Source organism: Phenylobacterium sp. GW821-FHT12F10, assembly GCF_058806695.1.
Window position 1 is genome coordinate 1,353,433 of record NZ_JBXAPY010000001.1, and the last position, 442,964, is coordinate 1,796,396.

Annotated in this window: 438 protein-coding genes and 10 tRNA genes (2 of these 448 only partly in view); 236 read left to right on the forward strand and 212 right to left on the reverse strand. The window is 69.4% G+C overall.

The window, feature by feature from the left end; all coding sequences use genetic code 11:
• Nucleotides 1-375: the final stretch of an acetyl-CoA carboxylase biotin carboxylase subunit gene (locus AC1RN5_RS06795; protein WP_493040489.1), read on the forward strand. Its footprint begins 1,605 nt before the window's first position; the window shows 375 of its 1,980 coding nt (coding positions 1,606-1,980); its start codon lies beyond the left edge, outside the window; it ends in the stop codon at nt 373-375.
• Between the two features lie 49 nt (nt 376-424).
• On the forward strand, nt 425-823 hold the full coding sequence (locus tag AC1RN5_RS06800; RefSeq protein WP_493040490.1) for a DUF805 domain-containing protein: 399 nt from the start codon (nt 425-427) through the stop codon (nt 821-823).
• On the opposite strand, the gene lipB is transcribed toward AC1RN5_RS06800, so the two are convergent.
• Complete coding sequence (gene lipB, locus AC1RN5_RS06805; protein WP_493040491.1) at nt 820-1,545, reverse strand: lipoyl(octanoyl) transferase LipB; 726 nt, start codon at nt 1,543-1,545, stop codon at nt 820-822. The two genes, AC1RN5_RS06800 and lipB, sit on opposite strands and share 4 nt — an antisense overlap.
• Before the next feature lie 67 nt (nt 1,546-1,612).
• On the opposite strand from lipB, the gene AC1RN5_RS06810 reads away from it, so the two are divergent.
• The 7 genes from AC1RN5_RS06810 to AC1RN5_RS06840 all read left to right on the forward strand — a co-directional run bounded on the left by AC1RN5_RS06810 (nt 1,613) and on the right by AC1RN5_RS06840 (nt 7,001).
• The gene (locus tag AC1RN5_RS06810; protein WP_421931716.1) at nt 1,613-1,873 is read left to right on the forward strand and encodes a FliM/FliN family flagellar motor switch protein; all 261 of its coding nucleotides are present in this window, start codon (nt 1,613-1,615) and stop codon (nt 1,871-1,873) included.
• A gap of 54 nt (nt 1,874-1,927) precedes the next feature.
• Nucleotides 1,928-2,012: transfer RNA gene (locus tag AC1RN5_RS06815), tRNA-Leu, on the forward strand.
• A 65-nt stretch (nt 2,013-2,077) separates the two neighbouring features.
• Nucleotides 2,078-3,532, forward strand: a complete 1,455-nt coding sequence (mgtE, locus tag AC1RN5_RS06820) for a magnesium transporter (protein ID WP_493040492.1) — start codon at nt 2,078-2,080, stop codon at nt 3,530-3,532.
• 67 nt (nt 3,533-3,599) lie between these two features.
• Nucleotides 3,600-4,973, forward strand: coding sequence for a lysozyme (locus AC1RN5_RS06825; protein WP_493040493.1), 1,374 nt, complete (start codon nt 3,600-3,602; stop codon nt 4,971-4,973).
• A 112-nt stretch (nt 4,974-5,085) separates the two neighbouring features.
• Nucleotides 5,086-6,252: an isovaleryl-CoA dehydrogenase gene (locus tag AC1RN5_RS06830; protein WP_493040494.1), complete on the forward strand. Its 1,167-nt coding sequence runs from the start codon at nt 5,086-5,088 to the stop codon at nt 6,250-6,252.
• 82 nt (nt 6,253-6,334) lie between these two features.
• Nucleotides 6,335-6,742: a DUF3574 domain-containing protein gene (locus AC1RN5_RS06835; RefSeq protein WP_493040495.1), complete on the forward strand. Its 408-nt coding sequence runs from the start codon at nt 6,335-6,337 to the stop codon at nt 6,740-6,742.
• Nucleotides 6,743-6,797: 55 nt separating this feature from the next.
• The gene (locus AC1RN5_RS06840) at nt 6,798-7,001 is read left to right on the forward strand and encodes a YMGG-like glycine zipper-containing protein (protein ID WP_421931711.1); all 204 of its coding nucleotides are present in this window, start codon (nt 6,798-6,800) and stop codon (nt 6,999-7,001) included.
• Between the two features lie 6 nt (nt 7,002-7,007).
• Here AC1RN5_RS06840 and AC1RN5_RS06845 read toward each other — a convergent pair whose 3' ends face one another.
• Nucleotides 7,008-7,790, reverse strand: a complete 783-nt coding sequence (locus AC1RN5_RS06845; protein ID WP_493040496.1) for a helix-turn-helix domain-containing protein — start codon at nt 7,788-7,790, stop codon at nt 7,008-7,010.
• 143 nt (nt 7,791-7,933) lie between these two features.
• Between AC1RN5_RS06845 and AC1RN5_RS06850 the strand changes: the two genes are divergently transcribed.
• Nucleotides 7,934-8,287, forward strand: coding sequence for a nuclear transport factor 2 family protein (locus tag AC1RN5_RS06850; protein WP_493040497.1), 354 nt, complete (start codon nt 7,934-7,936; stop codon nt 8,285-8,287).
• Nucleotides 8,288-8,414: 127 nt separating this feature from the next.
• Here the strand turns inward: AC1RN5_RS06850 and AC1RN5_RS06855 are convergent, their stop codons facing one another.
• Nucleotides 8,415-8,915 carry a hypothetical protein gene (locus tag AC1RN5_RS06855; RefSeq protein WP_493040498.1) on the reverse strand — a complete coding sequence of 167 codons (501 nt, stop codon included), beginning with the start codon at nt 8,913-8,915 and terminating at the stop codon, nt 8,415-8,417.
• A gap of 98 nt (nt 8,916-9,013) precedes the next feature.
• A complete protein-coding gene (locus tag AC1RN5_RS06860; protein WP_493040499.1) occupies nt 9,014-10,450 on the reverse strand; it encodes a S8 family serine peptidase in 1,437 nt (478 codons plus the stop codon).
• A gap of 110 nt (nt 10,451-10,560) precedes the next feature.
• Here AC1RN5_RS06860 and AC1RN5_RS06865 point away from each other — a divergent pair, with 110 nt between their 5' ends.
• Both AC1RN5_RS06865 and AC1RN5_RS06870 read left to right on the forward strand, forming a co-directional pair.
• A complete protein-coding gene (locus tag AC1RN5_RS06865) occupies nt 10,561-11,052 on the forward strand; it encodes an RNA polymerase sigma factor (protein WP_493040500.1) in 492 nt (163 codons plus the stop codon).
• Entirely contained in the window at nt 11,049-11,795 is a 747-nt protein-coding gene (locus tag AC1RN5_RS06870; RefSeq protein ID WP_493040501.1) for an anti-sigma factor, read from the forward strand. Before AC1RN5_RS06865 ends, AC1RN5_RS06870 begins: the two co-directional genes overlap by 4 nt.
• A 166-nt stretch (nt 11,796-11,961) precedes the next feature.
• Here AC1RN5_RS06870 and AC1RN5_RS06875 read toward each other — a convergent pair whose 3' ends face one another.
• Complete coding sequence (locus AC1RN5_RS06875) at nt 11,962-12,252, reverse strand: hypothetical protein (protein WP_493040502.1); 291 nt, start codon at nt 12,250-12,252, stop codon at nt 11,962-11,964.
• A gap of 370 nt (nt 12,253-12,622) precedes the next feature.
• Nucleotides 12,623-14,386 (reverse strand): patatin-like phospholipase family protein, encoded by a 1,764-nt coding sequence (locus tag AC1RN5_RS06880; protein ID WP_493040503.1) that lies wholly within the window; start codon nt 14,384-14,386, stop codon nt 12,623-12,625.
• A gap of 133 nt (nt 14,387-14,519) precedes the next feature.
• Here AC1RN5_RS06880 and AC1RN5_RS06885 point away from each other — a divergent pair, with 133 nt between their 5' ends.
• Nucleotides 14,520-14,927: a ribonucleotide reductase subunit alpha gene (locus tag AC1RN5_RS06885; RefSeq protein WP_493040504.1), complete on the forward strand. Its 408-nt coding sequence runs from the start codon at nt 14,520-14,522 to the stop codon at nt 14,925-14,927.
• Between the two features lie 77 nt (nt 14,928-15,004).
• Here AC1RN5_RS06885 and AC1RN5_RS06890 read toward each other — a convergent pair whose 3' ends face one another.
• Complete coding sequence (locus tag AC1RN5_RS06890; RefSeq protein WP_493040505.1) at nt 15,005-15,409, reverse strand: hypothetical protein; 405 nt, start codon at nt 15,407-15,409, stop codon at nt 15,005-15,007.
• 145 nt (nt 15,410-15,554) lie between these two features.
• Here AC1RN5_RS06890 and AC1RN5_RS06895 point away from each other — a divergent pair, with 145 nt between their 5' ends.
• A complete protein-coding gene (locus tag AC1RN5_RS06895; protein ID WP_493041474.1) occupies nt 15,555-17,177 on the forward strand; it encodes a carboxyl transferase domain-containing protein in 1,623 nt (540 codons plus the stop codon).
• Nucleotides 17,178-17,194: 17 nt separating this feature from the next.
• Entirely contained in the window at nt 17,195-17,905 is a 711-nt protein-coding gene (locus tag AC1RN5_RS06900; RefSeq protein WP_493040506.1) for a hypothetical protein, read from the forward strand.
• Here AC1RN5_RS06900 and AC1RN5_RS06905 read toward each other — a convergent pair.
• Nucleotides 17,902-18,099: a hypothetical protein gene (locus tag AC1RN5_RS06905; RefSeq protein WP_493040507.1), complete on the reverse strand. Its 198-nt coding sequence runs from the start codon at nt 18,097-18,099 to the stop codon at nt 17,902-17,904. The genes AC1RN5_RS06900 and AC1RN5_RS06905 overlap by 4 nt on opposite strands.
• A 228-nt stretch (nt 18,100-18,327) precedes the next feature.
• On the opposite strand from AC1RN5_RS06905, the gene AC1RN5_RS06910 reads away from it, so the two are divergent.
• Genes AC1RN5_RS06910 through AC1RN5_RS06920 form a run of 3 tightly spaced genes read left to right on the forward strand, consistent with a single transcriptional unit; the run spans nt 18,328 to nt 21,493 of the window.
• Entirely contained in the window at nt 18,328-19,164 is an 837-nt protein-coding gene (locus tag AC1RN5_RS06910) for an enoyl-CoA hydratase-related protein (RefSeq protein ID WP_493040508.1), read from the forward strand.
• Between the two features lie 56 nt (nt 19,165-19,220).
• Nucleotides 19,221-21,092: an acetyl/propionyl/methylcrotonyl-CoA carboxylase subunit alpha gene (locus AC1RN5_RS06915; protein ID WP_493040509.1), complete on the forward strand. Its 1,872-nt coding sequence runs from the start codon at nt 19,221-19,223 to the stop codon at nt 21,090-21,092.
• A complete protein-coding gene (locus AC1RN5_RS06920; protein ID WP_493040510.1) occupies nt 21,092-21,493 on the forward strand; it encodes a DUF1489 family protein in 402 nt (133 codons plus the stop codon). The genes AC1RN5_RS06915 and AC1RN5_RS06920 overlap by 1 nt, the downstream gene beginning before the upstream one ends.
• Before the next feature lies 1 nt (nt 21,494).
• Here AC1RN5_RS06920 and panC read toward each other — a convergent pair whose 3' ends face one another.
• Complete coding sequence (panC, locus tag AC1RN5_RS06925; protein ID WP_493040511.1) at nt 21,495-22,343, reverse strand: pantoate--beta-alanine ligase; 849 nt, start codon at nt 22,341-22,343, stop codon at nt 21,495-21,497.
• Nucleotides 22,344-22,519: 176 nt separating this feature from the next.
• On the opposite strand from panC, the gene AC1RN5_RS06930 reads away from it, so the two are divergent.
• Nucleotides 22,520-23,338 carry a division plane positioning ATPase MipZ gene (locus tag AC1RN5_RS06930; RefSeq protein ID WP_493040512.1) on the forward strand — a complete coding sequence of 273 codons (819 nt, stop codon included), beginning with the start codon at nt 22,520-22,522 and terminating at the stop codon, nt 23,336-23,338.
• Nucleotides 23,335-23,757 carry a J domain-containing protein gene (locus AC1RN5_RS06935; RefSeq protein ID WP_493040513.1) on the forward strand — a complete coding sequence of 141 codons (423 nt, stop codon included), beginning with the start codon at nt 23,335-23,337 and terminating at the stop codon, nt 23,755-23,757. The genes AC1RN5_RS06930 and AC1RN5_RS06935 overlap by 4 nt, the downstream gene beginning before the upstream one ends.
• A gap of 6 nt (nt 23,758-23,763) precedes the next feature.
• On the opposite strand, the gene AC1RN5_RS06940 is transcribed toward AC1RN5_RS06935, so the two are convergent.
• Nucleotides 23,764-25,116, reverse strand: a complete 1,353-nt coding sequence (locus AC1RN5_RS06940) for a D-alanyl-D-alanine carboxypeptidase (protein WP_493040514.1) — start codon at nt 25,114-25,116, stop codon at nt 23,764-23,766.
• Nucleotides 25,117-25,415: 299 nt separating this feature from the next.
• Here AC1RN5_RS06940 and AC1RN5_RS06945 point away from each other — a divergent pair, with 299 nt between their 5' ends.
• The 4 genes from AC1RN5_RS06945 (at nt 25,416) to AC1RN5_RS06960 (ending at nt 28,372) form a co-directional block, all read left to right on the forward strand.
• Nucleotides 25,416-25,850, forward strand: coding sequence for a phasin family protein (locus AC1RN5_RS06945; protein ID WP_304701024.1), 435 nt, complete (start codon nt 25,416-25,418; stop codon nt 25,848-25,850).
• A 142-nt stretch (nt 25,851-25,992) separates the two neighbouring features.
• Nucleotides 25,993-26,454: a RidA family protein gene (locus AC1RN5_RS06950; RefSeq protein ID WP_493040515.1), complete on the forward strand. Its 462-nt coding sequence runs from the start codon at nt 25,993-25,995 to the stop codon at nt 26,452-26,454.
• On the forward strand, nt 26,451-27,212 hold the full coding sequence (locus tag AC1RN5_RS06955) for a glycerophosphodiester phosphodiesterase family protein (RefSeq protein WP_493040516.1): 762 nt from the start codon (nt 26,451-26,453) through the stop codon (nt 27,210-27,212). Before AC1RN5_RS06950 ends, AC1RN5_RS06955 begins: the two co-directional genes overlap by 4 nt.
• A complete protein-coding gene (locus AC1RN5_RS06960; protein WP_493040517.1) occupies nt 27,209-28,372 on the forward strand; it encodes a GNAT family N-acetyltransferase in 1,164 nt (387 codons plus the stop codon). The genes AC1RN5_RS06955 and AC1RN5_RS06960 overlap by 4 nt, the downstream gene beginning before the upstream one ends.
• On the opposite strand, the gene AC1RN5_RS06965 is transcribed toward AC1RN5_RS06960, so the two are convergent.
• On the reverse strand, nt 28,369-30,687 hold the full coding sequence (locus AC1RN5_RS06965; protein WP_493040518.1) for a TonB-dependent receptor: 2,319 nt from the start codon (nt 30,685-30,687) through the stop codon (nt 28,369-28,371). The genes AC1RN5_RS06960 and AC1RN5_RS06965 overlap by 4 nt on opposite strands.
• Before the next feature lie 143 nt (nt 30,688-30,830).
• Nucleotides 30,831-31,421, reverse strand: coding sequence for a DUF4287 domain-containing protein (locus tag AC1RN5_RS06970; protein ID WP_493040519.1), 591 nt, complete (start codon nt 31,419-31,421; stop codon nt 30,831-30,833).
• A gap of 49 nt (nt 31,422-31,470) precedes the next feature.
• Between AC1RN5_RS06970 and AC1RN5_RS06975 the strand changes: the two genes are divergently transcribed.
• Nucleotides 31,471-31,908 (forward strand): HIT family protein, encoded by a 438-nt coding sequence (locus tag AC1RN5_RS06975; RefSeq protein ID WP_493040520.1) that lies wholly within the window; start codon nt 31,471-31,473, stop codon nt 31,906-31,908.
• A 7-nt stretch (nt 31,909-31,915) separates the two neighbouring features.
• Here AC1RN5_RS06975 and AC1RN5_RS06980 read toward each other — a convergent pair whose 3' ends face one another.
• The 6 genes from AC1RN5_RS06980 to AC1RN5_RS07005 form a co-directional block, all read right to left on the reverse strand.
• Complete coding sequence (locus AC1RN5_RS06980) at nt 31,916-34,018, reverse strand: ATP-binding protein (RefSeq protein ID WP_493040521.1); 2,103 nt, start codon at nt 34,016-34,018, stop codon at nt 31,916-31,918.
• A gap of 184 nt (nt 34,019-34,202) precedes the next feature.
• Entirely contained in the window at nt 34,203-36,536 is a 2,334-nt protein-coding gene (gene clpA / locus AC1RN5_RS06985) for an ATP-dependent Clp protease ATP-binding subunit ClpA (RefSeq protein ID WP_421931682.1), read from the reverse strand.
• Between the two features lie 8 nt (nt 36,537-36,544).
• A complete protein-coding gene (gene clpS, locus AC1RN5_RS06990; protein ID WP_340646316.1) occupies nt 36,545-36,874 on the reverse strand; it encodes an ATP-dependent Clp protease adapter ClpS in 330 nt (109 codons plus the stop codon).
• 166 nt (nt 36,875-37,040) lie between these two features.
• On the reverse strand, nt 37,041-38,318 hold the full coding sequence (locus tag AC1RN5_RS06995) for a DNA polymerase IV (RefSeq protein ID WP_493040522.1): 1,278 nt from the start codon (nt 38,316-38,318) through the stop codon (nt 37,041-37,043).
• Complete coding sequence (locus tag AC1RN5_RS07000; RefSeq protein ID WP_493040523.1) at nt 38,315-39,214, reverse strand: ROK family protein; 900 nt, start codon at nt 39,212-39,214, stop codon at nt 38,315-38,317. The genes AC1RN5_RS06995 and AC1RN5_RS07000 overlap by 4 nt, the downstream gene beginning before the upstream one ends.
• A gap of 25 nt (nt 39,215-39,239) precedes the next feature.
• Nucleotides 39,240-39,890, reverse strand: a complete 651-nt coding sequence (locus tag AC1RN5_RS07005) for a hypothetical protein (protein WP_493040524.1) — start codon at nt 39,888-39,890, stop codon at nt 39,240-39,242.
• Between the two features lie 108 nt (nt 39,891-39,998).
• On the opposite strand from AC1RN5_RS07005, the gene AC1RN5_RS07010 reads away from it, so the two are divergent.
• Nucleotides 39,999-40,364, forward strand: a complete 366-nt coding sequence (locus tag AC1RN5_RS07010; RefSeq protein ID WP_304699590.1) for a response regulator — start codon at nt 39,999-40,001, stop codon at nt 40,362-40,364.
• A gap of 5 nt (nt 40,365-40,369) precedes the next feature.
• Entirely contained in the window at nt 40,370-41,734 is a 1,365-nt protein-coding gene (locus AC1RN5_RS07015; protein WP_493040525.1) for a PleD family two-component system response regulator, read from the forward strand.
• Between the two features lie 201 nt (nt 41,735-41,935).
• Here the strand turns inward: AC1RN5_RS07015 and rpmG are convergent, their stop codons facing one another.
• The 6 genes from rpmG to topA form a co-directional block, all read right to left on the reverse strand.
• Nucleotides 41,936-42,103 (reverse strand): 50S ribosomal protein L33, encoded by a 168-nt coding sequence (rpmG, locus tag AC1RN5_RS07020; RefSeq protein ID WP_215340033.1) that lies wholly within the window; start codon nt 42,101-42,103, stop codon nt 41,936-41,938.
• A 105-nt stretch (nt 42,104-42,208) separates the two neighbouring features.
• The gene (locus tag AC1RN5_RS07025) at nt 42,209-42,940 is read right to left on the reverse strand and encodes an NUDIX hydrolase (protein ID WP_493040526.1); all 732 of its coding nucleotides are present in this window, start codon (nt 42,938-42,940) and stop codon (nt 42,209-42,211) included.
• A gap of 85 nt (nt 42,941-43,025) precedes the next feature.
• Nucleotides 43,026-45,326 (reverse strand): ribonuclease R, encoded by a 2,301-nt coding sequence (rnr, locus tag AC1RN5_RS07030; RefSeq protein ID WP_493040527.1) that lies wholly within the window; start codon nt 45,324-45,326, stop codon nt 43,026-43,028.
• 51 nt (nt 45,327-45,377) lie between these two features.
• Nucleotides 45,378-45,779: a GFA family protein gene (locus AC1RN5_RS07035; protein ID WP_493040528.1), complete on the reverse strand. Its 402-nt coding sequence runs from the start codon at nt 45,777-45,779 to the stop codon at nt 45,378-45,380.
• A 63-nt stretch (nt 45,780-45,842) separates the two neighbouring features.
• Nucleotides 45,843-46,979: an AAA family ATPase gene (locus tag AC1RN5_RS07040; RefSeq protein WP_493040529.1), complete on the reverse strand. Its 1,137-nt coding sequence runs from the start codon at nt 46,977-46,979 to the stop codon at nt 45,843-45,845.
• Between the two features lie 6 nt (nt 46,980-46,985).
• On the reverse strand, nt 46,986-49,616 hold the full coding sequence (gene topA / locus AC1RN5_RS07045) for a type I DNA topoisomerase (RefSeq protein WP_493040530.1): 2,631 nt from the start codon (nt 49,614-49,616) through the stop codon (nt 46,986-46,988).
• A 178-nt stretch (nt 49,617-49,794) separates the two neighbouring features.
• Between topA and AC1RN5_RS07050 the strand changes: the two genes are divergently transcribed.
• Entirely contained in the window at nt 49,795-49,974 is a 180-nt protein-coding gene (locus AC1RN5_RS07050) for a hypothetical protein (RefSeq protein WP_421931672.1), read from the forward strand.
• Here AC1RN5_RS07050 and dprA read toward each other — a convergent pair.
• The 9 genes from dprA to ruvX all read right to left on the reverse strand — a co-directional run bounded on the left by dprA (nt 49,971) and on the right by ruvX (nt 56,797).
• Entirely contained in the window at nt 49,971-51,062 is a 1,092-nt protein-coding gene (dprA, locus tag AC1RN5_RS07055; protein ID WP_493040531.1) for a DNA-processing protein DprA, read from the reverse strand. The genes AC1RN5_RS07050 and dprA overlap by 4 nt on opposite strands.
• Nucleotides 51,059-51,700 carry a glycerol-3-phosphate 1-O-acyltransferase PlsY gene (gene plsY / locus AC1RN5_RS07060; RefSeq protein WP_493040532.1) on the reverse strand — a complete coding sequence of 214 codons (642 nt, stop codon included), beginning with the start codon at nt 51,698-51,700 and terminating at the stop codon, nt 51,059-51,061. The genes dprA and plsY overlap by 4 nt, the downstream gene beginning before the upstream one ends.
• A gap of 24 nt (nt 51,701-51,724) precedes the next feature.
• The gene (locus AC1RN5_RS07065; RefSeq protein ID WP_493040533.1) at nt 51,725-52,267 is read right to left on the reverse strand and encodes a P-loop nucleotide/nucleoside kinase family protein; all 543 of its coding nucleotides are present in this window, start codon (nt 52,265-52,267) and stop codon (nt 51,725-51,727) included.
• 5 nt (nt 52,268-52,272) lie between these two features.
• Nucleotides 52,273-52,575: an ArsR/SmtB family transcription factor gene (locus AC1RN5_RS07070; RefSeq protein ID WP_493040534.1), complete on the reverse strand. Its 303-nt coding sequence runs from the start codon at nt 52,573-52,575 to the stop codon at nt 52,273-52,275.
• Between the two features lie 59 nt (nt 52,576-52,634).
• The gene (gene pyrC, locus AC1RN5_RS07075; RefSeq protein WP_493040535.1) at nt 52,635-53,927 is read right to left on the reverse strand and encodes a dihydroorotase; all 1,293 of its coding nucleotides are present in this window, start codon (nt 53,925-53,927) and stop codon (nt 52,635-52,637) included.
• Nucleotides 53,924-54,505 carry an LOG family protein gene (locus tag AC1RN5_RS07080; protein ID WP_493040536.1) on the reverse strand — a complete coding sequence of 194 codons (582 nt, stop codon included), beginning with the start codon at nt 54,503-54,505 and terminating at the stop codon, nt 53,924-53,926. The genes pyrC and AC1RN5_RS07080 overlap by 4 nt, the downstream gene beginning before the upstream one ends.
• Nucleotides 54,505-55,482 (reverse strand): aspartate carbamoyltransferase catalytic subunit, encoded by a 978-nt coding sequence (locus AC1RN5_RS07085; protein WP_493040537.1) that lies wholly within the window; start codon nt 55,480-55,482, stop codon nt 54,505-54,507. Before AC1RN5_RS07085 ends, AC1RN5_RS07080 begins: the two co-directional genes overlap by 1 nt.
• Nucleotides 55,483-55,576: 94 nt before the next feature.
• Complete coding sequence (locus AC1RN5_RS07090; RefSeq protein ID WP_493040538.1) at nt 55,577-56,221, reverse strand: FMN-binding negative transcriptional regulator; 645 nt, start codon at nt 56,219-56,221, stop codon at nt 55,577-55,579.
• 102 nt (nt 56,222-56,323) lie between these two features.
• Nucleotides 56,324-56,797: a Holliday junction resolvase RuvX gene (gene ruvX, locus AC1RN5_RS07095; protein ID WP_493040539.1), complete on the reverse strand. Its 474-nt coding sequence runs from the start codon at nt 56,795-56,797 to the stop codon at nt 56,324-56,326.
• A 113-nt stretch (nt 56,798-56,910) separates the two neighbouring features.
• On the opposite strand from ruvX, the gene gatC reads away from it, so the two are divergent.
• Both gatC and gatA read left to right on the forward strand, forming a co-directional pair.
• Nucleotides 56,911-57,198, forward strand: a complete 288-nt coding sequence (gene gatC / locus AC1RN5_RS07100; RefSeq protein ID WP_493040540.1) for an Asp-tRNA(Asn)/Glu-tRNA(Gln) amidotransferase subunit GatC — start codon at nt 56,911-56,913, stop codon at nt 57,196-57,198.
• 4 nt (nt 57,199-57,202) lie between these two features.
• Nucleotides 57,203-58,675 carry an Asp-tRNA(Asn)/Glu-tRNA(Gln) amidotransferase subunit GatA gene (gene gatA, locus AC1RN5_RS07105; RefSeq protein WP_493040541.1) on the forward strand — a complete coding sequence of 491 codons (1,473 nt, stop codon included), beginning with the start codon at nt 57,203-57,205 and terminating at the stop codon, nt 58,673-58,675.
• A 56-nt stretch (nt 58,676-58,731) separates the two neighbouring features.
• Here the strand turns inward: gatA and AC1RN5_RS07110 are convergent, their stop codons facing one another.
• Nucleotides 58,732-59,040 carry a hypothetical protein gene (locus AC1RN5_RS07110; RefSeq protein WP_493040542.1) on the reverse strand — a complete coding sequence of 103 codons (309 nt, stop codon included), beginning with the start codon at nt 59,038-59,040 and terminating at the stop codon, nt 58,732-58,734.
• 108 nt (nt 59,041-59,148) lie between these two features.
• On the opposite strand from AC1RN5_RS07110, the gene gatB reads away from it, so the two are divergent.
• Nucleotides 59,149-60,645 (forward strand): Asp-tRNA(Asn)/Glu-tRNA(Gln) amidotransferase subunit GatB, encoded by a 1,497-nt coding sequence (gene gatB, locus AC1RN5_RS07115; RefSeq protein WP_493040543.1) that lies wholly within the window; start codon nt 59,149-59,151, stop codon nt 60,643-60,645.
• The gene (locus AC1RN5_RS07120) at nt 60,645-61,568 is read left to right on the forward strand and encodes a phytanoyl-CoA dioxygenase family protein (RefSeq protein WP_493040544.1); all 924 of its coding nucleotides are present in this window, start codon (nt 60,645-60,647) and stop codon (nt 61,566-61,568) included. The genes gatB and AC1RN5_RS07120 overlap by 1 nt, the downstream gene beginning before the upstream one ends.
• A gap of 57 nt (nt 61,569-61,625) precedes the next feature.
• On the opposite strand, the gene AC1RN5_RS07125 is transcribed toward AC1RN5_RS07120, so the two are convergent.
• Nucleotides 61,626-62,057, reverse strand: a complete 432-nt coding sequence (locus AC1RN5_RS07125; RefSeq protein WP_493040545.1) for an RcnB family protein — start codon at nt 62,055-62,057, stop codon at nt 61,626-61,628.
• A gap of 158 nt (nt 62,058-62,215) precedes the next feature.
• Complete coding sequence (locus AC1RN5_RS07130) at nt 62,216-62,701, reverse strand: hypothetical protein (protein ID WP_493040546.1); 486 nt, start codon at nt 62,699-62,701, stop codon at nt 62,216-62,218.
• 345 nt (nt 62,702-63,046) lie between these two features.
• On the opposite strand from AC1RN5_RS07130, the gene AC1RN5_RS07135 reads away from it, so the two are divergent.
• Complete coding sequence (locus AC1RN5_RS07135) at nt 63,047-63,316, forward strand: sel1 repeat family protein (protein WP_304697417.1); 270 nt, start codon at nt 63,047-63,049, stop codon at nt 63,314-63,316.
• Between the two features lie 43 nt (nt 63,317-63,359).
• Here the strand turns inward: AC1RN5_RS07135 and AC1RN5_RS07140 are convergent, their stop codons facing one another.
• Nucleotides 63,360-64,058: a polysaccharide biosynthesis/export family protein gene (locus AC1RN5_RS07140; protein WP_493041475.1), complete on the reverse strand. Its 699-nt coding sequence runs from the start codon at nt 64,056-64,058 to the stop codon at nt 63,360-63,362.
• Between the two features lie 261 nt (nt 64,059-64,319).
• Here AC1RN5_RS07140 and AC1RN5_RS07145 point away from each other — a divergent pair, with 261 nt between their 5' ends.
• From AC1RN5_RS07145 to AC1RN5_RS07155, 3 genes are all read left to right on the forward strand, one after another.
• Entirely contained in the window at nt 64,320-65,741 is a 1,422-nt protein-coding gene (locus tag AC1RN5_RS07145; protein WP_493040547.1) for a GumC family protein, read from the forward strand.
• A gap of 81 nt (nt 65,742-65,822) precedes the next feature.
• On the forward strand, nt 65,823-66,524 hold the full coding sequence (locus tag AC1RN5_RS07150; RefSeq protein WP_493040548.1) for a P-loop NTPase family protein: 702 nt from the start codon (nt 65,823-65,825) through the stop codon (nt 66,522-66,524).
• Nucleotides 66,521-67,789 carry an O-antigen ligase family protein gene (locus tag AC1RN5_RS07155; RefSeq protein WP_493040549.1) on the forward strand — a complete coding sequence of 423 codons (1,269 nt, stop codon included), beginning with the start codon at nt 66,521-66,523 and terminating at the stop codon, nt 67,787-67,789. Before AC1RN5_RS07150 ends, AC1RN5_RS07155 begins: the two co-directional genes overlap by 4 nt.
• On the opposite strand, the gene hfsH is transcribed toward AC1RN5_RS07155, so the two are convergent.
• From hfsH to hfsE, 4 genes are all read right to left on the reverse strand, one after another.
• Complete coding sequence (gene hfsH, locus AC1RN5_RS07160; protein ID WP_493040550.1) at nt 67,786-68,550, reverse strand: oligosaccharide deacetylase HfsH; 765 nt, start codon at nt 68,548-68,550, stop codon at nt 67,786-67,788. The genes AC1RN5_RS07155 and hfsH overlap by 4 nt on opposite strands.
• Nucleotides 68,550-69,476, reverse strand: coding sequence for a polysaccharide biosynthesis protein HfsG (gene hfsG, locus AC1RN5_RS07165; RefSeq protein ID WP_493040551.1), 927 nt, complete (start codon nt 69,474-69,476; stop codon nt 68,550-68,552). Before hfsG ends, hfsH begins: the two co-directional genes overlap by 1 nt.
• Nucleotides 69,473-70,918: a polysaccharide biosynthesis protein HfsF gene (gene hfsF / locus AC1RN5_RS07170; RefSeq protein WP_493040552.1), complete on the reverse strand. Its 1,446-nt coding sequence runs from the start codon at nt 70,916-70,918 to the stop codon at nt 69,473-69,475. The genes hfsG and hfsF overlap by 4 nt, the downstream gene beginning before the upstream one ends.
• A 95-nt stretch (nt 70,919-71,013) precedes the next feature.
• A complete protein-coding gene (gene hfsE, locus AC1RN5_RS07175; protein WP_493040553.1) occupies nt 71,014-72,558 on the reverse strand; it encodes a polysaccharide biosynthesis protein HfsE in 1,545 nt (514 codons plus the stop codon).
• Between the two features lie 175 nt (nt 72,559-72,733).
• Between hfsE and AC1RN5_RS07180 the strand changes: the two genes are divergently transcribed.
• Nucleotides 72,734-72,823: transfer RNA gene (locus AC1RN5_RS07180), tRNA-Ser, on the forward strand.
• Nucleotides 72,824-72,835: 12 nt separating this feature from the next.
• On the opposite strand, the gene AC1RN5_RS07185 is transcribed toward AC1RN5_RS07180, so the two are convergent.
• Nucleotides 72,836-74,452, reverse strand: coding sequence for a peptide ABC transporter substrate-binding protein (locus tag AC1RN5_RS07185; protein ID WP_493040554.1), 1,617 nt, complete (start codon nt 74,450-74,452; stop codon nt 72,836-72,838).
• A 128-nt stretch (nt 74,453-74,580) separates the two neighbouring features.
• Here AC1RN5_RS07185 and AC1RN5_RS07190 point away from each other — a divergent pair, with 128 nt between their 5' ends.
• Nucleotides 74,581-75,444, forward strand: coding sequence for an alpha/beta fold hydrolase (locus AC1RN5_RS07190; RefSeq protein WP_493040555.1), 864 nt, complete (start codon nt 74,581-74,583; stop codon nt 75,442-75,444).
• A 6-nt stretch (nt 75,445-75,450) separates the two neighbouring features.
• Here AC1RN5_RS07190 and AC1RN5_RS07195 read toward each other — a convergent pair whose 3' ends face one another.
• Nucleotides 75,451-75,987, reverse strand: a complete 537-nt coding sequence (locus AC1RN5_RS07195) for a sigma-70 family RNA polymerase sigma factor (protein ID WP_493040556.1) — start codon at nt 75,985-75,987, stop codon at nt 75,451-75,453.
• 229 nt (nt 75,988-76,216) lie between these two features.
• Between AC1RN5_RS07195 and egtB the strand changes: the two genes are divergently transcribed.
• On the forward strand, nt 76,217-78,439 hold the full coding sequence (gene egtB / locus AC1RN5_RS07200) for an ergothioneine biosynthesis protein EgtB (RefSeq protein ID WP_493040557.1): 2,223 nt from the start codon (nt 76,217-76,219) through the stop codon (nt 78,437-78,439).
• A 101-nt stretch (nt 78,440-78,540) separates the two neighbouring features.
• Here egtB and AC1RN5_RS07205 read toward each other — a convergent pair whose 3' ends face one another.
• The 5 genes from AC1RN5_RS07205 to AC1RN5_RS07225 form a co-directional block, all read right to left on the reverse strand.
• Entirely contained in the window at nt 78,541-78,756 is a 216-nt protein-coding gene (locus AC1RN5_RS07205; protein ID WP_215340069.1) for a con-10 family general stress protein, read from the reverse strand.
• A 342-nt stretch (nt 78,757-79,098) separates the two neighbouring features.
• A complete protein-coding gene (locus AC1RN5_RS07210) occupies nt 79,099-80,454 on the reverse strand; it encodes a sensor histidine kinase (protein ID WP_493040558.1) in 1,356 nt (451 codons plus the stop codon).
• Nucleotides 80,451-81,182, reverse strand: a complete 732-nt coding sequence (locus AC1RN5_RS07215) for a response regulator (protein ID WP_421931641.1) — start codon at nt 81,180-81,182, stop codon at nt 80,451-80,453. Before AC1RN5_RS07215 ends, AC1RN5_RS07210 begins: the two co-directional genes overlap by 4 nt.
• A gap of 52 nt (nt 81,183-81,234) precedes the next feature.
• Nucleotides 81,235-81,906 carry an MBL fold metallo-hydrolase gene (locus AC1RN5_RS07220; protein ID WP_493040559.1) on the reverse strand — a complete coding sequence of 224 codons (672 nt, stop codon included), beginning with the start codon at nt 81,904-81,906 and terminating at the stop codon, nt 81,235-81,237.
• A gap of 75 nt (nt 81,907-81,981) precedes the next feature.
• The gene (locus tag AC1RN5_RS07225) at nt 81,982-83,523 is read right to left on the reverse strand and encodes an amino acid permease (protein WP_421931639.1); all 1,542 of its coding nucleotides are present in this window, start codon (nt 83,521-83,523) and stop codon (nt 81,982-81,984) included.
• 125 nt (nt 83,524-83,648) lie between these two features.
• Between AC1RN5_RS07225 and hrpB the strand changes: the two genes are divergently transcribed.
• Complete coding sequence (gene hrpB, locus AC1RN5_RS07230) at nt 83,649-86,084, forward strand: ATP-dependent helicase HrpB (protein WP_493040560.1); 2,436 nt, start codon at nt 83,649-83,651, stop codon at nt 86,082-86,084.
• On the opposite strand, the gene AC1RN5_RS07235 is transcribed toward hrpB, so the two are convergent.
• From AC1RN5_RS07235 to AC1RN5_RS07245, 3 genes are read right to left on the reverse strand one after another with little or no spacing between them, the layout of a single operon-like run.
• The gene (locus tag AC1RN5_RS07235; protein WP_493040561.1) at nt 86,081-86,707 is read right to left on the reverse strand and encodes an NUDIX hydrolase; all 627 of its coding nucleotides are present in this window, start codon (nt 86,705-86,707) and stop codon (nt 86,081-86,083) included. The genes hrpB and AC1RN5_RS07235 overlap by 4 nt on opposite strands.
• Entirely contained in the window at nt 86,704-87,498 is a 795-nt protein-coding gene (locus AC1RN5_RS07240; RefSeq protein WP_493040562.1) for a TrmH family RNA methyltransferase, read from the reverse strand. Before AC1RN5_RS07240 ends, AC1RN5_RS07235 begins: the two co-directional genes overlap by 4 nt.
• Nucleotides 87,495-88,397, reverse strand: coding sequence for an RsmD family RNA methyltransferase (locus AC1RN5_RS07245; RefSeq protein ID WP_493040563.1), 903 nt, complete (start codon nt 88,395-88,397; stop codon nt 87,495-87,497). The genes AC1RN5_RS07240 and AC1RN5_RS07245 overlap by 4 nt, the downstream gene beginning before the upstream one ends.
• Before the next feature lie 159 nt (nt 88,398-88,556).
• On the opposite strand from AC1RN5_RS07245, the gene AC1RN5_RS07250 reads away from it, so the two are divergent.
• The 5 genes from AC1RN5_RS07250 (at nt 88,557) to AC1RN5_RS07270 (ending at nt 92,227) form a co-directional block, all read left to right on the forward strand.
• The gene (locus tag AC1RN5_RS07250; RefSeq protein ID WP_493040564.1) at nt 88,557-89,189 is read left to right on the forward strand and encodes a TetR/AcrR family transcriptional regulator; all 633 of its coding nucleotides are present in this window, start codon (nt 88,557-88,559) and stop codon (nt 89,187-89,189) included.
• Nucleotides 89,190-89,254: 65 nt separating this feature from the next.
• The gene (locus AC1RN5_RS07255) at nt 89,255-89,977 is read left to right on the forward strand and encodes an ABC transporter substrate-binding protein (RefSeq protein WP_493041476.1); all 723 of its coding nucleotides are present in this window, start codon (nt 89,255-89,257) and stop codon (nt 89,975-89,977) included.
• Entirely contained in the window at nt 89,974-90,960 is a 987-nt protein-coding gene (locus AC1RN5_RS07260) for a FecCD family ABC transporter permease (RefSeq protein WP_493040565.1), read from the forward strand. Before AC1RN5_RS07255 ends, AC1RN5_RS07260 begins: the two co-directional genes overlap by 4 nt.
• Nucleotides 90,957-91,718 carry an ABC transporter ATP-binding protein gene (locus tag AC1RN5_RS07265; protein WP_493040566.1) on the forward strand — a complete coding sequence of 254 codons (762 nt, stop codon included), beginning with the start codon at nt 90,957-90,959 and terminating at the stop codon, nt 91,716-91,718. The genes AC1RN5_RS07260 and AC1RN5_RS07265 overlap by 4 nt, the downstream gene beginning before the upstream one ends.
• Complete coding sequence (locus AC1RN5_RS07270; RefSeq protein WP_493040567.1) at nt 91,715-92,227, forward strand: alpha/beta fold hydrolase; 513 nt, start codon at nt 91,715-91,717, stop codon at nt 92,225-92,227. Before AC1RN5_RS07265 ends, AC1RN5_RS07270 begins: the two co-directional genes overlap by 4 nt.
• A gap of 13 nt (nt 92,228-92,240) precedes the next feature.
• On the opposite strand, the gene AC1RN5_RS07275 is transcribed toward AC1RN5_RS07270, so the two are convergent.
• The gene (locus AC1RN5_RS07275; protein WP_493040568.1) at nt 92,241-94,394 is read right to left on the reverse strand and encodes a lytic transglycosylase domain-containing protein; all 2,154 of its coding nucleotides are present in this window, start codon (nt 94,392-94,394) and stop codon (nt 92,241-92,243) included.
• 128 nt (nt 94,395-94,522) lie between these two features.
• On the opposite strand from AC1RN5_RS07275, the gene dapA reads away from it, so the two are divergent.
• The 3 genes from dapA to AC1RN5_RS07290 are packed head-to-tail and all read left to right on the forward strand — an operon-like array spanning nt 94,523 to nt 96,611.
• Nucleotides 94,523-95,407 carry a 4-hydroxy-tetrahydrodipicolinate synthase gene (gene dapA, locus AC1RN5_RS07280; protein WP_493040569.1) on the forward strand — a complete coding sequence of 295 codons (885 nt, stop codon included), beginning with the start codon at nt 94,523-94,525 and terminating at the stop codon, nt 95,405-95,407.
• On the forward strand, nt 95,407-95,862 hold the full coding sequence (gene smpB / locus AC1RN5_RS07285; RefSeq protein WP_493040570.1) for an SsrA-binding protein SmpB: 456 nt from the start codon (nt 95,407-95,409) through the stop codon (nt 95,860-95,862). The genes dapA and smpB overlap by 1 nt, the downstream gene beginning before the upstream one ends.
• A complete protein-coding gene (locus tag AC1RN5_RS07290) occupies nt 95,862-96,611 on the forward strand; it encodes a GNAT family N-acetyltransferase (RefSeq protein WP_493040571.1) in 750 nt (249 codons plus the stop codon). The genes smpB and AC1RN5_RS07290 overlap by 1 nt, the downstream gene beginning before the upstream one ends.
• Here AC1RN5_RS07290 and AC1RN5_RS07295 read toward each other — a convergent pair whose 3' ends face one another.
• The 3 genes from AC1RN5_RS07295 to AC1RN5_RS07305 are packed head-to-tail and all read right to left on the reverse strand — an operon-like array spanning nt 96,612 to nt 98,271.
• A complete protein-coding gene (locus tag AC1RN5_RS07295) occupies nt 96,612-97,019 on the reverse strand; it encodes a GFA family protein (RefSeq protein ID WP_493040572.1) in 408 nt (135 codons plus the stop codon). It abuts the gene before it with no gap.
• An 11-nt stretch (nt 97,020-97,030) separates the two neighbouring features.
• Nucleotides 97,031-97,678, reverse strand: coding sequence for a uracil-DNA glycosylase (locus tag AC1RN5_RS07300; protein WP_493040573.1), 648 nt, complete (start codon nt 97,676-97,678; stop codon nt 97,031-97,033).
• Complete coding sequence (locus AC1RN5_RS07305; protein WP_304697449.1) at nt 97,678-98,271, reverse strand: LabA-like NYN domain-containing protein; 594 nt, start codon at nt 98,269-98,271, stop codon at nt 97,678-97,680. Before AC1RN5_RS07305 ends, AC1RN5_RS07300 begins: the two co-directional genes overlap by 1 nt.
• Before the next feature lie 35 nt (nt 98,272-98,306).
• Here AC1RN5_RS07305 and folK point away from each other — a divergent pair, with 35 nt between their 5' ends.
• The gene (gene folK, locus AC1RN5_RS07310) at nt 98,307-98,840 is read left to right on the forward strand and encodes a 2-amino-4-hydroxy-6-hydroxymethyldihydropteridine diphosphokinase (RefSeq protein WP_493040574.1); all 534 of its coding nucleotides are present in this window, start codon (nt 98,307-98,309) and stop codon (nt 98,838-98,840) included.
• Here the strand turns inward: folK and AC1RN5_RS07315 are convergent.
• Nucleotides 98,804-99,415 (reverse strand): DUF998 domain-containing protein, encoded by a 612-nt coding sequence (locus AC1RN5_RS07315; protein WP_493040575.1) that lies wholly within the window; start codon nt 99,413-99,415, stop codon nt 98,804-98,806. The genes folK and AC1RN5_RS07315 overlap by 37 nt on opposite strands.
• 148 nt (nt 99,416-99,563) lie before the next feature.
• Between AC1RN5_RS07315 and rpoZ the strand changes: the two genes are divergently transcribed.
• Complete coding sequence (rpoZ, locus tag AC1RN5_RS07320) at nt 99,564-99,923, forward strand: DNA-directed RNA polymerase subunit omega (RefSeq protein ID WP_215340105.1); 360 nt, start codon at nt 99,564-99,566, stop codon at nt 99,921-99,923.
• Nucleotides 99,924-100,018: 95 nt separating this feature from the next.
• Entirely contained in the window at nt 100,019-102,187 is a 2,169-nt protein-coding gene (locus AC1RN5_RS07325) for a RelA/SpoT family protein (protein ID WP_493040576.1), read from the forward strand.
• Here the strand turns inward: AC1RN5_RS07325 and AC1RN5_RS07330 are convergent.
• The 4 genes from AC1RN5_RS07330 to AC1RN5_RS07345 form a co-directional block, all read right to left on the reverse strand.
• Nucleotides 102,184-105,357: an amidohydrolase family protein gene (locus AC1RN5_RS07330; RefSeq protein ID WP_493040577.1), complete on the reverse strand. Its 3,174-nt coding sequence runs from the start codon at nt 105,355-105,357 to the stop codon at nt 102,184-102,186. The genes AC1RN5_RS07325 and AC1RN5_RS07330 overlap by 4 nt on opposite strands.
• A 44-nt stretch (nt 105,358-105,401) precedes the next feature.
• Nucleotides 105,402-107,837, reverse strand: coding sequence for a TonB-dependent receptor plug domain-containing protein (locus tag AC1RN5_RS07335; protein ID WP_493040578.1), 2,436 nt, complete (start codon nt 107,835-107,837; stop codon nt 105,402-105,404).
• A 349-nt stretch (nt 107,838-108,186) separates the two neighbouring features.
• Complete coding sequence (locus tag AC1RN5_RS07340) at nt 108,187-108,888, reverse strand: glutathione S-transferase family protein (protein ID WP_493040579.1); 702 nt, start codon at nt 108,886-108,888, stop codon at nt 108,187-108,189.
• Nucleotides 108,885-109,763: a TauD/TfdA dioxygenase family protein gene (locus AC1RN5_RS07345; protein WP_493040580.1), complete on the reverse strand. Its 879-nt coding sequence runs from the start codon at nt 109,761-109,763 to the stop codon at nt 108,885-108,887. Before AC1RN5_RS07345 ends, AC1RN5_RS07340 begins: the two co-directional genes overlap by 4 nt.
• 190 nt (nt 109,764-109,953) lie before the next feature.
• Here AC1RN5_RS07345 and AC1RN5_RS07350 point away from each other — a divergent pair, with 190 nt between their 5' ends.
• Nucleotides 109,954-110,850 carry an EamA family transporter gene (locus AC1RN5_RS07350; RefSeq protein WP_493040581.1) on the forward strand — a complete coding sequence of 299 codons (897 nt, stop codon included), beginning with the start codon at nt 109,954-109,956 and terminating at the stop codon, nt 110,848-110,850.
• Here the strand turns inward: AC1RN5_RS07350 and AC1RN5_RS07355 are convergent.
• Entirely contained in the window at nt 110,838-111,362 is a 525-nt protein-coding gene (locus tag AC1RN5_RS07355; protein WP_493040582.1) for a GNAT family N-acetyltransferase, read from the reverse strand. The two genes, AC1RN5_RS07350 and AC1RN5_RS07355, sit on opposite strands and share 13 nt — an antisense overlap.
• A gap of 77 nt (nt 111,363-111,439) precedes the next feature.
• Between AC1RN5_RS07355 and pyrE the strand changes: the two genes are divergently transcribed.
• From pyrE to recO, 8 genes are all read left to right on the forward strand, one after another.
• Entirely contained in the window at nt 111,440-112,024 is a 585-nt protein-coding gene (pyrE, locus tag AC1RN5_RS07360; protein ID WP_421931614.1) for an orotate phosphoribosyltransferase, read from the forward strand.
• A complete protein-coding gene (locus AC1RN5_RS07365) occupies nt 112,021-112,779 on the forward strand; it encodes a pyridoxine 5'-phosphate synthase (protein WP_493040583.1) in 759 nt (252 codons plus the stop codon). The genes pyrE and AC1RN5_RS07365 overlap by 4 nt, the downstream gene beginning before the upstream one ends.
• Nucleotides 112,776-113,174, forward strand: coding sequence for a holo-ACP synthase (acpS, locus tag AC1RN5_RS07370; protein WP_493040584.1), 399 nt, complete (start codon nt 112,776-112,778; stop codon nt 113,172-113,174). The genes AC1RN5_RS07365 and acpS overlap by 4 nt, the downstream gene beginning before the upstream one ends.
• Before the next feature lie 59 nt (nt 113,175-113,233).
• Nucleotides 113,234-114,373 carry a serine hydrolase gene (locus AC1RN5_RS07375; RefSeq protein ID WP_493040585.1) on the forward strand — a complete coding sequence of 380 codons (1,140 nt, stop codon included), beginning with the start codon at nt 113,234-113,236 and terminating at the stop codon, nt 114,371-114,373.
• 97 nt (nt 114,374-114,470) lie between these two features.
• Nucleotides 114,471-115,250, forward strand: coding sequence for a signal peptidase I (gene lepB, locus AC1RN5_RS07380; protein ID WP_493040586.1), 780 nt, complete (start codon nt 114,471-114,473; stop codon nt 115,248-115,250).
• Nucleotides 115,247-115,945 carry a ribonuclease III gene (rnc, locus tag AC1RN5_RS07385; protein WP_493040587.1) on the forward strand — a complete coding sequence of 233 codons (699 nt, stop codon included), beginning with the start codon at nt 115,247-115,249 and terminating at the stop codon, nt 115,943-115,945. Before lepB ends, rnc begins: the two co-directional genes overlap by 4 nt.
• Nucleotides 115,942-116,874, forward strand: a complete 933-nt coding sequence (gene era / locus AC1RN5_RS07390; RefSeq protein WP_304697463.1) for a GTPase Era — start codon at nt 115,942-115,944, stop codon at nt 116,872-116,874. The genes rnc and era overlap by 4 nt, the downstream gene beginning before the upstream one ends.
• Before the next feature lie 3 nt (nt 116,875-116,877).
• Nucleotides 116,878-117,609, forward strand: a complete 732-nt coding sequence (gene recO / locus AC1RN5_RS07395; RefSeq protein ID WP_493040588.1) for a DNA repair protein RecO — start codon at nt 116,878-116,880, stop codon at nt 117,607-117,609.
• On the opposite strand, the gene AC1RN5_RS07400 is transcribed toward recO, so the two are convergent.
• The gene (locus AC1RN5_RS07400; protein ID WP_493040589.1) at nt 117,606-117,947 is read right to left on the reverse strand and encodes a hypothetical protein; all 342 of its coding nucleotides are present in this window, start codon (nt 117,945-117,947) and stop codon (nt 117,606-117,608) included. The genes recO and AC1RN5_RS07400 overlap by 4 nt on opposite strands.
• Before the next feature lie 386 nt (nt 117,948-118,333).
• Between AC1RN5_RS07400 and parC the strand changes: the two genes are divergently transcribed.
• Together parC and aspS are read left to right on the forward strand one after the other, a co-directional pair.
• Nucleotides 118,334-120,583, forward strand: coding sequence for a DNA topoisomerase IV subunit A (gene parC, locus AC1RN5_RS07405; protein WP_493040590.1), 2,250 nt, complete (start codon nt 118,334-118,336; stop codon nt 120,581-120,583).
• Between the two features lie 190 nt (nt 120,584-120,773).
• A complete protein-coding gene (gene aspS / locus AC1RN5_RS07410; protein WP_493040591.1) occupies nt 120,774-122,561 on the forward strand; it encodes an aspartate--tRNA ligase in 1,788 nt (595 codons plus the stop codon).
• 38 nt (nt 122,562-122,599) lie between these two features.
• Here aspS and AC1RN5_RS07415 read toward each other — a convergent pair whose 3' ends face one another.
• From AC1RN5_RS07415 to AC1RN5_RS07425, 3 genes are all read right to left on the reverse strand, one after another.
• Complete coding sequence (locus AC1RN5_RS07415) at nt 122,600-123,520, reverse strand: pentapeptide repeat-containing protein (RefSeq protein ID WP_493040592.1); 921 nt, start codon at nt 123,518-123,520, stop codon at nt 122,600-122,602.
• A 64-nt stretch (nt 123,521-123,584) separates the two neighbouring features.
• Nucleotides 123,585-124,073 (reverse strand): pentapeptide repeat-containing protein, encoded by a 489-nt coding sequence (locus tag AC1RN5_RS07420; protein WP_493040593.1) that lies wholly within the window; start codon nt 124,071-124,073, stop codon nt 123,585-123,587.
• Between the two features lie 76 nt (nt 124,074-124,149).
• A complete protein-coding gene (locus AC1RN5_RS07425; RefSeq protein WP_493040594.1) occupies nt 124,150-126,645 on the reverse strand; it encodes a TSCPD domain-containing protein in 2,496 nt (831 codons plus the stop codon).
• Nucleotides 126,646-126,815: 170 nt separating this feature from the next.
• Between AC1RN5_RS07425 and AC1RN5_RS07430 the strand changes: the two genes are divergently transcribed.
• Together AC1RN5_RS07430 and AC1RN5_RS07435 are read left to right on the forward strand one after the other, a co-directional pair.
• Nucleotides 126,816-127,214 (forward strand): NADH:ubiquinone oxidoreductase subunit NDUFA12, encoded by a 399-nt coding sequence (locus tag AC1RN5_RS07430; protein ID WP_304701111.1) that lies wholly within the window; start codon nt 126,816-126,818, stop codon nt 127,212-127,214.
• Between the two features lie 2 nt (nt 127,215-127,216).
• Nucleotides 127,217-127,864: a DUF2155 domain-containing protein gene (locus tag AC1RN5_RS07435; RefSeq protein WP_493040595.1), complete on the forward strand. Its 648-nt coding sequence runs from the start codon at nt 127,217-127,219 to the stop codon at nt 127,862-127,864.
• On the opposite strand, the gene aat is transcribed toward AC1RN5_RS07435, so the two are convergent.
• From aat to AC1RN5_RS07460, 5 genes are read right to left on the reverse strand one after another with little or no spacing between them, the layout of a single operon-like run.
• Nucleotides 127,801-128,451 carry a leucyl/phenylalanyl-tRNA--protein transferase gene (gene aat / locus AC1RN5_RS07440; protein WP_493040596.1) on the reverse strand — a complete coding sequence of 217 codons (651 nt, stop codon included), beginning with the start codon at nt 128,449-128,451 and terminating at the stop codon, nt 127,801-127,803. The genes AC1RN5_RS07435 and aat overlap by 64 nt on opposite strands.
• Nucleotides 128,448-129,104 carry a class I SAM-dependent methyltransferase gene (locus AC1RN5_RS07445; protein WP_493040597.1) on the reverse strand — a complete coding sequence of 219 codons (657 nt, stop codon included), beginning with the start codon at nt 129,102-129,104 and terminating at the stop codon, nt 128,448-128,450. The genes aat and AC1RN5_RS07445 overlap by 4 nt, the downstream gene beginning before the upstream one ends.
• Nucleotides 129,105-129,121: 17 nt before the next feature.
• A complete protein-coding gene (gene accC / locus AC1RN5_RS07450; protein WP_421931599.1) occupies nt 129,122-130,477 on the reverse strand; it encodes an acetyl-CoA carboxylase biotin carboxylase subunit in 1,356 nt (451 codons plus the stop codon).
• A gap of 4 nt (nt 130,478-130,481) precedes the next feature.
• Nucleotides 130,482-130,982, reverse strand: a complete 501-nt coding sequence (gene accB, locus AC1RN5_RS07455) for an acetyl-CoA carboxylase biotin carboxyl carrier protein (protein WP_493040598.1) — start codon at nt 130,980-130,982, stop codon at nt 130,482-130,484.
• Between the two features lie 30 nt (nt 130,983-131,012).
• Entirely contained in the window at nt 131,013-131,450 is a 438-nt protein-coding gene (locus AC1RN5_RS07460; RefSeq protein ID WP_493040599.1) for a type II 3-dehydroquinate dehydratase, read from the reverse strand.
• A 90-nt stretch (nt 131,451-131,540) separates the two neighbouring features.
• On the opposite strand from AC1RN5_RS07460, the gene thiS reads away from it, so the two are divergent.
• From thiS to AC1RN5_RS07480, 4 genes are all read left to right on the forward strand, one after another.
• Nucleotides 131,541-131,741: a sulfur carrier protein ThiS gene (gene thiS, locus AC1RN5_RS07465; RefSeq protein ID WP_493041477.1), complete on the forward strand. Its 201-nt coding sequence runs from the start codon at nt 131,541-131,543 to the stop codon at nt 131,739-131,741.
• 1 nt (nt 131,742) lies between these two features.
• A complete protein-coding gene (locus tag AC1RN5_RS07470) occupies nt 131,743-132,540 on the forward strand; it encodes a thiazole synthase (protein ID WP_493040600.1) in 798 nt (265 codons plus the stop codon).
• A 55-nt stretch (nt 132,541-132,595) separates the two neighbouring features.
• Nucleotides 132,596-132,985 carry an Imm44 family immunity protein gene (locus tag AC1RN5_RS07475; protein WP_493040601.1) on the forward strand — a complete coding sequence of 130 codons (390 nt, stop codon included), beginning with the start codon at nt 132,596-132,598 and terminating at the stop codon, nt 132,983-132,985.
• A gap of 67 nt (nt 132,986-133,052) precedes the next feature.
• A complete protein-coding gene (locus tag AC1RN5_RS07480) occupies nt 133,053-133,853 on the forward strand; it encodes an SDR family oxidoreductase (RefSeq protein ID WP_493040602.1) in 801 nt (266 codons plus the stop codon).
• On the opposite strand, the gene AC1RN5_RS07485 is transcribed toward AC1RN5_RS07480, so the two are convergent.
• Nucleotides 133,850-135,340, reverse strand: coding sequence for an FAD-dependent oxidoreductase (locus AC1RN5_RS07485; protein ID WP_493040603.1), 1,491 nt, complete (start codon nt 135,338-135,340; stop codon nt 133,850-133,852). The genes AC1RN5_RS07480 and AC1RN5_RS07485 overlap by 4 nt on opposite strands.
• 263 nt (nt 135,341-135,603) lie before the next feature.
• Here AC1RN5_RS07485 and AC1RN5_RS07490 point away from each other — a divergent pair, with 263 nt between their 5' ends.
• On the forward strand, nt 135,604-136,410 hold the full coding sequence (locus AC1RN5_RS07490) for a class I SAM-dependent methyltransferase (RefSeq protein ID WP_493040604.1): 807 nt from the start codon (nt 135,604-135,606) through the stop codon (nt 136,408-136,410).
• Between the two features lie 106 nt (nt 136,411-136,516).
• On the opposite strand, the gene AC1RN5_RS07495 is transcribed toward AC1RN5_RS07490, so the two are convergent.
• Genes AC1RN5_RS07495 through AC1RN5_RS07505 form a run of 3 tightly spaced genes read right to left on the reverse strand, consistent with a single transcriptional unit; the run spans nt 136,517 to nt 141,400 of the window.
• Nucleotides 136,517-137,245 (reverse strand): DsbA family protein, encoded by a 729-nt coding sequence (locus tag AC1RN5_RS07495; protein WP_493040605.1) that lies wholly within the window; start codon nt 137,243-137,245, stop codon nt 136,517-136,519.
• Nucleotides 137,246-137,282: 37 nt separating this feature from the next.
• Nucleotides 137,283-138,686: a M48 family metalloprotease gene (locus AC1RN5_RS07500; RefSeq protein ID WP_493040606.1), complete on the reverse strand. Its 1,404-nt coding sequence runs from the start codon at nt 138,684-138,686 to the stop codon at nt 137,283-137,285.
• Between the two features lie 50 nt (nt 138,687-138,736).
• Nucleotides 138,737-141,400 carry an Rne/Rng family ribonuclease gene (locus tag AC1RN5_RS07505; protein WP_493040607.1) on the reverse strand — a complete coding sequence of 888 codons (2,664 nt, stop codon included), beginning with the start codon at nt 141,398-141,400 and terminating at the stop codon, nt 138,737-138,739.
• 408 nt (nt 141,401-141,808) lie between these two features.
• On the opposite strand from AC1RN5_RS07505, the gene AC1RN5_RS07510 reads away from it, so the two are divergent.
• The 4 genes from AC1RN5_RS07510 to AC1RN5_RS07525 all read left to right on the forward strand — a co-directional run bounded on the left by AC1RN5_RS07510 (nt 141,809) and on the right by AC1RN5_RS07525 (nt 147,373).
• The gene (locus AC1RN5_RS07510) at nt 141,809-143,005 is read left to right on the forward strand and encodes an N-acetylmuramoyl-L-alanine amidase family protein (RefSeq protein ID WP_493040608.1); all 1,197 of its coding nucleotides are present in this window, start codon (nt 141,809-141,811) and stop codon (nt 143,003-143,005) included.
• Nucleotides 143,006-143,064: 59 nt separating this feature from the next.
• Complete coding sequence (locus tag AC1RN5_RS07515; protein ID WP_493040609.1) at nt 143,065-145,482, forward strand: penicillin-binding protein 1A; 2,418 nt, start codon at nt 143,065-143,067, stop codon at nt 145,480-145,482.
• Nucleotides 145,483-145,531: 49 nt separating this feature from the next.
• Nucleotides 145,532-146,645, forward strand: a protein-coding gene (prfB, locus tag AC1RN5_RS07520; RefSeq protein ID WP_493040610.1) for a peptide chain release factor 2 whose coding sequence is annotated in 2 segments (ribosomal slippage) — nt 145,532-145,600 and nt 145,602-146,645 — 1,113 coding nt in all. Because the reading frame shifts where the segments join, the coding sequence is not laid out codon by codon here.
• Between the two features lie 26 nt (nt 146,646-146,671).
• A complete protein-coding gene (locus AC1RN5_RS07525; RefSeq protein WP_493040611.1) occupies nt 146,672-147,373 on the forward strand; it encodes a 2-phosphosulfolactate phosphatase in 702 nt (233 codons plus the stop codon).
• Here the strand turns inward: AC1RN5_RS07525 and AC1RN5_RS07530 are convergent.
• The 5 genes from AC1RN5_RS07530 to tyrS all read right to left on the reverse strand — a co-directional run bounded on the left by AC1RN5_RS07530 (nt 147,358) and on the right by tyrS (nt 151,715).
• Nucleotides 147,358-147,780: a DUF805 domain-containing protein gene (locus AC1RN5_RS07530; RefSeq protein ID WP_493040612.1), complete on the reverse strand. Its 423-nt coding sequence runs from the start codon at nt 147,778-147,780 to the stop codon at nt 147,358-147,360. The two genes, AC1RN5_RS07525 and AC1RN5_RS07530, sit on opposite strands and share 16 nt — an antisense overlap.
• An 81-nt stretch (nt 147,781-147,861) precedes the next feature.
• A complete protein-coding gene (locus tag AC1RN5_RS07535) occupies nt 147,862-148,350 on the reverse strand; it encodes a bactofilin family protein (protein ID WP_421931584.1) in 489 nt (162 codons plus the stop codon).
• Nucleotides 148,331-149,488 carry a M23 family metallopeptidase gene (locus tag AC1RN5_RS07540; RefSeq protein WP_493040613.1) on the reverse strand — a complete coding sequence of 386 codons (1,158 nt, stop codon included), beginning with the start codon at nt 149,486-149,488 and terminating at the stop codon, nt 148,331-148,333. Before AC1RN5_RS07540 ends, AC1RN5_RS07535 begins: the two co-directional genes overlap by 20 nt.
• Nucleotides 149,489-149,784: 296 nt before the next feature.
• Nucleotides 149,785-150,246 (reverse strand): peroxiredoxin, encoded by a 462-nt coding sequence (locus AC1RN5_RS07545; RefSeq protein ID WP_493040614.1) that lies wholly within the window; start codon nt 150,244-150,246, stop codon nt 149,785-149,787.
• Between the two features lie 140 nt (nt 150,247-150,386).
• Nucleotides 150,387-151,715 carry a tyrosine--tRNA ligase gene (tyrS, locus tag AC1RN5_RS07550; protein WP_493040615.1) on the reverse strand — a complete coding sequence of 443 codons (1,329 nt, stop codon included), beginning with the start codon at nt 151,713-151,715 and terminating at the stop codon, nt 150,387-150,389.
• A gap of 246 nt (nt 151,716-151,961) precedes the next feature.
• Here tyrS and AC1RN5_RS07555 point away from each other — a divergent pair, with 246 nt between their 5' ends.
• The gene (locus tag AC1RN5_RS07555; protein WP_493040616.1) at nt 151,962-152,516 is read left to right on the forward strand and encodes a DOMON-like domain-containing protein; all 555 of its coding nucleotides are present in this window, start codon (nt 151,962-151,964) and stop codon (nt 152,514-152,516) included.
• Nucleotides 152,513-153,715 carry an exo-beta-N-acetylmuramidase NamZ family protein gene (locus AC1RN5_RS07560; protein WP_493040617.1) on the forward strand — a complete coding sequence of 401 codons (1,203 nt, stop codon included), beginning with the start codon at nt 152,513-152,515 and terminating at the stop codon, nt 153,713-153,715. The genes AC1RN5_RS07555 and AC1RN5_RS07560 overlap by 4 nt, the downstream gene beginning before the upstream one ends.
• 12 nt (nt 153,716-153,727) lie before the next feature.
• Here the strand turns inward: AC1RN5_RS07560 and AC1RN5_RS07565 are convergent, their stop codons facing one another.
• Nucleotides 153,728-154,378 carry an alpha/beta hydrolase gene (locus AC1RN5_RS07565; RefSeq protein WP_421931578.1) on the reverse strand — a complete coding sequence of 217 codons (651 nt, stop codon included), beginning with the start codon at nt 154,376-154,378 and terminating at the stop codon, nt 153,728-153,730.
• Nucleotides 154,379-154,532: 154 nt separating this feature from the next.
• On the opposite strand from AC1RN5_RS07565, the gene AC1RN5_RS07570 reads away from it, so the two are divergent.
• From AC1RN5_RS07570 to AC1RN5_RS07620, 11 genes are all read left to right on the forward strand, one after another.
• The gene (locus AC1RN5_RS07570) at nt 154,533-154,979 is read left to right on the forward strand and encodes an Rrf2 family transcriptional regulator (protein WP_493040618.1); all 447 of its coding nucleotides are present in this window, start codon (nt 154,533-154,535) and stop codon (nt 154,977-154,979) included.
• Complete coding sequence (locus tag AC1RN5_RS07575) at nt 154,976-156,118, forward strand: cysteine desulfurase family protein (protein WP_493040619.1); 1,143 nt, start codon at nt 154,976-154,978, stop codon at nt 156,116-156,118. Before AC1RN5_RS07570 ends, AC1RN5_RS07575 begins: the two co-directional genes overlap by 4 nt.
• 11 nt (nt 156,119-156,129) lie before the next feature.
• Nucleotides 156,130-157,599: a Fe-S cluster assembly protein SufB gene (sufB, locus tag AC1RN5_RS07580; RefSeq protein ID WP_493040620.1), complete on the forward strand. Its 1,470-nt coding sequence runs from the start codon at nt 156,130-156,132 to the stop codon at nt 157,597-157,599.
• Between the two features lie 29 nt (nt 157,600-157,628).
• Nucleotides 157,629-158,003 (forward strand): hypothetical protein, encoded by a 375-nt coding sequence (locus AC1RN5_RS07585; RefSeq protein ID WP_493040621.1) that lies wholly within the window; start codon nt 157,629-157,631, stop codon nt 158,001-158,003.
• Nucleotides 158,003-158,749 (forward strand): Fe-S cluster assembly ATPase SufC, encoded by a 747-nt coding sequence (gene sufC, locus AC1RN5_RS07590; RefSeq protein ID WP_493040622.1) that lies wholly within the window; start codon nt 158,003-158,005, stop codon nt 158,747-158,749. Before AC1RN5_RS07585 ends, sufC begins: the two co-directional genes overlap by 1 nt.
• Nucleotides 158,746-159,783, forward strand: a complete 1,038-nt coding sequence (sufD, locus tag AC1RN5_RS07595; RefSeq protein WP_493040623.1) for a Fe-S cluster assembly protein SufD — start codon at nt 158,746-158,748, stop codon at nt 159,781-159,783. The genes sufC and sufD overlap by 4 nt, the downstream gene beginning before the upstream one ends.
• Nucleotides 159,784-159,785: 2 nt before the next feature.
• Complete coding sequence (locus tag AC1RN5_RS07600; protein WP_493040624.1) at nt 159,786-161,000, forward strand: aminotransferase class V-fold PLP-dependent enzyme; 1,215 nt, start codon at nt 159,786-159,788, stop codon at nt 160,998-161,000.
• A gap of 12 nt (nt 161,001-161,012) precedes the next feature.
• The gene (locus AC1RN5_RS07605) at nt 161,013-161,366 is read left to right on the forward strand and encodes an SUF system Fe-S cluster assembly protein (RefSeq protein ID WP_421931570.1); all 354 of its coding nucleotides are present in this window, start codon (nt 161,013-161,015) and stop codon (nt 161,364-161,366) included.
• Between the two features lie 14 nt (nt 161,367-161,380).
• A complete protein-coding gene (locus tag AC1RN5_RS07610; RefSeq protein ID WP_493040625.1) occupies nt 161,381-161,785 on the forward strand; it encodes a HesB/IscA family protein in 405 nt (134 codons plus the stop codon).
• Between the two features lie 144 nt (nt 161,786-161,929).
• A complete protein-coding gene (katG, locus tag AC1RN5_RS07615) occupies nt 161,930-164,095 on the forward strand; it encodes a catalase/peroxidase HPI (protein ID WP_493040626.1) in 2,166 nt (721 codons plus the stop codon).
• A gap of 208 nt (nt 164,096-164,303) precedes the next feature.
• Nucleotides 164,304-164,831, forward strand: a complete 528-nt coding sequence (locus AC1RN5_RS07620) for a DUF2087 domain-containing protein (protein ID WP_493040627.1) — start codon at nt 164,304-164,306, stop codon at nt 164,829-164,831.
• On the opposite strand, the gene AC1RN5_RS07625 is transcribed toward AC1RN5_RS07620, so the two are convergent.
• The 6 genes from AC1RN5_RS07625 to parE all read right to left on the reverse strand — a co-directional run bounded on the left by AC1RN5_RS07625 (nt 164,822) and on the right by parE (nt 171,862).
• Nucleotides 164,822-165,487, reverse strand: a complete 666-nt coding sequence (locus AC1RN5_RS07625) for a glutathione S-transferase family protein (protein ID WP_493040628.1) — start codon at nt 165,485-165,487, stop codon at nt 164,822-164,824. The genes AC1RN5_RS07620 and AC1RN5_RS07625 overlap by 10 nt on opposite strands.
• A 58-nt stretch (nt 165,488-165,545) precedes the next feature.
• Nucleotides 165,546-165,728, reverse strand: a complete 183-nt coding sequence (locus tag AC1RN5_RS07630) for a hypothetical protein (protein ID WP_493040629.1) — start codon at nt 165,726-165,728, stop codon at nt 165,546-165,548.
• A 39-nt stretch (nt 165,729-165,767) separates the two neighbouring features.
• The gene (locus AC1RN5_RS07635) at nt 165,768-166,571 is read right to left on the reverse strand and encodes an enoyl-CoA hydratase/isomerase (RefSeq protein WP_493040630.1); all 804 of its coding nucleotides are present in this window, start codon (nt 166,569-166,571) and stop codon (nt 165,768-165,770) included.
• An 85-nt stretch (nt 166,572-166,656) separates the two neighbouring features.
• The gene (locus AC1RN5_RS07640; RefSeq protein WP_421931561.1) at nt 166,657-167,712 is read right to left on the reverse strand and encodes a GGDEF domain-containing protein; all 1,056 of its coding nucleotides are present in this window, start codon (nt 167,710-167,712) and stop codon (nt 166,657-166,659) included.
• Nucleotides 167,713-167,839: 127 nt separating this feature from the next.
• Complete coding sequence (locus tag AC1RN5_RS07645; protein ID WP_493040631.1) at nt 167,840-169,654, reverse strand: DEAD/DEAH box helicase; 1,815 nt, start codon at nt 169,652-169,654, stop codon at nt 167,840-167,842.
• Between the two features lie 168 nt (nt 169,655-169,822).
• Complete coding sequence (gene parE / locus AC1RN5_RS07650; protein ID WP_421931559.1) at nt 169,823-171,862, reverse strand: DNA topoisomerase IV subunit B; 2,040 nt, start codon at nt 171,860-171,862, stop codon at nt 169,823-169,825.
• A 102-nt stretch (nt 171,863-171,964) separates the two neighbouring features.
• Between parE and AC1RN5_RS07655 the strand changes: the two genes are divergently transcribed.
• Nucleotides 171,965-172,948, forward strand: coding sequence for a Gfo/Idh/MocA family protein (locus AC1RN5_RS07655; RefSeq protein ID WP_493040632.1), 984 nt, complete (start codon nt 171,965-171,967; stop codon nt 172,946-172,948).
• On the opposite strand, the gene AC1RN5_RS07660 is transcribed toward AC1RN5_RS07655, so the two are convergent.
• The 4 genes from AC1RN5_RS07660 to AC1RN5_RS07675 form a co-directional block, all read right to left on the reverse strand.
• On the reverse strand, nt 172,926-174,140 hold the full coding sequence (locus tag AC1RN5_RS07660; protein ID WP_493040633.1) for an aminoglycoside phosphotransferase family protein: 1,215 nt from the start codon (nt 174,138-174,140) through the stop codon (nt 172,926-172,928). The two genes, AC1RN5_RS07655 and AC1RN5_RS07660, sit on opposite strands and share 23 nt — an antisense overlap.
• A complete protein-coding gene (locus tag AC1RN5_RS07665) occupies nt 174,137-174,385 on the reverse strand; it encodes a DUF3297 family protein (protein ID WP_421931556.1) in 249 nt (82 codons plus the stop codon). Before AC1RN5_RS07665 ends, AC1RN5_RS07660 begins: the two co-directional genes overlap by 4 nt.
• 124 nt (nt 174,386-174,509) lie before the next feature.
• Nucleotides 174,510-175,919, reverse strand: a complete 1,410-nt coding sequence (glnA, locus tag AC1RN5_RS07670; RefSeq protein ID WP_493040634.1) for a type I glutamate--ammonia ligase — start codon at nt 175,917-175,919, stop codon at nt 174,510-174,512.
• 40 nt (nt 175,920-175,959) lie between these two features.
• The gene (locus AC1RN5_RS07675; RefSeq protein WP_421931554.1) at nt 175,960-176,298 is read right to left on the reverse strand and encodes a P-II family nitrogen regulator; all 339 of its coding nucleotides are present in this window, start codon (nt 176,296-176,298) and stop codon (nt 175,960-175,962) included.
• 234 nt (nt 176,299-176,532) lie between these two features.
• Between AC1RN5_RS07675 and AC1RN5_RS07680 the strand changes: the two genes are divergently transcribed.
• From AC1RN5_RS07680 to AC1RN5_RS07720, 9 genes are all read left to right on the forward strand, one after another.
• A complete protein-coding gene (locus AC1RN5_RS07680; RefSeq protein ID WP_493040635.1) occupies nt 176,533-178,068 on the forward strand; it encodes an acetyl-CoA acetyltransferase in 1,536 nt (511 codons plus the stop codon).
• 8 nt (nt 178,069-178,076) lie between these two features.
• Nucleotides 178,077-178,646 (forward strand): histidine phosphatase family protein, encoded by a 570-nt coding sequence (locus AC1RN5_RS07685; protein WP_493040636.1) that lies wholly within the window; start codon nt 178,077-178,079, stop codon nt 178,644-178,646.
• A gap of 10 nt (nt 178,647-178,656) precedes the next feature.
• On the forward strand, nt 178,657-180,108 hold the full coding sequence (locus AC1RN5_RS07690) for an NAD(P)H-hydrate dehydratase (protein WP_493040637.1): 1,452 nt from the start codon (nt 178,657-178,659) through the stop codon (nt 180,106-180,108).
• A gap of 252 nt (nt 180,109-180,360) precedes the next feature.
• Nucleotides 180,361-180,999 carry a LysE family translocator gene (locus AC1RN5_RS07695; protein ID WP_493040638.1) on the forward strand — a complete coding sequence of 213 codons (639 nt, stop codon included), beginning with the start codon at nt 180,361-180,363 and terminating at the stop codon, nt 180,997-180,999.
• 14 nt (nt 181,000-181,013) lie between these two features.
• Nucleotides 181,014-181,098: transfer RNA gene (locus AC1RN5_RS07700), tRNA-Leu, on the forward strand.
• 31 nt (nt 181,099-181,129) lie between these two features.
• Complete coding sequence (locus AC1RN5_RS07705) at nt 181,130-181,714, forward strand: class I SAM-dependent methyltransferase (protein WP_493040639.1); 585 nt, start codon at nt 181,130-181,132, stop codon at nt 181,712-181,714.
• Between the two features lie 154 nt (nt 181,715-181,868).
• Nucleotides 181,869-183,227 carry a trigger factor gene (gene tig / locus AC1RN5_RS07710; RefSeq protein ID WP_493041478.1) on the forward strand — a complete coding sequence of 453 codons (1,359 nt, stop codon included), beginning with the start codon at nt 181,869-181,871 and terminating at the stop codon, nt 183,225-183,227.
• A gap of 222 nt (nt 183,228-183,449) precedes the next feature.
• Entirely contained in the window at nt 183,450-184,064 is a 615-nt protein-coding gene (locus tag AC1RN5_RS07715) for an ATP-dependent Clp protease proteolytic subunit (RefSeq protein ID WP_493040640.1), read from the forward strand.
• A 5-nt stretch (nt 184,065-184,069) separates the two neighbouring features.
• Nucleotides 184,070-184,597, forward strand: coding sequence for a Rossmann-fold NAD(P)-binding domain-containing protein (locus tag AC1RN5_RS07720; RefSeq protein WP_493040641.1), 528 nt, complete (start codon nt 184,070-184,072; stop codon nt 184,595-184,597).
• On the opposite strand, the gene AC1RN5_RS07725 is transcribed toward AC1RN5_RS07720, so the two are convergent.
• Together AC1RN5_RS07725 and AC1RN5_RS07730 are read right to left on the reverse strand one after the other, a co-directional pair.
• Entirely contained in the window at nt 184,587-184,841 is a 255-nt protein-coding gene (locus AC1RN5_RS07725; RefSeq protein ID WP_493040642.1) for a hypothetical protein, read from the reverse strand. The two genes, AC1RN5_RS07720 and AC1RN5_RS07725, sit on opposite strands and share 11 nt — an antisense overlap.
• Nucleotides 184,842-184,853: 12 nt before the next feature.
• The gene (locus AC1RN5_RS07730) at nt 184,854-185,519 is read right to left on the reverse strand and encodes an HAD-IB family hydrolase (protein ID WP_493040643.1); all 666 of its coding nucleotides are present in this window, start codon (nt 185,517-185,519) and stop codon (nt 184,854-184,856) included.
• Nucleotides 185,520-185,856: 337 nt separating this feature from the next.
• Here AC1RN5_RS07730 and clpX point away from each other — a divergent pair, with 337 nt between their 5' ends.
• From clpX to AC1RN5_RS07755, 5 genes are all read left to right on the forward strand, one after another.
• The gene (gene clpX, locus AC1RN5_RS07735; protein ID WP_304780075.1) at nt 185,857-187,119 is read left to right on the forward strand and encodes an ATP-dependent Clp protease ATP-binding subunit ClpX; all 1,263 of its coding nucleotides are present in this window, start codon (nt 185,857-185,859) and stop codon (nt 187,117-187,119) included.
• A 474-nt stretch (nt 187,120-187,593) separates the two neighbouring features.
• Nucleotides 187,594-189,993, forward strand: a complete 2,400-nt coding sequence (gene lon, locus AC1RN5_RS07740; RefSeq protein WP_493040644.1) for an endopeptidase La — start codon at nt 187,594-187,596, stop codon at nt 189,991-189,993.
• 179 nt (nt 189,994-190,172) lie between these two features.
• Nucleotides 190,173-190,445: an HU family DNA-binding protein gene (locus AC1RN5_RS07745; protein WP_304699891.1), complete on the forward strand. Its 273-nt coding sequence runs from the start codon at nt 190,173-190,175 to the stop codon at nt 190,443-190,445.
• A gap of 114 nt (nt 190,446-190,559) precedes the next feature.
• Nucleotides 190,560-190,636, forward strand: a tRNA-Val gene (locus AC1RN5_RS07750).
• A gap of 204 nt (nt 190,637-190,840) precedes the next feature.
• Nucleotides 190,841-191,083, forward strand: a complete 243-nt coding sequence (locus AC1RN5_RS07755; RefSeq protein WP_493040645.1) for a GIY-YIG nuclease family protein — start codon at nt 190,841-190,843, stop codon at nt 191,081-191,083.
• Nucleotides 191,084-191,112: 29 nt separating this feature from the next.
• Here the strand turns inward: AC1RN5_RS07755 and AC1RN5_RS07760 are convergent, their stop codons facing one another.
• On the reverse strand, nt 191,113-191,586 hold the full coding sequence (locus AC1RN5_RS07760; RefSeq protein WP_493040646.1) for a cupin domain-containing protein: 474 nt from the start codon (nt 191,584-191,586) through the stop codon (nt 191,113-191,115).
• A gap of 107 nt (nt 191,587-191,693) precedes the next feature.
• Here AC1RN5_RS07760 and AC1RN5_RS07765 point away from each other — a divergent pair, with 107 nt between their 5' ends.
• The 6 genes from AC1RN5_RS07765 to AC1RN5_RS07790 all read left to right on the forward strand — a co-directional run bounded on the left by AC1RN5_RS07765 (nt 191,694) and on the right by AC1RN5_RS07790 (nt 197,583).
• Nucleotides 191,694-192,623 carry a LysR family transcriptional regulator gene (locus AC1RN5_RS07765; RefSeq protein WP_493040647.1) on the forward strand — a complete coding sequence of 310 codons (930 nt, stop codon included), beginning with the start codon at nt 191,694-191,696 and terminating at the stop codon, nt 192,621-192,623.
• 2 nt (nt 192,624-192,625) lie between these two features.
• Nucleotides 192,626-193,543, forward strand: coding sequence for an aldo/keto reductase (locus AC1RN5_RS07770; RefSeq protein ID WP_493040648.1), 918 nt, complete (start codon nt 192,626-192,628; stop codon nt 193,541-193,543).
• Nucleotides 193,544-193,621: 78 nt separating this feature from the next.
• Nucleotides 193,622-195,547, forward strand: coding sequence for an NAD(P)-binding domain-containing protein (locus tag AC1RN5_RS07775; protein ID WP_493040649.1), 1,926 nt, complete (start codon nt 193,622-193,624; stop codon nt 195,545-195,547).
• A 49-nt stretch (nt 195,548-195,596) separates the two neighbouring features.
• Nucleotides 195,597-196,166, forward strand: coding sequence for an NADPH-dependent FMN reductase (locus tag AC1RN5_RS07780; protein WP_493040650.1), 570 nt, complete (start codon nt 195,597-195,599; stop codon nt 196,164-196,166).
• 62 nt (nt 196,167-196,228) lie between these two features.
• Nucleotides 196,229-197,332, forward strand: coding sequence for an SH3 domain-containing protein (locus tag AC1RN5_RS07785; RefSeq protein WP_493040651.1), 1,104 nt, complete (start codon nt 196,229-196,231; stop codon nt 197,330-197,332).
• A 68-nt stretch (nt 197,333-197,400) separates the two neighbouring features.
• On the forward strand, nt 197,401-197,583 hold the full coding sequence (locus AC1RN5_RS07790) for a YegP family protein (RefSeq protein WP_493040652.1): 183 nt from the start codon (nt 197,401-197,403) through the stop codon (nt 197,581-197,583).
• A gap of 90 nt (nt 197,584-197,673) precedes the next feature.
• Here AC1RN5_RS07790 and AC1RN5_RS07795 read toward each other — a convergent pair.
• Nucleotides 197,674-197,750, reverse strand: a tRNA-Asp gene (locus AC1RN5_RS07795).
• Nucleotides 197,751-197,986: 236 nt separating this feature from the next.
• Here AC1RN5_RS07795 and AC1RN5_RS07800 point away from each other — a divergent pair.
• The 26 genes from AC1RN5_RS07800 to AC1RN5_RS07925 all read left to right on the forward strand — a co-directional run bounded on the left by AC1RN5_RS07800 (nt 197,987) and on the right by AC1RN5_RS07925 (nt 223,140).
• Complete coding sequence (locus AC1RN5_RS07800) at nt 197,987-198,364, forward strand: NADH-quinone oxidoreductase subunit A (protein ID WP_421931531.1); 378 nt, start codon at nt 197,987-197,989, stop codon at nt 198,362-198,364.
• Nucleotides 198,334-198,930, forward strand: coding sequence for a NuoB/complex I 20 kDa subunit family protein (locus AC1RN5_RS07805; protein WP_421931530.1), 597 nt, complete (start codon nt 198,334-198,336; stop codon nt 198,928-198,930). The genes AC1RN5_RS07800 and AC1RN5_RS07805 overlap by 31 nt, the downstream gene beginning before the upstream one ends.
• Nucleotides 198,927-199,538: an NADH-quinone oxidoreductase subunit C gene (locus AC1RN5_RS07810; protein ID WP_493040653.1), complete on the forward strand. Its 612-nt coding sequence runs from the start codon at nt 198,927-198,929 to the stop codon at nt 199,536-199,538. The genes AC1RN5_RS07805 and AC1RN5_RS07810 overlap by 4 nt, the downstream gene beginning before the upstream one ends.
• Entirely contained in the window at nt 199,538-200,755 is a 1,218-nt protein-coding gene (locus tag AC1RN5_RS07815) for an NADH-quinone oxidoreductase subunit D (RefSeq protein ID WP_421931528.1), read from the forward strand. The genes AC1RN5_RS07810 and AC1RN5_RS07815 overlap by 1 nt, the downstream gene beginning before the upstream one ends.
• Nucleotides 200,752-201,102 carry a nuclear transport factor 2 family protein gene (locus AC1RN5_RS07820; RefSeq protein ID WP_493040654.1) on the forward strand — a complete coding sequence of 117 codons (351 nt, stop codon included), beginning with the start codon at nt 200,752-200,754 and terminating at the stop codon, nt 201,100-201,102. Before AC1RN5_RS07815 ends, AC1RN5_RS07820 begins: the two co-directional genes overlap by 4 nt.
• Nucleotides 201,103-201,112: 10 nt before the next feature.
• Nucleotides 201,113-201,793: an NADH-quinone oxidoreductase subunit NuoE gene (nuoE, locus tag AC1RN5_RS07825; protein ID WP_493040655.1), complete on the forward strand. Its 681-nt coding sequence runs from the start codon at nt 201,113-201,115 to the stop codon at nt 201,791-201,793.
• Nucleotides 201,790-201,999, forward strand: a complete 210-nt coding sequence (locus AC1RN5_RS07830) for a hypothetical protein (protein ID WP_304699879.1) — start codon at nt 201,790-201,792, stop codon at nt 201,997-201,999. Before nuoE ends, AC1RN5_RS07830 begins: the two co-directional genes overlap by 4 nt.
• 6 nt (nt 202,000-202,005) lie before the next feature.
• Nucleotides 202,006-203,322 carry an NADH-quinone oxidoreductase subunit NuoF gene (gene nuoF, locus AC1RN5_RS07835; RefSeq protein WP_493040656.1) on the forward strand — a complete coding sequence of 439 codons (1,317 nt, stop codon included), beginning with the start codon at nt 202,006-202,008 and terminating at the stop codon, nt 203,320-203,322.
• Between the two features lie 8 nt (nt 203,323-203,330).
• A complete protein-coding gene (gene nuoG, locus AC1RN5_RS07840) occupies nt 203,331-205,373 on the forward strand; it encodes an NADH-quinone oxidoreductase subunit NuoG (protein ID WP_493040657.1) in 2,043 nt (680 codons plus the stop codon).
• 3 nt (nt 205,374-205,376) lie between these two features.
• On the forward strand, nt 205,377-206,456 hold the full coding sequence (nuoH, locus tag AC1RN5_RS07845; RefSeq protein ID WP_493040658.1) for an NADH-quinone oxidoreductase subunit NuoH: 1,080 nt from the start codon (nt 205,377-205,379) through the stop codon (nt 206,454-206,456).
• Nucleotides 206,453-206,650: a hypothetical protein gene (locus AC1RN5_RS07850; protein WP_493040659.1), complete on the forward strand. Its 198-nt coding sequence runs from the start codon at nt 206,453-206,455 to the stop codon at nt 206,648-206,650. The genes nuoH and AC1RN5_RS07850 overlap by 4 nt, the downstream gene beginning before the upstream one ends.
• A gap of 7 nt (nt 206,651-206,657) precedes the next feature.
• Entirely contained in the window at nt 206,658-207,149 is a 492-nt protein-coding gene (nuoI, locus tag AC1RN5_RS07855) for an NADH-quinone oxidoreductase subunit NuoI (protein ID WP_493040660.1), read from the forward strand.
• Between the two features lie 83 nt (nt 207,150-207,232).
• Nucleotides 207,233-207,850: an NADH-quinone oxidoreductase subunit J gene (locus tag AC1RN5_RS07860; RefSeq protein ID WP_493040661.1), complete on the forward strand. Its 618-nt coding sequence runs from the start codon at nt 207,233-207,235 to the stop codon at nt 207,848-207,850.
• Nucleotides 207,847-208,155: an NADH-quinone oxidoreductase subunit NuoK gene (gene nuoK, locus AC1RN5_RS07865; protein ID WP_304780140.1), complete on the forward strand. Its 309-nt coding sequence runs from the start codon at nt 207,847-207,849 to the stop codon at nt 208,153-208,155. Before AC1RN5_RS07860 ends, nuoK begins: the two co-directional genes overlap by 4 nt.
• A 10-nt stretch (nt 208,156-208,165) precedes the next feature.
• Complete coding sequence (nuoL, locus tag AC1RN5_RS07870; RefSeq protein ID WP_493040662.1) at nt 208,166-210,244, forward strand: NADH-quinone oxidoreductase subunit L; 2,079 nt, start codon at nt 208,166-208,168, stop codon at nt 210,242-210,244.
• A 14-nt stretch (nt 210,245-210,258) separates the two neighbouring features.
• Nucleotides 210,259-211,746, forward strand: a complete 1,488-nt coding sequence (locus AC1RN5_RS07875; protein ID WP_421931518.1) for an NADH-quinone oxidoreductase subunit M — start codon at nt 210,259-210,261, stop codon at nt 211,744-211,746.
• A 12-nt stretch (nt 211,747-211,758) separates the two neighbouring features.
• Nucleotides 211,759-213,189, forward strand: a complete 1,431-nt coding sequence (nuoN, locus tag AC1RN5_RS07880) for an NADH-quinone oxidoreductase subunit NuoN (protein WP_493040663.1) — start codon at nt 211,759-211,761, stop codon at nt 213,187-213,189.
• Entirely contained in the window at nt 213,190-213,927 is a 738-nt protein-coding gene (locus AC1RN5_RS07885) for a biotin--[acetyl-CoA-carboxylase] ligase (protein WP_493040664.1), read from the forward strand.
• A 1-nt stretch (nt 213,928) separates the two neighbouring features.
• Entirely contained in the window at nt 213,929-214,702 is a 774-nt protein-coding gene (locus AC1RN5_RS07890; RefSeq protein ID WP_493040665.1) for a type III pantothenate kinase, read from the forward strand.
• A 66-nt stretch (nt 214,703-214,768) separates the two neighbouring features.
• Entirely contained in the window at nt 214,769-216,385 is a 1,617-nt protein-coding gene (locus AC1RN5_RS07895; protein ID WP_493041479.1) for a ribonuclease J, read from the forward strand.
• A 121-nt stretch (nt 216,386-216,506) separates the two neighbouring features.
• Nucleotides 216,507-218,795 (forward strand): CaiB/BaiF CoA transferase family protein, encoded by a 2,289-nt coding sequence (locus tag AC1RN5_RS07900; RefSeq protein WP_493040666.1) that lies wholly within the window; start codon nt 216,507-216,509, stop codon nt 218,793-218,795.
• An 81-nt stretch (nt 218,796-218,876) separates the two neighbouring features.
• On the forward strand, nt 218,877-219,299 hold the full coding sequence (gene mce, locus AC1RN5_RS07905; RefSeq protein ID WP_304696957.1) for a methylmalonyl-CoA epimerase: 423 nt from the start codon (nt 218,877-218,879) through the stop codon (nt 219,297-219,299).
• Nucleotides 219,299-219,562, forward strand: a complete 264-nt coding sequence (locus tag AC1RN5_RS07910) for a DUF1467 family protein (RefSeq protein ID WP_421931513.1) — start codon at nt 219,299-219,301, stop codon at nt 219,560-219,562. The genes mce and AC1RN5_RS07910 overlap by 1 nt, the downstream gene beginning before the upstream one ends.
• Before the next feature lie 281 nt (nt 219,563-219,843).
• Nucleotides 219,844-221,157: a proline--tRNA ligase gene (gene proS, locus AC1RN5_RS07915; protein WP_493040667.1), complete on the forward strand. Its 1,314-nt coding sequence runs from the start codon at nt 219,844-219,846 to the stop codon at nt 221,155-221,157.
• Entirely contained in the window at nt 221,154-222,443 is a 1,290-nt protein-coding gene (locus AC1RN5_RS07920; RefSeq protein WP_493040668.1) for a lipoprotein-releasing ABC transporter permease subunit, read from the forward strand. Before proS ends, AC1RN5_RS07920 begins: the two co-directional genes overlap by 4 nt.
• Nucleotides 222,436-223,140 (forward strand): ABC transporter ATP-binding protein, encoded by a 705-nt coding sequence (locus AC1RN5_RS07925; RefSeq protein WP_493040669.1) that lies wholly within the window; start codon nt 222,436-222,438, stop codon nt 223,138-223,140. The genes AC1RN5_RS07920 and AC1RN5_RS07925 overlap by 8 nt, the downstream gene beginning before the upstream one ends.
• Nucleotides 223,141-223,218: 78 nt before the next feature.
• On the opposite strand, the gene AC1RN5_RS07930 is transcribed toward AC1RN5_RS07925, so the two are convergent.
• Nucleotides 223,219-223,851: a hypothetical protein gene (locus AC1RN5_RS07930; RefSeq protein WP_493040670.1), complete on the reverse strand. Its 633-nt coding sequence runs from the start codon at nt 223,849-223,851 to the stop codon at nt 223,219-223,221.
• 170 nt (nt 223,852-224,021) lie between these two features.
• On the opposite strand from AC1RN5_RS07930, the gene sidA reads away from it, so the two are divergent.
• The 17 genes from sidA (at nt 224,022) to lpxB (ending at nt 242,590) form a co-directional block, all read left to right on the forward strand.
• Nucleotides 224,022-224,114, forward strand: a complete 93-nt coding sequence (sidA, locus tag AC1RN5_RS07935) for a cell division inhibitor SidA (protein ID WP_421931508.1) — start codon at nt 224,022-224,024, stop codon at nt 224,112-224,114.
• Between the two features lie 28 nt (nt 224,115-224,142).
• Nucleotides 224,143-227,583 (forward strand): DNA polymerase III subunit alpha, encoded by a 3,441-nt coding sequence (dnaE, locus tag AC1RN5_RS07940; protein WP_493040671.1) that lies wholly within the window; start codon nt 224,143-224,145, stop codon nt 227,581-227,583.
• Nucleotides 227,584-227,764: 181 nt separating this feature from the next.
• On the forward strand, nt 227,765-228,703 hold the full coding sequence (gene rpsB, locus AC1RN5_RS07945) for a 30S ribosomal protein S2 (RefSeq protein WP_493040672.1): 939 nt from the start codon (nt 227,765-227,767) through the stop codon (nt 228,701-228,703).
• A 94-nt stretch (nt 228,704-228,797) separates the two neighbouring features.
• On the forward strand, nt 228,798-229,736 hold the full coding sequence (gene tsf, locus AC1RN5_RS07950) for a translation elongation factor Ts (RefSeq protein WP_493040673.1): 939 nt from the start codon (nt 228,798-228,800) through the stop codon (nt 229,734-229,736).
• 99 nt (nt 229,737-229,835) lie between these two features.
• A complete protein-coding gene (gene pyrH, locus AC1RN5_RS07955) occupies nt 229,836-230,555 on the forward strand; it encodes a UMP kinase (protein WP_421931504.1) in 720 nt (239 codons plus the stop codon).
• Nucleotides 230,556-230,590: 35 nt separating this feature from the next.
• Nucleotides 230,591-231,157, forward strand: coding sequence for a ribosome recycling factor (frr, locus tag AC1RN5_RS07960; protein WP_493040674.1), 567 nt, complete (start codon nt 230,591-230,593; stop codon nt 231,155-231,157).
• Between the two features lie 38 nt (nt 231,158-231,195).
• Nucleotides 231,196-231,948, forward strand: a complete 753-nt coding sequence (gene uppS, locus AC1RN5_RS07965) for an undecaprenyl pyrophosphate synthase (protein ID WP_493040675.1) — start codon at nt 231,196-231,198, stop codon at nt 231,946-231,948.
• Nucleotides 231,929-232,771: a phosphatidate cytidylyltransferase gene (locus AC1RN5_RS07970; RefSeq protein WP_493040676.1), complete on the forward strand. Its 843-nt coding sequence runs from the start codon at nt 231,929-231,931 to the stop codon at nt 232,769-232,771. Before uppS ends, AC1RN5_RS07970 begins: the two co-directional genes overlap by 20 nt.
• Nucleotides 232,759-233,961 (forward strand): 1-deoxy-D-xylulose-5-phosphate reductoisomerase, encoded by a 1,203-nt coding sequence (gene dxr / locus AC1RN5_RS07975; RefSeq protein WP_493040677.1) that lies wholly within the window; start codon nt 232,759-232,761, stop codon nt 233,959-233,961. The genes AC1RN5_RS07970 and dxr overlap by 13 nt, the downstream gene beginning before the upstream one ends.
• Before the next feature lie 15 nt (nt 233,962-233,976).
• Nucleotides 233,977-235,194 (forward strand): RIP metalloprotease RseP, encoded by a 1,218-nt coding sequence (gene rseP, locus AC1RN5_RS07980; protein ID WP_493040678.1) that lies wholly within the window; start codon nt 233,977-233,979, stop codon nt 235,192-235,194.
• Between the two features lie 29 nt (nt 235,195-235,223).
• Nucleotides 235,224-237,623, forward strand: coding sequence for an outer membrane protein assembly factor BamA (gene bamA / locus AC1RN5_RS07985; RefSeq protein ID WP_493040679.1), 2,400 nt, complete (start codon nt 235,224-235,226; stop codon nt 237,621-237,623).
• 5 nt (nt 237,624-237,628) lie between these two features.
• Nucleotides 237,629-238,255 (forward strand): OmpH family outer membrane protein, encoded by a 627-nt coding sequence (locus AC1RN5_RS07990; protein WP_493040680.1) that lies wholly within the window; start codon nt 237,629-237,631, stop codon nt 238,253-238,255.
• 40 nt (nt 238,256-238,295) lie between these two features.
• Entirely contained in the window at nt 238,296-239,318 is a 1,023-nt protein-coding gene (gene lpxD, locus AC1RN5_RS07995) for a UDP-3-O-(3-hydroxymyristoyl)glucosamine N-acyltransferase (RefSeq protein WP_493040681.1), read from the forward strand.
• Nucleotides 239,315-239,788: a 3-hydroxyacyl-ACP dehydratase FabZ gene (gene fabZ / locus AC1RN5_RS08000; RefSeq protein ID WP_293493195.1), complete on the forward strand. Its 474-nt coding sequence runs from the start codon at nt 239,315-239,317 to the stop codon at nt 239,786-239,788. Before lpxD ends, fabZ begins: the two co-directional genes overlap by 4 nt.
• Entirely contained in the window at nt 239,785-240,582 is a 798-nt protein-coding gene (lpxA, locus tag AC1RN5_RS08005) for an acyl-ACP--UDP-N-acetylglucosamine O-acyltransferase (protein WP_493040682.1), read from the forward strand. The genes fabZ and lpxA overlap by 4 nt, the downstream gene beginning before the upstream one ends.
• An 8-nt stretch (nt 240,583-240,590) precedes the next feature.
• Entirely contained in the window at nt 240,591-241,424 is an 834-nt protein-coding gene (gene lpxI / locus AC1RN5_RS08010; RefSeq protein ID WP_493040683.1) for a UDP-2,3-diacylglucosamine diphosphatase, read from the forward strand.
• Nucleotides 241,421-242,590: a lipid-A-disaccharide synthase gene (lpxB, locus tag AC1RN5_RS08015; RefSeq protein WP_493040684.1), complete on the forward strand. Its 1,170-nt coding sequence runs from the start codon at nt 241,421-241,423 to the stop codon at nt 242,588-242,590. The genes lpxI and lpxB overlap by 4 nt, the downstream gene beginning before the upstream one ends.
• A gap of 89 nt (nt 242,591-242,679) precedes the next feature.
• On the opposite strand, the gene gltA is transcribed toward lpxB, so the two are convergent.
• Both gltA and gltX read right to left on the reverse strand, forming a co-directional pair.
• Nucleotides 242,680-243,963: a citrate synthase gene (gene gltA, locus AC1RN5_RS08020; protein ID WP_493040685.1), complete on the reverse strand. Its 1,284-nt coding sequence runs from the start codon at nt 243,961-243,963 to the stop codon at nt 242,680-242,682.
• A 56-nt stretch (nt 243,964-244,019) separates the two neighbouring features.
• Complete coding sequence (gltX, locus tag AC1RN5_RS08025; RefSeq protein WP_493040686.1) at nt 244,020-245,432, reverse strand: glutamate--tRNA ligase; 1,413 nt, start codon at nt 245,430-245,432, stop codon at nt 244,020-244,022.
• A 91-nt stretch (nt 245,433-245,523) separates the two neighbouring features.
• On the opposite strand from gltX, the gene AC1RN5_RS08030 reads away from it, so the two are divergent.
• Nucleotides 245,524-247,608: a ComEC/Rec2 family competence protein gene (locus AC1RN5_RS08030; protein ID WP_493040687.1), complete on the forward strand. Its 2,085-nt coding sequence runs from the start codon at nt 245,524-245,526 to the stop codon at nt 247,606-247,608.
• A 108-nt stretch (nt 247,609-247,716) separates the two neighbouring features.
• Here the strand turns inward: AC1RN5_RS08030 and lexA are convergent, their stop codons facing one another.
• From lexA to AC1RN5_RS08050, 4 genes are all read right to left on the reverse strand, one after another.
• Nucleotides 247,717-248,412: a transcriptional repressor LexA gene (gene lexA / locus AC1RN5_RS08035; RefSeq protein WP_304699904.1), complete on the reverse strand. Its 696-nt coding sequence runs from the start codon at nt 248,410-248,412 to the stop codon at nt 247,717-247,719.
• Between the two features lie 83 nt (nt 248,413-248,495).
• On the reverse strand, nt 248,496-249,284 hold the full coding sequence (trpC, locus tag AC1RN5_RS08040; protein ID WP_493040688.1) for an indole-3-glycerol phosphate synthase TrpC: 789 nt from the start codon (nt 249,282-249,284) through the stop codon (nt 248,496-248,498).
• Nucleotides 249,281-250,297, reverse strand: a complete 1,017-nt coding sequence (trpD, locus tag AC1RN5_RS08045) for an anthranilate phosphoribosyltransferase (protein WP_493040689.1) — start codon at nt 250,295-250,297, stop codon at nt 249,281-249,283. The genes trpC and trpD overlap by 4 nt, the downstream gene beginning before the upstream one ends.
• Nucleotides 250,297-250,887, reverse strand: coding sequence for an anthranilate synthase component II (locus AC1RN5_RS08050; protein ID WP_493040690.1), 591 nt, complete (start codon nt 250,885-250,887; stop codon nt 250,297-250,299). The genes trpD and AC1RN5_RS08050 overlap by 1 nt, the downstream gene beginning before the upstream one ends.
• Nucleotides 250,888-250,967: 80 nt before the next feature.
• Between AC1RN5_RS08050 and AC1RN5_RS08055 the strand changes: the two genes are divergently transcribed.
• A complete protein-coding gene (locus tag AC1RN5_RS08055; RefSeq protein WP_304699897.1) occupies nt 250,968-251,168 on the forward strand; it encodes a hypothetical protein in 201 nt (66 codons plus the stop codon).
• Between the two features lie 9 nt (nt 251,169-251,177).
• Here AC1RN5_RS08055 and trpE read toward each other — a convergent pair whose 3' ends face one another.
• Together trpE and AC1RN5_RS08065 are read right to left on the reverse strand one after the other, a co-directional pair.
• Nucleotides 251,178-252,710, reverse strand: coding sequence for an anthranilate synthase component I (trpE, locus tag AC1RN5_RS08060; RefSeq protein WP_493040691.1), 1,533 nt, complete (start codon nt 252,708-252,710; stop codon nt 251,178-251,180).
• Entirely contained in the window at nt 252,707-254,638 is a 1,932-nt protein-coding gene (locus AC1RN5_RS08065) for a peptidylprolyl isomerase (RefSeq protein ID WP_493040692.1), read from the reverse strand. Before AC1RN5_RS08065 ends, trpE begins: the two co-directional genes overlap by 4 nt.
• A 137-nt stretch (nt 254,639-254,775) precedes the next feature.
• Between AC1RN5_RS08065 and tpiA the strand changes: the two genes are divergently transcribed.
• Nucleotides 254,776-255,519 carry a triose-phosphate isomerase gene (gene tpiA / locus AC1RN5_RS08070; protein ID WP_493040693.1) on the forward strand — a complete coding sequence of 248 codons (744 nt, stop codon included), beginning with the start codon at nt 254,776-254,778 and terminating at the stop codon, nt 255,517-255,519.
• A gap of 22 nt (nt 255,520-255,541) precedes the next feature.
• Here the strand turns inward: tpiA and AC1RN5_RS08075 are convergent, their stop codons facing one another.
• Nucleotides 255,542-256,666: an esterase-like activity of phytase family protein gene (locus AC1RN5_RS08075; protein ID WP_493040694.1), complete on the reverse strand. Its 1,125-nt coding sequence runs from the start codon at nt 256,664-256,666 to the stop codon at nt 255,542-255,544.
• A 104-nt stretch (nt 256,667-256,770) separates the two neighbouring features.
• On the opposite strand from AC1RN5_RS08075, the gene AC1RN5_RS08080 reads away from it, so the two are divergent.
• Entirely contained in the window at nt 256,771-257,697 is a 927-nt protein-coding gene (locus AC1RN5_RS08080) for an oxygenase MpaB family protein (RefSeq protein ID WP_493040695.1), read from the forward strand.
• A 176-nt stretch (nt 257,698-257,873) separates the two neighbouring features.
• On the opposite strand, the gene AC1RN5_RS08085 is transcribed toward AC1RN5_RS08080, so the two are convergent.
• Nucleotides 257,874-258,284 (reverse strand): VOC family protein, encoded by a 411-nt coding sequence (locus AC1RN5_RS08085; protein ID WP_493040696.1) that lies wholly within the window; start codon nt 258,282-258,284, stop codon nt 257,874-257,876.
• A gap of 31 nt (nt 258,285-258,315) precedes the next feature.
• Nucleotides 258,316-258,831, reverse strand: coding sequence for a GNAT family N-acetyltransferase (locus AC1RN5_RS08090; RefSeq protein ID WP_493040697.1), 516 nt, complete (start codon nt 258,829-258,831; stop codon nt 258,316-258,318).
• Between the two features lie 113 nt (nt 258,832-258,944).
• On the opposite strand from AC1RN5_RS08090, the gene secG reads away from it, so the two are divergent.
• The 3 genes from secG (at nt 258,945) to rpmF (ending at nt 261,475) form a co-directional block, all read left to right on the forward strand.
• On the forward strand, nt 258,945-259,370 hold the full coding sequence (secG, locus tag AC1RN5_RS08095) for a preprotein translocase subunit SecG (protein WP_493040698.1): 426 nt from the start codon (nt 258,945-258,947) through the stop codon (nt 259,368-259,370).
• Between the two features lie 148 nt (nt 259,371-259,518).
• Nucleotides 259,519-261,159, forward strand: coding sequence for a CTP synthase (gene pyrG / locus AC1RN5_RS08100; protein ID WP_493040699.1), 1,641 nt, complete (start codon nt 259,519-259,521; stop codon nt 261,157-261,159).
• Nucleotides 261,160-261,292: 133 nt separating this feature from the next.
• Nucleotides 261,293-261,475, forward strand: a complete 183-nt coding sequence (gene rpmF / locus AC1RN5_RS08105; RefSeq protein ID WP_304701635.1) for a 50S ribosomal protein L32 — start codon at nt 261,293-261,295, stop codon at nt 261,473-261,475.
• A 100-nt stretch (nt 261,476-261,575) separates the two neighbouring features.
• On the opposite strand, the gene AC1RN5_RS08110 is transcribed toward rpmF, so the two are convergent.
• Nucleotides 261,576-261,818 (reverse strand): hypothetical protein, encoded by a 243-nt coding sequence (locus AC1RN5_RS08110; RefSeq protein ID WP_493040700.1) that lies wholly within the window; start codon nt 261,816-261,818, stop codon nt 261,576-261,578.
• A 172-nt stretch (nt 261,819-261,990) separates the two neighbouring features.
• On the opposite strand from AC1RN5_RS08110, the gene eno reads away from it, so the two are divergent.
• The 10 genes from eno to lpdA all read left to right on the forward strand — a co-directional run bounded on the left by eno (nt 261,991) and on the right by lpdA (nt 271,586).
• On the forward strand, nt 261,991-263,271 hold the full coding sequence (eno, locus tag AC1RN5_RS08115; protein ID WP_493040701.1) for a phosphopyruvate hydratase: 1,281 nt from the start codon (nt 261,991-261,993) through the stop codon (nt 263,269-263,271).
• 83 nt (nt 263,272-263,354) lie between these two features.
• Complete coding sequence (locus tag AC1RN5_RS08120) at nt 263,355-263,909, forward strand: cytochrome b (protein WP_493040702.1); 555 nt, start codon at nt 263,355-263,357, stop codon at nt 263,907-263,909.
• An 85-nt stretch (nt 263,910-263,994) separates the two neighbouring features.
• Nucleotides 263,995-264,669 carry a VIT1/CCC1 transporter family protein gene (locus tag AC1RN5_RS08125; RefSeq protein WP_493040703.1) on the forward strand — a complete coding sequence of 225 codons (675 nt, stop codon included), beginning with the start codon at nt 263,995-263,997 and terminating at the stop codon, nt 264,667-264,669.
• A 289-nt stretch (nt 264,670-264,958) separates the two neighbouring features.
• Nucleotides 264,959-265,255 (forward strand): FtsB family cell division protein, encoded by a 297-nt coding sequence (locus AC1RN5_RS08130; RefSeq protein ID WP_421931473.1) that lies wholly within the window; start codon nt 264,959-264,961, stop codon nt 265,253-265,255.
• A gap of 173 nt (nt 265,256-265,428) precedes the next feature.
• Nucleotides 265,429-266,490, forward strand: a complete 1,062-nt coding sequence (gene pdhA / locus AC1RN5_RS08135) for a pyruvate dehydrogenase (acetyl-transferring) E1 component subunit alpha (protein WP_493040704.1) — start codon at nt 265,429-265,431, stop codon at nt 266,488-266,490.
• On the forward strand, nt 266,487-267,917 hold the full coding sequence (locus AC1RN5_RS08140) for a pyruvate dehydrogenase complex E1 component subunit beta (protein ID WP_493040705.1): 1,431 nt from the start codon (nt 266,487-266,489) through the stop codon (nt 267,915-267,917). The genes pdhA and AC1RN5_RS08140 overlap by 4 nt, the downstream gene beginning before the upstream one ends.
• Entirely contained in the window at nt 267,914-268,315 is a 402-nt protein-coding gene (locus tag AC1RN5_RS08145; RefSeq protein ID WP_493040706.1) for a GFA family protein, read from the forward strand. The genes AC1RN5_RS08140 and AC1RN5_RS08145 overlap by 4 nt, the downstream gene beginning before the upstream one ends.
• A 41-nt stretch (nt 268,316-268,356) precedes the next feature.
• Complete coding sequence (locus tag AC1RN5_RS08150) at nt 268,357-269,691, forward strand: pyruvate dehydrogenase complex dihydrolipoamide acetyltransferase (protein ID WP_493040707.1); 1,335 nt, start codon at nt 268,357-268,359, stop codon at nt 269,689-269,691.
• A gap of 9 nt (nt 269,692-269,700) precedes the next feature.
• On the forward strand, nt 269,701-270,177 hold the full coding sequence (locus AC1RN5_RS08155) for a glutathione peroxidase (RefSeq protein ID WP_493040708.1): 477 nt from the start codon (nt 269,701-269,703) through the stop codon (nt 270,175-270,177).
• Complete coding sequence (gene lpdA, locus AC1RN5_RS08160; RefSeq protein ID WP_493040709.1) at nt 270,177-271,586, forward strand: dihydrolipoyl dehydrogenase; 1,410 nt, start codon at nt 270,177-270,179, stop codon at nt 271,584-271,586. Before AC1RN5_RS08155 ends, lpdA begins: the two co-directional genes overlap by 1 nt.
• Here lpdA and AC1RN5_RS08165 read toward each other — a convergent pair.
• From AC1RN5_RS08165 to AC1RN5_RS08180, 4 genes are all read right to left on the reverse strand, one after another.
• Complete coding sequence (locus tag AC1RN5_RS08165) at nt 271,583-272,818, reverse strand: acetyl-CoA C-acetyltransferase (protein WP_493040710.1); 1,236 nt, start codon at nt 272,816-272,818, stop codon at nt 271,583-271,585. The genes lpdA and AC1RN5_RS08165 overlap by 4 nt on opposite strands.
• A gap of 93 nt (nt 272,819-272,911) precedes the next feature.
• Nucleotides 272,912-273,307, reverse strand: coding sequence for a DoxX family protein (locus tag AC1RN5_RS08170; protein ID WP_493040711.1), 396 nt, complete (start codon nt 273,305-273,307; stop codon nt 272,912-272,914).
• A 67-nt stretch (nt 273,308-273,374) separates the two neighbouring features.
• On the reverse strand, nt 273,375-274,931 hold the full coding sequence (locus AC1RN5_RS08175) for an AMP-binding protein (RefSeq protein ID WP_421931464.1): 1,557 nt from the start codon (nt 274,929-274,931) through the stop codon (nt 273,375-273,377).
• Nucleotides 274,932-275,029: 98 nt separating this feature from the next.
• A complete protein-coding gene (locus tag AC1RN5_RS08180; protein WP_493040712.1) occupies nt 275,030-276,049 on the reverse strand; it encodes an alpha/beta fold hydrolase in 1,020 nt (339 codons plus the stop codon).
• A gap of 153 nt (nt 276,050-276,202) precedes the next feature.
• Here AC1RN5_RS08180 and lipA point away from each other — a divergent pair, with 153 nt between their 5' ends.
• Together lipA and AC1RN5_RS08190 are read left to right on the forward strand one after the other, a co-directional pair.
• Nucleotides 276,203-277,165 carry a lipoyl synthase gene (gene lipA / locus AC1RN5_RS08185; protein ID WP_493040713.1) on the forward strand — a complete coding sequence of 321 codons (963 nt, stop codon included), beginning with the start codon at nt 276,203-276,205 and terminating at the stop codon, nt 277,163-277,165.
• A 4-nt stretch (nt 277,166-277,169) separates the two neighbouring features.
• Nucleotides 277,170-277,613: a type II toxin-antitoxin system RatA family toxin gene (locus AC1RN5_RS08190; protein WP_493040714.1), complete on the forward strand. Its 444-nt coding sequence runs from the start codon at nt 277,170-277,172 to the stop codon at nt 277,611-277,613.
• On the opposite strand, the gene AC1RN5_RS08195 is transcribed toward AC1RN5_RS08190, so the two are convergent.
• A complete protein-coding gene (locus AC1RN5_RS08195; RefSeq protein ID WP_421931460.1) occupies nt 277,610-278,101 on the reverse strand; it encodes a CinA family protein in 492 nt (163 codons plus the stop codon). The two genes, AC1RN5_RS08190 and AC1RN5_RS08195, sit on opposite strands and share 4 nt — an antisense overlap.
• An 83-nt stretch (nt 278,102-278,184) precedes the next feature.
• On the opposite strand from AC1RN5_RS08195, the gene AC1RN5_RS08200 reads away from it, so the two are divergent.
• Nucleotides 278,185-280,482: a fused MFS/spermidine synthase gene (locus AC1RN5_RS08200; RefSeq protein ID WP_493040715.1), complete on the forward strand. Its 2,298-nt coding sequence runs from the start codon at nt 278,185-278,187 to the stop codon at nt 280,480-280,482.
• Here the strand turns inward: AC1RN5_RS08200 and AC1RN5_RS08205 are convergent.
• Nucleotides 280,479-281,624, reverse strand: coding sequence for a bifunctional 2-C-methyl-D-erythritol 4-phosphate cytidylyltransferase/2-C-methyl-D-erythritol 2,4-cyclodiphosphate synthase (locus AC1RN5_RS08205; protein ID WP_493040716.1), 1,146 nt, complete (start codon nt 281,622-281,624; stop codon nt 280,479-280,481). The genes AC1RN5_RS08200 and AC1RN5_RS08205 overlap by 4 nt on opposite strands.
• A 92-nt stretch (nt 281,625-281,716) precedes the next feature.
• On the opposite strand from AC1RN5_RS08205, the gene dusB reads away from it, so the two are divergent.
• The 9 genes from dusB to AC1RN5_RS08250 all read left to right on the forward strand — a co-directional run bounded on the left by dusB (nt 281,717) and on the right by AC1RN5_RS08250 (nt 291,893).
• Nucleotides 281,717-282,727, forward strand: a complete 1,011-nt coding sequence (dusB, locus tag AC1RN5_RS08210; RefSeq protein WP_493040717.1) for a tRNA dihydrouridine synthase DusB — start codon at nt 281,717-281,719, stop codon at nt 282,725-282,727.
• Nucleotides 282,724-283,845: a two-component system sensor histidine kinase NtrB gene (locus AC1RN5_RS08215; protein WP_493040718.1), complete on the forward strand. Its 1,122-nt coding sequence runs from the start codon at nt 282,724-282,726 to the stop codon at nt 283,843-283,845. Before dusB ends, AC1RN5_RS08215 begins: the two co-directional genes overlap by 4 nt.
• Nucleotides 283,842-285,272 carry a sigma 54-interacting transcriptional regulator gene (locus AC1RN5_RS08220; RefSeq protein ID WP_304701655.1) on the forward strand — a complete coding sequence of 477 codons (1,431 nt, stop codon included), beginning with the start codon at nt 283,842-283,844 and terminating at the stop codon, nt 285,270-285,272. The genes AC1RN5_RS08215 and AC1RN5_RS08220 overlap by 4 nt, the downstream gene beginning before the upstream one ends.
• An 85-nt stretch (nt 285,273-285,357) precedes the next feature.
• The gene (locus AC1RN5_RS08225) at nt 285,358-287,595 is read left to right on the forward strand and encodes a sensor histidine kinase NtrY-like (RefSeq protein WP_493040719.1); all 2,238 of its coding nucleotides are present in this window, start codon (nt 285,358-285,360) and stop codon (nt 287,593-287,595) included.
• The gene (ntrX, locus tag AC1RN5_RS08230) at nt 287,585-288,976 is read left to right on the forward strand and encodes a nitrogen assimilation response regulator NtrX (protein WP_421931454.1); all 1,392 of its coding nucleotides are present in this window, start codon (nt 287,585-287,587) and stop codon (nt 288,974-288,976) included. The genes AC1RN5_RS08225 and ntrX overlap by 11 nt, the downstream gene beginning before the upstream one ends.
• A gap of 72 nt (nt 288,977-289,048) precedes the next feature.
• Nucleotides 289,049-289,912, forward strand: coding sequence for a D-amino-acid transaminase (locus AC1RN5_RS08235; RefSeq protein ID WP_493040720.1), 864 nt, complete (start codon nt 289,049-289,051; stop codon nt 289,910-289,912).
• Nucleotides 289,913-290,015: 103 nt separating this feature from the next.
• Nucleotides 290,016-290,264 carry an RNA chaperone Hfq gene (gene hfq / locus AC1RN5_RS08240; RefSeq protein ID WP_421931452.1) on the forward strand — a complete coding sequence of 83 codons (249 nt, stop codon included), beginning with the start codon at nt 290,016-290,018 and terminating at the stop codon, nt 290,262-290,264.
• Nucleotides 290,261-291,574, forward strand: a complete 1,314-nt coding sequence (gene hflX, locus AC1RN5_RS08245) for a GTPase HflX (protein ID WP_493040721.1) — start codon at nt 290,261-290,263, stop codon at nt 291,572-291,574. Before hfq ends, hflX begins: the two co-directional genes overlap by 4 nt.
• Before the next feature lie 73 nt (nt 291,575-291,647).
• On the forward strand, nt 291,648-291,893 hold the full coding sequence (locus tag AC1RN5_RS08250) for a hypothetical protein (protein WP_493040722.1): 246 nt from the start codon (nt 291,648-291,650) through the stop codon (nt 291,891-291,893).
• Here AC1RN5_RS08250 and mazG read toward each other — a convergent pair.
• On the reverse strand, nt 291,890-292,690 hold the full coding sequence (gene mazG / locus AC1RN5_RS08255; RefSeq protein WP_493040723.1) for a nucleoside triphosphate pyrophosphohydrolase: 801 nt from the start codon (nt 292,688-292,690) through the stop codon (nt 291,890-291,892). The two genes, AC1RN5_RS08250 and mazG, sit on opposite strands and share 4 nt — an antisense overlap.
• Nucleotides 292,691-292,899: 209 nt before the next feature.
• On the opposite strand from mazG, the gene AC1RN5_RS08260 reads away from it, so the two are divergent.
• On the forward strand, nt 292,900-294,714 hold the full coding sequence (locus AC1RN5_RS08260; RefSeq protein ID WP_493040724.1) for a methyl-accepting chemotaxis protein: 1,815 nt from the start codon (nt 292,900-292,902) through the stop codon (nt 294,712-294,714).
• Here the strand turns inward: AC1RN5_RS08260 and AC1RN5_RS08265 are convergent.
• The 6 genes from AC1RN5_RS08265 to AC1RN5_RS08290 form a co-directional block, all read right to left on the reverse strand.
• Complete coding sequence (locus AC1RN5_RS08265; protein ID WP_493040725.1) at nt 294,699-295,196, reverse strand: hypothetical protein; 498 nt, start codon at nt 295,194-295,196, stop codon at nt 294,699-294,701. The two genes, AC1RN5_RS08260 and AC1RN5_RS08265, sit on opposite strands and share 16 nt — an antisense overlap.
• Before the next feature lie 95 nt (nt 295,197-295,291).
• The gene (locus tag AC1RN5_RS08270; RefSeq protein ID WP_421931446.1) at nt 295,292-295,651 is read right to left on the reverse strand and encodes a hypothetical protein; all 360 of its coding nucleotides are present in this window, start codon (nt 295,649-295,651) and stop codon (nt 295,292-295,294) included.
• A gap of 233 nt (nt 295,652-295,884) precedes the next feature.
• Nucleotides 295,885-296,094, reverse strand: a complete 210-nt coding sequence (locus tag AC1RN5_RS08275) for a cold-shock protein (protein WP_304696930.1) — start codon at nt 296,092-296,094, stop codon at nt 295,885-295,887.
• Between the two features lie 235 nt (nt 296,095-296,329).
• The gene (locus tag AC1RN5_RS08280; protein ID WP_493040726.1) at nt 296,330-297,415 is read right to left on the reverse strand and encodes a lipocalin-like domain-containing protein; all 1,086 of its coding nucleotides are present in this window, start codon (nt 297,413-297,415) and stop codon (nt 296,330-296,332) included.
• Nucleotides 297,415-299,991, reverse strand: a complete 2,577-nt coding sequence (locus tag AC1RN5_RS08285) for an FtsX-like permease family protein (RefSeq protein WP_493040727.1) — start codon at nt 299,989-299,991, stop codon at nt 297,415-297,417. The genes AC1RN5_RS08280 and AC1RN5_RS08285 overlap by 1 nt, the downstream gene beginning before the upstream one ends.
• Complete coding sequence (locus AC1RN5_RS08290) at nt 299,981-300,667, reverse strand: ABC transporter ATP-binding protein (RefSeq protein WP_493040728.1); 687 nt, start codon at nt 300,665-300,667, stop codon at nt 299,981-299,983. The genes AC1RN5_RS08285 and AC1RN5_RS08290 overlap by 11 nt, the downstream gene beginning before the upstream one ends.
• An 86-nt stretch (nt 300,668-300,753) precedes the next feature.
• On the opposite strand from AC1RN5_RS08290, the gene mobA reads away from it, so the two are divergent.
• The 10 genes from mobA to AC1RN5_RS08340 all read left to right on the forward strand — a co-directional run bounded on the left by mobA (nt 300,754) and on the right by AC1RN5_RS08340 (nt 312,919).
• Nucleotides 300,754-301,311 (forward strand): molybdenum cofactor guanylyltransferase, encoded by a 558-nt coding sequence (gene mobA / locus AC1RN5_RS08295; RefSeq protein ID WP_493040729.1) that lies wholly within the window; start codon nt 300,754-300,756, stop codon nt 301,309-301,311.
• A gap of 111 nt (nt 301,312-301,422) precedes the next feature.
• Nucleotides 301,423-302,001: an ANTAR domain-containing response regulator gene (locus AC1RN5_RS08300; RefSeq protein WP_493040730.1), complete on the forward strand. Its 579-nt coding sequence runs from the start codon at nt 301,423-301,425 to the stop codon at nt 301,999-302,001.
• Nucleotides 301,998-303,059, forward strand: a complete 1,062-nt coding sequence (locus tag AC1RN5_RS08305; protein WP_493040731.1) for a CmpA/NrtA family ABC transporter substrate-binding protein — start codon at nt 301,998-302,000, stop codon at nt 303,057-303,059. Before AC1RN5_RS08300 ends, AC1RN5_RS08305 begins: the two co-directional genes overlap by 4 nt.
• 213 nt (nt 303,060-303,272) lie before the next feature.
• The gene (locus tag AC1RN5_RS08310) at nt 303,273-304,496 is read left to right on the forward strand and encodes a nitrate/nitrite transporter (protein ID WP_493040732.1); all 1,224 of its coding nucleotides are present in this window, start codon (nt 303,273-303,275) and stop codon (nt 304,494-304,496) included.
• A gap of 5 nt (nt 304,497-304,501) precedes the next feature.
• Nucleotides 304,502-306,970, forward strand: coding sequence for a nitrite reductase large subunit NirB (nirB, locus tag AC1RN5_RS08315; protein ID WP_493040733.1), 2,469 nt, complete (start codon nt 304,502-304,504; stop codon nt 306,968-306,970).
• Nucleotides 306,967-307,308 carry a nitrite reductase (NAD(P)H) small subunit gene (locus AC1RN5_RS08320; protein ID WP_304696921.1) on the forward strand — a complete coding sequence of 114 codons (342 nt, stop codon included), beginning with the start codon at nt 306,967-306,969 and terminating at the stop codon, nt 307,306-307,308. Before nirB ends, AC1RN5_RS08320 begins: the two co-directional genes overlap by 4 nt.
• A 2-nt stretch (nt 307,309-307,310) precedes the next feature.
• Nucleotides 307,311-309,986, forward strand: a complete 2,676-nt coding sequence (locus AC1RN5_RS08325) for a nitrate reductase (protein WP_493040734.1) — start codon at nt 307,311-307,313, stop codon at nt 309,984-309,986.
• Between the two features lie 13 nt (nt 309,987-309,999).
• On the forward strand, nt 310,000-310,767 hold the full coding sequence (cobA, locus tag AC1RN5_RS08330; protein WP_493040735.1) for a uroporphyrinogen-III C-methyltransferase: 768 nt from the start codon (nt 310,000-310,002) through the stop codon (nt 310,765-310,767).
• Between the two features lie 14 nt (nt 310,768-310,781).
• Nucleotides 310,782-311,387, forward strand: coding sequence for an LbetaH domain-containing protein (locus AC1RN5_RS08335; protein ID WP_493040736.1), 606 nt, complete (start codon nt 310,782-310,784; stop codon nt 311,385-311,387).
• A gap of 167 nt (nt 311,388-311,554) precedes the next feature.
• Complete coding sequence (locus AC1RN5_RS08340; RefSeq protein WP_493040737.1) at nt 311,555-312,919, forward strand: flavin-containing monooxygenase; 1,365 nt, start codon at nt 311,555-311,557, stop codon at nt 312,917-312,919.
• On the opposite strand, the gene AC1RN5_RS08345 is transcribed toward AC1RN5_RS08340, so the two are convergent.
• Genes AC1RN5_RS08345 through AC1RN5_RS08370 form a run of 6 tightly spaced genes read right to left on the reverse strand, consistent with a single transcriptional unit; the run spans nt 312,916 to nt 317,775 of the window.
• Nucleotides 312,916-313,518: a formyltransferase family protein gene (locus AC1RN5_RS08345; protein WP_493040738.1), complete on the reverse strand. Its 603-nt coding sequence runs from the start codon at nt 313,516-313,518 to the stop codon at nt 312,916-312,918. The genes AC1RN5_RS08340 and AC1RN5_RS08345 overlap by 4 nt on opposite strands.
• Nucleotides 313,518-314,342, reverse strand: coding sequence for an MBL fold metallo-hydrolase (locus tag AC1RN5_RS08350; protein WP_493040739.1), 825 nt, complete (start codon nt 314,340-314,342; stop codon nt 313,518-313,520). The genes AC1RN5_RS08345 and AC1RN5_RS08350 overlap by 1 nt, the downstream gene beginning before the upstream one ends.
• The gene (locus tag AC1RN5_RS08355; RefSeq protein ID WP_493040740.1) at nt 314,339-315,115 is read right to left on the reverse strand and encodes a TatD family hydrolase; all 777 of its coding nucleotides are present in this window, start codon (nt 315,113-315,115) and stop codon (nt 314,339-314,341) included. Before AC1RN5_RS08355 ends, AC1RN5_RS08350 begins: the two co-directional genes overlap by 4 nt.
• Before the next feature lie 7 nt (nt 315,116-315,122).
• The gene (locus AC1RN5_RS08360; protein WP_493040741.1) at nt 315,123-316,121 is read right to left on the reverse strand and encodes a DNA polymerase III subunit delta'; all 999 of its coding nucleotides are present in this window, start codon (nt 316,119-316,121) and stop codon (nt 315,123-315,125) included.
• Nucleotides 316,114-316,761, reverse strand: a complete 648-nt coding sequence (tmk, locus tag AC1RN5_RS08365) for a dTMP kinase (protein ID WP_493040742.1) — start codon at nt 316,759-316,761, stop codon at nt 316,114-316,116. Before tmk ends, AC1RN5_RS08360 begins: the two co-directional genes overlap by 8 nt.
• Before the next feature lie 39 nt (nt 316,762-316,800).
• Nucleotides 316,801-317,775, reverse strand: a complete 975-nt coding sequence (locus AC1RN5_RS08370) for a septal ring lytic transglycosylase RlpA family protein (RefSeq protein ID WP_493040743.1) — start codon at nt 317,773-317,775, stop codon at nt 316,801-316,803.
• A gap of 158 nt (nt 317,776-317,933) precedes the next feature.
• Here AC1RN5_RS08370 and AC1RN5_RS08375 point away from each other — a divergent pair, with 158 nt between their 5' ends.
• The gene (locus AC1RN5_RS08375; RefSeq protein WP_493040744.1) at nt 317,934-319,562 is read left to right on the forward strand and encodes a sensor histidine kinase; all 1,629 of its coding nucleotides are present in this window, start codon (nt 317,934-317,936) and stop codon (nt 319,560-319,562) included.
• Entirely contained in the window at nt 319,559-319,933 is a 375-nt protein-coding gene (locus AC1RN5_RS08380) for a response regulator (protein ID WP_493040745.1), read from the forward strand. The genes AC1RN5_RS08375 and AC1RN5_RS08380 overlap by 4 nt, the downstream gene beginning before the upstream one ends.
• A 2-nt stretch (nt 319,934-319,935) precedes the next feature.
• Here AC1RN5_RS08380 and AC1RN5_RS08385 read toward each other — a convergent pair.
• Together AC1RN5_RS08385 and efp are read right to left on the reverse strand one after the other, a co-directional pair.
• Nucleotides 319,936-320,025 (reverse strand) — tRNA-Ser (locus tag AC1RN5_RS08385).
• Between the two features lie 9 nt (nt 320,026-320,034).
• The gene (gene efp / locus AC1RN5_RS08390) at nt 320,035-320,604 is read right to left on the reverse strand and encodes an elongation factor P (RefSeq protein ID WP_421931422.1); all 570 of its coding nucleotides are present in this window, start codon (nt 320,602-320,604) and stop codon (nt 320,035-320,037) included.
• Nucleotides 320,605-320,713: 109 nt separating this feature from the next.
• Here efp and epmA point away from each other — a divergent pair, with 109 nt between their 5' ends.
• On the forward strand, nt 320,714-321,760 hold the full coding sequence (gene epmA / locus AC1RN5_RS08395; RefSeq protein ID WP_493040746.1) for an EF-P lysine aminoacylase EpmA: 1,047 nt from the start codon (nt 320,714-320,716) through the stop codon (nt 321,758-321,760).
• Here epmA and AC1RN5_RS08400 read toward each other — a convergent pair.
• The 8 genes from AC1RN5_RS08400 to AC1RN5_RS08435 form a co-directional block, all read right to left on the reverse strand.
• Nucleotides 321,757-322,149, reverse strand: coding sequence for a hypothetical protein (locus AC1RN5_RS08400; protein WP_493040747.1), 393 nt, complete (start codon nt 322,147-322,149; stop codon nt 321,757-321,759). The two genes, epmA and AC1RN5_RS08400, sit on opposite strands and share 4 nt — an antisense overlap.
• Entirely contained in the window at nt 322,149-322,547 is a 399-nt protein-coding gene (locus AC1RN5_RS08405; RefSeq protein ID WP_493040748.1) for a hypothetical protein, read from the reverse strand. Before AC1RN5_RS08405 ends, AC1RN5_RS08400 begins: the two co-directional genes overlap by 1 nt.
• 31 nt (nt 322,548-322,578) lie before the next feature.
• Nucleotides 322,579-323,073: a hypothetical protein gene (locus tag AC1RN5_RS08410; protein WP_493040749.1), complete on the reverse strand. Its 495-nt coding sequence runs from the start codon at nt 323,071-323,073 to the stop codon at nt 322,579-322,581.
• A gap of 93 nt (nt 323,074-323,166) precedes the next feature.
• Complete coding sequence (locus tag AC1RN5_RS08415) at nt 323,167-323,511, reverse strand: hypothetical protein (protein ID WP_493040750.1); 345 nt, start codon at nt 323,509-323,511, stop codon at nt 323,167-323,169.
• An 83-nt stretch (nt 323,512-323,594) separates the two neighbouring features.
• Nucleotides 323,595-324,149 carry a hypothetical protein gene (locus AC1RN5_RS08420; RefSeq protein WP_493040751.1) on the reverse strand — a complete coding sequence of 185 codons (555 nt, stop codon included), beginning with the start codon at nt 324,147-324,149 and terminating at the stop codon, nt 323,595-323,597.
• Nucleotides 324,150-324,438: 289 nt separating this feature from the next.
• Nucleotides 324,439-324,795 (reverse strand): Rap1a/Tai family immunity protein, encoded by a 357-nt coding sequence (locus tag AC1RN5_RS08425; protein WP_493040752.1) that lies wholly within the window; start codon nt 324,793-324,795, stop codon nt 324,439-324,441.
• A gap of 11 nt (nt 324,796-324,806) precedes the next feature.
• Nucleotides 324,807-325,148: a Rap1a/Tai family immunity protein gene (locus AC1RN5_RS08430; protein WP_493040753.1), complete on the reverse strand. Its 342-nt coding sequence runs from the start codon at nt 325,146-325,148 to the stop codon at nt 324,807-324,809.
• 331 nt (nt 325,149-325,479) lie between these two features.
• Nucleotides 325,480-327,180, reverse strand: a complete 1,701-nt coding sequence (locus tag AC1RN5_RS08435; RefSeq protein WP_493040754.1) for a class I adenylate-forming enzyme family protein — start codon at nt 327,178-327,180, stop codon at nt 325,480-325,482.
• Between the two features lie 92 nt (nt 327,181-327,272).
• On the opposite strand from AC1RN5_RS08435, the gene AC1RN5_RS08440 reads away from it, so the two are divergent.
• A complete protein-coding gene (locus tag AC1RN5_RS08440; RefSeq protein WP_493040755.1) occupies nt 327,273-328,430 on the forward strand; it encodes a Gfo/Idh/MocA family protein in 1,158 nt (385 codons plus the stop codon).
• Between the two features lie 130 nt (nt 328,431-328,560).
• Here the strand turns inward: AC1RN5_RS08440 and AC1RN5_RS08445 are convergent, their stop codons facing one another.
• Complete coding sequence (locus AC1RN5_RS08445) at nt 328,561-328,989, reverse strand: hypothetical protein (RefSeq protein WP_493040756.1); 429 nt, start codon at nt 328,987-328,989, stop codon at nt 328,561-328,563.
• Nucleotides 328,990-329,009: 20 nt separating this feature from the next.
• Nucleotides 329,010-330,203 carry a hypothetical protein gene (locus AC1RN5_RS08450; protein WP_493040757.1) on the reverse strand — a complete coding sequence of 398 codons (1,194 nt, stop codon included), beginning with the start codon at nt 330,201-330,203 and terminating at the stop codon, nt 329,010-329,012.
• A gap of 202 nt (nt 330,204-330,405) precedes the next feature.
• Between AC1RN5_RS08450 and AC1RN5_RS08455 the strand changes: the two genes are divergently transcribed.
• Nucleotides 330,406-330,651: a hypothetical protein gene (locus AC1RN5_RS08455; protein ID WP_493040758.1), complete on the forward strand. Its 246-nt coding sequence runs from the start codon at nt 330,406-330,408 to the stop codon at nt 330,649-330,651.
• Here the strand turns inward: AC1RN5_RS08455 and hisC are convergent.
• On the reverse strand, nt 330,648-331,706 hold the full coding sequence (gene hisC, locus AC1RN5_RS08460; protein WP_493040759.1) for a histidinol-phosphate transaminase: 1,059 nt from the start codon (nt 331,704-331,706) through the stop codon (nt 330,648-330,650). The genes AC1RN5_RS08455 and hisC overlap by 4 nt on opposite strands.
• Nucleotides 331,707-331,750: 44 nt before the next feature.
• On the opposite strand from hisC, the gene AC1RN5_RS08465 reads away from it, so the two are divergent.
• Nucleotides 331,751-332,185, forward strand: a complete 435-nt coding sequence (locus AC1RN5_RS08465; RefSeq protein ID WP_493040760.1) for a cupin domain-containing protein — start codon at nt 331,751-331,753, stop codon at nt 332,183-332,185.
• 238 nt (nt 332,186-332,423) lie between these two features.
• Here the strand turns inward: AC1RN5_RS08465 and AC1RN5_RS08470 are convergent, their stop codons facing one another.
• A complete protein-coding gene (locus AC1RN5_RS08470; RefSeq protein WP_493040761.1) occupies nt 332,424-333,398 on the reverse strand; it encodes an SDR family NAD(P)-dependent oxidoreductase in 975 nt (324 codons plus the stop codon).
• A 181-nt stretch (nt 333,399-333,579) separates the two neighbouring features.
• Here AC1RN5_RS08470 and AC1RN5_RS08475 point away from each other — a divergent pair, with 181 nt between their 5' ends.
• Genes AC1RN5_RS08475 through AC1RN5_RS08485 form a run of 3 tightly spaced genes read left to right on the forward strand, consistent with a single transcriptional unit; the run spans nt 333,580 to nt 336,686 of the window.
• Nucleotides 333,580-333,957: a hypothetical protein gene (locus AC1RN5_RS08475; RefSeq protein WP_493040762.1), complete on the forward strand. Its 378-nt coding sequence runs from the start codon at nt 333,580-333,582 to the stop codon at nt 333,955-333,957.
• 36 nt (nt 333,958-333,993) lie between these two features.
• The gene (locus AC1RN5_RS08480; protein ID WP_493040763.1) at nt 333,994-335,958 is read left to right on the forward strand and encodes a M61 family metallopeptidase; all 1,965 of its coding nucleotides are present in this window, start codon (nt 333,994-333,996) and stop codon (nt 335,956-335,958) included.
• A gap of 2 nt (nt 335,959-335,960) precedes the next feature.
• On the forward strand, nt 335,961-336,686 hold the full coding sequence (locus AC1RN5_RS08485; protein WP_493040764.1) for a GNAT family N-acetyltransferase: 726 nt from the start codon (nt 335,961-335,963) through the stop codon (nt 336,684-336,686).
• A gap of 179 nt (nt 336,687-336,865) precedes the next feature.
• Here the strand turns inward: AC1RN5_RS08485 and AC1RN5_RS08490 are convergent, their stop codons facing one another.
• Nucleotides 336,866-338,443 (reverse strand): metallophosphoesterase, encoded by a 1,578-nt coding sequence (locus AC1RN5_RS08490; RefSeq protein WP_493040765.1) that lies wholly within the window; start codon nt 338,441-338,443, stop codon nt 336,866-336,868.
• A 183-nt stretch (nt 338,444-338,626) separates the two neighbouring features.
• On the opposite strand from AC1RN5_RS08490, the gene AC1RN5_RS08495 reads away from it, so the two are divergent.
• From AC1RN5_RS08495 to AC1RN5_RS08510, 4 genes are all read left to right on the forward strand, one after another.
• On the forward strand, nt 338,627-340,165 hold the full coding sequence (locus AC1RN5_RS08495; RefSeq protein WP_493040766.1) for a DUF4118 domain-containing protein: 1,539 nt from the start codon (nt 338,627-338,629) through the stop codon (nt 340,163-340,165).
• A gap of 2 nt (nt 340,166-340,167) precedes the next feature.
• Nucleotides 340,168-340,860, forward strand: a complete 693-nt coding sequence (locus AC1RN5_RS08500) for a winged helix-turn-helix domain-containing protein (RefSeq protein WP_493041480.1) — start codon at nt 340,168-340,170, stop codon at nt 340,858-340,860.
• Nucleotides 340,861-340,973: 113 nt separating this feature from the next.
• The gene (locus tag AC1RN5_RS08505; protein ID WP_493040767.1) at nt 340,974-341,336 is read left to right on the forward strand and encodes an ArsR/SmtB family transcription factor; all 363 of its coding nucleotides are present in this window, start codon (nt 340,974-340,976) and stop codon (nt 341,334-341,336) included.
• Nucleotides 341,326-341,802 carry an SRPBCC family protein gene (locus tag AC1RN5_RS08510; protein WP_493040768.1) on the forward strand — a complete coding sequence of 159 codons (477 nt, stop codon included), beginning with the start codon at nt 341,326-341,328 and terminating at the stop codon, nt 341,800-341,802. The genes AC1RN5_RS08505 and AC1RN5_RS08510 overlap by 11 nt, the downstream gene beginning before the upstream one ends.
• A gap of 13 nt (nt 341,803-341,815) precedes the next feature.
• Here the strand turns inward: AC1RN5_RS08510 and AC1RN5_RS08515 are convergent, their stop codons facing one another.
• The 4 genes from AC1RN5_RS08515 to AC1RN5_RS08530 form a co-directional block, all read right to left on the reverse strand.
• Nucleotides 341,816-343,720: a potassium transporter Kup gene (locus AC1RN5_RS08515; RefSeq protein WP_493040769.1), complete on the reverse strand. Its 1,905-nt coding sequence runs from the start codon at nt 343,718-343,720 to the stop codon at nt 341,816-341,818.
• 125 nt (nt 343,721-343,845) lie between these two features.
• Nucleotides 343,846-346,314 carry an ATP-binding protein gene (locus AC1RN5_RS08520; RefSeq protein WP_493040770.1) on the reverse strand — a complete coding sequence of 823 codons (2,469 nt, stop codon included), beginning with the start codon at nt 346,312-346,314 and terminating at the stop codon, nt 343,846-343,848.
• Nucleotides 346,315-346,454: 140 nt separating this feature from the next.
• The gene (locus AC1RN5_RS08525) at nt 346,455-346,805 is read right to left on the reverse strand and encodes a cupin domain-containing protein (RefSeq protein WP_493040771.1); all 351 of its coding nucleotides are present in this window, start codon (nt 346,803-346,805) and stop codon (nt 346,455-346,457) included.
• 68 nt (nt 346,806-346,873) lie between these two features.
• On the reverse strand, nt 346,874-348,313 hold the full coding sequence (locus tag AC1RN5_RS08530) for an MFS transporter (RefSeq protein WP_493040772.1): 1,440 nt from the start codon (nt 348,311-348,313) through the stop codon (nt 346,874-346,876).
• Nucleotides 348,314-348,396: 83 nt separating this feature from the next.
• Between AC1RN5_RS08530 and AC1RN5_RS08535 the strand changes: the two genes are divergently transcribed.
• On the forward strand, nt 348,397-348,627 hold the full coding sequence (locus AC1RN5_RS08535) for a sulfurtransferase TusA family protein (protein WP_493040773.1): 231 nt from the start codon (nt 348,397-348,399) through the stop codon (nt 348,625-348,627).
• On the opposite strand, the gene AC1RN5_RS08540 is transcribed toward AC1RN5_RS08535, so the two are convergent.
• Nucleotides 348,599-349,549, reverse strand: a complete 951-nt coding sequence (locus tag AC1RN5_RS08540; RefSeq protein ID WP_421933596.1) for a YihY/virulence factor BrkB family protein — start codon at nt 349,547-349,549, stop codon at nt 348,599-348,601. The genes AC1RN5_RS08535 and AC1RN5_RS08540 overlap by 29 nt on opposite strands.
• Before the next feature lie 344 nt (nt 349,550-349,893).
• Between AC1RN5_RS08540 and AC1RN5_RS08545 the strand changes: the two genes are divergently transcribed.
• Nucleotides 349,894-350,967: a substrate-binding domain-containing protein gene (locus AC1RN5_RS08545; protein ID WP_493040774.1), complete on the forward strand. Its 1,074-nt coding sequence runs from the start codon at nt 349,894-349,896 to the stop codon at nt 350,965-350,967.
• 64 nt (nt 350,968-351,031) lie between these two features.
• Here AC1RN5_RS08545 and AC1RN5_RS08550 read toward each other — a convergent pair whose 3' ends face one another.
• Nucleotides 351,032-352,165, reverse strand: a complete 1,134-nt coding sequence (locus AC1RN5_RS08550; protein WP_493040775.1) for a CaiB/BaiF CoA transferase family protein — start codon at nt 352,163-352,165, stop codon at nt 351,032-351,034.
• Between the two features lie 66 nt (nt 352,166-352,231).
• Nucleotides 352,232-353,008: an SDR family NAD(P)-dependent oxidoreductase gene (locus AC1RN5_RS08555; protein WP_493040776.1), complete on the reverse strand. Its 777-nt coding sequence runs from the start codon at nt 353,006-353,008 to the stop codon at nt 352,232-352,234.
• 134 nt (nt 353,009-353,142) lie between these two features.
• On the opposite strand from AC1RN5_RS08555, the gene AC1RN5_RS08560 reads away from it, so the two are divergent.
• Nucleotides 353,143-354,465: a diguanylate cyclase domain-containing protein gene (locus AC1RN5_RS08560; protein ID WP_493041481.1), complete on the forward strand. Its 1,323-nt coding sequence runs from the start codon at nt 353,143-353,145 to the stop codon at nt 354,463-354,465.
• 124 nt (nt 354,466-354,589) lie between these two features.
• On the opposite strand, the gene mfd is transcribed toward AC1RN5_RS08560, so the two are convergent.
• The 3 genes from mfd to AC1RN5_RS08575 are packed head-to-tail and all read right to left on the reverse strand — an operon-like array spanning nt 354,590 to nt 359,047.
• Complete coding sequence (mfd, locus tag AC1RN5_RS08565) at nt 354,590-358,096, reverse strand: transcription-repair coupling factor (protein WP_493040777.1); 3,507 nt, start codon at nt 358,094-358,096, stop codon at nt 354,590-354,592.
• A complete protein-coding gene (locus tag AC1RN5_RS08570; RefSeq protein ID WP_493040778.1) occupies nt 358,086-358,376 on the reverse strand; it encodes an FAD assembly factor SdhE in 291 nt (96 codons plus the stop codon). Before AC1RN5_RS08570 ends, mfd begins: the two co-directional genes overlap by 11 nt.
• A gap of 50 nt (nt 358,377-358,426) precedes the next feature.
• Nucleotides 358,427-359,047, reverse strand: a complete 621-nt coding sequence (locus tag AC1RN5_RS08575) for a hypothetical protein (RefSeq protein ID WP_493040779.1) — start codon at nt 359,045-359,047, stop codon at nt 358,427-358,429.
• Between the two features lie 77 nt (nt 359,048-359,124).
• Between AC1RN5_RS08575 and recG the strand changes: the two genes are divergently transcribed.
• Nucleotides 359,125-361,200, forward strand: a complete 2,076-nt coding sequence (gene recG / locus AC1RN5_RS08580) for an ATP-dependent DNA helicase RecG (RefSeq protein ID WP_493040780.1) — start codon at nt 359,125-359,127, stop codon at nt 361,198-361,200.
• On the opposite strand, the gene AC1RN5_RS08585 is transcribed toward recG, so the two are convergent.
• The 5 genes from AC1RN5_RS08585 to kdsA all read right to left on the reverse strand — a co-directional run bounded on the left by AC1RN5_RS08585 (nt 361,197) and on the right by kdsA (nt 366,737).
• Nucleotides 361,197-362,123 (reverse strand): alpha/beta hydrolase, encoded by a 927-nt coding sequence (locus AC1RN5_RS08585; protein ID WP_493040781.1) that lies wholly within the window; start codon nt 362,121-362,123, stop codon nt 361,197-361,199. The genes recG and AC1RN5_RS08585 overlap by 4 nt on opposite strands.
• Before the next feature lie 63 nt (nt 362,124-362,186).
• Nucleotides 362,187-363,371: a DUF3089 domain-containing protein gene (locus AC1RN5_RS08590; RefSeq protein ID WP_493040782.1), complete on the reverse strand. Its 1,185-nt coding sequence runs from the start codon at nt 363,369-363,371 to the stop codon at nt 362,187-362,189.
• Between the two features lie 3 nt (nt 363,372-363,374).
• Entirely contained in the window at nt 363,375-364,373 is a 999-nt protein-coding gene (gene rfaD, locus AC1RN5_RS08595; RefSeq protein WP_493040783.1) for an ADP-glyceromanno-heptose 6-epimerase, read from the reverse strand.
• Nucleotides 364,370-365,830, reverse strand: a complete 1,461-nt coding sequence (rfaE2, locus tag AC1RN5_RS08600) for a D-glycero-beta-D-manno-heptose 1-phosphate adenylyltransferase (RefSeq protein WP_493040784.1) — start codon at nt 365,828-365,830, stop codon at nt 364,370-364,372. The genes rfaD and rfaE2 overlap by 4 nt, the downstream gene beginning before the upstream one ends.
• Before the next feature lie 55 nt (nt 365,831-365,885).
• Complete coding sequence (gene kdsA, locus AC1RN5_RS08605; RefSeq protein ID WP_493040785.1) at nt 365,886-366,737, reverse strand: 3-deoxy-8-phosphooctulonate synthase; 852 nt, start codon at nt 366,735-366,737, stop codon at nt 365,886-365,888.
• A gap of 191 nt (nt 366,738-366,928) precedes the next feature.
• Here kdsA and AC1RN5_RS08610 point away from each other — a divergent pair, with 191 nt between their 5' ends.
• From AC1RN5_RS08610 to AC1RN5_RS08625, 4 genes are read left to right on the forward strand one after another with little or no spacing between them, the layout of a single operon-like run.
• Nucleotides 366,929-368,182 (forward strand): class I SAM-dependent methyltransferase, encoded by a 1,254-nt coding sequence (locus tag AC1RN5_RS08610; protein ID WP_493040786.1) that lies wholly within the window; start codon nt 366,929-366,931, stop codon nt 368,180-368,182.
• A gap of 43 nt (nt 368,183-368,225) precedes the next feature.
• Nucleotides 368,226-369,224 (forward strand): cysteine synthase A, encoded by a 999-nt coding sequence (locus AC1RN5_RS08615; RefSeq protein ID WP_493040787.1) that lies wholly within the window; start codon nt 368,226-368,228, stop codon nt 369,222-369,224.
• Nucleotides 369,221-370,057, forward strand: a complete 837-nt coding sequence (sseA, locus tag AC1RN5_RS08620; RefSeq protein WP_493040788.1) for a 3-mercaptopyruvate sulfurtransferase — start codon at nt 369,221-369,223, stop codon at nt 370,055-370,057. Before AC1RN5_RS08615 ends, sseA begins: the two co-directional genes overlap by 4 nt.
• Nucleotides 370,054-370,545 carry a GNAT family N-acetyltransferase gene (locus AC1RN5_RS08625; RefSeq protein ID WP_493040789.1) on the forward strand — a complete coding sequence of 164 codons (492 nt, stop codon included), beginning with the start codon at nt 370,054-370,056 and terminating at the stop codon, nt 370,543-370,545. Before sseA ends, AC1RN5_RS08625 begins: the two co-directional genes overlap by 4 nt.
• Here AC1RN5_RS08625 and AC1RN5_RS08630 read toward each other — a convergent pair.
• From AC1RN5_RS08630 to AC1RN5_RS08640, 3 genes are all read right to left on the reverse strand, one after another.
• Nucleotides 370,542-372,044: a DUF1570 domain-containing protein gene (locus AC1RN5_RS08630; RefSeq protein ID WP_493040790.1), complete on the reverse strand. Its 1,503-nt coding sequence runs from the start codon at nt 372,042-372,044 to the stop codon at nt 370,542-370,544. The genes AC1RN5_RS08625 and AC1RN5_RS08630 overlap by 4 nt on opposite strands.
• A 134-nt stretch (nt 372,045-372,178) precedes the next feature.
• A complete protein-coding gene (locus AC1RN5_RS08635) occupies nt 372,179-373,453 on the reverse strand; it encodes a cytochrome P450 (protein WP_493040791.1) in 1,275 nt (424 codons plus the stop codon).
• 113 nt (nt 373,454-373,566) lie between these two features.
• A complete protein-coding gene (locus AC1RN5_RS08640; RefSeq protein WP_493040792.1) occupies nt 373,567-374,664 on the reverse strand; it encodes an amino acid ABC transporter substrate-binding protein in 1,098 nt (365 codons plus the stop codon).
• An 85-nt stretch (nt 374,665-374,749) separates the two neighbouring features.
• On the opposite strand from AC1RN5_RS08640, the gene metC reads away from it, so the two are divergent.
• Nucleotides 374,750-375,907 carry a cystathionine beta-lyase gene (gene metC / locus AC1RN5_RS08645; RefSeq protein WP_493040793.1) on the forward strand — a complete coding sequence of 386 codons (1,158 nt, stop codon included), beginning with the start codon at nt 374,750-374,752 and terminating at the stop codon, nt 375,905-375,907.
• A gap of 4 nt (nt 375,908-375,911) precedes the next feature.
• Here metC and AC1RN5_RS08650 read toward each other — a convergent pair.
• The 12 genes from AC1RN5_RS08650 to AC1RN5_RS08705 form a co-directional block, all read right to left on the reverse strand.
• Nucleotides 375,912-375,988 (reverse strand) — tRNA-Arg (locus tag AC1RN5_RS08650).
• A 9-nt stretch (nt 375,989-375,997) separates the two neighbouring features.
• Nucleotides 375,998-376,303, reverse strand: a complete 306-nt coding sequence (locus AC1RN5_RS08655) for an ETC complex I subunit (RefSeq protein WP_493040794.1) — start codon at nt 376,301-376,303, stop codon at nt 375,998-376,000.
• 35 nt (nt 376,304-376,338) lie between these two features.
• Nucleotides 376,339-376,415: transfer RNA gene (locus AC1RN5_RS08660), tRNA-Pro, on the reverse strand.
• 332 nt (nt 376,416-376,747) lie between these two features.
• Nucleotides 376,748-377,185 carry a PaaI family thioesterase gene (locus AC1RN5_RS08665; protein WP_493040795.1) on the reverse strand — a complete coding sequence of 146 codons (438 nt, stop codon included), beginning with the start codon at nt 377,183-377,185 and terminating at the stop codon, nt 376,748-376,750.
• Nucleotides 377,182-377,976 carry a glutaminyl-peptide cyclotransferase gene (locus tag AC1RN5_RS08670; protein WP_493040796.1) on the reverse strand — a complete coding sequence of 265 codons (795 nt, stop codon included), beginning with the start codon at nt 377,974-377,976 and terminating at the stop codon, nt 377,182-377,184. Before AC1RN5_RS08670 ends, AC1RN5_RS08665 begins: the two co-directional genes overlap by 4 nt.
• Before the next feature lie 72 nt (nt 377,977-378,048).
• Nucleotides 378,049-378,678 (reverse strand): cold-shock protein, encoded by a 630-nt coding sequence (locus AC1RN5_RS08675; protein WP_493040797.1) that lies wholly within the window; start codon nt 378,676-378,678, stop codon nt 378,049-378,051.
• Between the two features lie 174 nt (nt 378,679-378,852).
• Nucleotides 378,853-378,927 (reverse strand) — tRNA-Glu (locus AC1RN5_RS08680).
• Between the two features lie 92 nt (nt 378,928-379,019).
• Nucleotides 379,020-380,825, reverse strand: a complete 1,806-nt coding sequence (gene recJ, locus AC1RN5_RS08685) for a single-stranded-DNA-specific exonuclease RecJ (RefSeq protein ID WP_493040798.1) — start codon at nt 380,823-380,825, stop codon at nt 379,020-379,022.
• The gene (gene glpX, locus AC1RN5_RS08690; protein WP_493040799.1) at nt 380,825-381,778 is read right to left on the reverse strand and encodes a class II fructose-bisphosphatase; all 954 of its coding nucleotides are present in this window, start codon (nt 381,776-381,778) and stop codon (nt 380,825-380,827) included. Before glpX ends, recJ begins: the two co-directional genes overlap by 1 nt.
• 51 nt (nt 381,779-381,829) lie before the next feature.
• The gene (locus tag AC1RN5_RS08695) at nt 381,830-383,119 is read right to left on the reverse strand and encodes a homoserine dehydrogenase (RefSeq protein ID WP_493040800.1); all 1,290 of its coding nucleotides are present in this window, start codon (nt 383,117-383,119) and stop codon (nt 381,830-381,832) included.
• A gap of 82 nt (nt 383,120-383,201) precedes the next feature.
• Complete coding sequence (locus tag AC1RN5_RS08700) at nt 383,202-384,422, reverse strand: LL-diaminopimelate aminotransferase (protein WP_421931372.1); 1,221 nt, start codon at nt 384,420-384,422, stop codon at nt 383,202-383,204.
• 109 nt (nt 384,423-384,531) lie between these two features.
• Nucleotides 384,532-384,966, reverse strand: coding sequence for a hypothetical protein (locus AC1RN5_RS08705; protein ID WP_493040801.1), 435 nt, complete (start codon nt 384,964-384,966; stop codon nt 384,532-384,534).
• Between the two features lie 111 nt (nt 384,967-385,077).
• Here AC1RN5_RS08705 and phaC point away from each other — a divergent pair, with 111 nt between their 5' ends.
• Both phaC and AC1RN5_RS08715 read left to right on the forward strand, forming a co-directional pair.
• Nucleotides 385,078-387,132 (forward strand): class I poly(R)-hydroxyalkanoic acid synthase, encoded by a 2,055-nt coding sequence (gene phaC / locus AC1RN5_RS08710; protein ID WP_493040802.1) that lies wholly within the window; start codon nt 385,078-385,080, stop codon nt 387,130-387,132.
• 2 nt (nt 387,133-387,134) lie between these two features.
• Complete coding sequence (locus tag AC1RN5_RS08715; protein ID WP_493040803.1) at nt 387,135-387,386, forward strand: UvrB/UvrC motif-containing protein; 252 nt, start codon at nt 387,135-387,137, stop codon at nt 387,384-387,386.
• A 60-nt stretch (nt 387,387-387,446) separates the two neighbouring features.
• Here AC1RN5_RS08715 and AC1RN5_RS08720 read toward each other — a convergent pair whose 3' ends face one another.
• From AC1RN5_RS08720 to rplM, 5 genes are all read right to left on the reverse strand, one after another.
• A complete protein-coding gene (locus tag AC1RN5_RS08720) occupies nt 387,447-388,025 on the reverse strand; it encodes a histidine phosphatase family protein (protein WP_493040804.1) in 579 nt (192 codons plus the stop codon).
• Nucleotides 388,026-388,075: 50 nt separating this feature from the next.
• Nucleotides 388,076-388,570, reverse strand: coding sequence for a peptide-methionine (R)-S-oxide reductase MsrB (gene msrB / locus AC1RN5_RS08725; protein ID WP_493040805.1), 495 nt, complete (start codon nt 388,568-388,570; stop codon nt 388,076-388,078).
• Nucleotides 388,571-388,630: 60 nt separating this feature from the next.
• Nucleotides 388,631-389,578, reverse strand: a complete 948-nt coding sequence (gene argC / locus AC1RN5_RS08730) for an N-acetyl-gamma-glutamyl-phosphate reductase (RefSeq protein ID WP_493040806.1) — start codon at nt 389,576-389,578, stop codon at nt 388,631-388,633.
• 96 nt (nt 389,579-389,674) lie between these two features.
• Nucleotides 389,675-390,145: a 30S ribosomal protein S9 gene (gene rpsI / locus AC1RN5_RS08735; RefSeq protein ID WP_493040807.1), complete on the reverse strand. Its 471-nt coding sequence runs from the start codon at nt 390,143-390,145 to the stop codon at nt 389,675-389,677.
• A gap of 4 nt (nt 390,146-390,149) precedes the next feature.
• Entirely contained in the window at nt 390,150-390,623 is a 474-nt protein-coding gene (gene rplM / locus AC1RN5_RS08740; RefSeq protein WP_304701863.1) for a 50S ribosomal protein L13, read from the reverse strand.
• 230 nt (nt 390,624-390,853) lie between these two features.
• On the opposite strand from rplM, the gene AC1RN5_RS08745 reads away from it, so the two are divergent.
• Nucleotides 390,854-392,263: an alkaline phosphatase PhoX gene (locus AC1RN5_RS08745; RefSeq protein WP_493040808.1), complete on the forward strand. Its 1,410-nt coding sequence runs from the start codon at nt 390,854-390,856 to the stop codon at nt 392,261-392,263.
• A gap of 53 nt (nt 392,264-392,316) precedes the next feature.
• On the opposite strand, the gene AC1RN5_RS08750 is transcribed toward AC1RN5_RS08745, so the two are convergent.
• Complete coding sequence (locus AC1RN5_RS08750; protein ID WP_493040809.1) at nt 392,317-393,348, reverse strand: COX15/CtaA family protein; 1,032 nt, start codon at nt 393,346-393,348, stop codon at nt 392,317-392,319.
• Nucleotides 393,349-393,485: 137 nt separating this feature from the next.
• Between AC1RN5_RS08750 and AC1RN5_RS08755 the strand changes: the two genes are divergently transcribed.
• Nucleotides 393,486-393,734, forward strand: a complete 249-nt coding sequence (locus AC1RN5_RS08755; protein ID WP_421931363.1) for a GlsB/YeaQ/YmgE family stress response membrane protein — start codon at nt 393,486-393,488, stop codon at nt 393,732-393,734.
• Between the two features lie 20 nt (nt 393,735-393,754).
• Entirely contained in the window at nt 393,755-393,952 is a 198-nt protein-coding gene (locus AC1RN5_RS08760) for a DUF2842 domain-containing protein (RefSeq protein WP_421931362.1), read from the forward strand.
• A gap of 45 nt (nt 393,953-393,997) precedes the next feature.
• Here AC1RN5_RS08760 and AC1RN5_RS08765 read toward each other — a convergent pair.
• Nucleotides 393,998-394,074 (reverse strand) — tRNA-Pro (locus AC1RN5_RS08765).
• Between the two features lie 82 nt (nt 394,075-394,156).
• On the opposite strand from AC1RN5_RS08765, the gene AC1RN5_RS08770 reads away from it, so the two are divergent.
• Complete coding sequence (locus AC1RN5_RS08770; protein ID WP_493040810.1) at nt 394,157-394,642, forward strand: SRPBCC family protein; 486 nt, start codon at nt 394,157-394,159, stop codon at nt 394,640-394,642.
• On the opposite strand, the gene AC1RN5_RS08775 is transcribed toward AC1RN5_RS08770, so the two are convergent.
• The 6 genes from AC1RN5_RS08775 to AC1RN5_RS08800 form a co-directional block, all read right to left on the reverse strand.
• Nucleotides 394,639-395,067 carry a MerR family transcriptional regulator gene (locus AC1RN5_RS08775; RefSeq protein WP_493040811.1) on the reverse strand — a complete coding sequence of 143 codons (429 nt, stop codon included), beginning with the start codon at nt 395,065-395,067 and terminating at the stop codon, nt 394,639-394,641. The two genes, AC1RN5_RS08770 and AC1RN5_RS08775, sit on opposite strands and share 4 nt — an antisense overlap.
• 12 nt (nt 395,068-395,079) lie before the next feature.
• A complete protein-coding gene (locus AC1RN5_RS08780; protein ID WP_304701856.1) occupies nt 395,080-395,382 on the reverse strand; it encodes an integration host factor subunit alpha in 303 nt (100 codons plus the stop codon).
• A 135-nt stretch (nt 395,383-395,517) separates the two neighbouring features.
• On the reverse strand, nt 395,518-396,498 hold the full coding sequence (locus AC1RN5_RS08785; protein WP_493040812.1) for a beta-ketoacyl-ACP synthase III: 981 nt from the start codon (nt 396,496-396,498) through the stop codon (nt 395,518-395,520).
• Nucleotides 396,491-397,555: a phosphate acyltransferase PlsX gene (gene plsX / locus AC1RN5_RS08790; RefSeq protein ID WP_493040813.1), complete on the reverse strand. Its 1,065-nt coding sequence runs from the start codon at nt 397,553-397,555 to the stop codon at nt 396,491-396,493. Before plsX ends, AC1RN5_RS08785 begins: the two co-directional genes overlap by 8 nt.
• A gap of 85 nt (nt 397,556-397,640) precedes the next feature.
• Nucleotides 397,641-398,171, reverse strand: a complete 531-nt coding sequence (locus AC1RN5_RS08795; protein WP_493040814.1) for a YceD family protein — start codon at nt 398,169-398,171, stop codon at nt 397,641-397,643.
• Nucleotides 398,168-398,698: a ubiquinol-cytochrome C chaperone family protein gene (locus AC1RN5_RS08800; RefSeq protein ID WP_493040815.1), complete on the reverse strand. Its 531-nt coding sequence runs from the start codon at nt 398,696-398,698 to the stop codon at nt 398,168-398,170. The genes AC1RN5_RS08795 and AC1RN5_RS08800 overlap by 4 nt, the downstream gene beginning before the upstream one ends.
• Before the next feature lie 105 nt (nt 398,699-398,803).
• On the opposite strand from AC1RN5_RS08800, the gene AC1RN5_RS08805 reads away from it, so the two are divergent.
• The gene (locus AC1RN5_RS08805) at nt 398,804-399,289 is read left to right on the forward strand and encodes an outer membrane protein assembly factor BamE (RefSeq protein ID WP_421931355.1); all 486 of its coding nucleotides are present in this window, start codon (nt 398,804-398,806) and stop codon (nt 399,287-399,289) included.
• 83 nt (nt 399,290-399,372) lie between these two features.
• Here AC1RN5_RS08805 and AC1RN5_RS08810 read toward each other — a convergent pair whose 3' ends face one another.
• The 9 genes from AC1RN5_RS08810 to glyA form a co-directional block, all read right to left on the reverse strand.
• Nucleotides 399,373-401,502 carry a sodium-translocating pyrophosphatase gene (locus tag AC1RN5_RS08810; RefSeq protein ID WP_493040816.1) on the reverse strand — a complete coding sequence of 710 codons (2,130 nt, stop codon included), beginning with the start codon at nt 401,500-401,502 and terminating at the stop codon, nt 399,373-399,375.
• A 186-nt stretch (nt 401,503-401,688) separates the two neighbouring features.
• Complete coding sequence (locus AC1RN5_RS08815) at nt 401,689-402,156, reverse strand: hypothetical protein (protein ID WP_493040817.1); 468 nt, start codon at nt 402,154-402,156, stop codon at nt 401,689-401,691.
• A 45-nt stretch (nt 402,157-402,201) separates the two neighbouring features.
• On the reverse strand, nt 402,202-403,143 hold the full coding sequence (gene thiL, locus AC1RN5_RS08820) for a thiamine-phosphate kinase (RefSeq protein ID WP_493040818.1): 942 nt from the start codon (nt 403,141-403,143) through the stop codon (nt 402,202-402,204).
• The gene (gene nusB / locus AC1RN5_RS08825) at nt 403,127-403,588 is read right to left on the reverse strand and encodes a transcription antitermination factor NusB (protein ID WP_493040819.1); all 462 of its coding nucleotides are present in this window, start codon (nt 403,586-403,588) and stop codon (nt 403,127-403,129) included. The genes thiL and nusB overlap by 17 nt, the downstream gene beginning before the upstream one ends.
• On the reverse strand, nt 403,585-404,046 hold the full coding sequence (gene ribH / locus AC1RN5_RS08830) for a 6,7-dimethyl-8-ribityllumazine synthase (protein ID WP_421931350.1): 462 nt from the start codon (nt 404,044-404,046) through the stop codon (nt 403,585-403,587). Before ribH ends, nusB begins: the two co-directional genes overlap by 4 nt.
• A 38-nt stretch (nt 404,047-404,084) precedes the next feature.
• A complete protein-coding gene (locus AC1RN5_RS08835; RefSeq protein ID WP_493040820.1) occupies nt 404,085-404,675 on the reverse strand; it encodes a riboflavin synthase in 591 nt (196 codons plus the stop codon).
• Nucleotides 404,676-405,320 carry a RibD family protein gene (locus AC1RN5_RS08840; protein WP_493040821.1) on the reverse strand — a complete coding sequence of 215 codons (645 nt, stop codon included), beginning with the start codon at nt 405,318-405,320 and terminating at the stop codon, nt 404,676-404,678.
• A gap of 3 nt (nt 405,321-405,323) precedes the next feature.
• On the reverse strand, nt 405,324-405,797 hold the full coding sequence (nrdR, locus tag AC1RN5_RS08845) for a transcriptional regulator NrdR (protein WP_493040822.1): 474 nt from the start codon (nt 405,795-405,797) through the stop codon (nt 405,324-405,326).
• 40 nt (nt 405,798-405,837) lie between these two features.
• Nucleotides 405,838-407,127: a serine hydroxymethyltransferase gene (glyA, locus tag AC1RN5_RS08850; RefSeq protein ID WP_493040823.1), complete on the reverse strand. Its 1,290-nt coding sequence runs from the start codon at nt 407,125-407,127 to the stop codon at nt 405,838-405,840.
• 176 nt (nt 407,128-407,303) lie between these two features.
• Here glyA and AC1RN5_RS08855 point away from each other — a divergent pair, with 176 nt between their 5' ends.
• On the forward strand, nt 407,304-407,735 hold the full coding sequence (locus AC1RN5_RS08855; RefSeq protein WP_493040824.1) for a Ros/MucR family transcriptional regulator: 432 nt from the start codon (nt 407,304-407,306) through the stop codon (nt 407,733-407,735).
• 115 nt (nt 407,736-407,850) lie between these two features.
• Here AC1RN5_RS08855 and AC1RN5_RS08860 read toward each other — a convergent pair whose 3' ends face one another.
• The 7 genes from AC1RN5_RS08860 to AC1RN5_RS08890 form a co-directional block, all read right to left on the reverse strand.
• The gene (locus tag AC1RN5_RS08860; protein WP_493040825.1) at nt 407,851-408,984 is read right to left on the reverse strand and encodes a hypothetical protein; all 1,134 of its coding nucleotides are present in this window, start codon (nt 408,982-408,984) and stop codon (nt 407,851-407,853) included.
• 43 nt (nt 408,985-409,027) lie between these two features.
• Nucleotides 409,028-409,786, reverse strand: a complete 759-nt coding sequence (locus AC1RN5_RS08865; RefSeq protein WP_493040826.1) for a helix-turn-helix transcriptional regulator — start codon at nt 409,784-409,786, stop codon at nt 409,028-409,030.
• A 60-nt stretch (nt 409,787-409,846) separates the two neighbouring features.
• On the reverse strand, nt 409,847-411,076 hold the full coding sequence (gene hemA, locus AC1RN5_RS08870; protein WP_493040827.1) for a 5-aminolevulinate synthase: 1,230 nt from the start codon (nt 411,074-411,076) through the stop codon (nt 409,847-409,849).
• A gap of 169 nt (nt 411,077-411,245) precedes the next feature.
• The gene (gene mmsB / locus AC1RN5_RS08875; protein WP_493040828.1) at nt 411,246-412,133 is read right to left on the reverse strand and encodes a 3-hydroxyisobutyrate dehydrogenase; all 888 of its coding nucleotides are present in this window, start codon (nt 412,131-412,133) and stop codon (nt 411,246-411,248) included.
• Between the two features lie 33 nt (nt 412,134-412,166).
• The gene (locus AC1RN5_RS08880; protein WP_493040829.1) at nt 412,167-412,922 is read right to left on the reverse strand and encodes a class I SAM-dependent methyltransferase; all 756 of its coding nucleotides are present in this window, start codon (nt 412,920-412,922) and stop codon (nt 412,167-412,169) included.
• A 56-nt stretch (nt 412,923-412,978) separates the two neighbouring features.
• Nucleotides 412,979-414,028 carry an enoyl-CoA hydratase/isomerase family protein gene (locus AC1RN5_RS08885; protein WP_493040830.1) on the reverse strand — a complete coding sequence of 350 codons (1,050 nt, stop codon included), beginning with the start codon at nt 414,026-414,028 and terminating at the stop codon, nt 412,979-412,981.
• On the reverse strand, nt 414,025-415,164 hold the full coding sequence (locus AC1RN5_RS08890; protein ID WP_493040831.1) for an isobutyryl-CoA dehydrogenase: 1,140 nt from the start codon (nt 415,162-415,164) through the stop codon (nt 414,025-414,027). Before AC1RN5_RS08890 ends, AC1RN5_RS08885 begins: the two co-directional genes overlap by 4 nt.
• A 73-nt stretch (nt 415,165-415,237) precedes the next feature.
• Between AC1RN5_RS08890 and AC1RN5_RS08895 the strand changes: the two genes are divergently transcribed.
• Genes AC1RN5_RS08895 through AC1RN5_RS08910 form a run of 4 tightly spaced genes read left to right on the forward strand, consistent with a single transcriptional unit; the run spans nt 415,238 to nt 417,475 of the window.
• A complete protein-coding gene (locus AC1RN5_RS08895) occupies nt 415,238-415,717 on the forward strand; it encodes a hypothetical protein (protein ID WP_493040832.1) in 480 nt (159 codons plus the stop codon).
• An 11-nt stretch (nt 415,718-415,728) separates the two neighbouring features.
• Nucleotides 415,729-416,745 (forward strand): porphobilinogen synthase, encoded by a 1,017-nt coding sequence (hemB, locus tag AC1RN5_RS08900; RefSeq protein WP_493040833.1) that lies wholly within the window; start codon nt 415,729-415,731, stop codon nt 416,743-416,745.
• A complete protein-coding gene (locus AC1RN5_RS08905) occupies nt 416,742-417,125 on the forward strand; it encodes an NUDIX hydrolase (protein ID WP_493040834.1) in 384 nt (127 codons plus the stop codon). Before hemB ends, AC1RN5_RS08905 begins: the two co-directional genes overlap by 4 nt.
• A gap of 23 nt (nt 417,126-417,148) precedes the next feature.
• On the forward strand, nt 417,149-417,475 hold the full coding sequence (locus tag AC1RN5_RS08910; RefSeq protein WP_493040835.1) for a hypothetical protein: 327 nt from the start codon (nt 417,149-417,151) through the stop codon (nt 417,473-417,475).
• Here AC1RN5_RS08910 and AC1RN5_RS08915 read toward each other — a convergent pair.
• Nucleotides 417,472-417,978 carry a GNAT family N-acetyltransferase gene (locus AC1RN5_RS08915; RefSeq protein WP_493041482.1) on the reverse strand — a complete coding sequence of 169 codons (507 nt, stop codon included), beginning with the start codon at nt 417,976-417,978 and terminating at the stop codon, nt 417,472-417,474. The genes AC1RN5_RS08910 and AC1RN5_RS08915 overlap by 4 nt on opposite strands.
• 103 nt (nt 417,979-418,081) lie before the next feature.
• Between AC1RN5_RS08915 and AC1RN5_RS08920 the strand changes: the two genes are divergently transcribed.
• The gene (locus AC1RN5_RS08920) at nt 418,082-418,411 is read left to right on the forward strand and encodes a hypothetical protein (RefSeq protein WP_493040836.1); all 330 of its coding nucleotides are present in this window, start codon (nt 418,082-418,084) and stop codon (nt 418,409-418,411) included.
• On the opposite strand, the gene AC1RN5_RS08925 is transcribed toward AC1RN5_RS08920, so the two are convergent.
• Nucleotides 418,408-418,929, reverse strand: coding sequence for a GNAT family N-acetyltransferase (locus AC1RN5_RS08925; protein ID WP_493040837.1), 522 nt, complete (start codon nt 418,927-418,929; stop codon nt 418,408-418,410). The two genes, AC1RN5_RS08920 and AC1RN5_RS08925, sit on opposite strands and share 4 nt — an antisense overlap.
• Nucleotides 418,926-419,783 carry an NAD(P)-dependent oxidoreductase gene (locus AC1RN5_RS08930; RefSeq protein WP_493040838.1) on the reverse strand — a complete coding sequence of 286 codons (858 nt, stop codon included), beginning with the start codon at nt 419,781-419,783 and terminating at the stop codon, nt 418,926-418,928. Before AC1RN5_RS08930 ends, AC1RN5_RS08925 begins: the two co-directional genes overlap by 4 nt.
• A gap of 87 nt (nt 419,784-419,870) precedes the next feature.
• Between AC1RN5_RS08930 and AC1RN5_RS08935 the strand changes: the two genes are divergently transcribed.
• Both AC1RN5_RS08935 and AC1RN5_RS08940 read left to right on the forward strand, forming a co-directional pair.
• The gene (locus AC1RN5_RS08935; protein ID WP_421931330.1) at nt 419,871-420,773 is read left to right on the forward strand and encodes a flagellar motor protein MotB; all 903 of its coding nucleotides are present in this window, start codon (nt 419,871-419,873) and stop codon (nt 420,771-420,773) included.
• 86 nt (nt 420,774-420,859) lie between these two features.
• Entirely contained in the window at nt 420,860-421,621 is a 762-nt protein-coding gene (locus AC1RN5_RS08940) for an arginyltransferase (protein ID WP_493040839.1), read from the forward strand.
• On the opposite strand, the gene AC1RN5_RS08945 is transcribed toward AC1RN5_RS08940, so the two are convergent.
• Nucleotides 421,618-423,957, reverse strand: a complete 2,340-nt coding sequence (locus AC1RN5_RS08945) for a glucose/quinate/shikimate family membrane-bound PQQ-dependent dehydrogenase (RefSeq protein ID WP_493040840.1) — start codon at nt 423,955-423,957, stop codon at nt 421,618-421,620. The genes AC1RN5_RS08940 and AC1RN5_RS08945 overlap by 4 nt on opposite strands.
• A gap of 125 nt (nt 423,958-424,082) precedes the next feature.
• Between AC1RN5_RS08945 and AC1RN5_RS08950 the strand changes: the two genes are divergently transcribed.
• Complete coding sequence (locus AC1RN5_RS08950; protein ID WP_493040841.1) at nt 424,083-424,943, forward strand: pirin family protein; 861 nt, start codon at nt 424,083-424,085, stop codon at nt 424,941-424,943.
• Nucleotides 424,944-424,965: 22 nt separating this feature from the next.
• On the opposite strand, the gene AC1RN5_RS08955 is transcribed toward AC1RN5_RS08950, so the two are convergent.
• Nucleotides 424,966-427,263 carry a TonB-dependent receptor gene (locus AC1RN5_RS08955; protein ID WP_493040842.1) on the reverse strand — a complete coding sequence of 766 codons (2,298 nt, stop codon included), beginning with the start codon at nt 427,261-427,263 and terminating at the stop codon, nt 424,966-424,968.
• A 158-nt stretch (nt 427,264-427,421) separates the two neighbouring features.
• Nucleotides 427,422-428,909: a S1C family serine protease gene (locus AC1RN5_RS08960; protein ID WP_493040843.1), complete on the reverse strand. Its 1,488-nt coding sequence runs from the start codon at nt 428,907-428,909 to the stop codon at nt 427,422-427,424.
• A gap of 161 nt (nt 428,910-429,070) precedes the next feature.
• Here AC1RN5_RS08960 and AC1RN5_RS08965 point away from each other — a divergent pair, with 161 nt between their 5' ends.
• The 4 genes from AC1RN5_RS08965 to AC1RN5_RS08980 all read left to right on the forward strand — a co-directional run bounded on the left by AC1RN5_RS08965 (nt 429,071) and on the right by AC1RN5_RS08980 (nt 434,478).
• Nucleotides 429,071-429,742, forward strand: coding sequence for a P-loop NTPase family protein (locus AC1RN5_RS08965; RefSeq protein WP_493040844.1), 672 nt, complete (start codon nt 429,071-429,073; stop codon nt 429,740-429,742).
• A gap of 63 nt (nt 429,743-429,805) precedes the next feature.
• Nucleotides 429,806-432,013: an RNA degradosome polyphosphate kinase gene (locus AC1RN5_RS08970; RefSeq protein ID WP_493040845.1), complete on the forward strand. Its 2,208-nt coding sequence runs from the start codon at nt 429,806-429,808 to the stop codon at nt 432,011-432,013.
• Nucleotides 431,994-433,487 (forward strand): Ppx/GppA phosphatase family protein, encoded by a 1,494-nt coding sequence (locus tag AC1RN5_RS08975; RefSeq protein ID WP_493040846.1) that lies wholly within the window; start codon nt 431,994-431,996, stop codon nt 433,485-433,487. The genes AC1RN5_RS08970 and AC1RN5_RS08975 overlap by 20 nt, the downstream gene beginning before the upstream one ends.
• Nucleotides 433,488-433,491: 4 nt before the next feature.
• Nucleotides 433,492-434,478 carry an NAD(P)-dependent oxidoreductase gene (locus tag AC1RN5_RS08980; RefSeq protein ID WP_493040847.1) on the forward strand — a complete coding sequence of 329 codons (987 nt, stop codon included), beginning with the start codon at nt 433,492-433,494 and terminating at the stop codon, nt 434,476-434,478.
• Here the strand turns inward: AC1RN5_RS08980 and AC1RN5_RS08985 are convergent.
• A complete protein-coding gene (locus AC1RN5_RS08985; protein ID WP_493040848.1) occupies nt 434,475-434,861 on the reverse strand; it encodes a helix-turn-helix transcriptional regulator in 387 nt (128 codons plus the stop codon). The two genes, AC1RN5_RS08980 and AC1RN5_RS08985, sit on opposite strands and share 4 nt — an antisense overlap.
• Nucleotides 434,862-434,880: 19 nt before the next feature.
• Between AC1RN5_RS08985 and AC1RN5_RS08990 the strand changes: the two genes are divergently transcribed.
• The gene (locus AC1RN5_RS08990; RefSeq protein ID WP_493040849.1) at nt 434,881-435,921 is read left to right on the forward strand and encodes an alpha/beta hydrolase; all 1,041 of its coding nucleotides are present in this window, start codon (nt 434,881-434,883) and stop codon (nt 435,919-435,921) included.
• 429 nt (nt 435,922-436,350) lie between these two features.
• Here AC1RN5_RS08990 and AC1RN5_RS08995 read toward each other — a convergent pair whose 3' ends face one another.
• Nucleotides 436,351-436,746, reverse strand: coding sequence for a YccF domain-containing protein (locus AC1RN5_RS08995; RefSeq protein WP_493040850.1), 396 nt, complete (start codon nt 436,744-436,746; stop codon nt 436,351-436,353).
• On the reverse strand, nt 436,747-437,925 hold the full coding sequence (gene rnd, locus AC1RN5_RS09000; protein ID WP_493040851.1) for a ribonuclease D: 1,179 nt from the start codon (nt 437,923-437,925) through the stop codon (nt 436,747-436,749).
• Nucleotides 437,926-437,996: 71 nt separating this feature from the next.
• On the opposite strand from rnd, the gene purM reads away from it, so the two are divergent.
• Nucleotides 437,997-439,022: a phosphoribosylformylglycinamidine cyclo-ligase gene (gene purM, locus AC1RN5_RS09005; RefSeq protein WP_493040852.1), complete on the forward strand. Its 1,026-nt coding sequence runs from the start codon at nt 437,997-437,999 to the stop codon at nt 439,020-439,022.
• A 118-nt stretch (nt 439,023-439,140) separates the two neighbouring features.
• Complete coding sequence (locus AC1RN5_RS09010; RefSeq protein WP_493040853.1) at nt 439,141-439,338, forward strand: hypothetical protein; 198 nt, start codon at nt 439,141-439,143, stop codon at nt 439,336-439,338.
• Here the strand turns inward: AC1RN5_RS09010 and AC1RN5_RS09015 are convergent.
• Complete coding sequence (locus AC1RN5_RS09015; protein ID WP_493040854.1) at nt 439,313-439,981, reverse strand: glutathione S-transferase family protein; 669 nt, start codon at nt 439,979-439,981, stop codon at nt 439,313-439,315. The genes AC1RN5_RS09010 and AC1RN5_RS09015 overlap by 26 nt on opposite strands.
• 216 nt (nt 439,982-440,197) lie before the next feature.
• Here AC1RN5_RS09015 and AC1RN5_RS09020 point away from each other — a divergent pair, with 216 nt between their 5' ends.
• Nucleotides 440,198-441,217 (forward strand): serine hydrolase domain-containing protein, encoded by a 1,020-nt coding sequence (locus AC1RN5_RS09020; protein WP_493040855.1) that lies wholly within the window; start codon nt 440,198-440,200, stop codon nt 441,215-441,217.
• On the opposite strand, the gene AC1RN5_RS09025 is transcribed toward AC1RN5_RS09020, so the two are convergent.
• Nucleotides 441,204-441,983: an enoyl-CoA hydratase/isomerase family protein gene (locus tag AC1RN5_RS09025; protein WP_493040856.1), complete on the reverse strand. Its 780-nt coding sequence runs from the start codon at nt 441,981-441,983 to the stop codon at nt 441,204-441,206. The genes AC1RN5_RS09020 and AC1RN5_RS09025 overlap by 14 nt on opposite strands.
• Nucleotides 441,980-442,964, reverse strand: partial view of a CoA transferase gene (locus tag AC1RN5_RS09030; protein WP_493040857.1) — the 3' portion only. It continues 239 nt past the right edge of the window; 985 of the gene's 1,224 nt are visible here — the last part of the coding sequence; its start codon lies off the right edge, out of view; it ends in the stop codon at nt 441,980-441,982. The genes AC1RN5_RS09025 and AC1RN5_RS09030 overlap by 4 nt, the downstream gene beginning before the upstream one ends.

The following is a 442,964-nucleotide window of genomic DNA, read 5'->3' on the forward strand; positions in this document are numbered from 1 at the left end:
TTCCGCGGCGTGCTGGACGGCCGGGCCTTCACCGTGGCGGTCAAGCCCGCCGCCGAGGGCTTCGTCGTCCGCCACCGGGCCACCACCCTCAATGTCCTGGTCCTGACCCCGCGCTCGGCCGACCTGCACGAGAAGCTGCCGGCCAAGAAGGCCGCCGACACGTCGAAGATGATCCTCTCGCCCATGCCGGGCCTGGTGGTGACCCTGGACGTCATCCCGGGCCAGCTGGTCCGGGCCGGGGAGGCGGTCTGCGTGGTGGAGGCCATGAAGATGCAGAACATCATCCGCGCCGAGCGGGACGGCACCGTGAAGACCGTCGGCGCCAAGGCCGGTGATTCGGTCGCCGCCGACGAGGTGCTGGTGGAGTTCGCGTGATCGCCGCGCCGCCCTATAGTGGCGGCGTCGATTCACGGGGACGCCGGGCATGAACGCCGATTGGGGCGCGCTGTTCTTCACCGCCGACGGCCGGCTGGCGCGCACGCCGTTCCTGATGGGGGCCGCGGTGCTGTTCGCGCTGGGGGCCCTCTATGAGGCCGTGGCCGGCGTCACCCTGCACTGGCTGACGGGATGGTTCGTCTATCCGGCCCTGATCTATGGCGGCGCCTGCGTGCTCTCCAAGCGCCTGCACGACCGCGGCAAGTCCGGCTGGTGGGCGGTGGTGATCCTGTTCGCCCTGGTGGCGGTCTGGCAGCCGCCCCTGAACCCCGCCGACGTCCTGCTCACCATCCTGCTGCTCTGGGCCGCCGTGGAGCTGGGGGTCATGCCCGGCGAGCAGGGGACCAACCGCTACGGTCCCAATCCGCTGCGGACGGCCGCGGCCTAGATCGGCGCCTCGACCCGCTCCACCGCGCCGAACACCTCCGTGAAGGCCTCCATCAGGGCCGCGTCGGCCTCCTCCATCGTGACGGGGAGGCCCAGGTCCACCAGGCTGGTCACCCCATGCTCGGTCTGGCCGCAGGGGACGATGCCGGAGAAGTGGCTGAGGTCGGGTTCCACGTTCAGCGAAACCCCGTGGAAGGACACCCAGCGGCGCAGCTTCACCCCGATGGCGGCGATCTTGTCCTCCCGAATCGGGGCGCCGGAGACCTTACGTTCCACCCAGACGCCGACCCGCCCGTCGCGAATCTCGCCGACCACGTTGAACCGGCCCAGGGCCGCGATGATCCAGGCCTCCAGGGCAGCGACGAAAGCGCGCACGTCCCGGCGCCGGGCGGTGAGGTCCAGCATCACATAGGCCACCCGCTGTCCGGGGCCGTGATAGGTGAACTGGCCGCCGCGAGCCGTTGGGAAGACCGGGAATCGGTTCGGCTCCAACAGGTCGGCCGCCTTGGCCGAAACCCCGGCCGTATAGAGGGGCGGGTGCTCCAGCAGCCAGACCAGCTCGCCGGCCGAGCCCTCGGCGATCGCCGCCGCGCGCGCCTCCATCGCGGCCACCGCGGCCTCGTAATCGACATAGCCTGGCGACACCGCCCAGCCGGCCGGCGCGCCGTCGGCCCTTGAGAAATAAGGGGGCGCGGCTTCAGCATTTAACGACCGGTCAAGCATGTCAGCGCCAATGTGGGCCCAAGGATCGAGGGGCGCAAAGCCCCCTTTGATTTCTTAGAGTTTTTTGATGGGTGGGGTTTTGGGTCAGGTTAACGCCGTCAATGTCGAGATTTCGGTGGTGCTGGGTCGTTCCACCCTGCCCATGCAGCAGCTGCTGCGGATGGGCCGGGGTGCGGTGATCCCGCTGGACGCCGGTGTCAACGAAGAGGTGTGGATCTTGGCCAACAACCACCCCGTGGCGCGTGGAGAGATTCAGATCAACGAGGATCGGATCTCCATCGCCGTCACCCGCGCGGCCGATGTTTACGACTATATGGCCGGCAGCTAGCCACAACGCTTCACAAACGCTCGGGGGTTTGCTACCTGCCGCGCCTCACCACGAGCGGTCGTGGCGGAATTGGTAGACGCGCAGCGTTGAGGTCGCTGTGGGGCAACCCGTGGAAGTTCGAGTCTTCTCGACCGCACCAGTGAATCAGGGTCTTTCGCAGCTGCAGAGCTAGAGCATCGTCATACGTTAGGAGGGGAGGTCCGCATGAGCCGCGACACCGAACATCCGAGCGAAGACGACGTTCTGGACCTGAAGGCCTCCCGGGAGAGCCTGACGTCCGCCGAGGTCGAGGACCTCGAGGATCTCGCCCTTGGCGAGGACTACGCTCTAAACCCCGACTTCGTGGCCATGGTCGTCGACGCGATCGACCGTGGCGACGCCGAGCGCCTGCGCGAGCTGCTGGCGGCCCTGCACCCGGCCGACGTGGCCGACCTGATGGGCTTCCTGTCGTCGGACTACCGGGCCGAGGTGGTGGCCCACCTCGATCCCGAGGCGCTGGCCGAGATTCTCTCCGAACTGGACACCGAGATCCGCGAGGACGTGCTGGAGCACGTCCCGTCGGCGACCCTGGCCAAGGCCCTGGGGGAGATGGACTCCGACGACGCGGTGGACGTCGTCGACGACCTGGAGGACGACAAACGCGCCCAGGTGCTGGCGGCCATGCCGGAGATGGAACGCACCGCCATCGAGACCAGCCTGGCCTATGATGACGAAACCGCCGGGCGCCTGATGCAGCGCGAGGTGGTCTGGGCGCCCCAGTTCTGGACCGTCGGCCAGACCATCGAGCACTTCCTGAAGGAAGGCGACGACCTGCCGGAGCTGTTCTTCGACGTCTATGTCGTCGACCCCTCCCACAAGCCGGTGGGCGCCGTCCCCGTCAGCCACCTGCTGCGGGCTCGCCGCGACGCGCCGCTGGCGCAGATCATGGAGCCCATCACCGAGATCCCGGTCCAGATGGACCAGGAGGAGGTGGCCTACATCTTCGACAAGTACCACCTGATCTCGGCCCCGGTCGTCGAGCCGGGCGGCCGCCTGGTGGGTCAGATCACCGTCGACGACATCGTCGGCGTCATCCAGGACGAGAGCGAAGAGGACATCCTGGCCCTGGCCGGGGTCTCCGACGCCGGCCGTGACGCCGGCGTGCTGGGCATCGTCCGGTCGCGCCTGCCTTGGCTGATCCTCAACCTCCTGACCGAGACGGTGGCCGTCAGCGTCATCGGGGCGTTCCAGAACGAGATCGCCAAGCTGGTCACCCTGGCTGTGCTGATGCCCATCGTGGCCTCCCTGGGGGGCAACGCCGGGACCCAGACCCTGGCCGTCGCCGTCCGCGCCCTGGCCAATCGCGAACTCAACGCCTCCAACGCCATGCGCATCTTCCTGCGGGAGGCCAGCGTGGGGGTGATCAACGGCGGAGCCCTGGCCGGGGTGATGTCGGTGGCCGTCTTCCTGTGGTTCCACGACCTGCGGCTGTCCATCACCGTCGCTCTGGCCCTGATCGTGAATGTGTCCATCGCCGCGGTGGCCGGCATCCTCGCGCCGCTCACCCTTGATCGCCTGGGACGCGATCCGGCCGTTTCGTCGTCGGTCTTCGTCACATTCGTGACCGACTTCATGGGCTTCCTGTCGTTCCTGGGCCTGGCCGCTGTGATCCTGTTGTAACCGGCGCCTATCTTGCCGGTTGAGAGCCAAGCGCTCACGCGCCTGTCTCAATGTGGGTCAGATGGCCATGAAACCGCGTCACCAAGTCTCCCGGACTGCGATCGACCTGATCAAGCGGTTCGAAGGATACCGCCGGAAGTCCGCGCAGTTGGCAGATGGCCGCTGGACGATCGGCTATGGCCACACGCTCACCGCCCGGCAAGGCGCCGAAGTCTCGGAACAGGACGCCGAGGCCCTGCTGCTCTACGACCTGATCGCCGTCGCCCACTCGGTCAACGAGTGGACCTACACGCCGCTCACCCAGAACCAGTTCGACGCGCTCTGCGCCTTCGCCTTCAACATCGGCGTCGACAACTTCCGCCGCTCCTCGGTCCTGCGCCGGGTCAATGAGGGCCAGCTGCTGCAGGCCGCCTGCGCCATGGAGCTGTGGCGCAAGGCCGACTTCGAGGGCGAGCGTATCGTCATCGACGCCCTGGTCCGCCGCCGCTCGGCCGAGAAGACCCTGTTCCTGACCCCGACTCACGGCTGGGTGCCCGCGCCGTCGCCGATCCTGCGTCCCAATGTGGACATGGACGCCGCCGGGGTCGTGCCGCGTCAGACCCCCACCGCCCTCAAGGCGCCGATGGAAGGTCCCCTGGCGATCGTCGAGCGGGAGGCCGTCCCGGCCGCCGCGCCGCAGCCGGCCCCCGCGCCGGAGCCGGTCGCCCAGGCCGCGCCAGCGCCGGCCGCTCCGTTCGTGCCGGCGCCGCCCGAGGAGGACCTTCCCAGCCCCACCCAGGCGGCGGCGGCCAGCGTCACCTCGCGCCTCTCCACCATCTTCCGCGACACCACCGCCGAGCAGCCCGCGCCGGAGCCCGCCCCCGCGCCGGTGGTCCCGCCGGTGGAGGCCGTGGCGCAACCCGCGCCCCAGCCCGCGCCGCCTCCGCCGCCCGCCGCGCCCATCGCCCTGGCCGGGGGCGACCGCGCCTTCGTCCTGACGCCGCCGGAGGAGGTCTATGAGGCCCCCGCGCCCGCCGCGCGGATGGAGCTGCCGGTGGCGGCCAACGAATCGCATCCGACCCTGTTCGACCGCCAAACCTCGGCGGCCAACGACCAGTTGGGCCTGCCCTCGCCGCCGCGCGCCGAGGACCGTCCGCGGATCCTGATCGACGACACTCTGGAATACGACCCCGCCTTCGACATGCTGGAGCCGGAGCAGCCCAAGCTCAGCCTGCCCCTGCTGGTGGGCCTGACCGTGGTGGGCCTGGCCTTCTTCGCCGGCGGCCTGTTCTGGGCGGCGAGCGTCAGCCCCGACAGCGACGGCGGCCTGTTCAACCCGCTCACCGTGGGCTGGATGGCGGCCCTGGCCGGCATCGGCTTCTTCGGGGTGGCGGTCTACCTGATGCTCGACCGGCTCGGCCGCGGCGATATCGACGACGAGGGCGACCTCGACGCCGAGTGACACCTTCCCGGGGGGGGATTGAGCGGGAAAGCGGCCTGGCGCGTATCGCCGGGCCCCTTTTCTGTCCGAACCGCGGCTCGCGGCGCATTTCGGCCCGTGCTAACACCGCGCCATGATCCCGAACCATGGACCTTCGCTGGATTTCGGCCTTGGCGAGACCGCCGACGCCATCCGCGACACCACCCAGCGCTTCGCCGCTGACCGCATCGCCCCGCTCGCCGCGGAGATCGACGCCACCAACACCTTCCCGCGCGCCCTGTGGCCGCAGATGGGGGAGCTCGGCCTGCACGGTCTGACGGTGGAGGAGGAGTACGGCGGGCTTGGCCTGGGCTACCTCGAACATGTGGTGGCCATGGAGGAGGTGAGCCGGGCCTCGGCCTCGGTGGGCCTGTCCTACGGCGCCCACTCCAACCTCTGCGTGAACCAGATCCGCCGTTGGGGCTCCGATGAGCAGAAGCGGCGCTATCTGCCGGCCCTGATCTCCGGTGAGCACGTCGGGTCGCTGGCCATGAGCGAGAGCGGCTCCGGCTCCGACGTGGTCTCCATGAGCCTGAAGGCCGAGCATCGCGGTGACCGCTATGTCCTGAACGGAACCAAGTTTTGGATCACCAACGCGCCGCACGCCGACGTCCTGGTGGTCTACGCCAAGACCGCGCCGGGGGAGAGCAGCAAGGGCATCACCGCCTTCCTGATCGAGAAGGATTTCAAGGGTTTCTCGGTCGGCCAGAAGCTCGACAAGATGGGCATGCGGGGGTCCGACACCGGCGAGCTGGTGTTCGAGGACTGCGAGGTTCCGGAAGAGAATGTCATGGGGCCGGTGAACGGCGGCGTCGGGGTGCTGATGAGCGGTCTCGACTATGAGCGCACGGTGCTCTCGGGCGGGCCGCTGGGCATCATGCAGGCCTGCCTGGACGTGGTCCTGCCCTATGTCCGGGAGCGCAAGCAGTTCGGCAAGCCCATCGGCTCCTTCCAGCTCATGCAGGGCAAGGTGGCCGACATGTACGTCGCCCTCAACTCGGCCCGGGCCTATGTCTACGCGGTGGCGCGGGCCTGCGACGCGGGACAGACGACGCGGTTCGACGCCGCGGGCGCGATCCTGATGGCCTCGGAGAACGCGGTGAAGGTGGCCCTGGAGGCCATCCAGGCCCTGGGCGGGGCGGGCTACACCCGCGACTATCCCGCCGAGCGCCTGCTGCGGGACGCCAAGCTCTACGACATCGGCGCCGGCACCAACGAGATCCGCCGCTATCTGATCGGGCGGGAGCTGATCGGGGCCTGACCAAGGCGCTGCACGTCAACGGTTTCTACACCTCCGATTCACTTTAGATGATGCGAACCACGCGGGGGCGGAGGTGAGATCGATGCGCAGAGTCGTTGTTCCGATGCTGCTCCTGTCCCTGGCCGGCTGCGCCAGCCTTCAGCAGCCCAGCTGCGGGGCCGGCGAGGAGCCCATGCGCACCGCCCAGCTCTTCTTCGGTCAGAACATCGGCGACAAGCCCGGGGTCTCCGACGCCGAGTTCCGCAAGTTCGTCGATGAGGTGCTGACCCCGCGCTTCCCCGAGGGCCTCACCGTCCTGGACGGCGGCGGCCAGTGGACGGGACCGGAGAACAAGCTGATCCGCGAGGCGGCCAAGGTGGTGGTCCTGGTGATCCCGCGGAAGGACCTCCACACCCAGCACAAGCTCGGCGAGGTGCGCCAAGCCTATGTCCAGCGCTTCCACCAGGACAGCGTGATGATGGTCAGCCAGCGGGCCTGCGTGTCCTTTTAGGTCCGGAACCCGACACGCGGCCCGGGGGTTTGGTCTCCACAATCAGGAGAACCCCATGCGTAAGATCCTCATGCTCGCCCCCGCCGCCCTCATCGCCATGACCCTCGCGGCCTGCGGCACCACCGTCACCGAACGCGCCGCGACCGGCGCCCTTGGCGGGGCTGCGGTCGGGGCGGCAGTGAGCGGCGACGCCAAGGGCGCGCTGGCCGGCGCGGCCATCGGCGGCGTCGCCGGCGCGGCCACCACGCCGCGCAACTAAGTCGACCTAGTCCAGCCCGGCGGCCATCGCTCCCAGAGCCTTGGCCGTCGCGGCGTCGGCCGGGAAGAAGGTTTCCAGGGTCAGTTCCGACAGGGTTACGTCCACCGGGGTGCCGAACACCGTGGTGGTCGACAGGAAGGACAAGATTCCCGTCTCCGTCCGCAGCTGGAACGGGATGGCGACCCCCGCGAATTCGTCGGACGGTTTACGGGATGGCTGGTCCCCCGGGATCGGATAGGCCCTGACCTCGGTCAGCAGGGCGGCGAGACCCGGGTCGGCCGTCAGCTCCACCTCTCGCCGCAACCTCTCCAGGATATGGGCGCGCCATTCATGCAGATTGGCGGTCCGCCGCGCCAGTCCGCGAGGATGCAGGCTCAGTCGGATGACATTCAGCGGCGGCGTCAGCAGCTCGGCGTCGATCCCCGCCAGCAGCGGCGCCACCATCCGGTTGGCGCTCACCAGGTTCCAGCCCCGATCCACCGCCAGGGCCGGGAAGGGCTCATGTCCCGTCAGGATCAGGTCCACGGCGCGGCGTGCGGCGGCCAGGGCCGGATCGTCCAGAGACCGCTGCGGGAAGACCGGGGCGAAACCCGCCGCCACCAGGATCACATTGCGCTCCCGCAAGGGGATTTCGAGCTGGTCAGCCAGGCGCAGCAGCATGTCGCGGCTGGGCTGGGCGCGGCCCGTCTCGACGAAGCTCAGATGGCGGGTGGAAATCTCGGCCTCCAGGGCGAGGTCGAGCTGGCTCATCCGGCGGCGCTGGCGCCAGTCGCGAAGGTGGTCGCCCACCGCGGTTGCTGTTCCCATCATGCGGCGAGGATAGCCGCGCCCCCGCGGCGGCTCCATGACCTGGCAGGTAATCGCCCGGCCTCGCGGCGTCCCCCAGTCTCTCCCCACGCCGCGACGGTTCGCGGCGGCAGAGGAGACCTCCCATGCTCGAAGACCTGATCGACCGCTATATCGCCGCCTGGAACGAAGCCGACCCGGCCGCGCGCCGCGCCCTGGTGGCCCGGACCTGGACCGACGGCGCCTGCTACCTCGACCCGATGATGGCCGGGGAGGGGCACGAGGGCATCGACGCCATGATCGGCGCCGCCCAGGGCCAGTTCCCCGGCCTGACCTTCTCCCGCCGCGGCGCCCTGGACGCCTTCGGCGACCACGTCCGGTTCAGCTGGGATCTCGGCCCGCCCGGCGCCGCGCCGGTGGCCGGCGGCACCGACTTCGCGGTGGTGAAGGACGGGCGCTTCGCCGCCGTCACCGGTTTCCTGGACTTCGCGCCCGGCTAGCGGTCGCCAGACATGCGAAAGGCCGCCGGGGGGCGCCCGGCGGCCTTTCCACTGTCAGATCCCGGGGCGGCTCAATCGAGCCTCTCCAAGCGCCCCGTAATCTGCAGCGTCCGCTCTAAGGGAAGCCTCAGCGGGGGCGCGAGACGGAACCCTGAGCAGATGCGTTGGCGCCGACCGAGGCGTTGGCCCCGTGGCGCGAGGCGTTGACCGACCCGTCCGCATTGACGTCGCCGGAGGCCGAGGCGCCGGCCGCCGAGGCGTCGAGGGCGCCGTCGATGGAGCTGGCCGCGCCGGCCGAGGTGTTCTTGGCCGCCCGGGCCGCGGCGCGAGCGTCGGCCTTGGCCTGGCGGGCGGCCTGGCGGGCCGTGTCGCGGGCGTAGCCGGCGGTGCTGGTGGCGGTGTCGCGGCCGTAGCCGGCGGTGTCGCGGACCGTCGAGCCGAGGCCGCCGATGGAGCCGGAGCCGCTCAGGCCGCCGGAGCCCATGACGCCGCCGCCGGCGCCGCCGATCATGCCGCCGACACTGCCGCCGCCGCCCACGGCGCCGCCGAGGATCTGGGCTTGAGCGCCGGCGCCGAAGGCCAGCAGGGTGGAGGCGGCCGCGGCCGCGATAATCGTGGTCTTACGCATGTGTTCTTCTCCCAATTTTGCGAGGCGCGGGGGCGTCTCTGGGAGGTCAAACGCTCGACGGCGAGATTTTCATCCCGACTTTCTTCAACTTTTTCCGATCACTCGCCGGCGAGCAGGCGGCCGCCGGCCCCGACGGCGGCGGGCGCGGTGCGCAGGTCGAAGGCCACCAGGCCCTTGCCGTAGACGGGGTCGGGGCCGCGCGCCCCCAGGTCGCTGGCCTGGCGCGACAGGCTCTCCAGCGCCCGCGCCGCGCCGGCCCGATCGGGCTGGGGCAGGGCCAGGGCCAGGCGGCCGGCCACCAGCGGCGCGGCGAAGGAGGTGCCGCGCAGGGCCACATAGCCCCCCTGGGCCGCCGCGCCGGCCATGTCGGCCCCGGGGGCGGCGAAGTCCACATGGCCGCCGCGCCCGGCCTCGGGCAGCACCCGTCGGCGCGCGTCGACCCCGGTGACCGAGATCACGCCGGGATAGGCGGCGGGATAGAGCGGCGGGGCGGCCGGGCCGTCATTGCCCACGGCGGCCACCACCAGGTGTCCCCGGGCCACGAGGGCGGCGATGGCGGCCTGCAGGGTTAGGTTGGGCGGTCCCACCAGGCTGATATTGATCACCGGCACGCGGTTCTGGGCCATCCAGGCCAGGGCCTGGGCGATGATCGCCGCCGAGCCCCCGGTGGGCGTCGACCCATAGACATCGGCCACCAGCAGCCGCGCCCCGGGCGCCGCGCCCCGGAAGACGCCGGCGCGTCCCGCCATCAGGGAGGCCACGGCCGTCCCATGGGCGCTGACCCTCAGGCCGCCGGGGGCGAAGCCCCGCTGCTCCACCGGGCCGAGGCTGGGATGGGCGGCCACCCCGCCATCCACCAGACCGATGCGCGGGCCCGACCCGCCGCCGCTCGCCGCGGGTCCCCGGGCGGCGGCCGTCACCTGGCCCGCCCCGAGATAGATGTGGTTGAAATCGTACAGCCCCTCGGGGTCCAGGGCCCGGAGCCGCGCCACCGCCTCCCGGGCCGACAGGCCGGGGGGCGGGGTCAGGGTGATCATCGACAGGCCAAGGCTCTCCAGCCGCGCCTCGCCTCCGACCTCGAACCCGGCCCGCCTGGCGATGGCCAGGGAGGCCGGCGAGGGGGAAAGGACCAGGACCTGCCCGCGCACCACCGCCTGGCCATGGTCGTCCACGTCGATCACATCGGCATGGTCGCGGATCAGGGCCTGGACCTGGACGCCGCGCGCGGTCGAAAGGGCTTCCCGCGCCGTCGTGGTCGCGCGCCGGGCCACGTCCCGGGTCAGGTCGCGGGCCACGTCGGCGGCCTGGGTCGGCAGGCGGGGAGTCCTGGGCAGGTCCGGGACGGCGGGAAGGTCGCCCGGACGCTGGAGGGGAAGGCCTCCGAGGCCCCCGAGGGTCGCACCGCCGACTGGCGGGCCGGCGCCCCTCAGGCCGCCCAGCCCGCCCAGGCCCTGGCTCTGGGCCGGCAGGGCGGAAAACGCCATGGCGGCCACGCCGAGGGCGCGGATGACCCATAGCTGCGCCGGTCCGGTCATGAAATCCTGCTCCTGACGGACACCTAAGCGCGGCAATGGCGTTTTGTTCCTTGTCACGAGGGATGAAACGAACGGCCTGGGTCGTTTCATCCCCAGACAGAGGCGAGGTCTTGGACATCTTTCAGAGCGAGATCGTCGAACTGCTTCCCCGCCTGCGCCGCCTGGCGCGGGCGATCACCCGGGACGTGGCCGACGCCGACGACCTGACCCAGCTGACCGTGGAACGCGCGCTGGTGCGCGCCGACCAGTGGCGGCCCGGGACGCGCCTCGACAGCTGGATGTATCGGATCATGAAGAACGCCTGGATCGATGAAGCCCGCGCCCGGACCCGCCAGCGCAAGGTGTTCGCGCCCGAGGACGACGGCCTGCGAGTGGGGGTCGACGGCGCGGCCGCCATGGAGGCTCACCTGGAGGCCGCCTCGGTGGAGCAGGCGATGGCCAGACTGCCCGACGATCAGCGACTGGCCGTGGCGCTGGTGCTGGTGGAGGGTCTATCCTACCGCGAGGCGGCCGCGGTGCTGGAGGTTCCCGAGGGGACCCTCACCAGCCGCCTGGTCCGGGGCCGCAACGCCCTGCTGGCCGATCTGAGGGGTGCGGCATGAAGATCGATGATCGAAAACTGATCGCCTATGTGGACGGCGAGCTCGACGCCGCCGGCCGCGCCGAGGTGGAGGCGGCCGTAGCGGCCGATCCCGTCCTGGGGGTGCGCCTGGACGAACATCGTCTGTTGCGCGGCAAGGTGGCCGGCGCCTATGCCCGGGTCGCCGACGAAAGCGTGCCCGCCCGCCTGATGGCCGCGGCCCAGGCCGGCGCCAGGGCCAACGCCGACAATGTGGTGAAGCTGGCCGACCGGCGAAAGCCGCCGCCGCCCCCCAAGGTCTCACGGCCGGTGGCCTGGCCCGCCTGGGGCTCCATGGCCGCCACCCTGATGGTGGGGGTCGTGGCGGGCTACCTCCTGTCGCAGCAGACCCCGGCCGCCATGGCGCCGGGCTTCGACGGGGCGCTGGTGGCCCGCGGGGGCCTGGCCAAGGCTCTGGAGAACAACCTGTCGGCCACCTCCGGCCCGGTGCGCCTGGGGCTCAGCTTCAAGACCGCCGACGCCCGCTATTGCCGGACCTTCCAGGTGGACGCCCAGCGCACCGCCGGGATCGCCTGCCGCGAGGGCGCCCGCTGGGTGGCGCGCATGACGACGGAGGCCCCGCGTCCGACCCAGGGCTTCGATTATCGTACGGCGGCCACGGCGACGTCGCCGGCCGTGCTGGCCGCGGTGGACGCCATGATCGAGGGCGAGCCGCTCGACCGTCAGGGCGAGATCGCCGCCAAGGCCCGGCGCTGGCGGGATTGAAATAGGCCGTCATCCCGGTTTGCGCGCAGCGGAAGACCGGGACCCGGACGCGCGGGGCTTGCCGGAGAAATCGGTGAGTATGGGTCCCGCACTTGCGCGGCTTGGCCGCTACGTGCGGGATGACACTGGGGGCGGGTTCGGGGCCGTCCTGGGGCGAGTGACGCGCTCAGGCCCGGAGGTCGAACATCGTCCCGCGCGCCATGTCCTGGGCGCGTTGCTGGGTGACCTGCTGGTCAGCCTCTCGATGCCGATGCTCGGCTGACTTGCGGGCCTGGGCCTCGCGCAAGTGGCCGTTGTCGGTGGCCAGGGCCGGCTCGGGGCCCTCCGCCTGGGCCTTGGGCGGCTCCATGCGGGTGATGAGGTGGCCACGGGGGGCGACCTGGGATCTGGCGGCATAATCGACCGCCGCGGTGGTGGCGCTGATCTGTTCCATGCGGCCAATATGGCAGGCCAGCATCAACCTTTCGTTCAGACTTGCAGTTAATAGGCGCAAACGCTGATGGCTGCTCGCCAAGGTCGAGCGAGTCCGCCGCGAACCCGTCGCCCCCCGGACATGCGAACGGCCGGCCCGTTGTCGGGACCGGCCGTTCCATTGTCGGACCGCTCAGCGGTCCCGCAACCTGAAGCGCTTACGCGCAGACCTCGTAAGCGGAGGCCCAGATCACGGTTTCCACCTGCGGATGAAGACAATGAGACACTGGGTCACCTCCTTTCAGTTGTTGAACAAGACCTCGAATATGGGACCGATTTGATCGATCCGCAAACGGCGCGGTTGTCGCATGCCGATATCGTGTAGCGGCGCCTGGATTCGGGACGGGGGGAGGACCCTAGCGCCGTCCCGTGGAGATCTCGTGCAGGCTGGGGCGGCGGCGCAGGTCGGTGACCGGGACCGACAGCTTGTCCAGGGCGTCGATCATCGCCTTGTAGCCGCCCGCGACGGCGGGCTCGAAGGCCGCCCAGTCGCGAATTTCCACGCCGGCCACCTCCGGGGTCACCAGCACGTCGGTGGCGTCGCGGGCGGCGGCCAGGTCGCGGCCGGTGGAGACCGTGGCCGCCCGCATCAGCAGGGAGACGATGGGCGGGCCCTTGCGCCATTCCCCCGACAGGATCCAGCGCCAGACCGAGGAGGGCCGGGCGACGTCGGCGGCGGTGATGGAGCGGCCGCGGGAGACGTCGATCCCGATGATCGGCCCCAGCTCGTTGATCCGCATGACGTCGGCGGGGAAGTTTTTCATCACCGCCCCGTCCACCAGCACGTCGTTGTTGTCCGTGGCCGGGGGCAGGATGCCGGGCAGGGAGATGGTGGCCCGCAGGGCGCGCCGCAGCAGGCCGCGCCGGTGCAGCTGGTAGGTTCCGGTGGTGAGGTTGGAGGACAGGCAGAAGAAGGGCAGCCACATGTCGGCGATGTGCACCTCGCCGAAGTGCTCGGCCAGGCGCTCGCGGACCTTCTCCCCCCGGGTCATGGCCAGCAGGGGTATGGCGATGTCGTCCAGGGGGCTGGTGTTGACGAAGGCCGCGCGGATGCGGCGCTCCATCTCCTCATTGTCCCAGCCCAGTCCGACCCCGGCCGCGACGATGGCGCCCATGGAAACCCCGCCCACGAAGTCGATGGGCACCTTGCGCTCCCGCAGGGCCTTCACCGCCCCGATATGGGCGTAGGCCCGCGCCCCGCCGCCCGACAGCACCAGGCCCACCGCCTGGCCGGTCAGCACCCGAGCGATGCGGGCGACGTCGCCGCCGTGTTCGCGCCGCATGTGGAACAGCCGCGCGGGCCGGGCCAGGTCCATCCAGGCCTCCGACCCCACCGGGGCCTCGGCGTTGCGCTTCTGGATGAGGATCAGGTCCACCAGGTTCTGGGTCTGCAACGGCTCGGCGCCGTGGGCGAACTCGGGAGGCGGAGGCAGGTCGCCCCGGCCCACGCGGAACAGGCGGTCCACCTGCCGCCCCACCACCTGGCGCCAGCCGTGATCGTCGGCCTCGGCGCAGTAGAGGACGAAATCGTAGTCCCGCTCGACCTCGGAGAACCATTCGGTCGGGGCGTGCTGGGCCTCGCCCCCCACCACCGTGACCGAATAGCCCAGCTTGCCGATCTCGCGGGCGATGCGGTCGACCTGGGGCCGCAGCACAACCGGTTCGCCCAGGGTGACGAAGCCGAACACCGAGGGGACCCCGGCCGAGGTCTTGGCGGCGGCCTGGCGGCTGCGCAGGATCATCAGGCGGGCCAGCTCGACCATGACGGCCGAGTCCTCCTCGCAGGCGTCGAAGAAGGCCTCGCGGGGCAGGGCGAAGATCTCCGAATCGCGCAGGGCCACCACGTGGCCCGAGTGCGGGGCCCCGGAGATCAGGCTCATCTCGCCGGCCGGCTCGCCGGGGCGGATCACCCCGAGGAAGTGCGGCTCGTGGCCCTCCTCGCGGCGGAAGGCCCCCAGGCGTCCGGCGCGGACGAAATAGAGGTGGTCGGCGGGCTCGCCGGCGTCGAACAGGGTCGCGCCGCCGGGCAGGGAGAACCAGGTGGCCTCGCCCTGGGCGCGCTCGTCCTCGAACAGTCGCGCGAGCGCGGAGTCGGTCGATATGCCGGGGAGGTTCGCCACGGAACGGGAGCCTAGAGTGTGTTTCGCACAAGTGTGAACCGGTTTTGCGCGGGCCGCGCCCCCTTGGCGCGTCAGGGGGGCCGGTTTGACATGGCGCATGTTTCGCCGCGACGATCTCGGCCAGGATCGCGGCATGACTCAAAGCTCTCATTTCCGGCAGCTCCTCGAGGCCGCCGCCGCCCAGCCCGAACCCCAGCGCCTGCTGTTCGTCTTCGCCGCCGCCGAACTACCCGACGGCGCCACGCAGGCGCAGCGCGAGCGCTTCCTGGCCGGGGAGGGCGGGGCCCTGGCCCCCCTGATGTGCGTGGACAAGGCGCCGGGCGAGCTGGCCGACTTCGAGGCCCTGCTGGCCGAATCGCGCCGCGCCGGCCCGCCCTGGCAGGTGGCCTTCGCCGCCAGCCTGTCCGGATTGGACGGCTCGCCGCCCACCACGGCCCAGATCGAGGTGGCCCTGCAATCCATGGTCGACGCCGTGCGCGTCGGCGGCGTCGGCCGTTTCGCCGCCTATGACCCGGACGGTGAGCCCATCCTGTTCCAGTAGGCGGCGAGGGGCCCGGCTATGCCTTCCCCATGCCCCAACTGAAGTCCGCCATCGACACCAACGGCGAGGCCTTCAGGCTAGTTTGAACATCCTCGCAGTTCGGCGGGTCGGCGCGGGCATGCCCGAACCTGCGTGAAACGGAGCGCAGTCACCTCGGTGTGGAAGCCGCTGATGGGCTCCTTGAGACTGCGCGCAATACCAACGAATCTCACGCGGAGAGACATGCCATAAGGCGAAATGCCGGTGGCGGCGGCCCGGTCGATCTCCGCCCGCAATGCGGGCTCGGCGGTGTCCGCGGTCTCAAGAAGCCAGCCTGCCAGCAGAGCCGGCTTGCTGCCGTGAGCGGCGGAAATCTGCGCTTCATCGATGCTCGCCTGGGGTATGAACATGCGTTCCACACCAATGTCCAAGATACCCTCGTATTCGACCGGGGGGCTTGGATCGCCGGTCAGAAGGGCCAGATAGAGCAGTAAGGCGCGCATCTCGCGAGACTGGCGACGCAACTGATGGAGCGCAAGTGCGCGCTCGTCCCGAGTTCGTTGCTGTCATTGTCCATCGAAGGACGGCGTCCGCTATCCCGCTGCGGCGGCCCTAGCCTGCGTCGCCCGCCCCGGCTATGCCTTGCCCATGCCCACACTGAAGTCCGCCATCGACACCAACGGCGAGGCCTTCCAGGCCAACGAGATGCTCAACCGCGCGCTGGTGTCGCAGCTGCGCGAGCGGGTGGCCCAGGCGGCCCTCGGCGGCCCCGAGGAGTCGCGCAAGCGCCACGCCGGCCGCGGCAAGCTGCTGCCCCGCGAGCGGGTCATGCGCCTGCTCGACCCCGGATCTCCCTTCCTGGAGGTGGGCGCCCTCACCGCCCACGGCCTCTATGACGGCGAGGCGCCCGGCGCCGGCGTCATCACCGGGATCGGCCGCGTCTCCGGCCGCGAGGTGATGATCGTGGCCAACGACGCCACGGTGAAGGGCGGGGCCTATTTCCCGCTGACCGTGAAGAAGCACCTGCGCGCCCAGGAAGTGGCGATGCAGAACCGGCTGCCCTGCATCTATCTGGTGGATTCCGGCGGGGCCAACCTGCCCCACCAGGCCGAGGTCTTCCCCGACCGCGACCATTTCGGCCGCATCTTCTTCAATCAGGCCCGGATGAGCGCCGACGGCATCGCCCAGATCGCCTGCGTCATGGGCTCCTGCACCGCCGGCGGGGCCTATGTCCCGGCCATGAGCGACGAGACGGTGATCGTGCGCGGGACCGGCGAGGAGAGCCAGGGGACCATCTTCCTCGGCGGCCCGCCCCTGGTGAAGGCCGCCACCGGCGAGGTGATCAGCGCCACGGAGCTCGGCGGCGCCGACACCCACGGCCGCCGCTCCGGGGTGGTGGACCACGTGGCCGCCGACGACGAGCACGCCTTGCAGATCGTCCGCTCCATCGTCGCCAACCTCAACACCACCAAGCCGCAGCAGGTGGTGCTGGCGGAGCCTCGGGAGCCCCTGTTCGATCCCGAGGAGCTCTACGGCATCGTCCCCACCGACGTCCGCGCGCCCTATGACGTGCGCGAGGTGATCGCCCGCATTGTCGACGGCTCCGAGTTCGACGAGTTCAAGGCCCTCTACGGCACGACCCTGGTCACCGGATTCGCCCGCATCTGGGGCCAGCCGGTCGCCATCCTGGCCAACAACGGCGTGCTGTTCTCCGAGAGCGCGCTGAAGGGCGCCCACTTCATCGAGCTGGCCTGCAAGCGGGGTATCCCGCTGGTCTTCCTGCAGAACATCTCGGGCTTCATGGTGGGGGGCAAGTACGAGGCCGGCGGCATCGCCAAGGACGGCGCCAAGCTGGTGACGGCCGTGGCCTCGGCCGAGGTGCCCAAGTTCACCGTCCTGATCGGCGGCTCCTTCGGGGCCGGCAACTACGGCATGTGCGGCCGGGCCTATTCCCCCCGCTTCCTCTGGACCTGGCCCAACAGCCGCATCAGCGTGATGGGCGGCGAGCAGGCCGCCAGCGTGCTGGCCACCATCCGCCGCGACGGCGTCGAGGCCCGGGGCGGCGACTGGCCCGCCGCCGAGGAAGAGGCCTTCAAGGCCCCGATCCGCGACCGCTACGAGACCGAGGGCGACCCATATTTCGCCACTGCCCGGCTGTGGGACGACGGGATAATCGATCCGGCCCAGACCCGCGACGTCCTGGGCCTTTCGATCTCGGCGGCGCTGAACGCCCCGATCCCGGAAACCAGGTTCGGCGTGTTCCGGATGTAGCCAGACGGGGGGACGGCTTGAACGCGCTCTGGAACGTCGGGACGCTGGACCGCGTCATCCTGCTGTTTCCCATGACCGTCTTCGCCGTGATCCTGGCCGGCGTGCTCTACCGCCTGGGCCGCAAGCGGCGGGTGCGGACCACCGAGTTCTGGGAGCCCATCGTGGCGGCCCTGACCGTGGTCCTGGTCTTCGTCGGGATCTATGCCGGCTACGCCTCCTTCCGCAACCAGACGCGGCTGGCGGCGGAGACGGCGCTGAACGAGGGGGCCGACAACCTGTTCGCCGTCGAGATCGACCACCCCGAGATCCGCTGCCTCTACGCCAATTTCGGCCATGACGACCCGCAGGCCTGCGTCGCCCGCCTGGCCGCCGACCGCGATCGCTGGAGCCTGGCCATCTTCTATGTGGAGGAGAGCTGGTTCACCCTGGAGAAGGCCGCCGAGGACCGCGCCAACTGGGGCTCGCAATACGCCAGCGACATCGCCTACTGGGCCGACGACGTCTCCGACGATCCGTCGGGCCTGTTCTCCTATTACCTGGTGAACCAGCACAGCCTGGCCGGGGCCAAGGCGCGGATGAAACGGGCCGGGGTCTGCATCCCAGATCTCTGCGCCGGCTATTCGAGGGTCCGCGGCGCCCTGCTCAAGGCCAGGGCCGCCCCGGCCGGCCCCGATCTCTGCGCGACGCCCGCGGCCAGGACAAGGGCCCGCAGCGTCTGTCCCGGCTAACCGCCGATCAGGGCCCGGCCGAGCTGGCCCACCAGCAGGCCCAGGCCGACGCAGCTCGACATCACGCCCAGGGTCAGGGCCAGCCTGGCCGTGGCCCGCCGGCTGGCGAGCGTCCGGCCGCGCCGCGGCGCCTCCCGCCGGGGCTTGGCGGCGCTCAGGAGCTCGGTCAGGCTCGCCTCTTGGGTCCGGCGCATCGTTCTTCCTTCCCGCGGCGTCGGGGGCCGGGCGCCGCGTGGTCGTTTCCTGACAGATATCTCGACCAGGCGCGCGCCGCGATCAACCCGGTTGGGGCCCGAACTGGGGCGATTTGCGGGGATGACCGTGAATTCGGCGCCCCCGGGAGCGCCGGGAAGGACAGGACCTATGTCAAAGACCGGGCGTTGGGATTATGTCCCGATGCGACATCCCCAAACGAGGCTTCCATGACCAATCCCATCGCCGATCCCCTGGTTGAAGTGGCCGACAGCGATATCGACGAGACCCTCGTGCATATCGAGGCCACGGTGGAGGGGGTGGCCACGGTGACCATCAACCGTCCGGCGCGTCGGAACGCCTTCGACGCCCGGCTGATCGGCGCCCTGCGCGAGGCCTTCGAGACCCTGCAGGGGGCGGAGGGCGTGCGCGTCGTCTTCCTGCGCGGCGCGGGCGGCGTGTTCAGCGCCGGGGCCGACCTGGACTGGATGCGCGAGGCCGCCGACCGCTCCGAGAGCGACAACCGCGACGACGCCTACCAGATGGCGGTCATGCTCAAGAGCCTGTGGGACATCCCGGCCCTGACCGTGGCCCTGGTGGAGGGCGGCGCCTTCGGCGGCGGGGCGGGCCTGGCCGCCGTCTGCGACCTGGCCGTCGCCACCGCCAGCGCCAAGTTCAGCTTCTCCGAGGTCCGGCTGGGCCTCATCGCGGCGACCATCAGCCCCTATGTGGTGGGCGCCGTCGGCCCCCGCACGGCGCGGGCCCTGTTCGCCACCGGCTCGGTGTTCGACGCCGCCTATGCCGAGAAGGTCGGGCTGATCACCGAGGTGGTGGCCGACACCGCCGCCCTGGAGGCCGCCCGCGACCGCATCGCCGCCGAGATGATGACCTGCGCCCCCGGCGCCGTGGCCGACTCCAAGAAGCTGGTGGAGGACGTGGCCTACCGTCCCATCGAGAGCGTCATGGAAGAGACCGCCAAGCGCATCGCCCGCATCCGGGTGAGCCCCGAGGGCCAGGAGGGCGTCCGCGCCTTCCTCGACAAGCGCAAGGCGTCCTGGGTGGTCTGAGCCGCGATCTCGCACGGCGTCTGGCAGGACTCTCCCCGGCCCTCTAGGATCGGGGCATGATCAAATCCGTCCTCGTCGCCAATCGCGGCGAAATCGCCCGCCGGGTCTTCAAGACCGCCCGCCGCATGGGGATCGCCACCGTGGCGGTCTATTCGGAGGCCGACGCCGAGGCGCCCCATGTGCGCGAGGCCGACCAGGCCGTGCTCATCGGCCCGGCGCCGGCCCGCGACAGCTATCTGGTGGCCGAGCGGGTCATCGCCGCGGCCCTGGAGACGGGCGCCGAGGCCATCCACCCCGGTTACGGCTTCCTCTCGGAGAACGCCGCCTTCGCCGAGGCGGTCATGGCCGAGGGCCTCGTCTGGATCGGTCCGCCGCCGTCGGCGATCCGGGCCATGGGCTTAAAGGACGCCGCCAAGTCCTTGATGGAAAAAGCCAATGTTCCGGTGACCCCCGGCTATCTCGGCCAGGACCAGTCGGGGGAACGCCTGCAGCAGGCGGCCGAGGTCACCGGCTATCCGGTCCTGATCAAGGCCGTGGCCGGCGGCGGGGGCAAGGGCATGCGCAAGGTCGAGCGCGCGGAGGACTTCGCCGCCGCCCTGGCCTCCTGCCAGCGCGAGGCCGCCGCCGCCTTCGGCGACGACCGGGTGCTGATCGAGAAATACGTCACCCGACCCCGCCATATCGAGGTGCAGATCTTCGGCGACAGCCACGGAAACGTGGTCCACCTCTTCGAGCGCGACTGCTCCCTCCAGCGCCGCCACCAGAAGGTGATCGAGGAGGCGCCCGCGCCCGGCATGAGTCCCGAGGCCCGCGCCGCCGTCACCGACGCGGCGGTCAAGGCCGCCCGGGCGGTGAACTATGTCGGCGCCGGCACGGTGGAGTTCATCGCCGACGCGAGCGCCGGCCTGCGTCCCGACCGGATCTGGTTCATGGAGATGAACACCCGCCTGCAGGTGGAGCACCCGGTCACCGAGGCCGTCACCGGCGTCGACCTGGTGGAGTGGCAGTTCCGCGTCGCCTCGGGCGAGCCCCTGCCGCTCACCCAGGACCAGATCAAGCTCACAGGCCACGCGGTGGAGGCCCGCCTCTACGCCGAGAACCCCGCCGCCGGCTTCCTGCCCTCCATCGGCGGTCTGGATCACTTCGTCCTGCCCGACAGCATCCGGGTGGACACCGGGGTCGAGGAGGGCGGCGAGGTCAGCCCCTTCTACGACCCGATGATCGCCAAGCTGATCGCCCACGCCCCCACCCGCGAAGGGGCCGGCGACCTGCTGGCCCAGGCCTGCGCCGAGGTGGAGATCTGGCCGGTGAAGACCAACGCCGGCTTCCTGGCCCGCTGCCTGGACCACCCCGACTTCATCGCCGGCGACGTGGACACCGGCTTCATCGAGGCCCGTCTCGACGCCCTGGCGGCCACCCCCGAGCCCTCCGACGAGATCCTCTCCGTGGCCGCCGCCGCGGTCCTGGGGGAGGGCGAGGAGGCCTCGCCGTGGAAGGGCCTCACCGGCTTCCGCATGAACGCCGAGCCCCAGGCCACCGTCCGCCTCTTCCTGGACGGCCGGGCGATCGACGCGCCCCTGGCGGAGGGCGACATCGAGGCCGACATCCTGATGACCGCCGACGGCGAGGTGGTGGTCTTCGAAGGGGGCGAGACCTACGTCCTCGCCACCCGCCCGCCGATCCGTGACCTGGACGACCTGACCGGCGACGCCCAGGTGCGCTCGCCCATGCCGGGGAAGGTGGTGGCCGTGGCCGTGGCCGTGGGGGACACCGTGCTGCGCGGCCAACCCCTGCTGACCCTGGAGGCCATGAAGATGGAACACGCCCTGACCGCCCCCTTCGACGGCCACATCGAGTCCCTGAGCGTCTCGGTGGGCGACCAGGTCAGCGAGGGCGTGGCCCTGGTCCGTTTGAAGGCGAACGCCTGATGGCCCTGCACATGATCCGCCTGTGCGTCGGCTGCGACACCATCGAGGATCTGCTGGCCTATCATCCCGACGACAGCGAGCCCTGGCTGCTCCACACGCGCATGTCGCCCAAGCGGGCCGAGGAGTTGCTGGACGGCGGGTCGCTCTACCGGATCTTCAAGGGGATGATCCTGTGCCGGCAGAGGATCCTGGCCATCCGCACGGTGGGGGAGCATCCCAACGCCCGCTGCGAGATCACCCTGGACCGCGAGATCGTCCGCGTGGCGCCGACCCCGCGCCGCGCCTTCCAGGGCTGGCGGTATTTCGATCCCAAGGATGTTCCCCCAGATCTCTCCGCCGACGGCGACGACGAGATCCCGATGGAACTGGCCCGCCAACTGCGCGAGGCCGGCGCCTGGTAGGCTAGACGGCCATGTTGTCGATCAGGCGGGTCTTGCCCAGGACGGCGGCGGCCAGGATGCGGGCCGGGCCTTCCAGGGGGCCGGGGCCGAGATGGGCGAGGCTGGCGGCGTCGCGCACCTCGAAATAGTCGATCCGGCCAAAGCCCGCCCGCTCCAGGGCCGCGCGGCCCGTGGCCTCAACCCGCTCGACGGCGGTCCCCTTGCGCAGGCGCTCGATGGCGTCGAGGAGGGCGGCGGCCAGGCTGGGGGCGATCTCCCGCTCGGCCGGCGTCAGGTAGGCGTTGCGGGAGGACAGGGCCAGGCCGTCGGGCGCGCGGGCGGTGGGGGCGCCGATCACCTCCACCGGGATGTCCAGGTCGGCCACCAGGCGCTTGATCACCTGGAGCTGCTGATAGTCCTTCTCCCCGAACACCGCGAGGTGGGGGCCGCATTGCAGCAGCAGCTTGGTCACCACGGTGGCGACCCCGGCGAAATGGCCCGGCCGCGCCGCCCCGTCCAGGGGCTCGGAAACCCCGGCCACGGTGACGGTGGTGGAGAAGCCCGGGGCGTACATCTCGGCGACGGTGGGGGCGAACAGCAGGTCGCAGCCGGCCCCCTCCAGCAGGGCGGCGTCCCGGGCCTCGTCGCGGGGATAGGCGTCGAAATCCTCGTGCGGCGCGAACTGGGTAGGATTGACGAAGACGCTGGCCACCACCCGCCGGGCCCGGCTCTTGGCCAGGGTCACCAGGGACAGGTGGCCCTCGTGCAGCGCCCCCATGGTGGGAACCAGGCCGACGGTCTCTCCGGCGGCGCGCCAGGCGGCCACCTGGGCGCGCAGGTCGGCCACGGTGCGGACGATGGCGAGGGGCATGGGGAAGGCTCCGTCTCGGTAGGCGGCCGCTTATGGCGTGGCCGGCGCCCGCCGTCCATCCGTCCACAGGCGGCGGTGTCAGGCGCGTTGACGGGGCAGGGGGTGGGGGCTCACCTGTTAACCAATCGAATCAGCGCAACGACGCTGGCTGAGATGGTGTGGAGTTTTAGAGAACCATGTCCCAACCCAAGGTCATTGTGGTCGGCAACGAGAAGGGTGGCGCGGGCAAGTCGACGCTGGCCATCCATATCGCCACGGCCCTGCTGCACTCCAGCGCGCGCGTCTCGGTGCTCGATCTGGACCTGCGCCAGCAGTCCATGGGCCACTTCTTCGCCAACCGCGCCGCCTGGCTGGCCGCCAACGGCGTCAGCGCGCCCATGCCCGTGGAGCATCCCCTCAGCGCCGATCTCGCCAAGGCGTCGGACGAGGAGGCCCTGGGCCGCTTCGAGGAGGCCTTCGCCGCGGCCGAGGGCGCCGACTTCGTGCTGATCGACACCCCCGGCGGCGACACCGCCGTCAGCCGCGCCGCCCACGGCCTGGCCGACCTGATCGTCACGCCGATGAACGACAGTTTCGTGGACTTCGACATGCTGGGCATCGTCGATCCGGTCACCCTGGATCTGAAGCGCCCGAGCCTCTATTCCGAGACCGTCTGGAACAGCCGCAAGATCCGCGCGGCGTCGTCGGGCAAGTCCATCGACTGGATCGTCCTGCGCAATCGCCTGGCCCCCACCGAGGCCCGGAACCGCAAGCGGGTCGACGAGCGGGTCCAGGCCCTGTCGCGCCGCGTGGGCTTCCGCGTCGGCCCCGGCCTGCGCGACCGGGTGATCTATCGCGAGCTCTTCCCCTTCGGCCTGACCATCGCCGACCTGTCCCCCACCATCCGTCCCGTGGCCATGAGCCTGCAGCACGTGGCCGCCCGCCAGGAGCTGCGCGCCCTGGTGAGCTCCCTGGGCCTGGGCGAGATGGGTGACGAGCTTATGGCCGCCCAGTGACCTATATCGCCCTCGGCTGCCTGGTTCTGGCGCTGTTGCTGTGGGCGAATGGCGGCAAGCCGATCCTCAAGCGCCGGGAATGGCGGTTCATCTCCGGCGCCTTCGCGGTGGTCGCCTTCGCCGGCGCCGCCTATGTCGGCCTGCGGGGAAGCTGGGGCTCGGCCATCGTCCTGGTGGTGCTGGGCCTGGGCCTGGCGGTCTCCACCCGGCGAACCGGCGCGCCCGCGCCTCGCGGGCGTGGCGGGGCGATGGGAGACGCCGAGGCCCGCTCGATCCTGGGGGTGGGGCCCGAGGCCTCGGCCGAGGAGATCCAGGCGGCCTACAATCGCCTGATGCGCCTGGCCCATCCCGACAAGGGCGGCACGGACGGCCTGGCCGCTCAGCTCAACGCCGCGCGAGACCGGCTCTCCCGCAAATGAGGGACGTCAGCCCGGCTTGACCACCATGCAGGCCAGCTTCTTGGCCTTGAGCGCGCTGCAGGCGTCCTTGGCGGAGGCCTCGGTGAAGCCCTTGAAGCGGGCGCGATAGGTGCCGCCGATGGAATCGGTGTCGCCGTCGGCCTTTCCGAAGTGATTGCCGAACCGCTTCTCGACGAGGGCCAGCTGCTCCTTGGCCAGGGCCTTGGACTTGAAGGCCCCGACCTGGACCATCCACTTGCCGGCGGGCTTGCGGTCTTCCTTCTCCGTCTTCTTCTTGTCGGACTTGGGCGTGTCGGCCGATTGCGAGCCGCGCAGGAGGTTGCGGGTCGGCGCCACGAAATCGTTGCTGGAGAAGGAGGCGGGGGGAGGGGCCGAGGCCAGGACGATCTTCAGGCCGTCCTGCTCGCCGTCACCCTGTTCGACCGAGGGGCGCTCGATCGGGCCCACGGGCTCGGGCTCGAACAGGTTCTGGGCGATGGTGATCTTCTCGCCGCGGGCGCGGCGGTTCATCACGTCGAAGCCGGTGAGCAGCAGGTCCTCGGCGTTGTTGTTGCGCTTGGCGGTGGACGGCGCCCCCAGCACCACGGCGATCAGGCGGCGGTTGTCGCGCACGGCCGAGACCGCCAGGTTGTAGCCCGAGGCGTTGGTGTAGCCGGTCTTCAAGCCGTCCACGCCGGGCATGGCCCCCAGCAGGCCGTTGTGGTTGTTCATCGGCGTGCCGCGGAAGGTGAACGACTGCTGGCTGAACAGCCGATAGTACTGCGGATAGTCGCGCATCACGGCGCGCGACAGGATGCCGATGTCTCGGGCGGTGGAGACCTGGCGGCTGTCGGGCAGGCCCGAGGCGTTCACGAAGCGGGTGTTGGCCATGCCCAGCTCCTGGGCGCGCAGGGTCATCATGGCGGCGAAGCGGGCCTCGCTGCCGCCGAGCTTCTCGGCCAGGGCCACGGCGATGTCGTTGGCCGACTTGATGGCCAGGGCCTGCATGGCCTCGTTGACGGTCAGGGAGTCGCCGGCCGAGAGACCCAGCTTGGTGGGGGCCTGGGCGGCGGCGCGCGGCGAGATCATCACCCGGTCGTCGGACCGCAGGCGGCCGGAGCTCAGGGCCTCGAAAGTGAGGTAGAGCGTCATGATCTTGGTGATGGAGGCCGGGTAGCGGGGGCTGTCGGCGCGCTTGGCGTAGAGCACCTCACCGGTTTTCGCATCCACCACGATGGCCGCGTATTTCGGCGCCGTGGTCGGCAGCGAGGGCATCGAGAGGTACGGGACCTGCGCCTGGGCGGAGGTCGCCAGCGGCGAAACCGCGGTCAGAACGGCGGCGCCAAGGGCGAGGAACAGGCGGCGGGCGCGCTCGAACATACGGTTCGTCCGTCGAATCAAAGGGTTGGGGTGACCCCTAGAGGCCGCCGTTACAGAAATCCTATCATGACACCTCGGAGCTTGCGCGAGGGTAAACACCTCTTGAGCGAGCCGATTTGTCGCGCCGCCAGATATGCGGGCATGCGGAGCACTCGCCTCAGCGGCGATTGTGCAGTGCAACAAAGTCGCTTGACTGCTGCACTGCAACATGAGAAATAGGCTTCGAGATCAAAGAGCCGCAACGCCCGAGTGGTGCGACGCGGCAAAGCCCGTCAACCACGTTCCAGGAGTTTCCTCCCATGGCCGCCGCCGAAACCGTCAAGAACACCGTCGAGCAGTTCACCACCGCCGGCAACGCCGCCTTCAAGGACGCCATCGAAAAGTCCCTGGCTGGCCTGGCCGACGCCAACGCCCACTCCAAGAAGAACCTGGAAGCCGTCATCGCCTCGGTGACCGCCGCCACCAAGGGCGCTGAAGCCCTCGGCGCTCAGGCCACCGCCTATTCCAAGAAGGCCGTGGAAGCCAACGTCGCCGCCGCCAAGTCGCTGTCGGGCGCCAAGTCGATCCAGGAAGTGGTCGAGCTGCAAACCAGCTTCGCCAAGTCCGCCCTGGAGACCTACATGGCCGAAATCGCCAAGATGGGCGAGATCGTCTCGGCCTCCATGAAGGACTCCATGAAGCCCCTCAACGAGCGCGTCACCGCCGCCGTCGAGAAGCTCCAGGCCGTCCGCTAAGCCTTCCAACAGTCCCTCCAGCCGCGCCGGCGTATTTGGCGCGGACCCTGCGAAGCCCCGGACCCGCAACGGTCCGGGGCTTTTCGTTTTTCGGGCCTTCGGTGGTTTCCCAGCGGCCTGAAACCGCGCTAGACCTTGGCCCATGTCACAGGTCGAAGATCGCTTGGCCGCGCAGGGGATCACCCTTCCGCAGCCCGTCGCCCCGGTCGCCAACTATGTCCCGTTCGTACGGGTCGGCGCCCTTGTCCACATCTCGGGCCAGGTGTCCCTCGACGCGGGGGGCGGGGTGCGCGGCGTCGTCGGCGAGGATGTCGACATGGAGGCCGCCAAGGGCGCGGCCCGCCTGTGCGGGATCAACCTGATCGCCCAGATGCGGGCGGCCTGCGACGGCGACCTGGACCGGGTGGTCCGGGTGGTGAAGCTGGGGGGCTTTGTTCAGGCCGGCCCCGGCTTCTTCGAGATCCCCCAGGTGGTGAACGGCGCCTCGGACGTCATGGTCCTGGCCTTCGGCGACGCGGGCAAGCACGCCCGCTCGGCGGTGGGGGTCTACCGCCTGCCGATGAACTTCGCCGTGGAAGTCGACGCCGTGGTGGAAATCCGGTGAAGGACGCCCTCAAGACCCAATTCGGCGAGGCCTGGGACTTCCTGTTCCACCCCCCCGTCGCCCACCGCGGCCTCTGGACGCCGGACGGCGCGCCGGAGAATTCGCTCGGCGCCTTCCAGGCCGCCTGCCAAGCGGGCTACGGCGTGGAGCTGGACGTCCACCTCTCGGCCGACGGCGAGGCGGTGGTGTTCCACGACTATTCGCTCAAGCGCATGACCGGCGCCGAGGGCCGCATCAAGGACCGCACCGTGGCCGAGCTGGCCGAACTTCGGCTCAAGGACACCGACGAGCGCATCCCGACCCTGATGGAGACCCTGGCCCTGATCGGCCACCGGGCCATGGTCCACGTCGAGCTCAAGACGCCGTTCGGCGAGGTCGGCCCCCTGGAGCAGCGGGTTCACGAGATCCTCATCGACCATGCCGGTCCCACCTGCGTGATCGGCTTCAATCCCTATTCCCACGCCTGGTTCGCCGACCGGTTCCCCGGCGTGCTGCGCGGCCTGGACAGCTACGCCTGGGAGGACGACACCCCGCACCTGTCGGCCGAGCAGCGCAAGGCCTTCGCCCGGCTGGAGCAGATCTCCATCGCCCGGCCGCACTTCCTGGCCATGAGCCTGGACACCGTCGCCAGCGACATCGTGGCCAAGCACCGCGCCGAGGGCATGCCCGTCGTCGCCTGGACGGTGCGCAAGCCCGAACAGTGGGACGCCATCAAGGACCACTGCGACAACCTGATCTTCGAGGGCTGGGCCGCGTGAGCCTGAAGGCGGCGGTCAAGGTCAGCCGCCGGATCGCCGAGATCGGCCGCGCGGGCTGGGACGCCTGCGCCGCCAACCCGGACTACGCCGCCAACCCCTTCGTCTCCTTCGACTTCCTGGACATCGCCGAGGAGGCCGGCTGCGCCGTGGAGCGCACCGGCTGGGGGCCGCAGCATCTGTCGGTGGAGGACGCCGAGGGCGTCGCCGCGGTCATGCCGCTCTATCTGAAGTCCCACAGCCAGGGCGAATACATCTTCGACCATAGCTGGGCCGAGGCCTATGAGCGGGCCGGCGGGCGCTACTATCCCAAGCTGCTGTCGGCCGCCCCCTTCACCCCGGCGACCGGCCCGCGCCTGCTGGTGCGGCCCGGCGTGGATGTCGACGCCGCCCGCAGGACCCTGCTGGGCGGGGCCGTGACCCTCTGCGAGCGCTACGACGCCTCGTCCCTGCACATCAACTTCCCGACTCCCGAGGAGTGGACCTGGCTGGGGGCTCAGGGGCTCGCCCTGCGCGAGGGCCAGCAATATCACTGGGAGAACGCCGGCTACGCCGACTTCGAGGCCTTCCTGGGCGCCCTGTCCTCGGGCCGCCGCAAGACCATCCGCCGCGAGCGCCGCGACGCGCAGGGCGTGGTGGACATCGTGGCCCTGACCGGCGCCGAGATCACCGAGGAGCACTGGGACGCCTTCTACTCCTTCTACATGGACACCGGCTCGCGCAAGTGGGGCCGGCCCTATCTGAACCGGCTGTTCTTCTCCCTGCTGGGGGAGCGGATGGCGGACCGCGTCTTGCTGCTGATGGCGCGGCGGAACGGGCGCTGGGTGGCCGGCGCGCTCAACCTGATCGGGGCCGACTGCCTCTATGGCCGTAACTGGGGCTGCGTCGAGGACATCCCCTTCCTGCACTTCGAGCTCTGCTACTACCAGGCCATCGAATGGGCCATCGGCCGGGGCCTGGCCCGGGTCGAGGCCGGCGCCCAGGGCCAGCACAAGATCGCCCGCGGCTACCTGCCCAGTCCCGTCCACTCCGCCCACTACATCGCCGACCCCATGCTGCGGGGGCCGGTGGAGGACTTCGTCGCCCGCGAACGGGCGGCGGTGGAGGGCGAGATGGAATGGCTGGCGGAAGAGTTCTCGCCCTTCCGCCAGGAACCTTCCTAGTACTTCAGGGTGAAGGCGACGCCGTAATAGCGCGGCTCGCCGGCGATGAAGGTGGCGATGCCGAAGGCGTCGCCGGTGTTGCCCGCGTCCTTGATGTAGTCCTGGTCCAGGGCGTTGGTGACGAAGGCCTCCACCGACCACGGCCCCGCGGCGGGCGTATAGCCGAACTTGAAGTTCAGCAGGCCGTAGGCGCCCTGCTTCTCGTCCTGGATCTTGTCGGCGGCCTGCAGGGCCGGCAGGTCGTTGTTGTTGTCGAAGAAGACCTCCGACTGCCAGGTGTAGCTGGGCGTGAAGGCGAAGGTCCCGCCCAGGGCCGCCAGGCTCAGCTTCGCCCCCAGCGAGACCGTGTGGTCGGGGGCCAGGCGGAAGCTGTTGTCCTTGAACAGGCCGTTGCCGAACCGGGCGTGGTTGTAGCCATAGGTGCCGAAGAGTTCGAGATTGGCGTTGGGCTTGGCGGTGACCTGGCCCTCGAAGCCGGTGGCGCTGGCTTCGCCGGCGTTGGCCGAGACGATCTGGCCCGCGGCGTTGCGCACCGAGGTTTGGAAGTTGTCGTAGGCGTAGTGGTAGACCGAGCCTTCCAGGGACAGGCGGCGGTCGAACAACTCGGTCTTCACCCCGCCCTCCAGGGAGTCGACCTGCTCGGCGGGCAGTTCGGAGAACCGCACCGGACCGCCGGGGGTCGCCGGCGCGGCCACCGCCAGCACCTTGGGCCGGCGGCCGCGGGCGTAGGAGGCCCACAGGCTGGTATGGTCGTCGTAGCTGTAGCGGGCGACGGCGCGATAGGTCAGGCCGCTGTCGGTGAAGCTCTTGGTCTCCACCCGGCCGCCCGCCGTGGGCTGCAGGAAGAGGCCGCGCGCCAGCGCCGGAGTCGAGCCGGCCAGGACCGAGCCCCCATTTTCCAGCACCGCGCCATAGCCGCTGGTCTTGTCGTCATAGGTGTAGCGCAGGCCCGCGGTCAGCTCGAGTTGGTCGGTGAGCTTGTAGGTGGCGTCGGCGAAGACGTCATAGGACTTCGTCTCCCCCACATTCCGGTAGGTCTCGCGGTGGACCGACTTGAGCGCGGCCGGCGCCAGGGCGTTGATCACCGGCAGGGACAGGCCGCCGGGCCGGGGCATGGAGCCCAGCAGGGCGTAGACCTTCTCGTTGAACTGCAGCGGCACCCGCTGATAGCCGTCTTCCCAGAAATAGCTGACCCCGGCGAAGGCGGTCAGGCGGTCGCCGCTGTCATAGTTGAGCCGCAGCTCCTGGCTCGCCTCGCGCCCGTGGGCGTCCTCGGCGAAGACCATCAGCGGCAGGGAGAAGCCGTCCGGATCGAAGACCTCCAGGCTGTCGAAGCGGCGATAGGCGCTGATGGACGACAGGCTGAGCGTGTCGCTGATCTCGTAGTCCACCAGGGCCGTCAGGCCGCGCACCGAGCGGTTCAGGCCCAGGTCCTTGCCGCCCTCGAAGCCGTCGGAGGTGGACAGGGTCGCGCCGGAATTGCGGCCGACGTCGCCGATCAGGGCGCCGGTGAACGGGTCGGTGGGGGCGAAGGTCAGGGACTTGAAGGAGGTGCCGGTGGGCCGGTCCTGTTCGTAGTTGAAGATCAGGTCGGCGTTGAGCCTGTCGCTGGGCCGCCAGTTCAGGGTGACACGGCCGGCGGCGGTGTCGGTGGAGTTGAAGTCGGGTCCGCCCAGCAGGTTCTCCACGAACCCGTCGCGCTTCTTCAGCCGGCCGGCGAAGCGGATCGCCAGGGTGTCGCTGACGGGAACGTTCAGCATGCTCTCGAACATGACGTAGCCGTTGTTCCCGGCCTCGACCCGGGAGCGGGCGTCCCACTTGCTGGGATCGGCCTTGGCCTGGACCAGGTTCACCGCCCCGATCAGGGCGCCGCGACCATAGAGGGTCGACTGCGGACCCTTGGCGATCTCCACCCGGGCCAGGTCGAACAGCTCGATATAGGAGCCCCGCGACTTGGAGATCGAGACGCCGTCCTGGAAGACCGAGACCCGCGGCTCATTGGTCGCCTCGCCGGAGTCCGAGGTGATGCCGCGCATCACGAAGCCGGGATTGTTGGGGGACTGGTTCTGCACCTCGAAGCCCGGGACGTAGAGCGACAGCTCCTCGAACTCCTGGATGCCGTCCCGCTCCAGCTGGTCGGCGCCGTAGGCGGTGATGGCGATCGGCACGTCGAGGGTCTTCTGCTCGCGCTTCTGGGCGGTGACGATCAGCTCCTCGACCTGGGCCGTGTCATCGGCGGCCTCGGCGAAGGCCGGGTTCACGCCGGCAAGAACGGCGGCCGCGCTGGCCAGCAGGAGTAGTTTGTGGTGCGACATGGACATTCCCCAACCTCGGTGAGGGGGCTGTCTAGGCGCCGCCAATGACAGTCAGGCGAAGGGGATTTGACGTTAAGATGACGGTCTAAATATCTGCAAAATCATCAGAAAATTTCCGCCTAAGCGTCAAATCGACGACGATGTCAGGACGCCTCCCAGGCCTGCCGGATCAGGGCCTTCAGCCGATCGTCCAGCTCGGCGGGCGAGGCGAGGGTGAGCTTGGCCTTCAAACGCTCCGACCAGCCCTCCGCCTTCGGGACCTGCAGCCGCGGATCGGCCTCGGGGCTCACCGCCAGGCCCAGCACCACCTGGCCGCCCTTGACGGGCTTGGCCGAGGCGAACTGGAAATTGCGGGAGAAGCCGGTGAAGGCCTTGCGCTGACCGGTGACCACGTCGGGCAGGGCGGTGGCCGTCCGCTCCACGGCCTCGAAGATGGCGGTCGCCGCCGGATCCTTCCACAGGGCCGCCCGCAGCTTGGCCGGCTCGTCCCATCCCGAGCCGGTGGGGAAGGCCTGCGACATGACCAGGTTGGCGCGGTTCATGCCCAGGCCGTGGTGCTCCTTCATCCAGGCGATCCGGGCCATGGTCCTGGTCTCGGGGCAGGTCCTGGCGATGGCGACCCACGCGTCCAGGGTCTTGCCGGTGTCCTTCTCCAGGCTGGCCAGGGCGCTGGCGAACCACTTCTGCTGGCGCGGGCTGAGCCCCTTGGCGTTCTCCGCGTCGGCGGTTCCCATGGGGACCTTCCTCTGTGCTAGGACGCTCCTGACATCAGAGGAGCGCGCCATGAGCTTGGACGGGACCTACGACGACGGCAACATCTTCGCTAAGATCCTGCGGGGCGAGATGCCCAGCGCCCGGGTGTTCGAGGACAGCCATGTCTACGCCTTCATGGACGTCTTCCCCCAGGCCCGTGGCCACACCCTGGTGATCCCGAAACACTCCACCGCCCGCAACCTGCTGGAGGAGGAGCCCGAGGTGCTGGCCCCCCTGATCCTGGGGGTTCAGCGCGTCACCCGCGCCGTCCGCGCGGCCCTGAAGCCGGACGGCATCGTGGTCACCCAGTTCAATGGATCGACCGCCGGCCAGACCATCTACCACCTGCACTTCCACATCATCCCGCGCTGGGAGGGTCAGGCGCTGGGTCGGCATGGCGAGGGCGGCATGGCCGACCCCATCGAGTTGAAGGCCCTGGCCGACCAGATCGCCGCCCAGATCGCCTAGCCCTTTCTCAGGCCGAGGCCGCGTCGGGCCATTTCGGACCGTCGGCCGCCCGCCAGGGATGAAGGGCGGCGGCCACCAGCCGCTCCTGCTCGATAGGCTTGGCGAGGTGGGCGTTCATGCCGGCCGCCTGGCAGCGGGCCACGTCCTCGGGCAGGGTGGCCGCCGTCATCGCCACCACGGGGGTGTCGGCGCGGTCGCCCTCCAGGGCGCGGATCGCGCGGCAGGCCGTCAGGCCGTCCATCACCGGCATGTGGAGGTCCATGAAGACCACGTCGAAGGGGCGGCTGCGCACCGCCTCCACCGCCTGGGCGCCGTCCTCGGCGGTCTCGACGTCGAACCCTGCCGCCACCAGCATCATCGAGGCCACCTGACGGTTCACCGGATGGTCGTCCACCACCAGGATGCGTCCCGCGCCCGCGTCGGCGGTCGCGGCCGGCGCCGCCTCGGCCGGCGCCTCAAGCCGGCGCAGGGGAATCTCGAACCAGAATTCCGAGCCCGCCCCCAGGACGCTCTCGACGCCGATCCGACCCTCCATCTGCTCGACCAGGGACTTGGAGATGGCCAGGCCCAGGCCCGCGCCGTCGAACCGACGCGTGGCGCTGGTGTCGGCCTGGGTGAAGGGCTGGAACAGCTGGGCGATCGCCTCGGGCGCCAGGCCGACGCCGGTGTCGCGCACGCTCACCCGCACCTGGTCGGCGCCGTCCTGCGGCCGCAGATCCACCCGCACCTCGATCCGACCCTGGTCGGTGAACTTCACCGCATTGCCCAGCAGGTTGAGCAGCACCTGCAGGATGTGGTTCCCGTCCCCCTCATGGACCAGCCCCTCGACCGCCGAGACCTCGACGGTCAGGGTCAGGTCCCCCAGACCAGGCCGGACGATGTCGCCGGCCGTCCGCACGAGCTCGGCGAGGGCCAGGGGCGCTTGGACCATGGGGGTCGCGCCGGCGCCAAGCCGTGAATAGTCCAGGATGTTGGTGATCAGGGAGAGCAGCACCTGGCAAGAGGCCTGGATCACCCCGACCTGGTCCCGGGCCTGGGGCGCCAGGTCGGCGCGGGCGGCCAGCAACTGGGCATGACCCTTGATGCCGTTCAGGGGCGTGCGCATCTCGTGGCTCATCACCGCCAGGAACCGGCCCTTGGCGCCGTCGGCGGCCACGGCGTCCCGACGCGCGGCGCGGGCCACGGCCAGGGCCCGGCGCAGACCCGCCTGGGCCGCCGCGCGCTGGGCCAGGACGCTGGAGAGGATGATGGCCGACGAGACGATGGTGGCCAGGTAGAGCTGCAGAACCAGGATCTGCCGCGGCATGTCCCCCGGGAACTGGGCCACGATGGGCCCGTGGCCCGCCACCGTGGCGCTGGCGGCGATGAACGACACCAGCATGACCATGAGCGCCGTGTAGGGGCTGCTGAGCCGGATGACCACCAGCAGGCCGAGGGGGAAGAGCAGGAAGAGGGTGGGCAGGGGGGTGGAGAAGATCAGCGCCGCCGCCGCCACCGCCAGGCCGATCAGGCCGAGGATCTCGAAGCGCGAGGCCGCGGCGCCCACGTCATAGCGCCGGAAGCGCGCCAGGAGCAGCGCGGCCGGCGCGCCGATGATCATGCCCAGGAAGTCCCCGAACACCCAGGTCTTCCAGGCCGTCAGCAAGTCATCGTGGAAGATCAGGGCGGCGAGGCCGGCGCCGAGCGTGCCGATGGCGAGCGTGGCGGGCAGGGCCGCCAGCAGGACGAAATTCCGGAAACGCGGGAGGACGTTCATGTCCAGCCCGGCGCCGCAGACCCGGCGGATCAGGACCGCCGCCAGGACCGCCTCGGTGAGGTCGCAGCCTGCGATCAGCAGGCCCCTCGCCAGGGTGCTGCCGCTGTTGAGCGCCGCCAGCAGGTCGATCGTCGTGCAGAGCACGGCCAGGACCAGGGCATTCTGCCGGGGCAGCAGCAGCAGGCCGGCGGCCAGCAGGCCGTTGCAGATCCACAGGACGGCGAGGCCGTTGACGCTGGTGGTCCAGGTGTAGGCCAGCAGGGCGCAGACCGCGTAGGCCGCCAGGAAGGCCAGGTCGAGGCCCTGTGCGCGAGGGGCCTGGGCCGGTCGTGAGAGCCTGATACGCGACGCCATTCGGGCAACCCCCCAGTTGCGCACTCGACTGTAGGCCTGGGTTTCAATCTCGGTCGATGATCACGACCTGGACCAAAGTATTGGCCAGGCGAATGATTCGACCACCACCCGCAGATGGCGCGACGAAAAACCCCAGGCCGGGGGCCTGGGGTTCACGTCGTTCCGATCTCTGGGTTGGAGGACCTTAGTCCGCCAGTTCCGGGGCCGCGTTGGCCGCGTCCTCGGCGGGGTTCTCGATGACCGGCGCGCCGGGCTCGTGACCCTCGCCCTCGATCTCGAAGGCCAGCTTGGAGTCCTTCAGCACCACCTTGACGTGGCCACCCTTCACCAGCTTGCCGAACAGGATCTCGTCGGCCAGCGGCTTCTTGATGTGCTCCTGGATAACCCGGGCCAGGGGCCGGGCGCCGTAGAGCTCGTCGAACCCGTTCTTGGCCAGCCAGTCGGCGGCCTCGTCCGTGGTCTCGATGGTGACGTGACGGTCGGCCAGTTGCGCTTCCAGCTGGATGACGAACTTCTGGACGACCTGGCGGATGATGTCCTGGGTCAGAGGCTTGAACTGCACCACCGCGTCGAGGCGGTTGCGGAATTCCGGCGTGAACAGGCGCTTCAGGGCCTCGTCGACCTCGTCCTCCTGCTTCCCGCGGCCGAAGCCGATGGAATTGCGCTGGGCGTCGGAGGCGCCGGCGTTGGTGGTCATGATCAGGACGACGTTGCGGAAATCGACCTTCTTGCCGTTGGAGTCGGTGAGGACCCCGTGGTCCATGACCTGCAGCAGGATGTTGAAGACGTCCGGGTGGGCCTTCTCGATCTCGTCCAGCAGCACCACGCAGTGCGGATGCTGGTCGACGGCGTCGGTCAGCAGGCCGCCCTGGTCGAACCCGACATAGCCGGGAGGCGCGCCGATCAGGCGGCTGACCGTGTGACGCTCCATGTATTCCGACATGTCGAAGCGCAGGAGCTCGATGCCCATGGTGCCGGCCAGTTGCCGCGCCGTCTCGGTCTTGCCGGTGCCGGTGGGGCCCGAGAAGAGGTAGCAGCCGATCGGCTTGTTGGGATCGCGCAGGCCGGCCCGGGCCATCTTCATGGCCGCCGAAAGTTGCTCGATGGCGTCGTCCTGACCGTAGACGGCGCGCTTGAGGTCCTCGTGCAGCTGCTTCAGCGCCTCGGTATCGGTCTTGGAGACCGACTTCGGCGGGATGCGGGCGATCTTGGCCACGACAGCCTCGACCTCCTTGAGGCCGATGGTCTTCTTGCGACGACCCTCCGGCAGCAGCATCTGGCTGGCCCCGGCCTCATCGATGATGTCGATGGCCTTGTCGGGCAGCTTGCGGTCGGTGATGTACTTGGCCGACAGCTCCACCGCCGCCTTGATGGCGTCGTTGGTGTAGCGGAGCTTGTGGAAGTCCTCGTAGTAGGTCTTCAGCCCCTTGAGGATCTTGATGGTGTCCTCGATCGTCGGCTCGTTCACGTCGATCTTCTGGAAGCGCCGGACCAGGGCCCGATCCTTCTCGAAGTGCTGACGGAACTCCTTGTAGGTGGTCGAGCCCATGCAGCGCAGGGAGCCCGAGGCCAGGGCAGGCTTCAGAAGGTTGGAGGCGTCCATGGCGCCGCCGCTGGTGGCGCCGGCGCCGATCACCGTGTGGATCTCGTCGATGAACAGGATCGCGTCGGCGTGGTTCTCGAGTTCCTTGACCACCTGCTTCACGCGCTCTTCGAAGTCGCCGCGATAGCGGGTGCCGGCCAGCAGGCTGCCCATGTCGAGGGAGAAGATTGTGGCGCCCGCCAGGACCTCGGGGACCTGGTGGTTGACGATCTTGCGCGCCAGGCCCTCGGCGATGGCGGTCTTGCCGACGCCCGGGTCGCCCACCAGCAGGGGGTTGTTCTTGGTGCGGCGGCACAGGATCTGGATGCAGCGCTCCACCTCGGCCGAACGCCCGATCAGGGGGTCGACCTTGCCCTGCTTGGCCTTCTCGTTGAGGTTGACGCAGTAGGCCTCGAGGGCCTCGCCGCCGGTCTTCACCGCGGGCTTGTCCTCGTCCTCGGAACCCTTGACGGGCTTGGCCGCGCCTTCGGCGCCGGCCTTCTTGGCGATGCCGTGGGCGATGTAGTTCACCGCGTCGTACCGCGTCATGTCCTGCTCTTGCAGGAAGTAGGCGGCGTGGCTCTCACGCTCGGAGAAGATGGCCACCAGCACATTGGCGCCGGTCACCTCCTCGCGGCCCGAGGACTGCACGTGGATGACCGCGCGCTGGATCACGCGCTGGAAGCTGGGGGTGGGCTTGGCGTCTTCGCCGTCGTCCACGACCAGCGAGCGCAGCTCGTTGTCCACGTAATTGGTGAGGGTTGTCTTCAGCGACGGGAGTTCGACGTCGCAGGCTTTCATCACGCCGGCGGCGTCCTCATCGTCGATGAGGGACAGGAGCAGGTGCTCCAGGGTCGCGTACTCGTGCTTTCGCTGATTGGCGAAAGCCACCGCGCGGTGGAGGGACTCTTCGAGGTGGCGTGAGAATGACGGCAAGCTGGGCCTCAATCCTTTTCCATGGTGCATTGCAACGGATGCTGATGCCGGCGCGCGGTATCAACGACCTGGGCCACCTTTGTTTCCGCCACTTCGTAAGTGAACACGCCGCACACGCCCACACCGTGTTGGTGGACATGCAGCATGATCCGCGTCGCGTCTTCGCGCGACTTATGGAAGTACTGCTCAAGCACGTACACGACGAACTCCATGGGAGTGTAGTCGTCGTTGAGGAGCAGCACCCGGTACAGAGACGGCTTCTGCGTCTTCGGCTTGGTCTGTGTGATGACCGCCGATTTCACGCCCGTCTCCTGATCACCTTGCTTTCGCTCGGCCATCGAACAGGTCTCCTCGGCGGTCACGGGACCGCCCTACAGATGGATTAGATATGGAAAAGATGGCCCTTTGGAAGGGTCGAAATGGTCGCGCGGGGCGAGATCGTTCCAAAGGCCGCAGTTTTCACCATGCTAACAGGGGGCCAGATGGGTCTGCGGCCCCTGGTTTTCAATCCTGGGCCGAGGATTTCCCGTGTAGGGCGCGTGCCGACGTCAGGGCCTTGGCTCCGAATCGCGCCCGGATCGCGTCGGCGGTGCGCTCGCCGGCCAGGGTTCGCCGCTCGTCGCCGCCGAAAAAGTCGTCTTCCACATCCTGCGGTTCGATCAAGTCGGTGATCCCGACCCCGATCAGGCGCCAGGATCGGTTCGTCCCACCGGCCTTCAGTTCGGCCGCCAGAAGTTCCTTGCCGATCGCCAGGATGGTTCGCGTCGTCTGGGTCGGAACGGGCAGGGTCTTGCGGCGGGTGATGATCTTGAAGTCGGCGCCCCGCAGCTTCAGGGTCACCACCCGGCCGGCGACATTGCCGCCCCGCGCCTGGCGACCGACCTTCTCGGCCAGCCAGGGCAGCTGATCCTCCAGGTCGGCTTGGCTGCGCAGGTCCTCGTTGAAGGTGGTCTCGGCGCTGATCGACTTGCGGATCTGGTCGGGGTTCACGACCCGGGTGTCGTGACCGTGGGCGAGGGCGTGCAGGCGCAGGCCGTTGGGGCCGAACCGGGCGGCCAGGTCCTTGATGTCGGCCCGGGCGATGTCGCCGACCGTGACGTAGTTGGAGCTTTCCAGGCTGGAGACCATGGCCGGACCCACCCCGGGCAGGATGCCCACCGGCTTCGGAGCCAGGAAGGTCTGGGCTTCGCTGCCGATCACCGAGAAGCCGCGGGGCTTGTCCAGGTCCGAGGCGATCTTGGCCAGGAACTTGTTGGCCGCCAGGCCGATGGAGACGGTGATCCCCACCTCGGTCTCGATCCGGGTTTGCAGGCGGGCGAGCGTTTCGGCCGGCGTCGCCCCGTGCAGGCGCTCGGTGCCCGACAGGTCCATCCAGGCCTCGTCCAGGGAGAGCGGCTGAACCAGGGGCGTCAGGTCGGCCATCATCGCCATGATCCGCCGGCTCTCGGCGCGGTACTTGGAGAAGTCGGGCTTGATGATCACCGCCTGGGGGCAGGCCTTGATGGCCTTGAACATCGGCATGGCCGAGCGGACGCCATTGATCCGGGCGATATAGCAGCAGGTGGTCACCACCCCGCGCCGGCCGCCGCCGACGATCACCGGCACGTCCCGCAGTTCGGGCCGGTCGCGCTTCTCCACCGAGGCGTAGAAGGCGTCGCAGTCCATGTGGGCGATGGAGAGCCGCTCCAGCTCGTCGTGCGCCACCACCCGCGGCGAGCCGCAGGCCGGGCAGCGGCGGGTGAAGTCGCCGTGGGTGAAGCAGTCGCGGCAGAGCGCGCTCACGCCCCGTCCTCCAGCGGCCACAGCCAGGCCGCGCCCCGCACGCCGGAGGAATCCCCGTGCAGGGCCGGCCGCACCGGCGTGGTGAAGACATCCGAGAAGACGTGAGGCGCGATGGCTCCGGGCAGGCGGTCATAGAGGGCGCCGACATTGGACATGCCGCCCCCCAGGACGATGACGTCGGGGTCGAGGATGTCGCAGACCACCGCCAGGCCGCGGGCCAGGCGGTCGACATAGAGATCCAGGGCCGCGGCGGCCCCGTCGTCCCCCGCCGCCGCGGCGTCCACGATGGCCTGGGCGCTCAGGCCCTGGCCATGGTCGCGGGCGAGTCCGGACCCCGAGACATAGAGCTCCATGCAGCCGCGACGGCCGCACCAGCAGAGGGCCCCCGGGTGTTCGGCCTCGGTGGGCCAGGGCAGGGGCATGTGGCCCCATTCGCCGGCGAAGGCGTTGCGCCCCTCGATGATCTGGCGGTCGACCGTGGTCCCGGCCCCGCAGCCGGTGCCCAGGATGGCGGCGAACACCACCCGGCTGTCGGCGCCGGCGCCGTCCGTCGCCTCCGACAGGGCCAGGCAGTTGGCGTCGTTGGCGTAGCGCACCGGTCTTTCAAGCACCCGCGCCAGATCGGTGGGGAAGGGGCGGCCGTTCAGCTCGGTGGAATTGGCCCCCCGCATCAGGTCGCCGGCGGGGGAGACCGAACCTGGTCCTCCGACCCCTATGCGGGCCGCCTGCGCCCCGGCCTGGCGCTCGGCCTCGGCCACCAGGTCGCGGACGGCCAGCAGGCCGGCCTCATAGTCCCGGGGCGAGGCGCCGCGGACGCGCGCGACGAACCGGCCGTCGGCGTCCAGGGCCGCCGCCTCGATCTTGGTGCCGCCGAAGTCCACGCCGATGCGGATCATCGTTGAAGCATACCTGATTTGTTCTTCAGGCGATGGCGTCTTCGATGGCCGCGCGCAGCTCCTCCCAGTCGTCGATTCGGGTGTGGAGGTCGGGCTTGGCCGGCGCCAGGGGGCGCAGCCGGGGGTCGGCCACGTGCTGGAAGCGGCTGACGGCCGGCGCGCTCTCGGCCACCGAGTCGAGATTGGGGATCAGGTCGTCGATGAACACCGCGCGTCCCGCCGTCTGGGACGCCAGGCCGGCGGCCAGGGGGCCCTTGGGGCCGGTGTTGAGGATCAGGGGGTAGTCCATGCCATGCCGGCCCAGCCAGCGGGCCCGCGCCAGCCTGGCGGGCCCCGGCGCATTGGTCAGGATCACGACCCCGGCCCGCTCCGACAGGCGCCGCAGGGCCTGGGCCCCGCCCGGCGTCGGCGTCATGTCGCCGCACCCATAGCGAAAGAAGTCCTCGTAGTGCTTACGTCCCTGGTCGATCTCCAGGTGTTCGGCCTCGCCGGGACGGTAGATGTTCTGAAAGAGGGCGAACTTGTCGACGCGGAACTCCAGGCCCCGATCCTCCAGGAACCGCCCGAACCCTTCCATGAACAGGCCCAGCACCTCGTCGACGTCGACGATCAGCAGAGGTCGGGCGGTGTCGACGCCCATGTCGGACAGTCTGGGAGCGCGGAGCGGTTCGGCCACGGGGCCTCCGAATGCGACTAACGCGAGTTTAAGGATATCCGTGAGATCAAGAGGCTCAAGGTGAGATCGGTTACCGATTCGCCAGACCGAAGGATCGTCGGGACGAAAATGGCCAAGAAGGTCCTCATCGTCGAGGATAACGAGCTGAACATGAAGCTATTTCATGATCTCCTCGATGCCCAAGGCTACGAAACGCTGCAGACCCGCGAGGGACTGCAGGCGCTGGCGCTCGCGCGCGAACACCGTCCGGACCTGATCCTGATGGACATTCAGCTTCCCGAGATCTCGGGGCTGGAGGTCACCAAATGGCTCAAGGAAGACGATGACCTCGCCCATATCCCGGTGGTGGCGGTGACCGCCTTCGCCATGAAGGGGGACGAGGAGCGCATCCGCGAGGGCGGCTGCGAGGCCTATATCTCCAAGCCCATCTCGGTGTCGCACTTCCTCGACACCATCCGCCGCCTGTTGGAATAGCCGCCATGACCGCGCGTATCCTGGTCGTCGACGATATCGAGGCCAATGTCCGCCTCCTCGAAGCCAAGCTCTCGGCCGAGTACTATGAGGTCTTGGTGGCCTATGACGGCCCCACGGCGCTGGCCATCGCGGCCAAGGAAAAGCCCGACATCGTCCTGCTGGACGTCATGATGCCCGGCATGGACGGCTTCCAGGTCTGTCGCCGGCTGAAGGACGATCCGGAGACCCGCCACGTGCCGGTGGTCCTGGTGACCGCCCTCGACGGCCGCGCCGACCGCATCGCCGGCCTCGAGGCCGGAGCCGACGAATTCCTCACCAAGCCCATCGACGACATCATGCTGTTCGCCCGCGTGCGCAGCCTGACCCGCCTGAAGATGGTGATCGACGAACTGCGCGAGCGGGAGGCCTCCGGCCGCCGCATGGGCGTCATCGCCGGCGCGGCCTCGCGCCTCGGCGGCACGGGCGGCCGGGTGCTGATCGTCGACGATCACGAGCGTCAGGCCCAGCGCATCGCCGCCGAACTGGCCATCGAACACCGCCCGATCATCGAGAGCGACCCGGAAAAGGCCCTGATGACCGCCAAGGGCCCCGTGGACCTGGTGATCGTCAACGCCGCGGCCCGCTCCTTCGACGGTCTGCGCTTCACCGCCCAGCTCCGCTCCGACGAGGCCACGCGCCATCTGCCGGTCCTGGCCATCGTCGACTTCGACGAACGCCAGCGCCTGGTGAAGGCCCTGGAGATCGGGGTCAACGACATCCTCTCCAAGCCGATCGATCCGCAGGAGCTCTCGGCCCGGTCCAAGACCCAGATCCGGCGCAAGCGCTACACCGACTACCTGCGCGACAATCTCGACCATTCCCTGGAGCTGGCGGTCACCGACCAGCTCACCGGCCTGCACAACCGCCGCTACATGGTGGGGCAGCTGGAGGCGCTGGTGAAGCGCGCGAGCCTGGGGGGCGACCCGGTCGCGGCCCTGCTGATCGACATCGACCACTTCAAGAAGATCAACGACGGCTACGGCCACGACGTCGGCGACGAGGTGCTGCGCGAGTTCGCCGTGCGCCTGGCCTCCAATGTGCGCGCCATCGACCTGCCGTGCCGCTACGGCGGCGAGGAGTTCGTGGTGGTCATGCCCGACACCAAGATCGAGGATGCCGAGCGCATCGCCGAACGCATCCGGCTGCACGTGGCCGGCTCGCCCTTCCGGGTGATGGGGGGCGCCGAGCTGCTGACCGTCACCATCTCCATCGGGGTGGCCGCAACCCTGGGGTCGGGCGACAAGCCCGAGGCCCTGCTCAAGCGCGCCGACGAGGCCGTCTACGAGGCCAAGGCCTCGGGCCGCAACAAGGTCATCGCGCGGGCGGCGTAGGCTTTCCCTCCCCTTCATGGGGAGGGTGGACGGCGCGCAGCGCCGGACGGGTGGGGCGACCTGCCAACACCCAGAACTTTCCGTATTCCCCACCCCGACCGCTGACGCGGTCCGCCCCTCCCCATGAAGGGGAGGGAGGAGAAACGAAAAACGCCCGGTCCTGCGACCGGGCGTCTTGGAATCTCGTTTGGGTCGGCAGACCTACTTGATCTTGCCTTCCTTGAACTCGACGTGCTTGCGCACGACGGGATCGTACTTCTTCATGACCAGCTTGTCGGTCTTGGTGCGGGCGTTCTTCTTCGTCACGTAGAAGAAGCCGGTGTCGGCCGACGAGTTCAGGCGGATCTTAATTGAGGCGGGCTTCGCCATGGTCGGTCCTCGCGCGGCCGGCTGCGCAGTCGCGCCGGCTGGGTTCTAAAGAGCCGCGGACAATACGAATCCCGAACCCAAAGTCAATCCGCTCCAGGGGAAAGCCTAGAGATGGGTGATCTGCGACCCCTTGCGGACGAACCGCATGTAGGGGATCGGCCGCTCGGGGACCTCCAGGCGGTGGGCCACCTCGCGCACCACGAAGCGGGTGACGCCGGGCAGGTCGAGGGCGAGCGCCTCGTCCAGGTCCACCCAGGCGATCTCGTCCAGCTCGCCACAGTCGGCCTGGCGCTCCAGGCTCATCAGCCGGTCGGCCTCGGCCATGAAGAAGCGGGCGTCGAAGCGCTTGCCCACCATGGGCGGGGTGACGGCGCGGGCGACGAACTGCATGGCCGCCAGGTCCGGGGCCGCGCCCTGCTGCAGGAATTCCCGCCAGGGGCCGGCGCCAGGGCGCTCGGGGGCGGGTTTGGCCAGAAGCAGGCCGGCCTCCTCGAAGGTCTCGCGGATGGCGGTGAGCGCCAGGGCGCGGGCCCGCCGCTCCGGGGTGCCGTGCATCAGCTTGAGGGCCACCTCGGGGTTCAGATCGGTGGCGTAGGGGGCGTTGAAGTCCGAGCGGTCGATGCGGCCGCCGGGAAACACCCACTTGTCGGGCATGAAGTCGTGGCCCTTGGCGCGGCGGCCCATCAGCAGGCGCGGCTTCTTGGCGTCGCGGCGCACGATGATCAGGGTGGCGGCGTCCCGGGGACGCACGGCGCGTTGCCCCGGCTTGCGCGGCGGGCCACCGCCATTGCCCCGGCCGCCCAGGGGATTCTCGGATTCGTTTTGGCTCTCTGACATCAAACAAGTGTATGACCGCCGCCGCGGGCCTGGGAAGCCTGCCCCAGCGTCAAGCTCACATTTGCCGCGGCCTGTCGGGTCTGGGCTAGTGACGCTTGCCCTTGCGGACGCCCTTGGGCGGTCCGCCACGGCGCTTGGCGTCCTGGGAGCCCGGCGCCCGACGGATCGCGCCGAGGCGGGGGCGGGGCGCGTTGGGATCGCGCGGCTGGGGCTCGCTCAGCATCTCGAACAGCAGGCCGCCGGTGATCGGGGTGGCCTCCACCAGCTTGACCTCCACCGTCATGCCCAGCGGCCAGCGGGCGCCGGAACGCTCCCCCACCAGGGCGTGCATGCGGTCGTCGTGGATGAAGAACTCGCTTCCGAGCCGCGAGACCGGCACCAGGCCGTCGGCGCCGGTGTCGGCCAGACGCACGAACAGGCCAAAACGGGTCACCCCGGTGATCCGGCCGTGGAAGGAGGCCCCCACCTTGTCGGCCAGGAAGGCCGCCACATAGCGGTCGGTGGCGTCGCGCTCGGCGGCCATGGCCCGGCGCTCGGCGAAGGTGATCACCTCGGCGGTGTCCTTCATCTGGCTGATGTCGCGGTCGGTGAGCCCGTCGTCGCCGAGCCCCAGCGAGCGGATCAGCCCCCGGTGCACCACCAGGTCGGCATAGCGCCGGATCGGCGAGGTGAAGTGGGCGTAGCGCTGCAGGTTCAGGCCGAAGTGGCCGATGTTCTCGGTGGAGTAGATGGCCTGCATCTGGCTGCGCAGCACCACCTCGTTGATGATGTCGGCGTGGGGGCTCTCGCGGGTCTCCCCCAGCAGCTTGTTGAAACGGTCGGTGCGCGGCGCCTCGCCCTTGCTCCAGGGGATGTCCAGGGTGGCCAGGAACTCGGCCAGGGACCCGATCTTGTCCTGGCTGGGGGTGTCGTGGATCCGATAGATCAGCGGGGTCTTCTTGGCCTCGAGGGTCTCGGCGGCGCAGACATTGGCCTGCACCATCATCTCCTCGATCAGCTTGTGGGCCTCCAGGGCCGCGCGCGGGGTGATCGAGGTGATCTCGCCCTCGGTGTTGATGATGATCCGCCTCTCGGCGCTCTCGATGGCGAGCGGCGAGCGGGCGAGCCGGCCCTGCAGCATGCAGTGATAGGCGGCCCACAGGGGCTCCAGGATGGGCTTGAGCAGCGGCTGGGTCACATCGTCCGGCTGGCCGTCTATGGCCGCCTGGGCCTGCTCGTAGGAGAGCTTGGCGGCCGAGCGCATCAGGCCGCGCACGAAGCGGTGGCCTTTCTTGCGTCCGGAGCGGTCGAAGACCATGCGCACGGCCAGGCAGGCGCGGTTCTCACCCTCGCGCAGGGAGCACAGCCCCGCCGACAGCCGCTCGGGCAGCATGGGCTCCACCCGGTCGGGGAAGTAGACGCTGTTGGACTTCTCCCGGGCGGCGATGTCGAGGGCCGAGCCCGGCCGCACATAGGCCGCGACGTCGGCGATGGCGACCCAGACGATCCAGCCGCCCTTGTTGCCGGCGTCCGTGTCGGGCTCGGCATAGACCGCGTCGTCGTGGTCGCGGGCGTCCGGCGGGTCGATGGTCACCAGGGGAACCTGGCGCAGGTCCTCGCGGCCACTGAGGGTCGGCGGCTTGGCCGCCTCGGCCTCGGCCTCCGCCTCCTTGGAGAATCCCGTGGGAATGCCGTGGGAGTGGATGGCGATCAGGGAGGCGGCGCGGGGCTGGTCCTCGCGGCCCACCACCTCTAGCAGCTTGCCCCGCTTGGGGCCGTAGCGTTCGTGGGCCACGCCGACCTGGGCCAGGACCAGATCGCCGTCGCGCAGCTTCTGGGCCTCGGGATCGGTGAGGATCAGGCTTTCCTTGGACTTGCGGTCCACCGGCTCGACCCGGACCTCGCGGTTGGACTTGCGGATCACGCCGAGGATCTTGTGGGCGCTGGCCCCTAGCCGCTTGATCAGCCGGGCCTCGGTCTCGCCGTTCTCCAGCAGCTCGAAGCGCACCAGCAGGCGGTCGCCCAGGCCCGGCGCGCCGCCGAGCGGATCGCTGCGGCTCGGGGCCAGACGGACGGTCGGGGTGTCCTCGCCCTTGGTCAGGCGGACCAGCAGCTCGCCGTCGGTGTCCTTCTCCACGACGTCGACGACGCCGACGGGGGGGAGGGCGCCGGCCTCGGCCAGGCCCTTGCGCCCGCGCTTGCCCAGGGCCCCGGAGGCCTCGAGCTCGCGCAGCATCTCCCGCAGCGCCTTGCGGTCGGCGCCCTTCAGCCCGAACACCTTGGCGATGTCGGCCTTGTCGGTCTCACCCGCCTCGCGGATGTACTTCAGCAGGGTCTCGCGGTCGGGCAGGCCCTGGGCGGGCTTGGGTTTGAACCGGGAGGCTTTGGGGGCGCGGAGTTTGGCCATGCCGCCTTGTAACGCGCATCGGCGACTCCCGCCTCCCCAATCCTGGGGCGGCTAGCCCGGAAGGCGCTCGAAGGCCGGGATGCCCTCTGGGACGTGGTGGAAGGCCTGCTTGTCCACCGTGAAGATCGCCATGTCGGGCTTGAACACGCTGGGATCGTCCAGGGAGCCCACCTTGAGGATCACCGCCGGGAAGCCCGGCGAGCGGGTGACGACATGGGTGCCGCAGTCGGGGCAGAACTCCCGGGTCACGGCGCGCTCGAGATCGCTGCGGGTGAACTGCTTGGGCGTCCCCTTGGTGTAGGCGAAGCCGGCGATCGGCATGGCGATGAAGACGTTGGGGGAGCCGCCGGTGATGTACTGGCACTCCCGGCAATGGCACTGGGCCTTCATCATCGGCTCGCCCTCGGCGACGTAGCGCAGGCCGTGGCAGTAGCATCCGCCTTCGAGTTTCATGGTGTCCTCCCGTCTTGTTGGGAGAAACTCTAGGCGCGGGAAGGGGCCTGTAAAGCCTGACCCTCAGTCATCCTCGCGGAAGGTCCCCAGCCGGGTCAGCCCCTCGATGGTGGTGGCGCCCTCGGTCTTGGTGACGGTGCGCACCGTGCCCACGGTGGCGGCGGCGATCTCGGACGCCAGGGCCTCGGAGTGGGTCACCAGCCAGACCTGCGACCGCTCCGACGCCTGGCCCACCAGCCGGGCGAGCGGGGTCATCAGGGCCGGATGCAGGCTCGACTCCGGCTCGTTCAGGGCCACGAAGGTCGGCAGGCGATAGGCCATCAGGGCGCCGGCCAGGGCCAGGAACTTCAGCGTGCCGTCGGAGAGTTCGGCCGCCTCGAACACGCGGTGGGGAAAGTCCGGGAAGCTCATGCCGAAGCTGGCCATCCGATCCGGCTCCGGCACGACGAGGCGCGCGCCGGGGAAGGCCTGGTCGATCACCGCGTCCAGCTCGGCGGTGTCCTGCCGGATGTGGGCCAGGGTGGCGAAGACGGCGGCCAGGTTCGAGCCGTCCGAGGCGAGGGTCGGGCTGGCCACCGCCGTGCAGGGCCGGCGCAGGGGCGAGGCCGCGTCGGTGCGCAGGTCATGATAGAACCGCCACTCCAGCAGGGTGCGGCGCACCATGTCCAGGCCCGGATACTTGGCGGGATCCTCCAGCCGGGCCAGCACGGTCTCCGAGGCCAGCAGGTCGATATCCACCTCCTGGGGACGCCCCTCCTCGTCGCGGGCCATCACCGAGGCGCCCTTGCGGTCCAGCAGGCGCACGGGCCGCGATCCGCTCAGATAGGACAGCTGCTCGGTCTTGATCTGCGGCTCGGTGGCGAAGGCCGGCGAGGTGGGGAAGGGGAAGCCCACCTCCACCTCGTAGCGGTAGCCGACGCTCGGCCGGCCCGGCACGGACAGGTCGACGGAGAAACTCATCCGCGACGGCTGGTTCTTCTGGCGCGTCCCGGCCCAGAAGGCCGCCGCCATGCCCTCGCGGGCAAGCTCCGCCCCGAGCGTGTTGGAAGCCGCCGCGCGCAGCAGCTCCAGCGCCCGATAGAGGTTGGACTTCCCGACGCCGTTGGCGCCGACGAAGACCTCCAGGTTGGAGACCGGATAGGCGATCCGCCGAAGCGACCGGTAGCCCGAAGCGGAGAAGTCGCTGACGGGCAGCAGCATCGGTCCCTAGGCCTTCGCCACCTTCTTGGCCGCCGGCTTCTTGGCGGCCGCGGGTTTCTTCGCCGCGGCGGGTTTGGCCGCCGCCTTGGGCTTGGCCGCGGCCTTGGGCTTGGCGGCCGCCTTGGCCTTCTTCGCAGGCTTCTTGCCGCCGCCCTTCTCGACCCGCTCGGCGATCAGCTTGACCGCCTCTTCCAGGGTCAGGTCCTGGGGGTCGGAGCCTTTGGGGACGTTGGCGTTGGTGGAGCCGTGCTTGATGTAGGGGCCATAGCGGCCCGCCAGCACCTTCACCGGCTGGCCGTCCTCGGGGTGGGCGCCCAGGTCCTTGAGCGCCGCGGACTCGCCGCGACCGCCCCGGCCGCCGGCGCGCTTCTCGGCCAGCAGGGTGACGGCGCGGTTGAGCCCCACCTCGAACACCTCGTCGGCGCTGGGCAGGTTGGCGTAGGTGCCGTTGTGCAGGACGAAGGGCCCGAACCGGCCGATGCCGGCGGTGATCATGATCCCGTCTTCCGGGTGGGCGCCGACCTCCCGGGGCAGGCGCAGCAGGCGCAGGCCCTTCTCCAGGTCCATGGCCGCCGCCGACCAGCCCTTGGGCAGGCTGGAGCGCTTCGGCTTCTCGCCGTCGCCGAGCTGGACATAGGGGCCGAACCGGCCGGACTTCAGGAACACCGTCTCGCCGGTCTCCGGATCGACCCCCAGTTCGCGGTCGCCGCTCTCGGTCTCGGCGTCATCGGCCGACTGGGCGATGGGCCGGGTGTAGCGGCACTCCGGATAGTTGGAGCAGCCGATGAAAGCCCCGAACTTGCCGGTCTTCAGGGACAGTTGTCCGGCGCCGCAGGTGGGGCAGGCGCGGGGATCGGAGCCGTCCTCCTTCTGCGGGAAGATGTGGGGACCCAGCGCCTCGTTCAGAGCGTCCAGAACGTGAGTGACCCGCAGCTCGGCGATCTCGCCGACCGCGGCGTGGAAGTCCTGCCAGAACTCCCGCAGCAGGGCCTTCCAGTTCAGCTCTCCGGCCGAGACCAGGTCGAGCTTCTCCTCCAGGGCGGCGGTGAAGTCGTACTGGACGTAGCGGTTGAAGAACTGCTCCAGGAAGGCGGTGACCAGCCGTCCCTTGTCCTCGGGAATGAACCGGTTCTTGTCCATGCGGACGTATTCGCGGTCGCGCAGCACGGTGAGCACCGAGGCGTAGGTCGAGGGCCGGCCGATGCCGAGCTCCTCCATCTTCTTCACCAGGCTGGCTTCCGAATAGCGCGGCGGCGGTTCGGTGAAGTGCTGGTCGGCGCGGGCCTTGATGACCTTGGCGTCGGCCCCCTCATTGACCATCGGCAGACGGCCGCTCTCCTCGTCGCCCTCGTCGTCGCGGCCCTCCTCGTAGACGGCGAGGTAGCCGTCGAACAGCACCACCTGGCCGGTGGCGCGCAGGCCGGTCTTCCCGTCGGCGCTCTCCAGTTCGATGGTGGTCCGCTCGATGCGGGCGGCCTCCATCTGGGAAGCGATCATCCGCTTCCAGATCAGCTCGTAGAGGCGGCCGAGGTCGCTCTCCAGCCGCAGGGAGCCGGGGTTGCGGGCCAGGCTGGTGGGGCGGATGGCTTCGTGCGCCTCCTGGGCGTTCTTGGCCTTGGTCTTGTAGATTCTGGCGGTCTCGGGAACGTATTCCTTGCCGTAGAGCCCGCCGATCACGACGCGCGCCTCGTCCAGGGCCTCGGGCGCCGACTGCACGCCGTCGGTCCGCATATAGGTGATGAGACCCACAGTCTCGCCGCCGATGTCGATGCCCTCGTACAGCTTCTGGGCGGCCTGCATGGTGCGCTGGGTGGAGAAGCCGAGCTTGCGGGCGGCTTCCTGCTGCAGGGTCGAGGTGGTGAAGGGCGGGGCCGGCGAACGGCGGGCCGGCTTCTTCTCGACGGAGGCGATCTTCAGGGTCGCGCCGTCCACGGCGGCCTTGGCGGCCATGGCGGTGGCCTCGTCGCCCAGGTCGAACTTGGTCAGCCGCTTGCCGTCGTGCTTGACCATGCGGGCCAGGAAGGGGTCGCCCCCCGCGCTGACATCGGCCTCGACGGTCCAGTATTCCTGGTTCTTGAAGCGCTCGATCTCGATCTCGCGGTCCACCACCAGGCGCAGGGACACCGACTGAACCCGGCCGGCCGAACGCGAACCCGGCAGCTTGCGCCAGAGCACCGGCGAGAGGGTGAAGCCCACCAGATAGTCCAGGGCGCGGCGGGCGAGATAGGCCTCCACCAACTCCATGTCGATGTCGCGGGGATGCTTCATCGCCTCGGTGACGGCGGTCTTGGTGATGGCGTTGAACACCACCCGCTGGACGGTGGCGCCCTTGATGGCCTTCTTCTTCTGAAGCACCTCCAGGACGTGCCAGGAGATCGCCTCGCCCTCGCGGTCGGGGTCGGTGGCCAGGATGATCTTGTCGGCGGACTTGGCGAAGTCGGCGATTTCCGACAGCCGCTTGGCGGACTTGGCGTCCACGTCCCACAGCATCAGGAAGTCCTCGTCGGGCTTCACCGAGCCATCCTTGGCCGGCAAGTCGCGGACGTGGCCGTACGAGGCCAGGACCTTATAGTCCGAGCCCAGGTACTTGTTGATGGTTTTGGCCTTGGCCGGGCTCTCGACGACGACGAGGTTCATGCGATTTTAAGGGCGGTCCAGGGGCGAAGCGCCCGAAATTCAAGGGCCCGGAAGGTGGGGTGTGCGCCTAGCCCGTGTCAACGGCCCCTGTTCATCTTCAAGCTTTGCAATTGACGGTTGATCCACAACCTTTCCGCGCGTGCCGCGTTGGAATCGGTTAATGTGATGTGTCAGACATATGGAACAGTGGAACCCCAAGGGCTCGCCCCAGGCGACCGCGGCCTTCATCGAGGAGGTCTTGAACCAGTTGGCGGAATTGGCCGCCACCCGGGGCTACCGTTCCTTGGCCACGACCCTGATGATGGCCGCCCTGGACGCCGCCCGCGCCGCCGCCGGACCGCCGGATCCCCCGCACTAGGCCCGTGACACCATGCCGCCGGGCAGGAGTTCGACGCGGCCGGCCAGGGCGAGCTCCATCAGGGCCGCCAGCACCAGAGGCGCCGGCGCCTTGGCGGCGCGCACGATCTCGTCGCGCGAAACCGGGGTGGGGGAGAGCAGATCGGCCACCTGTTCGCGCAGGGCGTCCGGAACCTCCGCGGGTCCGCCCGCATAGGGCTCGGCGGCCGGCTCGCGGAATCCGCCGAACCCCTCCAGGGCCCGCAGCACGTCCTCGGCTCCCTCGCAGATCGCCGCACCCTGGCGGATCAGGTCGTTGGTCCCCCTGGCCCGCGGGTCCAGGGGCGAGCCCGGCACGGCCAGCACCTCGCGGCCCTGCTCGGCGGCGAGGCGGGCGGTGATCAGCGAGCCGGAGCGGATCTCGGCCTCCACCACCACCACGGCCCGGGACAGGCCCGAGATGATCCGGTTGCGGCGGGGGAAGTCCTTGGCCTGGGCGGCCTGACGCGGCCGGCTCTCGGAGACCAGGCAGCCGGCCTCGACGATGCGGGCGTGCAGGTCGCGGTGCTCGGGCGGGTAGATGTCGGCGATCCCGCCGCCCAGGACGGCGATGGTCCCAGTCGGCAGCGCCCCCTCGTGGGCCGCTCCGTCCACCCCGCGCGCCATTCCCGAGACGATGACCTGGCCGGCCGCGCCCAGGTCGGCGGCGAGGCCGCGCGCGAACCTCTGGCCCGCGGCGGAGGCCACCCGCGCGCCCACCACGGCCACGCAGGCCCCCTGCAGCAGATGTGCGTTCCCCCAGGCCCACAGGATCGGCGGGGGCGGATCCAGGGCCGCCAGGGGCTGGGGAAAGTCGGGTTCGCAGGCGCAGATCAGCCGCGCCCCCAGGGCCGCGCCCTCGGCCAGCTCCTGCTCCACCTCGTCGAGGGTGGGAACGCCCAGGGGCGAGATCCGCCCTCCGCGCCGCGCGAGGTCGGGGAGGGCGGCGAGCGCCAGGGAGGCCTCGCCATAGCGGGCGATGAGCTGGTCGAAGGTGACCGGCCCGACGTTCTCGGTGCGCGCCAGCCGCAGCCAGTCGCGGCGGGCGGCGTCGGTGAGCGTCCGGGTCAAGCGGCGTCCTTCTCCTTGGCCCCGATCTTCGGCTCCTGGCCCTTGAGCAGGCGGCGGATATTGTCGGCGTGGCGGATGAAGACCAGCACCGCCATGAACAGGCCCAGCCACGCGATGGGCAGGGGGCGGTCGAAGACGAAGACGTAGATGGGGGCGAGCGCCACCGCCACCAGGGCGGCCAGGGAGGAGAGGCGCAGCAGGAAGGCCACCGCGAGCCAGGTGGCCGCCGCCGCCAGACCCACCGGCCAGGCCGCCGCCAGCATGGTGCCGAAGAAGGTCGAGACCCCCTTGCCGCCCTTGAACTTCAGCCAGACCGGGAACAGGTGCCCGAGGAAGGCGCTGGCCGCGGCGATGGAGGTCAGGACCGCCTGGGCGTCCTTGGTGTTCTCCCGCGTCGCCAGCCAGGCGAGCAGGACGGCCACCGCCCCCTTGCCCCCGTCGCCCAGCAGGGTGATCAGGGCCAGGTCCTTGCGGCCGGTGCGCAGCACGTTGGTGGCCCCGATATTGCCCGAACCGATGTTGCGCACGTCGCCGGCGCCCCCCATCCGGGTGGCGATCACCCCGAAGGGAATGGATCCCAGCAGATAGCCCCCGATGACGGCGGCTGCGATCAGCATGGGACTGAGTGACTCGAACATGGCGGTTCCCCCTTCGGTGGAGTCCTAGCCGCCTGCGGCGGTTTCGTCATCCAGCGCCGCGCGGACGGACCTGGCGAGCGCCGCGATATCCACCGGCGCCGTGGTGTCGACCTCGATCACCCGGCCCAGGCCGACCGGGCCGTCGTACTCCGCCAGCAGGTCAGGTGGCAGGTCACGCAGGGTGTGGATGGGGTGACGGTCTCCGATCATGGATCGGGCCGAATAGCGCCGGCTCGCCTCCTGCGGCGGGCAGCGGCAATAGACCTCCACCAGCGCGCCGCCCAGTCCGCTCAGCATGCGGCGCTCATAGGCGCTCTTCGGACGGAAATTCGCCTCCAGCACCACGGCGGGCGAGAGGGACGCCAGGGTCCAGATCAGTTCCATGGCGGCGCTGCCCAGGGCCTTGGTCCAGACCTCCGGCTCGTCCCTCTGGCCCAGCACGTCGGCCAGCCGCTCCTTGATCACGTCCTTCGAGAGCAGGGGCAGGGCGAGCGCCTGGGCGAGGGGCGTCGCCAGGGTCGACTTCCCCGCGCCCGGCGCGCCGGAGACCATCACCACTTGGCGCATGGTGCTCAGACCTCGTCCGCCAGGGCCGCGGTCAGGGCCGCCAGCCGCGCCTCGTTCCGGCGGTAGAAGGTCCATTGCTTGATCCGCTTGGGGGTCACCAGGCCCGCCTGGACCAGGACGCGCATATGCTCCGAGAGCGTCGGCTGGCTGACCCCCAGCTTCTCGGCGATCAGCACGCCGCAGACGCCGTCCTCCACCAGGTCCCCGTCCACCTGCTCGCGGAAGTGGGCGCGCGGGTCCTTCAGCCAGTCCAGGATCTGCAGGCGGCGGTCGTTTCCGAGGGCCTTGAAGGCGAGCGCGTTGGTCATATCGCCAATTGGCTAAGTTGCTGCGCCGACCCTAGGCGCCGCCGCTGCTCCAGGCAACCTCAGGCCCGGTAGACGACCCGCCCATCCACCAGGGTCATGCGAATCTCGCCCTGCAGCATGCGCCCGTCGAACGGCGAGTTCTTCGACTTCGAGCGCAGCTTGTCGGCGTCGATGACGATGGGGGCGGCGAGGTCGCAGAGCACCAGGTCGGCGGGCGCGCCCTTGGCGAGCGTCCCGGCGTTCAGCCCCAGCAGTTGGGCCGGCTTGCTGGTCACGGCCCGCATCAGGTCGATCAGCGGGATGCGGCCTTCGTGGTGGAAGGCCAGCAAGGCCGGCAGCAGGGTCTGCAGGCCGATGGCGCCCGGCGTGGCCTCGTCATAGGGCAGGCGCTTGTCCTCGGCGGGCGCCGGCGCGTGGGCCGAGACCACGATGTCGATCAGGCCGCTGGCCAGGGCCTCGATCACTGCCTGGCGGTCGTCCTCGCTGCGCACCGGCGGGTCGAACTTCATGAAGGTGCGGTAGTCGCCGATGTCGATCTCGTTGAACGACAGGTGGTTGATGGAGGTCGTGGCCGTGACGGGCAGGCCCCTGGCCTTGCCCCGCGCCAGGCTCTCCAGGGCGCAGGCGGTGGTCACCTGGTCCACGAGGAAGGGCGCGCCGGTCATCTCCACCAGGGCCAGGTCGCGCTCCAGCATGATCTTCTCGGCGAAGGTGGGCGTGCTGGGCAGGCCCATGCGCCCGGCGAACTCGCCCTCGGTGGCCGCGGCCCCGTGGCTCAGCCAGGGATCGGCCGGCCGGTGGGCCACCAGCACCCCGAAGCTCTTGGCGTAGGACAGCACGCGGCGCATGACCTTGGAGTCGACGATCGGGCGGTCGGCGTCGGTGACATAGACGCAGCCGGCCTCGGCCATCAGGCCGATTTCGGCCATCCGCTCGCCCCGGGCGCCCTTGGTGGCCGCGCCGGCCGGATAGACATGGACCAGCTCGATATCCCGCGTCCGGCGCAGGATGAAATCCACCACCGAGGCCTCGTCGATCACCGGATCGGTGTCGGGTTGCAGCACGATGGAGGTGACCCCGCCGGCCGCCGCGGCCAGGCCCGCCGACTTGAGCGTCTCCTTGGTCTCCGAGCCGGGCTCACCGGTCTTGACCCTCAGGTCCACCAGGCCGGGCGCCAGCATCGCGCCTCTGGCGTCTATGATCTCGATGTCGGCCGACAGGGTCCCGAGGTCGCCGCCGTGGGCCACCTCGGCGATCTTGCCGTCGCGCACCAGCAGGGCGCCGGGGCCGTCCCAGCTGCTGGCGGGGTCGACGATGCGGGCGTTGAGGAAGGCTGTGGGACGCGCGCTCATAGTTCCGGCCGTCCGATCCATTTCTCCGTCACCGGCGCCTTGTAGGCCGCCAGGGCGTCCAGCATCTCGCCGCAGTCCCCACCGAAGACCACCATGTCGCGGTGGGGCGCCTTGAGGAAGGCCTCGCCCACCGCGTGGTCCACGAAGGCCTTCAGGTGATCGAAATAGCCCAGCACGTTGAGGACCCCCGCGGGCTTGGCGTGGAAGCCGAGCTGACCCCAGGTCCAGATCTCGAAGATCTCCTCCAGGGTGCCCACCCCGCCGGGGAGAGCCACGAAGCCGTCGGCCATCTCCGCCATCCGCGCCTTGCGCTCGTGCATGGAGGGCACGACGTCGAGCCGGGTCAGGCCCGTATGGGCGATCTCCTTGTCCATCAGGGCCTCGGGCATCACCCCGAACACCTCGCCGCCGGCGGCGAGGGCGGCATCGGCCACGGCCCCCATCAGGCCCACCTTGGCCCCGCCATAGACCAGGGCCAGGCCTCGGCCGGCGATGGCCGATCCCATCGCCCGGGCCGCAGCCGTATAGGCCGGGTCGCCGCCGGGGCTCGCGCCGCAGAACACGCCCACAGCGCGCATCAGACGTTTTCCAGCCGTGCGGCCAGGGAGGCCAGGACCGCCATCCGGGCGGCCACCCCCATCTCCACCTGGTCCTGGATCAGGCTGACGGACAGGTCGTCGGCGACGTCGGAATCGATCTCCACGCCCCGGTTCATTGGCCCCGGATGCATGACCCGTACGCCGGGCGCGGCGCAGGCCAGCTTCTCGCGGTCCAGGCCGTAGAAGCGGAAATATTCGCGCTGGGAGGGGGCCATCACCCCATCCATGCGCTCGAGCTGCAGGCGCAGCATCATCACCACGTCGCAGCCCGCGATGCCCTCGCGCATGTTGTGGAAGACCTCGGCCTTCCAGCGGTCGACGGCGGCCGGCATCAGGGTCGGCGGCCCCACCAGCCGCACCTCGGCGCCCAGCATCTGCAGCAGGCTGACATTGGAGCGCGCCACCCGGGAGTGCAGGACGTCGCCGCAGATGGCGACGCGCAGGCCCGCGATCCGCCCGAAGGCGCGGCGCATGGAGAGCGCGTCCAGAAGGGCCTGGGTCGGGTGCTCGTGCTGGCCGTCGCCGGCGTTGATCACCGAGCAGGTGACCTTCTGGGAGAGCAGGCTCGCCGCCCCGGAGGAGGCGTGGCGCACCACCAGCAGGTCCGGCTGCATGGCGTTGAGGGTGACGGCGGTGTCGATCAGGGTCTCGCCCTTGGAGATCGACGAGGAGCGCGGGCTCATATTGACCACGTCGGCGCCCAGCCGCTTGCCGGCCAACTCGAAGGAGCTCTGGGTCCGCGTCGAATTCTCGAAGAAGAGATTCATCAGCGTCCGACCCTTGAGCAGGTCGAGTTTCTTGGAGGTTTGGCGGTTGAGCGACACGAAGCCGTCGGCGAGGTCGAGGAGGTTGGCCACCTCCACCTCGTTCATATCGAGGACGGACAGGAAGTGTCGCCGCGGGAACGGGAAGGTTCTGCCTAGAACCTCGTTCAGACCAGGGGGCAGGGATGTCATTAAAGGCGCGTCGTAGCGGAGGCCGCGGACGGCGCCAAGCGAACTCGCCTATTCGCCCACAGGTCTGCGCCGGGCGCGAGCCGCCGGGCCGGGGCTACGGCGCGGTCGGCAACAGGTCCCGCATCGTCTTGGCGACCTCATGATCCTCGCTGCGGTCCGAGGCCAGCAGGCCGTCGATCATCCCCAGGCGATTCTCAAGCTTCTGCTTCTGGCCCATCTTCCAGTTCCCCTCGAGCCGGTCGACGCGCAGGCGCACGCCCACGATCGCGTTGATCATCGCCTTGAGATAGTCCTCCGGCGCGTCGGTGAGCGCCCAGGGTTCGGGTCGGCCCGCCTCATTCAGATCGCTCAGGTCCGACAGGTGCGACCGCAACCAGGTCTCGTCCTCGACCGCTTCCAGGGTTCCGTGGGCGTGGACGGCGATATAGTTCCAGGACGGCACGGCCTTGCCGTCGGCCTTCTTGTTCGGGAACCAGCCGGGGTGGATGTAGGCCTGCGGGCCCTGGAAGATCGCCAGGGCCGGAACGCCGGCCTGCGCGGTGCGCCACAGATCGTTCGGCCGCGCCACGTGGCCCTCCAGGTGGATTTCGCCTTCCGGAAGCTCTCGGACCAACATGGGGATATGGGTCGCCGACAGGCCGTCCGGCGACATCACCACCAGGGCGCCGAAGCGGATGCTGCGGATGGCGGCCACCAGGACCTGCGGGCGGTCTTCGCGTGTGGTGGGCGAGGTGTACATCAGGGCCTCCCGTGGAGCGGGCCCAAGCTAAGCCTTCAGGATCGCGTGCGATCAACCTTGAACTGCGCCCTCAGGAATTTGTGGCCTCGGTCGTTCGCCTTCCTAGGCCAGCCCCCGCAGCCGCTCCAGCGCCCCCTGAAGGATCCACCCCGCCGCCATCTTGTCCACCACCTCGGCGCGGCGGGCGCGGTTGATGTCGGCTTCGTCGATCAGGAAGCGGTTGATGGCCATGGAGCTCATCCGCTCGTCCCAGAAGGCGATCACCAGCTCCGGGCGCAGGCGCAGCAGGTTGCGGGCGAAGGCGCGGCTGGACTGGGCGCGGGGCCCCTCCGTGCCGTCCATGTTCACCGGCAGGCCGATCACGATGCCGGCGACTTCGCGGCCGTCCATCAGCTTGAACAGCGCCTTGGCGTCCTCGGTGAACTTGGTCTTGCGGATCAGCTCCAGGGGGCTGGCCACCATCCGCGTCGGGTCCGAAACCGCCACCCCGATGGTCTTCTCCCCCAGGTCCAGCCCCACCAGGGCGCCGTAGCGGGGCAGCAGGGCGGGGAGTTCGGTCAGTTCGACGACGGCCATGGGGCTACATAACCGGTGGGGAAGGGCCGGGCGACCGGGAGTTTCGCGACGGATCGCTTGTCAAAGGCGGGGCCGCACGGCTAACCCCTGCATCGAACAATCAGGAGGCCCCCATGGCCATCGACGCGGCGACCGTCCGAAAGGTCGCCAGACTGGCCCGCATCGCCGAGCCCGAAGACCGGATCGAGCCGCTGGCCCGCGAACTCAGCGGCATCCTGGCCTGGATCGAGCAGCTTTCCGAGGTCGACACCGACGGCGTGGAGCCCATGACCTCGGCCGTGGCCGTGGCCGCTCCCATGCGCGAGGACGTGGTCACCGAGGGCGGTGATGTCGGCAAGATCCTGGCCAACGCCCCCAAGACCAAGGACGGCTTCTTCGTCGTACCCAAGGTGGTCGAGTAAACCCATGTCCCAACTGACCTCGCTCACCCTCAAGGCGGCGCTCTCCGGCCTTGCCGACAAGTCCTTCTCCTCGGTGGAGCTCACCCAGGCCCACGTCGACGCCGTCGCCGCGGCCAAGCCGTTGAACGCCTACGTTCTGGAGACTCCGGAAAAGGCCCTCGACATGGCCCGCGCCGCCGACGCCCGCCGGGCGAAGGGCGAGGCCGGCGCCCTAGAAGGCGCGCCGCTGGGGATCAAGGACCTGTTCTGCACGCAGGGCGTCCGCTCGACGGCCTGCTCCAACATCCTGGGCAACTTCGTGCCGACCTACGAATCCACCGTCACCGCCAACCTGTGGCGCGACGGGGCGGTGATGCTGGGCAAGCTCAACATGGATGAGTTCGCCATGGGCTCCTCCAACGAATCCAGCGCCTTCGGGCCGGTGGTCAATCCTTGGCGGGCCGAGGGTCAAAACGCCAAGCTGACCCCGGGCGGCTCCTCCGGCGGCTCGGCCACCGCGGTGGCCGCCGACCTCTGCCTGGGCGCCACGGCCACCGACACCGGCGGCTCCATCCGCCAGCCCGCCGCCTTCACCGGCACCGTGGGGATCAAGCCGACCTATGGCCGCTGCTCCCGCTGGGGCGTGGTGGCCTTCGCCTCGTCCCTCGACCAGGCGGGCCCCATCGCCAAGACGGTGGAGGACGCGGCCATCCTGCTGAAGTCCATGTCCGGCCACGACGCCAAGGACTCCACCAGCCTGGACATCCAGGTCCCCGACTTCCCGAGCTTCGTGGGCAAGTCGGTGAAGGGCCTGCGGATCGGCATCCCGAAGGAATACCGCGTCGACGGCATGCCCGCCGAGATCGACGAGCTGTGGGAGAAGGGCATCGCCTGGCTGAAGGACGCCGGCTGCGAGATCGTCGAGGTCAGCCTGCCGCACACCAAGTACGCCCTGCCGGCCTACTACATCATCGCCCCGGCCGAGGCCTCCTCGAACCTGGCCCGCTATGACGGCATGCGCTACGGTCTGCGGGTCGACGGCGCCAACCTCACCGAGACCTATGAGAACACCCGGGCCGCGGGCTTCGGGACCGAGGTCAAGCGCCGCATCCTGATCGGCACCTACGTGCTCTCGGCCGGCTATTACGACGCCTATTACGTCAAGGCTCTGAAGGTCCGCCGCCGCATCGCCGACGACTTCGACCAGGCCTTCCAGAAGGTCGACGCCCTGCTGACCCCCACCGCGCCCTCGGCCGCCTTCGGGCTTGGCGAGAACGCCGACGACCCGGTGGCCATGTACCTGAACGACATCTTCACGGTGACGGTGAACCTGGCCGGCCTGCCCGGCATGAGCATCCCCGCCGGGGTCGACCACAAGGGCCTGCCCCTGGGGCTGCAACTGATCGGCAAGGCGCTGGACGAGGGGACTCTGTTCTCCCTGGGCGGCGCCCTGGAAAAGGCCGCCGACTTCCGCGCCAAGCCCGCCAAGTGGTGGTGACAAAAAACCCCCGCCCGTGAGGGCGGGGGTTCCTGTATCCCGGCGTCGAAGCGCTCTTACTTCGGCAGCTTGTCCAGGTCGGCCTGGACGGTCTTGAGCATGTCGTCGGTGAGCGCGCCCTGGCTCATCGGGGCGACCTGGGTCAGGGTCATCGACTTGAACTGGTCATAGGCTTCGTGCGTGGTCAGGCCCGGAATGTCCTTGTCCAGCACGGCCTTGGCGGCGGGATTGGCCACCAGGGTCTCGATCGGCGTGGACTCCACCGACAGGGCGGCGGCGGGCGCCTGGGCCAGGGCCGGGGCGGCGGCCATCAGGCCGAACGAGAGCGACAGGCCAACGAGGCCGGCGGCGAGTGTCTTCTTCATGGTGGTTCCCTTCCCCGAGGGGGTGTTTTTGCGCCGCCAGCAAAGCTTCAAAATAGCTGGCCGCGCAAGGTGCTTTCGTTGGCGCGCGGCCCGGTTTAGGAAAGCGGCATGACTGACACCTCCAAAGTGATCCAGGGCCGCACCGGTCCTTGGGAAATGGTCCTGGGGCTTGAGATTCACGCCCAGGTGGCCTCCAAGGCCAAGCTGTTCTCCGGCGCGGCCGTGGGCTTCGGCGGCGGGCCCAACGAGCAGGTCAGCCTGGTGGACGCCGCCATGCCCGGCATGCTGCCGGTGATCAACCGCTACTGCGTCGAGCAGGCCGTGCGCACGGGCCTTGGCCTCAAGGCTCAGATCCACCTGCGCTCCAGCTTCGACCGCAAGAACTACTTCTATCCCGACCTGCCCCAGGGCTATCAGATCAGCCAGTTCAAGGATCCCGTCGTGGGGGAGGGTGAAGTCATCGTCGAGCATGACGACGGCTCCACCTTCACCGTGCGCATCGAGCGCCTGCACCTGGAGCAGGACGCCGGAAAGTCGCTGCACGACCAGGACCCCAACGCCACCTATGTGGACCTGAATCGCGCCGGGACCGCGCTTATGGAGATCGTCTCCAAGCCCGACATGCGCTCGGCCGCCGAGGCCGCGGCCTATGTGAAGAAGGTGCGCACCATCCTGGTCTATCTGGGCACCTGCGACGGCGACATGGAGAAGGGCAACCTGCGCGCCGACGTCAACGTGTCGGTCTGCCGCCCCGGCGCCTACGAGAAGTTCCGCGAGACCGGCGACTTCGGCCACCTGGGCACGCGCTGCGAGATCAAGAACGTCAACTCCTACCGGTACATCCAGCAGGCGATCGAATACGAGGCCCGCCGCCAGATCGAGATCCTCGAGGATGGCGGCAAGATCGATCAGGAGACCCGGCTGTTCGATCCCACCAAGATCGAGACCCGCTCCATGCGGTCCAAGGAAGAGGCGCACGACTATCGCTACTTCCCCGATCCCGACCTGCTGCCCCTGATCCTCGACCCCGCCTGGGTGAAGAAGATCCAGGACTCGCTGCCGGAGCTGCCGGACGCCAAGAAGGCGCGGCTGCAATCGCAGTACGGCCTGTCGGCCTATGACGCCGGGGTGCTGATCACCGAGCAGGCCCGCGCCGACTTCTTCGAGGAAGCCGCCAAGGGCCGCGACGCCAAGCTGACCTCCAACTGGGTGACCAACGAGCTGGCCGCCCGGCTGACCGCCGCTGGCCAGGACATCGGCGACAGTCCGCTGAAGCCCGCCGACATCGCCGAGCTGGTGGCCCTGATCGAGGAGGGCGTCATCTCCTCCAAGATCGCCAAGGACGTCTTCGACCGCATGTGGGCCGGCGAGGGCGGCGCGCGCGCCATCGTCGAGAGGCAGGGCCTGCAACAGGTGTCCGACACCGGCGCCCTGGAGGCCATGATCGACAAGCTGATCGCGGCCAATCCGGGCCAGGCGGCCGCGGTGAAGGACAAGCCCCAGGCCATCGGCTGGTTCGTCGGTCAGTTGATGAAGGAGACCGGCGGCAAGGCCAATCCCGGCACGGTCAACCAGCTCCTGAAAGCCAAGCTCGGGATCGGCTGATGTTCGGCTTCGGCGAGAAGCGGCCTTCCATGAAGGCGCTCTGGTTGGACAAGCCCGACGCCCTGGCGCGCATCGAACGCTCGCGGGTGTCCGACGAGTTCAAGACCGCGGCCCGGGAGCTGAGCACCGACGGCTTCACCATCCTGCGGGGCGTGGTGGACGGCGATCTCTGCGCCAGGGTGATCGACGACTACGACCGCTACGCCCGCGAGAACGCCGACTATGTCGCCCGGAATCTCGACGAGATGGGCCGTGAGAAGCGGCTGGTGAACTTCCACCTGTGGTCAGAGGCCGAGCTGGCGGTCGTCGCCAACGCCAAGGTCATGCGGCTGCTGGACTATCTCTTTGACGAGAAGGCCTGCGTCTACACCACCCTGACCTTCAAGTACGGCACCCAGCAGCCCCTGCACCGCGACACCCCGCACTTCGCCACCTGGCCGGAGAGCCGCTTCTTCGGGGTCTGGACGGCGCTGGAGGACGTCAGCGCCGAGGCCGGGCCGCTGATGTACGTCAAGGGCGGGCAGCGCTTCGTCATGGAGCACCACCGCGACATCATGCGCCGGGTGCAGCGCGACCGTCCCGACCTCGGCCCCCAGGACCAGCTCACCCTGGCGCTCGACCTCTATAATGGCCAGGTGATCCAGGACAGCCCGAGCGCCGGCGAGGTGGTGACCGCCCCTATCAAGCGCGGCGACGTGGCCATCTGGCATCCGCAACTGCCGCACGGCGGCTCGCCGGCCGTCGATCAGACGCGCTCGCGCTGGAGCGTCGTGGCCCACTGCGCGCCCGAGGCGGTGCAGCTCTATATGATGGACACCTTCTTCCATCACGACGGTCCCGAGCCGCCGCCCCGGCGCTATGGCTTCCTGCGCAAGGCCCACGGCCGCCGCATCGCCGACTCCGGCGCCACCGCCTACATGTAGCCCACGAAAAGGGCCCCGGAGCGCGAACTCCAGGGCCATTCACGTTGAGCCGGCGCCCTAGTTGTTGCTGATGATCTCGAAGATGATCCCGGTGGCGATGGCCGCCAGGACATAGTCGTTGCCGGTCCGATACCAGGCGTAGCCGCGGGGCGGCTGACGCAGACGGTAGCGGCCGTAGTCATAGACCGGGTAGCTCCGGTAGTAGGCCGGCAGGGCCGCGCCACGGCGCCACTGGGCGTATCCGGGACGATAGTAGGGGTTGCCGTAGTAGGCGGCCGGCGGCGGACCGTAGGTCCAGCGGTTTCCCGCATAATAGCCGTTGTAGCGGCCGCGATCCCAATCGCGCCGGTCGTGACGATGCTCCCGGCGGTCGTACCGGTCGTCGTAGCGATCGCGATAATAGGACTGCGCCTGGGCGGCGGTGGCCGTGGCGGCCATGGGGCCGGCGACGGCCGCCACGGCGGCCAGGCTCAAGATCAGACGTTTCATACCCACGTCTCCTTCACCACGCCCTGATGGGCGAACATCCCTCGTGCGCCACGGTGGCGGCTCCTGCCTGAACCACGCCTGAACGCTGGGGATGGGGAAACGCCGGGCCCCGGGCGAAAGCTCCAGACGGGAGCGCCCGGGGACCTGTCGTGCGTCCCTCAGGGGAAGGTGACGATCCGGAGAACCTCGCCGGTGGAGGTGCTGGCCAGGATGTACTCGTTGCCGACCCGGTACCAGGCGTAGCCGCGTTTGCGGGCCAGGCGGTTGTCGGTGACCATGTAGCCGCGGAAGTAGGGCGGCAGCAGCAGGCCGGGGCGCCAGACGCTGCGGCCGGGCTCGTACTGCTCGAAATAGCCCATGTTGTTCTGGCCGCCGGCGGGGGGCGCGTAGTAGGTCGCGCCGGCCGGGGGCGGCGGGCCGTAGGCTTGGCGGTTGTCCTGATAGCCGCTGTCCCGGCGCTCCTCGTAGGAATAGTAGTGGTCCTGGCGCGCGCCATAGTCGTAGCAGTCGCAGCGTTCGTCGCGCCTCTGGCTGGAATAGCCGGTGTGGGGATCCCAGGACTGCGCCTGGGCGCCGGTGGCCGCCAGGGCGAAACCGCCGAAAATCGCCGCCAGGGCGGTCATGCTCAGGATGGTGCGCTTCACTCAGATCTCTCCAGCCGCCGGATCGCTCTCTCCGACCGCAGCCGGGAGATGTGAGTCCAGACCTACTCAATCCAAGCTTGGCCGTCTGCCAGTCTCGCGTGTGGCGGGAGCACCCGGTCGCCGTCGGCGTTAACCAGGCGCCCGGCGAAAGAACCCATTTTGGGTTTACATTCGGTGCGGAGGTTTGCGTGCAGTAACGCCCGCGAATGCTGATTTGGCCTGCGGCTGAACACCGCAGTCCTTGAGTTTAACCATATGTTCAGTGGCTATCGACTTCTCTGATCCCACGACGGTCGGAGACGCGCGCCAGAACGGGGCCTGCCGACCGCAAAGGGAAACGAAGTCATGCTTACGAGCGTGGAATCGGAGGGCGGCCTCCCGCTGCCAGGCGCCGATGCCTCCGGGGACGAACTGTTCCGCATGGGTCTGCTGTACTCGACGGGACAGGGCGGCGCGCCGCTGGACTATGTCTCGGCTCACATGCTGTTCAACCTGGCCGCCATGCGCGGCTCGATGGAAGCCAAGATCTACCGCAAGGAACTGAGCCAGGAGATGGCCTCCGACGAGGTCGCCGAAGCCCAGCGCCAGGCGCGCGAATGGCTGGCCCACGGCTGATCGGCCGGGTCGGAGCCTGATCCCACGGCGCCGGCGTCCGCGCCTATTGTCCCGCGGCTTGGGCGCCCAGGGCGTAGCTGAATCCGAACTGGATCGGCGACAGGTCGCGGAAGTACTGCTGGACGAACAGGGCCGCATTGGCCACGCCGCTGCGCGGCACATAGACGATGTCGAACCGGCGCAGGGGCACGAGGTCCGCGGCCGGATTCTTCAGGCCCTTCCCCAATTTCACCGTCCGCATCATGCCGCGCCCGTCGGGGCCGCGCCGCAGGATGATGACCTTGTCGCGGTCTCCGCTGGGCTTGAAGTCGCCGGCCTGGATGACCGCGCGCAGGGCGTCGGTGTCGCCCACCATGTCGTAGACGCCGGGACTGCCCACCTCGCCGCCCACGAAGACCTTCAGCGGCGCGGCCTTCGGGGTCACGTCGACGACCGGGCGCAGCAACTGGCTGGCATAGGCCTCCGACAGGGCGCCCTGCAGTTCAGGTCCCGTGCGGTCGGCCGCCATGACCCCGCCGATCAGGGGCAGGGAGATGCGGCCGTCGGGCTGCACCGTCACTGTCTTGTTGAGTTCCGGCGCCGAAGGCAGGCTGACCTCGATCTCGTCGCCCGGATAGAATCGGTAGGGCGGCTCGTAGTCGCTCCAGGTGGCGTAGGGGATGTCGCCGAAATTCCCCTGGTCGTCACGCTGCGCCCGCGCGCCGCGCGGCTCGGGCTCGTCGATGCGGCCCAGCAGATCCATCCGCGGCAGGCGCGGCAGGTGAGGGGCGCAGCCGCCGGCCGCGAGGCTCGCACAGGCCAGCAGGACGGACGCGAATTTCAGGCTGGGACGCATGACCGCAAACCTTAACGAGAATGGGTAATGGAACGTTAATCGTCCCCCGCCACGGTCCCTCCGTAGGGCTAGAACAGTCGGAATCGCATGGCCGCGCCAGGGGCTTGGACAATCAGACCGCACGATCAGGCGCCGCGCCCCGACTGGGCCGCGCGGCCGCGCTACGCCGTGTCGGACTTCGCGACCCTTCTGTGGCGTGAACGCTACCTCATGGTGGCCGTCTTCGCGATCATCTTCGTCCTGGGGGCCGCGGCGGCCTTCACCATGAAGACCACCTATCCGGCCTATTCCAGCGTCCTGGTGCGGCTGGGCCAGGAGTATGTCTACGAGCCGCTCTCGGGCGACGCCGGCCGCGGCGCGGTGCCGGACTCCGACCAGGTCATCCAGTCGGAAACCGAGATCCTCGGCTCGGGCCAGCTCAAGCAGCGGGTGATCGACAAGCTGGGCCTGGCGCGGATCTATCCGGTCCTGGCGGCCAAGTACGCCACCGCCGACGCCGGCGAGAAGAAGCTGATCCTGGGCCAGGCGATCCGCAGCCTGGACAGCGCCACCAAGATCGAGACGGCGCCCGACACACCCATCATCCGCATCAGCTTCACCCACGAGAATCCCGAGACCGCAGCCTTGGTGCTCAACACCCTGCTGGAGGAGTACCTGATCTATCGCCGCTCGGTGCTCACCGACCCCACCTCGCCGGCCCTGGCCCGCCAGCGGGAGGCCTTCGCGGCCCGGCTGACCCAGGCCGACGCGGCCTATGAGGACTTCCTGAACAACAACCGCATCGGCGACTTCGCCGCCGAGAAGACCTCGCTGGGCCAGCTCCAGCAGCAGATCGAGCAGCAGAAGTACCAGACCGACACCCAGCTCCAGGACCGCATGGGCCGGTTGGCCATGCTGGAATCCCAGATGGGCCAGGTCTCGCAGGAGGTTGGCCTCTATCGCGACATCTCCAGCGCCGCCAACGACAAGCTGATGACCCTGAAGCTCCAGCGGGAGGACCTGCTGTCGCGCTACAAGAACGACGCCCGCCCGGTTCAGGAGCTCGACGCCCAGATCGCCCAGCTCGAGGCCGGCATCTCCAGCGGCCGCACCCAGGGCGAGGGCGCCCGGCGGATCGGGGTCAATCCGGTCTACCAGACCATCCAGACCGAGAAGATCCAGCTCACCGCCGAGGTCGCCGCCCTGAAGCAGTCCCAGGTGGCGCTCGCCAACCAGGTCGCCCAGCTCACCGAGCGCCGGATGCGCCTGGCCGAGTTGGAGCCGAGGTTCCAGGCCCTGTCCCTGGACCGCGACGTCCTGCAGGCCAGCGTCCGCGACTTCACGGTCAAGGAGCAGCAGAGCCGAGCCGCCAGCGAGATCGCCTCGACCACCAACGACAATATCCGCATCGTCAGCCGGGCCACGCCCCCCACCAAGGGCAAGAGCCTGAAGAAGCCGGTGATCGTGCTGGCCTTCCTGTTCGCCGCCTTCACCGCCCTGTGCGCGGGCCTGCTGCGGATGTTCCTGCGGCCCGGCCTGCCCACCGCCCAGTCGGCCTCCCGCACCCTGGACCTGCCGGTGCTGGCGACCGCGCCGATGAAGGTCCGGTGACCGGGGGTGGCGAACGGCCGCCGTTCGCTCGCCCTGAACTTGCGGTAGTTTGAACAGCTTGCGCGCGTATCGATTCGAGGGATGGTGGACCTGAACGCCGAGATGGCCGACCTGTGGGCGTCGCTGGGCGCGCCGGCCTCCGGTCGCGCGCGCATCGTCCAGGTCGTGGCCGCGCGCCGGGGGGAGGGCACGTCCACGGTGGCGCGCGAACTCGCCTTCTTCGCGGCCAAGCGCGCGGGCCGGTCCGTCTGGCTGGTGGACCTCGACCTGCTGGCCTCGCCGCAGCACGCCGCCATCGGCGCCGAAAGCGACCGCTACGGCCCGCTCGGGGAACCCGCCGCCGCCAGCCCCGACGGCTCGATCTTCTTCACCGTCCAGCCCGCCTCCCACGGCCCCGACGGTCAGCCCTGGCCCGACGCCCGCTATCTCTGCGCCCACCGGGTGGGGGCGGCCCGCTGGTGGGTCACCCGCTTCCGCCGCGAGGGGTTGAAGGGCCGCCAGAGCGTCCACATCCTGCCCACCGGCGACTACTGGACGGCGCTGCGCAAATACGCCGACCTGATCATCGTCGACTGCCCGTCGCCGGAGCGGTCCCAGGCCGCCCTGACCGTGGCCCCCTTCATGGACCAGACGGTCCTGGTGGTGGCCGCCGACGAAGCCGACGTGCGGGCGCCGGCCCAGCTGCGCGACGCCATCACCGGGGCGGGGGGGACGGTGACCGGCATCTTCTTCAACCGCGCCACCGTGGCCCAGCCGGCATTCCTGAAGGCGATCCTGCCGTGACCGCCCATGCCGCCTGGTCGGGGGCCGACGTCTCGGGGCGGCGACAGATCAGTGTCTGGGACCTGGCGATCTTCGCCGCCAGCGTCTCGATCCTGCTGATCTTCAGCGAAGGCTGGGTCTTCCCCCTGCGCGGCGACGCCAACAACACCGCCTTCGACAAGCTGATCCCCCTCGGCTACCTGCCGGCCTATGCCGCCGCCGCGCTGCTGATGGCCCTGACCCCGGTCAGCGTCGTCCGCGCCGTGATCCGCCAGCCCTTCCTGATCGTCCTGATGCTGATCGTGGGGCTGTCGATCTTCTGGTCCACCGCGCCGGACATCACGGTGCGGCGGGTCGTGGCGGTCTACGCCACCACCCTGGGCGGAGTGGTCCTGGCCGCGCGCTATCGATGGGCGGAGCTGGCGGAGATCTTCGCCACGGCCTTCGCCGTCCTCGTCGTGATCTCCTTCATCATGCCCCTGGCGGTCCCCTCCATCGGGGTGATGCACGAGCTGTTCCCCGGCGCCTGGCGCGGGGTCTGGGCCGACAAGAACGCCATGGGGGGCATCATGTCCCTGGGTTTCGCCATCCTGGCGGCGGCGGCCATGCTCAATCCCCAGCGGGCCAAGATCTGGTGGCCCTTCGCGGCGCTGGCCGTCCTGCTGGTGATCATGTCCACCTCGAAGACCTCCCTTGTCACGGTGATGATGGCCCTGGGCGGCCTGATGTTCGTCGGCCTGGCGCGGCGCAGTCCCGCCGCCGGGGTGGCGACAAGCTGGCTGGCCGTCCTGGGGATCGTGATGGTGGCCAGCGTGGCGATCTTCGCCGCCGACCTGTTCTTCGACCTGCTGGGCAAGGACGCCACCCTCACCGGGCGGACCGAGATCTGGGACGCCGCCATCCACCAGATCGAGAAGCGGCCCTGGACCGGCTACGGCTACAGCGCCGTCTGGGACGACACCAGCCGCTGGGGGCCGCTGCCCAAGATCGTCAAGGAGGCCGGCTGGAAGCCGCACCACTCCCACAACACCTGGATCGAGCAGTGGCTGGGCCTGGGGGTCTTCGGCCTCGCCGCCTGGGGCCTATGCTTCCTGCAGACCATGGTCCTCGCCGTCGTCTCGGTGTTCCGGGACAAGGGCGCCTACCTGGCCCTGCCGTTCCTGCTGGTCTACGGCCTGACCTCGCTCACCGAGAGCGTGGCGGTGAACTACAACGATTTCCGCTGGGTGATCTTCGTGGCCCTGGCGGTGAAGCTCTGCTGGCCCGACCGCGAGGTCACGACCTAGAGACCCAGGCGACGCGCCCCTTCGCGCACCGTCACCACGTCGAACCCCTCGGCCACGGCCCGGTCGATCAGACGGGCCAGGACCTCAGGCGTGCAGCCCCAGGGGGAGGGGTCTGGCCGGACGTCGTGGGTGTAGAGGATCAGCCAGGCGGTGCGGGCCTTGGCCTCGTCAAGCCAGCGGCGGGCGACCATTTCGCCCTCGGGCCCCTCGATGCCGACGGCCGGCGCCTGGTTGAGGTCGCAACCCTTCTCGATCAGGCCGTGATGCAGGGCCCGCAGGGTGGAGAACCGCTTGGCCAGCGCCTGCTTGGGGCCACCCGCGACGTCGCCATAGGGATAGGCGAAGCTCACCAGGTCCTCGACTCCCCACTCGGCCATCGCCTGGGCGTTGCGCGTCACATCGGCCAGGGCCGCGGGGCCGCTGGCCTGGCCGCAGTCGAGATGGGAATAGGTGTGGCAGGCGATCTCATGGCCCGCCTTGGCCAGGCGGCGATAGTCCACCGCCTCGGCGCAGACCCCCATGGGGGCCTCGGTCCCCGCCAGACCGGCGGAGACATAGTAGGTCCCGGCCAGGCCGCGGGTCTCCAGCAGGGCGGCCCCGGCCACCGCGGCGGTCAGGGGGGCGTCGTCGAAGGTGAAGGAGACCATGGGCCGCTCGGGCCCCCTGGCCAGGGGGCGGCGATGCACCAGGCGCACCAGGCGGCGGCGCAGTTTGCCCTTCAGCGAACGGTCGGCGGAGTAGGCCTCGGCATAGGTCGCCATCAGACTGCCTCGGCGTAGAGGGCGGCGCGATAGAGGCGCAGGGCGAAGGCGCGGGTCTTCAGCGGCGGACCCTCCGTCAGCGCATAGGCCTTCAGCATCGGCCGCCACAGGCTGCGCAGCGGCGCGCGCTTCAGGACCCGGGCGACCTTGTAGCTGGGATAGCGGCTGATGACGGCGTGGTGGGTGGCCACGATGCGCGCGAAATTGCCGGTGGATTGCTCGTACTTGTCGGCCAGGGTCCTGGCGGTGTCGAGGCCCAGGTGGGTGGCGGTGTTCTCGACGTGCAGGATCGGCCAGCGACGGGCCACCCGCATGCCCCATTCCACATCCTCCCAGCCCCAGCCGGCGAAGCCCTCGTCGAAGGACTCCGCGGCGAAGACGTCGGCGCGGACCAGCAGGTTGGAGGTGAAGATCTTCTCCGGGGTCAGGGCGCGCTCGGCGGCGGGCAGGCAGTCCGAATGCCCCGCCATGGCCCGGTGCAGGGCATGGTCGGCCCGCGGCGGCGCCTGGTCCAGGGAGAAGCCGCCGAAGGCCACCGCCGGGTTCTCCCGGGCGATCAGGTCCAGCCATGCGGCGATGAAGGCGGGCGAGTCCGGCAGCATGTCGCTGTCCAGGAACAGGAAATGGCCGGCCCGGGCGTGGGCCACCAGGCGATTGCGGCCCTTGGATCGGCCCTCATTGGCCGCCAGCCGGGCGAAGCGGGCGGGCAGGGGGAGGGCCGCGATGGCGGTCTCGACCCGGGCTGCCAGCGCCGGGTCGCCCGAGCCGTCGTCCAGGATCACAACCTCGGCGTCGCCGGTCTCGCGGGCCAGCGCCGCCAGCAGCGGGGTGGGATCGTCTCCCTTGAACGGGATGAGGATGGACAGCGCCGGGCGGCCCTTGGCCCACAGTGGGTTGTCGAACAGGGTCTCGGCCTGCGGGGTCATGTGGCGCTCCGGGCGCGGAAGGTGCGGAAGGCCTCGCGGCCTCGGCTGCGCAGGGCGCCGGCGTCCAGCAGGGCCACCACCAGGCCATAGACCAGCGCGCCGGCGATGGCCTTCAGCGCCAGTTCCGGCAGGCCGCCCAGGGCCGGGATGCGGCTGACCGCCAGGGCCATCAGCAGGCTCGCGCCCCCCGCCTGGGCCAGGGTCAGCCAGGGGATCGGCAGGGCCAGGGTCCGGCGCCCCAGCAGGACGGAGGCCGCCAGGCCGAGCGCGTAGCTGGCCGGCGTCGCCCACAAGGCGCCGTCGAGGCCGAAGCGGGGGATCAGGATCAGGTTGAGGACCACATTGCCGCTGGCCGGCACGATCATGGCGATCAACAGGAAACTGGTCCGGCGTCCCAGGGTGAAGGCCTGGTGGAAGTAGTAGGTGGTCAGGCCCGCCAGCAGGCCGCTGAGGGCGATCCACGGGGTGACGTGCGCCGCGCCGGTGCTGAGGGTCTCGCCGATCATCAACTGCGACAGGGGGCCGGCCACCAGGGCCAGGCCGGTGGCCGCGGGGACGGTGAGCAGGATCATCAGCTGCGCCTGCTCGCGGGCGGCCCTCGCCAGGGCGTCGCGGCCGCCGCGCTCCAGGGCCATGATCAGGGCCGGGCCTCCGGCGGCGCCCAGCCAGATGAAGACCACGTCCAGGGTGCGGTTCGCCAGGCTGTAGCCGGCGTGATAGACGCCCACCGCCGCCTGATCGAGGAAGGCGGCCAGCAGGAACCGGTCGGTGGTGGCCAGCACCAGGGCCAGGATCAGGGACAGGGCGACCGGCGCGCCATAGGCGGCGTGCTCCCGCGCCCGGTGAGGGGCGAAGGCGCCTGGCCTGGCGCGAGCGAACTCGCCGGGCAGGAACCAGAGGGTGCACAGGGCCGCGGCCAGGCCGTAGCCCATCATCGGCGCGGCCCCGCCGAATCCGGCCCAGGCCAGACCCGCCCCCAGGATGAAGCCGCCGAGGGTCTGGGCGATGTCGAGACTGGCGGCCCCGGCCACCTCGCCGGCGGCGCGGCGGCGCTCCTGGGCGAGCTTGGCGAAGGTGCGGAAGGGGACGGCGGCGAGGCCCGCCAGCACCGCGACCCGCAGGCCGGGCGTCATGGGCCACAGGACGGTCAGCCCGGCCACGACGGGCACCAGGGCGATGAGCAGCAGCCAGGTGCGATAGACGGTGGCGGCGTGGTCGGCCCCGCCGTTGCGCTCGGCCTCCCGGGCCCAGAACCGCGCCATCGCCGCCTCGTTCCAGGTGAAGACGGCGGTGTGGGTCAGGGTCATGACCGAGAAGCCCAGGGCGTAGTCGCCGAACTGGGCCGGGGTCAGCAGCCGGGTGAAGGCCACGATGGTGAGCAGGCCCACGACGCCCTGCACGATATTGACGGGCAGATAGCCGACCACCCCTCGCCAGAACATCGTCGCAGCCTCTTCGAAACGCCGGCGACCGGGCCGCCGGGATTGAGGCTCAGCTTGCCCCACAAGGCGGTTTCAAACGGTTAAGGCCGTGGGCCTCAGCGGATGTTCTCGCGGTCGCCCAGCAGGCAGGGCAGGGTCATGGCGATGATGTAGAGGTCGAGCAGGAAGGACTGCCGCTCGATGTACTCCACGTCCAGGGCCACCCGGCGCTTCACCAGCTCCGGGGTGTCCACCGGACCCCGCGAGCCGTGGATGGCGGCCCAGCCGGTCATGCCGGGCTTCATGCGGTGGCGATGGGCGTATTCGGCCACCAGGCGGGCCGATTCCACGTCGCCGGTCATCATCCCCACCGGATGAGGCCGGGGCCCCACCAGGGACATCTCGCCGGCCAGCACGTTGAAGATCTGCGGCAGCTCGTCTAGCGAGGTCTTGCGGATGAAGCGGCCGACCCGGGTGACGCGGTCGTCGTCGGCCTGGGTCTGGCGCACCTTGGCCTGGGGCGTGGCCTGGACCTGCATGGAGCGGAACTTCCACACCACGATCTCTTCGTTGTTGAAGCCGTGGCGGCGCTGGCGGAACAGGGCGGGACCCGGACTGTCCAGCTTGATGGCGAGCGCCACCAGGCCCATGACCGGGGCGGCCACCACCAGAGCCAGGGATCCGACCACAAGGTCTTGAATACGTTTGACGATCACCCGTCGGTCGTCCAGCGGCGCGCCGGAGATGTGGGCCAGGGGGACGTCGGCGATGCGGCTGATGGCGGCGGCCTCGTGGGCCGCGTCCTCGCCGTCCAGCAGCAGGGTGACCTCGTTGGGCAGGACCCGCAGCCGCTCGATCACCTGGCCGACCCGGGCGCGGGCCTGGGAGGGCACGGTGATCACGATGCGGTCGACATAGGGCATGATGCGGTGGGCCAGCAGGGCGTTGGTGTCGCCCAGCACGGGGACGCCGCGGATGCCGGCGGGGCTGCGGGCGGCGCGGTCGTCGAACACCCCCAGGATGTTGGCCTCGCGGCTCAGCAGGGTGGCGACGATCAGGCGCTCGGCCGCGCCGGTCGCCCCGACCACGACGATGTTGGGGGTCAGCCGGCCGCTGGCCCGCCAGCGCCGCACGCAGAGCCACCAGACGATGTGCAGGCCGTAGGTGGCCGCGAAGGCCAGCGGACCCCAGATGACCATGGCCTGGCCGAGCGCGGCCAGGGACACGAAGGGGATCAGGGCGACGAAGGCCGCGCCGGCCCCGACCGCGAAGGCCCCGCTGAGGCGCGCCAGGTGGTAGGCCAGACCCTCGCGGCGGCCGAAGCCGTAGGCGCGGAAGATCGAGAGGGCGAGGAGCACCGCCAGGACGCCGGCGCAGGTCACCGAGAGGCCCGCGGCGCCGTTCGCGCCCAGGCCATGGGCCGCGAAACCGGCGAGGACCAGCACGGCCGCGTCGCCACCCTGGAACATGCGGGCCACCACGCGGCCCTGCAGGCGGGCGCGGGTCGGGATCAGGGCCTTGGGACGGAACGGACCGCGGCGGTCGGCGGTGTCCTCGGACTCGGCGGCCGGCAGGTCCGGCGCCTCGACGGCGGGCGCGGGTTCAGCCTCGAGCTCGGCCTCGGGCCGGGCCTTGCGCTGGAACTGGACGATCGAAGCCATGGAGCGGGAGCCACGCACACAGAATTGGGTCGCTGCAATGTGACGCAGGGGTCTGATCGTCGGGTTAACGACCGAGCAGGTTCGTTGAACGCCAAGGGATTCGGGGGCCTCGCGCGGAAAGCGTGCGACTCGATTGCCAGCCGCATTCGAAACCGCTATCCGTCCCGGCCTTGATGGTGACGTGGCCGAGTGGCTTAAGGCAACGGTTTGCTAAATCGTCATACGTGAAAGCGTATCCAGGGTTCGAATCCCTGCGTCACCGCCAAGACCTTCCCGCTCATTTCTTCACGCACAGCCACCGGGCGCGGTGGAAGTTGGAGACGTTGTCGACCCAGCCGGTGACCTTCGGGCTCACCAGGTTGCGGTTCACGACGTAGTAGATCGGCGCGATGGCGTCCTCGCTCAGCATCAACTGCTCGGCCCGCTGCAGGATGGCGGCGCGCTTGACCCCGTCCGGCTCCCGATCGGCGGCGTTCAGCAGGGCGTCATAGGCGGGGTTCTTGTAGTCGCCGTAGTTCTGGCCGCCGGTGTCGGACTTCATCAGGGCCAGGAAGGTCACGGGGTCGTTGAAGTCGGCGAACCAGCTCATGGCCCCGATCCCGAAATCGCGGTTGCGGTAGGCGGCGAAGGCGACCTGGCTCTCGTTCTGCACGATCCGGGCGTCGACCCCGATGGCGGCCCAGTCGGCCTGGACGGCGCTGGCCAGCAGGATGGTGTCGGGGCTGTTGGCGATCTTCAGCTCGAAGCTGAGCTTGCGGTTGGGGCCGTAGCCGGCGTCGGCCAGCAGCTTCCGCGCCTCGGCCTGCCGTTCGGCCAGGGGCTTGCCCGCCCAGACGGTCCTTGCGCCCTGCTTGTAGTTCGCGGTGCCCGGCGGAACGAAGGCGTAGGCCGGAATCTGGCCCGCCCGCAGCAGCTTCTGGGTGATGAAGTCGCGGTCGATCGCCTCCGACAGGGCGCGGCGCACCCGGGGGTCGCGGAAGGCCTGGATCTCCCGGGTGTTGAAGGACAGATAGGCGGTGGCCAGCGAGTTCTTGGCCCGCACGAAGTCGGGCATCTGTTCCTTCAGGCGCACGAAGCGGTTGGACTGGAAGGAGGTGTTGACGTCCAGTTCGCCGCGGGCGACGCGGCGTTCGGCCATCACCGAGTCCGGCGTCGGGAAATAGTCGACGCGGTCGACGCAGACGTTCTTGGCGTCATAGAAATAGGGGTTCTTCACCACCTCGATGTGGTCCCCCAGCTTCCAGGTCATCAGCTTGTAGGGGCCGTTGCTGACATAGCGGCCCGGCTTGACCCAGGCGTCGCCCCATTTCTCCACCGCATGCTTGGGCACCGGGAAGAAGCTCTGGTGCTTCAGCAGCTCCGGCAGGTAGGGGGCCGGATGCTCCAGGGTCAGTTCCAGCGTGCGGGGATCGATGGCGCGCGCGCCGACGGCGGTCAGGGGCGCCTTGCCCTCGTTCACCGCTTGGCCGTTCTTCAGCAGGTAGACGAGGTAGGAGTAGATCGAGGCGGTCTTGGGATCGAGGATGCGGCGATAGGCGAAGACGAAGTCGTCCGCGGTCACCGGAACCCCGTCCGACCACTTGGCGTCGCGCAGGTGGAAGGTCCAGACGAGGCCGTCGGGGCTGGTCTCCCAGGCGGTGGCCATGGCCGGGATGGGCGTGCCCTCCGGCGAGTCCGTGGTGAGGCCGAAGATCAGGTCGGCGATGATGTTGAATTCATCCACCAGATTGCTGGTCTGCGGGTCGAGCGACCCGGCCTCGCCGTTGGAGCCGTAGGCCAAGCAGACCTCCCCGGCCGGGCAGGGCGGGCGGCTGACCTTGGCCTGGCAACCGGAGAGCAGCAGGGTCGCAAGACCAAGGCCGGCGAGCAGGACGGGACGAAGACTCGTGAGCATGGCCTAGTCGTCCCACCCCCCGCGCGCCCTGTCGAGGCTTGGCCGCGCCAGGCCGAAAAACCGCGTGCATCGCCGTCAGCGCGCGCTATGTCGGACCCATCGCGCCGCCAGAGCGCACGGAGGGGATGATGAGCTATTCCGAAAAGGCGTTCCGGTTCGACGGCGCCGACGGCGCCTCCATCGCCGGCTTCCGCTGGGCCGACGACAGCGTGGCGCCGCGCGCCATCCTGCAGATCGCCCACGGCATGGGCGAACACGCCCGGCGATACCCCGAGCCCCTGATCCCGCTCATGGCCGACGGCTTCGTCCTCTATGCCGACGACCATCGCGGCCACGGCTATACCGCGCCCTCGAAGGAAGCCCTGGGGGACTTCGGGGAGAACGGCGCCGAGCTGGTGGTGGAGGACATCGCCCGCCTGACCGACCTGGCGCGCGCCGAGACCCCCGGCCTGCCGCTGGTCCTGCTGGGCCACAGCCTGGGGTCCTTCTTCGCCCAGGCCTACGCCTTCGACCACGCCGGCAAGATCGATGGCCTGGTGCTGTCGGGCACGGCCGCCTTCGGCGACCGCACGGGGCCGGCCAAGAAGCTGGACGAGATGAACGCCGAGGGGCCGGCGCCGCGCACCCCCTATGACTGGCTCTCGCGGGACGAGGCCGAGGTGGACAAGTACATCGCCGATCCCCTGTGCGGCTTCTCGCGCCAGCCCAGCGCGGCGGCGAGCTTCGCCCGGGTCGGGGCGCGCCTGCGCGACGAGGCAGAGATCGCGAAGATCCCCAAGGACCTGCCGCTCTACATCTTCGTGGGCGACAAGGACCCCATCAACCGCGACCTGGAGCTGCTGCATCCCCTGGTGAATCGCTATCGCGACGCGGGCCTCACCCGGATGGAGGTGAAGATCTACGAGGGCGGCCGCCACGAGATGCTGAACGAGACCAACCGCGACGAGGTCGTGGCCGACCTGTTGGCCTGGCTGCGCCGGACGGTGGGATAAGGGGGCCTAAGCCCCGTTGGCGGCCGCCAGGCTGTCATAGGCCATGACGTCGGAGGCGTCGTCGGCGTCCATGATCTTCAGCAGCCGGGTCCGGGCGCGGTTCACCCGGCTCTTGATGGTGCCCACCGCGCAGCCGCAGATGCTGGCGGCCTCCTCGTAGGAGAGGCCCGCGGCCCCCACCAGGATCAGGGCCTCGCGGTGCTCGTCGGGGAGCAGCTTCAGGGCGTCCTGCATCGCGTGCATGGCCACGCTCCATTCCTGGGTCGGGGCGGATCTCAGGGCGCCGGCATATTCGCCTTGCTCGTCGCGCACCTCGCGGCGGCGGCGGATGACCTGGGTGTAGTAGGTGTTGCGCAGGATCGTGAACAGCCAGGCCCGCAGGTTGGTGCCGGCCTCGAACTTGTCGCGGTTGGTCCAGGCCTTGATCAGGGTGTCCTGGACCAGGTCGTCGGCGTCGGACCCGTTGTGGCTCAAGGACCAGGCGAAGGCTCGCAGCGCGGGGATCATGCGCACGACGTCGTTGCGCCAGGTGTCGCCGGACATGGGTTCCCTCGATCCGCCCCGCCGTCAGGTTGGGAGGCGGTCTTCAGCGCCGCGCCCCGTCGCTCAGTCAACGCGCGCAGACTCCATCTGTTCCGCCTTGCGGTTGAGCCCCTGGCCCCCAATCTAGGGAACGAAGGACGACCTTCGGTCGTTCACGGAAGCTTGGGGGCAGGCTTTCTCGCGGCCCGCGCCGCGACATCCCAGACGCGTTCATTCCGCAGGAGTATCCATGGCGCCCTCCGATGACGCAGGTCCCTTGCCCGCCCCGCTCCGCGGCGCCCTCGGTGCGTCGGTGGGGCGGTATCACCGGGTCCGCCAGGCCACCGAGGACCTGGTGCGGTTCCTCTCCAGCGAGGATATGGCCGCCCAGTCGATGCCGGACGCCAGCCCCGCCAAGTGGCACCTGGCCCATACCAGCTGGTTCTTCGAGACCTTCATGCTGGCGCCGCACCTGCCGGGTTACAGGGCCTTCGATCCCCGCTACGCCTACCTGTTCAATTCCTATTATGAGGCCCTGGGTCCGCGGCAGCCGCGGCCCGAGCGCGGCCTGCTGACCCGTCCGTCCCGCGACGAGGTCCTGGCCTATCGGGCCCATGTGGACGAGGCGATGCACGACCTGCTGTCCTCCGGGACGCCGGGGCTGGCCGAGCTGCTGGACCTGGGCCTGGCCCATGAGGAGCAGCACCAGGAGCTGATCCTGATGGACATCCTGCATCTCTTCGCCCAGTCGCCCCTGAAGCCCGCCTATTCCCCCACCACCGCCCTGCCGGTGAGCGGCGATCCGGGGCCGGCCGGCACGGTCGCCTTCGACGGCGGCCTGGTGGAGATCGGTCATGGCGGGGAGGGCTTCGCCTTCGACAATGAGGGACCCCGCCACCAGGTCTTCCTGCAGCCCTTCAAGATGGCCGACCGGCTGGTGACCAACGGCGAGTGGCTGGCGTTCATGGCCGACGGCGGCTACGCCCGTCCGGAACTGTGGCTGGCCGAGGGCTGGGCCCAGGTCCAGGCCCAGGGCTGGAGCGCGCCGCTCTACTGGCAGGAAGCCGCCCATGGCTGGCTGGCCATGACCCTGCAGGGCCTGCGCGCCGTCGCGCCCCACGCCCCGGTCACCCACATCAGCTTCTACGAGGCCGACGCCTACGCCACCTGGGCCGGCGCCCGCCTGCCCACCGAGGCCGAATGGGAGCACGCCGCGGCGGGCCTGCCCATCGCCGGCAACTTCATGGGCTCGGGTCAGCTCGGCCCCGCCGCGACCCAGGCCCGGCCGGGTCTGCGCCAGATGTTCGGCGACGTCTGGGAATGGACCCGCAGCGCCTATTCCCCCTATCCGGGCTTCCACCCCGCCGCCGGCGCGGTGGGAGAGTACAACGGCAAGTTCATGATCGGCCAGATGGTGCTGCGCGGCGGCTGTTGCGCCACCCCGGAGCATCATGTGCGGGCCACCTACCGGAACTTCTTCCACCCGCAGCAGCGTTGGATGTTCTCGGGCCTGCGCCTGGCCTGGGACGGCGAGCCCAAGCGCGCCGTGGCGCAGGACAACAGCTTCGTCGCCGACGTGCTGGCGGGGCTGGCCAAGCCGCAGAAGTCGATCCCGGCCAAGTATTTCTACGACGCCGAGGGCTCGCGCCTATTCGAGGAGATCTGCGACCTGCCGGAATACTATCCCACCCGCACCGAGGCCGCCCTGCTGCGCGCCAAGGCCGGTGAGATGGCCGCCGCGATCCCGCCCGGCGCGGCCCTGGTGGAGTTCGGCAGCGGGGCCAGCACCAAGACCCGGCTGCTGCTCGACGCCGCGCCGCAACTGGCGGCCTACGTCCCCATCGATATCAGCAAGGACGCCCTGGACGCCGCCGCCCAGGCGATCGGCCGCGACTATCCCGACCTGGTGGTGGCGCCCCTGGTGGACGACTTCACGACGGCCCTAAGCCTGCCCGCCGCCGTGGCGGGCATGACCAGCGTCGGCTTCTTCCCCGGCTCCACCATCGGCAACTTCCGCCCCGAAGAGGCGATCGCCTTCCTGGCCGGCGCGCGCCGCCTGCTGGGGCAGGGCGCGGCCTTCCTGGTGGGGATGGACATCGTCAAGGACGAGGCGACCCTGGTGGCGGCCTATGACGACGCCCAGGGGGTCACAGCGGCCTTCAACCTCAATCTGCTGACCCGCATCAACCGCGAGCTCGACGGGGACTTCGACCTGGGCGCCTTCCGGCACCGGGCCGTGTGGAACGCCCAGGAGAGCCGGATGGAGATGCACCTGGTGAGCACACGCGCCCAGACCGTCTCGGTGGCGGGGCGCAGCTTCGCCTTCGCGGCCGGTGAGACCCTGCACACCGAGAACTCCTACAAGTTCACGGTCGAGGGGTTTGGAAAGCTGGCGGCGGCGGCGGGATGGCGGCTGGAACAGCGCTGGGAGAGCGCGGCGCCGAGCTTCGCGATGGTCCTGCTGAGGGCCTAGCGGCCGCAGGACCGGCGAGGCCGTCCAGTCCCGATACGCGTGAAGAAACGGCTCCGAGGGGGATCGGAGCCGCGCCTTGTCTCAATCTGGGGTCGGGGCGGTCAGCCTTCGAGCGGGCCGCGGGTGCGACCGCCGCCGCGGGAGGATTCGCCGCCCTTGCGCCCGGCCGAGGCCGCGAGATCGCGGTCCTTGGCGAAGCTGCGTTTCTCGCCGGGGACGCTGGCGCCGCCCTTGCGGGCGATCTCACGCCGGCGCTCGGGGTTCATGGCGGCGAATCCGCGACGGGACTTCGGCTTGGCGTTGGGATCGAGGTCCATGGGGCTACTCCTGATGATGCGTGCCTGACGGGGAGGCGGGTGGGGGGCCGCTTCACGTACGGTTACGCTCAGGCAAACCCTCAAGATGCGGGAGAGGTTGCGAGAAAAGTTGCGCCTTATTCGCGGCGCCCTGCCCACATCGGGTTCAGGGAGCTCGCCGGTCAGGGCCGACGGGCGCCGGGCATGGGACCCGCCGGGCCGGGGAAATCCAGGGCCACGCGCCCTGCCAGACGGGGATCGCGGCCACCTGGGTCCAGATATCCGCGGTGGCGATCGGCCCCCAGGCCGGCGATCGAAGGACCCCGAAGTCCCTCGCCAACGATCGCGTGATCGCCGGGGAAGTCAGAGCGGCAGTTGCACCCGAACCGTCAGGCCGCCGCCGGTGCGGTTGACCATCACCACGTCGCCGCCATGGCCCCGCGCCACCGAACGGACCACGGCCAGGCCCAGGCCGATGCCCCCGGTCTGACGGCTGCGGGAAGGTTCGCGGCGGTAGAAGGGTTCGAACACACGCTCGGCGTCGGCCGGTGGAATGCCCGGTCCGTCGTCCTCGATCTCGACAATGGCGGTGGCGGCGTCGCGATAGACCCGCGCCCGGGCCCGATCGCCGAACTTCACGGCGTTCTCCAGCAGGTTGGTGAACAGGCGGCGCAGGGCCACCGGATCGCCCTCGATCACCACCTTCTCGCCGCGCTCCACCTCGGTGTCGGAGCCGGTCTCGGCCATCTCGTCGCAGACGCTCTCCAGCAGGGAGGAGAGCTCCAGGGGCGTGCGGTCGGCCGGGCGGCTGGCGTCGCGCACGAAGGTCAGGGCTGCGGCGATCATCTCCTCCATCTGGTCGATGTCGGCGGCCATCTTGGCGCGGGTCTCCTCCGGCACGTTCTCGATGCGGAAGCGCAGGCGGGTGAGCGGGGTGCGCAGGTCGTGGGCGATCGCGCCCACCATCGCGGTCCTGTCCTCGACGTAGCGCCGCAGGCGGTCCTGCATGTCGTTGAAGGCCCGCACCGCGACATTGATCTCCGCCGTGCCCTTGAGGGAGACCGGCAGGCGGGCGCCGCGCGGATCGCGGCCCAGTTGCTCGGCGGCGTCGGCGAACATCTGGAACGGCTGGGCCAGGCGGCGCGCGAAGATGTAGGCTACCGGCGCCAGGGCCAGGCCCGACACCACCAGCCACAGCACGATCCGCTGCTGCCAGGGATCCAGACCCAGGCCGGGGGTCGGGCGAACCACATCCCATCGGCCGTCGGAGCGCTGCACGCCAACGTCGAAGGGGGCGATCAGGAAGTGTTCCTCTCGCTCGCCGCCGGCCCGGGCCATGCGGTCGCGGATGATCCGGAACACCCGGCGGTCGGAAACGGGCAGGCGCGACGGCGCGGCGATCACCACCCGGTCCGCCGTGACCCCGAACTCGCGGGCCAGCTCCGCCCGGATCTGCGGCACCGTGCGGCCCTCCATGGCCGGGGAGGGCGGCTTGGCGACGATCTTCAGCTCCAGCGGCCGCCGCTCGGTGAAGGCCGGGGCGTTCCCGCGGAAGGTCTGCACCACTTCGCTCAGCCGGTAGAAGTCCGGCGCCGGGGGCGGCAGGTTGAAGATCATGAACAGGCTGATGGCCTGGGAGGCCACCAGGCTGATGCCGATCAGGGTCAGCAGCCGGGCGAACAGCGACGCGGTGGGCCGCCCCGACCAGGGGCTCGTCATGTGCGCTTCACCTTGGCGGTGAACATGTAGCCCTCGTTGCGGATCGTGCGGATCAGGTCCTGGCCGCCGCCGCCGTCGTCCAGCTTGCGGCGCAGGCGGCTGATCTGGACGTCGATGGCGCGGTCGAAGGCGTCGGAATCGGGACCGCGGGCGAAGTCCAGCAGTTGGTCGCGGGTCAGCACCCTCTGGGGCCGCTCGACGAAGGCGCGCAACAGGGAAAACTCGCCGGAGGACAGGTTCACCACCACGCCGGGCGGCGAGCGAAGCTCCCGCCGCACCAGGTCCAGCCGCCAGCCGGCGAACTCGCAGCCGGCGCCGATGCCGTTGGAGGCGCCCCGCTGCTCGGCCCGCCGCAGGACGGCGCGGACCCGGGCCAGCAGCTCCCGGGGATTGCAGGGCTTGGCCAGGTAGTCGTCGGCGCCCAGCTCCAGGCCGACGATCCGGTCGGTGTCCTCGCCCATGGCCGACAGCATGATGATCGGCGGGCCGTCCCCGCTCAGCCGGCGGGCGATGGACAGGCCGTCCTCGCCGGGCAGCATGACGTCCAGCACGATCAGGTCGACGGGGCCGCGCTCCAGGGCCTGCTCCATCTCCCGCGCATCGCCGGCGGTGTCCACCAGGTAGCCGTGCTTGCCCAGGAAGTCGGAGACGACGTCGAGAATGCCGGGGTCGTCGTCGACCATCAGGATGCGGGCGGTCGCGGGGACCTGGTCTGTGCTGGGTTCCATTCGCGCCATTTTCAGCCCTCCGCGTAACGCACAGATTTCACGACTGAAACCGCTAATCGTCGGCCAGCACGTCGTCGGCGACGAAGGGGTTGGTCCGCCGCTCGATCCCGAACTTCGACATCGGCCCATGGCCGGAGACGAAGGCCACGTCCTCGCCGAGCGGCCACAGCTTGCCGGTGATGGAGGCGATGAGCTGCTGGTGGTTCCCGCGCGGGAAGTCGCTGCGTCCCACCGACCCCTGGAACAGCACATCCCCCACCTGGGCGAAGCGGGCCTCGCGGTGGAAGAAGACCACATGGCCCGGAGTGTGCCCGGGGCAGTGATAGACCTCGAACTGGGTCTCGCCGAGGGTGACCACGTCGCCGTCCTCAAGCCAGCGGTCGGGGGTGAAGCCGCGGGCCTCGGGCATGCCCCACTTGGCGCCGCTGGCCTCCATCTGGTCGATCCAGAAGGCGTCGTCCCGGTGCGGTCCCTCGATGGGGACGCCGGTGATCGCCTTCAGGGCCGCCGTGCCCCCGGCGTGGTCCAGGTGGCCGTGGGTGATCCAGATCTTCTCCAGGGTCAGGTCGTGGGCCTTCAGCGCCTCCAGCAGGCGCGGGACCTCGCCGCCCGGATCGATGATGGCCGCCTTCCTGGTCTTCACGCACCAGACGATGGTGCAGTTCTGCGCCAGGGGGGTGACCGGCGCGATGATGGCGCGGATGGGGGAGGCCGTCTCGGACATGGCCCTAGCATCGGCGCTCGCGCCCCATAAGAAAAGGCCCGGGATGTGATCCCGGGCCTCGCCTTGGACTTGAGTTCAGTGCGAGCCGGGCGGCGGCGCGCCGGGCATCGGCGGGACCGATTCCGGCGGCGCGTCGGGCGACAGCTCGGGCACCTCGACGATGCCGCGGGCCATGTGGCTGTTGCGGAAACCGTAGAGGAAATAGACCACCAGGCCGATGGCCGCCCAGATCACGAAGAGCAGCTGGGTTTCCTTCGACAGGCTGAAGAACAGATAGATGCAGCCCGCCGCGGCCAGGGGGGCCACGATCATCACCGCCGGCGTGCGGAAGGGACGCTTGCGGCCCGGATCGGTCTTGCGCAGCACCATGACCGCGATGGCCACCATGGCGAAGGCGAACAGGGTGCCGGAATTGGAGATGTCGGCCAGCACGCCCACCGGGAAGAAGGCCGCGAACAGCGACACGAAGACCCCGGTGATGATGGTGATGACGTGCGGGGTGTGGAACTTCGGGTGAACCTTGGACAGCACCGCCGGCAGCAGGCCGTCACGGCTCATCACGAAGAAGATGCGGGTCTGGCCGAACATCATCATCAGGATGACCGAGGGCAGGGCCAGGCCGGCGGCGAGGCCGAGCAGGTTGCCGATCTGGGGCCAGCCGATCTTGCGCAGGGTCCAGGCGAGCGCCTCCTTGGAGCAGACGACGTGGTCGCCCGCAAGCGCGCCGCAGGCGGCGGTCATCTCGGGGCTGCCGGGACGCAGGCCGTGGCCCGCGGCGTCCATCACCGGCTGGGCGCCGACCGTGCCGATCACGCCCGAGGCCACCAGGATGTAGAAGATGGTGCAGACCCCCAGCGAGCCGATCAGGCCGATGGGCATGTTCCTCTGGGGATTCTTGGTCTCCTCGGCCGCGGTGGAGACCGCGTCGAAGCCCACATAGGCGAAGAAGATCGAGGCCGCCGCCGCCGAGATCCCGGCCATGCCGAGGGGGGCGAAGGGCTCGAAGTTCTCCATCTTCATCACCGGCAGGGCCAGGACGCAGAACAGCGACAGGGCCGCGACCTTGATGGCCACCAGGATGGCGTTGACCGTGGCCGATTCCCGGGTGCCGATCACCAGCAGCCAGGTCACCAGCAGGGCGATGCCCGCGGCCGGCAGGTTGACGATCCCGCCGTCCATGGGCCCGAGCACCAGGGCGTTGGGGATGTCGATGCCGAAGGCGTTCTCGATCAGGCCGACGACATAGCCCGACCAGCCCACCGAGACGGCGCCGGCGGCGACGGCGTATTCCAGGATCAGGGCCCAGCCCACCATCCAGGCCACCATCTCGCCCATGACGGCGTAGCTGTAGGTGTAGGCCGAGCCCGAGACCGGCACCATGGCCGACATCTCGGAGTAGCAGAGCGCGGCGACCGCGCAGACGAAGCCCGCGATGACGAAGGCGGCGATCATGCCGGGGCCCGCCTTCTGGGCGGCCTCGGCGGTCAGGACGAAGATGCCGGTGCCGATGATGGCCCCGATCCCCAGCATGGTCAGCTGGAACGCCCCCAGGGATCGGTGAAGTGATTTCTTTTCAGCGGTCGCGAGGATCGCATCGAGCGGCTTTACACGCCACATATTCCCTCCCAGTCGCGGCGGTCCCCCCGCCGCGCGAATTAAGCTTGCCGGACCGTGCGGTCTGCTCACCCGGCGGTCAAGCGGCAAGGCTTGGCGCGGCCCCTGGGCGCGGATAGACCCCCACCATGCTGCCTGTTGAGGAAATCGTGCCTGACTTGCAGGCGGCCCTGGTCGAAAAGACCTCCGCCGTCCTGGTGGCGCCGCCGGGCGCCGGCAAGACCACCCTGGTCCCCCTGCGCCTGCTGGATCAGCCGTGGCTGGCGGGCGGCAAGATCATCATGCTGGAGCCCCGCCGGCTCGCCGCCCGCGCCGCGGCCGAGCGCATGGCCAAGACGCTCGGCGAACGGGTGGGGGAGACCGTCGGCTACCGTGTGCGCATGCAGTCCCGGGTCTCGGCCCGGACCCGCATCGAGGTGGTGACCGAAGGCGTGTTCAGCCGGATGATTCTGGGCGACCCGACCCTGGAGGGCGTCGGCCTGGTGATCTTCGACGAGTTCCACGAGCGCAGCCTCGACGCCGACCTCGGCCTGGCCCTGGCCCGCGACGCCCAGGGCCTGCTGCGGGACGACCTGCGGCTGCTGGTGATGTCGGCGACCCTGGACGGGGCCGCGGTCGCCCGCCTGCTGGACGCCCCGGTCCTCGAGAGCCAGGGCCGGGCCTATCCCGTCGACACCCGCTATCTCGGCCGTGACGACCGCCTCCGGCTGGAGGATCGCGCCGTCCGCGCCGTCGAGCGCGCGTTGGCCGAGGAGACCGGCAGCATCCTGGTCTTCCTGCCCGGTCAGGGGGAGATCCGCCGCACGGCCGAGCTGCTGGCCGAGCGCGTCCGGCGGCCCGACGTGCTGATCGCCCCCCTCTATGGCGCCCTCGACCCCGCCGACCAGGACCGCGCCATCTCGCCGCCGCCGGCGGGCGTGCGCAAGGTGGTGCTGGCCACCTCTATCGCCGAGACCAGCCTGACCATCGAGGGCGTCCGCGTGGTGATCGATTCCGGCGTCGCCCGCGTGCCCCGATTCGACCCCGCCAGCGGCCTGACCCGCCTGGCCACCGTCCGGGTCAGCCGCGCCGCCGCCGACCAGCGCCGGGGCCGGGCCGGTCGCACAGAGCCCGGCGTCGCCTACCGCCTGTGGGACGAGGCCGAGACGCGGTCGTTGCCGGCCTATGCCGACCCGGAGATCCTCGACGCCGACCTCTCGGGCCTGGCCCTGGACCTGGCCCGCTGGGGCGCCAAGGACGTGGGGACCATGGCCTTCCTCGACGCCCCGCCGGCCGCCGCCTTCGCCGAGGCCCGCACCCTGCTGCGCCGCCTGGAAGCCCTGACCGAGGACGGCGTGCTCACCCGTCACGGCGAGGCGTTGAGCGAGATGCCCCTGGCTCCGCGCCTGGCCCATATGATCCTCAAGGCGGCTGACACCGGCCAGGCGTCCCGCGCCGCCCGTATCGCCGCCCTGGTCACCGAGCGAAACCTGGGGGGCCGCGACGCCGACCTGCGCCACCGGCTGGAGGCCTTCGAGCGCGACCGCTCCCCCCGGGCCCGCGACGCCAGGGCGCTGGCCGACCGCTGGGCGGGCATGGCGGGCAAGGCCGGAAAGGGGGGGGCGCTGGACGACGGTCTGCTGCTGGCCTTCGCCTATCCCGAGCGCATCGCCAAGGCGCGCGGGCCCACCGGCGAATTCCAGCTGGTCAGCGGCCGGGGCGCCTTCGTGGAGGCCACCGACGCGCTCGCCCGCGAGAAGTGGCTGGCCATCGCCGAGCTGGGGGGTGGCGACCGCCGTGACCGCATCCTGCTGGCCGCGCCCCTGGACGAGACCGACCTGATCGCGGCTTTCGCCGATCAGCTCGTCGTGGAGAGCCGGCTGGAGGAAAGCGGGGGCGGCCGCCTGCGGGCCAAGCAGATCACCCGCCTGGGCCGCCTGACCCTGCGCGAGCAGATCGACGAGAACCCCGATCCCGCCCTGATCGCCCAGGCCCTGGCCGACCGCCTGCGCGGCGAGGGGCTGGGCGCGCTGAAGTGGGGGCCGGCCGCCGAGGCCCTGCGCGCCCGCGTCGGCTTCCTGCGCGCCGCTGGCGGCGACTGGCCCGACCTTTCGGACGCCACCCTCATCGAGACCCTGGACGACTGGCTGCTCCCCCTGCTTCAGGGCGTCCGGTCCCTGGCCGCCCTGAAGCCCGACGCCCTCGACGCGGCCCTGCGCGCCCTGATCCCCTGGGACCAGCAACGCCGCCTGGACGCCGCCGCGCCGCTGAGATGGACGGCGCCCACCGGTAACGCCTTCGCCATCGACTACGCCGCCGAGGGCGGCCCCCGCGTCGACGTCCGGGTGCAGGAGGTGTTCGGCCTGAAGGAACATCCCACCGTCGCCGGCGGAACGCCCCTGACCCTGTCCCTGCTGTCGCCGGGCCATCGCCCGGTCCAGACCACCAAGGACCTGCCGGGCTTCTGGGCCGGCTCCTGGAAGGACGTCCGTTCCGACATGCGCGGCCGCTACCCCAAGCATGTCTGGCCCGAGGACCCCGCCAACACCGCTCCCACGGCGCGGGCCAAGCCGCGCGGGACCTAGTCGTAGTCGGTGGGCAGGCCGGGGTCGGCGTGGTGGTCGAACATCCGGGCGATGTGCTGCCGGATCACGCGGGCGGGCGACAGTTCCGGCAGGGCGTCCAGGGCGAAGAAGGCGGGCTGGCCGGTCTCGATGCTGTCCCGAGGGCTTCCGCCGATGATTTCGCAGAGGAAGAACAGCTTGTAGGCCTGGAAGGGTTCGGGGAGGTAGGCGTGCTTGTTCCGGTCGATCACCGCGGCCAGCTTGCGGACCTCGACCACATAGCCGGTCTCCTCGTGAACCTCGCGGACCACGCACTCGCTGGGGGATGAATTCACGTCGGCCCAGCCGCCGGGCAGGGACCAGCGGCCGCCGTCGATCAGTTCCGGGACCATCAGGATCTTGCCGTCGCGGATGATCGCGGCGCGGACATCCACCTTCGGCGTCGCATAGCCGGCCTGGCGCGCGAACAGGTCGAGGATCGTCTCGGGCGCGGCCTCGCTGCCGGCCGCCATCATCGCCACGGCGATCTCGCGGACCCGCTCGTAGCGCTCCTTGTCATATTCGCTCTGCGTGTAGTGCAGGCTGGTCTGGGCCAGGGCCTGAAGTTCGCGCGCCCAGGCCAGCCATTGCGGCTGGTCGTTCATGCCGCCGTCGCCGCGTAGATCATGATCCCCGTCGCCACCGAGAGGTTCAGGCTGTCGGCCCGCCCGCGCATGGGGATCTTGACGTTGACGTCGCACAGGGCGGCCATCTCTGGCGTCAGGCCCTGCTGTTCGTTGCCCATGAAGACCAGGGCGGGTTTGGCGTAGGTCGCCTCATGGTGCGCCACGGTGGCGGTGAGCAGGGTGCCGATCACCGAGCCGGGCCACTTGGCCCGCCAGGCGGCGAAGGCGTCCTCGCTGGTCCGCACGATGGGCACGGCGAAGACCGAGCCCATTGTGGCGCGCACCGCCTCCACCGAGAACGGATCGCAGCACTCCCCCACCAGGATCACCGCCCCGCAGCCCGCCGCGTCGGCCGTGCGCACGATGGTCCCCAGATTACCGGGGTCGCGCACCCGGTGCAGGGCGACGAAGCAGGGCGCGCACTGGGGATCCAGCTCCTCCAGGGCGGTGAACACCTGGCGGAACACCCCCACCACCGCCTGCGGGTTGTCGCGGCGGGAGACCTTGGCGAGGATCTCCTGGGTGACCTCGATCACCTCGCCGCCGGCCGCCTTGGTGGCGCCCATGGCCTGGCGGAGCAAGGGATGGCCGGTCGCCTCGGCGCCGTACATCAGGATGGCCGGGGCGTGGCCGGTCTCCACCGCCTCGGTGACGATCTTCAGGCCCTCGGCGACGAACAGGCCGGTCTCGTCGCGTTCCTTGCGCAGGTGCAGGGCCCTCACGGCCTTGACCGTGGGATTGGTCAGGGAGGTGACGGTGCGGTCGCTCACGGCGCCCACCGGGCGTAGAAGGACATGCCGATCTGGCGTGAGCCGTCCTGCTGGACCAGGGCCAACTCGCCCCATTCGATGCGGCCGCCGCGGTCCTTCAGCCGATCGGCCAGCAGCCCGGCCAGGGCTGCGCCCGAGATGCGCTCGGCATAGGCGTTGAGCAGCAGGAATTCCGCCTTATCCGAGAGAAGTTCAGCGCATAGGGCCGAAAGCTCAGGCAGGTTCTCGAACAGTTTCCACACCTCGCCGTCCGGCCCGCGGCCATATTTCGGCGGATCGAGGATGATCCCCTCGTATTTCGAGCCCCGCCGGACCTCCCGCTGCACATAGCGGCGGGCGTCCTCGCAGATCCAGCGGATCGGCCTGTCGGCCAAGCCCGAGGCCTCGGCGTTCTCGCGGGCCCAGCCGATGGCCTTCTTCGAGGCGTCCACATGGGTCACCGCCGCCCCGGCCGCGGCGCAGACCAGGCTGGCGACGCCGGTATAGCCGAACAGGTTCAGCACCCGAGGCTGGCCCTGGGCGGCGCGGACCTTCTCGTCCAGCCAGGCCCAGTTGGCGGCCTGCTCGGGGAAGAAGGCCAGGTGGCGGAAGGCGGTGAAGCGCGCCTTGAACGTCACGTCCTGCCAGGCCAGGGGCCAGGTGTCCTTGGGCTGCTCGCGGAACCGCCAGCGGCCGGCGTCCTCCTCGTCGCTGGGATCGAAGACGGCGTCGGCATTGGCCCAGACCTCTTCGCCCAGGGACGGCGCCCACAGGCACTGGGGTTCGGGCCGGACCACCGAATAGCGCCCGTAGCGCTCCAGCTTGCGCCCATTGCCAGAGTCCAGCAGGGCGTAGTCGGCCCAGCCGGTGGTGCGCATGACGCCGGGAGCCTCGGCGACGGTGGGGGCGGGCTTGGTCATGTCCCTGGCCTTACCCGGTCCGGCGCGCAGCCGTCCAGTCAACCGGCGGCGGAGCGCCATGGCGCGCGGCGCCGTGATGTCGCATTGTTTCAGGTCTGACTTGCGCGGGCTGGGCTTTTGGTTTCCGCTGCAAGCAGTTCGGTTGACGGAAGGATTCCCGTGACGACCACGGCACTGACCACTCGGCGTTCGGCCCGCAAACCCAAGGGTGACGGCCACCTGCGGCGTGAAGAAATCCTGGCGGCCGCGGAGCGAATCTTCGTGGCCGAGGGCTATGAGGGCGCCACCATCCGCAAGATCGCCGACGAGGTCGGCGTCTCTTCCACCGCCCTCTACATGCACTTCCCCGACAAGGGCGGCATCCTGCTGGAGATCTGCGAGCGGACCATCATCCAGCTCCTGGAGCGCAACGCCGCCATCGCCGCCAAGCCGCTGGACGCCGCCACCCGCGTCAAGCTGATGCTCGACTCCTATATGCGCTGGGGTTTCGAGCACCCGAACGCCTATCTGCTTGTGTTCGCCGGCGTTCATCCCGTATCGCCCATCTGGCATGACGGCACGGCGGACATGAGCGCGCGATGCTACGACATCTTCAGCGGCGCGGTGCGCGAGATCGCGGCCGAGGGCCGCCTGCGGACCGGCACGGCCGACAGCGCCGCCCAGGCCCTCTGGGCGGCCTGCCATGGCGTGGTGGCCCTGCTGATCAGCCGTCCGAACTTCGACTGGGCCCCCACCGAGGAGCTGATCGAGGTCACCCTGGACGGTCTGATGAACGGTCTCGTCGTCGACTGATCGTCGCATCCCTGGTCGGTCTGGCCCTGGCGGGCCAAGCCCAGGCCGCGCCTCGGGTTCTTTCCCTGGACCAGTGCGCCGACCAGTTCGTCCTGGCGCTCAGCCCCCGGGAGTCCATCGTTGGTCTCTCCACGCGGGCCGACGATCCGGATTCCCGCCTGCGCGCCCTGGCCAGGGGCCTCCCCCTGCGCCGCACCACCCTGGAATCGGCCCTGGCCGCCCGGCCCCAACTCGTCGTCCGCTACTGGGGTGGGGATCCGCGGTTCGTGACCCAGCTTGAACAGCGCGGGGTGCGCGTCGTGACCATAGAGGACGCCTCCGACTTCGACGGCGTGCGGGCCAATGTCCGCCGCGTCGCCGCCGCCCTGGACCGCGGGCCGCGGGGCGAGGCGGTGATCGCCCGCATGGACGCGCGCCTGGCCCGGTCCGCCGGGGCCTGGCGCGGGGCCACGGCCCTCTATATCACCCCGGGCGGCTTCACCGGCGGGCAGGGGACCTTGGTGCATCAGATTCTGCAGTCCGCCGGCCTCACCCCGACGCCGCCGGGTCCCGGCTACCAGCCGGTCTCCCTGGAGCAACTGGCCCTGAAGCCGCCGCGGGCGGTGGTGCTGGGCTTCTTCGACAGCTTCATGCTGGCCAACAACCACTGGGGGATGGGTCGTCATCCGGTGATGCAGCGGCTGGCCGCCCGGCGCACGGTGGCCAGCCTGCCCGGCGGCCTGCTCGGCTGTCCAGACCCCTCGGCCGCCGAGGCGGTGGAGATCCTGGCCGCCAGGGCGCCGCGATGAGCGGCCTGAGGCTCAACCTCCTGCTGGTCTTGATCCTGCTTGGCCTGCTGGCGCTGGGCCTGCTGCTGGGGGAGACGCCGCTGAGCGGCGCCCAGTACGCCCAGGCCTTCGTCGACCCCGCCTCCGCCGCCGGCGAGATCCTCTGGACCATCCGCGCGCCGCGCGCCGTGGCCGCCGCCGTGGTGGGGGGCGCGCTTGGCCTCGCCGGGGCGGTGATGCAGGGCCTGCTGCGCAATCCCCTGGCCGATCCCGGGGTGCTGGGCGTCTCCGCCGGCGCCGGCCTTGGCGCAGCCCTGGCCATCGCGCTCGGCCTGGCCGCCACGCCGGGGGGCACGGAGGTCGCGGCCCTGATGGCGGCGCTCGCCACCGGCCTGCTGCTCACCGCGCTCGCCGCGCGCTTCCGCGAGCCCGAGACCCTGATCCTGTTCGGCGTGGCGCTCTCGGCCTTCGCCGGGGCCTTGACCGCCCTGATCTTCAACCTCTCGCCCTCGCCGGTGACCACGGCCGAGATCCTGTCCTGGCTGATGGGCTCGGTGGCCAACCGCGGCTGGAACGACATCGCCCGCGAGATCCTCCCCATGGCCGCCGGCGCGGGACTCTGCGTCTACGCCGCGCGCGGCCTGGTGATGCTGACCCTGGGGGAGGAGACCGCCGCGCTGTCGGGCCTGCCCATGGGCCGCCTGCGCGCCGCCGCCGTGGCGGGGGCGGCCCTGCTGACCGGGGCCGCCGTGGCGATGGCGGGGATCATCGGCTTCGTGGGCCTGGCCGCGCCGCACCTGGTGCGGGCCGGCGCGGGCGCCGATCCAGGCAGGACCCTGACTCCCTCGGCCCTGGCCGGCGCCGCCCTGCTGGTGGCCGCCGACGTCGCCGCGCGGATGATCCCCACCGACCAGGAACTGAAGCTTGGGGTGGTCACCGCCCTGTTCGGCGCGCCGCTGTTCGCCCTGATCGCCTGGCGCGCCGCGCGGAGCTGGCGCGCATGACCGCGGCCCTGTCCCTGCACGACGCCACGGTTCGCCGGGGCGAAGCCGAGGTGCTGGCGCACGCCAGTCTGGAGGTTAAACCCCGCGAGGTCGTGGGAGTCGTGGGCCCGAATGGCGCGGGTAAGACCACCCTGCTGAGGGCGGCGCTCGGCCTGGCCAGGCTCGCGACCGGCCGCGCCGAACTGGCGGGGCGCGACATCACCGGCCTGGACGAGGCGAGCCGCGCGGCCCTGGCGGGCTACCTGCCCCAGGAGCGGCGCGTCGGCTGGAACCTGCCGGCCTGGCGGATCGCCAGCCTGGGGGCGGCCGGCAAACCGCCCGCCCTGGCCCACGCCGCCGCCCTTAGGGCCCTGGAACGGGTGGGGCTCTCCAACCTCGCGGAGCGCGGCGTGCTCGATCTCTCCGGCGGCGAACGGGCGCGGGTGCTGCTGGCCCGCCTGCTGGTCACCGCCGCGCCGCTGCTGGTGGCCGACGAGCCGGCCGCGGGGCTCGATCCCGACGCCCAGCTCCTGGCCCTGGAGCTGTTCCGCGAGGAGGCCGCCCGCGGCGCCGCCGTGGTCCTGACCCTGCACGACTTGGGCTTGGCGGCCCGGACCTGCGACCGGCTGGTGGTGGTGGGCTCGGGCCGCATCGTCGCCGATGGCCCGCCGGCCGATGCCCTCACGCCGCCGGTCCTGCGCCGGGTGTTCGGCCTGGAGGGCGCCCTGGAGGCCACCTCCGCCGGCCTGACCCTGGCGGCGCGCAGGGCGCGATCGTGAAGCTGCTGGGCCTGCCTGGACGCGAGCCGGCCACCCTGGGGCAGATGCAGGCCCTGCTCGCCCGCCTGGAGGTGGGCCAGATCGAGACGGAGATCCGCCGCCACGCCTTCTGGGACACAGACTGGACGGACCCCGACCTGCTTCCGGAGGCCGCCGCCGTGGGCCTGCTCTCGGCCGACCTGGTGGTCGCCAAGTCCATCGGAACCCTGATCACCATGCTGGCGGCGGCCCGCCACGGCTTTTCACCCACCGCCTGCGTCTTCATCGCCACGCCGCTGAACCGCCTGGTCGCCGAACAGCGCATCCCCCTGCTGGAGGCGCACTGCGACGCCATTCCCACCCTGTTCGTCCAGCAGGCGGAGGACTTCAACGGCGCCTACGCGCCGCTCGCGGAGATCGTGGCGCGCCACCCGCGCTGCACGGCGGTGGCGATCCCCGGCGGCGATCACCTCTATGAGGACCTGGACCTGATCGCGCCGCTGATCGAGGCCTGGGTCAACGAGGCCTGAGCGCCGCCGGCTGTTAGTTTGGAATGGGCCGCATACCCCCGGCCGCCGCGCTCGGGCTTGTGTTCTGGGTCTCCACCATAGGGGTGGAGGGCGTGTACCCCGTGCCATAGGCGCCGCGCTTCAGGTCCTGGGACAGGGTGATGGGCGCGGTCCCGCCGTTCAGGCGGGCGCGGTAGACCTGCATCCCCTCCATCACCCGCATCACGTAGTTGCGGGTCTCGGAGAACGGGATGCACTCGATGAAGTCGATGGGATCGGTGGCCGCCCCGCGCGGGTCGCCGCAGAAGGCCGACCACTGGGTGGGACGTCCGGGGCCGGCGTTATAGGCCGCGATGGCCATGGGGTAGGAGCCGGAGAAGGTCCCCACCATCTGGCCCAGATAGCTGGAACCCAGGCGCATGTTGTAGTCGGGATCGTCCAGCATGCCGGGCGAGTAGCTCACCCCCATCCGACGGGCCACCACCGAGGCGGTGCCGGGCATGAGCTGCATCATGCCGCGCGCGCCCGCGCCCGACCGGATCATCGGGTCGAAGCCGCTTTCCTGGCGGGTGATGCCCAGGACCAGGGCGGGTTCGGGGGCGCCGGGGACGTCGGGCGCCGAGCGGATGGGATAGCCCCGCTCGGGCAGGATGAAGCCGCGCTGGGCGGCGGCGCGGACCACCTTCATGGAGGTGTCGATATCGCCATAGCCCCGGGCCAGGTCCACCAACAGGGCCTCTTCCTCGGCGGTGGGCAGGATGTCGTCCAGGGTCAGGACGAAGGTCTTGAACAGGTCCTTGTTCCCGATCTCGTAGAGCAGCCGGGCGGCGCGCACGGTCTCGCGACCCTCGAAACGGTTGCGGTCGGCCTGGGTGATGATCGGGTCGCGGCCGAGGGTGATCTTCCCGTAGCCGATCTTCTCGCCGGCCAGCTGGCCGTAGAAGGTCGTGTTGTACTTGGCCGCCGCCCCATAATAGCCCTGGGCGCGATCCTGCTGGCCGCGGTCCTGGGCGGCCCGGCCCCGCCAGTAGAGGGCGCGGGCGCGGGTGATGGGCGAGGAGCCGATCCTCTCGATGGCGGCGAAGTGGCGGTCGGCGTCCTCGGGGCGCTTGAGCCGGGTCAGCGCGATCCAGCCGGCGTAGAACTCCGCCTCGGTGGCGTCCGTGCCCTGGGTGAGGCCGGTGTCGGCGGCCGCCTTGTAGGCGCCCAGAGAGTCGCCATTGCGCAGCGACGAGATCACCAGCTGGTAGCGCTCGTCCCAGATCCGCTCGCCCATCTCGGTGAACGGGATGTCCGTCGGGAAGCTCTTCACCAGGCCCAGCGCGATCTGGTCCATCCCGCGGCGGCGCATATAGGCGGCGCGTTCGAAGGCCAGGCCGGGCGAGTTGCTGACGCTGGCGGGCAGGGCGTTCACCAGGGCGTTGGCGCTGGGGGAGTTCTGGCGCAGGGCCATGCGCGCCTGGGCGAGTTGGGCCTGGTCGGCCGGCAGCAGCGGGATCATGTCGCGCGCGGCGGGCCCCTGGGAGCCGAACAGGATGACGTCGGCGCGGCGGACATGGTCGTCCACGGTCAGCACATCGCCGAAGCGGGCCAGCATCGAGCGCTGCGGATCGGCCTCGAACAGGCGATCGCGCCAGAAGTGGCGGATCAGGCTGGCGGCCTCTTTCGACTTGCCGGTGGCGCGATAGGCCGAGGCCAGCGCGATGGCGCCCTCGGCGGTCACCGGCTCGGCGCCGCCGAACCAGTCGATGATCCGCTGCGGGCTCTGGCCGGAGGTTTCCAGCAGCTTCTCGGCCGCCACCTGGCGGCGGGAGGATCGCGGCCAGCCGGCCAGGTCGCGCCTGGCCTGGTCGATCTCGAAGAAGCTGAGGGAATCGGCGGCGGAATCGGCGAGCGCCCAGGTGGCGATCTTCTTGGCGATCGGATCATTGATCATGGCGATCGCCGACCGGGCGCCGGTGACGTCGGCCCGCTTGGCCGACTCCAGGGCGCTGCGCAGGGCCGCGCCGTCGGCGTCCGAGAGGGAGCCGCGATAGGCGATCGGCTGGGTCTGGGTCAGCTCGATCGGGGGCGGGGGCCCCTCATAGGGACGGGGACCGTTGGCCGGCGGCTGTTGCGCCTCGGCGACACCGGACAGCAGAACGGCGGCGGCGGCGGTGAGGATTGCCTTGCGGGCCTGTGACGGCAAAACGAATTACTCCGGGTCGTGCGAAATACGGAACGAGTTGGTTGCGGCTTAGGGCCTGGCCGCCATATTGTCCGGCCAAATCTTGAGGCCGCAACAACTGGCCTCGCTTTCACGGCTTTTTGCAGACCATGTCCGAACCTTTGTTCAAGGGCGTCATCCCGGCCCTCGTGACGCCCTTCCGCGAGGGCGCGATCGATGAGCCGGCGTTTGTCGCCCTCGTCGAGCGCCAGATCGCGGGTGGCGTCCACGGCCTGGTGCCCGTCGGCACCACAGGCGAAACCGCCACGCTGAGCCATGACGAACACCGTCGGGTTGTGGAGCTGTGCGTCGCCACCGCCGCGGGGCGTGTGCCGGTGATCGCCGGGGCGGGCTCCAATTCCACCGCCGAGGCCATCGAGCTGGTGCGCCACGCCAAGACCGTCGGGGCCGACGGCGCCCTGGTGGTGACCCCCTATTACAACCGCCCCAGCCAGGAGGGCCTCTACGCCCACTATGCGGCGATCAACGAGGCGGTTCAGCTTCCGGTCCTGGTCTACAACGTGCCCACGCGCACCAGCGTCGACATCTCCGACGCCACCCTGGGGCGGCTGTCGAAGCTGCCCAATATCGTCGGCGTCAAGGACGCCACCGGCGACATGACCCGGGCCACCATGCAGCGCCTGCTCTGCGGCCTGGACTGGGTGATGCTGTCGGGCGACGACCTGACGGCCCTGGGCTACATGGCCCACGGCGGCCACGGCTGCATCTCGGTCACCTCCAATGTCGCGCCCGACCTCTGCGCGGCCTTCTACAACGCCGCCCTGGGGGAGGACTGGAAGACGGCCCTCTACTGGCAGGACCGGCTGATCGGCCTGCACAAGGCGCTGTTCTCCGACGCCTCGCCATCGCCCACCAAGTTCGCGCTCGGCCACCTCGGCCTCTGCGAGGACCACGTCCGCCTGCCCATCGCGCCGTGCTCGGAAACCGCCCGCCACGAGGTCCTGGCCGCCTTGCGGGACACCGGCCTGATCTGATGGCCGGCAAGCTCATCGCCGAGAACCGCCGCGCGCGGTACGACTACTTCCTCGAGGAAACCTTCGAGGCGGGCCTGATGCTGACCGGCAGCGAAGTGAAATCCCTGCGCCAGGGCCGGGCCAATATCGCCGAATCCTACGCCTCGGTCGAAGGCCGGGACATCGTGCTGATCAACGCCGACATCCCGCCCTACGGCCAGGCCAACCGTTTCAACCATGAGCCGCGCCGGCACCGGAAACTTCTGCTGCACAAGAAGCAGATCGACAAGCTGATCGGCGCGGTCCAGCGCGAGGGCCGCACCCTCGTCCCCACCAAGCTCTATTGGAACGACAAGGGCCTGGCCAAGCTGGAGATCGCGCTCGCCAAGGGCAAGCAGACCCACGACAAGCGGCAGGCCACCGCCGACCGCGACTGGCAGCGCGACAAGGCCCGCCTGATGCGCGACCGGGGCTGATGATCGAGGCGGCCCAGATCGAGGCCATCGAGCGCGCCACCCTGGCCGCCGTGGCGCCCGAGGAGCTGCTGGAGATCGAAGGCTGGCTGCTGGGCCTGGACCCCGGCTCCATCCGCCGCGCCGCCAGCGCCGTGCCCCTGCGCCATGATCTTTCCGCCGACCCGGAGGTGTTCGACCGCATCGAGGCCGCCTATGCCGGCCGCGGGCTGACCCCGGCCTTCCGGATCGCCGACGGTCCCGGCCTGGAGGCCGTCCGCGCCGAGCTGACCCGCCGCGGCTATGTCTCCGAGCAGCCGACCCTGGTGAAGACCGCGCCGCTCGCCGCGGTCGCCGCCGTCACCGACCGTCCCCCCGCCGAGGTGGCCGAGCGACCCGACGAGGCCTGGGCGGCGGTGTTCCTGGGGGAGGGGTTCGATCCCGTCGACGGCGCCTGCCGGGTCAAGGCGCTCAGCCGCTCGGCCGGCGCCCGCTTCGGGATGGTGCGGGACGGCGAACGCACGGTGGCCGTGGGCTGCGGAACCCTGGGCCACGGCTGGGCCAGCTTCCACGGCATGCGCACCGATCTGAGCCGGCGAGGCGAGGGCCTGGCGGGGCGGGTGCTGGCGGGCCTGGCCAACGCGGCGCGCGAGCGCGGCGTCGAGCGCGCCTTCCTGCAGGTGGAGGAGAAGAACGCCCCGGCGCGGTCGCTCTACCGCCGGGCCGGGTTCGAGCAGGCCTGGCGCTACTTCTACTGGAGCCGGCCGAGCTAGCTACTCGCCGTAGTTTCCCGGGATCTGCTTCACCCCGTCGCCGATCCCATGCCAGTCGGGCTTGGACGCCACGTTCATGTGCAGCACGGGCCGGATCCCGGGGTCGTCGTCCAGGGCGGAGGCGGCGATCGGAAAGACCTCGTGGCCGCCGAGCGGCTCGCCCAGGGAAGACCCGCAGATCCCGCAGAAGCAGCGCTTGTGGATCCACGGCGCGGGCGGCTCATAGGTGCGGATCTGGTCGGCGCCGGTGAGCAGCCGGAAGTCGGCGGCCTTCACCATCACCACCGCCGAGGACAGGCCCGAGGCCTTCCGGCAGCGGTCGCAGTGGCAATAGGTCAGATGGAGGGGCCTTCCGGTGATCTCGAAGGTCACCGCGCCGCAGAGGCAGCTTCCCTTGATCGGCGCCATGGCCGCCCTCCCTAGCTCTCGATCAACGCCCTGGCGCGCCGGAACACCGCCTCGAACATCTCGCCCGTCAGCCGGCCGGTGTTCGTATTGAGCCGCGAGCAGTGGTAGCTGTTGAGGATCACATAGGGCCCGGCCTGGAACTCCGTCCCGTGGCCGGGCGGCCCGGCCGAGGCCTTCAGGCCGATCGCCTTGAGCACATTGCGCCGGGATACGTCGCCCAGGGTGATGATGACCTTGAGCCGGGGCAGGGCCCCCAGGCGCGCGCTGAGGAAGGGCCGGCAGGTCGCCTCCTCGCTGGTCTCGGGCTTGTTGCCGGGCGGGGCGCAGCGGACGGCGTTGGTGATCATGCAGTCCACCAGCTCCAGCCCGTCGTCGGGCCGCGCCTCATAGACCCCCCGGGCGAAGCCGGTCTTCAGCAGGGTCTCGTAGAGCATGACCCCGGCCCCATCGCCGGTGAAGGGCCGTCCCGTGCGGTTGGCGCCGGTGCGGCCGGGCGCCAGGCCCGCCACCAGCAGGCGCGCGGTCTCGTCGCCAAAGGAGGGGGCCGGGCCGTTCCACCAGTCGGGATGGTCGGCGCGGTTGGCCGCCCGATAGGCCACCAGGCGCGGGCAGAGCGGGCAGTCCCGTGGCGGCTCGGCCACGGCGGTCGCGACGGACATCAGGCCTCGGCGTCCGCCTCGCGGTCGGCCCCGGTGCGGCTTTCCTGGATGAAGCGGGGCAGGCGCGAGGGCCGGCCGATGATGTCGGCCAGGTCGGCCAGGTCGATGAAGCAGTCGGCCTGGCGGCGCAGATCGTCGCTGGCCATCGGCGGCTGGGACTTCACGGTGGAGACCACGGTCACCCGCGCGCCCTTGCGCTGGACAGCCTCCACCAGGCAGCGGAAGTCGCCGTCGCCGGAGAACAGCAGCAGGTGGTCGGCGTGGGCGGCCATTTCGAGCATGTCGACGGCGATCTCGACATCCATGTCGCCGCGCCAGCGCTTGCGCCCCTGGGCGTCGGTGTATTCCCGGGCCGGCTTCGTCACCAGGCGGAAGCCGTTATAGTCCAGCCAGTCCACCAGGGGACGGATCGGCGAATACTCCTGATCCTCCACCAGCGCGGTGTAGTAATAGGCGCGCACCAGGATTCCGCGCTTGCGGAACTCTTCCAGCAGCTTGCGATAGTCGATATCGAAGCCGAGCCCCTTGGCGGCCGAATACAGGTTCGCGCCGTCAATGAAGAGCGCCAGCCTGTCCGTGGGATAAAATGTCATTGGGATCGGAAATCCAAATAGGGGGCGGGGGGCGCATGGACCTGGACGGGGCTGTCATCGTCGCGCTGGGCGGTAATATGGCCGGCGACTATGGTTCGTCCGAAGCTCTTCTGGAGGCGGCGCTCGCTCGTTTCGCCCAGGCGGGATTGCCTGTGGTCGCCCGGTCGTCCTGGTGGAGCTCTGCCGCCTGGCCGGACCCGACCGTCAACGAGTATCGCAACGGCGTCGCGCTTGTCGAGACGAAGCTTAGCCCCCTGGAAGCTCTGCATACCCTTTTTTCAATCGAGGCGACCTTCGGTCGCGTCCGGAGCGAGAAAAACGCGCCCCGGACCCTCGATCTGGACCTCATCGCCCATGGTCAAGCTGTGCTGGCGCAGCAGGAACTGACCCTGCCGCATCCCCGCGCCCACGAGCGGTTGTTCGTCATGGGGCCGCTTGCGGAGATCGCCCCGGACTGGCGTCATCCCACCCTGGGAGCGACGGCGCGCGACCTGGCCGCCCGCGCCACCGTCGGCCTGGATGCGCGGCCGGTTCAGGCCGCCGCGGCGCGCCTGCGGCCCATGGCCTGATCGAGGCAGACGGCGGCCACCGCGATCCACGGAATGCTGCTCAGCGCGTAGGCCCGCTGCCAGAGGCCCACGTCGGCGCGGTGAACCAGGCCCCCGACCCCCATCATGATGGCGAACAGGGCGCCCGAGGCGATCAGAACCAGCAGCAGGAAGGTCTTCAGGCCGGTCATCTGGGCCCGGCCCGTGAGGGCCAGGAAGACCAGCAGGGGCGCGACCTGGATCGCCATGCCCAGGCCAAAGCCGCCGTGCCGCTCGTCGGGCATGGGGAACATGCCGCCCATGATCATCGAGGCGCCCCAGAGGCTGATGCTCAGCCCCGCGAGACTCGAGAAGATCCAGCCCTTCGACAGGGCCCGCAGCACCAGGGCGAACCCCAGGCCGGCGAGGACCGCGCAGACCCCGGCGGCGATGATTCCGTCGTTGAAGATCTCGGGTCGGGCCGCCGAGGCCGAGCCCAGTTCGCTGGCGTACTGGGTGACGTGGCTGTAGCCGGGATAGAAGAGGGATCCGACGATCACGGCGCCGAAATAGAGGACCGGCGCGGCGATGCCGAGCCGTAAGAGCCACCTGTCCATATGACCGCTCCAAGCTTGACTATTGGGGTCAACTTGGTCGCCTGCGACCATTCACGTCAAGCCGGCCCCCGATTGGCGCCGTTGCGGCGTTGCACAATGAGCTCAAACCCTCTATTTTGTTCGGTTCTACCCCCGACTTGAGGATTCCATGGCCCGCGTCACCGTCGAAGATTGCATCGAACGAGTTCCGAACCGCTTCAGCCTCGTGCTGCTGGCGGCCCACCGGGCCCGCGCCATTTCGGCCGGCTCGGCCATCCTGGTCGATCGCGACAACGACAAGAATCCGGTCGTCTCCCTGCGGGAGATCGCCGATGACGTGGTGGACGCCGAGGAGCTGCGCGAGACCCTGATCGGGACCCTGCAGCGGGTCGATGAGCGCTCCGAGGCCGAGGAAGAGGCTGAAACCCTCGCCCTGCTGGCCGATCCGACCCACATGCAGATGAGCGAGCTGGAACTGGTCCGCGCCCTGCAGAGCGACCGTGACGGCGGTCAGGAGGAGCGGTACTGAGCCCGGAAGGCGCAGAACCCCTCACGCTTACGGCGGCGCCTGACACCGCCGCCGACCAGAAGATCGCGCCGCCGAGTCCGTCTCGGCCGCCACGCATGCTCCGCCAGTATGAGCTGATCGAGAAGGTCCGCTCCTACGACCCGACCGCCGACGAGGCGATCCTGAACCGCGCCTATGTCTACGCCATGCGCATGCATGGCTCGCAGAAGCGCGCCTCCGGAGACCCCTATTTCGCCCACCCCATCGAGGTGGCGGGCATCCTCACCGACTACCGGCTGGACACCGCGACCATCGTCACGGCCCTGCTGCACGACGTGATCGAGGACACCCCGGTCAGCGCCCAGGACATCACCGACCTGTTCGGCTCGGAGATCAGCGAGCTGGTGGAGGGCGTCACCAAGCTCACCAAGCTGGAGCTCAACAGCGAGCACACCAAGCAGGCCGAGAACCTGCGCAAGTTCATCCTGGCCATCTCCAAGGATGTCCGCGTCCTGATGGTCAAGCTGGCCGACCGCCTGCACAACATGCGGACGCTGCACTATATCAAGAGCCCGGCCAAGCGCGAGCGGATCGCCCGCGAGACCCTGGACATCTACGCCCCGCTCGCCCGCTCCATCGGCTGTCACCGCATCTGTTCGGAGCTGGAGGAGCTGGCCTTCGAGCACCTGAACCCGGTGGCCCGCGACGCCATCGGCCGCCGGCTTGAGGCCCTGCGCATCGAGCAGGGCGGCGCCGTGGCGGTGGTTTCGGGCGAGATCGCCTCGAAGCTTGAGGCCGGCGGCCTGACGGCCCGGGTCTTCGGCCGCGAGAAGAACCCCTATTCGATCTGGCGAAAGCTGCAGCGCAAGTCGATCGGCTTCTCCCAGCTCTCCGACATCTACGCCTTCCGGGTGATCGTGGACTCCGAGGAGGACTGCTACCGGGCGCTGGGGGTCATCCACCGCGCCTGGCCCAGCGTCCCCGAGCGGTTCAAGGACTTCATCTCGACGCCCAAGCGCAACAACTACCGCTCGATCCACACCACGGTGGTGGGGCCCAAGGGCATGCGCATCGAGATGCAGATCCGCACCGAGGCCATGGACCGGGTGGCCGAGGAGGGCGTGGCCGCTCACTGGCGCTACAAGGACAAGTCCTACGGCTTCGACGCCGAGGCCCAGGCCGACGCCGGGGGCCGCGACCCGCTGCTCAACCTGCGCCACCTGGTCCAGGTGCTGGAACATGGGGGCGATGTCGAGGAGCTGGTGGAGCACGCCAAGCTCGAGATGTACCTCGACCAGGCCTTCGTCTTCACGCCGAAGGGCAAGCTGGTCAGCCTGCCCCGCGGGGCCATGCCCCTCGACTTCGCCTATGCCGTCCACACCGACGTTGGCGACACCTGCATCGGCGTGAAGATCAACGGCGAACTCAAGCCCTTACGGACGACTCTTCAGAACGGGGATGTGGTCGAGGTCATCCGCGGCGCCAAGCCCGTGGTGCCCCCCGACTGGCGCTCCCTGACCGTCACGGGCCGGGCCCGCTCGGCCATCCGCCGCCACATCCGGCAGACGGAGAAGGAAGAGTTCACAAGGCTGGGCCGCGCCACGGTGGACCAGACCTTCGAGCGCGCCGGCAAGGCCCGCAAGGACGTCTCCCTGAAGCCCGCCCTGGAACGCTTCGCCGTCGCCGCTGAGGACGACCTGTTCGAGATCGTCGGCCGCGGCCGCATCTCGCCCACCCAGGTGCTGGACGTGATCTTCCCCGGCCTCAAGGCCTCCGACCGCGAGGCGGCCACCGCCGTGCGCCGGATCGAGGGCGGCAAGGCCGCTAGGCTCTATGTGCGCGGCGGCGGCCTGACCCCCGGCGTCTCCCTGCACTTTGGCCAATGCTGCACCCCGGTGCCCGGCGACCGCATCGTCGGCATCATCGAGCCCGATGGCGGCGGCCTGACGGTCCACACCATCGATTGCGCCAAGTTGGCGGAATATGAGGACAAGGAAGAGCTCTGGCGCGACCTGCAGTGGACGCCGGAGGCCGAGCGCAACACCGTCACCCTCTCGCGCCTGACCGCCACCATCCGCAATGCGCCCGGCGTGCTGGGGCAGGCCTGCACGGTGATCGGCGAGGCCGGCGGCAATATCGTCAACCTGCGCATGCACCGCCGCCACGCCGACTTCTTCGACGTCGACTTCGATGTCGAGGTGAAGGACGCCCGCCACCTGACCCACATCGGCGCCGCCCTGCGCGCCAACCCGTCCATCGAGACGGTGGAGCGGGGAAAAGGCTAGACCTCGACCGCCACGAACCGCCGGCGCCCGTTCTGTTGCACCGCGCAGAAGGGGTCGACGCAGCAGGCGGCGCGGCCGGATTCCACGTAGGCCGCCTCGTGCCACCATTGGCCGCCCCTGCGGGCCGCGAAGGGCTTGACCGGCGTCGCGTCGGCGTGGGCGACATCCTTGAACGGGGCGATCAAGCCGGCGATGTCGAAGACCTCGCCGTTCTTCATCACCTGCCGCACGGCCGCGGCGTCCTCGATGCGGACCAGGGGATTGCCCTCGGTCACCACCAGGTCGGCCAGGGCGCCGACGGTCAGCGTGCCCAGGGGCTGCTCCAGGAACTCACCGGAGAACCGGGTCGCGGTGGTGAGGGCCTCGAAGGGGGTCAGGCCGTACCTCACCATGGCGCGCAGGTTCATGTGCAGGCTGACGCCGTTGAAATCGATGGGAGAATCGGTCCCGGTCACCACCCGTCCGCCGCTGCGCAGGATATCGCGCAGGTGCTCGACATTGTGGGCCAGGGAGGCCAGCGCCACCGAGGGATCGCCGGCCGCGGCCTGTTCGGCCCGCTCCAGCAGTCGGGCGTATTCCCACGGCGGATAGAGGGCCTTGGTGCGGGCGTCGTCCACCAGGGAGCGGTCCTGGCCATACATGGCCGAGGCCGAGAACAGGGTGGGGGTGCGCCGCGCCCCGCTCTGGACGAAGAGGGCGGTGACGTCCTGGTAGCTGACCCCCATGGCGCTGGTGGTCCGCGAATAGCCGAACCGGCTGGTGGCCCCGATGTGCTCCATGCCGTCCAGGCCGAAGCTCAGCGCCGGATAGTGGTAGTGGGAGGTGACGGGCAGACCCCGCGCATGGGCCCATTGGGTCAGCTCGCGGCTGGCGGCCAGGGGCAGGCGCACATAAGACTTGATGAGGTCGTAGCCGAGCGCCTCGACCCGATCCAGCTCCAGCTTCATCTGGCCCGGCTCGGTCACCGGCCGCATGAAGTTGTAGTAGATGCGCGAGCCGTCGATGGCCTCGCCGGTGGAGAAGTAGCGCGGCCCGACCCGGGCGCCGGCGTCGAGGGATTCCCGGTCCTCCACCATGTGATAGGCGGGCGAGCCCGGCGAGCGGGTGGTGGTGACCCCCAGGGCCAGCCACAGCCGGCCCTCGCGGTCGCCATAGCCGTATCCCTGCATCTGGCGGTGGGCGTGCATCTCCACCAGGCCCGGGATCACCGTGGCGTCGCGGGCGTCGATCAGCCGGGCGTCGGTGGGGCCCTGGCCGGCGGGGAGGACCGCGGCGATACGATTGCCCTCCACCACGATGTCCCGGTCCCGCGCCAGGTCCGGACCGGTTCCGTCCCACAGCCGTCCGGCGCGCACCACGGTGCGGCCCTGCGGCTTGGCGTTGGCCCAGGTGAGGGCGAGCTTGATGGTCCTGGGCGCGCCGCCGGCGGCCGGGATCAGCCGCAGCTTGCCGCCCGACAGGTAGAGGAGCTGGCTGGAATCCCCGCTCCAGGTGGGGGCGTCGCTGACCTCGTCGTTCAGGACCTTGGGGGCGCTGGTGAACCTGCCCACGGCGTCCACCTCCACCGTCCACAGGCGGCTGGCGAAGACATAGGCCAGGGTCTTGCCGTCCGGTGACCAGACCGGGCCATCGTCGCCCCGCGTGCCCAGGGACTTGTGCGGCGCGTGAGGCTGGTAGGTCGCCGCGCCGGTGGCGACGTCGACGGTCATGATCTCGCTGAGACCCTCGCGGAAGCGGGCGTTGTAGGGTTTGAAGGCGGCCAGCGCGATGGTCTTGCCGTCGAGGCTCCAGCTCGGCTTGCCGGGTTCCCAGATGGCCCCGAACCGCTGCTTGATGGCGCCGGTGGCCACATCGACGGTGTGCAGGGAGCCGGTCTGGTCGAGGAAGGCGATCTGCTTACCGTCCTTGGACCAGGCGGCCGACAGCGCGGCGCCGGCGTGCCGGGTCACCTGACGGTCGGCGCCCGTGGCCAGGTCCCGGACCCAGATGTCCAGCTTGCCCGCGCGGTCGGTGGAGTAGGCCAGGAGCTTGCCGTCCGGCGACCAGGCGGGGTCGCATTTCCAGAAGCTGTCCTTGATGAGGGCCGCGGGCTTTCCGCCGTCGGCGGGCAGGAGCCAGAGATCGTTGAGAGCGCGGAAGGCGACCTGGGTTCCGTCCGGCGACAGGGCGGGGCTGCCTATGCCCACCACCGGCTTTGGGCGGGTGGAATCGTAGTCCCGGGTCTTCTTGACGTAGCGCGGAGTGCTGACCGGGACGGCGAGGGAGAACGCGATGGTCTTGGCCCCGCCGGGCCCGCGCCGCTTGATCTTGCCGTCGGCCGCATAGACCAGGTCGCCGCCCGGCAGCCAGGTGGGGCGGAAGGGGAAGATGTCCTCGCCCTTCACCAGGGCGCCGCCCGCGCCGCGCAGTTCGGCGACCCCGGACTCGATGACGTGGTAGACGATGTCCTTGCCGTCCGGGGTGAAGCTGGGGCTGTGCAGCTCGGTCGGGTTCATCCGGTCGGCCGAGGCCTTGAGGGTGGCCGCGGTCGCCGCCTTGCCGGCGGCGTCCACCACCTCGATGCGGGACCGGTCGACGGCGAAGGCGATCCTGGTCCCGTCCGGCGACCAGCAGGGTTCGCAGGCCTGGCCCTTGGCCTGCGCCCACAGCCGGATGGCGCCGGTGGCCAGGTCGAGGACGTGGATCGCGTAGGGGCCGGTGGTGTCCGAGGCGAAGGCGATCGCCTTGCCGTCCGGCGACCAGCGGGGCTCGCGGCAGTCGAAGGGTCCCCTGGTGAGCTGCTTGAGGTCGGTCCCGTCGGCGGCGACCGTCCAGAGGTGGAAATTGCCGTCCCGATAGGACTGGAAGACCAGGCTGCGCGAATCCGGCGACCAGTCGGGCTGGGCCCCGTCGGTGAGATCGTCGGTGAGGCGCGTCGCCGCCCCGCCCTCGACCGGCACGGTCCAGATCACCCCGAACAGGTCGAAGGCCACCGCCTTGCCGTTCGGGGCGGCGGTGACGGCGATATTGGTGCCCTCCACCACCGTGACATATTGCGGGCCGGGGGTCGGGGGAGCGACGACGGGCTTGGCGACCGCCCCCGTGGCCGGGACGGACGAGACGGCCAGGACCGTCCCGCCCAGGGAAAGCAATCGACGGCGATCCACGCCGCCGCCACGCCCGTCGTCCATGATGCTCTCCGCCTTGAAGAAAACCGCCGCCCGGACCGGACGTCTTAGAAGGTGACCGCCATCTTGGCGTAATAGAAGCCGCCGCTGATGCCGTATGGCGAGTACTGATTGTAGTAGGCGAACTGCGGCGTGCCCCGGTTGGCTACCTTGGTGATGTCCGGGTACTCGTTGAGCAGGTTGTTGGCGCCGATGGAGACCCGCACGTTGTCGGTGACGTCGTAGCTGAGATCGAGGTCGACGATGCCCTGGGGCGCCAGGGTTTCGTCGTTCACCGGGTTGGCGGTGCGCTGGATCACCTCGCCGAAGCGGGTGATGCGCAGGACCGCTTCGAAGCCGCCCACGGTCCAGTCGGCCGAGACCACCTGTTTGTCGCGGGGCGTGCCGACGGTGAAGTCGCCGATCTTCACCCGATCGATCAGCACCAGTCCGGCGGCGGCCAGGGCCGGCGGCGGCGGGGTGATGCGGTCGAACTCGCTCTTGTTGTAGTTGGCCGCGAAGGTCCACTTCACCGAACCCCAGCCGTCGAAATCGGTGCGGTAGTCGGCCACGAAGTCGACGCCCTTGGTCGTCGTGTCGGCGGCGTTGGCGTAATAGAAGACCGCCTGCTGCGGGTTGAGCCCCTGGCTGGCCAGGGCGGCGGAGACCGTCGCGTTGGGCCCCAGCGTCCCGCTCTGCATGATCCGGTCCTTGATCTGGATCTGGTAGACATCCAGCGTCACGTTCATGCGCGGCAGGGGCTGAGCCACCAGGCCGATGGAGTAGTTGGTGGAGGTTTCCGGCTCCAGGGGCTTGGCGCCTAGCGCGATGGCCGCGGGGTTGTCCGGCGGCAGGAGCTGGACGGGGTAGAGAACCGTCCCGGTGGGGAACGAGACCCCGATGGTGCTGGAGGAGCCGTAGTGCTGCTGCTGCAGCGACGGCGCGCGGAAGCCGGTGGAGGCGGTGCCGCGGATCGCGAACCCGTCCCAGGGCTCAAATCGCGTGGAGAACTTGGCGGTCTTGGCCTCGCCGAAGTCCGAATAGCTCTCGTAGCGGCCGGCCAGGGAGACTTCCCAGTTGTCGGTGATCTTCTGTTCGAAGTTCAGATAGGCGCTGGTGTTGTTGCGGGTGAAGGTCCCGGCCGAGAAGGGCGGGAAGCCGGTCACGCCCTGCGACCCGCCGGAGGTCACCTGGCCGGCCAGCGGCGTGCCCGCCGGGGCGCGGTAGTTCCCGTTGACGTAGGAGGCCAGCTCGCCGGCCTCGATGCTGAACTCGTCCTTGCGGTATTCCAGGCCGCCGGCGGCGAACAGCGGCGCGGCGAAGAGGCCGGTCTCGAACTCGCGGGTCAGATCGAAGTTGGTGGTCCACTCCTCGAAGGCCAGGGTCCCCAGATAGAAGAAGCTGGGGCTGGCCGGGCCCATGGAGGCGTTCAGCGAGTTCTCGTAATAGCCCACCTCGTTGCGGCTGAAGGTGGTGGACAGGTCCCAGTTGAAGCCCAGCAGGTCGTCGCCCTTGGCGCCGGCGGCGATCTGGTAGTCGCGGTCCTCCAGGAACAGGCGCGGCGAGTAGCCGTCGGGATAGACCGCGGTGTTGTTGTTGAGGGAATTGGGGTTGCGGAAGGTCAGCCAGGCGGCGGTGTCGCGGCTGGAGATGGTGCCGAAGGAATAGAGCTTCAGGTGGTCGCCGACCGGCAGGCCGGCGCTGTAGCCCGCCGAGTAGAGCTGGAGCTGCGGCGAGCCCGGGTGGCTGGTGTGGCGGCTGAGCGTGCTCTCGCGCGGGTCCAGGGTGCCGGGCGCCGGCGCGAAGTAGAGCTGGGTGGTGTTGGGGGTCAGCTCGCCGCGATCGGTGCTGTTCTGGGTCTTGGCGTCCAGGGTCACGCTCAGGAAGCCGCCGTCCCCGAAGGCGAAGCCCATATTGGCCGAGGCCTGGGCGGTCTTGCCGTCTCCCTGGCCGGTGGCGCCCACCAGGGCGTTGAAGCCGCCGCCGGAGTCGTTGGTCTTCAGGATGATGTTGATGACGCCGGCCAGGGCGTCGGAACCGTACTGGGCCGAGGCGCCGTCCCGCAGCACCTCGATGCGCTCGATGGCCGAGGAGGGGATCAGGTCCAGGTCGGGCGGCGACTGGCCGTTCTGGGTGGTGCCGTTCACGAACAGGATGGCGGTGTTGTGCCGCCGCTTGCCGTTCACCAGCACCAGGGTCTGGTCGGCCGACAGGCCCCGCAGGGACACCGTCTTGATGGCGAAGCTGGCCCCGGCCCCGGAGTTGGAGGTGTTGGCCGAGGGCACCAGGGTGGAGATCAGGTCGCGGGTGGACTGCTTGCCGCTCTTGGCCAGCTCGGCGGAGGACAGGACATCGATGGGCGCCAGGCTGGTGGTGACCGTGCGCGAGGTGGCCCGGGTGCCGGTGACGATGACCTCGTCCACCTCGGTGGCCTTCTGCGCGAAGGCCGGTGTGGCCGCCAGGCCCAGAACCAGCAGGCTGGCCGCTGTCAGATACGCTTTCATGCCGTCTATCCCCCGTTACGGATGATTGGAAATGCCGGCCTGGACTCCTCCATGGGTCGTTGATGCTCAATTCTTGACGGTGTCTTCAAAGACAACGGCGCTGAGTCATCGATCTTCCGCACCGAGGCGCTCGCGGAATACGAGTGATCCTCAGCGTTGGTGACGCGTGAATACTTTGTGGTTGGACGATGCCCGCCCCGTCCTCTTGCCAGGGCAGGAGACAGAGCCGGCGGATCGGCGTCAATCTACAGAAGTCGGCGGGCGACTATTGGCCCAACCCTGGCGACGCATTCAGCAGGCGGACGGTCCTCTGCCCATTCCGCGGTCAGGCTCGGGACCGCCTGATCGCTCAGGTTGCGGCGCGCGCGGCGCTCGCCATGGCCTTGGCGGCGGCCTGTTCCTGGGCGATGGCGTCGCGAGTCTCGGCGATCAGCCGCCTGGCGATGGGATCGGTCTGGATCGCCCGCCAGTAGGCCGCCAGCTTCGGCAGGTCCTCCAGGGGATCGGGGGTTCCGAACAGGCCCGGAATCCACTCGCAGGCCAGGACCAGCTGCGGGGCGATGGCGCCGTCGGCTTGGGTCAGGCTCGAGCCCACGGCATAGCCCTCGGGCCCGATGTATTCCTCCAGGAAGCCCAGGGCCTCGGCTACCTTGTCCGTGGCCGTCCGGATGGCGACCGGGTCCCAGTGTTTGCGCGAGCGCGCGGAGAAGCTGAACAGCGGGACCATGGCCATGACCACGTAGAAGTCGCAGATGCGGGAGAGCAGCCGCATCTGGGCTCGGCCCCAGGCGTCGGCCGGCTGGGTGGCGGGGAGGGGATAGGCCTCCTCCAGGTATTCGCAGATCACCTCGGACTCTGGCAGGGCGCGGCCGTCGTCCAGCACCAGGGCCGGGACCCGGCCGATGGGATTGATCAGCAGGTAGTCGCCCTTGGACTCCGCCGAGGAGTGGAAGCCCGGGGGCTCGATGATCTCCACGGCCAGGTCCTTGGCGTAGATCATCAGCCGAACGCGGGTGGGGAAGGGCGAGGAATAGGTCTGGAACAGCCTCATCGGGCGTGGGCCAGGCGACCGGCGCCGGCCTTGGCCTCGACCCCGGGCCAGGCGTCCACCGTCACCCGCCGCATGTGCCGCCGCTGGCCCGGATAGTCATTCAGCGCATAGTGCCAGACCGAGCGGTTGTCCCAGAAGGCCACGGAGCCCGGGGACCAGGCGAAGCGGGTGGTGAAGCGTTCGCTCCGGCAGTGGTCGAACAGGAAGTCCAGCAGGGCCTTGGACTCCCTGGTGCTCCAGCCCTCGATCTTCATCGTGAAGGCCGGGTTCACATAGAGCGCTTTCCGCCCTGTCTCCGGGTGGACAAGAACCACGGGGTGAATGAACTCGCCCGTCGCCCCCTCGGCCTCGGCCACGTTCATGGAGGAGCGCTTCTGGGCCGAGTGGCCGCTGGCGGAATATTCCCGGCCGGCCGAATGGACCGCGTTGAGAGTCTCCAGGGTGGCGCGCAGCCCGGGGGTCAGGGCCTCGAAGGCCGCCGCCTGGCTGGCGAACAGGGTGTCGCCGCCATAGTCGGGCAGCTCCACCGCATAGAGGATGGAGCCGATGGAGGGATGCTCCAGGAAGCTCATGTCGGAATGCCAGCCGCCGCCGAAATTCACCCGGTCCTGCGGCTCCTTGATGATCTCCATCACCTCGGGGTGGTCGGCCATGCCGGCGACATAGGGGTGGATGTTCAGCGGGCCGAACCGCCGGCCGAAGGCCAGCTGCCGCTCCGGCGTCAGGGCCTGGTCACGGAAGAAGATCACCTGGTGCTCGACGAAGGCCTGGCGAATCTCGGCGATAAGCTCGTCGCTGAGCTCCTGGGACAGGTCGACGCCGGAGATCTCGGCGCCCAGGGCGCCGGCGGTGCGGCGGATGCGCAGGTTGGGCATGGCTCTCGTCCTCCCGGGCGCCTGGCGTGCGCCTCTGGGCGGGATTTCGTCACGTCCAGGCGCGCCGTTCAATCCCCGTGGCCCGCAGTTTTTCTGCCGCGAGGGGGGAGGGCGGCTGGGGCGAGCGCCTAGCTTTTCGGGGCGACGACGCCTAAGTCCGGCCCAAGGCCCTGCTTCCAAGGACGATCTGATGACCTCCACCGCCCTGACCTGGCGTTCGGCCCTGCTGGCCCTGGCCGTGGTGGCGGTGTGGGGCACCAACTTCGTGGTGATCAAGGTGGCGCTGGCCCATCTGCCGCCGCTCACCTTCGCCACCCTGCGCTTCACCTTCGCCCTGTTGCCGGCGGTGTTCTTCCTCAAGCGGCCCGCCGTGCCGTGGCGCAACCTGGCGGCCTATGGGGTGCTGATCGGCCTGGGTCAGTTCGGCATGCTCTACCTGGCCATGCAGCACGACATCTCGCCGGGCCTGGCCTCCCTGGTGGTGCAGGTCCAGGTCTTCTTCACCATCGGCTTGTCGATGTGGTTGACCGGCGAGCGGGTGAAGCGGTTCCAGGTGGCGGCCCTGCTGCTGGCCACCGGGGGCCTGGCGGTGATCCTGTGGCACACGGACGGCTCCACCACGCCGCTCGGCCTGGGCTTGGTCCTCATCGCCGCGGCGAGCTGGGCCGGGGGCAACCTGGTGCAGCGCTCGACCCCGGGGGTCAATTCGTTGGCCTATGTGGTCTGGGCCAGCCTGTTCTCCATTCCGCCCCTGCTGATCCTGTCCCTGGTGTTCGAGGGCGCGCCGCGGATGATCCAGGGCCTCGCCCACGCCGACGCCGCCACCTGGGCGGCGGTGCTGTGGCAGTCGGTGGGCAACACCCTCTTCGGCTACGCCGCCTGGGGCTGGCTGCTGGCCCGGTATCCGGCGGCCACCATCTCCCCGCTCGCCTTCTTCGTGCCGGTGTTCGGCATGGCGGCCTCGGCCGCCCTGCTGGGCGAGCCCATGCAGGGCTGGAAGCTGGCGGCGGCCGGTCTGGTGCTGGGGGGCCTGGCGCTGAACATGTTCTGGCCCATGCTGCGCCGGCCCGTCCTTCAGGCCTCGTAGGCGTACATCCGGTAGGGGACGTCCACGCCCTGGGGCCGGGAGAACTTCATCGTGTCCTCGACGAAGTGGAACCCCAGCCGCTTCAGCACCGCGCCCGAGGCCGGGTTCTCCGCATTGTGCCCGGCGACGATGCGCTTGAGCCCCAGGGTCCCGACGGCGAAGTCCATCAGGGCCGCGGCGGCCTCGCGGGCGTAGCCCTGGCCCCAATAGGGTTCATCGAACCAGTAGCCGATCTCGCCACAGGTCCCGGAGATGTCGTCGATATCGGCCGTGCCGATCATCACCCCATCGAGGAGCACGGCGAAGCGGTAGGCCGTGCCGGCGGCCCATTCCTTTCCGTGCAGGTCGGCCCACGCGTCCATGGCCGCCTCGGTGGCGGGCCAGGGCGCCAGGCGCAGCATGCGGGTGACATTCCAGTTGGACTGGATCTGGGCCATGCGCCGGGCGTCGCCGGGTTCGGTGGGACGCAGGATCAGGCGGGCCGTGGTCAAGCGGATGTCGCGGCTCAGCATGGATTGCGTCTCTCCCACCACCATCCCAGATGACAGCCTGACGTGGTTTCGCTAAGCCGCGTCAAGGAGGCGCTCTCATGAACACCGAACAGGTCCTGGAAGAATTCCGCGCGTCGGGCGCCCTGCGTGAGGGCCACTTCGTGCTCTCCAGCGGGCTGCATTCGGGGACATTCCTGCAGAAGAACCTCGTCTTCCAGTATCCCGACCGCACCGAGCGCCTGTGCAAGGCGCTGGCGGCCAAGATCATCGAGGCCGTGGGCCCGGTGGACCTGTGCATTTCGCCGGCGGTGGGTGGCATCATTCCGGGCTACGAGACCGCGCGGCACCTGGGGGTGCCGTCGATGTATGTCGAGCGCGAGGGCGGGTCCTTCAAGCTGCGGCGCGCCTTCTCGATCCCGCCTGGCGCCCGCATCGCCATGGTGGAGGACATCGTCTCCACCGGCCTGTCCTCCCGGGAATGCGTCGACGCCATCAAGGCGGCCGGCGGCAATGTGGTGGTGGCCGCGGCCATCGTCGACCGCTCCGGCGGCAAGGCCGATCCGGGCGCGCCCTTCGTGGCGCTCGCCCGTCTCAACGTCCCGGCATATCCGGCCGACCAGCTGCCGCCCGAGCTGGCGGCGATCCCGGTGGAAGACCCGGGCAGCCGGAGACTGCACGGATGAGCCGTCTTCGCCTCGGCGTGAACATCGACCACGTGGCCACCATCCGGAACGCCCGGGGCGCCACCTATCCCGATCCGGTGCGGGCCGCCGAGATGGCCATGGCCGCCGGCGCCGACGGCATCACCGCCCACCTGCGCGAGGACCGCCGGCATATCTCCGACGCCGACATGGACGCGCTCGCCGCCATCACCCGCCGGCGCGGCATCCCGCTGAACTTCGAGATGGCGGTCACGGCCGAGATGGAGGCCATCTGCCTGGCCCACGTCCCCCACGCCGCCTGCCTGGTGCCCGAGCGCCGGGAAGAGGTGACCACCGAGGGCGGCCTGGACGTGGTCAAGGGCCACAACGCCATCACCCCCACCGTGCGCCGCTTCGTGGAAGCCGGGATCCGGGTCTCCTGCTTCGTGGACGCCGACCTGGACCAGGTGGCCGCCGCCAAGTCCGTCGGCGCCCAGGTGGTGGAGCTGACCACCGGCCCCTATTGCGACGCGGTCCGCGACCGCTCGCCCGAGGCGCCGCTCCTCTTGGAGAAGCTGCGCGCCACCGCCGCCGAGGCCCACCGCATCGGCCTGGAGGTCCATGCCGGCCACGGCATGGACTATGAGAGCGTCAAGCCGGTCGCCGCGATCGCTGAGGTGATGGAACTGAACATCGGCCACTTCCTGATCGGGGAGGCGATCTTTGTGGGCCTGACGCCGGCGATCCAGCGGATGCGCGCCCTGATGGACGAAGCCCGCGCCGAGCGCGCGGCATGATCCTGGGGATCGGCTCGGACCTGTCGGACATCCGCCGGGTCCACGCGACCCTGGAGCGGTTCGGCGATCGCTTCACCCACCGCATCTTCACCGAGATCGAGCGCGCCCGCTCGGAGCGCAAACCGGACAAGGCGTCGAGCTACGCCAAGCGCTTCGCCGCCAAGGAGGCCTGCGCCAAGGCGCTGGGCACCGGCATGCGCGCCGGGGTCTTCTGGCGCGACATGGGGGTGGTGAACATGCGCTCGGGCCAGCCCACCATGGCGCTCACCAACGGCGCCCTGGCCCGCCTGGAGAAGATGGTCCCGGCCGGCCACAGGCCGGTGATCCACCTGTCGCTGACCGACGACCACCCCTACGCCCAGGCCTTCGTGATCATCGAGGCGGTGCCGGAGTAAGCCATCCCGCCACGGGCGAGGACGGGTGAGGCGCGCGCGGTTCGTGCTAGGATTGCGTCATGTCGGGGGCCTCCGCAAAAACGCACGACCGGCGCCGCCTGCGCTTTTCGCTGGCGCTGGTGACCCTGGTCCTGGCGCTCGCCTGGCCCCAGGCGCGGCGGCCGGCCGAGCGCCTCCCGGCCGGGCGCACCGTGCAGCAGGCCGTCGCGGCCACCGAGGCGCCGGATCTCTCGAAGACGATCATCGCTCTGGGGCGTGGCTTCGACGGGCGGGTCGGCATCGCTGTGCGCGATGTCGACGAGGGCTGGACGGCCTCCTTCGACGGCGACAGCAAGTTCCCCCAGCAGAGCGTCTCCAAGCTTTGGGTGGCGCTGGCGGCCCTGGACGCCGTGGACCGGGGCAGGATGGCGCTGGCCGACACCCTGGTGGTCCGCAAGGACGACCTCAGCATCTTCCACCAGCCGCTGCGCAAGTTCGTCGGGGCGAACGGCTATCCGGTCTCGGTGCGCGAGCTGATCTTCGGCGCCATCGCCCAGAGCGACAACGCCGCCAACGACATGCTGGTGGCCCATGTCGGCGGCCAGGCCGCCGTCCAGGCGATCCTCGACTCCCATCGCCTCAAGGGGGTCTGGGCCAGCCCGCCCGAGAAGGTGATGCAGGCCCAGATCGCCGGCCTGGACTGGAAGCCGGAATACTCCTTCGACCGCACCTTCTGGACCGAGCGCGACACCCTGTCGCCCGAGGCCCGGTCGGTGAACCTGGATGAGTACCTGCAGGACCCCTATGACGCCGCCACCCCGGTCGGCCTGGTGACCGCTCTGGCCCGCCTGCGCCGCGGCGAGCTCTTGTCGCCGGCCTCGACGGGCCTGCTGCTGGACATCATGGCCGAGACCGAGACCGGACCCAGCCGGCTGCCGGCCGGTCTCGCCCCGGGCTGGCGGCTGGCCCACAAGACCGGGACCGGCCAGGTGATGGGGCCGGTGGCCACCGGCTTCAACGACGTGGGGATCATGACCGCCCCGGATGGCCACAGCTACGCGGTGGCGGTGATGATCGCCCAGACCCGCCGGCCGACGCCCGAGCGCCAGGACCTGATGGCCGCCGTCGCCCGCGCCGTGATCGCCCATCACGACCGCCACGCCGCCGCCCAAACCGGCGTCCATGGCCAAGCCTCGGGCGATGCGACCCATTCGCCTTGATGAAGAGTTCACGGGCGCGACTCTTGCCGCTGAGCTATGCAGCGGTTAGCTACAGCCTCTCCATGCCCCGGTGCGCCGGTTGTTTTCGGAACCCAATATGACTGACGACGTGCACAGCGCGGGCTCCGAGAAATCGGGCGCCATGAACGAGATCGTGGAGATCGTGAAGACGGTCGTCTACGCCCTCATGATCGCGCTGTTCCTGCGGGTGATCTTCTTCCAGCCCTTCACCATCCCATCGGCCTCGATGGAACCCACCCTGCTGGAGGGCGACTACATCATCGTGTCGAAGTATTCCTACGGTTACTCGAAGAACTCGATCCCCTTCAGCCCGCCCCTGTTCAAGGGACGGATCATGGAGCGAATCCCGGAGCGCGGCGACGTCGTCGTCTTCAAGCTGCCCCGCGACGGCCACGTCGACTACATCAAGCGCCTGATCGGCCTGCCCGGCGACCGGATTCAGGTCATCGGCGGCGTGCTGCACATCAACGGCCAGGCCATCCCGCGCAAGCCCCTGGCCCCGGTGATGGTGGATTCCGGCTACGGCTTCACCCGCAATGTCGAGCGCTTCGAGGAGACCTTCCCGAACGGGAAGCGCTTCATCACCTATGACTTCGGCCCCGACGGCGACGTCGACAACACCAAGGTCTTCGTGGTGCCCGAGGGGAACTACTTCTTCATGGGCGACAACCGCGACAACTCCCTCGACAGCCGCGTGGCGCCCGAGGCGGGCGGCGTGGGCTACGTCCCGGCCGAGAACCTTGTGGGCAAGGCCCGCATCATCATGCTGTCGTGGAACAAGGGCGCCTCGCTCTTCAAGCCTTGGACCTGGGTCCTGGACGCGCGGCCCAGCCGGTTCTTCCACAGCCTGAAATGAACAAGCGCGACGTCGCGGTCTCCGAACTCGAGGCCCGCATAGGCCACGTTTTCAAGGACCGGGACCTGCTGGAGCGGGCCCTGACCCACGCCAGCGTCGGCGATGGGGCCACCAAGGTGCGCCACAACGAGCGGCTGGAGTTCCTGGGGGACCGGGTGCTCAACCTGCTGGCCGCCGAGGCCCTGATGGCCCTCAACACCGAGGCCCGCGAGGGCGAGATGAGCCGGCTGATGGCGGCCCTGGTGAACTATCACGCCTGCGCCGACGTCGCCCGTTCCGTGGGCCTGCCCGACGCCCTGCGGTTGGCGGCCAGCGCCACCAAGATCGGCGCCCGCGAAAACGACACGGTCCTCGGGGACGCGTGCGAAGCCCTGATCGCGGCCCTATATATCGACGGCGGCATGGACGCGGCCCGGACCTTCTTCCAGACCTTCTGGGCGGACCAGTTCGCGGCCCTGGACGAGCCGCGCAACAAGGATCCCAAGACCCGTTTGCAGGAATGGGCCCAGGCCCAGGGCCTGGCCCTGCCGGCCTACAGCCTGGTCTCCCGCACCGGCCCCGACCACGCCCCGGTCTTCACCGTCCAGGTGGCGATCGCCGGCTATGAATCCCAGGCCGCCGAGGGCCGATCGAAACAAGAGGCCGAAAAGGCCGCAGCTCAGGTAATGTTGTTGAAACACGAGACCACCCAATGACCCGTGCAGGTTTTGTCGCCATCATCGGCGCGCCCAATGCGGGCAAGTCCACCCTGACCAACCGGATGGTGGGCGCGAAGGTCTCCATCGTCACCCAGAAGGTCCAGACCACGCGCTTCCCGGTCCGCGGCGTCGCCATCGAGGGCGACACCCAGATGGTGCTGGTGGACACGCCCGGCATCTTCACCCCGCGCCGCCGGCTGGACCGCGCCATGGTGCGCTCGGCCTGGGGCGGGACCGAGGACGCCGACGCCATCGTCCACCTGGTGGACGCCGCCGCCGAGATCGCCGTCAACGAGGGCCGCGGCAAGGCCGCCGACCGCCGCGGCATGGCCGACGTCGACACCATCGTCGAGGGCCTGAAGGCCTCCGGCAAGCAGGTGATCCTGGCGCTCAACAAGATCGACGGAGTCAAGCGCGAGAACCTGCTGGCCATCTCTCAAAGGCTCTTCGAAACAGGCGTCTACAGCGAGGTCTTCATGATCTCCGCGGCCACCGGCGCCGGGGTCGACGACCTCACCAAGCGGCTGGTGGAGCTGATGCCCGAGGGCCCCTGGCTCTATCCCGCCGACCAGACCGCCGACCTGCCGGTCCGCCTGCTGGCGGCCGAGATCACGCGGGAGAAGATCTATCTGCGCGTCCACGAGGAGCTGCCCTATGCGGCGGCCGTCGAGACGACGTCCTTCGAGGAACGCAAGGACGGCTCCCTGCGCATCGAGCAGACCATCTATGTGGAGCGCGAGAGCCAGCGTCCCATCGTGCTGGGCGCCAACGGCCAGACCCTGAAGTGGATCGGCCAGAAATCGCGCGAGGAGCTCACCACCCTGCTGGGGGTGACCGTCCACCTGTTCCTGACCGTGAAGGTCGACGAACGCTGGGCTGACAAGCGCGAGTTCTACGGCGACGTGGGCCTCGACTTCGACGTCTAGCCCATGGAATTCGAAGACGACGCCTTCGTGCTCTCGGCCCGGCCCCATGGGGAAGCCGGGGCCATCGTGGAGTTCCTGACCGCCAACCATGGCCGCTACGCCGCCCATGTGGCCGGCGGGACCTCGCGCCGGCTCAAGCCCCTGCTGCAGGCCGGGTCGCGGGCGGTGATCGCCTATCGGGCCCGGGTGTCCGACCAGCTTGGCTCGGCGACCCTGGAACCGGTGGGGGAGGGGCCATCGGCCCTGTTCGACGATGCGCTCGCCTTGGCGGGCCTGGCCGCCGCCGCCGCCGTGGCCGCCGCCGCCCTGCCGGAGCGTGAACCGCACGCCGGCGCCTTCTACGCCTTCGAGGCCCTGACCGACTCCCTGATCCATCCCGACATCTGGCCGGCCATCTTCGTGCGGTTCGAGGCTGGGCTGCTGCAGGACCTGGGCTTTGGCCTGGACCTGTCGAAGTGCGCCGCCACCGGGGCGCCGGACGACCTGATCTATGTCAGTCCCCGCACGGGCCGGGCGGTGAGCCGGGCGGCGGGCGAGCCCTACAAGGACCGGCTGCTGGCCCTGCCGCCCTTCCTGCTCTCGGCCCAGGGCGGCATCGCGCCCGGCGACGTCGGCGCGGGCCTGGACCTGACCGCCCACTTCCTGCAGGCCTTCGTCTTCAATCCCCTGAACCGGCCGCTTCCGCCGGCCCGGCTCTGGCTTGTAGACCGTCTATCTGACGCAGACCGGCTCTAAGGCTGCGGTAGCCGGCGAAGTTCGGGCGACCCGTCCTGCATTTTCAACGGCGTGATCCAGACGCCGGCGCGGGAGCAGACGATTCGTTGAGGGTACTCGCCGGTTTCAGGGGGCAATTCAAAATCGGCGCGCCATGCAACCCCGGAGGTTTTTCCTTGGGTCACTAGGCGTCGCTGTATATGTCCGTGCAGTCGCGCTTCGACGATCTCGCGCGCGAAGTCCTCGCAGGACGCCACCAGAGCTGGGTCCTTGCCTTCGTCAGGATTTTCCCCATCGGGAGACATCGACGGATCTTCCCACTTCGGGGATGAAGCGACGACAGGCTTGGGGTCGCCCACCGAAGCATTCCGTTCCCGAAACTGCCTGTCTACGGCCTGACAGGTCGCCTGGGCAGCTCGACAAGCGGCGACGTCGCCGATGTTCGCGACACACTGGTCACCGGCGGTGACGCAGGCGTCCGGCGGGGTCAGGGCGACAGAGAGTGGCTTGTCGGCTCCCGCGCAACCGCTCAGCAGTAGGACGGCGAGGCCCCAGCCACAAGTGCTGAGGCATCCCGAAAACGCGTGATGTATTTGGTGGTTCACCGGCTTCGCCCCTCGAAACTGACAGAGCTTCGTTCACCTCCGAGCGGCGAGCAACAGGGCCGTGGATGCGGCGGCGAGACCGCAAGACTTGAGCGCGACGTCCCGCTAGAATCACCTCCCAACGAGTTCGCGATTCTCCCATGACCAAACACACCCCCCCGCCGTTCGACGGTGACGGCGAGCGCATCATCGACGAGCCGCTGACCGAGGCCCTGTCCCGGCGGTATCTGGCCTATGCGCTCTCCACCATCACCGGCCGGGCCCTGCCCGATGTGCGCGATGGCCTCAAGCCCGTGCACCGGCGCCTGATGTACGCCATGCGCATGCTGCGCCTGGACCCCACCACCACGGCCAAGAAGTGCGCGCGCGTGGTCGGCGACGTGATCGGTAAGTATCACCCGCACGGCGACGTGGCGGTCTATGAGGCCCTGGTGCGCCTGGCCCAGGACTTCGCCCAGCGCTACCCGCTGGTGGATGGCCAGGGGAACTTCGGCAATATCGACGGCGATAACGCCGCGGCCATGCGCTATACCGAGTGCAAGCTCACCGTCGCCGCCCAGCTGCTGCTGGACGGGATCGACGAGGACGCGGTGGACTTCCGCTCCACCTATGACGGCGAGGACGAGGAGCCCGTCGTCCTGCCGGCCGGCTTCCCCAACCTGCTGGCCAACGGCTCCTCGGGCATCGCCGTGGGCATGGCCACCTCCATCCCGCCCCACAACGCCGCGGAACTGATCGACGCCTGCCTGGTGCTGCTGAGCAATCGCGAAGCCACCACCATGGACCTGCTGGAGCACGTCCAGGGCCCCGATTTCCCCACCGGCGGCGTGATCGTCGAGCCCAAGGCGTCGCTGGCCGAGACCTACGAGACCGGCCGTGGCGGCGTCCGCGTCCGCGCGCGCTGGTCCAAGGAGGACAACGGCCGCGGCACCTACCAGATCGTCATCACCGAGATTCCGTACCAGGTGAAGAAGGCCGACCTGGTGGAGCAACTCGCCAGCCTGATCGAACTCAAGAAGGCGCCCCTGCTCGGCGACGTGCGCGACGAGAGCGCCGAGGACGTGCGCCTGGTGCTCGAGCCCAAGAGCCGCAACGTCGAGCCCGAGGTCCTGATGGAGAGCCTGTTCAAGCTCTCCGACCTGGAGACCCGCTTCCCGGTCAACATGAACGTCCTGGACGCCCGCGGCACGCCCGGCGTCATGAGCCTGAAGCGCTGCCTGCAATCCTTCCTGGATCACCGCCGCGAGGTGCTGATCCGCCGCGCCCGCTTCCGCCTCAACAAGATCGAGGCCCGGCTGCACATCCTCGACGGGATGCTGATCGCCTTCCTCAATCTGGACGAGGTGATCCGCATCGTCCGCTACGAGGAGGAGCCCAAGGCCAAGCTGATCGAGGCCTTCGAGCTCTCCGACCTCCAGGCCGACGCCATCCTCAACACCCGCCTGCGCCAGTTGGCCCGGCTGGAGGAGATGGAGCTGCGCCGCGAACATGCCGAGCTGGCCGAGGAACGCGACGGCCTGGTGAAGATGCTGGGCGACGAAAAGGCCCAGTGGAAGCTGGTGGGCGTGGGCCTGAAGGACGTCCGCGCCATCCTCGGTCCCGACACCACGCTGGGCCGCCGCCGCTCCACCTTCGACACCGCCCCCGTCGTGGACGCCGACGCCGCCATCGAGGCCATGATCGTGCGCGAGCCGATCACCGTGATCCTGTCGGAACGCGGCTGGATCCGCGCCGCCAAGGGCCGGGTGGAGGACCCCTCGGAGCTGAAGTTCAAGGAGGGCGACAAGCTCGGCTTCCTGGTCCCGGCCGAGACCACCGACAAGCTGCTGATCTTCGCCTCCGACGGCCGGTTCTTCACCGTCGGCTGCGACAAGCTCCCCTCGGCCCGCGGCCACGGCGAACCTCTTCGCCTGATGCTCGATCTCGACGACAAGACCGACATCGTCGACATCTTCCCGTTCAAGGCCGGCGCCAAGCGGGTGATCGCCTCCAAGGAGGGCTACGGCTTCGTCATGCCGGAGGAGGAGGCCATCTCCGCCCGCCGCGCCGGCAAGCAGGTGCTGAACGTCGGCGCCAAGGGCGCGGCCTTCGCCATGCCGGCGACGGGCGACCACCTCGGCGTCATCGGTGACAACGGCAAGATCTTGATCTTCCCGCTCGCCGAACTGCCGGAGATGCCGCGCGGCAAGGGCGTGAAGCTGCAGACCTACCGCGAGGGCGGCCTGCGCGACGCCATCGTCTTCAACGAGGCCGACGGCGCGGCCTGGATCGACCCCGCCGGCCGCACGCGGGTCTGGGCCGAGTGGAAGGACTGGCTCGCGCGGCGCGCCGCCGCCGGCAAGCTGGCCCCCAAGGGCTTCCCGACGAGCAAGCGGTTCAAGCCGAAATGAGTGTCTCCCTCCCCTTCATGGGGAGGGGCAGATCGCGAAGCGATCGGGGTGGGGGAGTGTGGCCATTTTTCCCCACCCGTCCGCCGTTTCACGGCGTTCACCCTCCCCATGAAGGGGAGGGAGAAACGCTACCTCACCTTGACTTTCGACACCCCTCATGCGCCCTTCCGCGCCTTGATTTTCTAGAGCTTTGGCGACCATGCATCCCCACCGTTCCCATACCTGCGGCGCCCTCCGGTCGACGGACACCGGCCAGAATGTCCGCCTGTCGGGCTGGATTCATCGCAAGCGCGACCACGGCGGGCTGATGTTCATCGACCTGCGCGACCACTACGGTCTGACCCAGCTGGTGATCAGCCCCGAGACACCCGGCTTCGACCGCGTCGAGCGCCTGCGCGCCGAGAGCGTGATCCGGGTGGACGGCCAGGTCCTGGCCCGCTCGGCCGACACCATCAATCCCAACCTGCCCACCGGCGAGGTCGAGATCCGCGTGTCGTCCATCGACGTGATCTCCGAGGCCGCCGAGCTGCCGCTGCCGGTGTTCGGCGAGCCCGACTATCCCGAAGAGATCCGGCTCAAGCACCGCTACCTGGATCTGCGCCGCGAGACCCTGCACAAGAACATCGTCCTGCGCTCCAAGGTCATCCACTCGATCCGCAACCGCATGATCGGCCAGGGCTTCCTGGAGTATCAGACCCCGATCCTGACGGCCTCGTCGCCGGAAGGCGCGCGCGACTTCCTGGTGCCCTCGCGCCTGCATCCGTCGAAGTTCTACGCCCTTCCGCAGGCGCCCCAGCAGTTCAAGCAGCTGCTGATGGTGGCCGGCTTCGACCGCTACTTCCAGATCGCCCCCTGCTTCCGCGACGAGGACCTGCGGGCCGACCGCAGCCTGGAGTTCTACCAGCTCGACGTGGAGATGAGCTTCGTCACCCAGGACGACATCTTCGCCGCCATCGAGCCGGTGATGCACGGCGTCTTCGAGGAGTTCGCCGACGGCAAGAGCGTCACGCCCTATCCGTTCCCGCGCATTCCCTACCGCGACTCCATCGCTTGGTACGGCAGCGACAAGCCGGACCTGCGCAACCCCATCAAGATGGCCGACGTCTCCGAGCGCTTCCGCGGCGGCGGCTTTGGCCTGTTCGCCCGCATCCTGGAAGACGCCAAGAACGCCGTCTGGGCGATCCCGGCCCCCAAGGGCGGCAGCCGCGCCTTCTGCGACCGCATGAACTCTTGGGCGCAGGGCGAGGGCCAGCCCGGCCTGGGCTACATCTTCTGGAGCGAGGACCAGGGCGCCTGGGGCGGCCCGATCGCCAAGAACCTGGGCGCCGAGGCCACCGACGTCCTGATGAAGGAGATCGGCCTGGGCCAGGGAGACGCGGCCTTCTTCGTCGCCGGTGATCCCAAGACCTTCTACAAGTTCGCCGGCTCGGCCCGCACCAAGGTCGGGACCGACCTGAAGCTGATCGACGAGGACCGCTTCGAGTTCGTCTGGATCGTCGACTTCCCGATGTTCGAGATGAACGAGGAGACGAACCACGTCGACTTCTCGCACAACCCCTTCTCCATGCCTCAGGGCGAGCTGGAGGCCCTGGAGACCAAGGACCCCTTGGACATCCTGGCCTACCAGTACGACATCGTCTGCAACGGCTACGAGCTGTGCTCCGGCGCGGTGCGGAACCACCGTCCCGACGTGATGCTGAAGGCCTTCGATATCGCGGGCTACGGCCCCAGCGTCGTCGAGGAGCAGTTCGGCGGCATGCTCAACGCCTTCCGGCACGGCGCCCCGCCGCACGGCGGTCTGGCCCCCGGCATCGACCGGATCGTCATGCTGCTGGCCGGCCAGACGGCCATCCGCGAGGTCATCGCCTTCCCGCTGAACCAGCAGGGCCAGGACCTGCTGATGAACGCGCCGTCGGAGGTCGAGGACAAGCAGCTCAAGGAACTGCACATCCGCCTGGCCCCGCCGATCAAGGTCTAAGGGCCTCGGGCGGCTCCTCCGCTTCGGCGGAGCGGGCTTCAGTGCGTGGCGATGATGTAGCGCGGCTCGCTGGGCGGCGTCGGCGCGCGGGTCCGAGCCGGGGGCGCTGGCGGCGCGGGCGGGGTCGGCGGACGCCATCCGGTCCAGCGAACCGTCGTCCCGTGGCAGCCGCGGGCGACGAGGCCCTGGGGCAGCTTGGTGGAGCCGTCGGCGCAGGCCTCGTCCAACTGGTCCTGGTCCAGGTTGCGCGCCTTGGAGAGGTCCACCCCGTAGAGCACGGCCCGGCGCAGGCTGGCGTCGCGGAAATCGGCGCCGGCGAAGGCCGCGCCTGAGAGCACGGCGCTGTCGAGATTGGTGTCGCGGAAGGAGGCGCGGTCGAAGCGGCCGCCGGCCAGGACCGCGCCCTGCATGCCGGCGTCGCGGAAGCTCACGTCACGGGCGTCGGCGCGGCTGAAATTGGCGCCCATCAGTTCGCCGTCATTGAGCTGGGCGCCGCCCATGGAGGCCCGGCCGAAGTTGGCCCCCTGGGCCGACAGGTTGCGCAGGTCGGCGTTGGAGAGGTCGGCGCCGACGAAGTTGACGCCCTTGGCCTCCACATCCCGCAGCTTGGCGTTGGACAGGTTGGCCGAGCCGAAATTGGCCCCGATCATCTCGGAGTCCGACAGGTCGGCGCGCGACAGGTCGGCGTTGGCGAAATTGGCCCCGTAGAAGCGGGCTTCGCGCAGGTCCGAGCCCACCAGGGCCGCGCCGGCGAAGTTGGCCCCGTTGAACTGGGCGCCGGTCAGCTTGCGGCCCGACAGCTCGCACTTGGCGCAGGCGCCGCCGAAGGAGACCAGCTTGGCCACCTCCTTGTCGCCGACCATGGCGTTGGCGACCCCGGGGGTGACCGCCGCGAGGGTGGCCAGCACCCCGGCGAGGGGAGCGATGCGGGACAGGGCGATGCGAAAGAAGCCGAACATGGGAGACACCATGTGCCTAGGGGGAGGGGCTGCGGCTACTTAAATCGCGGTAATTCTTGACAGATTAGCACGCCGGCACACGCAGGCCGGGTGGCAGGCGGGTGGCGCCATCCCCGCAGGCGCGGTTCAGCTGGCCCTGGGTGAGCCCCCGGGCCCTGGCCATCTCGGCGCCGGAGAGGTTGGTCCCGTCCAGCTTCGCGCCGGCGAAGTTGGCGCCCTCCAGATAGGTTCCGACGAAGCTGGCGTGGGTCAGGTCGGCGCGGGCGAAATTGGCGCTGGAGAAGACCGCGCCATAGGCGTTGACGTCCCGCAGGTCGGCGCCGCCGAAATTGGCGCGGTTCATCACCGAGAGGCTCAGATCCGACTGGCGCAGGCGGGCGCCGGCATAGTTTCGGCCCTTGATCTCGAGACCCGAGAAATCGGCCTGGAAGAGGTTGCAGCCGGGGCAGTTGGCGCCGCGCCGGGCGGCGGCGATCTGGCCGGCGTTCTGGGCCAGGGCCGGCGCGGCGGCGGCCAGCGCGGCGAGCAGGCTGAGCAGGGCGAGCGGTCTCATCAGGGGAACGGCTCCGGGCGACAGGTCCCGTTCCGATTAGGCCAGCAAGCTTAAGGCCTGGTGACCATGAGCCGTTTCAGCCCGTCCGCCCGCTGTCCTGGGGCCCGGCGCGGACGCCGCAGCTCTCGCAGATCAGGCTGGCGCCCTTGCGCACCACCGCCAGGTCGCCGCAGGCGGCGCAGACGTCGGCCTCCAGCCGCGCGCCCCGCGCATTGGCGCTGGGCAGGAAGACCAGGTTGTCCGGCGTGGCGCCCCGGGCGAAGCCGCGGGAGATGAAGTGGGAGGCTGGTTGCGGCTCGCTGTCCTCGGCGTCGCCCTCGGCCTTGCCGCGGCCCAGGCCGTCGGCGTTGAGCTCCCCGTCGGCGTTGGCCAGTTCGTCGCGGCCCAGATAGGAGATGCCGAGTTCGCGGAAGATGTAGTCGAGGATCGAGGTCGCCGACTTCACAGAGTCGTTGCCGGTCACCGGGCCTGCGGGTTCGAAGCGGGTGAAGACGAAGGCGTCGACGAACTCCTCCAGCGGCACCCCGTATTGCAGGCCGATGGAGATGCCGATGGCGAAGTTGTTCATCAGCGATCGGAAGGCCGCGCCCTCCTTGTGCATGTCGATGAAGATCTCGCCCAGCTCGCCGTCGTCGTACTCGCCGGTGTGCAGATAGACCTTGTGGCCGCCGACGGCCGCCTTCTGGATGTAGCCCTTGCGGCGGTCGGGCAGCTTGCGGCGGGTGCGGTCGCGCTCGACGATGCGCTCCACGATCCGCTCCTGCGGAGGGGGCGGGACGGCCGCCTCGGGTTCGCGCACGGCGCGCGGCGGGGCCTCGGCCACCTTCGGCAGGTCCAGGGCGAAGCTCAAGGGCGCGTCGCCGCGGCGGATGCGCAGGGCCGCGGCGCGGGCCTGGCCGGCCTCGGCCAGCAGGGCCTGGGCGTCGGCCGGCGCGGTGTCCCACTCCAGCTCGATCTCGGCGATGGCGGGCAGGTGAAGGGCCGGCTGCAGGGCCGCCAGCATGGTGAAATAGGGGGTCGGTCCCAGGTCCTCGGCGGTGAGGAACACCGCCCGCTGGTCGGGCGTCAGGAAGGGCGCGTCGGTCAGGGCCCCGGCGCCCAGGACGTGAGCCTCGGCCACGGCGATCTCCTCGTCGGAGAAGCCGGCCTGTCTCAGGGTGTCGAAGTCGGGATCGGCCAGGCCGGCCTCGCTGGCGCCCAGGACGTCGGAGAGGAAGCCCGCGTCCACCACCTGGGGCGAGAAGGCGTCCCGCAGATGGGCGGCGAAGGGCAGGGCGGCCTCGGCCGCGGCGATCTCGTGGTCGGTGAAGCCGCGGGCCTTGAGGGCCACGTGGTCGATGGCCGGAGAGTCCGACAGGTCCAGCCGGCCCAGCAGGTGGGCGCGGGCCGCGGCGGGGTCGACCCCCAGGATGGCCAGGCCCCGCAGGGCGGCCTCCGACAGCACCCGGGTGTGGGCGCCGTCCTCGGTCTCGGCGACGGTCAGGGCGCCCAGCCAGGGGGCGGCGGCGGCCGAGGCCCCGCCCAGGCGCAGGGTCAGGTCCGGATCGTCGAACACCGCCAGCCCGCCGGTGAGCGGGATGTCGGCCATGGCCTGGCGCGCCTTCAGATAGAGGTCGCGGGCGGCGTCCCGGCCTTCGCGCGAATCATAGGCCAGGCCCTGGGCCGCCAGCCAGTCGGCGACCCCGCCCAGCCCCAGGGCCACGGGGCCTCCGAAGGCGGCCAGGGCGATGGCGGCCAGGCCCACGGCCTCGTCGAAGCCCGAGGCGTCGAAATCCGCGCCCGTTCCGAAGGCCAGGACGTCGATGCCGCCGCGCGTGGCGGTCCAGGTCTCGGCGATCCGGGCGCCCGCGCCCGGGGCGAAGGCGGCCACCACGGCGCCGGTCTCCCAGGCGGCGGCGGCCAGGGCGACCTGGGCGATGGCCTGGTCGGCGGCGACCTGGGCGATCAGGCCGGGACCGTCGCCGCTCTCGAACTGGGCCTGGGCCGACCAGATGTCCTCCCCGGCGCGGGCGAGGGTCATGGCGTCCATGATCATGACATCGGTGGCGCCCGCGGCGCGGGCGGCTTCGGCGGCGCGGGCCAGGCCGATATTGGACTGCGGATCGGCGCAGGCGGCGGGATCGCCCTCGCAGCGCGCGATGGCGTCCATCACGCCCTGCAGGCGCTGGGCCAGGGCGGTGGCGGCGGCGCGGGCGGCGACTCGGCCCCGGCGACGGGCGCGCAGGGTGTTGAGCGCCTTTTCGAAGCCGGGCTCCCCGGCGGCGATCAGGGTGGGGGTGTCGTGGGCGCGGGGCTCGGCGATCGCCAGGCGTCCGCTGAGCAGGGCCGCGCCCAGGTCACGGCGGAAGGCCGCGCGGGCTCGGGAATCGGTCAGCAGGCCCAGCGATCCGGCCTGTTCGGCGATGGCGTCGGCCTTCTGGAAGATGGCGGCGGGCAGGTCGGTGTCGCCGTCGGCCCAGTCCAGCCACGCCTCGACCCGCGCGTCGGTCCAGCCGGCAGGCGCCAGCACCTCGACCACGCTGTCGGCGCGCTCAAGAGGCCTGCGCTCGATCCTCGCCGGTTCGCTTCGCAACGGTTTGACTCCCACCGAGCGAGGTTAGGCGCCCGAGGGGCCGCCCGCAACAGATGTTGTGGTCGCAGGCCAGTTCTCAACAACATCTTGCGGCGTTCGCGCCGCTGGACGCTCGAAAGGCGCCCGCCTATAGTCCGCCCGCCTCCCAACCCCGTTGGATCTTCAAAATCGTGCTCAAGTCGATCTTTACCTGGTGGAACGGCGCCACCCTCGGCGCCCTCTTCACCCTCTGGCGTCGCGCCGTCTTCGTCGGCCAGGATGACCTGGGCAACAAATACTACCAGGCCAAGGACGACAGCGATTCCTACGACAAGGGCCGCAAGCGCCGCTGGGTGATCTACCAGGGCTACGCCGAGGCCTCCAAGGTGCCGCCGGACTGGCACGGCTGGCTGCACCATACTTTCGAAGAACCGCCGACCCGCGAGCCGCTGAAGCGGCAGGCCTGGGAGAAGGACCACCAGCCCAACCTCACCGGCACCGTCAACGCCTGGCGCCCCAAGGGCTCCATCAGCCGTGGCGGCGAACGCCAGAAGGCGACCGGCGACTACGAGGCCTGGCGGCCGGAATAGTGGTGGCGCGCGCCTTCCTCAGCCTGACGGTCGGTCTCGGCGCCCTGGCGGCGGCGGGGCTCGTGGCCGCCCAGACTGCGCCCCCGGCGCCGATCGCCCCGACGCCCGGACCGGCGCCTGTCGCGCCGTCCCCTCTGCCGCCCGCCGGCGCCCCGGCGCCCGCCGAGGAAGCCCCGCCGGCCATCGTGCCGGTCCCGGCCCCCGTGGCGACCCCGCCGGTCCAGGCCTCCGAGGTCGCGCCCGCCGCGCCCCCCAAGGCCCAGGTGGTCGAGAAGCCCGCCGAGAGCACCACCAAGCGCGCCCGCTATGACGTCGCCATCATCCAGGCGCTGGACAAGGTCACCGCCGAGACGGTCCGCTTCGAGGCCGCCGTCGGCCAGCCGGTGCGCTACAAGACCCTCGTCTTCACCGTGAAGGCCTGCGAGCAGGCCGCGCCCGACGAACCGCAGGAAGACGCCATCGCCTATCTGACGGTGGACTCTCAGCCCAAGGCCGCGCCGGGCAAGCCGACCCCGCCGCCGCGTCAGGCCTTCAAGGGCTGGATGTACGCCTCGTCGCCGGGCCTGAACCCGCTTCAGCACCCGGTCTACGACGCCTGGCTGATCACCTGCAGGGCCGCGGCCCCCGTCGTGGCCGCCGGCAGCCGCTGAAAGTCGGCCTCGACGGCCAGGGCCTTGGCCAGCCGCCGGCGATAGACCGCCCTTGAGATTTCCTGGGTTCCGAACTGCGCCAGGTGCTCGGTCATGAACTGGGTGTCCAACAGCACGAACCCGCCGGCGATCAGCCGGGCCACCAGGTGGATCAGGGCGATCTTCGAGGCGTCGGTGGCGGTGGAGAACATGCTCTCGCCGAAGAAGGCCCCGGCCAGGGATACCCCGTAGAGGCCTCCCACCAGGTCTCCGTCGCGCCAGCACTCGACGCTGTGGGCGTGGCCGATGGCGAAGAGTTCAGCGTAGAGTCGCTCGATGGGCCGGTTGATCCAGGTCTCCACCCGGCCGGGCCGTGCCTCCGCGCAGGCCGCCACCACCTCGGAGAAGGCGGTGTCGATACGCACCTCATAGGGCTCGCGCCGCACCGTGCGGGCCAGGCGGTGGGAGACGTGGAAACCGTCCAGGGGAATGACGCCGCGCCGTTCCGGATCGATCAGGAACAGGGCCTCGTCCTCGCGGGCGTCGGCCATCGGGAAGACGCCGCGGGCGTAGCAGTCGAGGAGTTCCGCGGCGCCGAAGGTCTTCATGGCCTCGGACGACAGGTCCAGACCTGCCAGGCGCCGCCCCAGGGGGCGCTCACCACCGCCTCGTCCAGGATCTCGGTCGAGGCCTTGATCCGCCGCCACAGGCGCAGGGACTTCAGGCCCAGCCACTGGGTGAAGCCCAGCACCCCGCCGGGCGCCAGCAGGCGGCCGTAGTGGGCGATCAGGGCATCGGGATCACCAAGATATTCAAGGCACTCGGGGAAGACGATGACGTCGAATCTTTCGTTGGTCTCGAACCGGGCGCCGTCGCCGGTGACGAAGTCCACGACCCCCGGCTTCAACTCGCCGGCCAGCCGCCGGCGGGCGCGCTCGATGCCGAGGTCGGAGAGGTCGATCCCCAGATAGCGGGCCGGGGCGAAGGCGCGGATCGAATCGTAGAAGGCGCCTTCGCCGCAGCCGATGTCGAGGACCCGGGGATGGGGCCGACCCTCCGCCACCAGGGCGGCCAGCAGGCGGTGGTGGTGGCGCTGGTCGCTCTCCAGCAGCTCGTCATAGGCGCCCTTGGCGTAGTAGCCGTCCCAGACCTTGGCGGGGGCCGCCTTGGGCCCGTCGCCGCGGCGCATGAACAACTCGCCCACCCAGGGCCGGTCGATGGCCGCCAGCTCCAGGAAACGCCGCCAGCGCAGATAGGCCATCGTTCCCCCTCCGCCGATCAGGCCGACAGGTCGGCCTGTTCCTTCATCCAGCGTTCCAGCCAGTGGATGTCGTAATTGCCGGCGATGATGTCGGGCTGGTGGATCAGCTCCTGGAACAGCGGGATCGAGGTCTCGATGCCGCCCACCACCATCTCGCCGAGGCAGCGGTTCAGGCGCGCGATGCACTCCTCGCGGTCGCGGCCGTGGACGATGAGCTTGCCCACCAGGCTGTCGTAGTCGGGCGGGATCGTGTAGCCGGCGTAGAGGGCGCTATCGAGCCGCACCCCCAGGCCGCCGGGGGCGTGGAAGTCCGTGACCAGGCCCGGCGAGGGGGCGAAGGTCTTCGGGTTCTCGGCGTTGATCCGGCACTCGATGGCGTGGCCCTCGAAGACGATGTCCTCCTGGCGGAAGGACAGCGGCAGGCCCGCGGCGATGCGGATCTGCTCGCGCACCAGGTCGATGCCGGTGATGGCTTCGGTGACCGGGTGCTCCACCTGCAGGCGGGTGTTCATCTCGATGAAGAAGAACTCGCCGTTCTCGTACAGGAACTCGATGGTTCCGACGCCGAGATAGCCGATCGCCTTGATCGCATCGACCACCACCTTGCCGATCTTGGCCCGTTCGGCCGGTGTGATGACCGGGGAGGGGGCTTCCTCCAGCACCTTCTGGTGACGCCGCTGCAGGGAGCAGTCGCGTTCCCCCAGGTGGCAGACATTGCCGAAGCTGTCGGCGATGACCTGGATCTCGATATGGCGCGGGGTCTGGAGGTAGCGTTCCATATAGACCGCGTCGTCGCCGAAGGAGGCGCGCGCCTCGGCCCGGGCGGTCGAGACGGCCTCGGCCAGGTCTTCCATCGTCTCGGCGACCTTCATGCCGCGCCCGCCACCGCCGGCGGCGGCCTTGATCAGGACGGGGAAGCCGATCTGCTTGGCGGCGGCGAAGGCCTCCTCCTCCGTGGTCACGGCGCCGTCGGAGCCGGGGACCACGGGGATGCCCGCGTCCTTCACCGCCTGCTTGGCGGTGATCTTGTCGCCCATCATCAGGATGTGCTCGGCCTTGGGGCCGATGAAGGTGAAGCCGTGCGCCGTGACGATCTCGGCGAAGCGGGCGTTCTCCGACAGGAATCCGTAGCCCGGATGAATCGCCTGGGCGCCGGTGATCTCGGCGGCGGCGATGATCGAGGGGATGTTCAGGTAGCTCTTGGCCGCCGAGCGCGGGCCAATGCAGACGCTCTCGTCGGCCAGCCGCACCCACATGGCGCCGGCGTCGGCCTCCGAGTGCACGGCCACCGTGGAGATGCCCATTTCCTTGCAGGCCCTGTGGACCCGCAACGCGATCTCGCCCCGGTTGGCGATGAGGATTTTCTCGAACATCGGGCTATTCGATGACGACGAGAGGTTCGCCGAATTCCACCGGGTCGCCATCGCCCACCAGGATCTCCGCGACCTTGCCGGCCTTGGGCGCGGGGATCGGGTTCATGGTCTTCATGGCCTCGATGATCATCAGGGTCTGACCGGCGGCGACGCTGTCGCCGACCTTCACGAAGGGCGGAGCGTCGGGCTGGGGCTGCATATAGACGGTGCCGACCATGGGCGACTTGACCAGGTCGCCATTGCGGCGGGCCTCGGCGGCCACTGCCGCGGCGCTGGGCGCGGCGTCGAGGGCCGGGGCGGCCGGTGCGGCGGGGGCGTGGGCCATCGGCGCCGCCTGCTGGACATACTGCATCGGCGCGGCGGTCATGGTGCGGGCGACGCGGATCTTCAGGCCCGAATGTTCGACCTCGATCTCCGACAATCCGGTGTCGGTGAGGATGTCGGCCAGTTTGCGCACCAGGCGCGCGTCGATCGGATCGGCGGGCGCCTTGGGAGTGCTAGCCATGGAAAAGACCCTTATTCTTAGGCTTGGAGGTTACGCGGACTGACCCGCGGCGGCCTCGACGGCCAGGACATAACTTGCCGCGCCGAAACCCGACACCAGTCCGGTGGCGGCCAGCGAGACATAGGTTTCACGGCGGAACGCCTCGCGCGACGCCGGGTTCGAGAGGTGGCACTCGACGATGGGGATATCGAGCATCTTCAGGGCGTCCAGCAGGGCGATGGAGGTGTGGCCATAGCCCGCCGGGTTGATCACCAGCGCGCAAGCCTCGGTGCGGGCTTCCTGCACCCAGTCGATCAGCTGGCCTTCGTGGTTGGATTGATGGAACACGACGGTTCGCCCCAGGGCGGCGGCGCGTTGCTCACAGAGCTTGCGCACATCGTCCAGCGTGGCTTTTCCGTAAATCTCCGGCTCGCGGACGCCCAGGAGGTTGAGGTTGGGCCCGCTCAGCACATAGATCGGTTTCGACATTCGGCTCCGCCGTCGATTCCGCCGTCTTGTAACGGGCGGCGGCGGGGGTCACAAGCACTGGGAATGGACGACGTGTTGGACGAGGCGGTCATGACCCTGACCATCAACGGCGAGGAGCGCGCCTTTTCGGGCCTTTCGGACCTGGCTGCCCTGGTGCTGAGCCTGGGTCTGGACCCCCGCAAGGTGGCCGTGGAGCGCAATCTCGAGATCGTGCCGCGCTCGGCCTATGGGGCCACGGCGCTCTCCGACGGCGACCGGATCGAGATCGTCCACTTCATCGGAGGCGGCTGACATGGACGGAACGACTCACACCCACACTCAGGAAGATAGTTGGACCGTGGCCGGCCGCACCTTCACCTCGCGGCTGATCGTCGGCACCGGCAAGTACAAGGACTATGCGCAGAACGCCGCCGCCGCCGACGCCGCGGGCGCCGAGATCGTCACCGTCGCCCTTCGCCGGGTGAACCTGTCGGACCCCAGCCAGCAGATGCTGGTGGACTATGTGAAGCCCGACCGCTTCACCTACCTGCCCAACACCGCCGGCTGCTTCACCGGCGAGGAGGCGGTGCGCACCCTGCGCCTGGCCCGCGAAGCCGGCGGCTGGGACCTGGTGAAGCTGGAGGTGCTGTCGGACCCCAAGCTGCTCTATCCGGACATGGAAGAGACCCTGCGGGCGCTCAAGATGCTGATCGCAGAGGGCTTCCAGGTGATGGTCTATTGCACCGATGACCCGGTGTTCGCCCGCAAGCTCGAAGACGCCGGGGCGGCGGCCATAATGCCGCTGGCGGCCCCGATCGGCTCAGGCATGGGCATTCTCAACAAGGTCAATATCGGCCTGATCATCGAGCAGGCCAAGGTGCCTGTCCTGGTGGACGCTGGCCTCGGCACCGCCTCCGACGCCGCCATCGCCATGGAGATGGGCTGCGACGCCGTGCTGATGAACACCGCCATCTCCGACGCCCGCGATCCCGTCCTGATGGCCAGCGCCATGAAGCACGCGGTCATCGCGGGGCGGCAGGCGTTCCTCGCGGGCCGGATGCCGAGGCGGGTCTATGGCGATCCGTCCTCGCCGCAGTCGGGACTGATCTGAGGGGGTTCCCAGCATTCCGATGCTGCGCCGGGCCGCCGTGAATTCGGGGAGCAAGATGGATCTATTCGTCACGTCGGAGTCCACTATCGACGTCACTCACGACGAGCTGTCTGTCCTTCTGAAACTGGAAGAGGCCTTCAACGGCAGGGCAGGGCCTGCGGCAATTGGGCGGATCGCCCATCTTGCCGTGGTTCTGATCATCATGAACCCTGAAGTCGCCACCCCTTTTCCGGAGGGTGTAATCTTCCGCCCCTCCCGGAGCATGCTCGACATCAAGTTGGCGTTCGATTTCGCGGACTGGAAGCGAGCCGATGCAGCGGGAAGGGTCAATCATATCATCGACCTGCTTTGTGGGGTGCTCGAAGGCGCGGCTCGGAAGCATTTCGGGTCAAACTCCCCGGACGATCTCATTGCCACGCTCAAGCAATGCCGCGTTCCGCGCTGACCCCTCCCGCTAGCCTTCCCTAGCGCCACGGGTCCAAGCTCAGCCCAACAACAAGGGAGGAGCCGCCATGGGCCAGGCCAAGGGACGCAAGTCGATCTTCATCACCGGAGCCGCCTCGGGCATGGGGCGGGAGACCGCCCGGCTGTTCCACGAGAAGGGCTGGTTCGTCGGGGGTTATGACGTCAACGCCGAGGGGCTGAAGGCCCTGGAGGCCGAGCTTGGGGCCGAGAACTGTGTCGTCCGTACCCTGGACGTCACCGACCGCGCCGACTACCAGGCGGCCTTCTCCGAGTTCGGGGCGGCCACCGGCGGCAAGCTCGATTTGCTCTACAACAATGCCGGGATCGGCCGCGGCGGCCCCTTCGCCGACCAGCCCTTCGAGGACGTCATGGCCGTGGTCCAGGTCAATTTCGTCGGCGTGCTGATCGGCATCCACGAGGGGATCAAGCTGCTGAAGGCCACGCCAGGCTCCCTCTGCTTCACCACCTCGTCGTCCTCGGCCACCTTCGGCATGGCCGGGATCGCGGTCTATTCGGCCACCAAGCACGCGGTGAAGGGCCTCAGCGAGGCGCTCTCGGTGGAGTTCAAGGCCTATGGGGTCCGGGTCGCCGACGTCCTGCCGGGTCTGATCGACACGCCGATCCTGCCGCCGGGGGCCGCCGCCGCCGCCCCGAAGGAGGGCCTGTTCCGCGCCATCCCGCCCATGGAGGTCGCGAAAGTGGTCTGGGAGGCCTACCACTCCGACAAGCTGCACTGGTACGTGCCGCCGGAACTGGTGGAGCTGGACAAGGCCGCCACCCTGGCGCCCGAGGCCACCCGCGACCAGATGGCCGCCGGGTCGCTGTTCTCGATGCAGACCCCGGACTAGGCGGCCTCTTTCAACCGCTCGATGTCCAAGTCCGGCGATAGGCCCAGGGTCCGCATCATGTCATCGCGGCCCGGGCCGAGCTTGGGCGGATAGGCCGCCGCATTGGCCTTCTTGCCCCGCGCCCAGTAGCCCATCACCCGCAGCAGGTTGGCCGGCCGCTTCAGCCAGGCCGAGGGATCCTCCAGCATGTGGAAGCCCCGCAGGGCCTGCCGCAGCAGGCCGATGTCGGAACGGACCGCCACGGCCACCCCATCCTCCAGGAACCGCTTCATCAGCCGGGCCTTCAGCCTCGGCCGGTAGCCGGGGGTCAGGGTGTTGCGGGCCAGGCGGATGGCCTGGCGGTCCTGGTTGAGCATGTCCTGGTAGTAGGGCTTGAGGCTCGTATTGATGCGGCCCTGATAGGCCAGCAGGCGCGCGGCCGGATCGGCGGACTCGCTGAGCGAATCGCGCAGGGCGTAGGCGCTGACGGCCGCGAAGGAGCAGCCCCGGCCATAGAGCGGATTGGTCCGCACCAGGCTGTCGCCGAGGGGAAAGTAGCCCAGCACCGTGGCCTCGCCCGCCGGAGCCATGTCGCGCCAGCGGCTGTGCAGGTCGCCCATGCCGAACACCCGGCTGACGCCGTACGACCGGGCCGGATCGATCCAGGGGACCAGGCCCGGAAGCTGGGCGCAGATGGCGTCGAACACCGCCGGATCGACGATGGCCTTGCGCATCTCCAGCTCGATCTCCGGCACGCACATGGTGATGGAGAACCAGCCGTTGTCGGCCGGGAAGACGCCGTACTTCAGGAAGCCCAGGTCGCCGGTGCCGGGCGATTTGCCGCGCGGCGGCTCGGTCATGCCGGGGTTCAGGCGGTAGTGGCGGGTGAAGTAGAGGATGCCGGCGGTCTCCGACGCCTCGGTGATGACCGCGCCGGCCGCCACCAGCTGCTCGATGGCCGCGGTGGTGCGACCGGCGGCGTCCACCACCAGGTCGGCGGTGAGCGCCTCGCCGCCCTCCAGGGTGACCCCGGTGACCCGGACGGGGGATCCCGGCTCCAGCTTCAGGCCGGTGACGAAGACGCCGGAGCGGATCTGCACATTGGCCAGCCGCTCCACATAGCGGCGCATCACCAGCTCCAGGGTCGTGCGGCGACTGGTGAGCACCACGAAGTCGCGGTCGACGGGTTCCGGACGATAGCCCTTCTTCAGTTCGTCGCTCAGCATCTGCTCGAAGCCCAGGTCGCGGGCGCCGGCTGCCAGCAGCTCAGCCAGCAACTGCGGATGCTCGTCGCGCAGGATCAGCCGCAGGCGGGCCAGGAAGGCGTGGCTATGGCGCAGGTGCCCGACCCCGCGGCGGGCCCAGTCGGCGAAGGCCGCGTCGGCGTCGCCCTCCGGCGGCGGCGGGTCGCGTTCCAGCAGGATGAGCATGCGGTCGGGACCAGCCAGGGCCAGGGCGGTGCAGAGCCCGCCGATTCCGGCCCCGATCACCAGTACGGTTTCGGTCATGTCGCCTCCCGGGCGTTTTCTTTGATGGTGACACGGGCGCCCGGGGGGAAGGGAAGGGGGGACTTTACAGGTCCGGTTGTCAAGGTTATCGCCCTGCCATGCTGCGTTGCGCCGCCCAGATCATGACCTCCACCATCGCTCCCTCGCGGGGCGTTGGAGGGCGTGCGCGCGACTAGCCGCTTCCTTCGACAGCCCCGCCGGACACGGACGGGGCTGGAGGATCGGCCACCCTGTCCCCGGACTTACCGAGACAGGACTTCCCAATGGCCCACGACGACCTCAATCCCAACGCGTTCTACGGCGGCGGTCTCGCCGTCGAGAGCTACGACCTGTTCGCCGCCCAGAACGACAGGATGGCCGGCGACATCGCCTTCTACCTGGACCTGGCCCGCGACCGCGGCGGCCGGATCCTGGAGTTGGCCTGCGGCACGGGACGGGTGCTGACGCCGCTGGTGGAGGCCGGGTTCGAGGTCACCGGGGTCGATATCTCCCGGGCCATGCTGGAGGTGGCCGACCGGCGGCTGCAGGCCCTGCGGCCCTCGGCCTGGGGCCGCGCGCGGCTGGTGTGTTCGCCGATGCAGGACTTCGAGACGACCGACCGATTCGACCTGGTGCTGATCCCGGCCCGATCCTTCCAGCACCTCACCGATCCGGTCGACCAGAGGAAGACCCTGGAGCGGGTCTGGCGGTGCCTGAACCCCGGCGGGATGCTGGTGATCGACATGTTCGATCCGCGGCTGGAGATGTGCGTCGGCGAGCCCGAGCCCACGCCGGCGCGGGAGGTCGTCGATCCGGTCAGCGGGCGGCGCTTCCGGCGCACCTGCCTGGGGCGCCACACCGATCCTTTCCGCCAGACGACGGGCGAACGGATGCGCATCGAGGAACTGGACGCCCAGGACTCGGTCCTGGGCAGCCATGAGACGTCCTGGACCCTGCGCTGGTCGACGCGCCAGGAGATGGCCTACCTGCTGGAGCTCACCGGCTTCGAGGCGGTCAGCGTCTATTCGGACTTCCGGCGCTCCCCGCCGGCCTATGGCGGCGAGCAACTCTGGGTCGCTCGCGCGGTCTAGGGCGCGTCAGGCGGAAGTGGACACCGGTTCCGCCTGACGTGCTCTAATGTTTTGAATCTAGACCCTTCTTGCCGTTTCAGAGGATTTCATCTGAAACGGTCAGGGTCTAGCCGATGGTCTTCAGGTCGCCGGCCTTGGCCTGGGTGATGGCGGCGCGCAGGGCAGGCAGGTCGGCGCCGGGGATCATCCGGTCCCCGACGATGAAGGCCGGCGTGCCCTCGATGCCCAGGGCCTGGGCCAGTTCGTGGGTGTCGCTGATCTGCTTGTTGATGGCGGCGGACTCGCCGGCGGCCTTGGCCTGGGCGGGGTCGATGCCGGCGGCGGCGAGGTGGCGGTCGATCGCCGCCTCGTCCAGCGCCTTCTCGCCCATGAAGCCCTGGTAGAGGGCCAGGCCCTTGGCCTTGCCGGCCGGGGTCAGGGCGACCTTGGCCGCCAGGTTCGATTCGCCCCCGAAGATCGGGAATTCCTTGAACACGAAGCGGACATCCGGGTTGTCCTGGATGATCTTCACCACCTCGGGCGCGGAGGTCTTGCAGTAGCCGCAGCGGTAATCGAAGAACTCCACCACCGTGATCTTGCCGTTCGGGTTGGCCACGAAGTCGCGGGGATCCTGTTCCAGGGCCTTGCGATGCTTCACCAGGCCGGCCTTGGCGACGTTGGCCGCATTGGCGATCTTCTTTTCCTGCAGCTTCTGCACCGCCTCCTCGATGACCTCGGGATGCTCCAGCAGATAGGCGCGCACCTTCTGGCCGAAGGCGGCGTCGGCCGTCTTCTGGCAACCGGAAAGCGACAGGACGGCGACGAGCGCCAGGGCGGCGGCTGGGAGGAGTTTCATGAAGGCTGCTTAGCTTGAAGGGCGGGGATTGCGAAGGTCAGCGGAGCGAGCCGCGGCGGATCGAGCCTTCCTTGGCCAGGTCCTTGAGATCGTCCTTGCTGGGAGAAGAGGCCAGGACGATGTCGGTGGCGCGGCGCCATTCGGGCGTCGCCTTGTCCAGCTTTTCCCGGGCGCGCATGGCGAAGACCAAGGCCTGCTGGCGGTTGCCGATCTGGAAATTGTATTCGGCGGTGGCGTAGCGGGCCAGGCCGTCCTGTTCCTTGTGGTCGTAGGCCTGGGCCAGCAGGCGCCAGGCCTCGGCGTTCTCCTCGTCCAGGGACAGGGAGCGCTTCAGCTCGCCGATGCCCTCGTCGACCTTCTTCTCGTCGGTGAGCGCGATCAGGGTCTGGCCCAGGTTGATGCGCAGCAGGGGCGCCTCGGGTTTCAGTTCGACCGACTTGCGCTGCGGCGTCTCGGCCTCGTCGGCCCGGCCGAACTCGAACAGGATCTGACCCTTGAGCTCGTAGAGGTAGGGGTTGTCCGGGTGCTCGGCGAGCAGGCCGTCGATGATCTTCAGCGCCTTGTCCGGCTCCTTGAGCTGGTAGTAGGCGATCGCCCGGCCATAGCGGGTCGTGTAGGACTGATCCTTCTCGTCCAGCTTGCCCATCACCAGCTGGGGATTGATGAAGGCGTCGAGCTTCATCTTCATGACGGCGTGTTCGGTCATCGCCTCCGGCGCGTCCTTCGCGCCGTAGTGGGCCAGGACCTGGGCGCGGCCGCGCAGGGCCTCGATCCGGTCGGAGGACAGGGGGTGGCTGCGGAAATAGGCGAAACGCCGAGCCTCCTGGAAGACTTCCTGATAGCGGAAGTTGTCGAAGAACTCGACGAGACCGCGGCCCGAAAGACCGGCCTTCTCCAGATAGGTCAGGCCCGCCTGGTCGGCGCGGGATTCCTGCTCGCGGCTGTAGCCCATGGCCCCCAGGGCCCCGAAATAGTTGGCGCTGCCCACCAGAGCCGCGGCGCCCTCGGCCGAGCCCGCCAGGGCCGCCAGCACGCCCAGGCCCATGGTCAGCAGGAAGGGCTTCATGCCCGCGGCGTTCATGTCGCCGGACCGGGCCGAGTGGCCGCCGGCCAGGTGGCCGATTTCGTGGGCCATGACCCCCTGAAGCTGGTTGGGGTTCTCGGTCTCCAGGATCAGGCCGGTATAGACCGCCATCTGGCCGGGCCCGGCCGAGGCCTGCAGGTCCTTCGACCCGATCAGCAGGATGTGGATGGCCTTGGCGTCGACCCCGGCGGCTTCGAACAGCGGCGTCGCGTCCTTGCGGAGGGTCTCTTCGATCTCGGTGTCGCGGATCAGCGACACCCCCTCCTGGGCCCGGGCGGGGGCCGCCTGGAGCACCAGGCTGAGGGCGGCCGTCGCCGTCAGGACCAGCCGGGGAAGCGAACGGGCAGGGGACGCCATTCCAGAAACTCCTAGCGCCCCCCAGCCCTTCATACGATCAGCCTAACCCGTCAGCCGCGACGCCACCAGCCTTTGCGGGGCGCGGCCGGCGGGGTGGAGATTTCCGCCGGATCGGGTTCCTTGACCTTGACGGCCACGGGTTCCGGCGCGGGCGCCGGTTCCGGAGCCACCGCCTCGGCCTCGGGTTCGGCCACGGCCTCTTCGGCGACGGCTTCCACCGGCGCGGCCTCGGCCTTGGGCTTGCGGGCCCGGGTCTTCTTCACCGGGGCGGCGGGCGCCTCGGCCTCGACGACGGGTTCGGGCTCGGGAAGCGGCGCGGCCGCCTCTTCGATCACCGCGACCGGATCGGGCGCTTCCTCGCGGGCCGGAGCCTCGGCGGCTTCGCCCTCTTCGCCGGCGCGACCGCGGCCACGGCCGCGACGCGCACGGGTCTTCTTGGGCTTCTCGTCCAGGGCGGGCAGTTCGACCCACATGTCGTCGCCGCCTTCGACCGCGGGCGCGATCATCGGCGAGCTTTCCTGGACCACGGTCTCGGCGGCCGAGGCGACCGGCGCGGCGGCGCTGTCATTGGCCGGCGCCGGGGTGCGGAAGTCTTCCGCCGGATCGTGCCAGACGAAGGGGTCGTCGCCATAGGGCACCCAGGGACGGGTCCAGGAGAAGGCGTCCTGCGGACGGCTGTCGTCGCGCATGCGGCGACCGCCCCTGCGGCCACGCCGGCGGCGTCGGCCGCCCTGGCCGTCGTCCTCGAACTCACCCTTGGCCTCGACCGGCGCGCGCGGCTCGGCGGCCGGCTGGTCGGGGCGAGGTTCACCGTCGCGGCGTCCGCGACGACGACGGCGGCGACCACGGCCGGCGCGCTCGCCGTCGTCCTCGCCACGTTCCTCGGTGCGGCCCTCGGCCTGGCGGGCCACCACGGGATCGCGGCCGCCTTCGTATTCTTCGTCTTCCTCGGCTTCGAGGATTTCTTCGTCGTCCTCTTCCTCGTCCTCGACGGCGCTGTCATCGAAGTCGTCGTCGTCGGGCACATAGGCCTGCAGCGGGGTGTGATGCACCACCGCGTGTTCCGGCCGCGCCTCGCTGGCCGTGCGCTCGATCTCGTGCTCGGCATGGGACATGGCGTCGTCGATGACGATGGTGACGAACAGGCCCAGGCCCTCGTGGATGCGGGCCAGGTGGCTGCGCTTCTCATTGAGGATGTAGAGGCCGACGGCGCGCGGCACCTTGAGGGTGGCTTCGCCGCCGCCCTTCAGGGCCTCGCCCTCGACGGTGCGCAGGGCCGACAGGGCGCTGGACTCCACCGAACGGACGCGGCCGGTGCCCGCGCAGTGTTCGCAGACGTGGGTGGTGCCTTCCAGGACGCCCGAACGGCGACGCTGGCGGCTGATCTCCATCAGGCCAAAGCCGCTGATCTTGCCCATCTGGACCCGCGCGCGGTCGTCCTTCAGGGAGTCCTTCAGCTTCTTCTCGACCGCCCGGTTGTTCTTCGACTCATCCATGTCGATGAAGTCGATGACGATCAGGCCGGCCAGGTCGCGCAGACGCAGTTGGCGGGCGGTCTCTTCGGCCGCCTCCATGTTGGTCTTCAGCGCGGTCGCCTCGATGTTCCGCTCGCGGGTGGCGCGGCCGGAGTTCACGTCGACGGCCACCAGGGCCTCGGTCTGGTTGATCACCAGATAGCCGCCCGAGCGCAGGGGCACGGTGGGGGTGTAGATCTGGGCGAGGTGGTCCTCGACCTTGTGCTTGACGAACAGGGGGGTCGGCTCGCGGTAGGCCTGAACCTTCTTGGCCTGCGAGGGCATCAGCATGCGCATGAAGTCGCGGGCTTCCTTGAACCCGGCCTCGCCCTCGACCCAGACCTCGTCGATGTCCTTGTCGTAGAGGTCCCGGATCGTGCGCTTCACGAGGTCTTCTTCCTCGTAGATGAGCGCCGGGGCGACCGAGTGCAGGGTCTTGTCGCGGATATTCTCCCACAGACGCAGGAGGTACTCGTAGTCCCGCTTGATCTCGGCCTTGGTGCGCTTGGCGCCGGCGGTCCGCACGATCAGGCCCATGCCCTGCGGCACGTCCAGGCTCTGGACCACGCCCTTCAGGCGCTTGCGGTCGGTGGCGGTGGTGATCTTGCGGGAGATGCCGCCGCCCCGGGCGGTGTTGGGCATCAGCACGCCGTAGCGGCCGGCCAGCGACAGGTAGGTGGTCAGAGCCGCGCCCTTGTTGCCGCGCTCTTCCTTGACGACCTGGACCAGCATGATCTGCCGGCGGCGGATCACTTCCTGGATCTTGTAGCGACGCATCAGCCGCCGGCGACGCCGGGCGACCTCCTCGTCCATGACGTCGTCGTCGTCGTCGCTGTCGGTGGCGGCGTCTTCCTCGTCATCATCCTCGGACGTGGGATTGCCCCGGCCGCGCGGCTCGGGGTGATCGTCCTCGTCCTCGGCTTCCTCGCGCATCAGCGCTTCGCGGTCGGCCACCGGGATCTGATAGTAATCCGGGTGGATTTCGTTGAAGGCCAGGAAGCCGTGCCGGTTGCCGCCGTATTCGATGAAGGCGGCCTGGAGCGAGGGTTCGACCCGCGTCACCTTGGCGAGGTAGATGTTACCCCGGAGCTGTTTGCGGTTCTGGCTTTCGAAATCGAATTCTTCAATCCGGGTTCCGTCGACCACCACCACACGCGTCTCTTCTGCGTGAGCGGCGTCGATAAGCATTTTCTTGGACATATAGGCGATCTCCGTGGCGCGCCTGGAGCTCTCGGCTCGGGCGCTGCCGGTTTGTCATGAGGGCGCGCACGCCTTCGCCGGCCGCGTCAGGGACGCGGGCGGTGCAAGGCCGAAAAGGGGCTCGAGCGGCGCTGCCCATAGTGTGTTTCCCAGGCGCGCTTTGATGGAGCGCGGATCGGATTGATGCGTCATGGCCGAGGATTCGGCCGAAGCCGACGCAGGCTTTCGCGCGGAACATGGTCCTGACAGGCAGGACGTCCTCCAGCGCGGCCGCGACATTGCAACACTAAGCTGAAAAAAGAAAGACAATCGGCTTCAGCCTCGGTTCAGCCTGGAGGGGTTAACCGTTTCTCCACGCTGTTAAGGGGTATATGGGGTTCAAATCAGATGCGTGTGGTGTGGGGCCGGATGCTCGCGAAAGTAGGCGGCGTCTTCGAAAAGTTCGGAAAGCGTACCCTGGCGGCGGTCGCCGCGGGCGTGTGCTGTCTCGCCTTCGCGGCCGTGGGCCAGGCCAACGCCTCGGGCGGCGGCGTCCTCAAGGTCCGCCTCGGCGGCGACCAGACCGAAACCCGAATCGTCATCGACCTCGACCGCTCCGCCACCGCCAAGGTGGCTTCCGACGGTCAGGATGACCGCCGCGTCGTCATGAACATGCCCGGCGTCAATGTGGACCGCACCCTGCAGGGCGCCGGCCAAGGGCTGGTGAAGACCTGGATGCTCGATGGCGGGCCCATGGGGGCGCGCCTGCGGATCGACCTGGCCTCCGACGCGGTGATCAAGCGCCGCTTCCTGCTGCCCCCGGCTGACGGCGCGGCCAACTACCGCTATGTGATCGATCTGGCCGCCGCGACGCCCGGCGCCGCCAACGCCGGCCGGGTGATGATGATCTCGGCGCCCGCCGCCATCCGTCCGCCCCCGCTGTCGCTGAAGAAGACCGTCGTCATCGACGCCGGCCACGGCGGCAAGGATCCCGGCGCCATCGGCTCCAACGGCTACGAGAAGGACGTCACCCTGGCCGCGGCCCTGGCGCTGAAGTCGCGCCTGGAGCGCACCGGCCGCTACCGCGTCGTCATGACACGGTCGGCCGACGTCTATGTGCCCCTGGAAACCCGCGTCCCTATCGCGCGCAAGTCGGGGGCCGACCTGTTCATCTCCCTGCACGCCGACTCGGGCCCCACCACCAACACCCGCGGCGCCAGCGTCTACACCCTCGCCGACCGCGCCGTGGCGCGCTCGGCCAAGCTGGTCTCCAAGGACGACTGGTTCATGAAGGCCGGGCTGCAGGGGGACCGGGGCGTCTCGGGCATCCTGTTCGACCTGACCCAACGCTCCACCAAGAACCGCTCGGCCAAGTTCGCCGAGATGCTGCTCGACCGGATTTCCGACGGCGACATGATGCTGTTGCGCCGCAGCCACCGCGAGGCCGGCCTGGCCGTCCTGCTGGCGCCCGACGTGCCCGCCGTGCTGCTGGAGATGGGCTTTGTGAACAACGCCGAGGACGAGGCCTTCCTGCGCGATCCCGCCGGCCGGGCCAGGCTGATGAACGCCGTCGGCGACTCCATCGACGCCTACTTCGCGCAAGAGACCCGGCTGGCGTCGCGGTAACTCCGCGCGCCTCACAAATCCGGCTTCCCCTTTTCCGAAACCCGCTCTAGACGATGACCATGCGGGAGGAGGGCGCCCGCGGAGGTCTGTCAGTCTTGAACCCCCCGGAAAGATGGGTCGCGATCGCCGGCGTCGCCGTGTTGAGCGCAATCGCGGTGGCTGGGTTCGCCATCGCCATCTATGCGGCGTGGCTGTTCCACGACATGCCCGATGCGGGCGACCTGGTGGACTATCGTCCGCCCACCGCCACCCGGGCCTACGCCTGGGACGGCACCCTGATCGGCGAATTCTCCCGCGAACGCCGCATCTTCGTTCCCTATGACAACATCCCGCCGCAGCTGGCCCAGGCCTTCCTGGCGGCGGAAGACCGCAACTTCTTCCAGCACTCGGGCGTGGACGCCATGGGCCTGACCCGGGCCATGATGCGCAACGTGCTGAACGCCGCCCGGGGCAAGCGCCTGGAGGGCGGCTCCACCATCACCCAGCAGGTGGCCAAGAACGTCCTGCTCACCAGCGACGCCACCGTCGGCCGCAAGCTGAAGGAGGCCATCCTGGCGCGGCGTCTGGAGCAGACGCTGAACAAGGAGCAGATCCTTGAGCTCTATCTCAACGAGATCTGGCTGGGGTACCGTTCCTATGGGGTCGGGGCGGCGGCCTACAACTATTTCGGCAAGTCGATTTCCGACCTCAGCCTGGCCGAGTGCGCCTATCTGGCCGCGCTTCCCAAGGGGCCGGACAATTACCATCCGATCCGGCGCAAGGCGAACGCCATCGCCCGCCGCAACTGGATCATCGGCCAGATGGCCGACCTGGGCTGGGTCAGCCGCGCCGACGCCGACAAGGCGCTGAAGGAGGACCTCAAGGTCCAGAACGCCCCCAGCCGCGCCAAGTACCGCGACGCCGACTTCTTCGTCGAGGAGGTGCGCCGCCGTGGCCTGGCCACCCTGGGCCAGAGGCTGAACGAGGGGGGGTACTACATGCGCACCACCCTCGATCCGGAGATGCAGACGGCCGCCCGCGTGGCCCTGATGCATGGCCTGGAGCAGTACGACCGCCGCCACGGCTGGCGCGGCGCCTGGGGCCACGTCACCATCGCGCCGGGCTGGGAGGCCCTCGCCAAGAAGAAGACCCTGCCGGCCGAACGCCGCAGCTGGCGCCCGGCCGTGGTCACCGAATCCTCCAACAGCAATGTCCGCATCCAGGTGGCCGAGAGCGGCGACACCGGCGCCCTGGTGGGCGAGGACGTCGCCTGGGCCCGGGCCGGCAAGGGCGTGCCCGTGGTGGGCGACCTGATCTTCGTGGAGCCCGTGGAGGGTGGCGGCTACCGACTGAAGCAGGTGCCGGCGGTCAACGGCGCCCTGGTGGCCATGGAGCCCAACTCCGGGCGCGTCCTGGCCATGGTGGGGGGCTATTCCTTCTCGCTCTCCAACTTCAACCGCTCCACCCAGGCGATGCGTCAGCCGGGTTCGGCCTTCAAGCCCTTGGTCTACGCCACGGCGCTGGAGAACGGCTACACGCCGGCCAGCGTGGTGATGGACAGCGCCATCACCCTGAAGGGCAACGCCGGCGAGGACTGGACGCCGGAGAACTACAACAAGAAGTACTACGGGGCCCTGGCCCTGCGGAAAGGCCTGGAGCTGTCGCGCAACGCCATGACCGTGCGCCTGGCCCAGGGTGTCGGCATGTCGAAGATCCGCGACATGGCCATCAAGCTGGGCGTGGTGCGCGACATGGAGCCTGTGCTGGCCATGGCCCTGGGCGCCGGCGAGACCACCCCCTTCAAGCTGACCGCAGCCTACGCCTCCTTCGTCAACGGCGGGCGCAAGGTGGAGCCGCACCTGATCGAGCTTGTGCAGGACCGCGAGGGCAAGACCATCTTCCGCGCCGACAAGCGTGACTGCGCCCGCTGCGACGCCGGCTTCAACGGCGACGAGAGCCCGCGGATCGCGCCGGGCGGCGCCCAGATGATGGACCCCATCACCGCCTACCAGATCACCTCCATGCTGCAGGGCGTGGTCCAGCGCGGCACCGCCACCTCGGTGGGCGTGCTTGGCCGGCCCGTGGGCGGCAAGACGGGCACCACCAATGAATACCGCAGCGCCTGGTTCGTGGGCTTCACCCCCCAGGTCGTGGCCGGCGTGTTCGTGGGCTTCGACGACAACCGCAGCCTGGGCGAGGGCGAGACCGGCACCGTGGCCGCCGTGCCGATCTTCACCGAGTTCATGATGGAGGCCACCAAGGGCCTGCCCAAGACCGAGTTCAAGGCGCCCAAGAACGCCAAGTTCGTCATGGTCCGCGGCATCCGCGAGGCCTTCAGGCCCGGAACCGAGCCCAAGGTCGCCGTCTCGGCCGGCGTCTATCGCCCCAGCGAGGGCCCGCAGCCCTATCAGCAGGTCTGGCCCGACGGGCAACCGACTGGCGCGCCCGCGCCGCCGGCGCCCCCGAAGAAGCAGGATGACATGAGCGGGTTGTACTAAGGCGGGCAAACCGCTACTGCCCCCGGCTCACGTTTCGAAGGAATTCCCCATGAGAGCGGATGTTGAGGCTGCCAAGGCCGACATCGAGCAGTCGATCGAACTGCTCAGGAGGCGTCTTTGACTGGGAACCTGCGCTTCGAAAACTTCACGAGCTGAACGCCCGGGTCGAGGACCCGACCCTCTGGGATAACGCCGCGGCCGCCCAGGCCATCACCCGCGAACGCAGCCAGTTGGCCGCGAGCGTGGAGTCGGTGCTGTCCATCGAACGCGACCTCGAGGACGCGCTGGGCTACGCCGAACTGGCTGACGAAGAGGGCGACGAGGCGACGCTGGACGAGGCGCGCGCCCAGCTGAAGGCCATCAGGGAGCGCGCCGGCCGCGCCGAGCTGGAGGCGCTGCTCTCCGGGGAGGCCGACGGCAACGACGCCTTCATGGAGATCAATTCCGGCGCCGGGGGGACCGAGTCCAACGACTGGGCCGGCATGCTGCTTCGGATGTACACCCGCTGGGCCCAGGCCCACGGGATGACAGTGGAGTTCCTGGAGGAGACCCCGGGCGAGCAGGCCGGGATCAAGTCGGTGACCCTGCAGATCAAGGGGCACAACGCCTATGGCTGGCTGAAGACCGAGGCGGGCGTGCACCGCCTGGTGCGCATCTCGCCCTTCGATTCGGCCGCCAAGCGGCACACCAGCTTCGCCTCGGTCTGGGTCTATCCGGTGGTGGACGACACCATCGTCATCGACATCAACCCCTCCGATGTGCGCACCGACACCTACCGGGCCTCGGGCTCCGGCGGCCAGCACATCAACAAGACCGACTCCGCGGTGCGCCTGACCCACATCCCCACCGGGGTCGCGGTGGCCTGCCAGGCCGGGCGCTCGCAGCACCAGAACCGCGAAGAGGCCTGGAAGATGCTGCGCGCCCGCCTCTACGAGCTGGAGCTGCAGAAGCGCGAGGCCGAGGCCCAGGCCATGCAGGACCAGAAGACCGATATCGGCTGGGGCCACCAGATCCGCTCCTACGTCCTGCAGCCCTATCAGATGGTCAAGGACCTGCGGACCGAGGTGGAGACCTCCGACACCCAAGGGGTGCTGGACGGCGATCTGGACGCCTTCATGGGGGCGTCCCTGGCCCAGCGGGTCGGGATCACCCGCGAGGGCTAGGCGCGCGACAGTCAGGGAGTCTTCCGATGATCCGTTGCGAGTGGGGGCGTGAGGGGATCGAGGCCCTGAGATCGCAGGTCTCGGTGTTCGTGATCGTCGACGTGCTGTCCTTCTCCACGGCGGTGGACATCGCCGTGGGCCGTGGGGCGAGCATCTATCCCTTCCCGCTGGGCGACCCGGCGGAGGCGAAGGCCGCGGCCGTGAAGGTCGGCGCCATGGCCGCCGCGCCCAAACGCGCCGCGGGCGGCCAGTTCAGCCTGTCGCCCGCCAGCCTGCGAAGCCTGAACCCCGGCGACCGCCTGTTGCTGCCCTCACCAAACGGATCGCGCCTGTCCCTGGCCTGTGGCGAGACCCCTGTGCTGGCCGGTTGCCTGCGCAACGCCAAGGCCGTGGCCGCCCGCGCCCGGAGGCTGGCGGGGCAGGGCGATATCGGCCTCATTCCGGCGGGTGAGCGCTGGCCCGGAGACACCCTGCGCCCGGCCATCGAGGATCTGATCGGCGCCGGCGCGATCATCGAGGCGCTGGCGGGGGAGATGACCGCCGAGGCCCGGGTGGCGCGCGACGCCTGGCGCAGCGCCGAGCCCGACCTCGAGGCGCTGATCCGGGACTGCCAGTCGGGCCGCGAGCTCATCGCGCGCGGCTTCGCGATCGATGTGGACCTGGCGCTGGAGCGCGGCGTCAGCGCCGCGGCCCCGGTGCTCCGAGACGGGGCCTATGTCACGGTCTGAGGGCCGGGAGCCGGCGGAACAGCGGCCTTCGGATCTGGCCCGAAACGGTTGTCTCCGGGCGTCCCCTCCAGGACCATGAAGATCAGCACCACCAGCTGCCCCAGGATCGGGATCAAGCCCAGCAGCAGCCACCACGCCGTCCGGCCGCTGTCGTGCAGCCGGCGGAAGCTCACCGCCAGGGCGGGGACGAAGATGTAGAGGCAGAAGCCGAAATAGGCGAGGGCGACGAGGGCCGAGGCCGGGGAGCCGAAGGGGTCATGTTCTAGGTCCCCGCCGACGAACCATACCAGCAGCCTAGCCAACACCTGCACGATGACGAGGAAGAGGACGAACAGCCAGTATTCCGAGCGGCGGGCGCGACCGTTGAAGTCGGCGTACTTGCGCAGCGGTTGCAGCATCTGGTCCATGTCGCGCTCCCATGACGATGGGGAAGCTTAGCCTTTGCGCGCCGGGCCGCAACCTTACGGTTTGGAGCTGGCAGGCTCGCCCTAGACCGGCTTGGGCGCCAGTCCCGGGGTCGGCGCGGGCGCCTGGGCCAGCGGGCTCGGCGCCGGAGTGGGCGGGGTGGCCGGGCGCTGGAACTTCAGGCTGCGGCCCTGGAAGAAGGCTCCGGTCTCCATGGCCAGTTGCTCATGGGTGATGTCGCCGTCGACATAGGCCGTGCCGTAGAGGCGGACCTGCTTGGCGGTGACGGCGCCGATGATGCGGCCGCGGGCCTCGATGGCCTCGGCATAGACGCCGCCCTCGATGTGGCCGGTCTCGCCGACGGTCAGCTTGCCGACCCGGACGTCGCCGCGCACCACGCCGTCGATGTGGACCTCACCCTCGCCGGTGACGTTGCCCTCGATCGTAATGTTCTCGCTGATCAGCGAGGCCGCGCGGGGCGCCTTGCGCTGGGGCTCGGCCGCGAGCGGAGCCGGGGCGGCGTCGAACTTCACGGGAGGCTTGGCGGGGGTCTTAGCTGTCTTGGAGAACATAATCGCCGGCTTTCACGAAACGGTCGGGGTTCTGGGCGCGTCCGTTGACCCAGACCTCGTAATGAAGATGCGGACCGGTGGAGCGGCCGGTCGAACCCATGGCCCCAATCCTCTGACCCACGGCCACGCGCTGCCCGATGCTGACCCCGATGGCCTGCAGGTGGGCGTAGCGCGTCTTGAAGCCGCCCCCATGGTCTATCTCAATGGTGTTGCCATATCCCGAACGCTGGCCGGTGAAGGAGACCACGCCGGGCGCCGTCGTGTAGATCGGCACCCCGAACCCGCCCACGAAGTCGAGGCCGGAGTGGAAGGCCGGGCGGCGGGTGAAGGGATCGAAGCGGACGCCGAAGCCGCTGGACTGGCCGGTATGGTTGGTGGGCCGGGCGAAGGGCAGCTTGGCGGCGGCCTCGGCCAGGGCGGTGGCCTCCGACATGTTGGTGGCCGCGTGCTGGATGCGCACCGCGAAGCCCTCATCGACGTCGAGGACGGCGGCGAGGGCGCGCGGGTCCTTGGCCTCGATCAGCGGCCCGCCGAGGGAGCCGCCCTTGGGCGTGTAGGCGGTGGGGGTCAGACCAGCGAGGCGGAAGGCCAGGCGCAGGCGATCGGCCCGGCTCTTGGCGAAGTTGTCGGCGGCGTCGATCAACCGCTCCTGGCTGGCGCGGACCAGCTCGATGCGGCGCATGGGGTTCGTCCCGGCCGGGACGTGGCTGGCGCGCTGGATGGTGGGGGCGAGCGCCTGGGTCAGACCCGGCGCGCCCTTGACGTCCGTCAGCAGCATGGCGAGCGCCGCGTGGCGCTTCTCGATCGTCAGGGCCAGCTCATCCACCGAGCCGTTGGAAGCGTTGAGCTGGGCGACGGCGCTGTTCAGCCGCGCCTGGCGGTCGGCGATCCAGCGTTCGTACTTGGCCTGGGTGCGGGCGATCTCCTGATCGGTCGCCGACAGGGCCATGGCGTTCACCATCATGGCCGCGGTGCAGACCCCCATCCATAGGGCGCAGACCGCCAGGATGGAGGCGAAGGTCAGTTGTTTTCCGGTGGTCAAAACGAACGCCCGCATCTCTCCGCCGGAACGGACATAGAGGTGACGTTCGGGGAAAAGCTCTTCCAGCGATCGGCGAAGGCGCGAAAAGCGTGACATACACACCGCGTCGGCTAGGAACTGAAGTTCCGGCGATATGCGATGAGATTTTGGGAACGCGCAAGGGGCTTCGCGCCACGAGGGAGCGCAAGCCGGATCGGCCCAATTCTTAACCTGACTGGTTAACCGCGCGTGAACGGTCGCGCTAGCTTCTCAGACAAATCAAGGGCGTCTCGGGGGCGTAAACCGGCGGCCCGCGACAATTCTACAACAGCCCTGGGACGTGGAGGTTCCACCTGCACGCCGCTCATCGAGCCCGTTGCGGCCAGCGGTCGCGGGGCCGCCGGAGCTTGGCCTTAAAGGCTTTGCGCGGCCTTCAGCACCTCGGCGGCGTGGCCGGGAACCTTCACCTTGCGCCAGATGCGGGCGAGCTTGCCGTCCTTGATCAGGAAGGTGGAGCGTTCGATGCCCATGTACTTGCGCCCGTACATGTTCTTCTCGACCCAGGACCCGTAGCGCTCGATCACCGCGCCCTCCGGATCGGACCCCAGGGGCACGGCCAGATCGTATTTCGCCGTAAACTTCGCGTGACTGGCCACCGAGTCCTTGGAGACCCCGATGAGACTCACCCCGGCCTTGGCGAACTCGGGCGCGAGGGCCGAAAACTCCTGGGCCTCCTTGGTGCAGCCCGAGGTGTCGTCCTTGGGATAGAAGTAGAGGACCAGGGCCTTGCCCTTGAAGTCGGAGAGCCTCAGCGGGCCGTCCGCGCCAGCCAGTTCGAAGTCGGGGGCGGGGGCGCCTTCGGTCACATCGCTCATGGTCGTTCCTCAGGCAACTTTCCCTCCCCTTCATGGGGAGGGTGGATGGCGCGAAGCGCCGGACGGGTGGGGAATACCGTAACCTCCCCACCCTGGCCGGCAAGCCGGCCCGTCCCTCCCCATGAAGGGGAGGGAGGTCGCTAGACCGGCTTGATCAGCACGATCTTCTTCTTGCCGACGGAGAGCTTGATGACGCCCTCCACCAGGTCGGCGTCCGTCAGGGTGCGGTCGCCGTCGGTCTCGGCCGCGTCATTGACCCTCAGGCCGCCGCCCTTGGCCAGGCGACGGGCCTCGCCTCGGGAGGTCGCCAGGCCCGCGTCGGCCGCCAGGGCCGCGAGCACGATCCCAACCTCGAGGTCCGTCATCGGGATCTCGAATGTGGGCAGGTCCGACGACAGCGCGCCCTCCTCGAAGGCCTTGCGCGCGGCCTCGGCGGCGGTGTGGGCCGCCTGCTCGCCGTGCAGCATGGTGGTGGCGACATTGGCCAGCACCTTCTTGGCCTCGTTGATATCGGCGCCCTGCATGGCCTCGTAGCGCGCGATCTCCTCCAGCGGCAGGTCGGTGAACAGGCGCATGAAGCGGCCGACGTCGGCGTCCTCGGTGTTGCGCCAGAACTGCCAGTAGTCGTAGGGGCTGCGCATGTCGGCGTTGAGCCAGACGGCCCCGCCCACGGTCTTGCCCATCTTCTGGCCCGACGCGGTGGAGAGCAGGGGGGTGGTGAGGCCGAAGGCCGGCTTCTGGTCGACGCGGCGGATCAGCTCCACCCCGTTGAGGATGTTGCCCCACTGGTCGGAGCCGCCCATCTGCAGGATGCAGCCGAACTTGCGCTCCAGCTCCAGGAAGTCGGTGGCCTGCATCAGCATGTAGTTGAATTCGAGGAAGGTCATCGGCTGCTCACGCTCCAGCCGCAGCTTGACGCTCTCGAAGCTGAGCATGCGGTTGATCGTGAAGTGGACCCCGAACTCCCGCAGGAACTCGACGTAGCCCAGCTTGTCCAGCCAGTCGGCGTTGTCGACCATCACCGCGTCGGTGGGGCCGTCGCCGAAGGTCAGGAACTTGGCGAACACCGTCTTGATGTTGTTGATGTTGGACTGGATCTGGGCCTCGGTCAGCAGCGGCCGCGACTGGTCCTTGTCGGTGGGGTCGCCCACCTTGGTGGTGCCGCCGCCCATCAGGACGATGGGCTTGTGGCCCGCCTGCTGCAGCCGGCGCAGCATCATGATCTGGATCAGACTGCCCACGTGCAGGCTGGCCGCCGTGGCGTCGAAGCCGATGTAGCCGGTGATGGGACCGGCCGCCGCCGCCTCGTCCAGCTCCACCGGATGGGTGATCTGGTGGATGTAGCCGCGGGCCTGCATGGTCTTCAGCAGCTCGGACTTGAAGGCGGGTTGGTCGGCGGACATGGATCGTGACTCTTCAAAGGACGCGTGCGGCTCTAGCACGCGCTCATCTGCGATTTCGAGGGACATCTGACAGGGCTCCTGGATGGCGAGAGGCCGGAGACCGTCGATTTGAGGGGAGGGCGCCGACCGGGTTAGGGGTGGCGCGAGAGATCGATCCGCACCGGCTCTAGGGCAGGCGGTAGTAACGTCCGGCGAGGGCGGCGCGGGTGATCATGGGGTTAGCTACCGGCCTGGGGCCTGTCTCGTCAAGCTTGCGGCCGGCGCCGGCGAATTGCTCTCCACCTTCGCCGCGCGCCCCGCTAGCATGTTCGCATGCGTCTAGCGTTGGAACGGCACGGCGACTCGCAGGGCGCGGCGGCCACGGGCATCGAGGTCGAATTCGCCTGGGCGGCGCCGGGCGCCCTGGCCCTGACCTATGTCGTGCGCGGCGACATCGCCGCCCTGGCCCTGCCGACGCCGGCCGCCAGCGTCCGCGCCGACGAGCTGTGGCGCCACACCTGCCTGGAGGCCTTCGTCGGGGCGGCAGGTGACCCCGGCTACTATGAGTTCAACCTCGCCCCGTCGGGTCAGTGGGCCGCCTACCGGTTTGACGGCTATCGCGAGGGGATGGCCGACGCGGCCGACGCCGTCGACCCGCGGATCGTCACGGAGGCGGGCGCCGACCGGTTCACCCTGCGGGCGGTCCTGGCCCTGGGGGGCCTGCCCAACCTGACGCAAGACGCGGTCTGGCGCCTGGCCCTGTCGGCGGTGATCGAGCAAACCGACGGCCGCAAATCCTACTGGGCCCTGGCCCATCCGCCGGGACAGGCGGACTTCCATCACGCCGATGGCTTTTCCCACGAAATCACCGCAGCAGAGCGCGCATGAAATTTGGCCTCGACCGACTCCTCGCCGATCCCGCCCTGCGCGCGCCGCTCAAGGGCCGCCGCGTCGCCCTGGTGGCCCATCCGGCCTCGGTGACCCAGGACCTGACCCACGCCCTGGACGCCCTTTCGGCCTGCGACGGAATCCAGCTGACCGCCGCGTTCGGCCCGCAGCACGGCCTGCGGGGCGACAAGCAGGACAACATGGTGGAGAGCCCGGACTTCGACGATCCCGTCCTCGGCATCCCGGTGTTCAGCCTCTATGGCGAGGTGCGCCGGCCGACGGGCCAGATGATGAGCACCTTCGACGTGGTGCTGATCGACCTGCAGGATCTGGGCTGCCGCATCTACACCTTCGTCACCACGCTTCGGTACATGCTGGAGGCCGCCGCCCAGCACGGCAAGGAGGTCTGGGTGCTGGACCGTCCCAATCCCGCCGGCCGGCCCATCGAGGGCCTGACCCTGCGCGAGGGATGGGAGAGCTTCGTCGGCGCCGGGCCGATGCCGATGCGCCATGGGCTGACCCTGGGCGAGATGGGGTCCTGGTTCATCAAGACGCTGGATCTACAGGTCGCCTACAAGGTCATCGAGATGGAGGGCTGGGCGCCCGAGGCCGCGCCCGGCCACGGCTGGCCGCTCGGCGAGCGCACCTGGGTCAATCCCAGCCCCAACGCCCCCAACCTCTGGATGGCCCGGGCCTATGCCGGCACGGTGATGCTGGAGGGCGCGACCCTGTCGGAGGGCCGCGGCACCACCCGGCCGCTGGAGCTGTTCGGGGCGCCCGACATCGACGCCCGCGCGGTGCTGGCGGAGATGCGAGCCTTCGCGCCCCAGTGGCTCCAGGGCTGCCGGCTGCGCGAATGCTGGTTCGAGCCCACCTTCCACAAGCATGTGGGCAAGCTCTGCAACGGCGTGCAGATCCACACCGAGGATCCCAGCTACGACCACCAGGCCTTCAGGCCCTGGCGCATCCAGGCCCTGGCCTTCAAGGCGATCCGCCGGCTCTATCCCGACTACCCGCTGTGGCGCGACTTCCCCTACGAGTACGAACTCGGGAAGCTGGCCATCGACGTCATCAACGGCGGCCCGCTGCTGCGGGAATGGGTGGATGATCCGGCCGCGATGGCCGACGACCTGGACTCGATCACCTTGCCCGACGAGCAGGCCTGGCGGATCGCGCGCCAGCCGCACCTGCTCTACTAGGCGGGTCGGCCTCTAGATCGGGTCGGCGGCGATCCGCTTGTCGAGATAGGCGCCGACGCGCTGTTCGACGTCGGGCAGGTTCTCGGCCCAGAAGTGGGTGGCGCCCTCGATCACCTCGTGGTCGATGACGATGCCCTTCTGGGTGCGCAGCTTGGAGACCACACGCTCCACCTCCACCGGCGGCACCACGGTGTCCGCGCCGCCGTGCAGGATCAGGCCGGAGGCCGGGCAGGGCGCCAGGAAGCTGAAGTCGTACATGTTGGTGGGGGGCGAGACGGAGATGAAGCCGTCGGTCTCCGGGCGGCGCATCAGCAGTTGCATGCCGACCCAGGCGCCGAAGGAGTAGCCGGCCACCCAGCACTGGGAGGCGGCGGGGTTGGTGGTCTGCAGCCAGTCCAGCGCCGTGGCGGCGTCCGCCAGCTCGCCGATGCCGGAGTCGAACTCGCCCTGGCTGCGGCCCACGCCGCGGAAGTTGAAGCGCAGGACGGAGAAGCCGCGCTTCATGAACAGGTGGAAGAGCTGCACCGCCACCGGATGGTTCATCTGGCCGCCGGCGCGCGGATGCGGGTGGAGGATCAGCGCGATCGGCGCTGTCTCGCTCTTCCCCGCCGAGTACCGGCCTTCGATGCGTCCGGCCGCACCGGTCAGAACCACTTCAGGCATGCCATCCTCACGTCGAATAGTTGACTCATGCGCTAGGTCTTCCTAGATCACGCCCATCGGACGAGCTCCTGGGATATGGCCCCGCGCAAGGCGGCGGCTTTAGCACAGGGGCCTCGTAAAACGCTCGAAAATTCGCAATCGGACCTCGCCGCCCATGCGCCTCAGCACCAAAGGCCGATACGCCGTGATGGCCATGGCCGATCTCGCGCGCCGCCAGGGCTGCGGCGATGATGGCGAACGCGCGGTGTCCCTGGCCGAGATCGCCGCCCGCCAGCAGATTTCGCTCTCCTATCTGGAGCAGTTGTTCGCCCGTCTGCGCCGCCGCGGCTTGGTGAAGAGCCTGCGCGGACCCGGCGGCGGCTACCTGCTGGCCCGCACGGCGGAGACCACCAACATCGCCGACATCGTCATGGCCGTGGACGAGCCCCTGCGCGCCACCCGCTGCGCGCCGAAGGGCAAGGGCTGCATGCTGAAGGGCGAGCGGTGCCTGACTCACGATCTCTGGGAGGAGATGGGCCGCCAGATCGAGGGCTATCTGGCCTCGGTCAGCCTGGCCGACGTGGTGACGGGCAAGCTGCGCGCCGCGCAGGAGGCCGCATGACCGGCGTCTATCTCGACTATAACGCCACCGCCCCCGTCCGCCCCGAGACCATCGCGGCCATGACCAGCGCGTTGGAGACCGTGGGCAACCCGTCCTCGGTCCACGCCGCCGGTCGCGCCGCCCGCGCCGTGGTGGAGCAGGCCCGCGAATCCGTCGCCGCCCTGATCGGCGGCCCGGCCTCCACCGTGGTGTTCACCGGCTGCGGCACCGAGGCCAATGCTCTGGCCATCGAGAGCGCGGTGGCCACCGGCTCGCGGCGCCTGATCGTCAGCGCCATCGAACACGAGAGCGTGGTGGAGACCGCCAAGGCCAGCGGGGCGGCGGTGGAGCTGCTGCCCGTCGGCGCCGACGGCCTGGCCGACCTGGCCTGGCTGAGGACCCGGCTGGCCTCCTGGGAGGCCGCCGACGGCAAGCCCTTCGTGGCCCTGATGCTGGCCAACAACGAGACCGGCGTCATCCAGCCGGTGTTCGAGGCCTCCGAGATCGTGCGGGCCGCCGACGGCTGGCTGCACGTCGACGCGATCCAGGCCGCCGGCAAGATCGCCGTCGACAGCCGGGCCCTGGGCGCCGACACCCTGACCATCTCCGGCCACAAGTTCGGCGGCCCTCAAGGGGTGGGCGCGCTGACCTTCGGGCCCCGCGCCACCCTGGTGCGACGCCAGCACGGCGGCGGGCAGGAGCGCGGCCGGCGCGCCGGCACCGAGAACGTGGCGGGCGTCGCCGGGCTCGGGGCCGCGGCCCGCGCCGCCCTGCGCGATCTCGAGGCCTTCGCCGCCCAGGCCGCTTGGCGCGACCTCGCCGCCGCCTGCCTGGCCGCCGAGGGGGCGGTGGTGATCGCGCCGGACTCCCCGCGCCTGGCCAACACCCTCTGCATCGCCAGCCCGGGCCATGCCTCGGACTTGCAGGTGATGGGCCTCGATTTGATGGGCGTCATGGTCAGCGCCGGCTCGGCCTGCTCTTCTGGCAAGGTCAAGGCCAGCGCCGTGCTCACCGCCATGGGCCTGACCGATCTCGCCCCGTACGCCATCCGCGTCAGCGGCGGCTGGGGCGCCACCGAGAGCGACTGGGCGGCCTTCGTGGCCGCCTGGAGCGATGTTCATTCCCGTCACGCGGCTCGCCGCCGCGCGCCGGCGGCTTAGGAGTTCCCGTCATGGCCGCCGTCAAGCAGACCATCGAACACGTCGAGGCCCTGGAGAAGTACCAGCACGGCTTCGTCACCGACATCGCCCAGGACTTCGCGCCCAAGGGCCTGAACGCCGACATCGTGCGCTTCATCTCGGCCAAGAAGAACGAGCCGGCGTGGATGCTGCAGTGGCGCCTGGAGGCCTTCGAGCGCTGGCTGGCCATGGACGAGCCGCAATGGGCCAAGGTCCACTTCCCGCGCATCGACTATCAGGACAGCTACTATTACGCGGCGCCCTCGGAGAAGAAGGGGCCCAAGAGCCTGGACGAGGTCGATCCGGAGATCCTGGCCGTCTACGAGAAGCTCGGCATCCCCCTGAAGGAACAGGCGGTCCTGGCCGGGGTCGAGGGCGCGCCGCGCTACGCCGTGGACGCGGTGTTCGACAGCGTCTCGGTGGTCACCACCTTCAAGAAGGAGCTGGCCCAGGTCGGCGTGATCTTCTGCTCCATGAGCGAGGCGATCCGCGAACATCCGGAGCTGGTGAAGAAATACCTCGGCTCGGTGGTGCCCGTTTCGGACAACTACTACGCCTGCCTGAACGCCGCGGTCTTCTCCGATGGCAGCTTCGTCTATGTGCCGCCGGGCGTCCGCTGCCCCATGGAGCTGTCGACCTATTTCCGCATCAACGCGGAGAATTCCGGTCAGTTCGAGCGCACCCTGATCATCGCCGACAAGGGCGCCTACGTCTCCTACCTGGAGGGCTGCACGGCCCCCATGCGCGACGAGAACCAGCTGCACGCCGCCGTGGTGGAGCTGGTCGTCATGGACGACGCCGAGATCAAGTATTCCACCGTCCAGAACTGGTACCCGGGCGATCCCGTGACCGGGAAGGGCGGCATCTACAACTTCGTCACGAAGCGCGCCGACTGCCGCGGCGACCGCGCCAAGGTCTCCTGGACCCAGGTGGAGACCGGCTCGGCCATCACCTGGAAGTATCCCTCCTGCATTCTGCGCGGCGAGGGTTCGGTGGGGGAGTTCTACTCCATCGCCATCACCAACGGCCGGCAGCAGGCCGACACCGGCACCAAGATGATCCACCTGGGCGCCAACACCCGCTCGCGGATCATCTCCAAGGGCATCAGCGCCGGGAAGTCCTCCAACACCTATCGGGGCCTGGTCTCGGCCCACCCCAAGGCCAAGGGCGCGCGCAACTTCACCCAGTGCGACTCCCTGCTGATCGGCAAGACCAGCGCGGCCCACACCGTGCCCTATATCGAGGCCCGCAACGGCTCCTGCGTCTTCGAGCACGAGGCCACCACCACCAAGCTCTCGGAAGACCAGCTGTTCTACGCCATGCAGCGCGGCCTCTCCCAGGAGGAGGCCGTGCAGCTGCTGGTCAACGGCTTCGTCAAGGACGTGCTGCAGGAGCTGCCCATGGAGTTCGCCGTGGAGGCCCAGAAGCTCGTCGCCATCTCCCTCGAAGGGTCCGTCGGATGACCCTCGCCCCATCGGAACGGATCGCCGCCATGTCCTTCAGGCAAGCCTTTGAAGCCGAGCGTCTGAAACGCGACGCCGAACGCCGCGCCCGCGAGGACGCCGAGCGCGCCCGCCAGGAGGCCGACGAGGCCCGGTCGGTGACGCTCTACGAGATCCTGGCCGCCGACCCCGCCTTCCTGGCCGAGAAGAAGCTGACCCTGGACCGCTCGCGCTACACCGTGATGCTCGAGCATCCCGACTTCCGCCTGCGCGCCTATTTCGAGGACGGCCAGGTCAATGTCACCGCCGCCGACAAGCGCTCGGCCACCACCATCACCGCGGCCCCCACCAAGCAGGAGTATGTCGACACCGTCGAACAGGCCCTGGACGTGCTGGCCCGCTACCTCGCCGACGAGACCGTCTGATGCTGCATATCGAGAACCTGCGCGCCGAGGTGGACGGCAAGGAGATCCTCAAGGGTCTGAGCCTGGACGTGCCCGCGGGCGAGGTCCACGCCATCATGGGGCCCAACGGCGCGGGCAAGTCGACGCTCTCCTACGTGCTCACCGGCCGCGAGGGCTATGAGGTGACCGGCGGGACCGCCACCCTGGACGGCGTGGACCTGCTGGCCCTGGATCCCAACGAGCGCGCCGCCAATGGCGTCTTCCTGTCCTTCCAGTATCCCCTGGAGATCCCGGGCGTCCCGGCGCTGACCTTCATCCGCACGGCCATGAACGCCCAGCGCAAGGCGCGCGGCGAGGCCGAGATCACCGCGCCCGCCTTCCTGAAGCTGGCCCGCGAGCACGCGGCCGCCCTGAAGATCGACTTCGAGATGCTCAAGCGCGCCCTGAACGTCGGCTTCTCCGGCGGCGAGAAGAAGCGGATGGAGATCTTCCAGATGGCCATGCTGGCCCCGCGCTTCCTGATCCTCGACGAGACCGATTCCGGTCTGGACATCGACGCCCTGAAGATCGTGTCGGAAGGCGTCAACGCCATGCGCGCGCCTGACCGGTCCATGCTGGTGATCACCCACTACCAGCGCCTGCTGGACTACATCAAACCCGACAAGGTCCACGTCCTGTCGGCGGGGCGCATCGTCGCCACCGGCGGGCCGGACCTGGCGCTCGAGCTGGAGCGCGAAGGCTACGACAAGTATGCGAGGGCCGCTTGAGCCTCGCCACCGCCCTGAAATCCGGCGACGTCACCCTGCTGCCCGGCAAGCGTGACGAGGACTGGAAGTGGACCGACCTGCGCGGCCTGCTGCGCGTGCTGCCGGCCGCCTCGCCGGCCAGCGACGCCGCCCTGCCGCCCGGCCCGTTCGGCGACCTGGGGGAGGGCGAGATCGCCCTGGTCAACGGCCGCCTGCGCGGCGACCCCGCCCTCCTGACCCTGGCCGCCGGCCAGAGCCGGGTCCTGCGCCTGCGCTTCGTCTCCACCGCCGAGGGCTCCCACGCCGCCCACGTCGCCATCGAACTGGGGGAGGGCGCGGCCCTGACTCTGCTGGAGAGCTATGAGGGCCTGGCCGACGGATACGTCGCCGACGCGGGCCTGGAGATCACCCTGGCCAAGGGCGCCAGCCTGGAGCGCGTCGTGGTCGCCGCCGACGCCGAGGGCGCGGTGTCGGTGAGTTCGGCCGTGGTGGTCCTGGCTCCCGGGGCCCGCTTCGGCCAGACCCTGCTCACCGACGGCGCCAAGCGTCAGCGGATCGAGACCCGCATCGCCCATCCGGGCACCTTGGCCGAGGTCCGCCTCGACGGCGCCTATCTGCTGGCCGGCAAGCGCCACGCCGACCTGACCACCGTGGTGGAGCACCAGGGCGTGGACGGAACCACCAGCCAGCTCACCAAGGGGGTGGTCCGCGACCAGTCCCGCGGCGTCTTCCAGGGCCGGATCGTGGTGGAGGAGGGCGCCGATCGCACCGACGCCCGCATGCGCCACAATGCGCTCATCATGTCGGACCGGGCCGAGGTGGACGCCAAGCCCGAGCTGCTGATCTTCGCCGATGACGTCCAGTGCGCCCACGGCAACACCATCGGCGCCCTGGATGAGGAGGCGCTGTTCTACATGCGCCAGCGCGGCCTGCCCGAGACCGAGGCCCGCGCCCTACTGATCGAGGCCTTCGTCGGTCAGGTGATCGAGCGCATCGACCACGAGCCGGCCCGCGAACTCGCCCGGGTCTGGGCCGCCGACCGGCTGAGGGCCTGACCATGGCCTTCGACGTCGAAGCCGTCCGGGCCGAGTTCCCGATCCTGGCCCGCCAGGTGCACGGCAAGCCCCTGGTCTATCTCGACAGCGCCGCCTCGGCCCAGAAGCCGCGGGCGGTGATCGACGCCATGGTCCACGCCATGGAGCATTCCTATTCCAACGTCCATCGCGGTCTGCACACTCTCGCCAATGAAACTACAGAAGCCTATGAAAAGGCCCGTCAAAGCGTCGCTGACTTCATCCACGCAGACCTGGCCGAAATCGTCTTCACCAAGGGCGGGACGGAGTCCATCAACCTGGTCGCCGCGAGCTTCGGCGCCACGCTGACGGCCGGCGACGAAATCCTGCTCACGGAGATGGAGCACCACGCCAACATCGTGCCGTGGCACTTCCTGCGCGAGCGCCAGGGCGTGGTCCTGAAGTTCATCCCGGTCACCGACGACGGCCGGCTGGACCTGGACGCCATTCCCGACCTGCTGACCGCCAGGACCAGGGTCGTGGCCCTGACCCACATGTCCAACGTCCTGGGCACCGTGAACCCGGTGGCCGAGATCACCCGCCTGGCCCACGCCGCCGGCGCCGTGGTCCTGCTGGACGGTTGTCAGGCCATCGTCCACCAGCCGGTGGACGTGAAGGCCCTCGATGTCGACTTCTATGTCTTCTCCGGCCACAAGCTCTACGGCCCCACGGGCATCGGGGTCCTCTACGGCAAGGCCGAGCGCCTGGCCGCGCTGCGCCCCTATCAGGGCGGCGGCGAGATGATCGCCTCGGTGGCCCTCGACGAGGTTCTGTACGCTGATCCGCCGCACCGGTTCGAGGCCGGCACCCCGCCGATCCTGGAGGCCATCGGCCTCGGCGCGGCCATCGACTGGTTCGTCAAGCTGGACCGGCCCGCCGTCGCCGCCCACGAGCACCGGCTCTATGACCGGGTCCGCCAGGGCCTCGCCGGCGCCAACTGGCTGAAGGTGATCGGCGAGGCGCCGGGCAAGGGCGCCATCCTCACCTTCTCCATCGACGGGGCCCACGCTCACGACGTGGCCCAGATCCTCGACCGCTACGGCGTCGCCGTGCGGGCCGGGACCCATTGCGCGGAACCCCTGATGCGACGCTTTGGCGTCACCTCGAGCGCCCGCGCCTCCTTCGCCCTATATAATACGGAGCGGGAAGCCGACGCCTTCGTCGACGCCCTGACCCGTACTCAAGCCTTCTTTGCGTAAGAGCCCGGACCCATGGACGACGCCGCCGCCATCACCACACCGCAACTCAGCCAGGCCGAGCTGGACGCGATCACCGATCAGCTCATCGAACAGCTGAAGACGGTGTTCGACCCCGAAATCCCGGTCGACATCTACGAGTTGGGGCTGATCTACAAGGTCGACGTCTCCGACAACAAGGACGTGGCCATCGACATGACCCTGACCGCCCCGGGCTGCCCGGTGGCCGGGGAAATGCCGGGCTGGGTGGAGGACGCGGTCCGGAAAATCCCCGGCATCGGCCAGGTGAAGGTCGATCTCGTCTTCGACCCGCCGTGGGATCCCTCGCGGATGTCCGACGAGGCGAAACTTCAATTGAACATGTTCTGACCCATATAGATGACATGACCGATCTGAACCTCACGCCCGCCGCCCCCCGGGTCCGCCGCCCTCGGCCCAAGGTCGTCACCCTGACCGACGCCGCGGCCGAGCGGGTGCGCGAGATCATGGCCCGCGCCGAGGTTCCCTATGCCGGTCTGCGGGTGGGGGTGAAAAACGGCGGCTGCGCCGGGTCCGAGTACGTCATCGAATATGCCGAGACCGCCGCGCCCCTGGACGAGGTGGTGGAGGACAAGGGCGTCACCATTCTCATCGATCCCAAGGCGGTGCTGTTCCTGATCGGCACCGAGATCGACTACGAGAAGACCAAGCTGTCGGCCAAGTTCACCTTCCGCAATCCCAACCAGACCGACGCCTGCGGCTGCGGCGAGAGCGTCACCATCGAGCCCGGCAAGGTGCTGGACGCCTGAGGCGTCGCCGATCTGATCCATAGCGCGGCTCTATGACGTAGATCGGAACAATCGATTTCCCCAATCGATCAAAAGGGGTCTTTCTAGCGCCAGTTGAATTGGTCGCCGGGCCATCATGCTCGGCGAAACGCTAGGAAGACAGAGATGGCTGACGACAACGCTCCGGGCCAATGCCCGATGGGTCACGGCGCGACGCGCCGGACCAACCGCGACTGGTGGCCTCAGAGTCTGCGCCTGGAGGGCCTGAACCAGCATTCGCCCCGCTCCAACCCCATGGGCGAGGCGTTCGACTACGCCCAGGCGTTCAAGAGCCTCGATCTGGACGCGGTGATCGCCGACCTGCGCGCCCTGATGACGGATTCCCAGGACTGGTGGCCCGCGGACTTCGGCCACTATGGCGGGCTCTTCATCCGCCTGGCCTGGCACAGCGCCGGCACCTATCGCACCTCCGACGGCCGCGGCGGGGCGGGCGGCGGGCAGCAGCGCTTCGCGCCCCTGAACAGCTGGCCCGACAACGCCAACCTGGACAAGGCTCGCCGGCTGCTGTGGCCGATCAAGCAGAAGTACGGCGCCAAGATCTCCTGGGCCGACCTCTATGTCCTGGTGGGCAACGTCGCCCTGGAGTCCATGGGCTTCAAGACCTTCGGCTTCGGCGGCGGCCGGGCCGACACCTGGGAGCCGGAGGAGCTGTTCTGGGGCCCCGAGGGGTCTTGGCTGGGCGACGAGCGCTATAGCGGCGAGCGCCAACTGCACTCGGCCCTGGGCGCCGTGCAGATGGGGCTGATCTACGTCAATCCGGAGGGCCCGGGCGGCAATCCCGATCCCGTCGCCTCGGCGCGGGACATCCGCGAGACCTTCGCCCGCATGGCCATGAACGACGAGGAGACCGTCGCCCTGATCGCCGGCGGCCACACCTTCGGCAAGACCCATGGCGCGGGCGATCCCTCCTTCGTCGGTCCGGAGCCGGAGGGCGGCGCGATCGAGGACCAGGGTCTCGGTTGGCGCAGCAAGCACGGCTCTGGCTTCGGCGCCGACGCCATCACCGGCGGGCCCGAGGTCACCTGGAGCCAGACCCCGACCCAGTGGAGCAACCACTTCTTCGAGAACCTCTTCAAGTTCGAGTGGGAGCTGGAGCAGAGTCCGGCCGGCGCCAAGCAGTGGCGCGCCAAGAACGCCCCGGCCGACATCCCCGACGCCTTCGACGGCGCGAAGCGGCATGTGCCCAAGATGCTGACCTCGGACCTCGCCCTGCGGTTCGACCCGGAATACGAGAAGATCTCGCGGCGCTTCCTCGCCAATCCCGACCAGTTCGCCGACGCCTTCGCCCGGGCCTGGTTCAAGCTGACCCACCGGGACATGGGTCCGATCGGCCGCTATCTGGGCCCGCTCGTCCCCAGGGAGACGCTGATCTGGCAGGACCCGATTCCCGCCGTCGATCACCCGCTGATCGACGCCGCCGATATCGCGGCGCTGAAGTCCAGGATTCTCGCGTCAGGCCTTTCGGTGTCGCAGCTGGTCTCCGCCGCCTGGGCCTCGGCCTCCACCTTCCGGGGGTCCGACAAGCGCGGCGGCGCCAATGGCGCCCGCGTCCGCTTGGCCCCGCAGAAAGACTGGGAGGTCAACGATCCGGCGTCCCTCGCCAAGGTGCTTTCGGCCCTGGAGGTCATCCGCGCCGAGTTCCAGGCCGGCGGCAAGAAGGTGTCGCTCGCCGACCTCATCGTCCTGGCCGGATCCGCCGCGGTGGAGAAGGCCGCCAGGGACGCCGGTACGCCCGTGGAGGTTCCCTTCGTCCCGGGCCGTATGGACGCCTCGGCGGAGCAGACCGACGCGGCCTCCTTCGCCCCGCTCGAACCCACCTCCGACGGCTTCCGCAACTACCGGCGGGGCGAGCAGTTCATGGCGCCGGAGGAGGCCCTGGTGGACCGGGCGCAACTGCTGCGGCTGAGCGCGCCGGAGATGACCGTGCTGGTGGGCGGCTTGCGGGTTCTGGGCGCCAATTCGGCCGGGTCCAAGGACGGGGTCTTCACCGACCGCCCGGGGCAGCTGACGACGGACTTCTTCGTCAACCTGCTGGACATGAACACCGAATGGCAGCCGGCGGGTTCGGACAACGCCTTCCGGGGCGTCGACCGCCACACCAAGACGCCGAGATGGACCGCCACCCGCGTGGACCTCATCTTCGGCTCCCACGCGGAACTGCGGGCCCAGGCGGAGGTCTATGCCTGCGCGGACTCGCAGGACAAGTTCGTCCACGACTTCGTGGCGGCCTGGACCAAGGTGATGAACGCCGACCGTCTCGACCTGAGCTGACCCCTCGCGGCGGCGTCCGCCAAGGACGTCGCCGCTTGACGGCTCGCGCGGCCGCCCCTATTCGCAAACCCACGGTCCGCAGTTCACCGAGGCATCGCCGCCCGCGAGGGTTTGCTAAACCTGCTCCTGACTTCATCGACTGACACCTCTCACCGTGCCAGATCGGAAGGGCGATCACCGTTCATCCCCGGCACGCGAGGGATAGATCATGTCGAGAACCGTCATTCCGCTGCAGACGCAGGACGTCTCCAGCTTCGCCAAGGCCCTGCGCGCCCAGCTCCTGGACCGCGCCACGGCGCCCAGCCACGTCGAACTGCTGAACATGCTGGCCCGCTCGGCGGGTCGCCGCAATTTCCAGGACCTGAGGGCCCAGGCCGACGAGGCGGCGCCGCCGGAAACCGCGCCCAGGGAGTCCGCCGATCTCGCCGCCGTGGAGCGGGTGGCCCGCTGCTTCGGACCCGAGGGCCGCCTGACCCGCTGGCCCGCCAAGCGCAGCGACCAGATCCTGGCGCTCTGGGTGCTGTGGTCAAAACTCCCCGCCCGCGAGGAGCTCAACGAGAAGCAGATCAGCGACCGGCTCAAGACGCTTCACGACTTCGGCGACCACGCCCTGCTGCGCCGCGACCTGATCGGCCTGGGCCTGTTCTTCCGCACCGACGACTGCCGGGTCTACCGCCGCATCGAACAGGCCCCGCCGGCGACGGCGGTGGCCCTGATCGGCCGGGTTCAGGCGTAGGCGTAGGGTCCGCCCTTTTCCAGGGCGCGCCTGTAGGCCGGCCGCGCGTGGATCTTCTCCAGGAACGCCGCCAGGTGCGGGCGGCCGACCAGGGCGCCCGCGCGGTCGGCGGCGGCCTCGAGGGGGAAGCTCATCATGATGTCGGCGGCGGTGAACTCGGGTCCGGCGAACCATTCGGTGCGGGTCAGGACCTGCTCAAGATAGTCGAACAGGGTCTTGAGCTGCGGATCGACGAAGCCGGATTGGGCGCGGGTCGCGATGGACCTCACCAGGCCCCGCAGCAGACCAGGCGCGCGGGCGGGGAGGGCGCTGAACACCAGCTTCAGCAGCAGGGGCGGCATGGCCGAGCCCTCCGCGAAGTGCAGCCAGTAGGTCCAGGCCAGGCGCTCGGGCGTGTTGGGTGGCGGGATCAGCCGGCCCTTCCCGTAGCGGGCGACGATGTAGTCGATGATGGCGCCGGTCTCGGCGAGCACGCCGCCGTCCACCGTGATCACCGGCGACTTGCCCAGGGGATGGACCGCCTTCAGCTCCGGCGACGCCAGCATGGTCTGAGGATCGCGCTGGTAGTGCTTGATTTCGTAGGGGGTCCCCAACTCCTCCAGCAGCCAGAGCACCCGCTGGGAGCGGGAATTGTTCAGGTGATGGACCGTAAGCATGGGCGCCTCCGAAGGGGGGTCACCATCGGGGGCCGGGAAGGTCGGGGCAAGGCCGAACCTAGGCCCTGCGCCGGCTCCAGACGATGAGGCCGAGGCCCACGACCACGGCGATCCCGCCATAGATGGCCCACTTGATATCCCCGGTCATGAAACTGCCCGGCAGGATGTTGAGCCCCTGCAGGACCCAGACCCCGCCCAGCAGCGCCAGCAGGGCGCCGAGGATGGTGACGATCAGCTTCATGGGCCTGTCCCCCGTTCAGGCCAGGCGGACGCTGCGGACCTACCGGCCCGTGAACGCCGCCGGGCGCTTTTGCAGGAAGGCGACCACGCCCTCCCGAGAATCTTCGGTCCGGCCAGCCGCCTTCTGGGCCATCCGCTCGGCGTGGAGCTGGTCGGCCCATTCGGCGTCCAGGCTCTCCCAGATCAGCTTGCGGATCGAGCCGAGGGCCCAGGGGCCGGTGGCCAGCGCCTTGGCCAGCTCCAGGGTGGTCGCCATCAGCTGATCGTCGGGGACGCAGCGGTTGATGAGGCCCCAGTCCAGCGCCGTCTTGGCCGGCAGGCGCTCGCCCAGCAGGGCCATCTCCATGGCCCGCGCCTTGCCGATCAGCCGGGGCAGCAGATAGGTGGAGCCGCCGTCCGGCACCAGGCCGATGCGGCGGAAGGCCTGCAGGAAATAGGCGCTCTCGGCGGCGACGATGAGGTCGCCCATCAGGGCCAGGGAGCAGCCGACGCCGGCGGCGACGCCGTTCACCGCCGTGACGATGGGGACCGGATAGTCCCGCAGGCCCTTCATGAAGGGGTTGTAGACGCTCTCCAGGGCGGCCCCGGCGTCGGGGCCCTCGGGATCAGGCGCCGGCGCCTGGGGGCCGCCACGGCCCGAGAGGTTGGCGCCGGAGCAGAAGCCGCGGCCCTCGCCGGTGAGCACCACGCAGCGTACGCCGGAATCCGGCTTGGCGAAGGCGTCGAAGGCCTGCTGCAGTTCATCCATGAGATCCAGGCCGGCCGCGTTCAGCGTGCCGGGATCGGTCATGGTGATCAGGCCGACACCGTCCTGCACGGACGTCTTGAGCTTGGAATAGGCCATGGTTTCCTCCCGGGCGTCGTTGCGCACGATCTAAGGGAGGATACCCCCGCGTCAGGCTAGGGGAAAAGCGTCTCCGTCCGGAAGCTTATGCCGCCACGGCCACGGATTCGGCCCGGCTGACCCGGTTGCGGCCGCCGCGCTTGGAGGAATAGAGGGCCCCGTCGGCGCGTTCCATGAAGTTGTGGGCGCTTTCGCCGGGCAGGCGTTCGGCCAGGCCGGCCGAGACGGTGATGGTGCCCAGGTCCTCGTTGGTCGAGCGGCGCTTGAGCATGCGCGACGACACCTCCTCGCGGATCTCCTCCAGGGTGGCCAGGGCCAGTTCGCCGCCTTCCCGGGGGAAGATCAGGGCGAATTCCTCGCCGCCGTAGCGGGCCGCGAAGCGGGGCGGGGCGCCGCGGCCGCCGATCACGCTGGCGACATAGCGGATGACCTGGTCGCCGGTCTGGTGACCCCAGGTGTCGTTGAAGTTCTTGAAGTGGTCGATGTCGATGACCGCCAGCGCCAGGCTCTCGCCCTTGGCGTCGGCCTCGGCGCAGGCCCGCTCCAGCTCGTCGTCGAAGGCCTTGCGGTTGGCCAGGTTGGTGAGGCCGTCGGTGGTGGCGTCGCGGCGGACCTGCTCCAGGTGCTCGCGCAGGCGGGCGACCTCGGCGGTGGAATCCGTCAGGCGCTTCTCCAGCGACCGGTTTTCCTTCTGCACGCGCTTGGTGGCGGTGGCCAGGGTGTCGATCATCGACTTCACGTGGCCGGCGTCGTCGCGCTCGCTCAGGGACTTCGAGGCGGTGGCCAGGGTCTGGCCGTAGGCGACGCTGGATTTCTGGGCCGTCTCGATGGCTTCGGAGACGTTGGCCAGTTCCTTGGTCAGGGCGTCTCCGGCGTCGCGGATCTGTTCGTTCAGGCGGGCCTTGGGCAGGTAGACCGCCGCCAACTCGTCGCTGAGGTTGTCGGTGAAGGCCTCACCGGTGGAGATGATTCGGGTGATCTCCCGGGCCAGGTCGCCCTCCGGATCGCCGACGCAGTGAGTCCACAGTTCGAAATTGACCGCCGTCGGCCAAATCTGATGCTGCTCCATGGCCGAAAGCGCCTTGCGCGCCAGGATATAGGCATCCGGCCCGCGCAGCTTGACTTCGATCCCACCGCTCATCGTACAGGTTCCCCGATCTCCAGGCCGGACCCGCGCGCATTGCAGGCGACCTGAGCTTGGGAAGGACGATAAGCCGCATAGCCAAACGAGCCGTTAAAGCGACGCTCGTTTGGGACCCCTGCGTCGCTTAATCTTCGCTCGGAGGCCGGGTAGGGGCGATTTTCAAGAACGCCGGCATGTCATTGCCGAAGCCGACCACGCGGTCGCCGTCGTCGCGCTCCTCGCGGCGGGGCCGGTCGCGGTCGCGTTCCCGCGAGGGACGGCCCTCGGTCGGCGCGGCGTCGCGGCGCGGACGCTCCTCGCGTTCCCGGGGGGCGCGACCCTCGGTCGGGGCGGCGTCGCGGCGGGGCCGCTCCTCGCGTTCGCGGGGCGCGCGGGCCTCGCTCGGCGCCGCATCGCGGCGGGGACGATCTTCACGTTCGCGGCGCGGACGTTCGCCACGCTCGGAGCGCTCGCTGCGTTCGGGACGCGGGGCGCGCTCCTCGGCGGGCTGGGCCACGGCTTCCGCCGGGGCGGAGGCGGTCTCCGCCTCGGGGGTGCGGACACGGCCACGGGCGCGACCGCGCGGCTTGGCCTCGGCCTCGACCTTGGGCGCCTCGGCGACGGGTTCGGGCCTGGGCGCGCGAACGGCGTCGGGATCGGCCACGAACGGATCGAGGGAGGCCACTTCGCCATGCGGGGTGCGCGGACGCGAGCGCTCACGATCACGGTCGCCACGACCCGACGAGCGTTCGCCGCCCCGGCCGCGGTCACGGCCGCCGCTGCGGCCGTCGCTGCGCTTCTCGTCCTTGATGGCGGCGAAGTCGACGCCCTCCAAGGTGATCTCCTCGGGCGCCTTGCCGATCAGCTTGAGCACCTTGTCGATGTTCTTGGCGTCGGCCGGCGTGACGATCATGTAGGTCTTGCCGAGCTTGCCCGCCCGGCCGGTGCGACCGATCCGGTGCACATAGTCGTCGGCATGGTGCGGCACGTCGTAGTTGAACACGTGGCTGACGTCCGGGACGTCCAGGCCGCGGGCGGCCACATCGGAGGCGCAGAGCAGCTTCAGCTCGCCCTTCCGGAACGCTTCCAAGGTGCGCATGCGCGTCGTCTGATCCAGGTCCCCGTGGATCGGCGCGGCGTCGAAGCCGTGCGTCTTCAGGGACTTGGCGACGATATCGACCTCGGACTTGCGATTGCAGAAGACGATGCCGTTACGCACGTCGTCGGCGCCGATCAGCATGCGCAGCGCCGTGCGCTTGGCCTTGGGATCGGAGGTGGGCAGGCGCACCAGGTACTGGGTGATGGTGTCGGCGGTGGTGGCCGGACGAGTCGCCTCGATCCGCACCGGATCATTGAGGAACTGTTTGGTCAGCCGGGTGATCTCCGGCGGCATGGTGGCCGAGAAGAACAGGGTCTGCTTCTTGGCCGGGGTCAGCTTGAAGATGCGTTCGATGTCGGGGATGAACCCCATGTCGAGCATCCGGTCGGCCTCGTCGACCACCAGGATCTGCACCCCGGTCATCAGCAGCTTGCCGCGCTCGAAGTGGTCCAGCAGGCGGCCGGGGGTGGCGATCAGGACGTCGACGCCCCGATCGAGCTTGGCTTCCTGGTCCCCGAAGGAGACCCCGCCGATCAGCAGGGCCCAGGAGAGCTTCTGCTTCTGGCCCTTGGCGTATTTCTCGAAGGACAGCGAAACCTGGTCGGCCAGTTCGCGAGTCGGCGCGATGACCAGGGCGCGGGGCATGCGCGCCTTGGACCGGCCGGCGGCCAGTCGATCGATCATCGGCAGTGTGAAGGCGGCGGTCTTGCCCGTGCCGGTCTGGGCGATGCCAAGGACGTCGCGGCCTTGCAGCGCGACGGGGATGGCCTCGGCCTGGATCGGCGTGGCGGTGGTGTAGCCGGTGTCGGCCACGGCCTGGAGCGTAGCGGGCGATAGGCCCAGTTCAGAAAATTCGGTCATCAGTTGCTATTTGGGCGGAAACGCGCCCGGTAAAGAGGCATGCGGAACCGCGGCGGCGCGGACGGCGATCGTTGCGCGCGGCGGAAGATAGGGGCTGCCGCCTTCAAGTCAACGCGTTCCGCGACTTGGGGTTCGGGCGGGTCTCGTCTTGGCGACGATTGTGGGGCTTCAGGTCCAGTCGAGGTCGGCGGCGGCGAACTCGGCGTTTTCCTGGATGAAGCGGAAGCGCGACTCCGGCTTGCGGCCCATCAGGGCCTCCACCAGGTCCTCCACGGCCTCCTCGGAGCGGGGCAGGGTGACCCGGGCCAGGATCCGCTTCTTGGGGTCCATGGTGGTTTCCTTGAGCTGGGCCGGCATCATCTCGCCCAGGCCCTTGAAGCGGCCGATTTCCGGCTTCTTGCCCTTGAACTCGGTCGCCAGCAGCTCCTCGCGGTGGGCGTCGTCGCGGGCGTAGATGGTCTTGCCCCCGTGGCTCATCCGATAGAGCGGCGGCAGGGCCAGATAGAGCCGCCCGGCTCGGATCATGTCGGGCATGGTCCGGTAGAAGAAGGTGATCAGCAGGCTGGCGATGTGGGCGCCGTCGACGTCGGCGTCGGTCATGATCACCACGCGCTCGTAGCGCAGGTCCTCTTCCTTGAACCGCGATCCGGCCTGGACGCCGAGCGCCAGCATCAGGTCCGACAGCTCCTTGTTGGCGCCCATCTTGTCGAGGGTGGCCGAGGCGACGTTCAGGATCTTGCCGCGCAGGGGCAGGATGGCCTGGGTGCGGCGGTCGCGGGCCTGCTTGGCCGAGCCGCCGGCGGAGTCGCCCTCCACTAGGAAGATCTCGGCCCCGTCGATGGCGTTGGCGGAGCAGTCGGCCAGCTTGCCGGGCAGGCGCAGCTTGCGCGTGGCCGAGGCCCGCGCCACGTCCTTGTCGCGCCGGCGCTTCAGCCGTTCCTCGGCCCGCTCGATGACGAACTCCAGCAGGGCGCTGGCCGCCTTGGGCTGGGCGGTGAGCCAGTGGTCGAAGGGGTCGCGGAGCGCGTTCTCCACCAGACGCTGGGCGTCGCTGGAGGAGAGCCGCTCCTTGGTCTGGCCCTGGAACTCGGGATTGGAGACGAAGACGCTCACCAGGCAGCCGGCCTGGGAGACAACATCGTCGGCGGTGATCACCCCGCCGCGCTTCTCGCCGGTCAGTTCGGCATAGGCCTTCAGGCCACGGGTCAGGGCCGCCCGCAGGCCGGCCTCGTGGGTCCCGCCTTCGGGGGTCGGAACGGTGTTGCAGTAGGACTGCATGAAGCTGTCGGCCTCGCCGAAGCCGGCCGGGGTCCAGGTGACGGCCCATTCGACCTTGCCGGCCTCGCCCTTGCGCTCGTAGCGCCCGGCGAAGGGCTCGGGGGTGACGGTCTCGATGCCCTTCACCCGCTCGGCCAGGAAGTCGGCCAGGCCGTTGGGGAAGCGGAAGGTGGCCTCCGCCGGGGTCTGGTCCTGGATTCGCGAAGGATCGCACCTCCAGCGGATCTCGACCCCGCCGTACAGGTAGGCCTTGGAGCGCGCCATCCGGTAGAGGCGGGCCGGCTTGAAGGCCACGCCCTCCCCGAAGATCACCGGGTCGGGGGCGAAGCTGATGTTGGTGCCGTGCTTCTTGGTGGCGCCGAGCTTCTCGATGCCGCCGATCGCCTTGCCCCGGGTGAAGGCCTGGCGCCATTCGAAGCCGTCCTTGAAGGCGGTGACATCGACGCGCTCGGAGAGGGCGTTGACCACGGAGATGCCGACGCCGTGCAGGCCGCCGGAGGTCTCATAGGCCTTGCCGGAGAACTTCCCGCCCGAGTGCAGGACGGTCATGATCACTTCCAGGGCCGACTTGCCCGGATGCTTGGGGTGCGGGTCTACGGGGATGCCGCGGCCGTCGTCCTTCACGGTGAGCATGCCGTCGGCGTCGAGGATCACCTCGATCAACTTGGCGTGGCCGGCGACGGCCTCGTCCATGGCGTTGTCCAGGACCTCGGCGAACAGGTGGTGCAGGGCCCGCTCGTCGGTGCCGCCGATATACATGCCCGGGCGCTTGCGGACCGGCTCCAGGCCCTCGAGGACCTCGATGTCCTTGGCCGAGTAGCCGCCGGTGATCGCCGGGTCGGGACGCGGCTCATGGCTCTCGGCCAGCGGCGCGGCCGGGGCGGGATTGAGGGCGTCGTCGAACAGGGAAGCCTGGGGCTTGTCGGGCATGGGCGGAAACTGGATCGATTCGATGGGCGCTCGGTATGAATCGCCCTCCGGTCTAATGCAATGGACGCGCCGCGTTGACGCACCAACCCTGGGGACAACCCTATGACCACCACGCAGGCGCCGCTGCGCATCGGCATTCTGGGCGCGGCCAAGATCGCGCCGACGGCCATGGTCCTGCCGGCGAGGGCGACCGGCGTCGCCACCGTCGTGGCCGTCGCCGCCCGCGACCCGATCCGCGCGCGGGCCTTTGCCGACCAGCACGGGATTCCCGAGATCGCTGAGACCTATGAAGAGCTCATCGCGCGGCCCGACATCGAGGCCATCTACAACGCCCTGACTCCATCCCGGCACGCCGACCTTTCCATCGCCGCCCTGCAGGCCGGCAAGCATGTGCTGTGCGAGAAGCCCTTCGCGATGAACGGCGGCGAGGCCCGGGCAATGGTCGCCGCGTCGCTGGCCAGCGGCAAGGTGCTGATGGAGGCCTTCCACTACCGCTACCATCCGCTGTTCGCCCGGGTGCTGGAGATCATCGGCTCGGGCGAGTTGGGCGAGGTTCGCGACCTAGCCGCGGTGTTCCAGACCGGGCTCGTGGATGACGGGACCGAGATCCGCTACGAGCGCGACCTGGGCGGCGGGTCGCTGATGGATATCGGGACCTATCCCCTGCACTGGGTGCGCACCGCGGCCTGGGCTGAGCCCACCGTCGTGCGGGCCAGCGGCGTCTTCGGGCGGGGCGGGGTGGACCATGCCACGCAGGCCGAACTCCTGTTTCCGAACGGGGCCACGGCGCGCATCAGCGGTTCCATGGTGGAGGAGACGCCGATGGCGCTCCTCGAAGTCACCGGGACTCTGGGATCATTGAAGGCTGTGAACCCGCTCGCCCCGCAGGTGGGCCACCTGCTCGAGGTGACCGTCGGGGGCGGCCCGCCGCGCCGCGAGACCTTCAGCCGCGAGCCCACCTATGACTTCCAGCTCCGCGCCTTCGTCGAGGCGTGCCGGGGTGGGCCGCCGCCCCTGACCAGCGGCAAGGACTCCATCGCCCAGATGGAGTTGCTCGACGCGGTCAGCGCGGCGAGTCGGGCCTAGGCTCCGCCCGCACCAGGGCGGCGGTGCGGGTCAGCCAGTCGGCCGGATCGGCGGCGTGATAGGGGTGCTCGGCGGGTTCGATCTTGTCGAGGAAGCCGCGATAGACGACAGCCTGCCGCGCCGCGGCGATTGGCGCCAGCAGGGTCAGCGCGCGGGCCGGGTCGGACCCGGGGACCGCGTCGCGCCAGTGGGCCAGCCAGACGGCGCGCACGGCGTCCAGGGCCTCGGCCGGCACGCGGTCGAGGAAGGCCGATGAGTCCAGCAGGGGGTGTCCCACCCCGCTGTCACCCCAGTCCATCAGGGCCAGATGCCGGCCATCGCCGCGCAGGTTGCCGGGGTGGAAGTCGCCGTGCACCAGGGTGTCGGGCAGACCGCAGGCCGCCAGCTCGGCGAACCGCCGCGGCAGGTCGGCGATGAAGGCGGTGAGCGCGCCCCGGTTCTTGGTGGAGAGTTCCGGCGCGGTGCGCTCGAAGACCGCCGCGATGGCGGCGGTGAGAGCGGGGCCGCGCCAGTCGGGCAGGCCCAGGGCGAAGAGTTCCGCCTCGCGGCCGATCCACTTGGCCTGGATGCCCACCAGCAGGTCCACCATGGGGAAGAGCTGGTCGATCTCGACCTCGTGCAGGTCCTTGCCCGGCAGCTCCGCCATCAGGATCCGCCCGTCGCCGTACCCCAGCAACTTCGGGACCGCTTCCCCCGCCAGGGCCTCGATCAGCGGCGCCTCGTGGGCGAAGAAGGGCGGGGTGGCCTTCAGCCAGACGGTCTGCCCCTGGACCGGGATCGCCCACAGGCTCGACAGGTTCCAGGTGCGCACCTGCCGTGGCGCGCCGGCGGGCGTCAGGCCCTTTTGCGACAGGATGGCCTTGGCCCAGGCCAGGTCGGCCGCGGGCCCGCCCAGCTTGGCGTAGCTGTTGCGCAGCGGCTGGTCGTCCAACTCGCCGTCCCACGGCTCGGCGACGGCGACCGGCTCGGCGACCTCGGCCAGGTAGGTGACCTTCACGGACTTGGGATTGGCGGCGATCTCCAGGACCCGCAGGACGGTGATCTCGACGCCATGCGCCGCGCGCACCGCCGCGATCACCGGGGCGATGTCCTGCCACCAGGGGGTGGCGATGGGAAGGGCGGGCAGGGCGCCCACAACGGCGCCGTCCGGGGTGACGAGGACGAGGCGCGCGAAGCGGGGCGGCGGGGTCACGTCTCGGGAAGATCGCGGAAGTAAGGCTCCACCGGACCCTGCAGCTTCACCGTCATGGCGTTGCCCTTGCGGTCCACGGTGGCGCCCACCGACAGCCGCACCCAGCCCTCGCTGACGCAGTACTCGTCGACATTGGTCTTATCGACGCCCTTGAAGCGCACCCCCACGCCGCGCTCCAGGACGGCGGCGTCGTAATAGGGGCTGTTGGGGCTGATCGCGAGGCGGTCGGGGGGCGTGTCGGACATGTCTGGGCCTTGAGCTTGGTGGAAGCCGCAGCTCCCTTGGGCGGGGTGATAGCCGCAACCCGGGCAAAGCAAAAGGGCCGGAGATCGCTCTCCGGCCCTTGGCTAGGTGTGGCTCAAGCGCCGACTAGCACTTGTAGTACATCTCGAACTCCACCGGGTGCGGGTGGAGGGCCAGGCGCATGACCTCTTCCATCTTCAGCTCGATATAGGCGTCGATGAAGTCGTCGCTCATCACGCCGCCGGCCTTCAGGAAGGCGCGGTCCTTGTCGAGGTTCTCCAGGGCTTCCTTCAGGGAGCCGCAGACCTCCGGGACCTTCTTCTGCTCACGCGGCGGCAGGTCGTAGAGGTTCTTGTCCTGCGGCGCGCCCGGATCGATCTGGTTGATGATGCCGTCGAGGCCGGCCATCAGCAGGGCGGTGAAGGTCAGGTAGGGGTTGCCCATGGGGTCGGGGAAGCGGGCTTCCAGACGCTTGCCCTTGGGGCTGTCCACGTGCGGGATGCGGATCGAGGCCGAGCGGTTGCGGGCCGAATAGGCCAGCTTCACCGGGGCTTCGTAGCCGGGCACCAGACGCTTGTAGCTGTTGGTGGTGGAGTTGGAGAAGGCGTTGATGGCCTTGGCGTGCTTGATGATGCCGCCGATGTACCAGAGGCACATCTGGCTCAGGCCGGCGTACTTGTCGCCGGCGAACAGCGGCTTGCCGTCGCCCCAGATCGACTGGTGCACGTGCATGCCCGAACCGTTGTCGCCGAACATCGGCTTGGCCATGAAGGTGGCGGTCTTGCCGTAGGCCGCGGCCACGTTGTGGATGACGTACTTGTAGAGCTGCAGACGGTCGGCCATGACGATCATGGTGTCGAACTTCAGGCCGAGCTCGTGCTGGGCCGGCGCCACCTCGTGGTGGTGCTTCTCGGGCTTCATGCCGAGCTCGCCCATCACCGCCAGCATTTCGCCGCGCAGGTCCTGGGCCGAGTCGATCGGGTTGACGGGGAAGTAGCCGCCCTTGGGACCCGGGCGGTGGCCCATGTTGCCTTCGGCGTATTCCTTGGCGGAGTTGCCCGGAAGTTCGATGGAGTCATAGGAGTAGCCGGTGTTGTTCGGCTGCACCGACCACTTCACGTCGTCGAAGATGAAGAACTCGGCTTCCGGGCCGAAGAACACCGTGTCGCCGATGCCCGAGGCCTTCACGAAGTTCAGGGCCGCCTTGGCGATGGAGCGCGGGTCGCGGTCGTAGGGGGTGCCGGTGTCGGGGTTCACGACGTCGCAGAACAGGCAGAGCGTCGTCTGCTGATAGAAGGGGTCGATGTAGGCGCTGTCCAGGTCCGGACGCAGCTTCATGTCGCTTTCGTTGATGGCCTTCCAGCCGGCGATCGACGAGCCGTCGAACATGGTGCCGTCGTTCAGGAAGTCATCGTCCACCAGGTCGATGTCGAAGGTGACGTGTTGCATCTTCCCGCGGATATCGGTGAAGCGCACGTCGACGTATTTCACGTCCTTCTCTTTGATTTCGTTCAGAATATCCTTGGCGGTCGCCATAGTCGTAATCCCCTTGCAGATGTCTCGATAGGCTAAAGTCTTAGACGGCCGCGGCGCCCGTCTCCCCGGTCCGGATCCGCAGAACGTCGATAATTTCCGACACGAAGATCTTGCCGTCGCCGATGCGCCCGGTGCGCGCGGCGCCGATGATGGATTCGAGCGCGCTCTCGAGCTGGTCGTCCGCGACCACCACCTCGATCTTGATCTTGGGCAGGAAGTCCACGACGTACTCGGCGCCGCGATAGAGCTCGGTCTGACCCTTCTGGCGGCCGTAGCCCTTGGCTTCGAGCACGGTCATGCCCTGAACGCCGAGTTCCTGAAGGGCTTCCTTCACCTCGTCGAGCTTGAACGGCTTGATGATCGCTTCGATTTTCTTCATGGCCCGACTTGGTACTCAAACAGCGCCGCCCCAGCGGTTGCCGGCTACGAGCACGCTCCGACGTGGGGCGACAAGGGGGCGCCCGCCGAGGGTTGCGCGGTGGCGGATGGGAATTGGCGAATGTCTATTTTCTCATCAGGGGCTGCGCAAGAAATAACCACTGCTGGAATCGCCTTTGTCGGCGGCGATCGGGCGCCTAGGATCGCCGCTCAAGTTCGGGCGGAGGCGTGTGAGATGGACGACAGGACCCCAGTTCTTATCGGAGCGGGCCAATTCACCTATCGGGGGGAGGCCGGCGCCTCGCCGTCCCCGACCCAGCTGCTGAAGATTGCGGCGGAACGCGCGGCGGCCGACGCCGGGCTCGGCGCAGAAGCGCTCGCGGCCCTGGATGGCCTGGCCGTGGTGGGCTTCACCATCGACGCGCCGGGTGGCGGGCGCCTGGTGCCGCACTCCACCAATCCGCCGGCCACCCTGGCCAAGCGCCTGGGCGCCGATCCGCGCTGGGCGGTCTATTCCCACATGGGGGGCAACAGCCCCCAGCAGCTGATCAACATCGCCTGCGAGCGGATCGCCCGCGGCGACAACGACATGACCCTGGTGGTGGGTTGCGAGTTCCTGGGCTCGGCCACCAAGCGGCTGACCAAGGGCCTGGGCTTCGCCGACTGGGACGACGCCGAGGAGCTGCCGGAGCCGGAGCGCATCGGCGATCCGCGCCCGGGCTCCACCCCCTACGAGAACCGGCACGGCCTGGGCCGGCCCATCAATGTCTATCCGCTCTTCGAGAACGCCCTGCGGGCCCGCGACGGCCGCTCCATCCCCGACCACCAGAAGCAGATGGGCGATCTCTTCGCCCCCTTCACCAAGGTGGCGGCCAAGAACCCCGAGGCCTGGTTCCCGGTGGAGCGCTCCTCGGAGGAGCTGGTGACGGTCACCGAGCGCAACCGCATGGTGGGCTTCCCCTACACCAAGTACCTGAACGCCATCATGGAGGTGGACCAGGCGGCCGGGGTCCTGGTCTGCAGCCTGAAGAAGGCGCGCGAACTGGGGGTTTCCGAGGACAAGCTGGTCTATCTGCACGGCTGCGCCGACGCCTATGACCTGTGGTTCCCCATCGACCGCCAGAACTACCATTCCAGCCCGGCCATGCGCCTGACGGGCCAGCGCGCCCTGGAGATGGCCGGCGTCTCCCTCGATCAGATCGGCCACATCGATCTCTATTCGTGCTTCCCCGTCGCCGTGGAGATCGGCGCCGAGGAGCTGGGCCTGAAGCTGGACGACCCCCGCGGCCTGACGGTCACCGGAGGGCTGCCCTACATGGGCGGCCCCGGGAACAACTACGCCATGCACTCCATCGCCGTGATGATGCAGCGTCTGCGCGCCCATCCCGGCGACTGGGGCCTGATCACCGCCAACGGCTGGTTCCTCACCAAGCAGTCCACCGGCGTCTATTCCACCCAACCCCCCGCCAGGCCCTTCGACCGCCAGGATCCGAAGGTGATCCAGGCCCAGATCGACGCCCTGCCGCATCCGGCTGTCATCGAACAGCCGCAAGGCCGCGCCACCATAGAGACGTACACGGTGGTTCATGGCCGGGAGGGCTACATGCTGGGCATCGTCGTCGGCCGGGATTCCGAGGGCCGCCGTTTCGTCGCCCAGACTCCCAGCGACGAGGCCACCCTGCGGGACCTGGAATCGCGCGAAGGGGTGGGGCGCACCGGGACCGTCAGCCAGATCGACGACGGCCAGAAGAACCTGTTCATCCCAGACTGAGATCACCCATGTCGCGACTTTATCTGATCCGCCACGGCAAGCCGGCCGCCGTCTGGGGCGAGGCCGATGACGACCCGGGCCTGGACGCCGCCGGCAAGGCCCAGGCCGAGGCCGCCCGAGACGTCCTGCTGGCCCTGCCGGAACATGAGCGGCCCACCAAGGTGGTGAGCTCGCCCCTGCGCCGCTGCCGCGAGACCGCCCAGCCCACCGCCGAGGCCCTGGGCGTCGAGATCGAGATCGACACCTATGTGGGCGAGATCCCCACCCCCAAGGGCCTCTCCGCCGAGGAGCGGCCGCCGTGGCTGCGCGAGGTCTTCCAGGGACGCTGGCAGGACGTGAAGGGCGATCTGGACTACGACGCCTGGCGTCGCGACGTGGCCGCCTCCCTCAAGGCGCGGGCCCGGACCGCGGTGTTCAGCCACTATGTGGCGATCAATGCGGTGATGTCGCAGCTCGCCGGCGACGAGCGCGTTCTGGTGTTCCGTCCCGACCACGCCTCCATCAGCGTGCTGGAAACCGACGGAAACACCTTGCGTCTGGTGGAGCAGGGGCGAGAAGCCTCCACAGGCGTCCTTTAGTTCCAGGAGTATGCGCGTGCGGCCGATCCTCACCGTCAGCGAGATGGCCGCCGCCGACACCGCGGCGATCGCGGCCGGAACCCCTGGCCAGGTCCTGATGGCCCGGGCCGGCGCGGCCGTGGCCGACGCCATCTGCGAGCGCTTCACGCCGCGGCCGACCGTCGTGCTGTGCGGCCCCGGCAACAATGGCGGCGACGGCTATGTGGTGGCCCGCCTGCTGGCCGAGCGCGGCTGGGACGTCTGGGTCGAGCGCCTGGCGCCGCCGGCCGCGCCCGACGCCAAGGCCGCCGCGGCGCTGTGGACGGGGGAGACCTTCGAGGCCGGGCAGTCGCGCCGCGAGGCCGAACTCTACGTCGACGCCCTGTTCGGCGCCGGCCTGGCGCGCGCCCTGGACGGAGAGGCCGCGCGCCTTTCCCGCCTCTGCGAGCGCATGCCCGAGCGGGTGGTGGCCGTCGACATCCCCAGCGGCCTGTCCGGCGACACCGGCCGCCCCTTGGGCGACACCGCCTTCCGCGCCGCCCTGACGGTCACCTTCCACGCCAAGAAGCCGGTCCACGTGCTTGAGCCGGGGGCCAGCAGCTGCGGCGAGGTGGTGGTGGCCGACATCGGCCTGTCCGGCGGGGGCGGGACCCTGATCGAGAACACCCCCGAGCTTTGGCTTTCGCGGTTTCCCTGGCCGGTGGTCAGCGCCCACAAGCACGCCCGCGGCCGCCTGGTGGTGGTGAGCGGCGACGCCTGGAGCACCGGCGCCGCGCGCCTGGCCGCCCGCGCCGGCCTGCGGATGGGGGCCGGCCTGGTGACCGTGCTGTCGCCCTCCGACGCGCTCTCGGTGAACGCCGCCCACCTGGAGGCCGTCATGCTGCGGCCCTTCGACACCGAGGTGGAGCTGGAGCAGATCGCCGCCGACGTCGACGCCGCCGTCATCGGTCCGGCGGCCGGGGTCAACGAGACGACGTTGCTGAATGTGCTGGCCCTCGCTCGCACCGGGGCGGCCCTGGTGATCGACGCCGACGCCATCACCGTCTTCCGCGACGATCCCGAGGAGTTGTTCTCCGTCCTCGATGTCGACGATGTCCTCACGCCACATCCCGGCGAGTTCGAGCGGCTGTTTCCCGGCCTGCTGAAGAGCGCCCCCGAACGGATCACCGCGGCCCGCCGCGCCGCCAAGAAGGCCGACGCCATCGTCCTGCTCAAGGGGCCCGACACCGTGATCGCCGCCCCCGACGGCCGTGCGGCGGTCAACACCAACGGCTCGCCCTGGCTGGCCACCGCCGGCTCCGGCGACGTCCTGGCCGGGTTCATCGGATCCCTGATCGCCCAGGGCATGGAGAGCTTCGAGGCCGCCTGCGCCGGGGCCTGGATCCACGCCGAGGCCGCCGACCTGCACGGTCCGGGCCTGATCTCCGAGGACCTTCCCGGCCTGGCCCCCCTGGTGCTGCGCCGGCTCTACGACCTGCGGTAGGCTCGGCTGTGGCCAAGCTTGGCCCTGCGTGGTAACAGCCGGCCGTCCAATAGGATGACCGCACACGTGACCCGCCTTCGCGCCGCACTCCTGGCTATTCGCACCCAGGCCTCCATGGCCTGGTGCGTAGCTATGCGCGAGGGGTGTGCGATCTAGCTTCGATCGACCCAAACCCCTCCCGACGCGGCGAGGGGGTTTTGCGAAGGGTTCGAACGCCCCCCGTCCGTTGTCTGGCGACCTCAAGGAAAGCCGATGACGTCCCTCACTCCCCAACTGCTCGCGGCGCTGGCGCTGTTCGCCTTCGTGTCCTCGATCACCCCTGGACCCAACAACACCATGCTGATGGCCTCGGGGGCCAATTTCGGCTTCCGCGCCACCGTGCCCCACCTTGGGGGCGTGGCGATCGGTTTCGGGGTCATGGTGATCGCCATCGGCTTGGGGCTCGGCGGGCTCTTCGCGGCCTATCCGCCCCTGCACGACATTCTGGCTGTGATCGGCGGCGCCTACATGATCTGGCTCGCCTGGAAGATCGCCACGGCCAAGGGAATCGCCGGCGGGCAGGGCGGGGGGCGGCCGCAGACCTTCTGGCAGGCCGCGGCCTTCCAGTGGGTCAATCCCAAGGCCTGGGCCATGGCGCTGGGCGCGGTGACCACCTACGCCCCGGCCGAGCACTACACGGTGAATGTCGTGCTGGTCAGCCTGGTCTTCATGGCCATCAACGGCCCCTGCGTGGCGACCTGGACCGGATTCGGCGTGGCGCTGCGCCGGTTCCTCGACCGCCCGGCGGTCCTGCGGGGGTTCAATGTGACCATGGCCCTGCTGCTGCTGGCCTCGCTGATTCCCCTGGCCCTCGACCTGGCGGGCCTTGGCGGGGCGGGCGCTAACCCCTAAAGGGGGCCGAGAGTGCGGGCGTGGCGGAATTGGTAGACGCACTGGATTTAGGTTCCAGCGCCGCAAGGCGTGGAGGTTCGAGTCCTCTCGCCCGCACCAGATTGTCGGTTCGCTCGACGGGGAGGCGGCCTTGTCCACCGGTTACTATGACGAAAACGCCGACCGGTTCTTCGCCGACACCGCCCATGCCGACATGTCCCAGGCCCGCCGCCGCTTCGTCGAGGCCCTGGCCCCGGAGGCCCGGGTGCTGGACGCCGGCTGCGGCTCGGGCCGCGACGCCCTGGCCTTCCGCGAGGCGGGCTTCGAGGTGACCGCCTTCGACGGCTCGGCGCAGATGGCGCGCAGGGCCTCGGCCCATACGGGGCTGGAGGTGCTCCACCTGACCTTCGACCAGGTGGCCTGGCGCGAGGCCTTCGACGGAATCTGGTCCTGCGCCTCCCTGCTGCACGTCCCCCGCGCCGAGCTGCCGGGCGCCATGGCCCGTCTGCGCGACGCCCTGGTTCCGGGCGGGGTCTGGGAGATGTCCTTCAAGCTGGGAACCGGCGAACGCCAGGCCTACGGCCGCCACTTCACCGACCTGGACGAGACCACGGCCCGGGCCCTGATCGCCGAGGTCGGAGGTCTGGAGATCCTCGACCTGACCCTTAGCCGGGATGTGCGCTCGGGGCGGGAGAACGAGGGCTGGGTCAACCTCCTGGTGCGCCGCGCGGGGTGAGGGGGCCTGGCGCCCTCTTTGGGCTTGGAGTGCGCGCCGCGAAATGACATAAGGTCGCCCGCTCGCCGCCAGCCCTGGCGGCGCTTACCTATTCAGCCGAGGCGGACCTGAAAGGCGCGAGACCGCGCCGTGTCCGGGAAATCCAAGAATGTCGATGCAGATCGTTGAGAAGTCTGGTGAAGGCCTGAGCAAGGTCTTTGGTGTGACCGTCCCCATGTCGGACCTGGCGGAACGGATGGAAGCCAAGATCGCCGAGATCACGCCGACCCTCAACATCAAGGGTTTCCGGCCCGGCAAGGTGCCGCAGGCCCACGTCCGCAAGCTCTATGGCAAGGCCATCATGAGCGAAGTGGTGGAGCAGACCCTCAACGAGACCACCCAGAAGGTGCTCGAGGACAACAAGCTGCGCCCCGCCGGCGATCCCGACCTGACGCCGAGCGGCGACATGGCCGAGGTCATCGAGGGCAAGGCCGACCTGGCCTATGAGATCGCCATCGAGGTGATGCCGGAGTTCGAGCCCACCGACCTCACCAAGATCTCGCTCAAGCGCCCTGTCTACGAGCCCACCGAGGCCGAGGTGAACGAGGCCGTCGACGAGCTGGCCAAGCAGAACCGCACCTATGAGACCCGCACCGGCAAGTCGGTGAAGGCCAAGGACGGCGACATGGTCGTCATCGACTTCATCGGCCGCGTCGACGGCGTCGCCTTCGAGGGCGGCACGGGCGCCGACACCGAGCTGGTGCTGGGCTCGGGCAGCTTCATTCCGGGCTTCGAGGAACAACTGGTCGGCGCCAAGCCCGACGACAAGGTCATGGTCAAGGTGACCTTCCCGGCCGAGTACCAGGCCCCGAACCTGGCCGGCAAGGACGCCGAATTCGAAACCACGGTCAAGGAAGTGAAGGCTCCGGTGGAGTCCAAGGCCGACGACAGCCTGGCCGAGCGCCTGGGCGTCGAGAGCCTGGAAAAGCTGCGCGAGCTGCTGAAGACCAACCTCGAAAGCCAGTACGCCGGCGCCTCGCGCTTCAAGCTGAAGCGCGCCCTGCTGGACGTGCTCGACGAGAAGCACGACTTCCCCCTGCCGCCCAAGATGGTCGAGGCCGAGTTCGCCCAGATCTGGGGCCAGGTGCAGTCTGACAAGGAACGCGGGACGCTTCCCCCCGAGGACCTGGAAAAGACCGACGACGTCCTGCAGACCGAATACCGCAAGATCGCCGAGCGCCGCGTGCGCCTGGGTCTGGTCCTGGCCGAGATCGGCCGGGTCAACAATGTCCAGGTCACCGACCAGGAGCTGGGCGAGGCCATGCGCGCCGAGGCCATGCGCTATGGCCCGCAGGCCCAGCAGATCTTCGACTTCTTCCGCCAGAACCCCGCCGCCCAGGCCCAGCTCCGCGCCCCGATCTTCGAGGACAAGGTGGTCGACCTGATCGTCGAGCAGGCCAAGGTGAAGGATCAGAAGGTGTCCAAGGACGATCTCCTGAAGGAAGACGACATGCCGGCGGGCTACGGCGCCTAAGAGCGTCGGCCCGTTCGCGATCGAGGGCGCCCCACGGGGCGCCCTTTTTCGTTTCGGGGGAGGGGATCGGGGGGCGCGGGAGACCGCCGCGGCGGCCTTCGCCAACTCTTAAGAGCTATCGAGGCTATTGGTCACCTTGCGCAGGCCACCTCGGCACGCGATATCGGACGGGTACACGGCTCGCGTTCCAGAGTCGTTCACATCGAGAAGGGCTTCCTCCCAATGTTTGATCCGGCGACGACCGCCCTGAACCTTGTCCCGATGGTGGTCGAGCAGACCAGCCGCGGCGAGCGTGCTTTCGATATCTTCTCGCGCCTCCTGAAGGAGCGCGTGATCTTCCTGAACGGTCCCGTCGAGGACGGGATGTCGGCGCTGATCTGCGCCCAGCTGCTCTATCTTGAGGCCGAGAATCCCAAGAAGGAGATCCAAATGTACATCAACTCGCCGGGCGGCGTGGTGACCTCGGGTCTCGCGATCTACGACACCATGCAGTACATCAAGAGCCCCGTGGTCACGCTCTGCATGGGCATGGCCGCCTCCATGGGCTCCTTCCTGCTGATGGCCGGCGAGCCCGGCCAGCGGATCAGCCTGCCCAACGCCCGCATCATGGTCCACCAGCCCTCGGGCGGCTATTCCGGCAAGGCCTCGGACATCGAGCGCCACGCCGAGGACATCATCAAGACCAAGCGCCGCCTGAACGAGATCTACGCCAAGCACACCGGCCGGTCCTACGAAGAGGTCGAGGAAAAGCTCGATCGCGACACCTTCATGACCGCCGACGAAGCCAAGGAGTGGGGTCTGATCGACCTGGTCCAGGCCAACCGCTCCGAGGACTAGTCTCCGTGGTGGCGCACACCCTGGTGGTGGGCGGCACCGGGATGCTTTCCGGACTTTGCGAGGCGCTCGCCGGCGACGGCGGGCGCCTTTCGCTCTTGTCGCGCCACGCGTCTCACGCCGCCGGGGCCGACGGCTTCGACTGCGACTATCACGACGGGAGCAGCTTCTCGGCGGCCCTCGATGCGGCGATCGCGCGCTCGGGTCCGATCGACCGCGCCGTCGCCTGGTTCCACACCCTGAGGATCGAGGCGCCGCGCCTGCTGGCGGCGCGGGTCGAGGGGGCGATGTTCCAGGTGCTGGGCAGCGCCGTCGCCGATCCCGCCCATTCCGAGCGTCTCGAGACGGCCCGTCGGGTGGCCGAGGGCCTGCCGCGCTGCGCCGTGCGGCAGATTGTCCTGGGGTTCCGGGTCGAGGCCGGCCGCGCCCGCTGGCTCACCAACGCCGAGATCTCGCAGGGGGCCCTCGAGGCCATCCGCAGCGACCGGCTGCTGACCGTCATCGGCCAGGCCGAGCCCTGGTCGGCTAGGCCCTGAGCCGGGCCTGGGCCGCGGCCAGCATCGCCTCGCCGCTGGCGGTGACGTCGAACCGGTCGAAATCCCGGCCGGACTCATCGCGCACGTCGGCGAACAGGCCCTTGGGGTCCTCATGGAAATGCAGGAAGGCGCGGGACTTGAGGTAGAAGACGCCGCGCTTCTTCTCGGTCAGGCCGGGCAGGGCGCGGACGCGGGCCAGCAGGGGCTCCAGCTGGTCCAGGGCGGTCTCACCGGCGTGCTTCACGGCCTCACCCCGTCAGGGACGTTCCTTGAAGACACGATAGCCGCGGTGGTCGGCGATCTTCAACATCTCGCGGTCGCCGCTGGTGTCGCCATAGGCGGCCTTCAGGGTCACGTCGGGACCGAAGGCGGCGCGCAGGCGACGCACCTTCTCCGGGCCCCGGCAATTGGGGCCCAGGAAGGCGCCGGTCACCCGGTCATTGGCGTCGAAGGCCAGCTCCGTGGCGATCAGGGCGTCGGCGCCCAGGCCGCGGGCGAAGGGGGCGACGATCATGTCGGGGGAGGCGCTGACGATCACCAGCTTGGCGTGGCGCTGGCGCCAGCGTCGCCAGGTCTGCAGGGCGTCGGGCCGCAGCAGGCTGGGCGCCGCCACCTCGGCGAAGGCCCGCGCCTGGGCCTCCAGTTCGTCGCGGGTCATGCCCTTGAGGAACTCGCGCACCGCCGCGGCCTTGATGCGGCCGCGGTTGCGGTGGCCCAGATAACCGACCGCCGCGGGGATCAGCCGCACCATGCCCGACATGTAGCGGCCCTGGTCCACCCGCCACTTCAGGAATTCGGTGAAACTGTCGCGCACCGTGATGGTGCCGTCGAAGTCGAAGGCCACCATGCCGGCGTCCTCGATCTGATCGTCCAGGAGTTCGTGGGAGGGCGCGCCGTTTCCGCGCAGAGTTCGCTTCGCCATGACCATCCCCTCGCGCCCTTGCACGGGCTTGTCTATTGGGAACAATCGGCAGGTGCGGCGCGTACCTTAGGGGGAGAGGCGTGTCGTCGCGTCCGGGGCCGACGTCTTGTCCCGATCTGGCGCACACCCATCTAGGGATTCGGACGCGCCCGCCATCGGGCGCCCCGGCCGCCAATTGTCGCGATGTCCCCCCAAAGGCTTGTGATCCTTGGACGGATCGGGGAATGTCAAGGATTAGACAACCTGCGGCGCGTATCCTGCATTGATGGCGTCAGGAAACGCCTCCGGGGACGGACGTCTCGGTGAACAGCCGGTCGTCATAGAGTGAGAAACGACCATGACCAAGGCCGCCAGCGGAGACTCCAAGAGCACGCTCTATTGCTCATTCTGCGGCAAGAGCCAGCACGAGGTCCGCAAGTTGATTGCGGGCCCGACCGTGTTCATCTGTGATGAGTGCGTAGAACTGTGCATGGATATCATTCGCGAGGAGCACAAGATCTCCTTCGTGAAGTCCAAGGACGGTGTGCCGACTCCCAAGGAAATCCGCGAAGTCCTCGACGATTACGTGATCGGACAAGATCACGCCAAGAAGGTGCTCGCTGTGGCGGTGCACAACCACTACAAGCGCCTCAACCACGCCTCGAAGAATAACGACGTCGAACTGGGCAAGGCCAACATCCTGCTCATCGGTCCGACCGGCACCGGCAAGACCTTGCTGGCCCAGACGCTCGCCCGAATCATCGACGTGCCCTTCACCGTCGCCGACGCCACCACGCTGACCGAAGCGGGCTATGTCGGCGAGGATGTCGAAAATATCATCCTGAAGCTGCTGCAGGCCGCCGACTACAATGTCGAGCGGGCGCAGCGCGGCATCGTCTATATCGACGAGGTCGACAAGATCAGCCGCAAGTCGGACAACCCGTCCATCACCCGCGACGTGTCGGGCGAGGGCGTGCAGCAGGCCCTGCTGAAGATCATGGAGGGCACCGTGGCCTCCGTGCCGCCGCAGGGCGGGCGCAAGCATCCCCAGCAGGAGTTCCTGCAGGTCGACACCACCAACATCCTGTTCATCTGCGGCGGGGCCTTCGCCGGCCTGGAGAAGATCATCTCCGCCCGCGGCCAGGGCACGTCGATCGGCTTCGGCGCCAAGGTGTCGGACCCCGACGACCGCCGCACCGGCCAGATCTTCCGTCAGGTGGAGCCGGACGACCTGCTGCGCTTTGGCCTGATCCCGGAATTCGTCGGCCGTCTGCCAGTCATCGCGACCCTGGACGACCTGGACGAGCCGGCCCTGGTGAAGATCCTCACCGAGCCGAAGAACGCCTTCGTCAAGCAGTACCAGCGCCTGTTCGACATGGAGAACGTCGGCCTGACCTTCACCGACGACGCCCTCAACGCGGTGGCCCGCAAGGCCATCATCCGCAAGACCGGCGCGCGGGGCCTGCGCTCCATCCTGGAGGGCATCCTGCTCGAGACCATGTACGAGCTGCCGACCTATGACGGCGTCGAGGAAGTGGTGGTCAACGCCGAGGTGGTCGAGGGCCGGGCCCAGCCCCTGGTCATCTACGCCGAGCGCCGCGACAAGGGCGGCGCGGCCTAACCGCCGCGCTCCATCTGCGAATTGAAGCGACCGCGGCGGGAACGTCGCGGTCGTTTTCGTTTCAGGTCACCGCGCCCAGACCCCGCAGCCGTTCGATATCCGCCGCCGAATAGCCGGTCTCCGCCAGAACCTCGGCGGTGTGCTGGCCCCCGTCGGCTGCTTTTCGGCGACAGTGGGACTGCGGGCGTCGCTTGGGAAGGGCCTGGCCCGCCGCCCGACATGGGGCGCCGAGCTCTTGCACCTGTGGCGGCGGCGCACCATTTCCTGTGTCTCGGGCGTCACCAGTTTCAGACGCATTGTCGCGGACACTCCGGCTCAGCTTGTAGAGGGGGCCAAAGCGTCCACATAAATGGCCGACAATTCGCCCAAGCTGGGCGGACGGGCCGACCGACTCAGACACATCGTCTGGGGGAACCCGGTCGGAATATGGGACGGGCCCTGCTTTGGAAGGGGGCCCACCAGGAGTAGATGCACATGTCTGAGATCAAGACTCTTCCCATCCTCCCGCTGCGGGACATCGTCGTCTTCCCGCATCAGCCGGTGCCGCTCTTCGTGGGCCGCGAAAAGTCCGTCCGAGCCCTCGAGGAGGCCATGAAGGCGCCCGGCAAGCAGATCCTGCTGGCCACCCAGAAGGACAAGGACGACGACGACCCGTCGCCCGAGGCCATCTATGACGTGGGCGTCGTGGCCTCGGTCCTGCAGCTGCTGAAACTGCCCGACGGCACCGTGAAGGTGCTGGTGGAGGGCAAGGCGCGCGCCGGGATCTCCAAGTTCACCGATCAAGCCGAGTTCTACGAAGCCGAGGTCGCCTTCATCTCCGAGGACGGCGCGGCCTCGACGGAAGCCGAGGCGCTGTCGCGCGCGGTCGTCGAGCAGTTCGAGAACTATGTGAAGCTCAACAAGAAGGTGCCCCCGGAGGCCCTGGCCTCCATGCCCCAGGTCGACTCGCCCGGCGAGCTGGCCGACCGCATCGCCTCGCACCTGTCGGTCAAGATCTCCGAGAAGCAGAACCTGCTGGAGATCTTCAATGTCGTGAAGCGCCTGGAGAAGGTCTACGCCCTGATGGAGGGCGAGATCAGCGTCATGCAGACGGAAAAGAAGATCCGTAACCGCGTGAAGCGCCAGATGGAGAAGACCCAGCGCGAGTACTATCTCAACGAGCAGATGAAGGCGATCCAGCGCGAGCTGGGCGAGCAGGACGACAGCCGCGACGAGCTGATCGAGCTCGAGAAGCGCATCAAGAAGACCAAGCTCTCCAAGGAGGCCCGCACCAAGGCCGACGCCGAGCTGAAGAAGCTGCGCAACATGAGCCCGATGTCGGCGGAATCCACCGTCGTGCGGAACTATCTCGACTGGCTGCTGTCCATTCCGTGGGGCAAGGCCAAGACCAAGCCGATCGACCTGGTCAAGGCCGAGGAGGTGCTCGAGCACGACCACTACGGCCTGGAGAAGGTCAAGGAACGCATCCTGGAGTACCTGGCCGTCCAGGCCCGGACCGGCGCCCTCAAGGGCCCGATCCTCTGCCTGGTGGGACCGCCCGGCGTGGGCAAGACCTCGCTGGGCAAGTCCATCGCCGAGGCCACGGGCCGCGAGTTCGTGCGCGTGTCCCTGGGCGGCGTCCGTGACGAGGCCGAGATCCGCGGTCACCGCCGGACCTATATCGGCTCCATGCCGGGCAAGATCATCCAGTCGATGAAGAAGGCCAAGTCCACCAACGCCTTCTTCCTGCTCGACGAGATCGACAAGATGGGGTCCGACTATCGCGGCGACCCGTCCTCGGCCCTGCTCGAGGTCCTCGACCCGGCCCAGAACTCCACCTTCGCCGACCACTACCTGGAGGTGGACTACGACCTGTCGCCGGTGATGTTCGTCACCACGGCCAACAGCCTGAACATGCCCCAGCCGCTGCTGGACCGCATGGAGATCATCCGCATCCCCGGCTACACCGAGGACGAGAAGCTGGAGATCGCCAAGCGGCACCTGCTGCCCAAGCTGACCAAGGACCATGGGCTGACGCCGCAGGAGTTCATCGTCCCCGAGGAGGCGATCCGCGACCTGATCCGCTACTACACCCGGGAAGCCGGCGTGCGGTCGCTGGAGCGGGAGCTGGGGAACCTGGCGCGGAAGACGGTGCGCGACCTGGGTCGTGAGAAGATCGCCTCGATCACGATCGACGAGGCGCGGCTGGCCAAGTACGCCGGGGTCAAGAAGTACCACCACGGCGAGACCGACGAAGAGGATCAGGTCGGCATCATCACCGGCCTGGCCTACACCGACTTCGGCGGCGACATCCTGACCATCGAAGCGATCAAGATGCCGGGCAAGGGCCGCATGTCCATCACGGGCAACCTGAAGGACGTGATGAAGGAGTCGATCACGGCGGCGGCCAGCTATGTCCGCAGCCGCGCGACCGCCTTCGGCCTGGAACCGCCGATGTTCGACAAGACCGACGTGCACGTGCACGTGCCCGAGGGCGCCACGCCCAAGGACGGTCCGTCGGCCGGCGTCGCCATGGCCGTGGCCATGGTCTCGGTGCTGACCGGCATCCCGATCCGCAAGGACATCGCCATGACTGGCGAGATCACCCTGCGCGGCCGGGTCCTGCCGATCGGCGGCCTGAAGGAGAAGCTGCTCGCGGCCCTGCGCTCCGGGGTCAAGACCGTGCTGATCCCGCAGGAGAACGTGAAGGACCTGGCCGACATCCCCGACAACGTGAAGTCGGCCATCGAGATCATCCCCGTGAAGATGGTCGACGAGGTCCTGGCGCTCGCCCTGACCAAGCCCTTGGTGCCCATCGAGTGGAAGGAACCGGCGACGCCGGCCCTGCCGCTCGCCGTCGATGATGGCGATCCCGAGGCTGTTTTGACGCACTGAACGTCACGTTAACCGCAAAGAATCGCGGATTAACTGCAAATAATTGGGCGGCGCGGGGTCTTCCCGCGCCGCCTTCGTTTGACGCCTGACGCGAGACCGCCATAATCGCGTCACGCGAAGCAGCCTCGCGAACACCGCGGGGGGTCCGCGGACCTATAACGGGCTGGGAGAGACACCAAATGACCAAGGCCGAACTCGTCACGGCGATCGCCGAAAAGGCGGGCCTCAACAAGGCGCAGGCGAAAGACGCGCTGGAAGCCTTCATCGACTCCGTCACGGCCTCGCTGAAGGCCAGTGAAGAAGTCCGGCTCGTCGGTTTCGGCAGCTTCGTGCCGGTGAACCGCGCGGCTGGCACCGCGCGCAATCCGCGCACCGGCGAAACCGTGAAGCGGCCCGCATCCAAGACCGCGCGCTTCCGGGTTGGCGAAGGCCTGAAGAGCGCGCTGAACTAAGCGCGCCTCAAGCCAGCAAGAATTGGAACGGGGCGGTCGCCGGGGAGGCGGCCGCCCCTTTTCTATGGAGGCCTTGGCGGGGCTTCCGGACCGGGGGTAGAACCCGGCTCCGTAGGGCGGCTAGCTCAGCTGGTCAGAGCACCTGGTTTACACCCAGGGGGTCGGGGGTTCGAACCCCTCGCCGCCCACCATCCTGCTTCGCTCAGCGAGCTTCGCAGGACAGGTCCTGACCATGAATTCGAAGCAGGATGCCCTGCGAAGCCTTGGCGTAGCAGGGCTACGGCCACTCCCACCGAGCAACGGCCGCCCTTCGAATCTGAAGTGCGACGTCTGCGAAAGCTTGGCAGGGCCAGGCCCTATCCGGATAGTGTTCTTGATCCATTGCGGGCCGCTGGATGCGCTACGTCTACCTGCTGGAAAGCATTGACCACGCCGGTGAGCGGTACGTCGGGTCGACGACGGACCTCGCGCGCCGTTTCAAGGAACACAACGCCGGCAAGTCACCACACACGTCCAAGTACAGACCCTGGCGGCTCACGACCTACCTGGCGTTCTCTGACGAGGCCAAGGCCATCGCGTTCGAGCGGTACCTCAAGCAGGGTTCTGGCCACGCGTTCGCAAAGAAGCGCCTTTGGTAGAACCGCGAACTTCGCAGGACAGGTCCCGCCTATTCCCCCAGCGGGGGTCCGACGATGTCGATGCCGTGGCGGGCGAAGGTGGCGGCCAGCGCGGTCACCATGTCGGCGGTGGGAGCCTCGGCCGCGGGCAGGCCCGGCGCCGTCGCCGGCCGCGAGATTTCCCGCACCGCGCCTTCGAAGCCCTCGCCGGTGGAGATGGTGATCACCCGCGCGGTGGGGCTCTCGACGATGAAGCTGTGGGGCGCGCCCCGCGGGCCCACCAGGGTCTCGCCGGGGCCGGCGACCCGTTCGACCTCGCCGACGCGGAAGCGCACCCGTCCCTCGAGGATGTGGAAGATCTCGTCCTCGTCGCGGTGGACATGGGTCGGCGGGGAGTCGCCCTGGGCCATGAAATGTTCGAGGATCGACAGGCCGTCGGGGCCGGCCGCCGAGGGGCGACGGACCTCGACGCGGCTGTTCAGGAACCAGAGACTGGGCCCCGGGGAGGCGGTGAGATGGGACATTTCGGCGTCATCCTGGTAGGGCGCGGGGGCTCGCGCCGGGCCGGGCGTGACTACGCGCGGGAGTCCGCGCCGTGAAATGGAACGATGTTATGGGGGCCATTTGCTGAATGAATTTCGCGGCCTTCGACCTCAACCTCCTGCGGACCTTCGACGCCCTGATGCGGGAGCGCAGCGTGACGCGGGCCGGCGAACAGATCGGCCTGTCCCAACCGGCGGTGAGCGCCGCGCTCGGACGGCTGCGCGCCCTGCTGGACGATCAGCTCTTCGTGCGGCGAGGCGCCGAGATGGCGCCGACCCCGCGGGCCGAGGCCCTGGCTCCCACCGTCCGCGACGCCCTGGCCGACCTGGAGCGCGCCCTCCAGGGGGACCGCGCCTTCGATCCGGCCGCCGCCCAGCGCAGCTTCACCCTGCTGGGCGCCGACTTCGTCTCCATGCTGGTGATGCCGCCCCTGTTCGCCCTGACGGCGGCCCAGGCGCCCGGGGTTCGCCTGCGGCTGGTGGACACCGCCTGGGGCGAGGTGGAGCGCCTGTTCCAGGACGACGCCATAGACCTGGCCATCGAGCGCCCCGGCCACGCCTCGGAGTGGATCGCCGGGGAGATGCTGTTCCGCTCCCCCTTTGCGATCATCGCCGCCCGCGGCCGGGAGGACATCGCCGCGGCCGGGGTCAGGCCGGGTCAGGTCCTGCCGCTTGATCTGTTCTGCGACCTGCCGCAGGCCCTGCGCTCGGTGGACGGCAGCATCTCGGGCCATGTGGACGACGCCCTGGCCGAGGTCGGCCGCGCGCGGCAGGTGGTCCTGGCCCTGCCGCATTTCTCCGCCGTCGCCTTGGCGGTGGCGCAGAGTCCCCGCCTGATCGCCGCCCTTCCGGCGCAGTTCGCCCAAGCCGTGGCGCCGACCCTGGGCCTGGACATCTTCGAGGCCCCGGTGGATGTGCAGGTCCCGGAGATCCAGATGTACTGGCACAGGCGTCACGACAAGAACCCCGCCCACGCCTGGCTGCGCGATCAGGTGCGCCGCGTGACGGCGGCGTTCTGAGCATGCTCTATCGCCCCCTCGGCGCCACCGGCCTGACGGTGTCGGAGATCGGCCTCGGCTGCGCCAGCTGGTGGGGGCAGAGGGCCTTCGACGAGGGCGAGGCGATCGCCCTGGTCCACGCGGCCCTCGACCGCGGCGTCACCTTCCTCGACACCGGCGCCAGCTATTCCGGCGGGAACGCCGAGCCGCGCCTGGGCCGCGCCCTGCGGGGCCGGGACCTGACGGGGCTGGTGATCGCCACCAAGGCCGGCACCCGGCATGACGGCCGTCGGGTGGTGCGCGACATGTCGCCGGCGGCGGTGGAGGCCAGCGTCCTGCGGAGCCTGGAGAACCTCGGCCTGGAGACGCTGCCGCTGCTGCAGCTGCACGGCCCCGCGGTCGCCGAGCTGAGCGACGACCTGCGGGCGCTCCTGCAGGGCCTGAAGCGCCGCGGCCTGATCCGGGCCCTGGGGGTCAACAGCTTCGATCCCGAGGTCATCGACCATGTGATCGGCCTGCCGGAGTTCGACGTGGTGATGGTGGACTACAATGTCCTGCGCCCGGAGCGGGCCCCGCTGATCGCGCGGGCCGCCGCGGCGGGGAAGGGGGTGCTGGCGGGCATGCCGCTCGCCATGGGCCACACCGGCGGCCAGGTCCTGAAGCTGCGCGCGCCGCGCGACCTCTGGTACGCCCTACGGGCCGCCAGGAACCACCGGGCCGAGGTGCTCGCCGGCCGGCGGTTCGGCTTCCTGCACCAGCAGCCCGACATGACCGGTCCCCAGGCGGCGCTGGCCTATGTCCTGGCCCATCCCGGCGTCGCCAGCGCGGTGTTCGGCACGACCCGGCGGGCGCATCTGGAGGAGAATCTGGCGGCGTCCGGCATGGCGCTCCCGCCGGCCCTGGCCGCCCGCATCGCCGCCGCGCAAGGCGCCGGGGGGTGACGTCGGGGCGCCCTTTCGCGCCACGCCAAGAGGCGTATTCTGCCCGCAAGAACAACGACAAAGTCAGGGCAGGACACGATGGCGAAGCTCGATCTGGGTGGTCTCGATCAGGCGCTGGAGGCCGCGCATCAGCCGGCCCTGGCCGCCGCCCTGATGCAGCTCACCGGCGACATCGGCTGGCTGCGGAAGGAGTGGACCCCGACCTACACCCCGCTCTCCCGCGGCGACACCGGGGTGCCCGAGGCCGAGCAGGCCAGGTTCCGCGGCCTGGCCAAGGCGGCGATCCTCGACTGGGTGGCCAAGGGCTCGCCCGCGCCGATCACCCCCGATCCCGACGCCCTGCGCCAGATGATGAGCTTCGTGGCCGGGGCCGACATCCCCGAGGACTATGCCGACTTCCTCAATGACGAGCTGGCCATCGGCGGCCAGTCCAGCAAGGACCCGCAGTGGGTCACTCCGGTCCTGAAGGACGCCGCCCGGCGCATGCACGTCCTGGTGATCGGGGCCGGCATGTCGGGCCTGCTCACCGGGATCCGCCTGACCCAGGCCGGGATCGACTTCGAGATCGTCGAGAAGAACGCCGACGTCGGCGGCACCTGGCTGGAGAACACCTATCCCGGCTGCCGGGTGGACAGCTCCAACCACATCTATTCCTACTCCTTCGAGCCCAACCACAACTGGCCCCAGCATTTCTCCACCCAGCCGGTCCTGCTCGACTATTTCCGCGGCGTCGCCGACCGCTACGACCTGCGCAAGAAAATCCGCTTCGAGACCAGCGTCGAGCAGATGGTCTGGGACGAGACCCGCGCGGTCTGGAAGGTGACCCTGAAGACCGCCAAGGGGACCGAGCAGGTGGAGGCCAACGCGGTCATCACCGCCGTGGGTCAGCTCAACCGCCCGCGCCTGCCCGAGGTGAAGGGCCGCGAGCGCTTCAAGGGACCGGCCTTCCACTCCGCCCAGTGGCGTCACGACGTGGACCTGACCGGCAAGCGGGTGGCGGTGATCGGCACCGGCGCCAGCGCCTTCCAGTTCGTGCCGGAGATCGCCGGCAAGGTGGCCAGCCTGACGGTCTTCCAGCGCACCCCGCCCTGGTGCTTCCCGACCCCGCACTATCACGAGGACGTGCCGGCCGGGATGAACTGGCTGCTGGAGCACATCCCCACCTACGACAAGTGGTACCGGTTCTTCCTGTTCTGGATGGTCACCGACGGCCTGCTGGCCGGCGTCCGCGCCGACCCCGACTGGAAGGGCGACCCCGGCTCGGTCAGCGAGGCCAACGCCATGTTCCGCGCCATGGTGGCCGAGGCCCTGCGGATGCAGGCGGCCGACCGGCCCGACCTGGCCGAGAAGGTGATCCCCAACTATCCGGTCGGCGGCAAGCGCGCCCTGCTGGACAACGGCGTCTGGATCGAGGCGCTGAAGCGCCCCAATGTCGAGCTGGTCACCGACGCGATCAGCGAGATCACCGAGACCGGCATCGTCACCGCCGACGGGACGTCCCGCGAGTTCGACGTGATCATCTACGGCACCGGCTTCTACGCCAGCCGCTTCCTGCATCCGATGAAGATCAAGGGCCGGGGCGGGGCCGACCTGCACGCCACCTGGGACGGCGACGCGCGCGCCTATCTGGGCATGACCACGCCCGGTTTCCCCAACCTCTTCATGATCTACGGGCCCAACACCAATATCGTCGTCAATGGTTCGATCATCTTCTTCTCCGAGTGCAGCGTCCGCTACATCCTCGGCTGCCTGAAGCTGCTGGCGGAGACCGGGGCGAAGGCCCTGGAGCCCAAGCCAGAGGTGCATGACGCCTTCAATATCCGGGTCGACGAGGGCAACCGGCTGATGGCCTGGGGGGCGCCTCAGGTCACCAGCTGGTACAAGAACGAGAAGGGCCGGGTCAGCCAGAACTGGCCCTTCGCCCTGGTGGACTACTGGCGCGCCACCCTGGCGCCCAATCCCGACGACTTCGTCCTCAGCAAGGAACGCGAGATGGCGGGGTAGGGCGCGCGGGGCCTATACCCGGGGACACATCCGTTCCCCGGGAGGTCCCATGCCGCTCAAGCTTCACACCATCATCTGCAGCACCCGTCCCACACGGCTGGGGCCCAAGGTCGCCGCCTGGTTCGACGCCATCGCCCAGGCCCATGCGGGGTTCGCGGCGGTGCTGGTGGATCTGGCCGACTTCAACCTGCCGGTCTTCGACGAGCCCAAGCATCCGCGGCTGAGGGACTACGCCCACGACCATACCAAGGCCTGGAGCGCCAGCGTCGCGGCCGCCGACGCATTCGTCTTCGTGACGCCGGAGTACAATTACGGGCCGCCGCCCTCCTTCACCAATGCGGTGAACTACCTGGTCCACGAGTGGGCCTATAAGCCGGCCGCCTTCGTCAGCTATGGCGGCGCCTCCGGCGGCCTGCGCTCGGTGCAGATGGAGAAGCTGCTGCTCACCAGCGTGAAGGTCATGCCGATCCCCGAGGGGGTGGCCCTGCCGATGTTCAACCAACACCTCGGCGAGGACGGCTTCAAGCCGCCGGAGCTGCAGGACAAGGCCGCCGTGGCCATGCTCACCGAGCTGGCCCGCTGGGGCGAGGCGCTGAAGGTCCTGCGCGCGCCAAGCTAGGCCATTGCCAGGCGCGCCGGCCCGCTGTTCAACTATGTGTTGAGCCGCGAGGGAGCAGGGCGATGACGGCGGGCGTGGTGGCGGTGAAGAGCCTCAATCTGCGGGACGCCCCCGGCGGCGCCCTGGTGGGCGGGCTCGCTCAGGGCGACGGCGTGGAGATGTTGGAGTCCAAGGCCGGCTGGACGCGGGTCACCACCCTGAAGACCCCGGTGCGCACCGGCTGGGTGGCCAGCCAGTATCTCAGCCAGAGCGTGGCGGCGCCCAGCCCGGCCGCCCCGGCGCCCGCCGCCCCGCCCATGCCCGACGATCCGGCCCATCCGGTCACCGTGGTGGGCGGCAAGGCCATCACCCCGGACGGCCGCGCCTTCGCCTCGGTCAGCAAGGGCGGCTTCTACACCATCGGGCGGACCTCCCTGGCGGCATGGCTGGCGGGCAATCCGCCGCCGGCGGACCTCGCGCCTTCGGCGGTCCGCGTCGTGCGCGCCATCTCGGCCAATGAGGGCCTGCTGGAGGCCATCAACTCCTATGACAACAGCTACATGTCCTTTGGCCTCTTCCAATGGACCTGCGGCCCGGCCGGCGACGCCGGCGAGTTGCCGGCGCTCCTGGCGCGGCTGAAGGCCACCGCGCCGGCCGCCTTTCAGGACTGCTTCGGCCGCTATGGCCTGGACGTGCAGGTCTCGGGTCCGAGCGCCACGACCGGCCATCTGGTGCTGAAGGGAGTGGTGCTCAACACCGCGGCGCGGAAGGTCCAGCTGCGGGGCGCGGCCTGGGCCTATCGATTCTGGCGGGCCGGCCACCACCACGACATGCGCGCCTGCGAGCTCAGCTTCGCCGCCAGCCGCATGGCGCGCTTCCTGGACGCCAAGGCCGCCGGCGTCCCGGTCCGCCGCTGGCTGACCTCGGAGCAGGGGGTGGCCCTGGTGCTGGACGAGCACGTCAACCGCCCCGGCCACGTGCCCGGGACCCTGCAGGCGGCCATCGCCAAGCTGGGCGCCCACGACCCCACCTCCTGGACCAGCGCCGACGAGGCCCGGCTGATCGCGGCCTATGTCCTCGCCCGCAAGGCCACCAACATGACCGACCCGCTCAAACGGGCCGAGCGGATCGCCGAGGCCGTGCACCAGGGCACGCTCTCCGACGCGCGGGGCTCGTTCCAGGCCTGAGTGGCGAGGGGCGCGACTCAGGTCTAACCTCGGATGGCCGGGGGCTAAGAGACAGACGGAGCAACGAGATGGCCTACAAGTTCGAGATCTCGAAGGACAAGGCGGGCGAGTTCCGCGTGAAGTTCAAGGCCCCCAATGGCGAGGTGATGTTCACCACCGAGGGCTATTCCTCCAAGGCCTCGGCCAAGAACGCCATCGAGTCGATGAAGAAGAACGGCCCGACCGCCGAAACCGACGACACCACCGACTGACCTGTCGCCGCCCTTCCTCGCCTGGGCGGGGGAGGGCGCACGGCCGCGCCAGCGCCCTGAGCGCGTCAAACCAGCGATGTCTGGGGAAAGTGGCGCGAATGACGGGACTCGAACCCGCGACCTCCGGCGTGACAGGCCGGCGCTCTAACCAACTGAGCTACATCCGCATGTGGGCCATGTGGGCCCGCGAGGGGCGTCTGATAGGTTGCGACCGGAATCGTGTCAACGGGCGAGTTGATTTCGTCGCACAAGGGCCTGTGAATAGATGTGGGCCGCGCGGCTTCCTGCGAGGCGTTCGCAGGCCGAACGCGAGTCTTTTTCGCAGGTGCGACATCAGCGTCACCGCGCCGTTTGAAACGGTTCCATTCGTGGTCTAGAAGGGCGCGACTCCTTCGAGGATTCCATGAACGCGTTCCTTCTTCAGTACCTCCCCATCGTGATCTTCCTTGGGATCGCGGCGGCCCTGGGGGTCGTCTTCATCCTCGCCTCGGCGGTTCTCGCCCCCACGGCGCCGGACCCCGAAAAGCTCTCGTCCTACGAGTGCGGCTTCAACGCCTTCGATGATGCGCGAATGAAGTTCGACGTCAGGTTCTACCTGGTCTCGATCCTCTTCATCATCTTCGACCTGGAAGTGGCCTTCCTGTTCCCGTGGGCGGTCTCGCTCATGAAACTGCCGCAGGAGCTGGGCCAGTTCTCCTTCTGGTCGATGATGACCTTCCTGGGCGTGCTGACCGTCGGCTTCATCTACGAATGGAAGAAGGGCGCCCTGGAATGGGAGTGATCGTCCCCTCGGGCTCCGCGCCTGCGCTTTCGGCCGGTCGCTCGACCGTCGAGGGCTATAATCCCAAGCTTCACGACCCCTTCTTCGACGGCGTCTCCACCGAGCTCGCCGACAAGGGCTTCATCACGGCCGCCGCCGACGACCTGATCACCTGGGCGCGCACCGGCTCGCTGATGTGGATGACCTTCGGCCTGGCCTGCTGCGCCGTCGAGATGATGCACGCCTCGATGCCGCGCTACGACCTGGAGCGCTACGGCTTCGCCCCGCGCGCCAGCCCGCGTCAGTCCGACGTGATGATCGTCGCCGGCACCCTGTGCAACAAGATGGCCCCGGCCCTGCGCAAGGTCTACGACCAGATGCCGGAGCCCCGCTACGTCATCTCCATGGGCTCCTGCGCCAATGGCGGCGGCTACTACTATTTCAGCTACTCCGTGGTGCGCGGCTGCGACCGGATCGTTCCGGTGGACATCTACGTTCCCGGCTGCCCGCCCACCGCCGAGGCCCTGGTCTATGGCGTGCTGCAGCTGCAGAAGAAGATCCGCCGCACGGGGACCATCGAGAGATGAGCTGGCCCGTCACGACCCAAACCCTCGAGACCCTCGGCCAGCAAGCGGTCGCCGACAGCGCCGGCGCCTTGGCCGGCTACGCCGTCGCCTTTGACGAGCTGACCCTGACGGCCCCGGCCGGCCGCGTGACCCAGGCCCTGACCCTGCTGCGCGACAAGTTCGGCTTCGCCCAGCTGATCGACCTGTGCGGCGTCGACTATCCGGAGCGCCCGCTGCGCTTCGACGTGGTCTACCACCTGCTGTCGATGACCAAGAACCAGCGCGTCCGCCTGAAGGTCCAGACCGACGAGGACACCGCCGTCCCCACCGCCACGGGGGTCTTCCCCTGCGCCGACTGGTACGAGCGCGAGGCCTTCGACATGTACGGGATCTTCTTCGAGGGCCACCCGGACCTGCGCCGCATCCTCACCGACTACGGCTTCCACGGGCATCCGCTGCGCAAGGACTTCCCGATGACCGGCTATGTCGAGCTGCGTTACGACGACGAGCTCAAGCGCGTGGTCTACGAGCCGGTGAAGTCCGTCGAGTACCGCAACTGGGACTTCCTCTCGCCCTGGGAAGGGGCCGATTACATCCTGCCCGGCGACGAAAAAGTGGAGGCCAAGTGATGGCGGACGACGCCTCCCTGAAGCCGCTCTCGGAAAACGAGACCCCGGTCCGCAAGTTCAACATCAACTTCGGCCCGCAGCACCCCGCGGCCCACGGCGTTCTGCGCCTGGTCCTGGAGCTGGACGGCGAGGTCGTGGAGCGGGTCGACCCGCACATCGGCCTGCTGCATCGCGGCACCGAGAAGCTGATGGAGTACCGCACCTACCTCCAGAACATCCCGTACTTCGACCGCCTCGACTACGTGGCGCCGATGAACCAGGAACACGCCTTCTGCCTGGCCATCGAGAAGCTGCTGGGCCTGGAGGTTCCGATGCGCGGCAGCCTGATCCGGGTCATGTACTCGGAAATCGGCCGCGTCCTGAACCACCTGCTCAACGTCACGACCCAGGCCATGGACGTCGGCGCGCTCACCCCGCCCCTGTGGGGCTTCGAGGAGCGCGAGAAGCTGATGGTCTTCTATGAGCGGGCCTGCGGCGCGCGGCTGCACGCCAACTACTTCCGCCCCGGCGGCGTCCACCAGGACCTGCCCGAGGACCTGATCAACGACATCGACGACTGGGCCGTGGCCTTCGCCCGCCCGCTCAGCGACATCGACAAGCTGATCACCGGCAACCGCATCTTCAAGCAGCGCAACGTCAATATCGGCGTGGTGACCCGCCAGGAGGCCATCGACTGGGGCTTCTCCGGGGTCATGGTGCGGGGCTCGGGCATCGCCTGGGACCTGCGCCGCAACCAGCCCTACGAGTGCTATGACGAGCTGGACTTCGAGATCCCGCTCGGCCTGAACGGCGACTGCTACGACCGCTATCTCTGCCGCATGCAGGAAATGCGGGAGTCCATCAAGATCATCCGCCAATGCGTTGAACGGCTTCGGAAAACGCCGGGTCCGGTGCTGACCGAGGACAACAAGTTCGCGCCGCCGCGCCGGGGCGAGATGAAGCGCTCCATGGAAGCCCTGATCCACCACTTCAAGCTCTACACCGAGGGGTTCCGCACCCCCGAGGGCGAGGTCTACGCCGCCGTCGAGGCGCCCAAGGGCGAGTTCGGCGTCTTCCTGGTGAGCGACGGGACCAACAAGCCCTATCGCTGCAAGATCCGCGCGCCGGGCTATCCGCACCTGGCGGCCATGGACTGGATGGCCAAGGGCCACATGCTGGCCGACGTCTCGGCGATCATCGGGTCGCTGGACATCGTCTTCGGGGAGGTCGACCGGTGAGCGCGCCTGCCTGCATCACGCCCTTCGACGTCGCCGAGGCCCAGCTGGACGCCTACAACGCCCAGGATCTCGAGGCCTATTGCTCCTTCTTCACCGACGACCTGATCGTCGCCGACCTCAATGGCGCGGTGACCATCTCGGGCATCGACGCCTTCCGCGCCAAGTACGCCCAGGTGTTCGCCGACTTCCCGGAGAACAAGGTCGAGCTGCTGGGCCGCATGACGATCGGCAATACGGTGATCGACCACGAGCTGGTCATCCGCAAGCCCGGCGGCGACCAGTTCGAGGTCGCGGCCATCTACACCATCGCGGACGCCAAGATCGCCCGCATCGATTTCGTGAAGTGAGGCTCAGACCGTGAGCGTTCGACGCCTTTCCCCCAACCAGCCCGCCAGCTTCGCCTTCTCCGCGGAGACGATGAAGCAGGCCCAGTGGTGGATCTCGAAATATCCGGACGGCCGCCAGCAGTCGGCGGTGATCCCGGTCCTGTGGCTGGTGCAGAAGCAGGAGGGCTGGGTCTCCGAACCCGCCATCCGCGCCGTCGCCGAGCTGCTGAAGATGGCCACCATCCGTGTCTACGAGGTCGCCACCTTCTATACGATGTTCATGCTGGAGCCGGTCGGCACCCATGCCATCGTCCAGGTCTGCGGCACCACGGCCTGCCAGTCGCGGGGCTCCGAGGCCCTGCTGGAGGTCTGCCGCAAGCGCTTCGGCCCCGACAGCCACCGCTCGGCGGACGGCAAGTTCTACTGGCAGGAGGTCGAGTGCCTGGGGGCCTGCTCCAACGCGCCGATGGCCGCCATCAACGACCGCTACTACGAAGACCTGACCGTCGAGGGCTTCGAGAAGCTGCTGGACGAGTTCGCCGCCGGGCGCACGCCGCCTCCGGGGTCGGAGATCGGCCGCCAGGGCAGCGCCGTCCTGGGCGGCAACACCACCCTCAACGATGCCAAGCTCTATGACGGGTCGGCCGCCAAGCCGATCAAGAAGCTGCCGAACGCCGCCCCCAAGGGTAAGGCCAAGGCGCCCGTCGCATGACCGAGGTGGAGATCGCCAAGCGCCGGTTCACGATCATGGTCGCGGTCTCCGCGGCCAGCGTCTTCGTGGCCATCGCCTCGATCGTCTGCGCCTTTCGATTCAGCCAGACCTGGCTGCTGTACGTCTTCGCCGTCGCGCTCCTGATCGGGTTCGGCGCGCAGATCTGGTTCATCGCGGGCTTCAGGTCCGCGAAAAAGGGAGTGTAGGGGGTCTTGGTCGGCATCCTGGAAGACAAGGACCGCATCTTCACCAACATCTACGGGCTCCAAGACTGGGGCCTGGAAGGTGCGAAGGCGCGCGGCTGCTGGAACGCGACGCGCGAGATGCTGGAACAGAGCCACGAATGGGTCTGCGAGCAGATCCGCGAATCCGGCCTGCGGGGCCGGGGCGGCGGCGGGTTCGTCACCGGTTTCAAGTGGACCCTGATGCCGCAGCAGCTCAGCGAGCGGCCCCACTACCTGGTGGTCAACGCCGACGAGTCCGAGCCCGGCGCCTGCAAGGACCGCGAGATCATCCGCAACGATCCGCACCTGCTGATCGAGGGCTGCATGATCGCCAGCTACGCGATCCGCGCCCACACCGCCTACATCTACATCCGCGGCGAGTACGTGGCCGAGCGCGAGCGCCTGGAGGCGGCGATCAAGCAGGCCTACGCGGCCAAGCTGATCGGCAAGAACAACGTCAACGGCTGGGACTTCGACCTCCACGTCACCCATGGCGGCGGGGCCTATATCTGCGGCGACGAGACCGCCCTGATGGAGAGCCTGGAGGGCAAGAAGGGCCAGCCGCGCCTGAAGCCGCCGTTCCCGGCCGGCGCGGGCATCTATGGCTGCCCGACCACCATCAACAACGTCGAGTCCATCGCCGTCGTCGGCACCATCCTGCGCCGCGGCGCAGGCTGGTTCGCGGGCTTCGGACGTCCGAAGAACGCCGGCACCAAGCTGATGGCGGCCTCGGGCCACGTGAACAAGCCCAGCGTGGTGGAGGAGGCGATGTCCATCCCCATGCGCCAGCTGATCGAAGAGCACTTCGGCGGCGTGCGCGGCGGCTGGGGCAAGCTCAAGGCGGTGATCCCCGGCGGGGTCTCCATGCCGATGATCACCCGCGAACAGGCCGAGACGGTCCTGATGGACTTCGACGACCTGCCCCGCGTGCAGTCGCGCCTGGGCACCGCCACCATGATCCTCTTCGACGAGGACACCGACCTGATCCGCGTGATCGCCCGGGTGTCGCGCTTCTTCAAGCACGAGAGCTGCGGCCAGTGCACGCCGTGCCGCGAGGGCACCGGCTGGATGTGGCGGGTGATGGAGCGGATGGTCACCGGCGAGGCCGAGATGCGCGAGATCGACCTGCTGCTCGACGTCGCCTCCCAGGTCGAGGGCCATACCATCTGCGGCCTCGGCGACGCCGCGGCCTGGCCCATCCAGGGTCTGTTCCGCAACTTCCGCCACGAGGTCGAAGAGCGGATCACCAGTTATCGCACGGGCAAGCCGCATGTTCAGGGCCACGCCCTGCACGCGGCGGAGTGAGCTGAAAGATGCCTAAAGCCAAGGTCAACGGCGTCGAGGTCGAGTTCGAACCCGGCATGACGGTTCTGCAGGTGGCGGAGCTTGCCGGGGAGGAGATCCCGCGCTTCTGCTATCACGAGCGGCTGAGCATCGCCGGCAACTGCCGTATGTGCCTGGTCGAGGTGAAGCCCGGCCCGCCCAAGCCGCAGGCCTCCTGCGCCCTGCCGGCCTCCGACGGCCAGGAGATCATCACCAACTCGCCGATGGTCAAGAAGGCCCGCGAAGGGGTGATGGAGTTCCTGCTCATCAACCACCCGCTGGATTGCCCGATCTGCGACCAGGGCGGCGAGTGCGACCTGCAGGACCAGGCCATGGGCTATGGCCGCGACGACAGCCGCTATGGCGAGAACAAGCGCGCGGTCGAAGAGAAGTTCATGGGGCCGTTGATCAAGACGGTCATGACCCGCTGCATCCAGTGCACCCGCTGCGTCCGCTTCATCACCGAAGTGGCCGGCGTGCCGGACATCGGTCTCATCTCCCGCGGCGAAGACGTTGAAATCACGACCTATCTCGACAAGGCCGTGGCCAGCGAACTGTCGGCCAACGTCATCGACCTCTGCCCCGTCGGCGCGCTGACCTCCAAGCCCTACGCCTTCAACGCCCGGCCCTGGGAGCTGAAGAAGACCGAGAGCGTCGACGTCATGGACGCGCTCGGCTGCGCCATCCGCGTCGACAGCCGGGGCCCCGCGGTCCTGCGCGTCCTGCCCAGGCTGAACGAGGACATCAACGAGGAGTGGATCAGCGACAAGACCCGCTACGCCGTCGATGGCCTGTCACGCCAGCGCCTGGACAAGCCCTATATCCGTGAAGGCGGCCGCCTGCGGCCCGCCACCTGGGCCGAGGCCCTGGGCCTCGTCGCCGACAAGCTGAAGGCCGCCAGCCCCGATCGCATCGGCGTCATCGCCGGCGACCTGCAGGACGCGGAGTCCATGAAGGCCGCCAAGGACCTCTTCGGATCCCTGGGGGTGAAGAACCTCGACTGCCGCCAGGACGGCATGGCGCTGGGCTCCGGCGCGCGTGAGACCTGGCTGTTCAACTCCACCATCGCCGGCGTCGAGAACGCCGACATGATCCTGATGGTCGGGACCAATCCGCGCCTCGAGGCGCCGGTGCTCAACGCCCGGTTCCGCAAGCGCTGGGTCGCCGGCGCCCTGGAAGTGGGCGTCATCGGCGACCAGGCCGACCTGACCTACGGCTACGAATATCTCGGCGCGGGCGCGGCCAGCCTTTCGGGCCTGGCCAAGTCCAAGAGCGAGTTCGTCAAGCGCCTGAAGGCGGCCAAGAACCCCGCCATCATCCTCGGCGCCGGCGCGCTCGGCCGCGCCGACGGCGGGGCGATCGCCAAGGCCGCGGCGGAGGTCGCCAAGGCCTTCGGCATGACCTGGAACGTCCTGCACACCGCCGCCAGCCGCGTCGGTGGCCTGGACCTGGGCTTCATCCCGGGCGAGGGCGGCAAGACCGCCGTCCAGATGGCCGCCCCCGGCGCCCTGGACGTGCTGTTCCTGATGGGCGCCGACGAGATCGACGCCACCGCCAGCGACGCCTTCACCGTCTATATGGGCACCCACGGCGACGCCGGCGCCCACATGGCCGACGTGATCCTGCCGGGCGCGGCCTATACGGAGAAGGACGGCCTCTATGTGAACACCGAGGGCCGGGTCCAGATGGGCCAGCGCGCGGTGTTCCCCAAGGGCGAGGGCCGCGAGGACTGGTCCATCCTGCGGGCCCTGTCGGATCGCCTGGGCGCCACCTTGCCCTACGATACGCTGGCCCAGCTGCGCGCCAAGCTGTTCGCCGACCATCCGACCTTCGGACGGATCGACTACGCGCCGGGCGCGGCGGCCGCGGCCATCGACCTGTCGGGCATCCCGGCGGCCGGATCGGCCACGGACGCGCCGCTCACCAGCGCGGTGCGCGCCTTCCACCTCACCAACCCCATCGCCCGCGCCAGCGTGACGATGGCCGAGTGCGCGGCCGTGGCGGCCGGCGCCTCCAAGATCGCGGCGGAGTAGGGGATGGATCCGACCATCAATTTCTGGGCCACCCAGCTCGGCTGGACCCTGATCACCGTCGGCAAGATCATGCTGGTGATCCTGCCCCTGCTGGTCTGCCTGGCCTTCTTCATGCTGGCCGACCGCAAGATCTGGGCGGGCGTCCAGATGCGCAAGGGCCCCAACGTGGTGGGCCCCTTCGGCCTGCTGCAATCCTTCGCCGACCTGATCAAGTTCGTGCTGAAGGAGCTCGTCATCCCCGACGGCGCCGACAAGGCGGTCTTCCTGCTGGCGCCAGTCCTGACCTTCCTCCTGTCCCTGGTGGGCTGGGCGGTGATCCCCTTCGCGCCGGGCTGGGTGATCTCCAACATCAATGTCGGCGTGCTCTACCTCTTCGCCATCAGCTCGCTGGGCGTCTACGGCATCATCATGGGCGGCTGGGCTTCGAACTCGAAGTACCCCTTCCTGGGCAGCCTGCGTTCGGCGGCCCAGATGGTCAGCTACGAGGTCTCCATCGGCTTCGTGATCATCACCGTCATCCTGCTGAGCGGCAGCATGAACCTGATGACCATCGTCGAGAAGCAGGCCGGCGGCTTCTGGAACTGGAACTTCCTGGGCGGCGGCCTGCACAACTGGCCCATCACCATCGTGATGTTCGCCATGTCGGTGATCTTCTTCATCTCGGCCCTGGCCGAGACCAACCGCCCCCCCTTCGACCTGCCCGAGGCCGAGTCCGAGCTCGTGGCCGGCTATCAGGTGGAATATTCCTCCAGCCCGTTCCTGCTCTTCATGATCGGCGAGCTGGTGAACATCGTGCTGATGTGTTCGCTGATCTCGCTGCTGTTCTTCGGCGGCTGGCAGGCGCCCATCGACTTCGCCTTCGTCCACCAGTGGGGCGACCTGGCGCAGGGCTTCTACGGCCTGATGTGGTTCTTCCTGAAGACCTGCTTCTTCTTCTTCCTGATCGCCATGGCCAAGGCCATCGTGCCCCGCTACCGCTACGACCAGCTGATGCGCCTGGGGTGGAAGGTCTTCCTGCCGACCTCCCTCGTCGCCGTGGTCCTGGTGGCGGCCTGGCGCGTGTTCGGACCCGTCGCCGCATGAGGATCCTCTTCGCCATCGCCAGCCTGATGCTCTGCGCCGCCTGCGCCAGCGGCGTCACGCCCGATGGCGGGGTGGCGAGCTACGACGCCCTGAAGACGGCGCGCGACGCGTGCCTGGCCAAGGGCGGCGAACTGAAGCTGACGAAGGAAGGCGATCCTCAGTCGATCACCGCCTACGTCTGCAAACGAAAGTGACGCCAAGATGATGCAGCGTATCACCCAGGCCGTGAAAGGCGCGGCGCTGATGGACTTCGTCGGCGCCTTCGGGATGGCCATGAAGTACATGGTCCGCCCCAAGGCCACCGTGCTCTATCCCTATGAGCGCGGGCCCCAGTCGCCGCGCTTCCGTGGCGAGCACGCCCTGCGCCGCTATCCCAACGGCGAAGAGCGCTGCATCGCCTGCAAGCTCTGCGAGGCCATCTGCCCGGCCCAGGCCATCACCATCGAGGCCGAACCCCGCGCCGACGGCAGCCGCCGCACCACCCGCTACGACATCGACATGGTGAAGTGCATCTATTGCGGCCTGTGCCAGGAGGCCTGCCCGGTGGACGCCATCGTCGAGGGCCCCAACATCGAGTTCGCCGTGGAGACCCGCGAAGAGCTCTATTACGACAAGGAACGCCTGCTCGATAACGGGGACCGTTGGGAGCGGCAGATCGCGAAGAATCTGGAACTGGACGCGCCCTACCGGTAAGACCCGGGCGCGATTCCGAAAGCTAATCACCGCGTCGCCGTCAGGCGCCGGTCACTGAAATTGAGGGGCTGAGACAAGCCGTTATGGCCGTTCAGGCGATCGCATTCTACTTGCTGGCGGCGGTGACCTTGGTCGCCGGGCTCTGCGTGGTCTCGGCCCGCAGTCCCGTGCACTCGGTCCTGTTCCTGATCTTGACGTTCTTCTCCGCCGCGGGGCTCTTCGTGCTCCTCGGGGCCGAGTTCCTGGCCATGCTTCTGGTGGTCGTCTATGTCGGCGCCGTCGCGGTGCTGTTCCTCTTCGTCGTCATGATGCTCGACGTCGACTTCACCGCCCTGCGGCAGGGCTTCGCCCGCTACATGCCGCTGGGCGCGGGGGTCGCCGGCATCCTGGCCTTCGAGATGATCCTGGTCTCCACCGCCGTCTCCACGGGCGGGGCCGCGCGGCTGAACGACACCCCGGCCGCCTCGGGCGTGGACATCTCCAACGCCGAGACCATCGGGCGGGTGCTCTACACCGACTATGTCTACTTCTTCCAGGCGGCGGGGATGGTTCTGCTGGTGGCCATGATCGGCGCCATCGTGCTGACCCTGCGCCATAAGCCCGGCGTCCGCCGGCAGGTGATCGCCGACCAGGTGGCGCGCGAGCCGAAGACCGGCATGCGGGTCATTTCCATCAAACCCGGCGCGGGGATCGACGAATGAGCATCGGGCTCGCCCATTACCTGGCGGTCGCCGCGATCCTGTTCACCATCGGGGTGTTCGGGATCTTCGTGAACCGCAAGAACATCATCGTCATCCTGATGTCGATCGAGCTGATCCTGCTGGCCGTGAACATCAACCTGGTGGCCTTCTCGGTCTATCTGCACAACGTCACGGGGCAGATCTTCGCCATGTTCGTCCTGACCGTGGCCGCGGCCGAGGCCGCCGTCGGCCTGGCCATCCTGGTCACCTTCTTCCGTAACCGCGGCGACATCGCCGTGGACGACGTCTCTGTGATGAAGGGCTGAGGACCCCGCCATGACCCCTCAGCTTCTCGTCACCATCGCGGTCTTCGCGCCCCTGGTCGCCGCGGCCATCGCGGGTCTGTCGGGCCGCCGCATCGGCAATGTCGCTTCCCAGGCGCTCACCACCGGCGCCCTGTTCCTGTCCTGCGCCATCGCCTGGACCACCTTCTACGGGGTGATCTGGGGCGACTGGCCGGCCCGGTTCACGGTCCACATCCTGCCCTTCATCAATATCGGCGACTTCCAGTCCAACTGGTCGATCCGCATCGACACCCTGTCGGCCGTGATGCTCGTGGTGGTGACCAGCGTCTCCTCGCTCGTCCACCTCTACTCCTGGGGCTACATGGCCGAGGACCCGTCCAAGCCGCGGTTCTTCGCCTATCTGTCGCTGTTCACCTTCGCCATGCTGGCCCTGGTCACCGCCGCCGACTTCATGCAGCTGTTCTTCGGCTGGGAAGGGGTGGGCCTGGCCAGCTACCTGCTGATCGGCTTCTGGTTCCACAAGCCCACCGCCAACGCCGCCTCCATCAAGGCCTTCGTGGTCAACCGTGTGGGGGACTTCGGTTTCGCCCTCGGCATCATGACCGTCTACTGGATGTTCGGCACGGTGCAGTTCGCCGAGATCTTCCCGCGCGTCGCCGAGTTCGCCGACAAGGGCTGGTTCTTCGCCGGCCACTGGTTCCACGCCGTGGACCTGGCCTGCGCCCTGCTGTTCGTCGGCGCCATGGGCAAGTCGGCCCAGTTCTTCCTGCACACCTGGCTGCCGGACGCCATGGAAGGCCCGACCCCGGTCTCGGCCCTGATCCACGCCGCCACCATGGTGACGGCCGGCGTCTACATGGTCTGCCTGCTGTCGCCGATGTTCGAGTACGCCCCGGTCGCCAAGCAGATCGTCACCCTGATCGGCGCCGTGACGGCCCTGTTCGCCGCCACGGTCGGCCTGGCCCAGAACGACATCAAGCGGGTCATCGCCTATTCGACCTGCTCGCAGCTCGGCTACATGTTCTTCGCCGCCGGCGTGGGCGCCTACCAGGCGGCCATGTTCCACCTCTTCACCCACGCCTTCTTCAAGGCCCTGCTGTTCCTGGGCGCGGGCTCGGTGATCCACGGCATGCACCACGAGCAGGACATGCGGAAGATGGGCGGCCTGTGGAAGTACCTGCCGGTGACCTACGCGGTCATGACCATCGGGACCCTGGCCATCACCGGCTTCGGCATCCCGGGCGTGGAGTTGGGCTTCGCCGGCTTCTATTCCAAGGACACCATCATCGAGGCCGCCTTCGCCGCGGGCCAGCACAACCCGGTGGCCTTCTTCGCCTTCCTGGTCAGCCTCAGCGCCGCGGGCCTCACCGCCTTCTATTCCTGGCGCCTGGCCTTCATGACCTTCCACGGCACGCCGAAGTGGGCGCATGACGATCACGCCCACGCCCACGCCGCCGACGATCACGCCAGCCACGCCCAGATCGAGACCCACAGCGAGCCGCTGCCGGACGATCACCACGACGCCCACGGCCATGGGGACCACAAGCCCCACGAGAGCCCGCTGGTGATGCTGGTCCCGCTGATCGCGCTCGCGGTCGGCGCGGTCGCCGCCGGCTACGTCTTCGTGGAGTCCTTCGTCGGCGAGGAACGCAACGCCTTCTGGCGCGGCGCCATCTTCAACGCCCCCACGAACACCGTGCTGGAACATGCCCACCACTCGCCGGAATGGCTGCTGTGGGCGCCCCTGGTGGTCTCGGTGATCGGGTTCCTGGCCGCCTGGTACTACTACATCGCCAACGAGGGCATGGGCGCGCGGATCGCCGCCAAGAAGGGCCCGCTGTGGAGCTTCCTCTACAACAAGTGGTACTTCGACGAGCTCTATGAGGCGACCTTCGTGCGGGCGGCCAAGTTCCTGGGCGACCTGTTCTGGAAGGGCGGCGACCAGAAGATCATCGACGGCCTGGGACCGGACGGCGTCTCGGCGGTGTCCTACGACATCGGCCGCCGCGCGGGTCTGCTGCAGACCGGTTATGTCTATCACTACGCCTTCGTCATGCTGTTGGGCGTGCTGGGTCTCCTGACCTTCGCCGTCTTCCAGTGGCAGGCTTGAGCGGGAGCGGGATCATGATCGGCCTTCTCTCCGGCGTCACCTTCGCCCCCCTGCTGGGCGTCGCAGCCATCCTCATCCTGCGGTTCTTCGCGCGCACCGACGACGCCAAGACCGTCAGCGCCGCCAAGTGGATCGCGCTCGTCACCACCCTGGCGACCCTGGCCCTCTCGGTCCTGCTGGTGGCGGAGTACGACCCGGCCAATCCGGGCTTCCAGTTCGTGGAGGACGCCCCCTGGTTCGCGGGCCTGCACTACCGCATGGGCGTGGACGGGATCTCCATCCTGTTCGTCCTGCTCACCGCCTTCCTCATGCCGCTCTGCATCGCGGCCTCCTGGAAGACGATCGAGACGCGGGTTCTGGAATACATGATCGCCTTCCTGGTCCTGGAGACCCTGGTGATCGGCGTGTTCTGCGCGCTCGACCTGGTGCTGTTCTACGCCTTCTTCGAGTTCGGCCTGGTGCCGATGTTCCTGATCATCGGCATCTGGGGCGGCAAGCGCAGGGTCTACGCGGCCTACAAGTTCTTCCTCTACACCCTGCTGGGTTCGGTCCTGATGCTGGCGGCCATCCTCGGCATGATCGGGATCGCCCACACCTCCTCGATCCCCGAACTGATGGTCTACAAGTTCGACCCGCACCTGCAGACCTGGCTGTGGCTGGCCTTCTTCGCCTCCTTCGCGGTGAAGATGCCCATGTGGCCGGTCCACACCTGGCTGCCCGACGCCCACGTCGAGGCGCCCACGGCGGGCTCGGTCATCCTGGCCGGCATCCTGCTGAAGATGGGGGGCTACGGCTTCCTGCGCTTCAGCCTGCCGATGTTCCCCCAGGCGTCGGAGTACTTCACGCCCCTGGTCTTCGCGATGAGCGTCATCGCCATCGTCTACACCTCGCTGGTGGCCTTCCGTCAGACCGACATCAAGAAGCTGATCGCCTATTCCTCGGTGGCCCACATGGGCTTCGTGACCATGGGAATCTTCTCGGGCAACGACATCGGCGTGCAGGGCGCCATCTTCCAGATGCTGAGCCACGGGGTGATCTCCGGGGCGCTCTTCCTCTGCGTGGGCGTGGTCTATGACCGCATGCACACCCGCGAGATCGCCTTCTACGGCGGCCTGGTGAACCGCATGCCCTGGTACGCGGCGGTCTTCATGCTCTTCACCATGGGCAATGTCGGCCTGCCGGGCACCTCGGGCTTCGTGGGCGAAATCCTGACCATGACCGGGACCTACGGCGTCTCCACCTGGACGGCCCTGGTGGCCGCCAGCGGGGTGATCCTCTCGGCGGTCTACGCCCTGTCGCTCTATCGTCGGGTGATCTTCGGAGAGCTGACCAATCCGGCCCTGGCCGAGATCGGCGACCTCGACTGGCGCGAGGTGGCGATCTTCGCGCCGCTGATCGCCTCCACCCTCTACCTCGGCATCTATCCGGCCGCCGTCTTCGACCTGACCCAGTCGTCGGTCGACAACCTCGTCGCGGTCTACCGCGCGGCCATCGGCGCCTAGGGGCTCTTATCCATGAACTTCTCCGCCGATATCGCCCTTGCCGGTCCCGAGCTGATCCTGGCCGGCGCCGCCCTCCTGCTCCTGGTGGTCGGGGCCTTCGCGCCGCGGGCCACCAACCTGCTGTCCATCGGCGCCGTCGCCGCCCTCGCGGGCGCCGGCTACGCCGCGGCCTTCGGGGCGCAGGGCAGGGGCTTTTCCGGGGGCCTGGTGGCCGACGCCGCCTCGGCCTTCAGCCAGGTGGCGATCTTCGCCGCCAGCGCCGTGGCCATCCCGCTGGGCCAGAAGTGGTTCGAGCGGCGTGGCGTGCGCAATTTCGAGTTCCCGGTCCTGATCCTGCTGGCCGCGCTCGGCATGTCGATGATGGTGGCCGCCGGCGACCTGATCTCGCTCTATGTCGGGGTCGAGCTGCAGTCGCTCGCCCTCTACGTCCTGGCCGCCATGCACCGCGACGACGCCAAGGCCTCGGAAGCGGGCCTGAAGTACTTCGTGCTCGGCGCGCTCTCCTCAGGGCTCCTGCTCTACGGCGCCTCGCTGATCTACGGCTTCGCCGGCTCCACCAAGTTCGTCGACATCGCCGTGGCGGTCCATGCCGGGGCCGGGACGGGCGTCCTGTTCGGCCTGGTCTTCCTGATCTGCGGCCTGGCCTTCAAGGTCTCCGCCGCCCCGTTCCACATGTGGACGCCGGACGTCTATGAGGGCGCGCCCACCCCGGTCGTGGCCTTCTTCGCCGGGGCGCCCAAGCTGGCGGCCATGGTGCTGTTCGCCCGCGCGCTCAGCGAAGGCTTCCAGGGGGCCTCGGCCCAGTGGAGCCAGGTCCTGGTGATCATCGCCCTGGTCTCCATCGCGGTGGGCGCCTTCGCCGGCCTCGCCCAGAGCAACCTCAAGCGCCTGTGGGCCTATTCCTCCATCGCCAATGTCGGCTACGCGGTCCTGGGTCTCGCCTCGGGCAGCGCCGAGGGCGTGCAGTCCATGCTGGTCTTCATGGTCCTCTACATGGTCGACGTGACCGGCTTCTTCGCCTGCCTGGCGGCCCTGTCGCGGGCCGGCAAGCCGATGGAGACCATCGAGGACATGGCCGGCCTGATGAAGGAGCGTCCCGGCATCGCCATCGCCATGACCGTCTTCTCCCTGTCGGCCCTGGGCCTGCCGCCCTTCTCCGGCTTCTGGGCGAAGTTCTACGTCTTCAAGGCGGCCATCAATTCCGGCCTCGGCGTCGCCGCCGTGATCGGTCTGGTGGGCAGCGTTGTGGCGGCCTTCTACTATCTGCGCCTGATCAAGGTCATGTGGTTCGACGGCGGCGTCGGCGGCACGGACGCCCCGCCGGCCGAGGCCCGCACGATCGCCATCGCCGCGGCCTTCTTCTCCTTCCCGCTGGTGCTGGGCGCCCTGGTCTTCATCGACCCGCTGGCCAAGGCCGCCGCGGCCGCCTTCGGCCTGGTCTAGGTGACGCTTCCGCCGATCGAGTCCTACGACGAGATCGATTCCACCAACGCCGAGGCGCGTCGCCGCGCCGAGGCGGGCGAGGTCGGCCCCGTCTGGATCACCGCGCTCACCCAGACCGCCGGCCGCGGTCGGCGTGGGCGCGACTGGCAGACCAAGTCCGGCAACCTGGCGGCCACCCTGCTGTTTCCCACCGACAAGCCGGCGGGGGAGGCGGCCCAGATCTCCTTCGTGGCGGCGCTCGCCGCCGCCGACCTGGCGCAGACCTGCCTGGGCGCCGGCGTCGCCACGGTGAAATGGCCCAATGACCTGCTGATCCACGGCCGCAAGGCCGCCGGCATCCTGGTGGAGTCCGGGCCGCTGCCCGACGGTCGCCTGTGGCTGGCGGTGGGGATCGGCGTCAACCTCGCCCACGCTCCCCAGGACGTGGAGCGGCCCGCCGCGGCCTTCGCCGAGTTCATGAACGGTCCGCCGCCATCGCCGCGCGCGGCCCTGGAGGTCCTCGCCCAGGCCTTCGAGCGCTGGCGCCTGGCCTGGGAGCGGGAGGGCTTCGCCCCCATCGCCAAGGGCTGGACCGAGCGCGCCCATGGCTTGGGGCAGCCCTGCGAGGCCCGCCTGCCCAACCAGACCCTGCGGGGCGTGGCCGAGGGCCTGGACCTGGATGGCGCGCTGCGCCTGCGGCTGGACGACGGCGCGCTTCTGCGCATAACGGCCGGCGACGTTTTCTTCGGAGGGGCCTGACATGCTGCTCGCCATCGAACAGGGCAACACCAACACGCTGTTCGCCGTCCATGACGGCGCAAGCTGGATCGCCCAGTGGCGCGCGGCCACCGACTCCAGCCGTACCGCCGACGAGTACGCCGTCTGGCTGTCTCAGCTCCTCAACATGGCCGGCCTGCAGTTCGGCGTCCTGGACGCCTGCATCATCTCCAGCGTGGTGCCGCAGTCGATCTTCAACCTGCGCAACCTGTCGCGCCGCTACTTCCACGTGGAGCCCCTGGTGATCGGCGAGAACGCCGAGCTGGGGATTCCGGTGCGCATCACCAAGCCCGCCGAGGCCGGGGCCGACCGTCTTGTGAACGCAATTGGGGCGCATATCGTCTATCCGGGCGACCTCATCGTCATCGACTCCGGCACCGCCACCACCTTCGACGTGGTGGCCGCCGACGGCGGTCTTGAGGGCTGCGCCATCGCGCCAGGGATCAACCTGTCGATGGAGGCGTTGCATACGGCGGCGGCCAAGCTCCCCCGAGTCGCGATCCAGCGGCCCGAGCATGTCGTCGGCAAGGACACCGTGGAAGCGATGCAGGCCGGGGTGTTCTGGGGCTATATCGCCCTCATCGAGGGCCTCGTCGCCCGCATCAAGGCCGAGTGGGGCCGTCCGATGACCGTGATCGGCACGGGCGGCGTCGCGTCCCTCTTCCACGGCGCCACCAGCGCCATCGACCATTTTGATCCCGATCTCACCATCCGTGGGATGCTGGAAATTCACCGCCGAAACCCGGCGAAGGCATAATTCGTGAAACCCAAACCTGACGACGAACTCGTTTTCCTGCCGCTCGGCGGCTCGAACGAGATCGGAATGAACTTCAATCTCTACGGCTACGGCCCGCCTCATGCGCGCAAGTGGATCGTGGTGGACCTCGGCATCACCTTCGGCGACCAGACCACGCCGGGGGTGGAGATCATCCTGCCCGACCCGCAGTTCATCGAGGCGCACAAGAAGGACATCCTCGGGATCGTCCTGACCCACGCCCACGAGGACCATATCGGCGCCGTCGCGCGCCTGTGGCCGCGCCTGGGCGGCGTGCTCTACGCCACCCCCTTCACCGCCTTCCTGCTGCGCGAGAAGCTGCGCGAGAACCCGGCCGCCGCCGGGGCGGTGATCGTCGAGGTGCCCCTGGGGGGCAAGGTGACGCTTGGTCCCTTCGAGATCGACCTGATCACGCTGACCCACTCGATCCCCGAGCCCAACGGCCTGGCGATCCGCACCCCGCTCGGCACCATCCTGCACACCGGCGACTGGAAGATCGATCCCGATCCCGTCCTGGGCTCGGTGACCGACGAGGACGCCATCAAGAAGCTGGGGGACGAAGGTGTCCTGGCCATGGTCTGCGACTCCACCAACGTCTTCGTGGACGGCACGGCGGGCTCCGAGGCCGACGTTCGCGACGCGCTCTCCAGCCTGATCAAGGGCCTGCACCACAAGGTGGCCGTGGCCTGCTTCGCCTCCAATGTGGCGCGCATGGATTCCGTGATCCGCGCGGCGGAAGCCGCCGGCCGCCGGGTCTGCCTGGTGGGCCGCTCGATGCACCGCATGGCCGCCGCCGCCAAGTCGGTGGGCATGATGACCGATCTCAAGGACTTCATCCCCGACAACGAGGCCCGCGACTTCGCCGAGGACCGCATCCTCTATCTCTGCACCGGCAGCCAGGGGGAGGCCCGCGCGGCCCTGTTCCGCATCGCCGACGGCTCCCATCCCTTCGTGAAGCTGGGGCAGGGGGACGCCTGCGTCTTCTCCTCCCGCGTCATTCCTGGCAACGAGGTGCCGATCCGCGCCCTGCAGAACCGCCTCGCCGACCGCGGCGTGCGCCTCTACACCGAGCGCGACCACCCGGGCATCCACGTCTCCGGCCACCCCTGCCGTGACGAACTGGCCCAGATGTACGCCTGGGCCCGGCCGCAGATCGCCGTCCCGACCCACGGCGAGCGCCGCCACCTCTTGGAACACGCCGCCTTCGCCAAGGACCTGCAGGTCCCGCAGACCGTCTCGCCCCGCAACGGCGACATGGTCCGCCTGGCGCCCGGCCGCGCCGAGATCATCGACGAGGTCCCCGCCGGCCGCATCTATGTCGACGGCGGCATGCTGACCCCCGAGAACGGCGACGCCCTGCGCGAACGCCGCCACGCCGCCTTCAACGGCATGCTGGCCGTCTCCGTCGCCCTGGATCCCCGCGGCAAGATCGTTTCGGGCCCGCAGGTCCGCGCCCTCGGCCTTCCGGCCGAGGAGGACTATCCGATGGACGAGATGATGGACGACCTCGCCGACGAGGCCGAACGCGCCCTCGACCGCCTCAAGGGTCCCGAGCGGGACGACGACGAGGCCATCGAGAAGGCCATCTCGCGGGCGGTGAAAAAGGCCAGCCAGAGGGTGTGGGGCCGCCGCCCCGTGGTGGAGACCACGGTCCTGCGCATCTAACCGACCGACCGGTCGGGCTTGTTTCGAGGCCCGGCTATGGTTTGATGTCCTCCGGCTCGCGGCCCGCGAGCTCCGCGAGGGCGTGCGACACGACGCGCCCCGCACCAGGGAGGGCGCTTGAATGTCCGCATTCGCCGGCGTGCGCATCGTCGACTTCACCCAGGGCCTGCCCGGTCCCATGGCGGCCATGCTGCTGGCGGACTTCGAGGCCGAGGTCATCAAGGTCGAGCCGCCCCAGGGCGACCGCATGGCCGGCCATCCCGGCTACCTCACCTGGAACCGCAACAAGCAGCTCCTGACCCTGGACCTCGCCACGCCGGAGGGCCTGGCGCGTGCGCGGGAGCTGATCGCCCTGGCCGACGTCGCCCTCTTCGACCACGCGCCGGGCAGGCTGGAGGCCCTGGGCCTCGACGCCCGCACGCTGACCGAAGCCCATCCGTCCCTGATCCACGCCTGGATGCCGCCCTATGGGACGACGGGCGCCTGGAGTCAGCTGCCCTCCCACCACAGCCTGCTGACGGCCCTGAGCGGCGTGGCCTTCCGGCAGGGCAGCTATGCCGACCAGCCCATCCACCTGATCCTGCCCCTCTGCCACTATGGCCAGGGCGTGATGGGCGCCGCGGCCATCGGGGCGGCCCTGCACGAGCGCCACCGCAGCGGCAAGGGCCAGTCCGTCATCGTCAGCGGCCTGCACGGGGTCTCGGAGGTCACCGGCCCCGTCCGCGTCCTGTCGGACCCGCCCCTGCCGCGTGGCGCGCCCCTGGGGGCCTCTCCCAGCTACCGGCTCTATGAGTGCGGCGACGGCGAATGGTTCCTCCTGGCGACCCTGTTCGTGGCCTTCTACCACCGCGCCATCCAGGCCCTCGGCCTGGCCGACCACTGGGAGACCTTCGCCGCCGATCCCCTGCTGGCCCGCGAGGCCCTGAAGGCGGTGTTCAAGACCCGGCCCCGGGCCGAGTGGCTGGCCCTGCTGCAGAGCCACGGCGTCCCCTGCGCCCCGGTGGGCGAGCGCGAGCCCTGGTTCGCCGGCGAGGCCATCGCGGCCGGAGAGGCCCGGGTGGTGCTCGAGCACCCGGAGCTGGGCCCCGTGGCCATGCCCAATGTCCCCTCGCGCCTGTCAGTGACCCCGGGCTCGGTGCGTCACCTCGCCAAACCCCTGAACGGCCATGTCTGGGCCCCGCGCCCCGCGCCGGAGCCCACCGGCGCCAATGACGGCCCCGCGCCGCTCGCCGGGATCAAGGTGCTGGACCTGGGGACGGTGATCGCCGGGGCCCATGCCGGCGGCGTCCTGGCCAATCTCGGCGCCGACGTCATCAAGATCGAGCCCATCGAGGGCGACCCCTTCCGCAGCAACGGCGGCGGCTTCATGGCCTACAACCGCGGCAAGCGCGGCCTGGGCGTCGACCTGAAACAGCCGGCCGCCCGCGAGATGTTCTTCGACCTGGTGCGCGAGGCCGACGTCATCCTCGACAACTACCGGTTCGGGGTCCGCGAGCGTCTGGGCATCCACTACGCGGCGCTCAAGGCGATCAATCCGCGCATCATCTCGTGCTCCATCAACGCCTATGGCGACAAGGGCCCCCGCGCCCACCTGCCGGGCTTCGATCCCCTGTTGCAGGCCGAGGGCGGGATGATGGCCGCCCAGGGCGGGGACGGCGAGCCGGTCCTGCACACCATCCCGGTCAATGACGTGGCCACCGCCGCCATCGTCGCCTTCTCCATCATCGCCGCCCTCAACGCCCGCCAGACGACGGGGGAGGGGCAGGAGGTGGTCACCAGCCTGATGGCCCAGAGCCTCACCTTCCAGCTGGGCGAGGTCACCACCTATGAGGGCCGGCCGGCCAACGACGTCGGCGGCCGCGACTGCCTCGGCGTGCGCGCCCTGCACCGCTACTACAACTGCGCCGACGGCTGGATCGCCATCGTCTGCGAGACCCCCGAACAGGCCGACGCGCTCGCCGGCGCCCTGCGGGTCGCGCTGCCCGAGAGCCCGCTCACCGCCCCCCGCGACGGCCCCCTGGCCCGCGCCCTGGAGCTGGCCTTCGCCAGCCGCCTGCGCGACGACCTGCTGGCCGAGCTCCTGGCCCAGGAGGTGCCCTGCGCCCCGGTCCTGCGCGGCTATGAGGCCTTCGAGAGCGACTGGCTGTGGGAGAACGACGTCTTCGAGGTCTGGCGCCATCCGCGCCTGGGGGACATGCTTGGGGTGCGCGCCTATGCCGACTTCGGCCGCGGCGCGGCGGGCTTCCACCGGCCCACCCCGGACCTCGGCCAGCACAGCGGCGAGCTCCTGGAGGAGATGGGCTATTCCCACGCCCACATCGCCGAGCTGCTGGCGGCCGGCGCCATCTTCGGTCCCGCCGCCAACCTGGCCCACCTGCGCGACGGCGGGACGGCGCTCTTCACGCAGTAGCGGCGCGAAGTCGCACAGAGCGTTCCCCTAACCCGGCGGAACTCGTCTATACCCTCGCCCATCATTTGAGGCGGACGGTCCATGATCGGAAAACTGAACCATGTGGGGGTCGCGACCCCCTCCATCGACGAGGCGGTCAAGGTCTATCGCGACCTGCTGGGCGCCACCTCCATCGGCGAGAAGTTCGCCCTGCCCGAACAGGGGGTCTGGGTCTGCTTCGTCGACACCCCCAACAGCCAGATCGAGCTGATCGAGCCCTATGGCGAGGCCTCGCCGATCCACGGCTTCCTGGCCAAGAACCCCTCGGGTGGCCAGCACCACATCTGCTTCGAGGTGCCCGACATCCTGGTGGCCCGCGACGACATGCGGGCCAAGGGCGCCACGGTCCTGGGGACCGGAGAACCCCGCATCGGCGCCCACGGCGTGCCGGTGATCTTCATCCATCCCAAGAACATGGGCGGCGTCCTGGTCGAACTCATGGAAACCCCCAAGGGAGCCCACTGATGACCTGGTTCACCGGTGTCGCCATCTATCTGACCATCTGGTGGACGGTGCTGTTCGCCGTCCTGCCGCTTGGGGTCACCAGCCACGCCGAGGCCGGCATCGACAAGGGCGACGGCGGCGATCCCGCCGCACCGGTGGATCCCAAGATCAAGCAGAAGTTCATCACCACCACCTGGATCTCGGCGATCGTCTTCGCCGTCCTGTGGCTGCTGCTGCACTTCAAGGTGATTCCGCTCCCCAGCCTGCCCTCCGGCCTGGGCTGATTGCCCAACCGCGCGGCGTCGCGCGTCCGGCGCGCTCAAAGTTTGGGCGAAACCCGAGCGGCGGCGGGGCGGGGGCGTAACCCCTTCGCCGGCCGCGGTAACCCAGGTTACCTAATTGGACATCGCGGGCAGCCAAAAGCCGCTCGTGGCGTTTTCCCCGACGATGAGAAGGCCGCCCGCCTCCCTGGGCGGCCTTCTTTTCATCCAGCTTCGTTGCCAAGGTCCATGGGCGACGGCTATCAGGGCCGTTGATCTGAACCTCGTCCGGGAATCCTTCGCCGATGCGTCTTTCGCGTTACTTCATGCCGACGCTTCGGGAAGCCCCCTCCGACGCCCAGGTGGTCAGCCACCAGCTCATGCTGCGCGCCGGCATGATCCGCCAGGAGGCCGCCGGCATCTATGCCTGGCTTCCGCTGGGCCTGCGGGTTCTGAAGAAGATCGAGCAGATCGTCCGCGAGGAGATGGACCGCGCCGGCGCCATCGAGGTGCTGATGCCCACCCTGCAACTGGCCGACCTGTGGCGCGAGAGCGGCCGCTATGAGGACTACGGCGACGAGATGCTGCGCATCACCGACCGCCACAAGCGCGACCTGCTCTACGGGCCCACGGCCGAGGAGGTGATCACCGAGATCTTCCGGGCCTATGTGAAGAGCTACAAGGACCTGCCCAAGAACTTCTACAACATCCAGTGGAAGTTCCGCGACGAGCGCCGCCCCCGGTTCGGCGTCATGCGCGGCCGCGAGTTCCTGATGAAGGACGCCTATTCCTTCGACGTGGACGAGGCCGCGGCCCGCCGCTCCTACAACCGCATGTTCATCGCCTATCTGAACACCTATGCGCGGATGGGCCTCAACGTGGTGCCCATGAAGGCCGATCCCGGCCCCATCGGCGGGGACCTCTCCCACGAGTTCATCATCCTGGCCGAGACCGGCGAGAGCCAGGTCTTCTGCCACAAGGACCTGATCGAGATGGGCGCCCCCGGCGACGTCGATTGGGACGGCGACCTCCAGCCCCTGGTGGAGCAGCGCACCAATCTCTACGCCGCCACCGAGGAGATGCACGACGAGGCCGCCTTCGCCGCCGTCCCCGAGGACAAGCGGCTGTCGGCCCGCGGCATCGAGGTCGGCCACATCTTCTATTTCGGCGAGAAGTACTCCAAGCCCATGAAGGCCGTGGTGGCCGGGCCCGACGGCCAGGACCGCCCCATCCACGGCGGCTCCTACGGCGTGGGCGTCTCGCGCCTGACCGGGGCCATCATCGAGGCCAGCCACGACGAGGCCGGCATCATCTGGCCCGACGCCGTGGCGCCCTTCGGCGTGGCGGTGATCAATCTTCGTCCCGGTGACGCCGCCGTCGATGAGGTGGCCGAGAACGCCTATCAAGCCCTGATCGCGGCCGGCAAGGACCCCCTGCTGGACGACTCCGACCAGCGCCCCGGCGCCAAGTTCGCCGCCATCGACCTGGTGGGCATCCCCTGGCAGCTCGTGGTCGGCCCCAAGGGCGTGGCCGATGGCACCGTCGAGATCAAGCGCCGCGCCACCGGCGAGAAGCAGACCCTGCCCCTGGAGCAGGCCCTGAAGGTGATCACCGCGTGAGCCAGCAGGCCCTGGGGGGACGCGCCCCGCCCTTCGGGGTGTGGGAACGCACGGTGGCCGGCCGCTATCTGCGCGCCAAGAAGAGCCAGGGCGGCGTGGCCCTGATCTCGGTCATCTCCTTCATCGGCATCACGCTCGCCGTCGCGGTGCTGATCATCGTCATGAGCGTGATGAACGGCTTCCGCTCGGAGCTGCTCAGCCGCATCCTCGGCTTCAACGGCCACGTCTATGTGGCCGGCGGCGTCCTCCAGGGCCCCGACCGCGACCCGCTGGTCCATCGCCTGCGCGCCATTCCCGGCGTCACCCAGGCCGCCCCGGTGATCGAGGCCCAGGCCATGGCGCTCGGCATCGGCCAGATCAGCGGCGCCATCGTGCGCGGCATCACGCCGGCCGACCTCAAGGCCACCAAGATCATCTCCGGCAACATCGTCTCCGGCTCCATGGAGGGCTTCGGCGACGGCGAGTACGGCGGCGACCTGGTTCTGGTGGGGGACGAACTGGCCCGCAACCTGGGCGTCCAGGCCGGCGACGCCCTGACCCTCATCTCCCCCACCGGCGGGGCCACGGCCTTCGGCGCCACGCCGCAGCGCAAGTCCTACACCGTGGCCGGCACCTTCAAGGTGGGGATGAGCCAGTACGACCAGGCCTTCATCTACATGCCGCTTGCCCAGGCCCAGCTGTTCTTCGGCCGTGACCAGGGCGTCGACTTCGTGGAGATGAAGCTGGCCAACCCCGACGACGCCGTCGGGATGAAGCCGGAGGTAGCCCGCATCGCCGGCCCCGGCGCCGTGGTCACCGACTGGACCCAGAAGAACGCCTCCTACTGGGGCGCCCTTCAGGTGGAGCGGAACGTCATGTTCCTGATCCTGATGATGCTGCTGTTCATCGCGGCCATGAACATCATCTCCGGCCTGGTCATGCTGGTGAAGAACAAGAGCCGCGACATCGCCATCCTGCGCACCATGGGGGCGGGGCAGGGGAGCATCCTGCGCATCTTCTTCATGACCGGCGCCACCATCGGCATCCTGGGCACGGCGACGGGCCTGCTCATCGGCGTGCTCTTCTGCACCTTCATCGGCGAGATCCAGCAGGCGGTGGAGTGGGCGACCGGGACCCAGGTGTTCAATTCCGACGTCTATTTCCTCACCCGCGTGCCGGCCAAGATCGACTGGATCGAGGTCTCCGGCATCGTCGCGGGGGCCCTGGCCATGACCTTCATCGCCAGCCTGCCCTCGGCCTGGCGCGCCTCGCGCCTCGATCCCGTGGAGGCGCTTCGCTATGAGTGATCCCTCCAGTCCCGACCAGGTCCTGGCCATCCGCGGCCTGACGCGGACCTACCAGAGCGGCGACAAGACCCTCACCGTTCTCGACGGCGCCGACCTGGACGTCATGCCGGGCGAGGTCGTGGGCCTGATCGGGCCCTCGGGCTCGGGCAAGTCGTCCCTGCTGCACGCCGCGGGCCTGCTGGAGCGTCCCACCGCCGGCCAGATCTTCATCGAGGGCCGCGACTGCTCCAACCTCAGCGACCGGGTCCGGACGCGCGTTCGCCTGCACACCATCGGCTTCGTCTACCAGGCCCACCACCTGCTGCCGGAGTTCTCGGCCCTCGACAACGTGGCCCTGCCGCAAATGATCGCCGGGGTCTCCCGCAAGGCCGCCCGCGAGCGCGCCTTCTTCCTGCTGGACGAACTGGGCCTGGCCGAACGGGTCAAGCACCAGCCCGCCCAACTCTCCGGCGGCGAGCAGCAGCGCGTGGCCATCGCCCGCGCCCTGGCCAACTCGCCCCGCCTGCTGTTGGCCGACGAACCCACCGGCAACCTCGACCCGCATACGTCGGCCGCCGTGTTCGAGAACCTCTACGCCCTGGCCCGCGCCACCGGCGTCGCGGCCCTGGTGGCCACCCACAACCTCGAACTCGCCCGCCATATGGACCGGGTGCTGGGGCTCAAGGACGGGAAGCTGGAAGCGCAGACGGGGTTTTAGGCCGGCGATCGGCTCCAATCTCTTCGTCCTTTCCCAGCCGCTCCCATTTCCGGTCGCGAGCGCGGGATCGCACGGGCCTCAGTTGGCCTTCAGAGAGGTGATCCGGTTTCTGGGGCGGGTCGCGTAGAAGACCGTCACCTCCTGCCCGTCGGCCTTCGCCATCCCCTCGGACACGAAGGCCTCGAAGGTCATCGGTTTTCCGGCCGCGGGAGTCACCGTGACCGTGTCTGGCAGATCGCCGTCGCTGACCTCGCCGGCGCCGCTCAGCCGGCCGCTGATCTTCAGCAGGCCCGAGACCGACGCTGGCGCCTCATCCCCAAGCACCGAGACGCCCTTGAGTTGGATGTCCCGCAGATCCGGCTCGTCCTCGCGCGTGTAGCCGACGGCGACTCTCTTGCCCTTCAGGGCCTCAAGGCCGCCAGCCCCGAGGCCCAGGTCCTCGGCATTGGCGGTCAGTTCGACGCCGGGCTGGCCCGGTTGGAACACGATGGTGACGACGTACATGGGGTAGCCGCCGTCCTCCACGGCCGTGAGTTCGCCGATCCCGCGCCGTTCACCGACCGCCAAATCCCCCGCGCCATTGGAGGCTGGGGCGGTTTGAACGCTCTCCGCCGCGGACTTGTCCGTCGTAACGGGCGTCGTCGAAACCGTCCTGGCCTGACAGCCGGCCAGAGCGATGGCGGCGAGGAGGGCGATGAGGTGCGAGGTCATACGGGGCTCCGACAGGCGCGGCAGGCTGCATGGCCGAGCTTAGCCCACGATCGGCGTGGCCTCCCACCCCTAGGGACCAACGTCCCCCTCCAATGCCGTCAGAACATCCCCTTGTCATGAGAACAAAACCAGAATAGGAACATACCCGGAACATTCACAGGGGTGACGTTATGGTTGTTCGTTTGGCGCGGGAATCGCTGGCCTTTGTGTCGGTCGCGGGCTTTGTCGTGATGATGTGTCTGGTCGCCCAACTGGCTGCCTGAGGCTGAAATTCTGGAAGCGGAGGGCGGCGTGAGCGGGCAGGGCGGAGACGGCGGTTTCGTCCATCTGCGGGTGCGCTCGGCCTATTCGCTGCTGGAGGGCGCGATCAAGGCCGACGCGGTCGGCAAGATGGCGGCCAAGGCCCACATGCCGGCCGTGGCCCTCACCGACCGGGCCAACCTGTTCGGGGCGCTGGAGTTCTCCGTCGCCACCAAGGAGACCGGCGTCCAGCCCATCGTCGGCGTCGCCCTGCCGGTGCGCGGCATCGGCGAGGGGCCGCCGGAGCGCTGGGCCAAGATCCCCACCATCGTCCTGCTGGCCCAGAGCGAGCAGGGCTATCTGCACCTCTCCGAGCTCTCCTCGATGGCCTATCTGGACATCGAGCCCACCGAGGAACCCCAGGTCCCGTGGAGCGCCGTCGTCGAGCGGGCCGAGGGCCTGCTGCTGCTGTCGGGGGGCGTCGACGGTCCCGTCGATCCCCTGATGGCCGCGGGCAAGACCGTCGAAGGGCAGGCGGCCCTGGCCGAGATGCATCGCGTGTTCGGCGACCGCTTCTATATCGAGCTGCAGCGGCACGGCATGGCGGCCCAGGCCGCCGCCGAGCCGGAACTGGTGGCCTACGCCTACGAGTTCGACATTCCCCTGGTGGCCACCAACGACGTCTATTTCGGCCCGGCCGAGCTCTACACCGCCCACGAGGCCCTGCTGTGCATCGCCGACGGCGCCTTCATCAGCCAGGAGGACCGCCGCCGGGTGACGCCGGAGCACTGGTTCAAGCCCGCCGAGGACATGCGCAAGCTGTTCGCGGATTTGCCCGAGGCCTGCGACAACACCCTCGATATCGCCCGGCGCTGCGCCTTCATGGTCAAGAAGCGCGACCCCATCCTGCCGCGCTTCCCCACCGTGGCCGGCCGCACCGAGGCCGAGGAACTGGCCGAGCAGGCCCGCGAGGGGCTGCGCAGGCGCCTGGAGGGCCACATCCTCTCCGGGACCGAGCAGGACTACTGGGACCGGCTGGAGCGCGAGATCGGCGTCATCCAGGCCATGGGCTTCCCCGGCTACTTCCTGATCGTGTCGGACTTCATGAAGTGGGCCGTGGCCCATGACATTCCCGTCGGTCCGGGACGGGGGTCCGGCGCCGGTTCGCTGGTGGCCTGGTCCCTGCTGATCACGGGCCTCGATCCCCTGCGCTACGGCCTGCTGTTCGAGCGGTTCCTGAACCCCGAACGGGTGTCCATGCCCGACTTCGACATCGACTTCTGCCAGGAGCGGCGGGAGGAGGTGATCTCCTACGTCCAGCAGCGCTACGGCCGCGACCGGGTCGCCCAGATCATCACCTTCGGCACCCTGCAGGCCCGCGCCGTGCTGCGGGATGTCGGCCGGGTGCTGCAACTCCCGCTGGGCCAGGTGGACCGCCTGGCGAAGATGGTGCCGGCCAATCCCGCCAACCCGGTGACCCTGGCCCGCGCCATCGAGATCGAGCCGCGCCTGCGCCAGGCCAAGGACGACGACGAGGCCGTGGCCCAGCTGCTGGAGACCGCCCTCCAGCTCGAGGGCCTCTACCGCAACGCCTCGACCCATGCCGCCGGCGTGGTGATCTCCGACCGCCCGCTCACCGAGCTGACCCCCCTCTACCGCGATCCTCGCTCGGACCTGCCCGCCACCCAGTTCAACATGAAGTGGGTGGAGAGCGCGGGCCTGGTGAAGTTCGACTTCCTGGGTCTGAAGACGCTCACCGTCATCGACCGGGCGCTGAAATATCTCGACAAGCGCGGGGCCCGCATCGACATGGCGACCCTGCCGCTCGACGACGCCAAGACCTACGAGCTGATGAGCGCGGCCCAGACGGTGGGCGTGTTCCAGCTGGAAGGCCAGGGCATGCGCGACACCCTGCGCCAGCTGCGCCCCAACTCCATCGAGGACGTCACCGCCGTCGGCGCGCTGTACCGTCCCGGGCCCATGGACAACATCCCGTTGTTCATCGACTGCAAGTTCGGCCGCAAACCCGTTGATTACCTTCATCCTTCTCTCGAAGTGGTGCTGAAGGAGACCTATGGCGTCATCGTCTATCAGGAACAGGTGATGCAGATCGCCCAGATCCTGGCGGGCTATTCGCTGGGGGAAGCCGACCTGCTGCGCCGGGCCATGGGCAAGAAGAAGAAGGAGGAGATGGAGCAGCAGCGGGCGCGCTTCATCTCCGGCGCGGCCGAAAAGGGCGTCCCGGCCGAGCAGTCGGGCGGCATCTTCGACCTGGTGGACAAGTTCGCGGGCTACGGCTTCAACAAGAGCCACGCGGCCGCCTACGCCCTGATTTCGTACCAAACCGGCTGGCTGAAGGCCAATGCGCCGGCGGAGTTCTTCGCGGCCTCGATGAGCCTCGACATCTCCAACACCGACAAGCTGGCGGTCTTCTACCAGGACGCCAAGAAGTTCGGGATCAAGATCCGCGCCCCCGACGTCAACCACTCCGCCGCCGACTTCGACGTCGAGGCCGGCGAGGTGGTCTATGCGCTCGGCGGCATCCGCAATGTCGGCCTGCAGGCCATGGAGCATGTGGTCGCCGTCCGCGCCGAGGGCGGGCCCTTCAAGGATGTCTTCGACTTCGTCGAGCGGGTCGATCCCAAGCAGGTCAACAAGCGCGCCTTCGAGACCCTGGCCCGGGCCGGGGCCTTCGACTCCATCCACGCCAACCGCGCCCAGGTCTTCGCCGCCGCCGACGTCCTGGTGGGCTACGGCCAGTCGGTGGCCGCCGAGCGCGCCTCCTCGCAAGGGTCCCTGTTCGGCGGCGACCAGGTGGAGGCCCAGCGGCCCCGCCTGCCCAAGGCCGACACCTGGTCCTCCACCCAGCGCCTGGACGAGGAGCTGGCCGCCGTCGGCTTCTACCTGTCGGGCCACCCCATGGACGACATGGTGCCCGCCCTGCGCCGCAAGCGCGTCGACCTGCTGGCCGACGTCCTGCCCAAGGCCATCGCCGGCGCCGAGGCCTTCCGCATGGCCGGGGTGGTGCGCCGCAAGCAGGAGCGGGCCTCGGCCTCCAGCGGCGAGAAGTTCGCCTTCGTCACCTTCTCCGACCCCACCGGCGAGTTCGAGGTGCTGTTCCCGCCGGAGAGCCTGCGCAACGCCCGCGAGCTGCTGGAGCCCGGCAAGTGCGTGGGCCTGCGCATCCGCGCCAAGGCCCGCGACGGCGAGGTGCGCTTCTTCGGCGACGGCTGTGAGCCCATCGACCGGGCCATCGAGAACGCCGTGGCGGGCCTGCGCGTCCACCTCGCCCCCCGCAGCGCCGAGATCGAGGCCCTGAAGAAACGCCTCGAAGGCTCGGTCAACGCCCGCGGCGGCGAGGTGATTCTGGTGGCCGCCATCGAGGGCGGCCGCGAGGTGGAGGTCAAGCTGCCCGGCCGCTTCACCCTGGACAACGCCGTGCGCGGCGCGCTCAAGACCTCTCCGGGCGTGGTCTTCGTCGAGGATCTCTAGGCGGCGCCAGCCGTCAACCGCCGCTGGCTATTGCCTTTTCCGGCGTTACGCCCTACATCCGCGCCCATTCCACACGCAGGCGTTTGGCGGTTGGCGGGGAGACATCCCGCCGGTTTCCATTCCGGTCCTCCATCAGGAGGGTTTGTCTGCGGAGGCTAACCGGAAAAAGAGGACCATACATATGGCGCTTCCCGACTTCTCCATGCGTCAGCTCCTGGAAGCTGGCGCCCACTTCGGCCACCAGACCCACCGCTGGAATCCGAAGATGGACCGCTACATCTTTGGTAGCCGCTCCAACATCCACATCATCGACCTGTCGCAGTCGATACCCCTCCTGCACCAGGCCCTGGTGAAGGTGCGCGAAATCGCCGCCGGCGGCGGTCGCGTGCTGTTCGTCGGCACCAAGCGTCAGGCCTCCGATCCGGTCGCCACCGCCGCCAAGCGCAGCGCCCAGTACTATGTGAACCACCGCTGGCTGGGCGGCACGCTCACCAACTGGCGCACCGTCTCGGGCTCCATCGCCCGCCTGCGCGAGCTGGAAGGCCTGCTGGAGGGCGGCGCCCAAGGCCGCGCCAAGAAGGAACTGCTGAAGCTGACGCGCGAGCGCGACAAGCTCGAGCTGTCCCTGGGCGGCATCAAGGACATGGGCGGCATTCCCGACATCATGTTCGTGATCGACACCAACAAGGAAGCGATCGCGATCCTGGAAGCCCGCAAGCTGAACATCCCGGTCATCGCCATCCTCGACACCAACTGCGATCCGGACGGCATCACCTATCCGATCCCGGGCAACGACGACGCCGCGCGCGCCATCCAGCTCTATTGCGACCTGATGGCCGACTCGATCCTCGACGGCCTGGCCGCCGGCCAATCGGCCGCCGGTGTCGACCTGGGCGCCTCCATCGCCCCGATCGAGCCGACGCTCGCCCGTGAGCTGACCCCGGAACCGGTCGTGACCGAAGCCGAGATGGCCGCCCCGGCGGCCGCTCCGGCCCCGGCGCCCGTCGCGGCTGAACCGGCCCCGGCCCCGGCCCCGGCCGAGGTCGCCCCGGCCGCGGCCGAACCGGAGACCACCGCGGCGGAAGCCCCGGCGGCTGAACCGACCGCGACCCAAGAGTAAGCCGGAGGACGCCCTCCGGCGTCGCCGACACGACTACGACATGGCGGGGTCCTAGATGGGCTCCGCCGACCCAATTGATCTGAAGGAGCTCACCATGGCGGAAATCACCGCTGCGCTGGTCAAGGACCTGCGCGAGAAATCCGGCGCGGGCATGATGGACTGCAAGAAGGCCTTGCAGGAAAACGGCGGCGACGTCGAAGCCTCCATCGACTGGCTGCGCACCAAGGGCCTGTCCAAGGCCGCCAAGAAGTCCGACCGCGCCGCGGCCGAGGGCCTGGTGGCCGGCAAGCTCAGCGACGACGGCAAGACCGGCGTCCTGATCGAGCTGAACGCCGAGACCGACTTCGTGTCCAAGAACGACAAGTTCCAGGACGCCGCGCGCGACTGCGCCACGGTGGCCCTGGACGTCGACGGCGACGTGGACGCCATCTCGGCGGCCAAGACCGCCAAGGGCGAAGTGGTGGGCGACGTGATCACCAACCTGATCGCCACCATCGGAGAGAACATGCGCCTGCGCCGCTCGGCCCGTCTGAGCGTGGCGCAAGGCGCCGTGGCCCTCTACCTGCACAATGCGCAGGGCGATGGCGTCGGCCGCCTCGGCGTGCTCGTCGCGCTGGAAGGCGCCGGCGACCAGGCGGTGCTGAAGGATGTGGGCCGCAAGATCGCCCTGCACGTGGCCGGCACCCCGACCCCGCCGCTGGCGCTCACCGAGGCCGACCTCGATCCCGCCGCCGTCGAGAAGGAAAAGAAGTTCCTCACCGACCAGGCGCTGGAATCGGGCAAGCCCATCGGCGTCGTCGAGAAGATGATCGAGGGCCGGATCCGCAAGTGGCAGGAAGAAGTGGTGCTGCTGAAGCAACCCTTCGTCATGAACCCGGACCAGACCATCGAGGGCCTGCTGGCCGAGACCGGCAAGCAACTCGGCGCCCCGGTGACGGTGAAGGGCTTCGTGCGCTTCGCCCTGGGTGAAGGCGTGGAGAAGAAGGTCGACGATTTCGCCGCCGAAGTGGCGTCGATGACCGGCCAAGCCTAAACCGCCACCATAAAAAGACGGCCCAAGGGCGTGGTGCGTTCGACGCGCACCACGCCCTTGGTTTATGTAGTACCCGCCTAAGATTCTCGAGAGCGCCCCATGTCCGACGCCAAGCCGCGCTACAAGAAGATCCTCTTGAAGATGTCGGGCGAGGTCCTGATGGGCGACGCCATGTTCGGCATCGACACCAAGACCATCGAGGCGGTGGCCGAGGACATCAAGGAAGTGGTCGACGCCGGCGTCGAGCTCTGCCTGGTGGTGGGCGGCGGCAACATCTTCCGCGGCGTCTCCCTGGCCGGCAAGGGCATGGACCGGGCCAACGCCGACTATATGGGCATGCTGGCCACGGTGATGAACGCGCTCGCCCTCCAGGGCGCCCTGGAAAAGGCCGGCGTCTACACCCGGGTGCAGTCGGCCATCCCCATGGAGGCGGTCTGCGAGCCCTATATCCGCCGGCGGGCCCAGCGGCACCTGGAGAAGGGCAGGGTGGTGATCTTCGCCGCCGGACTCGGCGCGCCCTTCTTCACCACCGACACGCCCGCGGCCCTGCGCGCCGCCGAGATGGGCTGCGACGCCCTCTTCAAGGGCACCAGCGTCGATGGGGTCTACACCGCCGATCCGAAGAAGGATCCGAGCGCCAAGCGCTACGAAACCCTCAGCTACCAGGACGTGCTGGCCCAGGACCTGCGGGTCATGGACGCCTCGGCCATCGCCCTGATGCGCGACAACAACGTGCCGATCGTGGTGTTCTCCATCCGCGAGCGAGGAAACTTCATGAAGGTGCTGAAAGGCCAAGGCGTCTTCACCACCATCGCCTGACCAGCCGACCACTTTTGACTTAGGGAGACGCACCCATGGCCGACGCAGAAAAGCCGGTGCTTTCGCGCTACCGGGACCGCATGGATAAGGCGGTCGCCGCGCTGAAGGAAGAATTCGCCAGCCTGCGGACGGGGCGAGCTTCCTCCGGCCTGCTGGATCAGGTGATGGTGGAGGCCTACGGCTCGACCATGCCGCTGAACCAGGTGGCCGCCGTCAGCGTCCCCGAGCCCCGCTCCATCACCGTCAGTGTCTGGGACAAGGGCATGGTGGTGGCGGTGGAGAAGGCCATCCGCTCGTCGGGCCTCGGCTTCAATCCCGTCAACGAAGGCCAGAACCTGCGCATCCCGATCCCGCCGCTGACCGAGGAACGCCGCAAGGACCTGGCCAAGATCGCCGGAAAGTACGCCGAGCAGCAGAAGATCGCCGTGCGCAACGTTCGCCGCGACGCCAATGACGACCTGAAGAAGGCCGAGAAGGATGGCGTGATCAACCAGGACGATCAGAAGCGCATGGAGGCCGAGGTCCAGAAGATGACCGATGAGGCGATCAAGCGCGTGGACGAAGCCTTGAAAATCAAAGAGCAAGAGATCATGCAGGTTTAGTCGTCCAGACTGCCGCCAAGGACGAAACGGAAAACCGCATGGCCTCCGCTCCCCCAGAGCCGCCCGAAAAGGACGCGCCGCTGCACGTGGCGATCGTCATGGACGGCAATGGCCGGTGGGCCAAGCGCCGCGGCCTGCCGCGCAAGCTGGGCCACCCCAAGGGGGTGGAGGCGATTCGCAAGGTGGTGGAGGCCGCCCCGGACCTCGGCGTCCGCTGGCTCACCCTCTACGCCTTCTCCACCGAGAACTGGCGCCGCCCGGCCGGCGAGGTGGCCGAGGTGATGCGGCTTCTGAAGCACTATGTGAACAGCGACCTCGAGAAACTGACCCGCGAGGGGGTGAAGGTCCGCATCCTGGGCCGCCGCGAGGGTCTGCCGCCGGACGTCGCCGAGATCGTCGAGCGGGCCGAGACCCGCACCGCCCACAACGACCGCTTCTTCCTGCAGGTGGCCTTCAACTATGGCGGCCGGGCCGACATCGTCGACGCCGCCCGGGCCCTGGTGGCCGACGCGCTGGCCGGCAAGATCGACGCCGCGGGGGTGACCGACGAGGCCTTCGAACAGAGGCTCTCCACCGGTGGCCTGCCCGCGCCGGACCTGGTGGTCCGCACCAGCGGCGAGCAGCGCCTCTCCAATTTCCTCCTGTGGGAGTCGGCCTATTCGGAGTTCGTCTTCCCCGACGTGCTCTGGCCCGACTTCACCCCCGACCACCTGCAGTCGGCGATCGATGAGTTCCACCGGCGCGAGCGCAGGTACGGCGCCGTCGCGGACGATGTCCTTGCCGCCGGCTAAGCGCTTCAACTGGTCCAATCTGGGCGTTCGGGTGGCGTCGGCCACCGTCCTGGTGCCCACCGCCCTGGCGGCGGTCTGGTTCGACACCGGCCTGGCGGCCGGGGGCTGGCCGTTCCTGGTGCTGATCGCCGTGGCCGTCGCCCTGCTGTCCATCGAATGGGGCGGCATGAGCGCGCCCTATGCGCCGGTCCGCGTCTCCACCGCCGTCACCGTGGCGATCCTGGCCGGCGTCTTCCTGGCCCATCGCGACCACATGTGGCTGGCCTGGGCCGGCCTGTTGCTGGGCGGCATAGCCTCGGCCCTGGTGGCGCGCGGCGTGGCCGAGCGGCCTACCGACGCCGCCTTCGGGGTCTTCTATATCGGCATCGCCTGCATCTGCCTGGTCTGGCTGCGGGCCATGCCCCAGGGCCAGTGGTGGACCCTGATGCTGTTCGCCATCACCTGGACCGCCGACATCGCCGCCTTCGCCGTCGGCAGCGCCCTGAAGGGCCCCAAGCTCTGGCCCCGGTTCTCCCCCAACAAGACCTGGTCCGGCTTCGTCGGCGGCCTGGTCTTCGCCATGGCGGTGGGAGCCTTGATGACCATCATCCCCGCCTTCGAGCTGAACATGGCCGCCGGCGCCCTGGTGGGCCTGCTGGGCGGCCTGGCCACCATGGCCGGCGACCTCTGGGAGTCGTCCTTGAAGCGCCGGTTCGGCGTGAAGGATTCCGGCGATCTGATCCCCGGTCACGGCGGGCTGCTGGACCGCGTGGACGGCCTGCTGTTCGCCGTGGTGGTGATCGCCATCGCCCGGCTGGTCAATCACCTGGGGTGGGGACATTGACCCTACCGCGCCGCATCAGCGTCCTGGGCTGCACCGGGTCGGTGGGGGTCTCCACCCTCGACCTGCTGGAGAAGTCCGGGGCGGAGGTCGAGATGGTGGCCCTCGCGGCGGGCCGCAATGTCCAGGTGCTGGCCGAGCAGGCGCGCCGCTGGCGCCCGAAGCTCGCCGTGATCGAGGACGAGAGCCGCCTGGCCGAACTGCGTGATCGCCTGGCCGGAACGGGAATCGCCACGGCGGGCGGCGCCCAGGCCGTGGTCGAGGCCGCGGGCATGGACGCCCAGTGGGTGATGTCGGCCATTGTCGGCTTCGCGGGTCTCGGCCCCACCCTGGCCGCGGCCCGGTCCGGCGCCATCGTGGCGCTGGCCAACAAGGAGAGCCTGGTCTGCGCCGGGCCGCAGCTGCTGCGCATCGCCAAGCTGGCGGGCGGCGTGGTCATCCCGGTGGATTCCGAGCACTCGGCGATCTTCCAGGTCTTCGACCCCATGGTCGCCCAGCACGTCTCGCGCCTGGTGCTCACCGCCTCGGGCGGGCCTTTCCGGGGCTGGTCGCGGGAGCAGATGCGCCTGGCCAGCGTCGAGCAGGCGGTCAATCACCCCAAGTGGGACATGGGGGTGAAGATCTCCATCGACTCCGCCACCATGATGAACAAGGGCCTGGAGATGGTGGAGGCGGCCTATCTGTTCGCCATGCCGCCGGAGCGGGTCGACGTGATCGTCCATCCGCAGTCCATCGTCCATTCCATGGTGGAATATGTCGACGGCTCCACCCTGGCCCAGCTCGGGGCGCCGGACATGCGCACCCCCATCGCCTGCGCGCTCGCCTGGCCCGACCGTCTGCCCTGGCCGGCGCCCAGGCTGGACCTGGCCCAGATCGGCCAGCTCACCTTCGAGGCGCCCGACTACGAGCGATTCCCCGCCCTGCAGCTGGCCAAGGACGCCCTGGCGGCCGGCGGCGCGGCTCCTGCGGTGATGAACGCCGCCAATGAGGTCGCCGTGGCCGCATTTCTTGACCGTCGGATAGGCTTTCTCGATATTGCCGCAATCGTGGCCGACACACTGCAACGTGTTGAGGCCGAGGGCCTCGCGGGGGAACCCACCGGCGATGTCCTGCAAGCGGCGAAGGCGACAGACACCATGGCGCGCCGCGTCGCGGGCGAGGTCGTGGCCCGGCTCGAGCCGGTCGCGCTGTAAGGAGTAGCCTGCGCCATGCTTCAATTCCTCCATACGGCCGTGACTTACATCGTGCCCTTCGTGCTGGTCCTGACCCTGGTGGTCACGGTGCACGAGCTGGGACACTTCTGGGCGGCCAAGAGCTTCGGCGTGGCCGTCGACCGATTCTCCATCGGCTTTGGCCGGTCCATCGCCGCCTGGACCGACAAGTCCGGAGTCGAATGGCGGATCGGCTGGGCGCCGCTGGGCGGCTATGTGCGCTTCGCCGGCGACGAGAATGTCGCCAGCGTCCCCGACCAGGACGACCTGGAGACCCTGCGCCAGTCCATCGTCGCCCGCGAAGGGCAGGGGGGCCTGGCCCGCTACTATCATTTCAAGCCGATCTGGCAGCGCGCGGTGATCGCCGCCGCCGGCCCCTTCGCCAATTTCGGCCTCGCCATCGTCATCTTCGCCGCGCTGATCCTGGCCCTGGGGGAAGATCTCCTCCCGGCGAAGGTGGCCTCCGTCGCACCCGGCAGCCCCGCCGCCCAGGCCGGTTTCCAGGCGGGCGACCTGATCTTCGAAGCCAACGGCCGGCCGATCCGCAGCTTCGTCGACCTCGCGGAGGTGGCCCAGCTTCGGGTCGACCTGCCCACGGTGTTCGTCGTACGCCGGGGGGCGGAGGAGGTGTCTCTGACCGCGACCTCGAAGCTGCAGATGCGCTCGGACGGCCTCGGCGGCGAGCGGCTGCAGGGCACCCTCGGCATCGTGCCGGCGCAGGCCCGCGAGGACTATATTCACGTCCGCTACAACCCGGTCGAGGCCCTCGGCAAGGGGGTCGAGCGGACCTGGCGGGTGCTCAGCACGACGGTCTACTATCTCGGCCGGATGGTGACGGGGCAGGTTTCCGCCAACCAGTTGAGCGGTCCCCTGGGAATCGCTCGTGTCTCGGGTCAGGTGGCCCAGACCGGCGCGCAGGGCGCGCCTGACCTCGGGACCCAGATCCTCGGCTCCGGCGTCGCCCTGCTGGGGCTGGCCGCCGTCCTCTCGGTGGGGATCGGGTTCATGAACCTGCTCCCGGTGCCCGTGCTGGACGGGGGACACCTGCTGTTCTACGCCTACGAAGCTGTGGCCCGCAGGCCTCTCGCGGCCAAGGTTCAGGCCGTGGGCTATCGCGTGGGCCTTGCGCTGTTGCTGGGATTGATGTTGTTCGCGACCTGGAACGATCTGCAGCAACTGCGTGTGTTCAAAATCCTTGGCGGTCTGCTTTCCTGACCCGCCCTTTTCCGTTGACGGCAGAAACGATGCAAAGAACCCGCGCCCGTAGCGCCGCGCTCGCCTCCGGTCTCGCCCTGCTTTTGGGCTCGACCGCGCTTACCCTGCCGAGCCTTGCGTTGGCCCAGGCCGCCGAACAGGGCGGCGTCGTGCAGAGGATCATTGTCGAGGGCAACGAGCGGATCGAGCAGTCGACCGTGCTCTCCTACCTGCCGATCCAGCCCGGCGAGACCGCCGACCCGGCCAAGCTAGACCTGGCCCTGAAGGCCCTGTTCCGCACCGACCTGTTCTCGGACGTGAAGATCAACCTGGTGAACGGCGACCTGACCATCACGGTCGTGGAGAACCCGATCATCAACAAGGTGGTGTTCGAGGGCAATTCCGGCCTGAAGGAAGAGAAGCTGCGCGACGAGGTCACCGTGCGTCCGCGCGGCATCTTCACCCGCGCCAAGGTCCAAGCCGACGTCCAGCGCATCGTCGAGCTCTATCGCCGCTCAGGCCGCATCTCGGCCACGGTGACGCCGAAGATCGTCGAACTGCCCCAGAAGCGCGTGGACCTGATCTTCGAGATCGACGAGGGCCCCAAGAGCGGGGTGCTGCGGGTCAACTTCCTCGGCAACAAGGAATTCTCCGACAACGACCTGCGCGACGTCGTCGTGACCGAGCAGTCGAGCTGGTACAAGTTCTTCTCGTCCAACGCCAACTACGACCCCGACCGCCTGGAGTACGACAAGGAGCAGCTGCGCAAGCACTACCGCAACCGCGGCTTCTACGACTTCCGGGTGATCTCGGCGGTGGCCGAGCTGTCCCCGGACAAGAACGGCTTCGTCATCACCTATACCCTCGATGAAGGTCCCGAATACAAGTTCGGCAAGATCTCCGTGGAGACCGAGCTTCAGAAGCTGGACAAGGACCTGCTGCTCCAGCTGGTCCCGATCCACTCGGGCGAGCTCTATCAGGACCAGGTGATCGAGAACGCCACCGACGCCCTGACCTTCGCGGCCGGCGCCGCCGGCTTCGCCTCGGTGGACGTGCGTCCGCGCTATGTGGCCAACAAGGAGACCAAGACCGTCGACGTGGTCTTCCAGGTCCGCGAGGGGCCGCGTGTCTATGTCGATCGCATCGACATCGTCGGCAACAGCCAGACCCTGGACTACGTCATCCGCCGCGAGCTGAACCTGGTGGAGGGCGACGCCTACAACCGCGCCCTGGTGGACCGGTCTAAGAACAACATCCGCGCGCTCGGCTTCTTCAAGGACGTCGACATCACCGAGATCCCCGGCTCGGCGCCCGACCGCACCAACCTGCAGGTGAAGGTCGAGGAGCAGCCCACCGGCGAACTCTCCTTCAGCGCCGGCTACTCCTCGGTCGACCAGCTCGTGCTGGACCTGGGCGTCACCCAGCGCAACTTCCGCGGCCGCGGCCAGGACGTCCGGGCCCGGATCTCCGTGGGCTCCCTGCGCCAGCAGCTCGACTTCTCCTTCACCGAGCCGCGCTTCCTGGGCCGCAACCTGCGGGCCGGGGTTGACCTCTATTCCTACCGCTACGACCTGACCGACTATTCGGCCTACCAGACCAGCACGCTGGGCATGAACCTGCGGGCCGGCTTCCCGCTGACCCTCAACTCGTCGATGACCACCCGCTACGTGATCCGCAGCGACGAGGTGAAGATCGACGACTCCTACTGCGATCCGGCCTCGCCGATCGTGTCGCTGTCGCTCTGCGCCCAGCGGGGCTCCTTCGTGACCTCCCTGGTGGGCTATGGCCTGCACCTGGATCGCCGCAACAACCCGATCAACCCGACCCGCGGCTTCTCCGCCGACCTCAGCCAGGACCTGGCCGGTCTGGGCGGCGACGTGAACTACATCCGCACCGACGTCAGCGGCGCCTGGTACCACGGGTTCAACAAGGACTTCATCCTCAGCGTCACCGGCCAGGGCGGCTACATCGCCGGCTGGAACGGCGACACCATCCGGATCAACGACCGCTCCTACAAGGGTGGCAACAGCTTCCGCGGCTTCGAGACCGCCGGCATCGGTCCGCGCGACACCAACTTCGCCCGCAGCGATGCGCTGGGCGGCCGCGCCTACGCCATCGGCTCGGTGGAACTGACCATCCCGACCTTCGTGCCCGAGCAGTACGGCATCAAGGCCGCCCTGTTCACCGACTTCGGCACCGTCGGCCTGCTGGATGACGTGGACAAGGAATACCAACCGGGCGCGATTAATCCCGCCACAAACCTTCCCTATCCTGCCGGAACGCGTGACCCGCTGATCTTCGATGATCTGTCGTTGCGCGCCACAGCCGGTCTGTCGGTGTTCTGGAAGTCTCCGATGGGTCCCATCCGCTTCGACTTCAGCCAAGTTTTGGCCAAAGAAGCCTACGACAAGACCGAAACCTTCCGTTTCTCCACTTCAACGAAGTTCTGACCCCCATGACGATCAAAAATCTTGTCGCGGCGACCTGCGTCGCTGCGCTTTCGCTCACCGCGAGCTCGCAGGCCTTCGCCCAGGCCGCCGCTCCGGCCATCACCCACGGGCCGGCCATTCCGGGCGTCTGCGTCATGTCGATCGAGGGCGTCATCGGCTCCTCGACCGTGGGCAAGTACGTCCAGACCCGCCTGCAGCAGATCGCGACCCAGGTCGGCGCCGAGCTGAAGGCCGAGGAAGCCGCCATCCAGAACGACGCCAAGGCCCTCGACGGCCGCAAGGCCACGATGGACCAGGGCGCCTTCGAGAAGGCCGCCGCCGACCTGCAGGTCCGGGCCAACGCCTATCAGCGCAAGGCCCAGCTGCGCGAACGCGAGATGCAGGCCACCCAGCAGAAGGCGCTCGGCCGTGTCGGCCAGGAGCTGGACCCGATCATCCGTCAGGTCTACCAGCAGCGTCAGTGCAGCGTGCTGCTGCAGCGGGACGCCCTGGTCATCGCCAACCCGGCCATGGACATCAGCCCGACCATGACCACGGCGCTGAACGCCAAGATCACCCAGTTCGCTTTCGACCGCGAACGCCTGGACCAACCGGCCGCGGCCCCGCAAGCTGCGGCTCCCGTCCGCAAGTAGGACGACTCGGGCTATGCGCGGGTCGAGCTGAGAGTGCTTGATGCCTGACCCGCGCTTTTTCGAAGATCTGGGCCCCGTCACCCTGACGGAGCTCGCCGAGCTGACCGGGGCCGAGATTTCGGCCCCGGGGGCCGGCGCGTCCCGCGTCGCCCGTGTCGCCATCCTGGCGCGGGCCACCCCCGACAGCATCACCTACTTCTCCGACCGCAAGCTCGCCGCCGACCTGGCCGAGACCCGGGCGGCGGCCTGCTTCGTGGGGCCCCGCGACGTCGACCTGGTGCCCCAGGGCTGCGTCGCCCTGGTGACCCGTCAGCCCACCGCCGCCTACGCCATGTCCGCCCTGCGCCTGCACCGGCCGCGCCGCCACCTGGGCGAGGCGGTGTCGCGGGACGCCAAGCTGGAGGCCGGGGTCGTGCTCGGTCCGGGCGTGGTGATCGGGCCGGGGGCGGAGATCGGCGCCAACACCGTCATCGGCGCCAACACCGTCATCGGCCCCGGCGTCGCCATCGGCCGCGACGGCCAGATCGGCGCCAATGTCAGCATCCACTGCGCCCTGCTGGGCGACCGGGTGAAGATCCTGGCCGGCGCGATCATCGGCGAGGCCGGCTTCGGCGCCACCGCCGGCCCCAAGGGGGTCATCGACATCCCCCAGCTCGGCCGGGTCATCCTGCAGGACGGCGTCACCATCGGCGCCAACAGCTGCGTCGACCGCGGGGCCTATGACGACACGGTCCTGGGGGAGAACACCAAGATCGATAACCTGGTGCAGATCGCCCACAACGTCCGCGTCGGCCGCAACTGCGTGATGGCCGCCCACACCGGGATTTCCGGCAGCGTCACCATCGGCGACGGCTCGGCCTTCGGCGGGCGCGCCGGCGTGGCCGACCATGTCATCATCGGCGAGGGGGCCCAGGTGGGCGCCGCGTCCGGCGTGCTGCGGGACATCCCGCCGGGCGCGATCGTGGGCGGCTATCCGGCCATGCCCATGCGACAATGGCTGCGCGAAGTCGCCTGGCTGAGCAAGTCGGCGGCCAAGCGCCGCCGGGAGGAACCTGATCAATGAGCCGCAAGGCCCCCGTCAACGAATCGCCCACCGAGATCGACATCACCGAGATCGTGAAGCGCATCCCGCATCGCTATCCCTTCCTGCTGGTCGACCGCTGCGAGGACTACAAGCCCAGCGAGTCCATCGTCGGCATCAAGTGCGTGACCATCAACGAGCCCTTCTTCCAGGGCCACTTCCCCGACTATCCGGTCATGCCCGGCGTGCTGATCATCGAGGCCCTGGCCCAGACCGGGGCGGTGCTGATGTCCAAGTCCCTTGAGGTGGACGTGGCCGGCAAGACCATCTTCTTCGTCTCGGTGGACAACGGCCGCTTCCGCCAGCCCGTCCGTCCGGGCGACGTCCTGCGCCTGAACGTCAAGGTGATCCGCGCCCGCGGCGATCTCTTCAAGTTCCAGGGCCAGGCCATGGTGGGCGACAAGGTGGCCGCCGAATGCGAGTTCGCCGCCATGGTGGTGGCCACCCAATGACCGCCCAGATCCATCCCAACGCCATCGTCGCCGAGGGCGCCGAACTGGGGGACGGCGTCGTCGTCGGTCCCTTCTGCACCGTGGGCCCCAATGTCCGGCTGGGCGCCAACACCCGGCTTGTCTCCCACATCGTCGTGGACGGCCATACCGAGCTGGGGGAGGACAACACCGTCTATCCCTTCGCCATGCTGGGCGGCCCGCCGCAGCACACCGCCTACAAGGGCGAACCCACCAAGCTGGTGATCGGCGACCGCAACACCATCCGCGAGCACGCCACCATGAACGTCGGCACGGTCGGCGGCGGCGGAGTCACCAGCGTCGGCTCGGACGGCTTCTACATGATCGAGAGCCACGTGGCCCACGACTGCAAGGTCGGCGACCACGTGATCCTCACCAAGCAGGCCACCCTGGGCGGCCACTGCCAGATCGGCGACTATGTCATCGTCGGCGGCCTGGCGGCCGTGCACCAGTACACCCGGGTCGGACGCCACGCGATGATCGGCGGCCTGGCGGCCGTGGTGAAGGACGTCATCCCCTACGGCTCGGTCTGGGGCAACCACGCCCACCTCGAGGGCCTGAACCTGGTGGGCCTGAAGCGCCGGGGCTTCAGCCGCGAGACCATCAACACCATGCGCGCGGCCTACCGCATGCTGTTCGCCGACGAGGGCACCTTCCAGGAGCGCCTGGACGACACCGTCGAGACCTATGCCAGCTGCGACGAGGTGCTGGAGATCATCGACTTCATCCGCGCCGACGGCAGCCGTCCGCTGTGCCTGCCCGAGCGCGAGGTCTAGTCCCAGCCATGCGCAAGCTGGGCCTGATCGCCGGCGGCGGCACGCTTCCCCTGGAGATCGCCGAGCATTGCGAACAGGAAGGTCGCCCGGTGTTCGTCGCCCGCCTCAAGGGCTTCGCCGGGCCCGAGCTGAACCGCTTCCCGGGCGCCGACGTGGGCCTGGCCGAGGTGGGCAAGACGATCAAGGCGCTCAAGCGCGCCGGGTGCCAGGCGATCTGCCTGGTGGGCAATGTCAGCCGGCCCGACTTCAAGGCCCTCAAGCCCGACCTGCGCGGTCTGGCCATGCTGCCGGCGGTGATCGCCGCGGCCCGTCATGGCGACGACGCCCTGCTGCGGGTGGTGCTGAACGAGTTCGCCAAGGAGGGCTTCGTCATCGAGGGCGCCCACGAGGCCAAGAGCGACCTGTCCCTGGCCAAGGGACCGCTGGGCAAGGTCGCCCCGGGGCCCGAGCACATGGCCGACATCGAGCGCGCCCTGCTGGTGGCCCGCGAGATCGGCCGCCTGGACGTGGGGCAGGGGGCCGTGGTCTGCGACGGTCTGGTCCTGGCCGTGGAGGCCCAGGAGGGCACCGACGCCATGCTGCGCCGCGTCGCCCATGAGATTCCCACCGCCATCCGCGGGACCCCGGGCGCCTATCGTGGCGTGCTGGCCAAGGCGCCCAAGCCGATCCAGGAGACCCGTGTCGACCTGCCCACCATCGGCCTGGCCACCGTCCAGCGCGCCGCCGCCGCGGGCCTGGCCGGCATCGTGGGGGAGGCCGGCCGTCTGCTGGTCCTCGACCGCGAGGCGGTGATCGAGATGGCCGACGAACTGGGCCTGTTCATCGTGGGCGTCGAGCCATGACCAAGCCCCTCTGCGTGATGCTGGTGGCCACCGAGGCCTCCGGCGACGACCGTGGCGCGGGGCTGGCCAAGTCCCTGCGCGCCCGGCTGGGCGACAAGGTACGCTTCATCGGCGCCGGCGGGGCCCAGATGGCCGCCCAGGGCGTCGAGAGCCTGTTCGACATCGCCCAGCTGTCCATCCTCGGCGTGGTGGACGCGCTGGCCGTCTATCCCCGGGCCATGAAGCTGGTGGACCAGACCGTGGCCCTGGCGGCCCGGGAGAAGCCCGACGTCGTGGTCCTGATCGACTCCTGGGCCTTCAGCCTGCGGGTCGCCAACCGCCTGCGCAAGCTCGACCCCGCCATCCCCCTGGTGAAGTACGTCGCCCCCCAGGTCTGGGCCTGGCGGCGGGGACGGGCCAAGGTTCTGGCCCGCTCGGTGGACCACCTGCTCTCCATCCACACCTTCGACGCCCCCTATTTCGAGGCCGAGGGTCTGCCCACCACCTTCGTCGGCAACGCGGCCCTGAAGGTCGACTTCTCCGCCGCCGATCCGGCCCGTCTGCGCGCCGAGCACAACATCGCCCCCGAGGCGCCCATCCTGCTGGTCCTGCCCGGCAGCCGGCCCAGCGAGATCAATCGGGTCCTGCCGCCCTTCGCCGAGGCGGCCCTGCTGCTCAAGGCCAGCCGCCCGGACCTGGAGATCGTCATTCCCGCCGCCCCCACCGTCGCCGAGGCGGTGAAGGCCCAGGTGGCCGGCTGGCCGCGCCGGGCCCACGTGGTGGAGGGCGAGCAGGCCAAGCTGGATTCCATGAAGGCCGCCACCGTCGCCATGGCCTGCTCGGGCACGGTGACCATCGAACTGGCCCTGGCCGGATGCCCGATGGTGATCGGCTATCGCATCGACAAGCTGACCTACGCCCTGGTCAACCGCCTGGTGCGCCGGCCCATCACCCTGTTCAACATCGCCGCCGGGGAGATCGTCGCCCCGGAGCTGATCCAGGACGATTGCACGCCCCAGGCCCTGGCCCGCGAGATCGCCCTGCGCCTCGACGATCCGGCGCTCCGCGCCCGCCAGGTGGCGGCCCAGTTCGCCGCCCTGGAGACGATGGGCCGCGGCGGTCCCGACCCCTCCGACGCCGCCGCCGACGCCATCCTCAAGATCCTGGCCGAGCGCTCGCCGGCCTGAGGGCCGGGTTCGGGGCTCACCAACCGGGCAAAGAAAATCCGCCGCGCCTGGGGCGCGGCGGATGATCTGTCTCGGCGTCGGAAGCGGGCCTAGCCGCGCTTGTCGATGGCCGTGTAGTCGCGGAGCGGGGCGCCGGTATAGATCTGGCGCGGACGGCCGATCTTCTGCAACGGGTCCTCGATCATTTCCTTCCACTGGGCGATCCAGCCCACGGTGCGGGCCACGGCGAAGAGCACGGTGAACATCTCGGGCGGGAAGCCCAGGGCGCGCAGGGTGATGCCGGAGTAGAAGTCGACGTTCGGATAGAGCTTGCGCTCGATGAAGTAGGGATCGGAGAGCGCGATCTTTTCCAGCTCCATGGCGACCTTCAGCAACGGGTCGTCGGAGTGGCCGACTTCGGCCAGGACTTCATGGCAGGTCTTCTGCATGACCGTCGCACGCGGGTCGTAGTTCTTGTAGACCCGGTGACCGAAGCCCATCAGGCGATAGCGGCGGTCCTTCACGCCCTGGACGTACTCGGGGATGCGATCGACGGTGCCGATCTCCTTGAGCATGTTCAGCGCCTCTTCGTTGGCGCCGCCGTGGCTGGGGCCCCAGAGGCAGGCGATGCCCGCCGCGATGCAGGCGAACGGGTTGGCGCCCGAGGAGCCGGCCAGACGCACCGTCGAGGTCGAGGCGTTCTGCTCGTGGTCGGCGTGCAGGATGAAGATGCGGTCCATGGCCCGCGTCAGCACCGGGTTCGGGACCCAGTCCTCGGCCGGGACCGAGAAGCACATGCGCAGGAAGTTCTCGGCGTAGGACAGGTCGTTGCGCGGATGCACGAAGGGCTGGCCGCGGAAGTATTTGAAGGCGCGCGCGGCGATCGTCGGCATCTTGGCGATCAGCCGGTGCGACGAGATCATCCGCTGCTCGGGATCCTCGACGTTGGTGCTGTCATGATAGAAGGCCGACAGGGCGCCGACGGCGCCGACCATGATCGCCATCGGGTGAGCATCCCGGCGGAAGCCCTGGAAAAAGCGATCGAACTGCTCGTGCAGCATGGTGTGGTAGGTGATGGTCTTCTCGAACTGCTCGGCCTCGGCCGCGTTCGGCAGCTCGCCGTGCAGCAGCAGGTAGCAGACCTCCAGGAAGCTCGACTTCTCGGCCAGCTGGTCGATCGGATAGCCGCGGTGCAGCAAAACGCCCGCGTCCCCGTCGATGAAGGTGATCTTGCTCTCGCAGCTCGCCGTGGAGGTGAAGCCGGGGTCGTAGGTGAAGACGTCGGCCTCGGCGTAGAGCTTGCGGATATCAACGACGGCCGGGCCGTCGACGCCCCTCAGAATCGGGAGTTCAACGGTCTTTGAGCCGATGCTCATTTTCGCCATGTCGGCCATGCCATCCCCTTCGCATGTCTGGAACAAAACGCCTGTTTGGCGAGCCTTATACCGGCTTACGCAGCGGGCGAAAGGGCATCGTCAAGCCGACCGAGACTTTCCGCTTTTCCGAGGCTTACCAAGGCGCCGGCGAGATCGGGCGCGGGCGACCCACCCGACAGGACGCCACGTAAGGCTGGGCCGATCTTTCCAAGGCCCACGCCCTCGCTTTCGGCGAAGGCGCGCAGGGCCGCCTCGAGGGCGACGACCTCCCATTCGTCCTGACCTGCGAGGTTTTGGCGCAGGCGGGCGAAGCGCGCGCGGGTCTCGTCGTTCAGCAGGCCGAGCGTCTTCTCGGGCAGGTCCAGGGGCCGCCGCTTCAGGGCGAAGACCACGGCGTCGGCCAACTCCAGGAGGGTCTTGGCGCCGTCCCGGACCAGCGGAATGGTGCGGTGCAGGATGTCGGTGTCGCCATCGTGCAGGGTCTCGCCCCGGCTCTTGAGGACGCGCACGGTCAGGTCCGTCAGCCGGCCGATCTCGGCCTGGCGCAGATAGTGGTTGTTGATGTGGTTCAGCTTGGCCCAGTCCAGCCGGGCGGGCGCGCTGACCACGTCGGTGACGTCGAACCAGGCCTGGGCCTGTTCGTCGGAAAAGATCTCGTCGTCCCCGTGACCCCAGCCGAGCCGCGCCAGGTAGTTGCGCATGGCCTCGGGCAGATAGCCCATGTCGTCGAACTCGCTGACCGCCTGGGCGCCGTGCCGCTTGGACAGCTTGGCGCCGTCGGGGCCGTGGATCATCGGCAGGTGGGCCCAGATCGGCACCTCCCAGCCGAGGGCCTCGTAAATCAGGGTCTGGCGGGCGGCGTTGTTCAGATGGTCGTCGCCGCGGATCACATGGGTGATCCCCATCTCGTGGTCGTCGACGATGACGGCGAGGTTGTAGGTCGGCGTGCCGTCGGTCCGCAGGATGATGAGGTCGTCCAGGTCCTTGTTCTTGAAGGTCACGTCGCCCTTCACCAGGTCGTGGATGACCGTCTCGCCCTCCTGCGGGCCCTTGAAGCGCACCACGAAGGGACGGTCGTTGAAGTTGGCGTCCTGGTCGCGCCAGGGCGAGCGCACCGCCCGGCCCTCGGCGCGGGCGATCTCGCGCTCGGCGGTCAGCTCGTCGGGGGTCATGTAGTCGCGATAGGCCCGGCCGCGGGACAGCAGCTCCTGGGCCGCCAGGACGTGGCGGTCGGCGCGGGCGGCCTGGAAGACCGGCTCCTCGTCGGGCGTCAGCCCCAGCCAGGCCATGCCGTCGAAGATCGCCTGGACGGCGGGCAGGGTGGAGCGCTCGCGGTCGGTGTCCTCGATGCGCAACAGGAACTTGCCGCCCATGCGCTTGGCGTAAAGCCAGTTGAACAGGGCCGTGCGGGCCGTGCCAATATGCATGTAGCCGGTGGGCGAGGGGGCGATACGGGTGACGACGGGGCGGTCGGACATCGAGCTCAAGACTGTGGGTGTGGCGGCGTCGGCGGAGGCCGACGCGATCGCGGCGCCTATTTACACGCCCGTCCGCAAGCTTCCTAGCGCCGCCGACGCGATGGCGTGGCTGCGCGCCCAGGCGGCGGCCCAGCCCGACCGGCTCAGCCTGTGGACGCCGGTGGCCTTCGGGTGCGGCGCGGCGGTCTATTTCAGCCTTCCGCGCGAGCCCCTCGCCCTGCTGGCGTTCGCCATCCTGGGCCTGGCCGGCGGCCTGCTGCTGATCCGCGCGCGATGGGGCGGCAGCCGCGCCCTGGCCGTGGCCCTGACCCTGGCGGCCTTCGCCCTGGCCGGCTTCGCGGCGGGCAAGCTGCGCACCGAACAGGTCCGCGCCCCGCGGGCGCCCGCCAGTGAGGGGATGGCGACCATCGAGGCCTTCGTGGTGGATGTGGCCAGCCCGGGGCAGGGCGGCCCACGCCTGTTGCTGGCGCCGATCCGGGTCGGCGGCCTGGACCCCGAGGCGACCCCGATCCGCGCGCGGGTGACCCTGCAGGCCGACGCCGCCCTGCCGCCGCCGGGAAGCGCCATCCGCCTGCGCGGCATGTTGAACCCGCCGCCGCCGCCGGCCAGCCCCGGCTCCTACGACTTCGCCCGCGACGCCTTCTTCGAGGGAATCGGCGGGGTGGGCTTCACCCTCACCGAGCCCCGCCAGATCTTCGCCGAGCCGCCGCCCTGGCGCCTGGCCCTGGAGATGCGGGTCAACGCCGCCCGCTGGGCCCTGGCGCGCAGGATCGTCGATCAGATGGGGGTGGAGAGCGGCGGCCTGGCCGCGGCCATGGTCACCGGTCACGAGGCCTTCGTGCCCCGGGAACAGGTGGACGCCCTGCGAGCGGCGGGCCTGGCCCACATCATCTCTATTTCCGGCCTGCACATGGCCATCGTCGGCGGCTTCGCCTTCGCCGGCGTCCGCCTGCTGATCGCCGCCTGGCCTTGGCTCGCCCTGCGTCTCTCCAGCAAGAAGGCCGCGGCCCTGGCGGGTCTCGCCGCCGTCCTGGCCTATCTGGTGCTGTCGGGCGCCCCTGCGCCGGCCGAGCGGGCCGCGATCACCGCCTGCGCGGCCTTCGGCGCCATCCTGGTGGATCGCCGCGCCATCAGCCTGCACACCCTGGCCATCGCCGCCCTGGTGATCCTGGCCCTGCAGCCGGAGGCGGTGACCGAGCCGGGATTCCAGATGTCCTTCGCCGCCACCACGGCGCTGGTCGCCCTGGCCGAGCTCTGGCCGCGGCCGGTGCGGGAGATCAACGCCCCCTGGCCGATCCGCGGCGTCCAGGCTGTGGGGACCTGGCTGGGCGCCAGCCTGGCGGCCAGCTTCGTGGCGGGCCTGGCCACCGGCCCCTTCGCCATGCAGCACTTCAACCGGGTCTCCACCTTCGGCCTCGCCGCCAACCTGTTGGTGGCGCCCATCTCCTCCTTCCTGATGATGCCGGCCCTGGCCCTGGGGGCGGTGCTGGCGCCCCTGGGCCTGGGGGAGGCTCCCCTGCGCGCGGCGGGCCTGGCCATCGAGGCCATGAACCGGATCGCCGCGACGGCGGCCGGCCTGCCCCACGCCCAGATCATCGTGGCCAGCGCGCCCGCCTGGACCCTGCCGGCGGCCTTCCTGGGCATCCTGTGGCTCTGTCTGTGGAAGGGGCCGCTGCGCTGGGCCGGCCTGCCCCTGGCCCTGGCCGTCACCCTGACCCCGCGCCCGCCGCCGCCGGACATCTGGATCGCCGCCGACGGCTCGACCCTGGCGGTGCGGCAGGGCGGGCAGGCGGTTCTGTTCCGTCCGGACGTGAAGCTGTTCGGCGCCGAGCTCTGGGCCCGGCGCAGGGGCCTGGAGCCCGCCACGGACGGTCTGGCGGCCCGCGACGCCCTCTATGACTGCGACCGCTGGTCCTGCGCCCCGAGGCTCGGCTCAAGCCCGCGCGTGGCCGCGGTCTTCACCCGGCGCGCCTCCACCATCGCGCGAAAGCTGCCGCTGTTCTGCCAATGGGCCGAGGTGGTGGTGGTGCGCGGCGCGGCGAACGCGGCCGACTGCCCCGCTGCGCTGTTGCTGACAGAGGACGACTTCGCCCGCGGCGGTTCGGCCGAGCTCTATCGCACGGCCCAGGGCTGGAGGATCGTCTGGGCGCAGACCCTGCGGGGCCGGCGCCCGTGGACGAATTAGAGAACGTCAGGCGGAAGTGGATGCCGGTTCCGCCGCCCGACGTGCTCTAATATCTTGAATCTAGACCCTTCTTGCCGTTTCAGATGAGTCATCTGAAACGGTCAGGGTCTAGTGGTACTTCCGGATCAGGCCGACGAGACGGCCCTGAACCTGGACCTGGTCGGGCCCGAAGATGCGGGTCTCATAGGCGGGGTTGGCGGCCTCCAGGGCGATGGAGGCCCCCTTCTTGCGCAGACGCTTGAGGGTGGCTTCCTCGCCCATCACCAGGGCGACGACGATCTCGCCGGAGGTGGCGGTGTCGGTCTTGCGGATCACCACATAGTCGCCGTCCAGGATGCCGGCGTTGATCATGGAGTCGCCCTGCACCTCGAGGGCGAAATGCTCGCCGGCGCCCAGCATGCTCTCGGGCACGTGCATGCGGTCGCGTTCCTGCTGGATCGCCTCGATGGGGGTGCCCGCGGCGATCTTGCCGAGGATGGAGATCTCGCGGGTGTCGTTGGCCGCGGCCGGCTGCGGCGCCGAGGATCCGGCCTCCACCAGCTGCGGCTTGAAGGGGGCGCGGCCCTTGGGCGGGGAGGAGGTGGTGGCCTGCTGCGGCAGCTTCACCACCTCCAGGGCCCGGGCCCGGTGCGGCAGGCGGCGCAGGAAGCCGCGCTCCTCGAGGGCCGTGATCAGGCGGTGGATGCCGGACTTCGACGCCAGGTCGAGCGCCTCCTTCATCTCGTCGAAGGATGGCGAGACACCGCTCTCCTTGATCCGCTCATGGATGAACATGAGCAATTCGTGCTGTTTGCGGGTGAGCATGGACGTAGAGCCCTTAAAGAACAAAGCAGAAACCTTGCCGATGTTCTCTAGGCGTTCTTCGTTAATGTCAAGTTGACCGCGGGCTAGGCCAGCAGGGCCCTCGCCGCGGCGGCCACGTCGGCCTGACGCATCAGGCTTTCCCCCACCAGCATGGCGCGAGCGCCGGACCGCTCCAGGCGGGCGGCGTCGGCGGGGGTGAAGATGCCGCTTTCCGTGACCAGCAAGGCGTTTGCGGGCGCCAGGGCCGCCAGACGCTCGGTGATGGCCAGGTCGATCTCGAAGCTGCGCAGGTCGCGGTTGTTGACCCCCACGAGGGTGGCGCCGAGCGCCCCGGCCCGGGCCATCTCGGCCTCGTCGTGGACCTCCACCAGGGCGTCCATGCCGAATCGGGCGGCTTCGGCCATCAGGGCGGAGGCGACGGAATCATCCACCATGGCCAGGATCACCAGGATGGCGTCGGCCCCGAGCGCCCGGGATTCGGCCACCTGCCAGGGGTCCACCAGGAACTCCTTGCGCAGGCAGGGCAGGGCGCAGGCGTCCCGCGCGGCGGTCAGGAAGCCGTCGGCGCCCTGGAAGCTCGGACCATCGGTCAGCACCGAGAGGCAGGCCGCGCCGCCGGCCTCATAGGCCCGCGCCAGGGCCGGCGGGTCGAAGTCGGCGCGGATCAGCCCCTTGGACGGCGAGGCCTTCTTGATCTCGGCGATCAGGGCCAGGCGCCCCGGCGCGTGGGCGCGTTCCAGGGCGGCGCGGAAGCCCCGCGGCGCGGAGGCCTGGGCCGCGGCGGCCTCGACCTCGGCCACGGTGCGCAGGGTCTTCCGCTCGGCGACCTCGTCACGCTTGTAGGCGGCGATCTTGGAAAGGATGTCGCTCACGGGGCGCTCGTGATGGCCACGAGCTGCTCCAGGGCGCGCCTGGCCCGCCCGTCGTCGATGACGGCGCGCGCCAGGTCGATCCCGTCGCGCAGGGTCTCCACCTTCTCCCCCACCAGGAAGGCGGCGGCGGCGTTGAGCAGCACGATGTCGCGATAGGCCCCGGTCTCGCCGTCCAGCAGGGCGCGCAGGGCCACGGCGTTCTCGGCCGGCGTGCCCCCGGTCAGGTCGGCCAGGGCCGCCCGCTTCAGGCCCACGGCCTCGGGCGTCACGGTGAACAGCCGCGACTGACCCTCGCGCCATTCGGCCACGACCGTCTCGCCCGTGGTGGTCATCTCGTCCATCCCGCCGCCGTGCACCACCCAGGCGCGTTCGGTCCCGAGCGCGCCCAGGACGCGGGCCAGGGGCTCGACCCAGCGTTCGGCGAAGACCCCCATGACCTGGCGCTTGGCGCCGGCCGGATTCGTCAGGGGTCCCAACAGGTTGAACAGGGTTCTGAACCCCAGCTCGGCCCGGATCGGCGAGACGTGGCGCATGGCGCCGTGATGGGCCTGGGCGAACATGAAGCAGATGCCGGCCTCGTCCAGGGCCTGCAGCTGGCGCTCGGTGGAGGCCGAGATATCGACCCCCAGCTCGGCCAGCACGTCGGCGGCGCCGGAGCGCGAGGACAGCGCCCGGTTGCCGTGCTTGGCCACCTTCAGGCCCCCACCGGCGACCACGAAGCCCACGGCGGTGGAGATGTTGAGGGTGTGCAGGCCGTCCCCGCCGGTGCCGCAGACGTCGATGACGTCGTGCGGATGATCCAGGGTCACGGCGGCGCGGCGCATGGCCCGGGCGCAGGCGGTGATCTCGCCGACGGTCTCGCCGCGCAGGCGCATGGCGGTGATGGCGGCGGCCACCTGGGCCGGGGTCGGCTCGCCGCGCAGGCAGGCGGCGAAGAAGGCGCCGGCGTCCTCCTCCGACAGGGTCGCGCCGTCGGCCAGCAGGCCCAGCAGAGGCTTGAAGGCGTCGGACATCAGGCCGGGACGGTCCGCGGCGCGCCGGCCAGGTCGAGGAAGTTGGCCAGCAGCTGGTGGCCGCCCTCGGTGGCGATGGATTCCGGGTGGAACTGCACCCCGTGGATCGGCCGGGTCCTGTGCTGGAAGCCCATGACCTCGCCGTCGTCGGTCCAGGCGGTGACCTCCAGGACCTCGGGCATCGTCTCCTTGGCCACCGACAGGCTGTGATAGCGGGTGGCGGTGAAGGGGTTGGGCAGGCCGGCGAACACCCCCTTGCCGGTGTGGTGGATGGGGCTGGTCTTGCCGTGCATGATCGCCTTGGCGCGCACCACCTGGCCGCCGAAGGCCTGGCCGATGGCCTGATGGCCCAGGCAGACCCCCAGGATCGGCAGATCCTGCGGCGCGCCGGTGATCAGACCCAGGCAGATGCCGGCCTCGTTGGGGGTGCAGGGGCCCGGCGACAGGAGGATGCCGTCCGGCTTCAACCCCAGGGCCTCGGGAACCGTCAGCGCGTCATTGCGATAGACGAGCGTCTCCGCCCCCAGCTCGTTTAGATAGTGGACGAGGTTGTAGGTGAAGCTGTCGTAGTTATCGATGACCAGGATCATGATCGTCCATCTAGGCTGTAGGCGCTCCTGCGCCAAGTCCGCGCATTGCGCCGGGTGCAAGTTGAGCGGAGGCTGTGGCCATGCCGCCCGCTGATTCCGTCCTCGACGCCGACCAGATCGCCCGCGCCCGCCTGTTGCTGGCGACGCCGGCGGCCAAGGAATCGATGTGGCCGGTGCTCTGCGCCGCGGCCTTCGCCGCCTCCACCGCCCTGACCCTGGCTACCGCCATGATCCTGGCGCCGCCGGTGATCACCCAGCACGTCGTGCAGGGCGACCGCTAGGCGCCTCGGCTAGACGAAGCGCCAGCTTTCCTCGGTCGCCCGGCGGACCGCGCGGGCCTTGTGCAGGGTCTCGTCGTACTCGGCGTCGGGATCGCTATCGACCACCACCCCGCCACCGGCCTGGGTATAGACCTGTCCGTCCTTGATGCAGGCGGTGCGCAGCACGATGCAGGTGTCCACGGAGCCGTCCGCGCCGAAATAGCCGACCGCGCCGGCGAAGGCGATGCCGCGCTTCTCCAGCTCCAACTCGTCGATGATCTGCATGGCCCGCACCTTGGGGGCGCCCGACAGCGTGCCGGCGGGCAGGGCGGCCATCAGCACGTCCACGGGGTCCAGCCCCTCCGGCGCGTCGCCCTCGACATTGGAGACCAGGTGCATGACGTGGCTGTAGCGCTCCACGAAGAAGCTGGCCGTCACCCGCACGTGGGCGCCCTTGGAGGGCTTGGGGGGCTCGTTGGCGCCGGGCTTGTTGAGCATCGCCACCCGGCCCACGTCGTTGCGGCCCAGGTCCAGCAGCATCAGGTGCTCGGCCCGCTCCTTGGGATCGGCGATCAGTTCGGCCTCCAGGGCGCGGTCCTCTTCGGGCGTCGCGCCGCGGGGCCGCGTGCCGGCCAGGGGGCGGATGGTGATCTTGCCGTCGCGCAGGCGCACCAGAATCTCCGGCGACGAGCCCACGAGCTGGAAGTCCCCGAAGTTCAGATAGAACAGGAAGGGCGAGGGGTTCATCCGCCGCAGCGACCGGTAGAGGGCGAAGGGATCGCGGCTGAACGGCGCGCGGAACCGGTGGCTTGGCACCACCTGGAAGATGTCGCCGGCGCGGATGTAGTCCTTGGCCCGCTCCACGATGGCCCGGTAGTCCTCGCGGCTGACCGGAGTGGTGAAGGCGTCAGGCTCGGCCACGCCATTGCCGACGAGTTGCGGGGCGGGCTTGCGGAAGTCGTCCATCACCCCTTCCAGCCGCGCCTGGGCGGCGTCGAAGGCCGCTCGCGCCGACAGCCCGTCGGGCCGCACGGTCGTCACCAGGATGATCTCCTGGGCGATGGCGTCGAAGATGGCCACGATGGAGGGCCGGATCATCAGGCCGTCGGGCAGGTCCAGGGGGTCGGGATTGACGTTGGGCAGCTTCTCCACCAGCCGGATCATGTCGTAGCCGATGGCCCCGAACACGCCCGCCGACATCGGCGGCAGGCCCGCGGGCAGGTCGAGCCGCGATGCGGCCACCAGGTCGCGCAGCGAATCCAGCGCCCCGCCCGTCTGGGTCACGAATTGGCCGGCCGCGATGCCGGGCCCCTGCGCGATCTCCGCCACGTCGCCCCGGCACCGCCAGACGAGGTCGGGCTTCATGGCGATCACGGAGTAGCGGCCCCTCCAGGCGCCGCCCTCCACGCTTTCGAACAGGAAGGCGTAGGGCCGGCCGTGGGCGATCTTCAGATAGGCCGAGACCGGGGTCTCGAGGTCGTCGATCAGACGGGTCCAGACCACCTGCGGCGCGCCCTGGGCATATTTCTGCTCAAAGTCCGCAAACGCAGGTTCGATCGTCACTTCGCCGTCTCCGTCTTGGCCGCCTTGGCGTCCTTCTTGGGCTCGAGGGGTTCGAGGCCCAGCGCGATGCGCGCATTGTTGGGATAGGTCTTCACCTTCACCAGGGACCGCGCGGCCTTGCGGGCGTCCTCCTGGATCTCGCGGAAGGTCCCCTCGGTCATCTGGGGACGGCTTTCCTCGGTGATGCGGGCCAGGGTCGGGCCCGTGGGGGCGCGGACCGCCTCCAGCTTGCCGACGATCAGGCCGAAGGTGGTGGCCTCGGCGGTGAACACCTCGCCGGACTTGGCGTTGAAGGCCTTGATCAGGGCGTCGCGGGACAGGATCTTGTTCTGGCCGGCGTTCTGGCGGTCGATGCCGGTGGCGCGGCCCACCTGGCCGCCCACCGTGGCGGCGACGGCCTCCAGGCTCTCGCCCTTGCGCACCCGCGCGGCCAGCTCGTCGGCCTTGGCCTGCAGGCGCTTGACCATCTCGCGCATCATCCAGACGCGGGTCAGCTGCGGCTTGACCTCGGCGAGCGGCGGCATGGCCTTGGGGATGATCTTGTCGACGCGGACGGCGTAGTACTCGCCCTGGCCGGCCTCCTCGACCTCGCTCTCGCCGCCCTGGGGCAGGCTGAAGGCGGTCTTCAGCAGCTTCTCGTTCACGCCGGGCACCGGCTGGCCCTGCGGGCTGCCGCCCTGTTCGGACACCGGGCCGATGGTCAGGACCGGCACATTGGCCTTCTTGGCGGATTCGGCCAGGTTGGCGCCGCTGTCATGGGCGTCCGAATAGGCCTGGCTCATGGCGTAGACCTTCTCGGCGGCGGCGTCCTTGCGCAGCTCGGCCTCCAGTTGCGGGCGGATCTGGTCGAGGGTGACGGCCTGGCCAGGCGTGATCTTGCTGACCGCGATCACCGCGAAGCCGAGGTCGCCCTTCACCGGGGCGATCTGGCCGACCGGCAGGCGGAAGGCGGCTTCCCCGACCTTGGGGTCGGCGATCGCCGTGCGCGGTTTGTCGGCATAGGTGATGGCGTCGACCCCCAGGGACTTGGCGATGGCGGCCGGCGCCTCGCCCTTGGCCAGGCGGGCGGCCACGGCCTGGGCCGCGGCGGCGTCCTTCACCGGAATCTGGATCAGGCTGCGGGTCTCGGGCTTGGAGAGGGTGTCGCGGCGGTATTCGAAGCGCTTCTGCAGCTCGGCGGGATCGATCGGCAGGTCGGCGCCGACCATGGAGGGGCTGAAGCGGACCACGGTGAGGACGCGGAATTCCGGACGCGTCAGGGCCGCGGCGTTCTCCTGCATCAGGGTGGTGAGCTGGGCGTCGGTGGGCAGGGGCGGCGGGGCCACGGTGCGCGGATCGACGGTGAAGTAGCCGACGTCGCGGCTTTCCAGCCCGTAGATGGCGCCCAGCGCGGTGTAGGCCCGCGGCACCCGCAGGCCGTTGGCGAAGGCCGAGGCCAGGTGCGCCTCGGCGATCTGGTCGCGCATGATCATCTCGAAGGCCGGGGGGGTCAGGCCGTTCTCGCTCAGGCGCTGGGCGTAGAGGGCCTTGTCGAAGCGGCCGGAGACCTGGTCGAAGAAGGCCGGGATCTTCTGCAGCTCGCGGGTGATCAGCACGTCGGAGGGCCGCACCCCGATCTTCCACAGCATCTCGCCGAAGGCCTCGCGGTTGGCCACGTCGTTCAGCACCCGGGTGTCCAGGCCGTTGGCGGCGGCCACCTCGTTGGTGATCGGCTGGCCCACCTGCTGCTCGGCGCCTTTGCGGAAATTGTCGAACTCCCGCTTGAAGTCGGTGGCCGAAACCTTGCGGGACCCGGCCGTCACCACGGAGTTGGAGACCCCGCCCTTGAAGACGTCATGAATGCCGAAGATGGCGAAGCTGACGATCAGCAGGCCGATCAGAACAGCGGCGACCCAGGATTTGGCGAAGGTGCGGACGGCGGCGAGCATGTGGGCGGTCTTCCTGGCCCCGCGGGGCGAGCATCGGAACGGGCGGTATAGTGGAGGCCGCTTGGCCCCCGCAAGCGCGTGACAGAAAACACAAGGCGCCTTACTCGCCCAGGGAACACGACAAAAGCGAGGCCTTGATGACCGCCCCCACCCCCCTGATCGCCGGAAACTGGAAGATGAACGGGGATTCCGCGTCCCTGGGCGAGGCGCTGGCCACCGCCGCCGGCCTCGGATCGACCAAGGCCCGCGTCGCCATCTGCCCGCCGGCCACCCTGGTTTCCCGGATGGCGAACGCTCTGAAGGCCACCAATGTGCTGGTGGGCGGCCAGGACTGCCGCGCCGAGGCCGCCGGCGCCTATACCGGCGACATCGCCGCCAGCATGCTGGCCGACGCCGGCGCGGAGCTGGTGATCCTGGGCCACTCCGAGCGCCGCAGCGGCTATGGCGAGACCGACGCCCTGGTGGCCGCCAAGACCGTGGCGGCCCTGGCCGCCGGCCTCGAACCCATCGTCTGCGTCGGCGAGACCCTGGAGCAGCGCAAGGCCGGCAAGGCCCTGGAGGTCGTCACCGGGCAGGTGAGGGGCTCTCTGCCCGCGGACCTGGCCGGCAAGGCCTTCTGCGTGGCCTACGAGCCCGTCTGGGCCATCGGCACGGGCCTCACCCCCTCCACCGAGGAGATCGTCGAGGTCCACCGCGCCATCCGCGCCACCCTGACGGAGGTGTTCGGTCCCCACGGCGCGACGGTGGCCATCCTCTACGGCGGCTCGGTGAAGCCCTCCAACGCCGCCGAGATCCTCCACGCCGACGAAGTGGGCGGCGCCCTGGTGGGCGGCGCTTCGCTGAAGGCCGCCGACTTCCTGGGAATCATCGGCGCGGTCTGAGGCTGAGGCGGCCCCGGTCCAGCTAAATCACCGCCCGGTCGAACCGAACCCGGAAGAAGCGCGTCTCCACGCCCTCGATGCCGAAGTCGTTGTCGTTCACCAGCAGGAGTTCGTGGTCCGACAGCGCGATCATGCCCTCAAGGTCCGGGGCGACCTGCGGAGCCTCGTCGCTGGTGAAGATCAGCGCCTTCTCGAGCGCCCCGGCGCCGGTCAGGTCGACCGCGTAGATCTTGCTGGTGCGGGTGATGCGCTCCAGCACCAGCAGCCGGCCGGGCCCGACGCACAGCAGCTCACCGATCTTCAGGTCGCTGACCTCCACCGGCCCCGCCGCGACGTCCCTCAGGAAGCTCTCCGGCGGATCGAGGGGATAGCTGTGCTCGGCCAGGAGCGCGCCGGACACCGCGTCCAGGGTCCATATCCGCGCGGCTCCGGCGTCGTCGCCCTCGAAGGCGCTCTGGAACCCGGCATAGAGCCGAGTCTCGTCCTGCGACACCGCCAGGCCCTCGAACCCGCGGTTGAACCGCCGGCGGCTCGCCATGGACGGCAGAATGTCCCGCCCGCCGGCCACAACCAGCCCCTCCGGCGTCCAGCGCAGCTCCACCACGCCATCGGCCCGCACCTTCATCAGCGACGGCCCGTATTCCTCCGCCACCCAGAACGAGCCATCGGTCAAGGCCACGACCGCCTCGCTGTCGGCGCCGTTCGGATCGGCCCCCAGGGGGCGGCCATCCAGGTCGAACAGCGGCTCCATCCCCGCGGCGTCGCCGCCGGGCAGGGGCAGGCCGGTGATCGGCGCCCCCGAGGCCGCCCGCAGCGGCAATGTCCTCAGCCACTCGACCCGGTTTCCCGTGATCTGCAGCTCCGACAGGCTCGGCCCGAACTCGGGCATCGGCAGGATCTTGGCGCCCGGCGCGTCGCGCAGGTGGTCGAGCCCCTTCACGCCATAGATATCCTGGGCCTGGCCCACCTTCAGGTTGGGCCCTCGGTCTCCCAGCGCCCATAGACGTCCGGGTCGATCGCCGGGCCGCCGCGTCAGGCCCGAGCCCAGTCCCAGGGTGGCGCGCAGCACCCGGTCAGGCAGGGCCAGCTCGCCCAGCGGACGATCCTGCCAGGCCAGCTGTTCAACCACGAAGCGCGGCGGCGCCATGCAAGTCCTTCCGAAGCGGCCTGTCGGATTCGATAGCTTGAACCGCGCCTGCGCATCGCGACGATCCTCCGGATCGCAGCGCGTCGCCACACCGGAGTTCGACCATGACCGAAATGACCTCCTATCTCGGCTGGAAGATCGACTACAGCCAGCCCGTGGGGGAGGCGGCCTATCTGCATCCCGGTTCGGTGCACTGGCGGGTCTACAAGAACCCCATCGCGCTCGCCGTCGGCGGGGTCGCCGCGGTGCTGCTGGAGTTCGCCGACGCCCGCATCCGCTCCGGGGTCTGGGACCATTCCACCTACAAGGCCGACCCCATCGGCCGCTCCAAGCGCACCGGCGTCGCGGCCATGGTGGGGGTCTACGGCCCGCAGAGCGCCGCGCGCCGGGTGATCCAGGGCGTCTCCAACATGCACGCCCGGGTCAAGGGCGCGACGCCCACGGGCGAGGCCTACAAGGCCCTGGACACCGAGCTTCTGGACTGGGTCAGCGCCACGGCGGCCTATGGCTTCCTCAACGCCTATGACCGGTTCGTCTCGCCGGTCTCGGAGGCCGACAAGGCCCGCTTCTACGAGGAGGGCGGGCCGATCGCCCGGCTCTACGGCGTGCAGTATTCGCCGAAATCGACCGCCGACTTCCTGGGCATGATGGACAAGCTTGCTCATCGCTTCGAGCCGCACCCCATCGTCGAGGAGTTCCTGGCCATCATCCAGTCGGGCCAGGCCGCGCCGGGCCTGCCCAAGTTCCTGCACCGGGCCCTGGCCCGCGCCTCGGTCTCCCTGCTGCCGCCCATCGTGCGCGAGAAGCTGGCGCTCGGCCCGGAATATGACCTGACCGCCGCCGACCGCCTGGCCCTGAAGATCGCCGGCAAGCTGGCCGACCGCATCCCGGTCCGCGATTCCGCGCCGTGCCAGGCCAGCAAGCGCCTGGGCCTGCCGGAGAACTTCCTCTATCGCAGCCCCGCCGAGCAGAAGCGCCTGTTGGCGCAACGCGCCACACCCACCCAAGGTGTCATCCCGGAAAGCGCCTAACCTGCCTGCTTCCCCCACGCATGTGGGGGAAGTGTCACAAGGCTTGGCGCAGCCAAGACGCGTGACGATGGGGGTGAGAATCTCCAACGCACTGCGCTTCAGACACGCACCCCCATCGACCCTCCAGCCAAGAGGCTGTCGGCCCACTTCCCCCATGAATGGGGGAAGCTATCGTCTCACGGCCCCTTCAGCTCCACCGTGTTCCCCTCGGGGTCCTGCAGGTAGATCGACAGCCCGTCGCCATGGGCGCCGTAGCGCTGGCCCTCCTCGCTGATGGCCACGCCGTGGGCGGCCAGATGGGCGCGGATGACGGCGTCGTCGAAGCCCTTCACCGTCAGGCAGAAGTGGTCGAGGTTGCGGCCCTCCTGACCCGGCGCCGCGCCGCCCAGGGCGCCCAGCTTCCCGTCGACCGTCACCAGGTCGATGAGGCTGGCCCCGGCCCGCAGGTGGGTCAGGCCCAGTTCCGGACGGTCCCAGTCCACGGAACATCCCAGGACATCGGTATAGAAGGCGATCATCGCCGCCTTGTCCTTGATGCGCAGGACGATGTGGTCGAAGCCGGCGAGTTGAAGCGGATGGTCGGTCATGGGTCTCAGATAGTTCCTCCAGGTCGGCAGGCTAGAGCAGCAGCCCGAACAGCCGGCAGTCGCGGCGATCGCCGTCGCGCAGGACGTGGCCGCGCAGCAGGCCCTCTTCCTTGAAGCCCAGCTTCTCCAGCAGGGCGTCGGAGCGCCGGTTGCCCAGGTGGGTGCGCGCGGTCAGCCGCCGCAGGCCCGTGGAGGCGGCGTAGGCGATCACCGCCCGCATGGCCTCCACCGCGTAGCCTTGCCCCCAGGCGCCGCGCCCCAGCATGAAGCCGACCTCGGCGCGCTTGTGCCAGCGGTCGATGTCCGACAGGTCGCAGCAGCCCAGGAACTCGTCTCCCTGCAGGGTGCGCATGGCCCAGTAGAGCGCCCGTCCCTCCGCCATGTCCTCCACCTGACCGGCGACGATGGCGCGGACCAGGTCGGGATCGTCGATTTCGGGCACGTCCCAGTGGGCCATGACCTCGGCGTCGTTCATCAGGGGGAACAGCAGATCGGCGTCGGAGACCTCGAGAGGGCGGAGGTTCAGGCGTTCGGTTTCGAGAATCATTGGTCTTGCCCGCGACGTGCGACGCCCTAGCTATGGCCTTGCGCGCATCTCAGTGGTAGAGCGCGCGCTTCATTTCGGCTCCGCTCCTTCGGCCGAGGCTATCGGACGTACACATGCTGCTTGGCATCCTTCTCACCATCCACATCATCGTCTGCGTCTGCCTCATCGTCGTGGTGCTGATGCAGCGCTCGGAAGGTGGGGCGCTCGGCATGGGCGGCGGACCGACCGGTTTCATGAGCGCGCGCGGCGCCGGCGACCTGCTGACCCGCGTCACCTGGATCCTGGGCTCCACCTTCTTCGTCCTCAGCCTGGCGCTCACCCTGCTGTCGGGCCGGCAGGGCGCGGCGGAGTCCGTCGTCGACCGCATGAAGGTCGAATCCATCGACCCCAACAAGCTGAACCGGGCCCCGCAGCCGCAGCCGGAGAGCCCCAGCGCGGCGCCGGCGCCCCTGAGCGCCCCGACCCCGCAGGTCCGCAATCCCTTCACCGGCGAGGCGGAGGGGACGACCCCGGCCGCCCCCGCCCCCGCCAAGCCCTGATCCGATCGCCATGGTCGGTCTGGCGTCGGCGCCGCGCACGCGGCGTGATCCCCCATGGGTGGGGCGAGGTGCGGCGTTTGCGCCCGCAAGCAAGTTTCACGAATCACCACAGCGCGCGCGCTGCGAATCACGGCTAATCTGAACGCCCATGACGCGGTACATTTTCATCACCGGCGGCGTGGTCTCCTCCTTGGGGAAGGGTCTGGCCTCCGCGGCGCTCGGCGCGCTCCTGCAGGCTCGGGGCTACAAGGTCCGCCTTCGCAAGCTCGACCCCTATCTCAACGTCGATCCGGGGACGATGAGCCCCTATCAGCACGGCGAGGTCTTCGTGACCGACGACGGCGCCGAGACCGACCTGGACCTGGGCCACTACGAGCGCTTCACCGGGGTGAACGCCACCAAGGCCGACAACATCACCACCGGCCAGATCTACAAGACCATCATCGAGAAGGAGCGGCGCGGCGACTACAACGGCGCCACCGTCCAGGTGATCCCCCACGTCACCGACCAGATCCGCGAGTTCGTGCTGTCGGATCCGGGGGAGGGCGTCGACTTCGTGCTGGTGGAGATCGGCGGCACGGTGGGCGACATCGAGGGCCTGCCGTTCTTCGAGGCCATCCGCCAGCTGGGCCAGGAGCTGCCCCGCGGCCACGCCTGCTACATCCACCTGACCCTGCTGCCCTACATCAAGACCGCCGGCGAGATGAAGACCAAGCCGACCCAGCACTCCGTCAAGGAGCTGCGGTCCATCGGCATCCAGCCCGACATCCTGCTCTGCCGCTGCGAGATGCCGATCCCCCAGGGCGAACGCCGCAAGATCGGCCTGTTCTGCAACGTCCGGGAAAGCGCCGTCATCCAGGCCATGGACAGCGCCAACATCTATCACGTGCCGCTGGACTATCACGAGCAGGGCCTGGACCGGGAGGTCCTCGACGTCTTCGGCATGGCCGAGTCGGCGCCCGCCCCGGACCTGACCCGCTGGAAGGCCATCTCCGCCAGCCTGACCAATCCGGACGGCGAGGTGAACATCGCCATCGTCGGCAAGTACACCGGCCTCACCGACGCCTACAAATCCCTGGTGGAGGCCCTGATCCACGGCGGCGTCGCCCAGAACGTGCGGGTCCGGTTCGACTGGATCGAGGGCGAGGCCTTCGAGCGGGAGGAGGGGCTGATCGCCCAGCGCCTCACCGACGTCCACGGCGTCCTGGTCCCCGGCGCCTTCGGCGAGCGCGGCTCGGAGGGCATGATCCGCGCCGTCCAGTTCGCCCGCGAGCACATGATCCCCTATTTCGGCGTCTGCTTCGGCATGCAGATGGCCATGATCGAGGCGGCCCGGAACCTGGCCGGCATCGGCGAGGCCTCCTCCACCGAGTTCGGCCCCACCACCGAACCCGTGGTGGGCCTGATGACCGAGTGGACCAAGGGCAATGAGCGCCAGGTCCGCAAGGAGGGCGACGATCTCGGCGGCACCATGCGCCTGGGGGCCTACGAGGCGGTCCTGACCCCCGGCTCCAAGGTTTCGGAGATCTATGGCGGCCTGACCATCAGCGAGCGCCACAGGCACCGCTACGAGGTCAATATCGACTACCGCGACCGCATCGAGCAGACCGGCCTGGCCTTCTCGGGCCTCTCGCCCGACGGCGTCCTGCCGGAAATCTGCGAGCGGACCGACCACCCCTGGTTCATCGGCGTCCAGTTCCACCCCGAGCTGAAGAGCCGACCCTTCGAGCCCCACCCCCTGTTCGCCAGCTTCATCGGGGCCGCCCGCGACCGCTCGCGGCTGGTCTAGGGCGGGGGATGCACGCGATCTGCATCTCGACGCCTTCGGCGCTTGAAACGACGCGGGGTTTGCGTCATACACCCGCGCTCACGTCGGCGGCCCCGGGCCGCCGCTTCCATTTCCACGCCTGAGAGATTCTCCCATGGCCGTTCCGAAACGCAAAACTTCCCCCTCGCGTCGCAACATGCGCCGCAGCCACGACGCCCTGGGCGCCAATTCCTATGTCGAGGACAAGGAAACCGGCGAACTGAAGCGCCCGCACCACGTCGACCTGAAGACCGGCATGTACAAGGGCCGCCAGGTCATCACGCCGAAGGAAGACTAGCGCTTCCTCGCCGCCCTGACGGGCGCGCGGCGTCTTCCAGCTTGAAGATCGAAAAGCCACCCGCTGCGGGCTCCGCGGCGGGTGGCTTTGCCTTGGGCGCTCAATAGCCGGCGTAGCGCATGCCCGCCCGGGTTTCGGCGATGGCCGCGTCGGTGGCGCGAATCGCCGCCGCGCGGTGGCCGCCCTTGTCGTTGTTGGCGGCGATCAGGTGCGCGCGCGCGCCCTGCAGGGCGTCCAGCGCCGCCTCCATCTGCGGCTGGGCCGCCGTAGCGCGCCCGATCAGGGCCCCAAGGGCCATGGCGGCGGCGAAGCCGGCGATGTTCAGCTGGGTCTTCGGTGTCATCTGGGTCTCCGGATATGTGTCCCCCACGGTGACGGTGCGCCGGTCGCCCCGGGCGGGGTACTGGCGAATTTTAGGCCGCCGTCCGCCCGGCGAACCCCCACAGGATTTGCCCCGCGGCCCGAAGCTGGCTAAGGGTCGCGCGCCTTTTCTCAATGCCCACCCGGGGAACGCCATGACCGAGATCGTCGACATCACCGCCCGCGAAATCCTCGACAGCCGCGGCAACCCGACGGTCGAGGTGGACGTGGTGCTGGAGGACGGCTCCATCGGCCGCGCCGCCGTGCCGTCGGGCGCCTCCACGGGCGCCCACGAGGCGGTGGAGAAGCGCGACGGCGACAAGAGCCGCTACGGCGGCAAGGGCGTCCTGCAGGCGGTCGACGCCGTCAACGGCGAGATCTACGACGCCCTCTCCGGCTTCGAGGCCGAGGACCAGCGCCGCCTCGACACCCTGCTGATCGAGCTGGACGGCACCCCCAACAAGTCGCGCCTGGGCGCCAACGCCATCCTGGGCGTCAGCCTGGCCGTCGCCAAGGCCGCCGCCACCGCCGCCGACCTGCCGCTCTACAAGTATGTCGGCGGGGTCTCGGCCCGCGTCCTGCCGGTGCCGATGATGAACATCATCAATGGCGGCGCCCACGCCGACAACCCGATCGACATCCAGGAATTCATGATCCTGCCCACAGGGGCGGCCACCTTCGCCGAGGGCCTGCGCATGGGCGCCGAGATCTTCCACGGCCTGAAGAGCGCGCTCAAGGCCGCCGGCCACAACACCAATGTCGGCGACGAGGGCGGCTTCGCCCCCAACATCGCCACGGCCGAGGAGGCGCTGGCCTTCATCGTCAAGTCCGGCGAGGCCGCCGGCTACAAGGCCGGCCGCGACTTCGTGCTGGGCCTGGACGTCGCCTCCACCGAGTTCTTCAAGAACGGCAAGTACGAGATGACCGGGGAGGGCAAGACCCTCGACCCGTCCGGCATGGTCGACTACCTGGCCGGCCTCGTCGCCCAGTTCCCCATCGTCACCATCGAGGACGGCTGCGGCGAGGACGACTTCGAGGGCTGGAAGCTGCTCACCGACAAGCTGGGCGCCAAGGTCCAGCTGGTGGGCGACGACCTCTTCGTCACCAACCCCAAGCGTTTGGCCATGGGCATCGAGAAGGGCCTGGCCAACTCGATCCTGGTGAAGGTCAACCAGATCGGCACCTTGTCGGAGACTCTTGACGCCGTGGAGATGGCCCACCGCGCCGGCTACACCTCGGTGATGAGCCACCGCTCCGGCGAGACCGAGGACTCCACCATCGCCGACCTCTCCGTCGCCGCCAACTGCGGGCAGATCAAGACCGGCTCCCTGGCCCGCTCCGACCGCACCGCCAAGTACAACCAGCTCCTGCGCATCGAGGAAGAGCTGGGCGACCAGGCGGTCTATCTCGGCCGCGCCGCCCTCAAGGGCCGCTAGGGCCTCAAGCGTCGCCATTGACGCCGGTCAAGGCGGCGCGCGAGTCCATGGGGCATGGCGGACGGGAAAACCGGAGTCCCGCCATGTCCCTTCGCAACACCCGCGCCGCCTATGGCTGGGCGGCCATCGCCCTCCACTGGATCAGCGCGGTCGGTGTCACCGCCCTCTACCTGCTGGGGGAGCAGATGGAGGAGGCGCCGGACCGGGCCGCCAAGATCGCCGCCCAGAACTTGCACGTCTCGGTCGCGGTCCTGCTCTTCACCTTCCTGGCCGCCCGCCTGCTGTGGAGCGTCTCCCAGCCCCATCCCCGGCCCCTGGAGCACAATGTCTGGCTGCATCGGGCCGCCATGGCGGTGCAGGTCCTGTTCCTGCTGATGATCGCGGTGTTGCTGGTCACCGGGCCGCTGGCGGTCTGGTCGGTCGCCCGGCCGATCCAGGTCTTCGATCTCTTCGCCATCCCCAGCCCGTTCCCCGTGCGAGTGGGCTGGCTGCACGAAGCCGCCGAGGAGGTGCACGGGGCGGCCAGCAAGCTGTTCTGGCCCCTGATCGTCCTGCACGTGGCCGGCGCCCTGAAGCACCTGGTGATCGACCGCGACGGGACCCTGCAGCGGATCCTCTGGGTCAAGCGCGCCGGATAGGGCTAACCTCGCCCCGGCATCCTTCGCCCCGGCCAGGCCGGCGCCTCAGCCCCAAAGGGTCAGCATGGTTCGATCTCACCGCGAAATGCACCTCATCGAGCGGGTCGGGTGGCTGCGGGCCGCGGTCCTGGGCGCCAATGACGGCATCGTCTCCACCGCCAGCCTGATCGTCGGCGTCGCCGCCGCCGCCCAGGGGCGCAGCGAGATCCTGGTGGCCGGGGTGGCCGGCCTGGTGGCCGGCGCCATGTCCATGGCCGCCGGCGAATATGTCTCGGTCAGTTCGCAGTCCGACACCGAGCGGGCCGACCTGGCCCGGGAGAAGGGCGAACTGGCCACCCAGCCGGAGCTCGAACTGGCGGAGCTGGCGGGGATCTACGCCGAGCGTGGGGTCGAACCCGGGCTCGCGCGCGAGGTCGCCCGGCAACTGATGGCCAAGGACGCCCTGGGCGCCCACGCCCGCGACGAGCTCGGCATTTCCGAGATGACCACGGCCAAGCCGGTGCAGGCGGCCATCACCTCGGCGCTCACCTTCTCGGCCGGGGCGGCCCTGCCGCTGGTCCTGGCGATCGTCACGCCGCTTCCGGCGCTCGTGCCGGCGGTCTCGGCGGCCTCCATCGCCTTCCTGGCCCTGCTGGGCGGGGTGGGCGCACGGGCCGGCGGGGCCCCCATCTGGAAGGCGGTGGCCCGGGTGACCTTCTGGGGCGCCATGGCCATGGCCCTGACGGCCGGCGTCGGAGCGGTGTTCGGCGTCGCGGCCTAGGAGGCTCAACAGCGCGCAGGCTTGCCAAGACAATTCCGTCATCCCGGAGGGCCGTCAGGCCGGTCCGGGACCCAGGGGCCATGCGCGCGGCCCCTGGGGCCCGGCTCTCCGCTTCGCCGCGTCTGGGATGACGCCAATTTGGCGGAGGGCGGCCAGGGCTCAGGACCGCCCCGATTATCCCCAATCCGATGCGACCCTTGGCCCCGCGGCCTCAAGCTTGACCGCAACGCAATATTAAACATGAAGCGTCACCCTGACCGGGTCCTGAAACGCGTTTGATTCCAAGCCAGTGCTCGCACGAATTCGCCCCTATCTGCCGACCGCCGCCCTGGCCTTCCTGATCTTCTATTTCGGGTTCCACGCCTTCACGGGCGATCGCGGCCTGCTGTCGTCGGATCTGCGCGACGCCACCCTGGCCGCCAAGATCGCCGAGCTGAACAAGGTGCGCATCGAGAGGCAGGACCTCGAGGCCCGCGCCCGCCTTTTGCGCGACACCAGTCTTTCGGCCGATCTGCTGGAAGAGCGGGCTCGTTCCCTGCTAGGTTTCGCCGACCCGAGAGACTATGTGATCCGGGTGAAGCCGTAGGGCGGATTCGTTCGTTCTAGAGCACGACGGCCATGACCACGCACAGGTCTCCGGCCTTCATCGCGCTCTACAGAAGGTTTGGAGCGTTATAGCTTCGACCCTGAAGCGATGACGCTCCACAGGACGACTGACTCGGGAACGAGGCCCCAGTGGCGAACTCCACGGAGAAACGAATGGCGCGCGGGCAGGCAAGCTCGACTTCCAAGCGGAAGAAGAATGACACCGGTGTCACAACCGAGGGCGCCGGGGGCGCGGCGGAGGGTCCGGTGACCCAGGAGACCTTGCTCAAATTCTATCGCGACATGCTGCTGATCCGCCGCTTCGAGGAGCGGGCGGGCCAGCTCTACGGCATGGGGCTGATCGGCGGCTTCTGCCATCTCTATATCGGCCAGGAAGCCATCGCCGTCGGCGTGCAGTCCATCAAGCAGCCGGGCGATCAGGTGATCACCGGCTACCGCGACCACGGCCACATGCTGGCCTGCGGCATGGATCCCAAGGAGGTCATGGCCGAGCTCACCGGCCGCTTCACCGGGTCCTCCAAGGGCAAGGGCGGGTCGATGCATATGTTCTCGACCGAGGCCGACTTCTACGGCGGCCATGGCATCGTCGGCGCCCAGGTCAGCCTCGGCACGGGACTGGCGCTGGCCAACAAGTACAAGGCCAACAAGAAGGTCGCCTTCACCTATTTCGGCGACGGTGCGGCCAACCAGGGCCAGGTCTATGAGAGCTTCAACATGGCCACGATCTGGAAGCTCCCGGTCGTCTATGTGATCGAGAACAACCAGTACGCCATGGGCACCTCCATCGAGCGGTCGTCCTCCGAGACCCACCTCTACAAGCGCGGCGCCTCCTTCCGGATTCCGGGCGAGGAGGTGGACGGCATGGATGTCCTGGCCGTGCAGGCCGCCGCGCGGAAGGCCGCCGAGCACGCGCGCTCCGGCGAAGGCCCCTACATCCTGGAGATGAAGACCTACCGCTACCGCGGCCACTCCATGAGCGACCCGGCCAAGTACCGCACGCGGGAGGAGGTCGACGAGGTGAGGAAAACCCGCGATCCCATCGATCATCTTCAGGAATTGCTTGAGCAGAAGGGCTGGGCCGACGAGGCCGCGCTGAAGGCCATCGACGCGGAGGTCAAGCGCATCGTCGCCGACGCCGCCGAGTTCGCCCGCACCTCGCCCGAGCCGGAGCTCTCCGAGCTCTATACCGACGTCTATCTGGAGGCCGCCCAGTGACGGACGTCCTGATGCCCGCCCTGTCCCCCACCATGGAGGAGGGCACGCTGGCCAAGTGGCACGTGAAGGTCGGCGACTCCGTCCGCTCCGGCGACGTCATCGCCGAGATCGAGACCGACAAGGCCACCATGGAGGTCGAGGCCGTCGACGAGGGCGTGGTCGAGGCGATCCTGGTTCCGGAAGGGACCGAGGAGGTCAAGGTCAACACCCCCATCGCCCGCCTGTCGGGGGAGGCCGGGGCCACACCCCCTCAGTCGCAGCCTGCGGCTGCGCCAGCTCCCCCAGAGGGGGAGCATCTTGACGCTCCGCCGGCCGCCACCGCCGAGCCAGGATCCTCCCCCCCTGGGGGAGGGGGACCGCGAAGCGGTGGAGGGGGCCAGCCGCCCCAGACTCTCGAGGCAGACCCCAAACCCACCCTGCGCGATCCGGAGCTCCCCGAGGGCGTGAAGCTGGTCAAGACCACCCTGCGCGACGCCCTGCGCGACGCCATGGCCGAGGAGATGCGCCGCGACGAGTCCGTCTTCCTGATGGGGGAGGAGGTCGCCCAGTACCAGGGAGCCTACAAGGTCTCCCGCGGCCTGCTGGAGGAGTTCGGCGACCGCCGGGTCATCGACACCCCGATCACCGAGCACGGCTTCGCCGGCCTCGGCGTCGGCGCCGCCATGGCGGGTCTGAAGCCGATCATCGAGTTCATGACCTTCAACTTCGCCATGCAGGCCATCGACCACATCATCAACTCGGCGGCCAAGACGCTCTACATGTCCGGCGGCCAGATCAAATGCTCGGTCGTGTTCCGCGGGCCCAACGGCGCCGCCGCCCGGGTCGGCGCCCAGCACAGCCAGGACTACTCGGCCTGGTACGCCCAGGTGCCGGGCCTGAAGGTCGTGGCGCCCTATGACGCCGCCGACGCCAAGGGCCTGCTCAAGGCCGCCATCCGCGACCCCAATCCCGTGGTCTTCCTGGAGCACGAGATGCTCTACGGGGTCGAGTTCGACGTGCCCGAGGGGGACTGGGTCGTGCCGATCGGCAAGGCCAAGGTCCGCCGCGAAGGGACCGACGTCACCATCACCGCCCACTCCCGCGCCGTCGGGATGGCCCTGGAGGCCGCCGAGCGTCTGGCGGGCGAGGGGATCGAGGCCGAGGTCATCGACCTGCGCACCCTGCGCCCGCTCGATCACGAGACGGTCGTCGAAAGCGTCAAGAAGACCAATCGCCTGGTCACGGTCGAGGAGGGCTGGGGCCCCATGGGCGTCGGCGCCGAGGTGATCGCGCGGGTGCTGGAGCACGCCTTCGACTATCTCGACGCCCCGCCGGCCCGGGTCCATCAGGAAGACGTGCCCATGCCCTATGCGGCCAATCTGGAGGCGCTTTCCCTGCCCTCGGTCGACAAGATCGTGAAGGCGGTGAAGGCGGTCACCTACCGATGAGCGGGGACGGCTTCACCTGGCGTGCGGGTGGCTGCCACTGCGGCGGCGTGCGGTTCGAGGTGGCCTTGCCCGAGGTCGTCGAGGCCCAGAGCTGCAACTGCTCGATGTGCGCCAAGTCGGGCTTCATCCACATCATCGTGCCCGAGAGCCGCTTCCGCGTGACCAGGGGCATGGAGCGGCTGGCCGAGTACACCTTCAACACCCGCGTGGCCAAGCACCTGTTCTGCGCCGAATGCGGCATCAAGAGCTTCTACCGCCCGCGCTCCAACCCCGACGGTTGGTCGGTCAACGCCCGCTGCCTGGACGAGGCCGCCAGGCTCGACCTCACCGCCTTCGACGGCCAGAACTGGGAGGCCAACGCCGACCAGTTGGCCCATCTGTCGCTGGAGCCCTCATGACCCGCCCCCGCGTCCCCCACCTCCGCCCGAGCGCCTGACCCATGCCCATCGACATCCTGATGCCCGCGCTGTCGCCCACCATGGAGGAGGGGACGCTTGCCAAGTGGCACGTGAAGAAGGGCGACGTGGTGAAGTCCGGCGACGTCATCGCCGAGATCGAGACCGACAAGGCCACCATGGAGGTGGAGGCCGTCGACGAGGGTGTCGTGGACGCGATCCTGGTCCCCGAGGGCACGGAGAACGTCAAGGTCAACGCCCCCATCGCGCGGCTTTCGGGCGAGGGGGAGGCGGCGTCGCCCGCTGCCAGTCAAAGTCCCCCTCAGTCGCAGCCTGCGGCTGCGCCAGCTCCCCCAAAAGGGGAGCATCTGGCGCCGGCCCCAGCGGAAAGCGCTGCGCCAAGATCCTCCCCCTCTGGGGGAGGGGGACCGCGAAGCGGTGGAGGGGGCCAGCCCGCCCAAACCTCTGACGGCGCCCGCATCTTCGCCTCGCCCCTGGCCCGGCGCATCGCCGCCCAGAAGAACCTCGACCTGTCCGCCGTGAAGGGCTCCGGCCCCCACGGCCGCATCATCAAGCGCGATGTCGAGGGCGCGACCCCAGGCGCGGCCAAGGCGCCTGCCGCCGCCGCCTCCGGCGCCGCGAGCGCTCCCCGTCAGGTGCTCAGCCTGGCCCAGATGGGCATACCGGACGGCTCCTACGACCTTGTGCCCCTGGACGGCATGCGCAGAACCGTCGCCCGCCGCCTGACCGACAGCTTCCGCGACGTGCCGCACTTCCCGCTCACCCTCGACCTGGAGATCGACGCCCTCCTGGCCGGCCGCGCCAAGATCAACGCCATGCTGGAGAAGCAGGGGGTGAAGGTCAGCGTGAACGACCTGGTGATCAAGGCCGCCGCCATCGCCCTGAAACAGGTGCCCGAAGCCAACGCCTCCTATTCGCCGGAGGGGATCGCCCTGCACCACCACGCCGACATCGCCATGGCCGTGGCCATCGACGGCGGCCTGATCACCCCGATCATCCGCGCGGCCGAGACCAAGGGCCTGGCGGCCATCGCCACCGAGGCCAAGGACCTGGCGGCCCGGGCGCGGACCCGCAAGCTGAAGCCCGAGGAGTTCCAGGGCGGCACCTTCTCGGTCTCCAACCTCGGCATGTTCGGGATCAAGGCCTTCGCCTCGATCATCAACGAACCCCAGGGCGCCATCCTCTCGGTGGGGGCTGGCGAACAGCGGCCGGTCGTGAAGAACGGTCAGCTGGCCGTCGCCACCGTCATGACCGTGACGCTCACCTGCGATCACCGGGTCGTCGACGGGGCCATCGGCGCCCGCTGGCTGCAGGCCTTCAAGGTGCTGATCGAAGATCCCATCACGATGATCGCCTAGGAGCGGCGCATGAGCATCTACGACTTCAGCGCCGAGACACTCGACGGCAAGGCTGCGCCGCTCTCGGCCTATCGCGACAAGGTGGTCCTGATCGTCAACACCGCCAGCAAGTGCGGCTTCACCCCGCAGTACGAGGGGCTGGAGGATCTGTACCTCAAGTACAGGGACCGCGGCCTGGTGGTCCTGGGCTTCCCCTGCAACCAGTTCGGCGCGCAGGAGCCCGGGAACGCCGACGAAATCGCCAACTTCTGTTCGCTGACCTACGAGGTGGACTTCCCGATGATGCGCAAGATCGACGTCAACGGGCCCCAGACCCACCCGCTCTACGCCTACCTGAAGACGCAGAAGAAGGGCGTGCTGGGCACCTCCAACGTGAAGTGGAACTTCACCAAGTTCCTCGTCGACCGGAAGGGGGAGGTGGTTGACCGCTTCGCCCCCACCGTGACCCCCAAGTCGCTGGAAAGCGCCATCGAGGCCCTGCTCTGATGGCCGACTCCTTCGATCTCATCGTCATCGGCTCGGGCCCCGGCGGCTATGTCACCGCCATCCGCGCCAGCCAGCTTGGTCTGAAGACCGCCATCATCGAGCGCGAGGCCCTGGGCGGCATCTGCCTCAACTGGGGCTGCATCCCCACCAAGGCCCTGCTGAAGTCGGGCGAGGCCTATGAGAACCTCTCCCACCTCGCCGACTACGGCATCAAGGTGGAGAAGGCCTCCTTCGATTTCGCCGGCATCATCAAGCGCTCGCGCAAGGTCGCCGCCCAGCTCAATTCCGGCGTCGCCTTCCTGATGAAGAAGCACAAGATCGAGGTGGTGGAGGGGACCGCCCGGCTCGAGAAGGGCTCGCCCGCCCCCAAGGTGGTCGTGGCCCTGAAGGCCGGCGGCTCGCGCACCCTCACCGCCAAGAACGTCATCCTGGCCACCGGCGCCCGCGCCCGCACCATCCCCGCCGTGGGGCTGGAGCCGGACGGCGACCGGGTCTGGACCTATCGCGAGGCCATGGCCCCCAAGGCCGCCCCCAAGTCCGTCATCGTCATCGGCTCGGGCGCCATCGGCATCGAGTTCGCCAGCTTCTACCGCGCCCTCGGCGCCGAGGTGACGGTCATTGAAGCCCTGCCCCGAATCCTTCCCGTGGAAGATGAGGAAATCTCCACAACCGCCCGCAAAGCCTTCGAAAAACGCGGCATCAAATTCCGCGTCGGCGCCCAGGTCCAGGGCCTCGAAAAGCCGAAATCGGGGGGTGTCAGGATCACTGCATCAACCGGCCAGACCTCCGAAACCCTCGAGGCCGAAGTCGCCATCGTCGCCGTGGGCATCGTCGGAAATGTCGAGGATCTCGGCCTCGAAGCCCTGGGCGCGAAGATCGACCGCACCCACCTGGTCACCGACGCCCACGGCGCCACCGGCGTGCCCGGCCTGTTCGCCATCGGCGATGTCGCCGGTCCCCCCTGGCTCGCCCACAAGGCGAGCCACGAGGGCGTCCACTGCGTCGAGCACATCGCCGGCCTCGCCCCGGCCAACCTCAACGCCCCCATCCCCGGCTGCACCTATTCCACCCCGCAGATCGCCTCGGTGGGGATCACCGAGGCCCAGGCCAAGGAAAAGGGGATCGCGGTCAAGGTCGGCCGCTTCCCGTTCCGGGTGAACGGCAAGGCCATCGCCTCGGGCGAGACCGAGGGTTTCGTGAAGACCATCTTCGACGAGAAGACCGGCGCCCTGCTGGGCGCCCACCTGATCGGCGGCGAGGTCACCGAGATGATCCAGGGCTTCGCCCTGGCCATGACGCTCGAGGCCACAGAGGCCGAGCTGATCGCCACCGTCTTCCCCCACCCGACGATGAGCGAGGCCATGCATGAGGCCTCGCTCGACGCCTATGGTCGGGTCCTACATATCTAGATCCGCTCGATGATCGCCGCCGGGGCCATGCCGCCGGCGGCGCACAGGGTGGCCATGCCGACCGACAGGTCGCGGCGCTCCATCTCGTCCAGCAGGGTGCCCAGGATCATGGCCCCCGTCGCCCCGATGGGGTGACCCAGCGCGATGGCGCCGCCGTTGACGTTGACGATGGCGGGATCGACGTTCAGGTCGCGCATGAACTTGATCGGCACCACGGCGAAGGCCTCGTTGATCTCGACGAGTTGGATGTCCTTCATGGTCATGCCGGCCTTGGCCAGGGCCTTGCGGGCCGCCGGGCCGGGGGCGTTCAACATCAGCTCGGGCGAATCGCCCGCGGTGGAGACCGAACGGATCCGCGCGCGGGGCTTCAGGCCATGGGCCCGGGCGTATTCCGGCGAGGCGATGACCACGGCGCCGGCGCCGTCGACCACACCCGACGAGTTGCCCGCATGGTGGACGTGGTTGATCTTCAGGTCGGGATAGGTGGCTTCCACCAGGCGGCGGAAGGAGAGGCCTTCCTCGTCCAGGGGCACATCGTAGAGGGCGGCGAAGGCCGCCTTCAGGGACGCCAATCCCTCGGCGGTCGTGCTGGGCCGGGGATATTCCTCGCGGTCCAGCGCGACGCTGCCGTCGTCATTGTAGACGGTGACCAGGCTACGATCGAAATAGCCGTTCGCGATGGCGTGTGCGGCTCGGCGCTGGCTTTCCAGGGCGAGGGCATCGACGTCCTCGCGGGTGATGCCCTCCAGGGTCGCCACCACGTCGCCGCAGACGCCTTGGTGCGGCTGCGGATGGATGCTGCGCAGGTGGGTGTTGCCCGAGTCCAGGGTGGGGCCGACGGGGCGCTTGAGGGTGGAGCCGTAGGACATGGATTCCACGCCGCCGGCGACCACGAGATCCTGCGCCCCGGACATCACGCCCATGGCCGCCAGGTTCACCGCCGTCAGGCCCGAGCCGCAGAAGCGGTCGAGCGACATGCCGGCCGCCTCGTTGGCGTAGCCGGCGTCGAGGGCCGCCATGCGGGCGATGCAGGAGCCCTGCTTGCCGAACTGGGTGCCGCAGCCGGCGATGACGTCGTCGATGTCGGCGGTGTTGAGGTTGTTGCGCTCCGCCAGGGCCTTCAGCACCGTGGACAGGATGCGTTGCGGATGGACGCCTGACAGCGCGCCCTTCTCAGGCTTGCCCACGCCACGGGGGGTGCGGGCGACGTCGATGATCCAGGCCTCGGTCATGGGGTGGTCCTCTCAAGCTCAGTTTGCGCGCAAGCGCCGATCGAGGGGCGACCATGGACCCGGCGACCCCACGGCAGCCAAGCGCCGATTTCGTCAGGGCTTCTTGCGCACCAGGGCGTCGATGCTCCATTCCCCGCCGCCGGCCACCGCCAGGTAGAGGAAGGTGAAGCAGTAGAGCACCGCGGCCTCGCCGCCGTTCAGGGCGGGGTAGAAGCCCGCCGGGGCGTGGGCCATGAAATAGGCCACAGCCATCTGACCCGACAGGATGAAGGCCACCGGCCGGGTGAACAGACCGAGCGCCAGGAGGGCGCCGCCGCCGATCTCCAGCCAGGCCGCCACCAGCAGCAGGGTGGGCAGGGGATCGGGCGCGCCGGGCTGGGCCGCCGGGAAGTGGAAGATCTTCATCAGCCCGTGCTCCATGAAGAGCAGGGCGGCGACAATGCGCAGCAGACTCAGGACGCGCGGCGCCCAGACGTCGAGGTTCGGCATGGCTTCCTCCACACGCCTTCCGGGCGCTTGAGCGAAGAGGAGCCGCCATCCCCGACCATCCGTCAAGCTAGGCGGCGCGGCGGCCCTCGGCCTCAACCATGCGCTGGATCACCACATAGTCGGTCTTGCCGGTGCCCAGGACGGGCACTTCGGGAACCTTGATGATCTTCTTGGGCACGTTCAGCTCCGAGGCGCCGATGGCCTTGGCGTGGGCCACCAGGGCCGTCGAATCGGCGTCGCGGCGGTCGGTGACCAGGATCAGGCGCTCGCCCTTGCGGGCGTCGGGCATGGCGATCACCGCGTGACGGCTTTCGGGCCAGACGGCGACGGCCAGGTCCTCCGCGGCGGTCAGGGAGACCATCTCGCCGCCGACCTTGGCGAAGCGCTTCACCCGGCCGCGGATCGTCACCCAGTCGTCGTCGGAAATGTCGACGACGTCGCCGGTGTCATGCCAGCCGTCGGCCAGCGGCTCCACCGAGCCGTCGGGCCTCAGATAGCCGCTCATCACATTGGGACCGCGAACATAGAAGCGGCCGCCGCCGGGAATGCCCTCCACCGGCTCCAGGCGCGTCTGGATGCCCGGCAGCAGGCCGCCGACGGTGCCGCGGCGGTTGTCGATAGGCTTGTTGACCGCGATCACCGGCGCGGCCTCCGTGGCACCGTAGCCCTCGAGGACCGGCACATCGCCGAACCTGTCGCGGATGAGGTTGTGGGTCTCTTCCCGAACCTTTTCCGCGCCGCAGACGATGAACTTCAGGTTAGCCAGCTCGTCGTACTCCGCGACGCGGGCGTACTGGTTCAGGAAGGTGTCGGTGGCCAGCAGGATCGAGGCCTTGGAGTCCTTCAGGAGCGGCGGGATGACCTTGGTGTGCAGGGGCGAGGGATACTGGAACGCCTTCATGCCGGTCAGGATCGGCAGCAGGGCGCCGCCCGTCAGGCCGAAACAGTGGAAGGTGGGCAGGGGATTGAACATCACCCAGTCCGGATCCAGCGGGATGTGGGCGGCGATCTGGTAGACATTGGCCACCAGATTGGCCTGGCTCAGGACCACCCCCTTGGGGGCGCCGAAACTGCCCGAGGTGAACAGGATCACCCCCGGATCGCCCGGCTGGGTCTCGGCCACGAAGGGCTTGGGGAAGGCCGCGGCGGTGGCGGCGAACAGCTTGTCGGCCAGGCCGATCTTCTGCCGCACGTCCTCCAGGTAGGTGACGGTGGAGACCTCCTCCAGGGCGTCGATCAGATCGTGAAGTTGGCCTTGCTCGATGAACCGGTTGGCGGTCAACACCCGCTTGACCCCGGCCAGCTTGCAGGCCGCCTTCAGGTTCCGGATTCCGGCCGTGAAGTTCAGCATGGTGGGCACGCGGCCAAAGGCGTGCAGGGCGAAGAAGGTCACCACCGCAGCCGAGCTGGCGGGCAGCATGACACCCACCCGTTCGCCCTTCTCCGTCATCGCCGCGATCTTGCGGCCGAGCGCGAAGGCGGCCCGGACAAGGTCGGTGTAGGACAGCGGATTGCGCTCCTGGTCCTCCAGGATGAGCTTCTTCGCGCCGTACCTGGCGCGAGCGTCGAGCAGAGCGTCGAACAGGGTTCGTTCGCTCTCAAGCGGATCAAATGTACGCGACAAAGGCGAAGACCTCCCCGATCGGATCGCCGTTTCTTGGAACCTAAGCCTATCGTCGGGGGTCGCCATTGCAAGGATACGTTACAAACCGTGAGGTGGTTTCACGGGGTAGGCGGAGAATTTTCCTCGGGAATCGCGGCGGGGACAGGGGTTGGGGCCGCCCGCGGCGCGACTTCGGCGGCGCGTTCGGCTTCGACCTTGGCGGCGATATAGCCGCTCACCTCGTCCATCCAGGGCTGGCGGAAGCGGTCCTGTTCCAGGTGCAGGGCCGGCCAGGCGCCGGGAATGGCCACGGAGCGGCAACGGGGGAGGGCCTTGCAGAGGGCCAGGTCGGAGGCTGCCGTGCGCGCCGGCAGCAGCATCAGGACGTCGGCCTTCACCAACCCGACGTCGGTCTCCACCGCGCGGCTGGCCGCCTGGTGCGCGCCGCGCCAGCCCAGGCTGGCCGAAGACATGCGCAGGTCGGGATTGGCGGTCTGCCAGGCCTGCTGCACCCGTCCCCGCCAGGCGTCGTGGGTGAGGCCCTGGCCCCGGGCGTCCGGGGACGAGCGGCTCCAGGGCCGCCAGTCGGGGGAGGGCAGACGGCCCAGTCCGGCCCGTCCGGCCAGGGCCTGGGCGGAGTCGGCGCTCACCGCCTTGGGCGCCAGGGCTGGGGCGGAGACGATCACCCCGTCGGCCTTCAGCCCCGTCTCCACGGCCCGCAGGGCGACGATCGCGCCGTCGGCGTGGCCGAGCAGGATCAGGGGCTTGGTGTCGGTCGGCCGGATCACCACCCGGACCAGGGCCCGCAGATTGGCGACATCCGGATCGAAGCTGGGGACGAAGCCCAGGTCGCGGGGCAGGGTGTAGCGGGCCGAGCCGCCCTGGCCCGCGCGCTCCAGGATCCAGACGGTGTAGCCGCGGCGGATCAGGTCCGCGGCGGTCTCGAACCAGGCCTCGGCCGATTCCCCATACCCCGGCAGGATCACGACCGTCGCCCGCGGCGCCCGCCAGCCGGCGGCGACGCCGTAGCGCTGGGCGGGTTTGCCGCCAGTCTGGATCAGGCCCCAGGCCCAGCCCTCGGGCGGATAGAAGCGCGGGCTGAGGGACGGCGGCGCCCGGCTTTCCGCGAACGGGCCCATCACATCGCTCCGACCGCACGCCGCGAGCAACAGGAGCAGAGCGGCGACGGCGAACGCGCGGACCATGCCGTGTTTGAACCCAGATCGCCGCCGTGGCGCAAGGCCGCTCAATCACGGCTTGATCCGAGAGCCTCGAACGCCGATCTAGGGGTCATGGCGACCGTCATCGACACCGTCACCGGCGCAAGGCCGCGACACCCCGAAAAGCAGTCCCGGCCCGACACGCCGATGCTGCGCAAGCCCGAGTGGCTGCGCGTGCGCGCGCCGGGCTCCCCAGGCTACGCGGCGACGCGGGCGACGGTGAAGGAACACGGCCTCACCACGGTCTGCGAGGAGGCCGCCTGCCCGAACATCGGCGAGTGCTGGTCCATCAACCACGCCACCATGATGATCATGGGCGACACCTGCACGCGGGCCTGCGCCTTCTGCAATGTCATCACCGGCAAGCCCCAGCCCCTGGACCCCACCGAACCCGCCCGCGTCGGCGACGCGGTGGCCAAGATGGGACTGAAGCACGTGGTCATCACCTCGGTGGACCGCGACGACCTGGCCGACGGGGGCGCGGCCCACTTCGCCGCCGTGGTGCGCGCGATCCGCGCGGCGGCGCCCGCCACCACCATCGAGATCCTCACCCCGGACTTCCTGCGCAAGCCGGTGGCCGCGGCGGAGCTGGTGATCGACGCCAAGCCCGACGTCTTCAACCACAACCTCGAGACCGTGCCGCGCCTCTACCTCTCGATCCGTCCCGGCGCGCGGTACTTCCACTCCCTGCGCCTGCTGGAGCGGGTGAAGGAGCGCGACCCCGAGCAGTTCACCAAGTCGGGCCTGATGGTCGGTCTGGGGGAGACCAAGGAAGAGGTCATGCAGGTGATGGACGACATGCGTTCGGCCGGCATCGATTTCCTGACCATCGGCCAGTACCTGCAGCCGACCCGCAAGCACGCCGCCATCGATCGCTATGTGACCCCCGACGAGTTCCACGCCTATGAGGAGATCGCGCGGGCCAAGGGCTTCCTGATGGTCTCGGCCAGCCCGCTGACCCGCTCGTCGCACCACGCGGGCGAGGACTTCGCCAAGCTGCAGGCCGCCCGCCGGGCCAAGGACGCCGCGGCCTAAGCGCTTGCGGCATCACGTCACCAAGACGCTGCCCTACGGGCCGGAGCAGCTCTTCGCCCTGGTGGGCGACGTGGAGTCCTATCCCCAGTTCGTGCCCTGGGTCACAGGCATGCGGACCTGGAACGCGCGCACCGACAGCCAGGGCCTGAGCTGGGTGGACGCCGAGGCCAGGGTCGGCTTCGCCTTCCTGAAGGAGAGTTTCTCCACCCGGGTGCGGCGCGATCCGGCCGGCCGTCAGATCGACGTCGCCCTATTGTCGGGGCCGTTCAAGACCCTGCGCAACCAGTGGCGGTTCGAGCCCGACCCCGTCGGAACCCGTGTCGAGTTCGACATCGAGTTCGCGTTCAAGTCGAGGATGCTGGAGGCCCTTTTGGCCGCCAATTTCGGCCACGCGGTCGACAAGCTGATGGAATGCTTCGAGGCCCGCGCCAAGGCGCTCTACGACTAGGTCATCCGGTCGCGCAGGGCCTGCAGGGCGGCCTGGACCGCCGCGAGCTGAATCTCCGAACGGGTTTCGTACTGGAAGAATTCCTGGCGGTGCATCAGGCCGTGGTTGGTCCGCGCCGTGGCGATGTGGACCGTGCCCACCGGCTTGAACGAGGTGCCGCCGTGCGGACCCGCCACGCCGGTGATGGCCACCGAGATGTGGGCGTTCGAGGCCTCCAGGGCGCCCTCCGCCATCATCCGGGCCACAGGCTCGGAGACAGCGCCGAGGTCGGCCAGCAGGTCGCCCGGAATGCCGAGAAGTTCCTGCTTTGCCCGATTGGTGTAGGTGACGAAGCCGCGCTCGAAGACGTCCGACGCGCCGGAGATCGAGCAGATGGCCCCGGCCACCAACCCCCCGGTGCAGCTCTCCGCGGTGACGATGCGCAGGTTGCGCTCGCGAGCCTCGTCGATCAGCAGTCGCGCCAGGGTCTCGATCTCGAGGGAAAACATGCGGCGTGACTCCGACAAAGCTAGGCAAGGGTGAGGCGAGACCACAACATCGCCGCGACCCCGGACACAAGACGATTCGAGACATGACCACGCAGGACGCCGCCGCCAATACCGCCGCGGACCGATCGCCGGCCCTGTTCGCCATCACCGTCTTCGCCAGTGCGGGCCTGGTCTTCCTGGTCGAACCGATGATCGCCAAGCTGGTCCTGCCCCTGCTGGGCGGCGGGCCGTCGATCTGGAACACCAGCCTGGCCTTCTTCCAGGCCGCCCTCCTGGCCGGGTACGGCTACGCCCACCTGCTGCAGCGGGTCCGGTCCATCCGCCTGCAGGCGGGACTGCATCTGGCCGCCATGGTGCTGGCGGCCCTGGTCCTGCCCCTGCACGTCACCGGGGTGTTCGGCGCGCCCAGTTCCGAGCACCCGGCCCTTTGGCTGCTGGGGGTGATGACCGTCTCCATCGGCGCCCCCTTCGCCGTGCTGTCGGCCACCGCGCCGCTGGCCCAGGCCTGGCACGCCCGCACCCTGCATGCCGAGACCGGGAGCGAACCGTACGCCCTCTACGCCGCCAGCAACCTGGGCAGCCTGCTGGCCCTGCTGGCCTATCCGATCCTGGTGGAGCCGCTGGCGACCCTGCACGGCCAGGCCGTTGGCTGGAGCCTGGGCTACGGGGCCTTTGTCCTGCTGATGGCCGCTCTCATGATCTTCGTGACCCGCGCCGGGGGCGAGACCACCCCGGTCGTGGTCGCGGCGGGCGACACCGCCGAGGCGGCGCCCAGCTGGCGCGATCGTCTGACCTGGGTCGTGCTGGCCGCCATTCCCTCCAGCCTGATGATGGGGGTGACGACCCACCTGGCCACGGACGTGGCCTCGGCGCCCTTCCTGTGGGTGATCCCGCTGGCGCTCTATCTGGTCACCTTCATCATCGCGTTCTCGACCAAGCCCGCGATGTCGGAGCAGACCACCCTGATCCTGCAGGCCGCGGCAGTGGCCGCCTGCGCCTCGATCCTGCCCTTCAAGGCCAGCAACCTCTTCCTGCAGCTGTTCATCCACCTCTCGGCCTTCTTCCTGACGGCCCTGATGTGCCACCAGGCCCTGGTGGCGCGCCGCCCGGCGCCCGGACACCTGACCGGATTCTATCTCTGGATGTCCTTCGGCGGCGTGGTGGGCGGCGGGTTCAACGCCTTCCTGGCCCCGGTGATCTTCAACAATGTCTGGGAGTATCCCCTGATCCTGGCTCTGGCCTGTCTGGTCCGACCCTGGGGCGAAGGGCCGGTGGAGCGCTGGCGCTGGGTGACCCTCGCCCTGGGGTGCCTGGCCGCGGCGGGTGCGCCCCTGGCCACCATGGCCGCCTATAGCGGCGAGATCGGCCGGGCCCATCTGATGGGGACCACGGGCCACGACCTGATGCTCGTCCTGGTCAAGGTGTGCCTGGCCGCCGCCGTGGTCTGCGCCTTCCTGGTCCGCCGTCGGGGCATCGTCTTCTTCGGCCTCATCGCCATCATCTCGCTGGCGGCCGAGGGGGCCGGCGACAAGGTCGACGTGCTCAAGAGCTGGCGCAGCTTCTTCGGCGTGGTGCGGCAGTCGGAGCTGAAGCTCCCGGAGATGGGCGGCGCCGTGCGCATGCTCTCCCACGGCACCACCCTGCACGGCGCCCAGGCCCAGGATCCGCGCTGGCGCTGCCGCCCCCTGGTCTATTACGCCCCGGAGACGCCGATCGGTCAGGTCTTCACCGAGGTGGAACGGCGCAAGCCGGCCCTGCGTATCGGCGCCGTCGGCCTCGGGACCGGCGCGGTGGCCGCCTATACGCGCCCGGGCGACCGGCTGACCTTCTTCGAGATCGATCCGCTGGTGATCCGGATTTCCAGCGATCCGGCCCATTTCAGCTACACGACGACCTGCGCCAAGGGGAAGATCGACTATGTGGTGGGCGACGCCCGCCTGACCCTGGCCAAGCAGCCCAGGGACCAGTTCGACATCCTGCTGATCGACGCCTTCTCCTCCGACAGCGTCCCGGCTCACCTGCTGACCGTCGAGGCCATGCGCGGCTACCTGTCCCGTATAAAGCCCGACGGGGTGCTGATCCTGCACCTGTCCAACCGCAACCTCGACTTGCGCAGCCCGGCCATGGCGGTGGCCTACGCCGCCGGCGGCGAGGCCCTGCTGCAGCGGCACGACGCGGCCAAGAGTTCGCCCATGCTGTGGGAGTCCTCCGAGGACGCTCTGATCGTGGCCCGCAACGCTCAGGCCCTGGCGTCCTTCGCCGCCGATCCCCGCTGGAAGCCGACGGAGCCCGTGCTCGTCCGCCCCTGGACCGACGACTACACCAACCTGATCGGGGCGCTCCACGGACGCATGAAGGAACGCTGGGCCTGGCTCCCCTAGAGGGGCGTCTCCACGGTCGCGACCGCCTGGGCCATCAGGCCTTCGCCGCGACCGGTGAAGCCCATCCCCTCGGTCGTGGTGGCCTTCACGCTGACCCGGTCCAGGGGCAGGCCAAGCAGGTCCGCCAGCCGGGCGCGCATCGCGTCGCGGTGCGGGCGGATCTTGGGGCGTTCGCAGATCAGGGTGACGTCGACATTGACGATCGCGCCGCCCTTGGCCGCCACCAGGCCCGCGGCGTGGACCAGGAAACGGTCGGAGGACGCGCCCTTCCATTGCGGATCGCTGGGCGGGAAGTGTTCGCCGATGTCGCCTTCGCCGATGGCGCCCAGCAGGGCGTCGGTCAGCGCGTGCAGTCCGGCGTCGGCGTCGGAGTGGCCGATCAAGGTCTGGTCGTGGTCGATCCTCACCCCGCACAGCCAGACGGCCTCGCCCGGACCCCAGCGATGGGCGTCGACCCCGAACCCGGTGCGGGTGATCCGGCGGCCGCCGGCCAACTGCTCCGCCATCGTGAAGTCCTCCGGATAGGTTAGCTTCATCAGCCGGGGATCGCCCGCGATCAGGGCCACCTTGCCGCCCGCCCGTTCCACGACAGCGGCGTCGTCTGTGGGCTCGGCGTCGGCGGGCCAGGCGGCGTAAGCGTCCAGCAAGGTGCGGTAGCCGAAGGCCTGGGGCGTCTGGGCCCGCCAGAGGCCCTCACGGGAGACCGTCTGGGTGATCAGGTCGGCTCCGCGCTTCAGGGTGTCGGCGACGGGCAGGGCGGGAACGGCGCCGTCGACGCCGGTCAGGGCCGCCAGCAGGCGTTCGATGTGCGCCGTGGTCACGAAGGGGCGGGCCGCGTCGTGGATCAGCACGGTCTCGTCGTCGGTCGCCGACAGGGCGGCGAGGCCGGCCTGCACCGACTCAGCCCGCGTGGCGCCGCCGGCGACGGCCTTCCAGCCCGTTAGTCCGGCAAGCGCCTCGGTTGCATCCCTCATGCGCTCGCCGGCGGTGACCACGATGATTTCTCGGGCTCCGGCGCGGGCCAGGGCCTCCACCGACCAGCGCAGAATCGGCCGCCCGCCCAGGCTTCGCCAGGGTTTGGGCGCTCCGGGCCCGGCCCGGGTGCTCGAGCCTGCGGCGACAACGACGGCAGAAAAGTTCATGGCGACGTTGTTTAGAGGGCGATCGTGTCCTGTCTAGGCTTTACGGCGCCGCAACAATTGCCTAAAAAGGCGGCGATGGGGTTGATTACAAAATGAGCAACACGCTCGCAGTCGGGGATGTCGAGGTGTCGGGGCGGGCGTGGATCGCGCCCATGACCGGCGTTTCGGACCTTCCGTTCCGCAAGGCCGCAAGCAAGCTTGGGGCCGCCTATGTGGCCACCGAGATGGTGGCCTGCGCCGAGTTCTCCCGCGGCCGGCCCGACGTGGTTCGTCGCGCGGCGGTGGGGGAGGGGCTGCCGCTGATGGTGGTCCAGCTTGTCGGCCGCGATCCCGTCCACATGGCCCGCGGGGCGGTCCTGGCCGCCCAGGCCGGCGCCCAGATCATCGACCTCAACTTCGGTTGCCCCGCCAAGGAGGTCACCGGCGGCGCCCAGTCCGGCTCGGCCCTGATGCGTGAGCCGGCCCTGGCCGAAGCCCTGATCGCCGCCACCGTCGACGCCGTCGACGTGCCCGTCACCGTCAAGATGCGCCTGGGCTGGGACGACGCCTCCAGGAACGCGCCGGAGATCGCCGCCATGGCGGAGGCCCGTGGCGCCAAGGCGGTCACCATCCACGGCCGCACCCGCAGCCAGTTCTACAAGGGCGTCGCCGACTGGTCGGCCGTCCGTGACGTGAAGAACGCCGTCTCCATCCCGGTGATCGTCAATGGCGACATCGTCGATGGCGTCACCGCCCGCGAGGCCCTGGCCCAGTCCGGCGCCGACGGCGTCATGGTGGGCCGCGGCGTCTATGGCCGGCCCTGGGTCGCCACCCAGATCGAGACCGAGCTCAAGGGCGGGACCTTCGTCGAGCCCGACGCCGAGACCCGCCTGGGCATCGCCCTGGAGCATTTCCGGGACAGCCTGAATTTCTATGGCGACCGCCTGGGCCTGCGGATCTTCCGCAAGCACCTGGCGTCCTATGTCGATAACGCGCCTTGGCCCATGCAGGCCGAGGCCAGGCAGAGCGCCCGATCGGTGCTCTGCCGCCTGGAGGATCCCGCCCTGGTCGAGGAAGGCCTGATCGCGCTCTGGCGCGATCCTCAAACGAGATTGGCGGCATGAACAGTCGAACACGGGCCGCAAGCAGCGGCGTCAACCTGGATGTCCTGAAGGCCGCGGCCTTCGACCTCTCCCCCGAACCGGCTCTGGTGGTGAACGCCGACGGCGCCCTGGTGGCGGTCAACGAGGCCGCCGAGGCCCTGTTCGGCCAGGGGCTCAGCCTGCTGACCCGCGGCCGCTTCGGCGCCGCCCTGCCGGAAGGCTCGGCCCTGGTCTCCCTGCTCAACCGGGCCCTGGAGGAAGACGCTCCCGTCCGCGAGCGCGGGGTGGAGATCAGCCTGTTCGGTCACCCCTCGTTCGAGGCCGACGGGGCGGCCGCCCCCCTGGGGGACGGCTCGGTCCTGCTCACCCTGCACGTCAAGGGCGGTGCCCTGGGCGGCGAACGCACCGGCGCGGAGGCCGCCGGCCTGCGCACCATCGTGGGCCTGGGGCGCATGCTGGCCCACGAGATCAAGAACCCGCTGATGGGCATCCGCGGCGCGGCCCAGCTTCTGAAGGCCGGAGCCAAGGCCGAGGACACCCCGCTCGCCCAGCTCATCGTCGACGAGACCGACCGCGTCCGTCGCCTGGTGGACCGGATGGAGGCCTTCTCCGACGACGCCCTGCCGGTCTGCTCGCCCATCAACATCCACCAGGTGCTGGACCGCGTCCGGGCCCTGGCGGTCAACGGCTTCGCCGACGGCCTTGTGCTGAAGGACCTCTACGATCCTTCCCTGCCTCTGACCTACGGCGATGAGGACCAGCTGATCCAGATCTTCCTGAACCTGGTGAAGAACGCCTCGGAGGCCGCCCACAGTCGGGGCGACAACCGCGGCGAGGTCACCATCCACACCGCCTACCGGCACGGCGTCCGGGTCCGGGCCGCCAAGGGCCAGGCCCTGCGCGGCGCGCCCCTGGAGATCCGCATCCAGGACAACGGCCCCGGCATTCCCGCCCACCTGCGCGAAAGCCTGTTCCAACCCTTCGTCACCACCAAGGTCAATGGGGCGGGCCTCGGCCTGGCCCTGGTCTCCAAGCTGGTCTCCGGACACGGCGGCCTGATCGATTTCGAATCCGAGCCTGGACGCACGACCTTCCGCGTGCTGCTCCCCATCGCATCTGAAGAGGACGTCTCGGCATGAACGCGATCGCCAACGCCAACAAGAAGATCCTGATCGCCGACGACGACTCCTCGATCCGTCTGGTGCTCAGCCAGGCCTTCACCCGTCTCGGCTATCAGGTGCGCGCAACCGGCAACGCCACGACGCTGCTGAAGTGGGTCTCCGACGGGGAAGGGGACCTGGTCGTCACCGACGTGATGATGCCCGACGAGAACGTCTTCGACGTACTGCCGCGCATCCGCAAGGACCGCCCCAAGCTGCCGGTCATCGTGATGAGCGCCCAGAACACCCTGCTGACGGCGGTCAACGCCGCCGAGGTGGGCGCCTTCGACTACATCTCCAAGCCTTTCGATCTGGACGACATGACCTCGGCCGCGCGCCGGGCGCTCGCCAAGCCCGCGGACTCCGAGGCCTCCAAGGCCCAGGCCCGCGCCGTGCGCGACGAACGCCTGCCGCTGATCGGCCGCTCGGGTCCGATGCAGGATGTCTACCGCACCATCGCCCGCCTGGTGGGCGCCGACCTGACCGTGCTGATCCTGGGCGAGTCCGGCACCGGTAAGGAGCTGGTGGCCCGCGCCCTGCACGAGATGGGCCGCCGCAAGGACGGCAAGTTCGTGGTCATCAACCTGGCCGCCGTGCCGCGCGAGCGGGTGGAGACCGAGCTGTTCGGACGCGAGGACGGCGACCACGGCAAGCTGGTGGAGGCCGACGGCGGCACCCTGTTCCTGGACGAGATCGGCGACATGCCGCTGGACGCCCAGACCCGCCTGCTGCGCGTCATCGACGGTTCGGAGCCGGCGCTCAACCCCAAGACCGGCCGCCGGCCCAATGTGCGGATCATCGCCGCCACCAACCGCGACCTGCGCGGCCTGATCCAACAGGGTCTGTTCCGCGAGGACCTGTTCTTCCGGCTCAATGTCGCGCCGCTTCGCCTGCCGCCGCTGCGCGACCGGGTGGAGGACATCCCGGACCTGGCGCGGGCCTTCCTGCTACGGGCCAACCGCGAAGGCCTGCCGTCGAAGACCATCGACGCCGCGGCCCTGGAGCGCCTGAAGCTGCACTTCTGGCCGGGCAATGTCCGCGAGCTGGAGAACCTGATCCGCCGCATCTGCGCCCTCTACGCCGAGGAGCTGATCAGCGCCCGCATCGTCGAACGCGAACTGGCCGACCAGCAGCCCCAGGTCCAGGGGCAGGAGGGGCCGGTCACCCTGGCCACCCTGGTGGAACGTCACCTCGGCGGCTACTTCGCCGAGCAACCGGACGGCCTGCCGCCCGCGGGGCTCTACGACCGGGTGCTGGAGGAGATCGAGCGTCCCCTGATCCAGCTCACCCTGACGGCGACTCGGGGCAACCAGGTCCGCGCAGCCGAGATCCTCGGTCTCAACCGCAACACCCTGCGCAAGAAGATCCAGGACCTCGGGGTGGAGATGGCGCGCGGGCGTCGCTGAGGGTCGGGTTCCTGACGCGGATGTGAAGCATTCTCGCAACAACCTGTTGAGTTGCGAGCACAGTTCCGCCTAGGGTCGCCGCGTTATGGCGTCCCTGACCCACGACGGCGAGAATCCTCGAGCGCCGGCCGCGCGGCTGTGGCGGGCGATACAGTCACGCTATGTGCTTGGCGGGGGCTATGCGCTGGCCCTGCTGCTGACCGGCGTCGCCATCCTGCTGGCCGCCTCGCCCCCCGAGACCGGCCCCCTGGCGCCGGCCAGCAAGAACATCCTGGTGCTGCTGGGCTTCAACCTGGTGCTGATCCTCGGTCTGGCCGGGATCATGGGCGCGCGGCTGGTGGCCCTGCTGGACGCGCGCTCCATGGACGCCGGCGCCCGCCTGCACCTGAGGTTCGTCGCTCTGTTCGCCCTGGCCGCCGTGGCGCCGGCCGTGGTGGTGGCGCTGTTCTACGGCGTCCTGGTCAATCGCGGGGTGGAGAACTGGTTCTCCGAACGGGTGCAGACCGTGGTGGAGAACTCCGCGACGGTGGCGAGGTCGTATGTGGAGGACCAGAAGCGCTACATCGGCGACCACGTGACCCTGATGGCCGTGGACCTGAACCGCGCCGCCCCGGCCCTGCAGTCCAGCCCGATCACCTTCAGCCACTTCCTGGCCTACCAGGCCTCCTATCACGCCTTCCCGGCGGCCTATCTCATCGACCGCGAGGGCCGGGTCCTGGCCCGCGCCGAGGCCGGCGACGCCCCGGCCTATGTCACGCCGCCGGACTCCAGCTTCAAGGCCGCCGACGAGGGCGACATCTCGGTGCCGGCCTTCGATTCGGCCGACCTGATGCGGGCCGTCTACAAGCTGTCGGCCTATCCCGACGCCTATCTCTACGTGGCCCGGCCGGTGGAGAAGGGGATCATCAACCACCTGACCGACGCCGACGCCTCCCTGGTCTCCTATCGCGAGGCCGCCCAGAGCCGGCAGCGGATCCAGGCGGTGTTCGCCCTGTCCTACATGGAGACCGCCCTGCTGGTCCTGGTGGGAGCCGTCTGGCTGGGCATGGCCGCGGCCAACGCGATTTCCGGTCCCGTGGGCCGCCTGGTGCAGGCTGCCGGCCGGGTGGCCAGCGGCGACCTGACGGCACGGGTAGATGCCGAGAACGATCCTGATGAGATCGCGGTCTTGTCTCGCGCATTCAATAGCATGACGCATGATCTTCAGGCTCAGCAGGCCGCCCTGCAACGGGCCCGGGACGAGGCCGATCAGGATCGTCAGTTCATCGAGACCGTGCTGGCCGAAGTGTCCGCCGGCGTGATCGGCCTGGATGCCGAGGGCCGCATCTCCGCGGCCAACCGCCAAGCCAGCGAACTGTTGGGCCTGGGCGAGGCGCCGGTGCGCGGCCGCAAGCTGGCGGAGATCGCGCCGGAGTTCGTCACTATCGCCGACAACGCCCGCAAGGCCGGCGAGGCCGAGGAGGAGGTGGACGTCGAGCGCGACCGCGAGACCCGCCGCCTGCGAGTCCGCGCCAGCCGCAGCGAGAGCGGCCTGGTCCTGACCTTCGACGACATCACCCGCCTGGTCTCCGCCCAGCGGAACGCCGCCTGGCGCGACGTCGCCCGCCGCATCGCCCACGAGATCAAGAACCCGCTGACCCCCATCCAGCTGTCGGCCGAACGTCTGCAGCGCAAGTTCCGCAAGGGGGTCGCCGCCGAGGACCTGGAGATCTTCGACCGCTGCACCGACACCATCGTGCGCCAGGTGGGGGACATCGGCCGGATGGTGGACGAATTCTCGTCCTTCGCCCGCATGCCCGCGCCGAAGTTCGCCGAACAGGACCTGGTGGAGCTGTTGCGGGCCGGGGTCTTCGCCCAGCGGGTGGCCACCCCCGACATCGAGATTGACCTGGTCGAGCCCTTGCCGGCCACCACCCTGATGGCGGACGGCCGCATGCTGGCCCAGGCCCTGACCAATATCCTGAAGAACGCCTCGGAGGCTGTGGCCGCCCGGGTGGCCGACGAGCCCGAGCCCCAGGGCCGGATCGTCGCCGAACTGATCTCCGACGGTTCCGGCGTCTGCGTCGCCATCGAGGACAACGGCGTAGGCCTGCCCGAGAAGGACCGCGACCGCCTGACCGAGCCCTATGTCACGACCCGCGAGAAGGGCACGGGCCTTGGTCTGGCCATCGTCAAGCGGATCCTCGAGGACCACGGCGGCGAACTGATTCTGACCGACGCGAAGCGCGGACGTGGCGCGCGCGCGCTCCTGAAACTTCCGACGACGGCGCGGGTGAGCGCCGTCACCGACGATCACGGCTTAGAGGTGACCAATGGCGGCTGATGTTCTGGTAGTCGACGACGAGGCGGACATCCGCGAGCTGGTGGCCGGCATCCTGTCGGACGAAGGCTACGCCGTGCGCACGGCCAACGACTCGGAGTCGGCGCTGGCCGCCATCCGGGCCCGCAAGCCGGCCCTGCTGATCCTCGACATCTGGATGCAGGGCGGGGGCATGGACGGGCTGGAGCTGCTGGACATGCTCCGCACCCTGGACGCCGACATTCCGGTGATCATGATCTCCGGCCACGGCAATATCGAGACCGCCGTGAGCGCCATCAAGCGCGGCGCCTACGAGTTCCTGGAGAAGCCGTTTAAGTCGGACAAGCTCTTGCTGACCGTCGAGCGGGCCCTCGAGACCACCAGCCTGAAGCGCGAGAACCGCCGATTGCGGACCCAGGCCATCATGCCCGACGGCCTGGTGGGCAGGTCCATGGCCACCCAGCAACTTCGCAGCCTGATTCCGAAGCTGGCCGGCGCCAACAGCCGCGTCCTGATCGCCGGTCCCCCCGGGGCCGGCAAGGAAACCGTCGCGCGCATGATCCATGCCGCCAGCGCCCGGGCCAAGGCCGAGTTCGTGGTGATCAGCGCCGCCGGCATGACCCCCGAGCGCATGGACCTGGAGCTGTTCGGGGAAGAGGCGGAGAACGGCCGCCCCGCCAAGATCGGCGTCTTCGAGCGCGCCCACACCGGCACCCTCTATCTGGACGAGGTGGCCGACATGCCCTTCGAGACCCAGAGCCGTATCCTGCGGGTGCTGGTGGAGCAGCGGTTCCGCCGGGTCGGCGGCGACAATGACGTGCAGGTGGACGTCCGGGTGGTCTCGTCGACCTCGCGGGACCTGCGCGAGGAGATCGCCGCGGGACGGTTCCGCGAGGACCTGTTCCATCGCCTTAACGTGGTGCCCGTGACCGTCCCGGGCCTGGCCGAGCACCGGGAGGATATTCCGGAGCTGGTGGATTATTTCATCCAGCGCATCTGCGAGGCGACCGGCATGCCGCGCCGCAGGCTCGCCGACGACGCGCTCGCCACCCTGCAGGTCAAGGCCTGGCCCGGAAACCTGCGCCAGCTTCGCAACAACGTGGAGCGCATGCTGATCCTGGCCTCGGGCGATCCCAGCGAGCCGATCAGCGCCGACATGCTGCCGGGGGACTCGTCGCCCTCCGACCAGGGCTCGTCCCTGGGCGCCGACCGGATCATCGCCCTGCCGTTGCGCGAGGCCCGCGAGGTGTTCGAACGGGAGTACCTCAACGCCCAGATGCTGCGGTTCTCCGGCAACATCTCGCGCACCGCGGCCTTCATCGGCATGGAGCGCTCGGCCCTGCATCGTAAACTTAAGTCGCTGGGCCTGTCCGGCGCTCGCCCCGTGGAAGAAGAGGACGCCTGATGGGACTGCTACGCCAAGGCTTCGCAGGCCGCATCCCAAATCCTTTGAAGCTCACGAAGGGAGCGAAATAGGATGGGCCGCATCGCCTATGTGAACGGGCGCTTCTCACGCCATGCCGACGCCGTGGTCCACATCGAGGACCGGGGCTATCAGCTGGCCGACGCGGTCTATGAGGTCTGGTCGCTGTTCGACGGCAAGCTGGCCGATCCGGAGGGGCACTTTGCCCGCCTGGAGCGCAGCCTGGGCGAGTTGAAGATCGCGATGCCCATGAGCCGCCGGGCGCTGACCATGGTCCTGAAGGAGACGGTGCGCCAGAACCGGGTCCGCGAAGGCTTGGTCTATCTGCAGGTCGGCCGCGGCGTGGCGCCGCGCGACCATGCCTTCCCCCATCCCGACACCCCGCCCAGCATCGTGGTCACGGTGAAGGCGGTGGATCGGGCGGCCACCGAGGCCAAGGCGGCCAAGGGTGTCTCGGTGATCACCCTGCCGGAGAACCGCTGGGGGCGGTGCGACATAAAGACCGTGGGCCTGCTGCCCAACGCCATGGCCAAGCAGGCGGCCAAGGAGCGCGGCGCGGCTGAGGCCTGGTTCGTCGACGAGATGGGTCTGGTGACCGAGGGTGCGTCCTCCAACGCCTGGATCATCGACGCCGACGGGACCGTCCGCACCCGCGCCACCAATGCCAATATCCTGCGCGGCGTCACCCGCTACAGCCTGCTGGACATCCTTAGGGAGCAGGGGATGAAGGTCGACGAACGCCCCTTCACCCCCGACGAGGCCAAGGCGGCCAAGGAGGCCTTCATCACCGGCGCGGGGGCCTTGGTCCTGCCCGTGGTGGCCGTCGACGGGGCGCCCGTGGGCGATGGAACCGTCGGTCCAGTGGCGATGAAGCTCCGGAGCCTCTATATCGAGCGTGCGCGAGCAACTGCGATCTGAGGCCAACGGGGCGATTGCGCCGGTCACAGAGAGCGGTCTAGCGTCCAACTTGTGTGTGGCGACCGGTTTGCGGACGCCGATCCAAAACAAAGGGCGAAAAGCCATGTCGAACGAAAAGAAACAAAACCTGCAGGACACGTTCCTGAACAGCGTGCGCAAGTCGAAGACGCCGCTGACCATCTTCCTGGTGAACGGCGTCAAGCTGCAGGGTGTGGTGAGCTGGTTCGACAATTTCTGCGTGCTTCTCCGCCGCGATGGCCAGTCGCAACTGGTCTACAAGCACGCCATCTCGACCATCATGCCGGCCCAGCCCGTGCAGCTGTATGAGCCGGCGGAAGACGAGGTCGATTGAGTTCAAAATCCATAGATCGCGAGGCGCCTGCCCAGCAGGCCATCGTCATCCACCCCGCGCGTGATGAGCGGGGCACGTCCCGGACCGCCGAAGGGCGACTGGAGGAGGCCGTCGGCCTGGCCCAGGCCCTGGACCTGGAGATCCACGACGCCTTCGTCGCGCCGTTGCGCAAACGCGTGCCCGCGACCCTGTTCGGCAAGGGCAAGGTGGAGGAGATCGGCAAGCTTCTGGAGGACGCCGAGGCCGACGTCGCGGTGATCGACGACGCCCTGAGCCCAGTCCAGCAGCGGAACCTGGAGAAGACCTGGAAGGTCAAGGTCATCGACCGGACCGGCCTGATCCTGGAGATCTTCGCCCGCCGGGCGCGGACCCGCGAGGGCCGCCTGCAGGTGGAGCTCGCCCGCCTGTCCTACGAGAAGTCGCGTCTGGTCCGCACCTGGACCCACCTGGAACGTCAGCGCGGCGGGGCCGGGGTGATGGGCGGGCCTGGGGAAACCCAGATCGAGACCGACCGCCGGCTGATCGCCGACAAGATCGTCAAGCTGAAGAAGGACCTGCTGGAGGTCCGTCGCACCAGGGACCTGCAGCGGGGCGCCCGTCAGCGGCATCCGTACCCGGCCGTGGCCCTCGTGGGCTACACCAACGCCGGCAAGTCGACCCTGTTCAACCGACTGACCAAGGCTGAGGTGGTGGCCGAGGATATGCTGTTCGCCACCCTCGATCCCACCATCCGGATGCTGGACCTGCCCGACGGGCGACCCGCCATCCTGTCGGACACCGTCGGCTTCATCTCCGAGTTGCCCCACGAACTGGTGGAAGCCTTCCGCGCCACCCTGGAGGAGGTGAAGGAGGCTGACGTCATCCTGCACGTGCGCGACATCTCCAGCGAGGAGACCGACGCCCAGGCCCAGGACGTCCGCACCGTGCTCTCACGCCTTGGCGTGGACATGGAGGAGCGCCGCCTGATCGAGGTCTGGAACAAGATCGATCTGGTGGAGCCCGAGGCCCGCGAGCGGCTGATCGGCGACGCCCGCCGGGCCCATCCCCCGGCGGTTCCGGTCTCCGCCGTCACCGGCGAGGGCTGCGACGAGCTGCTGGCCATGGTCGCCGAGATGGTGGACGAGGCGCCGGCGGTGGAGATCGTGGCCCCGCCCAGCCAGGGGGCGGCGGTCGCCTGGCTCTATCGCCACGGCCGGGTTCTGGAACGGACGACCGAGGACGACGGTGGCACGCGCCTTGCTGTCAAACTCAGCGCCCAAGCCCTGGGACAGTTCGAACAACTCTTCCCGCAGGCCCACCTGCGGGCCTGAACCCCGGAGCCGGCCCTTGGACTACATCCCGATTCAGCCTGGCCGGCGGCGGGCGCCGCGAGAGCTGATCCTGATGAGCGGGCTCGAAGCCCTGCTGGCCCTCGTCGCCGGCTGGGTGGCGCTCGCCCGCACGCCCAGCTTGGAGATGGCCGATCACCGCGAGGCCATCGTGGCGGCGGCCGGAAACTCCCTGCCGCTGGCCCTGCTGGTCTTCCCGGCCCTGGCCTGGATCGCCTTCCATCGGCGCGCCGACGGCGCAGTCTGGCCCCTGCTGTGGAGCCCCGCCCTCTGGGCGCTGTTGATGATCGCCGGGGCCTAGAGCCTTTCGGCCGCCTTCGCCGCGTCCCATAGGGCGTCCATCTCGGCCAGGTCCGACTGGTCAGGGGTCTTGCCCCGCGCCTTCAGCGCCGCCTCGATGAAGCGAAAACGGCGGGCGAACTTGGCGTTGGTGGCGCGGACGGCGTCCTCGGGGTCGATCTCCAGGGTGCGGGCGATATTGGCCACGACGAAGAGCACATCCCCCAGCTCGTCGCGCGCCTTGGCCAGGTCGCCCGCGGCGATTTCGGCCCTGAGCTCCGCGACCTCCTCGTCCAGCTTCTCCAGCACATGATCCACCGTGGGCCAGACGAAGCCCACGCCGGCCGCACGGCGCGACAGCTTCACCGCCCGGGTCAGGCCGGGCAGCCCGACGGGGACGTCGTCCAGCAGGCTCTCGTCGCGGCCCTTGCCGGCGCGCTCCTGGGCCTTGATCACCTCCCAGGCGCGGGTCTGCTCGGCGCTGCTGCGCTGGGCCTCCTGGCCGAAGACGTGGGGATGGCGGCGGATCATCTTCTCGGAGATTGCGGTGGCCACGTCGTCGAAGGAAAAGGCGTCCTGTTCCTGCGCCATGCGGGCGTGGAAGACCACCTGCAGCAGCAGGTCCCCCAGCTCGTCCCGCAGGTCGGTCAGGTCGTTGCGTTCGATGGCGTCGGCCACCTCATAGGCCTCCTCCACCGTATAGGGGGCGATGGTGGCGAAGGTCTGCTCCAGGTCCCACTCGCAGCCGCCATCCGGGTCCCGCAGGCGGGCCATGATGCCCAGCAGGCGGTCGATCGGGCGCAGGTCGGTATCGCGCATGGAGATCCTCGGCTAGGTCGCGGTCCGACAGCGGAGGTCCCTGTGGCGCGGCGGTGATCTGACCGTGCGGCGATGGCCGAGGCAAGGTCGTTTTGGGCGGGCGGGCAGGCATCGCGCCGCACCACCAGGACGTGTAAGGGCGCCGTTAACCAAGTCCGCCCCAGGCTCGCCGCACGACCTCTAGAGTCGGCGGAATGGGGGAGGGCGTCATGCGCCTCCGAATATCCAGGGCCATTGGCCTGATTGGCGCGCTGGTGTTCGCCGCCATGCTCGCCAGCGTCGGGGCGAGCTTCTACGCCATCCAGCAGCTTCGGGTCGGCGGGCCGCTCTATGAGCGCATCATCCTGGGCAAGGACCTGGTGGCCGACATCCTGCCGCCGCCGGAATATGTGATCGAGGCCTATCTGGAGGCGCGCCTGGCCATCGACAATCCCGCGGGCGTGGCCCAGTCGAAGGCGCGCCTGAAGCAACTGCACAAGGACTATGACGACCGCCACGCCTACTGGCTGGCCGCGCGCCTGCCCGTGAACCTCAAGCGCGAGATGGTGGAGACCTCCCACGCCCAGGTGCAGAGGTTCTGGCGGCAGGTGGAGGACGACTACATTCCAGCCCTGGAGCGGGGCGACAAGGCCGGCGCTCAGGCGTCCCTCGACGAGATCGCCGCTTCCTACGCCGCCCACCGGCTGGTGGTCGACCGCATGGTGGTCGCCAGCAATGCGATGAACGCGGCCGTCGAGGGGCAGGCCGCGCGTCAGCGGACCGTGCTACTGACCTTGGCCTCCAGCCTGGCCCTGTTCGCCGCCGCGGCCCTGGCGGCCGGGCTCTGGGCGATTCGAGCCGGACTGGTGGGCCCGCTGGTGCGCATGACGCGGGTGATGAGCCGGCTGGCCGCCGGCGAGCATGAGCAGGAGACCCCCTTCAAGGCCCGGGGCGACGAGGTGGGCGAGATGGCCCGGGCTGTGGAGGTGTTCCGCGCCGCGGCCATGGAGCGGGAGGCGCTGGAGGCCCGTGAGGTCCAGGAACGCGCGCGGGCCGATCAGGCGCGCGACCAGAACGCCGCCGAACGCGAGGCCGCCAGCCTCTCCCGCGAGGGGGTGATGGTGGCCCTGGCGGGCGGTCTGGAACGGCTCGCCGTCGGCGATCTCGACTGCCGCCTGCCGGAGGAATTCCCCAGCGAATACGAGGCGCTGCGGGGGAATTTCAACACCGCCATTCTCGAACTCGCCCGGACCCTGGGGGTCATCGCCGGCGCCACGACCCAGGTGCGCACCAGCGCGGCCAGCATCTCCCAGGCGGCCGACGATCTCTCGCAGCGCACCGATCAGCAGGCGTCCTCCCTGGAGGAGACCGCCGCGGCCCTGGAGCAGATCACCGCCACCGTCCGCCAGACGGCCGAGGGCGCTGAACAGACTCGCCAGGTGGTGGCCGAGGCCAACGAGGTGGCCGAGCGTTCCGGGGCCATCGTCGGTGAGGCGGTCGGAGCCATGGAGCGCATCGAGCGATCCTCCCGGGAGATCGCCCAGATCGTGGGGGTGATCGACGAGATCGCCTTCCAGACCAACCTCCTGGCCCTGAACGCGGGGGTCGAGGCGGCCCGCGCCGGGGACTCCGGCAAGGGATTCGCCGTGGTGGCCCAGGAGGTGAGGGGCCTGGCCCAGCGCTCGGCCGAGGCGGCAAAGGAGATCAAGGGCCTGATCGCCATCTCGACCGGCGAGGTGGAGACCGGCGTGGGTCTGGTCAACAGCGCCGGCGAGGCCCTGTCGGCGATCACCGGTAAGGTGGCTCAGATCAACGACCTGGCCCTGGAGATGGCGGCCTCGATCCGCGAGCAGGCCACGGGCCTGGCCCAGGTCAATCTGGCGGTGACCGAGATGGATCGCACGACCCACCACAACGCGACCATGGTGGAGGAGACCACCCGCGCCAGTCACGCGCTGGCCGACCAGGCCGAGGCGTTGAACGGGATGGTGGCGCGCTTCGGCGCCGGTCACTCGCCGGCGAGCGCGGTTCAGCGGGCGGCGTAGGTCTCGCCGCGGCCATAGCGGTAGGCGAAACGGTCGAAGGCGTAGTTGGCGTCGGCCCAGGTCGGCTTGCGCCAGGCTTCGCGGATGTCGCTCTCATACCATTGGAAGTGGATGGGCGTGACCTCACCCTCCACGGAGATGGCTTGGCCATCCACGGTGGCGCCGCCGATTCCGAAGCTCTCATAGGAGAGTCCGGGCTTCTTGCCGAGCTGGCGCAGGGTGGGCCGGTTCGGCTTCACGTCGGTGAGCACCAGCTCCATGCGGCCGCCGGCCAGCACGCCGGTGCGTTCCAGCTCGCGCTGGACATCGCGGCGCAGTTCCGCGGCCAGGCGCTGAACGTCCTTCTCGCCGAGATCCTCGACGGCTTTCTTGTGAAGCTCAGGCCCGATCTGGACGTCGACGCTGGCCACGGTGGCGAATGGGGCGGCGGCGGCCGATCCCGCGGTCAGGACGGTGATGGCGGTGGCGATGAGCAGGCGCATGGCGGGCTCCGGGTCAGGCGCATATCCGGGGCGGGTCAGGCCGCCCCCCCGCCATGAAGGCCCGCAAGCGTGGCCTTACTGTGGCGGAGCCGTGCTCAGGCGGCGGTGGCCGCCGCGGCGACCTTCGGCTTGGCCTTGGCGCGGGTCTTCTTGACCTTCACGGGCGGAGCCACCGGCTCGGGCTCGGGCTGAGGATCGAGATCCAGCACGCTGACCGGGATGTTGCCCACGATGACGCGCACGCCCACGAAGCGCATCTGGCCATCGACGAAGGAAACCTCGTCCAGGCCGACATCGGGGCTGCGCTTGATGAGGGACTCGTCTCGGAAGGTCAGGCGCAGGGCCATGGTTTCGCGCGAAACGCCGTCGGCCTCGCCCTTCGCGACAGCGTCACGAAGATCGTCGATGGTAGGTCCGCGGGTGTTCACCGGTGAGACCTTGTAGGACTTGATCATAGTTCGCCTTTCTTCCCCGATGGGCCCCACAAGGCGCGGGACGCGGTTCGGGCAGGTCGGCGGGGTGGGCGAGTCGCCGGCAGGGCTCCTGCGCGGAGCGAGCTGCAACATAGCACGAACCCGGCCCGCCGGGGGGTCTTTGTCGTAGAACCGACAGACAAAAGAAAACGGGCCGGCGCGAGGCCAGCCCGTCTGACGTTCAGAGCTCCGCTCAGGCGGACGCTCGGTCGGTCTTAAGCCGCAGTGAGTTGCCCGGCGGACATCTTGCCGCTGCGCTGGTCACGCTCGAGCTCGTAGCTCAGCTTTTGACCCTCATGGATCGAGCCGAGGGTCGAACGTTCAACGGCCGAAATGTGGACGAACACGTCGCCGCCGCCATTTTCAGGCTCGATGAAGCCGAAGCCCTTTTGGGCGTTGAACCACTTAACAGTTCCGGTAGCCATAGTCGTTTAGTCCTAGCAATAGTGTATTCGGCTGGCAAAGCGCCGCCGCAGAATCAAAGTTCATGATGGTAAGGAGGGTAACTTCGGGGCTCCACCGGGGTGGGCCGAAATCGCTAGCCGCGCCAAATCGAAATTCGATGGGGCGCGTATCCCATGAATAGGTGAGATTGGCAAGGATTCATTGGCGCGATGGCCAAGCGTCGGCGCGAAATTCTGCGTCGCGCGGTCTCAATCCTCACATCTTCAGCGGCGAAACATAGCCGGTGAGCTCGAGATAACCCCGGGCGCCGGGCGCTCGAACCGCGCCCTCCCAGTAGACGGGGCCGCCGGTTCGGCGGCTGTCCAGCTCCTGGTCGTCGAACAGCGGGGTCAGCCGCCAGCGCCGCTCGCCGGCCGGCGTTCGCACCACCAGCTCCCGCTGCACGGGATAGCGGCCGCCGGTGCGCGGCGATCGCCAGACTCGCTCCGTGGTGAAGCTGACGTCCCCAGGCCCCAGATGCGCCGTCGCTCCGCCTGCGGACCGCAGGGAGCCCCCGGCCCAAACCGTCTCGCCCGCGGCGTCGCGGACCCGGAACGCGGTCAGGGCGCCGCCGTCGTCGAGGTTGAGCCCCACCCAGTCCCAGCCCACCGCCGTGGGGTCCAGCAGGGTGGAGGACCATTCGTGGTCGAGCCAGGCCTCGCCGGTCACCTTCACCCGCTTGCCGCCCTGGATGACGCTGCCCGACACCCTCAGGTGCGGCAGGCTGTAATAGTGGCTGGCCTGGGAGGGCAGGGGCCCCTTGCGGCTGAACCCGCGGTCGCCCTGCAGCAGGACCGGCTGGCTGGGGGTGAAGGCGAGGTCCAGGGTGAAGTCGTCGGCCTTGGCCCGGGCCTGGAAGCGATTGTCCGACCCCCGCCCCAGCCGCCAGTCGTCGATGACGATGTCGGCGTCGCCGACCTTGGCCTGCGCCAGGCCCAATCCCGCCCGCGCCATCCGCCCGTCGTGCAGCAGCCGGCCGAGCTTGGGGTCCGACAGACCGGCATGGGCGAAGAGGATCTGCTTGGGCGCGAAGGCGCTGGGATTGCGCTGGTCCACCGACAGGCGGCTGCGGAAGAAGGTGACCTGGAACCCCAGGTCGCGGCCATCCTGGGTCTTCAGCCAGCCGGTGACGTACCACCACTCGGTCCGGTAGTCGGGATGGGCGCCGTGGTCGGCCGGGAAGCGCAGCGCCTGGTCGGGACGGACGGGCGGGAACACCGGCATCACCGGGGCGTCCGGCGCCGCGGCCACGAGCAGGGCCGCCAGCAGGGCAAGGCCCGCTTGCCTGAGACGTCGGGCCATCACCAGTCCTCCCGCACGGCGCGCACAGCATCGCCCGACAGGGCGCGGCGCCCGGCCAGGACCGCCGTGCCGGCGCCGGCCGCCACCAGGGCGACCGCGAGGCTTGCGAACAGGCCAAGCGGCAAGCGGGTCTCCATCGTCCAGTGGAAGGACTGCGGATTGACCACGTGGATCAGCACCTGGCTCATGGCCAGGCCGAGACCCAGGCCGGCGATCACCCCTACCGCTCCCAGCAGCGCGCCCTCGGCCGCCAGCATGGCCATCACCTGGCGGCGCAGGACGCCGACGTGGCGCAGCATGCCGAACTCCTTGGTGCGCGCCAGGGTCTGGGCCGAGAAGGTGGCCGCCACCCCGGCCAGGCCGACAAGGATGGCGATGGCCTCCAGGGCGTAGGTCAAGGCGAAGCTGGAATCGAACAGCCGCAGGGCGAGCGCCCGCATCTGCCGGGTCTCGAAGAACTGCACCTGGGCGGCGAGCGGCGGGGGCAGCAGGGCGCGCAGGGTCCCGGTCGCCTGGGCCGGGGTGACACCGGGCGAGAGGTCGAGGGAGGCCTCGGTGCGCAGGTCGTCCCCGGTCAGCCGGGTGTAGTCGGCGCCGTCCATGGCGATGGCGCCGGCCTGGCGAGCGTAGTCGCGCCAGATGCCCCCCACGAAGACCTTGGAGCTTCCCCCCCCAAGCGGCAGGACCATGCGGTCGCCGACCTTGCGGCCATAGAGCCGGGCGGCGGGTTCGGAGAGCCAGACCGGCGTCACCCCCGCCGGCGCCTGGGCCACGGCGCCGATCATCGGCAGCTTGTCTGCGGGCCGCCGCCGATCCACCGGTCGCACCAGCAGGATCAGGGGCGGCATGTCCGGAGACAGGCGCACCGGCAGGGTCTTCTGGAACAGGGCCGTCTCCACCCCCGGCGCGGCGGCGAGCTTGGCCCGCAGATCCGGATCGAAGCCGCCGCTCTCCACCCGGAACAGCAGGTCCGAGGGCAGGATGTCGTTGAGCCAGTCATCCACCGAGCCGCGCAGGCTGGCCACCATCACCGCCATGGCCACCATCAGGCTGGTGCTGGCCACGATGCCGCACAGGGCCACGGCGGCCTGGGCCGGCGCGCCCCAGAGCCGCTGGATCGCCAGGTCGAGGACCAGGACCCGCCGCGCCGGACCACGCAGGGGCGAGAGCAACACGCGCGCAAGCCACGGCATGGCCGCCACGCCGCCGGCCAACATCAGGCCGATGGAGAGATAGCCGAACAGGGGCAGGCCGCCGATCGCCGGCAGGAAGGCCGCCAGGGTCCCGGCCGCCAGCAGGCCGACACCCCACCAGGCCGCGGGCCGGGCGTCGGGATCGTTGCGGTCGCCGATGTCCTTCAGCGCTATGCCCGGCTGGGCGCGGGCCGCCTCCATCGCCGGCAGCAGGCTGCCGATCAGGGCCGCGGCCAGGCCAAGCATGAAGAAGATCAGGGCGGGCAGGGGGGTGATCACCAAATCCGGCGTCGTCCCGCGGAAATAGCCCCCGCCCAGGTCGCCTCCGAGGAATTTCAGCGTGCCGACCGCCACCCCAAGGCCGAGGGCCAGGCCGAGCACGGCTCCGACCCCGCCCACCAGGGCCCCCTCGACGAAGACCTGGGCCAGCAGGCCGCGGCGCTCCAGGCCCAGGACCCGCAGCAGGGCGAATTGCGGACGGCGGCGGGCCACCGACAGCGACTGGGCCGAATAGACCAGGAATCCTCCCGTCAGCAGGGCCATCAGGGCCAACATCTCCAGATTGACCCGATAGGCCTTGGTGAGGTTGTCGCCGCGACGGGCCTCGGACTGGGCGGTGACGATCTGGGCGTCGGCCGGCAGGCGCGCGCGCAGGGCGGCCTGCACCGTCTGGGGGTCAGCGCCGGGGGCGAATTTCAGGTCGATACGCTGCAGGCGACCGAGGCTACCGAACAGCCACTGGGCCGCGGCGATGTCGATCACCGCGATCTGCTGCTCGGAGGACGCCTGGGACAGGACCCCGGCCACGCCGAAGGTCACCGTCCGGCCCGCCGCGGTGAGGGTGACGGTCTCACCCACCTTGCGCCCGCTCGCGGCCAGGGCGGCCGGCGACAGGGCGATGGCGCGGGGATCGAAGACGCCCTCGGGCACGAAACCGCTCGCGCCTTCGGCCGCCTGGACCGCGCCGCGGCCCAGCAGGGTCGGGGTGACGGCGGCGGCCCGCAGGGGGTCGATCCCCAGCAGGGTCAGGCCACCGGCCTCAAGGGACTGCGAGGGCCCCGCGCCGAAGCGGGCGTGCAGTTCCACGACCGGACTGGCCGCGGCGATCCCCGGCGCCCGGGCCAGGATGGGATAGAGACCCTCGTCGAAACCCAGGGGGGTCGTGGCGTGGACCTGAAGGTCGGCGTCGGCGTTGACGGTCCGCACCGCCTGGGCCAGTTCGTTCTGGGCCGAGCCGTTGATCAGGTGGACCGCGAAGCCCAGGGCCACCCCGATGGCGATGGCGAGCGCGGCCGTGACCACGCGGCCGGGATGGGCGCGCCACTCCCCCACCATCATCCAGGCCAGGGCCGTGCGGCTGAGGGGCCGGCGTTCAGCCGTCATGGCGCGCGACCAGACCCTCGCGGGTCAGGGTCAGGCCCCGGTCGGCCACCGCCGCGGCCCGCTCGGAATGGGTGACCAGGATGGCCGCCGCGCCAAAGCTGCGCACCTGGGCGACGAAGAGGTCGAGGATGCGCGCGGCGGTCTCGGGGTCGAGATTGCCGGTCGGCTCGTCGGCCAGGACCAGGGCGGGGCGGTGGACCAGCGCACGGGCCAGAGCCACCCGCTGCAGTTCGCCGCCGGAGAGCTGGGCGGGACGATCGTTGGCGCGTCCGGTCAGGCCGATGGCGTCCAGGAGCGCGGTCGCCCGCCGGGTCGCCTCTCCGGCCTCCACGGACTGCAGAACCAGAGGCAGGGCGACGTTCTGGGCCAGGGTCAGGTGGGGCAGGATGTGGAAGGCCTGGAAGACGAAGCCGATCCGGTCGCGCCGCAGGCGTGTGCGGCCGTCGTCGTCGAGGCTTTGCAGCGCCGTCCCGTCTATGGCCACCTGGCCGCTGTCGGCCTGGTCCAGGCCGGCGATCAGGTTGAGCAGGGTCGACTTGCCCACGCCGGACTCGCCCATGATGGCGACGATCTCGCCGGGGGCGACCTGGAGGTCCAGCCCCTCGAACAGGATGCGGCCGCCGGGGACCGACTTGCGCAGGGCGGTCAGGGACAGGACCGGGGACGAAGCACTCATGGCGCGCAAACTATCCCGAGCCGGGCGGGGCGCGCGCGGCCTTTCTGGCGACTTGACGCTATCTCGCGCGACGCGACACTAAGGCGATGTCGGACACCGCTCCCTCTCGCCTCGGCGCGATCATCCTGACCGGGGGCGCCTCGCGCCGGATGGGAACCGACAAGGCGCTTCAGCCGTGGGGCCGTGTCCGCGCCATCGACCGGGTCGTGGCCCTGGCGCGCAGCGCGGGCGCGGTCCGGATCGTGACGGCCGGGGAGGGGGACTTCGGCCTGCCCCGCGCCCCGGACCCCGCGCCCTTCAGCGGCCCGGTGGCCGGCGTCCTGGCCGGGCTGGCCCTGCTGGGCGAGGGGCTGGAGCGGATCCTGGTCCTCGCGGTGGACGCCCCGACCTTGACCGCCGAGGACCTGGCGCAGCTTCTGGCCGCCCCCGGGCCCGGGGCGGCCTTCGCGGGCTTCCCGGTGCCCATGGCCATCGATCCCGCCGCGGTCCCCGCCGACATCGGCCAGGACTGGCCGCTGCGGCGGCTTGTCGAACGCGCGGCCCTGGCCCAACTCGCCGTGGCCGCCGACGCCGCCGACCGAATCCGCGGCGCCAACACGCCGGCGGAGCGCGCGCGGCTGTTGAAGGCCGCGGGACTGGGTTGAACGCCTAAACCATAGGCGATGAGCGCCCATAAAATAGGCGACTTGCGCGTGTCATGCCCCGTCGACACAGGCTAAGGCTTGCCGCCGCCCACCCCCAGCTAGAAGCGGCCCATGCGCGTCCTCGTCATTGATCCCGATCCAGCCCGCGCCGCGCTGGTGGCCGAGGGCCTGCAGGGCGTCGATCCCCTGGAGGTCCGGCAGGCGGCGGTCTTCGACGCCGAGGCCCTGGCCGGATTCTCCCCCGACATCATCGTCATCGCCTGCGACAGCGCCGACCGCGATATCCTGGAGAGCCTGCGCGAGGCGGGCGAGACCAATCCCCGCCCCGTGGTGATGTTCGCCGACCGGTCCGAGCCCGGCCTGGCCGAGCAGGCGATCCGCGCTGGGGTGGCGGCCTATATCGTCGATGGTCTGGCGCCGGGGCGGGTGCGCTCGATCCTGGAAGTGGCCATGACCCGCTTTTCCCTGATGCAGCAACTCCGCGGCGACCTGGCCAAGGCCAAGGCCAATCTGGAGTCGCGCAAGGTGGTGGACCGCGCCAAGGGCCTGCTGATGAAGGAGCGCGGCCTGGACGAGGACGGCGCCTACAAGCTGCTGCGCAAGCTCGCCATGGACAAGGGTCGCCCGATCGGCGCGGTGGCCGCCGACCTGCTGGCCTTCGCGGGCGTGCTGAAGGGAGACGCTTCGTGACCGCCCTGACCCTGGGGTTCATCCCCCTGACCGATTGCGCGCCGCTGATCGTGGCCCAGGACCGGGGCCTGTTCGCCGCCGAGGGCCTGGACGTCGCCCTCAGCCGGGAGGCCTCCTGGGCCACCATCCGCGACAAGGTGGCGGTGGGCGCCCTCGACGGCGCGCACATGCTGGCGCCCATGGCCCTGGCCGCCACCGCCGGCATCGGTGAGCCGGCCGCGCCCATGCTGGCGCCCCTGGCCCTGGCGGTGAACGGGGCCGGCGTCACCCTCTCCAACCGCCTGATCCACGCCCTGCCCACCGGCGCCGAGACGCCGCAGGAGACCGCGGCGGCCCTGGCCGGCTTCATCGCCCAGCGCCGCGCCGCCGGTGAGCCGCCGCTCACCTTCGCCGTCGTCTTCCCCTTCTCGATGCACATGTACGCCCTGCGCTACTGGCTGGCCTCGGCCGGCGTCGATCCTGACCGGGACGTCCGCCTGGTGGTGGTGCCGCCGCCGCGCATGGTGGAGCAACTGCGCACCGGCCAGGTGGACGGCATCTGTGTCGGCGCGCCCTGGAACACGGTGGCCAGCCGCGGCGGCCTGGGGCGGGTGGTGCTGCGCACCTCGCAGTTCTGGCCCGCCGGCCCCGACAAGGTGCTGGGGGTGACGGCGGAATTCGCCCGGCGCGAGCCGCAACAACTCCAGGCCCTGCTGCGCGCCCTGGTCCGGGCCCAGGCCTGGTGCGACGCCCCGGAGAATCACCGCGATCTCGCCGACCTGCTGGGCCGCCCTGAACATGTGGGCGCCGACGCCGACGCCATCGCGCCCGCCATCGCCGACGAACTCGTTTTCCACCGCGACGGCGCCAGCGTGCCGCGCCTGGAGCACGCCCGCTGGTTCCTGGACCAGATGCGCCGGTGGAACCAGATCGGCCCGGAAGTGGACGCCGCCAGCCTGGCCACGGCGGTCTATCGGCCGGACCTGGCGCTGGAGGCGTTACGGGACACCGGACTCGGGACGCCGATCTTGCCGGCGCCTGGACCATTGTTCGACGGCAAGGTCGCGGCGTCCGCCTAGTTTTTCACCAGGCGCCTTTTTGGGGCGCCTTGAAATTGAGCGGGCAGGGCGAACTTCCCCGCGACCCCCTCGCCACGCCTGACAGCGGCCATGTTGCAGTGCGTCATGAGCCCAGGCCCACGGACAACGAGGTTCGCGGCTGATCGAGAAGACCGCTCGGATGCGGTCACCCCAACGGCGCCGTCGCCGCTCTCGTTCACCCGAGGTTTGTCCATGTTGAGCCGCTCCTTCCTCAAGTCGGGCCACACGCCGACTCTGTTCGCCGCCTTCCTCTATTTCGACTTCAGCTTCATGGTCTGGGTGCTCCTGGGCCCGCTCGGGGTGGCGATCGCCAAGGAATTCCACCTCGATCCCGCCCAGAAGGGTCTGATGGTCGCCGTGCCGGTGCTGTCGGGCGCCCTGCTGCGCCTAGTGGCTGGGGTCATGGTCGACCGCATCGGCCCCAAGCGTACCGGCCTCATCGGGCAGGCCGTCGTCCTCACCGGCCTGGCCACCGCCTGGCTGCTGGGGGTCCATAACTATCACCAGGTCCTGGCCCTGGGCGTCCTGCTGGGCGTCGCCGGCGCCTCCTTCGCCGTGGCCCTTCCGCTGGCCTCGCGCTGGTACCCCCAGGAACACCAGGGGTTGGCGCTTGGCATCGCCGGGGCCGGTAATTCGGGCACCGCCCTGGCCGCCCTGTTCGCGCCCCTGCTGGCCAAGTCCTTCGGCTGGACCAATGTCATCGGCCTGGCCATGCTGCCGCTGCTGGTGGCCTTCGTGGTCTACCTGCTGTTCGCCAAGGACGCCCCGGAGCAACCGGCGCCCAAGCGGCTTGGCGAGTACCTTGAGGTGCTCAAGGTTCCCGACGCCTGGTGGCTGATGCTGCTCTACAGCGTCACCTTCGGCGGCTTCGTGGGCCTGTCGTCCTCCCTGACCATCTACTTCAACTCCGAATATGGCCTCGACCCGGTGATCGCCGGCTTCTTCACCGCGGGCTGCGTCTTCGCCGGGTCCTTCGTGCGTCCCGTCGGCGGGGCCCTGGCCGACCGCTTCGGCGGGGTCCGGACCTTGATCGTGGTGCTGGGTCTCGCCGCTGTTGGCCTGGCGACCGCCAGCTTCCAGATGCCCAGCGCCTGGATGGCCCTGGCGGTGCTGCTCCTGAGCATGGCCGCCCTCGGCGCCGGCAACGGCGCGGTCTTCCAGCTCGCCCCCCAGCGGTTCCGCAAGGAGATCGGGGTGATGACCGGGTTCATCGGCATGACCGGCGGGATCGGCGGCTTCTATCTCGCCTCGACCCTTGGCCTGGCCAAGAAGCTCACCGGCTCCTACCAGCTGGGTTTCCTGGGCTTCGCGGCCCTGGCGCTCTTCGCCCTGGTGGCCCTGACGAGCCTGAAGAACCACTGGCGCGCGGTCTGGCCGACCCTGGCGCCCGCCGACTCCATGCCGGTCCGGGTCTGAGGGGCATGACCATGCAAGCGTCCAAGCAACGACTCGTCGTCATCGGCAACGGCATGGCCGGCTGCCGGGTGGTGGAAGATATCCTCAAGCGCGACCCCGACCGCTACGAGATCACCATCCTCGGGGCCGAGCCGCGGGTGAACTACAACCGCATCATGCTCTCGCCGGTCCTGGCCGGGGAGAAGGCCTTCGAGGACATCGTCATCAATGACGAGGCCTGGTACCGCGACAACGCCATCACCCTGCACGCCGGACGGACCGTCACCGGCGTCGACCGGGCGACGAAGACCGTCACGGCCGAGGGCGGCCTCGTCGTTCCCTATGACCGCCTGATCCTCGCCAGCGGTTCGGACCCGGTGCGTCTGCCGCTGCCGGGCGCCGACCTGAAGGGCGTGGTCACCTTCCGCGACCTCGACGACGTCGACCAGATGGTGGCCGCCGCCGACGCCGGTGGCGCGGCCGTGGTGATCGGCGGCGGTCTGCTGGGCCTGGAGGCCGCCTACGGCCTGGCCAAGCGCGGCATGAAGGCCACCGTCGTCCACCTGATGGACGTGCTGATGGAGCGCCAGCTCGACAGCGCCGCGGGCTTCCTGCTCACCGAGGCCCTGGCCCAGCGCGGGGTGGAGACCGTGCTCTCGGCCCAGTCCGAGGCGATTCTGGGCGAGGACGGCAAGGTCAGCGGCCTGAAGCTCGCCGACGGCCGGATCCTGCCCTGCTCGATCCTGGTGATGGCCGTGGGCATCCGACCCAATACGACGCTCGCCAAGGCGGCGGGCCTGGCGGTGGGCCGCGGCGTGGTGGTCGACGACCAGATGCGCACCGACGATCCCGACATCTATGCGGTGGGGGAATGCGCCGAACACCGGGGCGTCGCCTATGGCCTGGTGGCCCCCATCTGGGACATGTGCAGGACCCTGGCCGCCGCCCTGACCGGCGATGAGGCCAGCGCCTATGGCGGCTCCATGCTCTCGACCCGGCTGAAGGTCTCCGGCGTGGACGTCTTCTCGGCCGGCGCTTTCGCCGGCGGCGAGGCCTGCGAGGACATCGTGTTCCGCGACGCCGGGCGTGGAGTCTACAAGCGGGTGGTGCTGGAGAACGGCAAGGTCGCCGGGGCCGTCCTGTTCGGCGACGCCACGGACGGCGGCTGGTACTTCGACCTGATGCGCCAAGGCGCCGATGTCACCGGCATCCGCGAGACCCTGATCTTCGGTCAGGCCATCACGGAGGGCCTGTCGGGCCTGGACCCTAGTTCGGCCGTTGCGGCCATGTCCGACGACCAGGAGGTCTGCGGCTGCAACGGCGTGTGCAAGGGCCAGATCACCGGCGCCATCACGGGGCAGGGGCTCTCGACTCTCGACGCGGTCCGCGCGGTCACCAAGGCCTCAGCCTCCTGCGGATCCTGCACGCCGCTGGTGGAGAAGCTGCTGAAGCTGACCCTGGGCGACGGCTTCCAGGTCCAGACCGGCCCGGCCCCGATGTGCAAGTGCACGGGCCACACCCACGACGTGGTGCGCCGGGCCATCCTCGAGGGTGAGCTCAAGTCGATGCCGGCCATCCACCAGGCCCTGGAATGGAGCACCCCCGATGGCTGCGCCTCGTGCCGCCCGGCGCTGAACTACTACCTGCTCTGCGCCTGGCCGGGAGCCTATCAGGACGACAAGCAGTCGCGGTTCATCAACGAACGGGTCCACGCCAACATCCAGAAGGACGGCACCTATTCCGTCGTGCCGCGCATGTGGGGCGGCATGACCTCGCCGGCCGAACTCCGCGCCATCGCTGACGTCGCCGACAAGTTCTCGATCCCCGCGGTCAAGGTCACCGGCGGCCAGAGGATCGATCTGCTGGGGGTCAAGAAGGACGACCTGCCGGCCGTCTGGGCCGACCTCAACGCCGCGGGCATGGTCTCCGGCCACGCCTACGCCAAGGGCCTGCGCACGGTGAAGACCTGCGTCGGTTCCGACTGGTGCCGGTTCGGGACCCAGGATTCCACAGGCCTGGGCATCCGGCTGGAGAAGTTCATGTGGGGGTCCTGGACCCCGGCCAAGGTCAAGCTGGCGGTCTCCGGCTGCCCCCGCAACTGCGCCGAGGCCACCTGCAAGGACGTCGGGGTGGTCTGCGTCGACTCCGGCTTCGAAATCCATGTCGGCGGCGCGGCAGGCCTGCACATCCGCGGCACGGAGATCCTCACCAAGGTCGCCACCGAGGACGAGGCCGTCTGGACCATCTGCGCCCTGGTCCAGCTCTATCGGGAGCAAGGCTGGTACCTGGAGCGCATCTACAAGTGGATGGACCGTGTCGGCCTGGACGCCATCAAGGCGGCCCTGGCCGATCCGGACGACCGCCGGGCGCTCTACGACCGCTTCGCCTATTCGCAGCGCTTCGCTCGCATGGACCCCTGGGCCGAACGGGTGGCGGGCCGGCACACCGATGAGTTCACCCCCCTCAGCCGCCGCCTGGAGTTCGAACCCGCATGAACGCCATCGTCAGAGAACCCGTCTGGATCGATGTCGGCGCCGTCACCGACATTCCCCGTCGCGGGGCGCGCCGCCTGCCCAGTCCCCGGGGCGACGTCGCCATCTTCCGCACCGGCGACGGCGCGGTCTTCGCCCTGATGGACGCCTGCCCGCACAAGGGCGGCCCGCTGAGCCAGGGCATCGTCCACGGTCAGTCGGTGACCTGCCCCCTGCACGGCCGGGTCATCGACCTGGCGACCGGGGAGGGGGTCGGCGCCGACAAGGGCGGCGGCTGCGCGCCGGTCGTGCCCCTGGAGGTGCGCGACGGCCGCCTGCTGCTGCGCCTCGACAGGATCTAGCCGTGGCCGACGGCGCCCTGACCCCGGCGACCGCCACCACCTGCCCCTATTGCGGGGTCGGGTGCGGCGTCGAGGCGCGCGCCGAGGGCCGGAGCCTGGCGGTGAGCGGCGACCTGCGCCACCCGGCCAACGCGGGACGTCTCTGTTCCAAGGGCTCGGCCCTGGGGGCCACGGTGGGCCTGGAGGGCCGGCTGCTCACCCCGATGATCGGCGAGCGCGAGGCCAGCTGGAGCGAGGCCACGGCCCTGGTGGCGCGGCGCTTTAGCCAGACCATCGCCCGGCACGGCCCGGACTCCGTGGCCTTCTATGTCTCCGGCCAGCTGCTGACCGAGGACTATTACGCCGCCAACAAGCTGATGAAGGGCTTCATCGGCTCAGGCAATATCGACACCAATTCTAGGCTTTGCATGGCCTCGGCGGTGGCGGCCCACAAGCAGGCCTTCGGGGCCGACCTGGTGCCCGGCTGCTATGAGGATCTGGATCTCGCCGACCTGGTGGTGTTCAGCGGCCACAACGCCGCCTGGACCCATCCGGTGCTGTTCCGGCGCATGGAGGCCGCGCGGGGCAGGGGACAGCGGCATGTCGTCATCGACCCTCGCCGCACCGACACCGCCGAGGTGGCCGACCTGCACCTGGCCCTGGCGCCGCAGACGGACGTGCGGCTGTGGAACGGGCTGCTGGCCGACCTGATCCGCCGTGGCGCGATCGACCGGGCCTATATCGCCGAGCATGTGAACGGCTTTTCCGCCGTGGAGGCGGCGCTCTCCGAGGCTGACCAGTCGCCCGGCGCCGTGGCCGCCGATTGCGGCCTGGCGCTCGGCGACCTGGAATCCTTCTTCCGGATGTTCGCGCAGACCCAGAAGACCGTCAGCCTGTTCTCCATGGGCGCCAACCAGTCGGCCCAGGGGGTCGCCAAGGGCCTGGCCATCCTCAACGCCCACCTGGCGACGGGGCGGATCGGCAAGCCCGGCGCCTGCCCCTTCTCCATCACCGGCCAGCCCAACGCCATGGGCGGGCGCGAGACCGGCGGCATGGCCAATACGCTCGCCGGCCACATGGACTTCGCCCCCGCCGACGTCGCCCGCGTGGCCCGCTTCTGGGGCGCGCCCGAAACCGCCGCCAAGCCGGGTCTCAAGGCCGTCGACATGTTCGAGGCGGTGCGTGACGGGCGCATCAAGGCGATCTGGATCATGGCCACCAACCCGGCGGTCAGCATGCCCGACGCCACCCGCGTGCGCGAGGCCCTGGCTGAGTGCCCCTTCGTGGCGATCTCCGACTGCATGGCCGACACCGACACCATGGCCTTCGCCCATGTGAAGCTGCCAGCCCTGGCCTGGGGCGAGAAGGACGGCACGGTCACCAATTCCGAACGCCGCATCTCCCGTCAGCGCGCCCTGTTCCCGCCGCCCGGCCAGGCGCGCGCCGACTGGCGGATCATCGCCGGCGTCGCCGGGGCGATGGGGTTCGGCGACGCCTTCTCCTGGACCAGCCAGGCCAGCGTGTTCCGCGAATGGGCGCGCCTCACCGCCTTCGAGAACACCGGCCGCCTTCTCAATCTCTCGGGGCTCATCAGCCTGACCCCGGACACTTACGAGACTCTGCGGCCGGTCCAGTGGCCGGTCGCCCACGATGGTTCGGGAACGCCGCGCCTGTTCACCGACGGGCGCTTCCAGACCCCCGACGCGCGGGCCAACATGATCCCGGTCCAGCCCAGCGGGCCGGCGACAGCCTGTGATCCGGCCTATCCGCTCTCCCTCAACACCGGCCGAATCCGCGACCAGTGGCACACCCTGACCCGCACCGGCCTGGCGCCCGACCTGTGGCGCCATGCGCCCGAGCCCTTCCTCGAGATCCACCCCGAGGACGCCGCCGCCGTCGGCGTGGGGCAGGGGGCGCTGACCCGCATCCAGACGGCGCGCGGCGAGGCCGTGGCCATCGCCCGCCTCACCGACCGCCAGCGGCGGGGCGGAGTCTTCATGCCCATGCACTGGACGGACGCCTACGCCCCGTCCGGCCGCTCCAATGCCCTGATCGCCCCCAATATCGACCCCACCTCCGGCCAGCCGGAGTTCAAGCACACGCCGGCCCGCGTGCGGGCCTATCGCGAGACCTGGAAGGGCTTCCTGATCTCCCGCCAGGCCTTCGCGGCCCCCGAAGGCGCCGACCTCATCTGGCGGCGCATCCCGCAGACCGCCTGCACCCTGCACGAGTTCGCCGGCCGCGGTGACGAGGAGGAGCGCGAGCTCCTTCGCCGCGCCCTGGGCGAACCTGCCGGCGAACTGCTGACCTACGGCGACCCCGCCACCGGCGCGCGCCGCGAGGCTTGGATCGCCGAGGGTCGCCTGGAGCGGGTGCTGTTCATCGCTACCGGCGGCGCCCTGCCGCCCCGCGACTGGCTGGCGGAGCTGTTCGAGCCCGCGATCCTGCCGCCGGAGGCCCGCGCCACCCTGCTGTTCGGCCGTCCCCCCGGTCCCGTGATCGACAAGGGCCCGATGGTCTGCGCCTGCCTCAAGGTCGCCGCCCGCGCCATCGACCAGGCCGCCCAGGCGGGCGCCGCCACCGTCGAGGCCGTCGGCGCGGCCACCGGGGCCGGGACCAATTGCGGGTCCTGCCGGCCGGAGATCGCCCGCCGCCTCGCCGCCTTCACCCCCGTTCGGGAGACCCAGGATGCCGCATGACATGGGATATGACATGGGAGAGGTTCTGCTGGTGGGCGCGGGTCCGGGCCCCGTCGACCTGATGACGGTCCGCGCCCTGCGCGCCGTGGAGAGCGCCCAGGCCCTGCTCTATGACGCCCTGGTGGGGGAGGAGATCCTCGACCTGGCGCCCCAGGGCTGCCTGCGCATCCAGACCGGCAAGCGCGCCGGACGAACCAGCATGAAGCAGGAGACCATCAACCGCTTGATGCTGCGCCTGGCCCGCCGGGGCCTGCGCGTGGTGCGGCTCAAGGGCGGCGACCCGTCGATCTTCGGCCGAGTGGGGGAGGAGCGCGCCTTCCTGCAGGGCCACGGCGTGCCGGTCCAGATCGTCCCCGGCGTCACCGCCGCCTGCGCCGCGGCGGCCCAGTTCGGATTCCCCCTGACCCATCGTGGCCAGGCGCGCCGCGTGGTGTTCACGACCGCCAGGCTCGAGGCCGGCACGCTGGCCGTGGACTGGCGCGCCGCCGCCGATCCGGAGGCGACGCTGGCCATCTATATGGGCGGCGGCGCGGCCCAGGCCCTGAGCGAGGCCCTGATCGCCGCCGGTCGCGCGCCATCGACCCCGGTCCTGGCGGTGGAGAGCGCCGGCGGCCCGCAGGCGCGCCTCGCCAGCGGCCGGCTGGACGGCCTCGGGGGCCTGTGCGCGCCAGTCCATGGCGGGCCGATGCTGATCGTGGTGGGGGAGGTGGCCGCCCTGGCCGAAGGCGCCCTCGACACGCTGGTCCTGGACGGCTCAAGCTTGGAGCGACGCACCGCCTGAGTCCTGGAGCCCGCATGGACATCGCCGCCTATGTCGACCGCTGGCGGACCTCGCCCTTCGGGCGCTTGACCGGCGCGCCCTGGACGGTGACCCAGGCGGCGGAGGCCCACGTCGCCGCGGCCATCGCCGGCCTGGCGGCTCCCTATGTGGTTAACGGCGAGGTGGCGATCCACGCCTCGGCCACCGTCGAGGCCGGCGCGGTCGTCAAGGGCCCAGCCATCATCGGTCCGCGCTGCTTCGTGGCCGCCGGCGCCTATTTGCGCGGCGGGACCTTCCTGGACGAGGACTGCATCGTGGGGCCGGGCGCGGAGCTGAAGACCAGCTTGATGTTCAAGGGCGCCAAGCTGGCGCACCTGAACTTCGTCGGCGACTCCATCCTGGGGGCCGGGGTCAACATCGAGGCCGGCGCCATCGTCGCCAACTACCGCAACGAGCTGGAGGACAAGGCCATCCGGATCGCCGTGGCGGGCCAGGTGTTCGAGACCGGCGTCGACAAGTTCGGCGCGCTGCTGGGGGACGGCGCGCGGGTCGGCGCCAATGCGGTGATCGCGCCCGGCGCGGTGATCGCCCGGAACGCCCGCGTGCCCAGGCTGTCCCTGGTGGACCAGTATCCGCGCTGAGGGACCGCGTGGCCCAGGGGAGCCATGGACCGCCATATCCATTATTCGCCTAAGGAATATTATCGGAAATTGAAAGATGGCGTTGCGGCATGCCGTTGGGTGACCTTTGACGGCCCCAGGCCCGCTGCCTAGGCTTCCCAGCCGCACAGAAGACCAGGAGTTCCGCCGTGAGCCAATTGCCCAAGGCCTGCATCATCGGCGCCGGTTGTTCCGGATTCACGACCGCCAAGCGGTTGAAGGATTTCGGGATTCCCTACGACTGCTTCGAGGTCTCCGACGATATCGGTGGCAACTGGTACTTCAAGAATCCGAACGGCATGTCGGCCTGTTACGAGAGCCTGCACATCGACACCTCGAAATGGCGCCTGGCCTTCGAGGATTTCCCGGTCCCGGCCGACTGGCCCGATTTCCCGCACCACGCCCAGCTGCTGCAGTACTTCAAGGACTATGTCGAACACTTCGGTCTGCGCGAAACCATCACCTTCAACACGGGTGTCGAAAAGGCCCGCCGCACGCCCGACGGACTCTGGTCGGTGACGCTTTCCACTGGGGAAACAAGAACCTACGACGTCCTCTTCGTCTGCAATGGCCACCACTGGAGCCCACGCGTCCCGGAATATCCGGGCGAGTTCGACGGCCCGGCCTTCCACAGCCACGCCTATTCCGACCCCTTCGATCCGGTCGACATGCGCGGCAAGAACGTGGTGGTGGTGGGCATGGGCAACTCCGCCATGGACATCGCCTCGGAGCTCGCCCAGCGCCCGATCGCCAAGAACCTCTGGGTCTCGGCCCGCCGGGGCGTCTGGGTGCTGCCGAAATACATGAACGGCAAGCCGGCGGACAAGTCGGCCATGCCGTCCTGGATGCCCCGCAAGCTGGGCCTGGCCATGGCCCGCAGGGTGATCAAGAAAACCCTTGGAAACATGGAGGATTATGGCCTTCCCAAGCCCGACCATGAACCCCTGGAGGCCCATCCGTCGGTGAGCGGCGAGTTCCTCACCCGCGCCGGCTGCGGCGACATCAAGTTCAAGCCGGCCATCAAGGCCCTGGAGGGCAGGCGCGTCCGCTTCGCCGACGACAGCGTGGAAGACGTCGACGCGATCGTCTTCGCCACCGGCTATGACATGCGCTTCCCGTTCTTCGACGATCCGGAGCTGGTCCCGGACGCCGATCACCGCCTGCCCCTGTTCAAGCGGATGATGAAGCCCGGCGTGCCGAACCTGTTCTACATGGCCCTCGCCCAGCCCCTGCCGACCCTGGTGAATTTCGCCGAGCAGCAGACCAAGCTGGCCGCGGCCTTTCTGGCCGGCCGCTACCTGCCGCCCTCGCCCGCCGAGATGGAGAAGGTCATCGCCAAGGACGAGCAGACCCATCTGGGCCAGTACTACCAGTCCAAGCGCCACACGATTCAGGTCGATTTCGGGACCTATGTCGACGACCTGCACAAGGAGATCGCCCGCGGCGAGAAGCGCGCCCGGGCGGCGGGAAACCCCCTTCCCGTTCCGGCCCGCGCAGGCCTGACGCCCGCTTAGTCCGGCAGGGCCAGATCCCCGGCGGCGATGGCCTGCAGGGTCTCGACGAAGAACAGCGGCTCCAGGGCGGTGATCCGGGCCTCCAGGCTGTCGACGGTCTCCCCCGGGTTCAGGGCCAGGTCTCGGCGCGCCAGGATCGGGCCGCGGTCGTATTCCTCGTCCACCAGATGGATGGTGACGCCGCTGGCCGGGACGCCGGCGGCGATCACCGCCTCATGCACGCGGCGGCCATACATCCCCTCTCCGCCGAACTCGGGGAGGCGGCCGGGGTGGATGTTGAGGATGCGGTTTCGGAAACGGGCCAGGGTCGCCGGTCCCAGCTTGCGCAGATAGCCCGACAGCACGATCAGCTCGACCCCGGCGGCGGCCATGGCGTCGCGCAGGGCGAGGTCGGCGGCCTCGGGATCCTTCTCCGTCGGCAGGCAGAGGCTCTCGATCCCGTGGGCCTGGGCGAACGCGAGGGCCGCGGACTTGCGGTTGTTGCTCACCACCAGCCGCGCCTCGGCAGGCAGGGCCCCCGCCGCGATCGCCGCCACCACGGCCCGCATGGAGGAGCCATTGCGGGAGGCGAGAAAACCCAGCTTAAGAGGCGGTATCATCAAAGGAACCTGCCGCCCACTTCATGTTCGAACCGCAGGCCGTCATAGGCCGGCTCGACCCCATCGGGCAGCTGCGCCTTGAGGTCTTCGTAGTCCAGGTCGATATGCATGTTGGTGAGGATGGCGCGGCGGGGCCGCAGGCGCTCGATCCAGTGCAGGGTGCGCTCGACGTGGGCGTGGGTCGGGTGCGGCCGCCAGCGCAGGGCGTCGACGATCCAGACGTCGAGGTCGCTCAGGGCCTCGAAGGCCGCGTCGTCCAGGTCCACCACGTCGCTGGAATAGGCCACGCCGCCGAACCGGTAGCCCACCGAGCGGACCAGGCCATGGTCCTGATCGAAGGTGACCACGGGGATCACGCCCGAGGGGCCGTCCACGTGCCAGGGTTCGCCGTGCGGCGGGATCGGCCGCAGGTCGGCGATGGGGGGATAGCCCCCCTCCCCCTCGAAGATGTAGCCGAACCGGCGGCGGGCCGAGAGGGCTGTGGCCGCGTCGCTGTGGCAGGGAATCCGCGTCCTCTGGCCAATGGCGAAGGCGCGGATGTCGTCGATGCCGTGGATCTGGTCGGCGTGGTCATGGGTCAGCAGCACGGCGTCCAGCCGCCGCGCACCGGCGTCGGAGGTCTGGCCCACCAGGTCGGGCGAGGTGTCGACGATCACCGTGGTGGAGCTCTCAGGATCCTCCCCTGGACGGCGCACCAGCAGGGAGCAGCGGCGGCGGCGGTTCTTCGGATTGGCGGGATCGCAGGCGCCCCAGTCGCCGTCGGCCCGCGGCACGCCGCCGGAGGAGCCGCAGCCCAGGATGGTGAACTCCAGCACGCCGCTCACGGGTGGGGAATCCGGTCGAACAGAGCGAAGAAGGCGGCCTCGGTCCTCGCCTCGGCCTCGTCCCGCGACCAGCCGCGGATCTCCGCCAGCTTGACCAGGACATCGGGCAGATAGGCCGGCTCGTTGCGGCGTCCGCGATGGGGAACCGGCGCCAGATAGGGGCAGTCGGTCTCCACGATGATCCGGTCGGCCGGCATGTCGCGCACCACGGACCGCACGTCCTCGGCCGCCTTGAAGGTGGCGATGCCGGAGACCGAGAACCAGGCGCCCAGGGCCGCGGCCCGGGCCGCGAGCTCCGCGCCTGAGGTGTAGCAGTGCATCAGGATGCGGAAGGCCCCCTTGGCGTGCTCCTCCTCCAGCATGTCCCCCATCACCTGATCGGCCTCGCGGGTGTGGACCACCAGCGGCAGGCCGGTCTCGCGCGCGGCGACGATATGCTGCCGGAAGACGGCCGCCTGGAGGTCGCGGGGGCTGAGGTCGTAGTGGAAATCCAGTCCCGTCTCGCCAATCCCCACCACCCGCGGATCGGCGGCGAAGTCGATCAGAGCCCGGGCCGTCAGGTCGGTATGATCCTTGGCCTCGTGGGGATGGGCGCCCACCGTGCACCAGATGTCGGGCTGGTCGGCCAGGGCCCGGACCGCGGGGAAGTTCGGGATCTTGTCGCAGATGTTGACCATCAGCCCGACGCCGGCGGCCCGGGCCCGGGCGATCACCGCCTCGCGGTCCTCGTCGAATTGCGGGGCGTGCAGGTTGACGTGACTATCGATCAGCATGACGGGCTCAGGCGCGCGCGGCGTCACGCAGTTCGGAAAGCGCCGTGAAGAGGGCGTCCGTGCGATCGAGGTTCACGGCTTCGACGTCGCGCGGCAGGCGCTGCAGCGTCTCCCACGCCGAGGCCCAGCGATCAAGGGCGCCATAGCCCTCATGGGCCTGGGCCAGGACCTGAGCGTGGACCCGCTCGGCCAGGCGCTCGAACAGCAGGTTGAACTGGTTCGCCCCCTCCCCGCCGCGGAACCTGTCGGCCAGGGACAGGGCGGCGGCCTCGTCGATCTTCGGCAGGTCGCGCAGCAGCTCCTTGGCCGCGTCGTCGATGGCCACGGCGCCGGCGTTGGCCAGCGCCCAGGCCCGGCCCGGCGCCCCGCCCGACATCCGCGCCAGGCGGATGGCGTCCTCGGCGTTGGCCTGGGTGTGGGCCTGGACGAAGGCGGCGGTCTCGGCCTCCGGCAGGCCGTGAAAGGCCAGCCTGCGGCAACGCGAGCGGATGGTGGGCAGCAGACGGCCCGGCGAATGGGAGACCAGCAGCAGCACCCCGCTGGGGGGCGGCTCCTCCAGGGTCTTGAGCACGGCGTTGGCGCTGTTGGCGTTCAGGTCGTCGGCGGCGTCGATGATCGCCACCCGGTGCGGGGCGCTGGCCGGCGACTTGGAGAAGAACTCCGACAGCTTGCGGGCCTCGTCCACCGGGATGACCTTGCGCGGCTTGCCGTCCTCGCCGACCCGCTCCAGCACCAGGATGTCGGGATGGGAGCGGGCCATCATCTGCCGGCTCACCGGATCGGCGGGATCGGCGCCGAGGATCCCGTAGTCGGGCGCCGGGGCCGCGCCCAGCAGGCGTCGGGCGGCGCGATAGGCGAAGGTGGCCTTGCCCACGCCCTCGGGCCCGGTCAGCAGCCAGGCATGGTGCAGACGGCCCCGCGCGCGGCTGGCCTCGAAGGCCTCTTCCGCCGCCGCGTGCCCCTGCAGGCGGAAGACGTCGCGCGGATGGGGGATCTCGTCAGCCATGGGGGCGCAACCGATCCGACACCGCCGTCCAGACATCGGCCTCCACCGCCTCGAGGCTTCCGGCGGCGTCCACCAGGACGCAGCGCTCCGGCTCGGCCGCGGCGATCTGCTGGAAGGCGGTGCGCAGGCGCTCGTGGAAGGCCAGGCCCTTGGACTCGAACCGCGTCTCGGCGTGGCCCGAGGCTGTGGCGTGGATCTCGGCCCGAGCCAGTCCGACCTCCACCGGCAGGTCGAAGACCAGGGTAAGGTCGGGTCGCACCGCGCCCAGCACGTAGGTCTCCAGGGCGGCGATCAGCGCCGGCGCCACGTCGCCAGCCCCGCCCTGATAGGCCCGCGTCGAATCGGCGAAGCGGTCGCAGACCACCCAGGCGCCGCGCTCGAGGGCCGGGGTGATGGTGCGCTCGATGTGGTCGCGGCGCGCACCGTACATCAGCAAGGTCTCGGTGATCGGGCTCCAGCGGTCGGCCGAACCGGTCAGGACCAGGGCGCGAATGGCCTCAGCGCCGGGGGAGCCCCCGGGTTCGCGCGTGCCGACGACCTCGATCCCGACTTCCTGCAGCCGCGCGACAAGGCGCCGGACCTGGGTGGATTTCCCCGCCCCTTCCCCGCCTTCGAACGTGATGAACCTGCCGCGCGCCACGGGCGCAACATGGCGGCTCCGCGCCGTTTGTCCAGAACCCTAGAAGGGGCGCAGCACCCGGGCCTCGGCGAAGCCGTAGGACGCGACCTTGTCGCGCAGGCCCCAGGCCTCGCCCTCGTCGGCTCCACCCTGCAGGACGACGCGATAGAGGGTCACTCCGTCGGCGCGTTGCAGGGGCTCGATGGTGGCCACTCCGGCGCCGGAAAGCTGGTTGGCGACCCGCTGGGCGTTGGCCGGATCGCTGAAGGCCCCGGCCTGCACCCGATAGGCGCTGGCCGCGGCGACCTTCGGCGCGCTGCTCAACACAGGCGCCGCCGACGAGACCGGCGGAATCTGGGTGGGGGCGATGGCCGCTCCGGTGATCGGAGGCAGGCTCGCCGAGGCCACCGCCACCGGAGTCGGCGGCGCATAGGCCGGCAACGGCGGGACGTAGGCCGGAAGGGCCGGCGGCGGCGTGGTGTTGCTGGCGTAGCGCATGCCGGCGTCCGGTCCGCCCAGGGTGGCGGGGCCGATATACCTCACCCGCACATTGGCCAGACCCTTGCGGTCATAACCGAGTTGGCGCGCCGCCTCGTGGCTCAGATCGATCACCCGGCCGCCGATAAAGGGGCCGCGATCATTGACCCGCACCTGAATCTTCTTGCCGTTGTCGAGATTGGTCACCTCGACGATCGACGGCAGCGGCAGGGTCGTGTGGGCCGCCGACACCGCGTGCATGTCGAAGATCTCGCCATTGGCGGTCGGCTTCATGTGGAAGTCATCGCCGTACCAGGAGGCCACCCCGGTGGCGTCGTACTGCGGATCCTCGTGGGGGACGTACCAGACGCCCGCCACCTGATAGGGCGACCCCACCTTGTATCGGCCCCCGGCCCCCGTAGGCGCCGTCCCGGGCGTGACGCCAGGCAGCTTGCTGGCCAGGCGTGGATGGGGCGTGGCGCAGGCCGCGAGCGCGGCGCTGGACATCAGGATGAGGACGAGATTGCGCCCGACGGCGCTGTGGCGATGGGCGAACATGGTCGCAAATCCTTCTTCCCGAGCGCCCCCCAGCGCACGGTTCTTGGCCGCAAACATGCGCGCCAAGGCTTTGAACTGCGGTTAAGGAAGATGGTTAATCCGTTAAGGTTGTGGATCGCGCCTCCTGGGGCCCGAGTCGCCCGCTGCGAGGTCTGCCGATGACGTTCTGGGAATGGCTGCTGAACCCCACGGGCCTGACGCCGCACGGCTTTTGCCTGAGCTGGGCGCCCGGTCTGGTGGCCCTGCACGCGGGCTCCGACGCGGCCATCGGCCTGGCCTACTTCTCCATCCCCCTGGCCATCGCCGCCTTCATCGGCCGCCGGCGAGACCTGGAATACGGCTGGGTGGCCTATCTCTTCGTCGCCTTCATCGTCGCCTGCGGCGCCACCCACCTGATGTCGATCCTCACCCTCTGGGTCCCGTCCTACGGGATCGAGGGTCTGATCAAGCTGGTGACCGCCCTGCTCTCCATCGCCACGGCCGCCATCCTCTGGCCCCTGCTCCCCAAGGCGATCGCCCTGCCCTCCGCCGGCCAGCTGGCCGAGCTGAACCTCCAGCTCGCCGCCACCGTGTCCCAGCAGGGCGAGACCGCCGCCCGTCTGCGGGAGAGCGAGGCCCAGGTGCGGGCGGCCAATCTCGAGCTGGAGCGCCGCGTCGCCGACCGGACCGCGCAACTGGAGGCGGCCAACCTGCAACTCACCGAGGCCCTGGCGAAGCGCTCCGTGGCGGAGCAGGCCCTGGCCCGCAACGAAGCCGAGTACAGGGCCAGTTTCGAGGCCGCCGCTGTGGGAAAGATCCAGACCGATCCGCTGAGCGGCCGCTTCATCCGGGTCAACCGCGCCTTCGCCCACATGCTGGGCTACGAGCCGGAGGACCTGATCGGCCAGGACGGCTGGCGGTTCACCTGGCCGGAGGACCTGGAGGACGGCAGGGCGGGCTACGCCCGCCTTTTGGCCGGCGAGATCGACACCTATCACCGGGAGAAGCGCTACCTGCGGCGGGATGGCCAGCCGATCTGGGGCCGGCTGTCGGGATCGATCGTCCGCGACCCCGAGACGGGCGACCCCCTGCTGTCGGTCGGCGTGGTCGAGGATATCGACGAGCGCCACAAGGCCCAGGCGGCGCTGGAGGCCGCCAAGCGGGACCTGGAGGCGATGGTGGAGACCCGCACCGCCGCCCTGGCCCAGCGCGACCTGCTGCTGCGCGAGGTCTATCACCGGGTGAAGAACAACCTGCAGGTCATCGACAGCCTGCTGATCATGCAGGCGCGCGAACTGGCCGATCGCGCCGCCCGCGACGCCGTGCTGGGCCTGCGCAGCCGGGTCTACGCCCTGGGCCTGGTGCATCACCAGCTGATGGGCTCGCCAAACCTCAGCACCTTCGACATCGCCCCCTTCCTGCAGGAGCTGTCGGCCAATGTGGTGGAGGGTGGCGCGGCCGGGGGAATCCAGCTCAAGGTCGAGGCCGCGCCCCTGGAGGTTGGCCTCGACTTCGCGATCCCGCTGGGGTTGCTGGTGACCGAACTGGTGACCAACGCCCTCAAGCACGCCTTCCCGGCAGAGGCCGGACGCATCGATGTCCTCCTGGAACGCAGCGAGGATGGGCAGGTCGTCCTTATCGTGGCCGACGACGGCCAGGGCTATCGCGTCGATGAGTCCGCCGCGCCGGCGGGCCTCGGCGCCCGCATAATCAAGGGCCTGGTGGCCCAGTTGGGAGGAACGATGACCGTGCAGGCCGAGAACGGAACGCGCTGCGAGATCCGCGCGCCAGCGCCGGTGGCGCCGTGAGCGACCTGAATGCGTGCGTTCTGATCGTGGAAGACGAGTTCCTGATCGCCGAGGGCCTGCGCCTGCAGGTCGAGGACATGGGCCTGACGGTCTGCGCCGTCGCCGCCACGGCGGACGACGCCGTCGCCCAGGCCCAGGACCACCGGCCCTACCTGGTGCTGATGGACATGCGCCTGCGGGGGCTGAAGGACGGGGTCGACGCCGCCCTGGCGATCAATGCGACGGTGGGCTCGAAGATGATCTTCGTCACCGGCTCGCGGGAGCCGGCGACCATGGAGCGGATCCAGATGGACCACCCCTCGGCGGTGCTGTTCAAGCCGGTCTCCGACCGCCAGCTGCAGGCGACCATCAACGGCGTCCTGGCTGGCTAGGATGGCGGACGGGGTGGGATTCGAACCCACGGTGGGCTCTCACCCACGGCGGTTTTCAAGACCGCTGCCTTAAACCACTCGGCCACCCGTCCTGGTCAGGACTAGTCCTTGGCGCGTTCCACGTAGGAGCCGTCCTCGGTGAGGATCACCACCCGGGTGCCCGGCGCGATATAGGGCGGGACCATGGTGCGCAGGCCGTTGGACAGCACGGCGGGCTTGTAGGAGGACGAGGCCGTCTGGCCCTTCACCGAAGGCTCGGTGTCGACGATCTCGAAGGTGGCCAGGCGCGGCAGGGACAGAGCGATCGGCACCTCGTTGTGGGTCGAGAGCTGGACGGTCATGCCTTCCTGCAGATAGGGGGCGGCGTCGCCAACGACATCCTCGGTGGCGGTCAGCTGGTCGTAGTTCTCGGGGTTCATGAAGTGGAACCCGTCGCCGTCCTGATAGAGGAAGGTGTGGTCGCGCTCGTCGACGAAGGCCTTCTCCACCTGCTCGGTCGTGCGGTAGCGCTCCGACACCTTCACCCCGTCGGAGATGCGGCGCATGTTGAGCTGGGTCACCGGGGTGCCCTTGCCGGGGTGGATGTTCTCGGCGCTGAGGACCACGTAGAGCTTGCCGTCCATATCGACGACGGAGCCCTTGCGGAGGGAGCTGGCGGCTACTTTCGGCAAGTCATTCGTCCTTTAGATCCGCGCCGGCCGCAGCGGGCGCGCTTGTGCTAGGTTCCTGCGCTCCTATAGCGATCCGGGCCAGGATCGCCAGCGTCTTGGAGCCGCGACCTTGACCAGCCCCCTGCCCTCGCCCTGGTGGCGGCCCGAGAACCATCAGGACCGGCGGCCCTTCCTGCTGGCCCGCAACGCCATCCAGCGGGCGATCCGCGGCTGGTTCGAGGGCCAGGGGTTCACCGAGGTGGAGGCCGCGGCCCTGGCGATTTCGCCCGGCAACGAGGCCCACCTGCACGCCTTCGCCACCGAGGCGATCACCACGGACGGCCAGCGGTCGCAGCTCTATCTGCACACCTCCCCGGAGTTCGCCTGCAAGAAGCTGCTGGCGGCGGGCGAGACGCAGATCTTTGATTTCGCGAAGGTTTGGCGCAACCGGGAGCGCGGGCCCCTGCACCATCCCGAGTTCACCATGCTGGAGTGGTACCGCGCCGAGGTGCCCTATGAGGCGCTGATGGCGGACTGCGGGGCCCTGCTGGCCCTGGCGGCGGAAGCGGTGGGGGCCGAGTCCCTGCGGTTCCGGGGCCATGCCTGCGACCCCTATGCGCAGGCCGAGCGGGTGACGGTCGCCGAGGCCTTCGAGCGGCACGCCGGGATCGACCTCTTCGTGTCGGTCTCCGTGGATGGAACAGTCGACCCGGTGGCGCTGGCGGGGCAGATGGCCGAGCGGGGGATCCGGACGGCGGCGGACGACACCTGGTCCGATATGGTGTCACGGGTTCTGGTGGAGAAGGTCGAGCCGCACCTCGGGATGGGCCGACCGACGATCCTCTACGAGTACCCGACGAAGGAGGCCGCCTTGGCCCGCCCGAAGCCGGGAGATCCCCGAGTTTCTGAACGATTTGAATTATATGCGTGCGGCGTCGAACTGGCCAACGCCTTCGGCGAACTGACCGACGTTGACCAGCAGTTTGACCGTCTGAGTGCCGAGATGGACGAGAAGCAGCGGGTCTATGGCGAGCGCTACCCCATCGACGAGGACTTCCTGGCGGCGCTCGCGGTGATGCCGGAGGCCAGCGGCGCGGCCCTGGGCTTCGACCGCCTGGTGATGCTGGCCACCGGCGCGGCCAGGATCGACCAGGTGATCTGGACGCCGGTGCCTTAGGACTGCATCGCGCAGACCTCGGCGGCCAGCTGCTGGAAGCCGGACGTGTAGTCGGTCCACGGGGCGGCCGGGCTCGGCTGGGCGGCGTTGATGAAGGCCCCGCCCTTGGCGTAGTTGCCGCCGCTGAGGAAGGCCGCCGTCCTGGCCTGGCAGTCGAAGGCCACCTGATGGGTCGACCAGGCCACCGGGGTCGGAACGCCGTTGAAGGGGGTCGGGGTGTCGTAGAGGGTCCCCACCGAGGTGGTCTTCACCGCCCCCTCCGTCCGGACATCGCCCGAGGTGAAGGACCAGGCGCCGAGGCTGTCACGGGCGACGCCCTCGTAATAGGGCGCCGGGGCGCTCCCCTGCAGGGCCAGGGCCAGGCCCGCGGCCAAGATCACCGGGCCCATCACTGGGCCGTCAGGCCCGGGGTTTCCATGACCCCGTTCGGGCCAGGCACACCGGTGACCGTGACCGACATGGTGCCGCTGCCGCCGCCGTTGTCCTGCACGTTGAAGACCACGATGTTGGGCTGTTTCAGGGTGATGAGCTTGACCCGGGTGAAGCCGCCGTCGGTCCCGTTGACCAGGGGCTTGGTGTAGGTGGTGTAGCCGTCGGCGTCGGGGGCCGGGATCTCCGAGGCCGGGCGGCAGCCGAAGAACCGGATGGGACCGGCGGTGGGGTCCACGGCCCAGGCGGCGTCCGCCAGGCACTTGGGATCCAGGATGATCCCCGCCCCGCCCATGGCCGAGGCGCTCGATCCGGTGGTCAGGGCGAGCAGGGTCGCCGCCAGCAGAAGCCGCTTCATTGTCGTCTCTCCAGAAGGTGCGGGCGGCGGCTCAGGAGGCCGGGGTCAGGCCCAGGGTGATGGTGTAGCGCATCTGCGCGGCGGTCGGATGGCAGCTGGCCACCGGGGCGTCCGGGGAGCAGACGCCCTTGGGGGTGCTGTAGTTGACGCTGACGGCGACGGCCTGGGCGGCCTTGCGATAGCCCATGGCCGTGCCAGTGGGGCCGTCGGCGGCGGCGTTGTTGTCCTGCGCCCAGCCGCGGCCCCGCATCATGGCGTCCAGCTTGGCCGCCACGGACTGGAAGCTGGTCCCGAACACCTTGCCGCTGCCGGTGAAGGTGATGGTGCAGCCCGGCGCGTCGGCCTGGCCCGGATAGGAGACCGGCCCCAGGGCGGCGGTGGAGGCGGACGAGAGCGCCGCCTCGGCCCCGGACTTGAGCGCCAGGCAGGCGGCCGGCACGGGCGGCGCGGCGTTGGCGGCCGCCAGCGGCGCGAGGGCGAGCAGGGGCGCGAGCCCCGCGCTACGAATATCCACCAGATGGCGCATGACCAACCTCCCGCGTTTGGAAAGGAGCGTCCGTCAGGCGCGGGGACCTGACAAGCGGCCGATAACCCGAATTGTGGAGCTTGGTGGCGACGCCTAGTCGTTGCGCCGCGGCTGCCACCAGACGCCGGAGTCGGCCGACATGGGCGCGTCCAGGGCGTAGCACATGAAGAGGGCGTGGCCGTCCAGGACGTTGCGGGCCTTCTGCTGCGCCTTCAGTTCGGCGACGCGGGCCTCGCAGGCCGGCCGCGTGGCGAAGGGCCCTTCGATCGGGCCGTAGTAGTGCTCGGACCGGTAGCCGTCCCGGCCATTGCCGCCGACGACATAGGTGCTGTCGACCACCACATACTGGCCCGGCCCGTTATAGACCCCGGCCGCCGCGGGGGCGGCGCCCAGGGTCAGGAGCCCCAGGCCCAGGGCGACGCGAAGGTACTGGCGCATGCAAACCTCCAGATCGGACGCGAGGCCGCGCCTCGCGAGGGAGAGGCTAAGCCCTTTCGCGAGGGGCCGCGAGGGCCGAGGCCCTAGTTGGGGGCGACGCAGATATAGTCGCCGTTGTTGCCCTTCTTGCAGGTGAAGGTGGGCTCCGTGGTGGCGATGGTGTCGATGACCTGGTGGTCATTGCCGTCGATGTGGGCGAGCTTCTGGTAGTGCCGGTGGGTGTTGAAACTCGACTTCAGGGCCGCCAGGTCCGAGGCCATGGCCGCCTTCGCGGCCGCCAGGTCCGACTTCACGGCCAGGATGTTCCCGGCGTTGGTGAAGCCGTTGACCGAGGTCGTCTTCAGGCCGCTGTTCAGGCCGGCGATGTCCTTGGCCTGGGCCGCGGTCTGGTTCTGCAGGGCCTGCACCTGCTGCTGCAGGGTCGCCACCTGGCCGCGCAGGATGTTGACCTGTTTGAGCAGCTCCATGGGATCGGCGGCGCTGGTCATCGGGCCGTTGGGCGCCTGGAGCTGCGGATTGGTCGCCGGCTGGGCCGGTGCGATGCGGATCGGCGCCATGGGACGCTGGGCCCAGGCGGCGGGCGCGGCGAGCGCGAGGGCGGCCAGGGAAACCCCCAGCAGACGGAGCGGCTTGGTCATCGGATGGTCCCCCAGGCGCGACCGGTCCATCCGGCGCCCCCGACGCTAGCACAGTCGAACGTCGGTCGACGAACGTACATCCGCGAGGCGAGCGGAGGCGGCGGAGCGGAGCGCGGGGACCCAGGGGCCCAGCCCCGTCACCCGGGTCCCCGATCGCCTATCGGCGTCCGGGATGACGGCGGTTGGCAGGCAGGGGGAGCGAGCCCCCTCATCCGACCCGGCTCCTCAGGGCCACCTTCTCCTCAGGAGCTCTCAGGGGTCCGACCGTCGGGTCGCCTGACGGGATGGGTCACTCCCGTTCGCAGCCGTACCGGCCGAGCAGGGCCATCAAGACGACGCGGGACGCCGACAAACCCGCCTCGGAGGTCGGCAACTCCTGCTCGAAGGCGTTCTTCAGATCCCCCCAGGTCGCGTCCGGCGGGCGGCAGTACTTGTCCGGAATGGTCTCGGTCAGGAAGTCGCTGACCGCGATGATGAAGGCGTAGCATTTCGAAAGATCCGGACCGTTGTCCTGGCAATACCCATCAAGCTGCCTGGCCGTCAGCAGGGCCTGGCTCTTGGCCTGGGCCTGGGGCGCGCAGACCAGCGACGCCGCGAGCGCAGCCGTCAGGGCGAGGCGTTTCGCCGGTTTGCCGAGATTGATCATCATAGGGTCCCTCACGGACAGGCGTACCAGGTCTGCAGGATCGTCCCGACCATCTCGGCGGCGGAAATCTCGGAATAGGCCGCCGAATAGTTCGCCATGAAGATGTTGCGCAGGTCCTCCGGCTTGACGGTCGAGGGCGCGCAATACTGATCCGACACCTCGGTCAGGGTGTCGTGGATCCCCATGATGTAGCCGTAGCACTGGCTGATGTCAGGGCCGCCGCTCAGGCAGGCGAGCCGCAGCTCACCCGCCTTGAGGTAGGGTCCCGCCTCGGCCGGGGCCGCGCAGGCCAGGGACGTGGCGATGGCGGCGCCCAGGCCGAGCCGCCTCACGAGATCGCCCAGGTGGATCATGCCGCCCTCCCCCACACACCTGCGCGGGAGTCGCGCCCTGTGACTGAGGTGGGTGTTTCATGGAAATGGGGCTGGTGGAACGAGCTTCAGCTTGGCGGACGCGCGGTACGCGCAGGGTGCACAAAGTTGGGCGCCAAGGCGCCAGAAGATGCGCCGCGCCCGAGGGGGCGAGGCCCTAAACCGGGCGCGTCATCCCGGCCGCAGCGAAGCGGGGAGCCGCGACCGCGAAGCAGCGGCGCGAAGCAGTCACCCAGGGGCGGCGCGCTGGGCCCCTGGGTCCCGGATCGGCCTTGCAGGCCGTCCGGGATGACGTGGTTTGTTCGCGCTCGGCCTACTTCGCATCCTCGACCTTCAGGCTCTCGCGCAGGGCGCGCTTGAGGAACTTGCCCGAGGCGTTCCTCGGGATGGCCTCGTCGAGGAACCAGACGTAGCGGGGGGCCTTGTGCTTGGCCATCAGGGCCATGCAGTGGGCGCGCAGCTCGTCGGCGGTGAGGCTATGGCCGGGGCGAAGCAGGACGGCGGCGCCGACCTCCTCCCCCAGGCGCTCGTCGGGGACGCCGAAGACGCAGACCTCGGCCACGGCCGGGTGGCGGTAGCAGGTGGCCTCCACCTCGGCGCAGTAGACGTTCTCGCCGCCGCGCAGGACCATGTCCTTCTTGCGGTCGACGATGAAGATGAAGCCGTCCTCGTCGATGCGGGCCACGTCGCCGGTGTGCAGCCAGCCGTTGGTGATGCTCTCGGCGGTGGCGTCGGGGCGGTTCAGGTAGCCCTTGATCACCGGCGCGCCCTTGACCCAGAGCTCGCCCACATGGCCCGGCGGCACGGTCTGGCCGTCGTCATCCACGCAGCGGGCCTCGAAGGTGGGCATGGCCGGACCGCAGCTGTCGGGCTTGTCGACGAAGAAGTCGGCGCTCACCGATGTGATGATGCCGCAGGTCTCGGTCATGCCGTAGCCGGTGTTGGGCCGGGCGGTGGCGACGGCGGCGTCGATCTTGGCCACCAGGTCGGGCTGCAGCTGGGCGCCGCCGCCGCCAAGCGACAGCAGGCTGGAGGTGTCGGTGGTGGCGAAGTCCTGGTGGGTGATCACCTCGCGGGCCATGGTGGGCACGCCGCTCATGGCGGTGATCTTCTCACGCGCGATCAGCTTCAGGGCCTCGCCCGGATCCCACTTGTACATCAGCACCATCTTGCCGCCCGCCGAGGTCAGCGCGTAGGCGGCGCAGTTGTTGGCGGTGACGTGGAACAGCGGGGTGACGATCAGGCCCGCGGGGACGCCCGGGACCGGGGCGGCGGCCGGGTCGATCCCGTTGGCCCGCATGGTGGCCAGGCCCTGGACCTGGCCGGAGAAGCCCATGTTCATCAGGTTGGCGACGCAGCCGCGATGGGTGAGCTGGGCCCCCTTGGGGAAGCCCGTGGTGCCCGAGGTGTAGAAGATGCAGGCGTCGGCGTCGCGGTCGATCTGGACGTCGGGCATGTCGCCGCCGCGGCGGGTGACTTCGCTGAACGGTAGGACGCCCTCGGGCGGATTGTCCATGCGGGTGACGATCAGACGGATACCCTCCGCCATGGCCGGGCGCTCGAGGATGCGGGCCAGGCGCTCCTCGTCGCAGAAGACGACCTTGGGGCTCGAATCCTTGAGCCCGTATTCCATCTCGTCGGTGACCCACCAGGCGTTCATGCCCACGCAGGCGACGCCGATGGAGACGCAGGCCCAGTAGATCAGCATCCATTCGGGATAGTTGCGCATGGCCACGGCCACCCGGTCGCCGGGGCGCACGCCCTCGGCCCAGAGCCAGGCGGCGATGGCGTTCACCTTCTCATGGGCCTGGGCGTAGGAGATGCGCTCGTCCTGGTAGACCAGGTAGTCGCGGTCGCCATAGGCGGCGGTGGCGAGCCAGACGGCGCGGATATTGGGCGGGGCGTGCTTGAAGCTGCGGATCGTATTGCCGCGCACCTCGATCTCTTCGATCTCGAAGGGGGCGCCCGGGGCCGTCAGCTCGGCCCAGGCCTGCTTCAGTTCCTTGTAGTGCATGTTCCGTCCCGACGTTTTTTGATTTTTGGCTGAAGCTCCATAGTGTCGGAATTCCGTAGGGTGCGCCAAGCGGGAAACGGGGGGAGCGCCAGATGAAGACCTATCGCGTCGGGGTGATCGGCCTGGGCCAACGGATCGCCCACGTGCTGGCGGCCATGAAGGAGGTCGGCTGGAACCTGGAGGTGGCCGGCCACGTCGATCCCGCCCCGGTGGGGGCGCCGATCCTGGCGGCGGCCGGGATCGACCCCGGGGTCAGCTACCCCTCCCCCGGCGCCCTGCTGCACGACGGACCCTATGACCTGGTGATGATCGGCACGCCGAACCACCTGCACATGCGCCACCTGGGCCTGGCCATGGCGGCCGGCTATCCGATCTTCGCCGAGAAGCCGATCGTGCGCACGGTGGAGGAGACCTATGCCCTGGCCCGCGCGCTGGCCGAGCCCGGCCGGCCGCCGCTGTTCATCGGCCTGGTGATGCGCTCCATGCCCATCGTGCGCGAGGTGATCAAGCGCGTGGATAGCGGGGCGCTGGGGGAGATCATCTCCATCGACGCCACCGAGCACCTGAACGTCGAGCACGGCGCTTATCTGGCGCGCAACTGGCGGCGCAAGCAGGAGTGGGGCGGATCCTACCTGCTGGACAAGGTCTGCCACGACTTCGATATCTTCGGGCGGATCGCCGGCGCGCGGCCCGCCAAGGTGGCGAGTTTCGGCGGGCGGCGGATCTTCACCTCGGCGCGGGCCGGGGCGCCGCGGACCTATGACGATGGAAGCCCGGCCTATGTGGCCACCAACCCCGGCTGGATGGGCGCCAACGACGCCTTCGAGAGCGACATGGACGTCACCGACCACCAGACCGCCATGGTGGAGTACGAGAACGGCGTGCGGCTGTCGTTCCACGCCAACAGCCACGTCAGCCTGCCCGAGCGGCGCTGGTACGTCGCCGGGACCGACGCGACGTTGATCGCCGACCTGGTGCGCAACAAGCTGATGTTCCGCCCGACGTTGAACCGCCAGAAGCCGGAGCGGATCGACTACGGCGGGGTGACCGCGGATTCGCACAATGGGGCCGACCAGGCGATGGCGCGGGACCTGCTGGCGACCCTGGAGCTGGGGACGCCGTTTCCGGTGACGCCCTATGACGCCATGGAGGCGGGGCTGACGGTGATGGCCATCGACCAGGCGATGGAGAGCGGGACCATGCTGGACTGCGGGGAGATGTGGGCGGGGTTGGATGCGGCGCGGGGGTGAGGTTGTCGGCAATCTGATGGGTGGCTCGGCGTCACCGCTTCAGAATTGGAACCACGAACCACACGAACCACACGAACGAGCATCCGCCCCTCCCCCGCTCACCCAGGTAAAGGCTGGGATGACTGGCGGGCTAAAGCCCCTGGGCTTCGTCGGGCTCGCAATCGACCTTTGGCGTCGAACCAAGTTCTCGAACTAGGAGAGCAAGGCTCTCGTAATCCGCTCCAAGATCCGTTCCCAAGGGCGTGGGAAGCGCAGGCCTCGCCCGGACGCCACGACAGCAGAAGCAGACCGCGATCTCGCCAATCATCATTCCCTTCGCGTCGTACATGCGGAAGAAATGGTGCGGGACAAAGCAGGCGGCCGTGAACAATTCCGGCGCCTGCGCATGGAGAGCGCCGCGCAGCCGCCCGATCTGGTCAGGGGACAGAGCGCGCACCTCGGTCAACTCGTCGTGCCCTGGTTCATAGCTCCGGACGAACAGTCTGGCCGAGGCGGTCTGCGGATAGATGGCGCCCACCGGGGCCTCGCAGGCCACGAGCGCGGTCGCGACCAGGAGCATGGCGAGGGTCCGCATGAGCGTCATTCCGAAGCCTCCGCGACGAAGGGCTCGTAGGGCCCGACGTCGGTCTCCGCGCTCATCTTTCGATAGATCTGCACCAGGTAGGTCATGCCCGTGGCGATCCCAAGATAGGTCGCCACAATCGGCGTGAAGCCCAGCACGAGCCAGGGCGATAGTTCCTTGGCCGGTGGCCAATAGGCGGTGGCGACCTCCACGACGACATTCACCACCAGGAAGGGCGCGACCGCCACGATGAGGCCCGGGACGTAACGGCGGCCTGGCCGGAACAGGCCCATCATCACCCCACTGGCCTGCCGGGGTTCGCCCGCCGCGATGGCGGGCAGCGACAGGGCCATGGGGCCGAAGATCATAAGGATCGCCAGATAACCGGCGAGCGAGGCCAGACCATCGAGCGCCTTCGGATCGGCCAGGTGCAGCCGCTCCACAAGGTAGGCTGTCGCCGGTGTGAGTTGCTTGCTGAAGGTCGCCACAACCATGGAGAGCACGAAGAACCGCCAGAGATAGGCCAGGCTGGGCCGGATCGGCGCAAAGGGCGACGCGGACTGGCCCAGCGCGAACCGAGCCCAGGCCAGGGCGACCATGGGGTAGGTGGCGGCCGTCAGAAGGATAGACGCGCCGAGCATAAGCAGAACGCTCGCGCGAGCAGCCTTGCCCGGATGACCCGTCAGAAGCCCGCTGCCGAAATAGAGGCTGGCCAGCACCGGAACGCTGCCCAAGAGCGCCCATGGAAGGATCACCCGCGTCAGGGCGATGGGATTGTCGCGGACGAAGCGAAGCGCCCGCAGCGCTTCGGCCGGGCCGGACTCCTTTGGATCGAGGGGCGTGGCGCCGCCGCGCTCCTGAAGGACCTGCAGGCCCTCTATCTGTTTGGCGGTGTTCGGCAGGGTGATCAGGACCGCTGCGCAGACCATGCAACCGACCGCGAGGCCGATGGACAGATCACTGCTGAGCCCCAACTCTGGCCGAGTTATCGGCACGGCGATCACCCCGAACGTGGTCACAATGAACGCCACGCCCGCCAACCGCATCCCGCGCGGATGGGCCTTGGCGAAGGCGCGGCTGCGAGGCTGAGCCAGCGCCACGCTAAGCAAGATCAGCAGGATGAGCCCCGCGATGATCCCGGGCGCCTGACCCTCGGGCGCGACGAACCACATCACGACGCAAACGAGGATCGTCACGATCCCCAACCGCAAGAACCCCTTCAAAGCCCCACTCCCCCGAGTTCGAGCACGAAGCATGGGGCGGTTCCTTACGGGTCACAACCCCTGGGTGATCTCCACGAGCGCCACCGACCGGTCGCCGAAGTGCGCCGGCAGGCGGGCCCCTGCCCCGCGCTTTACAGACGCCGCGCGGCGTATGACCCTCCCGGTCGGATCCATGGCCTGGGAGGGCGCGATGGCGACGGACATGACGCCGGAGGAGCTGGAGGCCGCCCTGAGGGGCGGGTCTTCCATCGACAGCTTCGAGCACCGCAGCGACGAGAACGACGACGACTATATCGTCGCCCAGCTCTACCGCACGCCGGAGGGCCGGCTGTTCCGCTATGTCGAGAGTTCGGGCATGGACTCGACGTTCTCCGGGGCCGGCGAGTTCGGCCAGTGGCTCGAGGCCTGGGAACAGGCGGGCTGGAACCGGTTCTAGGCGGCGATCTCCGCAAGCGCCGCCAGCAGGCTGTCGGTCTGGTCCGGCGTCCCCACGGTGATCCGCAGATGGTCGGCGATCCGCGGCGCGTCCCAGCGGCGCACCAGGATGGCGCGTTCGCGCAGGGCCGCGGCCAGGGCCGCGCCGCGGTGGTCGGGGTGGCGGGTGAAGACGAAGTTGGCGCTCGACGGGAGGGTCTGGAAGCCGAGGGCGGTGAGGCCCTCCACCAGCTTGGCGCGCGTGGCGATGATGGTGGCCAGGGTCGCCTGGAAGTAGGCCTCGTCCTGTACCGAGGCGATGGCGCCGGCCTGGGCGGGGCGGCTGAGCGGGTAGGAGTTGAAGCTGTCCTTCACCCGGGTCAGGGCGGCGATCAGGTCGGGATGGCCCAGGGCATATCCGACCCGCAGACCGGCCAGGGCCCGGCTCTTGGAGAAGGTGCGGACCACCAGCAGATTGTCGTGGCGGGCGATCAGGGGGACGGCGGTCTCGGCGCCGAAGTCCACATAGGCCTCGTCGATCACCACGGGGGCGTCCGGGTGTTCGGCCAGCAGGGTCTCGATGTCGGCCAGCGGCAGGGCCACGCCGGTGGGGGCGTTGGGGTTGGGCAGAATGATCGCCCCGGCCGGGCGGCGGTAGTCGGCGACGTCGATCTGGAAGGCCTCGTCCAGGGGCACGGTCTGGGCCTCGATGCCGAACAGACGACTGTAGACCGGATAGAAACTGTAGCTGATGTCCGGGAACAGCAGGGGCGCGTCGTGCTTCAGCAGGGCGGCGAAGGCGTGGGCCAGGACCTCGTCGGAGCCGTTGCCGACGAAGACGTTGGCGGACTCCAGGCCGTGATAGGCGGCCAGCGTCCGGCGCAGGGCCGTGGCCTCCGGGTCCGGATAGAGGCGCAGGCTATCGCGGGCCTCCGCGGCGACGGCGGCCAGGGCCTTGGGCGAGGGTCCAAGCGGACTCTCATTGGTGTTGAGCTTGATGAGGCCCGCGATTTGCGGCTGCTCGCCCGGGACATAGGGCGAAAGCGTGCGGGTCAGGTCGCTCCAGAGGCGGCTCATGGAATCTCGCGCTAGGATGGTGGGGCAAGCGGGAGGTCTGTGACATGGAAACCCGAATTCTGCACCTGTCGGCGGTGGAGATGATCCCCTGGCGCGATCGGGCGCGGGGCGACGCGATCAAGCCCCACTGGTTCGAGGGCCAGACTGAGGGGCGGCTGGCCAAGCCCCTGGGGATCACCCAGTTCGGGGTGAACCTGGTGACCCTGGCGCCCGGCGCCTATTCGGCCCTGCGCCACTGGCACGCCGCCGAGGATGAGTTCGTCCATGTGCTGAGCGGCGAACTGGTGCTGATCGACGAGACCGGCGAGCACCTGCTGACCGCCGGTTCGTCGGCGGGGTTTCCGGCCGGCGTCGCCAATGCGCACCACCTGGTGAACCGCTCGGCGGCGGCGGCCACATATCTGGCGGTGGGGTCGCGGCGGCCGGGCGAGGAGACGATCACCTATCCGGACGACGACTTCGGGCCGGTGCGGAAGTAGGTCTCGCGCCCTGTTCGTGAAGTTCGTGTGGTTCGTGGACGATCTGGTGGGCCTCGCGGCGTCGCGGCTTTGAAGGATTGGAACCACGAACCTCACGAACGTCACGAACGGCGGCTGCCCCTCACCCGCTCACCCCGGCGAAGGCTGGGGGCCAGGTCGTAGGTCACGGCCTGAGCCAGAAATCCTGAGTCCGGAGGTGAATCTGGGTCCCGGCCTTCGCCGGGATGAGCGGGTTTTTCTAGCCGCCCCCCAGCTTCCACCCCGCCGCCTTGACGAAGGCCTCGTAGAAGGCCGGCTCGTAGGCGGCCTCCGGGTCCCTGCGGACCCATTCGTCCAGCAGGTGGGCGTCGTCGCCCACCAGGATGCGCCAGCGCTGCGCCTTCACGCCGTCGAGGATCACCGTGGCGGCGGCGGCGGCGGTCATGGGGGCGTCCTCCAGGAAGCGGCGGGCGGCCTCGGCGACCATGGCCTGGATAGCGGCGTCGGGAACCTGGGCGGCGTCCACCCCGGCGGCGGCCATGCGGGCGCGGGCCACTTCGATCTCCTCGGGGCTCAGGGCGTCGGCCTCGGTCCCGACCTGGACCTTGCGGGAATTGGCGACGATGGAGGTGCCGATGTGGCCGGGCATGACCACGCTGGCCTTCACGTGGGGGGCGGTGAGCCGCAGGTCGGTGATCAGGGCCTCGGTGAAGCCCTTCACCGCGAACTTCGCCGCCGCGTAGGAGGTGTGGGAGGTGTTGGGGCCGATGCTGGCCCAGAAGCCGTTGACGCTGGAGGTGTTGACGATGTGGGCCTCGGGCGCGGCGATCAACATGTCCAGGAAGGTGCGCACCCCCAGATAGACCCCGCCCCAGCAGACATTGAAGGTCCGCTCCCAGGCCGCCCGGCTGTCGGTGACCATGCTGCCGCCGCCGCCGATTCCGGCGTTGTTGAACAGCAGGTGGATGTGGTCGGTCTGGTGCTGATCCTTGATCTCGTCCCGGAACCGCTGGAGCTGCGACTCGTCGGAGACGTCGGCCAGGTGGGCGGTGATCCGCACGCCCTGGGGGATGCGGTCGGCCGTCGCGAGCGCGATGGTCTCCTTCATGTTGGCCGCCGAGACGTCGCACATGGCGACATGGCAGCCCTGGGCCACCAGCTGGCGGGCCAGTTCGCGGCCCATGCCGGTGCCGCCGCCGGTGACGACGGCGATCTTGCCGGTGAAGTCCTGCATCGCGTTCTCCCTCGAGGCGCTGTTCGCGCGCCCTTGACGGGAGATTGAACCCCGGCGGGCGCGGGCGGAAGCGTGACCTTGCGTCAGTGGCGCGTGGTTAAGCGGTATTCACCGCGTTTTTTGGCCGGGAATTCATGCGGGGACGGCAGGTTCAGTCCGAACAGGAATGGACGCCATCCCTTTGGATCAGGTCAGCAAAATCGCCAATGCGGGCGGAATCTCCGCCAGGGTGATCCTCGACGCCTTCGACCGCTGGCTCAGCCATCGGGTCGCCGAGGCGCGTGGGGCCGGCATGGACCTGGCCTTCCACGACCGCGAGTTCGACATCGCCCCGGGCCGCGACCCCGCCCTGGTGGGCTGGAGCCATGTCCTGCTGGCTCCGGGCGCCAAGCCGCCGCCGGGCCAGGACTGGACCGTCTACCGCCTTCAGGAGCAGGGCCTGACCCACAGCGCCGGCGTGGGGGTGCTGAACCAGGACGCCCTGCGCACGGCCCTGGAGGCCCTGGGCTACGGCGCCTATCTGGGCGCGCCCCCCAACAGCGCCGCCGCGGGCGCCTGACGCCGCCATTTGCCGTCGGGGCGCGGGGGCATCAGGATGGGGCAAAGCCCTCCTGATTCAGAAAGTCCGCCGCCCGTGAAACGCGCGCTCTTCGCCGCCGCCGCCCTGCTGCTCAGCAGCGGCGGCGCGCTCGCCCAGTCCGCCGGCCCGCAGCCGGTTCCCCTCCCCGCCCCCATCCCCGCGCCGCAGGACAGGCCCTATCCGGGCCTGATCACCCTGTCGGTGGACGCCACCGACCTGGACCGCCGGATCTTCCGGGTGAAGGAGACCATCCCCGTGGCCCAGCCGGGGCCCATGACCCTGCTCTATCCGAGCTGGATCCCCGGCAACCACGCCCCGCGCGGTCCCATCGACAAGCTGGCGGGGCTGGTGATCACCGGGAACGACAAGCCCCTGGAGTGGACCCGCGACCCCGTCGACGTCTCCGCCTTCCACATCGACGTGCCGCCCGACGTGAAGTTCGTGGAGCTGAACTTCCAGTACGTCTCCCCCACCGATCCCGACCAGGGCCGGGTGGTGGTCACCCCGGAGATGATGAACGTCCAGTGGTTCGCCCTGGCCCTCTATCCCGCCGGCTATTTCACCCGACAGATCCAGATCCAGCCCCATATCCGCCTGCCCGACGGCTGGTCCTTCGCCACGGCCCTGGAGGACCGTGACAGCGTCCGGGAGATGGTCCGATTCAAGCCTGTCAGCTTCGAGACTCTGATGGATTCCCCCATGTTCGCGGGGCGTTACGTCAAGAAGCTCGACCTCGATCCCGGCGGCCGCTCGCGGGTGACCCTGAACGTGGTGGCCGACGATCCGAGCCTGCTTGAGATCAAGCCGGCCCAGCTGGCGGCGCACAGGGCCATGGTGGCCCAGGCCGACAAGCTCTATGGCGCGCGTCACTACGACCACTACGACTTCCTGTTCGCCCTATCCGACCGCATGGGCGGCATCGGGGTGGAGCATCAGCGCTCCAGCGAGAACGGCACGGTCCCGCGCTACTTCCTCGACTGGGACAAGCTGCCGGCGACCCGGGACCTGCTGCCCCACGAATATACCCACAGCTGGAACGGCAAGTACCGCCGCCCCGCCGACCTGTGGACCGCCAACTTCAACACCCCGATGCGCAACAGCCTGCTCTGGGTCTATGAGGGCCAGACTCAGTACTGGGGCTATGTCCTGGCCGCGCGCTCGGGCCTGCTCACCAAGCAGGAGGCGCTGGACGCCATCGCCGCGACCGCGGCGGCCTATGACAACCGGGTGGGCCGCTCCTGGCGGGCGATGGAGGACACCACCAACGACCCGATCATCTCCGCCCGCCGGCCGCAGGCCTGGACCAGCTGGCAGCGCAGCGAGGACTACTATTCCGAGGGCCAGCTCATCTGGCTGGACGCCGACACCCTGATCCGCGAGCAATCCAAGGGAAAGAAGTCCCTGGACGATTTCGCCAAGGCCTTCTTCGGGGTCAATGACGGCGACTGGGGCCAGCTCACCTACGACTTCGACGAGGTGGTGAAGACCCTCAACGCGGTTCAACCCCACGACTGGGCGGGGTTCCTGAAGACCCGGCTGGAGGGCCACGGCCCCGGCGCGCCCCTGGATGGGGTGACCCGCGGCGGCTACCGCCTGGTCTATGCCGAGACCCCCACCGACTACGCCAAGAGCAACGAGACCCGGCGGAAGATCACCGACCTGACCTATTCCCTGGGCATGACGCTCGGCAAGGACGGAGAGCTGACGGCGGTGCAGTGGGAGGGACCGGCCTTCAAGGCAGGCCTGGCCGACGGCATGAAGCTGATCGCGGTGAACGGCCTGGCCTATGACGCCGACCGGCTGAAGGACGCGGTCACCGCCGCCAAGGGGGTCAAGGAGCCGCTGGAGCTGCTGGTGAAGTCCGGCGAGCGCTACCGCACCGTCAAGATCGACTACCACGGCGGCCTGCGCTACCCGCGCTTCGAGCGGGTGGCGGGGACCCCGGCCCGGCTGGACGACATCCTGGCGCCGCGGAAATAGCGGTGGGCGGCGACCTGCGCCTGCTGGAAGCCAACCTGGCCACGGCGTTCGTCATCTCGGAAACCGGGCGGATCGTCTCGGAGAACGAGCCTGGCCTGCCGCCCGGACCGCGCCTCCATCTGGCGGGTTGCCGGGACGGGACGCGAGTCCGCCTGCGTCATGACCTGGACGGCGAGACCGTGCGGATCATCGAGGCGCTGGTGGCGCGCGAGGCCCCCTGGGTCGATCCGGAGGCGGACCCGGCCTGTCTGCCGGACCTGCTGGCCCGGCTTGCGCCGGTGGAGAGCGTCAGCCGGTCCATCCTCTACCGCCTGCCCCACGGCCTTCCGGGGACGGGGGCCAGGATCCTGCGCGGCGACACCGCCCAGGGCCAGGCCTGGCTGGCGCGCCTGGCGGAGGTCGGCATGCCGCAGCACTTGCTGGACGCCGGTTTTCTCGGCGCCGGCGACTTCTGGGAGCCCTGGTGCGTGGCCCTTGAGGGGGAGACGGTCGCAGCCATGGCGTTCGCCGCGCGGATCGGGCCGCGAGGCGCCGAGATCGGGGTCTACACCTTCCCGGGTTTCCGCGGCCGGGGGCTGGCGGCGGCGGTGACGGCGGCCTGGTCGAGCCTGGCCGAACTGGCGGACCGGCCGCTGTTCTACAGCACCTCGGTGACCAACCTTTCGTCCCAGAGGGTGGCGGCGCGGCTGGGGTTGCCAGTGTTCGGGGCGGCGATGCGGGTGACGTAGTCGTCCGGTGTCATCCAATTCTCCGGTGTCATCCCGGCCGCAGCGAAGCGTTGTCCGGGACCCAAACTCGCGGGACGAGCAGGATAGATCGGTGAGTATGGGTCCCGCACTTCCGCGCCTGCGGCGCTCCATGCGGGATGACACCTTGGATGAAGCGGCGCCGCGTGAGGTCGCGCCTCTCAGACGCTGAACCGCACGAACAGCGGATGCCCGGCGCGGGGCGCGACGTTGGGGGCGGCCCAGTCCTTGCCGCCGACGCGGGCGACGAAGGGGGCGCCGGAGGCCTGGTTGGCCGCCACGCCGGTGGGACAGGCGAAGCGCAGCTCCAGGGGCGGTCCGTCCGCGCGGTCGTAGGTGACGATCCCCTCCGAGCCGCGGGCGCCGGCGTTGTCCTGGATCCAGAAGCGGGTGACGTGGCCCCTGGGGATGATGGCGGGCGGCGCCACCACGTAGCGGCCGTGCGCCTCGACGGTGGCGCGGCGGACCAGGTCGGCGGTCCCGCGGGTGTTGTCCACGGTGACATAGGTCGAATAGTCGAGGGTCGGGCCGTAGACGATGCTGTCCTGGGGGGCGGCGTGGTCCTCGATGACATAGGCGCCCGAGGCCTGGGCGGTCACCTGGCGCAGGCGGGCGGTGAGGCTGAGCGTGTCCACCTCGATGAAGGTGGGATGCTTGCTCCCGATGTCGGCGCGGCTGGGGCAGTCGAAGCCGGTGTTCACATAGTTGATGAAGCCGTCCCTCAACCCCGAACGGGGTTCGTGGGTGTGGCCGAACACCACCAGGTCGGCGCCGGTCTGCAGGGCCAGACGCTGGGCGAACCAGGGCAGGTAGTGGCCATCGATGTCGGCGGCGGCGGCCTTGGCCGCGGAGATGTCGCCCCCCACCGCACCCGCCCACCGGCCCCACAGGCCCTGATAGACGCGCTTCACCTCCCCCAGGTTGGTGGTGCGGCCGTCCGGCAGCAGGATGGGCTCAGCCTCGGTGATGCCGGTGACCTTCACCGCGTAGTTCACCGCCGACTCGATCAGCGAGCCGTTGATGGAGCCGGCCAACTTGGAGAGCTCGATGCCGTTGGGGGCGCCCTGGTCGGGCAGGTCGGCGACGCTGCGGCCCGGCGGCAGGTCGCGGTCCAGCATGAAGGCTACCGACCGGGTGACGAAGTGGCCAAGCGGAACGGGGGCCAGCGGGGTGGCCAGGTCCGGGGCGTTGAACATGGTCCAGCGGTGGCCGTGGGAACAGGCCAGGCGGCGGTCGGGCGCCAACGGGAAATAGACCTCCTCGTCGCGGAGCTGGATGCGCCATCCCTCGCGGCTGGCGACAATGTCCAGATCGCGTTGAGTGATCCCCATGTCGTGGTTGCCCGGCACATAGGTCACCCGGCCCTTCAGGGCCGACAGCGCCTGGGCGAGCTTGCCGCCCGGGCCGAAGATGGCCGGATTGGCGGCGGCGATCTCGCGGAAGCCCGGCGGCCGGCGCCGGGGGGCGTAGGTCCAGAAGTCCACGAAATCGCCCAGGATGATCAGCTCGCGGATCTCCCCCGCGCCGGCGATCACATAGTCCAGCAGGGCGGCGAGATAGGGCTCGTGGAAGTCGCGCTGGTACCAGACGGTGGGGGAATTGTCCCCGATATGGACGTCGCTGAGGAAGACGATCTTGGTGCGGCCGGGCCCGATCGGCGGCAGGGCGGCGGAGGCCTGGCTCGCGAGCGCGCTGGCCGCGGCGCCGGCGACGACCGCGCGACGGTTGATGCGAGGCATTGGCGCGCCCTCCCCCGTGTCCGGCGGCGATTACAGCATGGCCAAGCTGGAGCGTGAACCTGGCGATAAGTGGGGGGGAATTCGCGCCTTAGGGGCGCCGAGGGCCGGCGCCCTCAGCCGCAAACAGGTGTCCCCGGAGCCCGGGCGCCGGTAGGATCGCGGCGGGCAATGATCGGCGGCGGGATGGCGACGGACTCGAACCTGACAGAGGCGCCACCGACCCCGCAGCACCGCGCCTGGCCGCGGGACGCCGCGGGCTATGCGGCCTCGGCGGTTCTCGTCGCCACCGCCAATCTCATCGCCCACCTGGCGGCCGATCAGCTGACCGGCGCCAACCTGGCCATGCTGTTCCTGGCCAGCGTGCTGCTGAGCGCCTTCTGGTTCGGGTTGGGTCCCGCCCTGCTGGCGGCCTGCGCCGCGGCCCTGAGCTACAACTTCTTCTTCCTGGTCCCGCGCCTGAGCTTCCGGATCGAGCGCCCGGCCGACCTGCTGACCTTCGTGGTGTTCTTCGCGGTGGCGACCTCCACCGGATGGCTGGCGGCCCGGGTGCGGGCCCAGGCCCGCAGCGCCGCGCGCCGGGCGTGGGAGCTGGGCGCCCTGCTGGAGGCCAGCCGGGGCCTGTCGGCCGCCGCCACGCCCGACGAGGCCGCCCGCATCCTGGCGCAACAGGCGAGCCTCGCCGCCGGCCGCGCGGCCATCGTCCTGCTGCCGGAGGCGGACGCCCTGCGGTTGGCCGCGGGCCCCGAGGGTCTGACGGAGCTGGCCGACACCACGCGGATCGCCGCCCGCCAGGCCTGGGAGACCGGCGCCGGCAGCGCCGACCAGGCCGGCTGGAGCCTGCGCCCGCTGCAGGGACTGCGCGGGCGGGTCGGGGTGATCGGCCTGCGCGGCGCCTCGCCCCTGTCGCCGGAGCAGGAGGGGCTGCTGACCGCCCTGCTACACCAGGGCGCCGTGGCCCTGGAGCGGGCCAACCTGGCCGCCGCCGCGGCGGAGGTGGACGCCCTGCGCAAGGCAGATCACCTGCGCTCGGCCCTGCTCAACTCCATCAGCCACGATTTCCGCACCCCCCTGGCCACGGTGCTGGGCGCCTCCACCACCCTGCTGGACTACGAGGCGAGCCTGAAGCCGGGGGTGCGGCGAGACCTGCTGCAGAGCATCGCCGAGGCGGCGCGGCGGCTGAACCGCTATGTGGGCGACCTGCTGGACATGAGCCGGCTGGAGGGCGGCGCCCTGACGCCGCGGCGCGAGCTCACCGACGTGCGCGCGGTCCTGGCCTCGGCGCTCGAGCGGCTGGAGGCGGGGCTGGAGGGCCGCCGGATCGTGCGTGACTTCGCCCCGCAGCTCTCGCCGGTGAGCGCCGACCCGATGCTGCTGGAGCAGGCGGTGCTGAACATCATCGAGAACGCCGCGGCCTACAGTCCGCCGGGGGCGCCGATCGAGCTGGCCGCCCACGAGGATATGGGCCATGTGCTGATCTCCATCGAGGACCAGGGGCCGGGGATTCCGCCGGAGGGATTGGACAAGGTGTTCGACCGATTCCGCCGCCTGGAGCAGCCGACCGACCGGGGGCGCGGCCTGGGGCTGGGCCTGTCCATCGCCAAGGGCTTCGTGGAGGCCATGGGCGGGCGGATCGCCGCCACCAGCCCCGTGGCCGAGGGCCGGGGCACGCGCATCCTGATCGTCCTGCCCAAGCCCCATCCGACGCCGAGGACGCTGCTGTGACCCTGCGCCCGCGCATCCTGGTGATCGACGACGAGCCGCAGATCCACCGGTTCCTGACCCCAGCCCTGGAGGCGGCGGGCTTCGAGCCGATCCGCGCCGACACCGCCGCCGCCGGCCTGCAGGAGATCGCCCGCCGCGCCCCGGACGCGGTGATCCTCGACCTCGGCCTGCCGGACATGGACGGCAAGACGGCGCTCACCAAGGCGCGGGCCTTCTATGCCGGGCCGATCCTGATCCTGTCGGCCCGCGACCGGGAGGTGGAGAAGATCGACGCCCTGGACCTGGGCGCCGACGACTATGTGGAGAAACCCTTCGGGGTGGGCGAGCTGCTGGCCCGGCTGCGGGTGGCGCTGCGCCGGGGCCAGCCGGGGAACGCCGCGCCGCGGGCGGTGCGCGCCGGGGCCCTGGAGATCGACCTGGCCATGCACGCGGTGCGCCGGGACGGGGCGGCGGTGCGGCTGTCGCCCAAGGAGTTCGACCTGCTGGCCCGGCTGGTGGAGGGCGGCGGCAAGGTGATCACGCACCGTCAGTTGCTGACCGCCGTCTGGGGTCCCGCCCACGTGGAGGACACCCAGTACCTGCGGGTCTTCGTCGGCCAGTTGCGGCAGAAGCTGGAGCCCGATCCCGCCCGGCCCCGGCACATCGTCACCGAACCGGGGGTGGGGTACCGCTTTCTGGCCGAAGGCGACGCCTAGCCTGGCGGGATGCGGCCCGGGACGATCTTCCCGCGGCCCTGCCGGCCGGTGTTGACGGGCGCCGCCGGCCACCGTATTTAAGTAAATACTTAAATATCTCGCGGACCCCCAACGTGCTGTCCCCTCCCTCCCTCAGCGACACCTTCGCGGCCCTCGGCGACGAGACCCGGCTGGCGATCCTCAGCCGGTTGGCCCGCGAAGGCGACATGACCGTGCAGGAGATCGCCGGGCCCTTCGCCATGAGCCTGCCGGCGGTGTCGCAGCACCTGAAGGTGCTGGAGCGCGCCGGGCTGATCGCCCGCGGGCGCGACGGCCAGAAACGCCCCTGCCGCCTGAACGCCGAGCGCCTGGCCGAGACGGCGCGCTGGTTCGATCACACGCGCGCGGCCTGGGAAGGGCGGTTCGACCGGCTGGAACACTTCCTCGCGCAATCCCCGCAACCGACCGTCCCGACAGGAGAAGACCATGAGCCATGACCCCCTCGCGACCTGGGCGCTCGATCGCGAGATCGTCCTGTCGCGCGTGATCGCCGCGCCGCGCGCCAGGGTGTTCCAGGCCTTCACCGATCCAAGCCAGATCACCCGCTGGTTTGGTCCGGAGGGCTTTAAGACCGAGACCCTGGAGATCGACATCCGCGAAGGCGGCCGCTGGCGGTTCATCTATACCGGCCCGGACGGAACCCGCTGGGACAACCGAATGGTGTTCCTGCGGGTGGAGGCGCCAAGCCTGCTGGAGATCGAGCATGGCTCGGACGTGGACGACGATCCCGCGCGGTTCCACACGACCATCACCTTCGATGAGCAGAGCGACGGCAAGTGCGTGCTGACCATGCGCCAGCTGCACCCGACGAAGGCGCAGCGCGACGCCGGCATCGGGTTCGGCGCGGTGGAATACGGGTACCAGACCCTCGACAAGCTCGCCCGGCACCTGGGCGTGGGGTGACCGGACCCCGCACCTAGACGGTCACCTGGGCTCCCATCTCCACGACCCGACCGGGGGGAATCTGAAAGAAATCGGTGGGATTGGCGGCGTTCTTCATCAGATAGATGAATAGCTTGTCCTGCCAGAGCGGCATTCCCGGGCCGCGGCCCGGCAGCACCGAGCGCCGGCCGAGGAAGAAGGACGTCGCCATGATGTCGAACTTCAGCCCCTGGCGGCGGGCCGCGCCCAGGGCCTTGGGCAGGTTGGGCTGCTCCATGAACCCGTACCGCACGGTCACCCGGCTGAAGTCGGGGGTGAGGGTCTGGATCGCCACCCGCTCTTCCTCAGGCACACGGGGCCGGTCGGCGGTCTCCACCGTCAGGATGATGTTCCGCTCGTGCAGCACCTTGTTGTGCTTGAGGTTGTGCATCAGGGCGACGGGGGCGACGTCGGCCTGGGAGGTGAGGAAGATGGCCGTGCCGGGCGTCCGGAAGGGCGGGCGGGCGCGCAGGCTCTCCACCAGGTCGGCCAGGGGAATGGAGTCGCGCTGGGTCTTGTCGGCCAGGATCCGCACCCCCTTCAGCCAAGTCCAGATAATCAGGACGACGCCGGCGCCCACCACCAGCGGGAACCAGCCCCCCTGGACGATGCGCAGGACATTGGAGCCCAGGAAGACCAGGTCGATGGCCAGGAGTGGGATGACCATGGCCAGGCTGGCGGCCAGGGACCACTTCCAGCGCCAACGGGCGATGACGAACAGCAGCAGGACGGTGACCACCATGGTGGCGGTGACGGCGATGCCGTAGGCCGAGGCCAGGTTCGAGGAGTTGCGGAACATCACCAGCAACCACAGCACGCCCACCATCAGGAAGCCGTTGACGGCCGGCACATAGATCTGGCCCGCGACGGTCTCGCTGGTGCGCCGGATGTTGATGCGCGGCAGCAGGCCCAGTTGCGTGGCCTGCTGGGTCATGGAGAAGGCGCCGGTGATCACCGCCTGGCTGGCGATCACCGTGGCCGCCGTCACCAGGACCATCACCGGCCAGTAGAGCGCCTGGGGGATCATCCGGAAGAAGGGGCTCTCGGCGGCGGACGGATCGATCAGCACCAGGGCGCCCTGGCCCAGATAGTTGATCATCAGGCAGGGGAAGGCCACCAGCAGCCAGCCCGCGCGGATCGGCCCCTTCCCAAAGTGACCCATGTCGGCGTAGAGCGCCTCGGCGCCGGTCACCACCAGGAAGACGCTGCCCAGGATGGCGAAGCCCAGCAGCCCGTTCTCCATCAGCAGGCGCACGGCGTAGACCGGGCTCAAGGCCAGCAGGATCTGGGGCGCCTGGACGATGTAGATCAGGCCGAGCGCCGCCAGAACCAGGAACCAGACCAGGGTGATCGGGCCGAAGAAGCGGCCCACGGCCGCCGTCCCGCGCGACTGCACCAGGAACAGGCCAGTGAGGATCACCGCCGCGGCCGGCAGGGCGTAGGGGGCGAACAGCTCGCCTACACCCGGCGCCAGGGCCAGGCCCTCCGTGGCCGACAGCACCGAGATGGCCGGGGTGATCAGGCCGTCGCCGTAGAACAGGGCCGCCCCGCAGACCCCCAGGATCAGCACCAGGCGCGAGCGGCGGCCCAGGGCGTTCTGGGCCAGGGCCATCAGGGCCAGGGTCCCGCCCTCCCCCTTGTTGTCGGCCCGCATGACGAGGGCGGTGTATTTCAGGGTGACGATCAGCAGCAGGGCCCAGAAGACCAGGGAGACCACCCCGAACACCGCCAGGTCGCTGGCGCCGCCCTTGGCGTGGGCCAGGGCCTCCTTCATGGCGTAGAGCGGGCTGGTGCCGATGTCGCCGAACACCACCCCGATGGAGCCGACGGTCAGGGTCCAGAAGCCGGCCCTCCCCGTCCCGCCGGACGAGATCTCGCCCGCCACCTGTTCCGACGCCATGCCGACCTCACGCGCTCACCGCCCCTCAAGGGGACCCCCCAGGAGGTAGCGCGGGGGCGTATAGGGGTTCGATGCGGGATCGGGGGCCCGGACATAAGGGCCGCATAAGGATCGCCGGGGCGCGTCTAGGCGACTTCGCGGTCCGCCCGGCCCTGCTCGGCCGCCAGGATGCAGGCGACGATGGTGTCGATCAGGGCGGTGGCGCGGATCGGCTTGGAGAGGTGCTGGTCGGCGCCCGCCTCGCGGCCGGCGCGGACGTGTTCGTCCATGGCGTTGGCGGTGAGCATGATCACCGGGGTCCGCGGCAGGCCCTGGGCGGCCTCGAACTCCCGCAGCAGGGTGGTGGCCGACAGGCCGTCCAGCTCGGGCATCTGCATGTCCATCAGCACCACGTCGTAGCGGCCGGCCCTCAGGCGCTCGATGGCCAGCTGGCCATTCTCGACGATCTCGGGCTCGACGTTCACCGACTGCAGGATGAGTTGGACGACCTTCTGGTTGGTGGGGTGGTCCTCCGCCAGCAGGATGCGGCAACCGGAAAGATCGAAGCCCGCCTCGGACTCCGCCGGGGCGGCGGCGTCCACCGCCTGGGCCGCCTCCAGGGGCAGGACGAAGCTGAACACCGAACCGACGCCGGGGGTGGAGTCCACGCGGATGGCGCCTCCCATCAGCTCCACCAGGGAGCGGGAGATGGCGAGACCCAGGCCGGTGCCGCCGAACCGCCGGCGGATGGAGGCGTCGGCCTGCTCGAAGCGGCGGAACAGGCGGGCCTTCACCTCGTCGTCGAAGCCGATGCCGGTGTCGGTGACCGAGAAGCGGACCTGGCCGTCCTCGGCGCTCACCGCCAGGCGCACCGTGCCGGCGGGGGTGAACTTCACGGCGTTGGACAGCAGGTTGGAGAGCACCTGGGTCAGGCGCACCTGATCGCCGACGAAGGCGCCGCGGACCGCCTCGGCGACGCTCCAGGACAGCTCCAGCCCCTTGGACTCCGCCGAGGCCCGGTGCAGTTCGGCGATGCGGCGGACGACCGCCTGCATGTCGAAGCTGTCGTGGGCCAGCTTGATCTCGCCGGCCTCGATCTTGGAGAAGTCGAGGATGTCGGTGAGCACCTGTTCCAGCAGCCGGCCGGAGGAGACGATCAGTTCGGCCAGCTCGCGGCTCTGCGGGGTCTTCTGCTGGGCGGCCAGGGTCTCGGAAATGGCGATGACGCCGTTCAGCGGCGTGCGCAGCTCGTGGCTCATATTGGCCAGGAAACGGGACTTCTCGGCGTTGGCCTTCTCCAGGTCGGCGGTGCGGTCGCGGACCCGGTCCTCGAGGCTGGCCAGCACCGCCTCGACCTTCTCGCGCTCGCCCCGCAGGGCCTTGGCCAGGACGCCGATCTCGTCGCGGCGGACCTCGACGTCGCTGACGTCGGGCCGGACGCGGATCCCGAAGGCTTCCGGCTCGCAGGAGGCGGCCAGGCGGCTGAGCGGCCAGACGATGGTGCGGCGGGCGAGCGCCACCACCAGCAGGGTCTGGATCAGGGAGGCGATGGCTCCCAGCAGCAGCACCCAGGAGGCCGACTTGGCCGCCGACCAGGCGATGGAGGACTTGGGATAGGTGAGCAGCAGGTACCAGTCGGGCCCGGCCAGGCGGCCATAGGCCACCACCTGCCGGCCGTCGGGACTGCTGATCACGCCGTGGGCCTGGCCGTCCTTGCGGATGGCCTTGACCAGGACCTTGAGGTTCAGCTTGCGCTCATAGCCGGCGACGGTCGCCTCCGAGGCGCGGCCGGGGGTGGCGAAGCCGGGATAGGCGATCAGCTCGCCCCTGCCCGTCACCACCAGGTTCGAGGCGCCCGGCAGGGTGTTGCGGATGGCGTTGAGGAAGAAGCCGGTGAGCTCGATGGAGGAGCCGAAGGAGCCCACATAGCGGCCGTTCACATAGGCCGGGGTCAGGCAGCCGGTGGCCAGCCGCTCGCCCTTCTTGTCCTGGATCAGGCGCTGGAGGTTGGTGCAGCGGGTCACCCGGGCCGGGTCGTTCCGCGGCAGGGTGATCTGGGCCATCTCCTCCTTGGAGACGTCGAGGTTCGCCGGCGCCTCCCGGCGGTAGAACATCAGGTGGTCGGGACGGTCGGGGCCGAACATCACCAGCCGCAGGGGATCGGGCTGGAAGAAGTAGAAGTTGTCGTACTCGCTGCGGGCGGCCTGGCCGAAGTCGGAGACCACGGAGAAGGCGGCCGCCAGGGCGCGGCGATCGTCGAGGCTGGCGGCGCCGGCCTGGCCGATGAAGGCGCCCATGCCATAGATCCAGCGCCCCGAGGCGGTGAGGTGGCCGGTGAACAGCTCGTCGCGGCTGCGGCGGGATCCGTCCCCCTTGGCCGGGAAATAGTCGTCGGTCAGCTGAACGACCTTGGCGTCGGACAGGTGGTTCATCCGCCGCTCCAGCTCCACGCCGGCGGCCCTGTGCAGGTTGGTGAGGTTGGTGAAGCGGCGGTCGATGTTGGAGCTGCGCTCGCGCACATAGTCCGAGAGATAGCCGATCTGCCGGTTCGACAGCTCCTGCTGGAAGACGACGAAGGCTCCCAGCGATCCCAGGATGGTGACCGCGAGCGACATCAGTCCGACGCTGATCAGGAATCTGCGTGAGAGAGATTTCATCGCTGCGCCGGCCGCCCCCACGGAAAGCGCGAGGCTAAACGCGGAGTCCTTGCGCTCTGGTTTACGTCGGCGGGCGCGCTCAACCTGGAGGACGCCCCCTATTCGCCGCCCTTCGGCCCCCAGAAGATGACCCAGGCGGCGAAGTCGTCGCTGAAGAACTCGAACCGATGCGCCGCGCCGGCCTCCACGAAGATGGCGTCGCCGGGTCCGAACACCCGCTCGTCCCCGTCCTTCACGAAGCGGCCCGTTCCCGAGGTCACCACATAGAGTTCGTCGCGGTCGTGGGGGGACTGGGAGTCGGCGCCCTTCGGCGCATAGAGGCCGATGTCCATGCTGCCATGGGCGAAGCGGCGCACGTAGCGCATCGCGGCGTCCTCCGGCGGCAGGGCCTCCTCGGCGTGGGCCAGGGGGATCAGCCAATCGTCCTGGATGTCTTCATCGTCGGCCATGTCGTCCTCCGCCAGCGGCTCAAGTCCATTGTGGACCAAACCGTGCGGGTGGGACCACCCGTGCGGCCCTAGGGGACATCCTGGAGGGAGAGCGGCGGCGCCACCTCCTCCAGGGACTTGCGCTCGGCGTCGATCCCCAGGAGCAGCTCGACCCCGGCGGCCAGGATCATCAGCCCGCCCCCCAGCAGATAGCCCCACAGGATCTGGCCGCGCTCGCCGGTGTCGATGAGGGCGCCGAACAGGGCCGGTCCCCCGACCCCGCCCAGCAGGGTCCCGAAGGCGTAGAACAGCGAGATGGTCACCGCCCGGATCTCCAGGGGGAAGCTCTCGCCGACGGTGAGATAGGCGGCGCTGGCCCCGGCGGAGGCGAAGAAGAAGATCACGCTCCAGGCCGCCGTCTGGGCGGTCGCCGACAGCAGGCCCTGCGCGAACATCCAGCCGGTCAGGCACATCAGCACCCCGGCCAGGCCGTAGGTGGCGGTGATCATCACCCGGCGCCCCAGGGCGTCGAACAGGTGGCCCAGCAGCAGCGGCCCCATGAAATTGCCCAACGCGAAGGGCAGCATGAACCAGCCGATGGCGCCCGGGGCGATCCCGTAGAACCGGGTCAGGATCAGGGCGTAGGTGAAGAAGATGGCGTTGTAGCAGAAGGCCTGGGTCGCCATCAGCACGACGCCGAGCACGGTGCGCTTCGGGTAGAGCCGGAACAGGGTGGCGGCGATCGTCAGCCAGGAGGTGCGGTGGTCGCCGCGCAGGCGCAGGCTGGGCAGGTGGTGGTGCGCCGGGGTGGGCTGGCCGGTGTGCCGGGCGACCCGGCCCTCGATCTCCTCCACCACGGCGTGGGCCTCGTCGGCGCGGCCGTGGGTCATCAGCCAGCGGGGGCTCTCGGGGATGAAGCGGCGGACATAGATGATCACCAGGGCCAGCAGGCCGCCGATGATGAAGGCCGCCCGCCAGCCCCATTCCTGGGGCACGAGGTTGGGGTCCAGCACGATGATGGAGCCGACGGCGCCCAGGGCCGCGCCGATCCAGAAGCTGCCGTTGATCACCAGGTCGGTGAAGCCGCGCCGCCGGGCGGGGATCAGCTCCTGGATCGCCGAATTGACCGCCCCGTACTCCCCGCCGATCCCCGCCCCGGTGAGGAACCGGAAGACCATGAAGGACCAGAAGTCCCAGGAGAAGCCGGTGGCGAGGGTGGCGACCAGATAGACTCCGACCGTGAGGGTGAAGAGCTTGCGCCGCCCGAAGGTGTCGGTGAGCCGGCCGAACACCAGGGCGCCCAACACCGCCCCCAGGATATAGGCGCTGCCGGTCAGGCCGATCTGGGTGTCGGTCAGGTCGAGGGCGGTGGGGCCGGCGATGGCCGGGGAGAGCGACCCCACCAGGGTGACCTCCAGCCCGTCGAGGATCCAGGTGATCCCCAGGGCGAAGACCACCAGCCAGTGGAATCGGGTCCAGGGCAACCGGTCCAGCCGGGCGGGAATATGGGTGGTGAAGGCCTCCGCCATCGCTGCGTCTCCTCCTCGCTCGGGGGCTCAACGCATGAAGGCCAAGCTTGGGTTCCGGGGCGGGGTTGGGCTATGGCTCGCCCATGGCCAGCGAGATCATCGTCGACGCCCGCGGACACCGGTGCCCGGTCCCCACCCTACGCCTGCGCCGGGCCCTGGAGGACGCGCCAGCCGGCGCCTTGGTGCGGCTCTACGCCGACGACCCCCTGGCGCGGATCGACGTGCCGCACTTCGCGGCCAGCGGCGGATTCGAGCTGGTGGACAAGGCCGAGGCGGAGGGAACCCTCAGCTTCCTGATCCGGAAACCAATCTAGCCTTGTCGCCCCGCAGGTCCGGCAGCAGGGCCGTGCGGTGCTCGTCCATGGCCAGCTCGATCTCTGTGGCCAGGGCGCCGCCGAAGAAGATGGCGTTCACCGTCCAGGACAGCCAGATCAGGAACACCACCACGGCGGCCACCGAGCCGTAGGTGGCGCCCAGATGGGCGATCTGCTCGACATAGAAGGCGCTGGCCCAGGACATGAACAGGCACAGCAGGGCCGCGGCCACCCCGCCGGTGATGGAGGCCTTCCAGGCCACCGGCCGGCTCGACATGGCGAAGCGGTAGATCAGGCTCATGGCGAGCGTGATGCCGAAGCTGGCCCAGGTCCATTCGCTGAACAGCCAGGGCGCCCCCGCCAGGGGCTTGAGGTCGAAGGCCGCGGCGATGAAGCGGAGATAGAAGAACACCGTCGAGAGGAAGCCCAGCAGCACGAAGGCGGCGATCAGCACCAGCAGGGCCATGATGTTGAAGCCGAGGAAGCCGCGGGGGGTCTCCTCGTCATGGATGAAGGACAGGCCCGCCAGCAGGGCCTTGAATCCCCGGTGCGCGGCGTAGGAGCCGATGATCAGGGCCACGCCGCTCTGGGCCGAGACCGCCTCCAGGGGCGCGTGGGCCAGGCGGATCAGCTCGCCCTCGAACAGGCCCCGGGCGCCGGGAGGCATCAGGCGGGCCAGCATCTCGGCCTGGTTGGCGGCCTGGCTGGCGTCGGCGAAGAAGGAATAGATCCCCACCATGATGGCCAGGCCCGGGAAGACCGCCAGCAGGACGAAGAAGGAGACGCCGCCGACATAGAGCATCACGTCGCGGCCCCAGAGCCGGGTGAGCGCCTTGCCGTTGACCGTCAGGGTGCGCCGCAGCCAGTGCAGCGGATCCCAATCGATGGCTCGCAAACGCTGGATCTGGCCCCGGATCGACATCGCGCGGAAGGTGATCAAGACCGGTCGATTAGGCAAGCCGCGATCTGACGCGGCGTAAAAGCCAAAGCGGCGCGCCACCGGAAGGGGTGGCGCGCCGTCGATGGGCGTGTCGTACCATCGGATCGGCCGCCGCTCGAGGGACGGGAATGGGCGACGACCAACCTGGGGATAGATTGATCCGGCGCCGCTGAACCCAGGCTGAACGGCGCTCACGGAACGTGTTCACTTTTCGGCCGCGTCACGCCACTGTCGCATAAGCTTCAAGAAGCGGTGATAGCTGCGCGCTTGAGTTCGATTGGCGCCTATCCCCCAGGCGCCCCCTCTCGGAAACAGGATCTTTCGCCATGAAGACCGCCGTCTACCTCGCCGCCGGCGCGGCCCTCGTCCTCAGCGCCTGCGGGCAGAAGACCGAAGGGGCCAAGGCCCCCAGCGGCGGCGGCGGAACCCGCGCCCAGGTCTGGGCCGCCGGCTCGTCGACCGTCTTCCCCTTCGCCACCCGCGTGGCCGAGAACGTGGCCCGCAGCGGTGGCGGCAAGGCCGCCCGCGTCGAATCGCTGGGCACCGGGGGCGGCTTCAAGCTGTTCTGCGGCGGCACGGGGTCCGACTTCCCCGACATCGCCAACGCCTCGCGGCCGATGAAGAAGTCGGAATACGACAAGTGCGTCGCCGCCGGGGTCACCGACATCGTCGAGATCAAGATCGGCTATGACGGCATCGTGGTGGCCAACGACAAGAAGGGCCCCACCTACGACCTGCACCGCGAGCAGCTCTACCGCGCCCTGGCGGCCGAGGTCCCGTCGGGTACGGCCTTCGCCCCCAACGCGGCCAAGACCTGGGACGCCGTGGCGCCGGGCCTGCCCAAGGAGGCGATCCTGATCTATGGCCCGCCGCCCACCTCCGGCACCCGTGACGCCTTCACCGAACTGGCCATGGAAAAGGGCGCCGAGTCGGTGCCGGCCATGGCCGCCCTGAAGAAGAGCAACGAGGACGACTTCAAGGCCAAGTCCCACACCATCCGGTCCGACGGGGTGTGGGTCGACTCCGGCGAGAACGACAACGCCATCGTCCAGACCCTGGAGAAGACCCCCCATTCGCTGGGGGTGTTCGGCTACTCGTTCCTCGAGAACAACATGGACAAGGTGAAGGGCGCCAAGATCGAAGGCGTCGCCCCCACCTTCGAGACCATCTCCAGCGGCGCCTACCCCCTGTCCCGCTCGCTCTTCATCTATGTGAAGAAGTCCAATGTCGGCGTCACGCCGGGCCTGCGCGAGTTCCTCGACGGCTTCGTCTCCGACGCCGCCACCGGCAAGGGCGGCTACCTGCAGTCCCGCGGCCTGATTCCGCTGCCGGCGGCCGAACACGACGCCCAGAAGGCGGTGGTCAAGGACCTGAAGGTGATGACCGCCCCGGCGTCCTAGGGCGTTCGTTCCAACATCCGTCATCCCGGGCGCCGAGAAGCGACCCGGGATGACGAGGTGAGGATTACCCGTTCATGACCCCGGCGGCCTTCAGGGCGTCGATCTCCGCGGCCGAGAAGCCCCAGTCGGCGAGCGCCTCGCGGTCGTGAGCGCCGGTGGCGGGGGGCGGGCCCTGGATGGCGCCGGGGGTGGCCGAGAAGCGCGGCGCGGGCGCCGGCTGGACCACGCCGGCCACCTCCACGAAGGTGTTACGGGCGACGTTGTGCGCATGCTTGGGCGCCTCGTCGAGATCGAGCACCGGGGCGAAGCAGACGTCGGTGGCGTCCATGATGGCGCACCACTCGGCCTGGGTCTTCTTGCCGATCACCTCGGCCAGCTTGGCGCGCAGGTTGTCCCACTCGCCGCGGTTCATCTGGGCGGCGAAGGCCGGATCGGTGATGCCGGTCTTTTCCAGCAGCAGGGCGTAGAACTGCGGCTCGATGGAGCCGATCGAGATCCACTTGCCGTCGGCGCACTGGTAGGTGTCGTAGAAGTGCGCGCCGCCGTCGAGCATGTTGGCCCGACGCTCATTGGTCCAGATCCCGCTGGCCTTCATGCCGTAGAACATGGCCATCAGGGAGGCGGCGCCGTCGCTCATGGCGCAGTCGATCACTTGGCCCTTGCCGGTCTCCCGGGCGCTGATGATCCCGGCCATCAGACCGAAGGCGAGATAGAGGGCCCCGCCCCCGAAATCCCCCACCAGGTTCAGCGGCGGCACCGGCTTGTCCTTGGTTCCGATGGCATGGAGCGCGCCGCTGATGGCGATGTAGTTCATGTCGTGGCCGGCGGCGTTGGCGTAGGGCCCGGTCTGGCCCCACCCGGTCATACGGCCATAGACCAGCTTGGGATTGCGCTTCAGGGCGACGTCGGGGCCCAGGCCCAGGCGCTCCATGACGCCGGGGCGGAAGCCCTCGAAGACCGCGTCGGCGCCCTCCATCAGCTTCAGACAGGTCTCGATGGCCTGGGGGGCCTTCAGGTCCAGCCCGACCGAGCGGCGGCCGCGGGCGCTGACATTGGCCGGCGAGGCGCCGCCGGTCCCCTTGCGGTCGATCCGCACCACATCGGCGCCCAGGTCCGACAGCAGCATGCCGCAGAAGGGGCCGGGCCCGATCCCGGCGAACTCGATGACCTTCAGTCCCGTCAGCGGTCCCTGGCGCATAGTCTCAACTCCCATTCGGTTTTGCGGCAGCTTAGCGCCAATGACGTGCGGTCAGCCAAGCGGCGCCTATCCCCCGCCCGGCAGGGACTGGCCGTCGTCGATGGTGATCAGGCTGCCGGCGATGGCGCGGGCGGCGGGACCGGCCAGCATCATGAAGGCGGCATCCAGATCCGACGCCTCCATCAGGCGGCGGCGGGGGAAGCCCTTGAGCTGCTTCTGGCCGCCCTCGGTGGCCCACCACGAGGCGTTGATGTCGGTCTCGATATAGCCGGGGGCGAGCGCGTTGACCGCGATGCCGCGCCGCGACCACTCCCGGGCCAGGCTGCGGGTGAGCATGGCCACCGAGGCCTTGGACGCATTGTAAGCCGACAGTCCCGGCAGGGTGGTGTGGCTGGCGATGGAGGCGATGTTGACGATGCGGGCCTGCCCCGCCTCGGCGGTTCCGTTGGCGAACATCAGGCGGGCGGCGGCCTGGGCGGCGAAGAAGACCCCGCGGACATTGACGTCGAAGGTGCGGTCCCACTCCTCGATGGAAAGATCCAGCGCCAGCCCCTCCCCGCCCACGCCGGCGTTATTGATCAGGATGGAGACCGGTCCCAGCCCGGCCTCGATCTCGGCGAAGGCTGAGGGAATCGAGGCCGCGTCGGCGACATCCAGCCGCAGGGCCATGGCCTGGCCGCCCGCGCCGGCGATCTCGCCCGCCAGGGCTTCGACCATGTCGAGCCGCCGGGCCGTCACCGCCACGGCCGCGCCGGCCCCCGCCAGCAGGCGGGCGAAATGGGCGCCGAGCCCGCCAGAGGCCCCGGTGATGATGGCCGTCTGGCCCGCCAGTACCTTATCCATAGTGATTGCTCCCCAACCGCGACCTTCGCGTCCCTGTCGCGGTCGCGCGCCTCTGTATATTCTGTCTCGTCGCGATTCCCGCCTATAAGAGGCGGGTCGGCGCGCGCGTAATTTCAAGGGTTTGACGAATGGCTTTGGGCGTCCATGCGCGGGTTCTGATCGTCGCGCGCGACGACGCCCTGGCGGGACCGCTCGCCGAGGGCCTGGACCGGCTCGGCTGGCGCACCGTCACGGCGCGGGGGCCCTATGCGGCCATCGCCGCCCTGGGGGACCTGCAGGTGGAGGCGGCCATCGTCGACCTGGCCAGCGGCGGCCACGAGGCCCTGACGCTCGCCAAGCGCCTGAAGGCCGCCTGCGCCCCGCGCCGCCTGCCGGTGATCGCCATCGGCGCCCCGGGCCCGGAGCTGGACGGCCACAACTTCGACCTGACCCTGACCGCGCCGGTGCATCCGGCCCAGGTGGTGCTGCGCCTGGAGACCCTGGTGCGCATGGCCATCGCCGAGGAGGAGTTCGAGCTCCGCACTGAGACCTTCAGCGAGCGCGGCCGCCGGCTGGAGACTCCCGAACCCGATCCCAGCCCCTTCCGGGTGCTGGCCATCGGCGAGCCCGCCCCGCAGTTCCTGGCGCTGTCCAATGCGCTCACCGGCTCCGGCGCCGAGGTGGTGGGGGCGTTCACGGCCTATACGGCCTTTGATTACCTGCACGAGCGGCCCTTCGACGCCGTGGTGCTGTGGGCCGGGGACAACAGCCAGGAGGCGCTGTCCATCGCCGCGGGCATGCGCCGCAACACCAGGCTCTATCACACGCCGGCCCTGCTCTACATGAAGCAGGAGAGCTATGTGACCATGTCGGAGGCCTATCACCGGGGCATTTCCGACGTCGCCTCGCCCGAGACCGCCGAAACCGAGACCGCCAAGCGGGTCATCGAGCTCGCGCGCTCCTATCGCCGCCAGACCGCCATCCGCAAGGCCCTGGAGAAGGCCCGGGCCTCGGGCCTGATGGACCCGGCGACGGGTCTGTTCACCCGGGACCTGTTCGCCACCCATCTGGGCCGCCTGGCCCAGGCCTCGCGGCTGCGCAACCGGCCGCTGTCGGTCTGCGTGCTCAAGGTCTCCGAGCGACCGGATGTGGAAAACGCCCGGCGCGGCGGCTGGCTGGACCGCGCCATCCCCCAGATCGGCTCGATGATCGGCCGGCTGGTCCGGGTCGAGGACACCGCCGCCCGCCTGGGGCCGGAGGTCTTCGCGCTGGCCCTGCCCGCCACCCCCCAGGCCTCGGCCCGGGCGGCGGGCGAACGGATCGCCGCCGTGATCGGCTGCACGGCCTTCGAGGCCGGCGAGGGCAAGGCGCCCTTCGTGGTGGAGTTCGACATCGGCGTCGCCGAGGTCAACCTGGCGACGGGGGTCGGCAAGGCGCTGGAAGAGGCGGCCGCGCGGGCCGTGGACAAGGCGAGCTAACTCTCCCCGCTCGTCCCGGCGAAGGCCGGGATCCAGGTCGCGGGTCACGACCTCGAATGAGACCCTGAATTCGGCAGATGTATCTGGGTCCCGGCCTTCGCCGGGATGAGCGGTGTTGTGGCGGCTAGGCCGCGACCGCCGCCCCTGCCAGCTTGGCCAGTTCGCTCAGCACCCGCTCGGCGGCGTTGAGGCGCTGTTCCGGGGTTTCCCACTCGCCGCGCACCACCACCTTGTTGTCCGGGCGGACCTTCCAGGCGACCGGGTTCTTGGTGACGAACTGCATCAGCCCCATGGGATTGGGGAAGTCCTCGTTGCGGAAGGTGACTACGGCGCCCTTGGGTCCCACGTCGATCTTGGCGACGTTGGCCTCGCGGCACAGGCCCTTGATGGCCACGACCTTGAGCAGCTGGCCGGCTTCCGGCGGCAGGGGGCCGAAGCGGTCGATCATCTCGGCGGCCAGGGCCTCGCGGTCGCCGGACTTCTCGGCGTCGGAGAGGCGGCGGTAGAGCGACAGGCGCACGTGCAGGTCCGGCACGTAGTCCTCCGGGATCAGGACGGCGGCGCCGGTGTTGATCTGCGGCGACCAGCCCCGGTCGGTGGCGCCCTCCCCCTTGCCGGCCAGTTCCTTCAGGTCGTTGACCGCGTCCTCCAGCATCTGCTGGTAGAGCTCGACGCCGATCTCGCGGATATGGCCCGACTGTTCCTCGCCCAGCAGGTTGCCGCCGCCGCGCTGGTCCAGGTCGTGGCTGGCCAGCTGGAAGCCGGCGCCCAGGCTGTCGAGGGACTGCAGCACCTTCAGGCGGCGCTCGGCCGAGATGGTGATCTGCTTCTCGGCCGGCGTGGTCATGTAGGCATAGGCGCGGGCCTTGGCCCGGCCGACCCGGCCACGCAGCTGGTAGAGCTGGGCCAGACCGAACATGTCGGCGCGGTGGATGATCAGGGTGTTGGCGGTGGGAATATCCAGGCCGCTCTCGACGATCGTGGTCGACAGCAGGACGTCGTACTGGCCCTCGTAGAAGGCGCTCATCACGTCCTCCAGCTGGGTCGGCGCCATCTGACCGTGGCCGACGACGTAGCGGACCTCCGGCACCTGCTCGCGCAGGAACCGCTCCAGCTCCGTCAGGTCGGAGATGCGCGGAACCACATAATAGGCCTGGCCGCCGCGGTACTTCTCCCGCAGCAGGGCCTCGCGGATGACGATGGGGTCGAAGGGGGTGACGTAGGTGCGCACCGCCAGGCGGTCCACCGGCGGGGTGGCGATGATCGACATCTCCCGGATGCCCGACAGCGACATCTGCAGGGTGCGCGGGATCGGCGTGGCGGTCAGGGTCAGCATGTGCACGTCGGCGCGAAGCTCCTTGAGCTTCTCCTTGTGCTTGACCCCGAAGTGCTGCTCCTCGTCGACGATCACCAGGCCGAGGTTCTTGAAACCCACCTGCTTGGACAGCACCGCGTGGGTGCCGACGATGATCTCCACCTCGCCGTTCTTCAGCGCCTCGCGGGTCTCGGCGGCCTCCTTCGGCGGCACCAGGCGCGACAGGCGGGTGACCTTGATGGGCCAGCCCTGGAAGCGCTCGGTGAAGGTCTTGTAGTGCTGGCGCGCCAGCAGGGTCGTCGGCGCGACGATGGCCACCTGCTGGCCGCTCATGGCCACCACGAAGGCGGCGCGCAGGGCGACTTCGGTCTTACCGAAGCCGACATCGCCGCAGATCAGGCGGTCCATGGGCTTGCCGGCCGAGAGGTCCTCCAGGATGTCGCCGATGGCCGAGAGCTGGTCCTCGGTCTCCTCGTAGGGGAAGCGGGCGCAGAACTCGTCGAACACCCCGTGCGGCGGATCCACCGGGTCGGTATGGCGGGTGGCGCGGGCCGCCGCGATCTGGATCAGGCCAATGGCCATGTCCCGCAGGCGTTCCTTCGCCTTGGCCTTGCGCGCCTGCCAGGCCGCCCCGCCCAGGCGGTCGAGCTGGACGCCGTCGCCCTCCGACCCGTAGCGGGTCAGCAGGTCGATGTTCTCGACGGGCAGGTAGAGCTTGGCCTCGGCGCCATACTGCAGTTCGAGGCAGTCGTGGGGCGCGCCTTGGACCTCCAGGGTCTTGAGCCCCTCATAGCGGCCGATGCCGTGGTCGATGTGAACCACCAGGTCGCCGGGGCTCAGGGACGAGGCCTCGGCCAGGAAATTGGCCGCCCGGCGCTTGCGGCGCGGCCGGGCCAGGCGATCGCCCAGGATGTCGGTCTCGGAGATGACGGCGAGCGTCTCTGTCTCGAAGCCGGACTCCAGCGGCAGCACGACCCGCTGGGGGACCTTGGGATTGGCCGCCTTGGCCGCGTCCCAGTAGGGCGCCTGGGTGACGTTGGTCAGGCCGTGGTCGGCCAGCATGACGCCCAGACGCTCCGACGAGCCCTCCGACCAGGAGGCGAACAGCACGCGCTTTCCGGCCTCCGCGAGGGCGCGGGCGTGGGCGGCGGTGGCCTCGAACAGGTTCACCGAGTCCTGCTGGCGCTCGGCGACGAAGGTGCGGCCCTGGCGGGCGCCCATGTCGACCACCACCTCGCCCTCGGCCTCCTGGAAGGCGGAGAACCGCCGGGTGGCCCGTTCGGCCAGGCGGGCGCGCCATTCCTCGGCGGTGAGGTAGAGCCGGTCCGGCTCCAGGGGATGGTAGTGGACCTTGCGGTCAGCCTGGGCGCGGGCGTCGTAGGCGTCGGCGATCATGGCCAGGCGCTCGTCGCGGGCCTGGGTGGCCAGATGATCGATGCCGATCAGGGCCGAGCCCGGCAGGTAGTCGAACAGGGTGGCCATGTCCGGGTAGAACAGGGGCAACCAGTGCTCCATGCCCGCCCGCCGACCGCCGCCGCTGACCGTCTCATAGAGCGGGTCGCCGCCGGGGGCGCCGAAGGCCTCCACATAGCCGCGGCGGAAGCGGGAGATGGCGTCCTTGTCCAGCAGGGCCTCGCTCACCGGGTGGAGGCTGACCTCCTTGAGCTGGCGGGTGGAGCGCTGGGTCTCCGGATCGAAACCCCGGATCGATTCCAGGGTGTCGCCGAACAGGTCGAGGCGCACGGGCTCCTCGGCGTTGGGCGGGAAGACGTCGATCACCCCGCCGCGGATGGCGAACTCGCCGCGCTCGGAGACGGTGGAGGCCCGCGCATAGCCGTTGACGGCGAAGTAGCGCTCCAGGTCGGCGATCTCCACCACATTGCCGGTGCGGGCCGAATAGGCCGCGCCCTCCACGGCGTCCTTGGGGGGCACGCGCTGCATGACCGCGGCCGCCGTGGTGACCAGGAGGGTGGGTGTCTTGGTCTCCAGCCCCTGGGCGAGGCGGGCGAGCGTGGTCATTCGCTGGGCGGCGACGCCCGGGGACGGGCCGGTGCGGTCGTAGGGGAGACAGTCCCAGGACGGGAACTGCAGGATCTCGATGCCCTGGGCGAAGAAGCGGAAGGCGTCGATGAAGGCCGAGAGCCGCGAGCCGTCGCGGGCCACGAACACCGACAGGCCGCCGCGGGCGCGCACGATATCGGCCATCACCAGGGCGTCGAAACCCTCCGGCGCGCCGATCAGGTCGAGGCGGCCGGGATCCCGGCTGATGCGCCGCGTGTCGGCCGCGCTCGGCCCGCGCGAACCGTCAGCCGCCATGACCGTCGCCCCGAACCTCGTGAACCCTGAACCGGAAGGCCTTGATCTTGTTCAGCAAGGCCCCGTCGAATTCCGCCGGAACGTCGGCCCGTTCCATGATCCACTCGTAGAGATCGTGGTCGGGCTGCTCCAGCAGCACCTCGAAGAGGTCCACTTCGTCCGGCGCCAGATCCTGGGCATGGGTGTCCGCGAACGGCCCCAGAATGAGGTCCGCTTCCCTGAATCCCCTGTGCCACGCACGGAACTTCAGTTTTCGCAGGCGGGTATCGTCAATCGACATGTGGACGGGCCGATATAGGGTGGCCCGTCCCTCGACGCCAGTCTTCTAGGTCAGTCGCCGCCGAACCAGCTGAAGGACAGGTTCTTGAAGGGGGTCTGGCCGATCATCAGGCCGGTGCGCAGGACCGTCTCCTGGGCGCCGGGGCCGGCGGCGCGGGCCCGTTTCAGGGCCGCCATGTCGATGGTCCCGTCCAGCTGGACCACCCCGAGGGCGGCGTCCTTGCCGGTGAACCTCAGGTCGCCGCCGCCGATCTTGTAGCTGGTGGGCAGGACCCGGATGGTCTTGGCGTAGGTGGTCTGGCCCATCTCGTTCTCGCCATTGGCGCTGGTGACGTCCACGAAGTCGAACATGATGGGCCCGTAGGGCTCGCTCCGGGCGCCGCCTTCCCAGGCCACGAAGTCCTCCTCCGGACCGAAGCTGATGTTCTCCAGCCGCCAGTTCCCGACCTTCACCTCGGTATTGGGGATGTAATAGCCAAAGACGTCCTCCCCCTTCACGTGGCTGAAGCCGCCCGCCGCCGGGGTCGGGGCGGCGGGCGCCGCGGCAGGGGCGGCGGCGGGGGCCGCGGGCGGCTGGAAGCCCGCGCTGGAGGCGCCGCTCTGGCCGCCGGATTGCTGGTTACAGCCGGCCAGCAAGGCGGCCAGGGCTGCGGCGGTCAACAGGTTACGCATAGGATTCTTCCCCCAAAGGTCGGCGGGAGATCATCATGGGCGGCGGCGGGCGTCCAGCTTCACGCTATGATCGCCCCATGCGGCCCGAGATTCTGTTTCCCCTCTTCGCCCCGGTCACCACGCTGAAGGGCGTCGGCGCCCGCGTGGCGCCGCTGCTGGAGAAGCTGGCCGGGCCCATCGTGCGCGACGTGTTGTTCTTGGCGCCCCATTCGCTGATCAAGCGCCGCGAGACCACGGTGGTCGACGCCGTGGAGGGCGAGGTCCAGACCTTCCGGGTGGAGATCGACGCCTACCAGGTCCCGCGCAGCGCCCAGCAACCGTGGAAGATCAAGACCTTCGATGGCACGGGCACCCTGGACCTGATCTTCTTCGGCAGCTTCGGCGGCCAGCTCCAGGCCAAGCACCCGGTGGGCTCCAAGCGGATCGTCTCGGGCAAGGTCGAGAGCTTCGGCCTGACCCTGCAGATCGCCCATCCCGACTATATGCTTCCCCTCGACAAGGCCGACGAGATTCCGGAGGTGGAGCCCGTCTATCCGGCCACCGCCGGCCTGCCGGCCCGCACGGTGCGCAAGTTCGCCCTGGAGGCCTTGTCGCGGGCGCCCGAGCTGCCCGAATGGCAGGATCCCGCCTGGATCAGGCAGGAGGGCTTCCCGACCTGGAAGGAGGCCCTGACCCGGCTGCACGCCCCCTTCACCGAGGCCCACCTCCTGCCCCAGGCCGCCCATATCCGGCGGCTGGCCTTCGACGAGCTGCTGGCCCACCAACTGGCCATGGCCCAGCGCAAGGCCGACCGCCGCGCCGAACCCGCCGAGAAGATCGCGCCGGGCTCGATGGCCGCGGCCATCGTCGCCGACCTGCCCTTCAAGCTCACCGGCGCCCAGGAACGCGCCCTGGCCGATGTCCGCGCCGACTTCGCCGCCGGCGAGCGGATGAGCCGGCTGCTGCAGGGCGACGTGGGGTCGGGCAAGACCGTGGTGGCCATGCTGGCCATGGCCGACGTGGCCGCGGCCGGCGCCCAGAGCGCCCTGATGGCGCCCACCGAGATCCTCGCCCGGCAGCACTACGAGACCCTGTCGGGTCCGCTGGCCGCCCACGGGATCACCGCCGTGCTGCTCACCGGCCGCGACAAGGGCGCGGCGCGGGCCGAGAAGCTGCGGGCCATCGCCAGCGGCGCGGCCCAGGTCGCCGTCGGCACCCACGCCCTCTTCCAGGACGAGGTTCACTTCCACAGGCTCCAGCTGGCCGTGGTGGACGAGCAGCACCGGTTCGGCGTCGCCCAGCGCCAGCTCCTCCAGGCCAAGGGCGCCTCGGTCCACCTGCTGGCCATGTCGGCCACGCCCATCCCCCGCACCCTGGAGCTGACGGTCTATGGCGACCTGGACGTCAGCCGCATCGACGAGAAGCCCCCGGGCCGCACGCCGGTGGCGACGCGCGCTGCCCCCATGACCCGCGTCGACGAGGTGGAGGCGCGCCTGCGCGAGGCCGTGGCCGGCGGCGCCCAGGCCTTCTGGATCTGTCCCCTGGTCTCGGAGTCCGAACTGGTGGACCTGAAGGCCGCCGAGCAGCGGGCCATCGAGCTGCGGGCCAGGATCGGTCCCGGCGTCGGCCTGGTGCACGGCAAGATGACCGGGCCGGAGAAGGACGCCGTCATGGCCGACTTCGCCGACGACAAGATCAAGGTGCTGGTGGCCACGACCGTGGTGGAGGTGGGGGTCAACGTCCCCAACGCCACCATCATGGTCATCGAACAGGCCGAGCGCTTCGGCCTGGCCCAGCTTCACCAGTTACGCGGCCGGGTGGGCCGGGGGCGGCGGGAGAGTTCCTGCGTCCTGCTCTACGACCCACCCCTGTCGGAGACCGCCCAGAAGCGCCTGGACATCCTGCGGCGCACCGACGACGGCTTCCTGATCGCCGAGACCGACCTGGAGCTGCGCGGCGGCGGCGACGCGCTGGGCCTGCGCCAGAGCGGCTTCCCGGCCTATGTCTTCGCCGACCCCTTCGCCCACCGCGACTTGATCGCGGCGGCCGGCGACGACGCCCGCATGATCCTCGCCCGCGACCCGGAGCTCACCAGCGAACGCGGCAAGGCCCTGCGGGTGCTGCAGGAGCTGTTCGACTGGCGGGCGAGTTCGCCGCTGAAGGATGCCGGCTAGGCGCCCGGGGCGCAGCGGACAGGGTCGGGCGCGGCCAGCTCCCGACGAAGCCATCCCGAAATGCGACCCAGGACCTCCTCGATATGCGCGCCACCGTCCCGGTCGCGCATCTGGTGGTCGTAGCCGGGGAATTCCCAATAGGTCAGATTGCAGCGACCGGCCTGGCGGACGCCGTCCCGCGCCAGGCGCGCCGCGGCGACCGGGGCCGAGCTGTCGCGCTCCCCATGGACCACCAGGATCGGGGTCTCCACCGCCAACAGATCGGCAAGCAGATCGTGGTCCAGGATGTCGGCCCACCAGCGATAGGAATTGCCGCCCCAGACCTCCGCGCTCTCCGGGGCCGCCTGGACCTTGGCGAAGGTGGCCTCGGCCTCGGCCCAAACCGGCGGCGGGACGGCCAGCTTGAAGGTCTTGCGGAAGGGCTGGCCCGGCCCGGTGGAGAAGATGACCGTCGCGGTCGGTTGGACACGAGGCGCCAGAAGGGTCACCGCCGCGCCGCCCTCGGAACCGCCGAACAGCACCAGCTGACCGTTCCACCAGGGCTCCTTCTCCACGAGAGCCAGAACCCGCTGATAGTCCTCGACGCGCTGGCTGATGGTGTGGTGGGCGTAGAAGGCGGGTGAGCAGCCGCCCTCCCCCACCGTGGGCTTGCCATGGGGGGCGACCCCGTACTTCTCCACGGTCAGGATGGCGAAGTCCGACAGGAGGCCCTTGCCGCGCTCGATGTTGGCGTTGTCGAGGACGGACTCGCAGCCCGAGCCCTGGGCCAGCAGCAGGATTCCCTGCTTGGCGCCGCCGGCCCGGCGGTCGAGGGACCAGTCGATGAGGCTGCCATCCGGGCGTGGCGTCTGACCCGCCCAGGCCGGCCCGGCCAGAAGCGCGACGGCGGCGCCAAGGCCAAGAAGGTCTCGCATCCAGGTCATCGGCCCACGCTCCCCTATGCCGACGGCAGAATGGGCGGCGAGCTTGGCTGGAATTGTGGCGCCCTACCGGTCGATCCGGTGCACCGTGTAGCCCTTCACGGCCCGCACCTCGGTGATCGGGGGCGCGGGGCGGGCGAAGTCGGGATTGGAGGTCAGGGCCACGACGCGGGCCTTCGCATCGGCCTCCAGGTCGCCATAGAAGAGGTTGTAGCCCGGCACCTTGCGCTTGTCGGCCCAGGAGCCGGCGCTCTTCAGCATCTTGGGCTTGGGCCTCGAGACCCGCAGGATGCCGCCGTCGCACCGGGCCGACACCTGGCGGGTGAGGAAGGCGGGCCGCGCGCCCCACTCCAGGCCGGTGGCGTTGGCCGCCCCCTGGTTCAGCTTGGCCGGGGCCTCGGCGTTGGTGACCGCCCCCAGCAGGGGGTTGAAGCAGAGCGGCGCGCGGCCGGCGAGATTCTGCAGGTCGCCGTGGGAGTCCCAGACCAGGGAGCGGTCCTTCAGGGCCTGGACCCGCTCGATGTCGCGGTCGAAGGCCGAGGCCCAGGCGGCCAGGCAGCCCGGCTCCCCCGGCCGCAGGCAGGGCGGCAGGGGCGGATCGTCGGCGGGCACCACGGTCTCGATGAGGTAGGCGGCCGCCAGCTTGGCGCGGACGGCGGGATCGGGGGCGACCTCCTCGGCCAGCAGGCGCGAGGCCATCGTGCCCCCCTGCTCCACCCCGACGATGATGAAGGGGCGGCCCTTATTGTCGGCGGCCATGTACTGGCGGAAGGCGGCGGCCACGTCGGCATAGGCGAAGCGGCGAGCGTCGCGGGCGTCCTCCCTCAGGGTCAGCAGGGTGTAGAGGCTGGCCTGGCGATAGCGGGGCGCGAACAGCCGCCCGACCCGGACGAAGGGCCCGGCATAGTTGGGGGCGACGACCCGGCGGAAGAACTTGTCGGCCGGCACGTCGTCGATGGGGCTGTTCCAGTCGCGGCCGCCGTCGAAGGTGGTGGGGGCGACGAAGAAGACGTCGGCGGGAGGATCGCCCGCGGTCCAGACGTCGGGCTTGGCCGGCAGCAGGGCCCAGGCCGCGCGCTGCGTGTAGTCGGGCGCCGCCGGCGGGCGGTAGGTCTGGAACGGCTCCTTGGGGTCCAGGGCGTTGCTGGCGATGTCGTCGCGCCAGACGAAGGCGGCCATGATCACCAGGCCCAGGAAGGCCACGGCGGCGGCGGACACCAGACGCTTGAAGCCCTTGGGACGCTGCGCCATCGCCTACCTGTAGGGGTCGGGCTGAGCGAGGTAGTTCTGGACGTAGTCGGCGATGCCGTCCTCGAGCGGAGTCATGGGCTGGTTGAAGCCGGCGGCCTTGAGGCGGTCCATCCTGGCCTGGGTGAAGTACTGGTACTTGTCGCGGATGGCCGGCGGCATGGGGGTGTATTCGATCTTCGCGGGCTTACCGGCGCCGGCGAAGACGGCCTTGGCCATGTCCTCGAAGGTGCGCGCGGTCCCGGAGCCCAGGTTGTAGACCCCGTTGACCTGTTCGGACTTGGCCAGCCAGGCCACCACGTCGGCGACGTCGCGGACATAGACGAAGTCGCGGGTCTGGCCGCCGTCGGCGATCCCCTCGCGGTAGGACTTGAACAGCTGCACGGCCTGGCCGCCCGCGACCTTGGGCCAGATCTGCGAGGCCACCGACTTCATGGAGTGCTTATGCTCCTCGTTGGGGCCGTAGACGTTGAAGAACTTCAGGCCCACCCACTGGGGCGGGGCGTAGTCGCGGGCCGCCTGGCGGGCGGCGAACAGGTCGAACAGGGCCTTGGACCAGCCATAGGTGTTGAGCGGCCGCAGAGCCGCCAGCGAGGCCAGGTCGTCGCGATCGTCGAAGTCGGTCGCGTCGCCATAGGTGGCCGCCGAGGAGGCGTAGACGAAGCGGCGCTGACGGTCGGCGCACCAGCGGAACAGGTCGCGGCTGAGGGTGAAGTTGGCGTGGACGATCTTGTCGGCGTCCGGCTCGGTGGTGGAGGAGACCGCCCCCATGTGGACGACGATCTCGATGTCGCGCCAGCGCTTCTCCAGCCACTCGAACATGGCCTCGGGCGCGACGAAGTCGCCGATCGGGTGCTTGGCGATATTGCGCCACTTGCCGAGGTCGGCCTCCAGCAGCCAGTCGCAGACCACCACGTCCAGGCTGGGATCCTCCGCCAGCTTGGCGACGATGTTGGAGCCGATGAAGCCGGCCCCGCCGGTGACGAAGGCGATACGGCGGGTCATGTGGTCTCCTTGGCGGTCATGCGGGCGATGGCCGCGGTGGTGGAATAGCCCTCGACGATCTGGGCCAGGCGCACCTCGCCGCCCCAGGCCTTGACGAGGTCGCCCCCCACCACCTGGTCCTCCGAATAGTCGGCGCCCTTGATCAGCACCTCGGGCCGGGCGGCCTCGATCAGCCGGATCGGGGTGTCCTCGTCGAAGGGCACCACGAGATCCACCGAGCCGAGACCGGCCAGCACCATGGCGCGGCCCTCCAGGTCGTTGACCGGACGGCCCTCCCCCTTCAGCGCCTTGACCGAGCGGTCGGAGTTGAGCCCCACCACCAGGCGGTCGCACCAGGAGCGGGCCTGGTTCAGATAGGTGACGTGGCCGCGGTGCAGGATGTCGAAGCAGCCGTTGGTGAAGCCCACCCGCAGGCCCTTGGCCCGCCAGCGGGCGATCTCGTCGGCCATCCGCTCAGGGGTGACGATCTTGTGCTCGGCCGGGGCCAGGTGGGCGGTGAGGGCGGCCTCGATCAATTCCTCGGGCAGGACGGTGGCGGTGCCGGCCTTGCCCACCGCCACGCCCGAGGCCAGCATCCCGAAGGCGATGGCCTCGGCCATGGGGGCCTCGGCGGCCAGCGCCAGGCCGAGCGCCGCGAGCGTGGTGTCCCCGGCCCCCGAGGCGTCGAACACCTCCCGCGCCGCGGTGGGGAAGTGGACCACCGGCTGGCCGCGGACCGCCAGGCTGATGCCCTTGGAGGCGCGGGTGACCAGGATGGCCTTGGCCTCGCAGAGGCTCAGGGCGTGGGCCAGCGCCGCCTCGATCTCGGCGTTGGTCGCGGTGGGCAGGCCGGTGGCGTAGGCCAGCTCGGCGGCGTTGGGCTTGATCACGTCGACTGCGCCATAGCGCAGGAAGCTGCGGGCCTTGGAATCGACGATCACCGGACAACCGGCCTCGCGGCAGGCGGCGATCACCGCGTCGGTGACGACCCCCTTGCCATAGTCCGACAGCAGGATGGCCCCGGCCCCCCTGGCCACGTCGGCGATGGTGCGCACCAGGCGGGCCTCCACATCCCCCGTCGCCGGGCGGCTGTGCTCCAGGTCCACCCGCAGCAGCTGCTGGCCGCCGGAGACGAAGCGGGTCTTCAGCGTGGTGGGCCGGTCGGGATCGGTGACCAGGAAGCCCTCGATGCCGGTCTTGTCGCCGATCAGCCGCAGGGCCTCGTGACCCTCGCCGTCGCCACCCACCAGGCCGATCAGGGCCACCTCACCCCCGAGCGCCGCCACATTGCGCGCCACATTGCCCGCCCCGCCCAGCATCACCAGCTCCCGCTCGCGCGCCAGCACCGGGATCGGCGCCTCCGGCGACACCCGCGTCACCGATCCATAGACGAACCGATCCACCATCAGGTCGCCCACGCACACCACGCGCTGGCCCGAAAGGCGGCTGAGAAGTTGCTGCAGGGTCGAGAGGTCCATGGGTCCGCCTGTGCGGTCTCGGGCCGTTGCGGTCAAGACGCCGCCCGTTATGGCATCAGGACCGCGCCGTATGAATGGCTTTCAACGTGCGCAGCAGGCCCTCGGCCCGGTCCAGCGGCAGGGTGCTCGGCCCGTCGCAGAGCGCGTCGTCGGGGCTGGGGTGGAATTCCAGGAAGACGCCGTCCGCGCCGGCGGCCACCGCGGCCATGGCGATGGTGGGAACGCCCTCGCGCCGGCCGCCGGTGGAGGCGCCCTGGGTGCGGGGATCGGCGCCCGGAAGCTGGACCGCGTGGGTGGCGTCGATGGTGACGGGGACGCCGAGCTTCTGCATCTCGCCGATGCCCAGCATGTCCACCACCAGGTTGTTGTAGCCGAAGGTGGTGCCGCGCTCGCAGAGGATGCTGATCTGGGCGCCGCCGAGGGCCTCGCGGACCTTGTCCACCATCTGCTTGGTGTCCCAGGGCGCCATGTTCTGGGACTTCTTCTGGTGCAGCAGCCCGCCCCGGGCGTGGGTCGCCCGCGCCGTGGCGACGACCAGGTCGGTCTGCCGGCCCAGGAAGGCCGGGATCTGCACGATGTCGGCGACCTCGGCCACCGGCTCGGCCTGACTGACCTCGTGCAGGTCGGTGCAGATCGGAACGTCGAATTCGTCCTTGATCGCCTTGAGGATCGCCAGGCCCTTTTCGAGCCCCGGCCCGCGGTAGCTGTGGATCGAGGAGCGGTTGGCCTTGTCGAAGCTGGCCTTGAAGACGAAGGGCAGGCCCAGGTCGCGGGTGATCCCCTTCAGATGCCGGGCGGTGACCCGCGCCAGCTCCAGGTCCTCCAGCACGTTGAGGCCGGCGATCACGAACAGCGGCTGGCCGTCGCCGATCGAGATGTTCCACTTGTTCAGGGTCAGGACGGCCATGGACGGGGCTCCGGTCGGTCAGGGGCTTTGCGGTCGGCGCCTAAGTGGCGCGCGGACGGGCTCTTCACAAGCGGCAATTGATCGCCTGCATCCGTGGCCCAAACAGGGCCGTAGGTTCAGCAAGGGTCACTCGATTTTTCCCGACGCCAAACCAGTGTTATTATGCCGTTAAGAGATCGGGAGTTGCGACCATGACCCTGGCGCATGAATCGTCCCTCGTGGCCCTCGCGGCCTCCCCCCGCGCCTTCCGCAGGCTGCCGGCCCTGGCCGACGTGCCGGAGATCTTCCGCACCGCGCTGCGTCTGATGGCGCGGAACTGGATGGCCGGCGAGCTCACCTTCGTCATGCCCAACGGCCACGAGCTGAAGCTGGAGGGCGAAGGCGGCCCGCAGGCGCGGATCGTGGTGCGGGACTTCCGCTTTATCCGCCGCGCCCTGGCGGCCGGCGACATCGGTTTCGCCGAGGGCTATGCGGCCGGCGAGTGGGACACCCCCAACCTGACCGCGGTGCTCAGCGTCTTTTCGCTCAACTACGACAACCTGCGCCGGATCACCCAGGGCAACCCGATCGTCGGCGTGTTCAACTTCATCAACCACGCCCTGCACAGCAACACCCGTCGCGGCTCGAAGCGGAACATCCACGCCCACTACGACCTGGGCAACGACTTCTATTCCCGCTGGCTCGACCCCAGCATGACCTATTCCTCGGCCCGCTTCGACCACCCCGGCCAGAGCCTGGCCGACGCCCAGCGCAACAAGTACGCGACGCTCGCCCAGACCATGGACCTGAAGGCCGGCCAGAGCGTGCTGGAGATCGGCTGCGGCTGGGGCGGGTTCGCCGAGTTCGCGGCCAAGGAGGTGGGCGCCAAGGTCACCGGCATCACCATCTCGCAGGCCCAGTATGACTTCGCCCGGAAGCGGATGTTCGACCAGGGCCTGGCCGAGAAGGCCGACATCCGGTTGATCGACTATCGTGACGTCGAGGGGACATTCGACCGGGTGGCCTCCATCGAGATGTTCGAGGCGGTCGGCGAACGCTACTGGCCCACCTATTTCAACAAGATCGCCCAGGTCCTGGCGCCGGGCGGACGGGCCGGGCTGCAGATCATCACCATCCAGGAGGCGCTGTTCGAGGACTACCGGCGGCGCGCCGACTTCATCCAGAAATACATCTTCCCCGGCGGCATGCTGCCTTCGGAGAGTCGGCTGAAGGAAGAGACCGACAGGGCGGGCCTCGCCTGGACCGGCATCTCCCGCTTCGGCCAGGACTACGCTGATACGCTGGCCCAGTGGGCCGAACGGTTCGACGCCCGCTGGGACGAGATCAAGGCCTTCGGCTTCGACGAGAAGTTCCGCAAGATCTGGCGGTTCTATCTCAGCTACTGCGACGCCGGTTTCCGCACCGGGCGCACCGACGTGGTGCAGCTTGGCCTGTCAAAGGCCTGACCGCCCCCTGTTCTGGAGCGCCGACGCCCCTTAAGTAGCGGGGATGACCGTCGCACACAGCGTCCTGGACGCCATCGGAAACACGCCGCTCATCCGCCTGGCCCGCGCCAGCGAGGCCACGGGCTGCGAGATCCTCGGCAAGGCCGAGTTCATGAACCCCGGCCAGTCCGTGAAGGACCGGGCGGCGCTCTACATCATCCGCGACGCCGAGCGGCGCGGCCTGTTGAAGCCTGGCGGGCGGATCGTGGAGGGCACGGCGGGGAATACCGGCATCGGCCTGGCCATGGTCGCCGGGGCCAGCGGCTACAGGACCACTATCGTCATCCCGCGCACCCAGAGCCAGGAGAAGAAGGACGCCATCCGCCTCCTGGACGCGGAGCTGGTGGAGGTGGACGCGGTTCCCTACTCCAATCCCGACAACTATGTCCGCTATTCCGGGCGCTTGGCGGAAGAACTTAACGCCAGGGAGCCGGCCGGGGCCATCTGGGCCAACCAGTTCGACAATGTCGCCAACCGCCAGGCCCACGTCGAGACCACGGGCCCCGAGATCTGGGCCCAGACCGCCGGCAAGGTGGACGGATTCATCTGCGCCGTCGGCTCGGGCGGGACCCTGGCGGGCATCGCCCAGGCCCTGCGCGCCGAAAAGCCCGACGTGGCCATCGGCCTGGCCGACCCGCACGGGGCATCCCTCTACAGCTGGTTCACCGACGGGGAACTGAAGTCGGAAGGGACCTCCATCAGCGAGGGCATCGGCCAGGGCCGGATCACCGCCAACCTGGAGGGCCTGACCGTCGACCACGCCTACCGGATCGGCGACGAGGAGATGCTGCTGGCCATCTACGACATGGTGGAGCACGAGGGCCTGGTGATGGGCGGCTCCACGGGGATCAACGTCGCCGGCGCGATCCGCATGGCCAAGGACCTTGGTCCCGGCCACACCATCGTGACCATCCTGTGCGACCAGGGCTCCCGCTATCAGAGCAAGATCTACAATCCGCAGTTCCTGAAGGAGCGGGGCCTCCCGGTCCCCGGCTGGCTATGACCGATCCCCTCGTCTCCACCGACTGGCTGGCCGCCCACCTGGGAGAGGTCCAGCTGGTGGACGCCACCTGGTTCATGCCGAACGAGGGGCGCGAGGGCCACGCCGACTACCTGGAGGCCCACATTCCCGGCGCGGTCTTCTTCGACATCGACGCCATCGCCGACCGGACCGTCGACCTGCCCCACATGCTGCCGACGGCGCAGGACTTCGCCGAGGCCGCGGGCGCGCTTGGCCTGTCGCCGGACGCCACGATCGTGGCCTATGACAGCTTCGGCATCCGCTCGGCGGCCCGGGTCTGGTGGACCCTGAGGGTGATGGGCTTTTCGAAGGTGTTCGTCCTGGATGGCGGCCTGAAGAAATGGCTCGCGGAGGGCCGACCGACCGAGGCTGGGCAGGCCGCCCTGCCCGTCACCACCCTCAGTCCGAGCCTCGACGCCGGCCTGGTGTGCGACCTGGGCGCTGTGAAGAACCTGCTGAGCTCCAAGGCCGCCCAGCTGGTGGACGCCCGCGGTGCGGCCCGCTTCCGGGGCGAGGCGCCCGAGCCCCGCGCCGGCCTGCGCTCGGGCCACATGCCAGGCGCCCGCAACACCCCCTTCGACAGCCTGCTGAACCCCGACGGCACGATGAAGACCGCCGACGAACTGAAGGCGCTGTTCCGCGCCGCCAAGGTCGATCTGGCCGCCCCCATCGTCACCACCTGCGGCTCGGGCGTCACCGCCTCCGTCGTGGCCCTGGCGCTCGCCCGGTTGGGTCGGGAGGACGTGGCCGTCTATGACGGCTCCTGGACCGAATGGGGCGGGCGAACCGACACCGCCGTGGTGACCGGTCCTTGAGGGTCCGCCTGGCGACCCTCGATGACATCGACCTGCTGCCGCAGATCGAGCGTTCAGCGGGGGAGGCCTTCCGCGGCAGCGACCAGGCCTGGATCGCCGACGACATCGTGGCGCAGGCCGACACCTATCCGCCCCTGATCGCGACCGGCGGCGTGTGGGTGGCCGAAGTTGCCGACGTGGTGGTGGGCTTCATCTCCACCGAGCCGCTGGCCGGCGGCCTCCACATCCTGGAGCTGGCCGTGGCGCACGACCATCAGGGCAAGGGGATCGGCCGCGCGCTGATGGACACCGCCCTGAGCGCGGCGCGGACGGCCGGCTACCGCGCGGCGACCCTGACCACCTTCCGGACCATTCCCTGGAACGGCCCCTTCTATGCCCGCCTGGGCTTCCAGATCCTCGACCAGCCCCCGGTCGTCCTGGGCGCGATCCTCGCCGAGGAAGCCGCCCGCGGCCTCACCGACCGCGTGCCGATGCGCCTGACGCTCTAGCTCTTGGGCTGGCCCTTCTGCGGTGTGGGCGGCAGCGGGGGCGGCGTGGTCGATTCCGGTGCCTTCATGGCGTCGGCCTGGGAGTCCTCGTCACTTTTCCCGGCCACCAGCGAGCGGGCATAGGTCGTCATGCCGCCGCCGTGCGGGCTGTTGGCGATGGGGGTCAGTATCTTCAACGCCTCGGCGCGCCGCCCCTTTCTCAGGAGCGCCACGCCGGCCCTAATCGAGGTCTCCTGAACCGACGGCGCCAGGGCCCGGGCCTCCAACAGCACCTTGATGTCGTTGTCGGTTGGATAGGCCGGCTCGAGCGCCCGGCTCTCGGCATAGCTGAGCAGGACGCGATAGTCTCCCTTGTCCAATTGGTACGCGCGGCCGAGATAGGCCCGCGCCGCTCGCGCGCGGGACAACCGGCTCGCGGGGGTGAGATAGCTCGCGTCGAGCTGGCTGGTTCCGGCGGTGAGCAACAGCTCGACATTGTCGGGTTCGGTGGCCAGGCACCGGGCGAAGATCGCGTCGCAGACCGCGGCGTCACCGAACGCGCACTCGGCGCGCGCCAGGGTCAGCTCGGCGAATTTGTCGCCCGGATGGCGCGCCGCCCGCTGGCGCACCTCAGCCAGGAAGGGCAGGTCGGGACCGTAGTTCAGCAGCGACAGCCGCGCATTGTGCAGCAGCAGGTCGTCCGCCGATGGCGGGAGGACGGTGACCGTGACCTGGGGCGGCTGTGTGGGATTGGTCATCACCAGCATCGGGAGTTTGATGTAGCGCTTGAGGACATGGGTCAGCTTGGCCATGTCCATGCCGGTCGCCGCCTCCATCGCCTTCACCGGATCGGCCCCGGCGGCGATCGCGGCGCTGGCCTTGTTGATCTGGACCGCGCGAGCCTCGTCGCTGCGCATGTAGTGCATCAGGAACCAAGCCTCGGCGTAGTAGGCCGAGCGCTGCTGCTCCGTAAGCTCCATCGGTCCCTTCGACAGGACGGTTTCCAGGGGCAGCCAGTCCATGCGGAGCAGGCTATAGACCCGGCTCTCGTTGTAAGCTCCGATCCGCGCGCTGGTCGGCGTGATCTGCGTGGTCATGAAGTACTCAGCCCAGCCCTCGACGAACCAGGCCGGATAGGCGGCGGGGAAGTTCTCCAGCATGAAGTGGTGGGCGTATTCGTGGAATAGCGCGTCGTCGGCCTCGAAGTACTTCGTGCCGTCGTAGGCGAAGGCGAAGATGCCCATGTTGGACGAGGTGTAGAAGCCGCCGATGTTCTGATCCGGCCCCGGCCTGACCAGCTTCATCTCCGCCGGATTGGACAGCAGGTAGACCTCGAGCTTGCGGGTCGGCAGGCGCTTTCCCGCCCCAGGGTTCATGACTCGCAGGACCGCATCATAGGCGTTGAGCTTCACCGCCAGGCTGCGCGCCCGCTCCTCGCGGCCCTGGCTGTAGACGATGAAGCGATCAGTCTCGGCCCGCACCCAGGCGGCCTGGGCGAGTCCCGGGATAGTCACCGACACGGCGAGCGCGAGGAGGGCGAGAACGCGTGCGCTGATCCCAAGCCTCAGCGAACATTCCCTGCGCATCGTCATCTCGCCCCTCCCTCAGTTGCGAAGAGAGGCTAACGCACGCAGGGCGCGCGTCGAGGAAAAGCTTAGTTCCGCGTCGGAATCCGCACCGGCAGGGTCTCGTAGCCCTTCACGAACACCGAGTGGGTCCGCTGCGGCTCGGCCATCACCTCGACGGTGGGGAAGCGGGCCAGGATCTCCTCCCAGATGATCTGCAGCTGCAGCTCGGCCAGGCGGTTGCCCACGCAGCGGTGGACGCCGAACCCGAAGGACAGATGCTGACGGGGCCGTTCGCGGTCGATGATGTAGTTGTCGGGATTGGCGATGACCTCGTCGTCGCGGTTGCCCGAGACGTACCACATGGCCACCCGGTCCCCCTTGCGGATGGTCTTGCCGCCGATTTCGTAGTCCTCCGTCGCGGTCCGGGCCATGTGGGCCAGCGGGGTCTGCCAGCGGATGGTCTCCGAGACCATGGAGGGGATCAGGGCCGGGTTCTCCCGCAGCTTGCGGTACTGGGCCGGGTTCTGGTTCAGGGCGTAGATCGAGCCGGAGATGGTGTTCCGCGTCGTGTCGTTGCCGCCGATGATCAGCAGGGTGACATTACCGTGGTACTCGTGCTCGCCCATGTCCCGCGTGGCCGGGTTGTGGGCCAGCATGGAGATCATGTCGAACTTCGGCGCGGTCGCCTTGATCCGGTCGGCCCAGAGGCCGTCGAAGGCGTCGAAGCACTTGGTGAGCTCGCTGCGCTTCTGCTCCCAGCTCTCACAGACCCCGTGGCCCGGCGGGTTGGTCATCATGTCCGACCAGTAGGTCAGCTTGCGGCGGTCCTCGAAGGGGAAGTCGAAGAGGGTGGCGAGCGTCATGGCCGTCAGCTCCTTCGAGACCAGGTCCACCCAGTCGAAGGTCTCGCCGATCGGCAGGCCGTCCAGGATGGCGCCGGCCCGCTCGCGGATCACCGGGGCCATCTGCGCCAGGTTGTGGGGCGCCACGGCGGGGCTGACCGCCTTGCGCTGCACGTCGTGCTTGGGCGGGTCCATGGAGATGAAGCTGGGGCGGGTCGGACGACCGGCCGATTCGGCCTTGGACTCCAGGCTCTGCAGAACGATGCCGTCGGCCGAGGAGAACACCTGGTGATTGGTGTCGATAGCCATGATGTCGTTGTACTTGGTGATCGACCAGTAGGGGCCGTAGTCGCTCTCGGCGGTGTAGTGGACCGGGCTTTCCCGGCGCAGGCGCTCGAACTGGGCCCACATGGCGTCCTGGCTGAACAGTTCGGCCTGGGCGGGGTTGAGCTGGTCCAGAGGCAGGGCCGCGGCCTGCTCGCGGGCCTCATGGCGGATGTCGACGGACCCGTCGCTCATGGTGGTTCTCCCTGACTGGCGAGGCCTCATGGGCGCACGCTCTCTTGTCGTTGGGTCAATCACGACGAACCGAACGCTGTATTGCAAGGCCCATCTGGCGACGTCCGCGCGCCCTACCGCACCGGGGGCGGATAGTGCAGGCCCGGCTGCGGGGCGTTCCACAGGGCGTTGAGGCCGCGCTCCAGCTTCAGGGCCGAGCCCTGGCCCAGGTTGCGGCGGAAGATCTCGTCGTAGGCGCCCACCTGATGGATGGCCTGGAAGCCCCAGTCGGCCTTCAGCCCCAGTCTTTGGCCGAGATCGCCCTCCACCCCGAGCAGGCGGCGCACCCGCGGGTCGGGCGAGGAGTCGCGGGCCTTGGCCACGTTGGCGGCGTTGAGCTTCAATTCCTCGCCCAGCATCACGGCGTAGACGCTCCAGCGCACGATATCGGTCCAGGCCGGATCGTCCTGGCGCACCACGGGCCCCAGGGGTTCCTTGGAGATCACCGTCGGCAGGATCACGTGGGCGTTGGGGTTGTTCATCAGCGAGCGGGCCGAGGCCAGGGCCGAGACGTCGGCGGTGAAGGCGTCGCAGCGCTCGGCCTGGTAGGTGTCGCGGGCTTCGGCCTCGGTGGCCACCACGACCGGGCGATAGGTCAGGCCGCGCAGCTTGAAATAGTCGGCCAGGTTGTCCTGGCTGGCGGTCCCGGCCTGGACGCAGATCCGCGCCCCGTTCAGTTCGTCGGCGCTGGCGAGCGCCAGGGCCCGCGGGGCCAGGAAGCCCTGGCCGTCGAAATAGGTCACCACGGGGAAATCCAGCCCGCCGGCGTCGCGGGCCAGGGTCCAGGAGGTGTTGCGCGACAGGACGTCGATCTTGCCGCTGTTCAGGGCGGCGAAGCGGTCCTGGGCCGGGATCGGCGTGAACCGCACCGCCTTGGGGTCGCCGAGCACCGCGGCGGCCACCACGCGGCAGACATCGACGTCGAAGCCGCGCCAGGCGCCCTTGTCGTCGGCGAAGGCGAAGCCCGCCAGGCCAGGGTGGACGCCGCAGGCGAGCCAGCCGCGGGCCTTCACCGCCGCCAGCGTCGGACTGGCCTTGGCCCGCAGCACCTGGGTGGCGGGATCGGTGGCGGTCACGGCGGTGGCGGCCGGGGCCGTGGTGGACTTCGACGCGTCCCCGCAGGCGGCCAGCCAGAGGCATAGGCCCAGCGCCAGGGTTCGTCGTTTCCACATGCGGCGCTCCTTGATCACGGGCCTCACCAAGGTTCTAAGGGGGACGGGCATTGTCGCCCCTGTTCGTTCCGAGCCGTCAACCCGCATGGCCGAAGAAACCCGCCTGATCCGCGCCGGCGCCGCCCCCAAGTCGCTGGCCAAGACCGTGGGCCCGCCGATCCAGAAGGGCTCCACCGTCCTGCTGCCCAACGCCGAGGCGCTCTATGACGACGAGGGCTTCATCACCTATGGCCGCCAGGGCCTGGCGGCCCACGACGCCCTGCGCGACGCCCTGTGCGGGATGGAGGAGGCCCAGGGCGTCTGCCTGTACCCCTCGGGCCTGGCGGCGCTCACCGGCGCCATGCTGGCGGTGCTGAAGGCTGGCGACGAGGTGCTGGTCACCGACACCATCTACAAGCCCACCCGCCGGTTCTGCGACCATGTGCTGAAGCGGTTCGGGGTCGGCGTCCGCTACTTCGATCCCCGCGAGAGCCCCGAGGACCTGGTGGCCGGCGCGGGTCCGGCCACGCGACTGATCGTCATGGAGAGTCCCGGTTCGCTCTCCTTCGAGATGCAGGACATGGCCGCAGTGGCGCGGCTGGCCCGCGCGCGGGGCATCCTGACCCTCGCCGACAACACCTGGGGCGCGGGCTATCTGATCAAGCCCCTGGCCCAGGGCGTCGACATCAGCGTCCAGGCGCTCACCAAGTATGTGGGGGGCCACTCCGACGTCTTCATGGGCTCGGCGGCGGCGTCCGATCCGACCCTGGTGAGCCAGCTGGAGAACGGGATCACCCATCTGGGCTGGGCCGTGGCGCCCGAGGACGCCTACCAGATGCTGCGCGGCCTGCGCACCCTGCCCGTCCGCCTGGCGCGGCAGGGCAAGAGCGGCCTGGCCATCGCCGCCTGGCTGCGGGAGCAGCCGGAGGTGGCCGAAATCCTCCACCCCGCCCTGCCCGGCTGCCCCGACCATGATCTCTGGGCGCGGGACTATGTCGGCGCCTGCGGCCTGTTCGGGTTCGTGTTCAAGCCCGGCGCCGAGGGGGCGGTGAACGCCTTCCTCGATGCGCTCGACCTGTTCGGGCTGGGATTTTCCTGGGGCGGGTTCGAGAGCCTGGCCATCTCCTGCGACCCCCAGCTCCACACCCGCAAGCACCGCCGCGACTATGGCGGCCCGTTGATGCGGCTGCACATCGGTCTGGAGAATGCCGAGGACCTGATCGCCGACCTGCGGAAGGGCCTGGACGCGTTCCGCTCGGCCTAGGCCCTGGCGCGCCCTGCAGGACTCGAACCTGCAACCGCCTGCTTAGAAGGCAGGTGCTCTATCCAGTTGAGCTAAGGGCGCTTGGCGGACCTAGTGGGTCCAGGGCTGCTTGCGGTTGAAGGCGAAGTTGTCGGCGTAGGCCTTGATGATGCGCTTGGCGGGCTTGGGATCAAACAGCTGGAAGGCGATGCCGTGGGCCTGGGCGTAGGCCACGGCGTCCTCGGCGGTGTCGAAGGACAGGCGGATCTGACCGTCGGTGTCCTTGGTCTGGGTCCAGCCCATGAGCGGGTCCGACGCCCGGGCGTCCTCGGGCGCGAACTCCAGCAGCCAGTCCTTGGTCTTGGCCTTGCCGGACTGCATGGCGTTCTTGGCCGGACGGTAGATGCGCGCGAGCATGTGGATTCCTGGCGATGACTTCGTTTGGCCGGTGCTGGTCGGGGCGAGAGGATTCGAACCTCCGACCCTCTGGTCCCAAACCAGATGCGCTACCAGGCTGCGCTACACCCCGAAAAGCACCGGCGGCCGTGGGATATAAGGCTTTGGCCTCTGTCGCAAATGATAGGAGGCCGCAGGGCGCAATCAGCGACCCACGGCCCGCGAGATCGATTTACAATCTGTCGCATCGGCCTCGGCTCGACCTTTGCAGGGCTGGGCTGCTAGGTCTCGCGGGAGGAACGGGGGTGCAATGCTGGGGTTGAAGAAAAAGTCCAAACGGGTCCGGCGCATGGAAATGCGCAAGCGCGCCAAGTTCTGGGACAAGTACGGCGATCCGATCCGGGTGAGCCTGATCGCCGCGGCCGCCATCGTCGGCGCGAGCCTGGTGGCCAAGATGGCCCTGGGTTAGCCCGGCGTGCGCCGGTGCATCAGCTTGAACACCCCTGAGGCGCGCACCACGTCGTGACCGCCCACATAGGCGCGGCCCTCCACGAAGGCCACGTCCCGGGTCGCGCGGGTGACGCGCGCATCCCCCATCACCCACTCCCCCACCCGCGCCATGTGCAGGAAGTCCACCGACAGGTGGATGGTCACCGAGCGGGTCTGGGTCTCGCGCCAGACGGCGGCCGCCAGCAGACCGTCCAGGAAGGCGGTCAGCATGCCGCCATGCACCAGGCCAAGGCCGTTGGCGTGGCGCTGCTCGGCGAAGAAGGCCTGCTCGGTCAGCTCCCCCTGCTGCGCCCGATGATAGTAGGGGCCGTTGATGGTGGAGAAGTCGCCCCGGCCCTGGGAGCGAATGAAGCCCTCCGGCGGGACGATCTCGGCGGCGGGGTCGGGCTTCATGGGGCGGCGGCTTTCACGGGTTTCAGGACGATCTCGTAGAGGCGGGGCCAGTTCTTGCCGGTGACGAACAGGCGGTCGTGGTCCCGGTCATAGGCGATGCCGTTGAGCACCGCGTCGGGATCGCGGCCGGGGCCGGTCTCCGGCAGGCCGCTCATGTCGATCCAGCCCTTCACCGCGCCCGTGCGGGGGTCGATGCGGGCGATGCGGTTGGTCAGCCAGATATTGGCCAGGATCTCGCCCCTCACCCACTCCAGCTCGTTGAGGTTGGGAACCGGGCGGCCGTCGGCGGTCACCCGCAGGCGGCCGGTCTCCTTCAGGGTCCTGGGGTCCAGGAACCTCAGGGTCGGGGTGCCGTCGCTCATGATGATGCGCTTGCCGTCCTGAGTCAGGGCCCAGCCCTCGCCGGGATAGCGAAAGCTGCCCTTCTGGGCGAAGCTCTTCAGGTCCCAGCGGAAGCCGACGCCATCGCGCCAGGTGAGGCTGATCAGCTCGCCGCCCCAGTTGACGATGCCCTCGCCGAAATAGGCCGGCGAGAGGGCCTTGGACTGCAGCACCACCCCGTCCTTGAGCCGCACCTTGCGGATCGAGGAGCGGCCCTCGAGGCCGGTGCTCTCGAACAGGACGCCGTCCAGGTAAAACAGGCCCTCGGTGAAGGCGCCGGTGTCATGCGGATAGGACGCGCGCACCTCATAGCCCTGAACCGGGACCAGGGCGGCGGCCGGACCGCCGGCCATCACCGCGACGAGGGCCAGGCACAGGGCGGCCAGCGGCCGGAGGATCGAAGACGGCAAACCAGGCTCCCTGGGCGAGGACGGGCCTATCCTTTGCGGGAGCCTCGTGGCGGAGGCAAGGCGCAGCCGGCCTCAGGCCATGCCGATCGACTCCAGCTCGGCCACCACCAGGCCCTTGGGCCCCTCTGCGAAGCGGACCATCACGTCGTCGCCGGGCTGCAGGTCCTCGATACCCGAGCGGCGCAGGGTCTCGATGTGGACGAAGATGTCGCCCGGCTCGCCGTCGCGCACGACGAAGCCATAGCCCTTGGCGCGGTTGAACCACTTGACCTTGGCCCGCTCCAGGGGGCCGCGCGCCTGGGGCGTGGGACGGGGGCTGCGGGCCTGGAAGCCGCCGCTCGGACGGTCGAAGCCGCCGTGACGGTCGAAGCCGTCGCGGTCGCGCCGGAATCCGTCGTCGCGGCTGCGGCGCTCGGCCGGCGGCGGGGCGGAACTCTCGTCCAGGTCCACCACCTCCGACACCTGCCAGCCCTTGGGCCGGCGGATCACGTCGCAGACGATGATCGCCCCCTCCAGGGCGTTCTCGCGCCCGGAGTTACGCAACGAGGTCACATGCAGGAGAACATCTTTCAGGTCGGTCTGGCCCGGATCGTCAGGAACGATGAAGCCATACCCCTTGCCCGCGTCGAACCACTTGATCCGCCCACTGATCCGCACCGCGTCTTCGTGCGAATCCACACCCTCATATTCGTAACCAGACATTTGCCCCTCTGGCCCGATCTCCCAATCCCTACGGATACTGGCCAGTTATAACACTGTTCTCGTAACAGGAGAGCCGTCAATGGGGGTTTTTCACCCAAATGCACGCATCTGGTGTGTTTCTCGCGCAATGCGCGATGCGTGGGCGTTCGCCGTCGCCTCAGGGGCGGTTTCGCGTGGCAGTCCCTAGGGGAGTCGAACCCCTCTCTCCAGGTTGAAAACCTGGCGTCCTAACCGATAGACGAAGGGACCGCAGCGGCGAAGGGCGGCTCTATATCTGCGTTCCTGGGGGTGTGCAAGCGCACTCACCACCACTTGTCGCACTTCCCTGCAAAGCTCGCGGCTCAGCCGACGCGGCGAAGGTCGGCGACGTCCTCGATCTCCAGCTCGACGCTGGATCGGCCCTGCCAATCGTCCGGCTTCAGGCGACCGACAATATGCAATCCGCCGCCCTCGGCCAGCAGCCTCGCGCCGATCTCCGTGCCCTCCGAACGCCAGGCCACGGCCTTCAGCTTGCCGCCGGAGCGATCGGTCAGGGTGACCCGCACATGCCCGCCCTTGAGCGCCATGGCCCGCTCCACGCGGACGTCGGACAGGGCGAAGACCGGCTCGGGATTGCCGGGGCCGAAGGGCGCCATCCGCTGGAAGCTCTCATAGAGGGCGCGGTCGGCCCCGCCGGTGGTGATCAGGGCGTCGATGTCCAGACCGTCCTCGGCCGCCGCGACCTCGCTCTCGTCGGCCAGCCGCTCGCAGAGGAAGGCGCGCAGGTCGGGAATGGTGTCGGGCTTGACGCTGAGCCCCGCGGCCATGGCGTGGCCGCCACCGGCGATCAGCAGGCCCGCCTCATAGGCGGCCTGGACGGCGCGGCCCAGATTGACGCCGGGCTGGGAGCGCCCCGAGCCCTTGCCGACATTGGCCGCCCGGTCGATCCCGATGACCATCACCGGCTTGCGATAGCGTTCCCGCAGGCGCCCGGCCACGATGCCGATCACTCCCGGATGCCAGTCGTCGGCGGCCACCAGCAGCACGGGCAGGTCGGCCTGGTTGCTCTCCCGCTCGATGATCCGCACCGCCTCCTCCAGCACCTCGCGCTCGACTTCCTTGCGTGAGGCGTTCAGGGCGTCGAGCTCGGCGGCCAGGTCCGCGGCCTCGCGGGGGTCGTCGGTGGATAGCAGGCGCGCGCCGAGGTCGGCGCGGCCGATGCGGCCGCCGGCGTTGATACGTGGCCCCAGGACGAAGCCCACATGGAAGGCGCTGGCCGGTCCCTGGCTCTTGGCGACCTCCAGCAGGGCCTTCAGACCGGGATTGCGCCAGCCGGACATCACCTTCAGGCCCTGGGAGGCCAGGGCCCGGTTGAAGCCCACCAGCTGGGTCACGTCGCAGATGGCGCCCATGCAGGCCAGGTCCAGCCACTGGCGGATATCGGGCTCGGGGCGCTCGGGGCTGAACAGGCCCTGTCTGCGCGCCTCACGGTTGAGGGCGGCCAGCAGGACGAAGGTGACGCCCGCGGCGGCCAGCACCCCCTGCCCCGACCCGCAGCCGGGCCGGTTGGGATTGACCAGGGCGGTGGCCGGCGGAACCTCGTCGCCGCGCATCAGGTGGTGGTCGATCACCACCACCTCCAGCCCGATCTCCACGGCGTAGGTGACCGCCTCCATGGCCGCGGCGCCGCAGTCGACGGTGATCACCAGCTCGACGCCTTCGTCCTTCAGGCGGCGGAAGGCGGCCGGCGACGGGCCATAGCCCTCGGTGATGCGGTCGGGGACGTAGATGCGCAGGGGCGCCCCCATGGCGCGGGTCCAGCGCACCAGCTGGGCGGCGCTGGAGGCCCCGTCCACGTCATAGTCGGCGAACACCGCCATGGGGCGGCCCTTGGCCACGGCGTCCACCAGGATCTGGGCGGCCTTGTCCATGTCCATGAAGCTGGAGGGGTCCGGGAACAGGGCCTTCAGCGTCGGGTTCAGATAGTGCTCGCCCCCGCCGTCCTCGACCCCGCGGGAGGCCAGCGCCCTGGCCAGGGGCTCGGGCAGGCCCAGGGCCATCTCATGGCGGCGCACGGTCTCGGGATCGGCGGCCCGCTCGCGCCACAGCCGGCCGCTGAGCGACTTGGTGACGCCCAGATAGCCCGCCGGGGTGGAGCCGTCCGCCATCACACGGGCCGTTTCATCCGCACTTCGCGCACGGTCTGGGTGGCGGAGTTCATGACGATGGTGTGGGTGTGGACGAAGCCGTCCTCATAGTGGACGCCGTCCAGCAGCGCCCCGTTGGTGACGCCGGTGGCGGCGAAGATGGCGTCGGCGCGGACCATCTCGTGCAGGTCGTACTTGCGGTCGAAGTCGGTGATGCCGATCCGCCGGGCGCGGGCCTTCTCGTCGGCGTTGCGGAACACCAGGCGGCCCTGGAACTGGCCGCCCACGCACTTCAGCGCCGCGCAGGCCAGCACCCCCTCGGGCGCCCCGCCCTGGCCGACATAGAGGTCGACTCCGGTGGAGGGGTCGGCGGTGTTCATCACCCCGGCCACGTCGCCGTCGGTGATCAGATAGACCCGGGCGCCCACCGAACGGACGCTGGCGATCAGCTCGGCGTGCCGCGGACGGTCCAGAATGCAGACGGTGATCTCGGTCGCCTCGACGCCCTTGGCCTCGGCCAGGGCCTCGACGTTCTGCGCGGCGCTCTTGTCCAGATCGATGATCCCGGCCGGATAGCCGGGGCCGCAGGCGATCTTGTCCATATAGGTGTCGGGCGCGTTCAGCAGGGTGCCCTTGGGCGCCCAGGCCATGACGGCGAGCGCATTGGCCATCGCCTTGGCCGTCAGCGTGGTGCCTTCCAACGGATCCAGGGCGATGTCGATCTTGGGGCCTTTGCCCCGCCCGACCTTCTCGCCGATGTAGAGCATGGGCGCTTCGTCGCGCTCGCCCTCGCCGATCACGATCTCGCCGTCGATGTCCAGGTCGTTCAGGGCCGTGCGCATGGCGTCGACAGCCGCCTGGTCCGCTTCCTTCTCGTCGCCCCGGCCCACCAGTTTCCAGGCGGCGATGGCGGCGATCTCGGTCACCCGGACAGCGTCGATGACCAGACCGCGATCCAGAATTTCGGAACTCATGAACACGTCTCCTGCCGGAATCCGGCATAGCCGGCGACTATCGTGAGATTCTCAGATGCGCGCGATGCGCAACAGCCGTGGTCTCTCCAGCACCGAGGGCAGATTCGCGATGCGGTCGATCGCCGCCGTGAGCACCGATTCGGCCACCGCGTGGGTGGTCAGCACGATCGGCACCCCGTCGGCGTTCTCCACCGGCTTCTGCAGGAAGCTCTCGATGGAGACGCCCGCCTCGGCCAGGGTTTCGGAGACGGCGGCGATCACGCCGGGCTCGTCCTTGACCATGAAGCGCAGATAGGCCCGGCCCATGCTCTTGGAGGGGTCGACCGGGGTGAAGGGTTTGAGCTCACCGGCCGGCTTCTGGAAGACCGGGCGCACGGCGCCGGTCATCACGTCGGCGATGTCGGCGGCCACGGCCGCGGCGGTGGGGCCAGACCCCGCGCCGGGACCCTGGATGTAGATGGTGCCGATCCGGGTTCCCTCGATGAACAGGGCGTTCAGCGCCCCGCCGGCCTGGGCCAGGGGGTGGTTGATGGGCGCCAGGGAGGGGTGGACCCGCACCAGGACGCCGTCCGGCGAGCGGTCGGCCGAGGCCACCAGCTTGACCCGATAGCCCAGGTCGCGGGCCAGCTTGATGTCCATCAGGTCCACGCCGTCGATGCCTTCGATCTCGGCCGCGGCGAAGGTGGGGGCGCAGCCGAAGGCCAGCGCCGCCAGGATGGAGATCTTGTGGGCGGCGTCGAAGCCGCCGACGTCCATGGTGGGATCGGCCTCGGCGTAGCCCAGGCGCTGGGCCTCGGCCAGCACGTCGGCGAAGGCGCGACCGCCGGAGTCCATCTCCGTCAGGATGAAGTTGCAGGTGCCGTTGAGGATGCCGGCGACCGACTTGATGTCGTCGCCGACCATGGCCTCGCGCAGCATCTTCACCGCAGGGGTGCCGCCCATGACGGCGGCCTCGAACAGCAGGGGCACGCCCTTGGACTCGGCCAGCAGCGCCAGTTCGGCCCCATGCTCGGCGATCAGCGCCTTGTTGGCGGTGACCACGGGCTTGCCGGCGTTGAGGGCCGCCTCAACCGCGGCCTTGGCCGGGCCGTCCGAGCCGCCGATCAGCTCGACGAACAGGTCGTTGTCCGGCGACTTGGCTAGTTCCACAGGGTCGTCGAACCAGGGCAGGTTGGAGATGTCGAAGGGCCGGGGCCGCGAACGCGAGCGCGCCGAGACCCCGGTCACCACGGCCTGACCGCCGGCGGGCGCGAAGCCCGGCCGGTCGGACAGGAAGTTCAGCAGGCCGCCGCCGACCGTTCCCAGGCCGGCGACGCCGATACGCCAGTTCTTAGCCGTCATCCGTCCTACGCTCCTTCAGAGCTTCGGAGGATTGATCCTCCATCCACACGGCCGTGTCCTCCGTAGCCTCGGCGAAGGAGGATCATTGGGCCGCCAGGGTGTTGTGGGCCCGGCCGAGGATTTCCTCGGAATTGGCCAGGAACTTCTTCACGTTGCGCGCGGCCTGACGGATGCGGTGTTCGTTCTCCACCAGGCCGATGCGGACATAGCCCTCGCCATATTCGCCGAAGGCCACGCCGGGGGCGACGGCGATGCCGGCCTCCTCGATCAGCAACTTGGCGAACAGCATGGAGCCGGCGTCCTTGTACTGCTCGGGCAGCGGGGCCCAGGCGAACATCGAGGCGGGCGGCGACGGGATGTCCCAGCCGGCGCGCTTCATCGAGGTCACCAGGGTGTCGCGACGGCTCTTGTAGGTGGCGCGGATCTCGTCGACGCAGTCCTGGGGACCGTTCAGGGCCGCGGCGGCCGCGACCTGGATCGGGGTGTAGGCTCCGTAGTCGAGATAGGACTTCACCCGGGCGAGCGCCGCGCACATCCGCTCGTTGCCCACCACCATGCCGACCCGCCAGCCGGCCATGGCGTAGGTCTTGGACAGCGAGTTGACCTCGACGGCGATGTCCTTGGCTCCGTCCACCTGCAGGATGGAGGGCGGCGGGTTGTCGTCGAAATAGATCTCGGAATAGGCGATGTCGGAGAGCACCAGCAGGTCGTGCTTCTTCGCCAGCGCCACGGCCTCCTTGTAGAAGTCCAGGTCCACCCACTGGGCCGTCGGGTTGGACGGATAGGACAGGATCAGGACGCTGGGGGCCGGGCTGGAGTGGCGCATGGCGGCGCTGACGCCCGACAGGTACTCCTCCGGCGAGGGGGCCGGCACGTGACGGATCACCCCGCCGGCCATGATGAAGCCGTAGGCATGGATCGGATAGGCCGGGTTCGGGCAGAGGATCACGTCGCCCGGGGCGGTGAGGGCCTGGGCCAGGTTGGCGAAGCCCTCCTTCGACCCCAGGGTGGCGATCACCTCGGTGTCGGGGTTCAGGGTCACGCCGAAGCGCTTCTTGTAGTAGCCGGCCATGGCGCGGCGCAGGCCGACGATGCCCTTGGAGGCCGAGTAGCGACCGGCCTTGGGGTCGCGGGCGGTCTCAATCAGCTTGTCGACGATGTGCTTGGGCGTCGGCATGTCGGGATTGCCCATGCCGAAGTCGATGATGTCCACACCCTGGGCGCGCAGTCGCGCCTTGATGCGGTTCACCTCTTCGAAGACGTAGGGCGGAAGGCGTCGGATACGGTGGAATTCGGGGGTCATTTTGAGCTCGGGCCGCGTGCCTCGCGGCGGTAGGGAGCTGAAGTCGCACATGGCAGGTCCCGTACGGGGGCTCCGCCAAGCAGGTTCAAATTCGTTCGCCTCCGCGGGCCTATCTGGGCGGCGGAGGCGGTGTAGCTCGCGCCCGCTGCGCCTTGGCGAAGGCTTCGGTCTCCGCCGTGGTGGAAATGGCTTCCGACTCGGGACCGGCCATGTCGCGGGCGCGGCCGGCGAAGGCCTCGGTTCCGGTCAGGGTCCAGGTCGAGGGCGCGGTGTCGCGCATCAGCTCGGCGCCGGCCACCTCAAGCTCGTCGGCGGCGCGGCCAAAGGCCGGCAAGGGGCGCACGTCGGCGGGAACCGGGGGAATGTCGGCGAAGGTCGGATAGGTCGTGCGGGCGCGGGCCGCGCTGGCCACCTGGGCGGCGATCGGCGAACTTGGATCGACCTTGGCGGTCACGAAGGGGTTGGAGACGGCGCAGCCGCCGAGCAGGCTCGCGCCGCAGACGCAGGCCAACAGCCCGGTCCGAAAGGTTCCGAGGCGACTCATCACGAAAAGTCTAGGCGACGCGTTCATCTAGGCGCTGGTCTTATGCCATGATTGCTTCGGGCGAAAGAGCGCGAGCGCCAAGCCTTGAAGACAACCTGGGAGAAGACGGTCATGAGCAAGCAGCCGACCAAGACCAAGGCCGCCAAGGCCAAGTCGTCGGACAAGGCCAAGACCGCCGCCAAGGCCGAGGCCTCCCCCAAGAAGATCAAGACCAAGACCGCCGAACCCAAGGCCAAGGCGCCCAAGGCCAAGCCGGAGGCGGCGCGCGCCGAGCCCCCCCGCGTGGAGTCGCCCCAGGCCGCGGCCCCTCGCGCCGAGCCGCCGCCTCGGGTCAGCCCCGCCGCCGCCGCGGCCTTCGGCGCCACGGTGGACTTCCCGCCCGCCAAGCTGAGCCCCGAGCAGCGGGACATGATGGAGAAGCTGTCGGCCAACCTGGCCCGCGCGGCGCTCACCGCCCAGGGCGCCATCGCCGAGGCGGCGCTTCGCCAGGCCGAGCGCCCGGCCGCCCTGCAGCCCGACCCCTTCCACGTGGCCCCTGCCCTCACCGACGTCATGGGTCGGCTGGCCTCCCAGCCCGACCGGCTGGTCCGCGCCCAGGCCGACCTCTTCCAACGCTATCTGGAGCTCTGGCAGACCGCCGCCCGCCGCGCCGCCGGCGAGGCCGTCGATCCGATCGTCACCCCGGCCAAGGGGGACAAGCGCTTCAACGATCCCGACTGGAACGACAATCCGGTCTTCGACGTGATCAAGCAGTCGTACCTGGTCACCTCCAACTGGCTCAACGCCCTCGTCTCCGAGGTCGATGGCGTCGACCCGATGACCAAGCGCCGGGTCGAGTTCTTCATGAAGATGCTCACCGACGCCTTCTCCCCCTCGAACTTCCTGGTCTCCAACCCGGCCGCCCTGCGCGAGGCGGTGTCGACCCAGGGGCAGAGCCTGCTGCAGGGCATGGAGAATTTCGCCGCCGACCTGACCCGCGGCGGCGGCACCCTGGCCATCAGCCAGACCGACTACGACATGTTCAAGATCGGCGAGAACGTCGCCACCGCCCCGGGCAAGGTGGTGTTCCAGAACCAGGTGCTGCAGCTCCTGCAGTTCAACCCGACCACGGAACAGGTCTTCGAGATCCCGCTGGTGATCTTCCCGCCCTGGATCAACAAGTTCTACATCCTCGACCTGCGCCCCGAGAACTCGATGATCCGCTGGCTCACCGACCAGGGGATCACCGTCTTCGTCGCCTCCTGGGTCAATCCCGACGTGGAGATGGCCGCCAAGACCTTCGAAGACTACATGCAGCAGGGCATCTACGAGGGCACGGCGGCGGCCATGAAGCAGGCCGGCGTCAGCCAGGTGAACACCGTCGGCTACTGCATCGGCGGCACCCTGCTCTCGGCGACCCTGGCCCACATGGCGGCCAAGGGCGACAAGCGGATCGCCTCGGCCACCTTCTTCGCCGCCCAGCAGGACTTCGCCGAGGCCGGCGACCTGCTGCTGTTCACCAACGAGGACTGGCTGGGCGACCTGGAAAAGCAGATGGACGCCGCGGGCGGGGTCCTCTCGGGCCAGGCCATGGCCGAGACCTTCAACTCCCTGCGGGCCAACGACCTGATCTGGTCGTTCTTCGTGAACAACTACCTGATGGGCAAGGAGCCCAAGCCCTTCGACCTGCTGTTCTGGAACTCCGACCAGACCCGCATGCCCAAGGCCCTGCACCTGTTCTACCTGCGCAAGTTCTACGGCGAGAACGCCTTGGCGAACGGCAGCCTGGTGATGGACAACATCAAGCTGGACCTGTCGAAGGTGAAGACCCCGGTCTATGTCCAGTCGTCCAAGGAAGACCACATCGCCCCGGCGCGCTCGGTCTATCGCGGCGCCAAGCTGTTCGGCGGGCCGGTGACCTTCACCCTGGCGGGCTCGGGCCACATCGCCGGCGTGATCAACGCCCCGGTCGCCAACAAGTACCAGTACTGGTCCAACCCCGAGCTGCCGGCCACCGTCGAGCAGTGGATGGAGAAGGCCAAGGAGACTCCGGGCTCCTGGTGGCCCCACTGGGCCGCCTGGCTGAAGGCCAAGTCCGGCGGCATGGTCCCGGCCCGCGATCCCGCCAAGGGCCCCTTCAAGCCCCTGGAGGACGCGCCCGGATCCTATGTGAAGGTGAAGTCCTAGGAATGACCAAGACCATCGCCGAGCTTCAGCGCGAGATGGCCCAGGCGATGGACCACGAGGAGTACGAGCTGGCCGCGACGCTGCGCGACCAGATCGCGGCCCTGCAGCCGGGTTCGATGATCAAGGTTCAGCAGCCCGGCCAGATGGGGGTGGGCACAGACCAGCAGGCGGTTCGACCCCCAAAGGGCTGGAAGCCGCCGCCCAAGCCCGACCTGATGACGCGCAACCACAGGCCGCGGGGCGGAAAGCGGTAAGCACATTCCAACCCCATTGTCCCGGACGGCCGATAGGCGGAGCCGGGTTGACGTGATGAGTCAGTCCGGCACGTTTCGCCAGCCGGCCACCAGCCCGAAACTCGCCCGGTCGATCTCGATCCAGCACCCGCCGCCCGGGTGTTGGGGTTTGTCCTGATCGCCGATGGCCGCGCCCTGCAGGTGCGCCATCAGCAGTTCGCCGACCCCGCCATGGGCCACCACCACCAGGTCGCCGCGGGTGGGCTCGTCGCGGGCCAGACGGCGCATCGCGGTGACGATGCGGTCCTGGGCGTGGCGGGCGGTCTCCCAGCCGCGCACGCTCTCGTCGGGCTTGCCGAAGAACTGCGCCACCACCTCCCAGAACTCCGGCGGGGCGATATAGCCGGTGGCCGAGCGGTCGTTCTCGCCGAGGTCCGGATCGATCCGGTGCGGCACGCCCAGGCGAGCGGAGATGATCGCCCCGCCATCCAGGGCCTTCTGCTCGCCGCTGGACCAGACCGCCGTGACGCGCCCGTCCGCCAGGCGTTCGGCGAACAGGCCGGCGCGCCGGCGGCCTTCGGGCGTCAGCGGCCAGTGGGGCACCGGGACGGCGGGGTCGATGACCACCTGCGGGTGGGTGAGATAGTAGATGCGCGGCATGGCGACTCCGGAGGGACCTGGCGCGACACTAGCCCAGGCCGGCGGCGGCGCTAGGCCGGCACGAACCGCAGCGCCACCCCGTTGTTGCAGTAGCGCAGGCCGGTGGGGCGCGGGCCGTCGTTGAAGACGTGGCCCTGGTGGCCCAGGCACTGGGCGCAGTGGTATTCGGTGCGCAGGATGCCGATGGCGAAGTCGGGCTTCTTGATCAGCCCGCCGCCGATGGAGGTGAAGAAGGAGGGCCAGCCGGTGCCGCTCTCGAACTTCGCCTCGCTCTTGAACAGGGCCCAGCCGCAGCCGGCGCAGACGAAGGTCCCCTTGCGGTGCTCCTTCAGCAGCGGGCTGGTTCCCGGCCGCTCGGTGTCCTCGTGGCGCAGGACGCGATAGGCGTCGCCTGGCAGACGCGCCTTCCACTGGGCGTCGGTGAGCTTCTTCCACTTGGGGTCAGGCGCCGGCAGGGCCGCGGCGAGCGCCGAGGCGCCCGGCGCGAGCGCCAGGGTTAGGGCCGAACAGGCGAGGAAGCGACGACGGTCGAGGAGCTGGGTCATGTCAGGTCATACGTGGCGGAGGGCGTGAAGGTTTCACGCCCTCCCCGTCCCGTCCACGACCTAGAGCCCGGCGGCCTCGTCCAGACCCAGCATCAGGTTCATGTTCTGCACGCAGGCGCCCGAGGCGCCCTTGCCCAGATTGTCCAGCAGGGCCACCAGGCGGACCTGGCCCTCGGCTTCATTGCCGAACACGAAGAGCTTCATGCGGTTGGTGCCGTTCAGCCCCTCGGGATCCAGCGTCTTGGTGGCCTGCGCCTCCTCCAGGGAAGCCACCTCGACGAACTGTTCGCCGGCGTAGCGCTCGGCCAGGGCCGCCTGGACAGCCGCGAGGGTGGGTTTCTTCGGCAGGGCCCAAAGGTGCAGCGGGATCTCGACGATCATGCCCTGGTGATAGCGCCCCACGGCCGGGGTGAAGATCGGCTTGTGGACCAGGCCGCCGCGCTCGGCGATCTCCGGCACATGCTTGTGGGCCAGGCTCGTGGCGTAGATCCGGTAGGCGACGGTGGTGTAGTCGGCCGCGTTCTTGTCCTCGAACTCGGCGATCATCTGCCGGCCGCCGCCGGAATAACCGGAGACGGCGTTGATGGTGACCGGGTGCTCGGCCGGCAGCAGGCCGGCGTCCACCAGGGGCCGGATCAGGGCGATGGCGCCCGTCGAGTAGCAGCCGGGGTTGGACACCCGCTTGGAGGCCGCGATGGCCTCGCGCTGGCCGACGATGGCCTCGGGGAAGCCATAGGCCCAGTCCGGCGCCACCCTGTGCGCGGTGGAGGGATCGACGATCTTCACCGCCGGATTGGTGATCAGGCTGACGGCCTCCTTGGCCGCCTCGTCGGGCAGGCAGAGGATCACCACGTCGGCGCCGTTCAGAAGCTCGGCGCGCGCGGCGGCGTCCTTGCGCTTGGCCGGATCGATGGAGAGCAGCTGCAGGTCGGCGCGGCTCTGCAGCCGCTCGCGGATCTGCAGGCCCGTGGTGCCGGCCTCGCCGTCGATGAATACCGTGTGGGTCATGGTTTGCTCCTGATCGAGCCGAATTCCAGATAGCAGAAGGGGCGCCCCGGTTTCCCGAAGCGCCCCTGTGCAAAACGCGAGTGAACGCGCGCGGGTTTAGCGCTTCGAGAACTGGAAGCTGCGTCGCGCCTTCGCCTTGCCGTACTTCTTCCGCTCGACCACGCGGCTGTCGCGGGTCAGGAAGCCGTGCGGCTTGAGCACCGGGCGCAGGCCCGGCTCGTAGTAGGTGAGCGCCTTGGACAGGCCGTGGCGGATCGCGCCGGCCTGGCCCGACAGGCCGGAGCCCTGGACCGAGACGACGACGTCGAACTGGCCGACCCGGTCAGTGACCTGGAAGGGCTGTGCGATCATCATGCGCAGCACGGGACGAGCGAAATAGATTTCCTGGTCGCGGCCGTTGATCGTGACCAAGCCCTTGCCGGGCTTGATCCAGACCTTGGCGATCGCGTTCTTCCGCTTGCCGGTGGCGTAGGCGCGGCCGAACTTGTCGATCTTTTGCACGGCCGGCTCGGCGGCCGGTTGCGAGGAGAGGCTTTGCAGGGCCTCGAAGCCTTGGGGTTCGGACATCTGCTTACGCGCTCCGCACGTTCTTGGCGTTCATCTCTTTGAACGCGATGGTCTCGGGGGCTTGCGCCTCATGCGGATGCTCGGGCGAATTGTAGAGGCGCAGATGGGTCATCTGCGCGCGCGCCAGGGGGCTTTCCTTGGGCAGCATGCGCTCGACAGCCTTTTCCAGGATGCGTTCCGGGAACTTGCCGTCCAGGATCTGGCCGGCGCTGCGCTGCTTGATGCCGCCGGGGTGACCGGTGTGGCGGTAGTAGATCTTGTCGGTCAGCTTCTTGCCGGTGAACTTCACCTTGTCGGCGTTGATCACGACGACATAGTCGCCGCAATCGACGTGCGGGGTGTAGTCGGGGCGGTGCTTGCCGCGAAGACGCATGGCGATGAACGAGGCGAGACGGCCGACGACGGCGTTCTCGGCATCGATCACGATCCACTTCTTCGTGACGTCGGCGGGCTTCAGAGAAGCCGTCGTCTTCATCATGGGAACGGGTCCGTAATAGAGGTGGGACCAGGAGATCCCGACGAAAGAGGCGCGCTGATACGTCGGCTCGCCTCGCCTGTCAACAGTTCCGATCGGTCGATCGGCGGAAATCCTTACGCCATAAGGGTTTCCGAGATCGGGTATCTGAATACCGCGTCAAACGAACGTCACGCGACTGTGGTGCAAGCTGCGCAAGCGGCGCCGCCACGGCGCCCCAGCCCGGATGCCCCATGTTCACCTCGCGACGCCAGCTGATCCGCGCCACCGCGGCCACCCTCGCCTTCTCCGGCTTCTCCCGCTTCGCCGCCGCCCAGGACTCGGGGATCGACGGCTATCGGAGCGAGGTGGCGGGCTACGGTCCCCTGCGCCGCGATCCGGCGGGGCTCTTCGACCTGCCCGAGGGGTTTTCCTACACCGTGGTCTCCAAGGCCGGCGATCCGATGAGCGACGGGCTGGTCACCCCCTTCAAGGCCGACGGCATGGGCTGCTTCGCCCTGGACAACGACCGCGTCGCCCTGGTGCGCAACCACGAGGTCAAGCCGATCGACACCGAGATCACCGCCTTCGGCCGCGGCCGGGCCCTGGCTGGCAAGGTCGCGGCCGACCGGATCTATGACCGGGGCGACGACGGCCTGCCCTTCGGCGGCGGGACCACCACCCTGGTCTACGATCTGCGCAAGAAGACCCTGGAGCGCGCCCATCTCAGCCTGGCGGGCACGTCCACCAACTGCGCCGGCGGGATCACGCCGTGGGGCTCGTGGCTGTCCTGCGAGGAGACCACCCAGAACAGGGGCCAGGAGGCCCAGAAGGACCACGGCTGGGTCTTCGAGGTCCCGTCGCGGGGCAAGGGCCTGGCCGATCCGATCCCGCTGACGGCGATGGGCCGCTTCCGCCACGAGGCCGCCGCGATCGATCCCCGCACGGGCGTCGTCTACATGACCGAGGACATGGGGGACGGATTCGGCCTCTTCTACCGTTACCTGCCCAAGGACCGCACCCGGCTGGCCGCGGGCGGCCGACTCCAGGCCCTGTGCCTGCCCGAAGGCGCCGACGCCGATCCGCGCAACTGGGAGACCCCCTACTGGAAGGTCGGCGACTCCCGGGCCGTCCACTGGGTCGATCTGGACGGCGCCGACAATCCCTATGAGGACCTACGCTATCGCGGCCACGCCAAGGGGGCAGCCTGGTTCGCCCGCGGCGAGGGCATCTATTACGGCCAGGGCGAGATCTATTTCGCCTGCACCAGCGGCGGCCCGGCCGGCGGCGGCCAGGTGATGCGCTACGTCCCCAGCCCCCAGGAGGGCCAGGCCGGCGGGACCGGCGGCCGCCTGGAGCTGTTCGCCGAGCCCACCGACATCGCGGTGATGGAGATGTGCGACAACATCGCCGTGGCGCCCTGGGGCCACCTCTTTGTCTGCGAGGACAAGATCGGCGGGGTCAATTTCCTGCGCGCCATCACCCCGCAGGGGAAGATCTACACCATGGCCCGCAACGCCGCCCTGCTGGGGGGCGACACCGCCACCAACGCCGAGCTGGCCGGGGTCTGCTTCTCACCGGACGGCACGACGATGTTCGTCAACGTCTACTGGCCGGGCATGACCCTGGCCATCACCGGCCCGTGGGCGAGTTTCAAAGCGTGACAGCCTGAAGTGGAGGCCGGTTCAGGCCTCCGTCACGCGCCCCAGCATAGACCTTAGGGCCGGCGCACCCGCCAGGCGAAGGCGGTGGCGAGGGCCAGCAGCAGGGCCGCTGTGATCTGGTGCAGCAGGCCAAGCCACAGCGGCACCCCAGCCATCAGGGTGGCGATCCCCAGGCCCGCCTGGACGATGACCACGCCCCCGAGCGTCAGGGCCAGGGCCTTGGCGCCGGCGGGCAGGTAGCGGGAGCGCTGGGCGCCGACGGCGGCGGCCAGGACGACGATCAGCAGCAGATAGGCCATCAGCCGGTGATGGAGCTGCACCGCGCCCTGGCTGTGGGCCACGGTCGCCCAGAAGCCGGCACCGGCATAGTCCTTGGGGAACAGGGCGCCGTTCATCAGCGGCCAGTCGTTATAGACCAGCCCGGCGTCGTTGCCGGCCACCAGGGCGCCCAGCAGGATCTGCAGGTAGATCAGCCCGGCCAGACCGAAGGCCCGCAGGTTCCAGGGGCTGGGCACGGTCTGGCGCGGCGCGCCGGTCCAGGCGTCGAGACCCGTCCAGACCAGGCCCGCCAGCAGGGCGAAGGCCAGGCCCAGGTGCAGGGTCAGGCGCTCGGGCGCCACCGAGACCCGGTCCGACAGCCCGCTGGCCACCATCCACCAGCCCACCAGGCCCTGCAGGCCGCCCAGGCCGAACAGCACCGCGCAGCGCCAGATCAGCCGCTTGGGAATCTGCCGCCGGATCAGGAAATAGGCGAAGGGAACCGCGAAGGCGGCGCCCACCAGGCGGCCCAGCAGCCGGTGGCTCCATTCCCACCAATAGATGGCCTTGAAGGCCTCCAGGCTCATGCCCTTGTTGAGCTGCTGGTACTGGGGAATCTCGCGGTAGCGCGCGAACTCCTCGTTCCAGTCGCCGGCCGACATCGGCGGCAGGGCGCCGGAGACCGGTTTCCACTGGGTGATGGACAGGCCTGAGTCCGTCAGGCGCGTGGCTCCACCCACCACGACCATGGCCAGGACCAGGAGGGCGACGGCGAAGAGCCAGATGGCGACCGGCCGCGACCGATCCGAGCGAAGAAAAGACGTCATGGGGGGTGACTAAGAGCCTTTCGAGGCGTTCCTGGGGCGACCCTTACCTTGAGACCCCGGCGCGCGTCCACGCTTGCGCGCGTCATCCGAACCGGGGATGGTCAAAGCAAGCCAGACGGGGGCGTTGAGGCGATTTCATGGACGGCGTCGGGCTGTTTGGCGAGATCCTGATCGGGATGCTCGCGGGGTGGATCGCCGCCCTGGCGCTCGGCCGCCGCCACAGCCTGTTCGTCTACATGGCCGTGGGCCTGGTGGGCGCCATGCTGGGCCGGGTGATCGCCGGAGGCCTGGAAATCCGCCTGGTGGGCTTCATCGGCAGCCTGATCGCCGCCACGGTGGGCTCGATCCTGTTCCTCGCCCCCTTCGCCATCTTCCGCCGGCGTTAGCCGCGCCCTATACCGGCGCCATGAGCGCACGTGTCCGGAAGTTCGTCGGCGGGATCGGCATCCTGGTTTTCCTCGCCGCCTATATCTGGGGGATGAGCACGCTCAGCGAGTACGTGCCCGACCAGTGGGCCCTGAAGCTGGCCTTCTTCGCCGTGGCCGGCATCGGCTGGGGCGTGCCCATCCTGCCGCTGCTGTCCTGGATGAACCGGGGCCGTTAAACGAAAAGGGCGCCCTCTTGCGAGAGCGCCCCTTCGGCCTTCCGATGGTCGGAGCGACAGGATTCGAACCTGCGACCCCTTGACCCCCAGTCAAGTGCGCTACCAGGCTGCGCCACGCTCCGACATCGGCAAGGCGGCCCTTCTAACCTCTTGCGGCGCATGGGCAAGCTGAATTTCCCGCCGCGGCGATCATTGAGGATGAGCATGGCTGAGGTGATGGAACCGATCGAGCTGAGCCTCACCGTCGCGGCCCTGCCCGACCGCGCCTTCGACCTGTTCCAGGCCCGGTTCGGCGAGTGGTGGCCGGCCGACTACACCTATTGCGGCCAGGGCGACCTGACGCCCGACTTCATCGGAATCGGCGAGACCGAGGGCGCGATGTGCTCGGAGATCGGTCCGCACGGCTTCCGCGTCGACTGGGGCCGCACCCTCACCTTCCATCCCGGTCGCCACCTGGCCTTCCTGTGGCAGATCGGCCCGGACTCCGCGCCCCAGCCCAATCCGGACCTGGCCAGCATCGTCGAGCTGCGGTTCGCTCCGGCCGGCGAGGCCACGTCGGTCACCTTCACCCACCGGGCTTTCGAGCGGCATGGCGAGGGGGCGGACGACTATCGGGCGGAAATGGCCGGCGAGCACGGGTGGCCCCTGCTGCTGGAGCGGTACCGGGCCTTCGTGGCGGAAAACCCCTAGCGCTTCAGCAGGGCGTCCAGGCGTCGCTTGGCGGCCTGCAGGTCGTCCAGGGCGAAGACCAGCCGCTCGCGTCCGTCAGCGTCCAGGTTGATGGCCGAAAGGCCCAGAACCGGCCCCGGCTCGCGGGCGGGCGCCGGCGGCGGCGGTCCGCCCTCCCCGTTGGCCGCGGCCAGCAGGCGCTTGAGCCCCTGTTCCTTGTGCAGGCGCTGGACGCCCTTGATGGTGTAGCCGTCGTCGTGGAGCAGGGTCTTGACCCCGCGCAGCACCGCGATGTCCTGCGGACGGTAGAAGCGGCGGCCGCCAGCCCGCTTCATCGGGCGGATGAAGGAGAACTTGGTCTCCCAGAATCTCAGCACATGCTGGGGCACGCCCAGCTCGTCGGCCGCTTCCGAAATGGTGCGAAAGGCGTCCGGGCCCTTGGCCACAGCGGCGCCTGGCTACTTTCCGAGGGCGCGGTCTACTCGCGCCTTCATGACCTGCGAGGCGCGGAAGCCGATCACGCGGCGCGGCTCGATGGCCGCGGGCTCCCCCGTCTTGGGATTGCGCCCCATGCGGGCGCGCTTGGCGCGGACCTGGAAGACGCCAAATCCCGAAAGCTTGACCTGCTCGCCACGCTCCAGCGCCTGGGAGGCCAGTTCCAGCGTCCGTTCGACCAGCTCGGAACAATCCTGGCGGGTCAGGCCCACCTCCTCGTGAACCGCCTCGCACAGGTCGGCTCGCGTCACCGTCGCGCCCTTCATACTCGCCCCTGCCCCTACTGAACCACCACCGACGAGACGCAATCGCGGAAAACGTCGGAGAACCGTCATGACCTGATTGTCGCATCAGGTCAAAGACTTCAAGGCGCAGATTGGGGAATCGGCTGAGGCTTTCGCCTAGAGGCGCACCACGCAGGCGCCCCAGGTCAGGCCGCCGCCCATGGCCTCCATCAGCAGAAGCTGACCCGGCTTGATGCGACCGTCGGCCACCCCTTCGGCGAGCGCCAGCGGGATGGAGGCGGCCGAGGTGTTGGCGTGCTTGGCCACCGTGGAGATGACCTTCTTGTCGTCGATGCCCAGCCGGCGGGCCACGCCCTCCAGGATGCGCTGGTTGGCCTGGTGGGGGATGAACCAGTCGACGTCCGACACCTCGATGCCGGCGTCCGCGGCGGCGGCGACCACGGCTTCGGAGATGTTCACCACGGCGTGGCGGAAGACCTGGTTGCCCTGCATCCGCAGGTGGCCGATCTGGCCGTTGGTGGAGACCCCGCCGTCGACATAGAGCAGGTCCTGCTTGGCGCCGTCGGCGCGCAGGGCGAAGCCCAGCAGGCCACGGTCGGCGGTGCCGCCGTCGCCCTCCCCCGGTTCCAGCACCACGGCCCCGGCCCCGTCGCCGAACAGCACGCAGGTGCCGCGGTCGGTCCAGTCCATCAGCCGCGTCATGCTCTCGGCCCCGATCACCAGGGCGCACTTGGACCGGTTACGAGCGACGAAGCCGTCGGCGGTGGAGAGGGCGAAGACGAAGCCCGAGCACACCGCCTGGACGTCAAAGGCGATGCCCACCGGACAGCCCAGCTTGCGCTGGACGATGGTGGCCACGGCCGGAAAGGTCAGGTCGGGCGTGGTGGTGCCCACGATGATCAGGTCGACGTCGGCGGGCGTCTTGCCGGCGGCGGCCAGGGCGCGCTTGGCGGCCTCGACGGCGAGATCGGAGGTCGGCTGGTCCGGCGCGGCGCGGTGGCGCTGGCGGATGCCGGTGCGCTCGACGATCCACTCGTCGCTGGTGTCTACGACCTTGGCCAGGTCGGCATTGGTGACGATCTCGTCGGGCAGATACCCCCCGACCCCGGTCACGACGCTACGCAGGACTCTAGTCAACTTTTGCGGCTCCATCGACGGCCGGCGCGCTCGACTCGGCCACGGCGGCGGTGAGCCGCGTCATATTCTTTTCGACCTCGCTGGCGAAGTCGCTTTGCGAAAGGCTGGCGGCCATGGCGATGGCGTCGGCGAAGTCCTGGGCCTTGGCGCCCCCATGAGATTTCACCACCACGCCATTGAGGCCCAAGAGGGGCGCGGCGCGCGGCGGGTTCAGTTTCCGCCCGAAGCGGCGAAGTCCGGCCCGCGCCAGCAGGGCGCCGGCGGTGGTGATCAGCGAGCTGGTGAGGGCGGCCCGCAGCTCGGCCTCCACATAGCGTCCCGTGCCCTCTGCGGCCTTGAGCATGATGTTGCCGGTGAAGCCGTCGGTGACGGCCACGTCGACGGTGTTCTTCGACAGGTCGTCGCCCTCGATGAAGCCGCGATAGTCCAGGTCGAACTTGCCCGAGCGCAGGATGGCGTGCGCCAGGCGCACTTCCTCGTGACCCTTCACGTCCTCGGATCCGACATTGATCAGGCCCACCGTGGGCTTGGCCACGCCGTGGAAGGCGCGGTGGAAGGCCTCGCCCATGATGGCGAACTCCACCAGCCGCTCGGCGTCGCAGTCGATATTGGCGCCGACGTCCAGCACGGTGGTCAGGCCCTTGGCGCCGGGCCAGCTGGCCACCAGGCAGGGGCGGTCGACGTCGACGCTCATGCGCAGGATCAGCTTGGCGATGGCCATCAGGCCGCCGGTATTGCCCGAGGAGACCGCGGCCACGGCCTCGCCGGTCTTCACCGACTCCACCGCGTTCCACATGGAGCTGCCCTTGCCGCGGCGCAGGGCCACGGCGGGCTTCTCGTCCGAGGCGATGACCTTGTCGGTGTGACGGACCTCGACTTGGCTCGCCAGGCCCGGGTGGCGCGCCAGCTCGGGCGCGAGGACGGCCTCGTCGCCGTGCGCCAGGAACCGGGTGGTCGGCGGCATCGCCTTGGCGGCGAGCGCCAGGGCCGGCACGGTCACGGAAGGTCCGTGGTCGCCCCCCATCGCGTCTATGGAAATGACCAGGGTTCGGGTCAAAACGTTGCGTCCAGCCCCCTATTGCGACCGCGCCGGGACGATACAGCCCAGGCCCGACGATGCAAACCGCCCAGGCGGAGCGGGGTCATTCGCCCTCACCCTTGAGCTTCTTGAGCGCGGCGAAGGGCGACAGGTCGGTGGTGTCCGGGGCGTAGTCGAAGGTCGCCCCGGGCTTACGGGGAAAGGGATCCATCTCCAGGGCCAGGTGCTCGATGAGGTAGGCCGACAGGTCGATCTCCTCGTCGGCCAGCACGTCCGGCGGATCGGGTTCGTCGGGGTCGAACTCCAGTTCGACCGTGGCGGCCTCCGACTCAGCCGGGGCGTTGGGGCTGCCGGCCGGGACGACGCGGAATTCGATATCGGCGCTGAGCGTCTGCTCGAAGGGCTCCAGGCTGACCCCGCAGATCTGCTCCACCACGGCGTCGAACTGGCCGAGGATCTCGGCGCCGTCCAGCCAGGGATGGACCGTGATGTCGGCGGTCAGGGCCGGCAGGCTTTCCAGCCCCACCTCCTTGGCGATCAGGGCGCGGGTCTCGGCGTCGGGCTCCAGGCGCAGCTTCACCGGCCCCTTGGAGAGCTCGCCCAGGCGAATCGTCTGTCTCCAGGCGCGTTTCATGCGGGGCTCCAGACGGCTTGCCCGGCCAGCAGGGCCTCCAGGGGCTGGGCCGCCAGGGCGGCGCGCTGGGCGATCACATAGTCGGCCAGCTTCGGCAGGGCCGCCGAATCGGCGCCGGCATAGACCGTGCGGATCAGCAGGGCGTTCAGGGCGGCGGTGTCGGGCAGCGATTCGAAGGCGGTCTCGTAGGACTTCACCCGGCCGTAGAACGCCTCTCCAAGCTTGCGCATCTTCTTGCCCACCGACAGGTCGCCCACCCCCATCTCCCGCAGGGCGTCGTCCAGGGAGGCGACATAGGTGTCGAACAGGGCCTGGGAGGTGTCGCTGGCCTGCGGCCCCTGGCGGCGAAGGCGATCCAACAGCAGGAAGACGTGCAGGGTGTAGATCTCGAAGCGGCCCTCCACCGTGTCGGGGGCGCCCAGCACCTCGTACAGGGCCGGCGTCCGGGCCTGGGTCACCACGCCGGCATAGAGGGCGCGACCCGCGGTGAGGGTCGGCTTGGGGCGGAACAAACGGTCCAGAAGCATCTTGGCCTCGATTTCGCCCGAAGGGGCCTTTAAGGGCGGCATTGCAGTAAGGGGCCGCGAGCGATAGGTCAAAGCCCAGGAAAATTGAACGGGTGTGGTCCGCACATGTTTCGCAGTGTCGCTTTCGCCGCTATCGCCGCCGGCCTCATGGCCACGGCCGGTTGCGCGCCGATCACCACCTACTCCGGATTCCAGGCGATCGACGCCAATCCGAAGGACGTGAAGGTGGGGACCGACACCAAGTCGATGGTCCGCGGGCGGCTCGGGTCGCCCTCGGCCACCTCGACCTTCGACCCGAACGTCTGGTTCTATATCGACCAGGTCAAGGAGACCGTGGCCTTCCGCATGCCGAAGACCACCCGCCGCGACGTCACCGCCATCGCCTTCAACAAGGACACCGAGGTGGTGGAGAGCGTCAACCAGTACAGCCTGAAGGACGGCAAGGTCATCGCCTTCAACGGCCGTGAGACCCCGACCCGGGGCCGCGAGCTGACCATCTTCGAACAGCTGATCGGCACCGTCGGCCGCGGCACCATGCTGCCCAACCAGGACGACGGCGTCCCCGGCAACCGCCCGGGCGACCGCCGCTAGAGAGCCGCCGAATCATCGTCGCAAGAAAAACGCCCCGGAGATCGCTCTCCGGGGCGTCGTTCGTTTGGCCTTGAGGGGTCGGCTTAGCCGACCACCCCGTGGGCCAGGACCGCCAGCAGCAGCAGAGCCACGATGTTGGTGATCTTGATCATCGGGTTCACGGCGGGACCCGCCGTGTCCTTGTAGGGGTCGCCGACGGTGTCGCCGGTCACCGCGGCCTTGTGGGCCTCGGAGCCCTTGCCGCCGTAGTGGCCTTCCTCGATCAGCTTCTTGGCGTTGTCCCAGGCGCCGCCGCCCGAGGTCATCGAGATGGCGACGAACAGGCCGGTGACGATCACGCCCATCAGCATGGCGCCGAGGGAGGCGAAGGCGTCGACCTTGCCGGCGATGGCCTTGATCACGAAGAACAGGACGATCGGCGAGAAGACCGGCAGCAGGGAGGGCACGATCATCTCCTTGATCGCGGCCTTGGTCAGGATGTCCACGGCGCGGCCGTATTCGGGCTTCACCTCCCCGGTCATGATGCCGGGGTTCTCACGGAACTGACGGCGGACCTCTTCCACGACCGACTCGGCGGCGCGGCCCACGGCGGTCATGGACATGCCGCCGAACAGGAAGGGCAGCAGCCCCCCGAACAGCAGGCCAACCACGACGTAGGGGTTCGACAGGTCGAAGGCCACGGCGCCCAGGCCGTCGAAGAACGAGCCCGGCTCGGCGTTGGCCGCGAAGTACTTCAGGTCCTCGGTATAGGCCGCGAACAGCACCAGGGCGCCGAGACCGGCCGAACCGATCGCATAACCCTTGGTCACCGCCTTGGTGGTGTTGCCGACGGCGTCCAGGGCGTCGGTGGTGACGCGGACTTCCGGCGGCAGACCCGCCATCTCGGCGATGCCGCCGGCGTTGTCGGTGACCGGACCGAAGGCGTCCAGGGCGACGATGAAGCCCGCCAGGGACAGCATGGCCGTGGTGGCGATGGCGATGCCGAACAGGCCCGCCAGGCCGTAGGTGACGATGATGCCGACGATGATCACCATGGCCGGGGCCGCGGTGGACTCAAGGCTCATGGCCAGGCCCTGGATCACGTTGGTGCCGTGGCCGGAGACGCTGGCCTTGGCCACCGACTTCACCGGGCGGAAGCCCGTGCCGGTGTAGTACTCGGTGATCACCACGATCAGGGCGGTGACCACCAGGCCCGCGATGCCGCAGTAGAACAGCTCCTGGGGCCCGAAGGTCTTGTCGCCCACCGTCAGGGTGGCCGGGACCAGCTTCTGGATGACCCACCAGATCGCGCCGACCGACAGGACGCCGGTGACGATGAGGCCCTGATAGAGGGCGCCCATGATGTTCTGGGACTTGCCCAGGCGCACCGCGAAGGTGCCGATGATCGAGGTGACGATGCAGACGCCGCAGATGGCCAGCGGCAGCAGCATCATGTTGGTGACCACCTCCACGTTGTCGCGGAAGAAGATAGCGGCCAGGACCATGGTGGCGACCGTGGTCACCGCATAGGTCTCGAACAGGTCGGCGGCCATGCCGGCGCAGTCGCCGACGTTGTCGCCCACGTTGTCGGCGATGGTCGCGGCGTTGCGCGGGTCATCCTCCGGGATACCGGCCTCGACCTTGCCCACCATGTCGCCGCCAACGTCGGCGCCCTTGGTGAAGATCCCGCCGCCGAGGCGGGCGAAGATCGAGATCAGCGAGGCGCCGAAGCCGAGGGCGACCATGGAGTCGACCACGTCGCGGCTGGTGTTCTCCAGGCCCAGGGGACCGGTGAGCACCGCGTAGTAGCCCGCCACGCCGATCAGGGCGAAGCCGGCCACCAGCATGCCGGTAATGGCGCCGGAGCGGAACGCCAGGGACAGGCCCTTGGCCAGGCCTTCCGAGGCCGCCTGGGCGGTGCGGACGTTGGCGCGGACCGAGATCAGCATGCCCACGAAGCCCGCGGCGCCCGACAGGATGGCGCCGGTGGCGAAGCCGATGGCGGCCAGCGGACCGATCAGCAGATAGGCGGCGATCAGGACCACCACGCCGACCATGGCGATGGCGGTGTATTGGCGGCGCAGATAGGCCTGCGCGCCCTCCTGGATCGCCGCGGCGATTTCCTGCATGCGGGCGTTGCCGGGCGAGGCCCGCATCAACGATGCTGTCTGGACGATGCCGTAGAGCACGGCCAGGAAGCCGGCGGCGATCACCAGCTCAAGCGTTAAACTCATAATCTGAAAGCCCCTTTTGCGATTGCGCGGAGGGGGGACGACGGCAGCCTAAGGCGCGCCCGTCGGTATGTTCCCGGCCCCATGGTGTTTCCCCAGTTGGAGCGCCTTTAGGCGACGCTCCTTATTTAAGACCGTGAAAGTGCCAAAACTGCCGCGCCGAAGCAACGGCGCGTTGGAATTGGCCGCTCAGGGCTGGATTTCGGTCCGCGCGCCCCAGGTCTTGGGGTCGGGCAGGCCGGTGCGCTTCTTGGGGGACTGCGAGACGACGGTGACGCCCTTGACGTCCTTGGCCCCGCCGATGGCGATCGCCTCGCGCAGCAGGCTGGCCTTCAGCTTGGCCTCGTCGATCTTGGTGTAGTCGCTGTCCAGGGTGAAGGGCGTGCGATGCCCGGCGCGCACCAGGGCGTCGCGGAAATAGGGCTCCCGCGTGCGCAGCTTGCCGGTGTTGGCCATGGCCGAGAGCTGCACCCTCACCGAGACGAAGACGTAGTTCACCAGGACGCCGCGGGCGACCACGGGCAGGGCCACGGGCGCCAGGTCGACATACTGGCCGACCTCAGGCTTGCCCCCGCCTTCCTTGGGCTTCTCCGACGCCCGGGCGGACCCGGCGAACAGGCCCAGGGCGGCGGCGGCGAGGAGGGCGCGGCGAAGCATGGGCCCACCTTCCGGCAATATGGTTTCCGGAAGCTTGCGGCCGCCTCAGGCGTGCCGCCAGCCGCCGGGGCCGGCCTGGAGCACCGCCCCGCCGGCCCGGACCTCGACCCCCTCGCCGTCCGTCACCTCGCCGATCACGGTGAGGCCCAGCAGGGCCGGCTGATCGGCGGGCGCGGTGCAGACGATCTCGTAGTCGTCACCGCCGGTGGCCAGCCGCAGGCGGGCGGCGGCAGGATCGGGCTGGGTCGCCAGCCAGGCCCGCGCCGGGCCCGACAGCGGCATGCGGTCCAGATCGATCCGCATGCCCACGCCGCTGGCCTTGGCGATATGGCCGGCGTCGGCGATCAGACCGTCGGAGACGTCGGCCGCCGCGCTGGCATAGGCCCGCAGGACCTCGCGCAGATCGAGCCGGGGCGTCGGCAGGCGATGGCCCTCGGGCAGCCAGCGGCGGTCCAGTTCGCCCCAACCGGGACCCCAGTCCAGCCAGCCGTCGCCGATCGGGCCGCTCACCAGCACCAGGTCGCCGGCCTTGGCGCCCGCCCGGCGGATCATCCGCCCCGCCGGGACCCAGCCCAGCAGGGTCATGCACACCGTCAGGGGCCCGGGGGTGGAGACGGTGTCGCCCCCCAGCAGGATCACCCCGAAGGCCCGGCCGTCCTCATCCAGGCCGCGGGCGAAGGCCTGTCGCTGCTCCCAGCCGAAGTCGGTGGGCCAGGCGGTCATCAGCAGATAGCCGTGGGGCTCCGCCCCCTTGGCGGCGAGATCGGAGAGATTGGCCCGCATCAGCCGCCGCGCCACGATGTCGGGCGGGTCGTCGGGCTGGAAATGCACCCCGGCCACCAGGGCGTCCTTGGTGACCACCAGGTCGAAGCCCGGCCGCGAGGGAATGACGGCGGCGTCGTCCAGCAGATCGAAGGCCTCGGCCGCCCCGCGGGTCAGGGGGCGGAACAGCCGGGCGATCTGTTCGAATTCATCCGGCGCGGACATCCTGCGCCACCTTGTCGAGGGCGCCGTTGACGAAGCCCGGCTCCGGCCCTTCGAAGAAGGACTTGGCCAGCTCGACATACTCGTCGATCACCACCTCGACCGGCACGTCGCCGCGGTGGGCAAGCTCGTAGGCGCCGGAGCGCAGGATGGCGCGAACCGTCGCGTCCAGCCGCTCCAGACGCCAGCCGGCGGCCAGGCGCTTGACCACGGCGGCGTCGATCTCGCGCTGACTCTCCACCACGCCGCGCACCAGTTCGGCGAAGAAGGCCTCGTCGGCGGCGGCCAGGGGATCGCCCTCCCCGTCGCCCTCGATGCCGCGATCGAAGCGGTGATCGGTGAACTCGCGGATCACCGCCTCCACCCCGACCCCGGAGACTTCCATCTGGTAGAGCGCCTGGACGGCGGCCAGGCGCGCCACCGAGCGGGCCTGCTTGGGCTTGCTCATCGGGCCTGCCCGCCCATCAGCTGGCTCTTCAGGGAGATCATCGTGAGCGCCGCGCGGGCCGCGCCGCCGCCCTTGTCGCCCTCACTGATCTTGGCGCGGGCCCAGGCCTGCGCCTCGTCCTCCACGGTGAGGATGCCGTTACCGATCGCCAGACGCTTGCCGATCGTCAGGTCCATGATCCCGCGGGCTGACTCGTTGGAGACGATCTCGAAGTGATAGGTCTCACCGCGGATCACCGTGCCGAGGGCGACATAGCCGTCGTAGCGAACGCCGGTGGCGCCGCCCTCTTCGGCGAGGGCGATGGCCCCCGGGATCTCCAGAGCGCCAGGCACGGTCACCACATCATATTCCGCACCTTGCGAGGTGATGGCGTCGGCGGCGCCCTGCAGCAGGGCGTCGGCCAGGTCGGAATAGAAGCGCGCCTCGACGATAAGGATGCGGATTTTGTCTTCGAGCATGGGTTCTTTCCGGAGCGCGGCCGAGTTGGCCGCTCCCTTTAGGCTGTTTCTCGCCAGCGGGCGAGATACCGGGCCAGCATGTCGATCTCTAGATTGACCCGCGACCCCACTTCCAGGGTTCCGAGCGTGGTCACGTCCCAGGTGTGGGGGATCAGATTCACCCCGAAGACGTCGTCCTCCACCTCGTTCACGGTGAGCGAAACACCCTCGACGGTGATGGAGCCCTTCGGGGCGATGAACCGGTGCAGGGGCCGGGGAACGCGGACCTTCACCCGGTGGCTGCCGCCCTCGCTCTCGATGGAGATCACCTCGCCGATCCCGTCGACATGGCCCGAGACGATGTGGCCGCCGAGTTCGTCGCCCACCCGGGCGGCGCGCTCCAGATTGACCGGGCGGCCTTCCTTCCAGTCCGACAGGGTGGTGAGGGAGAGCGTCTCGCCCGAGACCTCCACGGCGAACCAGCCCTCGGCCTTCTCCACCACGGTCAGGCAGCAGCCGGCATGGCTGATGGAGGCGCCGATATCGACGGTGGAGAGATCGAACTTGGTCTCGATCTCGAACCTGCGGTCGCGGTTGGTGTCGCGGACGGCGCGGACGCGGCCCACATCGGTGACGATGCCGGTGAACATTCAGATCCTCTCGTAGCGTTCCCACACATCGGGACCCAGCACGTGAAGATCAACCCGCTTAAGCTTCGGCGCGTCGGAAAGCGCCTGGATGGCCAGGGCGCCGATCCCCGGCCGCCCCTCCCCGCCGATGATGATGGGAGCTCGGAACCACTCCAGGGCGTCCACCAGGCCGCAGCGCAGGAAGCTGGCGGCCACCTGTCCCCCGCCCTCGACGAACAGGCGGCTCAGCCCCTCGGCGGCCAGGGCGCGGACCACGTCGTGCAGTTCGGGCCGCTCGTCGCCCACGGCGTGGACCTGCAGGACGCGGACGCCGGCCTCGGTCAGGCGAGCTTCCGGCGGCGTGGTGGCGATCAGATAGGTCGGGATGTCGCGCGCGGTGGCGACCAGCTTGCAGCCGTCGGCCAGCCGCTGGCGGCTGTCCAGCACCACCCGCGCGGGCTGCGGCCCGTCATAGGCCGGCAGGCGGACGGTCAGCTCCGGATCGTCGGCCAGGGCCGTCTCGACGCCGACCACGACCGCGTCATGCTCGGCGCGCAGGCGGTGGACGGTTTCGCGCGACTCCGCCCCGGTGATCCAGCGGCTCTCGCCGGTGGCGGTGGCGATGCGGCCGTCCAGGGAGGTGGCGAGCTTGAGGGTGACCGGCACGGATCAGGCCTCGTCGTCGACCTGTTCGCTCAGGCCCTCTTCCCCCAGGAAGGTGGCGAACTCGCCGGCCTCGCGGAAGTCGCGATAGACCGAGGCGTAGCGGACATAGGCCACGTCATCGAGGGCCTTGAGCTGCTTCATCACCATCTCGCCCACCGCCGAGGAGGGCAACTCGGTCTCGCCCATGCTCTCCAGCTGGCGCACGATGGTGGAGATCATCTTCTCGATGCGCTCGGACTCGATGGGGCGCTTGCGGGTGGCGATGGCGATCGAGCGCGCAAGTTTGTCGCGCTCAAAGGGCGTGCGCCGGCCCGACCGCTTGAGGATGGTCAGCTCGCGAAGCTGCACCCGCTCGAAGGTGGTGAAGCGGCCCCCGCATTCGGGACACAGCCGCCGGCGCCGGATGGCCGCGCCGTCTTCCGACGGGCGGCTGTCCTTCACCTGGCTTTCGAGATGACCGCAGAACGGGCAGCGCATGATCTAGCCCTTCCGGCCAATCCAACCCCTATTAGAGGGACTAGCTGTAGATCGGGAAGCGTTTCGTCAAGGTCAGGACCTCGGCCTTCACCTTGGCTTCGATGGCGGAATTGTCGCCGCCGGCCGCGACGCCATCCAGAACCTCGCCGATCCAGGTCCCCACCTGGCGGAATTCGGCGGGCCCGAAGCCCCGCGTCGTGCCGGCCGGGGTGCCGACCCGCAGGCCCGAGGTCTGCATCGGGGGAAGCGGATCGAAGGGGATGCCGTTCTTGTTGGTGGTGATACCGGCCCGCTCCAGGGCGATCTCGGCGTCGGCGCCGGAGACGTTCTTCGGCGTCAGGTCCACCAGCATCAGGTGGCTGTCGGTGCCGCCGGAGACGATCTTGAAGCCGGCGATCTGCAGGCTCTCGGCCAGGGCGCGGGCGTTGTCCACCACCTGGCGGGCATAGAGCTTGAACTCCGGACGCAGGGCCTCGCCGAAGGCCACGGCCTTGCCGGCGATCACGTGCATCAGGGGACCGCCCTGCAGGCCGGGGAAGACGGCCGAGTCGATCTTCTTGGCCCACTTCTTGGAGTTGGTGAGGATCATCCCGCCGCGGGGGCCGCGCAGGGTCTTGTGGGTCGTGGTGGTGACGATGTGGGCGTGGGGGAACGGGTTGGGATAGGCCCCGCCCGCCACCAGGCCGGCATAGTGGGCGATGTCCACCATCAGCAGGGCGTCCACGCTGTCGGCGATCTCGCGGAAGCGGGCGAAGTCGATGGCCCGCGAATAGGCCGAGCCCCCGGCGATGATCACCTTGGGCTTCTCGGCCAGGGCCACCTCGGCGGCCTGGTCGTAGTCGATCAGGTGGTCCTGTTGGCGCACCGCGTAGGCCACGGGGCGGAACCACTTGCCCGACTGGTTGACGCTCTTGCCGTGGGTCAGGTGGCCGCCGGCGGCCAGGTCCATGCCCATGAAGGTGTCGCCGGGACTCATGGTGGCCATGAACACCGCCTGGTTGGCCTGGCTGCCCGAGTGCGGCTGCACATTGGCGTATTCGCAGCCGAACAACTGCTTGGCCCGGTCGATGGCGATCTGCTCGACCTCGTCCACCACCTCGCAGCCGCCGTAGTAGCGCTTGCCGGGATAGCCCTCGGCGTACTTGTTGGTCAGGACGGAGCCCTGCGCCTCGAGCACGGCGCGGGAGACGATGTTCTCCGAGGCGATCAGCTCGATCTGATCCTGCTGACGCTTCAGCTCCCGGGACAGGACGCTGGAGACGTCCGGATCGCTCTCGGCGACCGGGGCGGTGAAGAAGGCGTCGATGAAATTGGCGGCTTGGGCGGTCATGGGTGGGCCTTTCGGGAATCTGGGGAGGACGGGCCTGGGCGGCTCTTTAGCGCCTTGGGCGCTGGGGACCAAATGCTGGGAACAAAGTCTGACAGAGGGCGTTGTCGCCTCACCGGAGGTGCACGAGCGATCCTGCCCCTGACGGAACAGCTCGGTTTGTACCCAGGGGGCGCGTGATGAGTATCGACAGGGAAACCGAGGAGGGGGCGGGCGAGGAAGTGTTGTCCCTGGCCACCGACATCGTCTCGGCCTTCGTCAGCCGCAACAGCGTGGCGCAGAGCGACCTGCCCGACCTGATCCGTTCGGTGCACCACGCCCTGTCGGGTCTTGGCCACGCGGCCGTCGCCCTGCCCGAGGAGCGGCCGAAACCCGCGGTTCCCGTCAGCAAGTCGGTGCAGCACGACTTCATCGTCTGCCTGGAAGACGGCAAGAAGCTGAAGATGCTCAAGCGCTATCTGCGCTCGCGCTTCGACCTGAGCCCGGATGATTATCGTCGTCGGTGGGGTTTGCCGCCGGACTATCCGATGGTGGCGCCGGCCTATGCGGCGCGGCGCTCGGACTTCGCAAAGCAGATCGGCCTGGGCCGGGGCGTGCGGCGGCGGAGTTGAGGTGGGCGGCCTGGCCGCCCGATCGTTCAGATGAAAAGCGAAGTTGAGGCTTCTCCGAAGCGGTGAGGACCGCACCGGTATGCGCTCTCATGGGGAAATTCGCAACCCGCGCCCCTCAGGGCCTGGGCCCCTCCCGCACGGCCGCCGGGACCAGGGCCTCGATCTTCCCCGGCGCAAGGCGCCCCTCCCGGATCATGCGGTCGAGGAAGGTCACATAGTCCTGGCCCGACTCCAGGAACTTCTCCTGCTTCATCAGCACATAGATGGCCGCGGCCATCACGTGCAGGCCATCGTCGGCGGTCCGCCAGCGCTCGCCGGCGTCCCCGCCCTTGAAGGCGAAGCCGATCTTCTCGTTGATCACCTGGTCCAGGGCCTGGGTGGAGTCCTCGTCGAACAGGCCCTCGATGGTGTTGTAGCCATAGGAGGCGTTGTGTCCCTGGAACCGCGCCTGGACGAAGGGATCGGCCCGCGCCACCGCGATGGCCGCCAGCACCCGCGGGTCCTTGGGGTCGAAGGGCGGATGCAGCATCTCGTGCACCGAGGTCCCGCCGACGATCGAGAGCACCCGGTCCTTGGGATAGGTGGGATCGGTCAGGAAGCGGTCGCCGGTCACCCGGATACCGTGCGGACGGCAGTAGCGGGTGGCCACCACCTGGATCTCTCCGCTGTCGAGCCTGCGGCCGAGCACCTGCTCCACGAGGGGCACGACGTCGGTCTGCTCCAGTTGCGGCGCGATCTCGGCCAGGGCGGCCTTCACCGGCCCCTCGGCGTCGGCGCGCCAATAGGCCGGGAAGTCGATGTCGCGATACCAGCGCAGCACCGTCAGAACATCCGGCCGCAGGGCCCCGAACCGCGCCCAGGCCGCGTCGTCCCAGAAGCGGCTGGCCTGTAGGCGCGCCTTCATGGCCGCGGGGTGCTCTGCCGCGGCGATCAGTTCGGGGAGGGTCTGAGCGTCGGCCGCCGAAAAGGTCAGGGCCAGCCAGGCCGAGGCGATGTCGCCGTCGGCCTTGGACCTCGCCGTGATGGTCTTGAAGGCCGCCCGCGCCTGCGGCGTAAGCCGCGCGCCCAGGGCGTCGTGCTGGCTTTGATAGTAGCGGACATAGAAGGGGTCGTCGGCCATGACCCCGGCCAGGCACAGGGCGTCGAAGGTGACCGAGGGGGTGAAGCGCCACTGGGTGCGCCCGGCGGCCTGAACCGGGCCGGAGGTCAGGGCGCCGCCGAGGGCCAGGGCGAGGAGCAAGGATTTCATGCGGGCAGCATGGCGCGGACCACGCCCCCGATCTTGAACGGGATTAGCGTGCGCGGCGGCGGTAGGCCGCCGGCGTCGCGCCGCTGAAGGCGCGGAAGGCGCGGCTCATATGGGCCTGATCGGCATAGCCGTGATCGTGGGCCAGGGCCGACAGGGGTTCGCGACCCAGGCGCAGGTCCAGGCACAGGTCGATCAACCGACGACGGCGGCGATAGGCGCCGAGCGTCAGGCCGGTCCGCGTCCGGAAGGCCCGCGCCAGGTGGGTGGGATGACGTCCGGCGATTCCGGCCAGGGCCTCCAGGGTCCAGTCGGCGGCGGGCGCCTCGTCCAGGGCCCGCAGCACCCTGGCCACGCAGTCGAGATCGGCGCGGGTCTCGGGGCGCACCAGGCGGTCGAGGACTTCGGCCTTCAGGCCCGCGGCCGTCAGACCATCCCCCTGCCCGCCCTTGGCGACCTCGGCGGCCAGTTCGGTGAGGGCGCGCGCCAGGGCGGGTTCGGCCCGGCGGGCCAGCGGCTCGCAGGGCGGGTCGATCTGCAGGTTCAGGCAAAGGGCCCCGTGGGCTCCGAAGGTGTCGGCATGCCTCTGGCCGGCGGGATGCAGGATGATCTCGCCGGCCCCGCGCTCGGCCTCGCCCCGGGGGTCGCGCTCGCGGAAACCGCCGGCCAGCACCGCGCAGACATAGGCGCCGGCGTGTTCGTGCAGGGGCAAGGCGTGATCGGGGCGATGGCGACTCAGGGTCATGCCGGCGGCCGGTCCCGCGGCCACCTCGCCAAAGGTCTCACCGGCGGCAAGCGACGTCATGGCGCAAGCCTAGCGCGCGCGGCGCCCGGCCTTGAGTGAATTCGCCGTCAGGTCCGCGCCTCAGGCGGCGTAGCCGCCGACCCGCTTGATGTTGCAGTGGGCCCACAGCATTTCGAGGGTCCGGGCCAGGTCGTCCATCATAGCGTCGGTGTGGGCGGGGCTAGGGGTGAAGCGCAGCCGCTCGGTGCCGCGGGGCACGGTGGGGTAGTTGATGGGCTGGACATAGACCCCGTGCTCTTCGAGCAGGATGTCGGAGATCATCTTGCAGTGGTGGGGGTCGCCGACCAGCACCGGGACGATGTGGCTCTCGGACGGCATCACCGGCAGGCCGGCCTTGGCCAGCCTGGCCTTCAGGGCCGCGGCGCGCTCCTGGTGGGCCTCGCGGATCTCGTTGTGGTCCTTGAGGTAGCGGATCGAGGCCACGGCCCCGGCGGCCAGGGCCGGCGGGATCGAGGTGGTGAAGATGAAGCCGTCGGCATAGGAGCGGATGGCGTCGACGATCACCGCGTCGGCGGCGATATAGCCCCCCATCACGCCGAAGCCCTTGGCCAGGGTGCCCTCGATGATGTCGATCTGGTCCATGACCCCGTCGCGCTCGGCCACGCCGGCGCCGCGGGGGCCATACATGCCCACCGCATGGACCTCGTCCAGATAGGTCATGGCGTTGTACTTCTTGGCCAGCGCCACCATCGCCTTCATGTCGGTGATGTCGCCGTCCATGGAATAGACGCTCTCAAAGGCGATCAGCTTGGGCGCGTCGGCGGGCTCGCGGGCCAGCAGCTCCTCCAGGTGGGCCAGGTCGTTGTGGCGGAACACCCGGCGCTGCTCGCGCTTGCCGGCCCGGATGCCGGAGATCATCGAGTTGTGGTTCAGCTCGTCGGAGAACATCACCAGACCCGGCAGGATCTTGTACAGCGTCGACAGCGAGGCCTCGTTGGAGACATAGCCCGAGGTGAACAGCAGGGCCGCCTCCTTGCCGTGCAGGTCGGCCAGCTCGGCCTCCAGCTCGACATGGTAATGGGTGGTGCCCGAGATGTTGCGGGTGCCGCCCGAGCCTGCGCCGGCCTCGTCGATGGCCTGGTGCATGGCGTCCAGCACCACCGGGTTCTGGCCCTGGCCCAGATAGTCGTTGGAACACCAGACCACCACCTCCGAAGAGGTCCCGTCCTCGCGCGTCCAGGTCGCCTTCGGGAATTGACCGCGATGACGCTTCAGGTCGGCGAAGACCCGATAACGTCCCTCGGCATGAATCTGCTCGAGAGCGGTGCGAAACGCGGCCTTGTAATCCATCGACTGAATTCCGGTCGCGCGTTCGACGATCTCGCGCCGCAACCGGTCCCCTTAGCTTCGCCGGGCTTATCGCGCCGCCCGGACCCGTTGTCTATAATCCGTCATGTCGCAATCGCGCACATTTCGTGAGCGCCCGCGCAGGTTTCGTGAAGCGTCGCCATGGGTTCCCCTACGGCATTCGCCCCCGGAACATCTCCAGTATGGCCGAGAAGTCCTTTCCCCCGCCCCCAAGCCGGTCGAACAGGGCGTACAGCCCCTCGGCCTGGGCGCCCAGGGGGGCGGCCGCGCCGGCCTTGGCGGCGGCTTCCTGGGCCAGCTTCAGGTCCTTGAGCATCATGGCCGTGGCGAAGCCGCCCTCGTAGTCGCGATTCGACGGGGCGGCGGGCACCTGGCCGGGCCAGGGGCTGTAGTTGGACAGCGACCAGCATTGGCCGGAGGACTTTGTGGCGATCTCGAAGAAGCGGTCGGCGTCCAGGCCGAGCTTTTCGGCCAGGGCGAAGGCCTCGCACACCCCGATCATCGAGATGCCCAGCACCATGTTGTTGCAGATCTTGGCCGCCTGCCCCGCCCCGTGGTCGCCGGCCCGGATGACCGCGCGGGCCATGGGATCCAGCGCCCCCTCGACGGCGGCGAAGTCGCCCTCGTCGCAGCCCACCATGAAGGCCAGGGTCCCGCCCTCGGCCGCCGCCGTGCCGCCGGACACCGGGGCGTCGGCGAACCGGAACCCCTGGGCCTTGGCCTCGGCCGCCACCGCCCGGGCGCTCTCCACGTCGATGGTGGAGCAGTCGATCAGCAGGGCGCTGCTGGGCGCCTTGGACAGGATCTCGCCGGCATAGACCGCCCGGACGTGGGGTCCGGCCGGCAGCATGGTGATCACCACCTCGGCGTCGGCCACGGCCTCGGCGGCGGAGCCGGCCGCGCGGCAACCCGCCGAAACAGCCTTCTCCAGCGCCTGGGCCGACAGGTCGAAGGCCGCCACGGCGTGGCCCGCCTTCGCCTGGTTGGCGGCCATGCCGCCGCCCATGTTTCCCAGACCGATGAACGCGATCCGCGTCATGGGCGCGACACTCCTCTAACGACTCGAACGCCCTTACTTGGGCTTGCGGAACTTGTAGATGAACTGGTCGGTGTGGCCGCGCAGGGTGGGGTCGAAGACCATCTTGGTGTGGTCGTCGGTGGTGTTGCGCAGGACGGTGCTCTCGCCCTCGTACTTGAAGCCGGCCGCGGCCAGCTCGCTCTTGACGATGGCCGGGTCGATCCGGTGCAGCTTGTCGGCGGTGTCGAGGGGCGCGCCGTCGGCCGCGACGTGGTCGAGGACGATATAGACGCCGCCCGGCTTCAGGGCCGCGAACACCGCCTTGTTCACCTTGGCCACGTCCAGGTTGAAGCGCGCCAGGTGCAGGTCGTGATAGTTCTGCGAGGTCCAGATCACGTCGGCCTGGGTCGGCAGGGCCAGGGTCTCGAAGCTCGCCTGCACCACCTTGATGTTGCCGTAGGCCGGGTCGGCGGCCACCGCGAGGATCGGGTTGGGCTTGGCGTCCGGGGCGGGCGTCGCCGGCGGGGCGTTGATCACGGCGTAGACCGTACCCTTGGGGCCCACTGCCTTGGCGAAGATGCGGGTGAAGTAGCCGCCGCCGGGCAGGAAGTCGGCCACGGTCTGGCCGGGCTTGATCCCGGCGAATTCGAGCATTTCGGCGGGCTTGCGGTCGGCGTCGCGCTTGGTGTCGGCCTCGGGCCGGGCCTTGTCGGCCACGGCGGCGACCACGGCGGGGGACGGCGCGGCCTGGGCGACGCCCGTCGAAAGCGCCAGCACCGCCACGGCGGCCAGCATCAGATTACGTCTCATCGGATTCCTCCCAAGGTTGTTCGTCGAGATAGCATTCGGCGCGCGCCGTCGTCTCGTTACAGTCCAGTTAGGGGCGACCAGGCCTCGCCGGAAGGCAGGGGGGCGAATATCCCGTCCAGCATGACCTCGGTGACGCCCTCCAGGGTGGCGGGATTCCACTTCGGGGCGTTGTCCTTCTCGACGATCACCGCCCGCACGCCCTCGATGAAGTCGTGGCGCTGCACCACCCGGGCGCCGATCCGGTACTCCATCTCCATGTTCTCCGCGAAGCTCGCCGCCTTGGCGCCGAGCGCCAACTGCCGGAAGGCGACCTTCAGGGTCTGGGGCGACTTGGTGGCGAGCACCTTGAGCTGTTCGGCCGCCCACGGCGTTCCGGCGGCCTGCAGGGCCGCGACGATGGCCTCGACGCTGCCCAGGCCGAAGATGTGGTCGATCTCGTCCTGGTGCTGGGCCAGCGGCGGGCGGCCGGCGTCGCCCTCGAACTGGGTCAGCAGGGTCTCCACCGCCGCCGGATCGGCCAGCAGGGCGGTCTTGAAGGCCTCCACCTCCCCGCTCGGGATGAAGTCGGTGGCGATCCCCACCAGCTCGCAGTCGGCCGCCTTCAGCCGCGCCCCGGTGAGCGCCAGCCACAGGCCGATGTGGCCGGGCATGCGCGGCAGGAACCAGCCGCCGCCCACGTCGGGAAAGAGGCCGATGCCGGTCTCGGGCATGGCGAAGGTGGTGCGCTCTGTGGCCACCCGGTACTGCGAGGGCGCGGCCAGGCCGACGCCGCCGCCCATGGTCACCCCGTCCATGATCGCCACCACCGGCTTGCGGTACGAGAACAGCAGGTGGTTGAGGCGGTACTCCTTGAAGAAGAACTCTCGCGCCGCCTTGCCGTCGGCCGCGCCGCTCTCGGCCAGCATGCGGATATCGCCGCCGGCGCAGAAGCCGCGCTCGCCGGAATGGTCCAGCAGCACCAGCTCCACGCCCGGCTCGTCCCGCCAGGCCAGCAGGGCCTCGGTGAGGATCTCGCACATCGTGGTGGTGAGCGCGTGCAGCGCCTGGGGACGGTTGAGCGTCAGCCGCCCGACACGGCCCTCGATGCGGACCAGGACTTCACTCATTGGCGCAGCAGCTCCCGGGCGATGATCACCCGCATGATCTCGTTGGTGCCTTCCAGGATCTGGTGGACCCGCAGGTCCCGCACGATCCGCTCCAGCGGGTAGTCCTTCAGATAGCCGTAGCCACCATGCAGCTGCAGGGCCTGGTTGGCGACCTCGAACCCGGCGTCGGTGGCGAAACGCTTGGCCATGGCGCAGTACTGGGTGGCCTTGGGATCGCGGGCGTCCAGGGCCGCGGCGGCCCGGCGCACCATCAGGCGGGCGGCGTCCAGCTCGGTGGCCATGTCCGCCAGCCGGAACTGCAGGGCCTGGAAGTCGGCCAGGGCCTGGCCGAACTGCTTGCGGGTCTGCAGATAGTCCTTGGCCGTATCCAGGGCGAACTGGGCGCCCCCCAGGGAACAGGAGGCGATGTTGATCCGGCCCCCGTCCAGACCGGCCATGGCGAAGCGGAAGCCCTCCCCCTCCCCGCCCAGGCGGTTGGCCTCCGGCACGCGGACCCCGTCCAGGTTCACCTGGGCCGTGGGCTGGGCGTTCCAGCCCATCTTGCGCTCCTGAGCCCCGAAGGAGACCCCTGGCTGGTCCTTCTCCACGACGAAGGCCGAGACCCCCTTGGCCCCGGCCGCGCCGGTGCGGGCCATGACCAGATAGATGTCCGAGGTTCCCGCCCCGGAGATGAAGGCCTTGGAGCCGGTCAGGACATAGGCGTCCCCGTCCTTGCGAGCCGTGGTGGCCAGGGCCGCGGCGTCGGATCCCGAGCCCGGCTCCGTCAGGCAGTAGGAGGCGATCAGCTCCATGCTGGTCAGGCGCGGCAGGTAGCGGTGACGCAGGTCGTCGGAGCCGAACCGGTCGATCATCCACGAGACCATGTTGTGGATCGACAGGAAGGCCGCGGTGGGCACGTCGCCATAGCTGAGCTGTTCGAAGACGATGGAGGCGTCCAGCCGGCTGAGCGCCGAGCCGCCCACGTCCTCCTGGACATAGAGGCCGGCGAAGCCGAGGCCGGCGGCCTTGCGCAGCACATCCACCGGGAAGTGCTTGTCCTCGTCCCAGCGGGCCGAGTGGGGCGACAGCTCCTCGGCGGCGAAGACGCGGGCGGCGTCCTCGATGGCGCGCTGATCGTCGGTGAGGGTGAAATCCATGGGGGCCTCGAAGCGGTTGGCTTGAGGAACTCGCTCCGCTGGCGCAACCTGTCAACGAGCGGGAGTCGTGGGCATGACGGAACACCTGAGCGGGCGTGACCCGGAGACGGCGCGCAATCTGGCGCTGATCAACTATGGCCTGCTGTTCGCCTCGATCTTCTTCGCGGGGGTTCCGGCCCTGATCGCGGTGATCATCGCCTATTCGCAGCGCGACGAGGCGCCGCCCTCGGTTCGCTCGCACCACGACTTCCAGATCAAGATCTTCTGGGTGGCCTTCGCCCTGACCATGGCCGCCGGGGCCTGCGGTCTGGGGGCGCTGATCAGCGGGGTGGGCGAACTGATGGAGTTCACCCGGGCCAACGGCTGGGACGGTTTCTCCACCATCAATATCGATCTCTCCCGCCTGGCCATCGACGGCCGGATTGTCGCCCTGCTGGTGGCCGCGGTGGTCCTGTCCCTGCTGGCCGGGGTCTGGCTGATCGCCGCCCCGGCCATCGGTTTTATCCGCCTGGTCTCGGCGCGAGGGATTGGCCTGACCTCGCCCGCGGCCTAAACACCCCGCCCATGACCAACGCCCATCTCGCCGCCTACCCCGCCCTGCGCCTGCGCCGCCTGCGTCAGGCCGATTGGATCCGACGCCTGGTGCGCGAGAGCGTGCTCACCCCGGCCGACCTGATCTGGTCCATGGTGGTGCACGAGGGCGAGGGCGAGATTCCGGTGGGCTCCATGCCCGGCGTGGCGCGCCTGTCGGTCAAGGAGGCCGCCAAGGCCGCCGTCGAGGCCCGCAGGCTGGGCATACCGGCCATCGCCGTCTTCCCCCACATCGACGGCGCCAAGAAGGACGCCGCCGGAACCCTCGCCCATGACCCCAACGGCCTGGTGGCCACCGCCGTCAAGGCCATGAAGGACGCCGCCCCCGAGGTCGGGATCCTGTGCGACGTGGCGCTGGACCCCTTCACCGACCACGGCCACGATGGCCTGATCGAGAACGGCAAGATCCTCAACGACCCCACCATCGAGACCCTCATCCGCCAGGGGATCATGCAGGCCGAGGCCGGCGCCGACATCCTGGCGCCCTCGGACATGATGGACGGCCGCTGCGGCGCGTTAAGAGGGGCCCTGGAAAGCGCGGGACTTCAAGACGTTATGATCATGTCCTACGCCGCCAAGTACGCCTCGGCCTTCTACGGCCCGTACCGCGAGGCCATCGGCTCGGGCAAGCTCGGGACCGGCTCGGTGGACAACCCCGGCGACAAGAAGACCTACCAGATGGACTTCGCCAACTCCGACGAGGCCCTGCGCGAGGTCGCCCTCGACATCGCCGAGGGCGCCGACATGGTCATGGTCAAGCCGGGCATGCCCTATCTGGATATCGTCCAACGGGTGGTGGAGACCTTCGCCATGCCCACCTTCGCCTTCCAGGTCTCCGGCGAGTACGCGATGATCAAGGCCGCCACCCAGAACGGCTGGCTGGACGAGGAGCGCGCCATTCTGGAGAGCCTGGGCGGCTTCAAGCGCGCCGGAGCGGCGGGCGTTATCACCTATTTCGCCCCCGTCGCGGCCCGGCTGCTGGGAGCGTGAGCCAGATCTCCATCGTGGCGGCCCTGATCCGCGACGATCGGGGATTTCTGCTCACCGTCCGCAAGCAGGGAACCAGCGCCTTCATGCTGCCCGGCGGCAAGCGCGACCCCGGGGAGGACGACCTCACGGCCCTGGCCCGCGAACTCGCCGAAGAACTGGGCTGCGTCCTGGTGGAAAGCCGCGCGCTCGGCGTCTTCACCGCGCCGGCCGCCAATGAGCCCGACACGCGGGTCGAGGGCGCCATCTATCACGCCACGGTCAGCGGCCCCGTCGCCGCCCAGGCCGAGATCGCCGAACTGCTCTGGATCGATCCCGCCGCCCCGCCGGCCGTGCGCCTCGCGCCGCTGCTGGAAACCCAGGTCCTTCCGCGGCTATCCTAGAAGCCCGCATCCTGGAGATGACCATGCCGAAGTCCCTGATCCCCACCGCCCTCGCCGGCGGCCTCCTGGCGCTCTCGATGGCCGCCTCGGCCTCCGCCAGTTCCGACGACGCCTGGGCGGAATTCCAGAAAGAGGTCGCGACCCGCTGCAAGGCGGCGGCGACCAAGGACTCCGGCGTCAAGGCCTGGACCGTCTCGGTCTCGGCCTTCGGCAGCCAGAGCTACGGCATGGCGGTCCTCACCGGCAAGGCGCAGGGCGGCGTTCCCGTGAAGTACGCCTGCGTCATGAACAAGCAGACCAAGGCCACCGAGGTCGCCGGCGGCGAACCCTCCGGCTGGGCGAGCCGCTAGACTTCGGAGACGAAGTAGCGGCTGTCGCCGCCGTGGTCCGGCAGCGTGATCATGCCCGCGAACCTCAGGCCGATCTTCTGCAGCACCCGGATCGAGCCCTCATTGTCCGGCTTGGTGATGGCGACGATCCGCCCGAGGCCCAGGCTCCTGCGCCCATAGTCCAGCACCGCCGCCCCGGCCTCCGAGGCGTAGCCGCGCCCTGAGCACCGCTCCAGGAAGGCGTAGCCGATGTCGGGATCCTCCAGGACGTCGCGCTTGATCAGGCCGCAGATGCCCACCGGTTCGCCGGTGGCCTTCAGGCCTACCCACCAGAGGCCGAAGCCCTGTTTGGCGTAGCTCGCGGCCGGCCCGTCGATGACGTAGCGCTGGGCGTCCTCCAGGGTCCGGACCTCGCGGTCGCCGATGTTCTGCAGGAAGCCCGGCTCGTTGAGCAGCTCCAGGATGAAGGCGTCGTCGTCCGGCGTCAGGTGCCGCAGGAACAGCCGATCCGTCTCCAGAACCATCACCGACACGCCACGCTCCTCCTCGCCGCCCTGGCGCCGCCCCAGGGATGCCCGAATATACCGCCAAGTCGATTCCCACCGACAGAGCCAAGAAGCGATCCGCATGGCCGACGACCGCACCCCGCCCGCCAATGACGATCAGCTTCAGGAGCGGATTCTCTCGACCTCGGGGACCATGGTCGGGGTCTGCGCCACCCTGATCGGGCTGGTGAAGGTGGTGGAGCGCGGCGGCGGGCTCAGTCACGTGGACGAGTACGCCGGCTGCGCGGCGGTGATCTTCGTGTTCAGCGCCTTCTTCGCCTATCTGGCCATCCGCGCGCCCCGCCGGGGCAAGGTCCACGAGGCCTTCGGGACCATCGCCGACCTGCTGTTCGTCGCCGGCCTGATCGCGCTGGCCGGAATCTCGGTGATGTTCGCCTATGACCTCATCTAGACCGCGCGACTGAAGAACAGGGCGAACTCGCCCTCCGAGGGCGTGGCGTCATAGAGGGTGAGGTCCAGGCCGGTGAGGGAAAAGCCCAGGGCCTGGTAGGCCGCGACGCCCGGCGGATTGTGGTTGCTGGTCTCCAGCCAGACATGGCGGGCGCCGGCGGCCCGGGCGTGGTCCAGCACGGCGTCCATCAGCCGGCGGCCGAGGCCCTGGCCGCGCCGGCCAGCATCCACATAGAAGTGCCAGAGCGTCAGCCGCCGGTTCCAGGCCTGGAAGCCCACGGCGGCGAACCCGATGATATGCCCGCCGTCGGCCGCCACCCAGGCGGTGTCCCAGGGGCGCTCGGGATCGGCCAGGTCGTCGAGGGGGAACCGCTTGGTGACGGTCTGCGGGACGGAGCGCAGGACGATCCCCTGCGGTCCGGCGCTCGCCGTCAGCACATTGGTGCTCTGCACGGCGGTGTCGATCGCCGCGATCCCCGCCGCGTCCTGCGGCAGGACGGCGCGCCGGATCTCGGTCACGGCTTTTCGAGCCGGGCCACCAGGCTGGAGGTGTCCCAGCGCCGCCCGCCCATCGCCTGGACCTCGCCGTAGAAGCCGTCGATCAGGGCCGTGGCCTCCAGGGTCGCGCCGTTGGCGGCGGCCTCGTCCAGCACCAGACCCAGGTCCTTGCGCATCCAGTCCACCGCGAAGCCGAAGTCGAACCTGCCCTCGGCCATGGTCTTCCAGCGGTTGTCCATCTGCCAGGACTGGGCCGCGCCCTTGGAGATCGCCTCATAGACCTCCAGCGGATCGAGGCCCGCGCGCTTGGCGAAGTGCATGGCCTCGGCCAGCCCCTGGACCAGGCCGGCGATGGCGATCTGGTTGACCATCTTGGTGAGCTGACCGGCGCCGGGCTCGCCCATCCGCCGCACGGCCTTGGCGAAGGCCGCGATCACCGGCTCGGCCCGGGCGTAGGCGGCGGAGTCGCCGCCGCACATGACCGTAAGCTGGCCGTTCTCGGCCCCGGCCTGGCCGCCGGACACCGGCGCATCGACGAAGAAGCGGCCGTCGCGGCCCGCCAGCTGCGCCATCTCGCGGGCGACCTTGGCCGAGGTGGTGGTGTGGTCGACGATGATCCCGCCCGCCGCCATGACCGGCAGGGCCTGGGTCACGACGCCGCGGACATCGTCGTCATTGCCGACGCAGAGGAAGACGATCTCGGCGTCCTTCGCGGTCTCGGCGACGGTCGATCCCGCGCGGCCGCCGTGGCTGCCGACCCAGCGCGACGCCTTCTCCGGGCTGCGGTTGAAGACCGCCACCTCGTGGCCGGCCTTGGCCAGGTGCCCCGCCATGGGGAAGCCCATCACGCCCAAGCCCACGAATGCGACCTTCATGCCTCACGTCCTTCTCACAAACTCAACGCCATCTTAACGAGCCTCACCGCACCTTGCGCTGGAATCAGCGTTAACCGGGTTTGAATCATGGCTGTCGGCGAAGCCCCTATCCTGATCAAGAAAATCAAGAAGGGCGGCGGCCACGCTCACCATGGCGGCGCCTGGAAGGTGGCCTATGCGGACTTCGTGACTGCGATGATGGCCTTCTTCCTGCTGATGTGGCTGATCAACACCACCAGCCCCGAGCAGAAGCGCGGCATCGCCGACTATTTCGCCCCGGCCAGCGTCTCGGAGACCACATCCGGCTCCGGCGGCATCCTGGGCGGCACGGCGCTGGGGGAAGACGGCGCCAAGAGCGCGGGCTCGATGTCGATCATCGAGGAGATGTCCCCGGAATCGAAGAACCCCGACGACGGCAAGAGCCAGGACGCGGCCAAGGCCGTGGACGCCGAGGCCTCCACCCAGGCCATGAAGGAAGCCCTGGAGAAGCGCGAGGAGGCCGCCTTCGCCTCCGCCGCCCAGTCCCTGCGCCAGTCGCTGCAGGACATGCCGGAACTTGCCGAGCTGTCGAAGAACATCATCATCGACCAGACCCCCGAAGGCCTGCGCATCCAGCTCGTCGACCAGGAGGGTCGCTCCCTGTTCAACGAGGGTCAGGTCCAGCCCAACGACCGCGCCAAGCTGCTGCTGCGGGCGGTGGCCAAGATCGTCAACCAGTTGCCCAACCGCATCAGCATCTCGGGCCACACCTCGGCCAGCATGAACGGGCGCAAGGCCGACACCGACTGGTCGCTGTCCTCCAGCCGCGCCGACGCCTCGCGCCGGGTGCTGCAGGGATCGGGGGTGGACGCCGACCGCATCTACCAGGTCTCCGGCAAGGCCAATTCCGAGCCGCTGTACCCGGACGATCCCACCCTGCCCGGCAACCGCCGGATCGCCATCGTGCTGCTTCGCGAGGCGCCGGTCCTGCCGCCGGACCACGGGCTCTAGGCCGTGACGTTCGGAACACTTGCGCAACCCCACGGCATGACGCCTAATCGGGTCAGGCGCAGTGGTTCGAAAGCGATCGCAAGTCCGTGACGCAACATTTTCCGACCCGACAACTCAGGTTCTTCCTGACGGCGCCGAGCCCCTGTCCGTACCTTCCCGAACGTCATGAGCGGAAGGTCTTCGCCCACCTGCCCCTGTCGGACGGCGCCACGGTCAACGACTCGCTGACCCAGGTCGGCTTCCGCCGCTCCCAGAACATCGCATACCGCCCGGCCTGCGAGTCCTGTTCAGCCTGTGTCTCGGCCCGCATCCCCACCGGCGACTACGTCTTCTCCCGCTCGGAGCGGAAGACCCTGGCGCGCAACGAGGACATCGAGCGCCATCTGGTGGAGGCCGAGGCCACCATGGAGCAGTTCGACCTGCTCCGCCGCTACCTGTTGACCCGCCACGCCGACGGCGGCATGGCCGAGATGACCTGGCCCGACTATGTGGCCATGGTCGAGGACACCGCGGTCCGCACCCACATCATCGAATACCGCCTGCGCTCCAAGGACGGCGGCCCCGGCGACCTTATCGCCTGCGCCCTGGTGGACCTGATGAGCGACGGCCTGTCCCTGGTCTACAGCTTCTACGACCCGACCCTCGCCCGCCGCAGCCTCGGCTCCTTCGTGATCCTCGACCACGTGATCCAGGCCGGCCTCACCGACATGCCCTATGTCTATCTGGGCTACTGGGTGCGGGGCTCGGAGAAGATGGACTACAAGGTCCGCTTCTCGCCCATCGAGCTGCTGCGCCCCGAAGGCTGGTCCCTGATGTCGGCCCGCGACCGGCACGTCGACAAGGTCTAGGACCGCGGCAGCGCGTAGGCGACCAGGTAGTCGCCCATCTTCGTCCCCAGGCTGCCGTGCCCGCCCGCGGCGGTCAGCACGATCTGGCGGCCATCGGACGTCGCATAGGTCATGGGCGTGGTCTGCGCCCCGGCCGGCAGCCGGGCCTGCCAGAGCTGGCGGCCCGTTGTCACGTCATAGGCGCGGATATAGCGGTCCAGGGTCCCGGTGAGGAAGGCCACCCCGCCGGCGGTCATGATCGGTCCGCCGAGGCTGGGGACCCCCATCTTGAACGGCAGGGGCACGGGGGAGGAATCCCGCACGGTGCCGTTCCGGTGCATCCAGGCGATCTTGCCCGAGACCAGGTCCACCCCCGCCACATAGCCCCAGGGCGGCGCCTGGCACGGCAGGCCCAGGGGCGACGTCAGGGGATGCAGTTCCACCGCATAAGGGGCGCCGTACATCGGGTTGCCGCCGCCCTCGCGGGAGGCGCCGAGCGGGCGCGTTCCGCCGCCCTCCCCGACCCGGCGCGGGATCAACTTGGAGACGAAGGCGAAGTAGTCCGGATTGGCGAAGGCGACCTGGCGCGTCGGATCGACAGCCAGCCCGCCCCAGTCGAACACCCCGAAATTGCCGGGATAGACCAGGGAGCCCTTCACCGACGGCGGCGTGAAGATCCCGTCATAGCGAAGCTCGGCGAAGCGGATGCGGCAGACCAACTGGTCGAACAGGGTCACCCCCCACATGTCGCGCCCTTCCAGCGGCCGCTTGGGCAGGAAGGTCAGGGCGGAGAAGGGCTGGGTCGGCGAGGTGCGGTCGCCGGGCGCCGCCCCCTGCGGGACAGCACGCTCCACCACCGGAATGATGGGCGCCCCGGTGGCCCGGTCGAGGACATAGATGTCGCCGCGCTTGGTGGAGGCCACCAGGGCCGGGCGACGCCCCGACGGCGTGTCGATGTCCACCAGGCTGGGCTGGCCGCCGATATCCATGTCCCACAGGTCGTGGTGGACGGTCTGGAACACCCAGCGCAGCTTTCCGGTGGCGAGGTCGAGGGCCACGACGGAGCTGTTGAACCGTTCCGGGGTCGGCTGGCGGTGGCCGCCGAACTGGTCGGGGGTCTGGTTGCCCATGGGCAGGTAGATGAGCCCGAGGGCCTCGTCGACGCTGGACACGCCCCAGCTGTTGGGGGAGTTGCGGGTGTAGGCTTGGCCCGGGCCGATGGGGGCGGTCTGGCCCGGATTTCCGGCATCCCAGTTCCAGACCAGGGCGCCGGTCCGAACGTCATAGGCGCGCACGACGCCGGAGGGCTCGCGGGTCGAATAGTTGTCCGTCACCTCTCCCGCGATGATCACCAGGTCCTTGGTCACGACGGGGGGCGAGGTCGAATAGTAGAAGCCGTGCTGGCGCGCGGGCATGCCGGTCCAGAGATCCACGGCCCCGCCCTGGCCGAACCCCGCGCAGGGCTTGCCGGTGGACGCGTCCAGGGCGATCAGCCGCGCGTCCGCGGTCGGGAGGAAGATGCGCTCGCGGCAGGCGCCGCCCGGAACGGCGTCGCGGTGGTAGGACACCCCGCGGCACGTCAGATGCTGCAGGTTCTTGGCCACGGCGATCTTGGGGTCATAGCGCCAGAGCGGCTTGCCGGTGGCGGCGTCCAGCGCGATGGCCCAGTCGTGGGGCGTACAGATATAGACTCGGCTCCCCACCTTCAGGGGCGTCAACTCGAAGGTGGTTTCGGTCGGATCGCCCGGTCCCTGCAGATCGCCGGTGCGATAGGTCCAGGCCACCTTCAGGCGATTCACATTGTCCGGCGTGATCTGGGTCAGGGGAGAATAGCGATCCCCACGGCCGGTCCGGCCATAGGAGGCCCAGTCCGCCGTGGGAACATCGCCGGCCCCGACAGCGACCGGGCCGCGAGGCCCCGGCAGCCGGCCGGCGACCTCATGCTCGTCGGAGATCAGGGCGGCCACCCCGACCACCGCGGCGAGGCCCAAGGCGCCGGCCAGCGGCGCCCACGCCCGGCGACCGCCCAGCGGCCGGGTCACCAACGGCAGGAGCAGAAGCCCGCCGAGCACGAAGATCACGTCGCCCCGCGCCGCCAGAGGCCACCAGTCCAGGCCGATCTCCCACACCGCCCAGACGAGGGTGCCCAGCACGACAGCGGCGAACAGCCAAAGCGCCTCGGCCTTGCGGGCCGCCAGGAGCACCCCGGAGGCCAAGACCGCGAGGCCCGCGATCAGATAGTACCAAGAGCCGCCGAGGGTGATCAGCTGGGCGCCCCCCACCCCCATCGCCAGTCCAACGAGCCCGAGCAGCGCGCCCGCCGCCAGCGGCGCGCGAGGGGTGTGTTCAGTCGCCATCACGTCCTCGGGGTTTTGGTCTGCTGACCAACGCCCGGAGCGTGGCCTTGGGTCCACCTTGGCGGCAGAAAACCTCTCGTCGCGCGAGCTTGGAGAACCTATCTGGGACGGCAGAGGACTGATCCATGACCGACAAGACCCTCCAGGCCCTGCACCCGGCCCTGCGCGACGACATCGGCGACCTGGTGACCCGTCGCCCCGTCCCCGGCCCCCGCGTGGAGCAGGTCGATCCGTTCCTGTTCCTGAACCATCACGGCCCTCAGACCTATCCGGCGAACAATCACGGCCTGCCCTTCGGTCCCCATCCGCATCGCGGCTTCGAGACGGTGACGTTCATCCTGGAGGGCGACCTGGCCCACCATGACAGCGCCGGCCATGAGAGCATCATCCGGGCCGGGGGCGTCCAGTGGATGACGGCCGGCAGCGGCCTGGTCCACGCCGAGATCTCCCCCGACGACTTCAAGCGCCGCGGCGGGCCGCTGGAGTTGTTGCAGCTCTGGGTCAATCTGCCGGGCCGGCTGAAGATGAGCCCGCCGCGCTATGTCGGCCTGCAGCAGGACGAGATCCCCGCCTGGCGCACGCCCGACGGCCTGACCACCGTCCACCTGACCTCCGGAAGCTGGGACGGCCACACGGGGCCGGTCACCTCCCTCACCGGCGTCAGCCTGGCCACCGTCGACCTGCGGCCCGGCGGACGGGTGCGGTTCGCCGATCTCGGCGACCGCAGCGTCTTCCTCTATGTGGTCCGGGGTCAGGTGGAGATCGGCGGCACGCCGGCCCCGGCCTTCAACCTGGTCCAGCTCAGCGACGCCGGCGACGTCGTCGAGATCGCCTCGGCCACCGGCGGCCTGGTGCTGTTTGGTCACGCCGAGCCCATCGGCGAACCCGTCGTCGCCCACGGTCCCTTCGTGATGAACACCCGCGAGGAGATCGTCCAGGCCATCACCGACTACAACGCCGGCAAGTTCGACGCCGCGGTGGGCTGAGCCCCCGCGGCGCCGTCAGGGTCTAGAACTCCGCCGACAGGGTGAACTGGATGGTCCGGCGCGGGCCGGGGCGGAAGCTGGCCGGGGTGTTGGTGGTGGTGCTCACCGTGCCCAGATAGTCCTCGTCCAGGATGTTATCGACATTGACCCGGGCCTTGATCTGCTCGAACGGCCCGGCGCCGAACCCGTCGCCCAGGTCGAGATAGGCGTTGTAGATCGTATAGCCGTCGGTCTCCTCGCTGTTCACGAAGTTGGTGAAGCGCGAGCTGATGTGGCGGGCCGACAGGTTGAACACCGCCCCCTCGACGGGCTCGATGGTGATCCCGCCGGTCCACAGCCATTCGGGGAAGTCGGGCACCCGCTTTCCGGCGATGGCGAAGGTGGCGAAGTTGTCCTGGAACTCGGCGATGTTGTAGCTGAGGTTGGAGTTGAAATAGACCTTCCCGCCCAGGAACTCGGGCTTCCACTGGCCGCTGAACTCCGCCCCGTGCGCCTTCACCGCCCCGACGTTCTGATAGAAGGTCTCGGTGGTGGATGACCCCGGCACCACGGCGGCGAAGGCCTGCAGACGGTTCTCGAAGCTGGTCTGGTAGGCCACGATCGAGGCGTTGAAGGTCGGCCGGTTGGCGCGGTAGCCGATCTCCCAGTTGGTGGAGGTCTCGGCCTCGGGTCCGGGCGCCGCCGGGCTGGCGGCCGAGAAGATGTCGTCGGCGCCGCGCGGCAGGGCCATGTTCTCCGAATAGGACGCGAAGATCTGGTCGCGGCTGCCCACGTCGAAGACGGCGCCCACCTGCGGCAGGAAGCTATCCTCCCAGGTCTTGGAGATCGAGGGCCGGCGGCTGTTGATGAAGTCGGCCGGGTTGCGATAGCCCTGGATATTGTAGTCGACGCTCAGGCTCTTGAAGCCCAGGTCGATGTGCAGGCGTTCGTCCAGCAGGCTCAGCGTGTCCTTGACGAAGAACTCCACCGTGTCGCGGGTCGAGGTGTAGTTGCGCTGCAGGTGGACCGGCTCGTTCAGCAGCGGCGCGCCGTCGGGGCTGCCGCCGACCTGGTTATAGCGCTGCTGGGTGCGGTGGTAGTCGTCGTTCTCCAGCCAGACCCCGGCCGACAGGGCGTGGACGCCGAGGTTCCAGGTCAGTTTGCCGGTGACCCCTTGCCGCGTTCCGTCCACGGTGGACAGGCCGTACTGCAGGCCCTTGGGGGCGAACAGGCCCGGGATGATCAGCCGCTCGTTGTTGTAGTTGGTGAGCGAGGTGGCATAGGCCTCGGGCGAGACACCGTAGCCTTCCTTGGACTCGTAATAGCCGCCCAGGGTGAGGTTCAGGGCCTCGCCGATCGGGGTCTCATAGGTCAGGCCATACAGGTGGTCCTGCCGGCTGTTCACCGCCTGCTTGTAGTACTGGTTGTAGGCGGTGTTGGAATAGGTGATCCCCGGGCTGGTCACCGGCAGCACCGGCACATAGCCCAGATAGGCGAAGTCGCGCCCCGAGCGGCCGAACAGGTCGCCGGCCGTCCCGGCGTACTGCGCCTTGGTGATCGACGGTGAGTCATAGTCGAAATAGTCGTTGTGGACGGTCTGGAAGGTGATGGCCCCCTCCCCGATCTCCCAGCGCAGCTTGCCCTCATAGTGCTTGCGGTCGATGTCGCCCGGGCCGCGCCACAGGTCGCCGTGGATCCAGGAGCCGCTGACATAGCCGGAGAAGCCGTTGTGCTCGCCGAGGTCCAGGCGGGCGAAGGTGCGCTGCAGGTTGTCGCTGCCGCGGCTGTAGCTGACCACGCCGCCGAATTCCTTGTCCGGAACCTGGGTCAGGTAGCTGACGATCGGGCCGAGCGAGGCGTAGCTGGGCAGGCCGACGTCGCCCGAGCCGGCCGAGGCGGTCACGCGCAGCAGGTTCTCGTTGTCGACATAGCGATAGATCGGACTGCCGCCGAACTGGTCGCTGCGGCCCATGGGGATGTTGTCCAGCAGGAAGCCGATCTGCTGGAAGTTGAAGGCCCGCACCGAAACCGAGTTGCCGAACTCGTACATGCCCAGCGCGTCATTGGCCTGGACGTTGAAGCCCGGCAGGGACTCCAGCATCTTCAGGCCCGTGACGCCCGCCGGGGCCGAGAGCAGGGCCTCGCGGGTGATGGCGACGGTGGCGGTGGCCTGATCGGTGCCGATGGCCACCGAGGCCTCCGAGACCCGGCTGCCGGTCACCACCAGTTCCTCGACGGTGCCCGAGGTCTGGGCGAGGGCCCAGGTCGGCGCGCCCAGCGCCATGGTCATGGCCGCGCCGCACATCAGCGCCCGACGGCGCAGGTTCGAAGTGTTCATCATGCTATCCCCAGCTCCCCCGTTCGGGGTGATGGGGACAGGTGGCGCAAGGGCGGCCGCCCCTCCAACCGGCGGTGCGTCGGTATGGCGAGGTTTGATCGGTTTTGAACTCCAGACGCGCAATGGCGCCGCGCGTCTGCTCCCCAGGCGGCGCCCGCGGCCTATCGCGCCCGTTCGGCGGCCTCGCCGCTGGAGGCGATCACCAGGAAGACCGAGCCCTGCAATTCCTCCACCAGGCTGCTGATCGAGGCGCGGGGCGTGGCCGCCACCGGTGCGCCCACCGCCGGCAATTCCGACAGCAGGTTGCGCACGTAGCCGATCTTCAGGGCGTAGTTGACGTTCTGGGCGATCTCGTCTTCGCCGGCCTTGGTCAGCTTGGAGATGACGATGCCCACGGCGCGGCCCTGGTCGTCGATCACCGGGCCGCCGCTATTGCCGGAATGGATCGGCATGGAGACCTGCAGGAAGCGGGCGTCGTCCCGCCGGCCGGTGGCCGCGTCGTTGCCGGCCATGGCGCTCACCTCCCCAGACGTCATCTTCAGGCTCACGCCCAGCGTGTCCGGCGCGGGATAGCCCAGGGTGAAGACATGCTCGCCAAGCTGCGCCGGCGCGGCGCTGAAGGCGATGGCGGTGCGGGTCGGCAGGGGTTTCAGCGGCTTCAGGATGGCGATGTCGTTGGCCGGGTCGGCCACCACCAGTTCCGCCTCGCCGACGACCTTGCCGTCGCGGGCCAGCTCCAACAGGGTCGCGCCCTCGATCACGTGATTGGCGGTGATGATGTAGCCCTTCGGCCCCAGCCAGCCGGTCCCGACAAAGGTGCCGCCCTCGGCCTCGTTGGCCACGATGTGGGACTCGTCACAGACATACCTGGAAATCTGCTCGGAAACCGATCCGGCGCCATAGGCCTGGACCTCCACCTTGTCGGAGGGTGGTGCATAGACCGCCACCAGGGCGCCGCCGGCGTCGTAGCTGTCGGCGGACACCGTGCTCAGCCGGCCTGTGTCGCAATTGAACATCTGGGCGATGAAGCCGGTGGTCATCATCGAGCCGTCGCCGAGCTTGACCGGGACGGCGCTGTCCATCCGCACGATCACCCCCACAATCCCATCCCCAAGGCCAACGACGCTGTCCTGGCGGATGAAATACCGGCTCTGGCTCTTGGCATCATAGGCCGTGGGCAGCCAGGTGGCCTTGGTCGCGGGGCCGGTCTCCAGGCTGGGCTTCAGACTCGCCCGCTGCGCCGCCACGGCGCAAATCCTGTCCTGCAGGCCGCTGGCGACGCTACCCGGCGGCGGCGCGACGAACTGCCAGTCGCGCTGCGGCACGGTGGAGGAACTGGTCACCAGGCCCTTGGCGTCGAGATAGGTGAAGGACGCCAGGGCGAAGCTCCGGCCCCTGCAATCGTCCATGCGCTGCATGACGACGGTCGAGTAGCGCTTGCCGCTGACGGCGTCGCGCTGCGGACGGTTCAGCACCTGCCGCACGAAGGTCTGGGTGTAGCCGCCATTCCGGACGATCGACGCCATGTCGATCTCGAACTGGCTGCTGTGATCCTGGTCGGCGGTCACCGGGACCCACGACTGGGCCAGGACCGAACCCGCCGCAGCCAATGTGACGGCCAGGGCCGCGATCGCGATCTGGAATCTCACCTCATCCCCCTCGGCACACCCCAGGGGTGAGCCTAGCGGCGGCTACGCGCGTCGGCAACGCCGGTCGATCCATCCCCAGTTGCCGACGCTGTCCACATCGACCCCGCGCGGCGCCGAGGCTAAGATCACCCGGTGACCGCGCCCGCCCGAAGAGACCCATAGTGCGACAGCTCCGCCTGACCCTCAGGCGCCCCGTCTCCTATGCGCGCCGCGAGTTCAGCCAGGGCCCCTCCAACGCCCAGGCGATCGCGGCCCTCGACGCCTGGCCCGCTTGGCACGGCGGCTGCCTGGTGCTGGTGGGGGCCGAGGGATCGGGCAAGACCCATCTGGCCCGGGGCTGGGCCGCCCAGGCCAAGGCCCTGGTCCTGGAGCGCACCGCGACCGACGTCTCCGCCGCCAACGGCCGTCCGGTCCTGGTGGAGGATGTCGACCAGGGAATCGACGCCGAGACCCTGTTCCACCTGATCAACATGGCCGGCCACGACGGCGGCAGCCTGCTGCTGACGGCCCGCGTGGCCCCGGCCGCCTGGCCCGCGGAACTGCCGGACCTGCGGTCGCGCCTCAACGCCCTGCCCGTGGCCCTGATCGAGGAGCCCGACGACCAGGTTCTGGAAGGTGTCTTGAGAAAATTCTTCCGGGAGCGGAGCATTCGCCCGCCCAAGGAGGTGTTTCCCTACCTTCTCCGCCGCATGCCAAGGTCGATCCCGGCCGCCCGTGAAATCGTCAAGCGTCTGGATGAGGCCGCCGACGACGAACAGCGGCCCATTTCGCGGGCCCTTGCACGACAGATTCTTGAAGATGATACGGAGAATCTTGACCTTTTCGAGGGATGACTTGAAGCCTCAAGTGGGTTGGGCCAGAACAGGTCCGATCTCCAGTTCCGGGAATGCCGACCCATGACCTATGCCGCGCCCATGCGATCCGACGGTGTCGAAGTCGCGCGCGAACCCCTGGGTCTGGACGCCGAGCTGCTGGCCTCGCCGGCCCGGTTCTTCAACCGCGAACTCTCCTGGCTGGCCTTCAACAAGCGGGTGCTGGGGGAGAGCCAGAACGCCCGCCACCCCCTGCTGGAGCGCCTGCGCTTCCTGTCGATCTCGGCCAACAACCTCGACGAATTCTACATGGTCCGCGTGGCCGGCCTGAAGGCCCAGGTCCGCGAGGGCGTGCGTGTCGTCAGCCAGGACGGCCTCACCCCGGCCGAGCAGCTGGAGCGGGTCAATTCCGAGGCCGCCGACCTGATGGCCGGCCAGCAGACCCGCTGGCGCGAACTCTGCGTCGAACTCACCGGCGAGGGCCTGCACGTGGTCTCGCCCCAGGAGGTGACGCCGGCGGAGAAGGCGGCGCTGGAGGAGACCTTCGTCAGCCGCCTGTTCCCGGTCCTGACGCCCCTGGCCATCGACCCGGCCCACCCCTTCCCCTTCATCCCGAACCTGGCCTTCTCCCTGGCGCTGAAGCTGCGCCGGCAGTCGGACGGCCGCCTGCTCTACGCCCTTGTGCCGATCCCGGCCCAGGTCGCCCGCTTCTGGCAGCTTCCGGCCACGCCCTCGCGGCGGCGCAAGCCCGAGCGGCGGTTCATCTCGCTGGAGAACATGGTCTCCATCTTCCTCGACCACCTGTTCCCCGATTGCGAGATCGAGGCCCAGGGCGTCTTCCGCCTGATCCGCGACAGCGACATCGAGATCGAGGAGGAGGCCGAGGACCTGATGCGGGAGTTCGAGGCGCGCCTGAAGCAGCGCCGCCTGGGCTCGGTGGTGCGCGTCGAGATCGAGCAGGCCATGCCCCAGGAGCTGCGGGACTTCATCGTCACCAACCTGCACGCCCGCCAGGACGACATCCTGATGATCGACGGCCTGCTGGGCCTCGACGAGCTTTCGCAGCTCATCCCCCCCGACCGCGCCGACCTGAAGTTCAAGGCCTTCGAGCCCCGCTTCCCCGAACGCATCCGCGATCACGCCGGCGACTGCTTCGCCGCCATCCGCGAGAAGGACATCCTGGTCCACCACCCCTTCGAGAGCTTCGACGTGGTGGTCCAGTTCCTGCGCCAGGCGGCCCGCGACCCCAATGTCCTGGCCATCAAGCAGACCCTCTACCGGACCTCCTCCGACAGCCCCATCGTGGCGGCCCTCATCGAGGCCGCCGAGAACGGCAAGAACGTCACCGCCCTGGTGGAGATCAAGGCCCGCTTCGACGAGGAGGCCAACCTCAAGTGGGCGCGCGATCTGGAACGCGCCGGGGTCCACGTGGTCTTCGGCTTCGTGGAGTACAAGACCCACGCCAAGCTCTCGATGGTGGTCCGCAAGGAGGGGGACAACCTGCGCACCTACTGCCACTTCGGCACCGGCAACTACCACCCGGTCACGGCGCGCATCTATACCGACCTGTCGCTGTTCACCACCGACCCGGCCCTCGGCCGCGACTCCGCCCGGCTGTTCAACTACATCACCGGCTACGCCACCCCCGACCGACTGGAGAAGCTGTCCTTCTCGCCCATCACCATGAAGCACGACCTGCTGGCCCTGATCGGCCAGGAGGTCGCCAACGCCCAGGCCGGCAAGCCCGCGGCCATCTGGGCCAAGCTCAACTCCATCGTCGACCCCGTGTTGATCGACCGCCTGTACGAAGCCAGCCAGGCCGGGGTCTCCATCGACCTGGTGGTGCGCGGCATCTGCTGCCTGCGCCCCGGCGTCGTCGGCCTGTCGGAGAACATACGGGTCAAGTCCATCGTCGGCCGCTTCCTGGAGCACTCCCGCATCGTGGCCTTCGCCAACGGCGCCCCCATGCCCTCGGCGGAGACCCGGGTCTTCATCTCCTCGGCCGACTGGATGCCCCGCAACCTGGACCGCCGGGTGGAGTGCCTGACCCCGGTGGAGAACCCCACGGTCCACCAGCAAGTCCTGCAGCAGATCATGGTCGCCAACCTCAAGGACGAAGCGCAGAGCTGGACGCTGGACGGCGAGGGCCGCTATACCCGCGATCCGTCGTGGGACCACCCGGGCGCCTTCTCCGCGCACGAGTACTTCATGACCAATCCCAGCCTGTCGGGCCGGGGGCAGAAGGTGAAGGACATGCCGCGCGCGATCGATCATGTGGCCACGCACGGATAGTTCCCCCGGCCGCCAGGCCGCCGTCATCGACCTGGGTTCGAACTCCGTCCGTCTCGTCATCTACCGGCTCGAGGGCCGGGCGATCTGGACCGTCTTCAACGAGAAGGCCCTGGCGGGCCTTGGCCGCGACCTGACCACCACCGGCCGCCTCTCGCCCGAGGGCGTGGAGACCGCCATGGCGGCCATGCGCCGCTTCCGCGCGGTGCTGGACGGCCTCAACGCCTCGGAGATCATGGTGGTGGCCACCGCCGCCGTGCGCGAGGCGACTGACGGCCGCGACTTCCTGGCCCGCATCCAGGCCGAGACCGGCCTGCGGGTCCGCATCCTGTCCGGCGAGCAGGAGGCCCGCTACGCCGCCCTCGGCGTCACGGCCGGTCAGCCCGACGCCAAGGGCGTGGTGGGGGACCTGGGGGGCTCCAGCCTGGAGCTGATCCGCCTGGACGACGGCCAGTCCGGCGACGGCGTCACCCTGCCCCTCGGCCCCTTCGCCCTGGGCGCCCCCCGCGCCCTGGACGTCGAGCGCACCCGCAAGCGGATCGACGCGGCGCTGGCGCCCCTCGACCAGAGGTTCGCCACCCCGCAGTTCCAGGCCGTCGGCGGCGCCTGGCGCAACCTGGCCCTGCTGCACATGATCATGGCCGACTACCCCCTGCGGGTGGCCCACCAGTACGAGATGACCCGGGCCGACGCCGTGGACGTCGCCCGCTTCGTCAGCCGCCAGTCCCGCGGCTCCCTGGAGCGCATCCAGGGCCTGTCCAAGAAGCGCTTCGACACCCTGCCCTATTCGGCCCTGGTGCTGGACGCCCTGATCGAACGGCTGGGGGTCGAGAAGGTGGTGATCTCCGCCTATGGCCTGCGGGAGGGCCTGCTGCTGGAGGCCATGGCCCCGGAGACGCGCGCCCGCGACCCCCTGATCGAGGGCTGCGAGGCCCTGACCGCCGTGCGCGGCCTTTCCCACGACCTGGGCCTGGCCCTGGAGACCTGGCTGACCCGGGCCTTCGCCAAGCTGCCGCCGGTGTTCGGCGAACGCGACGCCATCCTGACGGCGGCGGCCTGCCGCCTGGCCGACCTGGGGGCGCGTCTGCACCCCGACCATCGCGCCGACCTGGCCTTCGACCAGGTGCTGCGGGCGCCCATCGCCGGCATGACCCATGCCGAGCGCGCCTTCCTGGCCTGCGCCGCCTTCGCCCGCCACTCCAGCGCCCCGGTGACCCCGGAGCCCGGAACCATCGCCAAGGTGCTCTCCAACGAGCGTCGTCAGCGGGCCCGGGCCCTGGGCGCCGCCGTGCGCCTGGGCTGCGACCTGTCGGGCCGCAACGCCACTCTGCTGCCGCACGCCAGCCTGGTGATCGACGACACCCGTCTCAGCCTCACCGCCGACGAGGGCTGGCGCGACATGCTGCTGGGGGAACAGACCGCCAAGCGCGCAGCCACCCTGGCCCAAGCCCTGAAACTCAAGCTCGAAATGGCCTGATCCGATGCAGCTCCTCCTCACCGCGGCGGCCTATGAGCGGGTGAAGGCCCGGATCGCCCCCTTCGTCGGCGACCTCGACATCGTCACCCTGAGCGGGCCGGAGAGCTTCCAGCGCGCCGGCGCCGAGATCGCCGCCGAGGAGGTCGATCCCGAGATCGTCTGGACCACCCTGGACGCCTATGGCGCGGGTCAGCTCCCGGCCTTGATGGGCCGGGTCCTGAAGGGGACTAGGGCCCGGTGGATGCAGACCTTCAACGCCGGCATCGACGCCCCGATCTTCAAGTCGGTGATGGCCAAGGGCGTGCGGCTCTCCAAGAGCAACGCCCAGGCCGTGGCCATCGCCGAATATGTCGTGGCCCACGGCCTGGCCCTGATCGTCCCCATCGACGCCCAGCGTGCGCTGCAGGCCGCCAGGACCTGGAAGTCGACCCCCTATCGCGAGGTGAGCCAGACCCGCTGGGCCATCGTCGGGGCCGGCGCCATCGGCGCCGAGATCGCCCGGCGCATCAAGCCCTTCGGCGCGCACCTGACCGTCGTCCGCCGCAGCGACAAGGCCGATCCCCTGGCCGACGCCACCGTCACCCTGGCGGGCCTGGGCGAGATCCTGCCGCAGACCGACGTCGTCGTCCTGGCCTGCGCGCTGAACGACGAGACCCGCGACCTGGCCGACGCCGCCTTCTTCGCCGCCATGAAACCGGGCGCGATCCTGATCAATATCGGCCGCGGCGGCCTGGTGGACGAGGACGCCCTCAAGGTCGGCCTCGAGTCCGACCAGCCGGGTCACGCGGTGCTGGACGTCTTCCAGACCGAGCCCCTGCCGGCCGATCACTGGATGTGGGATCACCCCAAGGTGCGGATCAGCGCCCACACCTCCAATTCCGGCCAGGGGACGCCCGCCCGCGGCGACCAGCTGTTCGTGGACAACCTCCAGCGCTTCCTGGCCGGCGAGCCCCTGATCAACGAGGCCTCGCCCAGCGAGGTGGGCCTCTAGAGATAGCCACGCAGGCGGGCCACCAGTTCCGACTGCCGCCGCACCCCGGCCTTGGCCATCACGCTCTTGACCTGGTTGCGCACCGTGGTGATCGCCGCGCCCCGAGCCTCGGCGATCGCCCGCAGGCTCGCGCCCTCGCACAGGGCGGCGCTGACGGCCGCCTCGGCCGGGGTCAGGCCGAACTGGTCGAACAGCACCGTCTTGAGGGCTTCGTCGCGGATCTCGCGGGCCACCAGTATGCTGTCGCCAAGCGCCGTCATGGTGGGATCGAGGTTCTCCAGCCCCTGGGCCAGTCTATCGACGGCGTCGGGATAGACCTTGCTGTAGGCCGCCAGGGCGGCGTCGGTGATAAGCAGTTGTCTCAGTCGATGCTTGTCGTTCATAACTATGCCAATGGCATCGGTGACGCTTGTTGACCAGTCCTCCACCGCGCTGGTGCGCACGGAGATGGCGCCGGCCCCCGCCAACAACCTGAAGTCGCCCCCCGTCCTGACGCGCGCCGGCAATCGCATCCTGCAGTGGGCCTTCGACCGCGGCATCTCCCGCAATGTTCACCTGGTGGCCGAAGGCGGCGAGTCCCTGCGTCGCGCGGTCGACCGCCTGCGTCAGGCCTATCTGCGATACGACCGTCCCGTGGGCCTGCTGGCCCGGGTCGAGGCCCAGGCCTGGAGCGGCCCGCTCACGCCGCCCTCCCCCGCCCCGACTCCGGCGACCTGGTTCCGCCCCGAGCGCGGCGACAGCCGCGGCTTCGTCTTCTATGTCCATGGCGGCTCCTTCGTCTGCGAGAAGAGTCCCCGGGTCACCCGCATGATCGCCAAGCTGGCCGCGGCGGCCGGCGCCCGGGTGTTCTCGCCCGACTATCGGCTGGCGCCCGAGCACCCCTGCCCCGCGGCCATCGAGGACGTGATCGCCGCCTGGCGATGGCTGGCGGCCACCTATCCCGACGAACCCCTGATCGCGGCGGCCGAGTCCTCCGGGGCGGCGATCCTGATGGCGGCCCTTTGCGAGGTCCGCGACCAGGGCGGTCGCCTGCCCGACGCGGTCCTGCTGTTTTCGCCCTGGGTGGATCTCTCGCTGCAGAGCTGGTCGGTGACGGCCGCCTCCATGACCGCCTCGACCCCCTACAGCATGGCCTCCCTGGCGGTGATGAGCCGCCTCTACCTGCAGGGACGGCCGGCGACCGACCCCCTGGCCTCGCCGATCTTCGGCGACCTGTCGGGCCTGCCGCCGATGCTGATCCACGCCAGTCAGAGCGACATCGTGTTCGACGACGCCCGGCGCCTCGCCCAGGCCGTCGAGGCGGCCGGCGGGGAGCTGACCCTGCGGGTCTGGCGCGGCCAGACCCATGTGTGGGAGCGCACGGAGAGCGCCGAGGCCCGCCACTCCCTGGATCTGGCGGCGGCCTTCATCGAGGCTCACGCGACGGCGGCGGCGGCCCCATAGCAAGAGGGCGACACGTCGGTCGCCCGACATGCCGCCCTCTCATCCAGCTCCCTTGCGGGATCTGCGCCTCCAAGGTCGGTCGCCGCGTCGATTTGCAGGTCGCCCTGCGCCTCTTCGCCTTCGGCCGGTGTCCTTCGGTCGGTCGCCGTCGGGTCGCCCCGTCAGTCTCCGGCTTGGAACCTTCCGCCCGCCTGGTGGTCCGGTTTCCCGATCCGCCCGCGCCGCGGTCCCTCTCGACCTCATGACGGTGCGCCCGCCTCCGAATTCCGGCAAGCGGGGTTTTGGCGCGCCCGGTGGGCGAGCGGTGGACGCGCGGTGGACAAGCGGTGGACAAGCGGTGCAGGCATGGGGGACGGCGGCGTGCGAGCCAACCTGGGATTGGCGCTCAGTTTATCCACCGGGACTTGCGCGGCGCCCCGGTGACGCGCCTCAGACCTCGACGACGGTCTTGCCCACCGGGGCCAGGGAGATGATCGCCAGCTTCACGTTCTGGACCGCGAAGGGGATGCCGATGATGGTCACCGCCTGGGCGACCGCCAGCATCAGATGGCTGAGCGCCAGGTACCAGCCCCCGAGGATGAACCACACGACGTTCATCAGGAAGCCGACGCCCCCGGTGCCCAGGTCCTCGCGGCCGGTGTGCAGGTCCCGCGCCACCACCTGCCGCCCGAAGGGCCAGGCGCTGAACCCGGCGATCCGGAAGGCGGCGAAGGCCCAGGGCAGGCCGACCACGGTGATGGCCAGCAGCACGCCGGAGAGCATCCACAGCAGGCCCGAGAGCCAGCCGCCGAAGATGAACCACAGCAGGTTGAGCAGCAGGCGCATCTATTCCGCCGCGCTGACCTTGGGCGCGCGCCGAACCTCGACCACCCGCACCCGCGTGCCATCCAGCACCAGGGCCAGTTCGCCGCGCTTCAGCTTCAGGGCGTCCTCGCCGAAGGCCTCGCGCCGCCAGCCGGTCAGGGCCGGGGTCTTGGCGTCGTCGTCATTGGCGATCTGTTCGAGGTCCGAGACCGTGGCGATCAGCTTGGACGCCACCCCGGCGTCCTCGGCCCGCGCCTTCAGAAGCACCTTGAGCAGCTCCACCACGGCGCCGGCGGCGGGCGAGGCGGCGATCTTGCTGCGCTCGATCACCGGGGCGTAGGCGTCGGGGTCCTTCAGCGCCTCCTTGATGGCGTCCAGCAGGTCCGGCCCGAAGCGCGACCCGGAGAAGCCCTTGGGCACCGAGCGCAGGCGGTCGATGGCCCCGGCGTCGGTCGGCGCCTGGGTCGCCAGCTCGTCGATGGCCTCGTCCTTCAGGATGCGGCCGCGCGGCTGGTCCCGCTGCTGGGCGGTGCGCTCGCGCCAGGCGGCGACGGCCTTGTAGACCGCCAGGTATTTCGAGGTGTGCCGGCGCGGCTTCAGCCGCTTCCAGGCGTTCTCCGGCTCCACGTCATAGACGGCGGGATCGCAGAGGTTCTGCATCTCGTCGTGGACCCAGGCCAGGCGGCCTTCTTTTTCCAGCCGCGCCTTGAGGATCGGATAGAGCGCCGCCAAGTGGGTCACGTCGGCCAGGGCGTAGGTCAACTGGGCCTCGGTCAGCGGCCGGCGGGCCCAGTCGGTGAAGCGGCTGGACTTGTCCAACTCGATCTTCAGCATCTGTCGGACCAGGGCGTCATAGGCGATCTGCTCGCCATAGCCCGCGGCCATGCCGGCCACCTGGGTGTCGAACAGCGGCCTGGGCATCGCCTTGAGATTGTTGAAGATCTCCACGTCCTGTCGAGCGGCGTGGAACACCTTCTCGATGCTTTCGTCGCGGAGGATCGCCAGGAACGGTTCGAGGTCCAGGCCTTCGGCCAGGGGGTCGATAACGGCTTCGGCGTTCGGGGCGGCGGCCTGGATCAGACAGAGCTTGGGCCAGTAGGTCGTCTCCCGCATGAACTCGGTGTCCACGGCGACGAAAGGCTGGCCTTTGATTTTGTCACAGTACGCCGCCAGTTCGGCGGTGGTTGTAATCGGCGTCATCAATTAGCTATAGCCCCGCGCACGCCCGAGTCTGCAACCCCGGCGGCGAATTTCTTGAGGCCTATTTCACCATGACCGACCGTCCGAACGGCCTCACCTATGCTCAAGCTGGCGTGGATATCGACGCGGGCAACGCGCTGATCGAGCGCATCAAGCCCCTGGCCAAGGCCACGCGGCGGCCCGGGGCGGACGCCGCCCTCGGCGGCTTCGGCGCCCTCTTCGACCTCAAGGCGGCCGGCTATGCCGATCCCCTGCTGGTCTCCACCACCGACGGCGTCGGCACCAAGCTGAAGGTGGCCATCGAAACCGGCATGCACGACACCGTCGGCATCGACCTGGTGGCCATGTGCGTCAACGACCTGCTGGCCCAGGGCGCCGAACCCCTGCTGTTCCTGGACTACTTCGCCACCGGCAAGCTCAATGTCGAGGAAGCCGCCCGCGTGGTGGGAGGCATCGCCGAGGGTTGCCTCCAGGCCGGCGCGGCCCTGGTGGGGGGCGAGACCGCCGAGATGCCCGGCATGTACGGCGAGGGCGACTACGACCTGGCCGGCTTCTCCGTCGGCGCGGTGGAACGCGGCGCGGTCCTGCCCCGCATGGACGACCAGCAGGCCGGCGACCTGATCATCGGCCTGGCCTCCAGCGGCCCGCACTCCAATGGCTACTCCCTGGTGCGCCGCATCGTCGAGCGCTCGGGCCTGGCCTGGACCGACACCGCGCCCTTCGACGAGAACCTGAGCCTGGCGAAGGCGCTGATGGCCCCCACCCGGATCTACATCAAGAGCGTCCTGCCCCAGATCAAGGCCGGCCGGATCAAGGGCTGCGCCCACATCACCGGCGGCGGCCTGATCGAGAACCCGCCGCGCGCCATCGCGCAGGGGTTGGAGGCCCGGTTCGACTGGAACGCCTGGCCCCTGCCCCCGGTCTTCGCCTGGATGCAGCAGGTGGGCGGGGTCTCCGACCACGAGCTGCGCCGCACCTTCAATTGCGGGGTCGGCTTGATCCTCATCGTGGCCCCGCAGGACGCCCCCGAAGTGCTGGAAGGCCTGCTGGCGGCGGACGAGGACGCCTTCGTCTGCGGCGAGCTGGTGGCGGCCTGAAGGCCGAAACTTCGCCACAACTGCGACGAATTTCTGCCAAGCTACGGTAAATAAAGAAATTTGGCGGAACCTGCCCTCGGTCCCACGCGTAACTCACAACGTGGAATTGAGGCTTGAAATGTCGCGTGACGAACAGATCGACCGGGAGGCCCTTGGCCTCTGGCGCGTGCTGAGGGACGGTCCGCCGCCCGCGGGCGTGCACGGCGGCGAACTGCTGAGCATGCTCATCGGCCAGTCCGGCGCCCCGCCCTATGAGCGCCTGCACTCTCCCCACCTGCGCGACAGCCAGATCACCCGGCCGCCGCCGCGGTCATGAACTGCGGGACCGGCCGGCCGATCGAGGCCAGGTAGTCCATCATGGCGCCGGCCACCTGACGCACCGCCGGCCGCGAGGCCATGGTCTCGCGCCAGGCCAGCAGCCGCGGCGTCTCGCGCCCCATCACCGCCCCCATCCGCTCGCCGAACAGGCTGGCCATGAAGAAACCGATGTCGGCGTAGCTCAGGGTCCCGGCCAGGAAGGCGCGGTCGGCCAGCAGCGCCTCCATCTCGCCATAGAAGGCCGCCGCCGCCGCCCGCGCCGCCACGGCGGCCGGGTCCTGCGGCGTGGCCTGCAGGCCCATCAGGGCGATGATGTTCGGGAAATAGACCTCGTCGGCGCGATGCTCCAACAGCCGGGCCGCCGCGCGGGCCTTGGGCTCGGCGGGCCAGAGGGCGGGCTCCGGCGAGAGGTGCTCGAAATATTCGAGGATCTGGGTGGAGTCGAAGATCTCCAGCTCCCCGTCGATCAGCACCGGAACCTGGCGCTTGGGATTGATCCGCACCACGTCGGGATGCTTCGGCTCATAGCCCCGCTGCGGATCGTAGGGGACCATGAAGACCTTCACGGGCAGCCCCTTCTCCAGGGCCGCGATCTCCACCTTGGCGCCGAACATGCTCAAGGGACCGGAATAGAGACGCATGGCCAAGCTCCTCCTGCTCGGTCCGGAACATACCACGAACGCGATGCGGGGCAAACCGGCTCAGGCTCTCCAAAGCGTAAGTTGACCGGCGCCGAAGCTGGACCTTAGCTCACCGCCATGATCACCCCGTCCCGACGCGCCGTCCTCCTGGCCGGCCTCGCCGCTCCGTTCGCCGCCCATGCAGCGACCCCTTCCGACCCCGTACTGGTCACGGCCATGGAAGGCACGAAGACCCCCGGCATGGCCGCCCTGGTCCTGCGGAACTTCAAGGCCGAGCCGGAGCTGGTGGCCGGGATCCGCCGGTTGGGCCGCCCCGAGCTGGTTCGCGCCGGGGACCGCTGGCACCTGGGTTCGAACGGCAAGGCCATGACCGCCACCCTCATCGCCCGGCTGGTGGAGCGCGGGGTGCTGTCCTGGGACCGGCCGCTGGATCAGATGCTGCCGGGCCTGACCGCCGTCATGCGCCCGGAGTATCGCGAGGTGACCCTGCCCGACCTGTTGTCGCACCGCGCCGGCCTGCCGGAAAACCACGACGACATGGCCTTCTTCAACGGCTTCTACGCCGATGCGGCTCCGCTCCCGGCCCAGCGCCTGCGCTATCTGACCACGGCTCTGGCCGACGCGCCCGCCGGGCCCCGGCGCGGCGACATGATCTATTCCAACACCGGCCTGCTGACCGCCGCCGCCGTGGCCGAACACGCCACCGGCAAGCCCTTCGAGACCCTGATCGTCCAGGAGGTCTTCAGACCGCTGGGCATGCGCTCCATCAGTTTCGACCAGTATGGCGGGGCCAATGAGCCCTCCGGCCATGTGGACGGCCGGCCGGCCGACAAGATCACCGACGTCAATCCGCGCATGTTCGCCCCGGCCGGCGCCATGCGCCTGACCATGGCTGACTGGGGCCGCTTCTGCATCGACCAGATGCGCGGCGAGCACGGCCAGGGGAAGCTGCTGAAGGCCGACACCTACCGCTTCCTGCACACCGGCCAGGGCGAGACGCGCTCGGCCCTCGGCTGGGGCGCCTCTCCGCGTCCCATGGGTCTCGCCGGCCCGGCGCTCACCCACGCGGGCTCCGACGGAAACTGGTACGCCCTGGTGGTGCTGTTCCCGCAGACGGGATCGGGCGCGCTGGTGATCGCCAACGCCGCCGACAGCATGGGCGGCGACAAGGCCGCCTTGGCCGCGACCCGGGCTCTGGCCTCGACCGTGGCGGCCCCGCCGCCTACCGACCCTTGAAGTCCGGCGACCGCTTCTGATTGAAGGCCGCCACGCCCTCGCGCCGATCCTCGGTCGTGAACAGGTGGTTGTAGGCCTCCAGCTCCAGAGCCATCGCCCGGTCCAGGGGCAGGACCGCCCCGCCGCGCACGACCCGCTTGAGCGCCCGCACCGAAAGGGGCGCCTTGGAGGCGATCAGGGCGGCGCGCTCCAGCACCAGGGGCAGCAGAGCCTCGGCCGGGCAGACCCGGTTGACGATCCCTATCGACAGGGCCTCGGCGGCGTCCACCGGCGCGCCGGACATCAGCATCTCGGCGGCCCGCCGCTCCCCCACCGCGCGGGTGAGCAGCTGGGTGCCCCCCAGACCCGGGATAATCCCCAGGCCGGCCTCGGGCAGGCCGATCCGCGCGGTCTCCGAGGCCCAGGCGAAGTCGCAGGCCAGCGCCATCTCCGCCCCGCCGCCCATGGCCGCCCCATTGACCGCCGCGATCAGCGGGAAGGGACAGGCCAGCTGGGCGCGGATCATGTCCTCGAACAGGCGGTGCTGCTCGCCCCAGGCCGCGTCGGTCATGCCGTCGCGCTCCTTGAGGTCCGCTCCGGCGCAGAAGAACCGCCCAGCCCCGGTCAGGACCACGGCGCGGACCTGGTCGTCGTCGGCGATCCGCAGCCAAAGGGCCAGCAGTTCGCGACCCATGGCGGTGCTCAGCGAATTGGCCGCCTCGGGACGCGACAGCGTCACCACCAGCAGGCCGGGGGCCGTCTCCTCGACAGCGATGGTCTGGTTCATTTGCCCTCCGGTCCGGCGACGATCCTGGCGTCGTGCAGCTTGGCGATCTCGCCGCCCGACATCTTCAGCAGCTGCGACAGCACCTCGTCGGTGTGCTCGCCGAGCCTGGGGGCGGGAAGAACCTCACCGCGCAAGTCCTGCGGAATGGTCGCCATGGCGCCGGGGGCCGGATAGCTCAGGCCGCTGGGATGGCGGATGTCCTGGAACACGGGATTGGCCTTGAACAGCCGAGGATCCTCCAGCGCCGCCTCCAGGGTCTGGTAGGCGCCCCAGGTCACCCCGCCGGCGTCGAAGGCGGGCGTCAGCTCGGCGGCGGTGCGGCCGGCGAAGGCCCGCTCGAACAGCGGATAGAGCCGCGCCCGATGGACGAACCTCAGACCCTCGTCCGTCGCGAAGGACAGGCCGAGCTCGGCCTCCAAGGCCCCCACCTCGGCGACGATGCCCAGGGTCTCCAGGGCCTTGCTCCACTGCTTCGGGGTGATCGCCAGCAGCATCAGCTTCACCCCGTCCTGGGTGGTGAAGTCGCGGCCGAAGGCGCCGTAGATGTCATTGCCCATGCGTGGCCGCTGGTGGCCCGCCAGCAGGGTCTCGGCGGTGAAGCCCAGATTGGCCATGGTCGCCGCCCCGATGTCCGACAGCGGCGCGCGGATCTCCCGGCCGCCCTGCCCGCGCGTCCGCGCCAACAGGGCCGAGACCAGGGCGAAGGCGCAGTAGGCCCCCGTCAGCAGGTCCCAGGCCGCCAGCACGTGATTCACCGGGCGCTCGTCGCCCACCGGACCGGTCATCAGCGGCAGGCCGAGCGCCGAGTTGATGGTGTAGTCCATGCCCTGGGCCCCATCGGCCCAGCCCATCACCCGCACGCAGATCAGGTCGGGCCGGATCGCGCTGAGCTTCTCGTAGGACAGGAAGCCGTCGACCGGGAAGTTGGTGACGAACAGACCGCCGTCCTCGCCGGGCGCGGTCGCCAGGCGCTGGGCCAGC

Bases quoted from the DNA above. Each gene is read 5' to 3' on its own strand.
- ribH (WP_421931350.1), bottom strand. From the start codon at position 404,046: ATGCTCGAAGACAAAATCCGCATCCTTATCGTCGAGGCGCGCTTCTAT.
- AC1RN5_RS08300 (WP_493040730.1), top strand. From the start codon at position 301,423: ATGCGCGTCCTCGTCATTGATCCCGATCCAGCCCGCGCCGCGCTGGTG.
- AC1RN5_RS08885 (WP_493040830.1), bottom strand. From the start codon at position 414,028: ATGAGTGAAGTCCTGGTCCGCATCGAGGGCCGTGTCGGGCGGCTGACG.
- AC1RN5_RS07785 (WP_493040651.1), top strand. From the start codon at position 196,229: ATGACGGCGGGCGTGGTGGCGGTGAAGAGCCTCAATCTGCGGGACGCC.
- AC1RN5_RS08195 (WP_421931460.1), bottom strand. From the start codon at position 278,101: ATGTTTTCCCTCGAGATCGAGACCCTGGCGCGACTGCTGATCGACGAG.
- AC1RN5_RS09015 (WP_493040854.1), bottom strand. From the start codon at position 439,981: ATGCGTCTCTATTCCGGTCCCTTGAGCATGTTCGGCGCCAAGGTGGAG.
- AC1RN5_RS08285 (WP_493040727.1), bottom strand. From the start codon at position 299,991: ATGACGGCTGAACGCCGGCCCCTCAGCCGCACGGCCCTGGCCTGGATG.
- parE (WP_421931559.1), bottom strand. From the start codon at position 171,862: ATGCCCGACAAGCCCCAGGCTTCCCTGTTCGACGACGCCCTCAATCCC.
- AC1RN5_RS07475 (WP_493040601.1), top strand. From the start codon at position 132,596: ATGGATCTATTCGTCACGTCGGAGTCCACTATCGACGTCACTCACGAC.
- AC1RN5_RS07910 (WP_421931513.1), top strand. From the start codon at position 219,299: ATGACCTGGTTCACCGGTGTCGCCATCTATCTGACCATCTGGTGGACG.
- accC (WP_421931599.1), bottom strand. From the start codon at position 130,477: ATGTTCGAGAAAATCCTCATCGCCAACCGGGGCGAGATCGCGTTGCGG.
- AC1RN5_RS07220 (WP_493040559.1), bottom strand. From the start codon at position 81,906: ATGTCCGAGACGGCCTCCCCCATCCGCGCCATCATCGCGCCGGTCACC.
- AC1RN5_RS07460 (WP_493040599.1), bottom strand. From the start codon at position 131,450: ATGTCGAAACCGATCTATGTGCTGAGCGGGCCCAACCTCAACCTCCTG.
- AC1RN5_RS08570 (WP_493040778.1), bottom strand. From the start codon at position 358,376: ATGTCGATTGACGATACCCGCCTGCGAAAACTGAAGTTCCGTGCGTGG.
- nuoG (WP_493040657.1), top strand. From the start codon at position 203,331: ATGCCTAAAGCCAAGGTCAACGGCGTCGAGGTCGAGTTCGAACCCGGC.
- AC1RN5_RS06905 (WP_493040507.1), bottom strand. From the start codon at position 18,099: ATGCGCCGGACCCAAGAGGCGAGCCTGACCGAGCTCCTGAGCGCCGCC.
- AC1RN5_RS08520 (WP_493040770.1), bottom strand. From the start codon at position 346,314: ATGTCGCTCGCGGTCACCATCCTGGGATCGCTGGGAGCCTTCGTCGTC.
- AC1RN5_RS07900 (WP_493040666.1), top strand. From the start codon at position 216,507: ATGTCCGCATTCGCCGGCGTGCGCATCGTCGACTTCACCCAGGGCCTG.
- AC1RN5_RS08455 (WP_493040758.1), top strand. From the start codon at position 330,406: ATGGCGACGGACATGACGCCGGAGGAGCTGGAGGCCGCCCTGAGGGGC.
- nuoL (WP_493040662.1), top strand. From the start codon at position 208,166: ATGACCCCTCAGCTTCTCGTCACCATCGCGGTCTTCGCGCCCCTGGTC.
- nuoH (WP_493040658.1), top strand. From the start codon at position 205,377: ATGGATCCGACCATCAATTTCTGGGCCACCCAGCTCGGCTGGACCCTG.
- AC1RN5_RS08075 (WP_493040694.1), bottom strand. From the start codon at position 256,666: ATGGCGCCGCCGCGCTTCGTGGTTGAACAGCTGGCCTGGCAGGATCGT.
- folK (WP_493040574.1), top strand. From the start codon at position 98,307: ATGGACCTGGACGGGGCTGTCATCGTCGCGCTGGGCGGTAATATGGCC.
- AC1RN5_RS06860 (WP_493040499.1), bottom strand. From the start codon at position 10,450: ATGACCGGACCGGCGCAGCTATGGGTCATCCGCGCCCTCGGCGTGGCC.
- nusB (WP_493040819.1), bottom strand. From the start codon at position 403,588: ATGAGCAAGCCCAAGCAGGCCCGCTCGGTGGCGCGCCTGGCCGCCGTC.
- AC1RN5_RS08165 (WP_493040710.1), bottom strand. From the start codon at position 272,818: ATGACCGAGGCCTGGATCATCGACGTCGCCCGCACCCCCCGTGGCGTG.
- AC1RN5_RS08880 (WP_493040829.1), bottom strand. From the start codon at position 412,922: ATGAGACGTAATCTGATGCTGGCCGCCGTGGCGGTGCTGGCGCTTTCG.
- lpxI (WP_493040683.1), top strand. From the start codon at position 240,591: ATGCGCAAGCTGGGCCTGATCGCCGGCGGCGGCACGCTTCCCCTGGAG.
- plsY (WP_493040532.1), bottom strand. From the start codon at position 51,700: ATGTTCGAGTCACTCAGTCCCATGCTGATCGCAGCCGCCGTCATCGGG.
- AC1RN5_RS06965 (WP_493040518.1), bottom strand. From the start codon at position 30,687: ATGTCGCACCACAAACTACTCCTGCTGGCCAGCGCGGCCGCCGTTCTT.
- AC1RN5_RS08270 (WP_421931446.1), bottom strand. From the start codon at position 295,651: ATGATCAAGTCCTACAAGGTCTCACCGGTGAACACCCGCGGACCTACC.
- purM (WP_493040852.1), top strand. From the start codon at position 437,997: ATGACCGACCGTCCGAACGGCCTCACCTATGCTCAAGCTGGCGTGGAT.
- AC1RN5_RS08205 (WP_493040716.1), bottom strand. From the start codon at position 281,624: ATGAACTTTTCTGCCGTCGTTGTCGCCGCAGGCTCGAGCACCCGGGCC.
- AC1RN5_RS07195 (WP_493040556.1), bottom strand. From the start codon at position 75,987: ATGTCCGGCGACACCTGGCGCAACGACGTCGTGCGCATGATCCCCGCG.
- topA (WP_493040530.1), bottom strand. From the start codon at position 49,616: ATGAACCTCGTCGTCGTCGAGAGCCCGGCCAAGGCCAAAACCATCAAC.
- mobA (WP_493040729.1), top strand. From the start codon at position 300,754: ATGTCGGACACCGCTCCCTCTCGCCTCGGCGCGATCATCCTGACCGGG.
- AC1RN5_RS07585 (WP_493040621.1), top strand. From the start codon at position 157,629: ATGTCCTTCAGGCAAGCCTTTGAAGCCGAGCGTCTGAAACGCGACGCC.
- AC1RN5_RS08915 (WP_493041482.1), bottom strand. From the start codon at position 417,978: ATGGTTCTGGAGACGGATCGGCTGTTCCTGCGGCACCTGACGCCGGAC.
- AC1RN5_RS07600 (WP_493040624.1), top strand. From the start codon at position 159,786: ATGGCCTTCGACGTCGAAGCCGTCCGGGCCGAGTTCCCGATCCTGGCC.
- AC1RN5_RS08920 (WP_493040836.1), top strand. From the start codon at position 418,082: ATGGCCGACGACCGCACCCCGCCCGCCAATGACGATCAGCTTCAGGAG.
- AC1RN5_RS08665 (WP_493040795.1), bottom strand. From the start codon at position 377,185: ATGAAGCCCGACCCCGCCGCCGAGATCGTCCCGCCGGAGGGCTTCATT.
- AC1RN5_RS07325 (WP_493040576.1), top strand. From the start codon at position 100,019: ATGCTCCGCCAGTATGAGCTGATCGAGAAGGTCCGCTCCTACGACCCG.
- AC1RN5_RS06915 (WP_493040509.1), top strand. From the start codon at position 19,221: ATGATCAAATCCGTCCTCGTCGCCAATCGCGGCGAAATCGCCCGCCGG.
- recO (WP_493040588.1), top strand. From the start codon at position 116,878: ATGGAATTCGAAGACGACGCCTTCGTGCTCTCGGCCCGGCCCCATGGG.
- AC1RN5_RS07925 (WP_493040669.1), top strand. From the start codon at position 222,436: ATGAGTGATCCCTCCAGTCCCGACCAGGTCCTGGCCATCCGCGGCCTG.
- AC1RN5_RS06930 (WP_493040512.1), top strand. From the start codon at position 22,520: ATGTCCCAACCCAAGGTCATTGTGGTCGGCAACGAGAAGGGTGGCGCG.
- AC1RN5_RS07555 (WP_493040616.1), top strand. From the start codon at position 151,962: ATGCGTCTAGCGTTGGAACGGCACGGCGACTCGCAGGGCGCGGCGGCC.
- AC1RN5_RS07675 (WP_421931554.1), bottom strand. From the start codon at position 176,298: ATGAAGAAAATCGAAGCGATCATCAAGCCGTTCAAGCTCGACGAGGTG.
- rnc (WP_493040587.1), top strand. From the start codon at position 115,247: ATGAACAAGCGCGACGTCGCGGTCTCCGAACTCGAGGCCCGCATAGGC.
- acpS (WP_493040584.1), top strand. From the start codon at position 112,776: ATGATCCTGGGGATCGGCTCGGACCTGTCGGACATCCGCCGGGTCCAC.
- AC1RN5_RS07215 (WP_421931641.1), bottom strand. From the start codon at position 81,182: ATGGAACCCAGCACAGACCAGGTCCCCGCGACCGCCCGCATCCTGATG.
- AC1RN5_RS07365 (WP_493040583.1), top strand. From the start codon at position 112,021: ATGAGCCGTCTTCGCCTCGGCGTGAACATCGACCACGTGGCCACCATC.
- sseA (WP_493040788.1), top strand. From the start codon at position 369,221: ATGACCGATCCCCTCGTCTCCACCGACTGGCTGGCCGCCCACCTGGGA.
- AC1RN5_RS08715 (WP_493040803.1), top strand. From the start codon at position 387,135: ATGACCAAGACCATCGCCGAGCTTCAGCGCGAGATGGCCCAGGCGATG.
- AC1RN5_RS08640 (WP_493040792.1), bottom strand. From the start codon at position 374,664: ATGTGGAAACGACGAACCCTGGCGCTGGGCCTATGCCTCTGGCTGGCC.
- AC1RN5_RS07540 (WP_493040613.1), bottom strand. From the start codon at position 149,488: ATGTCACGCTTTTCGCGCCTTCGCCGATCGCTGGAAGAGCTTTTCCCC.
- rseP (WP_493040678.1), top strand. From the start codon at position 233,977: ATGCTTCAATTCCTCCATACGGCCGTGACTTACATCGTGCCCTTCGTG.
- AC1RN5_RS08975 (WP_493040846.1), top strand. From the start codon at position 431,994: ATGTGGCCACGCACGGATAGTTCCCCCGGCCGCCAGGCCGCCGTCATC.
- AC1RN5_RS07150 (WP_493040548.1), top strand. From the start codon at position 65,823: ATGGTGGACCTGAACGCCGAGATGGCCGACCTGTGGGCGTCGCTGGGC.
- AC1RN5_RS07770 (WP_493040648.1), top strand. From the start codon at position 192,626: ATGCTCTATCGCCCCCTCGGCGCCACCGGCCTGACGGTGTCGGAGATC.
- ruvX (WP_493040539.1), bottom strand. From the start codon at position 56,797: ATGGCCGTCGTCGAACTGACCGAACTCCCCGCCCTGCTGCCCCGCTAC.
- AC1RN5_RS08800 (WP_493040815.1), bottom strand. From the start codon at position 398,698: ATGCTTCTGGACCGTTTGTTCCGCCCCAAGCCGACCCTCACCGCGGGT.
- AC1RN5_RS08865 (WP_493040826.1), bottom strand. From the start codon at position 409,786: ATGACGTCGCTTGCCGCCGGTGAGACCTTTGGCGAGGTGGCCGCGGGA.
- AC1RN5_RS08815 (WP_493040817.1), bottom strand. From the start codon at position 402,156: ATGCTTCGCCGCGCCCTCCTCGCCGCCGCCGCCCTGGGCCTGTTCGCC.
- lexA (WP_304699904.1), bottom strand. From the start codon at position 248,412: ATGCTCACCCGCAAACAGCACGAATTGCTCATGTTCATCCATGAGCGG.
- AC1RN5_RS08215 (WP_493040718.1), top strand. From the start codon at position 282,724: ATGAACAGTCGAACACGGGCCGCAAGCAGCGGCGTCAACCTGGATGTC.
- AC1RN5_RS07445 (WP_493040597.1), bottom strand. From the start codon at position 129,104: ATGGCCTATCTGCGCTGGCGGCGTTTCCTGGAGCTGGCGGCCATCGAC.
- AC1RN5_RS08615 (WP_493040787.1), top strand. From the start codon at position 368,226: ATGACCGTCGCACACAGCGTCCTGGACGCCATCGGAAACACGCCGCTC.
- glyA (WP_493040823.1), bottom strand. From the start codon at position 407,127: ATGACCGCCCAAGCCGCCAATTTCATCGACGCCTTCTTCACCGCCCCG.
- rfaE2 (WP_493040784.1), bottom strand. From the start codon at position 365,830: ATGGACCTCTCGACCCTGCAGCAACTTCTCAGCCGCCTTTCGGGCCAG.
- AC1RN5_RS07505 (WP_493040607.1), bottom strand. From the start codon at position 141,400: ATGTCCAAGAAAATGCTTATCGACGCCGCTCACGCAGAAGAGACGCGT.
- recJ (WP_493040798.1), bottom strand. From the start codon at position 380,825: ATGGCGGACGGCTCCACCCCGGCGGGCTATCTGGGCGTCACCAAGTCG.
- AC1RN5_RS08795 (WP_493040814.1), bottom strand. From the start codon at position 398,171: ATGAAACGCGCCTGGAGACAGACGATTCGCCTGGGCGAGCTCTCCAAG.
- AC1RN5_RS08895 (WP_493040832.1), top strand. From the start codon at position 415,238: ATGACGGAACACCTGAGCGGGCGTGACCCGGAGACGGCGCGCAATCTG.
- lpdA (WP_493040709.1), top strand. From the start codon at position 270,177: ATGGCCGACTCCTTCGATCTCATCGTCATCGGCTCGGGCCCCGGCGGC.
- AC1RN5_RS07330 (WP_493040577.1), bottom strand. From the start codon at position 105,357: ATGGACGACGGGCGTGGCGGCGGCGTGGATCGCCGTCGATTGCTTTCC.
- pdhA (WP_493040704.1), top strand. From the start codon at position 265,429: ATGGCGCGCGGGCAGGCAAGCTCGACTTCCAAGCGGAAGAAGAATGAC.
- AC1RN5_RS08705 (WP_493040801.1), bottom strand. From the start codon at position 384,966: ATGAGTCGCCTCGGAACCTTTCGGACCGGGCTGTTGGCCTGCGTCTGC.
- AC1RN5_RS08525 (WP_493040771.1), bottom strand. From the start codon at position 346,805: ATGGCCGACGATGAAGACATCCAGGACGATTGGCTGATCCCCCTGGCC.
- hemB (WP_493040833.1), top strand. From the start codon at position 415,729: ATGACCAACGCCCATCTCGCCGCCTACCCCGCCCTGCGCCTGCGCCGC.
- msrB (WP_493040805.1), bottom strand. From the start codon at position 388,570: ATGACCCAGCTCCTCGACCGTCGTCGCTTCCTCGCCTGTTCGGCCCTA.
- AC1RN5_RS07210 (WP_493040558.1), bottom strand. From the start codon at position 80,454: ATGACGAGCCCCTGGTCGGGGCGGCCCACCGCGTCGCTGTTCGCCCGG.
- rpoZ (WP_215340105.1), top strand. From the start codon at position 99,564: ATGGCCCGCGTCACCGTCGAAGATTGCATCGAACGAGTTCCGAACCGC.
- AC1RN5_RS07625 (WP_493040628.1), bottom strand. From the start codon at position 165,487: ATGCTTACGGTCCATCACCTGAACAATTCCCGCTCCCAGCGGGTGCTC.
- AC1RN5_RS08110 (WP_493040700.1), bottom strand. From the start codon at position 261,818: ATGACACCGAAGACCCAGCTGAACATCGCCGGCTTCGCCGCCGCCATG.
- AC1RN5_RS08320 (WP_304696921.1), top strand. From the start codon at position 306,967: ATGAACGCCATCGTCAGAGAACCCGTCTGGATCGATGTCGGCGCCGTC.
- AC1RN5_RS07775 (WP_493040649.1), top strand. From the start codon at position 193,622: ATGGCGAAGCTCGATCTGGGTGGTCTCGATCAGGCGCTGGAGGCCGCG.
- cobA (WP_493040735.1), top strand. From the start codon at position 310,000: ATGGGAGAGGTTCTGCTGGTGGGCGCGGGTCCGGGCCCCGTCGACCTG.
- AC1RN5_RS07350 (WP_493040581.1), top strand. From the start codon at position 109,954: ATGACCTCCACCGCCCTGACCTGGCGTTCGGCCCTGCTGGCCCTGGCC.
- AC1RN5_RS07050 (WP_421931672.1), top strand. From the start codon at position 49,795: ATGGAACAGTGGAACCCCAAGGGCTCGCCCCAGGCGACCGCGGCCTTC.
- mce (WP_304696957.1), top strand. From the start codon at position 218,877: ATGATCGGAAAACTGAACCATGTGGGGGTCGCGACCCCCTCCATCGAC.
- AC1RN5_RS07850 (WP_493040659.1), top strand. From the start codon at position 206,453: ATGAGGATCCTCTTCGCCATCGCCAGCCTGATGCTCTGCGCCGCCTGC.
- AC1RN5_RS08910 (WP_493040835.1), top strand. From the start codon at position 417,149: ATGCCGAAGTCCCTGATCCCCACCGCCCTCGCCGGCGGCCTCCTGGCG.
- AC1RN5_RS08080 (WP_493040695.1), top strand. From the start codon at position 256,771: ATGACCGAAATGACCTCCTATCTCGGCTGGAAGATCGACTACAGCCAG.
- AC1RN5_RS08470 (WP_493040761.1), bottom strand. From the start codon at position 333,398: ATGCAGGACTTCACCGGCAAGATCGCCGTCGTCACCGGCGGCGGCACC.
- rpmF (WP_304701635.1), top strand. From the start codon at position 261,293: ATGGCCGTTCCGAAACGCAAAACTTCCCCCTCGCGTCGCAACATGCGC.
- AC1RN5_RS07810 (WP_493040653.1), top strand. From the start codon at position 198,927: ATGAGCTGGCCCGTCACGACCCAAACCCTCGAGACCCTCGGCCAGCAA.
- AC1RN5_RS08430 (WP_493040753.1), bottom strand. From the start codon at position 325,148: ATGATCCACCTGGGCGATCTCGTGAGGCGGCTCGGCCTGGGCGCCGCC.
- AC1RN5_RS08510 (WP_493040768.1), top strand. From the start codon at position 341,326: ATGAGCCATGACCCCCTCGCGACCTGGGCGCTCGATCGCGAGATCGTC.
- AC1RN5_RS08345 (WP_493040738.1), bottom strand. From the start codon at position 313,518: ATGATACCGCCTCTTAAGCTGGGTTTTCTCGCCTCCCGCAATGGCTCC.
- AC1RN5_RS07690 (WP_493040637.1), top strand. From the start codon at position 178,657: ATGCGCGTGCGGCCGATCCTCACCGTCAGCGAGATGGCCGCCGCCGAC.
- lpxD (WP_493040681.1), top strand. From the start codon at position 238,296: ATGCCTGACCCGCGCTTTTTCGAAGATCTGGGCCCCGTCACCCTGACG.
- AC1RN5_RS07125 (WP_493040545.1), bottom strand. From the start codon at position 62,057: ATGAAACGTCTGATCTTGAGCCTGGCCGCCGTGGCGGCCGTCGCCGGC.
- AC1RN5_RS07120 (WP_493040544.1), top strand. From the start codon at position 60,645: ATGTTCGGCTTCGGCGAGAAGCGGCCTTCCATGAAGGCGCTCTGGTTG.
- AC1RN5_RS07695 (WP_493040638.1), top strand. From the start codon at position 180,361: ATGACGTCCCTCACTCCCCAACTGCTCGCGGCGCTGGCGCTGTTCGCC.
- AC1RN5_RS09025 (WP_493040856.1), bottom strand. From the start codon at position 441,983: ATGAACCAGACCATCGCTGTCGAGGAGACGGCCCCCGGCCTGCTGGTG.
- AC1RN5_RS08065 (WP_493040692.1), bottom strand. From the start codon at position 254,638: ATGCTCGCCGCCGTCCGCACCTTCGCCAAATCCTGGGTCGCCGCTGTT.
- AC1RN5_RS07545 (WP_493040614.1), bottom strand. From the start codon at position 150,246: ATGAGCGATGTGACCGAAGGCGCCCCCGCCCCCGACTTCGAACTGGCT.
- AC1RN5_RS08555 (WP_493040776.1), bottom strand. From the start codon at position 353,008: ATGGATAAGGTACTGGCGGGCCAGACGGCCATCATCACCGGGGCCTCT.
- AC1RN5_RS07040 (WP_493040529.1), bottom strand. From the start codon at position 46,979: ATGCTGCTGCCCGTCAGCGACTTCTCCGCTTCGGGCTACCGGTCGCTT.
- AC1RN5_RS08055 (WP_304699897.1), top strand. From the start codon at position 250,968: ATGCCGCCCGCTGATTCCGTCCTCGACGCCGACCAGATCGCCCGCGCC.
- hfsF (WP_493040552.1), bottom strand. From the start codon at position 70,918: ATGTTCTGGCGAGGGGTGGTCGGCTATCTGCCCGTCAATATCGTGCAG.
- AC1RN5_RS08050 (WP_493040690.1), bottom strand. From the start codon at position 250,887: ATGATCCTGGTCATCGATAACTACGACAGCTTCACCTACAACCTCGTC.
- AC1RN5_RS06850 (WP_493040497.1), top strand. From the start codon at position 7,934: ATGCTCGAAGACCTGATCGACCGCTATATCGCCGCCTGGAACGAAGCC.
- AC1RN5_RS07635 (WP_493040630.1), bottom strand. From the start codon at position 166,571: ATGGCCTATTCCAAGCTCAAGACGTCCGTGCAGGACGGTGTCGGCCTG.
- secG (WP_493040698.1), top strand. From the start codon at position 258,945: ATGCTGCTTGGCATCCTTCTCACCATCCACATCATCGTCTGCGTCTGC.
- lpxA (WP_493040682.1), top strand. From the start codon at position 239,785: ATGACCGCCCAGATCCATCCCAACGCCATCGTCGCCGAGGGCGCCGAA.
- AC1RN5_RS08495 (WP_493040766.1), top strand. From the start codon at position 338,627: ATGGCGACGGACTCGAACCTGACAGAGGCGCCACCGACCCCGCAGCAC.
- clpX (WP_304780075.1), top strand. From the start codon at position 185,857: ATGACCAAGGCCGCCAGCGGAGACTCCAAGAGCACGCTCTATTGCTCA.
- AC1RN5_RS08545 (WP_493040774.1), top strand. From the start codon at position 349,894: ATGAAGACCGCCGTCTACCTCGCCGCCGGCGCGGCCCTCGTCCTCAGC.
- AC1RN5_RS07830 (WP_304699879.1), top strand. From the start codon at position 201,790: ATGACCGAGGTGGAGATCGCCAAGCGCCGGTTCACGATCATGGTCGCG.
- AC1RN5_RS08445 (WP_493040756.1), bottom strand. From the start codon at position 328,989: ATGCTCCTGGTCGCGACCGCGCTCGTGGCCTGCGAGGCCCCGGTGGGC.
- AC1RN5_RS09020 (WP_493040855.1), top strand. From the start codon at position 440,198: ATGGAAGGCACGAAGACCCCCGGCATGGCCGCCCTGGTCCTGCGGAAC.
- AC1RN5_RS06830 (WP_493040494.1), top strand. From the start codon at position 5,086: ATGATCCCGAACCATGGACCTTCGCTGGATTTCGGCCTTGGCGAGACC.
- rpsI (WP_493040807.1), bottom strand. From the start codon at position 390,145: ATGTCCGAACCCCAAGGCTTCGAGGCCCTGCAAAGCCTCTCCTCGCAA.
- AC1RN5_RS07305 (WP_304697449.1), bottom strand. From the start codon at position 98,271: ATGACATTTTATCCCACGGACAGGCTGGCGCTCTTCATTGACGGCGCG.
- AC1RN5_RS06835 (WP_493040495.1), top strand. From the start codon at position 6,335: ATGCGCAGAGTCGTTGTTCCGATGCTGCTCCTGTCCCTGGCCGGCTGC.
- AC1RN5_RS08970 (WP_493040845.1), top strand. From the start codon at position 429,806: ATGACCTATGCCGCGCCCATGCGATCCGACGGTGTCGAAGTCGCGCGC.
- AC1RN5_RS08695 (WP_493040800.1), bottom strand. From the start codon at position 383,119: ATGACGGCTAAGAACTGGCGTATCGGCGTCGCCGGCCTGGGAACGGTC.
- AC1RN5_RS07815 (WP_421931528.1), top strand. From the start codon at position 199,538: ATGGCGGACGACGCCTCCCTGAAGCCGCTCTCGGAAAACGAGACCCCG.
- AC1RN5_RS07205 (WP_215340069.1), bottom strand. From the start codon at position 78,756: ATGGACCTCGATCCCAACGCCAAGCCGAAGTCCCGTCGCGGATTCGCC.
- AC1RN5_RS06885 (WP_493040504.1), top strand. From the start codon at position 14,520: ATGACTCAAAGCTCTCATTTCCGGCAGCTCCTCGAGGCCGCCGCCGCC.
- AC1RN5_RS07640 (WP_421931561.1), bottom strand. From the start codon at position 167,712: ATGAGCGGTGGGATCGAAGTCAAGCTGCGCGGGCCGGATGCCTATATC.
- AC1RN5_RS08930 (WP_493040838.1), bottom strand. From the start codon at position 419,783: ATGAAGGTCGCATTCGTGGGCTTGGGCGTGATGGGCTTCCCCATGGCG.
- nuoI (WP_493040660.1), top strand. From the start codon at position 206,658: ATGATGCAGCGTATCACCCAGGCCGTGAAAGGCGCGGCGCTGATGGAC.
- AC1RN5_RS08370 (WP_493040743.1), bottom strand. From the start codon at position 317,775: ATGTTCGCCCATCGCCACAGCGCCGTCGGGCGCAATCTCGTCCTCATC.
- AC1RN5_RS08950 (WP_493040841.1), top strand. From the start codon at position 424,083: ATGACCGACAAGACCCTCCAGGCCCTGCACCCGGCCCTGCGCGACGAC.
- smpB (WP_493040570.1), top strand. From the start codon at position 95,407: ATGGCCGGCAAGCTCATCGCCGAGAACCGCCGCGCGCGGTACGACTAC.
- AC1RN5_RS08085 (WP_493040696.1), bottom strand. From the start codon at position 258,284: ATGACCGACCATCCGCTTCAACTCGCCGGCTTCGACCACATCGTCCTG.
- AC1RN5_RS07765 (WP_493040647.1), top strand. From the start codon at position 191,694: ATGAATTTCGCGGCCTTCGACCTCAACCTCCTGCGGACCTTCGACGCC.
- AC1RN5_RS08540 (WP_421933596.1), bottom strand. From the start codon at position 349,549: ATGTCGATCCGGGGCCAGATCCAGCGTTTGCGAGCCATCGATTGGGAT.
- AC1RN5_RS07605 (WP_421931570.1), top strand. From the start codon at position 161,013: ATGGACGACGCCGCCGCCATCACCACACCGCAACTCAGCCAGGCCGAG.
- AC1RN5_RS08945 (WP_493040840.1), bottom strand. From the start codon at position 423,957: ATGGCGACTGAACACACCCCTCGCGCGCCGCTGGCGGCGGGCGCGCTG.
- AC1RN5_RS08125 (WP_493040703.1), top strand. From the start codon at position 263,995: ATGCACCTCATCGAGCGGGTCGGGTGGCTGCGGGCCGCGGTCCTGGGC.
- AC1RN5_RS07500 (WP_493040606.1), bottom strand. From the start codon at position 138,686: ATGGCGTCCCCTGCCCGTTCGCTTCCCCGGCTGGTCCTGACGGCGACG.
- glnA (WP_493040634.1), bottom strand. From the start codon at position 175,919: ATGGCGACCGCCAAGGATATTCTGAACGAAATCAAAGAGAAGGACGTG.
- AC1RN5_RS07715 (WP_493040640.1), top strand. From the start codon at position 183,450: ATGTTTGATCCGGCGACGACCGCCCTGAACCTTGTCCCGATGGTGGTC.
- mfd (WP_493040777.1), bottom strand. From the start codon at position 358,096: ATGGCGGCTGACGGTTCGCGCGGGCCGAGCGCGGCCGACACGCGGCGC.
- AC1RN5_RS07010 (WP_304699590.1), top strand. From the start codon at position 39,999: ATGGCCAAGAAGGTCCTCATCGTCGAGGATAACGAGCTGAACATGAAG.
- AC1RN5_RS08810 (WP_493040816.1), bottom strand. From the start codon at position 401,502: ATGAGTTTAACGCTTGAGCTGGTGATCGCCGCCGGCTTCCTGGCCGTG.
- AC1RN5_RS06840 (WP_421931711.1), top strand. From the start codon at position 6,798: ATGCGTAAGATCCTCATGCTCGCCCCCGCCGCCCTCATCGCCATGACC.
- AC1RN5_RS08675 (WP_493040797.1), bottom strand. From the start codon at position 378,678: ATGTCTGGTTACGAATATGAGGGTGTGGATTCGCACGAAGACGCGGTG.
- fabZ (WP_293493195.1), top strand. From the start codon at position 239,315: ATGAGCCGCAAGGCCCCCGTCAACGAATCGCCCACCGAGATCGACATC.
- AC1RN5_RS07525 (WP_493040611.1), top strand. From the start codon at position 146,672: ATGATCCGTTGCGAGTGGGGGCGTGAGGGGATCGAGGCCCTGAGATCG.
- AC1RN5_RS08170 (WP_493040711.1), bottom strand. From the start codon at position 273,307: ATGCCGAACCTCGACGTCTGGGCGCCGCGCGTCCTGAGTCTGCTGCGC.
- AC1RN5_RS07225 (WP_421931639.1), bottom strand. From the start codon at position 83,523: ATGTGGCGTGTAAAGCCGCTCGATGCGATCCTCGCGACCGCTGAAAAG.
- AC1RN5_RS07655 (WP_493040632.1), top strand. From the start codon at position 171,965: ATGACCACCACGCAGGCGCCGCTGCGCATCGGCATTCTGGGCGCGGCC.
- thiS (WP_493041477.1), top strand. From the start codon at position 131,541: ATGACCCTGACCATCAACGGCGAGGAGCGCGCCTTTTCGGGCCTTTCG.
- AC1RN5_RS06875 (WP_493040502.1), bottom strand. From the start codon at position 12,252: ATGCTGGCCTGCCATATTGGCCGCATGGAACAGATCAGCGCCACCACC.
- hrpB (WP_493040560.1), top strand. From the start codon at position 83,649: ATGCTGCCTGTTGAGGAAATCGTGCCTGACTTGCAGGCGGCCCTGGTC.
- pyrE (WP_421931614.1), top strand. From the start codon at position 111,440: ATGAACACCGAACAGGTCCTGGAAGAATTCCGCGCGTCGGGCGCCCTG.
- AC1RN5_RS08375 (WP_493040744.1), top strand. From the start codon at position 317,934: ATGACGTTCTGGGAATGGCTGCTGAACCCCACGGGCCTGACGCCGCAC.
- AC1RN5_RS06855 (WP_493040498.1), bottom strand. From the start codon at position 8,915: ATGCGTAAGACCACGATTATCGCGGCCGCGGCCGCCTCCACCCTGCTG.
- AC1RN5_RS07085 (WP_493040537.1), bottom strand. From the start codon at position 55,482: ATGACATCCCTGCCCCCTGGTCTGAACGAGGTTCTAGGCAGAACCTTC.
- panC (WP_493040511.1), bottom strand. From the start codon at position 22,343: ATGCCCCTCGCCATCGTCCGCACCGTGGCCGACCTGCGCGCCCAGGTG.
- AC1RN5_RS07860 (WP_493040661.1), top strand. From the start codon at position 207,233: ATGGCCGTTCAGGCGATCGCATTCTACTTGCTGGCGGCGGTGACCTTG.
- AC1RN5_RS08805 (WP_421931355.1), top strand. From the start codon at position 398,804: ATGTTTCGCAGTGTCGCTTTCGCCGCTATCGCCGCCGGCCTCATGGCC.
- gatB (WP_493040543.1), top strand. From the start codon at position 59,149: ATGACTGACACCTCCAAAGTGATCCAGGGCCGCACCGGTCCTTGGGAA.
- AC1RN5_RS06910 (WP_493040508.1), top strand. From the start codon at position 18,328: ATGACCAATCCCATCGCCGATCCCCTGGTTGAAGTGGCCGACAGCGAT.
- AC1RN5_RS07490 (WP_493040604.1), top strand. From the start codon at position 135,604: ATGGCCCACGACGACCTCAATCCCAACGCGTTCTACGGCGGCGGTCTC.
- AC1RN5_RS07480 (WP_493040602.1), top strand. From the start codon at position 133,053: ATGGGCCAGGCCAAGGGACGCAAGTCGATCTTCATCACCGGAGCCGCC.
- AC1RN5_RS08610 (WP_493040786.1), top strand. From the start codon at position 366,929: ATGACCCTGGCGCATGAATCGTCCCTCGTGGCCCTCGCGGCCTCCCCC.
- AC1RN5_RS07755 (WP_493040645.1), top strand. From the start codon at position 190,841: ATGCGCTACGTCTACCTGCTGGAAAGCATTGACCACGCCGGTGAGCGG.
- dusB (WP_493040717.1), top strand. From the start codon at position 281,717: ATGAGCAACACGCTCGCAGTCGGGGATGTCGAGGTGTCGGGGCGGGCG.
- AC1RN5_RS07295 (WP_493040572.1), bottom strand. From the start codon at position 97,019: ATGGCGCCGATCAAGGGAAGCTGCCTCTGCGGCGCGGTGACCTTCGAG.
- lon (WP_493040644.1), top strand. From the start codon at position 187,594: ATGTCTGAGATCAAGACTCTTCCCATCCTCCCGCTGCGGGACATCGTC.
- AC1RN5_RS08465 (WP_493040760.1), top strand. From the start codon at position 331,751: ATGGAAACCCGAATTCTGCACCTGTCGGCGGTGGAGATGATCCCCTGG.
- pyrH (WP_421931504.1), top strand. From the start codon at position 229,836: ATGTCCGACGCCAAGCCGCGCTACAAGAAGATCCTCTTGAAGATGTCG.
- AC1RN5_RS07235 (WP_493040561.1), bottom strand. From the start codon at position 86,707: ATGAACGACCAGCCGCAATGGCTGGCCTGGGCGCGCGAACTTCAGGCC.
- AC1RN5_RS07185 (WP_493040554.1), bottom strand. From the start codon at position 74,452: ATGCTCACGAGTCTTCGTCCCGTCCTGCTCGCCGGCCTTGGTCTTGCG.
- egtB (WP_493040557.1), top strand. From the start codon at position 76,217: ATGGCGCCCTCCGATGACGCAGGTCCCTTGCCCGCCCCGCTCCGCGGC.
- argC (WP_493040806.1), bottom strand. From the start codon at position 389,578: ATGACCCACACGGTATTCATCGACGGCGAGGCCGGCACCACGGGCCTG.
- AC1RN5_RS08720 (WP_493040804.1), bottom strand. From the start codon at position 388,025: ATGCCGCGCATCTACTATCTCACCCACCCGCAGGTGGTCATCGACCCC.
- sufB (WP_493040620.1), top strand. From the start codon at position 156,130: ATGGCCGCCGTCAAGCAGACCATCGAACACGTCGAGGCCCTGGAGAAG.
- AC1RN5_RS06890 (WP_493040505.1), bottom strand. From the start codon at position 15,409: ATGCGCGCCTTACTGCTCTATCTGGCCCTTCTGACCGGCGATCCAAGC.
- AC1RN5_RS08405 (WP_493040748.1), bottom strand. From the start codon at position 322,547: ATGAAGCGGCTTCTGCTGGCGGCGACCCTGCTCGCCCTGACCACCGGA.
- hfsH (WP_493040550.1), bottom strand. From the start codon at position 68,550: ATGGCGACCTATGCCGAGGCCTACTCCGCCGACCGTTCGCTGAAGGGC.
- AC1RN5_RS07135 (WP_304697417.1), top strand. From the start codon at position 63,047: ATGCTTACGAGCGTGGAATCGGAGGGCGGCCTCCCGCTGCCAGGCGCC.
- AC1RN5_RS08480 (WP_493040763.1), top strand. From the start codon at position 333,994: ATGGGGCAAAGCCCTCCTGATTCAGAAAGTCCGCCGCCCGTGAAACGC.
- AC1RN5_RS08280 (WP_493040726.1), bottom strand. From the start codon at position 297,415: ATGGCCCGACGTCTCAGGCAAGCGGGCCTTGCCCTGCTGGCGGCCCTG.
- AC1RN5_RS07535 (WP_421931584.1), bottom strand. From the start codon at position 148,350: ATGTTCTCCAAGACAGCTAAGACCCCCGCCAAGCCTCCCGTGAAGTTC.
- hisC (WP_493040759.1), bottom strand. From the start codon at position 331,706: ATGAGCCGCCTCTGGAGCGACCTGACCCGCACGCTTTCGCCCTATGTC.
- rnr (WP_493040527.1), bottom strand. From the start codon at position 45,326: ATGGCCAAACTCCGCGCCCCCAAAGCCTCCCGGTTCAAACCCAAGCCC.
- nuoN (WP_493040663.1), top strand. From the start codon at position 211,759: ATGAACTTCTCCGCCGATATCGCCCTTGCCGGTCCCGAGCTGATCCTG.
- ntrX (WP_421931454.1), top strand. From the start codon at position 287,585: ATGGCGGCTGATGTTCTGGTAGTCGACGACGAGGCGGACATCCGCGAG.
- AC1RN5_RS07780 (WP_493040650.1), top strand. From the start codon at position 195,597: ATGCCGCTCAAGCTTCACACCATCATCTGCAGCACCCGTCCCACACGG.
- AC1RN5_RS08220 (WP_304701655.1), top strand. From the start codon at position 283,842: ATGAACGCGATCGCCAACGCCAACAAGAAGATCCTGATCGCCGACGAC.
- AC1RN5_RS08155 (WP_493040708.1), top strand. From the start codon at position 269,701: ATGAGCATCTACGACTTCAGCGCCGAGACACTCGACGGCAAGGCTGCG.
- AC1RN5_RS07025 (WP_493040526.1), bottom strand. From the start codon at position 42,940: ATGTCAGAGAGCCAAAACGAATCCGAGAATCCCCTGGGCGGCCGGGGC.
- AC1RN5_RS08760 (WP_421931362.1), top strand. From the start codon at position 393,755: ATGAGCGCACGTGTCCGGAAGTTCGTCGGCGGGATCGGCATCCTGGTT.
- thiL (WP_493040818.1), bottom strand. From the start codon at position 403,143: ATGTCCGCGCCGGATGAATTCGAACAGATCGCCCGGCTGTTCCGCCCC.
- gatC (WP_493040540.1), top strand. From the start codon at position 56,911: ATGGCCATCGACGCGGCGACCGTCCGAAAGGTCGCCAGACTGGCCCGC.
- tig (WP_493041478.1), top strand. From the start codon at position 181,869: ATGCAGATCGTTGAGAAGTCTGGTGAAGGCCTGAGCAAGGTCTTTGGT.
- AC1RN5_RS06825 (WP_493040493.1), top strand. From the start codon at position 3,600: ATGAAACCGCGTCACCAAGTCTCCCGGACTGCGATCGACCTGATCAAG.
- katG (WP_493040626.1), top strand. From the start codon at position 161,930: ATGGCTGACGACAACGCTCCGGGCCAATGCCCGATGGGTCACGGCGCG.
- AC1RN5_RS07610 (WP_493040625.1), top strand. From the start codon at position 161,381: ATGACCGATCTGAACCTCACGCCCGCCGCCCCCCGGGTCCGCCGCCCT.
- AC1RN5_RS07875 (WP_421931518.1), top strand. From the start codon at position 210,259: ATGATCGGCCTTCTCTCCGGCGTCACCTTCGCCCCCCTGCTGGGCGTC.
- recG (WP_493040780.1), top strand. From the start codon at position 359,125: ATGCGGCCCGAGATTCTGTTTCCCCTCTTCGCCCCGGTCACCACGCTG.
- AC1RN5_RS08400 (WP_493040747.1), bottom strand. From the start codon at position 322,149: ATGGGCCCGGTGATCTTGGCCGCGGGCCTGGCCCTGGCCCTGCAGGGG.
- AC1RN5_RS07485 (WP_493040603.1), bottom strand. From the start codon at position 135,340: ATGACCGAAACCGTACTGGTGATCGGGGCCGGAATCGGCGGGCTCTGC.
- AC1RN5_RS07470 (WP_493040600.1), top strand. From the start codon at position 131,743: ATGGACGGAACGACTCACACCCACACTCAGGAAGATAGTTGGACCGTG.
- bamA (WP_493040679.1), top strand. From the start codon at position 235,224: ATGCAAAGAACCCGCGCCCGTAGCGCCGCGCTCGCCTCCGGTCTCGCC.
- AC1RN5_RS08955 (WP_493040842.1), bottom strand. From the start codon at position 427,263: ATGATGAACACTTCGAACCTGCGCCGTCGGGCGCTGATGTGCGGCGCG.
- AC1RN5_RS07140 (WP_493041475.1), bottom strand. From the start codon at position 64,058: ATGGATCTGCTGGGCCGCATCGACGAGCCCGAGCCGCGCGGCGCGCGG.
- AC1RN5_RS08180 (WP_493040712.1), bottom strand. From the start codon at position 276,049: ATGGGCCCGTTCGCGGAAAGCCGGGCGCCGCCGTCCCTCAGCCCGCGC.
- proS (WP_493040667.1), top strand. From the start codon at position 219,844: ATGCGTCTTTCGCGTTACTTCATGCCGACGCTTCGGGAAGCCCCCTCC.
- AC1RN5_RS09010 (WP_493040853.1), top strand. From the start codon at position 439,141: ATGTCGCGTGACGAACAGATCGACCGGGAGGCCCTTGGCCTCTGGCGC.
- AC1RN5_RS07665 (WP_421931556.1), bottom strand. From the start codon at position 174,385: ATGTCCGACACGCCCCCCGACCGCCTCGCGATCAGCCCCAACAGCCCC.
- AC1RN5_RS08090 (WP_493040697.1), bottom strand. From the start codon at position 258,831: ATGATTCTCGAAACCGAACGCCTGAACCTCCGCCCTCTCGAGGTCTCC.
- AC1RN5_RS08575 (WP_493040779.1), bottom strand. From the start codon at position 359,047: ATGCGTAACCTGTTGACCGCCGCAGCCCTGGCCGCCTTGCTGGCCGGC.
- AC1RN5_RS07790 (WP_493040652.1), top strand. From the start codon at position 197,401: ATGGCCTACAAGTTCGAGATCTCGAAGGACAAGGCGGGCGAGTTCCGC.
- AC1RN5_RS08120 (WP_493040702.1), top strand. From the start codon at position 263,355: ATGTCCCTTCGCAACACCCGCGCCGCCTATGGCTGGGCGGCCATCGCC.
- AC1RN5_RS07260 (WP_493040565.1), top strand. From the start codon at position 89,974: ATGAGCGGCCTGAGGCTCAACCTCCTGCTGGTCTTGATCCTGCTTGGC.
- AC1RN5_RS08995 (WP_493040850.1), bottom strand. From the start codon at position 436,746: ATGCGCCTGCTGCTCAACCTGCTGTGGTTCATCTTCGGCGGCTGGCTC.
- AC1RN5_RS08655 (WP_493040794.1), bottom strand. From the start codon at position 376,303: ATGCTCGCGCGCATCTACCGTCCGGCCAAGAACGCCATGCAGTCCGGC.
- AC1RN5_RS07190 (WP_493040555.1), top strand. From the start codon at position 74,581: ATGAGCTATTCCGAAAAGGCGTTCCGGTTCGACGGCGCCGACGGCGCC.
- clpS (WP_340646316.1), bottom strand. From the start codon at position 36,874: ATGGCCGAGCGAAAGCAAGGTGATCAGGAGACGGGCGTGAAATCGGCG.
- lipA (WP_493040713.1), top strand. From the start codon at position 276,203: ATGGCGACCGTCATCGACACCGTCACCGGCGCAAGGCCGCGACACCCC.
- AC1RN5_RS08585 (WP_493040781.1), bottom strand. From the start codon at position 362,123: ATGACCTGGATGCGAGACCTTCTTGGCCTTGGCGCCGCCGTCGCGCTT.
- hfsE (WP_493040553.1), bottom strand. From the start codon at position 72,558: ATGGCTTCGATCGTCCAGTTCCAGCGCAAGGCCCGGCCCGAGGCCGAG.
- AC1RN5_RS06895 (WP_493041474.1), top strand. From the start codon at position 15,555: ATGCCCACACTGAAGTCCGCCATCGACACCAACGGCGAGGCCTTCCAG.
- AC1RN5_RS07890 (WP_493040665.1), top strand. From the start codon at position 213,929: ATGCTGCTCGCCATCGAACAGGGCAACACCAACACGCTGTTCGCCGTC.
- AC1RN5_RS08310 (WP_493040732.1), top strand. From the start codon at position 303,273: ATGTTGAGCCGCTCCTTCCTCAAGTCGGGCCACACGCCGACTCTGTTC.
- uppS (WP_493040675.1), top strand. From the start codon at position 231,196: ATGGCCTCCGCTCCCCCAGAGCCGCCCGAAAAGGACGCGCCGCTGCAC.
- AC1RN5_RS08590 (WP_493040782.1), bottom strand. From the start codon at position 363,371: ATGGCGCAGCGTCCCAAGGGCTTCAAGCGTCTGGTGTCCGCCGCCGCC.
- AC1RN5_RS08335 (WP_493040736.1), top strand. From the start codon at position 310,782: ATGGACATCGCCGCCTATGTCGACCGCTGGCGGACCTCGCCCTTCGGG.
- AC1RN5_RS07730 (WP_493040643.1), bottom strand. From the start codon at position 185,519: ATGGCGAAGCGAACTCTGCGCGGAAACGGCGCGCCCTCCCACGAACTC.
- AC1RN5_RS08860 (WP_493040825.1), bottom strand. From the start codon at position 408,984: ATGAAATCCTTGCTCCTCGCCCTGGCCCTCGGCGGCGCCCTGACCTCC.
- gatA (WP_493040541.1), top strand. From the start codon at position 57,203: ATGTCCCAACTGACCTCGCTCACCCTCAAGGCGGCGCTCTCCGGCCTT.
- AC1RN5_RS06945 (WP_304701024.1), top strand. From the start codon at position 25,416: ATGGCCGCCGCCGAAACCGTCAAGAACACCGTCGAGCAGTTCACCACC.
- AC1RN5_RS08835 (WP_493040820.1), bottom strand. From the start codon at position 404,675: ATGTTCACCGGCATCGTCACCGATGTGGGCCGCGTCCGCGCCGTCCGC.
- AC1RN5_RS07070 (WP_493040534.1), bottom strand. From the start codon at position 52,575: ATGACCAACGCGCTCGCCTTCAAGGCCCTCGGAAACGACCGCCGCCTG.
- rfaD (WP_493040783.1), bottom strand. From the start codon at position 364,373: ATGACCCGCCGTATCGCCTTCGTCACCGGCGGGGCCGGCTTCATCGGC.
- AC1RN5_RS08530 (WP_493040772.1), bottom strand. From the start codon at position 348,313: ATGGCGGAGGCCTTCACCACCCATATTCCCGCCCGGCTGGACCGGTTG.
- metC (WP_493040793.1), top strand. From the start codon at position 374,750: ATGGCCGAAGAAACCCGCCTGATCCGCGCCGGCGCCGCCCCCAAGTCG.
- hemA (WP_493040827.1), bottom strand. From the start codon at position 411,076: ATGGATTACAAGGCCGCGTTTCGCACCGCTCTCGAGCAGATTCATGCC.
- frr (WP_493040674.1), top strand. From the start codon at position 230,591: ATGGCCGACGCAGAAAAGCCGGTGCTTTCGCGCTACCGGGACCGCATG.
- AC1RN5_RS08360 (WP_493040741.1), bottom strand. From the start codon at position 316,121: ATGGCTGACGAGATCCCCCATCCGCGCGACGTCTTCCGCCTGCAGGGG.
- AC1RN5_RS06920 (WP_493040510.1), top strand. From the start codon at position 21,092: ATGGCCCTGCACATGATCCGCCTGTGCGTCGGCTGCGACACCATCGAG.
- trpD (WP_493040689.1), bottom strand. From the start codon at position 250,297: ATGTCCGACGCCTTCAAGCCTCTGCTGGGCCTGCTGGCCGACGGCGCG.
- AC1RN5_RS08935 (WP_421931330.1), top strand. From the start codon at position 419,871: ATGGCTGTCGGCGAAGCCCCTATCCTGATCAAGAAAATCAAGAAGGGC.
- AC1RN5_RS07065 (WP_493040533.1), bottom strand. From the start codon at position 52,267: ATGCGCCAAGTGGTGATGGTCTCCGGCGCGCCGGGCGCGGGGAAGTCG.
- AC1RN5_RS08980 (WP_493040847.1), top strand. From the start codon at position 433,492: ATGCAGCTCCTCCTCACCGCGGCGGCCTATGAGCGGGTGAAGGCCCGG.
- AC1RN5_RS07745 (WP_304699891.1), top strand. From the start codon at position 190,173: ATGACCAAGGCCGAACTCGTCACGGCGATCGCCGAAAAGGCGGGCCTC.
- AC1RN5_RS08265 (WP_493040725.1), bottom strand. From the start codon at position 295,196: ATGCGCCTGCTCATCGCCACCGCCATCACCGTCCTGACCGCGGGATCG.
- AC1RN5_RS08745 (WP_493040808.1), top strand. From the start codon at position 390,854: ATGTTCACCTCGCGACGCCAGCTGATCCGCGCCACCGCGGCCACCCTC.
- AC1RN5_RS06980 (WP_493040521.1), bottom strand. From the start codon at position 34,018: ATGGCGTCGCGTATCAGGCTCTCACGACCGGCCCAGGCCCCTCGCGCA.
- AC1RN5_RS08150 (WP_493040707.1), top strand. From the start codon at position 268,357: ATGCCCATCGACATCCTGATGCCCGCGCTGTCGCCCACCATGGAGGAG.
- pyrG (WP_493040699.1), top strand. From the start codon at position 259,519: ATGACGCGGTACATTTTCATCACCGGCGGCGTGGTCTCCTCCTTGGGG.
- AC1RN5_RS06800 (WP_493040490.1), top strand. From the start codon at position 425: ATGAACGCCGATTGGGGCGCGCTGTTCTTCACCGCCGACGGCCGGCTG.
- nuoK (WP_304780140.1), top strand. From the start codon at position 207,847: ATGAGCATCGGGCTCGCCCATTACCTGGCGGTCGCCGCGATCCTGTTC.
- AC1RN5_RS07760 (WP_493040646.1), bottom strand. From the start codon at position 191,586: ATGTCCCATCTCACCGCCTCCCCGGGGCCCAGTCTCTGGTTCCTGAAC.
- sidA (WP_421931508.1), top strand. From the start codon at position 224,022: ATGGTTGTTCGTTTGGCGCGGGAATCGCTGGCCTTTGTGTCGGTCGCG.
- AC1RN5_RS07970 (WP_493040676.1), top strand. From the start codon at position 231,929: ATGTCCTTGCCGCCGGCTAAGCGCTTCAACTGGTCCAATCTGGGCGTT.
- kdsA (WP_493040785.1), bottom strand. From the start codon at position 366,737: ATGGCCGTCCTGACCCTGAACAAGTGGAACATCTCGATCGGCGACGGC.
- hfsG (WP_493040551.1), bottom strand. From the start codon at position 69,476: ATGACCCCGCAGGCCGAGACCCTGTTCGACAACCCACTGTGGGCCAAG.
- AC1RN5_RS07630 (WP_493040629.1), bottom strand. From the start codon at position 165,728: ATGAAGCTGATCGTCACCATCCTCGGCGCCCTGCTGGCGCTGCTGGGC.
- AC1RN5_RS07290 (WP_493040571.1), top strand. From the start codon at position 95,862: ATGATCGAGGCGGCCCAGATCGAGGCCATCGAGCGCGCCACCCTGGCC.
- AC1RN5_RS07000 (WP_493040523.1), bottom strand. From the start codon at position 39,214: ATGATCCGCATCGGCGTGGACTTCGGCGGCACCAAGATCGAGGCGGCG.
- lpxB (WP_493040684.1), top strand. From the start codon at position 241,421: ATGACCAAGCCCCTCTGCGTGATGCTGGTGGCCACCGAGGCCTCCGGC.
- AC1RN5_RS07570 (WP_493040618.1), top strand. From the start codon at position 154,533: ATGCGCCTCAGCACCAAAGGCCGATACGCCGTGATGGCCATGGCCGAT.
- era (WP_304697463.1), top strand. From the start codon at position 115,942: ATGACCCGTGCAGGTTTTGTCGCCATCATCGGCGCGCCCAATGCGGGC.
- AC1RN5_RS08420 (WP_493040751.1), bottom strand. From the start codon at position 324,149: ATGACCAAGCCGCTCCGTCTGCTGGGGGTTTCCCTGGCCGCCCTCGCG.
- AC1RN5_RS08425 (WP_493040752.1), bottom strand. From the start codon at position 324,795: ATGATCAATCTCGGCAAACCGGCGAAACGCCTCGCCCTGACGGCTGCG.
- AC1RN5_RS07530 (WP_493040612.1), bottom strand. From the start codon at position 147,780: ATGGACCAGATGCTGCAACCGCTGCGCAAGTACGCCGACTTCAACGGT.
- AC1RN5_RS07300 (WP_493040573.1), bottom strand. From the start codon at position 97,678: ATGTCCGTCGCGACCGCCGTGGCCGAGCCGCCACGGGACTGCCCGCTC.
- AC1RN5_RS08435 (WP_493040754.1), bottom strand. From the start codon at position 327,180: ATGCACTACAAGGAACTGAAGCAGGCCTGGGCCGAGCTGACGGCCCCG.
- AC1RN5_RS06950 (WP_493040515.1), top strand. From the start codon at position 25,993: ATGTCACAGGTCGAAGATCGCTTGGCCGCGCAGGGGATCACCCTTCCG.
- nirB (WP_493040733.1), top strand. From the start codon at position 304,502: ATGACCATGCAAGCGTCCAAGCAACGACTCGTCGTCATCGGCAACGGC.
- AC1RN5_RS06870 (WP_493040501.1), top strand. From the start codon at position 11,049: ATGAAGATCGATGATCGAAAACTGATCGCCTATGTGGACGGCGAGCTC.
- AC1RN5_RS07420 (WP_493040593.1), bottom strand. From the start codon at position 124,073: ATGAGACCGCTCGCCCTGCTCAGCCTGCTCGCCGCGCTGGCCGCCGCC.
- lipB (WP_493040491.1), bottom strand. From the start codon at position 1,545: ATGCTTGACCGGTCGTTAAATGCTGAAGCCGCGCCCCCTTATTTCTCA.
- AC1RN5_RS08200 (WP_493040715.1), top strand. From the start codon at position 278,185: ATGACCACGCAGGACGCCGCCGCCAATACCGCCGCGGACCGATCGCCG.
- AC1RN5_RS08030 (WP_493040687.1), top strand. From the start codon at position 245,524: ATGGCGTGGCTGCGCGCCCAGGCGGCGGCCCAGCCCGACCGGCTCAGC.
- AC1RN5_RS08410 (WP_493040749.1), bottom strand. From the start codon at position 323,073: ATGCGCCATCTGGTGGATATTCGTAGCGCGGGGCTCGCGCCCCTGCTC.
- tpiA (WP_493040693.1), top strand. From the start codon at position 254,776: ATGACCGCCCCCACCCCCCTGATCGCCGGAAACTGGAAGATGAACGGG.
- AC1RN5_RS07680 (WP_493040635.1), top strand. From the start codon at position 176,533: ATGGACGACAGGACCCCAGTTCTTATCGGAGCGGGCCAATTCACCTAT.
- AC1RN5_RS07035 (WP_493040528.1), bottom strand. From the start codon at position 45,779: ATGAAACTCGAAGGCGGATGCTACTGCCACGGCCTGCGCTACGTCGCC.
- AC1RN5_RS08780 (WP_304701856.1), bottom strand. From the start codon at position 395,382: ATGAAGGGCGCGACGGTGACGCGAGCCGACCTGTGCGAGGCGGTTCAC.
- AC1RN5_RS07930 (WP_493040670.1), bottom strand. From the start codon at position 223,851: ATGACCTCGCACCTCATCGCCCTCCTCGCCGCCATCGCTCTGGCCGGC.
- AC1RN5_RS07515 (WP_493040609.1), top strand. From the start codon at position 143,065: ATGCGGGAGGAGGGCGCCCGCGGAGGTCTGTCAGTCTTGAACCCCCCG.
- rnd (WP_493040851.1), bottom strand. From the start codon at position 437,925: ATGACGCCGATTACAACCACCGCCGAACTGGCGGCGTACTGTGACAAA.
- AC1RN5_RS07895 (WP_493041479.1), top strand. From the start codon at position 214,769: ATGAACTTCAATCTCTACGGCTACGGCCCGCCTCATGCGCGCAAGTGG.
- AC1RN5_RS07805 (WP_421931530.1), top strand. From the start codon at position 198,334: ATGGAAGAAGGGCGCCCTGGAATGGGAGTGATCGTCCCCTCGGGCTCC.
- gltA (WP_493040685.1), bottom strand. From the start codon at position 243,963: ATGGCCGACATGGCGAAAATGAGCATCGGCTCAAAGACCGTTGAACTC.
- AC1RN5_RS08700 (WP_421931372.1), bottom strand. From the start codon at position 384,422: ATGACCCCCGAATTCCACCGTATCCGACGCCTTCCGCCCTACGTCTTC.
- AC1RN5_RS07335 (WP_493040578.1), bottom strand. From the start codon at position 107,837: ATGAAAGCGTATCTGACAGCGGCCAGCCTGCTGGTTCTGGGCCTGGCG.
- rpsB (WP_493040672.1), top strand. From the start codon at position 227,765: ATGGCGCTTCCCGACTTCTCCATGCGTCAGCTCCTGGAAGCTGGCGCC.
- tsf (WP_493040673.1), top strand. From the start codon at position 228,798: ATGGCGGAAATCACCGCTGCGCTGGTCAAGGACCTGCGCGAGAAATCC.
- phaC (WP_493040802.1), top strand. From the start codon at position 385,078: ATGAGCAAGCAGCCGACCAAGACCAAGGCCGCCAAGGCCAAGTCGTCG.
- AC1RN5_RS07375 (WP_493040585.1), top strand. From the start codon at position 113,234: ATGTCGGGGGCCTCCGCAAAAACGCACGACCGGCGCCGCCTGCGCTTT.
- AC1RN5_RS07080 (WP_493040536.1), bottom strand. From the start codon at position 54,505: ATGCGCGCTGTGGGCGTGTTCTGCGGCGCGAGCCCCGGCGGCGACCCG.
- AC1RN5_RS08250 (WP_493040722.1), top strand. From the start codon at position 291,648: ATGAGCGGGCTCGAAGCCCTGCTGGCCCTCGTCGCCGGCTGGGTGGCG.
- AC1RN5_RS08635 (WP_493040791.1), bottom strand. From the start codon at position 373,453: ATGAGCGACGGGTCCGTCGACATCCGCCATGAGGCCCGCGAGCAGGCC.
- AC1RN5_RS08225 (WP_493040719.1), top strand. From the start codon at position 285,358: ATGGCGTCCCTGACCCACGACGGCGAGAATCCTCGAGCGCCGGCCGCG.
- rplM (WP_304701863.1), bottom strand. From the start codon at position 390,623: ATGATGAAGACGACGGCTTCTCTGAAGCCCGCCGACGTCACGAAGAAG.
- AC1RN5_RS08490 (WP_493040765.1), bottom strand. From the start codon at position 338,443: ATGCCTCGCATCAACCGTCGCGCGGTCGTCGCCGGCGCCGCGGCCAGC.
- AC1RN5_RS08145 (WP_493040706.1), top strand. From the start codon at position 267,914: ATGAGCGGGGACGGCTTCACCTGGCGTGCGGGTGGCTGCCACTGCGGC.
- mazG (WP_493040723.1), bottom strand. From the start codon at position 292,690: ATGCGCGATACCGACCTGCGCCCGATCGACCGCCTGCTGGGCATCATG.
- AC1RN5_RS08515 (WP_493040769.1), bottom strand. From the start codon at position 343,720: ATGGCGTCGGAACAGGTGGCGGGCGAGATCTCGTCCGGCGGGACGGGG.
- AC1RN5_RS07340 (WP_493040579.1), bottom strand. From the start codon at position 108,888: ATGAGGCTGTTCCAGACCTATTCCTCGCCCTTCCCCACCCGCGTTCGG.
- AC1RN5_RS07315 (WP_493040575.1), bottom strand. From the start codon at position 99,415: ATGGACAGGTGGCTCTTACGGCTCGGCATCGCCGCGCCGGTCCTCTAT.
- AC1RN5_RS08755 (WP_421931363.1), top strand. From the start codon at position 393,486: ATGGACGGCGTCGGGCTGTTTGGCGAGATCCTGATCGGGATGCTCGCG.
- sufC (WP_493040622.1), top strand. From the start codon at position 158,003: ATGCTGCATATCGAGAACCTGCGCGCCGAGGTGGACGGCAAGGAGATC.
- AC1RN5_RS08985 (WP_493040848.1), bottom strand. From the start codon at position 434,861: ATGAACGACAAGCATCGACTGAGACAACTGCTTATCACCGACGCCGCC.
- mgtE (WP_493040492.1), top strand. From the start codon at position 2,078: ATGAGCCGCGACACCGAACATCCGAGCGAAGACGACGTTCTGGACCTG.
- AC1RN5_RS07415 (WP_493040592.1), bottom strand. From the start codon at position 123,520: ATGTTCGGCTTCTTTCGCATCGCCCTGTCCCGCATCGCTCCCCTCGCC.
- AC1RN5_RS07990 (WP_493040680.1), top strand. From the start codon at position 237,629: ATGACGATCAAAAATCTTGTCGCGGCGACCTGCGTCGCTGCGCTTTCG.
- AC1RN5_RS08290 (WP_493040728.1), bottom strand. From the start codon at position 300,667: ATGAGTGCTTCGTCCCCGGTCCTGTCCCTGACCGCCCTGCGCAAGTCG.
- AC1RN5_RS07345 (WP_493040580.1), bottom strand. From the start codon at position 109,763: ATGCCCAACCTGCGCATCCGCCGCACCGCCGGCGCCCTGGGCGCCGAG.
- AC1RN5_RS08235 (WP_493040720.1), top strand. From the start codon at position 289,049: ATGGGCCGCATCGCCTATGTGAACGGGCGCTTCTCACGCCATGCCGAC.
- AC1RN5_RS08275 (WP_304696930.1), bottom strand. From the start codon at position 296,094: ATGGCTACCGGAACTGTTAAGTGGTTCAACGCCCAAAAGGGCTTCGGC.
- AC1RN5_RS08855 (WP_493040824.1), top strand. From the start codon at position 407,304: ATGAGTATCGACAGGGAAACCGAGGAGGGGGCGGGCGAGGAAGTGTTG.
- AC1RN5_RS08750 (WP_493040809.1), bottom strand. From the start codon at position 393,348: ATGACGTCTTTTCTTCGCTCGGATCGGTCGCGGCCGGTCGCCATCTGG.
- AC1RN5_RS08440 (WP_493040755.1), top strand. From the start codon at position 327,273: ATGAAGACCTATCGCGTCGGGGTGATCGGCCTGGGCCAACGGATCGCC.
- AC1RN5_RS07685 (WP_493040636.1), top strand. From the start codon at position 178,077: ATGTCGCGACTTTATCTGATCCGCCACGGCAAGCCGGCCGCCGTCTGG.
- AC1RN5_RS06970 (WP_493040519.1), bottom strand. From the start codon at position 31,421: ATGGGAACCGCCGACGCGGAGAACGCCAAGGGGCTCAGCCCGCGCCAG.
- tyrS (WP_493040615.1), bottom strand. From the start codon at position 151,715: ATGTCCCTCGAAATCGCAGATGAGCGCGTGCTAGAGCCGCACGCGTCC.
- AC1RN5_RS07575 (WP_493040619.1), top strand. From the start codon at position 154,976: ATGACCGGCGTCTATCTCGACTATAACGCCACCGCCCCCGTCCGCCCC.
- AC1RN5_RS07565 (WP_421931578.1), bottom strand. From the start codon at position 154,378: ATGCCTGAAGTGGTTCTGACCGGTGCGGCCGGACGCATCGAAGGCCGG.
- dapA (WP_493040569.1), top strand. From the start codon at position 94,523: ATGTCCGAACCTTTGTTCAAGGGCGTCATCCCGGCCCTCGTGACGCCC.
- AC1RN5_RS07245 (WP_493040563.1), bottom strand. From the start codon at position 88,397: ATGACCAAGCCCGCCCCCACCGTCGCCGAGGCTCCCGGCGTCATGCGC.
- aat (WP_493040596.1), bottom strand. From the start codon at position 128,451: ATGAAGACCTTCGGCGCCGCGGAACTCCTCGACTGCTACGCCCGCGGC.
- AC1RN5_RS08535 (WP_493040773.1), top strand. From the start codon at position 348,397: ATGGCCAGCGAGATCATCGTCGACGCCCGCGGACACCGGTGCCCGGTC.
- AC1RN5_RS08550 (WP_493040775.1), bottom strand. From the start codon at position 352,165: ATGCGCCAGGGACCGCTGACGGGACTGAAGGTCATCGAGTTCGCCGGG.
- mmsB (WP_493040828.1), bottom strand. From the start codon at position 412,133: ATGACGCGGATCGCGTTCATCGGTCTGGGAAACATGGGCGGCGGCATG.
- AC1RN5_RS07620 (WP_493040627.1), top strand. From the start codon at position 164,304: ATGTCGAGAACCGTCATTCCGCTGCAGACGCAGGACGTCTCCAGCTTC.
- AC1RN5_RS08770 (WP_493040810.1), top strand. From the start codon at position 394,157: ATGGCTGAGGTGATGGAACCGATCGAGCTGAGCCTCACCGTCGCGGCC.
- AC1RN5_RS08890 (WP_493040831.1), bottom strand. From the start codon at position 415,164: ATGGATTTCACCCTCACCGACGATCAGCGCGCCATCGAGGACGCCGCC.
- AC1RN5_RS07495 (WP_493040605.1), bottom strand. From the start codon at position 137,245: ATGAAACTCCTCCCAGCCGCCGCCCTGGCGCTCGTCGCCGTCCTGTCG.
- parC (WP_493040590.1), top strand. From the start codon at position 118,334: ATGACCAAACACACCCCCCCGCCGTTCGACGGTGACGGCGAGCGCATC.
- rpmG (WP_215340033.1), bottom strand. From the start codon at position 42,103: ATGGCGAAGCCCGCCTCAATTAAGATCCGCCTGAACTCGTCGGCCGAC.
- AC1RN5_RS08415 (WP_493040750.1), bottom strand. From the start codon at position 323,511: ATGCGCCAGTACCTTCGCGTCGCCCTGGGCCTGGGGCTCCTGACCCTG.
- AC1RN5_RS07800 (WP_421931531.1), top strand. From the start codon at position 197,987: ATGAACGCGTTCCTTCTTCAGTACCTCCCCATCGTGATCTTCCTTGGG.
- AC1RN5_RS06940 (WP_493040514.1), bottom strand. From the start codon at position 25,116: ATGTTCGAGCGCGCCCGCCGCCTGTTCCTCGCCCTTGGCGCCGCCGTT.
- AC1RN5_RS06810 (WP_421931716.1), top strand. From the start codon at position 1,613: ATGGGTGGGGTTTTGGGTCAGGTTAACGCCGTCAATGTCGAGATTTCG.
- AC1RN5_RS07015 (WP_493040525.1), top strand. From the start codon at position 40,370: ATGACCGCGCGTATCCTGGTCGTCGACGATATCGAGGCCAATGTCCGC.
- accB (WP_493040598.1), bottom strand. From the start codon at position 130,982: ATGGCTAGCACTCCCAAGGCGCCCGCCGATCCGATCGACGCGCGCCTG.
- AC1RN5_RS07510 (WP_493040608.1), top strand. From the start codon at position 141,809: ATGCTCGCGAAAGTAGGCGGCGTCTTCGAAAAGTTCGGAAAGCGTACC.
- glpX (WP_493040799.1), bottom strand. From the start codon at position 381,778: ATGAGTTCCGAAATTCTGGATCGCGGTCTGGTCATCGACGCTGTCCGG.
- hfq (WP_421931452.1), top strand. From the start codon at position 290,016: ATGTCGAACGAAAAGAAACAAAACCTGCAGGACACGTTCCTGAACAGC.
- AC1RN5_RS07560 (WP_493040617.1), top strand. From the start codon at position 152,513: ATGAAATTTGGCCTCGACCGACTCCTCGCCGATCCCGCCCTGCGCGCG.
- lepB (WP_493040586.1), top strand. From the start codon at position 114,471: ATGACTGACGACGTGCACAGCGCGGGCTCCGAGAAATCGGGCGCCATG.
- AC1RN5_RS07110 (WP_493040542.1), bottom strand. From the start codon at position 59,040: ATGAAGAAGACACTCGCCGCCGGCCTCGTTGGCCTGTCGCTCTCGTTC.
- AC1RN5_RS07645 (WP_493040631.1), bottom strand. From the start codon at position 169,654: ATGACCGAATTTTCTGAACTGGGCCTATCGCCCGCTACGCTCCAGGCC.
- AC1RN5_RS07265 (WP_493040566.1), top strand. From the start codon at position 90,957: ATGACCGCGGCCCTGTCCCTGCACGACGCCACGGTTCGCCGGGGCGAA.
- nrdR (WP_493040822.1), bottom strand. From the start codon at position 405,797: ATGCGCTGCCCGTTCTGCGGTCATCTCGAAAGCCAGGTGAAGGACAGC.
- AC1RN5_RS08355 (WP_493040740.1), bottom strand. From the start codon at position 315,115: ATGCTGATCGATAGTCACGTCAACCTGCACGCCCCGCAATTCGACGAG.
- AC1RN5_RS06975 (WP_493040520.1), top strand. From the start codon at position 31,471: ATGAGCTTGGACGGGACCTACGACGACGGCAACATCTTCGCTAAGATC.
- pyrC (WP_493040535.1), bottom strand. From the start codon at position 53,927: ATGAGCGCGCGTCCCACAGCCTTCCTCAACGCCCGCATCGTCGACCCC.
- eno (WP_493040701.1), top strand. From the start codon at position 261,991: ATGACCGAGATCGTCGACATCACCGCCCGCGAAATCCTCGACAGCCGC.
- AC1RN5_RS07355 (WP_493040582.1), bottom strand. From the start codon at position 111,362: ATGCTGAGCCGCGACATCCGCTTGACCACGGCCCGCCTGATCCTGCGT.
- AC1RN5_RS07090 (WP_493040538.1), bottom strand. From the start codon at position 56,221: ATGTACACCTCGCCCACCACACGCGAAGACCGCCCGCAGGTCCTGGTG.
- AC1RN5_RS08260 (WP_493040724.1), top strand. From the start codon at position 292,900: ATGCGCCTCCGAATATCCAGGGCCATTGGCCTGATTGGCGCGCTGGTG.